Annotated in this window: 411 protein-coding genes, 18 tRNA genes, 3 rRNA genes and 2 pseudogenes (2 of these 434 only partly in view); 191 read left to right on the top strand and 243 right to left on the bottom strand. The window is 54.8% G+C overall.

Features of this window, described 5'->3' with window-relative positions; translation table 11 throughout:
• The 4 genes in view from edd to LG301_RS06005 are tightly spaced (at most 29 nt apart) and all read left to right on the top strand, a layout consistent with a single transcriptional unit that may run on beyond the window.
• On the top strand, positions 1–979 hold the 3' portion of the coding sequence (edd, locus tag LG301_RS06020) for a phosphogluconate dehydratase (RefSeq protein WP_404474293.1). Its footprint begins 911 nt before the window's first position; the window shows 979 of its 1,890 coding nt (coding positions 912–1,890); the start codon falls outside the window, past its left edge; it ends in the stop codon at positions 977–979.
• Positions 979–1,944 carry a glucokinase gene (glk, locus tag LG301_RS06015; RefSeq protein ID WP_404474291.1) on the top strand — a complete coding sequence of 322 codons (966 nt, stop codon included), beginning with the start codon at positions 979–981 and terminating at the stop codon, positions 1,942–1,944. Before edd ends, glk begins: the two co-directional genes overlap by 1 nt.
• Positions 1,945–1,960: 16 nt before the next feature.
• On the top strand, positions 1,961–2,830 hold the full coding sequence (locus tag LG301_RS06010) for an aldo/keto reductase family oxidoreductase (protein WP_404474289.1): 870 nt from the start codon (positions 1,961–1,963) through the stop codon (positions 2,828–2,830).
• Between the two features lie 29 nt (positions 2,831–2,859).
• Positions 2,860–3,825: a carbohydrate kinase gene (locus LG301_RS06005; protein ID WP_404474287.1), complete on the top strand. Its 966-nt coding sequence runs from the start codon at positions 2,860–2,862 to the stop codon at positions 3,823–3,825.
• A 148-nt stretch (positions 3,826–3,973) separates the two neighbouring features.
• On the opposite strand, the gene LG301_RS06000 is transcribed toward LG301_RS06005, so the two are convergent.
• Genes LG301_RS06000 through zwf form a run of 3 tightly spaced genes read right to left on the bottom strand, consistent with a single transcriptional unit; the run spans position 3,974 to position 6,839 of the window.
• On the bottom strand, positions 3,974–4,636 hold the full coding sequence (locus LG301_RS06000) for a bifunctional 4-hydroxy-2-oxoglutarate aldolase/2-dehydro-3-deoxy-phosphogluconate aldolase (protein WP_287804907.1): 663 nt from the start codon (positions 4,634–4,636) through the stop codon (positions 3,974–3,976).
• A gap of 42 nt (positions 4,637–4,678) precedes the next feature.
• A complete protein-coding gene (gene pgl, locus LG301_RS05995) occupies positions 4,679–5,344 on the bottom strand; it encodes a 6-phosphogluconolactonase (RefSeq protein WP_404474285.1) in 666 nt (221 codons plus the stop codon).
• 1 nt (position 5,345) lies between these two features.
• Complete coding sequence (gene zwf, locus LG301_RS05990) at positions 5,346–6,839, bottom strand: glucose-6-phosphate dehydrogenase (protein WP_404474282.1); 1,494 nt, start codon at positions 6,837–6,839, stop codon at positions 5,346–5,348.
• A 453-nt stretch (positions 6,840–7,292) separates the two neighbouring features.
• On the opposite strand from zwf, the gene LG301_RS05985 reads away from it, so the two are divergent.
• From LG301_RS05985 to trkA, 4 genes are read left to right on the top strand one after another with little or no spacing between them, the layout of a single operon-like run.
• On the top strand, positions 7,293–8,786 hold the full coding sequence (locus tag LG301_RS05985) for a TrkH family potassium uptake protein (protein WP_404474280.1): 1,494 nt from the start codon (positions 7,293–7,295) through the stop codon (positions 8,784–8,786).
• Between the two features lie 2 nt (positions 8,787–8,788).
• Positions 8,789–9,886 carry an ATP-binding protein gene (locus LG301_RS05980; RefSeq protein WP_404474277.1) on the top strand — a complete coding sequence of 366 codons (1,098 nt, stop codon included), beginning with the start codon at positions 8,789–8,791 and terminating at the stop codon, positions 9,884–9,886.
• Complete coding sequence (locus LG301_RS05975) at positions 9,876–10,601, top strand: response regulator (protein WP_404474275.1); 726 nt, start codon at positions 9,876–9,878, stop codon at positions 10,599–10,601. The genes LG301_RS05980 and LG301_RS05975 overlap by 11 nt, the downstream gene beginning before the upstream one ends.
• The gene (trkA, locus tag LG301_RS05970) at positions 10,598–11,971 is read left to right on the top strand and encodes a Trk system potassium transporter TrkA (protein ID WP_404474273.1); all 1,374 of its coding nucleotides are present in this window, start codon (positions 10,598–10,600) and stop codon (positions 11,969–11,971) included. The genes LG301_RS05975 and trkA overlap by 4 nt, the downstream gene beginning before the upstream one ends.
• Before the next feature lie 62 nt (positions 11,972–12,033).
• On the opposite strand, the gene LG301_RS05965 is transcribed toward trkA, so the two are convergent.
• The 4 genes from LG301_RS05965 to LG301_RS05950 all read right to left on the bottom strand — a co-directional run bounded on the left by LG301_RS05965 (position 12,034) and on the right by LG301_RS05950 (position 15,702).
• Positions 12,034–12,744, bottom strand: coding sequence for an anti-sigma factor domain-containing protein (locus tag LG301_RS05965; protein ID WP_404474272.1), 711 nt, complete (start codon positions 12,742–12,744; stop codon positions 12,034–12,036).
• On the bottom strand, positions 12,741–13,319 hold the full coding sequence (locus LG301_RS05960) for a sigma-70 family RNA polymerase sigma factor (RefSeq protein WP_404474270.1): 579 nt from the start codon (positions 13,317–13,319) through the stop codon (positions 12,741–12,743). Before LG301_RS05960 ends, LG301_RS05965 begins: the two co-directional genes overlap by 4 nt.
• A 125-nt stretch (positions 13,320–13,444) precedes the next feature.
• Complete coding sequence (locus LG301_RS05955; protein WP_404474268.1) at positions 13,445–13,966, bottom strand: DUF3455 domain-containing protein; 522 nt, start codon at positions 13,964–13,966, stop codon at positions 13,445–13,447.
• Positions 13,967–14,169: 203 nt separating this feature from the next.
• Entirely contained in the window at positions 14,170–15,702 is a 1,533-nt protein-coding gene (locus tag LG301_RS05950) for a carbohydrate porin (protein WP_404474266.1), read from the bottom strand.
• Between the two features lie 403 nt (positions 15,703–16,105).
• On the opposite strand from LG301_RS05950, the gene LG301_RS05945 reads away from it, so the two are divergent.
• The 6 genes from LG301_RS05945 (at position 16,106) to LG301_RS05920 (ending at position 23,309) form a co-directional block, all read left to right on the top strand.
• Entirely contained in the window at positions 16,106–17,377 is a 1,272-nt protein-coding gene (locus LG301_RS05945; protein ID WP_404474265.1) for an ABC transporter substrate-binding protein, read from the top strand.
• A 14-nt stretch (positions 17,378–17,391) separates the two neighbouring features.
• The gene (locus LG301_RS05940; protein ID WP_404474263.1) at positions 17,392–18,378 is read left to right on the top strand and encodes a carbohydrate ABC transporter permease; all 987 of its coding nucleotides are present in this window, start codon (positions 17,392–17,394) and stop codon (positions 18,376–18,378) included.
• Positions 18,378–19,220 carry a carbohydrate ABC transporter permease gene (locus LG301_RS05935; protein ID WP_404474261.1) on the top strand — a complete coding sequence of 281 codons (843 nt, stop codon included), beginning with the start codon at positions 18,378–18,380 and terminating at the stop codon, positions 19,218–19,220. The genes LG301_RS05940 and LG301_RS05935 overlap by 1 nt, the downstream gene beginning before the upstream one ends.
• Positions 19,221–19,286: 66 nt before the next feature.
• Positions 19,287–20,903: an alpha-glucosidase family protein gene (locus LG301_RS05930; protein WP_404474259.1), complete on the top strand. Its 1,617-nt coding sequence runs from the start codon at positions 19,287–19,289 to the stop codon at positions 20,901–20,903.
• A 67-nt stretch (positions 20,904–20,970) separates the two neighbouring features.
• A complete protein-coding gene (locus LG301_RS05925; RefSeq protein ID WP_404474257.1) occupies positions 20,971–22,077 on the top strand; it encodes an ABC transporter ATP-binding protein in 1,107 nt (368 codons plus the stop codon).
• Between the two features lie 200 nt (positions 22,078–22,277).
• Positions 22,278–23,309: a LacI family DNA-binding transcriptional regulator gene (locus LG301_RS05920; RefSeq protein WP_404475186.1), complete on the top strand. Its 1,032-nt coding sequence runs from the start codon at positions 22,278–22,280 to the stop codon at positions 23,307–23,309.
• Between the two features lie 15 nt (positions 23,310–23,324).
• On the opposite strand, the gene gap is transcribed toward LG301_RS05920, so the two are convergent.
• Complete coding sequence (gap, locus tag LG301_RS05915; protein ID WP_404474255.1) at positions 23,325–24,329, bottom strand: type I glyceraldehyde-3-phosphate dehydrogenase; 1,005 nt, start codon at positions 24,327–24,329, stop codon at positions 23,325–23,327.
• A 244-nt stretch (positions 24,330–24,573) separates the two neighbouring features.
• On the opposite strand from gap, the gene pyk reads away from it, so the two are divergent.
• Entirely contained in the window at positions 24,574–26,040 is a 1,467-nt protein-coding gene (pyk, locus tag LG301_RS05910; protein WP_404474254.1) for a pyruvate kinase, read from the top strand.
• 54 nt (positions 26,041–26,094) lie between these two features.
• Complete coding sequence (locus tag LG301_RS05905) at positions 26,095–26,571, top strand: methylglyoxal synthase (protein WP_404474252.1); 477 nt, start codon at positions 26,095–26,097, stop codon at positions 26,569–26,571.
• Positions 26,572–26,587: 16 nt separating this feature from the next.
• Here LG301_RS05905 and cra read toward each other — a convergent pair whose 3' ends face one another.
• Positions 26,588–27,562 (bottom strand): catabolite repressor/activator, encoded by a 975-nt coding sequence (gene cra / locus LG301_RS05900; RefSeq protein WP_404474250.1) that lies wholly within the window; start codon positions 27,560–27,562, stop codon positions 26,588–26,590.
• A gap of 237 nt (positions 27,563–27,799) precedes the next feature.
• On the opposite strand from cra, the gene ptsP (LG301_RS05895) reads away from it, so the two are divergent.
• The 5 genes from ptsP (LG301_RS05895) to LG301_RS05875 all read left to right on the top strand — a co-directional run bounded on the left by ptsP (LG301_RS05895) (position 27,800) and on the right by LG301_RS05875 (position 35,813).
• Positions 27,800–30,670, top strand: coding sequence for a phosphoenolpyruvate--protein phosphotransferase (gene ptsP, locus LG301_RS05895; RefSeq protein ID WP_404474248.1), 2,871 nt, complete (start codon positions 27,800–27,802; stop codon positions 30,668–30,670).
• Positions 30,670–31,641, top strand: coding sequence for a 1-phosphofructokinase (pfkB, locus tag LG301_RS05890; RefSeq protein ID WP_404474246.1), 972 nt, complete (start codon positions 30,670–30,672; stop codon positions 31,639–31,641). The genes ptsP (LG301_RS05895) and pfkB overlap by 1 nt, the downstream gene beginning before the upstream one ends.
• Positions 31,638–33,374 carry a PTS fructose-like transporter subunit IIB gene (locus tag LG301_RS05885; protein ID WP_404474244.1) on the top strand — a complete coding sequence of 579 codons (1,737 nt, stop codon included), beginning with the start codon at positions 31,638–31,640 and terminating at the stop codon, positions 33,372–33,374. The genes pfkB and LG301_RS05885 overlap by 4 nt, the downstream gene beginning before the upstream one ends.
• A gap of 235 nt (positions 33,375–33,609) precedes the next feature.
• The gene (pgi, locus tag LG301_RS05880; RefSeq protein WP_404474243.1) at positions 33,610–35,277 is read left to right on the top strand and encodes a glucose-6-phosphate isomerase; all 1,668 of its coding nucleotides are present in this window, start codon (positions 33,610–33,612) and stop codon (positions 35,275–35,277) included.
• Positions 35,278–35,432: 155 nt separating this feature from the next.
• Positions 35,433–35,813 carry a gamma-glutamylcyclotransferase gene (locus LG301_RS05875; RefSeq protein WP_404474241.1) on the top strand — a complete coding sequence of 127 codons (381 nt, stop codon included), beginning with the start codon at positions 35,433–35,435 and terminating at the stop codon, positions 35,811–35,813.
• A gap of 68 nt (positions 35,814–35,881) precedes the next feature.
• Here LG301_RS05875 and LG301_RS05870 read toward each other — a convergent pair whose 3' ends face one another.
• Together LG301_RS05870 and LG301_RS05865 are read right to left on the bottom strand one after the other, a co-directional pair.
• Entirely contained in the window at positions 35,882–36,868 is a 987-nt protein-coding gene (locus tag LG301_RS05870; RefSeq protein ID WP_404474240.1) for a nuclease-related domain-containing protein, read from the bottom strand.
• 151 nt (positions 36,869–37,019) lie between these two features.
• The gene (locus tag LG301_RS05865) at positions 37,020–37,421 is read right to left on the bottom strand and encodes a lysozyme inhibitor LprI family protein (RefSeq protein WP_404474239.1); all 402 of its coding nucleotides are present in this window, start codon (positions 37,419–37,421) and stop codon (positions 37,020–37,022) included.
• A 574-nt stretch (positions 37,422–37,995) separates the two neighbouring features.
• Here LG301_RS05865 and LG301_RS05860 point away from each other — a divergent pair.
• Together LG301_RS05860 and LG301_RS05855 are read left to right on the top strand one after the other, a co-directional pair.
• Positions 37,996–39,075 (top strand): PA0069 family radical SAM protein, encoded by a 1,080-nt coding sequence (locus LG301_RS05860; RefSeq protein WP_404474238.1) that lies wholly within the window; start codon positions 37,996–37,998, stop codon positions 39,073–39,075.
• A gap of 40 nt (positions 39,076–39,115) precedes the next feature.
• Positions 39,116–39,412 carry a helix-turn-helix domain-containing protein gene (locus tag LG301_RS05855; RefSeq protein WP_404474236.1) on the top strand — a complete coding sequence of 99 codons (297 nt, stop codon included), beginning with the start codon at positions 39,116–39,118 and terminating at the stop codon, positions 39,410–39,412.
• A 10-nt stretch (positions 39,413–39,422) separates the two neighbouring features.
• Here the strand turns inward: LG301_RS05855 and LG301_RS05850 are convergent, their stop codons facing one another.
• Genes LG301_RS05850 through coxB form a run of 4 tightly spaced genes read right to left on the bottom strand, consistent with a single transcriptional unit; the run spans position 39,423 to position 45,588 of the window.
• Entirely contained in the window at positions 39,423–41,627 is a 2,205-nt protein-coding gene (locus LG301_RS05850; protein WP_404474235.1) for a heavy metal translocating P-type ATPase, read from the bottom strand.
• A gap of 15 nt (positions 41,628–41,642) precedes the next feature.
• A complete protein-coding gene (locus LG301_RS05845; RefSeq protein WP_404474233.1) occupies positions 41,643–41,999 on the bottom strand; it encodes a hypothetical protein in 357 nt (118 codons plus the stop codon).
• A gap of 5 nt (positions 42,000–42,004) precedes the next feature.
• Complete coding sequence (gene ctaD, locus LG301_RS05840) at positions 42,005–44,530, bottom strand: cytochrome c oxidase subunit I (protein ID WP_404474231.1); 2,526 nt, start codon at positions 44,528–44,530, stop codon at positions 42,005–42,007.
• Entirely contained in the window at positions 44,527–45,588 is a 1,062-nt protein-coding gene (coxB, locus tag LG301_RS05835) for a cytochrome c oxidase subunit II (protein WP_404474229.1), read from the bottom strand. The genes ctaD and coxB overlap by 4 nt, the downstream gene beginning before the upstream one ends.
• A 36-nt stretch (positions 45,589–45,624) precedes the next feature.
• Here coxB and LG301_RS05830 point away from each other — a divergent pair, with 36 nt between their 5' ends.
• Positions 45,625–46,083 carry a DUF2231 domain-containing protein gene (locus LG301_RS05830; protein ID WP_404474227.1) on the top strand — a complete coding sequence of 153 codons (459 nt, stop codon included), beginning with the start codon at positions 45,625–45,627 and terminating at the stop codon, positions 46,081–46,083.
• Positions 46,084–46,119: 36 nt separating this feature from the next.
• Here LG301_RS05830 and LG301_RS05825 read toward each other — a convergent pair whose 3' ends face one another.
• From LG301_RS05825 to LG301_RS05790, 8 genes are all read right to left on the bottom strand, one after another.
• A complete protein-coding gene (locus LG301_RS05825) occupies positions 46,120–46,545 on the bottom strand; it encodes a CopD family protein (RefSeq protein ID WP_404474225.1) in 426 nt (141 codons plus the stop codon).
• A gap of 81 nt (positions 46,546–46,626) precedes the next feature.
• Complete coding sequence (locus LG301_RS05820) at positions 46,627–47,508, bottom strand: DUF2797 domain-containing protein (protein WP_404474223.1); 882 nt, start codon at positions 47,506–47,508, stop codon at positions 46,627–46,629.
• A complete protein-coding gene (locus LG301_RS05815) occupies positions 47,492–47,776 on the bottom strand; it encodes a YeaC family protein (protein WP_404474221.1) in 285 nt (94 codons plus the stop codon). The genes LG301_RS05820 and LG301_RS05815 overlap by 17 nt, the downstream gene beginning before the upstream one ends.
• Positions 47,777–47,790: 14 nt before the next feature.
• Positions 47,791–48,639, bottom strand: a complete 849-nt coding sequence (locus LG301_RS05810) for a rhomboid family intramembrane serine protease (RefSeq protein ID WP_404474219.1) — start codon at positions 48,637–48,639, stop codon at positions 47,791–47,793.
• Between the two features lie 205 nt (positions 48,640–48,844).
• The gene (locus tag LG301_RS05805; RefSeq protein ID WP_404474217.1) at positions 48,845–49,831 is read right to left on the bottom strand and encodes a metallophosphoesterase; all 987 of its coding nucleotides are present in this window, start codon (positions 49,829–49,831) and stop codon (positions 48,845–48,847) included.
• 2 nt (positions 49,832–49,833) lie between these two features.
• Positions 49,834–50,766, bottom strand: a complete 933-nt coding sequence (locus LG301_RS05800) for an NAD(+) kinase (RefSeq protein WP_404474215.1) — start codon at positions 50,764–50,766, stop codon at positions 49,834–49,836.
• 92 nt (positions 50,767–50,858) lie between these two features.
• Entirely contained in the window at positions 50,859–51,728 is an 870-nt protein-coding gene (locus LG301_RS05795) for a carboxylate/amino acid/amine transporter (RefSeq protein ID WP_404474213.1), read from the bottom strand.
• Positions 51,729–51,825: 97 nt separating this feature from the next.
• Complete coding sequence (locus LG301_RS05790) at positions 51,826–52,359, bottom strand: YqaE/Pmp3 family membrane protein (RefSeq protein ID WP_404474211.1); 534 nt, start codon at positions 52,357–52,359, stop codon at positions 51,826–51,828.
• A gap of 202 nt (positions 52,360–52,561) precedes the next feature.
• Here LG301_RS05790 and LG301_RS05785 point away from each other — a divergent pair, with 202 nt between their 5' ends.
• The 7 genes from LG301_RS05785 (at position 52,562) to LG301_RS05755 (ending at position 64,382) form a co-directional block, all read left to right on the top strand.
• A complete protein-coding gene (locus LG301_RS05785) occupies positions 52,562–52,969 on the top strand; it encodes a CBS domain-containing protein (RefSeq protein WP_263069534.1) in 408 nt (135 codons plus the stop codon).
• A gap of 269 nt (positions 52,970–53,238) precedes the next feature.
• Positions 53,239–53,607, top strand: a complete 369-nt coding sequence (locus LG301_RS05780) for a hypothetical protein (protein WP_404474209.1) — start codon at positions 53,239–53,241, stop codon at positions 53,605–53,607.
• A gap of 44 nt (positions 53,608–53,651) precedes the next feature.
• Positions 53,652–54,479 (top strand): helix-turn-helix domain-containing protein, encoded by an 828-nt coding sequence (locus LG301_RS05775; RefSeq protein ID WP_404474207.1) that lies wholly within the window; start codon positions 53,652–53,654, stop codon positions 54,477–54,479.
• Between the two features lie 203 nt (positions 54,480–54,682).
• Positions 54,683–57,874 carry a bifunctional proline dehydrogenase/L-glutamate gamma-semialdehyde dehydrogenase PutA gene (gene putA / locus LG301_RS05770; RefSeq protein WP_404474205.1) on the top strand — a complete coding sequence of 1,064 codons (3,192 nt, stop codon included), beginning with the start codon at positions 54,683–54,685 and terminating at the stop codon, positions 57,872–57,874.
• 248 nt (positions 57,875–58,122) lie between these two features.
• The gene (putP, locus tag LG301_RS05765) at positions 58,123–59,613 is read left to right on the top strand and encodes a sodium/proline symporter PutP (protein WP_404474203.1); all 1,491 of its coding nucleotides are present in this window, start codon (positions 58,123–58,125) and stop codon (positions 59,611–59,613) included.
• Between the two features lie 92 nt (positions 59,614–59,705).
• Positions 59,706–63,371: a bifunctional proline dehydrogenase/L-glutamate gamma-semialdehyde dehydrogenase PutA gene (gene putA, locus LG301_RS05760; protein WP_404474201.1), complete on the top strand. Its 3,666-nt coding sequence runs from the start codon at positions 59,706–59,708 to the stop codon at positions 63,369–63,371.
• A 384-nt stretch (positions 63,372–63,755) separates the two neighbouring features.
• On the top strand, positions 63,756–64,382 hold the full coding sequence (locus tag LG301_RS05755) for an OmpW family protein (RefSeq protein ID WP_404474199.1): 627 nt from the start codon (positions 63,756–63,758) through the stop codon (positions 64,380–64,382).
• A 129-nt stretch (positions 64,383–64,511) separates the two neighbouring features.
• On the opposite strand, the gene LG301_RS05750 is transcribed toward LG301_RS05755, so the two are convergent.
• Positions 64,512–64,844, bottom strand: a complete 333-nt coding sequence (locus LG301_RS05750) for a YqcC family protein (RefSeq protein ID WP_404474197.1) — start codon at positions 64,842–64,844, stop codon at positions 64,512–64,514.
• 296 nt (positions 64,845–65,140) lie between these two features.
• Here LG301_RS05750 and LG301_RS05745 point away from each other — a divergent pair, with 296 nt between their 5' ends.
• The 4 genes from LG301_RS05745 to LG301_RS05730 all read left to right on the top strand — a co-directional run bounded on the left by LG301_RS05745 (position 65,141) and on the right by LG301_RS05730 (position 68,157).
• On the top strand, positions 65,141–66,187 hold the full coding sequence (locus tag LG301_RS05745) for a DUF3549 family protein (RefSeq protein WP_404474195.1): 1,047 nt from the start codon (positions 65,141–65,143) through the stop codon (positions 66,185–66,187).
• A 44-nt stretch (positions 66,188–66,231) separates the two neighbouring features.
• Positions 66,232–66,672, top strand: coding sequence for an ATP-dependent zinc protease (locus LG301_RS05740; protein ID WP_404474193.1), 441 nt, complete (start codon positions 66,232–66,234; stop codon positions 66,670–66,672).
• Between the two features lie 41 nt (positions 66,673–66,713).
• Positions 66,714–67,622: a 30S ribosomal protein S6--L-glutamate ligase gene (gene rimK / locus LG301_RS05735; protein WP_263069545.1), complete on the top strand. Its 909-nt coding sequence runs from the start codon at positions 66,714–66,716 to the stop codon at positions 67,620–67,622.
• Positions 67,623–67,710: 88 nt separating this feature from the next.
• The gene (locus LG301_RS05730) at positions 67,711–68,157 is read left to right on the top strand and encodes a hypothetical protein (RefSeq protein ID WP_404474191.1); all 447 of its coding nucleotides are present in this window, start codon (positions 67,711–67,713) and stop codon (positions 68,155–68,157) included.
• Here the strand turns inward: LG301_RS05730 and LG301_RS05725 are convergent.
• From LG301_RS05725 to LG301_RS05695, 7 genes are all read right to left on the bottom strand, one after another.
• Positions 68,154–68,978: a vancomycin high temperature exclusion protein gene (locus LG301_RS05725; protein ID WP_404474189.1), complete on the bottom strand. Its 825-nt coding sequence runs from the start codon at positions 68,976–68,978 to the stop codon at positions 68,154–68,156. The two genes, LG301_RS05730 and LG301_RS05725, sit on opposite strands and share 4 nt — an antisense overlap.
• Before the next feature lie 18 nt (positions 68,979–68,996).
• Positions 68,997–69,566 carry a putative Fe-S cluster assembly protein SufT gene (gene sufT / locus LG301_RS05720; RefSeq protein WP_404474187.1) on the bottom strand — a complete coding sequence of 190 codons (570 nt, stop codon included), beginning with the start codon at positions 69,564–69,566 and terminating at the stop codon, positions 68,997–68,999.
• Between the two features lie 22 nt (positions 69,567–69,588).
• Complete coding sequence (locus LG301_RS05715) at positions 69,589–70,854, bottom strand: SufS family cysteine desulfurase (protein WP_404474185.1); 1,266 nt, start codon at positions 70,852–70,854, stop codon at positions 69,589–69,591.
• 14 nt (positions 70,855–70,868) lie between these two features.
• The gene (sufD, locus tag LG301_RS05710) at positions 70,869–72,209 is read right to left on the bottom strand and encodes a Fe-S cluster assembly protein SufD (protein ID WP_404474183.1); all 1,341 of its coding nucleotides are present in this window, start codon (positions 72,207–72,209) and stop codon (positions 70,869–70,871) included.
• Entirely contained in the window at positions 72,206–72,955 is a 750-nt protein-coding gene (gene sufC, locus LG301_RS05705) for a Fe-S cluster assembly ATPase SufC (protein WP_404474181.1), read from the bottom strand. The genes sufD and sufC overlap by 4 nt, the downstream gene beginning before the upstream one ends.
• A gap of 70 nt (positions 72,956–73,025) precedes the next feature.
• The gene (gene sufB / locus LG301_RS05700; protein WP_404474179.1) at positions 73,026–74,468 is read right to left on the bottom strand and encodes a Fe-S cluster assembly protein SufB; all 1,443 of its coding nucleotides are present in this window, start codon (positions 74,466–74,468) and stop codon (positions 73,026–73,028) included.
• Positions 74,469–74,547: 79 nt separating this feature from the next.
• Positions 74,548–75,012, bottom strand: a complete 465-nt coding sequence (locus LG301_RS05695) for an SUF system Fe-S cluster assembly regulator (protein ID WP_404474177.1) — start codon at positions 75,010–75,012, stop codon at positions 74,548–74,550.
• Positions 75,013–75,300: 288 nt separating this feature from the next.
• Here LG301_RS05695 and LG301_RS05690 point away from each other — a divergent pair, with 288 nt between their 5' ends.
• On the top strand, positions 75,301–75,504 hold the full coding sequence (locus LG301_RS05690) for a putative motility protein (RefSeq protein ID WP_404474175.1): 204 nt from the start codon (positions 75,301–75,303) through the stop codon (positions 75,502–75,504).
• A 102-nt stretch (positions 75,505–75,606) separates the two neighbouring features.
• Here LG301_RS05690 and LG301_RS05685 read toward each other — a convergent pair whose 3' ends face one another.
• From LG301_RS05685 to LG301_RS05670, 4 genes are all read right to left on the bottom strand, one after another.
• On the bottom strand, positions 75,607–75,948 hold the full coding sequence (locus LG301_RS05685; RefSeq protein WP_404474173.1) for a zinc ribbon domain-containing protein YjdM: 342 nt from the start codon (positions 75,946–75,948) through the stop codon (positions 75,607–75,609).
• Between the two features lie 71 nt (positions 75,949–76,019).
• Positions 76,020–76,496, bottom strand: coding sequence for a YbhB/YbcL family Raf kinase inhibitor-like protein (locus tag LG301_RS05680; RefSeq protein ID WP_404474171.1), 477 nt, complete (start codon positions 76,494–76,496; stop codon positions 76,020–76,022).
• A gap of 59 nt (positions 76,497–76,555) precedes the next feature.
• Positions 76,556–77,128, bottom strand: a complete 573-nt coding sequence (locus LG301_RS05675) for a hypothetical protein (protein ID WP_404474169.1) — start codon at positions 77,126–77,128, stop codon at positions 76,556–76,558.
• A gap of 53 nt (positions 77,129–77,181) precedes the next feature.
• A complete protein-coding gene (locus tag LG301_RS05670; RefSeq protein WP_404474167.1) occupies positions 77,182–77,550 on the bottom strand; it encodes a thiol-disulfide oxidoreductase DCC family protein in 369 nt (122 codons plus the stop codon).
• Positions 77,551–77,622: 72 nt separating this feature from the next.
• Between LG301_RS05670 and LG301_RS05665 the strand changes: the two genes are divergently transcribed.
• Both LG301_RS05665 and LG301_RS05660 read left to right on the top strand, forming a co-directional pair.
• Positions 77,623–78,084 (top strand): flavodoxin family protein, encoded by a 462-nt coding sequence (locus tag LG301_RS05665; RefSeq protein ID WP_404474166.1) that lies wholly within the window; start codon positions 77,623–77,625, stop codon positions 78,082–78,084.
• A gap of 171 nt (positions 78,085–78,255) precedes the next feature.
• Positions 78,256–79,344, top strand: coding sequence for a histone deacetylase (locus LG301_RS05660; RefSeq protein ID WP_404474165.1), 1,089 nt, complete (start codon positions 78,256–78,258; stop codon positions 79,342–79,344).
• A gap of 61 nt (positions 79,345–79,405) precedes the next feature.
• On the opposite strand, the gene fadA is transcribed toward LG301_RS05660, so the two are convergent.
• Both fadA and fadB read right to left on the bottom strand, forming a co-directional pair.
• Positions 79,406–80,584 (bottom strand): acetyl-CoA C-acyltransferase FadA, encoded by a 1,179-nt coding sequence (gene fadA / locus LG301_RS05655; protein WP_404474163.1) that lies wholly within the window; start codon positions 80,582–80,584, stop codon positions 79,406–79,408.
• Between the two features lie 23 nt (positions 80,585–80,607).
• Complete coding sequence (gene fadB, locus LG301_RS05650) at positions 80,608–82,782, bottom strand: fatty acid oxidation complex subunit alpha FadB (protein WP_404474161.1); 2,175 nt, start codon at positions 82,780–82,782, stop codon at positions 80,608–80,610.
• Positions 82,783–83,044: 262 nt separating this feature from the next.
• Here fadB and LG301_RS05645 point away from each other — a divergent pair, with 262 nt between their 5' ends.
• The gene (locus tag LG301_RS05645; protein ID WP_404474159.1) at positions 83,045–84,199 is read left to right on the top strand and encodes a DUF5924 family protein; all 1,155 of its coding nucleotides are present in this window, start codon (positions 83,045–83,047) and stop codon (positions 84,197–84,199) included.
• A 75-nt stretch (positions 84,200–84,274) separates the two neighbouring features.
• Positions 84,275–84,727, top strand: coding sequence for a transcriptional regulator SlyA (slyA, locus tag LG301_RS05640; RefSeq protein ID WP_404474157.1), 453 nt, complete (start codon positions 84,275–84,277; stop codon positions 84,725–84,727).
• A gap of 11 nt (positions 84,728–84,738) precedes the next feature.
• Here slyA and LG301_RS05635 read toward each other — a convergent pair whose 3' ends face one another.
• Positions 84,739–85,278, bottom strand: a complete 540-nt coding sequence (locus LG301_RS05635; protein WP_404474155.1) for a preprotein translocase subunit YajC — start codon at positions 85,276–85,278, stop codon at positions 84,739–84,741.
• 145 nt (positions 85,279–85,423) lie between these two features.
• On the opposite strand from LG301_RS05635, the gene LG301_RS05630 reads away from it, so the two are divergent.
• Positions 85,424–85,876, top strand: a complete 453-nt coding sequence (locus tag LG301_RS05630; protein WP_263065232.1) for a universal stress protein — start codon at positions 85,424–85,426, stop codon at positions 85,874–85,876.
• Positions 85,877–85,946: 70 nt separating this feature from the next.
• Here the strand turns inward: LG301_RS05630 and LG301_RS05625 are convergent, their stop codons facing one another.
• The gene (locus LG301_RS05625) at positions 85,947–87,866 is read right to left on the bottom strand and encodes an ATP-binding cassette domain-containing protein (RefSeq protein ID WP_404474153.1); all 1,920 of its coding nucleotides are present in this window, start codon (positions 87,864–87,866) and stop codon (positions 85,947–85,949) included.
• 154 nt (positions 87,867–88,020) lie between these two features.
• Here LG301_RS05625 and LG301_RS05620 point away from each other — a divergent pair, with 154 nt between their 5' ends.
• Complete coding sequence (locus LG301_RS05620; RefSeq protein WP_404474151.1) at positions 88,021–89,034, top strand: AraC family transcriptional regulator ligand-binding domain-containing protein; 1,014 nt, start codon at positions 88,021–88,023, stop codon at positions 89,032–89,034.
• Between the two features lie 4 nt (positions 89,035–89,038).
• Here LG301_RS05620 and LG301_RS05615 read toward each other — a convergent pair whose 3' ends face one another.
• The 5 genes from LG301_RS05615 to LG301_RS05595 all read right to left on the bottom strand — a co-directional run bounded on the left by LG301_RS05615 (position 89,039) and on the right by LG301_RS05595 (position 95,951).
• Positions 89,039–90,691, bottom strand: a complete 1,653-nt coding sequence (locus LG301_RS05615; RefSeq protein WP_404474149.1) for a fatty acid--CoA ligase — start codon at positions 90,689–90,691, stop codon at positions 89,039–89,041.
• 71 nt (positions 90,692–90,762) lie between these two features.
• The gene (bktB, locus tag LG301_RS05610) at positions 90,763–91,950 is read right to left on the bottom strand and encodes a beta-ketothiolase BktB (RefSeq protein ID WP_404474147.1); all 1,188 of its coding nucleotides are present in this window, start codon (positions 91,948–91,950) and stop codon (positions 90,763–90,765) included.
• A gap of 34 nt (positions 91,951–91,984) precedes the next feature.
• Positions 91,985–93,127 (bottom strand): acyl-CoA dehydrogenase family protein, encoded by a 1,143-nt coding sequence (locus LG301_RS05605; protein WP_404474145.1) that lies wholly within the window; start codon positions 93,125–93,127, stop codon positions 91,985–91,987.
• 2 nt (positions 93,128–93,129) lie between these two features.
• On the bottom strand, positions 93,130–94,683 hold the full coding sequence (locus tag LG301_RS05600) for a fatty acyl-CoA synthetase (protein ID WP_404474143.1): 1,554 nt from the start codon (positions 94,681–94,683) through the stop codon (positions 93,130–93,132).
• Between the two features lie 38 nt (positions 94,684–94,721).
• On the bottom strand, positions 94,722–95,951 hold the full coding sequence (locus LG301_RS05595; RefSeq protein WP_404474141.1) for an ABC transporter substrate-binding protein: 1,230 nt from the start codon (positions 95,949–95,951) through the stop codon (positions 94,722–94,724).
• Between the two features lie 221 nt (positions 95,952–96,172).
• On the opposite strand from LG301_RS05595, the gene LG301_RS05590 reads away from it, so the two are divergent.
• Both LG301_RS05590 and LG301_RS05585 read left to right on the top strand, forming a co-directional pair.
• Entirely contained in the window at positions 96,173–97,024 is an 852-nt protein-coding gene (locus LG301_RS05590) for a TatD family hydrolase (RefSeq protein WP_404474139.1), read from the top strand.
• A gap of 13 nt (positions 97,025–97,037) precedes the next feature.
• Positions 97,038–97,517, top strand: a complete 480-nt coding sequence (locus LG301_RS05585) for a hypothetical protein (RefSeq protein ID WP_404474137.1) — start codon at positions 97,038–97,040, stop codon at positions 97,515–97,517.
• Here the strand turns inward: LG301_RS05585 and LG301_RS05580 are convergent.
• Complete coding sequence (locus LG301_RS05580; RefSeq protein ID WP_404474135.1) at positions 97,514–98,098, bottom strand: elongation factor P hydroxylase; 585 nt, start codon at positions 98,096–98,098, stop codon at positions 97,514–97,516. The two genes, LG301_RS05585 and LG301_RS05580, sit on opposite strands and share 4 nt — an antisense overlap.
• Positions 98,099–98,250: 152 nt before the next feature.
• On the opposite strand from LG301_RS05580, the gene LG301_RS05575 reads away from it, so the two are divergent.
• The 3 genes from LG301_RS05575 to LG301_RS05565 all read left to right on the top strand — a co-directional run bounded on the left by LG301_RS05575 (position 98,251) and on the right by LG301_RS05565 (position 101,492).
• Positions 98,251–99,669, top strand: a complete 1,419-nt coding sequence (locus LG301_RS05575) for an MATE family efflux transporter (RefSeq protein WP_404474133.1) — start codon at positions 98,251–98,253, stop codon at positions 99,667–99,669.
• A gap of 7 nt (positions 99,670–99,676) precedes the next feature.
• Positions 99,677–100,678 (top strand): DUF3080 family protein, encoded by a 1,002-nt coding sequence (locus tag LG301_RS05570; protein ID WP_404474131.1) that lies wholly within the window; start codon positions 99,677–99,679, stop codon positions 100,676–100,678.
• A 109-nt stretch (positions 100,679–100,787) separates the two neighbouring features.
• Positions 100,788–101,492, top strand: a complete 705-nt coding sequence (locus tag LG301_RS05565; protein ID WP_404474129.1) for a hypothetical protein — start codon at positions 100,788–100,790, stop codon at positions 101,490–101,492.
• A gap of 61 nt (positions 101,493–101,553) precedes the next feature.
• Here LG301_RS05565 and tusA read toward each other — a convergent pair whose 3' ends face one another.
• Positions 101,554–101,805: a sulfurtransferase TusA gene (tusA, locus tag LG301_RS05560; RefSeq protein ID WP_404474128.1), complete on the bottom strand. Its 252-nt coding sequence runs from the start codon at positions 101,803–101,805 to the stop codon at positions 101,554–101,556.
• Between the two features lie 27 nt (positions 101,806–101,832).
• Here tusA and LG301_RS05555 point away from each other — a divergent pair, with 27 nt between their 5' ends.
• The gene (locus tag LG301_RS05555; RefSeq protein ID WP_263065260.1) at positions 101,833–102,120 is read left to right on the top strand and encodes an antibiotic biosynthesis monooxygenase; all 288 of its coding nucleotides are present in this window, start codon (positions 101,833–101,835) and stop codon (positions 102,118–102,120) included.
• A 25-nt stretch (positions 102,121–102,145) separates the two neighbouring features.
• Here LG301_RS05555 and rlmM read toward each other — a convergent pair whose 3' ends face one another.
• The 8 genes from rlmM to LG301_RS05515 form a co-directional block, all read right to left on the bottom strand.
• Positions 102,146–103,213, bottom strand: a complete 1,068-nt coding sequence (gene rlmM / locus LG301_RS05550; protein ID WP_404474127.1) for a 23S rRNA (cytidine(2498)-2'-O)-methyltransferase RlmM — start codon at positions 103,211–103,213, stop codon at positions 102,146–102,148.
• A 151-nt stretch (positions 103,214–103,364) separates the two neighbouring features.
• A 5S ribosomal RNA gene (rrf, locus tag LG301_RS05545) occupies positions 103,365–103,480 on the bottom strand.
• A 132-nt stretch (positions 103,481–103,612) separates the two neighbouring features.
• Positions 103,613–106,503, bottom strand: a 23S ribosomal RNA gene (locus LG301_RS05540).
• A gap of 293 nt (positions 106,504–106,796) precedes the next feature.
• A 16S ribosomal RNA gene (locus tag LG301_RS05535) occupies positions 106,797–108,329 on the bottom strand.
• Together the 16S, 23S and 5S rRNA genes form the textbook arrangement of a ribosomal RNA operon.
• Positions 108,330–108,864: 535 nt before the next feature.
• Complete coding sequence (locus LG301_RS05530) at positions 108,865–110,670, bottom strand: acyl-CoA dehydrogenase C-terminal domain-containing protein (RefSeq protein ID WP_404474126.1); 1,806 nt, start codon at positions 110,668–110,670, stop codon at positions 108,865–108,867.
• Positions 110,671–110,919: 249 nt separating this feature from the next.
• Positions 110,920–111,687 (bottom strand): SDR family NAD(P)-dependent oxidoreductase, encoded by a 768-nt coding sequence (locus tag LG301_RS05525; RefSeq protein ID WP_404474124.1) that lies wholly within the window; start codon positions 111,685–111,687, stop codon positions 110,920–110,922.
• A gap of 17 nt (positions 111,688–111,704) precedes the next feature.
• On the bottom strand, positions 111,705–113,375 hold the full coding sequence (locus LG301_RS05520; protein WP_404474122.1) for an AMP-binding protein: 1,671 nt from the start codon (positions 113,373–113,375) through the stop codon (positions 111,705–111,707).
• A gap of 220 nt (positions 113,376–113,595) precedes the next feature.
• Complete coding sequence (locus LG301_RS05515; RefSeq protein WP_404475184.1) at positions 113,596–114,159, bottom strand: TetR/AcrR family transcriptional regulator; 564 nt, start codon at positions 114,157–114,159, stop codon at positions 113,596–113,598.
• Positions 114,160–114,302: 143 nt separating this feature from the next.
• Here LG301_RS05515 and LG301_RS05510 point away from each other — a divergent pair, with 143 nt between their 5' ends.
• Positions 114,303–115,490, top strand: coding sequence for an acetyl-CoA C-acyltransferase (locus LG301_RS05510; RefSeq protein WP_404474120.1), 1,188 nt, complete (start codon positions 114,303–114,305; stop codon positions 115,488–115,490).
• Positions 115,491–115,523: 33 nt separating this feature from the next.
• On the opposite strand, the gene LG301_RS05505 is transcribed toward LG301_RS05510, so the two are convergent.
• Both LG301_RS05505 and LG301_RS05500 read right to left on the bottom strand, forming a co-directional pair.
• A complete protein-coding gene (locus tag LG301_RS05505; RefSeq protein WP_404474118.1) occupies positions 115,524–117,206 on the bottom strand; it encodes a methyl-accepting chemotaxis protein in 1,683 nt (560 codons plus the stop codon).
• Between the two features lie 8 nt (positions 117,207–117,214).
• The gene (locus LG301_RS05500; protein WP_404474116.1) at positions 117,215–117,640 is read right to left on the bottom strand and encodes an arsenate reductase ArsC; all 426 of its coding nucleotides are present in this window, start codon (positions 117,638–117,640) and stop codon (positions 117,215–117,217) included.
• A 170-nt stretch (positions 117,641–117,810) separates the two neighbouring features.
• Here LG301_RS05500 and arsH point away from each other — a divergent pair, with 170 nt between their 5' ends.
• From arsH to LG301_RS05470, 6 genes are all read left to right on the top strand, one after another.
• Positions 117,811–118,530 (top strand): arsenical resistance protein ArsH, encoded by a 720-nt coding sequence (gene arsH, locus LG301_RS05495; RefSeq protein WP_404474115.1) that lies wholly within the window; start codon positions 117,811–117,813, stop codon positions 118,528–118,530.
• 15 nt (positions 118,531–118,545) lie between these two features.
• Entirely contained in the window at positions 118,546–119,613 is a 1,068-nt protein-coding gene (gene arsB, locus LG301_RS05490) for an ACR3 family arsenite efflux transporter (protein WP_404474113.1), read from the top strand.
• A gap of 15 nt (positions 119,614–119,628) precedes the next feature.
• Positions 119,629–120,288: an NADPH-dependent FMN reductase gene (locus tag LG301_RS05485; RefSeq protein WP_404474111.1), complete on the top strand. Its 660-nt coding sequence runs from the start codon at positions 119,629–119,631 to the stop codon at positions 120,286–120,288.
• A gap of 87 nt (positions 120,289–120,375) precedes the next feature.
• Positions 120,376–120,663 carry a CC/Se motif family (seleno)protein gene (locus LG301_RS05480; RefSeq protein ID WP_404474109.1) on the top strand — a complete coding sequence of 96 codons (288 nt, stop codon included), beginning with the start codon at positions 120,376–120,378 and terminating at the stop codon, positions 120,661–120,663.
• A 100-nt stretch (positions 120,664–120,763) separates the two neighbouring features.
• Positions 120,764–122,113: a permease gene (locus LG301_RS05475; RefSeq protein WP_404474107.1), complete on the top strand. Its 1,350-nt coding sequence runs from the start codon at positions 120,764–120,766 to the stop codon at positions 122,111–122,113.
• A gap of 57 nt (positions 122,114–122,170) precedes the next feature.
• A complete protein-coding gene (locus LG301_RS05470) occupies positions 122,171–122,404 on the top strand; it encodes a thioredoxin family protein (RefSeq protein ID WP_404474105.1) in 234 nt (77 codons plus the stop codon).
• A gap of 18 nt (positions 122,405–122,422) precedes the next feature.
• Here LG301_RS05470 and LG301_RS05465 read toward each other — a convergent pair whose 3' ends face one another.
• The 9 genes from LG301_RS05465 to LG301_RS05425 all read right to left on the bottom strand — a co-directional run bounded on the left by LG301_RS05465 (position 122,423) and on the right by LG301_RS05425 (position 132,472).
• Positions 122,423–123,577: an MFS transporter gene (locus LG301_RS05465; protein WP_404474103.1), complete on the bottom strand. Its 1,155-nt coding sequence runs from the start codon at positions 123,575–123,577 to the stop codon at positions 122,423–122,425.
• A complete protein-coding gene (gene arsJ, locus LG301_RS05460) occupies positions 123,574–124,785 on the bottom strand; it encodes an organoarsenical effux MFS transporter ArsJ (protein ID WP_404475182.1) in 1,212 nt (403 codons plus the stop codon). The genes LG301_RS05465 and arsJ overlap by 4 nt, the downstream gene beginning before the upstream one ends.
• A 16-nt stretch (positions 124,786–124,801) precedes the next feature.
• The gene (locus LG301_RS05455) at positions 124,802–125,833 is read right to left on the bottom strand and encodes an ArsJ-associated glyceraldehyde-3-phosphate dehydrogenase (protein ID WP_404474101.1); all 1,032 of its coding nucleotides are present in this window, start codon (positions 125,831–125,833) and stop codon (positions 124,802–124,804) included.
• A gap of 117 nt (positions 125,834–125,950) precedes the next feature.
• Positions 125,951–126,790, bottom strand: a complete 840-nt coding sequence (gene pstB, locus LG301_RS05450; protein WP_404474099.1) for a phosphate ABC transporter ATP-binding protein PstB — start codon at positions 126,788–126,790, stop codon at positions 125,951–125,953.
• 24 nt (positions 126,791–126,814) lie between these two features.
• A complete protein-coding gene (gene pstA, locus LG301_RS05445; RefSeq protein WP_404474097.1) occupies positions 126,815–127,981 on the bottom strand; it encodes a phosphate ABC transporter permease PstA in 1,167 nt (388 codons plus the stop codon).
• 18 nt (positions 127,982–127,999) lie between these two features.
• Positions 128,000–129,250 (bottom strand): phosphate ABC transporter permease subunit PstC, encoded by a 1,251-nt coding sequence (gene pstC / locus LG301_RS05440; RefSeq protein ID WP_404474095.1) that lies wholly within the window; start codon positions 129,248–129,250, stop codon positions 128,000–128,002.
• 152 nt (positions 129,251–129,402) lie between these two features.
• Positions 129,403–130,416: a substrate-binding domain-containing protein gene (locus LG301_RS05435; RefSeq protein WP_404474093.1), complete on the bottom strand. Its 1,014-nt coding sequence runs from the start codon at positions 130,414–130,416 to the stop codon at positions 129,403–129,405.
• Between the two features lie 128 nt (positions 130,417–130,544).
• Positions 130,545–131,276: a sulfite exporter TauE/SafE family protein gene (locus LG301_RS05430; RefSeq protein ID WP_263065285.1), complete on the bottom strand. Its 732-nt coding sequence runs from the start codon at positions 131,274–131,276 to the stop codon at positions 130,545–130,547.
• Complete coding sequence (locus tag LG301_RS05425) at positions 131,273–132,472, bottom strand: multidrug effflux MFS transporter (RefSeq protein ID WP_404474092.1); 1,200 nt, start codon at positions 132,470–132,472, stop codon at positions 131,273–131,275. Before LG301_RS05425 ends, LG301_RS05430 begins: the two co-directional genes overlap by 4 nt.
• A 138-nt stretch (positions 132,473–132,610) precedes the next feature.
• Here LG301_RS05425 and tal point away from each other — a divergent pair, with 138 nt between their 5' ends.
• Positions 132,611–133,549: a transaldolase gene (gene tal / locus LG301_RS05420; RefSeq protein WP_404474090.1), complete on the top strand. Its 939-nt coding sequence runs from the start codon at positions 132,611–132,613 to the stop codon at positions 133,547–133,549.
• A 131-nt stretch (positions 133,550–133,680) separates the two neighbouring features.
• Here tal and LG301_RS05415 read toward each other — a convergent pair whose 3' ends face one another.
• From LG301_RS05415 to LG301_RS05375, 9 genes are all read right to left on the bottom strand, one after another.
• Positions 133,681–134,196, bottom strand: a complete 516-nt coding sequence (locus LG301_RS05415) for an STAS domain-containing protein (RefSeq protein WP_404474088.1) — start codon at positions 134,194–134,196, stop codon at positions 133,681–133,683.
• Positions 134,186–135,379, bottom strand: a complete 1,194-nt coding sequence (locus LG301_RS05410; protein ID WP_404474086.1) for a SpoIIE family protein phosphatase — start codon at positions 135,377–135,379, stop codon at positions 134,186–134,188. The genes LG301_RS05415 and LG301_RS05410 overlap by 11 nt, the downstream gene beginning before the upstream one ends.
• Positions 135,380–135,387: 8 nt before the next feature.
• Entirely contained in the window at positions 135,388–136,194 is an 807-nt protein-coding gene (locus tag LG301_RS05405) for a VacJ family lipoprotein (protein WP_404474084.1), read from the bottom strand.
• Positions 136,195–136,284: 90 nt separating this feature from the next.
• Complete coding sequence (locus tag LG301_RS05400; RefSeq protein ID WP_404474082.1) at positions 136,285–137,406, bottom strand: beta-ketoacyl-ACP synthase III; 1,122 nt, start codon at positions 137,404–137,406, stop codon at positions 136,285–136,287.
• A gap of 107 nt (positions 137,407–137,513) precedes the next feature.
• Positions 137,514–141,542, bottom strand: coding sequence for an ATP-dependent RNA helicase HrpA (gene hrpA / locus LG301_RS05395; RefSeq protein WP_404475181.1), 4,029 nt, complete (start codon positions 141,540–141,542; stop codon positions 137,514–137,516).
• Between the two features lie 91 nt (positions 141,543–141,633).
• Complete coding sequence (locus LG301_RS05390; protein WP_404474080.1) at positions 141,634–141,837, bottom strand: 4-oxalocrotonate tautomerase family protein; 204 nt, start codon at positions 141,835–141,837, stop codon at positions 141,634–141,636.
• A 117-nt stretch (positions 141,838–141,954) separates the two neighbouring features.
• Entirely contained in the window at positions 141,955–143,631 is a 1,677-nt protein-coding gene (locus LG301_RS05385; protein WP_404474078.1) for an AMP-binding protein, read from the bottom strand.
• A 201-nt stretch (positions 143,632–143,832) separates the two neighbouring features.
• Positions 143,833–144,612: a class II glutamine amidotransferase gene (locus tag LG301_RS05380; RefSeq protein WP_404474076.1), complete on the bottom strand. Its 780-nt coding sequence runs from the start codon at positions 144,610–144,612 to the stop codon at positions 143,833–143,835.
• Positions 144,613–144,639: 27 nt separating this feature from the next.
• Positions 144,640–145,059, bottom strand: coding sequence for a hypothetical protein (locus LG301_RS05375; protein WP_404474074.1), 420 nt, complete (start codon positions 145,057–145,059; stop codon positions 144,640–144,642).
• A gap of 62 nt (positions 145,060–145,121) precedes the next feature.
• Between LG301_RS05375 and LG301_RS05370 the strand changes: the two genes are divergently transcribed.
• Together LG301_RS05370 and LG301_RS05365 are read left to right on the top strand one after the other, a co-directional pair.
• Complete coding sequence (locus LG301_RS05370; RefSeq protein WP_404474072.1) at positions 145,122–147,215, top strand: S9 family peptidase; 2,094 nt, start codon at positions 145,122–145,124, stop codon at positions 147,213–147,215.
• A gap of 190 nt (positions 147,216–147,405) precedes the next feature.
• Positions 147,406–147,564, top strand: coding sequence for a hypothetical protein (locus tag LG301_RS05365; RefSeq protein ID WP_404474070.1), 159 nt, complete (start codon positions 147,406–147,408; stop codon positions 147,562–147,564).
• A 55-nt stretch (positions 147,565–147,619) separates the two neighbouring features.
• Here LG301_RS05365 and LG301_RS05360 read toward each other — a convergent pair whose 3' ends face one another.
• From LG301_RS05360 to grxD, 8 genes are all read right to left on the bottom strand, one after another.
• Complete coding sequence (locus LG301_RS05360) at positions 147,620–148,075, bottom strand: YcgN family cysteine cluster protein (RefSeq protein ID WP_404474068.1); 456 nt, start codon at positions 148,073–148,075, stop codon at positions 147,620–147,622.
• Positions 148,076–148,105: 30 nt separating this feature from the next.
• Positions 148,106–148,684, bottom strand: coding sequence for an ACP phosphodiesterase (locus tag LG301_RS05355; protein ID WP_404474066.1), 579 nt, complete (start codon positions 148,682–148,684; stop codon positions 148,106–148,108).
• On the bottom strand, positions 148,681–148,974 hold the full coding sequence (locus LG301_RS05350; protein ID WP_404474064.1) for a YcgL domain-containing protein: 294 nt from the start codon (positions 148,972–148,974) through the stop codon (positions 148,681–148,683). The genes LG301_RS05355 and LG301_RS05350 overlap by 4 nt, the downstream gene beginning before the upstream one ends.
• A complete protein-coding gene (gene rnd, locus LG301_RS05345) occupies positions 148,971–150,104 on the bottom strand; it encodes a ribonuclease D (RefSeq protein WP_404474062.1) in 1,134 nt (377 codons plus the stop codon). The genes LG301_RS05350 and rnd overlap by 4 nt, the downstream gene beginning before the upstream one ends.
• Before the next feature lie 53 nt (positions 150,105–150,157).
• A complete protein-coding gene (gene recR / locus LG301_RS05340; RefSeq protein ID WP_404474060.1) occupies positions 150,158–150,763 on the bottom strand; it encodes a recombination mediator RecR in 606 nt (201 codons plus the stop codon).
• Between the two features lie 3 nt (positions 150,764–150,766).
• Positions 150,767–151,093 carry a YbaB/EbfC family nucleoid-associated protein gene (locus LG301_RS05335; RefSeq protein WP_404474058.1) on the bottom strand — a complete coding sequence of 109 codons (327 nt, stop codon included), beginning with the start codon at positions 151,091–151,093 and terminating at the stop codon, positions 150,767–150,769.
• A 52-nt stretch (positions 151,094–151,145) separates the two neighbouring features.
• A complete protein-coding gene (gene dnaX, locus LG301_RS05330) occupies positions 151,146–152,987 on the bottom strand; it encodes a DNA polymerase III subunit gamma/tau (RefSeq protein WP_404474056.1) in 1,842 nt (613 codons plus the stop codon).
• Positions 152,988–153,095: 108 nt separating this feature from the next.
• Complete coding sequence (gene grxD / locus LG301_RS05325; protein ID WP_404474055.1) at positions 153,096–153,446, bottom strand: Grx4 family monothiol glutaredoxin; 351 nt, start codon at positions 153,444–153,446, stop codon at positions 153,096–153,098.
• Positions 153,447–153,666: 220 nt separating this feature from the next.
• On the opposite strand from grxD, the gene argF reads away from it, so the two are divergent.
• Positions 153,667–154,587: an ornithine carbamoyltransferase gene (gene argF / locus LG301_RS05320; protein ID WP_404474053.1), complete on the top strand. Its 921-nt coding sequence runs from the start codon at positions 153,667–153,669 to the stop codon at positions 154,585–154,587.
• Between the two features lie 158 nt (positions 154,588–154,745).
• On the opposite strand, the gene LG301_RS05315 is transcribed toward argF, so the two are convergent.
• Positions 154,746–154,821: transfer RNA gene (locus LG301_RS05315), tRNA-Ala, on the bottom strand.
• A gap of 173 nt (positions 154,822–154,994) precedes the next feature.
• On the opposite strand from LG301_RS05315, the gene uvrY reads away from it, so the two are divergent.
• From uvrY to nadB, 7 genes are all read left to right on the top strand, one after another.
• Positions 154,995–155,645 carry a UvrY/SirA/GacA family response regulator transcription factor gene (gene uvrY, locus LG301_RS05310; protein ID WP_263065314.1) on the top strand — a complete coding sequence of 217 codons (651 nt, stop codon included), beginning with the start codon at positions 154,995–154,997 and terminating at the stop codon, positions 155,643–155,645.
• Positions 155,646–155,691: 46 nt separating this feature from the next.
• Positions 155,692–157,506, top strand: a complete 1,815-nt coding sequence (gene uvrC, locus LG301_RS05305) for an excinuclease ABC subunit UvrC (RefSeq protein ID WP_404474051.1) — start codon at positions 155,692–155,694, stop codon at positions 157,504–157,506.
• Positions 157,507–157,606: 100 nt separating this feature from the next.
• On the top strand, positions 157,607–158,155 hold the full coding sequence (pgsA, locus tag LG301_RS05300) for a CDP-diacylglycerol--glycerol-3-phosphate 3-phosphatidyltransferase (protein ID WP_263065317.1): 549 nt from the start codon (positions 157,607–157,609) through the stop codon (positions 158,153–158,155).
• A gap of 85 nt (positions 158,156–158,240) precedes the next feature.
• Positions 158,241–158,315 (top strand) — tRNA-Gly (locus tag LG301_RS05295).
• A gap of 86 nt (positions 158,316–158,401) precedes the next feature.
• Positions 158,402–158,475 (top strand) — tRNA-Cys (locus tag LG301_RS05290).
• Positions 158,476–158,512: 37 nt separating this feature from the next.
• Positions 158,513–158,599 (top strand) — tRNA-Leu (locus tag LG301_RS05285).
• A gap of 184 nt (positions 158,600–158,783) precedes the next feature.
• Positions 158,784–160,403 (top strand): L-aspartate oxidase, encoded by a 1,620-nt coding sequence (gene nadB / locus LG301_RS05280; RefSeq protein ID WP_404474049.1) that lies wholly within the window; start codon positions 158,784–158,786, stop codon positions 160,401–160,403.
• Between the two features lie 334 nt (positions 160,404–160,737).
• Here the strand turns inward: nadB and LG301_RS05275 are convergent, their stop codons facing one another.
• The gene (locus LG301_RS05275) at positions 160,738–161,031 is read right to left on the bottom strand and encodes a succinate dehydrogenase assembly factor 2 (protein ID WP_404474047.1); all 294 of its coding nucleotides are present in this window, start codon (positions 161,029–161,031) and stop codon (positions 160,738–160,740) included.
• 230 nt (positions 161,032–161,261) lie between these two features.
• Here LG301_RS05275 and LG301_RS05270 point away from each other — a divergent pair, with 230 nt between their 5' ends.
• The 3 genes from LG301_RS05270 (at position 161,262) to lapB (ending at position 163,173) form a co-directional block, all read left to right on the top strand.
• Entirely contained in the window at positions 161,262–161,558 is a 297-nt protein-coding gene (locus tag LG301_RS05270) for an integration host factor subunit beta (RefSeq protein WP_263065324.1), read from the top strand.
• A 109-nt stretch (positions 161,559–161,667) separates the two neighbouring features.
• The gene (locus LG301_RS05265; protein WP_263065326.1) at positions 161,668–161,973 is read left to right on the top strand and encodes a LapA family protein; all 306 of its coding nucleotides are present in this window, start codon (positions 161,668–161,670) and stop codon (positions 161,971–161,973) included.
• Entirely contained in the window at positions 161,974–163,173 is a 1,200-nt protein-coding gene (gene lapB / locus LG301_RS05260; protein ID WP_404474044.1) for a lipopolysaccharide assembly protein LapB, read from the top strand.
• Between the two features lie 3 nt (positions 163,174–163,176).
• On the opposite strand, the gene pyrF is transcribed toward lapB, so the two are convergent.
• Positions 163,177–163,878 carry an orotidine-5'-phosphate decarboxylase gene (pyrF, locus tag LG301_RS05255; RefSeq protein ID WP_404474042.1) on the bottom strand — a complete coding sequence of 234 codons (702 nt, stop codon included), beginning with the start codon at positions 163,876–163,878 and terminating at the stop codon, positions 163,177–163,179.
• A 274-nt stretch (positions 163,879–164,152) separates the two neighbouring features.
• Here pyrF and LG301_RS05250 point away from each other — a divergent pair, with 274 nt between their 5' ends.
• The gene (locus LG301_RS05250; protein ID WP_404474041.1) at positions 164,153–164,440 is read left to right on the top strand and encodes a ComEA family DNA-binding protein; all 288 of its coding nucleotides are present in this window, start codon (positions 164,153–164,155) and stop codon (positions 164,438–164,440) included.
• A gap of 76 nt (positions 164,441–164,516) precedes the next feature.
• On the opposite strand, the gene prpD is transcribed toward LG301_RS05250, so the two are convergent.
• From prpD to LG301_RS05220, 6 genes are all read right to left on the bottom strand, one after another.
• Positions 164,517–166,001 carry a 2-methylcitrate dehydratase gene (prpD, locus tag LG301_RS05245; protein WP_404474039.1) on the bottom strand — a complete coding sequence of 495 codons (1,485 nt, stop codon included), beginning with the start codon at positions 165,999–166,001 and terminating at the stop codon, positions 164,517–164,519.
• Positions 166,002–166,089: 88 nt separating this feature from the next.
• Complete coding sequence (gene prpF, locus LG301_RS05240) at positions 166,090–167,280, bottom strand: 2-methylaconitate cis-trans isomerase PrpF (RefSeq protein WP_404474037.1); 1,191 nt, start codon at positions 167,278–167,280, stop codon at positions 166,090–166,092.
• Positions 167,281–167,430: 150 nt separating this feature from the next.
• A complete protein-coding gene (gene acnD, locus LG301_RS05235; RefSeq protein ID WP_404474035.1) occupies positions 167,431–170,070 on the bottom strand; it encodes a Fe/S-dependent 2-methylisocitrate dehydratase AcnD in 2,640 nt (879 codons plus the stop codon).
• 33 nt (positions 170,071–170,103) lie between these two features.
• On the bottom strand, positions 170,104–171,231 hold the full coding sequence (gene prpC / locus LG301_RS05230; protein ID WP_404474033.1) for a 2-methylcitrate synthase: 1,128 nt from the start codon (positions 171,229–171,231) through the stop codon (positions 170,104–170,106).
• Positions 171,232–171,289: 58 nt separating this feature from the next.
• Entirely contained in the window at positions 171,290–172,186 is an 897-nt protein-coding gene (prpB, locus tag LG301_RS05225) for a methylisocitrate lyase (RefSeq protein ID WP_404474032.1), read from the bottom strand.
• A gap of 43 nt (positions 172,187–172,229) precedes the next feature.
• The gene (locus tag LG301_RS05220; RefSeq protein ID WP_404474029.1) at positions 172,230–172,973 is read right to left on the bottom strand and encodes a GntR family transcriptional regulator; all 744 of its coding nucleotides are present in this window, start codon (positions 172,971–172,973) and stop codon (positions 172,230–172,232) included.
• Between the two features lie 254 nt (positions 172,974–173,227).
• Between LG301_RS05220 and pabB the strand changes: the two genes are divergently transcribed.
• Positions 173,228–174,607, top strand: a complete 1,380-nt coding sequence (gene pabB / locus LG301_RS05215) for an aminodeoxychorismate synthase component I (protein ID WP_404474027.1) — start codon at positions 173,228–173,230, stop codon at positions 174,605–174,607.
• Positions 174,608–174,749: 142 nt separating this feature from the next.
• Positions 174,750–175,370, top strand: a complete 621-nt coding sequence (locus LG301_RS05210; RefSeq protein WP_404474025.1) for a phosphoadenosine phosphosulfate reductase family protein — start codon at positions 174,750–174,752, stop codon at positions 175,368–175,370.
• 118 nt (positions 175,371–175,488) lie between these two features.
• Here the strand turns inward: LG301_RS05210 and cysB are convergent, their stop codons facing one another.
• Positions 175,489–176,463 carry an HTH-type transcriptional regulator CysB gene (gene cysB / locus LG301_RS05205; RefSeq protein WP_263065347.1) on the bottom strand — a complete coding sequence of 325 codons (975 nt, stop codon included), beginning with the start codon at positions 176,461–176,463 and terminating at the stop codon, positions 175,489–175,491.
• 325 nt (positions 176,464–176,788) lie between these two features.
• On the opposite strand from cysB, the pseudogene trxA reads away from it, so the two are divergent.
• Positions 176,789–177,127 (top strand): annotated as a pseudogene (gene trxA, locus LG301_RS05200) (thioredoxin); the annotation flags it as partial.
• Positions 177,128–177,199: 72 nt separating this feature from the next.
• On the opposite strand, the gene LG301_RS05195 reads toward trxA, so the two are convergent.
• Entirely contained in the window at positions 177,200–178,297 is a 1,098-nt protein-coding gene (locus LG301_RS05195; RefSeq protein ID WP_404474023.1) for an AI-2E family transporter, read from the bottom strand.
• 207 nt (positions 178,298–178,504) lie between these two features.
• On the opposite strand from LG301_RS05195, the gene LG301_RS05190 reads away from it, so the two are divergent.
• Complete coding sequence (locus LG301_RS05190) at positions 178,505–179,335, top strand: SIMPL domain-containing protein (RefSeq protein WP_404474021.1); 831 nt, start codon at positions 178,505–178,507, stop codon at positions 179,333–179,335.
• Here the strand turns inward: LG301_RS05190 and serS are convergent.
• Positions 179,277–180,554, bottom strand: coding sequence for a serine--tRNA ligase (gene serS, locus LG301_RS05185; protein WP_404474019.1), 1,278 nt, complete (start codon positions 180,552–180,554; stop codon positions 179,277–179,279). The genes LG301_RS05190 and serS overlap by 59 nt on opposite strands.
• Positions 180,555–180,770: 216 nt before the next feature.
• Here serS and LG301_RS05180 point away from each other — a divergent pair, with 216 nt between their 5' ends.
• Positions 180,771–183,875, top strand: a complete 3,105-nt coding sequence (locus LG301_RS05180; RefSeq protein WP_404474017.1) for an FAD-binding and (Fe-S)-binding domain-containing protein — start codon at positions 180,771–180,773, stop codon at positions 183,873–183,875.
• Positions 183,876–183,918: 43 nt separating this feature from the next.
• Here LG301_RS05180 and trpC read toward each other — a convergent pair whose 3' ends face one another.
• The 12 genes from trpC to yrfG all read right to left on the bottom strand — a co-directional run bounded on the left by trpC (position 183,919) and on the right by yrfG (position 196,524).
• Entirely contained in the window at positions 183,919–184,722 is an 804-nt protein-coding gene (trpC, locus tag LG301_RS05175) for an indole-3-glycerol phosphate synthase TrpC (protein WP_404474015.1), read from the bottom strand.
• A gap of 8 nt (positions 184,723–184,730) precedes the next feature.
• Positions 184,731–185,750 carry an anthranilate phosphoribosyltransferase gene (gene trpD / locus LG301_RS05170; RefSeq protein WP_404474013.1) on the bottom strand — a complete coding sequence of 340 codons (1,020 nt, stop codon included), beginning with the start codon at positions 185,748–185,750 and terminating at the stop codon, positions 184,731–184,733.
• Positions 185,751–185,786: 36 nt separating this feature from the next.
• On the bottom strand, positions 185,787–186,359 hold the full coding sequence (locus LG301_RS05165; protein ID WP_404474011.1) for an anthranilate synthase component II: 573 nt from the start codon (positions 186,357–186,359) through the stop codon (positions 185,787–185,789).
• A 279-nt stretch (positions 186,360–186,638) separates the two neighbouring features.
• Positions 186,639–187,127 carry a sigma D regulator gene (gene rsd / locus LG301_RS05160; protein ID WP_404474010.1) on the bottom strand — a complete coding sequence of 163 codons (489 nt, stop codon included), beginning with the start codon at positions 187,125–187,127 and terminating at the stop codon, positions 186,639–186,641.
• A gap of 135 nt (positions 187,128–187,262) precedes the next feature.
• Positions 187,263–187,763 carry a disulfide bond formation protein B gene (locus LG301_RS05155; RefSeq protein ID WP_404474009.1) on the bottom strand — a complete coding sequence of 167 codons (501 nt, stop codon included), beginning with the start codon at positions 187,761–187,763 and terminating at the stop codon, positions 187,263–187,265.
• Positions 187,760–189,400, bottom strand: a complete 1,641-nt coding sequence (gshA, locus tag LG301_RS05150) for a glutamate--cysteine ligase (protein ID WP_404474007.1) — start codon at positions 189,398–189,400, stop codon at positions 187,760–187,762. Before gshA ends, LG301_RS05155 begins: the two co-directional genes overlap by 4 nt.
• Positions 189,401–189,542: 142 nt before the next feature.
• Positions 189,543–191,897, bottom strand: a complete 2,355-nt coding sequence (locus LG301_RS05145) for a Tex family protein (RefSeq protein WP_404474005.1) — start codon at positions 191,895–191,897, stop codon at positions 189,543–189,545.
• A 113-nt stretch (positions 191,898–192,010) separates the two neighbouring features.
• Complete coding sequence (msrB, locus tag LG301_RS05140; RefSeq protein ID WP_404474003.1) at positions 192,011–192,508, bottom strand: peptide-methionine (R)-S-oxide reductase MsrB; 498 nt, start codon at positions 192,506–192,508, stop codon at positions 192,011–192,013.
• A 124-nt stretch (positions 192,509–192,632) separates the two neighbouring features.
• Positions 192,633–194,189 (bottom strand): phosphoenolpyruvate carboxykinase, encoded by a 1,557-nt coding sequence (locus tag LG301_RS05135; RefSeq protein ID WP_404474001.1) that lies wholly within the window; start codon positions 194,187–194,189, stop codon positions 192,633–192,635.
• 312 nt (positions 194,190–194,501) lie between these two features.
• Positions 194,502–195,377 (bottom strand): Hsp33 family molecular chaperone HslO, encoded by an 876-nt coding sequence (hslO, locus tag LG301_RS05130; protein ID WP_404474000.1) that lies wholly within the window; start codon positions 195,375–195,377, stop codon positions 194,502–194,504.
• A 68-nt stretch (positions 195,378–195,445) separates the two neighbouring features.
• Positions 195,446–195,835, bottom strand: coding sequence for a ribosome-associated heat shock protein Hsp15 (hslR, locus tag LG301_RS05125; RefSeq protein ID WP_404473998.1), 390 nt, complete (start codon positions 195,833–195,835; stop codon positions 195,446–195,448).
• Positions 195,836–195,846: 11 nt separating this feature from the next.
• Complete coding sequence (yrfG, locus tag LG301_RS05120) at positions 195,847–196,524, bottom strand: GMP/IMP nucleotidase (protein WP_404473996.1); 678 nt, start codon at positions 196,522–196,524, stop codon at positions 195,847–195,849.
• A 70-nt stretch (positions 196,525–196,594) separates the two neighbouring features.
• Between yrfG and nudE the strand changes: the two genes are divergently transcribed.
• Positions 196,595–197,209, top strand: a complete 615-nt coding sequence (gene nudE, locus LG301_RS05115; RefSeq protein WP_404473994.1) for an ADP compounds hydrolase NudE — start codon at positions 196,595–196,597, stop codon at positions 197,207–197,209.
• Between the two features lie 26 nt (positions 197,210–197,235).
• On the opposite strand, the gene cysQ is transcribed toward nudE, so the two are convergent.
• The 10 genes from cysQ to LG301_RS05065 all read right to left on the bottom strand — a co-directional run bounded on the left by cysQ (position 197,236) and on the right by LG301_RS05065 (position 207,391).
• The gene (cysQ, locus tag LG301_RS05110; RefSeq protein WP_404473992.1) at positions 197,236–197,994 is read right to left on the bottom strand and encodes a 3'(2'),5'-bisphosphate nucleotidase CysQ; all 759 of its coding nucleotides are present in this window, start codon (positions 197,992–197,994) and stop codon (positions 197,236–197,238) included.
• 88 nt (positions 197,995–198,082) lie between these two features.
• Positions 198,083–198,937 carry a UTP--glucose-1-phosphate uridylyltransferase gene (locus LG301_RS05105; RefSeq protein ID WP_404475179.1) on the bottom strand — a complete coding sequence of 285 codons (855 nt, stop codon included), beginning with the start codon at positions 198,935–198,937 and terminating at the stop codon, positions 198,083–198,085.
• A gap of 200 nt (positions 198,938–199,137) precedes the next feature.
• On the bottom strand, positions 199,138–200,736 hold the full coding sequence (gene pgm, locus LG301_RS05100) for a phosphoglucomutase (alpha-D-glucose-1,6-bisphosphate-dependent) (RefSeq protein WP_404473990.1): 1,599 nt from the start codon (positions 200,734–200,736) through the stop codon (positions 199,138–199,140).
• Positions 200,737–200,936: 200 nt separating this feature from the next.
• A complete protein-coding gene (locus tag LG301_RS05095) occupies positions 200,937–202,022 on the bottom strand; it encodes a porin (RefSeq protein WP_404473988.1) in 1,086 nt (361 codons plus the stop codon).
• Between the two features lie 262 nt (positions 202,023–202,284).
• The gene (locus LG301_RS05090) at positions 202,285–203,091 is read right to left on the bottom strand and encodes a ProQ/FINO family protein (RefSeq protein ID WP_404473986.1); all 807 of its coding nucleotides are present in this window, start codon (positions 203,089–203,091) and stop codon (positions 202,285–202,287) included.
• A gap of 20 nt (positions 203,092–203,111) precedes the next feature.
• Positions 203,112–203,651 (bottom strand): dihydrofolate reductase, encoded by a 540-nt coding sequence (locus tag LG301_RS05085; RefSeq protein WP_404473985.1) that lies wholly within the window; start codon positions 203,649–203,651, stop codon positions 203,112–203,114.
• On the bottom strand, positions 203,648–204,478 hold the full coding sequence (locus LG301_RS05080; protein WP_404473983.1) for a thymidylate synthase: 831 nt from the start codon (positions 204,476–204,478) through the stop codon (positions 203,648–203,650). The genes LG301_RS05085 and LG301_RS05080 overlap by 4 nt, the downstream gene beginning before the upstream one ends.
• 96 nt (positions 204,479–204,574) lie before the next feature.
• On the bottom strand, positions 204,575–205,366 hold the full coding sequence (lgt, locus tag LG301_RS05075) for a prolipoprotein diacylglyceryl transferase (RefSeq protein ID WP_404473981.1): 792 nt from the start codon (positions 205,364–205,366) through the stop codon (positions 204,575–204,577).
• A 55-nt stretch (positions 205,367–205,421) separates the two neighbouring features.
• A complete protein-coding gene (locus tag LG301_RS05070) occupies positions 205,422–206,219 on the bottom strand; it encodes a sulfite exporter TauE/SafE family protein (RefSeq protein WP_404473979.1) in 798 nt (265 codons plus the stop codon).
• The gene (locus LG301_RS05065) at positions 206,219–207,391 is read right to left on the bottom strand and encodes a response regulator (RefSeq protein ID WP_404473977.1); all 1,173 of its coding nucleotides are present in this window, start codon (positions 207,389–207,391) and stop codon (positions 206,219–206,221) included. The genes LG301_RS05070 and LG301_RS05065 overlap by 1 nt, the downstream gene beginning before the upstream one ends.
• A 146-nt stretch (positions 207,392–207,537) precedes the next feature.
• On the opposite strand from LG301_RS05065, the gene LG301_RS05060 reads away from it, so the two are divergent.
• Positions 207,538–208,311, top strand: a complete 774-nt coding sequence (locus tag LG301_RS05060; protein ID WP_404473975.1) for an NRDE family protein — start codon at positions 207,538–207,540, stop codon at positions 208,309–208,311.
• Here the strand turns inward: LG301_RS05060 and ptsP (LG301_RS05055) are convergent.
• Together ptsP (LG301_RS05055) and LG301_RS05050 are read right to left on the bottom strand one after the other, a co-directional pair.
• Complete coding sequence (gene ptsP, locus LG301_RS05055) at positions 208,294–210,555, bottom strand: phosphoenolpyruvate--protein phosphotransferase (RefSeq protein ID WP_404475178.1); 2,262 nt, start codon at positions 210,553–210,555, stop codon at positions 208,294–208,296. The genes LG301_RS05060 and ptsP (LG301_RS05055) overlap by 18 nt on opposite strands.
• A gap of 82 nt (positions 210,556–210,637) precedes the next feature.
• Positions 210,638–211,132, bottom strand: coding sequence for an RNA pyrophosphohydrolase (locus tag LG301_RS05050; protein ID WP_253501893.1), 495 nt, complete (start codon positions 211,130–211,132; stop codon positions 210,638–210,640).
• Between the two features lie 174 nt (positions 211,133–211,306).
• Here LG301_RS05050 and LG301_RS05045 point away from each other — a divergent pair, with 174 nt between their 5' ends.
• Complete coding sequence (locus tag LG301_RS05045) at positions 211,307–211,963, top strand: HAD family hydrolase (RefSeq protein WP_404473973.1); 657 nt, start codon at positions 211,307–211,309, stop codon at positions 211,961–211,963.
• Between the two features lie 111 nt (positions 211,964–212,074).
• On the opposite strand, the gene LG301_RS05040 is transcribed toward LG301_RS05045, so the two are convergent.
• A complete protein-coding gene (locus tag LG301_RS05040; RefSeq protein WP_404473971.1) occupies positions 212,075–213,049 on the bottom strand; it encodes a malate dehydrogenase in 975 nt (324 codons plus the stop codon).
• 247 nt (positions 213,050–213,296) lie between these two features.
• On the opposite strand from LG301_RS05040, the gene LG301_RS05035 reads away from it, so the two are divergent.
• Entirely contained in the window at positions 213,297–214,394 is a 1,098-nt protein-coding gene (locus LG301_RS05035; protein ID WP_404473970.1) for an efflux RND transporter periplasmic adaptor subunit, read from the top strand.
• Positions 214,378–217,509 carry an efflux RND transporter permease subunit gene (locus LG301_RS05030; RefSeq protein ID WP_404473967.1) on the top strand — a complete coding sequence of 1,044 codons (3,132 nt, stop codon included), beginning with the start codon at positions 214,378–214,380 and terminating at the stop codon, positions 217,507–217,509. Before LG301_RS05035 ends, LG301_RS05030 begins: the two co-directional genes overlap by 17 nt.
• On the opposite strand, the gene fdhF is transcribed toward LG301_RS05030, so the two are convergent.
• Together fdhF and LG301_RS05020 are read right to left on the bottom strand one after the other, a co-directional pair.
• The gene (fdhF, locus tag LG301_RS05025) at positions 217,462–220,293 is read right to left on the bottom strand and encodes a formate dehydrogenase subunit alpha (RefSeq protein WP_404473965.1); all 2,832 of its coding nucleotides are present in this window, start codon (positions 220,291–220,293) and stop codon (positions 217,462–217,464) included. The two genes, LG301_RS05030 and fdhF, sit on opposite strands and share 48 nt — an antisense overlap.
• Positions 220,290–222,029: an NADH-ubiquinone oxidoreductase-F iron-sulfur binding region domain-containing protein gene (locus LG301_RS05020; protein ID WP_404473963.1), complete on the bottom strand. Its 1,740-nt coding sequence runs from the start codon at positions 222,027–222,029 to the stop codon at positions 220,290–220,292. Before LG301_RS05020 ends, fdhF begins: the two co-directional genes overlap by 4 nt.
• 345 nt (positions 222,030–222,374) lie before the next feature.
• Here LG301_RS05020 and LG301_RS05015 point away from each other — a divergent pair, with 345 nt between their 5' ends.
• Positions 222,375–223,289 (top strand): metal ABC transporter substrate-binding protein, encoded by a 915-nt coding sequence (locus LG301_RS05015; RefSeq protein ID WP_404473961.1) that lies wholly within the window; start codon positions 222,375–222,377, stop codon positions 223,287–223,289.
• A 43-nt stretch (positions 223,290–223,332) separates the two neighbouring features.
• Here LG301_RS05015 and LG301_RS05010 read toward each other — a convergent pair whose 3' ends face one another.
• Complete coding sequence (locus LG301_RS05010) at positions 223,333–224,001, bottom strand: phosphoglycolate phosphatase (RefSeq protein WP_404473959.1); 669 nt, start codon at positions 223,999–224,001, stop codon at positions 223,333–223,335.
• Between the two features lie 141 nt (positions 224,002–224,142).
• Between LG301_RS05010 and LG301_RS05005 the strand changes: the two genes are divergently transcribed.
• Positions 224,143–225,441: an NAD(P)/FAD-dependent oxidoreductase gene (locus tag LG301_RS05005; RefSeq protein ID WP_404473957.1), complete on the top strand. Its 1,299-nt coding sequence runs from the start codon at positions 224,143–224,145 to the stop codon at positions 225,439–225,441.
• 9 nt (positions 225,442–225,450) lie between these two features.
• Here the strand turns inward: LG301_RS05005 and rpe are convergent, their stop codons facing one another.
• Positions 225,451–226,152: a ribulose-phosphate 3-epimerase gene (rpe, locus tag LG301_RS05000; protein WP_404473955.1), complete on the bottom strand. Its 702-nt coding sequence runs from the start codon at positions 226,150–226,152 to the stop codon at positions 225,451–225,453.
• A gap of 205 nt (positions 226,153–226,357) precedes the next feature.
• On the opposite strand from rpe, the gene cysP reads away from it, so the two are divergent.
• The 5 genes from cysP to LG301_RS04975 all read left to right on the top strand — a co-directional run bounded on the left by cysP (position 226,358) and on the right by LG301_RS04975 (position 230,896).
• The gene (cysP, locus tag LG301_RS04995) at positions 226,358–227,395 is read left to right on the top strand and encodes a thiosulfate ABC transporter substrate-binding protein CysP (protein WP_404473953.1); all 1,038 of its coding nucleotides are present in this window, start codon (positions 226,358–226,360) and stop codon (positions 227,393–227,395) included.
• A gap of 72 nt (positions 227,396–227,467) precedes the next feature.
• Entirely contained in the window at positions 227,468–228,259 is a 792-nt protein-coding gene (gene cysT, locus LG301_RS04990; protein ID WP_404475175.1) for a sulfate ABC transporter permease subunit CysT, read from the top strand.
• Positions 228,259–229,086: a sulfate ABC transporter permease subunit CysW gene (gene cysW, locus LG301_RS04985; protein ID WP_404473951.1), complete on the top strand. Its 828-nt coding sequence runs from the start codon at positions 228,259–228,261 to the stop codon at positions 229,084–229,086. The genes cysT and cysW overlap by 1 nt, the downstream gene beginning before the upstream one ends.
• Entirely contained in the window at positions 229,083–230,177 is a 1,095-nt protein-coding gene (locus LG301_RS04980) for a sulfate/molybdate ABC transporter ATP-binding protein (protein ID WP_404473949.1), read from the top strand. The genes cysW and LG301_RS04980 overlap by 4 nt, the downstream gene beginning before the upstream one ends.
• A 125-nt stretch (positions 230,178–230,302) precedes the next feature.
• Entirely contained in the window at positions 230,303–230,896 is a 594-nt protein-coding gene (locus LG301_RS04975; RefSeq protein ID WP_404473947.1) for a YajG family lipoprotein, read from the top strand.
• An 85-nt stretch (positions 230,897–230,981) separates the two neighbouring features.
• On the opposite strand, the gene LG301_RS04970 is transcribed toward LG301_RS04975, so the two are convergent.
• From LG301_RS04970 to LG301_RS04960, 3 genes are all read right to left on the bottom strand, one after another.
• Positions 230,982–231,614: a thiopurine S-methyltransferase gene (locus tag LG301_RS04970; RefSeq protein ID WP_404473945.1), complete on the bottom strand. Its 633-nt coding sequence runs from the start codon at positions 231,612–231,614 to the stop codon at positions 230,982–230,984.
• A 14-nt stretch (positions 231,615–231,628) separates the two neighbouring features.
• On the bottom strand, positions 231,629–232,264 hold the full coding sequence (locus LG301_RS04965) for a TIGR04211 family SH3 domain-containing protein (protein ID WP_404473943.1): 636 nt from the start codon (positions 232,262–232,264) through the stop codon (positions 231,629–231,631).
• Between the two features lie 85 nt (positions 232,265–232,349).
• The gene (locus tag LG301_RS04960) at positions 232,350–232,679 is read right to left on the bottom strand and encodes a DUF1820 family protein (RefSeq protein WP_009100748.1); all 330 of its coding nucleotides are present in this window, start codon (positions 232,677–232,679) and stop codon (positions 232,350–232,352) included.
• Between the two features lie 210 nt (positions 232,680–232,889).
• Between LG301_RS04960 and LG301_RS04955 the strand changes: the two genes are divergently transcribed.
• From LG301_RS04955 to LG301_RS04945, 3 genes are read left to right on the top strand one after another with little or no spacing between them, the layout of a single operon-like run.
• The gene (locus tag LG301_RS04955) at positions 232,890–234,113 is read left to right on the top strand and encodes an acetyl-CoA carboxylase biotin carboxylase subunit family protein (RefSeq protein ID WP_404473940.1); all 1,224 of its coding nucleotides are present in this window, start codon (positions 232,890–232,892) and stop codon (positions 234,111–234,113) included.
• 30 nt (positions 234,114–234,143) lie between these two features.
• Positions 234,144–236,186: a hypothetical protein gene (locus tag LG301_RS04950; protein WP_404473938.1), complete on the top strand. Its 2,043-nt coding sequence runs from the start codon at positions 234,144–234,146 to the stop codon at positions 236,184–236,186.
• Between the two features lie 29 nt (positions 236,187–236,215).
• Complete coding sequence (locus tag LG301_RS04945; RefSeq protein ID WP_404473936.1) at positions 236,216–236,968, top strand: TlyA family RNA methyltransferase; 753 nt, start codon at positions 236,216–236,218, stop codon at positions 236,966–236,968.
• Positions 236,969–236,996: 28 nt separating this feature from the next.
• Here LG301_RS04945 and mscK read toward each other — a convergent pair whose 3' ends face one another.
• Positions 236,997–240,338 carry a mechanosensitive channel MscK gene (mscK, locus tag LG301_RS04940; RefSeq protein WP_404473934.1) on the bottom strand — a complete coding sequence of 1,114 codons (3,342 nt, stop codon included), beginning with the start codon at positions 240,336–240,338 and terminating at the stop codon, positions 236,997–236,999.
• A 161-nt stretch (positions 240,339–240,499) separates the two neighbouring features.
• Here mscK and LG301_RS04935 point away from each other — a divergent pair, with 161 nt between their 5' ends.
• From LG301_RS04935 to LG301_RS04920, 4 genes are all read left to right on the top strand, one after another.
• Positions 240,500–241,531, top strand: coding sequence for a phospholipase A (locus LG301_RS04935; protein WP_263065425.1), 1,032 nt, complete (start codon positions 240,500–240,502; stop codon positions 241,529–241,531).
• A gap of 75 nt (positions 241,532–241,606) precedes the next feature.
• Positions 241,607–241,939 (top strand): YqjD family protein, encoded by a 333-nt coding sequence (locus tag LG301_RS04930; protein ID WP_263065426.1) that lies wholly within the window; start codon positions 241,607–241,609, stop codon positions 241,937–241,939.
• On the top strand, positions 241,939–242,343 hold the full coding sequence (locus LG301_RS04925; RefSeq protein ID WP_263065428.1) for a phage holin family protein: 405 nt from the start codon (positions 241,939–241,941) through the stop codon (positions 242,341–242,343). The genes LG301_RS04930 and LG301_RS04925 overlap by 1 nt, the downstream gene beginning before the upstream one ends.
• Positions 242,318–242,617: a YqjK-like family protein gene (locus LG301_RS04920; RefSeq protein ID WP_263065429.1), complete on the top strand. Its 300-nt coding sequence runs from the start codon at positions 242,318–242,320 to the stop codon at positions 242,615–242,617. Before LG301_RS04925 ends, LG301_RS04920 begins: the two co-directional genes overlap by 26 nt.
• 88 nt (positions 242,618–242,705) lie before the next feature.
• On the opposite strand, the gene LG301_RS04915 is transcribed toward LG301_RS04920, so the two are convergent.
• Positions 242,706–243,890 carry an NAD(P)/FAD-dependent oxidoreductase gene (locus LG301_RS04915; RefSeq protein ID WP_404473931.1) on the bottom strand — a complete coding sequence of 395 codons (1,185 nt, stop codon included), beginning with the start codon at positions 243,888–243,890 and terminating at the stop codon, positions 242,706–242,708.
• Positions 243,891–244,059: 169 nt separating this feature from the next.
• Here LG301_RS04915 and LG301_RS04910 point away from each other — a divergent pair, with 169 nt between their 5' ends.
• On the top strand, positions 244,060–245,127 hold the full coding sequence (locus LG301_RS04910) for an efflux RND transporter periplasmic adaptor subunit (protein WP_404473929.1): 1,068 nt from the start codon (positions 244,060–244,062) through the stop codon (positions 245,125–245,127).
• On the top strand, positions 245,127–248,267 hold the full coding sequence (locus tag LG301_RS04905) for an efflux RND transporter permease subunit (protein ID WP_404473927.1): 3,141 nt from the start codon (positions 245,127–245,129) through the stop codon (positions 248,265–248,267). Before LG301_RS04910 ends, LG301_RS04905 begins: the two co-directional genes overlap by 1 nt.
• Before the next feature lie 70 nt (positions 248,268–248,337).
• On the opposite strand, the gene LG301_RS04900 is transcribed toward LG301_RS04905, so the two are convergent.
• Positions 248,338–248,751, bottom strand: coding sequence for a DUF3617 domain-containing protein (locus LG301_RS04900; protein WP_404473925.1), 414 nt, complete (start codon positions 248,749–248,751; stop codon positions 248,338–248,340).
• 164 nt (positions 248,752–248,915) lie between these two features.
• Between LG301_RS04900 and LG301_RS04895 the strand changes: the two genes are divergently transcribed.
• Positions 248,916–249,125 (top strand): CPXCG motif-containing cysteine-rich protein, encoded by a 210-nt coding sequence (locus LG301_RS04895; protein WP_263065437.1) that lies wholly within the window; start codon positions 248,916–248,918, stop codon positions 249,123–249,125.
• Between the two features lie 45 nt (positions 249,126–249,170).
• On the opposite strand, the gene LG301_RS04890 is transcribed toward LG301_RS04895, so the two are convergent.
• The 4 genes from LG301_RS04890 to LG301_RS04875 all read right to left on the bottom strand — a co-directional run bounded on the left by LG301_RS04890 (position 249,171) and on the right by LG301_RS04875 (position 253,333).
• On the bottom strand, positions 249,171–250,013 hold the full coding sequence (locus tag LG301_RS04890; RefSeq protein ID WP_404473923.1) for an ABC transporter permease subunit: 843 nt from the start codon (positions 250,011–250,013) through the stop codon (positions 249,171–249,173).
• Positions 250,010–250,921 carry an ABC transporter permease subunit gene (locus tag LG301_RS04885; RefSeq protein WP_404473921.1) on the bottom strand — a complete coding sequence of 304 codons (912 nt, stop codon included), beginning with the start codon at positions 250,919–250,921 and terminating at the stop codon, positions 250,010–250,012. Before LG301_RS04885 ends, LG301_RS04890 begins: the two co-directional genes overlap by 4 nt.
• A gap of 31 nt (positions 250,922–250,952) precedes the next feature.
• On the bottom strand, positions 250,953–252,134 hold the full coding sequence (locus LG301_RS04880) for an ABC transporter ATP-binding protein (RefSeq protein ID WP_263065443.1): 1,182 nt from the start codon (positions 252,132–252,134) through the stop codon (positions 250,953–250,955).
• A gap of 95 nt (positions 252,135–252,229) precedes the next feature.
• Entirely contained in the window at positions 252,230–253,333 is a 1,104-nt protein-coding gene (locus LG301_RS04875; protein WP_263065444.1) for a polyamine ABC transporter substrate-binding protein, read from the bottom strand.
• 354 nt (positions 253,334–253,687) lie between these two features.
• Between LG301_RS04875 and ahpC the strand changes: the two genes are divergently transcribed.
• Together ahpC and ahpF are read left to right on the top strand one after the other, a co-directional pair.
• A complete protein-coding gene (gene ahpC / locus LG301_RS04870) occupies positions 253,688–254,251 on the top strand; it encodes an alkyl hydroperoxide reductase subunit C (protein ID WP_263065446.1) in 564 nt (187 codons plus the stop codon).
• 206 nt (positions 254,252–254,457) lie between these two features.
• On the top strand, positions 254,458–256,014 hold the full coding sequence (ahpF, locus tag LG301_RS04865; RefSeq protein WP_404473918.1) for an alkyl hydroperoxide reductase subunit F: 1,557 nt from the start codon (positions 254,458–254,460) through the stop codon (positions 256,012–256,014).
• Between the two features lie 121 nt (positions 256,015–256,135).
• Here the strand turns inward: ahpF and LG301_RS04860 are convergent, their stop codons facing one another.
• From LG301_RS04860 to hemA, 5 genes are read right to left on the bottom strand one after another with little or no spacing between them, the layout of a single operon-like run.
• Positions 256,136–256,891, bottom strand: a complete 756-nt coding sequence (locus LG301_RS04860) for a molybdopterin-synthase adenylyltransferase MoeB (RefSeq protein WP_263065448.1) — start codon at positions 256,889–256,891, stop codon at positions 256,136–256,138.
• A 4-nt stretch (positions 256,892–256,895) separates the two neighbouring features.
• Positions 256,896–257,396, bottom strand: coding sequence for an Lrp/AsnC ligand binding domain-containing protein (locus LG301_RS04855; RefSeq protein ID WP_263065449.1), 501 nt, complete (start codon positions 257,394–257,396; stop codon positions 256,896–256,898).
• A gap of 30 nt (positions 257,397–257,426) precedes the next feature.
• Positions 257,427–258,275: a peptide chain release factor N(5)-glutamine methyltransferase gene (prmC, locus tag LG301_RS04850; protein WP_404473915.1), complete on the bottom strand. Its 849-nt coding sequence runs from the start codon at positions 258,273–258,275 to the stop codon at positions 257,427–257,429.
• Positions 258,275–259,363, bottom strand: a complete 1,089-nt coding sequence (prfA, locus tag LG301_RS04845) for a peptide chain release factor 1 (protein ID WP_263065452.1) — start codon at positions 259,361–259,363, stop codon at positions 258,275–258,277. The genes prmC and prfA overlap by 1 nt, the downstream gene beginning before the upstream one ends.
• The gene (gene hemA, locus LG301_RS04840; protein WP_404473912.1) at positions 259,360–260,670 is read right to left on the bottom strand and encodes a glutamyl-tRNA reductase; all 1,311 of its coding nucleotides are present in this window, start codon (positions 260,668–260,670) and stop codon (positions 259,360–259,362) included. The genes prfA and hemA overlap by 4 nt, the downstream gene beginning before the upstream one ends.
• 224 nt (positions 260,671–260,894) lie before the next feature.
• On the opposite strand from hemA, the gene LG301_RS04835 reads away from it, so the two are divergent.
• The 10 genes from LG301_RS04835 (at position 260,895) to LG301_RS04790 (ending at position 269,807) form a co-directional block, all read left to right on the top strand.
• Positions 260,895–262,670, top strand: coding sequence for a tetratricopeptide repeat protein (locus LG301_RS04835; protein WP_404473910.1), 1,776 nt, complete (start codon positions 260,895–260,897; stop codon positions 262,668–262,670).
• A 63-nt stretch (positions 262,671–262,733) separates the two neighbouring features.
• A complete protein-coding gene (gene lolB / locus LG301_RS04830) occupies positions 262,734–263,390 on the top strand; it encodes a lipoprotein insertase outer membrane protein LolB (protein ID WP_404473908.1) in 657 nt (218 codons plus the stop codon).
• Positions 263,391–263,466: 76 nt separating this feature from the next.
• Positions 263,467–264,330, top strand: a complete 864-nt coding sequence (gene ispE, locus LG301_RS04825; RefSeq protein WP_404473906.1) for a 4-(cytidine 5'-diphospho)-2-C-methyl-D-erythritol kinase — start codon at positions 263,467–263,469, stop codon at positions 264,328–264,330.
• A gap of 30 nt (positions 264,331–264,360) precedes the next feature.
• A tRNA-Gln gene (locus tag LG301_RS04820) sits at positions 264,361–264,435 on the top strand.
• A gap of 59 nt (positions 264,436–264,494) precedes the next feature.
• Positions 264,495–265,436: a ribose-phosphate pyrophosphokinase gene (locus tag LG301_RS04815; RefSeq protein ID WP_263065460.1), complete on the top strand. Its 942-nt coding sequence runs from the start codon at positions 264,495–264,497 to the stop codon at positions 265,434–265,436.
• Positions 265,437–265,532: 96 nt separating this feature from the next.
• Positions 265,533–266,171 (top strand): 50S ribosomal protein L25/general stress protein Ctc, encoded by a 639-nt coding sequence (locus LG301_RS04810; protein ID WP_263065462.1) that lies wholly within the window; start codon positions 265,533–265,535, stop codon positions 266,169–266,171.
• 208 nt (positions 266,172–266,379) lie between these two features.
• Complete coding sequence (gene pth, locus LG301_RS04805; protein ID WP_263065464.1) at positions 266,380–266,961, top strand: aminoacyl-tRNA hydrolase; 582 nt, start codon at positions 266,380–266,382, stop codon at positions 266,959–266,961.
• 72 nt (positions 266,962–267,033) lie between these two features.
• Positions 267,034–268,125 (top strand): redox-regulated ATPase YchF, encoded by a 1,092-nt coding sequence (gene ychF / locus LG301_RS04800; protein WP_263065465.1) that lies wholly within the window; start codon positions 267,034–267,036, stop codon positions 268,123–268,125.
• A gap of 115 nt (positions 268,126–268,240) precedes the next feature.
• Positions 268,241–269,659, top strand: coding sequence for a membrane-bound lytic murein transglycosylase MltF (gene mltF, locus LG301_RS04795; protein ID WP_404473903.1), 1,419 nt, complete (start codon positions 268,241–268,243; stop codon positions 269,657–269,659).
• A 71-nt stretch (positions 269,660–269,730) separates the two neighbouring features.
• Positions 269,731–269,807, top strand: a tRNA-Met gene (locus LG301_RS04790).
• Positions 269,808–269,888: 81 nt separating this feature from the next.
• Here the strand turns inward: LG301_RS04790 and LG301_RS04785 are convergent.
• On the bottom strand, positions 269,889–271,193 hold the full coding sequence (locus LG301_RS04785; RefSeq protein ID WP_404473901.1) for a M18 family aminopeptidase: 1,305 nt from the start codon (positions 271,191–271,193) through the stop codon (positions 269,889–269,891).
• A 138-nt stretch (positions 271,194–271,331) separates the two neighbouring features.
• On the opposite strand from LG301_RS04785, the gene LG301_RS04780 reads away from it, so the two are divergent.
• Positions 271,332–273,413, top strand: coding sequence for a carboxy terminal-processing peptidase (locus LG301_RS04780; protein WP_404473899.1), 2,082 nt, complete (start codon positions 271,332–271,334; stop codon positions 273,411–273,413).
• Between the two features lie 81 nt (positions 273,414–273,494).
• Here the strand turns inward: LG301_RS04780 and LG301_RS04775 are convergent, their stop codons facing one another.
• The 4 genes from LG301_RS04775 to LG301_RS04760 all read right to left on the bottom strand — a co-directional run bounded on the left by LG301_RS04775 (position 273,495) and on the right by LG301_RS04760 (position 274,360).
• The gene (locus LG301_RS04775; RefSeq protein WP_404475173.1) at positions 273,495–273,791 is read right to left on the bottom strand and encodes a metalloregulator ArsR/SmtB family transcription factor; all 297 of its coding nucleotides are present in this window, start codon (positions 273,789–273,791) and stop codon (positions 273,495–273,497) included.
• Between the two features lie 233 nt (positions 273,792–274,024).
• Positions 274,025–274,100: transfer RNA gene (locus tag LG301_RS04770), tRNA-Asn, on the bottom strand.
• Between the two features lie 39 nt (positions 274,101–274,139).
• Positions 274,140–274,215: transfer RNA gene (locus LG301_RS04765), tRNA-Asn, on the bottom strand.
• 69 nt (positions 274,216–274,284) lie between these two features.
• Positions 274,285–274,360, bottom strand: a tRNA-Asn gene (locus LG301_RS04760).
• 182 nt (positions 274,361–274,542) lie between these two features.
• On the opposite strand from LG301_RS04760, the gene miaB reads away from it, so the two are divergent.
• From miaB to lnt, 5 genes are all read left to right on the top strand, one after another.
• A complete protein-coding gene (gene miaB, locus LG301_RS04755; RefSeq protein ID WP_263065470.1) occupies positions 274,543–275,886 on the top strand; it encodes a tRNA (N6-isopentenyl adenosine(37)-C2)-methylthiotransferase MiaB in 1,344 nt (447 codons plus the stop codon).
• 85 nt (positions 275,887–275,971) lie between these two features.
• A complete protein-coding gene (locus LG301_RS04750) occupies positions 275,972–277,063 on the top strand; it encodes a PhoH family protein (protein ID WP_404473897.1) in 1,092 nt (363 codons plus the stop codon).
• Positions 277,060–277,521 carry an rRNA maturation RNase YbeY gene (gene ybeY / locus LG301_RS04745; RefSeq protein ID WP_404473894.1) on the top strand — a complete coding sequence of 154 codons (462 nt, stop codon included), beginning with the start codon at positions 277,060–277,062 and terminating at the stop codon, positions 277,519–277,521. The genes LG301_RS04750 and ybeY overlap by 4 nt, the downstream gene beginning before the upstream one ends.
• Positions 277,522–277,602: 81 nt before the next feature.
• On the top strand, positions 277,603–278,487 hold the full coding sequence (locus LG301_RS04740) for an HlyC/CorC family transporter (protein ID WP_404473893.1): 885 nt from the start codon (positions 277,603–277,605) through the stop codon (positions 278,485–278,487).
• A gap of 35 nt (positions 278,488–278,522) precedes the next feature.
• Complete coding sequence (gene lnt, locus LG301_RS04735) at positions 278,523–279,980, top strand: apolipoprotein N-acyltransferase (RefSeq protein WP_404473891.1); 1,458 nt, start codon at positions 278,523–278,525, stop codon at positions 279,978–279,980.
• Between the two features lie 104 nt (positions 279,981–280,084).
• Here lnt and phaC read toward each other — a convergent pair whose 3' ends face one another.
• The 3 genes from phaC to LG301_RS04720 form a co-directional block, all read right to left on the bottom strand.
• Entirely contained in the window at positions 280,085–281,935 is a 1,851-nt protein-coding gene (gene phaC / locus LG301_RS04730) for a class I poly(R)-hydroxyalkanoic acid synthase (RefSeq protein WP_404473889.1), read from the bottom strand.
• A gap of 99 nt (positions 281,936–282,034) precedes the next feature.
• Positions 282,035–282,445: a phasin family protein gene (locus tag LG301_RS04725; protein WP_404473887.1), complete on the bottom strand. Its 411-nt coding sequence runs from the start codon at positions 282,443–282,445 to the stop codon at positions 282,035–282,037.
• A gap of 281 nt (positions 282,446–282,726) precedes the next feature.
• Entirely contained in the window at positions 282,727–283,140 is a 414-nt protein-coding gene (locus tag LG301_RS04720) for a VOC family protein (protein WP_404473885.1), read from the bottom strand.
• 87 nt (positions 283,141–283,227) lie between these two features.
• Between LG301_RS04720 and LG301_RS04715 the strand changes: the two genes are divergently transcribed.
• Positions 283,228–283,527, top strand: coding sequence for a putative quinol monooxygenase (locus LG301_RS04715; protein ID WP_404473883.1), 300 nt, complete (start codon positions 283,228–283,230; stop codon positions 283,525–283,527).
• Positions 283,528–283,610: 83 nt separating this feature from the next.
• Here the strand turns inward: LG301_RS04715 and LG301_RS04710 are convergent, their stop codons facing one another.
• From LG301_RS04710 to prmB, 3 genes are all read right to left on the bottom strand, one after another.
• Positions 283,611–284,003: a hypothetical protein gene (locus LG301_RS04710; protein WP_404473881.1), complete on the bottom strand. Its 393-nt coding sequence runs from the start codon at positions 284,001–284,003 to the stop codon at positions 283,611–283,613.
• Between the two features lie 61 nt (positions 284,004–284,064).
• Complete coding sequence (gene aroC, locus LG301_RS04705; RefSeq protein ID WP_404473879.1) at positions 284,065–285,156, bottom strand: chorismate synthase; 1,092 nt, start codon at positions 285,154–285,156, stop codon at positions 284,065–284,067.
• Positions 285,157–285,169: 13 nt separating this feature from the next.
• Positions 285,170–286,093, bottom strand: a complete 924-nt coding sequence (gene prmB / locus LG301_RS04700; RefSeq protein WP_404475171.1) for a 50S ribosomal protein L3 N(5)-glutamine methyltransferase — start codon at positions 286,091–286,093, stop codon at positions 285,170–285,172.
• 229 nt (positions 286,094–286,322) lie between these two features.
• Between prmB and LG301_RS04695 the strand changes: the two genes are divergently transcribed.
• A complete protein-coding gene (locus LG301_RS04695) occupies positions 286,323–286,886 on the top strand; it encodes a Smr/MutS family protein (protein WP_404473877.1) in 564 nt (187 codons plus the stop codon).
• 6 nt (positions 286,887–286,892) lie between these two features.
• Here the strand turns inward: LG301_RS04695 and LG301_RS04690 are convergent, their stop codons facing one another.
• Together LG301_RS04690 and LG301_RS04685 are read right to left on the bottom strand one after the other, a co-directional pair.
• Positions 286,893–287,933, bottom strand: a complete 1,041-nt coding sequence (locus LG301_RS04690; RefSeq protein WP_404473876.1) for a patatin-like phospholipase family protein — start codon at positions 287,931–287,933, stop codon at positions 286,893–286,895.
• Between the two features lie 34 nt (positions 287,934–287,967).
• Entirely contained in the window at positions 287,968–288,846 is an 879-nt protein-coding gene (locus LG301_RS04685; RefSeq protein ID WP_404473874.1) for an alpha/beta fold hydrolase, read from the bottom strand.
• A 440-nt stretch (positions 288,847–289,286) separates the two neighbouring features.
• Between LG301_RS04685 and LG301_RS04680 the strand changes: the two genes are divergently transcribed.
• Together LG301_RS04680 and LG301_RS04675 are read left to right on the top strand one after the other, a co-directional pair.
• Positions 289,287–289,712, top strand: a complete 426-nt coding sequence (locus LG301_RS04680) for a LexA family protein (RefSeq protein ID WP_404473872.1) — start codon at positions 289,287–289,289, stop codon at positions 289,710–289,712.
• A complete protein-coding gene (locus tag LG301_RS04675) occupies positions 289,709–291,055 on the top strand; it encodes a Y-family DNA polymerase (protein WP_404473870.1) in 1,347 nt (448 codons plus the stop codon). Before LG301_RS04680 ends, LG301_RS04675 begins: the two co-directional genes overlap by 4 nt.
• Here LG301_RS04675 and LG301_RS04670 read toward each other — a convergent pair.
• The gene (locus LG301_RS04670; RefSeq protein ID WP_404473868.1) at positions 291,017–292,480 is read right to left on the bottom strand and encodes a sodium-dependent transporter; all 1,464 of its coding nucleotides are present in this window, start codon (positions 292,478–292,480) and stop codon (positions 291,017–291,019) included. The two genes, LG301_RS04675 and LG301_RS04670, sit on opposite strands and share 39 nt — an antisense overlap.
• Positions 292,481–292,569: 89 nt before the next feature.
• Positions 292,570–293,793: a YbfB/YjiJ family MFS transporter gene (locus LG301_RS04665; protein ID WP_404473866.1), complete on the bottom strand. Its 1,224-nt coding sequence runs from the start codon at positions 293,791–293,793 to the stop codon at positions 292,570–292,572.
• Positions 293,794–293,979: 186 nt separating this feature from the next.
• Between LG301_RS04665 and LG301_RS04660 the strand changes: the two genes are divergently transcribed.
• From LG301_RS04660 to LG301_RS04650, 3 genes are all read left to right on the top strand, one after another.
• A complete protein-coding gene (locus LG301_RS04660) occupies positions 293,980–295,311 on the top strand; it encodes a M20/M25/M40 family metallo-hydrolase (RefSeq protein ID WP_404473864.1) in 1,332 nt (443 codons plus the stop codon).
• A gap of 368 nt (positions 295,312–295,679) precedes the next feature.
• On the top strand, positions 295,680–295,895 hold the full coding sequence (locus tag LG301_RS04655) for a hypothetical protein (RefSeq protein WP_404473862.1): 216 nt from the start codon (positions 295,680–295,682) through the stop codon (positions 295,893–295,895).
• Between the two features lie 369 nt (positions 295,896–296,264).
• A complete protein-coding gene (locus tag LG301_RS04650; protein WP_404473860.1) occupies positions 296,265–297,011 on the top strand; it encodes a MipA/OmpV family protein in 747 nt (248 codons plus the stop codon).
• Between the two features lie 101 nt (positions 297,012–297,112).
• Here LG301_RS04650 and LG301_RS04645 read toward each other — a convergent pair whose 3' ends face one another.
• Positions 297,113–297,799: a type 1 glutamine amidotransferase domain-containing protein gene (locus tag LG301_RS04645; protein ID WP_404473859.1), complete on the bottom strand. Its 687-nt coding sequence runs from the start codon at positions 297,797–297,799 to the stop codon at positions 297,113–297,115.
• Positions 297,800–297,939: 140 nt separating this feature from the next.
• Between LG301_RS04645 and LG301_RS04640 the strand changes: the two genes are divergently transcribed.
• Together LG301_RS04640 and LG301_RS04635 are read left to right on the top strand one after the other, a co-directional pair.
• Positions 297,940–298,725 carry a CLCA_X family protein gene (locus tag LG301_RS04640; protein ID WP_404473857.1) on the top strand — a complete coding sequence of 262 codons (786 nt, stop codon included), beginning with the start codon at positions 297,940–297,942 and terminating at the stop codon, positions 298,723–298,725.
• A gap of 578 nt (positions 298,726–299,303) precedes the next feature.
• Positions 299,304–299,678, top strand: coding sequence for a DUF6746 family protein (locus LG301_RS04635; RefSeq protein WP_404473855.1), 375 nt, complete (start codon positions 299,304–299,306; stop codon positions 299,676–299,678).
• 216 nt (positions 299,679–299,894) lie between these two features.
• Here LG301_RS04635 and LG301_RS04630 read toward each other — a convergent pair.
• The 12 genes from LG301_RS04630 to LG301_RS04575 form a co-directional block, all read right to left on the bottom strand.
• Positions 299,895–299,982 (bottom strand) — tRNA-Ser (locus LG301_RS04630).
• A gap of 93 nt (positions 299,983–300,075) precedes the next feature.
• Complete coding sequence (locus LG301_RS04625) at positions 300,076–300,594, bottom strand: YiiD C-terminal domain-containing protein (protein WP_404473854.1); 519 nt, start codon at positions 300,592–300,594, stop codon at positions 300,076–300,078.
• A gap of 13 nt (positions 300,595–300,607) precedes the next feature.
• Positions 300,608–301,168 carry a nitroreductase family protein gene (locus tag LG301_RS04620; RefSeq protein ID WP_404473852.1) on the bottom strand — a complete coding sequence of 187 codons (561 nt, stop codon included), beginning with the start codon at positions 301,166–301,168 and terminating at the stop codon, positions 300,608–300,610.
• 48 nt (positions 301,169–301,216) lie between these two features.
• On the bottom strand, positions 301,217–302,050 hold the full coding sequence (gene queF, locus LG301_RS04615; protein ID WP_404473850.1) for an NADPH-dependent 7-cyano-7-deazaguanine reductase QueF: 834 nt from the start codon (positions 302,048–302,050) through the stop codon (positions 301,217–301,219).
• Positions 302,051–302,116: 66 nt separating this feature from the next.
• Entirely contained in the window at positions 302,117–302,890 is a 774-nt protein-coding gene (locus LG301_RS04610) for an ABC transporter permease (protein WP_404473848.1), read from the bottom strand.
• Complete coding sequence (locus tag LG301_RS04605; RefSeq protein ID WP_404473846.1) at positions 302,887–303,849, bottom strand: ABC transporter ATP-binding protein; 963 nt, start codon at positions 303,847–303,849, stop codon at positions 302,887–302,889. The genes LG301_RS04610 and LG301_RS04605 overlap by 4 nt, the downstream gene beginning before the upstream one ends.
• Before the next feature lie 261 nt (positions 303,850–304,110).
• A tRNA-Gly gene (locus LG301_RS04600) sits at positions 304,111–304,185 on the bottom strand.
• A gap of 33 nt (positions 304,186–304,218) precedes the next feature.
• Positions 304,219–304,294 (bottom strand) — tRNA-Glu (locus LG301_RS04595).
• A 21-nt stretch (positions 304,295–304,315) separates the two neighbouring features.
• Positions 304,316–304,390, bottom strand: a tRNA-Gly gene (locus LG301_RS04590).
• A 35-nt stretch (positions 304,391–304,425) separates the two neighbouring features.
• A tRNA-Glu gene (locus LG301_RS04585) sits at positions 304,426–304,501 on the bottom strand.
• 21 nt (positions 304,502–304,522) lie between these two features.
• Positions 304,523–304,597 (bottom strand) — tRNA-Gly (locus LG301_RS04580).
• A gap of 50 nt (positions 304,598–304,647) precedes the next feature.
• Positions 304,648–304,723 (bottom strand) — tRNA-Glu (locus tag LG301_RS04575).
• A 159-nt stretch (positions 304,724–304,882) separates the two neighbouring features.
• Here LG301_RS04575 and msrB (LG301_RS04570) point away from each other — a divergent pair.
• The 4 genes from msrB (LG301_RS04570) (at position 304,883) to htpX (ending at position 308,631) form a co-directional block, all read left to right on the top strand.
• Entirely contained in the window at positions 304,883–305,281 is a 399-nt protein-coding gene (msrB, locus tag LG301_RS04570; protein ID WP_404473845.1) for a peptide-methionine (R)-S-oxide reductase MsrB, read from the top strand.
• Positions 305,282–305,378: 97 nt separating this feature from the next.
• Positions 305,379–306,332 carry a ribosome biogenesis GTPase YlqF gene (ylqF, locus tag LG301_RS04565; protein WP_404473844.1) on the top strand — a complete coding sequence of 318 codons (954 nt, stop codon included), beginning with the start codon at positions 305,379–305,381 and terminating at the stop codon, positions 306,330–306,332.
• 57 nt (positions 306,333–306,389) lie between these two features.
• Positions 306,390–307,637 carry a pyridoxal phosphate-dependent aminotransferase gene (locus LG301_RS04560; protein WP_404473842.1) on the top strand — a complete coding sequence of 416 codons (1,248 nt, stop codon included), beginning with the start codon at positions 306,390–306,392 and terminating at the stop codon, positions 307,635–307,637.
• Positions 307,638–307,725: 88 nt separating this feature from the next.
• Positions 307,726–308,631: a protease HtpX gene (gene htpX / locus LG301_RS04555; RefSeq protein ID WP_263065567.1), complete on the top strand. Its 906-nt coding sequence runs from the start codon at positions 307,726–307,728 to the stop codon at positions 308,629–308,631.
• A 79-nt stretch (positions 308,632–308,710) separates the two neighbouring features.
• On the opposite strand, the gene pdxB is transcribed toward htpX, so the two are convergent.
• Positions 308,711–309,856, bottom strand: coding sequence for a 4-phosphoerythronate dehydrogenase PdxB (gene pdxB / locus LG301_RS04550; protein WP_404473841.1), 1,146 nt, complete (start codon positions 309,854–309,856; stop codon positions 308,711–308,713).
• A gap of 83 nt (positions 309,857–309,939) precedes the next feature.
• Here pdxB and LG301_RS04545 point away from each other — a divergent pair, with 83 nt between their 5' ends.
• Positions 309,940–310,221 (top strand): hypothetical protein, encoded by a 282-nt coding sequence (locus LG301_RS04545; RefSeq protein WP_404473839.1) that lies wholly within the window; start codon positions 309,940–309,942, stop codon positions 310,219–310,221.
• A gap of 7 nt (positions 310,222–310,228) precedes the next feature.
• Here the strand turns inward: LG301_RS04545 and LG301_RS04540 are convergent, their stop codons facing one another.
• Together LG301_RS04540 and rlmKL are read right to left on the bottom strand one after the other, a co-directional pair.
• Entirely contained in the window at positions 310,229–310,564 is a 336-nt protein-coding gene (locus LG301_RS04540; RefSeq protein WP_404473837.1) for a glutaredoxin family protein, read from the bottom strand.
• Positions 310,565–310,587: 23 nt separating this feature from the next.
• A complete protein-coding gene (gene rlmKL, locus LG301_RS04535; RefSeq protein ID WP_404473835.1) occupies positions 310,588–312,795 on the bottom strand; it encodes a bifunctional 23S rRNA (guanine(2069)-N(7))-methyltransferase RlmK/23S rRNA (guanine(2445)-N(2))-methyltransferase RlmL in 2,208 nt (735 codons plus the stop codon).
• A gap of 414 nt (positions 312,796–313,209) precedes the next feature.
• Here rlmKL and rmf point away from each other — a divergent pair, with 414 nt between their 5' ends.
• On the top strand, positions 313,210–313,419 hold the full coding sequence (rmf, locus tag LG301_RS04530) for a ribosome modulation factor (protein ID WP_009096993.1): 210 nt from the start codon (positions 313,210–313,212) through the stop codon (positions 313,417–313,419).
• Positions 313,420–313,508: 89 nt separating this feature from the next.
• On the opposite strand, the gene LG301_RS04525 is transcribed toward rmf, so the two are convergent.
• The 5 genes from LG301_RS04525 to LG301_RS04505 all read right to left on the bottom strand — a co-directional run bounded on the left by LG301_RS04525 (position 313,509) and on the right by LG301_RS04505 (position 322,303).
• Positions 313,509–314,528, bottom strand: a complete 1,020-nt coding sequence (locus tag LG301_RS04525; RefSeq protein ID WP_404473833.1) for a quinone-dependent dihydroorotate dehydrogenase — start codon at positions 314,526–314,528, stop codon at positions 313,509–313,511.
• A gap of 147 nt (positions 314,529–314,675) precedes the next feature.
• Complete coding sequence (locus LG301_RS04520) at positions 314,676–319,499, bottom strand: NAD-glutamate dehydrogenase (protein WP_404473831.1); 4,824 nt, start codon at positions 319,497–319,499, stop codon at positions 314,676–314,678.
• A gap of 168 nt (positions 319,500–319,667) precedes the next feature.
• On the bottom strand, positions 319,668–320,786 hold the full coding sequence (trmA, locus tag LG301_RS04515) for a tRNA (uridine(54)-C5)-methyltransferase TrmA (protein WP_404473829.1): 1,119 nt from the start codon (positions 320,784–320,786) through the stop codon (positions 319,668–319,670).
• 58 nt (positions 320,787–320,844) lie between these two features.
• A complete protein-coding gene (gene murI / locus LG301_RS04510; RefSeq protein WP_404475170.1) occupies positions 320,845–321,642 on the bottom strand; it encodes a glutamate racemase in 798 nt (265 codons plus the stop codon).
• Between the two features lie 115 nt (positions 321,643–321,757).
• Positions 321,758–322,303, bottom strand: coding sequence for a hemerythrin domain-containing protein (locus LG301_RS04505; RefSeq protein WP_404473827.1), 546 nt, complete (start codon positions 322,301–322,303; stop codon positions 321,758–321,760).
• A 271-nt stretch (positions 322,304–322,574) separates the two neighbouring features.
• On the opposite strand from LG301_RS04505, the gene LG301_RS04500 reads away from it, so the two are divergent.
• Complete coding sequence (locus LG301_RS04500; RefSeq protein WP_404473825.1) at positions 322,575–323,918, top strand: replication-associated recombination protein A; 1,344 nt, start codon at positions 322,575–322,577, stop codon at positions 323,916–323,918.
• Positions 323,919–323,952: 34 nt separating this feature from the next.
• Here LG301_RS04500 and lolA read toward each other — a convergent pair whose 3' ends face one another.
• Entirely contained in the window at positions 323,953–324,606 is a 654-nt protein-coding gene (lolA, locus tag LG301_RS04495; protein WP_404473823.1) for an outer membrane lipoprotein chaperone LolA, read from the bottom strand.
• Positions 324,607–324,792: 186 nt separating this feature from the next.
• The gene (locus LG301_RS04490; protein WP_404473821.1) at positions 324,793–328,053 is read right to left on the bottom strand and encodes a DNA translocase FtsK 4TM domain-containing protein; all 3,261 of its coding nucleotides are present in this window, start codon (positions 328,051–328,053) and stop codon (positions 324,793–324,795) included.
• Positions 328,054–328,169: 116 nt separating this feature from the next.
• Here LG301_RS04490 and aat point away from each other — a divergent pair, with 116 nt between their 5' ends.
• The 3 genes from aat to infA all read left to right on the top strand — a co-directional run bounded on the left by aat (position 328,170) and on the right by infA (position 330,053).
• The gene (gene aat, locus LG301_RS04485; protein ID WP_404473819.1) at positions 328,170–328,916 is read left to right on the top strand and encodes a leucyl/phenylalanyl-tRNA--protein transferase; all 747 of its coding nucleotides are present in this window, start codon (positions 328,170–328,172) and stop codon (positions 328,914–328,916) included.
• 34 nt (positions 328,917–328,950) lie between these two features.
• Positions 328,951–329,685: an arginyltransferase gene (locus LG301_RS04480; RefSeq protein WP_404473817.1), complete on the top strand. Its 735-nt coding sequence runs from the start codon at positions 328,951–328,953 to the stop codon at positions 329,683–329,685.
• A 149-nt stretch (positions 329,686–329,834) separates the two neighbouring features.
• Positions 329,835–330,053 carry a translation initiation factor IF-1 gene (gene infA / locus LG301_RS04475; RefSeq protein ID WP_007111068.1) on the top strand — a complete coding sequence of 73 codons (219 nt, stop codon included), beginning with the start codon at positions 329,835–329,837 and terminating at the stop codon, positions 330,051–330,053.
• 204 nt (positions 330,054–330,257) lie between these two features.
• Here infA and clpA read toward each other — a convergent pair whose 3' ends face one another.
• The 3 genes from clpA to LG301_RS04460 form a co-directional block, all read right to left on the bottom strand.
• Positions 330,258–332,534 (bottom strand): ATP-dependent Clp protease ATP-binding subunit ClpA, encoded by a 2,277-nt coding sequence (clpA, locus tag LG301_RS04470; RefSeq protein WP_404473815.1) that lies wholly within the window; start codon positions 332,532–332,534, stop codon positions 330,258–330,260.
• A 138-nt stretch (positions 332,535–332,672) separates the two neighbouring features.
• Entirely contained in the window at positions 332,673–332,981 is a 309-nt protein-coding gene (gene clpS / locus LG301_RS04465) for an ATP-dependent Clp protease adapter ClpS (protein WP_263065607.1), read from the bottom strand.
• Between the two features lie 252 nt (positions 332,982–333,233).
• Positions 333,234–335,468 (bottom strand): NADP-dependent isocitrate dehydrogenase, encoded by a 2,235-nt coding sequence (locus tag LG301_RS04460; protein WP_404473813.1) that lies wholly within the window; start codon positions 335,466–335,468, stop codon positions 333,234–333,236.
• A 253-nt stretch (positions 335,469–335,721) separates the two neighbouring features.
• On the opposite strand from LG301_RS04460, the gene LG301_RS04455 reads away from it, so the two are divergent.
• From LG301_RS04455 to LG301_RS04415, 9 genes are all read left to right on the top strand, one after another.
• Positions 335,722–336,324, top strand: coding sequence for a pseudouridine synthase (locus LG301_RS04455; protein ID WP_404473811.1), 603 nt, complete (start codon positions 335,722–335,724; stop codon positions 336,322–336,324).
• On the top strand, positions 336,321–336,761 hold the full coding sequence (locus LG301_RS04450; RefSeq protein ID WP_404473809.1) for an NUDIX hydrolase: 441 nt from the start codon (positions 336,321–336,323) through the stop codon (positions 336,759–336,761). The genes LG301_RS04455 and LG301_RS04450 overlap by 4 nt, the downstream gene beginning before the upstream one ends.
• Positions 336,762–336,848: 87 nt before the next feature.
• Positions 336,849–337,991, top strand: a complete 1,143-nt coding sequence (mnmA, locus tag LG301_RS04445) for a tRNA 2-thiouridine(34) synthase MnmA (protein ID WP_404473807.1) — start codon at positions 336,849–336,851, stop codon at positions 337,989–337,991.
• Positions 337,988–338,626, top strand: coding sequence for a high frequency lysogenization protein HflD (gene hflD / locus LG301_RS04440; RefSeq protein ID WP_404473805.1), 639 nt, complete (start codon positions 337,988–337,990; stop codon positions 338,624–338,626). The genes mnmA and hflD overlap by 4 nt, the downstream gene beginning before the upstream one ends.
• 58 nt (positions 338,627–338,684) lie before the next feature.
• Entirely contained in the window at positions 338,685–340,070 is a 1,386-nt protein-coding gene (gene purB, locus LG301_RS04435) for an adenylosuccinate lyase (RefSeq protein ID WP_404473803.1), read from the top strand.
• Positions 340,071–340,125: 55 nt separating this feature from the next.
• Positions 340,126–341,304 (top strand): JmjC domain-containing protein, encoded by a 1,179-nt coding sequence (locus LG301_RS04430; RefSeq protein WP_404473801.1) that lies wholly within the window; start codon positions 340,126–340,128, stop codon positions 341,302–341,304.
• A gap of 2 nt (positions 341,305–341,306) precedes the next feature.
• Positions 341,307–341,729, top strand: a complete 423-nt coding sequence (locus tag LG301_RS04425; RefSeq protein ID WP_404473799.1) for a GNAT family N-acetyltransferase — start codon at positions 341,307–341,309, stop codon at positions 341,727–341,729.
• 396 nt (positions 341,730–342,125) lie between these two features.
• Positions 342,126–343,724: an isocitrate lyase gene (locus LG301_RS04420; RefSeq protein ID WP_404473797.1), complete on the top strand. Its 1,599-nt coding sequence runs from the start codon at positions 342,126–342,128 to the stop codon at positions 343,722–343,724.
• Between the two features lie 294 nt (positions 343,725–344,018).
• Entirely contained in the window at positions 344,019–344,486 is a 468-nt protein-coding gene (locus LG301_RS04415; RefSeq protein ID WP_404473795.1) for a glycine zipper 2TM domain-containing protein, read from the top strand.
• A gap of 98 nt (positions 344,487–344,584) precedes the next feature.
• Here LG301_RS04415 and LG301_RS04410 read toward each other — a convergent pair whose 3' ends face one another.
• Complete coding sequence (locus LG301_RS04410) at positions 344,585–344,866, bottom strand: hypothetical protein (RefSeq protein ID WP_404473793.1); 282 nt, start codon at positions 344,864–344,866, stop codon at positions 344,585–344,587.
• A 180-nt stretch (positions 344,867–345,046) separates the two neighbouring features.
• Here LG301_RS04410 and LG301_RS04405 point away from each other — a divergent pair, with 180 nt between their 5' ends.
• The gene (locus tag LG301_RS04405; protein ID WP_404473791.1) at positions 345,047–345,529 is read left to right on the top strand and encodes a peptidylprolyl isomerase; all 483 of its coding nucleotides are present in this window, start codon (positions 345,047–345,049) and stop codon (positions 345,527–345,529) included.
• A 63-nt stretch (positions 345,530–345,592) separates the two neighbouring features.
• On the opposite strand, the gene nikR is transcribed toward LG301_RS04405, so the two are convergent.
• A complete protein-coding gene (gene nikR / locus LG301_RS04400; protein WP_404473789.1) occupies positions 345,593–345,994 on the bottom strand; it encodes a nickel-responsive transcriptional regulator NikR in 402 nt (133 codons plus the stop codon).
• A gap of 105 nt (positions 345,995–346,099) precedes the next feature.
• On the opposite strand from nikR, the gene LG301_RS04395 reads away from it, so the two are divergent.
• From LG301_RS04395 to LG301_RS04375, 5 genes are read left to right on the top strand one after another with little or no spacing between them, the layout of a single operon-like run.
• Positions 346,100–347,689 (top strand): ABC transporter substrate-binding protein, encoded by a 1,590-nt coding sequence (locus tag LG301_RS04395; protein ID WP_404473787.1) that lies wholly within the window; start codon positions 346,100–346,102, stop codon positions 347,687–347,689.
• Positions 347,680–348,660, top strand: a complete 981-nt coding sequence (locus LG301_RS04390; RefSeq protein ID WP_404473785.1) for an ABC transporter permease — start codon at positions 347,680–347,682, stop codon at positions 348,658–348,660. Before LG301_RS04395 ends, LG301_RS04390 begins: the two co-directional genes overlap by 10 nt.
• The gene (locus LG301_RS04385; protein ID WP_404473783.1) at positions 348,657–349,457 is read left to right on the top strand and encodes an ABC transporter permease; all 801 of its coding nucleotides are present in this window, start codon (positions 348,657–348,659) and stop codon (positions 349,455–349,457) included. The genes LG301_RS04390 and LG301_RS04385 overlap by 4 nt, the downstream gene beginning before the upstream one ends.
• A gap of 45 nt (positions 349,458–349,502) precedes the next feature.
• On the top strand, positions 349,503–350,339 hold the full coding sequence (locus LG301_RS04380; RefSeq protein WP_404473781.1) for an ATP-binding cassette domain-containing protein: 837 nt from the start codon (positions 349,503–349,505) through the stop codon (positions 350,337–350,339).
• Entirely contained in the window at positions 350,332–350,949 is a 618-nt protein-coding gene (locus LG301_RS04375) for an ABC transporter ATP-binding protein (protein WP_404473779.1), read from the top strand. Before LG301_RS04380 ends, LG301_RS04375 begins: the two co-directional genes overlap by 8 nt.
• Here the strand turns inward: LG301_RS04375 and LG301_RS04370 are convergent.
• The 4 genes from LG301_RS04370 to LG301_RS04355 all read right to left on the bottom strand — a co-directional run bounded on the left by LG301_RS04370 (position 350,939) and on the right by LG301_RS04355 (position 355,809).
• Positions 350,939–352,129 carry an MFS transporter gene (locus tag LG301_RS04370; RefSeq protein ID WP_404473777.1) on the bottom strand — a complete coding sequence of 397 codons (1,191 nt, stop codon included), beginning with the start codon at positions 352,127–352,129 and terminating at the stop codon, positions 350,939–350,941. The genes LG301_RS04375 and LG301_RS04370 overlap by 11 nt on opposite strands.
• Positions 352,130–352,178: 49 nt before the next feature.
• Positions 352,179–352,814: an NlpC/P60 family protein gene (locus LG301_RS04365; RefSeq protein WP_404473775.1), complete on the bottom strand. Its 636-nt coding sequence runs from the start codon at positions 352,812–352,814 to the stop codon at positions 352,179–352,181.
• A 106-nt stretch (positions 352,815–352,920) separates the two neighbouring features.
• Entirely contained in the window at positions 352,921–355,386 is a 2,466-nt protein-coding gene (locus tag LG301_RS04360; protein ID WP_404473773.1) for a YbeU/YbeR family protein, read from the bottom strand.
• Positions 355,387–355,566: 180 nt separating this feature from the next.
• Complete coding sequence (locus tag LG301_RS04355) at positions 355,567–355,809, bottom strand: GlsB/YeaQ/YmgE family stress response membrane protein (RefSeq protein WP_263065642.1); 243 nt, start codon at positions 355,807–355,809, stop codon at positions 355,567–355,569.
• Between the two features lie 158 nt (positions 355,810–355,967).
• Here LG301_RS04355 and LG301_RS04350 point away from each other — a divergent pair, with 158 nt between their 5' ends.
• The 4 genes from LG301_RS04350 to LG301_RS04335 all read left to right on the top strand — a co-directional run bounded on the left by LG301_RS04350 (position 355,968) and on the right by LG301_RS04335 (position 359,602).
• Positions 355,968–356,837, top strand: a complete 870-nt coding sequence (locus LG301_RS04350) for a D-hexose-6-phosphate mutarotase (RefSeq protein ID WP_404473771.1) — start codon at positions 355,968–355,970, stop codon at positions 356,835–356,837.
• Between the two features lie 87 nt (positions 356,838–356,924).
• Positions 356,925–357,116: a hypothetical protein gene (locus tag LG301_RS04345; protein ID WP_263065644.1), complete on the top strand. Its 192-nt coding sequence runs from the start codon at positions 356,925–356,927 to the stop codon at positions 357,114–357,116.
• A gap of 54 nt (positions 357,117–357,170) precedes the next feature.
• Complete coding sequence (locus tag LG301_RS04340; protein WP_404473769.1) at positions 357,171–358,559, top strand: YcjX family protein; 1,389 nt, start codon at positions 357,171–357,173, stop codon at positions 358,557–358,559.
• On the top strand, positions 358,556–359,602 hold the full coding sequence (locus LG301_RS04335) for a YcjF family protein (protein ID WP_404473766.1): 1,047 nt from the start codon (positions 358,556–358,558) through the stop codon (positions 359,600–359,602). The genes LG301_RS04340 and LG301_RS04335 overlap by 4 nt, the downstream gene beginning before the upstream one ends.
• Before the next feature lie 21 nt (positions 359,603–359,623).
• On the opposite strand, the gene LG301_RS04330 is transcribed toward LG301_RS04335, so the two are convergent.
• On the bottom strand, positions 359,624–360,421 hold the full coding sequence (locus LG301_RS04330) for a Cof-type HAD-IIB family hydrolase (protein WP_404473764.1): 798 nt from the start codon (positions 360,419–360,421) through the stop codon (positions 359,624–359,626).
• A gap of 181 nt (positions 360,422–360,602) precedes the next feature.
• Between LG301_RS04330 and LG301_RS04325 the strand changes: the two genes are divergently transcribed.
• Positions 360,603–362,552 carry an exoribonuclease II gene (locus tag LG301_RS04325; protein WP_404475168.1) on the top strand — a complete coding sequence of 650 codons (1,950 nt, stop codon included), beginning with the start codon at positions 360,603–360,605 and terminating at the stop codon, positions 362,550–362,552.
• A 94-nt stretch (positions 362,553–362,646) separates the two neighbouring features.
• Here LG301_RS04325 and rfbC read toward each other — a convergent pair whose 3' ends face one another.
• Genes rfbC through LG301_RS04300 form a run of 5 tightly spaced genes read right to left on the bottom strand, consistent with a single transcriptional unit; the run spans position 362,647 to position 367,507 of the window.
• Complete coding sequence (rfbC, locus tag LG301_RS04320) at positions 362,647–363,195, bottom strand: dTDP-4-dehydrorhamnose 3,5-epimerase (protein WP_404473762.1); 549 nt, start codon at positions 363,193–363,195, stop codon at positions 362,647–362,649.
• Positions 363,196–363,198: 3 nt separating this feature from the next.
• Positions 363,199–364,545 carry an NAD(P)H-dependent oxidoreductase gene (locus LG301_RS04315; RefSeq protein ID WP_404473760.1) on the bottom strand — a complete coding sequence of 449 codons (1,347 nt, stop codon included), beginning with the start codon at positions 364,543–364,545 and terminating at the stop codon, positions 363,199–363,201.
• Positions 364,546–364,552: 7 nt separating this feature from the next.
• Positions 364,553–365,329, bottom strand: coding sequence for a glucose-1-phosphate cytidylyltransferase (rfbF, locus tag LG301_RS04310; RefSeq protein WP_404473758.1), 777 nt, complete (start codon positions 365,327–365,329; stop codon positions 364,553–364,555).
• Positions 365,326–366,444 (bottom strand): NAD-dependent epimerase/dehydratase family protein, encoded by a 1,119-nt coding sequence (locus LG301_RS04305; RefSeq protein ID WP_404473756.1) that lies wholly within the window; start codon positions 366,442–366,444, stop codon positions 365,326–365,328. Before LG301_RS04305 ends, rfbF begins: the two co-directional genes overlap by 4 nt.
• A gap of 40 nt (positions 366,445–366,484) precedes the next feature.
• Positions 366,485–367,507 (bottom strand): glycosyltransferase family 2 protein, encoded by a 1,023-nt coding sequence (locus LG301_RS04300; protein WP_404473754.1) that lies wholly within the window; start codon positions 367,505–367,507, stop codon positions 366,485–366,487.
• Positions 367,508–367,987: 480 nt separating this feature from the next.
• Between LG301_RS04300 and LG301_RS04295 the strand changes: the two genes are divergently transcribed.
• Together LG301_RS04295 and LG301_RS04290 are read left to right on the top strand one after the other, a co-directional pair.
• The gene (locus LG301_RS04295) at positions 367,988–369,106 is read left to right on the top strand and encodes a glycosyltransferase family 4 protein (RefSeq protein ID WP_404473752.1); all 1,119 of its coding nucleotides are present in this window, start codon (positions 367,988–367,990) and stop codon (positions 369,104–369,106) included.
• Complete coding sequence (locus tag LG301_RS04290; RefSeq protein ID WP_404473750.1) at positions 369,084–370,124, top strand: YbhN family protein; 1,041 nt, start codon at positions 369,084–369,086, stop codon at positions 370,122–370,124. The genes LG301_RS04295 and LG301_RS04290 overlap by 23 nt, the downstream gene beginning before the upstream one ends.
• A 65-nt stretch (positions 370,125–370,189) precedes the next feature.
• Here the strand turns inward: LG301_RS04290 and sucD are convergent, their stop codons facing one another.
• The 9 genes from sucD to sdhC form a co-directional block, all read right to left on the bottom strand.
• Positions 370,190–371,062 carry a succinate--CoA ligase subunit alpha gene (gene sucD, locus LG301_RS04285; protein ID WP_263065657.1) on the bottom strand — a complete coding sequence of 291 codons (873 nt, stop codon included), beginning with the start codon at positions 371,060–371,062 and terminating at the stop codon, positions 370,190–370,192.
• Positions 371,062–372,228 carry an ADP-forming succinate--CoA ligase subunit beta gene (gene sucC, locus LG301_RS04280; RefSeq protein WP_404473748.1) on the bottom strand — a complete coding sequence of 389 codons (1,167 nt, stop codon included), beginning with the start codon at positions 372,226–372,228 and terminating at the stop codon, positions 371,062–371,064. Before sucC ends, sucD begins: the two co-directional genes overlap by 1 nt.
• A 151-nt stretch (positions 372,229–372,379) precedes the next feature.
• Positions 372,380–373,819 carry a dihydrolipoyl dehydrogenase gene (lpdA, locus tag LG301_RS04275; RefSeq protein ID WP_404473746.1) on the bottom strand — a complete coding sequence of 480 codons (1,440 nt, stop codon included), beginning with the start codon at positions 373,817–373,819 and terminating at the stop codon, positions 372,380–372,382.
• A gap of 110 nt (positions 373,820–373,929) precedes the next feature.
• Entirely contained in the window at positions 373,930–375,501 is a 1,572-nt protein-coding gene (odhB, locus tag LG301_RS04270) for a 2-oxoglutarate dehydrogenase complex dihydrolipoyllysine-residue succinyltransferase (protein WP_404473744.1), read from the bottom strand.
• 38 nt (positions 375,502–375,539) lie between these two features.
• Positions 375,540–378,374 (bottom strand): 2-oxoglutarate dehydrogenase E1 component, encoded by a 2,835-nt coding sequence (locus LG301_RS04265; RefSeq protein WP_404473742.1) that lies wholly within the window; start codon positions 378,372–378,374, stop codon positions 375,540–375,542.
• A gap of 340 nt (positions 378,375–378,714) precedes the next feature.
• Positions 378,715–379,425: a succinate dehydrogenase iron-sulfur subunit gene (locus LG301_RS04260; protein ID WP_263065665.1), complete on the bottom strand. Its 711-nt coding sequence runs from the start codon at positions 379,423–379,425 to the stop codon at positions 378,715–378,717.
• A gap of 27 nt (positions 379,426–379,452) precedes the next feature.
• Positions 379,453–381,225 carry a succinate dehydrogenase flavoprotein subunit gene (gene sdhA, locus LG301_RS04255; protein ID WP_404473740.1) on the bottom strand — a complete coding sequence of 591 codons (1,773 nt, stop codon included), beginning with the start codon at positions 381,223–381,225 and terminating at the stop codon, positions 379,453–379,455.
• 3 nt (positions 381,226–381,228) lie between these two features.
• Positions 381,229–381,576 (bottom strand): succinate dehydrogenase, hydrophobic membrane anchor protein, encoded by a 348-nt coding sequence (gene sdhD, locus LG301_RS04250; RefSeq protein ID WP_263065669.1) that lies wholly within the window; start codon positions 381,574–381,576, stop codon positions 381,229–381,231.
• Positions 381,570–381,947 (bottom strand): succinate dehydrogenase, cytochrome b556 subunit, encoded by a 378-nt coding sequence (gene sdhC / locus LG301_RS04245; protein ID WP_404473738.1) that lies wholly within the window; start codon positions 381,945–381,947, stop codon positions 381,570–381,572. The genes sdhD and sdhC overlap by 7 nt, the downstream gene beginning before the upstream one ends.
• A 488-nt stretch (positions 381,948–382,435) precedes the next feature.
• On the opposite strand from sdhC, the gene gltA reads away from it, so the two are divergent.
• Together gltA and LG301_RS04235 are read left to right on the top strand one after the other, a co-directional pair.
• On the top strand, positions 382,436–383,722 hold the full coding sequence (gene gltA, locus LG301_RS04240; protein ID WP_404473736.1) for a citrate synthase: 1,287 nt from the start codon (positions 382,436–382,438) through the stop codon (positions 383,720–383,722).
• A 115-nt stretch (positions 383,723–383,837) separates the two neighbouring features.
• A complete protein-coding gene (locus tag LG301_RS04235; protein ID WP_404473734.1) occupies positions 383,838–384,719 on the top strand; it encodes an NAD(P)-dependent oxidoreductase in 882 nt (293 codons plus the stop codon).
• A gap of 368 nt (positions 384,720–385,087) precedes the next feature.
• Here LG301_RS04235 and LG301_RS04230 read toward each other — a convergent pair.
• From LG301_RS04230 to gltX, 3 genes are all read right to left on the bottom strand, one after another.
• Positions 385,088–385,163: transfer RNA gene (locus LG301_RS04230), tRNA-Glu, on the bottom strand.
• 40 nt (positions 385,164–385,203) lie between these two features.
• Positions 385,204–385,279 (bottom strand) — tRNA-Ala (locus LG301_RS04225).
• Positions 385,280–385,395: 116 nt separating this feature from the next.
• Positions 385,396–386,874, bottom strand: coding sequence for a glutamate--tRNA ligase (gene gltX, locus LG301_RS04220; RefSeq protein ID WP_404473731.1), 1,479 nt, complete (start codon positions 386,872–386,874; stop codon positions 385,396–385,398).
• Positions 386,875–387,171: 297 nt separating this feature from the next.
• Between gltX and LG301_RS04215 the strand changes: the two genes are divergently transcribed.
• Complete coding sequence (locus tag LG301_RS04215) at positions 387,172–387,696, top strand: helix-turn-helix domain-containing protein (RefSeq protein WP_263065675.1); 525 nt, start codon at positions 387,172–387,174, stop codon at positions 387,694–387,696.
• A gap of 20 nt (positions 387,697–387,716) precedes the next feature.
• Here the strand turns inward: LG301_RS04215 and LG301_RS04210 are convergent, their stop codons facing one another.
• Positions 387,717–388,298, bottom strand: coding sequence for a hypothetical protein (locus LG301_RS04210; protein WP_404473729.1), 582 nt, complete (start codon positions 388,296–388,298; stop codon positions 387,717–387,719).
• 452 nt (positions 388,299–388,750) lie between these two features.
• Here LG301_RS04210 and LG301_RS04205 point away from each other — a divergent pair, with 452 nt between their 5' ends.
• A complete protein-coding gene (locus LG301_RS04205; RefSeq protein WP_404473727.1) occupies positions 388,751–388,921 on the top strand; it encodes a hypothetical protein in 171 nt (56 codons plus the stop codon).
• A gap of 65 nt (positions 388,922–388,986) precedes the next feature.
• On the opposite strand, the gene LG301_RS04200 is transcribed toward LG301_RS04205, so the two are convergent.
• Positions 388,987–389,382 carry a hypothetical protein gene (locus LG301_RS04200; RefSeq protein WP_404473725.1) on the bottom strand — a complete coding sequence of 132 codons (396 nt, stop codon included), beginning with the start codon at positions 389,380–389,382 and terminating at the stop codon, positions 388,987–388,989.
• Between the two features lie 84 nt (positions 389,383–389,466).
• On the opposite strand from LG301_RS04200, the gene LG301_RS04195 reads away from it, so the two are divergent.
• Positions 389,467–389,613 (top strand): DUF4113 domain-containing protein, encoded by a 147-nt coding sequence (locus tag LG301_RS04195; protein WP_404473723.1) that lies wholly within the window; start codon positions 389,467–389,469, stop codon positions 389,611–389,613.
• Between the two features lie 49 nt (positions 389,614–389,662).
• Here LG301_RS04195 and LG301_RS04190 read toward each other — a convergent pair whose 3' ends face one another.
• Positions 389,663–390,265, bottom strand: a complete 603-nt coding sequence (locus tag LG301_RS04190) for a hypothetical protein (protein ID WP_404473721.1) — start codon at positions 390,263–390,265, stop codon at positions 389,663–389,665.
• Between the two features lie 307 nt (positions 390,266–390,572).
• Positions 390,573–390,737: a helix-turn-helix transcriptional regulator gene (locus LG301_RS04185; RefSeq protein WP_404473719.1), complete on the bottom strand. Its 165-nt coding sequence runs from the start codon at positions 390,735–390,737 to the stop codon at positions 390,573–390,575.
• 370 nt (positions 390,738–391,107) lie between these two features.
• Here LG301_RS04185 and dusA point away from each other — a divergent pair, with 370 nt between their 5' ends.
• Positions 391,108–392,139: a tRNA dihydrouridine(20/20a) synthase DusA gene (gene dusA, locus LG301_RS04180; protein ID WP_404473717.1), complete on the top strand. Its 1,032-nt coding sequence runs from the start codon at positions 391,108–391,110 to the stop codon at positions 392,137–392,139.
• A gap of 48 nt (positions 392,140–392,187) precedes the next feature.
• Here dusA and LG301_RS04175 read toward each other — a convergent pair whose 3' ends face one another.
• Both LG301_RS04175 and LG301_RS04170 read right to left on the bottom strand, forming a co-directional pair.
• Complete coding sequence (locus tag LG301_RS04175) at positions 392,188–393,636, bottom strand: catalase (protein ID WP_404473716.1); 1,449 nt, start codon at positions 393,634–393,636, stop codon at positions 392,188–392,190.
• Between the two features lie 163 nt (positions 393,637–393,799).
• A complete protein-coding gene (locus tag LG301_RS04170) occupies positions 393,800–394,831 on the bottom strand; it encodes a succinylglutamate desuccinylase/aspartoacylase family protein (RefSeq protein WP_404473714.1) in 1,032 nt (343 codons plus the stop codon).
• Between the two features lie 235 nt (positions 394,832–395,066).
• On the opposite strand from LG301_RS04170, the gene LG301_RS04165 reads away from it, so the two are divergent.
• Both LG301_RS04165 and LG301_RS04160 read left to right on the top strand, forming a co-directional pair.
• Positions 395,067–395,678, top strand: a complete 612-nt coding sequence (locus tag LG301_RS04165) for a TetR family transcriptional regulator (RefSeq protein WP_404473712.1) — start codon at positions 395,067–395,069, stop codon at positions 395,676–395,678.
• Positions 395,679–395,744: 66 nt separating this feature from the next.
• Positions 395,745–396,692 carry an alpha/beta fold hydrolase gene (locus LG301_RS04160; protein WP_404473710.1) on the top strand — a complete coding sequence of 316 codons (948 nt, stop codon included), beginning with the start codon at positions 395,745–395,747 and terminating at the stop codon, positions 396,690–396,692.
• Here LG301_RS04160 and LG301_RS04155 read toward each other — a convergent pair.
• From LG301_RS04155 to LG301_RS04135, 5 genes are all read right to left on the bottom strand, one after another.
• On the bottom strand, positions 396,689–397,363 hold the full coding sequence (locus LG301_RS04155) for a hypothetical protein (RefSeq protein WP_404475166.1): 675 nt from the start codon (positions 397,361–397,363) through the stop codon (positions 396,689–396,691). The two genes, LG301_RS04160 and LG301_RS04155, sit on opposite strands and share 4 nt — an antisense overlap.
• Before the next feature lie 203 nt (positions 397,364–397,566).
• Positions 397,567–400,758 (bottom strand): efflux RND transporter permease subunit, encoded by a 3,192-nt coding sequence (locus tag LG301_RS04150; RefSeq protein WP_404473708.1) that lies wholly within the window; start codon positions 400,756–400,758, stop codon positions 397,567–397,569.
• On the bottom strand, positions 400,758–402,023 hold the full coding sequence (locus LG301_RS04145; protein ID WP_404473706.1) for an efflux RND transporter periplasmic adaptor subunit: 1,266 nt from the start codon (positions 402,021–402,023) through the stop codon (positions 400,758–400,760). The genes LG301_RS04150 and LG301_RS04145 overlap by 1 nt, the downstream gene beginning before the upstream one ends.
• A gap of 134 nt (positions 402,024–402,157) precedes the next feature.
• Entirely contained in the window at positions 402,158–403,624 is a 1,467-nt protein-coding gene (locus LG301_RS04140) for a TolC family outer membrane protein (RefSeq protein ID WP_404473704.1), read from the bottom strand.
• Positions 403,625–403,816: 192 nt separating this feature from the next.
• Positions 403,817–405,724: a sigma 54-interacting transcriptional regulator gene (locus LG301_RS04135; RefSeq protein WP_404473702.1), complete on the bottom strand. Its 1,908-nt coding sequence runs from the start codon at positions 405,722–405,724 to the stop codon at positions 403,817–403,819.
• Positions 405,725–406,024: 300 nt separating this feature from the next.
• Here LG301_RS04135 and LG301_RS04130 point away from each other — a divergent pair, with 300 nt between their 5' ends.
• From LG301_RS04130 to LG301_RS04110, 5 genes are all read left to right on the top strand, one after another.
• A complete protein-coding gene (locus LG301_RS04130; RefSeq protein ID WP_404473700.1) occupies positions 406,025–407,437 on the top strand; it encodes a CmpA/NrtA family ABC transporter substrate-binding protein in 1,413 nt (470 codons plus the stop codon).
• Positions 407,438–407,439: 2 nt separating this feature from the next.
• A complete protein-coding gene (gene ntrB / locus LG301_RS04125) occupies positions 407,440–408,297 on the top strand; it encodes a nitrate ABC transporter permease (protein WP_404473698.1) in 858 nt (285 codons plus the stop codon).
• 70 nt (positions 408,298–408,367) lie between these two features.
• A complete protein-coding gene (locus tag LG301_RS04120; RefSeq protein ID WP_404473696.1) occupies positions 408,368–409,327 on the top strand; it encodes an ABC transporter ATP-binding protein in 960 nt (319 codons plus the stop codon).
• Positions 409,320–409,760: a cyanase gene (gene cynS, locus LG301_RS04115; RefSeq protein ID WP_404473694.1), complete on the top strand. Its 441-nt coding sequence runs from the start codon at positions 409,320–409,322 to the stop codon at positions 409,758–409,760. The genes LG301_RS04120 and cynS overlap by 8 nt, the downstream gene beginning before the upstream one ends.
• 146 nt (positions 409,761–409,906) lie before the next feature.
• Positions 409,907–410,218: an NGG1p interacting factor NIF3 gene (locus LG301_RS04110; protein WP_404473692.1), complete on the top strand. Its 312-nt coding sequence runs from the start codon at positions 409,907–409,909 to the stop codon at positions 410,216–410,218.
• A gap of 5 nt (positions 410,219–410,223) precedes the next feature.
• On the opposite strand, the gene LG301_RS04105 is transcribed toward LG301_RS04110, so the two are convergent.
• The gene (locus tag LG301_RS04105) at positions 410,224–410,871 is read right to left on the bottom strand and encodes an NUDIX hydrolase (RefSeq protein WP_404473691.1); all 648 of its coding nucleotides are present in this window, start codon (positions 410,869–410,871) and stop codon (positions 410,224–410,226) included.
• A 92-nt stretch (positions 410,872–410,963) separates the two neighbouring features.
• Between LG301_RS04105 and LG301_RS04100 the strand changes: the two genes are divergently transcribed.
• The 4 genes from LG301_RS04100 to LG301_RS04085 are packed head-to-tail and all read left to right on the top strand — an operon-like array spanning position 410,964 to position 414,576.
• Positions 410,964–411,623: a CoA pyrophosphatase gene (locus LG301_RS04100; protein ID WP_404473689.1), complete on the top strand. Its 660-nt coding sequence runs from the start codon at positions 410,964–410,966 to the stop codon at positions 411,621–411,623.
• Complete coding sequence (locus LG301_RS04095) at positions 411,620–412,288, top strand: 2OG-Fe(II) oxygenase (RefSeq protein WP_404473687.1); 669 nt, start codon at positions 411,620–411,622, stop codon at positions 412,286–412,288. The genes LG301_RS04100 and LG301_RS04095 overlap by 4 nt, the downstream gene beginning before the upstream one ends.
• Positions 412,289–413,842 (top strand): ATP-binding protein, encoded by a 1,554-nt coding sequence (locus LG301_RS04090; protein ID WP_404473685.1) that lies wholly within the window; start codon positions 412,289–412,291, stop codon positions 413,840–413,842.
• Positions 413,843–413,886: 44 nt separating this feature from the next.
• Entirely contained in the window at positions 413,887–414,576 is a 690-nt protein-coding gene (locus LG301_RS04085; RefSeq protein ID WP_404473683.1) for a response regulator transcription factor, read from the top strand.
• 1 nt (position 414,577) lies between these two features.
• Here the strand turns inward: LG301_RS04085 and LG301_RS04080 are convergent, their stop codons facing one another.
• Positions 414,578–415,546, bottom strand: coding sequence for a L,D-transpeptidase family protein (locus tag LG301_RS04080; RefSeq protein ID WP_404473681.1), 969 nt, complete (start codon positions 415,544–415,546; stop codon positions 414,578–414,580).
• Positions 415,547–416,093: 547 nt separating this feature from the next.
• On the opposite strand from LG301_RS04080, the gene LG301_RS04075 reads away from it, so the two are divergent.
• Positions 416,094–416,534, top strand: a complete 441-nt coding sequence (locus LG301_RS04075) for a PRC-barrel domain-containing protein (RefSeq protein ID WP_404473679.1) — start codon at positions 416,094–416,096, stop codon at positions 416,532–416,534.
• A 139-nt stretch (positions 416,535–416,673) separates the two neighbouring features.
• Here the strand turns inward: LG301_RS04075 and LG301_RS04070 are convergent, their stop codons facing one another.
• The 3 genes from LG301_RS04070 to LG301_RS04060 all read right to left on the bottom strand — a co-directional run bounded on the left by LG301_RS04070 (position 416,674) and on the right by LG301_RS04060 (position 418,851).
• Entirely contained in the window at positions 416,674–417,099 is a 426-nt protein-coding gene (locus tag LG301_RS04070; protein WP_404473677.1) for an OsmC family protein, read from the bottom strand.
• A gap of 108 nt (positions 417,100–417,207) precedes the next feature.
• Entirely contained in the window at positions 417,208–418,059 is an 852-nt protein-coding gene (locus LG301_RS04065) for a flagellar motor protein MotB (RefSeq protein ID WP_404473675.1), read from the bottom strand.
• 3 nt (positions 418,060–418,062) lie between these two features.
• Positions 418,063–418,851 carry a MotA/TolQ/ExbB proton channel family protein gene (locus tag LG301_RS04060; RefSeq protein WP_404473673.1) on the bottom strand — a complete coding sequence of 263 codons (789 nt, stop codon included), beginning with the start codon at positions 418,849–418,851 and terminating at the stop codon, positions 418,063–418,065.
• 245 nt (positions 418,852–419,096) lie between these two features.
• Between LG301_RS04060 and LG301_RS04055 the strand changes: the two genes are divergently transcribed.
• Positions 419,097–420,002, top strand: coding sequence for a DMT family transporter (locus LG301_RS04055; RefSeq protein WP_404473671.1), 906 nt, complete (start codon positions 419,097–419,099; stop codon positions 420,000–420,002).
• On the opposite strand, the gene LG301_RS04050 is transcribed toward LG301_RS04055, so the two are convergent.
• From LG301_RS04050 to LG301_RS04025, 6 genes are all read right to left on the bottom strand, one after another.
• Positions 419,956–420,804 (bottom strand): MOSC domain-containing protein, encoded by an 849-nt coding sequence (locus LG301_RS04050; RefSeq protein WP_404473669.1) that lies wholly within the window; start codon positions 420,802–420,804, stop codon positions 419,956–419,958. The genes LG301_RS04055 and LG301_RS04050 overlap by 47 nt on opposite strands.
• Before the next feature lie 105 nt (positions 420,805–420,909).
• Positions 420,910–421,905 carry a gluconate operon transcriptional repressor GntR gene (gene gntR, locus LG301_RS04045; RefSeq protein ID WP_404475164.1) on the bottom strand — a complete coding sequence of 332 codons (996 nt, stop codon included), beginning with the start codon at positions 421,903–421,905 and terminating at the stop codon, positions 420,910–420,912.
• Positions 421,906–422,058: 153 nt separating this feature from the next.
• Positions 422,059–422,583 carry a gluconokinase gene (locus tag LG301_RS04040; protein WP_404473667.1) on the bottom strand — a complete coding sequence of 175 codons (525 nt, stop codon included), beginning with the start codon at positions 422,581–422,583 and terminating at the stop codon, positions 422,059–422,061.
• 12 nt (positions 422,584–422,595) lie between these two features.
• Complete coding sequence (locus LG301_RS04035) at positions 422,596–423,876, bottom strand: TRAP transporter large permease (RefSeq protein ID WP_404473665.1); 1,281 nt, start codon at positions 423,874–423,876, stop codon at positions 422,596–422,598.
• A 2-nt stretch (positions 423,877–423,878) separates the two neighbouring features.
• Positions 423,879–424,508 (bottom strand): TRAP transporter small permease, encoded by a 630-nt coding sequence (locus tag LG301_RS04030; RefSeq protein WP_404473663.1) that lies wholly within the window; start codon positions 424,506–424,508, stop codon positions 423,879–423,881.
• Positions 424,509–424,580: 72 nt separating this feature from the next.
• Entirely contained in the window at positions 424,581–425,654 is a 1,074-nt protein-coding gene (locus LG301_RS04025) for a TRAP transporter substrate-binding protein (protein WP_404473661.1), read from the bottom strand.
• A 249-nt stretch (positions 425,655–425,903) separates the two neighbouring features.
• On the opposite strand from LG301_RS04025, the gene LG301_RS04020 reads away from it, so the two are divergent.
• The 3 genes from LG301_RS04020 to yghU all read left to right on the top strand — a co-directional run bounded on the left by LG301_RS04020 (position 425,904) and on the right by yghU (position 428,000).
• Positions 425,904–426,353 (top strand): MarR family winged helix-turn-helix transcriptional regulator, encoded by a 450-nt coding sequence (locus LG301_RS04020; protein WP_404473659.1) that lies wholly within the window; start codon positions 425,904–425,906, stop codon positions 426,351–426,353.
• 156 nt (positions 426,354–426,509) lie between these two features.
• Positions 426,510–426,935 carry an organic hydroperoxide resistance protein gene (locus LG301_RS04015; RefSeq protein ID WP_404473657.1) on the top strand — a complete coding sequence of 142 codons (426 nt, stop codon included), beginning with the start codon at positions 426,510–426,512 and terminating at the stop codon, positions 426,933–426,935.
• A gap of 207 nt (positions 426,936–427,142) precedes the next feature.
• Positions 427,143–428,000, top strand: coding sequence for a glutathione-dependent disulfide-bond oxidoreductase (yghU, locus tag LG301_RS04010; protein WP_404473656.1), 858 nt, complete (start codon positions 427,143–427,145; stop codon positions 427,998–428,000).
• 3 nt (positions 428,001–428,003) lie between these two features.
• Here the strand turns inward: yghU and LG301_RS04005 are convergent, their stop codons facing one another.
• The 10 genes from LG301_RS04005 to LG301_RS03960 form a co-directional block, all read right to left on the bottom strand.
• Positions 428,004–428,345 (bottom strand): hypothetical protein, encoded by a 342-nt coding sequence (locus LG301_RS04005; protein WP_404473654.1) that lies wholly within the window; start codon positions 428,343–428,345, stop codon positions 428,004–428,006.
• A 34-nt stretch (positions 428,346–428,379) separates the two neighbouring features.
• Entirely contained in the window at positions 428,380–429,369 is a 990-nt protein-coding gene (locus LG301_RS04000) for a lipid A deacylase LpxR family protein (RefSeq protein ID WP_404473653.1), read from the bottom strand.
• 207 nt (positions 429,370–429,576) lie between these two features.
• Positions 429,577–430,116 (bottom strand): YaeQ family protein, encoded by a 540-nt coding sequence (locus LG301_RS03995; RefSeq protein WP_404473651.1) that lies wholly within the window; start codon positions 430,114–430,116, stop codon positions 429,577–429,579.
• Between the two features lie 241 nt (positions 430,117–430,357).
• The gene (locus LG301_RS03990) at positions 430,358–431,131 is read right to left on the bottom strand and encodes an enoyl-CoA hydratase/isomerase family protein (protein ID WP_404473649.1); all 774 of its coding nucleotides are present in this window, start codon (positions 431,129–431,131) and stop codon (positions 430,358–430,360) included.
• A gap of 110 nt (positions 431,132–431,241) precedes the next feature.
• A complete protein-coding gene (locus LG301_RS03985) occupies positions 431,242–432,090 on the bottom strand; it encodes a 3-hydroxybutyryl-CoA dehydrogenase (protein WP_295713542.1) in 849 nt (282 codons plus the stop codon).
• Between the two features lie 16 nt (positions 432,091–432,106).
• Positions 432,107–433,738, bottom strand: a complete 1,632-nt coding sequence (locus LG301_RS03980; RefSeq protein ID WP_404473647.1) for an acyl-CoA synthetase — start codon at positions 433,736–433,738, stop codon at positions 432,107–432,109.
• 49 nt (positions 433,739–433,787) lie between these two features.
• A complete protein-coding gene (locus LG301_RS03975; RefSeq protein WP_404473645.1) occupies positions 433,788–435,161 on the bottom strand; it encodes a solute carrier family 23 protein in 1,374 nt (457 codons plus the stop codon).
• A gap of 180 nt (positions 435,162–435,341) precedes the next feature.
• Positions 435,342–437,132: an acyl-CoA dehydrogenase gene (locus LG301_RS03970; RefSeq protein WP_404473643.1), complete on the bottom strand. Its 1,791-nt coding sequence runs from the start codon at positions 437,130–437,132 to the stop codon at positions 435,342–435,344.
• Between the two features lie 120 nt (positions 437,133–437,252).
• The gene (locus LG301_RS03965; RefSeq protein ID WP_404473641.1) at positions 437,253–438,629 is read right to left on the bottom strand and encodes an MFS transporter; all 1,377 of its coding nucleotides are present in this window, start codon (positions 438,627–438,629) and stop codon (positions 437,253–437,255) included.
• 136 nt (positions 438,630–438,765) lie between these two features.
• Positions 438,766–439,404 carry a class I SAM-dependent methyltransferase gene (locus LG301_RS03960; protein ID WP_404473639.1) on the bottom strand — a complete coding sequence of 213 codons (639 nt, stop codon included), beginning with the start codon at positions 439,402–439,404 and terminating at the stop codon, positions 438,766–438,768.
• A gap of 39 nt (positions 439,405–439,443) precedes the next feature.
• Between LG301_RS03960 and LG301_RS03955 the strand changes: the two genes are divergently transcribed.
• The 4 genes from LG301_RS03955 to LG301_RS03940 all read left to right on the top strand — a co-directional run bounded on the left by LG301_RS03955 (position 439,444) and on the right by LG301_RS03940 (position 441,663).
• A complete protein-coding gene (locus LG301_RS03955; RefSeq protein WP_404473637.1) occupies positions 439,444–439,848 on the top strand; it encodes a VOC family protein in 405 nt (134 codons plus the stop codon).
• Positions 439,849–439,944: 96 nt separating this feature from the next.
• Entirely contained in the window at positions 439,945–440,361 is a 417-nt protein-coding gene (locus tag LG301_RS03950; RefSeq protein ID WP_404473635.1) for a DUF4870 family protein, read from the top strand.
• 3 nt (positions 440,362–440,364) lie between these two features.
• Entirely contained in the window at positions 440,365–441,300 is a 936-nt protein-coding gene (locus LG301_RS03945; RefSeq protein ID WP_404473633.1) for a lysophospholipid acyltransferase family protein, read from the top strand.
• Between the two features lie 12 nt (positions 441,301–441,312).
• Positions 441,313–441,663 carry a DUF4870 family protein gene (locus tag LG301_RS03940; protein ID WP_404473631.1) on the top strand — a complete coding sequence of 117 codons (351 nt, stop codon included), beginning with the start codon at positions 441,313–441,315 and terminating at the stop codon, positions 441,661–441,663.
• 24 nt (positions 441,664–441,687) lie between these two features.
• On the opposite strand, the gene LG301_RS03935 is transcribed toward LG301_RS03940, so the two are convergent.
• Both LG301_RS03935 and LG301_RS03930 read right to left on the bottom strand, forming a co-directional pair.
• Entirely contained in the window at positions 441,688–443,097 is a 1,410-nt protein-coding gene (locus LG301_RS03935) for a mannose-1-phosphate guanylyltransferase/mannose-6-phosphate isomerase (protein WP_404473629.1), read from the bottom strand.
• A complete protein-coding gene (locus LG301_RS03930; RefSeq protein WP_404473627.1) occupies positions 443,094–444,692 on the bottom strand; it encodes an alkaline phosphatase in 1,599 nt (532 codons plus the stop codon). Before LG301_RS03930 ends, LG301_RS03935 begins: the two co-directional genes overlap by 4 nt.
• 252 nt (positions 444,693–444,944) lie before the next feature.
• On the opposite strand from LG301_RS03930, the gene LG301_RS03925 reads away from it, so the two are divergent.
• From LG301_RS03925 to LG301_RS03910, 4 genes are read left to right on the top strand one after another with little or no spacing between them, the layout of a single operon-like run.
• Positions 444,945–446,471, top strand: coding sequence for a glucan biosynthesis protein (locus LG301_RS03925; RefSeq protein WP_404473625.1), 1,527 nt, complete (start codon positions 444,945–444,947; stop codon positions 446,469–446,471).
• A complete protein-coding gene (gene mdoH / locus LG301_RS03920; RefSeq protein WP_404473623.1) occupies positions 446,464–448,422 on the top strand; it encodes a glucans biosynthesis glucosyltransferase MdoH in 1,959 nt (652 codons plus the stop codon). Before LG301_RS03925 ends, mdoH begins: the two co-directional genes overlap by 8 nt.
• Positions 448,422–449,234 carry an FkbM family methyltransferase gene (locus LG301_RS03915; RefSeq protein WP_404473621.1) on the top strand — a complete coding sequence of 271 codons (813 nt, stop codon included), beginning with the start codon at positions 448,422–448,424 and terminating at the stop codon, positions 449,232–449,234. Before mdoH ends, LG301_RS03915 begins: the two co-directional genes overlap by 1 nt.
• Positions 449,231–450,010: a creatininase family protein gene (locus tag LG301_RS03910; RefSeq protein WP_404473619.1), complete on the top strand. Its 780-nt coding sequence runs from the start codon at positions 449,231–449,233 to the stop codon at positions 450,008–450,010. Before LG301_RS03915 ends, LG301_RS03910 begins: the two co-directional genes overlap by 4 nt.
• 4 nt (positions 450,011–450,014) lie before the next feature.
• Here LG301_RS03910 and ribA read toward each other — a convergent pair whose 3' ends face one another.
• A complete protein-coding gene (gene ribA / locus LG301_RS03905) occupies positions 450,015–451,121 on the bottom strand; it encodes a GTP cyclohydrolase II RibA (RefSeq protein WP_404473617.1) in 1,107 nt (368 codons plus the stop codon).
• Positions 451,122–451,218: 97 nt separating this feature from the next.
• Between ribA and LG301_RS03900 the strand changes: the two genes are divergently transcribed.
• A complete protein-coding gene (locus LG301_RS03900; protein WP_404473615.1) occupies positions 451,219–452,061 on the top strand; it encodes a RibD family protein in 843 nt (280 codons plus the stop codon).
• 123 nt (positions 452,062–452,184) lie between these two features.
• On the opposite strand, the pseudogene LG301_RS03895 reads toward LG301_RS03900, so the two are convergent.
• From LG301_RS03895 to LG301_RS03880, 4 genes and pseudogenes are all read right to left on the bottom strand, one after another.
• Positions 452,185–452,943: pseudogene (locus LG301_RS03895) on the bottom strand (lysylphosphatidylglycerol synthase transmembrane domain-containing protein); the annotation flags it as partial.
• Between the two features lie 69 nt (positions 452,944–453,012).
• Positions 453,013–454,971: a glycosyltransferase gene (locus LG301_RS03890; protein WP_404473613.1), complete on the bottom strand. Its 1,959-nt coding sequence runs from the start codon at positions 454,969–454,971 to the stop codon at positions 453,013–453,015.
• The gene (locus tag LG301_RS03885) at positions 454,968–455,366 is read right to left on the bottom strand and encodes a 6-pyruvoyl trahydropterin synthase family protein (protein ID WP_404473611.1); all 399 of its coding nucleotides are present in this window, start codon (positions 455,364–455,366) and stop codon (positions 454,968–454,970) included. The genes LG301_RS03890 and LG301_RS03885 overlap by 4 nt, the downstream gene beginning before the upstream one ends.
• A 31-nt stretch (positions 455,367–455,397) precedes the next feature.
• Positions 455,398–456,390, bottom strand: a complete 993-nt coding sequence (locus tag LG301_RS03880; RefSeq protein WP_404473610.1) for a zinc-binding alcohol dehydrogenase — start codon at positions 456,388–456,390, stop codon at positions 455,398–455,400.
• A gap of 273 nt (positions 456,391–456,663) precedes the next feature.
• Between LG301_RS03880 and LG301_RS03875 the strand changes: the two genes are divergently transcribed.
• Positions 456,664–457,461 carry a CDP-alcohol phosphatidyltransferase family protein gene (locus LG301_RS03875; protein WP_404473608.1) on the top strand — a complete coding sequence of 266 codons (798 nt, stop codon included), beginning with the start codon at positions 456,664–456,666 and terminating at the stop codon, positions 457,459–457,461.
• Here LG301_RS03875 and bluB read toward each other — a convergent pair.
• A complete protein-coding gene (gene bluB / locus LG301_RS03870; RefSeq protein WP_404473606.1) occupies positions 457,433–458,137 on the bottom strand; it encodes a 5,6-dimethylbenzimidazole synthase in 705 nt (234 codons plus the stop codon). The genes LG301_RS03875 and bluB overlap by 29 nt on opposite strands.
• Positions 458,138–458,351: 214 nt before the next feature.
• Here bluB and LG301_RS03865 point away from each other — a divergent pair, with 214 nt between their 5' ends.
• From LG301_RS03865 to LG301_RS03855, 3 genes are all read left to right on the top strand, one after another.
• Positions 458,352–458,879, top strand: coding sequence for a sigma-70 family RNA polymerase sigma factor (locus LG301_RS03865; RefSeq protein WP_404473604.1), 528 nt, complete (start codon positions 458,352–458,354; stop codon positions 458,877–458,879).
• An 11-nt stretch (positions 458,880–458,890) separates the two neighbouring features.
• Positions 458,891–459,919, top strand: coding sequence for a FecR family protein (locus LG301_RS03860; RefSeq protein WP_404473602.1), 1,029 nt, complete (start codon positions 458,891–458,893; stop codon positions 459,917–459,919).
• Positions 459,920–459,999: 80 nt separating this feature from the next.
• Positions 460,000–461,373: the 5' portion of a TonB-dependent siderophore receptor gene (locus LG301_RS03855; RefSeq protein WP_404473600.1), read on the top strand. The gene runs 1,041 nt beyond the window's last position; 1,374 of the gene's 2,415 nt are visible here — the first part of the coding sequence; it begins with the start codon at positions 460,000–460,002; the stop codon falls past the right edge of the window.

The following is a 461,373-nucleotide window of genomic DNA, read 5'->3' as shown; positions in this document are numbered from 1 at the left end:
GTCTGGCGGCTCTACCAACCACACCCTGCACCTGATTGCCATGGCAGCTGCGGCGGGCATCACGCTGAACTGGGACGATTTCACCGATCTTTCAGCGGTCACGCCCAGTATCATGAAGGTCTACCCCAACGGCCAGGCGGATATTAACCACTTCCAGGCGGCGGGCGGCATGAGCTACCTGTTCCGCGAACTGCTGGGCGCGGGCCTGCTCCACGGCGACATCCCCACCGTGTTTGGCACCGACCTGACCGCTTACACCCAAGAGCCCTTCCTGGAAGATGGCAACGTGGTATGGCGTGAAGGCCCGGAAGACAGCCTGGACGAAGACGTGCTGCGCCCAGTCGCCACGCCCTTCGCTGCCACGGGCGGCCTAACCGTCATGAAAGGCAACCTGGGCCGAGGCGTCATCAAGGTTTCGGCGGTAGCCGAAGAGCACCGTGTAGTAGAAGCGCCGGTGAAGATCTTTGAAGATCAGAACGAAATGAAAGCGGCGTTTGAGTCGGGCGACCTGGACCGCGACGTGATTGTGGTAGTTCGCTTCCAAGGCCCCAAAGCCAACGGCATGCCCGAACTGCACAAACTCACTCCCTTCCTGGGCGTACTCCAGGACCGTGGCTTCAAGGTCGCGCTGGTCACCGATGGCCGTATGTCCGGTGCGTCGGGTAAAGTGCCCGCCTCTATCCACATGAGCCCGGAAGCGCTGGACGGTGGCCCGCTGGCCAAACTGCGCGATGGCGACGTGGTGCGCCTGGATGCCAACACCGGCACCCTGGAAGCCAAAGTGGATGCGGCCACCTGGGCCGACCGCGAGCGCGTAGTGGCGAACCTTGACCACTACCACGTTGGCCTGGGCCGCGAGCTGTTCTCGGGCTTCCGCCACCTGGCGATGCGCGGTGAAGAGGGCGCAGGCTCGTTGGGCGGCTTTGAAGCCGACGATCTCGCTCGTCAGCAGGGGCAAATCTTACAAGAGGACGCCTAATGCGACCGGCACTCATCGGCGATATCGGCGGCACGAATGCTCGCCTTGCGTTGGTCACGCCGGGCGAAGTCACGCCCCACGATATTCTTAATCTGCCCTGCGCCGACTACCCCGGCGTCATTGAAGCGATTCAGGACTATCTCGCCCGGGTAGGCGCAACGGACGAGAATGCCCCGCAAGAAGCCTGCCTGGCCTTTGCCTGCCCCGTTCACGCTGAGCGGGTGAAAATGACCAACAACCATTGGGACTTTATGAAAAGCGACGTTCAGCAGGCGCTGAATCTGTCGCTGTTTAAAGTCATCAATGACTTCACCGCCCAGGCGCTGGGCGTGCCCCACGTGGGGGAAGATAACTTGGTGGAAGTGCAGCCTGGGGAAGCCCAGTCGCACTCTACCCGCTTGGTCATCGGCCCCGGTACGGGGCTGGGCGTGGCCGGAGTATTCCCCGGCCAGCACGCCTGGATTCCGCTGCCCACCGAAGGCGGTCATGTCACCTTCGCGCCTACCGACACCACTGAACGCGCCTTGCTGGACGTGTTTTTACAGCGCCACCAGCGAGTGAGTGTGGAACGCATTCTGTGCGGGCAAGGGCTGTTAGAGCTGTACCAAGCCCACTGCACCCTAGAAGGCCAAGCGCCGCGCTGCGAGACCCCCGCTGACGTGACCCAAGCGGCTAACGAGGGCGATGCCATCGCCACCGCCACCTTGCTGCGCTTTTTGAAAATTCTCGGTGACGTGTGTGGTGATGCCACGCTGACAATGGGCGCACGCGGCGGCGTGTATCTCTGCGGCGGCATTCTGCCTCGCTTATTAGAGTGGCTGCCTAAGTGCGAGCTGCGCTCAAGCTTTGTTAATAAAGGGCGCATGGGCGCGTACAACGCCGATATCCCAGTGTGGATTGTGACTCACCCCTGGACCGGCCTGCTGGGTGCCGCCGAAGCGCTGCATAACGAAGAAGTTTTTTAACAGATTGGGACACGTCATGGCTGCTGTAACGTTCAACGTGACGTTTGTACTCGGCATGATGCGCCTGCATGAAGCGCAAGAGATGCACCAAGCGAGCCATTTAGCCGACTGGATTGAAGCTCGCTTAGAGCAGGGTTTGCACTGGTTCGACCATGCCGACATTTACGGCAACGGAGCATGCGAAACACTGTTTGGCCAAGCGCTGCACGCCCGCCCGGCGCTGGCTAAGCGGCTAAATGTCGTCACCAAAGCCAGCATCGCCAACGACAACCCGGCCCCCGGTTCCGGCAAGGTAAAGCACTACAATGCCAGCCCGGACTACCTAAGCCGCGCCATTGACGATGCGCTGGGCCGCCTGGGCGTCGAACGTCTTGACCACTTTCTGATTCACCGCCCGGACCTGCTGATGGATGCCGCTGCCACGGGGCGCGCGCTGGATGATGCCATCGAGGCAGGCAAAATTGGCGCGGCGGGTATTTCTAACCACCTGCCCAGCCAGTGGCGCAGGCTGCAACGCCATATGCACCACCCGCTTCAGGCCAACCAGATCGAACTCTCCATTGCCCATAGCGCGCCGCTGTTTGACGGCAGCTTTGACGACCTGGGTGCCGATGGCCATGCGCCTATGGCGTGGTCCCCGCTGGCGGGCGGCCAACTGATGCAGGGCGAGGTGAGCCGCGTATTGAACCGTTTAGCAGGCGAGCTTAACAGCACACCCGGCGCGCTGGCGCTGGCATGGCTGCGCACCCTGCCCGGCCGCCCAGCACCGGTGGTAGGCAGCGTGAAACCAGAGCGTATCGCCGATATGCTGAACGGCCCGGAAACGCTGCCCAGAGAAGCCTGGTACGAACTGCTGGAAGCCGCCCGCGGCCACTGCGTCGCTTAACGCGAACCTTTAACGAGAAGGAAAGACCTATGACGCCGGTGATTGCGTTCGGTGAAGCTTTGATTGATATGCTCTCTAGCCGCCTGGGTGATGACACGGGACCAGAGACGTTTACGCCCTATGCAGGCGGCGCGCCTGCCAACGTGGCAGTGGCCTGCGCACGACTCAACGTACCCAGCCAGTTTTTGGGTATGGTAGGCGACGACACCTTTGGGCACTTTTTGATTCGTGAGCTGAAAAGCCATGGCGTGGATACTCAGGGCGTGGTGCTCACCAAGGAAGCCCGCACGGCGCTGGCGTTTGTCTCCCGCGACAGCAGCGGCGAGCGCACCTTCGATTTCTACCGCCCACCGGCGGCCGACCTGCTCTACCGCTTGGAACATCTGCCCTACGGCGTGTTCGAGCAGCCCGCCATTGTGCACCTGTGCAGTAATAGCCTGACCGACCCCGAGATTGCCGAGACCACCCTCGCAATTGCCGCCATGGCCAAGCGGGCAGGTTGCCTAGTCAGCGTGGACGCCAACCTGCGCCACAATTTGTGGGCGGATGGCTCAGCGGACGTATGGCGGGTCACCGAGCTGATCGACAGCGCCGAGCTGGTGAAAGTCTCTCTAGAAGAGCTGGACTACCTGCGAGGCGACCATCCACAAGAGGCGTGGCTGGCCGAGCGCATGGCCGCAGGGGTGAAGGTGATTGTGATTACCGACGGCCCCCATAATGTGGTGCTCAAAGGCATTGGTATTGACCAAACCGTGACGCCGCCCAGCGTCACGGCAGTGGATACCACCGCCGGTGGCGATGCCTTTATTGGCGGCCTGCTCGCGGAGCTTTCACGCTACGGCATCAGCGAAAGCTGGCACCAGGACAGCGCGTTTCTCACCCGAGCAGTAGATATCGCCTGCCGCTGCGGTGCCCACGCGGTCACCCGCCCCGGCGCGTATGCAGCACTGCCTACCCACGCCGACATCGAAGCCCTGCGCAGTTCGGCAGGCTAGCCCACAGCGTCATCACAAAATGCACTGCTCCATTCAGACGCAGGCATAAAAAAGCCCGAGCATGGTGACATGCTCGGGCAAACGTCTTGCTCACACGACCCGATATCAGTGAGGCAAGTAACGAGAGTGCTCGGTACGGTGTTTCATATTAGTGGTGGAAACGCTCGGCGGCCTGGCGGGCCAGCTCGCGAATGCCGTCCCAATCTTCGGCTTCAATCATCGCTTTCGGCGTTAGCCAGGAGCCGCCGACACACATTACGTTGGGCAGCGAGAGGTAAGTCTCGGCATTGTCCACAGTAATGCCGCCAGTGGGGCAGAAACGCGCTTCAGGAATGGGAGCGCCGAACGCTTTAAGCGCTTTCGCGCCGCCGCTGGATTCAGCGGGGAAAAACTTGAAGCGGCGGTAGCCATACTGCCAGCCAGTCATCAGCTCAGATATAGTTGAGACGCCTGGGAGCATCGGCACGGGGCTCTCTACGCCGTAGCGGTAAAGCGCTTCGGTGGCACCCGGAGTAACGACGAAATCAGCGCCGACCTGCTCAGCCTGGCGATATTGCGCGGGCGTGAGCACGGTACCCACGCCAATACTGGCACCCGGCAGCGCTTCTTTCATGCGCTTGATGGCTTCCAGGGCGCAGTCGGTACGCAGGGTAATTTCCAGAACGGTCAAGCCGCCCTCAACCAGAGCGCGGCCCAGGGGCACGGCATCTTCCAGACGCTCAATGGTAATCACCGGAATCACTTCTGCTTTTAAGCAGATGCTGTCGAGCTCGGCGGTGCGCGTTGAGGGTAGCTGTTTATCAATGGACATCAGTGAGTCTCCAAGCAATTTATTATTGGCGTGGGCAAAGCGTTAGGGTGCCCAGTAGATCGCCAAGGGGCACGATAAAAAGGCGCGAATCGGTAGGGTGCGAACATCGTCACCACTCATGGCATTCGCCAGTACGGCCCGCTTATCGTCGCCGGTAATATGTAGAATATGGCGCTTTGCCTGATGCAGGCGGCCCGCCGAGAACGTAATGCGCGGCTGCGGCTGACTGGGCGTACGCACCGCCACCAGCGGCTCATCGGTGGAGAGCGCCAGGCCCAGCTCTTGGCTATCGGGGAACAGCGAGGCTGTGTGGCCATCGCCGCCCATGCCTAAAATCACCACGCTCGCTGGCCAGGCAAGCCCTGCGGTGGCTTCTGCCACCGCTGCCACGCCCTCTTCCGGCGTGCCGGCGTCAGAGATCAACGGCACAAAGTTGGCCGCCGCTGCGGGGCCCTGCAGCAGGTTGTCGCGCACTAACTTGGCGTTGCTGTCACTGCTTTGCGCATCCACCCAGCGCTCGTCGGCTAGGGTGATATCGACTCGCGCCCACGCCAGCGGCTTTTGCGCCAGCGCCTTGAAAAATGGCACCGGCGTCGAACCGCCTGATACCACCAATAAGGCACGCTCCTGATGCTCCAGGTCTGCCGCCAAGGCTTGATAAACGGCTTCTGCTAGCTGCTCGGCCAGCGCTTGTCGTGTGTTGCTCATCTTAATAGTCCTCGTACCAGCTGCGGCCATCCTGGGTAATCATGGCAATAGAGGCGACCGGCCCCCAAGAGCCCGCCGGGTAGCGGCGCGGCGGGGTTTCGCGTGACTTCCAGCCATCGATTAGCTGGTCGCACCAGCGCCACGCGTGCTCCACTTCGTCTCGGCGCACAAACAGGTACTGCTGGCCTTTCATGACTTCCAGAAGCAGACGCTCGTAGGCATCGGGGATACGCGACTTGGGGAAGGCGTTGTTGAAATCCAGGTGCAGCGGGCCAGGGCGCAGGCGCATGCCTTTATCCAGGCCGCTATCCTTGGTGAGCACCTGCAGGGCAATGCCTTCTTCCGGCTGTAGGCGAATAATCAGCTTGTTAGCGGCAATATTGCGCTGATCCGGGTCGAAAATGTAGTGAGGCTGCTGACGGAAGTGAATGACAATTTGTGACAGCTTCTCCGGCATACGTTTACCGGTACGCAGATAGAACGGCACCCCCGCCCAGCGCCAGTTGGCCACTTCGGTTTTCATGGCCACGAAGGTTTCGGTTTGGCTCTGGGTGTTGGCACCCTCTTCATCCAAATAGCCCGGCACGGGCTGACCATCGCTGGTGCCCGCAATGTACTGGCCGCGCACTACGTCGCGCCCAAGCGCCTCACCGGTAAACGGTTTGAGCGCCTTAAGCACTTTAACCTTCTCATCACGGATGGCATCGGCGTCCAGGTTGGAAGGCGGGTCCATGGCAATCAGGCACAGCAGCTGCAATAGATGGTTCTGCACCATGTCGCGCAGCTGGCCCGCATCGTCAAAGTACCCCCAGCGGCCTTCGATACCGACTTTTTCCGCCACAGTAATCTCGACGTGGGAGATATGATTCTGGTTCCACTGGGTGCCGAACAGCGGGTTGGCAAACCGCAGGGCGATTAGGTTCTGAACCGTCTCTTTGCCCAGGTAGTGATCGATACGGTAAATACGGGATTCAGGGAAGACAGCGCCAATCGCGTCGTTGATCTCCTCGGAAGAGGCCAAGTCATAGCCAATCGGCTTCTCAACAATGACACGGGTATCGTCATCCAGGCTGTTGCTCGCCTGCAAATTGCGGCAGATATCGCCGTAGATGCGCGCCGCGACGGATAGATACACCACCATGGGCTGCTTGGAGCCTTCACGCCACTGGCGAATGGCGTCGTAGCCCTCTGCGGTGGCGAAGTCGAGCTTCAGGTACTCCAAGCGGTTTAAGAAGCGCTCAAGACTCTCTTTGTCCTGCTCGTCTTTTTTCAGACGTTTTTGCAGCGCACCATTAACCAATTGACGAAACGCGGCAGTGTCATGCTCCTGGCGCGCCAGCCCCATGATCCGCGTGCTTTCTGGCATTAAGCCCTCGCGGTCAAGATGATACAGCGCAGGAAACAGCTTGCGCATGGCAAGGTCGCCTAATGCCCCAAACAGCGCCAAATCGATCGCGTGATGGGGGTCGCCTAGCGGTGCATGTGACTGGCTCATCTCAACTCCTGTTTATCATTAGGCGCTATAATGTAGTTAGATTACCTAAAATCTATCTGATTATAGGCGTTATGCGCAACAATTAATGTAATTTTACTACAAAATATTAACTGATGTTTGTCTTTTCCTCTTCGCTAGCTAAGCCTGTTGCCTTTCACTTTACGGCCTTCATATACGCAAGCTCCTCCTTTGAGAATGGGGTGGCCTACCGCTAATAGCGGATGCTGACAGCGACACAGCTCGTCACCTCAACACGGGCAACAGCAGCGTCTTAATAAAGTATGTACATCATGGCAATGGTTCATCCAATTGCACATCAGAGCAACTAAGCACTGTCTAGACCCCATCAACGCCTGAGAAATCTGCGCAGGTTTTTTATTTTTTACAGACTTTTTATGCAGGTGCATGATGTTATTGAGCCATGTTTCAGGCAAATGAACATTGAGTAAGACAATGCATCACACAACCAATCCTTGGCTTTATCGCAGCAGAGAACTCTATCGCCACTGGGCACCCGTGCTTAAGATTTTGTCGGTGCTATGGCTTATTCTAGCGCTATTTATGGTGATGCCTTGGGTGGTTCTACTGGTTGAGCGCGATCCCGACGCCCATGCGTTTAGCTTGTCTCTCATGATCGTGCTCGCCTGTGTAACAAGCACGCTACTGCTCACTTATCGTGCCTCTCTAGAGCTTAAATCGTGGCAGATGTTCATCCTCACAGCGGGTAGTTGGATCAGCATAAGCTGCTTTGCCAGCCTACCGCTGATTCTTGGCGCCCCCCAACTTAGCTTTACTAATGCAGTCTTTGAGTCGGTCTCGGCGATTACCACCACCGGGTCAACCATCTTGTCAGAGATCGAAGAGTTATCCGACGGCCTAAAACTGTGGCGGGGTTTGATGCAGTGGCTGGGCGGTATCGGCATTATTGTCATGGGCATCGCTATTCTGCCGTTTCTAAAAGTAGGCGGCATGCGGCTATTTCACACTGAGTCTTCGGATTGGTCCGATAAAGTGATGCCCCGCACGGGCGGCATTGCGAAAGCGACGCTCAGTATCTACGTGGGGCTGACACTCGTAGCGATGCTGAGCTACTGGGTAGGAGGAATGCACCCGCTCGATGCCATTGTGCATGGCATGACATCGCTGGCGACCGGCGGCTTTGCTAACTCTGATGCCTCGTTTGGCGCCTACGCTGAGCAGCCATGGCTACTCTGGATGGGTAGCTTTTTTATGCTGAGTGGTGCGCTACCGTTCGTGTTGTACATTCGCTTTATTCGTTCATCCAAAAGCGCATTATGGAACGACCAACAGGTGCGCGGTTTGTTAAAACTGCTGCTAACCGCAATCGTTATACTCAGCATGTGGCGCGTTTTACAAGGCGATGACTGGTTTGTCTCGGTGACCCACGTCACGTTTAACGTCATTTCAGTCGTGACCACTACGGGCTATGCATCCGACGACTACACGTTGTGGGGCTCACTACCCATTGCGGCGTTTTTCTATCTGACGTTTATGGGTGGCTGCAGCGGCTCTACAAGCGGCGGTATGAAGATTTTCCGCTTTCAAATCGCCATGCTGATGTTGCGTAATCAGCTGCGTTATCTAATTCATGCCAATGGGGTTTTCACAACGCGCTACAACCAGCAGCCGGTGACCAGCGATATTTCCCGCAGCGTTGTGGCTTTTTCGTTCTTCTTCTTTATTACGATTGCAGTGCTCGCGTTGGGCCTTTCAGCGTTGGGGTTGGACTTAGTCACTGCCCTTTCAGGAGCGGCCACTGCGGTGGCAAATGTCGGTCCCGGTCTCGGTGATACCATTGGCCCGGCAGGTAACTTTGCGACACTCCCCGATGCAGCTAAATGGCTACTGTGCATCGGTATGTTAATGGGTCGTCTGGAAATCTTGACCGTAGTGGTGCTGCTCACCCCCATGTTCTGGCGGCGTTAAAGATGAAAATAATGCACGTGTTTCGCCTACCCAACCGACGCGAGATAGCCTTGGTGTTCGGCACTAGCGGTGCGGCTCTGCTGGTTGCTTGGGGGCTGCATGCTTGGCTCGCGTTGGCTAACTTATCGCTTATTTTCTTGACGGCTGTACTCGCCTGTGCGGTATTGGCCAGTAGCTATGCCGCTTTTATCAGTGCGCTGGTGAACTTTGTGGTGTTTAACGTAGGCTTTACGGAACCGTACCTCTCGCTAGCGGTTTCAGAGCGAGAGCAGCTGGTTACACTATTATTTTTTTTATTAGTCGCCTTAGTTGTTGGAAACATTGCGGGCGTCAGTCGGGAACGTATGTTGGCACTCAACGTCTCTCGGCTGGCAGAGGAACAGGAGCGGTTACGATCGGCCTTGCTCGCCTCAGTTTCCCACGATTTACGCACGCCGCTCGCCTCGATTATAGGGGCCGCAAGTTCCCTGCGCACGTTAGATGCCCAGCTAAACCAGCAGGATCGCTTTGCCCTACTGGATGGCGTCCTCAATGAAAGCGAGCGCCTTAACCGCTACATCCAAAATTTGTTAGACATGACACGATTGGGCCACGGCGAGTTAACGATTGAGCGCGACTGGATCAGCATCGATGACTTAGTGGCTTCCGCCCGTCGTCGTTTAACGAGTTCATTAGCCAACCTTAACGTGCATCAGGCATGGGATGGCGAACTACCGCTATTGAATGTTCACCCCGCCTTGATTGAGCAGGCGCTGGTCAACGTACTGGAAAACGCTGCACGATTTTCTCCTCCTAACGGAGTGATCACCATTGCCGCTGCTACTGACCCTCGCCATAGCACGCTCACACTCACCGTCACCGATGAAGGGCCAGGGATACCATCCTCAATGCGTGAACAGGTATTTGAGATGTTTTTTACGGGCAATGGCGGTGACCGCAGCCTGCATGGCACAGGGCTTGGACTCGCTATTTGCCGAGGCATGCTAGGCGCCCATGGAGGAACGGTGGCTGCTGCTGAAGGCCCCCACGGGCAGGGGACTCAAATTATCATGACTCTGCCTCTCTCACCCCCCACCCAAGAACAGCACGATGATGTCTAAGCCTGCACGCATACTAATCGTGGACGATGAGACCGCGATACGTCAGTTTTTACGCATTAGCCTGGGGTCTCAAGGCTTTCGCATCAGCGAAGCCAGCACCGGGGGTTCCGCCCTGCACACCGTACGCGAGACGCTAGCAGCTGATCCTATCGATTTAATTTTGTTGGACTTGGGACTGCCTGATATTGATGGTCAGCAGGTGCTCCATACACTACGCCAGCAGGTCAGCACCCCCATTATCATTGTCTCGGTGCGTGGCCAGGAAGCAGAGAAAGTGCGCGCCTTGGATAACGGTGCTAACGACTATGTCACCAAGCCTTTTGGTATTCAGGAACTGCTCGCCCGTATCCGCGCTCTGCTGCGCCAGCACCCGCCTACCATCACGCCGCCGTATTATGCATATGGCGCGTTAACTCTTGATATCGCTGCCCATCGGGTGACATTAAACGGCGAGACAATCCATTTAACCCGTAAAGAATTTGCAGTGCTGCAACAGCTGATTAGCCAGGCTGGCCGAATCGTGACGCAAACCCATTTGCTGCGCACCATCTGGGGACCAAGCCACCAAGAAGACACCCACTATTTACGCATCATTATCAGCAAGCTACGCCAGAAACTGGGCGATGAACCACATGCCCCCAGCCTGCTGCAAACCGAGCCGGGAATTGGCTATCGGCTTTGCGTTGAGTTCGACCGTGAGGAAATCGACAAATGAAAATAATCATTCTTGGTGCCGGCCAAGTCGGTGCCACCCTGGCAGAGCACCTAGCCCGCGAAGAAAATGACATTACCGTTGTCGATACCGACGGCTCAAAACTGCGCGAACTGCACACCAAACTGGATATTCGTACCGTGACGGGCTCGGCTTCATATCCGATTGTGCTGCGTCAGGCGGGCTGTGAAGATGCCGATATGTTGATTGCGGTGACCAACACCGATGAAATCAACATGATCGCCTGCCAAGTCGCCCATACCCTGTTCCGCACGCCTACCAAAATTGCCCGCGTACGCTCAACCGCCTACCTCACCCGGAAGGGGTTGTTTGCCCACGAAGCGATTCCCATTGATGTACTGATCAGCCCTGAACAAGTGGTTACGGATCATGTTCGCCGCCTGATTGAGCACCCCGGTGCGTTGCAGGTGCTGGAGTTTGCCGGTGGTTTGGTGCAGCTGGTGGCGGTGAAAGCGTTCTACGGTGGCCCACTGGTGGGACAAGATTTAGCCTTTTTAGCCAAGCACATGCCCAATGTGGAAACACGCGTCGCGGCCATTTACCGCCGCAATCGGCCGATCATTCCCCGTGGTGATACGGTGATTGAAGCTGACGACGAGGTGTTTTTCCTGGCAGCACGGCGCGATATTCGCGCGGTAATGAGCGAACTACGCCGCGTTGAACGGGATTTTAGACGGGTGGTGATTGCCGGTGGCGGCAACATTGGCGAGCGCTTGGCCGAGCACCTAGAGCACAGCCATCAGGTTAAGATTATCGAGCACAGCTTAGAGCGCTGTACTGCGCTTTCAGAACGGCTTGACCGAACGGTGGTGCTACACGGCAGCGCCACCAGCAAGCGGCTGCTGGAAGAGGAGAATATCGAAGAGTGCGATATCTTTTGTGCCCTGACCAACGACGACGAGGTGAATATTATGTCGTCGCTGTTGGCCAAACGCCTGGGCGCCAAAAAGGTACTCACGCTAATTAACAACGCCGCCTACGTGGACTTGGTGCAGGGGGGCGACATCGATATCGCCATCTCCCCCCAACAGGCGACCATCGGCAGCCTGCTTACTCACGTCCGCCGAGGCGATATTGTCAATGTACACTCGCTTCGCCGTGGCGCCGCGGAAGCCATCGAGGCGATCGCCCACGGTGATAAGCAGTCTTCCAAAGTGGTGGGCCGTACCATTGCTGAGATCAACCTACCTGAAGGCACCACCATTGGTGCCATTGTGCGAGGCAAAGAGGTCATCATTGGTCATGGGGATGTGATGGTAGAGAGCGGCGACCACGTCATTCTGTTCGTGATTGATAAGCGGCGCATTCGTGACGTGGAGCGGCTATTCCAAGTGGGTTTAACGTTCTTTTAGGCCACCCGGAACGCGCCGCGCGCTAATCAAAGGATCTTTAGCAGCGTTAATAACGCTGTGCGTTAAATCTCGACCGCGCGGCCAATAAATTCAATCGGCCCCGTCGGTAACCCGGTGGGTGAGCCGGTGTCCTCTTCTAGCGTGAGCTCAAAGAGCTGGTTATCCTCAAGCGGCGGTAGCTGGTCTAAACGCAGGCGCAGCGGTTGCCCAGGCTCTACCAGGCCAAGTGAGACCGGCGCTTGCCAATCATCGGCTTTGGTCCAGAACTCCAGCGCCTTGCCCTCTGGCACCTCAAAGGTTCCTAGTGGAATTAGCTGAATTTCCTGGCGGTTGGCAGCTTGCACCACCCACCCGGCTGATTGAGTTTGCGGCGCTAACAGCACCACCATATATTCCGGCGTTGCCGGTGCTGGCGCGACGTTCGTCAGCATCACGCCCATTGCTAGCGCAGCGGCTAAGCCCACTCCTGCCACCCCACGCCACAACGGCAGGCTTTGCACCCATCGGCGGCGTGGAGCCGATGCCGGAGAACGCGCAGCGGAGGCTTTTAAGCTGCGCTCGATGCGCGGCCACAGGTAATCCGACGGCGTCACGGGGTCGACTATCGCGGTATAAGGAAAGAAACGCTCTTCCCAGGCGGCTACTGCCTTTTGTAGCTCAGGGTCGTTGGCTAAACGCGCTTCAAAGGCCTCGCGCTCGGCCATGGACAGCGTGCCCAGCACGAACTCCCCGGCAAGGGCATGAAGATCATCGGGTTCATTTGAAGAGCTCATGCCATACACTCCCGTAGGCGAAGCAGACTGCGTTTGATCCAGGCCTTCACCGTGCCCAGGGGCGTTCCGGTATACGCCGCAATTTCAGCGTGGCTCAAGCCATCCACATAAGCATGTAGCACACAGTTACGGCGTTCGGTTTCTAATTGATGTAAGCACTCATCCATGCGCTGACCGGTTTGCCAATCAAACGCCTCCTCAACTTGGGAAGCGTGTTGATAGGTGTCATCTTCGGCAAACTCATGGGGGTCGTTAAGCTCGGTGTAGACGTGACGATCTCGCCCGCGAATAGCGTTAAGCGCTAAATGGCGAGCTATGCTAAATATCCAAGTGCGAGGGGCACCTTTTTGCGGATCAAAACTATCAGCACGCTGCCAGATATTTAAGCAGGCATCGTGGACAATATCCTCGGCCATACCACGGTCTTTCACAATGCGGTACACCACGCCTAAAAGCTTGGCACCCTCTTGCTGATACAGCTGCGAAAGCGCTGCCTGTTCGCCACGAGCAATGCGGGTAAGCGCATCAAGATGATCAAATTCGTTGGCTATCGTTGATCCACCATCATCAGACACATCATCACTCCCTGGTAACGCGCCGATAGCGGCCGTCGCACTGCCAGTAGCATAGCGGCTAGGGAGCCTTGATACGAGTCCCTAGCCTTCCTTAGCTTATTCTATATTCGTCAGTGCTTGGGCGCTTAGTTAGCGGTCCAGAAAATATAGTCAGCTTGATAAGTGACCACAGCGGTGGCGCCTTCGTTATCGGTGCCACAGTCGACGTTAGGCGCAACGCCGCCCTGAGTGTCCAGGCGCTGAATATAGGTGACGCCATTCATAGCCCCCTCGCCTTCTGCCGGGTTGGCTTCAACAAGTTGCAGCGGAATGTTGCCATCGCCATTTGGCGAAACGGCTAGCTGAGTGCCGGTAATTTTAGAACCATCCAGGGCTTCCCAGGTGGCGGGCGGGCCGTAATAGCTGCCGACCTGAGCGCCTTGGCTATCGTTTAGAGCAGCGTGCGGGCCTTTAAATACCCAACCCAAGCCACCATCGTCCTTGGCTTCACACATGTAGGTAATCGCGCCTACCCCTACCGTTTCAAGAGCAACGCTGTGGCCATCAGGCACTTGAATATCGGCAGGCACATCGGCCAGCGCCGCTTGACTGAAGGATGCAATGAGCGTCGCAGCGAAGGTAGCACGCGTTAAATGTTGAATCGTCATGTCAGTCTCCTTGGGTTGTATATCAGCCACTTTTGCCGTGGCTGTATAGGGGATACACATAAGGAGGCCAGTTGGATGCACTCTTTCTAAAAAAAATTTCAACCTTTCTACGGTACCTTAATCGCAAAAAAGCCCGCGACGAATCGCGGGCAATCGGCATTGACGAAACAGGCGAGGAACCTCCCTAGCGGGGCGTCAGCGGCTTAGAACCAAATTTCACTTTGCACACCAAAGCTCCACTGACCGCCCGTAAAGCCGTCGTTACCAAAAGAGTCTTCGGTGGTGTAGCCGTTCAAATCGTCGTCCCAATCCGTATAAGAGGCAAACAGCCGAATTTCAGGACGTTTCCAGAAACCGCCCACTTCTGGCTTGAAGGTAGGCGCAATAGTAAGCTTGCCGAAGTTGCCACTAACCTCATTGCGATCACTAAAGCCGTTGGGATCAAGATCCATATACTGGTAGCTACCCTCGTACTGCATCTCGAAGTTTTGAGTAATCTCGTTAGCCAAGCGTACGTTCAGCGTTGCCCAGGTGTAGCTGTCACCCTCAGCAAAGCGGTCCTCGCTCACTTCAGCCAAAATAGAGGGTGCAATACGCCACTGTGGCGCGATATACGTGGTGCCATAAACGGCCAAACGCGTTGCGGTCGCATCGTCGGTGAGATCGCCATCGCTGCCCAGCGCTTTGACTTCAGCACCTAACCCCTGACCATGAAGCGCCGCCGCTTTGAAGTTACCTTCGCCCAGGCCAAAAAAGCTATCGCCATGGTACGCCACCATCGTGTGCCAACCGCTGTCTGCGGCGGTTTGGGCAGCGCCAATATCGCGCTCATCGTTATCAGCGGCCGACATCACGTTGGCCATCACCTGCCAGCTACCGAAGTAGTTATTGGAGGTCAGCACGAGGTTGTCGGTATCACCGCTCTCGCCGTCTAGGCCAGGGTTTTCACGGTTTACCACATCGAAATCACTGAAGCTGCGGCCATACAGCGATACGTTTGATTTCCAGTTATCGCCTAACTGCATATCGTAAATACCGCCACCTGTACCCGCTAGAAATACCACATCGCTGTCGAGCCAGTGGATATCGAAATTGTCACGATCAAAACGTTTACCGGCCCAAATAGAGGCATTTTCAAACGCCCCGGTAAAGCTCGGTAGGTCGCTGAATTCAGCGTAGGCTTGGCGTACGTTCAGGTTGGTATCGTCGCCCACCCAATCATTGCTGGAATTGGTACTCGCCGCCAGCATGGTGGTGTAGCGGGCGCGGGCACCGTTATCAAACTGCATGCGATAATTAAGAATGGCTTCTGTGTAGGTATCGGGTTCATTGCCTAAACGACCTACTGCGCCACCAAGGTTGCCAACCGGCGTCACATAGGGGCCGCCATCAATACTCTTGCGGTCTTCACCAAGCAATAAGCCTGAACGTGCATACACGTTGAATGAGAAACCTTCCTCGCCGCTTGAGCGGCGCTCCACCCGGGCTAGGCGCTCTTCGATATCTGCATCCGTCGTAGCCTCTGCAGGCGCGCTGGTGGCTGGAGCAGTCGATCCCTCAGCGATTTCAGCGCGGCGCTCGGCAGCATCTGCGCGCTGCTCGGCGGCTGCAATACGCGCTTCAAGCTCGGCAAAGCGCTCTTCGAGGGTCGTGTTGGCACTGGCTAACCCGCTCATGCCTAGGCTGGCAGCCGCCACCGCAATGGTCAGCGGAGTTTTAAACGCTGTTTTATGCATTGTTATAAGTCCTATTGTTCTGAAAACATTTGTTCTGAAAAACATCTGCTCTGGAAAACGAGTGTTTTTAAACCGCTATTGTTCTACTCGTTATGCCTGCGCCTGCCTTAACACCAAGCTCCCTTGAATGTTGCAAAGCAACCACTACTTTGGCGTCGGAAGCTGCAGCCCCTAAAACTTAATCGATTAAGTATTGGTAAACCAACAAGCCTTTGCTAATTATCGACCAATGTCTAACCGCCCATTTATGTTAGATAAAATTCATTTATTACCTTAGACAAAAGTCGCTATTGAACTTCGCGCAAACAGACGGCTAACTGGCAACTTACTTAATCGTTTAAGTAGGCGCGGCAAGCGCTTTGATACTCATCACCCACAACAATAAACGCCGAGGAACGCCGTTATGAAAAAGACACTGCTCACGTCAGCCATTGCTTTGGCCAGTATTGCCAGCGCCACTGGGTCTGCCCAGGCGGCCGAACTAACCATTTCTTGTGGCGCGGTGGGTGCAGAGCTGACCCTTTGCCAAGAAGGCGTTCGCGCTTGGGAAGAGAAAACTGGCCACAGCGTCGATGTGGTTTCGACGCCTAACTCGTCGACTGAACGCCTGTCGCTCTACCAACAAATTCTTTCTGCCAACTCCAGCGACATCGATGTGATGCAAATTGACGTGGTATGGCCAGGCCTGCTCGCTAACCACCTGCTCGACCTGCGTGAGGTGCTGGGCGAAGAGGCTGCTGCGGGCCACTTCGACACCATCGTCACCAACAACACCATCGATGATCGCCTGGTTGCCATGCCCTGGTTTACCGATGCAGGCGTGCTCTACTACCGCGAAGACCTGCTTGAAAAGTACGGCCACGAGGCACCCAGCACCTGGCAAGAACTCACTGAGATTGCCCGTGAGATTAAAGAAGCTGAGCGCGCCGAAGGTAACGACCGTATGCAAGGTTTCGTGTTCCAAGGCCGCGCCTACGAAGGCTTAACCGTTAACGCTCTTGAGTGGGTCGCAAGCTTTGGCGGTGGCACCGTGGTAGATAACGACGGTGAAGTAACCATCAATAACGAGCGAGCCGCACAGGCGCTGGATCTCGCCGCCTCTTGGATTGGCGATATCTCCCCGGAAGGCGTGTTGAACTACACCGAGGAAGAAGCCCGCGGTGTTTTCCAAGGCGGCAATGCGGTCTTTATGCGTAACTGGCCTTACGCGTGGTCGCTGGCACAAAGCGACGACAGCGATGTACGTGGCAAGGTCGGCGTCATTCAACTGCCAGCAGGCGGTGAAGAGGGCCAAAGCGCGGCGGGATTGGGCGGCTGGAACTTGGCCGTTTCTCGCTACAGCGAGCACCCTGAGATCGCCGCTGACTTGGTGGCTTACCTAACGGGTGAAGAAGAGCAAAAACGCCGCGCCATTCAAGCCTCTTACAACCCAACGATTGATTCGCTTTACCAAGACCAGGAAGTGCTGGATGCCGTGCCCTTCTTCGGTACGCTCTACGATACCTTCACTAATGCGGTAGCCCGCCCTTCTGCCCCCACGGGCGATGCCTATGGCCGCGTCAGCAATGCGTTCTTCAGCACCTCCCATGACGTGCTGTCCGGCACCAAAGATGGCGCTCAAGCCGTCGCCGACCTTGAGGGCGAACTGCTGCGCCTGAAGCGTCGCAACTGGTAATCGCGGAGACACCTATGTCGACTTCTTCAAACAACAGCGCGCCCCTGGAGGCGCGCACTGCCATAGCGCCAGCGCGCCGGCAGCGCGGCACTAAGGTTCGCCGCCAACGGGTTAAAGCGGCTTGGCTATTTTTAGCCCCCATGCTCATTGCATTAACCTTGGTCGCTGGCTGGCCGTTAATGCGTACATTTTTCTTAAGCTTTACCGACGCCTCGCTATCGGACCTGGGTGCGGCCAACCTGATCGGTTTCGAAAACTATCTGGTGTACGACAACGGCCGTTGGTTCGGCGTACTGGCTGACCCGGTTTGGTGGCAGTCCGTGTGGAACACGGTCTACTTCTCGGTGGTGTCGGTATCGCTGGAAGTTGTTTTTGGCGTCATCGTGGCGCTGATTCTAAACGCAGAATTTAAAGGCCGCGTGATCGTACGTGCGGCCGTGCTTATTCCCTGGGCGATTCCTACTATTGTCTCAGCCCAGATGTGGGCGTGGATGCTGAATGATCAGTTCGGCATCATCAACCACCTGCTGATGGTGGCTGGCATTATTGATAATCCTATCGCCTGGACTGCCAGCGCCACCTACTCCATGTGGGCGGTCATCATGGTCGACGTATGGAAAACCATTCCCTTCGTTGCTTTATTGGTGCTGGCCGCGCTGCAGATGCTGCCCAAAGATTGCTATGAAGCCGCCGAGGTGGATGGCATTCACCCCGTGCGCGTATTTTTCAAAGTCACCCTGCCGCTCATCACCCCTGCCCTGATGGTGGCGGTGATATTTCGCTTGCTAGACGCCCTGCGGGTATTCGACGTGATTTATGTCCTGACTTCTAACTCCACCAGCACGATGTCGATGTCGGTTTACGCCCGCCAGCAGCTGGTTGAATTTCAGGATGTCGGCTACGGCAGTGCGGCATCCACGCTGCTGTTCTTAATTATTGCGCTAGCCACCATTGCGTACCTCTATCTTGGCCGCAAACAGATTCAATTGGGAGGTGACTGATGAGCACTCGTCAGCTAGCCAAAATAGCGAAACGCATTGGGTTCTGTGCACTTATTGCGATCATCATGGTGTATGCGGTGTTCCCGTTTTACTACGCGGTGATCACCTCGATAAAACCCTCTAGCGACCTGTTCCGCGTGGAACTGTGGCCCTCGACCTGGAGCCTGGATAACTACGCACAGATCTTCAGTCAATCAAGCTTTATCCGGGCGATCTTCAACTCGATCATCGTCGCGTTCAGCGTGGTATTCATCGCCTTGCTGTTAGGCATTACCGCCTCTTATGCGCTTGGGCGGGTACGCTTTCGCGGCCGCTCTACCGTGCTGCTCGTCATTCTGGGCGTTTCGATGTTCCCGCAAGTGGCGGTGCTTTCCGGGCTGTTTGAAGTCATCCGCACGCTGAATCTTTATAACAACCCGGCCGGCCTGATTCTCAGCTACACCATCTTTACCCTGCCCTTCACGGTGTGGGTACTCACCACCTTTATGAAACAGCTGCCCATGGAGCTGGAAGAGGCCGCCATCATGGATGGCGCAACGCCCTGGGTCACTATCACCAAGGTGTTTCTGCCGCTGATGTGGCCTGCCATGGCGACCACCGGGCTGCTGGCGTTTATCGCTGCCTGGAACGAGTTTCTGTTTGCCCTGACCTTCACGCTCACCGATGCCCAACGCACGGTGCCCGTTGCGATTGCGCTGCTGTCTGGCGGTAGTGCCTACGAGCTGCCATGGGGGCCGATTATGGCGGCTTCTGTGGTGGTGACCGTACCGCTGGTGATTTTGGTGATTATTTTCCAGCGCCGCATTGTTTCCGGCCTGACCGCAGGTGCCGTCAAAGGCTAATCCACGCAACGAATATATTGATGGGCTGATGTTTATCCGTCAGCCACTTTTTTTAAGGAATGAGTTATGCAAGACACTATGATGTGGTGGCGCGGCGGCGTTATTTATCAAATTTATCCGCGCAGCTTCTTAGATAGCCGCGGCGACGGTGTGGGTGACCTGAACGGCATCACTGAGAAACTGGATTACGTCGCGTCGCTGAACGTCGACGGTATTTGGCTATCGCCCTTCTTTACGTCGCCAATGCTCGACTTCGGCTACGACGTTAGCAACTATTGCGACGTAGACCCGATGTTTGGCACGCTGGACGATTTCAAAGCGCTGCTGGAAAAAGCTCACTCCCTGGGCCTGAAGGTGATGATTGATCAGGTGATTAGTCACACTTCCGATCAGCACCCCTGGTTTAAAGAGAGCCGTCAGGATCGTACCAACCCAAAAGCCGACTGGTTTGTATGGGCCGACCCGAAACCCGATGGCACGCCGCCCAACAACTGGCTGTCGATTTTTGGCGGCTCGGCGTGGACCTTCGACTCCCGCCGCCAGCAGTACTACCTGCACAACTTCCTGACCAGCCAGCCGGATGTGAACTTCCACCACCCTGACGCGCGTCAGGCGCAGCTCGACAACATGCGTTTCTGGCTGGATTTAGGCGTCGACGGTTTCCGCTTGGATACGGTCAACTTCTACTTCCACGATGCCGAGCTGCGGGACAACCCGCCGGTGCCAAAAGGCGAAGCCAAAACCCTGGGCGCCCCGGAAGCGAACCCTTACACCTGGCAGCGCCACGTCTACGACCTCAGCCGCCCAGAAAACCTGGATTTTCTGAAAGATTTACGCGCGCTGATGGATGAGTACCCCGGCACCACCACAGTAGGTGAGATTGGCGACGACAACCCGCTGGAGCGCATGGCTGAGTACACCGCCGGTGGCGATAAGCTGCACATGGCGTACACCTTCGACCTACTCAACATGCCCCACTCGGCAAGCTACTTGCGCGAAGTAATTGAGCGTTTCCAACGCTTGGCAGGCGACGCCTGGCCCTGCTGGGCAACCTCCAACCACGATGTGGTGCGTAGCGCGACTCGCTGGGGCGCTGACGAAGACCCCCACGCCTACCCGAAAGTGATGCTGGCGATGCTGTTCTCACTGCGCGGCAGCGTGTGCCTTTACCAAGGTGAAGAGCTGGGCCTGCCGGAAGCCGATGTGCCTTTCGAGCGCATTCAAGACCCCTACGGCAAAGTGCTGTGGCCCGAATTCAAAGGCCGCGACGGCTGCCGCACGCCCATGCCGTGGACTGACGGCGAACAGGGCGGCTTCTCCCCGGTAGAGCCGTGGCTGCCGATGGAAGCTCGCCATCTAGATTTGGCCGTTAGTCGCCAGCAGGACGACCCCAACGCCACGCTCAACAGCGTGCGCGCCCTGCTAGCCTTCCGCCGCAGCCACCCGGCCATGTTCGATGGCGACTTGGCACTGGTAGAGGTTGGCGAAGAGCTACTTGGCTTTACCCGTCAAAAAGGCGATGAGACGCTTCTGTGCGTTTTCAACCTGACCGGACAAGCGCAGCACACTACGCTGCCCGTTGAGATTGCCAGCGACCTAACGGTTGCCAACTTCACCGCCACGCGAGATGGCAACACGCTCTCACTGCCTGCGTATCAAGCCGCCTTTATGCAGGTTGCCTAAACGCCGCCTATAACAGTTAATAACGATAGCCGGCCCGCGACGCTCTTGAGGCCGGCAAGGAGTTACCATGGCAAGTGTTACGCTTGAAAAGGTCAACAAAGTATTTGGCCGAGATCACATTATTAAAGACGTCGATCTTTCCATTGGCGACGGCGAGTTTGTCGTATTTGTCGGCCCCTCTGGCTGCGGTAAATCGACTCTGCTGCGTCTGATTGCCGGGCTGGAGTCCATCAGCGATGGCGATTTGAACATCGGCGGCACCGTGGTGAACGATTTACCGCCTCGGGAGCGCGGCGTGGGGATGGTGTTTCAGTCCTACGCGCTCTACCCGCATATGACCGTTTACGACAACATGGCGTTTGGCCTGAAGCTGGCCAAAACCAACAAAGAGACGGTGCATGAACGGGTAATGAGCACAGCGAAGATTCTCCAGCTGGAAGAGCTTCTGCACCGTAAGCCCAAAGCACTTTCAGGGGGCCAGCGCCAGCGGGTGGCCATGGGCCGCGCCATGGCCCGCGAGCCGCGTATTCTGCTGTTCGATGAGCCGCTCTCTAACCTGGACGCGTCGCTGCGGGTGCAGATGCGCAACGAAATCGCCCGGCTGCATAACCGCCTGGGTTCTACCATGATTTACGTGACCCACGATCAGGTAGAGGCTATGACGCTGGCAGATAAAATCGTGGTGCTCAACCGTGGCCATGTCGAGCAAGTAGGCAGCCCGCATGAGCTCTACCAGCGCCCGGCTACGAAGTTCGTAGCCGGCTTTATTGGCTCGCCCACCATGAATTTCCTGCCTGCCAAACTGCTTAGCGGTGCCGCTGACGGCTGTCGAGTTAACGTTGCAGGATTAGGTGACGTGACCCTGCCCCAAGCGGGCGATGGCTACGCACAAGGCAGCTCGCTGACGCTAGGCGTGCGCCCAGAGCACCTGCGTTTGGAAGCGCCACAGGGGGAGAACTGCTTTGAGATCGTCAACGTTGAGTACTTGGGTAACGAAGTATACGTATACCTTGAGCCGAAAGAGGGCACAACGCTGCTGATCCACCGCAGCGAAGCCCCCAGCCAATGGCAAGAGGGCCAGCAAGTATCACTGGTGCCGGATACCGAGCACGTGCACCTCTTTGACGAGAACGGTGCTGCGTTAATGCTCTCAGAGGCTCGCTCAGCCGCTTAATTCGACAAAGAACAACCCATCACGGCCTTGGCGGTGAAGACAACCTTTCAGATGAGGGTAGTCGGCATACCACCAAGGCCGTTATTCTTGTGCGCGACCACTCAATAATTAGCCTGCGCTATAAAAACAGCCTAGGCACTGCACTTTTTCAGTCAACGCTTTTCACCTGTTTAGGAAGCACCGTGACCGCCCCTCGCCGAATGACTCTAAAGGACCTTGCGCTCGAACTCGGCGTCTCAACCGCGACGATTTCCAACGCGTTTAACCGCCCCGACCAGCTCTCCCCGCTGCTGCGCGACCGTATTCTCAAAGAAGCCAAGCGGCTGGGGTATAGCGGCCCGGATGCCAAAGCCCGCAGCCTGCGCACCGGCCGCTCCAGCATTGTGGCGGTGATACTGGCCGAAAGCCTGACCTACAGCCTGAACGATGCGGTTGCCAGCGAGTTTCTTTCTGGCGTGGCCGAAGTGCTGGATGCCCACGGCCACACCATGCTGCTGCTACCGGGCCGTGGCCACGCGTCCCAGCCGCCCGGCTCGGCCAACATTGCCGATGGCTTTATCGTTTACGGCCTGATGCCCAACAATAAGCTGTTGAATGAGCTTCCTTCACAGCGCCCGCTGGTGTCGGTGGATTTTGATATTGACGGCTGCCCCACAGTGCATATTGATGACCGCGATGCCAGCTACGCGATGGCCATGCACGCCCTCACGCAGCGCCCTTCCCGGCCTGCCATTATTAACTTGCGCCTTACCAAAGAGCACTGCAACGGTCGCGTTACCAAAGCGCACACGATGCTGCCGGACAGCAGCACCATCAGCCGCGCTCGTTTAGACGGCTTTCACGCAGCGCTTAAAGAACATGGCTTCGATACTGGCGAGATACCGCTGTGGAACATTGAAGAGAACGTGTTTGATGTGTGCTCGCCAGTGATTACCGAGATCATCGAGCTACCCGCCGAACAGCGGCCTGACTTATTGCTATGCATGTCAGACCGAATTGCGCTCACCGCGCTGACGCTGGCCGAGCAGCGGGGGATTCCGGTACCAGGAGAGCTGCGGATTACGGGTTTTGACGGCATTGCCGAAGGGCAATATCGGGCACCACGTTTAACCACCGTCCGCCAGGACAGCGCAGAAAAAGGACGTGTGGCGGCCAACATGATCTTAGGGCGAATACCCAAAACCCAGCAGCTGCTCAAAACCGAGCTGCTGCTGGGCGATACCTGCCCTTGAGGGGTGAGCCAAGCGTTATTGAGCAGCTTTCTGCATCGCGATGGCGGTATCTAGCATCCGATTAGAGAAGCCCCACTCATTGTCGTACCACGCCATGATTTTCACTAAGCGACCGTTCACACGGGTGTGGTTGGCGTCGAAGGTGGACGAGTGCGCATCGTGATTGAAGTCGATAGACACCAGCGGTTGAGCGTTAACGGCCAATACCGGAGAGCTGGCGGCGGCTTTCTCAACAATCGCATTAATCTCTTCCTTGGTGGTATCGCGACCCGCGTTGAACGTTAGATCCACCAGCGAGACGTTGATCACCGGCACACGCACCGCCAAACCATCGAACTTGCCCGCCAGCTCCGGCAATACCAAACCCACGGCGGCAGCTGCGCCGGTTTTGGTCGGAATCATGGAGTGGGTGGCACTGCGCGCGCGGTAGGGGTCCGAATGGTAAACGTCCGATAAGTTTTGGTCGTTGGTGTAGGCGTGCACGGTGGTCATCAGGCCGTTTTCAATACCCACCGCATCGTTTAGCGCTTTGGCAACAGGGGCTAAGCAGTTGGTGGTGCAGGACGCATTCGACACCACTTTATGGTCAGCGGTGAGAATTTCGTCATTCACTCCGTACACAATGGTGGCATCCGCATCCGGGCTGGGCGCAGAGATCAACACACGCTTGGCACCGGCAGCAATATGCTTGGCCGCTGCCTCGCGCTTGGTAAACAGGCCGGTACACTCCATGACCAAATCAATATGCATGGAGGCCCAAGGCAAGTTAGCCGGATCGCGCTCTGATGAAATCGCAATGCGGTCGCCGTCCACGCTGATGCTTTCTGCATCATGCTCAACCGCAAACGGAAAGTGCCCATGGACGGTGTCGTGGCGCAGCAGATGCGAATTGAGAGAGGGGTCGCCCAGATCATTAATCGCAACAACCTGCACACGATCACGGTAGCCGTTTTCGTACAGCGCGCGCAGCACATTGCGACCAATCCGTCCAAAACCGTTAATGGCAACTCTTATTGTCATGGTAGCACCTCAATCAAACAGTGGTCGTAGATAGCGTATTTTGTAAAAAAATTACTAAAAATACGTATTTAATCACCTTGAGGCCGATTGAAACCTGCTATAACCGCCCTTCAAGGCTAAAAATCATCCAATATGTAGTAAAATTACTATATAAAGACTATCGTAGTCCAATACTTAATCAACGATTCATCCGCCCTTTTTCCGGGCTTTGTTCAGCCCACGCTGCTCATCAGGAGTCACTACCATGACCAACACCCCGCTCCCTGCCCCTCTCCGTCGTACCAAAATCGTCGCCACGCTTGGCCCAGCCAGTGATCGCCCCGGAGTGTTGGAAGCCATGCTAAAAGCGGGCGTGGATGTGGTGCGGCTGAATTTCTCTCACGGCTCCGCTGATGATCATCGCCGCCGCCTCGCCGCAGTGCGCGAGATCGCCCAGCGCCTAGGCCGCAGCGTCGCGGCACTCGGTGACCTGCAAGGCCCTAAAATCCGTATTTCCCGCTTTACGGAAGGCGCCATTCATTTAGACATCGGTCAAGCGTTTGTGCTCGATATGGCGATGGATGCCAATAGCGGCACCGCCGAGCGTGTGGGCTGTGACTATAAAGCACTCATCGATGACGTCGCCCCTGGCGACCGTCTGCTGCTGGACGATGGTCGCGTCGTATTGGATGTCACCAGTGTTGTCGGGCAAGAAGTTCACACCCGAGTTCACGTCGGCGGCAAACTGTCCAACAATAAAGGTATTAACAAGCAAGGCGGCGGCTTGTCGGCACCGGCCCTCACCGACAAAGATAAGCAGGATCTGAAAACGGCCATTGAGATTGGCGTGGACTATTTGGCCGTCTCCTTCCCGCGCCATGCCGCCGATATGCAAGAAGCCCGCGCGCTGCTGGGTGAGGAAGGCAAAGAGATTGGCCTGGTCGCCAAGCTTGAGCGCGCAGAAGCCGTGGCCAACGATGAAACCTTAGACGCCATCATTGAAGCCTCAGAGGCAGTGATGGTCGCCCGTGGCGACTTGGGCGTAGAGATTGGTGACGAAGCGCTGATCGGTACGCAAAAGCGCATCATCAAGCATGCCCGCACGCTCAATCGCGCGGTGATTACCGCCACGCAGATGATGGAGTCGATGATCGAATCGCCGCTACCCACCCGCGCAGAAGTGTTCGACGTGGCTAACGCCGTGCTCGACGCCACCGATGCCGTCATGCTCTCTGCCGAAACGGCAGCGGGCGACTATCCGGTGGAAACCGTTGAGGCTATGAACCGCGTCTGCCTGGGTGCCGAGCGGGAGCGCATTGCCCAAGCCTCCGGCCACCGTATCCATGAAGGCTTTGAGCGGATCGACGAAACCATCGCACTGTCGGCCATGTACGCCGCCAACCATCTGACGGGCGTGCGCGCCATTGCCTGCATGACCTCTACCGGCTACACGCCGCTGATTGCCTCGCGCATTCGTTCAGGCTTACCGATTGTTGGCTTGGCCCACAGCCCCATCGCCCAGCGGCGCATGGCGCTCTATCGCGGCGTGGTCTCGATTCCGTTTGATACCACTCATATGGAAGCCGCCGACGTCAACAAAGAAGCCATTAAGCTGCTGAAGGCGCATGGATTGGCACGCCCCGGCGAGCATGTCATTCTTACTCGCGGCGACCATATGAACGCCCACGGCGGCACCAACACCATGAAAGTATTGGCCGTCGACGCCGAATAGATAACCGCCTCGCCGCGCTATGAATAACAAGCGAATGACCAGGAGAGCTATGCCATGAACGACGCCCGCCCACCCCGCCAAGCCGTGCGCACGCTAGACGCCTGTAAGCGCATTGCGCTGATTGCCCACGATGGCAAAAAAACCGAGATGCTGGAGTGGGCAACGCGCTGGCAAGACACACTCAGCCAGCACACGCTGATTGGCACAGGCACCACCGCAGGGCGGCTGAAAACCGCCCTGGGGCTAGACGTTGAAGGCTTAATGAGCGGGCCGCTGGGCGGCGACCAGCAGATTGGGGCGCGCATCGCGGAGCAGCAGTTGGACGTGCTGATCTTCTTTTGGGACCCCTTTGCACCGCAGCCCCACGACCCGGACGTGAAAGCACTGCTGCGTTTAGCGGCGCTATGGAACGTGCCGGTAGCGTGTAATGCGGCCAGCGCCGACTTTCTGCTCTCCTCGCCCTATCTTAGCGAACGCTACGATATGTCGATTCCAGACGCGAATGCCTGGGCACAGGCACGCACGGTATAAACCGCGCGCCCTGCGCTCAGCGGGTACGCAGGTGGCGCGCTACCACCTGCTGCCCGCACTGGTAGCTTCCGTTCATCGCACCCAGCGCGCACTGCAGCGTTAATTCTGCGATGCGGTCATAATCCTGCAACGCCGAATTGACCGGCTGGGGCAGAAAATCTAACAGGCGGTGGTCACCAAACGTGGCTAACCGCAGCGTCTCTGGCAGTCCGCCTTGAGCGAGCAGCTCATCAAACACACCTTCCATGAGTGCATAAGACGCCGTGACCAGCGCGTCGATCTCACCTACCGCCAAGGCTTGCTTAGCCAGCTCAACGCCTACGTCACGCTCATAGCGCTCGCCGCTAAAGGTGACGGCTTCGACTCCCTGCCCTTCTAATGCCGCCAAGAATCCCGCCCGGCGCTCGCGGCTAACCGACAGCTCGGGCATGGCGTCTAGCCAGGCGATGCGACGCGTTGAACTCGTCATCACCGAACGTGTTAACGCATAAGCCGCGTCATGATCATTGCTCACCACGCTGGCAAAGCGCTCAGGCGAAAGCCCCCGATCCATGCCTACCACACTCCACCCTGCATCGAGCAAATCAGCGTAAAAAGCATCGTTTTCTGGCAGGCAGCTGGCGGTAATCAGCACTTCACAGCGCTGGGCGCGCAGCGCTAGAGCCAGCGTGCGCTCGCTCTCTGCACAGTCATCAGAACTCACCACCAGCAGCTGGTAGCCGCGCTCGCGAGCACCGCGCTCCAAGCGTTTAGCGAGGCGCGCATAGCTGATGTTTTCTAAATCCGGGACGATCAGGCCAATCAACCGGCTAGCGCCACGGCGCAGCGCGGCGGCCTGAGGGTCAATGTGATAACGGTGCTGACGCACCACGGCCATGACTTTGTCGATGGTGGCTGAACTAATGCGCCGCTGTTCAGCCTGGCCGTTGATTACATAGCTTGCCGTGGTGCGCGAAACCCCGGCAAGCCGGGCAATGTCGGCAAGTGTCATGCTGGTTTCTCCCTAAATGAAGACGGCAGTTTAGCAGCCGTTTTACCCTCTTCAGACAAAAGTCTAAAGAAACAACCCTTGTGCCAAAAAGTGAATCGATTCAGCATAGCCAACTAACCACAGGTGACACGATTCATCCAGCTAACCTTAACGATCTACGACTAACGTTTTATTTGCGCACCTTCGCCGCCAATCGCAGACGTTGCCGTTGCCTGGCCGCGTTTACAGGAGAACCCTATGTTGACACTCGGCCCCGATGAAATCTTGCTCGACCGCCACGCGGACAACTGGCAAGCTGCGCTCGACAGCGCCGCCAACGCCCTGGCAGAGGCTGGCTTGGTGGCGGCCGAGTACCGCGATGGCCTTCACGCCCGCGAAGCGCAGTCCTCAACGTACCTAGGCAACGCAATTGCCATTCCCCACGGCACTCCTGAAAGCCGCCATCACGTCAAACGTACCGGTGTGCGGGTGCTGCAGTTCCCTCAGGGTGTACAGTGGCACGACGGCAACACCGTACATGTGCTGGTCACCATTGCGGCACAAAACGACGAGCACCTGGACATTCTGCGCCAGCTTACCCACGTTCTCGACCGCGACGGCGTAGCAACTGAGTTGGCCCGCGCCAGCTCCGCCGCCGATGTCGCCCGCCTGCTCTCGAAGCCGACATTAGCGCCGCGCCTAGATGCCGATACGCTATGTGTTAACTTTCCCGCCCGCGACCCGCAGGAACTAGCCCTGGCGGCCGCGGCCCGGCTGCGCCAAAGCGGCTGCGTGGATAACGGCTTTATTAGTGCCGTGGCGAGCGCCCAACCCCAGTGGTTGGGTAAAGGCTTATGGCTTTCAAGCCACGCCCAAGGGGTGAACCAGCCCGCACTAGGCGTGGCAACGCCCGCCGATAGCACCATCGAGCACGGCGGTCATCCGGTTCATGCGCTGTTCTGCCTGGCCGCCAGCGGCGATGCCCACCGGCCGCTGCTCGAGCAGTTGATGGCGGTACTAGAGAACGGCGAAAGCGATAGCTTTGTGGGCAAAAACAGCGCTCAGCTACTGGCGGCGCTGGCCGGTGAAACCGCCAGCACCCAAACCCGCCGCGTGCGAGTTCTGAACCCCCACGGCCTGCACGCTCGCCCGGCTAAACAGCTGGTACAAATCGCCCGCGCCCAGCCCATGCCCATCAACGTGCGCCTGGAAGAAGGCAGCGCCACCACGGTATCCGCTGCCAGCTTGACCAAAGTGATTGGCCTGGGTGCGCGCCGTGGCCAATGGCTGATCTTCTCTGCCGAAGGCGAACAGGCAAGCGCCGCGCTAGATGCCATTGCCGCCGCTATCGAAGAGGGCTTGGGTGAAAAAGTCACGCCGTTCGACGGGGGCCGCGATGCCACGCCCGCTGCCAACGCCAGCAAGCCTGCCGTGGAGCCGCTGGCCGCCGACAAGCCGCACCCCGGCGTGGCGGCCTCACCGGGGTTAGCGATTGCCCCGGTATTTGTTATTCGCCCGATGCAGTTTGATTATCCTGAGCATGCCAGCGACCCCACCCAAGAGATCGCACGCTTAGAGGCCGCTCTCAAAGAGGGCGCTGCCCAGCTGCAGGCGCTGGTACACAACGCCCCTGGCGGCGAAGTGGCTGATATTCTCTCTATGCACGAAGAGATGCTCGACGACCCCGAACTGCACCAGGCGGCGATTGACGCCATCCGCGAAGGCCGCTCGGCGGAAGCGGGCTGGTGGGAAGCTATCGACACCGCCGCCCACGCCCAAGAGATGCTGGCAGACCGGCTGCTGGCCGAACGCGCCGCCGACCTGCGCGATGTAGGCCGCCGCGTGCTTGGCGTGCTTTGCGACGTTACCCTGCCCGAGCCACCCGATCATCCCTATATTTTGGTGATGGACGATATCGGCCCTTCTGATGTGGCCCGTTTGGATACATCCCGCGTGCGTGGCCTGCTGACCGTTCGCGGCGGCGCGACCGCCCACAGCGCGATTCTGGCCCGCGCGCTGGGCATTCCTGCCGTAGTCGGTGCCGATGAAGCGGTGATGGCGCTACACAACGGCGGCATGATGATTCTGGATGGCGAGCGCGGCCGCGTAACTTCGCAGCCGTCTGAAGAGCGCCTGCGCCGCGCCGAGCAGCAGTTGCTCGACCAGCAGCAGCGTGAAGCGGATGCCTGGGAGCTGCGCTTTGAGCAAGCGCAAACCCGCGACGGTCATAAGGTGGAAGTGGCTGCCAACCTGGGCAACACCGCCCACGCCGCCGATGCGGTAGAGCGCGGCGCGGAAGGGGTCGGCCTGCTGCGCACCGAGTTCCTGTTTATGGCCTACTCCAGCGCTCCGGATCTCGCTACGCAAATCGCCGAATACCGTGAAGCCACCGATGCCCTCAATGGCCGCCCGCTCGTCGCCCGCACCCTGGACGTCGGCGGCGACAAGCCGCTGCCCTACTGGCCGGTGCCCCAGGAAGACAACCCCTTCCTCGGCCTGCGCGGTATTCGCTTAGCGCTGACCCAACCAGAAGTGCTGGAAACTCAGATTCGCGCACTGCTGATGGCCGCCGTCGGCAAACCGCTACGCATCATGCTGCCGATGGTTAAAGACGTGGCCGAGTTCCGCGCAGCGAAGGCGATTTATGACCGACTGCTCAAAGAGATCGCCCCCCAGCAGCGCGCCACCGACGTACAGCTTGGCGTGATGATTGAGGTGCCCTCCAGCGCCTTGTTAGCACCCACGTTGGCCGCCGAAGTCGACTTCTTCTCAGTCGGCACCAACGACTTAACGCAGTACACCCTCGCAATTGACCGTGGCCACCCAGAGCTTTCTGCCCAAGCCGATGGCCTGCACCCGGCGGTACTGCGATTGATTCAAATGACCGTTGAGGCCGCCCATGCACAAGGCAAATGGGTCGGCGTGTGTGGTGAACTGGCTTCTGATGCCATGGCCGTGCCGGTTCTGGTGGGCTTAGGTGTCGATGAACTCTCGGTGAGCGCACGCCAAATCCCGCTGGTCAAAGCCCGCCTGCGCGAGTTTGATCTTGCCCAAGCCCAGGCCAGCGCCCAGCTAGCGCTGAGCAAAGCCACCAGCGACGAAGTCCGCGACGCCTTGGAGGCCAGCTAATGGCACGAGTTGTCTGTATTACGCTGAACCCGGCGCTGGATCTCGCCTTCAACCTCGATGCGCTGACGCTGGGGCACGTCAACCGCCCCACCGGCGCGCAGCTGGAAGCCGCAGGTAAAGGGGTGAACGTCGCGCGGGTATTGGCAAGCCTGGGCCACGAGGTGATTGTCAGTGGCTTCTTGGGCGAAGAGAACGACGCCCCTTTCAGCCTTGCCTTCCCCCGTTACGGCGTCGAAGATGCCTTCGTGCGGGTGCCGGGCAACACGCGCATCAACGCCAAACTCGCCGAGCAGAGCGGCCGTGTGACCGACATCAACGGCCCCGGCATGCCCATCGAATCCGCCCATCTGGAGGCTTTACGCATCACACTAAGCGGCCTGTTTGAAAGTAGCGCGCCGCCTGAGGCCGTGGTGGTCGCGGGCAGCCTGCCTCCCGGCATCGACCAGCCCGCGTTTGGCGAGCTGCTTGCCTTCCTGAAAGGTTTCGGGGTGCCGCTGTGGGTGGATACCAGCGGACCGGCGCTGCTCACGGCGATTGCCGCGCAGCCTGCCGCCGTAAAACCCAACGAAACCGAGCTGGCCGACTGGGCCGGTAGCGCGCTTGATAGCGACCAACAGCGCCAAGCCGCCGCCGAGCGGCTGCACGCCAGCGGCATCGAACACGCGCTTATTTCAGCGGGTGCCGAAGGCGTTTTATGGGTGAGCCAGCACGGCACCTGGCAATCCACGCCGCCGACCGTCACTGCCACCAATACCGTTTGCGCGGGCGACACCTTTGTGGCCGGCATGCTCCACGGGCTGCTAAGCCAGCACTCGCCCGACGATACGCTTCGTTTCGCCACGGCGCTTTCTGCCGAAGCGGTACGCCATGTTGGTGTGGGCACTTCCCACGCCGATGATTTTGACTCACTCCAACAACAGACCCGGGTACGGCGTCTTGACGACACCCACACCGAGGGAGCCACGCGATGAACCTAATCCTGATTACCGCCTGTCCCAGCGGCATGGCGACCACTTTCCTGGCCGCCAAGCGCCTAGAGCAAGCCGCCACGCGGCTGGGCTGGAACGTTCATGTAGAGATGCACGGCGAGATTGCGCCGCTGCAAGCCGCCAGCGCCGAGCAGATTGCTAACGCCGATTTGATCGTCGTGGCCGCCGACCACGTACCCGCTCCGGAACGTTTTGAAGGCAAGCGGCTATTCCAGGCTCCTATTGCCAGCGCCCTGCCCGGCCCCAGCGCCTTTTTAAGCCAAGCCAAGCGGGAAGCACCGATCTACAGCGCCCCGGCAGCCACTGCTGCGGCCCCGGCCATCAGCGCAGACGGCAAAAAAATCGTTGCCGTCACCGCCTGCCCCACCGGCGTTGCTCACACCTTTATGGCCGCCGAAGCGCTGGCCGAAGCGGGTAAGGCCATGGGCCACCAGATCCGCGTGGAAACCCAAGGCTCAGTGGGCGCGCAAAACAAACTCACGGAAGCGGAAATCGCCGACGCTGACGTGGTCGTATTGGCCTGCGACATCGAAGTGGATCCTTCACGCTTTGCAGGTAAGCGTATTTATCGTACGTCTACCAGTAACGCGCTGAAAAAGCCGCGCCCGACCCTTGAAGCCGCCTTCACCGATGCCGCTGTGGAAGACGGCACCAGCGCCGCCAGTGGCGCCACCGCCAAAAAAGGCATGAAAGAGAAAGGCGTCTATAAACACCTGCTGACCGGTGTTTCCTTTATGCTGCCCATGGTGGTGGCGGGTGGCTTGTTAATAGCCCTCTCGTTCGTGTTCGGTATCGAAGCGTTCCAGGAAGAAGGCACCCTGGCCGCCGCGCTGATGCAGATTGGTGGCGGCACGGCCTTCGCGCTGATGATTCCCGTTCTGGCGGGTTACATCGCCTACTCCATCGCCGACCGCCCCGGCATTGCCCCCGGCATGATTGGCGGTATGCTCGCCGCCGAGATTGGCTCTGGGTTTATCGGCGGTATTCTGGCCGGTTTCCTGGCGGGCTACGTGGCCCTCGCCGTCACGCGCTACGTGAAACTGCCCTCCAGCGTTGAGTCGCTCAAACCGATTCTGATCATCCCGCTGATTGCCAGCTTGGTCACCGGCCTGACGATGATCTACGTGATTGGCGAGCCGGTGGCTGCCGTGCTGAGCGCGCTCACCAGCTTCCTGGAGTCCATGGGCTCGACCAACGCCGTGCTGCTGGGCATTCTGCTCGGAGCCATGATGTGCTTTGACCTAGGTGGCCCGGTCAACAAAGCGGCCTACACCTTTGGCGTCGGCCTGCTGGCCTCTGAAACCTACGGCCCAATGGCGGCGATCATGGCCGCCGGCATGGTGCCCGCGATTGGTATGGGTATTGCCAGCTTCGTGGCGCGTAACAAGTTCTCCGCCCCCGAGCAGGAAGCGGGCAAAGCCTCGTTTGTGCTTGGCCTGTGCTTTATTAGTGAAGGCGCGATTCCCTTCGCGGCGAAAGACCCGCTGCGCGTGATTCCCGCCTGTATCGCCGGTGGCGCGGTCACGGGTGCGCTTTCTATGCTGGTGGGTGCCAAACTGATGGCCCCTCATGGCGGTATCTTTGTGCTACTAATCCCCAATGCCATCACGCCTGCCCTACTCTATCTCGGCGCGATCATTGTAGGTTCTTTGATCACCGGCTTGGGCTACGCGTTTATCAAACGTGGTGCTGCCCAAGTAGCCGTTGCCAGCTAAACGCTGCACACTGACATTCCCCAGGGCGGGTCTAACCCGCCTTTTGGTAGATATGGCGCTCCACCACTCAAAAAAGTGTTTTATTACCCACTTTGATTCACATTTCTTTATCAAACGCTTTAATAATGCGCAATATGTAGTATTTTTACATAAATAAAAGTCGTGATGAGAGCACGCGCTGCCCCATCAGTAACAACGATGCACAAACGCTGTAAAAACAATAGGACCGCCCGTTATGTTCCAACTCACTCGCAGTGTCACTTGGCAGGCCCTAGAGCGCCTGCGCGATAAAACCGCCAACGACCGCATTCGTGACTATTTTACGAGTGACCCACAGCGCTTTGAAAAAATGAGCCTACGCGTTGGCGGCCTGTTCCTCGACTATTCAAAGCATCACGTTTCTGATGAAGTGCTGGCCAAACTCATCGAGCTAGCCGACCACTCCGCCCTGGTACAGCGCCGCGCCCAGATGTTCTCTGGCGACATTATTAACGTGACCGAGAACCGTCCGGTACTCCACACCGCCCTACGCCATTTGGGCGATGAGCCGGTGTATGTGGACGGCGAAGACGTGATGCCAGAAATCACCCGCACCCGCGAGCAGATCAAGCTGTTCTCGGAAGCGGTGCGTAGCGGCGAGTGGAAAGGCTATAACGGCCAGCGCATTAAAGACGTGGTCAATATCGGTATTGGTGGCTCGGACCTCGGCCCCAACATGGCGGTGCGTGCGCTGTTGAAGTATCGCCACCCGGAGCTGCACTTCCACTTTGTTTCTAACGTGGACGGCACCCATATTCAGAAAGTGCTGTCGCGGCTAGACCCCGCCACCACGCTGTTTATCGTCTCTACGAAAACCTTCTCCACCCAGGAAACCCTGCTCAACGCCAAGACCGCGCGGCGCTGGTTCCTGGAAAACGCCGGAGAAGACGCCGATGTGGGCGCGCACTTTATTGCCGCTTCCACCAACCGCAAAGCGGCGATGGAGTTCGGCATTCGCGAAGAGAACGTGTTTGAGTTTTGGGCCTGGGTGGGCGGCCGCTACTCCATGTGGTCTTCCATCGGTTTGCCCATTGCGCTCTCGATTGGATTTGAAGGCTTTATCGAGCTGCTGGAAGGCGCGCATGAGATGGACCGCCACTTTATCGAAGCGCCTTTCGCTCAAAACATGCCGGTCCTCATGGCGCTGATCGGCATCTGGTACATCAACTTTATCGGCGCAGAAACCCAGGCCATCGTGCCCTACGACCAAGCGTTGAACCAACTGCCCTCCTTCCTGCAGCAGTTGGATATGGAGTCTAACGGTAAGTCGGTAGATATTTTCGGCCACCCGGTGAACTACAAAACCGGCCCGATTGTATGGGGCCAAACCGGCTCCAACGGCCAGCACGCCTTCTTCCAGCTGCTGCACCAAGGCACCCGCTATGTGCCCATCGACTTTATCGCCTCGCTCAAGCCGGAACCGGGCGTGGAAGACCACCACTTCGCCCTGCTGACCAACATGTTGGCCCAAGCCAACGCCTTTATGGAAGGCAGCCAAGGCGACAGCAAAGAGCTCAGCCAGCTAGACCCCTACAGCTGCCCCGGCAACCGCCCCTCCAGCACCCTACTGCTCGACGAGCTAACGCCGAAAAACCTGGGCGCGCTGATTGCGCTCTACGAGCACAAGGTGTTCGTGCAGGGCGTGATCTGGAACATCAACTCGTTCGACCAGTGGGGCGTACAGCTAGGCAAGCGCATCGCCGGTGAAATCAGCGAGCGCATCGACGCCAACGCCGCCGACTTCGACGCTTCTACGCAGGGGCTGCTGGAGCTGGTGCGCGCTCACTTTCCGAGCACGACGCATCAAACCCAGAACGCTGAACCCGAAAGCAGTGCTAAAAAACCGGTGCGGAAGAAGCGCTAAGATAATAGACAGATTCATAGACGAGTGCATAGCTAGGTGAGCAAAACGCCTTGGCAAAACGCCTTGGCAAACTGCCAAGGCGTTTTTAGCTCAAAAGCCTATTAATATCGAAAAAAGCTTCAGCCGCACCTCAATATTGTTACAAGGTGAACCCCATGCAGCATCTTCACCAAGCCATCCAGCGCTGCCCACGGGTGGCGGTATACGGCACGTTAAAGCACGGCCATCGCAATCATCATTGGTTAAACGGCGCTGATATGCTGGGCCAAGATCGTTTAACACAGATCACGCTTTACGACCTTGGCCTCTACCCAGGCGCTAAACTCATGCCATCCACAGGGGTGGTCGTGGAGATATACGCCATTAACGCTGAACTGCTAGCGCGGCTGGATGAACTAGAAGATTACCTGCATCATTCCCCCGCAAAAGGAATGTACGATCGGACATTATTAGTCACCCAGTATGGTGATGCTTGGTGCTATATCTACAACCCAGCGGTTGAAGCAGCACCTGTGATTAGGTGTGGCGAGTGGTAAACCTAAGCTAGCGACTATGCCAGTAATGCGACATACATCCGCTAGCTGAGAAAGCGCTAACAGGGACATTACCCTTTTTCCGTAACATCTTCTGCTTGAAAGAGCGTAAATTTATGATTACAGCTTCTGCAAGTAGCGGTATAAATTGGGCCACTTTTATTCACTACAACGGAGCGCGATTTACACTCAGCACAAGCAGGCTTCATCGGCGTGTTTTGGTGGCAATTCCCACAGCGGACAAAATAACCATACTTACCGTAGCGGTCTTCCAGCATATGCGTTTCGCCGCAATGCCGGCACAATAATAGAGTTGAGCGTGGAGCTTCCACCACGGCAGACTCTCGCACGATATTTACTACATTTTCTTGAGTGGGCTGTGAGGGCTGGTAATTTTCCCTAGCCTCGGCATCCTGCTGAATTAAAAAGTCACCTATCGCTAAAAGCTCTCGTTCGTTGAAACGGGCACGCCCTTTCAATACCGACAACGAACCTAGCGAACCAATCAGCTTCTTCACGTGCTCTACCACAAACTCTGACTTCACCGTAAGCTCGGATATTCTTGCTGGCATCTTCTTACGGTCTAAAATGGCAGAGCTTGAAACGGCACATAGTACATGCCACTCTCGCCCTCCCACCTGGCCTTGAATGCCAAGAATTTTCCGCACGAACTGCTCAACATTTGCGCGCAAGAGGTTTTTCAATAAGTCCTGCTGGAGTTCAGCTTGCCGCAAGGGAGATGGCATTCCACGCCACTCTCCGCGATAGCTGCGAGACCACTCCCCTTCAGCGTTCACATTAACTTCACCACTAATGCTCTTGGATTCAATGACGATAAAACCAAATGGATAAACTATCAGATGGTCGATCTGCGCGTTTTCTCCACAGTGCGTCAAACGCAAATCGTTAAAAACAAGCACTTGATCGTTATCCCCAAATTCGCGGCGCAAGTGAAACGCTACATCCTTTTCTTGTTGATAACCGTAATGGCTGCGTTTGTCAGTTGTCACTAAGGCATCTTTTTCCTTCAAGATCACTGTATTTTTCTCCTTAGCCAAGCTTCAAGCGCGCTCCTTTGACCCACTATAACTAACTGCCCACCCGCTTGGCCTTAAAACCCAACGTTTACCCAACCCTGACAAAAATATGAGCACCCGCCCACTGCTGCTGATTAAAGCATCTCACACGTTATCTACGCATGTAGAAAACCTACCACCCCAGCATATTCTCCAGCTCGGTAGCACGCTGGGTGGTTTCCCGTAAAAAGCATTCATTACTCACCACCTGGGCTAGCGTGCCGCCCGCCGTGGCGTAGAAATTGCAGTTGGCGTCACGGTAATTGATCCATAGCCGTTGGGCGGCGAGCAACGCTTCGCGGCGCTCTTCAGAAAGCTCACTTCGGGCATCGCTGTAGGCTGTATTTAGCCGTGCATCTTGAACGGCCATTTCATCGGCAATACAGTTAAGCATGTTCACGGTAACGCCACCGGAGGCATCCATGCATTTGCTGTAGCGAGCACTATATTCATCATCGGCGCTGCTTTGCGCAGCCGCCGTGAGTGCTAAAAACACACAAAACACATATGTTACTAACTGATAAATCTTCTGCATAAGTACTCTATATCAAGTGTAAGAACCAGCTTAGCGCTAATGAGCTGGCGACTCGTGCTGTCTATAAATAGCGCACCGCTGTGTCGCCTTACATGCTAAACAGCAAGATTAGATTAATTTAAATGAGATTATCATTATGATATGCGGGGAGCTAGTTTTTCTGGGTAATACTTTTGCTTACTGGGTATAGCCTAAATATTCGCCACTCAAAGGATCATCGAAAATGTTAATGGCTGAGGCATATGAGCGGTAATGTGAAAGCCATTACTCCAGCACATGAAATGACACGCTAAAAAATGCCGAGAAATTACTTGTCCATTGCTGCGAACATATAATTCTTGGGTCACCGTAAAAGCGTACCGAAAACGTTCACACCCTATCAGAACGAACTATCTATGCATCGTACCTTTCTAAATTAGTCAGCGACACTGCACTACGAAGCACTACCTTCCTAACCTCGTTTTGAAAGGCGGAAGTAGTTGGTTTCCAAAACCACCTAACTCTTGCCGCGCCTCGCCAACACTTTATACTGTACAAATAAACATATCCCTTATGATCACTCACGAGGTGGCAGATGACATCACTGGATTCCTCTCGCGCTACCGTGCATAAAGGGCGCGGTGCAACCTACGACCCGCATAACCGCTTTGCCCCTACCCGCAGCGTGGCGGAGGATGACGGCTGGTGGCAGGATGAAGCCTCTACCTCGCTAGCGACAGAAGTGCGCGAGGAAGCCAGTAAAAGCGCGCTCTCTTGGAACAACTCTCCAGACCTACCTTTTGATCGTTCGCTTAATCCTTATCGCGGCTGTGAACATGGCTGTGTCTACTGCTACGCGCGCCCATCTCACGCCTATTGGGATTTATCGCCGGGGCTGGATTTTGAAACCAAACTGATCGCCCGCCGCGGGCTGGTGGAGCATTTAAAAGAGGAGCTTTGCCACCCTCACTATGTTTGCCGACCCATTAACCTCTCCGGCAATACCGACTGTTACCAGCCGCTAGAAGCCACCTACCAAACCACTCGCCGCTTGCTAGAATTGCTGTTGGCTTGCCGCCACCCGGTGACGCTAGTCACGAAAAGCACGCTGATTTTGCGGGATATCGATCTACTAGCAGAAATGGCCGAGTATCGCTTGGTGCGGGTGTTCGTGAGCTTGACCAGTCTAGACGCTAACCTAAAGCGCAAGCTGGAACCCCGTGCGGCATCGCCGCAGGCGCGCCTGAAAGTGATTCGTGAGCTAAACACGGCGGGAATACCGGTGGGCACGCTGGTATCGCCGATTATTCCCGGCCTGACCGACCACGAAATTGAGCGCATTCTGGAAGCCGCCAGCCGTGCCGGGGCGCGCACCGCGACTTGGATGCTGCTGCGGCTGCCCCACGAGGTCGCGCCGCTGTTTGAAGCTTGGCTCAACGCCCACTACCCCGAGCGAGCGCCTAAAGTGATGAGCTTCATTCGCCAATGCCGAGGCGGCCAGAACTACGACGCGCAGTTTGGAAAGCGCTTTCGCGGTGAAGGGGTATTTGCCGACTTGATAGCCCAGCGCTTTAAGCGCGCTAGCCGCCAGTGGAACATGCAGCCCCGCACAGAGCAGGGGTTGAATACCCGCGATTTTCGCCCGCCCCGGGCACAGGGGGATTTATTCATTTAAGCTAGGCAGCACACGAATAAGTTGCCGCCAAGGAAACCGAATGCTCCAACTCAGTAAAACCAAGTCGAGTTTTTACCGTCGCCTGTACGTTGCACATCTAATTGAGCAAGGTGTCGCGAGCGTGCCTGCGCTTATTGAGGCGACCGGCATGCCACGGCGCACCGCGCAAGATACGATCGCGTCCCTAGCGGAACTGGATATCGAGTGTGTGTTCGAGAAAGGCGAAGGTGAACGGCATAATATTGGCCACTACACCATTAAACACTGGGGTGCGATTGACGCTCAGTGGGTGGCCTCGAATGCGGAGCGTTTGGGGCAAGCGCTGGGGTATCGTTAACGTCGCCTGTTTAGGCCCACGCCAACCTTGCCACATTGAGCATAACGCTAAGTGAGCTAGCCGCCATAGCCAACACAGCGACTAGTGGTGGTATCGCCATCACCACCACTAAGCCAATGGCTAAAGTATTATAAAGTACTGAAAACGTAAGATTTTGCACCATTACTCGGCGCGTGCGCTTAGCAATGTTTAATAGCCGCACCACGCCACCCACTCCTGGCGTCAGCAACTGCGCAGCAGCGCCCTCCCGAGCGGCCTCACTTGCCTGCATAGGCGCTAACCCCACCCCAGCTGCGGCTAGACTGAGCGTGTCGTTCACGCCATCGCCTACGTACAGCGTGGGCGATGGCAGTGCGGTCAGCAGTTTTGCTTTGGCCTCAGGCGAGCGTTGGGCATAGCAAGCCTCTTTAGGTAGCCCTACCTGCTGACCCAGCCAACTCACGGGACCTTGGCGGTCACCGCTGATCATCGCCAGCCCATAACCTGCGACTTGTAGCTGCTGTATGGTTGCTTGAGCGTCAGTTACCGGCTGATCAGCTAGATATAGCGTGGCAAGCCAGCCCTCGCTATCTGCCACCACTACTTGAGAAGCAAAGTCATAGGCAGGATCTTGGGCGTTTTCAGATAAGGCCTGGTCCTGGCGCTCAAGCTGTGCGCTCACCCACACGGCATTGCCTAAGAACCACTGTTCACCGTTAGTAAACACGATGCGTTGACCACTACCAGGGAAGTCTTTTCGTTGCGCCACCTCGTAACCCACTTGGCATTCAGAAGTGGTTGCCCACTGCAGCAGGCCATACGCAAGCGGATGCTCGCTGTGCTTCAAGGCAGAACCCAGCATTTGCGGAAAGTCGATGTGATGGGAATTGCGCACATCAGCGTGCAGTACGCGATGCTGCCCACGAGTTAACGTGCCGGTTTTATCAAAAGCGATAACGCGCACATTGGCGAGCACCTCAAGGGCGGCCGGGTCACGTAGGGCAATGCCCTGCTGCAACGCTTGACTGCTGCCTGCTAAATTAGAAAGCGGCACCGCCAGGCCTACCGCGCAGGGGCAGGCCACCACTAAGACAGAAAGTGCACGCACGGTGGCCTCTTCCCACCCCACCCCAAAAAGCAACGCAGCAGGCAGCGTCAAAACCCCAAGTACGAGCGCAGCGGGACTTAACCAAGCGGCAAACCGCTCGGCTAAGGTTTGTAGTTCGCCCTTTTGGGCCTGAAAACGGCGCATTTGTTCGCACAACTTATCCACCCGCCGCTGCCCAACCGGTGCTGTGACTCGAATCGTCAGGGGAGCTGCCCCATTTAAAGAGCGGCAGCCTGCATACACCTTCTGCCCCTTGGTAAAGAAGCGTGGCACGCTTTCACCGGAGAGGGTCGCCGTATCTATCCAACCCGAGGTTTCCAGCGTACCGTCCAACGGAATTGTCTCACCCTGGGCCACGTCTATTTGTGCGCCCTGGGCAACGTCTTCAACGGGTAGAGACATCCGCTGACCATGTTGCCAAACGGTCACTTCCACACTGGGTAACGCCAGCGCGTCAAACGCCTTTAAGCCCCGCTGACGGCAAAACGTTTCCACTAGGCGACCAACCAAAAGCAGCACAATCAGCATCACGGCGGTATCAAAATAGACCTCCACTGAGCCACGGCATAAGAGCCAAGCTGAGACCACCACTGCCCCGATAACTCCTAAACTGACCAGCACATCCATCCCTGGGCGCTTGGCGAGTAGCGTGCGCCAACCGGCACGGTAGAAAGGCAGGCCTGCGTAAAGCACTACGGGCAGCGCAAACGCACCAGAAATCCACGCAACGACGCTCTCTATCTGAACACTGGGTAGCGCACCGGCGTATATCAACAGCGACGCCAGCATGGTCCACATGCCAAACACTGAGCCTACGATTAAGCGAAGTGTCAGGTAGCGGCTCTCTTGTTCAAGGCGCGCATGGGCATCGCCCACGGCCTCAAGCTCTGTTAACCGGTAACCGATTTTCGCTACGTGGGGCGCGAGAACCGCTAGCCGAATAGCATCAGGCGCGCCCTTTACCCACACCGTGGCGGTTGGGTAGTGAACGCTAACCTCTGAAACGCCCGCCAGCCGTTTAAGACCCCCCTCAACCGCCAGCGCACAGCTGGTGCACCACATGCCGTGGAGAGTATAAAGCGGTGCTTCCTCGATGCCTAAACACGGGGGTGCCGCTTTTTTATGCATAGCCAAGCACGAGCGTTACAGGCACGGCGGCACCCCGACGATAGGCAGCGCAACAAACACAACGCCAAGTGCAGAAAACAGGTATAGCCCCGCAGAAACCGCTGCATTAAATCGCTCGCGCCCCTGGTGTTGTTCAAAGGCTTGATAACACCCCCAGGTAAGCATCAACAGCACGGCAATGGTTATGAGGCTAACCAGCAGCAGACCTCCATTCAGCAGGGTAAACGCACCCTGCTCAGGCGAAGGCGCCGCGGCTTCACAGGCGACTGCGTGACCTCCGTAAACCACAACAAACCAGATACACCACAGCGTCAAGCCAATCACAAAGTGAAGGGGATGGGTTAAACGTAAACGCTCCATTAGAGTTGTCATAGTGCTTAGCCCCCTATCACACGGGGCAGAACAGCAAGCGCCCCTACCAACACCCAGAAGGTAACCACGTTATAGCGCCATAGCTGTACTACCACCGCAGGCTCAAAAGGCGCATGAACACCCACGTAGCCATAACCTACGCGTAACCCTTGCATCACGGTAAGAATAACCGCTAAGCCGCCGTGAAACAGGGCGTAGATAAGACCCACCAACATAATCGCATCGTGGGTGGTGTGGGTTGGCGATAGATCGGCCGAATATAGCGCCCAACCCGTTAAGGCTACCTGTAAGGTGCCCAGTGCACCTGCCAGGTAGAAGCCTGCGCCCAAACCAGCATCACGCTGCTGGCGAAGTCCGCGTATTAGTTTTGCCATCACGCCATAGCCCGTCAGCACTGCAATACCAGCGCCACCCAGAATACTTAATGAGAGCGGCGGCACCGCTGGCATGCGCCACTCAGGCGACACGGTCCAGAGATAAAACCAGCCAAATAAATAAGAGAGGAAAAAGGAGCCGTTGGCGATTAAAAATATGGCCATCGCCCAGACGCCTGGGCCATCCATGGTGCGAGAGTGCAGCGGCGGGTCACCGGGCGCCACCGCAGCATCCGGAGCGGCTTTGGGGTGCGCGCCGTTCTCCCAGGACCAGCGCAGCAGGAACACCCCGGCAATCAGCACGAAGACACCGGCCAGCGCATAGACCCGCACCAGCAGGCTGATACACACCACCGCCAGCGCCATGGCAGCAAACAGGGGCCACCAGGAGTTACCCGGCAGGTGGATAATTTCACGCACCTTGCCAGAGATGGGGTCGGTGCCCCACATCTCACGCCGCCCGTGCGTAGCAACCGCCAGCGAGTGCTTCCCTTCCGCCATAGTGACAGGCAGGTTAGGGTCATCCCACAAGGGGTGACGCGTTTCAACCTTAGGCAGGCTGACGAAGTTGTAGGCACTGGGCGGCATGGTGTTTGCCCACTCAAGTGTGTCGGCATTCCATGGGTTCTGCTTGGCGGGTTTGCCAAAGCGGAAATGTAACGCAATATCCAGCAGCACCATGGCAATACCAGCCGACATGACAAAGCTGCTGACCGACGAAAGCAGGTTATAGATATCCCAGCCCATGCCGGTGTCGTAGGTGTAGACGCGGCGCGGCATCCCCAGAAGCCCGGTCCAGTGCATGATCAGGAAAGTGCCGTTGAAACCCAAAAACGTCAGCCAAAAACCCCAGCGGCCCAGATTTTCGGAAGGCATGCGCCCGGAAAACAGCGGCAACCAGTAATAAAGGCCAGCAATCAGCGGGAAGAACATGCCCCCCACCAGCACGTAGTGCATGTGCGCCACCACAAAGTGGGTATCGTGCACCTGCCAGTTAAACGGCACCAGCGCCAGCATGACGCCGGTTAAACCACCGCAGACAAAGATGATCAGAAAGCCCAGCACCCACAGCATGGGGAGCTTCATTTTAGGCTTGCCCAGCCATAGCGTGGCTAGCCACACGAACACCTGAATGGCCGTGGGCACCGCCACCAGCATACTGGCCGCCGAGAAAAAGGCCTGCGCCAGCTGGGGAATGCCCACCGTGAACATGTGGTGAACCCACAGGCCGAAGCTGATGAACCCCGTGACAATAATGGCAAAGACTACCCAGCCGTAGCCGACGATGGGCCTTCCGGCAAAGACAGGAATCAGCGTCGAGATGATCCCCGCCGCAGGCAGGAAAATGATGTACACCTCAGGGTGCCCGAACAGCCAGAACAAATGCTGCCATAGAATCGGATCACCTCCGCCAGCGACTTCAAAAAACGGCATGCCCACGGCACGTTCAAGCTCCAGTAGCACACTGGCTAAGATTAGCGGCGGAAAGCCCACCACAATCATTAACGCCATGGCCAGGATATACCAGGCAAACAGCGGCATTTTGTGCAGCGCCATTCCCTGGGTACGGGTACGCAAGATTGAAACGACAATCTCAACCCCTGCCGAAAGCGCAGAAATCTCCACAAAGGTGATGCCCAGCAGCCAGAAGTCTGAGCCTAAGCCTGGGGAAAATTCGCTGCTGCTCAACGGGGTATACATAAACCAACCGCTGGACGGTGCCATCTCCAAAACAAGGCTGGACATCAGGATGATGCCGCCAAATAAGTAGCACCAGTAGCCTAACGACGTCAGCCTTGGGCAAACCAAATCACGCGCGCCGATCATCTTTGGAATCAGATAGATCGCTAGCCCTTCCAGCATGGGAATAGCGAACAGGAACATCATCACCGTGCCGTGCATGGTGGTGACTTGGTTATAAATATCCGGCGACATGAAATCTTGATCAGGCATTGCCAGCTGGGTACGAACCAGCATGGCAAGCATGCCGCCGATCAAGAAAAACACCATCCCGGTAACCATAAAACGCAGGCCCAGAGTGGTGTGATTAACAATCGTTAGCGCTTTAAGCCCTTTTGGATTGCCCCAAATTTCGTGAAGGTCGTCATGTAATTGCTGTGGATCGTGTTTGATCGCTTCTTGGTTGACGGTACTCATGGGTTTAAGGTCTCCAACCAAGCGCCTAGGGCATCCAGGGTGTCCGTATCGATATCATCGTGGGCCGGCATTTTATTTCCCGGCTTCAGCGATTGGTGGTGTTTCAGCCACCGGCTCACTGCCCCCTCCTCCATCGCCATAACGCCCGCCCCAAGCGTGGCGCGGCTACCTATATCCGATAAGTTCGGCCCTGTGGTGCCACCGCTCACCCCTGCCACTTGGTGGCAGCTAGCACAGTGGGTCATGAAAGCATCTCGCGCATCATCGTGGGTGGCGTCGGCAGTGGCTAACGCGCCAAGCTGGTCTTCTTGGCGCCCTGCAAGCCAGGCGTCGTACTCCTCCCGAGGAAGCGACTCAACATGAAGGTGCATATGTGCATGTCCAATACCGCAAAGCTCCGCACACTGGGCGCCAAACACTGCCGGGATATCAGCCTCTAGACGGATACGATTCACCCTGCCAGGGATCATATCCACTTTGCCACCCAAGCGCGGTATCCAGAAGGCGTGAATCACATCCGCACCACTCACATGGAAATCAACCGGCTCGCCCACAGGCATCACCAGATGGTTCGCGGTTACCACTTCCCCCCCTTCAGCGTTGGGATAGCGCACCTCGAACCACCACTGATGGCCAATTACCTCAATCACCTCGGCTGAATCGTCGCTTGCCAGCATCCGCTGCCCGGCAGGGACGCCAAACGCTAACAGTGCGATAATGCTGGACACGGGCAGTAAGATACCGCCGCCTAGAATCCAGCGGCGAGCAATGCGACGCTCCTGAACAGGGGTACGCGTCACCTCCCGGGGCTTAAAGGCGTAAAGCCAGAGTGCTGTTACGGCAACAAGTACCACCGTGCCGAAGGTCAGCATCATCCACCAAATCAGCGTCACATCGCGTGCAGCTTGCCCAGCGGGGTCTAGAATAGATTTATCGCCTGAACATCCTGCGGTTAAGATAGCCGCGGCGAGTATCGCCACCAACGCTATTGAGTTGACCCGTTGACGCGATACGCGTTGAATATTTGATGAAGCCGTATAGCCGTCGCGATCCCTCATTTGCTATTTCCCTTTGTCTGCCCACAGGAAGTGACTATGGCACCCACGCCCCAACGATCAATTAAAAGCCGCGCTTCGCTGGCTGGCCACCCATTGCATCCCGTAATGATCCACTTTCCTGTCGCCGCCTTGATGGCTCTGGTAGCTAGCGATCTGGCTTACTGGTACACCAACGACCCTTTTTGGCTGCGCAGCGGCCTTTGGCTGGCGGGCGTAGGGGCGTTTGGCGGCTGGATTGCGTCGATCGCAGGAATTATTGACTTGGTAACCGTCGCACGCATCCGTCGTCTGATTACCGGTTGGAGCCATGCCATTGTGGCCGTTGTGATGCTCTCCCTGGCGTCGTTTAACTGGCTGCTGCGCTTTAATGAGCCTAGCGCCGTTCTGCCTTGGGGGCTTACCGTATCGCTGCTCACCGGCGCACTTATTGCGCTGGTGGGCTGGCTGGGTGGCCAACTGGTGTATGAGCACGCAGTGGGCGTGGATGTTGATTAACCATATGGAAGGCGCAATAAGGCTTTTCATTGGCACTTAACTCCAGTCTAGAGGCTTAGCCAGCACAATCCCAAGTACTGCTAAGATTCCTGCCGCTGCTAACAACAATGCAAGCAGCATGGCGGGTTTCACCCCTTTATAAATACCTAATTCCAACCGTAAGATTAGCCAGCCAAAGCAGCCGTGAGCCGCCACCATCGCCACCACAGCACCGAGTTTAAGAATTAGCCAACCGCCCAGCAGGCCATGCAATAGAAACAGCAGCGTACCCGAGGCAATTGCAACAAGGGCTGCTGGCGTCGCCACCGAGTTGTAAAAAAAGCGCGGCATGGGCGGAGCGCCCTGAGCAAAGCCAGCATCTTTACGAAGCTGAAGGGCGTGACTAAGCAAGGCGGGTAAATACAGAAGTGAACCGCACCAGATAACCAGCGCGGCAATGTGAAGCAGTTTTAGCCAGGGCATTGCGGCTTCCTTGCGTTGCTTAGGGCTTGGGTGATTTCACTCCATTAACCTTAGTCAACCCAAGCCACTCTGGCTAGCCGCTTACCGTACCGTAATGTCGTAACCTGTGAATTTTCGTAGGTTAATAACGCCTGTATCAAACATCAGGTACTGCCCTTTCACGCCCTGCAGCACACCCTCCACATGGGGGTTTTTATCAAAATTGTGCGAAACCACCTTGCGGGGGAAAGTATCGACGGGATAGTGAAAGTGAAGTGGCTTTTCATCCAGCGTGCGCACTGCCTCTGCACCGTGCGTTTCACGCAGCTGGTTAAGCCCATCCGCCAGCTGGTGGAAAAGCTGGTCGCGCTCGGCGACTAAATCTAACGGCTCCACGTCACCTTTAAGCATGGCTCGCCAATTAGTCCGGTCGGCCACTTGCTCTTTGAACAGCATTTCGACAAAGCCTGACTGCTGACGTGTCTCCACCTCTAAAATGGGTAGCGCTTGAATGGCGCCCTGATCGAGCCAACGGGTAGGCATTTGCGTCTTGCGAGTAATACCTACTTTTAGCCCCGATGAGTTTGCTAAATAGACAATATGTGGCTGAAAACAGTGCTTTTCACCCCACTCAGGCTCACGGCAAGTACCTAGGTGATAGTGGCAGGTTTCCGGCTTCATTATGCACGTATCGCACTGGGCCAAGCGTTTAAAGCAAGGATAGCAGTGGCCTTGAGCAAAGCTTTTTTTAGTCGCCCGACCGCAGTGGGTACAGGCAATGGCGCCGCTCCAGGTAAGGCTCAGCCGCTCTCCAATGTGCGTATTAAGCAAAAGACGCTGCTCACCTGTCCGCAGGTGATACACCACTGAATCCTCAGGACTAGCAGGCAGTGCCGCTGCCATCTTTGTCAGACACCCTTGAGCAGTGGGTACCTGGGTCATCACTGACGAAGTGGGGAACAGACTATCAGTCACGCGTGGCATCCCGGGCGAGACCCGCCATTTCAGGGGTAACGCCAGCGCCCGTTGCACCTGCCCCGCAGGTACGGCGTTCAAGGTAGCCAACACGGTTCTCTTCGGGCACGTTATTTTCCATTTCAAAACGCATGACGGCTTCAAGGCAAAGCTCTGTCTGCTCTGGCGTTAGGCGTCGACCGTCAGGCCACTTACGTAATGACACCGCTTGTTTAAGGCTTTCATAAATAGCAGGAGTCATTTGGTTGATCATTCGATCAAAAGTCATATCGCTCATCGCAGGCTCCTCGCTCAGCGTTTTCTTCGTTTAGATGAATAATACCAGCCTGACGCTAACCCCACGAGCAGACCACCCAGGTGCGCCTCATTAGCCACGTTGCCAAAGCCCACGCTCTCCGCGACGTCCATCATGGTAAAGACCATCCACCCCAACATAAACACGACCAGCATTTGGGGGACAAAAAAGCCGCTGTTTGGCACTCGGCGCGACATCAACCAAACATGAGCCAGCAGAGCGTACACAACCCCTGACATGCCGCCAAACAGCACGGTGCCGGTTACATACTGCGCCAGATTGGCGCCTACACCGGCCACCAAAAGCAGCAGCAACAGAGTGCGGCTACCCTGAAGCTGCTCAATTTGACGGCCGAAGTACCATACCCACATTAAGTTGAATATCAGGTGCATCCAGCCAAAATGCAAAAACGCAGGCGACAGCAACCGCCAAACCTGGCCAGAGGCAAGCGTGTCGCCAAGTGAGCCGTACACCAGCTGCCCACCAGACACACCCACCGGAACAATAGTAAGTGCTACTACCAGTAGGTCACCAAACACGCCTGTTAACGCAAAGATCAACAAGCTAATACCGATCATTAAAGCGGTGACCGGTAGCTGACGGCCCATGGCAATCATATTACGAGTCGCGGGTGGGCGGGCTTTAGGGGAATCAACGATTAGCGGCTCTCCGCGCTCCCAACGTGCTACCAGCCGCGTTAGCTCTGTGTGCTGGCGTGGGTCTGCTACCCAAAGCAGCTGCCCATCAGCCTCATCGGTAATGCGGTGCCCAATGCGGTAGTGCCACAACGCCTTACGCAGCTCGCTTGTATCTACACCTAGGGGTAAAAGCGTTACGGGATGCATGGCGACTTCCTTATTTGCATTTACGTATTCCCAGCGTCTGCAATTGGTTTGGCCAGCGTATAAACAAAAAAAACCGGCGGAGGGGGCCGCCGGGTAAAAAGCAAGGGATCATTCAAGGGAACACTTACTCTGATAACCGGCAACAGGGTTAGTTCAGCAGTTTTGCAAAAAATATGTAACTGAATGTATATTTTATTAGCTTTACTTAATCAAAATCGATTTCCCACGGCTTAGGCTGCGCCCGCTCTTCTTTAGGCACTTGAATCCAAACGAAATGATCGGCATTCAACGTTTTTTCACCACTCCAACGATAGGCTACTAAGCGACCATATTTTACCGCACTATAATCCAGACAGGCGATGTTATTAGTGGGCAATGCAGGTATCCCCTCGCACCAGTAATGGCCAATAAACAGTGGCGGCTTATCAGGCCCATAGTAGCTGAGCCGCTTCCGCTCTTGGCGTGTTAGGTTGCGAGACTCCAAATTACCGGGGAGATTATCCGGCTGGAAGACCACATCCCCCCACTGCTGTGGGTTAGCAGACCAAAAGTGCGCTCGAAAACTCTGCCGAGTGAACCCATCTCCGGAGTGTATAGCCACCCCCGGAGGAAGTGGGATATGAGTGCCGCGGGTCAAGCGATCCAGTATGCGAAACGCCTGGGTCGAAGCGTCAGTGGACTCAACCAAGAAGCGGCTGTCCATTCGGGCATCCGGGGCACGTGCCAGGAGCTGACTTATCAGCTCGTCATCCCAGCAGGCATGCACAACGCGGATGCCGTCTAACTCTAGAAAAAGTGGAATCGTTTTAAACCACGCCAGAGTATCTTCCCACTCGTTGGTGTAGTCTCGGTATTGCGCCAGGGTATCTTCAATAATTCGATTATGCCGAGGGGTGTGCTCCCGCAGCCAGCGCCGGTTACTTCCCGGCGGGGCCGGATGCGTATAGGCCAGAGCATTGTATTCGTGATTACCCATCACGATGTGGGCTTCGCCCTCCTCCACCATCCTTCGAGCGATGGTCACCGCTAGGCGGATACGCGGGCCACGATCAATTAAATCTCCCAGGAAAATAACCTTTCTGCGCGGATGTCGGTATACCCCGCCGCGCTGGTGATAGCCTAATTTTTCCAGCAGAGCCGCCAAGGTGGCGCCACAGCCGTGTACATCACCAATTAAATCGTAACCCTCCATACTCAATCCCCTAACCGATTGCTCCAGCCAAGTTTGCTGCGTAACACTTCATAAAAGTTGTGCCCAATGGGGTGGACCAGTTGAACGCGTTCGGGCTTTCGCTTGATGACCAATAAATCATCTGGCTTCGCCACCGCCCGAGTTTGTCCATCGCAGCTAATATGGGGGTAGGAGTGATTTGTTTCCCCGATGTGAATGCGAATTTCGCTGGCCGCATCAATCACGATTGGTCGACTTGAAAGCGTATGGGGAAACATGGGCACTAGCGTCACAACATCTAGCTTGGGATGCATAATCGGCCCTCCGCCTGAGAGCGCGTAGGCGGTTGACCCGGTGGGCGTGGCGATGATGAGGCCGTCACTGCGCTGGCTATAGACAAACTGACCGTCAATAAACAGCTCAAACTCGATCATGCGTACCGCCTTGCCCGGGTGCACGACCACTTCATTCAGCGCGTCGCCATTTCCCACCGCAACACCGTTGCGGTAAAGCACCGCGTCAAGCAAGAAACGCTCTTCAATCTCAAACTCTCCCGCCAACACGTCACCCACACGGGTTTCAAGCTCAGCGGGTGAGATATCAGTAAGAAAGCCTAAACGCCCACGGTTGACGCCCAGAATTAGCGTCCCGCTACGGCAGAGGGTGCGGGCAGCGCCTAGTAAGCTGCCATCTCCACCCACTACGATCACTAAATCGCACAGTTCCCCCAGCATGCGTCGGCTGGCCTCTGGCTGACCATGGTCTGGTATGACGGTAGCAGTACGATCCTCAACCAATACCTTGTAGCCGTTAGCCACTAGGTAGTGAACCAGGCGCTTTAACGAGTCAACTACCTTATCGCTGCCCAAACGACCGATTAAGCCAATCGTTTTGAATGGCTTACCCTCTCGCGCAAGATCAACGGGTGCAGTATGTATCGTCGGGGTAGTAGGCATGGGCGACTCTCGCTAGCATCAGCCGACATTATGTAGAGTCGGGCGTTATCGAGCAAATAAGTCGCTCGCTTGGGTATCTGACGTAATAGAAATTACGCCGCCACAGGCGTTCTGTGCTTTAACCACCATTGATTAAGCCACAGTGAAGCTACCATGATCACTGCCCCTAACAACAATTTAGTGATATCGGCATCGCGATTCCAAATTACCAGGTTAACGACTAACCCTGCCGGTACTAACGCATTGTTCATCACCGCTAGCGTGCCGGCATCTACCTTGGTCGCGCCCTGGTTCCAAGCGAAATAACCCACGCCTGAAGCCACTAAGCCTAACCATGCTAATACGCCCCACTGTACGGTGTTAGTCGGCAAAGCAGCTGTGTTACCAAATAGCAGGAATGCAGGTAAGGCAACCGCCATGGCACCAATAAAGAACCAGCCAAATACGCTATGCCAAGGCAGCGTTGGCGGAAGGTCAGCGGCTAAGCGACGATAACCTACTTGTCCAATGGCAAAGCAGAGGTTTGCGCCCTGCACCACTAAAAATCCTGCCCAAAAGCCACTATCAATACCGTCGTATCGAATCACTCCCGCGCCAAGCACGGCCAGCACGGCAGTCACCAAATAAATTGGGGTAAAGCGGCCAAACATAAGATCATCCAGCAACGCTATATAGACAGGCGTAAAAATGGTAAAGAGCAGTACTTCCGGCACTGACAGCAGCAAAAACGACTGATAGAAGAACACATACATAACGCCCAACTGCACAGCGCCTAAGGCCATGAGTGCCAAGCGCTGCTTGCCGCGCAACAGGCTTGGGCGCAAAAAGGGAAGGAACACTAACATCGCCAAGGTAACCCGAACCAATACGGCGAAATAGCTATCTACCTGTCCTGCCAAGTAAACACCGATTAACGAAAAAGAGAACGCCCAAAGCGCCGTCACCCCGACAAGATAGCCCATCGTAAACCTCTTTATATGTAAAAGTTGACGATGATTATACGCCGATTCATTACGCTTCCAATGGGCGAAACAGCTTCATCTACGTTATCGCTCTTTTTTAACGCTGCTTTAACCAGTTGAAGGCGTATATGACACCAGGCAACCACGCTAACAACGTCAGTAAAAGGGAGACGACAATGCGCTTTGCACCTCCCCCGGTTAACCCAACCGCAAGAGGTGGCAGTAGCACCGCCAGGGCGCGATAAGCAAACTGCAGTGATGCGGGCTCTGAGATAGGCTTGGGGTTGAGCGACGTGTCAGATTTTACCGCTGCGCTTTGTTGGGCAGAGGGTGTGGCAGGCGGAGTAAAGTGCTCGACTGAGGACTGAGCTAGCGATGCTTTTGCTTTTTCATGGGCCAGCGCTTTGCGATGCGCTTCTTTATCAATCTTCTGCTCTAACGTCTCTGCGCCTTCTGCCAAATCACCATGATGCTCTTCCCAGTCCTCCCAGTCATGGGGAGTCCCTGATTTGGGCCGGTGAGAGCCGGCTCCACGTGCGCGCTCCCAGGCTTTCTCTTCCAGGGTATTCGGTCGCTCTTGGTCGCGATCCAGCCCAACGCCTTGGCGGTTCAGATACTCACGTGCGTCCATTTAAGACTCCTACACCAAATTAAAAGAAGAAAAGCGTTGAAAGAACAAGCCCGGAGGCTCAACGCAGACCTCGCTAAATCCCCTACAGTATGAAAAGCGTAGGCTCGTTTTGTTTCCTGACAGTGCTCCACACACTTAAACAAACTGGCAGACGGTGCACTTTCTCTCATGGGTTGAAAAGCATGTTGCAAGGAGTGTCATCATGAATAAGAAGACCCCCGATACCGTGCGCGAAATCATGTCTCGTGACTGTTATCGTGTCTCGCCCGAGACGTCCATTACCACACTGGCGCAAGGATTAGCCCTTCACCGCTTGCCCGGCGCACCCGTTGTGGATGCTTCTGACCATTTAATTGGCTTTATCTCAGAGCAAGACGTATTGGGACGCGTGCTAGACAGCATTTACCATGATGACGAAGCCCCTTTGGTACGCGAACTTATGCGCCAAGAAGTGCTTACCACTACGCCTAATAAGAGTATCACTGATCTTGCCCAGGAGATGATGGGGCCCAAGCCAAAGATTTATCCCGTTGTGGAGCAGCAGCGCTTAGTAGGCATTGTTACCCGTCGGGATATTTTGATCGCATTACTGACGATTAAGCGCCATTAAGGTGGAACAGCGCCCTTTCATAGCTGACGATGCGCTTGCTACGCTGGCTGTTAACCAAAAAAAACCGCTGCTTAATTTAATAAGCAGCGGAAGCAAGGGATCGAAAACAATAGCCAGAACAACACAGTTAGCGACTGCTATCACTAGGTTGCCTGTACACTATCAGACACTCTGCTCAGAAAAAGTTCGCAAAACAGCAAAATTTTCGTCTTCCCAAGTGCGAGCGTATACTAGCGCTCACGGTCGCCGGAATGTAAAGGGAGCTAAATATGGCGCTTTATTTGCTGGTACTAGGCGTCTGCTTGCTGGTAATAGGCTGCGTTTTTCTAGCGCTAATGTCCGTAGGTACACCTCGATACCGCACCGAAGCTAACGACTTAATAGCACTGTTCGACAAAGCGCTAGAGAGCCAAGTGAGTGAAACCGAGTGGAATACCATTATCGGCTACCCCATTAGGCACGATGAATATTTAGAAAGTGTACGTCGCCGGGCCATGCATTTAATGGATACCCATGGGCGGCGCTGGCAAATCGCCCAAGGTAAATCGTTACTGAATCAAGAAGGCCATGCAGAGCTTACCGTGTTGCGTGACCACCTTGCAGCCCACACGGCGCTCCGAAAGTCTCAGCAACGCTAGACGCTGACTACGCCATAGCCCGGAACCTTCACGAGGAGATTATTATGCCTGGCAGCACTATTCGGCACATTCCGTTGGAAAGTGCCACCCAGCACCACTCCCATGATTTTCATCAAATCGTGATTACCCTGTGCGGCTCTTCCGAGTTTGAAATTGAAGGGCTAGGCGGACGCGTGAACGCTTTTTCAGGCTGTATCGTACCGGCGAATCATGAGCACTACTACTCAGGCCATGGCCATAACCGCCAACTCATTCTCGACTTACCAGAAGATGCCCCTGCGCTAACCGGAGAGCATCGTGAACTGGTCGCCCTATTCGATGCTCCGCGTTTTTTCGCGCTAGATAATCCGCTGCGCCACTATTTGGCGTTTGTTGAGAGCGAACTGACCCATGGATTTGACACGGTAACCTCCTCTTTCCAACAAGACCGTCTTGCTGCCACGCTATTAGGCTCCTTAAAAGCTCGCCTTGGTACAGCACCAAGCGCGACGCAGCGCCGACTTGACCTGGATCTCATTGATCGTTTTATTCGCCAGCATCTGGCTGACGAGCTTCGAGTGGCTGATTTAGCCAAACTTGCTTACCTAAGCGAAGCGCATTTTTCAGAATGCTTTCGTGCCCAGACAGGCCTTTCACCCTGGCAGTATGTCAAAAGGCAGCGCTTGCATGCTGCTCGGCAGCTTATTGTACAAAGCCGCCTACCGCTTACCGACATTGCCATTCAAACCGGCTTTGCAAACCAAAGCGCACTTTCCCACGCATTTCGACGAAGTTACGGTCTTTCACCCCGTAAACTACGCCAGGGCAACACGACATCGATTGTTACTCAGTCCTCTTCATCGCTCTCTACTACCTTGCCTACCTCCTCATAATCCTTAATTAAGCCGTTGAAGCGCCGTTGGAAAGCTCAAAAAGACTAAACTAAAGTCTATACATCACCCATGTTGCCGCGAAATTGACATGTTTTGCCATGAAAACGACATACACCCAAGGACGGAGCGCTCTACATTCGAACGTTAGCTTGGGCGATATGCCCTGCCATCTACTGATCTAGCTCAGACTCTCGGGGGCCTCAATGCTCAATGCAAAGAAAATGCGTGACCCTGCCATCTGGCAAACCGACCTTGATACGTTATTACAGCGTGTTAGCGACCACTACATCGTGGATGAAGACGCCTTCGTTAGCGAACTGATCAAGTTGTTGGATGCCAATCGCGAAGATTTCGCCCGCATTGAAGCCAATACCGCTGCGCTAGTTGAAGATGTCCGTAAGATGGACACGGCTGTCGATACGATCGATGAGTTATTACAGCAGTACAGCCTGGATACCCACGAAGGCCTGATGTTGATGTGCCTAGCGGAAGCCATGCTGCGCATTCCAGATAAAGCCACTGCCGACGCGCTGATTGAGGACAAACTGGGTCCCGCTGACTGGCAGTCGCATGTTGGCAAAAGCGAATCGTGGATGGTCAACGCCTCGACGTGGGGCTTATTGATGACGGGGCGAGTCCTCAAGCTTGACCACCCCAAAGAGGGCCAGCCCGCCCACTTTATTAACCGCATGGTTAATCGCATGGGCGAGCCGGTGATTCGTCGCGCCATGTATGAAGCCATGAAAATCATGGGCAAGCAGTTCGTCTTGGGACGCGATATTAACGAGGCTCTAAAGCGCTCCAAACCTCTGTTTAATAAAGGTTATACCTACTCTTACGATATGCTGGGCGAAGCGGCGCGTACCCGTGACGATGCCAAGCGCTATTTTGATGACTACGCGCGCGCTATCGAACAAGTGGGCAAAACCTGTAAAACGCTCAGCGACAAAACACCGGCCCCCTCTGTTTCTATTAAGCTCTCTGCACTGCACCCCCGCTATGAGTTTGGCCGCCGCGAGCAGGTGCTGGTCGAGCTAGTCGATACGGTTATCAAGCTGGTCACTAAAGCACGCGAGCTGGATGTCGCCGTCACTATTGATGCCGAAGAGGTGGATCGCCTAGAGCTGTCCCTTGAGGTCTTTCGCGCGGTGTACTCCAGCAGCGCGGCAAAAGGCTGGGGGCATTTTGGTCTTGTTATTCAGGCGTATTCCAAGCGCGCCTTGCCTGTTCTTCACTACATTAATCGCCTGGCGGATGAGCAAGGTGACGAAATTCCGCTACGCTTAGTAAAAGGTGCTTACTGGGATAGCGAAATCAAAGAATCTCAACAACTTGGCATTGATGGTTATCCGGTATTTACGCGTAAAGCATGTACTGACGTCGCGTACTTGGCGTGTGCTCAGTTCCTGCTTTCTGACGATACCCGCGGACGCATTTTCCCTCAGTTCGCCACCCACAATGCCCATACCGTTACCACCATTCTAGAGCTGGCGAACCAGGATAGTCGCCCGTTTGAATTCCAGCGCCTGCACGGCATGGGCGAGGCTCTCTATGATGCTGCCCTAGAGCGTGCTCCAAAAGGCACTTACTGCCGTATCTACGCACCAGTGGGCGCCCACAAGGATCTGCTTCCCTATTTGGTACGACGCTTGTTGGAAAACGGGGCCAACTCATCGTTTGTGCACCAGATTGTCGACCCGGATGTGCCGGTAGCGTCGCTTTGCCAACACCCTATCGAGACTCTGCGCCAGCAAACTACGCTCTACAACAAGCGAATTCCGCTTCCTAAAGATATTTATGGCCCGAAACGGCGCAACTCTCGCGGTGTAAATCTCAACATCCGCAGCCACTACTTCCCGCTGATGGAAAAAATGGCGGGATTTATGGATAAACCGTATGTAGCCAAACCGTTACTGGCCTTTGATGTTGCGGCAGACGCTGCCAACACTCATGAGGTAACGGCACCGTTTGATCGCCGCTTACCCGTGGGCAGCGTTCAGTGGACCAGCAAAGAGCAAGCTGCAAAAGCCCTGGATGCTGCCTGGCAGGCCTTCCCCCGCTGGGATGCGACCCCCGTTGCGGAGCGGGCGGCGATTCTGCGCCGCTTGGGTGATCTGATGGAAGAGCACATGGCCGAGCTGATGACGCTCTGCTCCCGCGAAGGCGGCAAGCTGCTCACCGACGGCGTCGATGAAATCAAGGAAGCGGTCGACTTCTGCCGCTACTACGCCATGCGCGCTGAAGAGTCGTTAGGCGAGCCCATCGAACTACCCGGTCCCACGGGCGAGTCCAACCGTTTGATGATGGGTGGCAAAGGCGTGTTTGCCGCTATCAGCCCCTGGAATTTCCCGGTGGCGATTTTCTGCGGCCAAATTGTTGCTGCAGCGGTCGCGGGTAACACTGTGCTAGCAAAACCCGCTGAGCAGACCTCTATTGTGGCCCACCGCGTGATTGAACTGCTGTACGAGGCGGGTATGCCTCGTGATGTGGTGCAGCTACTGCCGGGCGATGGCCCTACTGTGGGCAGCGTGCTGACCTCCGACCCGCGTATCACCGGCGTGGTCTTTACCGGCGGCACCGACACCGCGCAGATCATTAATCGCGCCCTCGCCGCCCGTGAAAACGCCCCATTACCCACGCTGATTGCCGAAACCGGCGGTATGAATGCGATGATTGTTGATTCCACCGCCCTACCCGAACAGGTAGTCGTCGATGTCATTCAATCCGCGTTCCAAAGCGCTGGCCAACGCTGCTCAGCGCTGCGCGTGCTTTACTTGCAGGAAGATGTTGCTGATCGTGTGATTGAAATATTAAAAGGCGCCATGAACGAGCTGCGTATTGGCGACCCACGCGATTTAGGCACCGATGTCGGCCCGGTGATTGATGAAGAGGCGCGCAAGGGGCTGCAAGCCCACATCGAGAAACTTAAAGGCGAAAACCGTTTAGTGGCCGAAACCCCGATGTCGGCTGACCACACGCAGCACGGTACCTTTATTGCCCCCGTTGCGTTCACGATTGACAGCATCAATGCCCTCACTCGTGAGCAGTTCGGTCCTGTGCTTCACATTGTGCGCTACAAAGCCAGTGAGCTTAACCGTGTCATTGACGATATCAATGGCCGGGGATATGGCCTCACGTTTGGGGTACATAGCCGTAACGAATCCTTTGCCGCTGAAATAGCGCAGAAAGTGCGGGTCGGCAATGTGTACATCAACCGTAATATCATCGGTGCTGTGGTGGGCGTTCAGCCGTTTGGTGGGCAAGGACTTTCTGGCACTGGGCCAAAAGCCGGAGGCCCCCACTATTTGCAACGCTTTGTGACTGAAAAAACGATTACCAATAATACCGCTGCCTTAGGCGGAAACGCGTCGCTGCTGGCGCTAGGCGATGAGTAAACAGCTCATCAACGACAAACCAAACCTCCTGAACAGGGAACAACCTTATGGTCGAAAACAATAGTGTAAGGATTGCTGATAAACGTGCCATCAACCTTTCAGACACTCTCTCTGGCGGGCGCTCGTTAGGCCTCGTAACGTAATAACAAACGGAGTCAAAAAAATAATGAGAGCCACTACCGGGTACAGCACGGTAACGGCGCTAACCGGTCGGAGCTAACTCCGTCCTGACGAACTGGAGAAACGATATGGCTATTGGTGTTTGGATCAGTCTTATTGCGTACTTTGCGCTTATGGTTGCCATCGGTATCTATGCGATGCGCAAATCCACCTCTTCATCCGAAGATTACATGCTGGGTGGCCGGACACTCAGTCCGAAAGTGGCAGCGCTTTCGGCGGGCGCTTCCGATATGAGCGGTTGGTTGCTACTGGGCCTGCCCGGTGCAATGTTCGTATCTGGCTTGGGCTCAGCATGGATCGGCATAGGGTTGCTCGTGGGGGCACTATTCAACTGGATTCTGGTGGCGCCACGCCTGCGTGAACAGACCGTTCACTATGGCAATGCAATTACCATTCCGGCGTTCCTGGCAAACCGCTTCCCAACGCGGTCAATGTCGCTGCGAACCGTCTCCGCTATCGTTATTGTGATCTTTTTCGCGGTTTACACCGCATCTGGTCTCGTAGCTGGTGGCAAGCTATTTGAAAGCGCATTTTCTGGCATTTACAACTTTGGCGATATGAGTAACTACGGCATGGGCGTTATGATCACCCTGGGCGTGGTGCTTATTTACACCGTTGTTGGCGGCTTTCTGGCCGTGAGCATGACCGACTTCGTACAAGGTTGCATTATGATGTTGGCACTGGTGATCATGCCAGCGGTGGTGCTCTTTGGCGAAGGTGGTGGCGGCTTTTCTCAAGCCTCACAGACGCTGAATGAAGTCGACCCCACCCTGCTATCCTGGACATCAGGGCTCACCTTTATTGGGTGGCTGTCTGCGGTTACCTGGGGCTTAGGCTATTTCGGACAACCGCACATTATCGTGCGCTTCATGGCGATTCGTACACTGAAGGATGTCCCCATTGCCCGCAACATTGGCATGAGCTGGATGCTGATCTCCCTGATCGGTGCCGTATCGCTAGGTATTTTCGGCCGCGCCTACGCAATTCGTAACGGTCTCGATGTCCAAGACCCCGAAACGATCTTTATTATTCTGGCAAACCTGCTGTTCCACCCGCTGATTACCGGCTTCCTCTACGCGGCACTACTGGCTGCGGTGATGAGTACCGTTTCCAGTCAGCTTCTAGTGGCATCCTCATCACTGACGGAAGACTTTTACCGCCTGTTCCTGCACAAGAATGCAACTGAGCAACAGTGTGTGGCTGTCGGCCGGGTCTGTGTCGTTCTGGTGGGCATTGTCGCGGCGATTATTGCCTCTGACGAAAACTCTCAGGTACTGGGGCTGGTCAGTAATGCATGGGCAGGCTTTGGTGCGGCGTTTGGCCCGCTGATCATTCTGTCATTAATGTGGCCGCGTACGAATGGCAATGGCGCCATCGCGGGCATGGTGGTCGGTGCGGCTACCGTCATGATCTGGATCTCGCTGGGTTGGAACGGTGAGTTCCTGGGTGGCCCTGGCGTATACGAAATTATTCCTGGCTTCATCGCTTCTTTCATTGCCATCTTGGTAGTTAGCAGCATGACTAATGACGCTGGTGAATATCAGCATATTGATCGCTAGTAACCCGCCTTGAGGCGCAGAGCGTAGAGCGCATTCAACGTATCGAGAGGGCTCCTGCGGGAGCCCTCTCGTGTAGCAAGGAGAGACCCCGTATGAACGAATCCAATCATCATCTGCATAGCGACGTGAGCGATCTACGCTCACGCATTCGCCGTAATTACGACGCCAATGAGGCAGATGTGCTGCACGGGCTTATCGAGCAGATCAAGCTATCGGAGGATGACCGCAAAAAAGTCGCCGCCGTTGGTGCCAACTACGTGGAGCGTGTGCGTAAAGAAAGATCGCCCTCGATGATGGAGGCGTTTCTAGCAGAATACGGACTCTCAACCACTGAAGGCGTTGGCTTAATGTGTTTGGCAGAAGCGCTGCTGCGCGTGCCTGATGCAGAGACTATCGATGACCTGATTCATGACAAGATCGAGCCTTCCGACTGGGGTGCGCACCTTGGCAAGTCGTCATCCTCAATGGTAAACGCCTCGACCTGGGCACTGCTGCTGACCGGCAAGGTACTGGACGACGATCCTAAAGGGCCGACAAAGGCACTGCGCAGTTTGGTGCGTCGCATGGGCGAACCTGTCGTACGCAAGGCGGTTGGCCAGTCAATGAAAATTCTTGGTCGCCAGTTCGTGCTCGGCCAAACCATTGAAGAGGGCATGAAAAATGCCCGCGAACTGGAGAAACAGGGATACACCTACTCCTACGACATGCTGGGCGAAGCGGCACGCACCGATGAAGATGCCGTTCGCTATCATAAGGCATATGCCACGGCCATTAGCGCCATTGCCGAGCAGGCCAAGGGCGATGTTCGCGGTAGCCCTGGCATTTCGGTCAAACTTTCGGCGCTGCACCCGCGCTATGAATACACCCACCGCGAAACGGTGATGGCAGAGCTATTGCCACGCGCCAAAGCGCTGGTACAGCAAGCAGCCAAGGCCAATATCGGTTTCAATATTGACGCCGAGGAGCAGGATCGGCTGGATCTATCTCTCGATGTGATTGAAGCATTGATGGCCGATCCCAGCCTGGACGGATGGGATGGTTTTGGGGTCGTAGTGCAAGCTTACGGGCGCCGCGCCGCGCCGGTGATTGAGGCACTCTATGAAATGGCCGAGCGGTTTGACCGCAAGATCATGATCCGGCTAGTTAAAGGCGCCTACTGGGATACCGAGATCAAACTCTCCCAGGAGATGGGGGTCAAAACTTTCCCGGTGTTCACTCGCAAGGTCAACACTGACGTTAGCTACATGGCCTGCGCGCAAATGCTGCTTGATCGGCGCGACCGCATCTACCCACAGTTTGCGACCCACAACGCCCATACCTGTGCCGCCGTCGTAGAAATGGCGGGTGATGACAAGGAAAGCTACGAGTTCCAGCGCCTGCATGGCATGGGCGAGTCGCTGCATCACATCGTTAAAGAGACAGAGGGCACCCACTGTCGTATCTACGCACCTGTCGGCGCGCACCGCGACCTGCTGGCCTATTTGGTGCGCCGCTTGCTGGAGAATGGCGCGAACTCCTCGTTCGTCAACCAGGTGGTGGATAGCTCGATTCCACCGAGCGACGTCTCCAAAGATCCCATCGAAGGCTTCAAGCAGCTCGGCAACGATGTTTCAAGCCCGATGATCCGCCAGCCCGGCGAGCTGTTTGAGCCTGACCGCAAGAACTCCAAGGGTTACCGAATCAACGAACCTGCTTCGATTCTGCCGCTGCTCAACGCCCGCGAAGCGTTTGCCGACGCCACCTGGACGGCTGGCCCAATGCTGGTGGGTAATCCAGCACCTCAAGGTCCGGCTCGCGATGTCGTTTCCCCCGCCGACGGCAAGCGCGTGATTGGCAAGGTATACGAAGCCACTCCAGACGAAGTGGCAACAGCCCTGGATGCTGCAGAAGAAGGCTTCCGCGAGTGGTCAGCGCGCCCTGTAGCCGAACGCGCTGAAATTCTGCGCCGCACCGCCGACCTTTATGAGGAACACATTGCCGAGCTGACCGTCATCACTACCCGCGAAGCGGGCAAGATGATGTTCGACGGTATCGCTGAAGTCCGTGAGGCGGTGGATTTTCTACGCTACTACGCCAACGAAGGCGAACGGCTTGAAGCAGAAGAGCCCGGTAGCGCCCGCGGCATCTTCGTTTGTATCAGCCCGTGGAACTTTCCTCTGGCGATCACCACGGGTCAAATTGCAGCTGCGTTAGTGGCTGGCAACGCGGTACTTGCCAAGCCTGCTGAGCAAACACCGCTGATCGCCGCCCGCGCGGTAGAGCTGATGCGTGAAGCTGGCCTACCGGAAGCCGCACTGCAATTGCTGCCTGGCGATGGCCCAACGGTAGGTGGCCCGCTGACTAGCGATCCACGTATCGCTGGCGTCTGCTTCACCGGCTCAACCCCGGTCGCACAGATCATCCACAAAGCCCTGGCAGAAAACGCGGGACCCGATGCGATACTCATCGCCGAAACCGGCGGCCTGAACTCCATGATCGTGGACTCCACAGCGCTAACCGAGCAGGCAGTGCGCGATATCCTGATCTCCTCCTTCCAGTCAGCTGGTCAGCGCTGCTCGGCGCTGCGCATGCTGTATGTACAGGAAGAGGCACGCGACCGCTTGCTCAATATGCTGTATGGCGCGATGGACGCGCTTACGATTGGCGACCCCTGGAACACTGATACCGATGTTTCGCCGGTCATCGATGCCGATGCCCAAGCTGAGATTAGCGACTACGTAGCGGCGCACGAGAAATCTGGCAACGTACTGAAGAAATTAACGGCCCCGGACACTGGCACCTTTGTTACACCAGCGGTCATTAAAGTTAACGGCATTGAAGATCTGGAGCGTGAAATCTTCGGCCCGGTTCTACACGTGGCCACCTTTAAGGCACGCGACATCGACAAGGTAGTCGACGCCATCAACGGGAAGGGGTACGGGCTGACCTTCGGTCTGCATACCCGTATCGACGACCGCGTACAGCAGATTGTCGAGCGTATCCATGTCGGCAACGTCTACGTCAACCGCAACCAGATTGGTGCCATTGTCGGCTCCCAGCCGTTCGGCGGCGAGGGGCTCTCCGGCACCGGGCCCAAGGCTGGCGGCCCGCTTTATGTCGCACGCTTCCGCCGCACCGCCGACACCGAGCACGTTGAAGCGCCAGCAGGAGAAACCGTGTCACTGGGCGAGCTACAGGCGGCGTTTGATGGGCTGGATGCACGTAACTGGGCAGCACGTACCAACCGAGTTGAGGTGCTGCGCAGGGCGCTTTCCGGCAAACGCGGCGTAATTCGCAAAGCGCTTGCCGAAACAGCCGCGTTAGATATGACACCGCAAACGCTGCCGGGGCCAACAGGGGAAAGCAATCGTCTATCGATGTATCCAAAGGGAGCGGTGCTGTGTCTCGGGCCAACGCTGGATATCGCCATTGCTCAAGCGGTTCAAGCGCTGGGCGCAGGCTGTGAGGCCGTTGTAGTAGCACCGGGCGCCAAGCAGGCTGTGAAGCCATTAACCGATGCCGGAGCACCAGTAGCCGGACTGGAAGGAAGCGTTTCCGCCAAAACGCTCAGCGAGATTAAAGGTATTGCTGCAGTCGCTGCGGCGGGTGACAACCAGTGGACCCGTGAGCTGCGCATGGGGCTTGCTAAGCGCGAGGGTGCCATTGTGGCGCTAGAGACGAAAACCGTCTCGCCAGACCGCTATGTGGTGGAGCGCCATCTGTGCATTGATACAACCGCAGCGGGCGGTAACGCCAGCTTGCTGGCAACGGCTGAATAGGCCAGCCAGCTCATCAATCGTCCATTCATCGACTGACAATCGATGGCAATGGCATTGTGTCGCCAAGAGACGGCAACGCAGCCGTCTCTTGAGCCTTGCTAACGAGAGACCTCCCTTTGCCGGGGAAGGTCTCATTTTTTGTTGCACCCTTATCCCTTACACCCTCCCCAGCTTTTCCAACCTCTGCATCCAACCTTTTGCGCGCTGCCATAGAAGGCTGCCTAATGGTTATGAAAGCCCGCTTAGAGAAATATTTAGATAGATTTTATAATACTTGTTCGCGCTCTTTGCCCTAGGTCAATAACAGCACCACTGCGAGTCGATAAACTTTTCACCATGATTTGACCCGTTACTTGATTGACTTAGATCGCTAGGAGCAATGACATGCGCCATCGTACCGTACCTACCCTCATAGCAGCCGGTCTCGCGGCTGCAACGCTGGCTACCAGCAGCCAAGCCTTCGCCTATGGCGCGGGAGACTTTTTTACCCGCGTAGGTGTGGCGCAGGTAGATCCGAAAAGCGATAACGGCGAGATCCTTGGTGGAGCCGACGTCAATGTCGATTCTGAAACCAATTTCGCCTTTACGCTGGGTTATCGCTTCCATGACAAGGTGGGCGTTGAATTACTAGCCGCTCTGCCCTTTAAGCATAACCTGCAGGTCGATGGCGTCACTGATGGTTCCACCAAGCACTTACCACCGACCCTAACGCTTCAGTACTACCCGTTAGGTGGCACTGATGCTCGCGTACAACCTTATGTCGGTGCAGGTATTAATTACACTCGTTTCTCCGACGAAAAAACCGATATTGGCGCATCGCTAGAACTCGATGATTCCTGGGGTGCAGCTGGTCAAGTGGGCGTCGACCTGTTGATCGATGATAACTGGGCGCTTAATGCCGCCGCTTGGTACATCGATATCGACACCGATGCAAAAGTAGGCGGCGCTGCAGCAGGCACTGTTGAAATTGACCCGGTCGTGGTGATGGCAGGTATTAGCTATCGTTTCTAAATGAGCATCTACCGCTAGTGCTTGATGCGCTAGCGGTAACCTCATTGACATCTAATCAGTGTAAAAATGCCCAGCTCTCGCTAATGCGAACTGGGCATTTTGCATTGCGTTCAAAAAACGAGCAGAGCGTTAATTTTCGGTGACTAAACGGTCAACCTTCTCAACCGCCTGCACGACCAGTATCTGATCGCTGGCGCGCACCTTTTCTTGGATTAAATACGCAGCCATCGCAGGGGCTATCTCGCATTTAGCTGGCATGGTGGCTTTAGCATCAATTAACGCATTTAGCCGGGCAATAAATACAAAACGGATCCATTGAGGCAGCGACATCGTATCGATACAAAACGGCTCCTGACTCGCAAACGCATCTGCTGTTGGGGTGGGCATACGCCATAAGTTAGCGGCCTTCATGGCGGCTTCAAGCTCAAGAAGCGCAGTTTGCAGCTGTTGATGGACGCTCATAAATACCTTAGCAATCATTGTGAATATGAAACACTGTGAGAGTTATTATCCCAACTCTGTGGGTAACTTGCCACTCGGTGAGCGGCAAAAATCGCTTATTCACAGATTCACAGAAAACCTGCAAGAGGCTGTGGATAAACTATGGAAAGGTGTCGCAGCCGCTACTCTCATGGGGCTTGCGCAAAGTTGCTCAAACTTTAACCAATTAATGGGAATTACACTGATTTATCAGCTCTGATGGCTGACAGTGTTAGAACAGCAAGGTAGAGTGCAGGCTTGAAACGCGGAAGGATGTTATGCAACCAATTCAGTCCCTTGATGATTTCTTTACCCGTAGCGGCGCCGACATTTCGCTATTTCACATGGGGAGGCGCGTCACCGCCTGCTCTAGAGAGACGCTGCGTGCTTTTGAAAGCAGCGAGCAGGCTTGGCCGGAGCCCTGGAAGCATCAAGCGCGTCTAGGTATTGTCTTTCGTTTAGGCGATATGCCAGAACCTGCTATTTGGTTTTTAGCGTTACCATTAGACGAGCAAGGCATGCTTTCGCCAGCGCAGCGAGACGCTTTCATAAACCGCTTGCTGGAAACCCTAGGCCGCAACGTAGCCAATGTAGGCACTGAAGCACTCGAGCATAAACAAACGGCAGACGTGGATCATTTAATGAAGGATAATCCCCTCGCCTTCACGCCCGAGATAACGTTTCAGGCGATGCTACATGCTCAGGCCACACTTGCATTAGGGGTACCTGCTAGCCAACATTTAGAGCCTGTTGAAGCCTACTTGAGCGGACAGCAGCATATTGATTGGCAGGCACTCGGCTTACAAGGCTTTGCGGACTATACCGCACGCCTTGACAACGACACGGCTAACGCGCTTGCCCAGCGTATCACTGATTTTCCCGTTAGCGTCCTCCAAACGCTATGCCACTGCTTAGAGCACCGGCCACTGAGCGAATCGCTGGTCAATGCCTTGTGTGAGCGCGGAGAGCAGGCAGCGAGCGCGGGCGATTTAGAAACGCTGTGCGCTTGTGTACGCGCAGTAGGCAGCACTGCCAGCCTAAGAGCCGGCGCTTGGTACACCAGCCTGCTGAATGACCGTGCAGCTTGTGGGCCTGATTTACTCGCCGCGATAGCAGGACGTGGCTGGCCATTACTGGAAGATGCCGAGCGACTGCCGCTTTTTTTACAACGCCTAGCGGAAGATAGTCGTGCTAATTTTTCTGCCGTAATAAAAGATATTGCGTTAATACCTCGTCTACGCTTGCCAGTCATGATGGCGCTACGTGACGCATCAACGGGATCAGCCATTCAACAGCGTTTAGATGCCATGCTGCCCCGCACATAACGACGGGGAGCGTTTTTGATGGATTCCCATGCAAGGAGTGAGCTGTGAAGGAACTACCCTATCAGGCCAAAGCAGTCATCGGCCGTCGTGAGATGGTGACATTACCTGAACTAGGACTTCACCTCTGCTGTAAGGCAGACACCGGCGCACGCACATCTGCGCTGCATGCTGAAGAGATTGAAACGGATGAGGATGCCGAAGGTCAGCTATGGGTCAGCTTTATCACCCACAGCGGAGGCCCGGAAACACCTGCTCACCGTTACCGCCTGCACCTGCACGACCGGCGCCGGGTCACCAGCTCGAATGGTCACAGTGAATGGCGCTATGTCATACGCACCCCTATGCAGCTGGGAAGACTCAACTTTCCAGTTGAACTTACCCTGACTGACCGTAGCAATATGCGTCACGCCATGCTGTTAGGTAGACGCGCGATGCGTCGTCTATTAGTGGCACCCGGCGCTGCGTTTTTGCACGGTGAACCCTAATTTAATGATTAAACGCCTATTTTTTTCGCCCGGAGCCCTGCATGCATATTGCCCTGCTTTCACGTAACCGCAACTTATACTCTACTCGTCGGTTAGTTGAAGCCGCCGAGCAGCGGGGTCACACCGCACGCGTTGTCGATACGCTGCGCTGTTATATGAGCATTGCCTCACATCACCCCTCTATCCACTATAAAGGGGCTGAGATAGAGCCATTTGATGCTGTGATTCCCCGTATCGGCGCGTCCGTCACGTTTTATGGCTGTGCGGTGCTGCGTCAGTTTGAAATGATGGGTACTTACGTTATTAATGATTCGGTCGCTATTACCCGCTCACGGGATAAGTTGCGCTCGCTTCAGCTGCTGTCTCGTAAAGGCCTGGGGTTACCGATTACTGGTTTTGCGCACTCGCCGGACGACATTCCCGATCTCATCACCATGGTTAAAGGCGCACCGCTTGTCATCAAGCTTCTCGAAGGTACGCAAGGGATTGGGGTGGTCTTGGCTGAAACTAACCAAGCCGCTGAATCAGTCGTTCAAGCCTTTATGGGCATGAAAGCCAACATCATGGTGCAGGAATATATCAAGGAAGCACGCGGCGCCGATATCCGTTGCTTTGTGATTGGCGATAAGGTGGTGGCTTCCATGAAGCGCCAGGCGGCTGACGGCGAGTTCCGTTCTAACCTGCACCGTGGCGGCACTGCTAGCGTGATTCGTATTACGCCTGAAGAGCGCTCAACCGCTATTCGTGCGGCTAAAGCTATGGGATTACGTGTCGCGGGGGTTGATCTATTGCGCTCTAATCACGGCCCGGTAATTATGGAGGTCAACTCATCGCCCGGTTTGCAGGGTATTGAGAGCGCGACCGGCAAAGATATTGCGGGCATGATCATCGAGCATATTGAAAAAAACGCTACCCCCGTGCGTAAAGCACCGCCCAAGCCTAAAGGCTAAGGGGAAAAAGCAAAAATAATCGTCTTTGGGGGTGGCAAATCAGGTCGCCCACCCCCACAATCTGCGTCACCGAAGGAGGTAGACGCTCATGTTTCTCGACAATCGCCAAGTGGCGATGGACAGCGTGCTGGAAGCGCTGGCCGATAGTATTGATTATTTCCAGGATAATATCGAACGCCTGCGCCCGTCGCTACGTGATGCACTCAAACCGCACTATACCGAGCGGTTAGCGCAGATGCGTAAGCTTCAGGAGCTTGCCCGAGCGCATTTGAAAATGCTGCCAAGGGATGCCGATGTGGAGCGAGATGACTTTTTGTGGCTCTGGAGTCGTTTAAAAAGCTTTGTCGGTAACGATAGCCAAGTATTAATCAATGAGCTGTTGGAACAAGAGCGTGTTCTGATGCAAGCCCTCTCAACGCTATTTACCCATCCACTGCCCGATCCCATCGAGCCCATTGTGGAAGAGTGCATGCAGGGTTGCCGTAAATTGATACGTGAGCTGTATAGCCTACAGAAACGCAAAACACACCGTTAATACCCACCAATGCTAGGCGGGTAGTAACGGCGTATGAGCTTGGCAGCGGCGTCAGCACGCTGGTGACTCTGTTCTGAATCACTATGCTCAGTATCGTCGCCCTCTGATGGGCGAACAGCGTCACTGCGGAGCGTTTCTGGCGGACGGCTATCCGTCTGATGTAGCTCGATAGGTTCTGGAGGGCCAAGAAAATAAGGCTTTCTACCCCATATATAAAGATCCCCAAGGGTGGCTACTCTCGCCACCCATTCGCGTACGATTAACCGCCACTCTCCTGCTACACGCTCCTCTTCGGCAGCGCATCCTATCCCCTTTATACCTAACGCCCGGGCAATAAAAATCGCGCGTGGCAAATGCCAGCTTTGTGTCACCAACAGCGCCTCGTCAAGCTGAAATACATCCCGTGAACGTGCCAACGTGTCGTAAGTGCTAAAACCGGCAAAATCCATTGTCATCTGTGCAGCAGGAACGCCGCGACGGTAAAGTTCACGCCACATCGCCCGCGGCTCGTTATAGGCTTGAGTGCGGTTATCCCCTGAAAGCAGCAGATGGTTTACGCGCTGCTCTTCAATCAAACGGGCAGAGGTTCGCATACGCGCGTGAAAATGGGGATTTCTCACACCACTGCGCGTCCAGTGAGAGGTGCCAAATACAATGGCGACGTTATGAGGCCGACACTCTTGCAAATGGCTATCAATATAACGGGCGGTGCTCGCAACGACCCAAAGATTGCCAGCAATAAATAACAATGTCGCCAACAGCAAAAAAGCAGCTAGCGACATTATCAAACGCTTAAAAAATACGGCTATGGTGCTGTGCATCCCTTTCCCCAGCCGGGGTTAGAACATTCCGAGCTCAAGCTTCGCCTCGTCGCTCATCATGTCACGGCTCCAGGGAGGGCTAAAGACAATTTCGGTGTGCACCTTATTAATTTGCGGTGCGCCCAAAATCTTATTACGTGCATCGGCAGCAATAACGTCCCCCATACCACACCCTGGGGCAGTCAGCGTCATACGGATGGTGACCATGCGCTCGCCGCTGATTAATCGCTCAAGGCGGCAACCATACACCAGCCCAAGATCCACGATATTTACCGGTATTTCAGGGTCGAAACAGGTGCGAAGCTGTTCCCACACAAAGGCTTCAATTTCGTCGTCGCTGGCACTTTCTGGCAGGGTAGGCTGCGGCAACGGCTCTAACCCTAGCGCATCTAAATTACGCCCTTCAATCAGGTAGAGGCGCCCCTCAAAACCTACGCTCACCGTGCTGCCTTTGGCTTGCATAACGCTAACAATGCTGTCTTCAGCCAAGGTTTCCGTTTTACCAAACGGAATAGCAATGGCCTCTACATCACGTTGGAGCGGCAGCTTCTGACCGCGTTCGAGGCTGGCAACTTGCTCGATATCCATAACTATCCTTTAGTGACCGCCCTTAACGCACCATACCAATAACACGATTTAGCGCTGCGACAAATCTATCTACCTCATCAAGGGTATTATACGCGGCAAATGACGCGCGGCACGTGGCATCCACACCAAAATGATGCAAAAGCGGCTGGGCACAGTGGTGTCCCGTGCGAATTGCCACACCCAACTGGTCAATGAGCAGACCAATATCTTGGGAGTGAGCACCCTCAACCACAAAGGAGAGCACCCCAGCTTTATGCGGCGCTGTGCCTAAAATACGCAGCCCATCCACTTGGCTAACGGCCTGGGTAGCATGGTCTAACAGTACGCCTTCCCAGGCACTGATGGCCTCAACACCTACGCTCTCCATCCACTCAAGCGCTCTGCCTAATGCGATCACTTCGGCAATAGCAGGCGTGCCGGCTTCAAACTTATGGGGCGTCTCAGCAAAGGTAGTCCCTGCATCAAAGGAGACGGTTTTAATCATCTCTCCGCCGCCCTGCCAGGGAGGCATTGCGTCGAGTAGCGCTTTTTTCCCATACAGCACGCCAACACCGGTTGGGCCATACACCTTGTGACCAGAGAACGCATAGAAGTCAGCATCAATGTCCTGCACGTCTACTTTCTGGTGAGGCGTTGCCTGGGCACCATCAACTAAGATTAGCGCTCCGTGCTGATGAGCAAGCGTTGCCATTTCCTTCACTGGGTTAATAGTGCCCAATGCATTGGAAACGTGGTTCACGGCCACTAGCTTAGTACGTTCACTAAGTAGCTCACGATAAGCGAGCATATCCAGTGCGCCGCGCTCATCAACCGGGATGACTTTCATCGTAAAGCCACGCTCAGCCGCCAGCAGCTGCCAGGGCACAATGTTGGAGTGGTGCTCCAACATAGAAATTAGCACCTCATCACCCGGACCGAGATTTGCCCGGCCCCAGCTTTGCGAAACTAAGTTGATCGCCTCGGTGGTACCGCGAGTGAAGATAATTTGACGCGCGTCTTCCGCATTGAGAAACGCTTTAACCCGGTGACGCGTGCCTTCAAACGCCGCCGTAGCTTCGTCTGACAGGGTGTGCAAGCCACGGTGGATATTGGCGTTATAGCGCGAATAGTAGTCGCTGATGACCTCAATAACTTGGCGAGGCGTTTGACTCGTCGCCGCGTTATCCAAATAAATCAGCGGCTTGCCATGCACTTCCCGATGCAATATCGGGAAGTCTTCGCGCAGCGCAGCGACATCAAAGGGCTCACTGGTATGAGCTTGCGGCTTCTCAATCACGGAATGGGGCATCGATAGCTCCTTGGTTAATCGTTGAGCGAAACAGCCGCTTCCACTAAGCCTGCCAAGTTGAAGCGCTCAGGCAGTTTGCCTGCTACCGCCAGCTCAACCCGCTCGGCAATTACGTCAAGCGCCACTTGTTCAAGCACTTCACCCGCGAATGCCAAGGTTAGCAGGCCCCGCGCCGTTGCTTCATCAATACCACGGGTACGCAGTGCATAAATCGCGTCTTCATCCAACTGCCCGGTGGTCGTGCCGTGGGAGCACTTCACGTCATCGGCATAGATTTCAAGCTCGGGCTTCGCGTCGATCTGCGCGCGATCTGACAGCAGCAGGTTCTGGTTGCTTTGGAAACCTTCGATCTTTTGGCTGTCGCGCTTCACGTACACTTTGCCGTTGAAGACACCGTGTGCGCGATCATCCAGAATGCCTTTGTAGTTCTCATTAGAGAACGTCAGCGGCGCGTTGTGGTTCACCTTGGTGTGGTTATCCACGTGCTGGCGACCCTGGCCAAAGAACAGGCCGTAGAAATTCGTCTCAGCCCCCTGACCGTTCAGGTCACTGATCAGGTCGTTGCGCACCAGCGCGCCGCCCAGGTTCAGATTGTAGGAGGTATAGCGGCTGTCACGGCTCTGCTCAACGTGAATGCTCGCCACATGCATATCACCTAGCGGTGCCTCTTGGAGCTTGTAGTGATTCATGATCGCTCCACGATCCAGCATCAGCTCGGCCACCACATTGGTGAAATTGGCGGCATCCGTCTCGCCTGCATAATGCTCAATCACGGTCGCTTCACTACGTCCGGCCGCTTCCACCAAAATGCGCGGATGGCTCATCACCGGCGTGCCTGCACGCGAAAGGAACTGCAGCAGAATGGGCTTTTCAACCACCGTGCCCGGCGCGATGCGGACTACCGCACCCTCTTCCATAAAGGCCGTATTCAATGCTGCAAAGGGTGAGAAGTCGACGCCGGTTAAGCGTCCTAAAGGACCACCAACCGCCTCGTGGTTCTCCGTGAGCGCTTTGGAAAGCGGCATAACCTTTACGCTGCTCGGCAGTGCCTCTAAATCAGACAGCGCGGCAGAGAAGACGCCATCTACAAACGTTAGCCGGTAGGCATCCAACGGAAGTGTTATAGCGGCTGCCTGCGCTTGAGAAAATTCAGCGTTGTCTGCCAAGGCAAAATTGCCCTGCGCAATGGCACGGACGTCGGTGTATTTCCACTCTTCATCGCGGCGGGTCGGAAATCCCATCGCCTCAAAGCGGGCGGCCCCTGCCTGGCGGCGAGCAGCAATCCAAGTAGGCTCGCCAGCGCGCTGTTGGCTACGCGTGGCGAGCGTGTCCAAAAACGTTTGTGTATCGCTCATGCTACGGACTCCTCGATGCCTTCGTAACCGTTGGCCTCAAGCTCTTTAGCAAGCTCAGCATCGCCGGTTTTAACAATGCGACCATCCACCAGAACGTGGACTTTGTCGGGCACAATGTAGTCCAGCAGGCGCTGGTAGTGGGTCACGAGCAGAATGGCGCGCTCTTTAGCACGCAGGCTGTTTACACCGTCAGCAACGACTTTCATGGCGTCGATATCGAGGCCAGAATCGATTTCATCCAGCATGGCCAGCTTCGGCTGAAGCACCAGCATTTGCAGGATTTCGTTACGCTTTTTCTCACCGCCGGAGAAACCTTCGTTCACTGCACGCTGCAGGAAGCTGGCATCCATTTTCATAAAGCCAAGCTTCTCTTTGACCAGCTTCATGAATTCCGGCGCGGGCATTTCGCCTTCACCACGCGCAACGCGCTGAGCGTTAAGCGCAGACTTCAGCAGGTAGATGTTTTTTACCCCTGGGATTTCTACCGGATACTGGAAACCCAGCAGTAGCCCCGCCTGAGCACGCTCTTCAATTTCCATTTCCAGCACGTCTTTACCGTCAAAGGTAATGCTGCCTTGAGTCACTTCGTAGCCATCTTTACCAGCGATAACCGCTGACAAAGTGGATTTACCCGCGCCGTTAGGGCCCATAATGGCGTGGACTTCACCGGCATTAATGGTGAGGGTCAGGCCTTTGAGGATTTCTTTACCTTCGACGGTGACGTGTAAATCATTAACTTGCAACATAGTAATCGCCTTATAAATACGTTCGGGTCGCAGTCGCGACGCGCTTAAATAATTCGCAAACCAGAGCGGGTTAACCCACAGCGCCTTCTAGCGTGACGTTGAGCAGCGCTTCCGCTTCTACCGCAAACTCCATGGGCAGCTCTTGGAAGACGTCTTTACAGAAGCCATTCACAATCATGCTGACCGCATCCTCTTCTGAGATACCGCGGCTCTGGCAGTAGAAGAGCTGATCTTCACCGATTTTAGAGGTGGTGGCTTCGTGCTCAATGGTCGCCGTGCTGTTACCAATTTCCTGATAAGGGAACGTGTGTGCGCCGCATTTGTCGCCAATCAACAGCGAATCGCACTGGGTAAAGTTGCGTGCGCCCTTGGCACGAGGGCCAATTTTAACGAGGCCGCGGTAGGACTGATCGCTCTTGCCCGCCGAAATACCTTTGGCAACGATATAGGAGCGGGTGCCTTCACCAATGTGAATCATCTTGGTGCCGGTGTCCGCCTGCTGACGGCCATTGGTGACGGCAACGGAGTAGAACTCACCAATGCTGTCTTTACCGCGCAGCACGCAGGAGGGGTATTTCCAGGTAATCGCGGAGCCGGTTTCGACCTGTGTCCAGCTAATGCGCGAACGCTCGCCGCGGCAGTCGCCACGCTTGGTGACGAAGTTGTAAATACCGCCTTTACCGTTTTCATCACCGGGGTACCAGTTTTGAACGGTAGAGTATTTGATGTAAGCATCGTCCAGTGCGACTAGCTCGACCACTGCCGCGTGCAGCTGGTTCTCATCGCGCATCGGCGCGGTACAGCCTTCCAGGTAGGAAACCTGAGCGCGGTCTTCACAAATAATCAGCGTGCGCTCAAATTGCCCGGTATTGGCAGCGTTAATGCGGAAATACGTGGAGAGCTCCATCGGGCACTTCACGCCTTCCGGTACGAAGACGAACGAACCATCGGTGAATACGGCGGAATTCAGCGCAGCAAAGTAATTATCAGCGACCGGAACCACCGTACCCAGGTACTGCTTGATCAGTTCCGGGTAATCACGGATTGCTTCGGAGATAGAGCAGAAAATAACGCCGGCTTCTGCTAGCTCTTTTTTGAACGTTGTCGTCACAGATACCGAGTCAAATACGGCATCTACCGCAACGCCTGCCAAAGCCGCCCGCTCGTGCAGCGGGATACCCAGCTTCTCATAGGTCTCGAGCAGTTTTGGATCAACTTCATCCAAGCTCTGGGGGCGATCTTCAGGGCGCTTGGGCGCACTAAAATAAGAAATTGACTGGTAATCGATGGGCGGATAATCCAGGTGAGCCCATGAGGGCGACTCCATCTTTAACCACTGGCGATACGCATCTAGGCGCCACTCCAGCATCCACTCCGGCTCGCCCTTCTTTTTAGAAATAAAGGCAATGGTGTTTTCATCCAGGCCAGGTGGCAGGGTGTCGCTCTCAATATCTGTTACAAAGCCTTCTTTGTAATCGCGACGAACCAACTGTTCCATTTCTTCGCTTGCCATGGTGATACCCTCCGGGGCAGTTGGATGGCGAGACGAGCTCGCCGTCAATTAGTCAATACGGCCTGTCTGCTGGGCTTGTTTAAGCCGAGGCAGCGGACAGGCTGATCGTTTGAATTGGTAGCTGAACAGGCAGCTTGATCGGCGTGGTATCCGCCAAGTGCGCAAGCGTTACGCTTTCCAGCAGCGTTCGAATGGCGAGCGAGACGCGCTGCCAGTTATCTGCGACTCCGCACGTGGCCGCAAGCTCGCACTCTCCTTCCGCTTGGCTGCACTCGGTCATCGCCACGGGCCCTTCAATAGCTGAAATAATTTCTGCTGCCGTAATATGCGAGGCGGGCCGCGCGAGACGATACCCCCCCTGCGCACCGCGTTGAGATTCCAGTAAGCCTGCTTTCACCAGCATCTTCAGCGTTTTACTGACCGTTGGATGGGGCAGCTGAACTGCCTCCGCTAAATCAGCCGCCGTATGCGACGCCTGGGGATAGCGGGCAATTTGTGCCATTACCACCGCTGCATAGTCTGTCAGCCGAGAAAGCTTAAGCATGTGAACTCCCGTTCGCCGTTGCAATTGGCCTAGCTGTTAATTGGGTACCATTTTAGTCCTGTATAAATTTGATGTGAAGCCCTTGAGCAAAATCGTTATCAATATGAGCAAAATAACAGCACGTTCGGCTCTAATCGCATCAAAAACAACAATCATTATCATTTAAAAAAACTATTATTGATGCCCATCTTTTCGACCATGGTTTACATCAATAGACAACCTCTGATAGCTTCAAAGATAATTGGACGTCATTAATGTATAAGGCATTGGGATAGCATAGGAGGCTTTATGGATTCAGCAGTCAACAACATGGTAGGCGCGTCAATGGCAATGCAGCAGGCGCAAGTTGCACAGCAGGCGCAGCTGAGCGTTTTTAAAGATGCGTTAGATGGGCAAGCGGCACATATCTCCGCATTAATGGACACGATTTCCATGGAGCCACAGCTTGCAACAAGCGGCAGCGTAGGCACATTGATTAACACAACGGCTTGAGCACGCTTTCTAGCCATTAGATGTATTAGGTAAGTAAAAATAGCCCCTTAATTTAAAGGGGCTACTTTTATTTCAACGTCAGATGCTGGTGGCATCTTCTCATTACGCTTTTTTAACAAACTCAGACTTCAGTTTCATAGGGCCGATGCCGTCAATTTTACAATCAATATCGTGGTCGCCTTCGACGAGTCGGATGCTCTTCACTTTGGTACCCACTTTAACCACTAACGAACTGCCTTTTACCTTTAAATCTTTAATGACCGTTACGCTGTCACCATCAGTAAGCACGTTACCATTGGCGTCCCGGACACTCTTTTCCGTGTCTTCTGGGCCCTCTTCTGACACTTTCGACCACTCATTACCACACTCTGGGCAAACGAACTGCAAGCCATCATCGTAAGTAAACTCTGAGGCACAAGCAGGACAGTTGGGTAAAAGACTCATGTAAAGCTCCAACGCTAATAAAGCGAAGGAGCCTACACGGCTTTAATAAAAAGTAAAGCCGGTGTCTGTCATCAATCCCGCTGAAAAGTACCCACTAACCGATTCATGCCTAATAGGTTTGGCTCCACCTCTTTAAGCAGCTCGGCGAGCGTTAACCCTTCAGGTAGGTTAGTTTGATGATCTAATGCCAGCACCCAAAAATAGTAGAGATGTGGGCCGTGACCCTCGGGAGGCATGGGGCCTCCATAGCCCTGATTGCCAAAATCATTTGCACCTGCAGTACCCAATGCCGTTTTTTCGTTGAGCTGAACAACATCACCCGGCAAGTTATAAAGCACCCAGTGAACAAACCCATAGCTGCCCTCTTTAACGAGCGGAGCATCGGGGTCGTGGCAAATCACCGCAAAGCCTTTTGTGCCTTCCGGCGCGCCCTGCCATGCCAACGCTGGCGATATATCATCACCAACTCCGGTATATTGAGCGGGAATAGGCTGGTGATTCCCAAACGTACTACTTGTAACCTGCATTGAGGATAAGGCAAAACCCATGCTGCTCTCCTTAGTACCGGTGACTTGTGCGTTGTGCGCTATTGAATGTAGCTAAGGTATTAGGGTGAATCCAGTAGAGTGCTATGCCGCTGCCGCCACTGCTGAGCAATGCGGGTGTTTTCAGCGTTCCCCGCTGGGTTAAGCGCCGTTACCAGCTGAATATAATCACCTCGGGTTCTGGCCATTAGTCGCGGGTCTTGAGTGGCGAGCTGCAGCGCATAAAGCACCAGCATTTGCTCGTATGCATTTTGGGTAGCAAGCTGTGCAAACAGCAGTGGCACCGCTGGCAACCCAATTTCTCCTAACCGCTCAGCGGCGATATACCAGGTTTTGGGGTTGTCACCGTCTCCATAACTGGACACAAAACGCCGGTCAGCCAAACGGCTGACATAGTACGCCGCCTCTTCTTCAGGACTAATGAATAACGGCGGCACCCAATCGGTGACGGTTGCTGATGTACCCTGATGAGATAGCTCCTGCGATGCAGGCGGCGCTTCCAGCGGCGCGGATGTGCTGGCCGGGTCAGAAGGCGGCAACCCCGTTGACGTGGGCTGCCCTCCACAGCCTGCTAGCCCGCTCACCAGGATACATCCCCCCGCTAGACCTATCCATTTAGCCTGTCGCTTCATCATTTAATTCCCTATGAACGATTCACAAACATTTAAACCACTCCATTGGCGACAACTCACCAGCGCCCTTCACGCTTCAAACGCCGTTGCACCCAGCGATCATAGTACCAGCGCAGCCCCGCTTTAATGCCCGGCAAACCGATAAACCACCCAACAGGTCGTAACGTGGGGATTCGCGCCATCAGCAGTTGATAAGCCTCAATGCCTTCAATAATGCGTCCATCCTTTTGTTCAACATGCAATGAGCGCAGCGCTGCCTCTGGTGCGACCCCTTTTTCACGCAACGTTTGTTGATGTTCAGTGACATCACACCAGCGTATATCGCTTGCACGCTTGCCAGCCCAACGTTCAAATCGGGCACGATCTTTACGACAGCCGGGGCAGATACCATCGTAGTAGACGTTGATACACGCATGATTAGGCATATAGGCTCTCACTAAAGCTGTACTTCATAGTGTGCCACTTCCGCCATACGACGCAACTCAGCAGGCTTTACCATGAAACGTCTCTTGATCATTGCCCATGCACCGTCAGTGAACACCCAAAAAATGCGTCATGCAGTCATTAATGGCGCGTCAGATTCGGACATAGAAGGTGTGGAAGTCGTCTCTCTAAGCCCGCTTGAAACCCAGCCTGAACACATTAATGCAGCTGACGCCGTCATATTGGGAACCACCGAAAATCTGGGGTACATGGCAGGTTTGATGAAGGATGTTTTCGATCGCTGCTACTATCCTTGCCTGGAGAAAAACGAAGGGTTACCGTTCGCCTTTTATGTGCGTGCTGGCCACGATGGCACAGGCACCCAGCGCGCCATTGAAAGCATCACCAAAGGCATGCGCTGGAAGCTAGTGCAAGCGCCACTGATCTGCCGGGGTGACTTTCAGGAGATTTTTCTTGAACAGTGCGAAGAGCTAGGCCTCTCGATGGCCGCTAGCCTGGAAGCTGGCATTATCTAAGCCACGTGCAAACTTTCCGCTCTGTTTTGACGCTACGCGTCAAGAATCACATTGTATAACCGTGACAAGCCTGCCTTACTGTAAGAACGCACGGTGCAATGGCAGTCTCAGAAATCTGATGGTCACCACTGCCCTTGCTACTGTTCAACGCATGTCTTTCAGGTAGCTATTATGCATAACGTCATCGCTTTTTATGATGATCGCGTTCTTGCTCACGAGCCGAATATTGACGCGGACTTTTTACCGGAGCGGATCGATAAGCGCATTCGCCACCTGCTGGCTGGGCTACCTGTTCCGTGGAAATACCCTGAGCACCCTGGTCGCTTGAAAGCTATTCAACAGCTGCTTGAGAAAGCGCCGATTGAAGGCTTACACATTGAGGGCGGCAAAGCCGCCACCGCCGAACAGTTAGCCCGCGTACACACCACTTCTTACTTGAGCGATATTTTTAGCTTAAGAGGCAAAAATGCTTGGTTAGATGTCGACACTACCGCGGTTTCGCCCGGCAGCATTGACGCCGCCGAAGTTGCAGCAGGCACCGCGATTGCTGCGGTAGAGGCGGTGGTGGAGAAACGCACCAAAAGCGCATTCGCACTTGTACGCCCACCAGGGCACCATGCGGAACCCGTTCGCGCAAGAGGCTTCTGCTTATTCAATAACATCGCCGTTGCCGCTGCCCATGCACGCAGCGCCCTAGGCTGTGAAAGAGTGCTGATTATTGATTGGGATGCCCATCACGGTAACGGTACGCAGGACATTTTTTGGGCAGAGCCTGACGTGATGTTTTTCGACATACACCGCGCTGCGCCCTTCTATCCGGGGTCAGGCCATTTAGAGGAAATAGGCGCCGGTTTAGGAGAAGGCACTACCATCAACGTCCCCCTGCCAGCAGGCGCTGGCGATGAAGCGTATCTTAAAGCGTTTCACGATATTCTTGCGCCAGCGGCTGCGTGGTTTAAACCAGACATTATTCTTGTCTCAGCAGGATTCGACCCACACTGGCACGATTTAGCGCTTAATGTTTCCTACGAAGGGTTTGGTGCTCTGACGGGGTTCTTACAACAGCTCGCCGAACAGCATTGTGAAGGCCGTTTGGTCTTTGTGCTAGAAGGGGGCTATAACCTGGAGTCCTTAGCCAACGGTACTCGTGCGGTGCTTAGGGTATTAGCGGGTAACACCGTGCCGGTGCCTGATACCTGCGGGATTGCAGACGTTCAAGCAGCAGCTGACTTTCATCGCAACGCGTTTCAAACGAAATAAATAAAATGGCAATAAAAAACGGCACCTGGGAGGGTGCCGTTTTTGCTGATACGCGCCGCGTTTATCTTAGACGTTCAAAAACGGTTGCTACCCCTTGCCCCATACCAATACACATAGTGGCTAGGCCAAGCGTGGTGTCACGCTGTTGCATGACATTAAGCAGCGTGGTGCAAATGCGCGAGCCTGAACAACCCAGCGGGTGGCCCAGAGCAATGGCGCCGCCATGCAGGTTAACCTTTTCATCCATGGCATCAAGGAAGCCCAGGTCTTTCAGGACCGGTAAGCCTTGAGCCGCAAATGCTTCGTTAAGCTCAACGGTTTGAATATCCGCAGCGGATAACCCTGCTGCTTTCAGCGCTTTCTTAGACGCAGGCACCGGGCCGTAACCCATGATGGAAGCATCACAGCCAGCCACACCGGTTGAGAGCACTTTGGCAATCGGTTCAAGCCCCAGGGCCTGGGCGCGCTCGTAGCTCATTACCGCCATGGCTGACGCCCCTACCGACAGCGCCGACGACGTGCCCGCAGTCACGGTGCCGTTGCGAGGGTCAAACACTGGCTTGAGGCTCGCCATAGACTCCAGACTCGCCTCAGGACGAATCACTTCGTCGTTTTTAACCAGTACTTTAAAGCCGCGCTGATCGTGACCTTCGACACCGATAATTTCATTATCGAAGTAACCCTTCTCCATCGCTGCCTGGGCACGCTGGTGAGAGCGTACGCCAAACTTATCCTGATCTTCGCGCGAAATGCCGTGCATCTTACCCAGCAGCTCAGCGGTCAGGCCCATCATCATCGCGGCTTTCGCTGCGTACTTACTGGCGGCGGGGTTAACATCAACGCCGTGGGCCATGGGCACGTGCTCCATGTGCTCTACCCCACCGATCACGTAAAAGTCGCCCATGCCCGCTTTGATATTGGCAGCGGCGATATGCAGCGCGGTCATTGAGGAGCCGCACAGGCGGTTAACGGTCTGTGCAGGCACCGAACGCGGAATGCCGGTCATAATCGCGGCATTACGGGCGATGTTCATGGACTGCTCAAGGGTCTGGTTAACGCAGCCCCAAATCACATCATCCACTTCGGACGGGTCTAGGTTGGCGTTGCGGGCAAAGAGTGCCTGCATCACCGCAGCGGACAGGTTCTCAGCGCGTACATTACGGAACGCGCCGTTTTTAGCTTTCGCCATGGCGGTACGTACACCGTCAACCACCACGATATCTCTTGGGTTCAAACTCATCTTCTATCTCCTATGCGTGGTGGTTAAGCCTGGTTACCAGCGTAAAATTGCTCATTATTTTGAGCCATCTGGCGCAGTTTCTCAGTCGGCGCGTATAGCGGGCCTAACTCATCCGCAAGGTTTTCAGCCAGCTTCACAAACTCAGCAACGCCCATCGCATCGATGTAGCGCAGCGCGCCACCGCGGAAGGGAGGGAAACCAATACCGTAGATCAACGCCATATCGGCTTCAGCGGGCGTCTCAACGATGCCATCTTCCAAGCAGCGAACGGTTTCCAGGCAAAGCGGTATCATCATGCGAGCAATGATGTCTTCATCCGTAAACTCTTTCTGCTCTTTGACGACGTCTTTGACCAGCGCGTAGGCCTGCTCGTCGGTGACTTTCTTCGGTTTGCCTTTCTTGTCTTCCTCGTAGGCGTAGAAGCCTTTATCGTTCTTCTGGCCTAGACGCTTGTTGTCGTACATCACCTGAATAGCGGTTTTACCATCCCGCGCCATACGATCCGGGAAGCCTTCCGCCATCACTTCGTTAGCGTGGACAGCAGTATCCAGACCTACGACATCCAGCAGATAGGCGGGGCCCATGGGCCAGCCGAACTTCTCCATTACCTTATCAACACGCTGGAAGTCGGCCCCTTGCTCCACTAAGAAGCTGAAGCCACCAAAGTAAGGGAACAGTACGCGGTTAACCAGGAAGCCAGGGCAGTCGTTAACTACAATGGGGGTTTTGCCCATGGCACGTGCATAAGCAACCGTTGCCGCTACAGCAGCGTCTGAGGTCTTCTCGCCGCGAATAACTTCCACCAGCGGCATACGGTGTACCGGGTTGAAGAAGTGCATGCCGCAGAAGTTTTCAGGACGCTTCAGGTTTTTCGCCAGACGATTGATAGAAATCGTCGAGGTATTAGATGTCAGAATGGTATTTTCGCTGACCAGGCCTTCCACTTCGGTCAATACAGCGTCTTTGACCTTGGGGTTTTCAACCACGGCTTCAACCACTAGGTCGACGCTGTCGAAATCGCCGTAAGAGAGCGTAGGACGAATATTGGTCAGCTTCTCGGCCATCTGCTCGACGGTCATCTTTTTACGCTCAACCTGTTTGGAGAACAGCTTACGCGCTTCTTTCAGGCCCAGCTCAATGGCTTCCTCATTGATATCTTTCATTACAATGGGGGTGCCTTTACTGGCGCTCTGGTAGGCAATACCACCGCCCATAATACCCGCACCAAGCACGGCGGTTTGCTTAACCGGCTGCGACTGTTTCTCGTATTTGCTGCCTTTCTTCTTAACCACTTGGTCGTTGAGGAACAGACCCACCAAGTTAAAGGCAACGCTGCTCAGTGCGAGCTTGGCAAACGCTTTTGCTTCAATCGCTTGAGCACGGGCACGGGTTTCACCAGCACCTTTTTGAATCACTTTGATTGACTCTACCGGCGCAGGATAGTGAGGACCCGCCTTACCCGCCACGTAGCCTTTGGCGGTTTCAAACGCCATCATTTGCTCAATTGCATTAAGCTTCAGCGGCGACGTTTTCTCTTCGCGGCGGGCCATGTAATCCAGCTCACCGGCGTTAGCGCGGTCAAGAATATCTAACGCAGCTTCTTCCAATAGCTCGTGAGCAACCGCCGCGTCTACTGCGCCCACTTTAAGCGCTGCATTAGCGCGGTTTTCGGTACCGCCCGCAATCCACTCGATAGCGTTATCAGCACCAATCAAGCGAGGTAAGCGAACACAGCCACCCCAGCCAGGCAGAATGCCAAGTTTGGTTTCAGGCAAACCAATTTTGGCCTTTTCGCTCATTACGCGGAAGTCAGTCGTTAACAGGACTTCACAACCGCCACCTAGCGCTAGGCCGTTAATTGCCGTCACGGTGGGGAAAGGCAGGTCTTCGATAGCGTTGAAGATATCGTGCACCTTGAGGTTCATCTCAACCAGGTACTCTTCACCTTTATCAAAGAGGCTATGGAACTCCGTGATATCGGCACCGACGATAAACGCCTCTTTGCCGCTACGGATCAATAAGCCTTGCAAACCGCTTTCGCCTTGAAGTGCTTTAACAGCCTCCCCCAATTCAGCGACTACACCGCTGGAAAGCTTATTGACGGACTCATCTTTCAAATCGAAAGTGAGTTGGGCGATGTCATTGCCACCTTGGGTCTTACGACGCTCCACCGTGATGGCATTGCCTTGATAGATCATCCGCGCTCTCTCCACAAGTTCGGGCTGGCCCCTTATATCGGACCCGCCTCGCATTTCATACGGTCGTTTGATTGCGTAAGCTTGGTTGAGTTACTGCAGAACGTCAAGCCCTGACTTTCGGCTAACACGCTTAGCGGCTATGACTCAGCGTAGCTTGAGGGGTTCAGTAGAAAAACCTCGCTTTGGATTGAAGTAACCTGCCACCATGCGATGCTCGCGCTAAACTAAATCACCCTGCTGTTTTAATGAGAACCCTGCTGCTATGAGCGCCCTGCTTACTCCCTCGCGCATTACCTCTCTACAAAATCGCGTTGAGCGCCTGGTCGAGCGCCTGAAACCATGGAGCTGGCTGTGGCCGCCCATGGCGTTTGCCGCTGGCTTAGGCAGTTTTTTCCTGGTTGACCGTCAACAATGGTTGGGGGCAGCGTTAGCGCTTGGACTGCTGTTCGCCTGGGTGCTGCTACTTTCAGAAAGCTTGATTGGCCGTTGGCTTGCAAAGCGTGGGCACCCCACGTTGCCTCGGGGGGTGACAACGTTTATCGCCCAAATGATTCACCAAGAAACGCTCTTCTTCACGCTACCGTTCATTCTGATCACCACCGTGTGGAACAGCGGCCAAACATTATTTGCCGCCCTGGTAGTAGGCATGGCGGCACTCTCAATCATTGACCCGCTCTACTACAAGCTAGCGGGCCGTTGGCGTAGCCTCTACTTTATTTTTCATGCCCAGTGCGTCTTTTTGGTCGTCCTGGTGATTTTGCCGATCATGCTGCATCTCACTACCCGCCAAAGCCTACAACTAGCGCTCGTGATCACAGTACTCCTGGCACTGCCTAGCTTTTGGCATTTGCTCAATAAACGCTCGCTGAAGCATTGGTGCCTATTTTTTGGGCTGACGTTGGTGCTTGCTTACGCCGCGTGGGTGGGCCGTATTTGGGTGCCACCCGCCAGCCTCTGGATGACCAGCAGCGCGCTTTCGCCGGCCTTCAACATCCAACAGCGCCAACCGCAAGGTTCGATTGCGCTTACACCACAGGCATTACAAGCCAACGGCCTATACGTTTACACCGCCATACGAGCGCCCCGGGGCTTAAGCGAAACGATTTACCATACCTGGTACCACAATGGCGCGCCTATCGATGAGGTAGAACTCGACATTAATGGGGGACGTGAACAGGGCTATCGGGCTTGGAGCCATAAGCTCAACTTCCCCGCTGACCCTTCTGGAAAATGGCGCATCGACATCATGACCGACGGCGGCCAGCGGTTAGGCTTACTGCGTTTTAACGTATCGGAAGATCCTGACAAGGCTTCACTTGCCGACAGCCACATTAATGCAAGCGGGTTAAGCGGCCTCAATTTGCGCCGTTTTATTCCTGGTAGAAGCGACGATGCCGAGCCGTCAAGTGAGAACTGAATAACAGAACACCTTGCAATCAGCGGTTCAGCTAATGACAATTCCTCCACTTACACTTATTGGTAGCCAATTGCTATGCCGTCATCCATTGGTTTTCGACTTGCCCGCCTGCCACATTTGTGGCGCTCTATCATCGACCGCAGGTTAGCCCCGTTGGGGCTAACACAGACCCGCTGGGTTACGCTTTACCACCTGTGGAAGCTAGGGGAAGGCAACCCTCAATGTGATTTAGCTCGTGCAATCGGGGTTGAAGCCCCTTCATTAGTACGCACGCTAGGCCAGCTGGAAGAGCAGGGCTTAGTCGAGCGACGCGCCTGCGATAATGATCGACGCAGTAAGCGCATCTATCTCACGCCTGCAGCCATGCCCTTACTAGAGCAAATCGACAGCGTAGTGCTGGAAGCGCGTAAAGAGATGCTCGCCGGGTTAAGCGAAAATGAACTCGATAAGCTGGATGAGTGGCTGGCACTCATTGAGGCTAATGGGCTCGCGATTCAGGCGCGGGATCAAGAAACCCCAAGCGCGTAATGATGTTGGTACTATAAATGACGGCCGACACTCTGCGTTTGAAGCGGCTTACTAATGGGCTTATCGGAAAGGCCGCTTAGCGACCGCTTGAGCTGTTCAAAGTCGTCTACATAGGTGGTGAACCGCTCTGCGTTTTGCGACTCCCACCACCATAACGTGAGCGAACCGGGGGTCGACTCGATGACTAATGCATCTTGAGGCAGCCGCTCTAGCAGTGCTTTGAAAGGCTCCGTGGCGTTATCGGGCAACGCCCGCAAAGGCGCAATACGCCACCGCCAGCCCGCGTGATACGGCTCAAGTGCCTCACTAGCGCTAGCTTCTCTTAGCAAGACAAACGTAGGGCCGGGTGCTCCCTGCGGATAGCACCATCGGTAAGCTGGCATGGTGCCTCTAAAATGATGCAGTGGGGGCTTATCCATCTCAATGGTAACCCCCTGTTGTTTAGCGCTTTCACGCAGCGCCATCTGGCGCTTCTGCTTAGGGCTGGGCTTAAGCCACATCACCGGCGCGATCACAAACATCAATATCGCAACAATAATCAACCATTCCATTTTAAACCCACCTCTTCCGGACAAACTGCGTTAGCTACTTGAAAAAACCATGATATAGATCGTTGTTAAGATTGCCTGAGACGCCTAAAGTAAAGGGCATCTAACAAAGCTTCTTCTTTGTTACTGAACGCTAAGGAGAAAAGCCATGAGCTATCGCCATATACTGGTAGCCGTCGATTTAACCAAAGATTCGCACAAAGTGTTAGAGCGTGCGGTTGGCATTTCAGAACGCAACCAAGACGCTAAAATTTCCATCATGCATACGCTCGAGCCCTTGGGTTTCGCCTACGGCGGTGATATCCCTATGGACCTTACCAGCATTCAAGACCAGCTAGACGAGCACGCAAAAAAGCGCCTTGCTGAAATTGCAGCCCCCCATATTTCGCAAGCCGACCAGCATGTCGTTGTGGGCATGCCCGACACTGAGATCCATCGCTTTGCCGAAGAGCACGACGTTGATTTGATCGTGGTAGGCTCCCACGGGCGTCACGGTTTTGCTCTATTACTCGGCTCAACATCCACCGGCGTTCTGCACGGTGCCCAATGCGATGTACTTGCGGTGCGCGTAGGTAAAAAAGGTGAAAAAAGCGACGAATAGCTAACGAATCGCCGCTTAAAAGCCCACTAAAAGGCGCCCATCATTGGGCGCCTTTTTTCATGGTAAGGCACTATTCGCCGCTAGCCATGGCCTCAAGCTCCATCCAACGCTCCATGGCCAATTCCAGCGCCTGCTGCACGCCTTCTAGCTGTTGCAGCTTGGCCGTCACGCTGCTGGCATCCTGCTGGTAAAAATCAGGATTGCCTATTTCCTGCTCTAAGGCCTCCACCTCGCTTTCTAAGCGCTCAATCTCAGCGGGCAGGGTGTCCAGCTCGCGCTGAAGCTTATAGGAAAGCTTAACGGCTTTCTTAGCAGGCTCGATAACGGGCGGCTCAGGCGTTTTTTCCACCGCCTTGCTGGTCGGTTCGGTGTTCTGACGCGCGGCCCCATCCCAGGGCGCAGGTGGCAACTTGCCCCCTTGGCGAATCCAGTCTGTGTAGCCCCCCACATACTCGCGCACACATCCCTCGCCTTCAAAGGCCAGCATGCTCGTTACCACGTTATCCATGAAGGTTCGGTCGTGGGAGACCAACAGCAGCGTGCCGTCGAAGTCCAGCAACAGCTCTTCAAGCAGTTCCAGCGTTTCCATATCCAGGTCGTTGGTCGGCTCATCGAGCACCAGTACGTTGGCAGGCTGGGTAAATAGCTTAGCCAACAGGAGCCGATTAGATTCACCGCCGGAAAGTGCTTTCACCGGTTGGCGCACACGGTCTGGCGTAAACAAAAAGTCCTGAAGGTAGCTCATCACATGGCGATCTTTACCACCCACGTTGACCCGGTCGCTACCTTGAGCGACGTTATCGTAGACGGTTTTTTCAAGCTCCAAGCCAGCACGTAGCTGGTCAAAGTAGGCCACCTTCAAGTTGGTGCCTAGCTGCACGCTGCCCTCTGTGGGTTCCAGCTCTCCCAGCAGGATTTTCAGCAGCGTCGTTTTACCGGCACCGTTGCGGCCTAAGAAGCCAATGCGGTCGCCGCGCATTACTTCCAGGTTTACATCACGCAGGATAACCTCGTCTCCAAACCGTTGCGTGACGCCTTTCAGTTCAACTACGCGCTTACCGGTGCGCTCGCCGCTATCCACCGTGAGATTAGCCGTGCCTTGGCGCTCGCGGCGCTGGCTACGTTCCACGCGCATTTGTTCCAGCTCACGCACGCGGCCTTCGTTACGGGTACGACGCGCCTTAACACCTTGGCGAATCCAAACTTCTTCCTGAGCCAGCTTCTTATCAAACAGCGCGTTTTCTCTGGCTTCTACTTCCAACTCATGCTGTTTGCGCTCTTGATACTCGGCGTAAGTACCGGGGTAACGGCCTAACTTACCTCGGTCTAGCTCAAGAATATTGGTTGCCAGCTTGGATAAAAACGCCCTGTCGTGGGTAATCAGTAACACCGCCCCGTTAAAGGCTAGCAGCTGCTCTTCCAACCACGCGATGGTGTCAAGGTCCAGGTGGTTGGTGGGCTCATCAAGCAGCAGCAGATCAGGCTCTGAGACCAGCGCCCGTGCTAAAGCAACGCGGCGGCGCCAGCCGCCGGAAAGCGCGCTCATCTCGGCTTCGGGCGGCAGTCCTAAGCGGGTGAGAACGACATCGATACTCTGATGAAATGACCAGCCGTCAATAGCCTCAATGCGGGTTTGCAGCTTGGCCATACGATCCATATCAGGGTCAGGATCATTGATAAGATGCTGGTATTCAGACAGCAGCTCTCCCGCTTCGGGCAGTCCCTGGGCGACCATATCAAAAATGGTCATACCCGAAGACTCTGGAAGCTCCTGGGCCAGCACGCCGATCTTCAACCCTGGGGCGCGCCAAATTGAGCCATCATCGGCTTGAATATCGCCTGCCACCAGTTTCAACAACGTTGATTTACCGGTGCCGTTGCGCCCGACCAGCGCCAGCCGCTCGCCTTTTTCAACCGTTAGGTCGGCGCGGTTAAGTAGTACTTGGGTGCCATAGGCGAGTTGCAGCTGTTCGAGTCGTAACAAGGTCACGCAGTGTCCTCCTTCGTCGTGAGGCGCACAGTGTAACGCATGCACTGCCTAAGAGGGGCAACCTTGTAGAGGCGAAGATGACATCGTGATAACGTCGTGTGTATATTCGACAATCATTACGTAGCGTCTAGGACGTTATTGGGGCAGGTGTGCAGTGACAGTAACTGTTTCGATGCACTTCGTGAACAAACTGCTATATGGCTTAACGGACAGCGTACCGTTCCACAGCCGCTATTTAGAACAGGCGGGCATTTCGCCCTTTTTGCTAAGCGCGCCCAACGGACGGGTGACCGTTGAACAATTTGCCGAGCTTTATCGGCTTATCGCTCTTGAACTAGACGATGAGACACCGCGTTTTTTTTCACGCCCACTGCGCTGCGGAACGCTGAAACTACTCTGTTTAAGCCTGCTGGATGCCCCCACCCTGCACGTCGCCTTGCACCGCTATACTCAGTTTTTCAGAGTCATGCTGGACGATTTTAGTTACGCGTTTACCGTTAACAATGGTGTGGCACGCATGGCGTTAGTTGAGCATGCCACGCTGCCCGGTAGTCGCATTTTAATACACGAGCTGATGCTGAAACTGTTCCACGGCATTGCGTCATGGATGATCGCCCGCAAAATCCCCCCTGTATTGATGGAGTGTAATTACGCGCCGCCCTCTTATAATGCGGACTACCTTTATTTCTATCCTGGCAAGGTGCGCTTTAACCAACCCCAAACCGCCATGTCGTTTGATCAATCGTTATTAAATCACCCTATCCGGCAAACCAAACAACATCTGGCCGCCTTTTTACAGCGCGCCCCGGCCGATTGGTTTTATGTCTCATTTGAGGAGCAGCTGTTAACTCACCGGGTACGCGAGCATCTAAGGCGCCACTTACCTGCGGCGGCCAACGTTGCCCATGTGGCCGATGCGCTGCATATGTCGGTACGCACGTTATCGCGCCGTTTAAAGCAGGAAGGCACGCATTTCCAAGCCGTCAAAGATGAATTTCGCCGCGATTATGCGGTTCAGGCTTTAACCCGCAGCGCTCAGCCGCTTGCCTCTATTGCCGAAACCCTCGGGTTTGAAGACTTAGCCTGTTTTAGTCGGGCCTTTAAGCAGTGGACCGGAAATTCGCCCGCCGCCTATCGAAAGGCAACGACAGCGGGCGTTAAGCGATAGCCTCTTATATTTCCGTTCGGATACGCTTTTTATCCAGTTTGCCGACGCTGGTTTTAGGAATTTCATCGACCATGCGGATAAGCGACGGAATGCCCCAGCGATTGATGGCGCCCTGCTCGACAAACTGCTCCATAAAGGCTTGCACCTCCTCTGCCGTAGGCGGGTTCTTCAGATCGCTGGGCACCACTAACGCCGCTGGGCGCTCGCCCCATTTATCATCGGCAACGCCAATTACAGCCACCTCAGCAACGCCTGGGCACTGGCTGATATAGCTTTCCAATTCAAGTGATGAAAGCCACTCACCGCCGGTCTTAATAACATCCTTAATGCGGTCACTAATGGCTAAGAAGCCGTGCTCATCAATGGAGCCTACATCGCCCGTATGTAGCCAACCATCGCGCCATAGCTCTTCGCTGCGCTTTTCTTCTTTGTAGTAGGCCTGAGTGAGCCAGGGTGCCTGGGCGCGCACTTCACCGACACTTTCACCATCATGGGGTAGCGGTTTACCGTCGGTATCGACCACTTGTAGCTTCACCAAGGGTACCGGCAGCCCCGCTTTGCAGCGCCAAGGAAGTTGAGTATCGAAATCGGCTTCGCCAACCTCGCGCGGTAGGATATCAGCCGTGAGCAGTGGGCAAGTTTCCGACATGCCGTAGGCACTGCGCGTATCGATACCCAGCGACCAAGCGCGGCTGGCCAGCGCTTGAGTGAGCGCACTGCCACCTACCAGCACTTTCCAGCCACTTAGGTCTACTTTTTTCGACGCAATCGCATCCGCACTGACCACCATGTTCAACAGCGTAGGAACGCAGTGAGAAAAATCGACTTTTTCACTGACCAACAGCTTCACCAGCATCTCGGGCTCGTATTTGCCCGGATACACCTGAGTGGCCCCCATCAGCGTCGCCGTATAGGGAACCCCCCACGCATGCACATGGAACATTGGCGTGATGGGCATGTAGACCTTGTCACGATTGAGCAACTCAAAGCCCGGCGCTTGGAAGGTGCTCGCTTCGCCCAGTGTGTGCAGCACAAGCTGGCGGTGGGTAAAAAACACGCCTTTGGGGTTGCCCGTGGTGCCCGTGGTGTAAAACAGCGTGGCCACGGCGTTTTCATCAAAGATGGGGAAATCGTAATGACTGGGCTGCTCACTTAATAACGCCTCAAACTCGCCCACCAATGGTAGCGAGGTGCTGACATCTTTCGCCTCCTCCTGGCACAGCATGTAGCCGTGAATATTGGGTAACTTATCCGCTAGAGGCTCAAGCAGGGGTACAAAATCTTCGTGCACCAGTACGAACACATCTTCGGCGTGCTCCATGGTGTAGAGAATCTGCTCGGGCGCTAAGCGCACGTTCACCGTGTGCAGCACAGCGCCAATCATGGGAATGGCGAAGAAGCACTCAAGGTAGCGGTGGCTGTCCCAATCCAGGACGGCCACCACATCGCCTGCTTTTACGCCCTTTGCCGTCAGCGTATGGGCAAGTTGATGCACCCGTTCACGAAAACGTCGGTAATCGTGGCGGCACTGGTCGCGATAAACAATTTGGTTGTTACCCGCCATACGCACGCCCGACTCAAGCAGGTCGCCGATTAACAGTGGAGAATTAGTCGCGGAAGGCGTTGGAGGAAGAATCTTGGGCGTTATCGTCGACATAAATACTCACCTTTTTGATCGTGTTGGCAGAATTAACCTATGAGTTCCGAAAGGAAACTTGACGCCTGTAATCACCAGCGCTCAATCAGCAGCGCAATGCCCTGTCCTCCGCCGATACACAGCGTCACTAGACCAAAGCGGCCCCCGGTACGCTCTAATTCATGTAAAGCTTTTAAGATTAGGATGGCGCCGGTGGCACCTACTGGGTGCCCAAGCGCTACTGCGCCGCCGTTGGGGTTAAGTTTTTCTAGCGGGAAGCCCAGTGTGTCGGCAACGGCCATTGCTTGAGCCGCAAAGGCTTCATTGGACTCAATGACATCGATATCGTTGATGTGCAACCCCGCTTGCTGAAGGCAGCGTTTAACGGCGGGGATTGGCCCTAGCCCCATCAGCGAAGGCTCTACGCCGGCCGTTGTAGCAACCCGCAGCCGTGCACGCGGGGTTAAGCCACGCGCCTTGGCTTCCTCTGCGTGCGCCAGCACTAACGATGCCGCACCATCATTAATACCCGAGGCGTTACCCGCCGTCACGATCCCACCTTTTTTGAAGGCCGGCTTTAGACGGGCTAAATCGCTAAGTTCGACGCCTTCACGCACATGCTCGTCGCGCTTAAAGGAGATCGTCTGTTTGCCTTGGGCAACGTCTACCGCCACGATTTGCTCATCAAAACGTCCTTCGGCAATAGCCCGGGCCGCCTTTTGGTGACTATCGACGGCAAACTGATCGAGCTGCTCGCGGGTTAAGCCATACTGCTTGGCGATGTTTTCTGCCGTCATGCCCATGTGCCCGCTGCCAAACGGGTCGCTGAGAATACCTAGGGTAAGATCCTGAATATTGGCATCTCCCATGCGTATTCCATTACGCGCCTGGGGTGGCAGCACATAGGCACCGCGTGACATGGACTCAGCCCCACCCGCTAGCGCCAGACGACTATCGCCCAGGGCAATTTGTTGGGCGGCAGACACCACGGCTTGCACACCGGAACCACACAGCCGGTTCACGTTAAAGGCGCCCGCCTCTTTGGGGGCGCCAGCATTCAATGCAATATGACGCGCAAGATAGGCATCCTGAGGGCCGGTGGTAATAATGTGCCCATACACCGAGTGGTCAATATCCTCACCCGCCACTCCCGCCCGACGCAGCGCTTCCTGGGCAGTAATCGTCCCTAGCTCAAAAGGCGCCAGCGATGAGAGTGTCCCCCCAAACCCTCCAATGGCAGTGCGTGCACCGCCCAAAATGACAACGCTATCCAGCTGCATGTGAACTCCTTAATCATGGCGCACGGCTGAGGGCTTATGCGACTTTTCCCAGCAGCGAACGCGCGACAACTTCTTTCATAATTTCCGAACTACCGGCATAAATAGTTTGTACGCGGGCGTCCAAGTAAAAGCGTGAAATGGGGTATTCATGGGTATAGCCATACCCCCCAAACAGCTGAAGGCAACGATCGACAGCACGGCACTGTAGCTCGCTAAGCTGTAGTTTTAGGATAGCTGCATCCGTGCTGGTCATCGTGCCATGGCGGTATTTATCGACACATTGATCAAAATACGCCCGCGCCATGTCCAGCTGCGCCTTTATTTCAGCCAGCGTAAAACGCGTGTTTTGAAAGTCTGCCACCCGCTGGCCGAAGGCGTGGCGCTGGGTTACGTAATCAAGCGTCAACGCGAGCGCCCCTTCAACGGCACCCAGCGCTTGAGCGCCTACCCCTAAGCGCTCCCGGGGCAGCTCTTGCATCAAATAGCGAAAACCCGCGCCTTCTTCGCCCAGTAAGGCGTTGTGTGGCAACAACAGTTGATCAAACGCCAGCTCTGCCGTATCGCTGGCATGCTGGCCAATTTTCTTGATCGGCTTACCCCGCGAAAAACCAGGTAACGCCGTGTCTACCAAAAATAGCGATACCCCTTTCGCGCCTGCTGTTGGGTCGGTTTTCGCACACACGATCACTAGATCGGCTACTTGGCCATTGGTAATGAACAGTTTGCTGCCGTTAAGCACCCAGCCATCAGCGGTTTTATTAGCGCGCGTTTTCATAGCCGCTAAGTCGCTACCGGCGTGGGGTTCGCTCATAGCAATGGCCCCCAGGCACTCACCTTGGGCCATGCCGGGCAGCCATGTCTCACGCTGCTCGTCAGTGCCTAGGTTTTGAAGGTAGGGCATCACTATATTGGCGTGAATGTTATAAGCGCTGGCTAATCCTCCAAAGCCCTGGCGGGAGATTTCCTCAAGCGTTAGCTGGGTAATGGCAATATCAGCGCCAGCGCCACCCCAGGTGTCATCAAGATCAATTCCTAATAACCCGGCAGCCCCTAGGGCTTTCCACAGTGAACGGGGTATTTCTCCAGCCTCCTCCCACTGTTGGTAAAAAGGAGCGACCTCTTGCGCTAAACAGCGCGAAATCATGGCATGAAACAGCTCGTTGGTTTGGGCGTCCATGCTTACTCCTTAAGATCTTGGCGAAGATGACGTTTGAGGATTTTACCTGCCGTGCTTTTGGGTAGCGTGTCGGCAAACACCACGCGCTTAGGTACTTTATAGGGAGCGATCAAGCTTTTAGCATGGTGAATTAGCGCTTCTTCGCTCACCTCTTGCCCCTCTTTCACCACCACAACGGCGGTAATGGCCTCTATCCATTTTTCATCGGGCAGGCCAACCACCGCCACCTCAGATATAGCTGAATGCTTGAAAAGGGCTTCTTCCACTTCTCGGCTTGCTACCAGTACACCGCCGGTATTGATAACGTCTTTAATGCGATCAACCACATACAGGTAGCCTGCTTCGTCGAAATAGCCCACGTCGCCGGAGTGGAACCATCCGCCCTGAAAGGCCTCGGCGGTCATATCAGGTTTATCCCAGTAACCTGTCATTAACTGAGGCGAGCGGTGAACAATCTCCCCATGTTCGCCAGGAGGCACGTCGTTCATATCTAAATCGACGATGCGGGTTTCCACGGTGAGAATTGGCCGCCCTGCTGAGGCTGGGCGTTCGGCATGTTCTTCTGGACGCAACACTGTGGCTAAAGGGGCAATCTCACTCTGCCCATAGCAGTTATAAAGCCCCACCCCATGAAAGCGCTGCTGCATCTCTTCTAAAACGGGCACCGGCATAATGGAGGCCCCGTAATAGGCTTTTTTAAGGCTGGTTAAATCAAACTGATCAAACGTCGCGTGGCGCAGCAGGCTGATCCAGACGGTTGGCGGGGCAAAAAACGAGGCAATGTTATGCTCTGAAATCGCAGCGAGACAGCTATCTGGAAGCGGCGCCTCAAGTAGATAAACGGGCGCGCCCAGCAGCAAGGCGGGCATTAAAAAAACATGCATCTGCGCCGAGTGGTAAAGCGGCAAAGCGGCTAACATCGCGTCGCTGCTGTTTATATCCAGTTCGACCATGCAGGCCATGTACTCAGCCATTAACGCCTGATGACTCATCATCGCGGCTTTGGGTGCTGCGGTGGTTCCCGAGGTGTAAAGCAGTTGGGCTAAGCTACTTCCCTCTAGCGTCACCTCTGGCTCATGGCATGCGTGAGAAGTGTGCGCGCACGTCAGCACGTCAAAGCCTGTTTCGTCACCTTCGTCAGCGGCATACAAGGTTCCCTCTAGGATTAACCCTAAACCTTGTGTCGCTTCAGTTACCTTATCGGCTAGCACCCTGTCGCTGAGCAGCCCTTTCGCCCCCGACTGCTCCAGGATATAGCGCAGCTCTTCGCTGCTGAGCGCAAAGTTGATGGGCACATGCACAAGCCCGGCCTTGGTGGCTGCCAGCCAAGCAATTACGTAGGCATCGGAGTTCTTGCCGTATACCGCCAACCGGTCCCCTGGCGAAAGCCCTGCCTCCAGCAAGCCATTGGCGACTTGGTTAGCAGCGTTGTTGAGCGCTTGATAATTCCATGACCGTTCACCAAAAGTCAGCGCTGGCCGCTGTGCGTACTTGCGAGCGCTGCGGTTTAACGCAGCGCCGATGGTATTGCGGTGGATTAAATGCGTGTTCGACATGCCAAGTCCTTTTTATATTGTGTTTAATTGGCAGGGCGTTAGCTATTAACGAGCGGGCAGACACTCTCTGACAGGGGGCGAAACGCCTCTTCGGCAGGAATGGTTCGCACTACTCGGAAAAGGTCGTCTTCGTCGGCAGACTCATCCGGCGATTTCACCTCAACCAGATACATGTCGTGCACCATGCGACCGTCTTCACGAATGTAGCCGTTGGTGGCGAAAATATCGTTAATCGGGGTATCGGCCATCTGTTGGCGCACCGTTTGGGTGTCGTCTGTACCCGTGGCTTCAATGGCGTTTAAATAGTGAAGCGTGCTGGAGTAGAGGCCCGCGTGAACCATGGTTGGCATACTGCCCGTGCGCTCGCGGAAGCGCTCAGCCCAGGCACGCGTTTCTTCGTTTAAGTCGTAATACCATGCTTTCGTGAACTGCAGCCCTTGGGCATTTTCTAAACCAATGCTGCGTATATCCGTGCTGAACAGCACCATGCCCGCTAAAATTTGGCCCGCTTGCGCAATACCAAACTCGCCGGCTGTTTGCACGGCATTAATGGTATCGCCGCCGGCATTATTTAAGGCAATGACGTCAGCGCCAGACGCTTGGGCCTGAAGCATAAAGGAGGAGAAATCATTATTGGGGAATGGGTGTCGCGCCCGTCCTACTATGGTGCCACCGTTTTCGGTAACCACACGCTCCACATCGGCCTCGAGTGCATGTCCAAAAGAGTAGTCGGCGCTTAACAGATACCAGTTCTTGTAGCCTTCATCGGTAATCGCTTTTGCCGTACCGTTGGACATTGCCCAGGTATCGTAGACCCAGTGGATATGGTTAGGGGAGCAGTGCTCGTTAGTCACTCCAGATGACACCGCGCCATTCACCAGGCCCAGTTTATCGGCGTCTTGTAAAAGACTAACAGCCGCCAATGTGACCGATGATGCCACTAGGCCAGTCACCATATCGACGTTGCGCTCATCAATCCACTCGCGCACAACGCTTGACCCTACATCCGGGCTATTACGGTCATCGGCACTGAAAACCACTATGTTGGCGCCGTGCACGCTGCCACCCACATCTTCAATCGCCATTTCAATGGCGTCCTGCCCTAGTGGGCCAATAGGGTCTCGATAAACACCAGACATATCAGCCAGATAGCCAATCCGGATCTCATTATCTGAAATCCCATCGTTAGCAAAGGCACTCGGAGTAAAACTGGCAGCAAGCAGAGCAGCCGATAGCGCAGAAAGAGCAAAAGTTCGTGATAGTTGCATAGTGATTAACCTGTCTATTGTTGTTATTGGGTAGGCCTTAATGGCGCTTTAGGCCATGGCTCTTTTTCATAGTAAGAGTAAAAATCGCTTATCTGTTTACCTATCAAGCCAGTTTTTTTGCAATTCGTGCCATTCGTCGCCGTCATCTATTGTCACGATCCATTAGTCGATGCTGCTTACCAGCGTTACAATAGCGTTTTGTAGCAGAGCAGGAGCAAGGTGTGGGCACACCCGATACAGATAACTTTTTACCCGAGGCGCTGCAGTTTCGTCCCGAGTCGCCGCTGGTAGATATTGGCGCCAACCTGACCCACGAAAGTTTTCAGCGTGACCTTGGTGATGTCATTGCCAGGGCGAAAGCAGCCAATGTGTCCACGTTAATAGTGACCGGCACGGATCTCGAACATGCCCAACAAGCGATTGCCATGGCGCAGCAGTTCTCAGGCGTATACGCGACCGCTGGCGTCCATCCTCATGACGCTAAAGGCTGGAACAGTGATGTCGCTAGCCAGTTAAAAACGCTGTATGAGAGACCAGAAGTTGTCGCTGTTGGTGAGTGTGGCTTGGACTTTAACCGCAACTTTTCGACGCCTCAGCAGCAGGAGCAAGCATTTGAGGCCCAATTAGAGCTTGCCGTTGAAAGCGGTTTGCCGCTTTTCTTGCATGAGCGCGATGCGGGCCAACGCATGAAAGAGATACTGCGCAGCTGGCGAGATGACATCAGCCAAGCAGTTATTCACTGCTTTACCGCTGACCGCGCAACGCTACATGGCTACCTTGACCTTGACCTGCACATTGGCTTAACCGGCTGGATTTGCGACGAGCGTCGAGGCCACTCACTGCGCTCGCTGGTTAACGACATTCCCCTTGAGCGATTAATGGTGGAAACCGACTGTCCTTATCTGCTGCCCCGCAACCTTCCTGCAAAATTGAAAGGGCGCCGACACGAGCCAGCCCTGCTACCCTGGATTGTAAAAGAAATTGCCCTTTGGCATAACGTCAGTGAAGCCGAGCTGGGGGCTGAAACAACCCGCACAGCTCAGCGTTTTTTCCGCATCGACGCGGCATCTTAATAGGAGTGATAGCGTGGCTGATTATCCAGGATTTATTGCCATTGAGACGGGCGACGAAGATGGCTTGCCACTGGTTATTGCCTGGTCACTGCCGGATGGTCGTATCAAGCAGACCCTGATCCAGCCTGATGATAGCTGGATCACTGAAGATACGAATGTCATGGGCGCTTATAGTATTGAAGAGCTTGAGAGCTTGGGTGTTAGCCCGCTAGATGTCATTCGCGAGCTAGAGACCGATTATTTTTCAGCAACGCTCTATACCAGTGACAACGGTGACGATGAAGCCGCCATAGCGCGCCTATTTGATACTTACGGGCTTGATCCGTTTATTGAATTAGCGCCTGCCAACGTGCTTTACGATAAGGTCAGCGCTAGCGAGTGGCATAGGCTGCGCAGTGAAACCTTCAATGATCTCGGCCTTGAACCCATGCGGCCAGAAGACGAAATAACCGTCATGCTTTCTTTGCATCAACGGCTTACCGAGCAAGATTAAACCGTACAGGCCGTCTTAGCCCTCAAGGTTAATCGTCCCTGCTGAATAGCCTTGTTAAGCGTATCGACGCATTGATAGTAGCGCGTCAACGCAACATAAAACGCGTGGGCGCGCGCTGGAAGCCCTTCTTCCTGATAGCGTCTGGCCCGCGCAGCTACTTTGCGTGAGAACTGCTCACGATCTACGTCTACGTCACCCCCTAGATTATCGACGCTGACATGAAAGGTGCGCTCACAGGCCTGCGTAAATAGCTTCTCAAGCGCTTGGGGAGCGATTTCCGCTTGCTCAAACGCCAGCTGCTGCTCGGCATTTCGCCCATCAGGTAGATACCAGTAGCCGTAATCTTCTAATTGGCGCCGCTTATCACCCGCAATACACCAATGGCTAATTTCATGCAGTGCGCTGGCAAAATAACCGCGGGCAAAAATAATTTGGTGGTATGGCCTATCACGCGTTGCCGGCAGGTAAAGCGGCTCATCACCACCTTTCACCAGCCGCGTCTGATAACTATCTGCAAAAATGCCATCAAACAGCGTCACTATATCGTTCAGCGTCCAACGACCTTCGTTATGAGTTGCCATAGTGTCACTTTACCCATCAATTTTGAGCAGTATATCCCAACGTCGTGCGCACACTAAAGCACTCTACTGGTTGAACAGGGAACGAAAAACTTAGCAACTCCTGCTAATCTATCGGCTTTTCCTGGGCCACTTAACTAACTAGGAGCCTGACCTTGGGCGGCTTTGCTAAACAGATCAAATCAACCTATTGGCCAGAAACCCGCATGCTGGTGGCGCTAGCGCTGCCTATCTGCGGCGCACAGCTCGCCCAAGCGGGCATGAGCGTGGTTGATGTGATGATGACGGGACGCTACAACGCGACTTCTCTTGCGGCAGTATCAGTAGGTTCAAGCCTATGGATGCCACTCATGCTATTTATGACGGGTACGCTGATGGGGTTAACCCCGATTGTAGCGCACCTCTTAGGCGGCCAGCGAAACGCTGCTATACGCCCTGCCGTGCATCAAGCACTTTGGGTAGCGCTTGCACTCGGCATCGTGGCGGCTTTGTTACTCTGGTTTTCTGTCATACCAATATTCAAGCTGATGGATGTACCTAGCGCGGTGGCTAGTGAGTCTGCTGCGTATCTTTCTGCGGTGGCCTTGGGCATGCCCGGCATTGCGATTTTCCAAGCACTCAGGGCTTTCTCTGATGGCATGAACCATACCCGGCCAGCGCTATGGATCAGCTTGGTAGGACTGACGGTTAATATTCCCAGTAACTATGTATTGATCTATGGCGGCGATGGCCTGACAAACCTCTTAGGTGATTGGTTGCCTACTGCCGTTCAGCAACTACCCGCTCTTGGTGCTTTCGGCTGTGGTATTGCCACGGCACTTTCAATGTGGACGATGGCGCTCGCGATGGCCTATTACACACGTAAAGGACGCACTTATCGCAGCGTTTCATTATGGCAGCAGCTAACCCCGCCCAATCTAACGGGTATTCGTGAGCTGGTTGTTGTGGGAGTACCTATTGGCGTCGCGATTTTTGTCGAAGTAACGCTTTTCACACTGATTGCACTCTTCATTGCCAGTTTTGGCGAGGTCACCGTGGGTGCCCACCAAATCGCCCTAAGCTATACCACCATTCTCTTTATGCTTCCCATGTCACTGAGCATGGCGTTAACGGTACGCGTGGGCAACACTCTTGGGCGGCAGCGGCTGGCATTAGCCCGAAAAGTCGCCTGGAATGGTATCGTCATCAGCATCATCGTAGCGGCTATTAACAGCTCCCTCATATGGATAACGGCAGAGCCGGTCATTTCACTCTACACCTCAAACCCTGATGTCCAGGCATTAGCAATAACTATCATCGCACTGGCCGTTATTTTTCAGCTTTCAGATTCATTACAGGTTAATTTAGCTGGCGCGCTAAGAGGTTATAAAGATACACGCATCGTCATGATTATCACGGTGTTGTCCTACTGGATTGTTGGCTTAGGCGGCGGGCACTGGTTAGGAACTCACGGCGTAGGCGGAGTGTCTGAGCCGATGGGTGTACATGGCTACTGGATAGGATTAATCGCGGGGCTCAGCACTGCTGCTGTTTTACTTGGGTGGCGGTTAAAGTGGATCAGCCAAAAGGAGTAACCCCTCTATGACACCCTTTACTACCAAAGGATTCCTTGCTGCATTCTGTGCCACCTCTTTGCTAGCGGGATGCGGCAATAACAACGCTGAACAGCCCTGGGTTGCTTATCATGAGCAGTTAACCACGGATCTTAATCTCTCAACGGCTATTGAGCGTTCTCCGCCACGCAACATTGGCGCTTTCCCCGATCTTCAAAGCAGGCAAATTCACGTTCCTGAAATACGTGAAAGCTTGCTGAATGTTTATGCGCTACGGGAGTGCCAAATCACCTCGCTCGTTGCTGCACGCAACAATCAATTGGGACGCGTTGCACCACCCAGCCAGCAGTGGCTTTACGAACGTACCCTCTGGCAGCGTTTAAGCAGCTGTTGGAACAGCGAGGCCGTGAGTGAGTTAAGCGATGAAAACAGAGAGCGCCTTGAAACATTAACGTTACAAAAAACCGCTCAGTTACCCGCAGTAAGTTGGAATGCTATCTTTGAATCTGCCGAATGGGAAAAGAGTTTTTCCAGAGCTAGCGAACCTTTAAACCCACCCAGCACGGCTGATTTTTCTCAACAGCTTGCATCGCTTAAATACCTGTATCAAATGGTAGTGAATCAATTTAGTCGTGAGTGGCAACAAGACTCTACTACCCTTGAGAATCACCTTAAAACGCTTCAAGAACGTCCCCTAACCGCCGAGTTTCTTCGCTCACTACTTCTCGCTGAACAGCGTTTGAGTGAGGCTAATAACGTGCTTTCAGAGCAACCACTATCTGACGACACATGCTTACTGCCTTGGGATAACTCCTGGCTTACATCCCTAGAGCAACATGCAGAGCAGTGGCTTATTTCGATCAACCAACTCATCGACGCTCACAATATCACTCCGCCAGAAAGCATTGTGGAGTATCAATATACGTGGCTATCAATGAGCAATCCCAGTGCGCCTTGGCAGCAATTTCAAACCGCGCAAGCCACCCACGAACAGCTTAGAAATCGCTTTCCAACCTGCACGACCACGTAAAAAATACGTTCTCCTCTTAACCTTCTGGTAAACCTGTGCTATTGGTGAACTATGTGGTGAGCAAAAACGCTTACCAATGTCGAGACCACGCAGCACAAGGAGGGACACCATGGGCGCACCCCAGTCACCCCGCTCTGCCCAGGTCATCGACCTGGATACCGTGCGTCAGCATCATCAGGCGCAGCAATGTTTGGTTCGTCTAGCACCTGAGTTAGATGGATTAGAGATGGTTTACCAGCTCGCTGCGAGTCCCGACACCTACTATGGCCTGCCTATTTTGGCATGGGGCCTGCGCAAAGACGGTAGCGTGGTTGGGCTAGTGCCTTGGATGGAAAAACTAGCGACTTGCCATGATTTAGATAGCCAAGAGAGTGGCCTATTCATCGGTTATCGTGACCCGGAGACGGAAGAAGTCTTCGAACTTCCCCCCGACCACAAGTATGACGAATTAACTGCGGCGGCAACCTACTTTGAGTACGAAGCGTCAGAAGAGGTGTCACTGATCCAGCAACTCCCTGATACGCTGGGTACCCATGCTTTATGCATGAATCATCCCAATGCCCCTTGGCATATGAAAGCCGTCTACGGCTGGCGCCTCTATAGTGATGGCAGCGTAGAAGCCCTCCTGGCTGATGAACAAAAAGCCACCATGACGCCGATCTTACTTGGCGATAAGTGTCTATACGAAGCCCATTTACGCCATCAAACGGTTTACTTCTTTCAACGACATATCGCCAATCAAATTATGGAAGAGGACCCTGCTACGCTAGATGCATTGGCAATGATGGTTGTCCCCCACGGAGAAGATAATTAGGTCAACTACTTGCGAGGCTATTCACCATTAGTCGGTACTAGCCTCGCTACACTCCACAGGCTTAGGCTAAACGGATAAAGTAGAGATAGTAGCCACTTTCTTCGTGCTTCGTTAACAACTCGTGGCCTAAAAACTGACAAAACTTAGGAACGTCTCGAGTCGTCGCGGGATCGGTAGCTATTACTTTCAGTATTTGCCCTGACACCATGTCGCGCACTTGGTTGTGCATCAGCATGATGGGTTCAGGGCAGTATAGTCCAGTGGTGTCTAGCGATGCGTCAAATGCTTGCGTGTCGTCGGTATTAACAGTCATTTATATTCTCGGTTAGGAACCAACAGCATGATAAAAGTAATCATTGAAAGGCGCATTATGCCCGGCCTGGAAGAAGAGTTTGAGCAAGCTGCACGCGAAGCCATGCGCGTTTCCCTTGGTGTAAGAGGGTTTGTTGGTGGGGAAACGCTGGTAGAGCTTGGCCATACGGATCGGCGCCTAATGATTACCAAATGGCGCGATCTGCGCGCTTGGAAAGAGTGGCATACAAGTGAGGCCCGCGCAGTCGCTATGCAGCGTATTTTACCGCTATTAACCGAAGAAGAAACCATTCGGGTCTATGAGCCAGGCTATTAACGTTTCGGCTCACTTAGCGGGTTTATTAATGAATTAACCGCACATGTACCGTCACCTCTTCTCGGTCATGGTAGAGGTGACGGCAGGAAACTGTAGCCCGCACGCCTGCCTCTGCTAGCGTCTCTTCCAACGATGTTAAACAGCGCGTGACCTCTTCCCAGCGCTTTTTCATTGGCAGCTTAAGGTTGAAAATCGCCTCGCGACACCATTTCCGTGTAAGCCAGCGCTCCACCATTGCCAGTACACGTACGGGCTTATCGACAATATCGCATACCAGCCAATCAAGACGCTGAGGCGGCTCCCAGCTAAAGCCATCTTCTTTAAGGTGATCGATCTGACCAGTCGCCATTAGCGATTTATCCATCGGCCCATTATCAATAGCGTAAACATACATGCCGCGCTGTACCAGCTGCCATGTCCATCCACCTGGGGCTGCCCCTAAATCCGCTGCCTGCATATGCGCAGACAGCCGATCTCCCCACTGCTCGCGTGGAATAAACTCATGCCAGGCTTCTTCTAGTTTTAGCGTTGAACGGCTAGGCGCTCGAGAAGGGAAGCGCAAGCGACGGATGCCGTTAATCAGTTCGCTCCGATTATCAGGGAAGCTCATACCAAGCTGTACACGGTCGCCATCGGTCCAAAAAATATGCAGCCGACGTCCACCTGCTTTACCACGCAGAGAACCACGCTTCTTTAGCATACTCTGCAATGGCTTCGTCAGCGCTTTTATCAAGCCTGCCAGTGCTTTTCCGTCATTGGTATCGGGCGTTTCATGCCAAATTTCTTCAAAGCTCCAACGGCTTGCTTTCACTTGATCCAAAATAGCCGTCAAACGGTCATCCCTTGAGAGAGCCAGTGCCGGAAGCGCAGCTAAGCTTTGGCGTGCAAAAATAAGCCGCTTAAATGCTGCCTGGCGGTGCACTTCATTGATCGGCTCTCCATCTAAACGTGTCAAACTCACCCACCCCTCCCCCTGCGCAGGCTCACAGGAGACACCTTGCTGTTTGGCGTGGTGCTGCATTTCTGACAGCGCATCGCCTTCAAAACCTGGCCGGCAATAAACTAGCCACGACGTGGGTACCGTTTCACTCACCTATTCACCTCAACGTTTACCTAACAAAACTTAAATAGTTATCTAGCTGATTATTAAAGCGCATAATAACACTTATCTAGCAGGTGTTATTTTGTTTAGCGCATAGCAAAACGCCCCGAGCACGTTGTGCTCGGGGCGTTTCTTAATAAGTGCCTGACGATGACCTACTCTCGCATGGGGAGACCCCACACTACCATCGGCGCTAAGCGGTTTCACTGCTGAGTTCGGCAAGGGATCAGGTGGTTCACGCTCGCTATGGTCGTCAGGCGTAACAGGTAATGTACATCATGCTGGGCGTCATTGACGTGTTTTGTGATCGTCTCTTGTCAGCAAGCGCTTTGGCTCACTGCTGCGTATCCGGTTTTCGTTATCACTACGACCAGACCCCTTGGGTGTTATAGGGTCAAGCCTCACGGGCCATTAGTACACGTTAGCTCAACGCCTTGCAGCGCTTCCACACCGTGCCTATCAACCAGCTGGTCTCGCTGGGCCCTTTAGGAGGATCAAGTCCTCGGGGATGTCTCATCTTGAAGGGGGCTTCCCGCTTAGATGCTTTCAGCGGTTATCCTGTCCGACCATAGCTACCCGGCAATGCCACTGGCGTGACAACCGGAACACCAGAGGGTCGTCCACTCCGGTCCTCTCGTACTAGGAGCAGCTCTTCTCAAACATCCAACGCCCACGGCAGATAGGGACCGAACTGTCTCACGACGTTCTAAACCCAGCTCGCGTACCACTTTAAATGGCGAACAGCCATACCCTTGGGACCGACTTCAGCCCCAGGATGTGATGAGCCGACATCGAGGTGCCAAACACCGCCGTCGATGTGAACTCTTGGGCGGTATCAGCCTGTTATCCCCGGAGTACCTTTTATCCGTTGAGCGATGGCCCTTCCATACAGAACCACCGGATCACTAGAACCTGCTTTCGCACCTGCTCGACGTGTCTGTCTCGCAGTCAAGCACCCTTATGCTCTTGCACTCATTGCACGATGTCCGACCGTGCTGAGGGTACCTTCGTGCTCCTCCGTTACTCTTTGGGAGGAGACCGCCCCAGTCAAACTACCCACCACACACTGTCCTCGATCCGGATAACGGACCTGAGTGAGAACGCCAATGATGCCAGGCTGGTATTTCAAGGTTGGCTCCACCCGAACTGGCGTCCGGGTTTCAAAGCCTCCCAGCTATCCTACACAGGCAACATCAGCGTCCAGTGTGAAGCTATAGTAAAGGTTCACGGGGTCTTTCCGTCTAGCCGCGGGTACACCGCATCTTCACGGCGATTTCAATTTCACTGAGTCTCGGGTGGAGACAGCGTGGCCATCATTACGCCATTCGTGCAGGTCGGAACTTACCCGACAAGGAATTTCGCTACCTTAGGACCGTTATAGTTACGGCCGCCGTTTACCGGGGCTTCAATCAAGAGCTTCGTCCGAGGACTAACACCATCATTTAACCTTCCGGCACCGGGCAGGCGTCACACCCTATACGTCCTCTTACGAGTTAGCAGAGTGCTGTGTTTTTACTAAACAGTTGCAGCCACCTGGTATCTTCGACCGGTTCGGGCTTAGAGAGCAAGTCTCATCACCCTACGCCGGCGTGCCTTCTCCCGAAGTTACGGCACCATTTTGCCTAGTTCCTTCACCCGAGTTCTCTCAAGCGCCTTGGGATTCTCACCCTGACCACCTGTGTCGGTTTGGGGTACGGTCGCACATGATCTGAAGCTTAGAGGCTTTTCCTGGAAGCGTGGCATCAGTGACTTCCTGACCGTGGTCAGTTCATCTCGTGTCTCGGCTTTAAGGTGCCGGATTTTCCTAGCACCTCGGCCTACTCACTTTCACCAGGACAACCAACGCCTGGCTCACCTAGCCTTCTCCGTCCCCCCATCGCAATCATGTCCGGTACGGGAATATTGACCCGTTTCCCATCGACTACGCCTTTCGGCCTCGCCTTAGGGGCCGACTCACTCTGCTCCGATTAGCGTCGAACAGAAACCCTTGGTCTTCCGGCGAGGGAGTTTTTCACTCCCTTTATCGTTACTCATGTCAGCATTCGCACTCGTGATACCTCCAGCGAACTTCTCAATTCACCTTCATCGGCTTACACGACGCTCCTCTACCGCTCATCCATAGGATGAACCCGTAGCTTCGGTACCTGGTTTAGCCCCGTTACATCTTCCGCGCAGGCCGACTCGACTAGTGAGCTATTACGCTTTCTTTAAAGGATGGCTGCTTCTAAGCCAACCTCCTAGCTGTCTGAGCCTTCCCACATCGTTTCCCACTTAACCAGGATTTGGGGACCTTAGCTGACGGTCTGGGTTGTTTCCCTTTTCACGACGGACGTTAGCACCCGCCGTGTGTCTCCCACGCTCATACTCGCCGGTATTCGGAGTTTGCCTCGGGTTGGTAAGTCGGGATGACCCCCTAGCCGAAACAGTGCTCTACCCCCGGCGGTAATACGTGAGGCGCTACCTAAATAGCTTTCGAGGAGAACCAGCTATCTCCGAGCTTGATTAGCCTTTCACTCCGATCCACAAGTCATCCAAATCTTTTTCAACAGATCCTGGTTCGGGCCTCCAGTTGATGTTACTCAACCTTCACCCTGCTCATGGATAGATCGCTCGGTTTCGGGTCTATATCCAGCGACTGTGTCGCCCAGTTAAGACTCGGTTTCCCTACGGCTCCCCTAAACGGTTAACCTCGCCACTGAATATAAGTCGCTGACCCATTATACAAAAGGTACGCAGTCACAGAACAAGTCTGCTCCTACTGCTTGTACGCACACGGTTTCAGGATCTATTTCACTCCCCTCTCCGGGGTTCTTTTCGCCTTTCCCTCACGGTACTGGTTCACTATCGGTCAGCCAGGAGTATTTAGCCTTGGAGGATGGTCCCCCCGTCTTCAGTCAAGGTTTCTCGTGCCCCGACCTACTCGATTTCACATACGCAGATTTTCGACTACGGGGCTATCACCCGCTACGGCCGTGCTTCCCAGCACGTTCGTCTAATCAGTTGCATGCTTAAGGGCTGCTCCCCGTTCGCTCGCCGCTACTAGGGGAATCTCGGTTGATTTCTTTTCCTCAGGGTACTTAGATGTTTCAGTTCCCCTGGTTCGCCTCCTACACCTATATATTCAGTGCAGGATACTCAGCTTATGCTGAGTGGGTTTCCCCATTCAGAAATGCCCGGGTCACAGGTTGTTTGCCACCTCGCCGAGCCTTATCGCAGGCTACCACGTCTTTCATCGCCTCTGGCTGCCTAGGCATCCACCGTGTGCGCTTCATTGCTTGACCCTATAACCCGAAGGAGTCTGGTATCTCGCAATGATAACGATTGCCGGATACGCTTGAGACGTATCACAAAACAATTACGTATAAACACTTCGAAGAAGTATTTATGTCAGCATGATATACATTGTTAAAGAGCGACTGCTATGCGCAGTGATAAGCGTTCTTTCACGTTAAAAAAAGAGAAAAGACCTTTTTTTCTTTTAATGTGAAAAAAGCATTCGCTTATCACTGCGTATCAACAGCATTCTGATCAGGTAATTCATTGTGAGCGCTTACCGCGAGAGTGATGCATCGTTTAAGGAGGTGATCCAGCCGCAGGTTCCCCTACGGCTACCTTGTTACGACTTCACCCCAGTCATGAACCACACCGTGGTGATCGCCCTCTTGCGTTAGGCTAACCACTTCTGGTGCAGTCCACTCCCATGGTGTGACGGGCGGTGTGTACAAGGCCCGGGAACGTATTCACCGTGACATTCTGATTCACGATTACTAGCGATTCCGACTTCACGGAGTCGAGTTGCAGACTCCGATCCGGACTGAGACCGGCTTTTCGGGATTAGCTCACTCTCGCGAGTTGGCAACCCTTTGTACCGGCCATTGTAGCACGTGTGTAGCCCTACTCGTAAGGGCCATGATGACTTGACGTCGTCCCCACCTTCCTCCGGTTTGTCACCGGCAGTCTCCTTAGAGTTCCCACCATTACGTGCTGGCAAATAAGGACAAGGGTTGCGCTCGTTACGGGACTTAACCCAACATTTCACAACACGAGCTGACGACAGCCATGCAGCACCTGTCTCTGCGTTCCCGAAGGCACCAAGTGATCTCTCACAAGTTCGCAGGATGTCAAGAGTAGGTAAGGTTCTTCGCGTTGCATCGAATTAAACCACATGCTCCACCGCTTGTGCGGGCCCCCGTCAATTCATTTGAGTTTTAACCTTGCGGCCGTACTCCCCAGGCGGTCGACTTATCGCGTTAACTTCGCCACAAAGTGCGCTAGGCACCCAACGGCTGGTCGACATCGTTTACGGCGTGGACTACCAGGGTATCTAATCCTGTTTGCTACCCACGCTTTCGCACCTCAGTGTCAGTGTCAGTCCAGAAGGCCGCCTTCGCCACTGGTATTCCTCCCGATCTCTACGCATTTCACCGCTACACCGGGAATTCTACCTTCCTCTCCTGCACTCTAGCTTGACAGTTCCGGATGCCGTTCCCAGGTTGAGCCCGGGGCTTTCACAACCGGCTTATCAAGCCACCTACGCGCGCTTTACGCCCAGTAATTCCGATTAACGCTTGCACCCTCCGTATTACCGCGGCTGCTGGCACGGAGTTAGCCGGTGCTTCTTCTGCGAGTGATGTCTTTCCTAATGGGTATTAACCACTAGGCGTTCTTCCTCGCTGAAAGTGCTTTACAACCCGAGGGCCTTCTTCACACACGCGGCATGGCTGGATCAGGCTTGCGCCCATTGTCCAATATTCCCCACTGCTGCCTCCCGTAGGAGTTCGGGCCGTGTCTCAGTCCCGATGTGGCTGATCATCCTCTCAGACCAGCTACGGATCGTTGCCTTGGTGAGCCTTTACCTCACCAACTAGCTAATCCGACATAGGCTCATCCAATAGCGGGAGCCGAAGCCCCCTTTCTCCCGTAGGACGTATGCGGTATTAGCCTGGGTTTCCCCAGGTTATCCCCCACTACCGGGCAGATTCCTATGCATTACTCACCCGTCCGCCGCTCGTCAGCATCTAGCAAGCTAGATCTGTTACCGCTCGACTTGCATGTGTTAGGCCTGCCGCCAGCGTTCAATCTGAGCCATGATCAAACTCTTCAGTTTAAAATCATTGTGATGCTTACTCGTCACCCGAAGGTAACAAAAGCGCATCAAACTTGGCTCAAGGTTCAAACGAATTCATTCAAACTTTCGTTCTCATGACCGCTTGCCTTGATATTTGGTGATTTATCACCCTCATCGGCAAGCGCCCACATGAATTACCTGATCAAATTGTTAAAGAGCTGTTTCGCTGTGCTGGCTCGATGACTTGAACCGCGTTGCCTCAGCGAGGAAGGCGTATTCTACGCACTTCCTGGTGGTTGTCAACCGCTGTTTTCAGTGACTGAATTCAGCGAACGAGGCGAGCCATACAATCGCTCTAACCTACTGACAAACCGAAGGTTTTTACCTTCATACACCGCTGGTAACGCTTGGCGTCCCCGGCAGCGGATGCGTACTTTACGGATTCGCGGCCGGGTTGGCAAGGGCTTTTAGAAAATAAGCTGTAATAAAAAAGCGGCAGACAATGCCCAGGGCAAGTCTGCCGCAAACCACCGATCAGTACCCTGACCAGAGAGTGCCTGGTAAACGCCTAAGCTTAAATCTCAAAGCCTAAGCCAAAATCGTCGCTTGAAATGGCCATTAAACTGCCCGCCCCCGCTTGGATCATCGCCGCGTGCGCTTTGGTACGTGGCAATAGACGCTGGTAATAGAAGCGTGCGGTATTTAGCTTAGCGGCATAAAACGCTTTCTCTTCCCCCTCCAAAGATGTCGAGGCCTTTTTAGCGGCAAGAGCAAATAGATAAGCGACCGTGACATAACCTGAGTACATCAGGTAATCAACGCTTGCAGCGCCTACTTCCTCGCGATCCTGCATTGCCTTCATGCCCACGCCCATCGTTAGCTCGCCCCACTCGGCGTTCAGCTTGGCCAGCGGTTCGATAAACTCTTTAAGGGCTGGGTTGTCCGTTTCGGTCTTGCAGAACTTATGAATTTCTTTGGTGAACACTTTGAGCGTCTCACCCTGGCTCATCAGTACTTTGCGACCGAGCAAATCTAGGGCCTGAATTCCCGTGGTGCCTTCATAGAGCCGTGTAATTCGCGCATCGCGAACAAGTTGCTCCATACCCCACTCTTTAATGAAGCCATGGCCACCAAAAATCTGAACGCCCTCATTGGTACACTCAAAGCCCACCTCGGTTAGGAAGGCCTTAACGATCGGGGTCAGCAAGCCTAGCAATGTTTCAGCACGTTCACGCTCCTCTCCCGGATGTCCATGCTCAACAACGTCTAGCATTTGAGCGGTGTAGAGCACCAGCATACGTCCGCCCTCAGAAAACGCTTTCTGGGTGAGCAGCATGCGACGTACATCAGGATGGACAATAATGGGGTCGGCTGGCTTATCTGGCGCCTGAGCACCCGAAAGCGCACGCATCTGCAGTCGGTCACGTGCATAGCTCAGCGAATTTTGGAAGCTCGCCTCCATAAGGCCAAGCCCTTGAATGCCTACCCCAAGACGCGCAGCGTTCATCATCGTAAACATGCACGCTAAGCCTTTGTTAGGCGGGCCTACTAGGTAGCCAACCGCGCTATCAAAGTTCATGACACAGGTCGCATTACCGTGAATACCCATCTTGTGCTCAAGGGAACCACAACTAACGCCATTGCGCTCGCCGGGGTTATTCTGAGCATCGGGCAGGAACTTAGGCACCACAAACAGTGAAATACCTTTTGAACCTTCGGGTGCGTCAGGAAGCTTCGCCAACACAAGGTGAACAATGTTTTCAGCTAGGTTGTGATCACCTGCTGAAATAAAGATTTTGGTGCCGGTAATGGTGTAGGCATCACCATCAGCAGGGACAGCGCGCGTTTTAATGAGGCCTAAATCAGTACCACAATGCGGCTCAGTCAGGCACATTGTGCCGGTCCAAACGCCTTCTACCAGCTTGGTAAGATACGTTGCCTTCTGCTCATCGGTACCGTGGTGCCTGAGAGCATCAGCGGCACCGTGAGAAAGACCTGGATACATACCCCACGCTAAGTTGGTAGCGCATATCATTTCAGACAGCATCATCGCCAGCGAATGGGGCAAACCTTGGCCGCCCTGTTCTGGGTCAGCTGCAAGGCTTGGCCAACCGCCTTCCACGTACTGCTGATAGGCCTCTTTAAAACCTTTTGGCGCTTTTACGTCGCCACCCTCTAACAAGCACCCCTCTTCATCTCCACTTTGATTAAGCGGCAGTAGCACCTCGCGAGCAAAGCGAGCGCCTTCTTCTAAAACAGCGTTCACTATATCGGGAGAGGCGTCATCACCATGTGCTAACGATGCATAGTGTGACGGGTAGTCAAACATTTCATCAGCAACGAAACGTAGATCACGCAGGGGGGCCTGGTAGCTGGGCATTGCACTTCTCCTAAACAAAGGGGTTGAAAGCAGCCCTGCACCTAGATACCAACAGGCTTCACAAACCGCTTTCAAACACATGTTTGAAAGTTAGCGCGAGCACCCCGCATAGTCAAGCGGTCGTTTGAATTTAGGCCTTAAATCAACTACAACTTTGGTAGCTACTGACAAAACGACTGAGGCACAAAAAGAAAAGCCTGCCAGCAAGGATGCTGGCAGGCTTTGAAACGGTTTCAAAATCGCTAAAAACTACTGCATGCGGATACCACCATCTAAGCGAATAACCTCTCCATTAAGCATCGGGTTAGTAATGATCTGCTCGGCAAGCTGAGCAAACTCATCAGGCTTACCTAACCGTTTCGGGAAAGGCACCGCCGCCGCTAGCGCTTTCGCGGCCTCTTCAGGAATTTCGCTCATCATCGGCGTTTCAAATACACCCGGCGCAATGGCCATGACGCGGATGGCGTGCCGAGAAAGTTCTCTTGCCGCAGGCAAGCTCATTCCAACTACACCTGCTTTAGACGCACTGTACGCACACTGCCCCACCTGACCATCAAACGCAGCCACTGAAGCCGTATTGATAATAACGCCTCGCTCACCGCTCTCGTTGGCCGTATTTTTAGCCATTGCAGCGGCAGCCAAGCGCATCACATTAAACGTCCCCACCAGATTAATGTTGATGGTTTTCGCATAGCCTTCTAGGTCTGCAGGATTTCCCTCTCTATCGACAAGCTTCGCTACGCTCACCACACCCGCGCAGTGAATAACGCCTGAAAGGCCGCTTTCACCGCCCAGGGTCACGGCCTCATCCACCGCCTGCTGCATCTGTTCAGCAGAGGTAATATCAGTCAGGCAAGCCTTGGCGCCACTGCCTAGCCGCTCCGCATGGTCCTTAACGCTGTCACTTAAGTCACACAGAACAACATTTGCCCCGGCCGCTACTAAGCGCTCTGCCGTGGCTGAACCAAGACCGGAAGCAGCCCCGGTAATTAAAAACGTGCGATCCTTTACCTGCATTACCAATTTCCTTCTAATTATTGAGTAGCTTGCGTCTGTTCAGCGGCCTGGGCACGAAGTTTAAAGCGCTGAATTTTACCGCTCGGTGTTTTAGGCAGCTCATCGACAAACTCAATGACACGGGGAAAAGCATGGGTAGAGAGTCGCTCCCGCACTTGCTGGCGGATTTCATCGGCAAGCGCCTCGCTCGCTTCATACCCTTCACGCAGCACGATGAACGACTTAATCACCTCGCCACGAATTTCATCAGGCTGCCCCACTGCTGCAGACTCCGCCACGGCCGGATGAGTCATCACGCTATTTTCAACGTCCGTAGGACCGACCCGATAACCCGCAGTGGTAATAATATCGTCATCGCGCCCGGCAAACTGGAATGAGCCGTCTTCATTACGAATAACGACATCTCCCGTTAGGTAGTAACCGTTCACAAAAGGATCTTTTTCTTGCCACGTGTAGCCTTGGAAGAAGTGGGCTGGAGAGTTTGCGATATCCACTGCCAGCACGCCCGGCTCACCAGGGGGAAGCTCGTTATACTCGGCGTCCAGTATGGCTAACCGATACCCTGGCATTGGCACACCCATTGCCCCCACATGCTTGGGATGATCAAGGGAGTGATGGTTGTTACAGGTCATGCCCGTTTCCGTTTGTCCATAGTGGTCCATCACCGGACAACCCAGTGACTTCTCTACCCAGGTCACGACTTCTGTATTCAGAGGTTCACCGGCCGAGCTAGCCGCGCGAAGCTCTAGCGTTTGATGGGCGTCATCAAATAGCCCAGACGCCTTCATCAGGCGATACGCTGTGGGCGCAGCAGCGAAATTAGTAATATGGTGACGCTTCATAAATGCCAAGGCGCCCTCCGCGCTAAAACCCGCCTCGCAGAAGTGGGTGGTAACGCCTAGCAGCAGCGGCCCGGCAATCGCGTAATAGAGCCCGTATGCCCAGCCAGGATCGGCCATATTCCAAAAACGGTCATCATCACGAAGGTCTACTGCCAACTCCATATAGAGGGCAAACGCCGTCATACCTGAAAGAGGCACCGCCACCCCTTTAGGCTTGCCCACGGTACCCGACGTAAACATTTGCAGAAACGGCTTTTCTGGGGAAAGGCGCGGCGGCTTATCGCTCATTGACGTATGCGTCAACGCAGCCTGCCAATCATGATCGTTAGGATGCTCGCTAGTGGCTCCCCCAACCGCTAGAACAGGCGGACACTGCGTCAGCCCGTCAAATTTATAGCGGTTAGCATGATCGGTAATCACCAGTTTGGTGTCCGCACGCCCTAAACGATAGTCCACTGCATCAGGACCAAAGGCGGTAAACAGTGGCTGATAGACCGCGCCAATTCGCCATGTGGCTAATACGGCTACCAGCAGCGCTGAAGAACGCGGCAGCATGCATGCGATGCGGTCTCCCTCACCCAAGCCCTGGGAAAGAAACCAGCCCGCAAGCTTGCCACTCTCTTCATCAAGCGCTGCGTAACTTAGCGTATGCATAGCCCCTTGGGTGTCTTCATGCACCAACGCTAAGGTTTCTCCCCGGCCAGCACGGACATGCCGCCCGCAGCAGGCTTCAAAGGCATTGAAACGGCCGTCTTGGTGGTCATCCAGCCTGGCAATCATATCGTTGACGGAGAAGCTTTCCAGGTAGGTTGTATAGGTTGGTAGTGAGGCTGATGTTGCTGTCATGGTGGCTCTCTTATGTTGTTAGTCGTGAGCAGTTTTACGCAAACAGACAGGCCAGGGTTTCAATGTCACGCGTTATAATTATCCGTTTACGTTAACGGAAACCTTGTAGATGAACTAACGCTAAAAGCATTTACGCAAGAGCGCAAGCAATCAGCGTTGTAAACAGGTTAGACGTTGGTCGAGCGAAGGTGTACTAACAACCGCTTACACGATGCACCGATTAACGCGCCATGATCATTGCAACCAACTCATCGGCTAAATCATCGGGCGTCCGTGGGCCGGCGGGGTCGTACCAACGCACCGTCCAGTTTAGCGCGCCTAGAATAAATCGAGACACAAAGAAGCGGTCACCATGGATCAACCCAGCGGCCAACGCCTCGTCGATTACCTCGACCCATAGATCCTCATAAGCATCACGCAGATGGCTCAAGTGTGCGCGAGAAGCAGCGTCTAAGCGCCGCCACTCAAATAACGCCACCACATGGGCATTTCGGTCAGCAAAAAGTGTTTCCAAGTGCGCCCGCGCCATGGCATGTAAGCGCGCTTCTGGCTCCTTTTCACACCGTTGCAAAGCCGCTTTGGCAATAATAAGCGCATTCTGGGTGCCCTCTTCTATTACCGCAGCTAAGATTTCCTGCTTATCTTTGAAATGATGAAACAAGCTGCCAGACTTGATACCCATTTCTTGCGCCAGCATACGCACGGTGGTGCGATCAAAGCCTTCTTGGACGAATAGCTGAGCCGCTAAACGTGTCAATTCCTTGCGGCGGGGAGATGCATTCATTACATTCATGTCACTCACACTAGCGCTTGCTTGGTTAGTGGGGAGAAGACCACAGCCCCGCTAATGGGTCAACGCATGGCTTAGTACTTCATTAAATAATCATACGTAAGACAATCATAATAACGCTGTCAGGAGACGCACCAATGAGTAATGCCACCGAGGTTGTATTTTTATCCGCTACCCGTACGCCAATGGGCGGCATGATGGGTAGCCTTTCCAGTATGACGGCTCCCGAGCTCGCAGCCGTTGCAATCCGCGCCGCCATAGAACGCGCAGGCATCGAGGCCTCCGCAATTGAAGAAGGCATCATGGGATGTGTGCTACCCGCCGGTGTCAAGCAAGGGCCAGCTCGCCAAGCCATGCGTCAAGCCGGTATTCCCGACGCTAATGGCGCAACCACCATCAATAAACTGTGTGGTTCAGGCATGAAAGCCACCATGCTGGCTCACGATTTGATCAAAGCCGGCACCGGCGAAGTACTTTTGGCAGGCGGCATGGAGTCCATGTCTAATGCCCCTCACGTACTGACTAAAGCGCGTGGCGGCTACCGTTTAGGGCATGGCGAGTTGAAAGATCACATGTTTCTTGACGGCCTAGAGGATGCCGAAACCGGCAAGCTGATGGGTGTCTTTGCTCAAGATGTGGCAACCGAACGCGGCTACACCCGCGAGCGACTCGACGATTTCGCTATTGCTTCGCTTGAACGAGCGATGGACGCCACCAACAGTGGCCACTTAAATGCTGAGATGGCTCCGGTAACAGTGACCAGCCGCCATGGTGAAACCCTGGTCGAGCATGACGAACAGCCCTTCCAAGCTAAGCTGGATAAAATCCGCCAGCTGCGCCCAGCGTTTGCTAAAGACGGTACGATTACGGCCGCCAACGCCAGCTCAATTTCCGACGGTGCCTCCGCGCTTATTTTGGCCAGCCATGACGCCGCTAAGCGTCACGGCGTAAAGCCGCTAGCCAAAATGCTGGGTCACACAACCCACTCCCGCCATCCAAGCGAGTTCACCATCGCCCCCGTAGGAGCGATTGAAAAGCTGATGAAAAAGCTTGGCTGGGGCGTTAACGACGTGGATCTCTTCGAGATTAACGAAGCGTTTGCGGTTGTTACGTTAATGGCAATGGATGACCTTGGCTTACCCCATGAAAAGGTTAACGTGTTTGGCGGCGCCTGCGCTCAAGGGCATCCGATTGGCTCAACGGGCTCACGGGTGATTGCGACGCTGATTCATGCCCTACGTACCAAAGGCGGCAAGCGCGGCATCGCCAGCCTTTGCATCGGTGGTGGCGAAGCCACCGCCGTGGCCGTAGAACTCATCGACTAACAAAATCTACATGCTCGCGCCTTGCCAAACGGATTATGCCAAGGCGCGTAGCTCCTCTTTATTGCCATACGCTTCTGACGTCGCCAACGTCTGCCAATCCAACGACGTGTGTTTCTCGAGGGCGTTGCTGCTACCGTCACATTCATTGTTAGATGGATCATCCGCCATACGAAACTGTCCTGCATATTCGCGCATTTGCAAAGCTTCTTGCGTCAACCCTTCAGCACTTTGTGCAGCCTGATTCACCAGCCTCAACGTATCTTGGGTTGTCATATCAATTTGCGCGACTGCTCTATTCACTTCTTCAATACCACGGCGCTGCTCCTCAGACGCGCTGGCCATCCGCTCCATCAACTGCTCTACCTGAGTAGCCGACTGCATAATATCGCGCGTATGTTCACCCGCTTGCTGCGACAGCGCGCTGCCCTGCTCAACACTCTGGCGCGACGCTTCAATCCGCGCTCGAATCTCGTGGGCTGCATCAGAGCTGCGGGTTGCTAACGCCCGCACTTCGCTAGCGACTACCGCAAAACCACGCCCATGCTCACCCGCGCGCGCTGCTTCAACAGAGGCGTTCAACGCAAGGATATTGGTTTGAAAGGCAATGCTTTCAATCATTGAAATAATGCTTTGTATTTCCTCGGAGTGCCCGTTAATGGTCTGCATAGTCGCTATAAACTGAGCGATGATCTGATCACCTTGCTGGGCTTTATGGGCAACACCGGTCGTGGCCTGACTCACGTGGGCTGCACTTTCTGCGTTTTGATTGACGGTTGCGGTTAACTGCTCAAGGCTTGCCGCCATTTGCACAAGCGCAGACACTTGCGAGTCCGTTTGCCCTGCCAGCTGTTGGTTTTGAGCCGCCATGACTTGGCTGTCGGTATAAACCTGTTGGCTACTGTTGTTGAGATGGTTCACCGTGGTTCTTAGCGAGAGCTGCATATTGGACAACTCGCTGAACAAACGGCCAATTTCATTATTGGCATGATTTTCAACAGGCGTTGACAAATCTCCCTTAGCAATACGCTGAAAGTGCTGCGTTATCGTATTTAGAGGCCGCAGTACATTGTTGCGCACACCCCAAACGACAAATGCAATGATGAGTATGGCTGCACAAATAACGCCCAGCACTCCCCAATAAAGGAGTGACGATACATTTTGAAAACGATCAAGTTGCCCGGCCCCACGGGCAACCGAATAATCATAAAAAGCATCTGCCGTGCTCACAAACTTCTGGCTACTATCATCAACGCGGGATTCACCAGAAAGGAAGCCACGAACATCGCGCTCCTCCAGCATCATCATCTGCAAGCTTAAATTATTATTAACCAACGAACGAAAATCATTCGCCAGCTGATTGACAAGCTCAAGCCGCCCTTCCTCAGGAAAACTCGCATGAAAGGCGTTGAACCGCTCGGAAGCGGCGCTTAACAAGCTCGCTGCCTCCTCTATCAGAGGCTCTGGACGATCAAAAGAGGGAGTACGAATGAGCTCCGCAGCTCGGTTCATTTGTATGCGGGCACGCAGCAACTGAGTATAAGCACCATTCAGCTCACGCACCTGATGCATTTCTCGCTGCTGTAACGACGTAAAGGCTTCTCTGCCAAAATGATTGGCAAATAATCCTAAACCACCAATCGCCAATATCAGACAGGTGAACGTGACTAACACCAGCGCCCAGCTCGCTTTAACGCTCAGATTATTGATCATGCGCATAACAGCCCTCAATCACGTGACGGGTTATTAACATTTAAAGAGAGCCACAGCTGTAGACGTCGACGGATCTCTATTAACGCTTGCTCATACGCATCTAACTTACTCATTAACCGCGGATCACGAATATCCCAGAAAAGCATTTCGTCAGCGTGACCCTGCCATTCTCTGCATGCCTGTTGCGCCTTGTCGCACAGCACGATGACAAAATCGAAATGTTCATTCTTAAATTCATCCAAGGACTTACTGCGCAAACCGTCGGTAGAAAGCCCTTGTTTGTTCAGCGCCTCTAGCGTTAGTGCATGGGGTTCATCTGGCTCGGAACCTGCACTAAACGCATCAAAGCGATCACTTGCCATATGGCGAAGTAACGCCTCCCCCATTAGAGAACGCGCAGAATTGGCGTTGCACAGGAACAGCACGCGGCGCTTTGACATAAGTAAAAGACCTTCTCTTATGAATTAGATTTTGACAATTTACGTCTTCAAGATGACGACTTTATTGCAGCCTGCTAATAACGGTAGAAATATATGGTAAAACATATATCATGATTGCTAGCTGTTAATGCTGAACCCATGCGTTCTTCAATTTATTAAGTGAGCACCTAATGACCGCGCCCACCGATTTACCTAACGTTGACGCTAGTCTCTTTAATGTCCCAAGCCATGAAATGCTGCTGCTACCTTCAAGCGATCTGCCAGCCCCCAAGATTCTGCTGCTCTACGGCTCTCTGCGTGAACGCTCGTTCAGCCGGTTGGCGGTTGAAGAAGCCGCTCGACTACTCAATGCAATGGGAGCTAATACGACGATTTTTGACCCGCGCGGTTTACCCTTGCCAGATGCGGAAGATGCGAGCCACCCTAAAGTCGATGAGCTGCGTACCCTGGCACAGTGGGCCGATGGCATGGTGTGGTGCTCACCTGAGCGCCATGGTGCGATGACAGGCATTATGAAAGCACAAATCGACTGGATTCCGCTTGCGCTAGGCGGTGTCCGCCCCACGCAGGGGAAAACCCTCGCGGTGATGCAAGTATGCGGTGGTTCACAGTCGTTTAACACGGTGAATCAGCTGCGCATTTTGGGTCGCTGGATGCGTATGGTGACGATTCCCAACCAGTCATCGGTACCTAAGGCTTTTATGGAGTTTGATGATAACGACCGCATGAAACCTTCACCCTTTTATGACCGCATTGTTGATGTCATGGAGGAACTGGTGAAATTCACTCTGTTGGTTCGTGAGCGCAGCGACTTGCTAACCGACCGCTACTCTGAGCGGAAAGAGAGCGCTGAAGAAGTCTCTAAACGCGTTAATCAACGTGCTATTTAATCAGGGAGTGGTGTTATGACGACCCAAAGCAACTCATCGCCTACCAGCGCCGACATGGGGCTGTTTGAACGCTACCTCTCCGTATGGGTAGCACTTGCCATCGCTGCCGGGATTGCACTAGGGCAGTTCGCCCCCGCCGTGCCAGAAGCATTATCACGGTTTGAGTATGCCCAAGTATCGATACCGATTGCCGTACTTATCTGGGCGATGATTTTCCCAATGATGGCCCAAATTGACTTCAGCGCTATTGCAGGGGTACGCCGCCAGCCTAAAGGCCTGACCATTACCACTACAGTCAACTGGCTGATAAAACCCTTCACCATGTTCGCTTTGGCCTGGCTGTTTTTCATGGTGATTTTTCGGCCCTTTATTCCTGAGGAGCTGGCTAGCCAATATCTAGCGGGTGCCATATTACTAGGGGCCGCGCCTTGCACCGCGATGGTATTTGTATGGAGCTACTTAACACGAGGTGACGCGGCTTACACTCTGGTACAGGTGGCTTTGAATGACGTGATTATGCTGTTTGCCTTTGCACCGCTGGTGGTTTTCTTACTCGGTATCTCGAACATTCAAGTCCCCTGGGACACAGTTATCTTATCGGTAGTGCTGTATATCGTGATTCCGCTTGCGGCGGGCTATTTCACCCGTAAAACACTGATTGCCAAGCACGGTACTGAGTGGTACGACAACGTGTTTATGAAGCGCGTCGGCCCTATTACGCCGATCGGTTTAATCATTACCCTGGTACTACTCTTCGCCTTCCAAGGCGACGTTATCTTGAATAATCCGCTGCATATCGTATTGATCGCTATTCCGCTCATTATTCAAACGTTTTTAATCTTCTTTATCGCCTATGGCTGGGCCAAGGCGTGGCGTGTGCCGCACAACATCGCTGCTCCTGGTGCCATGATCGGCGCCAGCAACTTTTTTGAACTGGCGGTCGCCGCTGCCATTGCCCTGTTTGGCTTACAGTCAGGCGCTGCGCTCGCCACAGTAGTGGGTGTTCTAGTGGAAGTCCCGCTGATGCTTGCGCTAGTCAGGATTGCCAATAAGACCCGCCAGCATTTCCCCGCTAACGCCTAACAAGGAGCGTTACCTATGGCGCATTACCTCATTTTTCTCGGTTCAACACGCACATCGACACCACCGGCCCCTGCCCGCTTAGGCGAGCGGGTAGCAATGGCCTGCGAACGCTTACTCACTGCGTTACCCAACACAACGGCAGAGGTGGTAGACCCACTAACATTAGACCTTAACGACCCATTTAAACCGCACTTTGCATACCCAAAGAAAACGGTTCCCGACGATCTTGACGCCCTTGCCGGCAAAATTGAACACGCCGATGGCTACGTGATGGTCAGCCCTGAATACAACCACTCCATGAGCCCGGCATTGAGCCATTTATTGAATCATTTTGGCGCGTCATTGTTTGCGTTTAAGCCTAGCGCCATTGTGACTTACTCCATGGGGCAATGGGGCGGCGCACGTGCCGCGGTGAGCATGCGCGCATTTCTCTCAGAGCTGGGCTGCCTGCCCGTGTCCGCTATGATCCATATACCCAAAGCGCAGGAAGCGCTGAATGATGATGGGCAATTCGCCCAGGAACAAGCGCGCTGGGAGAGCTATTTTGGCCGCACGCTAGGCCAACTAACCTGGTGGGCAGACGCGGCTAAAGCGCACAAAGCTGAACAAGACCCCAAAACGCTATCTCCAGCGTTTAAACAATCGCCCGCTCAGCGCAATGCACCGCGCGACTGATACGCTTAACAACGGCCTATTGGCAACAAGAAATTCCAGCAGACCTTAGCCAACGCGTTCAGACTGAAACAACTTGCGGAGTGGGCCATGAAGAATATTATTGATATCGATAGCAACGCCGTGGAGTTCATTAAACAGCAAGGCGGCGTCGTTACTGTCCGCCTCTCCCCCCGTCATGGCTGCTGCGGTGGCCTCGCGAATCTGGCGGTGGCTGAAACGCGGCTGCCAGATGATATCCACGACTATCAGCACCATACTCAAGATGGTATTTCGATCTATATACCCCCTGACCTAACGGCTCAGGGGCTGCGCATTGGTGTTGAAGGCTGGTGGAAGTTACGCCACCTGTATGTGGATGGTGTCGCTATTCAATAAACGTAAAGCATCACTTTTGCGGATAAACTGACTTGGTTAATATATGCCTATCCATATATAATTATAAGAATATTCCTTTCAGACCTACATGAGGTATCGCATGCCGGAACCTAACACTTCCTCACCTTCCTTTGTCGGTCGCCTGCTTTACCTCGCCAAGAAGAACCCCCACCAAGTGCGTTGGCTCGCTGCTGTGGTGGGAATTTTTCTGCTGATCTATTTCTTGCCCGCTGGGACAGCACGCTTTGATAATGCGGTGCTGGAAGGCATCCGGCTAACACACTGGTATGCTCAGGAGCACGTCATTCTCTGCCTGCTGCCGGCCTTTCTGATCGCCGGTGCCATGGCTGCCTATCTAAGCGAAGGTGCCGTGATGCGCTATTTGGGACCTAACGCTCCCAAGCCTGTTGCCTTTGGCATGGCATCGGTTTCAGGCACCTTGTTGGCCGTCTGTTCTTGTACCGTACTACCGCTTTTTGGGGGTATTTATCGCCGAGGCGCAGGCCTGGGGCCTGCCATTGCTTTTCTCTACTCAGGACCCGCTATCAACATTATGGCGATTGTAGTAACCGCCAAAGTGCTGGGCGTTGAACTGGGGTTAGCCAGGGCCATCGGTGCGATTGTATTCGCCGTGATAATTGGCATCATCATGCACCTAATCTACCGCCGTGAGGAGCAGACCCGCGCAACCAAAAACAGTCGCGGATTCAGTGGTGAGCTTTCCCGTCCCCTTGGCCAAATCGGCGTATTTTTTGGACTTATGGTGGGCATTTTGGTATTTGCCAACTGGGCGGCAGCCGACAGCGATACCTGGATGACCATTTATGCATACAAATGGCATATCACTGCCGTACTTTCCGGTCTTTTTGCTTTGCTACTAATTCGTCGCTGGAACTGGCCGCTTCATCAAGTAGCCGTGCTGGCAGGCACCGTCGCCATCGCCGCTGCGCTAGTGCCCAGTGTACCTGAGCTGGCGTTCGCGGTTGGCATTATTGGCCTTATGCTAATTGCCACCCTGCGTGACGACGACCGTGAGTGGGCAGAGCAAAGCTGGGAATTCACCAAACTGATTATGCCACTGCTTTTGGTCGGGGTATTCGTAGCCGGGCTGCTGCTGGGCCGTCCTGGAGAAGAAGGACTCATCCCCTCAGAGTGGGTAGTGCTAGCGGTTGGCGATAACGGATTACGCTCTACCTTCCTCGCCTCACTGCTGGGCGGCTTTATGTATTTCTCGACCCTTACCGAAGTGCCCATCGTTCAAGGCTTGATTGGTAACGGTATGGGTAAGGGTCCAGCGTTAGCACTGCTGCTGGCAGGGCCCGCCCTGTCGTTACCCAACATGCTAGTGATTCGCACCATTATAGGGACGCAGAAAACCCTGGTTTACTGCACACTGGTTGTCGTGATGGCGACACTGTCCGGCTATTTATACGGTCAGTTGTGGCCTTGAGAAAGAATAATGCAGCCTTTGTTAAAAGCCAGCGTTAAAACCAAAAGGAGTGACCTGATGAAACTCAAGATATACGGCAGTGGCTGCAAGAAGTGCCAGCAACTTACCGACAACGCAAAAGAAGCTGCCGACGCACTCGGTCTAACCGTGGAAATCGAGAAAATTACCGATGTAAACGCCATTATTGATGAAGGCATCATGCGCACACCTGCGCTGGGAATCGATGACAATGTCGTGATCGAGGGTAAAGTAGCCAGTGCTGAGGAGATTAAGCAGCTACTCAAAGCATAAAGCGTCGATGAAACAGCCCTAGTGACTAGGCACGCGAATACATAGCAACACTAGCGTCGCGCCCAGCATTAACAGGGCTGTTAGCCACAGCGCACTGGCACCGCTCTGCTCTATCAGCAGACCAAATAGCAGTGGTGCGAGTGCTTGAGACGCACGTGCGGGGGCAATAATGAGTCCTTGCCGCCGCCCGAATCCTTTGGGGCCAAATAGCGCCAGCGGTAACGTACCAGACGCAATGGTCATCATGCCGTTACCCGCACCATGCAGTAACGCAAAACCGGCAGCGGGCATACCAACGGCTGTTAACAATGCGGCGCCTAACGGATGCAGCGTTGTTGCCACGCGTGCCGCCACCAACGGATGGCAATGCCTCAGCAGTATAAACTCACCCATGCGCGCCGCTACCTGGGCAGGCCCCACAAGCGCGGCGGCTGCAATTGCGACTGAAAGTGACACACCACTCTCTTGTAATAGCCTGGGTAGATGCGCCGCCATCGCCGTCGACACAAACCACCCCGCCGCAAACACATAGGCTAAAAGCAGCATGGTTAAACGGGGGCGGCCAGGCATTGGCGCTCGTTGATCAGCCCCACTAGAAACGGCGTTGCTGGCCGCTTTAGGCAGGCTGAAATTCAAAGGCATACCGATCAACACATGCGCTAATGCCCAGCTAGCGCAGGCCACTCGCCAGCCCCATTCGTTTTCCAACCACGCGGTAAGCGGCCAACCCACCGTGCTGGCAAATCCAGCGACCAGCGTAACACCGGTAATCGAAGCCCTGGCTTGACGCCCTAATAATCGGCCTAAGGTGGCAAAAGCAGCATCGTATAGCCCCATCGCCATCCCAATCCCCGTTACCAGCCAAGCAAGTACTAGCGAGGGTAAACCCTGAGATAGGGCCATTATGCCAAGGCCCAGCGCCATTACCCCGTTTGAGGCCATCAAAACGCCTCGCCCGCCTTGTTTGTCGATCCATCGGCCAACGGAAGGCCCGAGCATTGCTGTCAGCAGCAATGCTGCTGAAAACGCGCCAAATACCCAGCTGGTTGAAACACTTAACTCTTGTGCTATTGGGACTGCAAGGATGGCGGGTAGATAATAACTGGATGCCCAGGAAAGCGTTTGCGCACTCCCTAACGTGAGCGTCAAACCAACCCTGAGCGAACGGATCATGCGGCTTGTCTAGGCAACGCCAGCGCCATGAGTGCACTGGCGGCCACCAGGCCTGCCGCTACCCATAGGCAGGCGCTCAGCCCGTAAGCCATATATAGCCAGCCTGATAGCAGTGTTCCCACCAACCGCCCCATAGCGTTGGCCATATAGTAAAAGCCGACATCCATCGAGACGCCATCGGCGCGCGCGTAGTGAACAATTAAATAGCTGTGCCAGCTAGAGTTAATCGCAAACAGCACCCCAAACGCCAACAGCCCGACCACTAGCCAACCTACCTGCGCCAGCGGCAGTAGCGCCAGCAAAATGGCCAAAACCGCCAAAGCGGCTGCCCACCCAGCGGTTAGCGCGCGAGCATCCCCTTTAATCAGCCGAGTTAGCTTAGGGGCCTGGGTTTGCACCCCGCCATAGCCAATAATCCACGCTGCCAGCAATCCGCCTACCGTCCAGTGGGACCAGCCGTGCTGGTCATATAAAAACACCGGCAACGCCACCACAAACCAGACATCCCGAGACGCAAACAGGCAAAAGCGCGCCGCTGAAAGCACGTTAATAGCGCGGGACTTGGAAAAAATCTCCGAAAACTTGGGCTTTACCTTCTGGCGCCCTAAATCTGCCTTTAAGCGCCACAAAGAGAGCATCAGCACTGCGCTAAGCATCACTGCCATGGCAATTACCGCACCGCGGAAACCGATCAGCGTTAGCAGTACTCCACCAACGAAAAAGCCCAAGCCTTTCAGCGCGTTTTTAGAGCCGGTCAGCATCGCTACCCAGCGATAAAGTGCGCTATTCGCGTTGGCGCTCTCTTTAGGTACCAGTACTTTAACCGCACTTTTAGCGCTCATTTTGTTTAAGTCTTTGGCGATGCCAGACAGCGCCTGCGCCGCCATCACCCAGACCACTGTCAGCATCCCGGCGGGCACCATCAGCATGGCAAGCGCAATAATTTGCAGCCCCAGCCCCACGTTCATCGTGCGGTTCAAGCCTAACCGCGCGCCCAGCCAACCGCCCACCAAGTTGGTCACCACACCAAAGGCTTCGTAGAACAGGAACAGCATGGCAATTTGCAGCGGCGAGTAACCTAGCTGGTGAAAATACATCACCACCAGCATGCGCAGTGCGCCATCGGTAACGGTAAATGCCCAGTAGTTACCGGTGATCAGCATGTATTGGCGCACCTCAAAAGGTAGCGCCTTTATACGCGCCCGCATTTTCAACAACGACGAATCAGCCACGGCTCACCTGCTCGCCACCGACCATCAGCGCCAACTCAGCCGTGCGGTTGGCGTAGCCCCACTCGTTGTCATACCAGGCGTAAAGCTTAAGCTGGGTGCCGTTGACGACCATGGTGGATAGCGCATCGATAATGGAACTGCGCGGGTCGGTGCGATAATCGATCGATACCAGCGGACGCTCTTCATAGCCCAGAATACCGGCTAGCTCGCCATCCGCGGCGGCTTTTAGCACCTGATTAACTTCTTCAACAGTGACTTCTCGCTCAAGCTCAAACACCATATCGGTGAGCGATGCGTTGGCCAGAGGCACGCGAATAGCGTGGCCGTTCAGCTTGCCTTCCAGCTCTGGAAAAATCGCAGTAATCGCTTTTGCCGAGCCCGTGGTGGTGGGAATCAAACTCATACCGCAAGCACGTGCGCGACGCAGATCTTTGTGCGGGGCGTCTAGAATGGTTTGGGTGTTGGTGATGTCGTGAACAGTGGTCATTGAACCATGGCGGATACCGAAGGTTTCCTGAATCACTTTGACCACGGGTGCCAAACAGTTAGTGGTGCAACTGGCGGCAGTCACAATCTTATGCTGAGAAGGGTCATAAAGATGGTCGTTCACGCCCACCACTACGTTCAGCACGCTTGGCTCTTTTACCGGCGCACTGACGACGACACGGCTGACACCTTGATCCAAGTAGGCCTGCAGTTTTTCCGTCGTTTTCATTTTACCCGAGCACTCAATGACCACGTCGCACGCGGACCAATCGCTATCGGCAACCGCTTTGTTGGCGCTAAATGCAACGGAGCGGCCATCAAGCACTATCGAATCGTCGGAAGCGGTAATCCCTTTACCCGGCGACCAGTGACCGTGTACTGAGTCAAATTCTAATAAGTGTGCAAACGTTGCCGCATCCCCACCGGGGTCATTAATGCGCATAAGCTCAACGGCCCCGGCTTCAACCTCAGCCCACAGGCTGCGCAGTGCCAGACGACCAATACGACCAAACCCGTTAATACCGATACGTAATGCCATGGAGCCACCTTTTTATAAACAGTGCAAAAATCTTACCGTCAATATACGAAAAAACATATATATACAACCAAAAAACCGCCTGCAAAACCGCTAATGCGAGTTTGCAGGCGCGTTTGGTTAACCGTAACGACCGGAAATATAGTCTTCGGTTTTCTTCTGTGCAGGGGTTGAGAACATCACCTTAGTATCGTTGTACTCGATGATCTCCCCTAGGTGGAAAAATGCCGTGTAGTCCGCTACCCGTGCAGCCTGCTGCATATTGTGCGTCACGGTAATAATGGTGAACTTCTCTTTCAGCTTATCCATTAGATCTTCGATCGTCGCCGTTGAGATCGGATCCAGCGCAGAGGTAGGCTCATCCATCAAAATAACGTCAGGCTGTACCGCAATGGCACGAGCAATACACAAACGCTGCTGCTGACCGCCGGATAGCGAGGTGCCGGGTTCCTGTAGCTTATCTTTGACTTCGTTCCACAGGCCTGCATCACGCAGTGCTTTTTCAACCAGCTCGTCTTGCTCCGCCTTGCGACTTACTAAGTCATGCATACGCGGGGCGTAGGCAATGTTTTCGTAGATAGATTTCGGAAACGGATTCGGCTTCTGGAACACCATCCCTACCCGGCGGCGTAGCGCTACTTCATCCATTTTTGCAGCGTTCACATCACGGCCGTCCATTTCGACCAAGCCTTCTGTATGGACGCTAGGGATCAAGTCATTCATGCGGTTTAAGCAGCGCAAAAAGGTCGACTTACCGCACCCCGAAGGACCAATCAGCGCGGTCACGTTCTTCTGGAACAGGTCGATGTTCAGACCTTTCAGGGCTTGGCTCTTGCCGTACCACAGGTTGAGGTCGCGAACGCGAATACTAAGGTCGTGGCACGCTTGCTCGTTACGTGTATAAGGCTGACCAACGTCTGGTGCATGCTGCTGATTCATCACGGGTGCTTTGCTATTCATAGTCATGTCCTCTATCGCGCTGGCCTACCAGCGACGCTCAAATTTCTTACGTAACACAACGGCAAAGGCGTTGAGTGAGATGAGTACGGTGAGTAGCACCAAGATACCGCCGGCTGTTTTTTCCACAAACGCCTGCTCAGGCTCGCCTGACCAAGTAAATATCTGCGCAGGCATAACGGTGGCCGCTTCAGTAAAGGATGCGCCCACATCAGGAATAAAGGCCACCATACCGACAATGATTAGCGGTGCTGTTTCACCCATCGCCTGAGCCAAGCCAATAATGGAGCCCGTCATAATGCCCGGCATTGCCAACGGCAGAACGTGATCGCGCACTACTTGCCAGCGCGAACAGCCCACCCCAAAAGCCGCATGACGGATAGAATCCGGTACGCTACGCAGCGCGGTTCGCGTAGAGATAATAATCACCGGCAACGTCATCAGTGCTAGCGTCATACCACCGGCCAACGGCGACGAACGCGGAACTCCGAAGAAGTTGATAAAGATCGCCAAACCCAGCAAACCAAATAGAATCGACGGGATCGCGGCCAGGTTATTGATGTTGATTTCAATCGCCTGGGTGAAGCGGTTATCCGGCGCAAACTCTTCTAAATAAACGGCGGTCATTACCCCGATAGGAAATGAGATTAATAGCGTTACGATCATGGTCATCACAGTGCCGACCACTGCCGAGAGAATACCTGCACTCTCAGCGATTTTTGAATCACCGGACCCAAAAAAGGTGGTATTGAAGCGCAAGCTCACTTGGCCCGATTCCAATCGCTCGTCTATAGCGGCCTGCTCTTCTTCACTAAGACGGTGGCGATGCCCTTTAATATATTGATCAGCTTCACTATTAACTAATAGCCATCTTTCTTCGGTGGTACCGAGCATGCTTGTATCATTGCGCATCTGAAGAGGAATAGTGCGCAATTCAGTACGACTTACTAATGGCACTAGATCATCGGCAATAGCTTTGCGGGCATCGGTAGAAGCCTCTTCTGTATAATTTAACTCGGTCAGAACGTACGCCTGTTGAAAGGCTGGTAAGCCTTTGTTTAGCATGTCAGCAAAGAAGAGCACCAGAAACAGGCCTGCCAAGCCCAACGATCCCATCGAGATCCATTTAAGGCGGGCAGACTTACGGTGACGCCGCCTTAGCTGCTGGCTGATTTCGTCAAAAGTATGGCTCATCGAAACAGTTCCTCAGCGTTACAGGTTATTCACGCGGTATTTTTCGCGGAAACGACGGATCATCAGTACAGACACCAGATTTAGCGCAAGCGTTACTGCAAACAGCACAAGCCCAAGGGCAAAGGCTGACAAAGTTTCAGCGCTTTCAAACTCTTGGTCTCCTGTTAAAGCCGCCACAATGCGCACGGTTACCGTAGTCATATCTTCCAGCGGATTAGCGGTGAGATTGGGCCGCATACCTGCTGCCATCACCACAATCATGGTTTCGCCTAGCGCTCGTGACATACCCAAGAGTGCCGCTGAAATAATCCCGGGCAGCGCAGCTGGAATGACCACGTCTCGAATGGTTTCACCTTTGGTCATGCCTAATGCCAGAGACCCTTGGCGCATACTATCGGGCACTGAGTTGATCACATCGTCAGACAGCGACGAGATAAACGGGATAATCATGATACCCATCACGACACCAGGGGCGACGGCGTTATTGTAAGAAGCATCGAGCCCAAAAAATCCGGCGATATTGACAATAATGGGCGCTACCGTAATCGCGGCAAAAAAGCCGTAAACCACGGTAGGAATACCCGCGAGCACTTCCAGTACGGGTTTAGCGACAGTGCGCACGCGCTGAGGGGCGTACTCTGACATGTAAATCGCGGAGAGCAGGCCGATAGGAACAGCGACCAGCATAGCGATAGCGGTAATCATAAAGGTGCCGGCAAATAGCGGTATCGAGCCAAATTCAGCCCCACTACCATCGCCACGACCCGCTGACGCTAAAAAGCTCGCGCCTGGATTCCAAGTAGTGCCGGTAATGAATTCCCAAAAGCTGTGCATTTGGAAAAAACGCAGCGCCTCGGAAATAATCGAGAACAAAATACCAAACGTAGTAAAAATCGAGATTAACGCTGCCCCGGCCAAAACCATGCGAATGACCCGCTCAATGGCCTGCCGGGCGTGAAAATCAGGTTTAACTTGGTTAAGACTTACCATCAGCCCTATGGCTGCAATCACCAAACTCGCGGACAGTAAATAGAGCGTAGGAATATCGGCGCCCATTAAAAGCAGCACAAAAGCTCCCAGCGTACTCACTAGTACAGCTGGACCGGCAGTTGAGAGCACGGTAAACCAGGCGTATTGATCTGGCTGAGCAAACATCGCCGTACCCGCACTGCGTAAACGGGTGGCTTTTGAACGGCCAGCAAAAAACGCCAGCAGCCCCAGCAGTAGTAACGCACCGCAAAAAATCAGAAGAAGCTGGTTAGTCTGCATCGAATTTCTCTCGCATTACTTAATGAAATCGTATTGACGACTACTTTGGGGTAAAAACATTACAACAATGTGACAGAGGCCAATATTCGCCGTCATAAAACGAAAGGCCGGCAGCTTTCGCTGCCGACCATTTTCATTTCTAACTCAGCGACTTACTTAAGAACGTCTGCTGACATTGTAGTGCGATCAGCAACCGCTTGACGCCACTCTTCACGCTCTTCTTCCGGCAGTACGATCAAGCCGATATCACGCAAGTAACCATCTGCGCCAATCATCTGCTCGCTCATAAACATATCAACGTAGTCGTACATCGGCGGTACTTCTTCAGCGTGCTGGTTCTTGACGTAGAACCACAGTGAACGCGCAACTGGATAATCACCCGAGCTAATAGCCTCTGGCGTTGGCTCAACGCCGCCAATGGTGGCACCGTTCAGCGTATCGGTATTCTCTTCAAGGAAAGAGTAGCCAAAGATGCCCATTGCACCGGTGTCTTCGCCCAAGCGTTGAACGATCAGGTTGTCGTTCTCACCAGCGTCGATGTAAACACCGTCAGAACGAATATCGGTGTAGCCCTCTTCACCGTAAACACCCATTTCAAGCGATGCAGCTTCCATGACTAGCTCTTCAAAAGCGTCACGGGTACCAGAAGTAGTGGGCGGGCCATAGATTGAGATTTCACGGTCTGGCAGCGAAGAGTCGATCTCGCTCCAGTTAGTGTAAGGGTTGTCGACTAGCTCGCCATCAACCGGCACCTGAGCGGCGACGGCCATGAAAATCTGCTCAAGCGTCAGGTCAACAACATCATTTGTGTTGGACTGACCAAGCACGATACCGTCAGAGCCGATTTTAGCTTCGGTGATATCAGTAACGCCGTTCTCTTCACAACGCTCAAACTCAGCAACCTTCATCCGGCGTGAAGCATTTGTGATATCAGGCGTGCCTTCACCTACACCGTTACAGAACAGACGCAAACCACCGCCCGAACCAGTTGATTCAATAACAGGCGTCGGATTGCCGGTAGTGGCACCAAACTCTTCCGTCACGTAGCTGGCAAACGGGTAAACGGTACTGGAGCCGACGATACGAATCTGGTCACGTGCCTGCGCCACACCCGCAACACTCATTACAGCTGCCGCAATGACGGTGGTTTTTAGAATACGGTTCATGCGAAATACTCCTGTCGATGTAAGGTTTTGGCCTTCGCAGGACGTACTTTGCACTGCTTCGATGACAACTATATGACACTATGCGCCATCACAAATTTTTTTAACGTGACGTGCTGTATTGCGAATGACTACAGTAATAGCCCTAATGCCGCCAGCGTACAGAGCGCAAGCGAGGCACCCTGGAGCATTCGCTTATCCAAGCGGTGAGCAATAGCGTCTGCCAAGGCGTTACCCATAAGCACCGCAGGCAAAAAGGTGAGCGCCAATTTAAAATGCCAAACGCTCACCAGCCCAGCCAGGGCTAGAGTGGTGAGGGTTAAAAGCGACGTTAAAATAAAAAAGGCAGCGAGATTTCCGCGCAGGCGATCCGGCGAAAATCCGTGCATCAGCAGTACAATAGGCGGGCCGCCGATGGCAGCAACGGTACCAAAGATGCCGGAGAGCACGCCCGCGATAAACAACGAGACACGATTAACCGGCAGCGTGAAACGGAAAAACGTTACCAGGACGGCAAACAACACAATCGCAGCAATCAGTTTTTCCAGCACTACCATCGGCGCGGCTAGCAGCAGCCAAATTCCTAAGGCATTGCCTGGCAAACGGCCAATGAGCGCGACACCGATCGCATCTAACCGTACTTCGTGCCAGTAATGGCGCACCATCATCAACGACACCGTTAGCCCAAACAGTACCAGGATAACCGGCACTAAACGCGGCTCTAATATCAGGAGCAGCGGCGCACCAACAACCGCCAAACCAAAACCAGTGGCTCGTTGAACAAAAGCGCCCAGCAGCAGCACGGCCGAACACGCCAGCCACACGCCTAACGGCATTTCGATCCACTGCAGCAAGCTACTCATCGAGACGGCGCATTGTCTATTAACGGCGCCGTGGTGAGGAGCCTAACGCCGATATTCCCCAGTAAGGCAGCTCCCAACATGGTCAGTACCATGGGCCACAGGTGCTCTACCTGGAACAACCCCACCAACACGCCAGCAAGCGCTCCGCAGCTAAATTGAACGCCACCCAATAGCGCGGTGGCTGTTGCGCTGATATGCCCAAAGTGGTCTAACAGCGAGGCAATAGCGTTAGGCGTAATTAAACCAATCATACCGGTGAACAGCATTACCAGCGGCACCACGACATAAATAGAGGCCACATCGAGCGCCGTAGCAACGACGAGGCCCGCCGCGGCTACGAGCTGAACCGTCAGTCCCAAGCGCAGATTTTGTTGCGGAGTGCGCTTTCGCAACAGATAAATATTGACGCGATTTGAGAGCGCAATCATAACCACGTTGACGCCGAACACCAGCGGATAGATGCCCGGCGATAAGTCAAAATACTCTAAATAGAGAAATGGCGACGCGGTGATAAACGCAAATAGCCCGGCAAAAGATGCCGCCACGGCGCAGATATAGCCCATCGCTTCACGATGGCGCAGCACGCTCGCATAGTTACGCACCACTTGACGGGGTGAAGCAGCGGGCAAGCTCGTGTCACGGGTTTCGGGTAGTCGAGTGCCCAACAGCCAAAGTAAAAAGCCCGCATAGGCTGCCAAAAACACAAAAATCAGCCACCAATCCGCAATATGGAGCAGTATACTACCCACGGCTGGTGCTACTAATGGCGCCAGCATCATAATCATCGCCATGGTAGACATCACCTTGGCAGCTTCACGCCCGCTAAAGCAGTCGCGCACAATGGCTGCAGAATTCACGACGCAGGCCCCGCCCCCCAATGCTTGTATAAACCGCCAGACCAGCAGCGACCCCAGACTATCGACCGTAGTAATCATCAAACTGGCGAGCATAAAGACCACCAGCCCGCTTAATAGCACCGGCTTTCGTCCGTAACGATCCGATACTGGCCCAAAGCAGAGCTGCCCGATCGCGAAACCGAATAAGAACATGCTGATTGAAAGTTCAGTATGATGAATACTGGCATTAATACTCTCAGCCAGAATGCCGATAGCGGGCAAATACGCGTCAATAGCAAAGGGGGCAAGCGCGGTATTGGCTGCAACCAGTAGCGCTACCCGGCGTGGATTCAGCTCCATGGTAATCCTTGGTTTAAAGCGGCGGCTGGAGAAAAAGATAGGCCGCTAATTATAACCATTTTGAATTGATTTGTCGGTCTCTGTTCGTGGTGCTCGCCCCTTGTTAAAGTACCTCAACGACAACGCAAGGAGCTACCCATGGCCACTAGCCTACTGATGCAGTTAAAAGAAATGACGACCGTGGTGGCTGACACCGGCGATCTTGAGGCAATTCGCCGTTTTCAGCCGCAGGACGCCACGACGAACCCATCGCTTATTCTGCAAGCTGCCCAACAAGAAGATAGGCGCGCACGTCTTGCCAGTATTGCTAAAGAGAGCAACGGTCTCGACGAGGCCGTTGATCGCGTCGCAGTCGACATTGGCAGCGAAATCAGTGAACTGGTGCCTGGTTACGTTTCCACCGAAGTAAGTGCTCGCTTATCTTTTGACAAAGAGGCAACCATTGCTAAAGCACACTCGCTGATTGAGCGTTATGCTCAGAAGGGGGTGGGTTCAGAGCGTATTTTGATCAAAATGGCATCGACCTGGGAAGGTATACAAGCGGCTCGCCAGCTAGAGCGCGACGGTATTCGTACCAACCTCACCCTGCTATTTGGTTTTGCCCAGGCGCAGGCCTGCGCCGATGCTGGCGCAACGCTTATTTCACCCTTCGTGGGTCGTATTCTCGACTGGCATAAAGCCAAACATCCTGAGACGGACTTTAGCGGTACCAATGACCCAGGCGTGCAGTCTGTTAAGCGCATTTATGACTACTACAAAGGCCACGGTTACCCCACCATTGTCATGGGCGCAAGCTTTAGAAATATTGGCGAGATTCAGGCACTCGCCGGCTGTGATCGGTTGACGATCTCCCCGGCACTGCTCAAAGAGCTAGACGAGCTTCAAGGAGAATTGCCACAGCAGCTCGTACCTAAAGCGTCTAATAGCGCACCCAGTGACCCTCTATCACAGGCAGATTTCCGTTGGGCCATGAATGAAGACGAGATGGCGACGGACAAACTGTCAGAAGGGATTCGCAAGTTTATGGCCGACCAGCGCAAACTTGAAGAGCTGCTCAGCACGCTTCGCAGCCACTAACTCGATGAGTGGTCGCTCTTTACCTGGTTGGTAACGCGCTAAACATCAAAACCAAAAAGGCTCTCTAGGATATCCTTAGAGAGCCTTTTGTATTTAAAACACAACGCTTCGCGACCTTATCGTGAAGTGTCTTAATGAACCGTTGAGTTTTGCGCCTCAAGCATTTCCACCAGCGGTTGAAACTGTTCGCGGTTATGCTCGTTCATGTGCATGAGAATTCGATGGGCCTCTAAAATGCGCTCACGCAGCCCCTCCTCGTCTGCTGGTTCAGCAGGCAAGTCTTCTAGCGGCGTGGTTAATTTCGACACCTGCTGCAAAGGCGCTTCCATCAGCGTAAAAAAACGCGCAAACCCCATGACATCGAGCATTTGTCGAACATCTGGATTATCAGCAATGATGGTAGGTGGATGCTCTAAGCGACCTTTTACCGCCATCGCCACTTTAGCAAGAAAGCCTAACGCGGTGGAGTCCACGTTGGTGGCTTCGCGCAAGTCAATCATTACCGCCTGCAATCCTGGCGTTTCAGCAAGACGTTGCGCTTGAGTATCAAGCGTCGCACATAGCGTTAAGCGCACATCACCACACAGTTTTAACACAAAAACACCGGAGTCGAACGCCGCCTTAATACGGCCTTCTTCAATCAGCATGACCAAATCCGCTCACCATCATGATTGTTAGATCATCGGGCAAAGCATCGCGGTCTTGGTTCGCCTCATCGTCTGCATCTCCTGCTAACAGAAGGGCATTCGTCTGGGCTAGCCGGTCGCGCAACTGCTCAAGCGTGACACTTTCGCTTACTAGTTGCTCGAGTTCCTTGAGCCGCGTGTCGAGCGTTTTACCCGGCAGGCATTCCAATACCCCATCTGAACATAGCCATAGCTGAAACTCAGAGGGTAACGCACAGCTGAGTGCAGGATACTCCACATCAGGGAAAAGACCTACCGGCATTCCCTCCCCGGTTAATCGCACTAGAGAATTTTCTGTTACCAGTAACGGCATCGGCAGCTGTGCTCCGAGCGAATAGTGCAGAGTCTTGGCCTCATGGTCAATAACCCCCACAAATAAGGTCGCGTGTTTACCGATATCGGTATCCTGCAGCTCCCGGTTCAAGGCGGCTAGCCAGTTAGGCGCCAATTGCTCGGGCTGCTGACCGTCCCACTCGCTAAGCCAACGATTACAGAGATACTTTAGCAATACGGTAACAAACGCAGACGACGCTCCGTGCCCAGACACATCGGCAAAATAGAAGGCGCTATAACGTTCGTTATAGCGCTGGTAATCAAGAAAATCGCCTGACAAATAGAGTGAGGGAGCAAACCAGTAGTCGTAATAGACCCCATTAATAACTTTGGGGCGCACGGGCAAAAGGCGTCGCTGAATATGACCGCCGCTCTGCTGGTCCATACGGAGTAAGGCCAAATGCGTCTCTAAGCTCTCGTTAAGCTCTGCTAATCGTACTCGGTCACGATCCCGCTCTAGTGCAAGCTGGTGCAGTTCTATGGCTTTACGAATCATGCGACGAAGCAGCTCGGCATGCCGCAGCGGATGAACAATATAGTCCACTAACCCTACATCAATCGCTTTGATCAGATCAGCATCTTGTCGGGTGTCGCTTACCACCAGGGTCGGCAAACATAACGTAAGTTGCGACCACTGCTGGCGCGGCACCGCACGTGCGTGTGCCACGATCAGTGCCGTCTCTGCGGGTAATTGCTCGATATTTTCTGCTGCAAACACCGACATTCCATCACAGGTAATCGCTTGTGCCAGTGCATTGCGTTCAGGCCCCGGCTCATCAATTACCGCGATCAACTGCTTGGTATGATCCATGCTAGGCCTCAATCGGCGAAATCGTCGTCACCAAAATCTGTCGCGTCGAATTCAAAATCATCCATGGCGAAAGGATCATCGCCCAGCTCACCATCATTCACCAGGAATTGACGGCGCTGCAAATACGCATCACGGATAAACCGATAGCGGTCTCCGCTAATCAGCGATTCTTGGTCTAATAGACCGGCGCGCAAGTGGATAACATCCAGCGCCGCCAAGCCAGCGCGCAGCTGGTGGTCATCCATATAGGTAATCGGGTGAGCTGCAATATCGAGTGGGAAGCCAGTGGTATCCCGCAGTGTACTAGGCCCTAACAGCGGTAATATCAGATAGCGAGACTCACCCCATCCCCAGACAGCTAGCGTTTGACCAAAGTCTTCTTCATCGGCGGTAATTTGCATATGCGTGGCATAATCTAACAACCCTCCCACTCCGACGGTTGAGTTAATCAAAAACCGTGAGGTCGCTAAGCCTGCATTAGCCGGCTTGCCCTGCAAAAGACTGTTAATAGCGGTACGCACCTCCCCTAAGTTGGAGAAGAAATTACCCACTCCGATTTGTACCGGCTCTGGGGTCACACTGCGGTAACCTTTCGCTACCGGCTTAAGCGCATAGCGATCTAGCACGTCGTTGAAGGCAAAGACACGGCGGTTAAAGCCCTCCCAAGGGTCTTCAGGGTGAGCCTCTTCTGCTTCTGCGGTGTTGACGCTGGTACTTGCACAGCCCCCCATGCTTAGCGTGGCTAGCAGCAATATAGGCAACACTCCTTGGCGCATGCGGCTTGCAGACGCTTGCTTGGCTAACAACCTCAGCATGATAGTTCCTCTCTCAACGTTTTAACGCCTCTTTAATGACCGCCTTTTGATGCTTCTGACGAATAGAAGCATGCGCCTATTGATTGGCGTTTACTGACGACGAATTACCACACTACCGGCGCTGTAGCCTGCACCAAAAGAGCAAATAACGCCAATGTCACCGGATGCAAAGTTATCGCGATGAAGGTGGAAAGCAATAATCGAGCCTGCCGAGCTAGTATTTGCATAGCGATCTAAAATGATCGGCGCTTGCTCTTCGCTGGGATCTCGCCCTAACACTTTTCGCGCGATAAGGTCATTCATATGGCGATTAGCCTGATGTAACCACATACGCGTTAGGTCACTACCCGCCAGCTCTAACGACGCCAAATGATCCGTAATGAGCTGTGCCACCATCGGGCAGACTTCTCTAAATACTCGTCGTCCTTCTTGCACAAACAGCTTATCAAGTGCGTGTGGATCGCTATCCGTAACACGATTCAAGAAACCGGCATTGTTGCGGATAGCATTGGAAAACTTCGTCACTAGCCGAGTTCCCAGTATCTCATAGCGCTGCTCAGCCACGGCACAAGCACTACTTTCCAGTACCATAGCCGTACAAGCATCGCCGAAAATAAAGTGGCTGTCACGGTCTGTAAAGTTTAAATGTGCTGAGCATATTTCAGGGTTAACCACCAACGCTCTTTTTACACTGCCAGAGGCAATCGCATTGGCTGCGGTTTCGAGCGCAAATGTGGCCGAGCTGCACGCGACGTTCATATCAAAGCCATAGCCGCTTGTGCCCAGCACCTGCTGAACTTCTACAGCAACGGCTGGATAGGCGCGCTCTAAGTTAGAGCATGCGACAATGACCAGCTCTATATCACCGGGTGCCACCTGGGCAGCCTCTAACGCTTGATGGGCCGCTTTAGTGGCCATATCGCACTGAATCGATGGCTCGTCATTTTTTCGCTCAGGCAACTTAGGCCGCATCCGCTCAGGGTCAAGGATACCGGACGCATTCAATACATAACGGCTTTTAATGCCAGATGCTTTTTCAATGAACTCGCTGCTGGAGTGCGCTAGTGGTGACTGCTCTCCGCGCGCAATGGCCTCGGCATTTCGCACATTCTGACTATCGACCCAAGCATTAAATGCGCCAACCAAGGCCTCATTACCGATGGCGTGTTCCGGCGTGTATAGCCCTGTACCGGTTATCACCACATTCGTCATGCAACTCTCCTTTAAGTAGCCTGCTATCACTGCTGTCAGCGACCATAGCCGCAAGCTTACTAGTTGTATTACTGTGTGCGTAAAAAGCGTGCTGTACCAGCGAAGCTCTAAACGCTAATTATCTCTTCCCAGCGCTTTTCAAGGCGCTTAACCGATACCGGTATTTTGGTGCCAAGCTGTTGCGCAAATAACGAGACCCTAAGCTCTTGAATCCACCAGCCAAATGCGACCAATGCAGGGTCTTCTGTATCGCCACGACGCTCACTTTTGCGGCGCGCGTCAAAACGCGCCTCTAGCGCTTGGACATCGTGCATCATCATTTGGTCACGACCACGTTCACGGGCCGCTTTTTCAAGCCGAATAAGCGCCGCTTCGGTATAGCGCGGGTACTCTGTAAGCCACTCGCCTGCGTCCCGAATAAAGCCTGGGTAAACGAGTCGCTGCATCTGCGCACTCACATCGCTGTAGACCAGCGCTAACGCAAAATTAAGCTTTCCTTTAAGAATCTTACTCACCGCTAAGTGCCCTTTTAAGGCAGACTCAACGTCCTTCAGCAGCGCACTGGCATGATCAAGCAGTTCAGGCTCAGTGGCCCTTAACCGTTCGTCAAGCGCACTTGCTGAGCGGGGCAAAGGGTGCTGAGCCACTACCTGCGTGAACACCGCCAGCAGTAAATCATCGATCAAAGCTTGCTTGCTACCCACTTTAGCAAATAGCAGCGCGCACTTTTCCACATCCGGCAGCCGCTTAATGGCTTTGACCTGCTCAGGGCGCTTGGCCATCGCTAAACGAGCAACCCCTTCTTGATGAGCTGCTTCTGCTTTTGCAGGATGATCAAAAAGAGCTACTTTAAAATCTTTTTCATAGGCGACTAGCGCCGGATACGCCTCTACCCGAATACCTGCCTGGGTGGTGACACGGGATTCGGGCAGTGGCTCATCCGGCAATCCATCCAGGGCGGGCGCTTGGCTGGCCTGCTCCGAAAGTGCTTGAGCACCGGCGCTTGCTGCGGCTTCAAAGCGTTTTTCGAGCGCTCGCAGGTCACGCCCCTGCCCCAACAGCTCCCCCGAATGATCCACTACTTTAATATTCATAAGGAGATGCGGTTCAAGTAAATCGAGCCGCCAGTCATCTGGATGCACCCGAGTCCCTGAGCGACGGCGAATAAATTCAGCCAGTGCTTCGGTTAGCGGGCGCTGATCGGGCACCAGCATTTCCAGCGCTGCATCGACCCAATCGGGTATTGGCACTACCTGGCGACGAATACTTTTAGGCAGCGACTTGAGTAGCGCGATACATTTTTCGCGCAGCAACCCAGGCACCAGCCACTCAAGGGCGTGTACAGGCAGCTGGGGCAACATGGCAGCGGGAACGGTGATGGTCACGCCATCATCTTCGGCATTGGGATCAAAATGATAGCTCAGCGGATAGACAACACCCGCTAACACCAGATGATCCGGATAGTGTGCTTGTGTCACATCGTCCGCGTGGCGCGCTTTCAGCGCCTGGATATCAAACTTAAGTAGCGCTGGGTCTTCACGCTCGGCTTGCTTACGCCAGTGCTCAAACCCTTTACCATTAACAATGTGTTCGGGCAGGCGCTCGTCATAAAACGCAAAGAGCTCCTCTTCGTCTACCAGAATATCGCGGCGACGGGCGCGATCTTCCAGGGCTTCAACCTCTTCAACCAGCGCGCGGTTGTGGGCAAAAAACTCACCTTTGGTTTGAAACTCACCTTCTACCAGGGCGCGGCGTATAAACAGCTCCCGCGACTCTTGAGGGGCAATGGGGCCATAATGCACCCGGCGGCGAGCGACAATAGGCAGGCCAAATAGCGTGACCTGCTCAAAAGCCACCACCTGAGCACGCTTCATCTCCCAATGGGGTTCGCTGTAGCTGCGCTTTACAAGATGCTCAGCCTGCGGCTCGATCCACTGCGGTTCGATTTTAGCGACCGTTCGCGCAAAGAGCTTAGTGGTTTCAATCAGCTCAAACGCCATCAACCATTTAGGCGTTTTCTTCGCTAGTCCCGACCCCGGATGAACCATAAATTTCCGGTTGCGAGCGCCCAAGTACTCGCGATTTTCAAGCAGCGTGCCTACGTTGGATAACAGCCCTGACAACAGCGCCTGATGCAGTTTGCCAGAGGTTTTACGGCGTGCTTGCTTGGCCTGCTCCTCGCTTTCTTCTTCGTTGCGAGGGGGTGGCGCGGGCACGTCAATCTCCATATCACGCAGCAGCTGACGCAACTGGCGAAAGGTGTCGTGCCACTCGCGTACCCGCAAATAGTTGATGTAGTGATCGCGACACCAGCGGCGCAACTGGTTTCCTGAGAGCGCCTCGCGCGCGTTTTCAATGCCGTGCCATAAATTTAGCAGCGCGACAAAATCAGACTCAGGGTCGTGCCAGCGCTGGTGGGCTTGATCGGCTGCCTGGCGTTTGTCCGCTGGGCGGTCACGCGGGTCTTGAATCGCCAGCGCCGAGACGACAATCAGTACATCACGAAGGCTGCCCTGCTCGGCTCCCGCCAACACCATTCGCGCCAAACGCGGATCAATGGGCAATTTGGCCAGCTTTCTACCTAGCGGGCTAAGGTGTTGCTGCTCGTCCACGGCGCCCAGTTCAAAGAGCAGTCGGAAGCCATCTTTAATGAAGCGGCTATCCGGCGGGTCAACGAAGGGGAAATCTTCAATATGGCCCAGCTTTAACGCCAGCATGGAAAGAATGACAGAAGCTAGATTGGTGCGCTGTATTTCTGGGTCGGTAAACGCGGGGCGTGAGAGGTAATCCTCCTCATCGTATAACCGGATACACGCGCCCTCGGCTACCCGTCCACAGCGCCCTTTACGCTGATTGGCACTGGCTTGGCTGATGGGTTCTACAGGCAGCCGCTGAATTTTTGAGCGGTAGCTGTAGCGGCTAATGCGCACAAGGCCTGGGTCGATGACATAGCGAATACCTGGCACCGTAAGCGATGTTTCGGCAACGTTAGTGGCGAGCACAATACGCCGCCCGCGATGAGGCGCGAATACTCGGTTCTGCTCCTCATTAGAGAGTCGCGCATAGAGCGGCAGTATTTCGGTGCCTTTTAAGTCAGCACGCCGCAACGTATCGGCGGTCTCACGAATTTCCCGCTCGCCGGGTAGAAATACCAGTACATCGCGGGGGCCATGCAGCCAGCCCTTTTCACGCTCGATAACATCAATTTCTTGTACCGCGTGCAGTATGCCCTCTTGCAGCGTACGGTCCTCTTCATCCTCCTCATCACGCACTAGCGGGCGATAAAACACGTCGACAGGGTATGTTCGCCCAGACACCTCGACGACAGGCGCGGGCTTTTTATTATGCCCCTCAGCGCTTGTTGTCTCGCTACCAAAGTGAGCTGCAAATCGGTCAACATCAATGGTTGCCGAGGTAATGATCACTTTAAGGTCCGGCCGCCGGGGCAGTAGCCGCTTGAGGTAACCCAGCAGAAAGTCAATATTGAGACTGCGCTCGTGGGCCTCATCAATAATCAGCGTGTCGTAGCGTAGCAGCAGCGGGTCGTGCTGGGTTTCGGCTAACAGAATACCGTCCGTCATTAGCTTAACCAGCGTGTTGGGCGTGCTTTGGTCCGTAAAACGTACTTGGTAGCCTACCTGCTCACCCAGCAACACGTTGAGCTCTTCTGCCAAACGGGTGGCCACGCTGCGGGCAGCCAAACGACGAGGCTGTGTATGACCAATCAGCCCTCGGCGGCCACGCCCTAACTCAAGGCATATTTTGGGTAGCTGGGTGGTTTTGCCAGATCCCGTCTCCCCCGCGACTACGACCACTTGGTGATCGCGGATGGCGTTAAAAATATCCTCTCGCCGCTCGACCACCGGCAGCTCTGCGGGGTAGTTCAACACAACGGGCTGGGCGGCACGCAATGTGAAGGTCTGTTTGGCCTTGTCTACTTCGCGCTGTACCTCATTCAAGCCACGGTCGATAGGCTTGTTGTCACGTAAACGACGCTTTAAACCAGCGACACGACGCTCTAAACGCTGAGCATCACGCAGCATGACATGACTCAACGCCTCGTTCAGTGCATTGAGTTGCTGGGCTTCTGTGCGGGGGGAGTTCGTGTCGGTGGTCACGTTTAGCTTGGTTTCCATCACATTAAAAAAAATCGGCCTACTCTTTTGAGCAGGCCGACCATTGTACCGCTTTCAGGCAAGCAGCACCTACCCCGTCGCTAGCGCCAGCTCAGGACAGCTTAGCAGCGCGACGCTTAGCAACAGATTCACCCGCGACGCCAAAGTCTTGGCCTTCTACATCAGAAAGCAAGATACGAACGCTTTCGGGCGTGCAGTCGATAGATTCAACACAGGCATCGGTGACGTTTTTGATCAGCGCTTCCTTCTGTTCGGCAGTGCGGCCTGCTATGAGCTGAATATTAATGATCGGCATAACGGTCTCCGTTGCTGAAAATTATAATGGAAATATTTTTCATAAAAAATAACGCCATCATGATTTCAGCTTCATACCGCGCTGTAAAGGCTTTGCCTATACGCAGCCGCTCTCTGCTCACGCCGTGGTTTTATTAGTGTCTTCATCCCGCAACTGACGGCGCAGCACTTTACCCACGTTGGTTTTAGGCAGCTCATCGCGAAACTCAACGTACTTCGGTACTTTATAGCCCGTCAGCTCTTTTTTACACCAGCTGCGCAGCGTTTCCGCATCCAACTGGCTATTCTTCGAGACAACAAAAAGCTTAATTGCTTCACCTGCATTTTCATCAGGCACGCCCACCGCTGCCGCTTCAAGCACATCGGGATGAGCAGCAACGACATCCTCAACTTCGTTAGGATAAACATTGAAACCGGAAACAAGAATCATGTCTTTCTTGCGGTCAACGATGCGAATGTAGCCGTCGTCTTGAAGCACCGCGATGTCACCCGTATGGAACCAGCCATCCTCATCAATCGAGTTGCGTGTTTCTTCTTCTCGCTGCCAATACCCTTTCATGACCTGCGGGCCTTGCACACAAAGTTCACCCGGCTCGCCTAACGCGGCGTCATTGCCATCTGCATCAACTACTTTGACGGAGGTGCCTGCCACAGGCTTGCCAATCGTGCCTAATTGAATCGCATTGGTCGGATTAAAACTCACAATGGGAGACGTTTCGGTTAACCCATACCCCTCGGCAATGGGACAGCCGGTGGTTTCTTCCCAACGCTGGGCAGCCGCTTTTGTCAGCGCCATGCCACCTGAAATCGTCAGTTTGAGCTTGGAAAAATCTAACTGTTTAAAATCATCCCGGTTACATAACGCATTGAATAGCGTGTTCAGCCCGATAAACCCAGTAAAGGGTAACCCTTTTAACTCTTTCACAAAGCTGGGCAAATCACGCGGATTGGTAATCAACAGTGAATGATTACCGGTTTCCATTAAGAACAAGCAGTTAACGGTAAAGGTGTAAATGTGATAAACCGGCAGCGGTGCAACCACCAACTCTTCACCATCGGTTAAATGCTCGCCAATCGCTGCCCGTGCCTGAAGCATGTTGGCAATGAGATTGCAGTGAGTGAGCATCGCCCCTTTGGGCATCCCCGTGGTACCACCGGTATACTGAAGTGCGGCCAGGTCACTCTGGGTGCGGCTCACGTCAGTGTGGCTTAACGAGGCACCTTTTTTCAGCGCATCACGGAAGCCGATGGCACTGGGTAGCGAGTAGGCAGGCACCATCTTTTTAACATGCTTCACTACGGCATTAATTAACCAGCGCTTTGGCACATCATGAAGATCCGCCAGCTGGGTCACCAGCACGTGCTTTATATCCGTCTTATCGAGCACTTTTTCCAACTTATCTGCCATATTGGCCAGGATAACAATGGCCTTGGCGTTAGAATCCTTGAACTGATGTGCCATCTCCCGCTCGGTGTAAAGCGGGTTGGTGTTTACAACAACTAACCCTGCCCGCAGGGCGCCAAACACCGCCACGGGGAACTGGAGCACGTTAGGCAGCTGGATAGCAATCCGATCACCCGGTTCGAGATCCGTCTCGTGCTGTAACCATGCGGCGAAGTCCGCCGAAAGGCGATCAAGGTCGGCAAAAGTGAGCGTTTTTCCCATGCAGGTAAACGCCGGCTTATCGTTGAAGCGCTTTACCGCCGTGTGAAAAACATCAGTGACTGAATCATATTGATCCAACCCTTCAAGCGCTGGGCCACGTAAAATGGGGGCGTTGGCGTGTTCGCTCATGGGCAATCTCCGCTATCCGTGTCGATGATATGACCGACCTTGTTATTGTCGTGAGGTTAAAAGGGCAACGATATACGACGAGCACCCCGCTGTAAAACGATCGATTGAAACTTACGTTTCAACTTTAGCTTATAGCCGTGTGTCTCAATCGACAGCGCCCCCTTTTCCTAACTGCTATTACTACTGTAGCGATTGTTACTCTTATGGACAGTAACGGGCCTGTATTTCTCCTTCCCGCCAAACCAAAAGCTCGCCGGGCTGCATTCGCTCCCACGCTTCGTTTTGAGTCAACGGCTCCGTCGCGATGACTGACACAACATCATTAGGCGTAGTGTGCTCAATGAAATTCACGGTAATTTCCGCATCGGAAAGCTCAGCTTCACCAAAAGGCGCGCGGCGCGTTATATGGGCAAGTTTCGTTGAGCAATAGCAGTAAAGATAAACACCATCAGACAGCAGTAAGTTAAACACACCAAGACCGCGAAGCTGCTCGCAGAGCGTATGTAAGCACTCCCAAACACGTTCAGCGGCGGCAGGTGGCGTCGGAAAAGCACGCCGCAGCTCCCCCATAAGCCAGCAAAAAGCATGTTCGCTGTCGGTCGTACCTACGGGGGTATAAACGCCCAGGGGAAGCTGCTGCCAATCCGTTAACTGGCCGTTATGGGCGTAGCACCAGGGTCGCCCCCACATCTCCCGCGTGAAAGGATGGGTATTAGCCAGACGTACGCCCCCCACATTCGCCTGGCGAATGTGGCTGATCACCACGTTAGACTTAATAGGGTAGTCGCAAATTAATCGCGCAATCGGCGAGTCTACTGAGGGGTGCGGGTCACGAAACTCGCGGTATCCACCCTCTTCGTAGAACGCAATTCCCCAACCATCTCGGTGCGGGCCAGTCCCTCCGCCCCTGTGTAAAAAGCCTGAAAAGCTAAAGCAGATGTCGGTCGGTACATTGGCACTCATGCCCAGCAGCTCACACATTCATCGCCTCCTAGGCTGGGCTAATTTTTAATTAATCACCGGCTCGCGACGACGAGTAGGCTCTTCTTCAACCTCACGCGGTTGTGGCGCTTCATCAATATTTTGTGGGCGACGCCACCACCAAAGCGCTATGCCCACGCAGGCGCCCAGTGCCATGCCTAAAATGAGCCATAACAACCCATCACGCAGCCCCGAGCCGCCGCCTTCTAACACCCCCACCGCTGAGACCATCGCCGCCGGGGCCCAGCCCGTATAGAACTCCCCTTCTTCTACTAGCGGCAAACGAAAACGCGCTGGCATCCACATGGCACCGGCTACTATCCATGTCAACACTAACCGCGGCAGACGCGGCAACCATGCCAATGCAAAGTACACAGCTATGAGCACTATTAACGAAAGGCCGTAATAACTTAGCCACATCAGTGACATTGAGTTTGCAAACAGCATAATACCCCTCATGTGGGTGGTCTCACCCGACGTTGATTTCCCGTTATGGTACCTGTCAATTTATGAAAGCACAGCCCGGCATTCACCAAGGCTCACCCGCTGCGCGCTATTATCGCGCTAACGACCCACAATGGCACTGGTTAGAAGCGCGTGACGCGCCAGAAGTGACCGAGTTTTTACATGACGCTAACCAGCAGCATGGCGAATGGTTTGCGCCGCTAGCACCACTGGCGAATACGCTTTATGAAAGCCATTTAGCGCGCCGCGAGCTGGCTGTTACCAGCCTTGAAACCGCACTGGATTTCTTTACGTTTTGGAGCGAAACCGGTGCAGAGGATGACTACCCTTGCTGGTGGCGCCACCCAAACGGCCAGCCGCTAAAGCGCGAACTGTTTTTAGATGTTCGGGAACGCGCGGCGGGCCAACCCTTTTATGACATGGGCGACATGGCCCTATCGCCCAATGAGCAGTGGCTCGCTTGGACCGAAGATACCCAAGGAGATGAGCGCTTCACGCTATGGCTTAAGGCGCTACCCAACGGCGAACCGAAACGGTTGATGAGCGACATTGGCCCTAGCCTTTGCTGGGCAGAGGATCAAACAGCGCTGGGCGCCACGCTGCTGTTCACTCGCTTTGACGACACCCAGCGTCCAGATTCCATTTGGCGCGTGTGGCTAGCGTTTTCGGCACTCGAACATCTTGCTGAACCAACCTTAGTCATGCGTGAGAGCGATCCAGAGTTCTGGATCGGGATTGGCAAAACTCGCTCTAGAGAGTGGCTGCTCATCGACAGCGGCTCCAAAGATACCACCGAAATCGCCGCCCTGCCCGCCGCTAGCCCTGCGGCCACACCTGTCTATCTACACACCCGCCAACCCGGCATTGAAGTCACTATCGATCATCGCCCCGGCGTGTTCTACCGGCTGCAAAATCAAACCGGCCCCCACTTTCAACTCGACTACCTAGCTGAAGAGCAGCTCGGTAAAGACACTGCTTCGTGGCAGGCGTTAATTACCCACCGCGATGACGCAACCTTAGAAGGGGTCGATGCCTTTGCCTGGGGTCTGATAGTGGCTGAGCGTAGCCATCGCGAAGCACAGGTAGTGCTGAGGCGCCTAGTACTTGATGCACATCAACATGCGCAAGTGGATGACTATATTGCGCTACCTGAAACACCCTGTTCACAGCTGCTGGAGGACTCGCCTCACTTTGATACACAGGTGGTACGGTTAAGGGAGGAGTCATTCACCCAGCCACCCAGCTGGTTTTCGCTTGATCTTCAAAGCGGCGAGCGCGCATTACTAAAACGTGTTGCCGTCTATGGAAACCTTTTACCGGAAAACCTCGTTTGCCAGCGCTTGTGGGCCACCAGCGGTGATGGCGAACAGGTGCCCGTGTCGGTTGTTAGACGCGCAGATTTAGCCAACCAAGCGCTGCCTACCGTACTTTACGGCTATGGCGCTTACGGCGAAGCCCTAGATCCCTGGTTTTCCATCGCCCGGCTAGAGCTTCTGGAACGCGGCGTGGCTTTTGCCGTTGCCCACGTGCGCGGCGGTGGCGAACGCGGCGAACCCTGGTATCTGAAGGGTAAAATGGCGCACAAAGAGAATAGCTTTAATGATTTTCTAGCCGCGCGGGAGCTGTTGGTTGCGGAAAAACTGAGTGATCCTCAGCGTATTGTCGCCTGTGGCGCCAGCGCTGGCGGATTATTAGTAGGCACTTGCCTTAATCGCGCGCCTGACGCGTTCTGCGCAGCGGTTCTTGACGTGCCTTTCTTAGACGTACTGCGAACGATGCAAAACCCCGAACTGCCGCTCACGACCGCTGAATATAGCGAGTGGGGCAATCCTGACGAGCCGGAGGTAGAGCAGCGCATTGCCAGCTACTCGCCTATCGACAATATCAGCCAACAAAACTACCCGGCGCTGTGGATCGAAGGTAGCTGGTTTGACACGCGGGTGAGCTACTGGGAGCCAGCTAAATTCTATGCCCGAGTGTCTCTGGCTCAACAGGGTGAAGCGCCGATTTTATTACATACCGATATGAGTAGCGGCCACGGCGGCGCTTCAGGTCGATTCAAAGCGTGGCGAGACACTGCCCGCCAAGATGCCTTTATTCTTTGGGCACTAGATCTCGCTCCGAACGTGACCGATTAAATAAGCAATAAGCCCCGCCCTGCCAGCAAGTAGCAGGCTCAGGGGCTTTTTTACAGCATGCATATCAACACTCAATTTTATGGAAATGCTTTCCATAAAATGTTTTTTGCGCCATACTGCCACTTAGCGACATATACCAACGTCTAATTGCTAGACAGGTTATCTACTAAGTGAACATCAGGAGAGCAGTATGAAAAACCAGGAACAGTTTCTTACTATATGGGATGCGCCTTTAAAAGCATCTACCCGCCAACAACCAAAGGCTAGCAGCGCACAAAAGTCCGCTACTCCTGTTAAAGAAACTTTTTTGACCATTTGGGATAGCGCGACGCGTAAACCGGCTGTTTAAAACCGTTCGCGAGGCGCATTGGTTAGAACACGGGTGGTCAAGATGAATGTAAGGATCACATGGGAAGAACAGCGATTATGTGCTCCTCTAAACGCCGTTCAGGCACTTCATCTTGAGAAACGGCAAAACCGCGCACGCTAATGCCTTTTCTGTGCACCCGCTCAGCATCGTTGCTGAGTAACGGGTGCCAGCCAGCCAACTTGCGTCCTTCGGCAACCCGTCGATAGCCACAGGTTTGAGGTAGCCAGGTAAACTCTTTAACCAGCGCAGGAGTTAACTGAGTACAGTCCGGCACGCTGTCAAAACGGTTCGCATAATCACTACACTGGCAGCTTTGGATATCCAGCAAGCGGCAGGCAACGTTCAAAATGGCCAGCTCTTGCGTCTCGTCATCATGTAGCTTTAACAGACAACACTGCCCACAGCCATCACACAGGGCTTCCCACTCTTGAGGCGTGAGTTCATCAAGGGCGTATTTTTCCCAAAAGCGTTCGCGCATGGCGGGCTGCATAGCTAGTACCTTTCTAAGTAACCGTTTATATCATTTGCCTGAGGCGCCAGGATGGCCCAGCGTGTCTGTGCACTCTGCCCATAGCGTATAAAAATCGTCTTCCAACCAGCGGTAATTTTCATTAAGCCAGGGGACTAATTCAGCCAAGCGGTTGGGCCCCGATAAGCGTTTACCAACGCCTGCTATCGCTCGGCAGGTAAAGTCGAAATCCGCGTAGCCCCTCAGCCAATCATGCTTCACTAATAGCGGCATCATTGTCGCGAGACGGTTAGGAGCAGATCTAGCCGAAAGAACCTGATAACAGCGCTCCACCAGAACCTCGTAATCGTCATCACCCAGCTGCCGCCGAGCTAAAAAATGGTCCCAGACAATATCCAGGGCAATGCCCGCATAACGCCGCTGAGGGTGCGGCGCCTTCTGCTTGGCGTTTAATACGCAAGGGTGAGCGTCTACCCAGGCATCGACCCTCCGATGATGACGGATACCACTCGCCACCGCATCTGGCCAATCGCTTAGATCGCCCCCCTTGACGCCATCCGCAATAAGATTGCCATACAGAAACGCATCACTGCCGTGACGAGCAAGCCAAGCGTGGGCGAGAAAATTCATTGCTGACGATTAACGTGGGCGCGATGAACATCTAATAAGTAGGCTTCTTTTGCTGGGGGCGTTTGCAGATAAAACCCCTTCTCGTTAATCGAGGCCATGATGTCTGCCGCGCTGGCACGCGCTAGCGTCTTATCCGCCGTTAAGATCATCGTAAAAACTGCAATAGGCTTGCCAAAGGTTTCCATCAGTACGTCGGGCACCGGGGCTAACCCTTGACGCTTATCAACGTAAAGATACATCTCTTCTTTACGCGAGCTTTTAAACACTTCGCAGAGAATTTTTTCGCTCACTGAGAGGCCTCCTTAATGGCCTGGCGCAGGCCTTCGCTTAAACAGTCATCACGCCAGCCTTTTAAGGGCGTTAGCGTCTCACCGGCGAGCTGCTGCATCACGATCGCTTCAATATCACGACGACGAAGCAGCAGCTCAGGCGCCACGCCTAACGCGTCGGCTTTATCAGTAACTACCTTTTTCACGGCTTTAAAACGCCGCTTAAACGCTGGCTGCATAGGGTCTGGCCACGGCGCTGGAAGGTCATCCTCATCACAATGGTGGGCCTGTTTTAGTAACGCGAGCAGCGCATCGCCCTCTTTTTTGACCAGCGTTGGTTTCACACCCTCAACATCCGCCAGCTCATAGCGATTTTTGGGCATCGCTTCCGCTATGGCGAACAACAGCTTATCGCTGACGAGCCAGTTACGCGGCAAATCTCGGCGGCGGGTTTCGCCTTCACGCCATATCGTCATAAGGCGGTAGGCTTCTAGCTGACGCGGGGAGAGACGCCAAAGCTGACGGTGGCGGGTAAACCACTGACCATCGCTTTCTACACTTCTACCCGCTTGCTCAATCAGCGTCGCGCACTCCTCCTCAAGCCAAGGCCGCCGCCCTAGCTGCTCAAGCTTTTCTGACTGCAGCTTCCACACTTTCAGCAAATAGATGACATCCAGGGCCGCGTATTCACACTGAGAAGACGTTAATGGACGTACCAACCAATTAGAGCGCGTTTCTTCTTTGGGTAGGGTTTCGCCCACCCATAGCTCAACCAGTTTCTGGTAACCCATTCCCGGGTTCTCACCCAAAAACGCCTGCGCAACTTGCGTATCAACTAATGGCGCTGGCAATACGCCCGCCCAGTGCTGAAACACTTCCAAGTCTTCACTACATGCATGCAGCAGCTTTATCGCGTCGTTTTGCAAGAGCTGGCGAAACGCGTTGGTGCACGGCGTGGTCAGCGGGTCTACCAGATAGGCCTGCTCTCCTGCAGTAAACTGGAGCAGCGCCGGCACCGGGAAAAACGTGTTTTCGCGAAAAAACTCGGTATCTAATGCGATAACAGGTTCATCGGCAACCTGTGCGCAGGCGATATCAAGCGCTTCAGCGGTATCAATCCATTGATATAAAGGAGTAGTTAAAGAGGACAAGAGACACTTCCAGATTGGCACAACCGCCGTAGCGTTTGCGTTTTTTATAGGGGTCAATCGCTGGCGAAGGGCTGGCGACCATTAAATGCGCGGCTCAGAGTACCGCCATCCACGTACTCAAGCTCGCCCCCCATGGGCACACCATACGCTAGCCGAGAGAATTTAACGCCATAGTGGGCAAGCTGCGACGCAATATAGTGGGCCGTTGCCTCACCCTCAACCGTGGGATTCGTCGCCAGCACCACTTCGCTGATAGCACCTTCGGCAACTCGCGCTTCAAGCACGTCTAAGCCAATGGCATCTGGCCCAATGCCGTCAAGCGGAGACAGGTGACCATGCAGGACAAAGTAGCGACCCTGAAATCCGCCAGCTTCTTCAATAGCTAACTGGTCAGCGGGTGACTCAACCACGCACAAAAGCGCATCATCACGCCGGGGGCTTTGGCAAAGAGCACAGATATCTGCTTCTGTCAGGGTTCGGCAGCGCTGACAGTACCCCACCTCTTCGATAGCCTGCTGAATAATCGCAGCCAACCGCTGCCCGCCCGGACGCTCTCGCTCTAGAAGGTGCATGGCCATACGCTGGGCCGTTTTCGGCCCAACGCCTGGCAGCACACGAAACGCATCCATGAGCTGTTCCACCAGCGGAGAAAATCGCATGGGTTAAAACGGCATCTTAAAACCGGGCGGCAGGTTCAAGCCGGCCGTCGCTTCTTCCATTTTTGCCTTTGAGCTGACTTCTACTTTACGCACAGCATCATTCACCGCAGCGGCAAGCAAGTCTTCCAAAAGCTCTTTGTCTTCTTCCATTACGCTAGGGTCAATCGTCACGTTGCTAACGTCGTGGCGCCCGTTCATGGTGACCTTTACCATACCGGCGCCCGCTTCACCCTGCACTTCAGCTTTAGCAACTTCCTCTTGTACCTTCTGCATTTTTTCCTGCATCTCTTGGGCTTGCTTCATGATGTTGCCCATTCCACCTTTGAACATGCGGTTATCTCCTGAGAGGTATAAAAATATGCTTAACGTTTTAAACAGCCGACTAGGAACGCGTGTCAGAGGCTGGCTTAACGGTCGATTCTATCAGCGTTGCCCCAAAAGCTTGCTGCAGCTTTTGTATATTGGGGTCGCGATGCAGTAGATCAACAGCCAACGCGTGACGCTCTTGGTGGAGGCGCTCTTCTTGCTGACGTGGCGTTTCCACATCAAGCGCCAGTTCCGCCACCGTAAATTCTATGCGACGAGGGACGCCCTGTGCTTTAAGCGCTTTCTCGATGCGGCTTTGATGCACTTCCGCCTTCATAGCAGCTTGACCCGGGTCTAGCCGGAGCACCAGGGTATTGCCATCGTCACTCTCGACTTGGCAGTGCGCCGCTAAATTACGCGTAAGACCGCCCAACCCTAACGCGTTAAACTGCGCTAGCCACTGTCGATGATCAAACAGGCTACCGTCCTGAACGGCAGGCGGCTCTGGCTCTGGCTCTGGCTCTGGCTCTGGCTCTGGCTCTGGCTCTGGCTCTGAAGAGAGCATGGCGGCGTTTTCTACTTCATCAAGCGACCAGGGCGGGGCTTGCTCATTTTTCTCGGCGGGGGCTTCTGGCGTTGGCGCCTCCTGCACAGCGGCCGGCGCAGGCGGATTAGCCTGGGCTACTGGCGGTGCAGGTTCAGGCTTTTTTGGCGCGGCTGGCTCGCCCATAGAGGCTGACTGCGCTGCTGCCCCACTAACGTCTTCAGCTGGCTCTGGGCGCAATGGCAACGGCGTACGAGGCGGCTTGGGAACCCCTTGGGGGCGAAACGCCAACATGCGCAGCAGCGTCATTTCCAGCGCACTACGCAGGTCAGGCGCATGCACCATATCGCCTCGGCCCTGGATACCAATTTGGTAATAGAGCTGAATATCTTCAGCGGTAAAGCGGCTCGCTAACTGCTGAATTAGCGCGCGATCACCGTGACTGTTATCCACCGCATCGGGCACCATTTGCGCCACCGCCAAACGGTGCAAAATGGCGCTTAATTCATCCAGCACTGCCGCAAAATCAGGCCCTTGCTCTGAAAGCTGCGCAACTTCTGCCAGTAACCGCTGCACATCGACATCCGCGAGAGCCTCTACTAACGCTAAGACATGCCGGTGATCCAGCGTACCCAGCATAGCGGCGACATCCGCATGGCGCACGGCGCCTTGACCAAAGGCAATCGCTTGGTCCGTCAGGCTCATTGCATCACGCATTGAGCCTTCGGCCGCCTTGCCTAACAGCCACAACGCGCTCTCATCATACGCAACCCCCTCTTCACCCAGCACATAGGTTAAATGCTCAACCACGCGCTCAGGGGGCATATGCTTCAACGTGAACTGCAAACATCGCGACAGCACCGTAGCAGGGAGTTTTTGCGGATCGGTGGTCGCCAGTAAAAACTTAACGTGGGGTGGTGGCTCTTCAAGCGTTTTCAGCAGCGCGTTAAAACTGCTAGTGGAGAGCATGTGCACTTCATCAATTAAGTACACTTTATAGCGCCCTTGGGTCGGCGCGTACTGAACGTTGTCCAGCAGCTCGCGTGTGTCTTCCACTTTCGTGCGTGACGCTGCATCGACTTCGATCAGGTCAACAAAACGGCCTTCGTCAATCGCTTTGCAGCTATCGCACTGACCACACGGGGTAGAGGTGATTCCTTCATCGCCTCGGCCATTGGCAGTGCAATTCAGGCATTTCGCCAAGATACGCGCCAGCGTGGTTTTACCCACACCTCGGGTACCTGTAAATAGGTAAGCATGATGTAAACGGCCTTGATCAAGAGCATTGACCAAGGCGCGCTGGACATGAGCCTGGCCCACGAGCTCGTGGAATGTGCGCGGCCGCCATTTGCGGGCCAGAACCTGATAGCTCATTGAGCAGAATTTCCTTTGGCGGGCTGACTGTCTATACGTGACAAAGCACCATTCTAGCGGCTGGGCTTACGCCCGCCAACCGCACAGCCCTTTGGCACGGGTATTACCTTATGCGCTATCGCCACTCTCAGCAGCACCCGCACGCTGGGCAGCTTCTTTAACCAATTTTTCGAGTTCACCATTTTGATGCATCTCAATGACGATATCGCAGCCGCCCACTAACTCACCTTCGACCCATAGCTGGGGGAACGTCGGCCAGTTGGCAATTTTCGGTAGCTCAGCGCGAATATCCGGGTTATCCAAGACGTTTACGAAAGCAAAGCGCTCGCCACAGCTCATCAACGCTTGAACAGTTTGCGCAGAAAAACCGCACTGCGGTAGCTGCGGAGAGCCTTTCATGTAGATAAGAATCGGGTTTTCGCTAATTTGGCGCTGAATATTTTCGGCAGTCGTGCTCATCATATGCTCCTAACATTAAATAGTGGGATTCAAGCCAGTTTACGCTATTCGTCCACCGGCTTTAACCTTACGGCCACATGTCACTCTTATTGCATTACCAGCCAATACTTGAGCAAACTACTCAGCCATATCCTGTGGACGCTATTCTACGCATGCTGCTCGCGTTGCGCATCCCCTGCCGCATCGCTAGGATAGGGTTTTTGCGCGGAGAGAAGTCACCATGGCGACACGCCATTTCCTTACCCTGCTGGATTTATCACCCGATGAGTTGGCGTATTTGATTCAGCGTGCCATCAAAATCAAAACCGACTTGAAAGCCAACGGCCCTGTTTATACGCCGCTGCCTAACCGCACGCTGGCGATGATTTTTGAAAAATCGTCCACGCGTACCCGCGTATCATTTGAGACGGGCATGGCGCAGTTTGGCGGTCACGCGCTCTTTCTCTCTCCTCGCGACACCCAGCTGGGCCGTGGCGAACCGATCGAAGACACCGCCCGCGTGCTTTCAGAGATGGTCGATGCAGTCATGATCCGCACTTTCTCTCACGCCGGCTTGGAAGCCTACGCCAGCGCCAGCAGCGTACCGGTGATCAATGCATTGAGCGACGACTACCACCCCTGCCAGCTGTTAGCAGACGTGATGACCTGGACCGAGCTGCGTGGCAGCGTGCAAAGCCGCACAGCGGTATGGGTGGGAGATGGCAACAACATGTGCCACTCCTGGATTAACGCGGCACGCCAGTTTGGTTTCCATCTGCGCATTTGCTGCCCTGAGGGGTATGAGCCCCGTGCTGACATCATGGCCGCCGCTGGCGACTGCGTCACACTGCTTCACGATCCACAAGCCGCTGCCCAAGATGCCGATCTCATTACCACCGATGTGTGGGCTTCTATGGGGCAAGAAGAAGAACAGGCCAAGCGCGAAGCTGACTTTGCCGGCTTCCAGGTCACCGAAGCAATGCTCGACACGGCTAAACCTGATGTCCTGTTTTTACACTGCTTGCCCGCCCACCGGGGTGAAGAAATTAGCCACACGCTGCTTGATGACCCGCGCGCCGTGGTTTGGCAAGAAGCGGGCAATCGCTTGCATGCCCAAAAGGCGCTGATAGAGTTCTTGCTACTTGGTAAGGTTAACGAGTAACAGCCAGCTGTCTTAAACTTGCAGTGATAGTTTAACCAAGTAATAGGGGGTTAAATCATTGATACCTAAATACTGCAGGTATAAAAACATAAAAGACACAAAAAAATAGGCATAAAAAAACGCCCCGCTAATATTAGCGAGGCGTTTTTCATGAATCTTGGTGGAGCCTAGCGGGATCGAACCGCTGACCTCAACACTGCCAGTGTTGCGCTCTCCCAGCTGAGCTAAGGCCCCACTTACTGCCGTTGCAGCAGCGGGCAAATACTAGGCGAGAAATTGCCTATCGTCAAGACAAAGCTTAGACAATCATGTTCTAATTCTCCTTTGTCAGGAGCTGTGGCACTCTATGGGTTAGTTACCGGCTGAGCGCCCGTGTCAAAGAAGATTTTCATGCAGGAGTTTGCCTCTTGATCAACGTTTTAATCGCCGATGATCACCACCTGGTGAGAACCAGTATTGCGCACCTGCTAAACGAAGAAGCCGACATTAAGGTCGTCGGTGAAGTTGATGATGGTGAAAACGCCGTTACTCAGTGCCGCATACTGAAACCCGATATTGTGCTTATGGATATACGTATGCCCGGTATTGGCGGGCTTGAGGCCACACGACGCATTCACCGCACGTTAGTGGATATCAAAGTTATTATTTTGACTGCCCACATGGAAGATAGCGTGCTGCGGCGAATGCTAGAGGCAGGGGCTTCGGGCTTTTTGAGCAAAGGTGCTGATGCCGCAGAAATGACCGACGCCATTCGCCAAGTTTTTCACGGGCGCCGCTATGTCAGCCAAGAGATTGCACAGCGGCTAGCGCTGTCTCACTTTACCGATGAAAACAACCCGTTTAGCCAGCTATCGCACCGCGAGTTACAAATCGCGCTGATGATCGTTAATTGCCAGCGCGTTCAAGACATTTCCGATAGGCTGCATTTAAGCCCCAAAACCGTTAATACTTACCGGTATCGGCTGTTTGATAAGCTGCAGGTTGCCACCGACGTTGAGCTAACCCATCTCGCTCTGCGCCATGGGCTAGTCGAGGGCTTTGACCCCAGCCTGGGATAACCCTACCATCGCAGCTTCTGCCGTTTTGAAGCGCCGACACCCAGCCATGACTTTTGATGCCAAGCAGTTTCTAAGCTCAGTAAGCACCTCTCCAGGTGTGTACAGAATGCTGGATGAGCAGCACAACACCCTCTACGTCGGCAAAGCCAAACGCTTAAAGGCGCGGCTTTCCAGCTATTTTCGTGGCCAGCTGAACACCAAAACTCAGGCAATGGTGGCAAGAATTGCCGATATTCAAATTACCGTTACGCGCAGCGAAACCGAAGCATTGCTGCTCGAACAGACGCTGATCAAAGAGCTGCGGCCGCCCTATAACATCTTGTTACGAGATGATAAGTCTTACCCCTTTGTATTTGTGACCGACCGCCATCCTTATCCTGCCCTTGAGTACAAGCGAGCTCGCCAGCGCCGTGATGATGGACGCTATTTAGGCCCCTACCCGAGCAGCGGTGCGGTAAGAGAAAGCCTTGCGCTTATGCAGAAAATTTTTCGCATTCGTAACTGCGAAGATAGCGTTTTTGCCCACCGATCGCGCCCCTGCCTTCAGTTCCAAATCCAGCGCTGCAGCGCACCCTGCGTAGATTACATATCTCAGGAAGAGTATCGCCGCGACGTAGAGCATGCGGTTATGTGCCTTGAGGGCAAAAGCGAGCACGTCACTCAGGCACTGACTACTGACATGGAGGCAGCCAGCCACGCCTTAAACTTTGAAGAAGCTGCCCGCCTACGCGATCAAATACAGCAGCTTAGACAGCTGCAGCAGCGCCAGTTTGTGGATAATGAAAGCGGCGATGCCGATATTTTTGCATTAGCCCAGCGGCCAGGCGCGCTGGGGGTATCAGTACTTAGCGTACGAGATGGACGCTTGCTCGGCGCACGCCACCACATGCCTAAAAATGACCTGGATCTACCGCCGGAAATGCTGCTTACCGAGGTCGTTAGCCAGTACTATTTTGGCCAACCCCACAATGTGCCCAGCGAAGTGATCACCAGCCACCCGCTTGAAGACAGTGACCTAATCGCAAGCGCCTTATCGCTACAAGCAGGCAAACGCGTCCGAGTCGCCAGCCAAGTACGTGGCCATCGCGCTCAGTGGCAACATTTGGCAATGACCAACGCCGAACAGCAGCTCGCTTCGCAGCTGGCTAATAAAACGCAGCTCACCCAACGCTTTGAAGCGCTGCAAAAAGCGTTAGCGCTCGATAAAATTCCCGAGCGCCTTGAGTGCTTCGATATTAGCCACAGCCACGGCGAAGCAACGGTCGCCTCCTGTGTAGTATTCGACCACCAAGGGCCGCGTAAAAGCGATTACCGCCATTTCCGCATCGAGGGGGTGGCAGCAGGCGATGACTACGCGGCCATGCAGCAAGCGCTTACCCGTCGCCTTAAACGCGTAAAAAGCGGTGAAGCCACCGCACCCGATGTGCTGATTGTCGATGGCGGCAAGGGACAGCTCAACATGGCTCGGGGCGTGCTAACCGACCTTGACGTAACAAATATTATTTTGCTGGGCGTTGCCAAGGGAACAACGCGCAAAGCGGGGCTGGAGACGCTGTTCCTAGAAACTACCGATAACCCACTGCCTCTCGACCCAGCCTCGCCCGCGCTGCATTTGATCCAGCACATTCGGGACGAGTCGCATCGCTTTGCCATTGCCGGGCACCGCGCTCAGCGGGATAAAGCACGACGCACCTCAACGCTACAAGATATTCCTGGCATTGGCCCGAAGCGCCGACGTGAGCTGCTGCGATTTTTTGGCGGTTTACAGGGTGTCCAAAAGGCTAGTCGCGATGAACTGCTACGGGTACCAGGTATTAACGCTGCCCTTGCAGAAACAATTTACACTGCGCTTAATGGATAAACCGACGCTTAACATGGATGCTGATCGCCAAGGGGGATAGAATACTCCCTCAGCAAGCACTCTATCTTTCATGACTCTCCGGCAAGGATCGCGCCCTGCGATGAATATACCCAACATACTGACTCTGGCAAGAATCGTCTTCATCCCGCTACTGGTAGTACTGTTTTATCTGCCGTTTAGCTGGAGCATGCCCCTTGCAGCGGGACTGTTTGCCTTGGCAGCAGTGACCGACTGGCTAGATGGCTATCTGGCCCGGCGCTGGAACCAGTCAACGCCGTTTGGCGCTTTCCTAGACCCCGTGGCCGATAAACTCATGGTGGCAGTCGCACTAGCACTGCTCATAGAACGCTTCGACACCTTGGTATTAACCCTGCCTGCGCTGGTTATTATTGGCCGCGAGATCGTCATATCAGCACTACGCGAATGGATGGCGGAAATGGGCAAACGTGGCATGGTGGCCGTTTCTTGGATCGGTAAGCTTAAAACCACGTTACAAATGGTGGCCATCCTTATTTTGTTAGCCTTTCCGCCTGGGCACGAGATTGCCTTATTTGGTGTTGTTGTCCTTTATGCGGCAGCTATCCTGACCCTATGGTCAATGATTCAGTACCTAAAATCTGCATGGCCACACCTCAGTCGCTCAATGTAAAAAAAGAGAGTATCTGATTGTGCTTGCTGATAAATTCATTGATTGACAAGCTCGCCCTGATGCGTATAATTCGCCCTCGAGTCAAGCGGGAATAGCTCAGTGGTAGAGCATCGCCTTGCCAAGGCGAGGGTCGGGAGTTCGAATCTCCTTTCCCGCTCCAACTTGGATAGCGTGGTAATGCAAGAGAGGGTCGTGAGCTGGAACGCCAGTCCGATCGATCTCCTTTCCCGCTCCAACGACTTGTTAGGCTGGATGGCAGAGTGGTTATGCAGCGGACTGCAACTCCGTGTACGCCGGTTCGATTCCGACTCCAGCCTCCATTTTCAGTGTAACGGCAGACCTCGTCTACGATACACTGCCCGGATGGCGAAATTGGTAGACGCAAGAGACTTAAAATCTCTCGGAGGTAACTCCGTGCCGGTTCAAGTCCGGCTCCGGGCACCATTTATTAGTTAAACGTTAAAGCTGCGAGATCTCTTGATCTACGCGGCTTTTTTGTTTGCCTAACACCTCCCCTGAGACTAGCGAACGATTTTTTCCCAGCACGCATCGCCAAGCGATTACGGTCACGCTATGATGCCTGCCTTATACCGCACAGCGCTTGATTGTGAGAAAAAGGAGCGGGCCCATGAGCACGCCAACATCCGACGTACTGATTATCGGCGGCGGCGTCGCCGGTTTAACCCTTGCGCTTGAGGTTGCCGATCACCTCTCAGTGACGCTAGTCCGCCCTGCGATTGATGACCAAGGCGCCAGCCGGTGGGCTCAGGGAGGCATTGCTGCCGTTCTATCCCCCGACGATGATCTTGAAGCCCATGTTCGAGATACGCTAATTGCGGGTGACGGACTGTGCGATGAAGCCGCGGTAAGATACACGGTGACCCATGGACCCGCCGCTATTCAGTGGCTCATTGATAACGGCGTACCGTTTACCCCTGACCCCGACCCCGCTGCTCGCTACCCTTTCCACCTCACTAGAGAAGGCGGACACAACGCCCGGCGCATTATCCATGCAGATGACGCCACCGGGCGCGCTGTTGTCGATACGCTGCTCAATAAAGTCAGCGCGCATCCGAACATTATCCAACGCAACGACCTAACGGTTTTAAACCTCCTCCGCAATGACGCTGGCCAGTGCATTGGCGCCACGGGGACAGACGCACAGCAGCACTATCAAACCTTATTAGCACGTCACACTGTGTTAGCCACTGGCGGCTCCAGCGGGCTTTATCGCCACACAACCACGCCTTCCCCCAGCAGCGGAGAAGGTATGGTCATGGCAGCTGAACTCGGCGCCGTATTAATGAATCTTGAGTTTCAACAGTTTCACCCGACGTGCTTATTCGACCCAGAAGGCCCCGCTTTTTTAATCAGCGAAGCCGTGCGCGGTGAAGGCGGCTATTTATTAAATGAAGCGGGCCATCGGTTTATGCCCGACATTGACCCACGCGCAGAACTTGCACCCCGCGATGTGGTCGCTCGGGCTATCGATGCGCAAATTCAGCAAGGCGGCCATGGGCATGTGTGGTTGGATATTCGCCATCTGGGTAAAGAGGCTATTGCCCATCACTTCCCGACGATTTTGGCTCACTGCGCCACGCGTGGCCTAGACATTACCCAACAGCCGATCCCCGTGGTGCCTGCAGCGCACTACAGCTGTGGCGGTGTCGCAACTGATGACAAGGGCGCCACCCACGTAGCCAACCTGTATGCCATAGGCGAAACCGCCTGCACTGGCCTCCACGGCGCAAACCGCATGGCAAGCAATTCTCTACTGGAGTGTTTGGTATACGCACGAAGCTGTGCAAAGCACTTACTTGCCCAGCCAGCTGCTGGCCTGCCCTGCGCCAGCGACATCGTTGCGCCACCTAACCATGCGACGGGTGGTGTTGATATCAACACGCTTGATGCAATGCGCAACGAGATGCGCGAAATAATGAGCCACTACGTCTCTATTGTGCGCAGCACTCAAAGTCTGAATACCGCACGCCAAAAACTTAACGACATTGATGTAAAACTGAAGACGCTGCTTAATGCTACCAATGACACACGTGCCGAGCAGCCCGTCCATCCAGAGTGCCTTCGCCTCAAACAGTGCTTGCAACTTGCCCAGCTGACGGTATTAGCGGCACAGAATCGTCATGAATCCCGAGGGCTGCACTACTCCACGGACTGGCCTGAGCAACAGAGCGACGCCACAGCATCCAGGCTTACACTTCAGCAGCTAACGACCAGCCCGGTGGCATAAACGCCGCAGCGCTCGGTGGCTATGGGCTGGCAAACTATCAGGCCATAGCCAAACCCTTTGCGACCCCACGTAAAGACCAAGCAGCCACGGGCCAATATAGTCACAGCGCACCGGCCGTTCATCGCTTAGCTCTCCATTTGCCAGCAACCAACGCCCTAGTAGCTGCGTACCAGTTTTTACTAACTGCAGCTCACCGTTGGGCTGCGCCTGATACTGACACCACACCACATAGACAGTGCAAAGCGCCAAAATAGCCACCCACCACACAGGCACTAATCCACTCGACACACTACAAAGCCCTAGCGCTAACACAGCATGACAAGCACTTTGACACTTAGAGCGTGCGATAGGCAGAGTTATCGGTGGTTTCGGCATGCTCAACGATCATCTGCACCAATCGACGTAAAACAGGATCCTCTGGCCATTCGCGATGCATTAGCCACACAAACAGATCTTGATCCTCTTCTTCGATTAACCGCTCATAAGCTAATTGATCTTCCTCACTCAGCGTATCAAAGCGGTGCTCAAGGAAAGGTATAAGCAACAAATCCAGCTCCCACATACCGCGGCGAGAGTGCCAGTAAAGTCGCTTGCGTAATATTGCTGCTGGGGAAGTATCGTCGCTCAACGTCAGCCTCTCGGGATAGATGAAATGAAATGCCAGTATACCTAAGCCACAGGGTCGCGCCAGCAGCAACCTTCGCCTATGCTGTAATTCAGTTTCGCACTAATTAACCTAGTACCTTGTTTTATCTGAATTGTTTTATATCGGCATGCGCAGTATGCTGGATTCGATGTTATCGAGGTCGCACGCATCTATCTGTCTATGCGCCTTATCAGTTCGCAGGGAGCCAACCGATGACCAAATCTGAATTGATCGAACAAATCGCAATGCGGCAACCGGAGCTATCCGTCAAAGAAGTGGAAACGGCGGTGCGTATTATCCTGGATGATATGACCGACGCTTTAGCGAGCGGCGGCCGCGTGGAAATACGCGGTTTTGGCAGTTTTTCACTGCACTACCGAGAACCCCGCATAGGGCGTAACCCTAAAACTGGCGACCCTGTTGATTTAGAGGGAAAATATGTCCCTCACTTTAAGCCGGGTAAAGAGCTACGCGAACAGGTAGATGCTAGCCGTGCACTTGGCTACTAGCCAAGCATCGCGTGCTTTTCGATGGATATCAGACCTTCTGCGGGATGACGTCGCTTACAGACTCAGACACAATAGCACCACCGTGAACGTCACTGACTAGGAAACTCTAATGCGTTGGATAAAAGGGCTGATTCTAGCCATCATCTTGCTGGTTGTATTACTGGTTGGCATTCTGTTTGCCGTCAACAACCAGCAAACCGTCGCCTTAAACCTCATTTGGTTAGAACTGCCGCCCGTCTCTCTTTCTGTCTGGCTGCTGGCCACGTTAGCCTGTGGTGTCATCCTAGGGATGCTCGCTATGCTGGGTGTTTATGTACGGCTGAAGGCGCGGCTGGCACGCAGCGAAAGGCACAGCAAGCAGCAGCGCAAAGAGCTAGACCGTTTACGCACTCAGGAGCTTAAGGAAGTGGCGTAAATGCATGATCTCGCGCTGCTGGGTGTACTATTGGCAGCCATCGCCATTGGTTTTGGCCTGGGTTATCGACGCGCCTCTCTCCGCCACCGGCAACAAGAAGTGACGGGCGCCCCAGAGCTATCCCGAGAGTACTTCGTCGGGCTGAATTATCTTCTAAACGAGCAGCCTGACGAAGCGATCAACACCTTTATCCATGCACTGGATGTCAATAGCGATACTATTGGCACTCACATTGCACTCGGTAAGCTCTTTCGTGCGCGCGGTGAAGCAGACAAAGCCGTCAGCATTCACCAAAACTTACTAGCACGCCCAGCGCTCTCTACGTCTACCAACCAGCATATTCAGCTTGAGCTAGCGCGTGACTTTATGGCCTTAGGCGTCCATGACCGCGCGCAACGTTTACTGCGGGAGCTTTTAGCACACGCCGTTAACTCTCCGTACCACGCAGACGCCAAACGTTTATTAATCGATATATTAGAGCGTGAAAAAGAGTGGCAGTCTGCTCTGGACATTGCTCAACCACTTATCAAACAGCAGCCGGGGATGCGCCGACCCGCCGCACACTGGCTCTGCGAACTAGCCTTAGAAGAAATTCAGCAGTCTAGCCGCGCGCTGGCTCGGAAACATCTAAAAAAGGCGCTACAGCTCGACGAGCACTGCGTCCGCGCAACGCTGCTTCTAGCCGAGCTAGAAATGGAAAATGGACACTACCGTCGCGCTATTGAAGGACTTGAGCGCATACCTTGCCAAGATATTGCCCATATCCCCACGATGCTGCCGGCCCTTCAACGCGCCTATGAGCGTAACAACGACGTACAAGGCTTTGAGACCCAGCTCTATCAGCTGCTTGGCCAAGCACCTTATACCAGCGTGATTATTACGTTAGGAGAGCTAGTACATCACCGCGACGGCGTTGATAGCGCTATCGAACGCACCGGTGAATGGCTTAGTGAGGCCCCAAGCTTAGGCGGGCTTGATTACTTAGTAGATCTCTATATGGAGAGCCAGCGTCTTAGCGGTAAAACCCCGCCTGACTCACGTCTACTGCTCTTGAAGCACCATACAGGCGCACTCATGCAAGGCCGGCCTCGCCACCAGTGCCGACGCTGCGGGTTTACCAGCGACCGCCTCGTATGGCAGTGCCCCAGCTGCCGTCGCTGGGGCACCATCAAGCCTATTACTGGCATTGAAGGCGAATAATAATTAAACCACCGCGAGTTCGGCTTCAATTGCTGCCAATGCTGCCATGGGGTCTTCTGCCTGGGTCACAGGACGCCCCACGACCAAATGAGTGCTACCCGCACGCATCGCCTCGGCAGGCGTCATAATCCGCTGCTGATCATTAGCAGCGGCAAAGCTTGGACGAATACCCGGGGTAACTTTCAAAAATTCAGCGCCGCACAAGGCTTTAATTTGCGCTGACTCTTGGGCAGAACACACCACCCCCCCCAAACCGCTTTGCTGGGTTAGCGCCGCTAAACGCATCACCTGTTCCTGCGGCGTGGCCACTACTCCCATCTCATGTAAATCCTCGGCTTGCATACTGGTCAGCACCGTCACGGCGATAAGGTGCGTTGATAAGTGATGGTCTTGAAGACGCTTGACTGCAGCCTCCATCATGCGACGCCCCCCAGAAGCGTGCACATTAACCATCCAAACACCTTGTTCTGCCGCCGCTTGAACAGCGCTTGCTACCGTATTAGGAATATCGTGAAATTTCAGATCAAGAAACACGTCAAACCCACGTCCATGCAAAGCCTCTAACACAGCAGGGCCACTGCGCGTAAATAACTCTTTACCCACTTTTACACGACAGCGCGATGGCTCTAACTGGTCAGCCATGCACAAAGCAGCATCCAAGGAGGGGTAATCAAGGGCGATAATCAAGGGCGAATCGGTAGCCATGGGCGTACTCCACATGCATTTTTAGCGCATTGTAACAGCCCAACCCGACTTGCTGTGTAAGCGATTTGCTCATAAACCGTAGCAAAAGGCTTACAAAAACAATCGCACATGACTTACAGAATTTTCCTGATGAAGCGCTTAAGTTGATTAAGGCGAAGGCTTATTAAAACTTCGCTAATTTAGACGCCGGGCCAAACAGCAATTGCTCGACAAATTATTGCAATAGCAAAGCGTCGCTAGGCGGCCCAACCAACCACTCAAGGGATGTTAAACAATGCAAACAACATTAAAAAAATTGCTCATTGCGCTGCTACTCAGCTTAGGTTTGGGCCTATCAGGTGCTGTCTTAGCGCAGACGGTAGCACCGATTAATGTCAATACCGCAGACGAAGAGCTACTCGCAGAACTTCCCGGTATAGGGCCAAGCCGAGCGGCTGCCATTATTGAAGAACGCGAGACTAACGGTGCATTTGAGCAGGCGGATGATTTAACCCGCATTAACGGTATCGGGCCAGCCACCGTTGACCGCATGCGCGATCAGGTTGTCTTCAGCGACGAATAAACGGGGAGCCTTAGCGCCCCGACACTCACCTTAGCGGGGCGTTAAGGAACAGAACAGCCGTACTTTGCATGCACCGCTATATTACCCATGCCGCCATAAACCGCTCTACGGGCAGCGCCTCAAACGCCGCCTGATCCGTACATAACTGTTCAATGTGCTGGCATTGGCGAGGCGGAAATCGCGTTGATAAGTGACGCTTAAATTTTTCTATCAGTAGGGGGATACCGTCATCACGACGTCGGCGGTGGCCGACGGGGTATTCAACGACCACGTTATCCGTACAGGTGCCATCTTTAAAAAACACCTGAACGGCATTGGCGATAGAGCGCTTATCAGGGTCGTGATAGTCCTGAGAGTAGCGACGATCCTCAACAACCGTCATCTTCTCACGTAACCGATCAATCTCAGGATGCGCACGGTGAAAACTATCTTCGTAATGCTCAGCGTTCAGCGCACCAAAAATCAAGGGTACTGCCGTCATATACTGTAAGCAGTGGTCACGATCCGCCGGGTTGGCGAGATCGCCGGTCTTGGAGATAATGCGGATGGCAGAATCGTGAGTCGTCAGCACTATGTTGTCTATCTCATCCAATCGGTCTTTTACATCAGGATGCAGCGCCACAGCTGCCTCACAGGCCGTTTGCGCATGAAACTCAGCCGGAAAAGAGATCTTAAATAGGATATTTTCCATCACGTAACTGCCAAACGAACGCTGGAAACGCAGGCGGCGCTCGGCCTCAGGCTTAAGACATAGGTCTTTATTTGAATGGCTAAAGAGCACATCGTAGAACCCCCACTGCGGGGCAGACAGCGCACTGGGTATGCCCATTTCGCCACGCAGGGCAATATCTGCTAAGCAAACCCCTCGCGAGGTCGCATCCCCCGCTGCCCAGCTTTTGCGTGAACCGGCATTAGGCGCGTGACGATAGGTGCGTAAACTTTGCCCGTCTACCCAGGCGTGAGAAAGCGCCGACAGCAGCTGCTCACGATCCGCTCCCCAAAGCTTCGCCGCTACCGCCGTAGAGGCCACCTTAACTAATACTACGTGGTCAAGCCCCACACGGTTGAAACTGTTGTCTAACGCGAGCACACCTTGAATCTCATGCGCCATAACCATTGCTTCTAGCACATCTCGCATTAACAGTGGCGCATCACCCTGGGCAATGCGCTTTTGCGACAGGTGGTCGGCCACGGCCAAAATGGCCCCCAGATTGTCGGAGGGATGCCCCCACTCGGCCGCCAACCACGTATCGTTATAGTCCAACCACCGTATCACGCAGCCGATATCCCAGGCCGCCTTTATGGGATCAAGGCGAAGCGACGTGCCTGGCACACGGGCGCCGCAGGGCACTGTCGTGCCTTCTACCCAAGGCCCAAGCAGCTTTGTGCACTCGGGGAAGCGCAGTGCCAGCAGCCCGCACCCAAGACTATCCATCAGGCAGTAACGAGCAGTCTCCAGCGCTTCCTTCGACTCAACGCGATAATTCAACACGTAATCGGAAATACGCTGGATTTCAAGATCATAATCGGGCCGCTGATTCACTTCCGACGTAGCTGACATAGCGAGCTCCTGAATGCATTTTTGTGTAGGGTCTCGGACGATCAAGCGGTGGCGCACTCGACCTGAGAATCACTTTTTAGTATGGACGCTACGCATGTGACAGCAAGGTATCCCCAGGGATACGTACCTTGCCCTCCATCAGCACCCGCGCACTGCGACTCATGACGGCTTGATCGATCTGCCAGCGCCCGCTGACTAGGCTGGCTTTGGCACCCACGCGCAGTGATCCCGATGGATGCCCAAAGGTAACCGCGTCACGCTCTTCACCACCTGCGGCTAGATTTACCAACGTACCCTGAATAGCGGCGGCTGCACCAATCGCTACCGCTGCAGTGCCCATCATGGCGTGGTGCAGCTTACCCATTGAGAGTGCCCTTACCACCAAATCAATGTTTTCCGCACTCACCGGTTTGCCGCTGGAAGCCGTATAGCTGGCTGGTGGTGCCACAAACGCCACCTTCGGCGTATGCTGTCGGTTCGCCGCTTCATTAACGTGCTTTATCAACCCCATACGTACCGCGCCGTGAGCACGAATCGTCTCGAACATTGCCAACGCCTTGGCATCACTATTGATCGCTTCCTGTAGTTCGCAACCCGTGTAACCAATATCCTGGGCATTAACAAATACCGTGGGAATCCCCGCATTAATCAGCGTCGCTTTTAGTACACCGACTCCCGGTACATCTAAATCGTCGACTAAATTACCCGTTGGAAAAATCGCACCCTCACCGTCTGCGGGGTCCATAAAGGCTACAGGGATCTCAGCGGCGGGAAAGGTCACACCATCAAGCTCGAAATCGCCGGTTTCCTGCACTTGGCCATTGACCATAGGTACGTGAGCCACGATGGTTTTACTGATGTTAACCTGCCAAATTCGCACTTCCGCCATACCGTTTTCCGGCACGTTAGCAGGGTCAACTAAGCCATTGGCAATCGCATAAGGACCCACCGCCGCTGATAAATTGCCGCAGTTGCCGCTCCAATCTACAAAGGGTTTATCAATAGAGACTTGGCCAAATAGGTAGTCCACATCGTGATCTGGTGACTCACTTTTAGAAAGAATCACGGTTTTACTGGTGCTGGATGTCGCCCCGCCCATGCCATCGATCTGTTTTTCGTAGGGGTCTGGACTACCGATCACACGCATTAACAGCTTATCTCGGGCTTCACCGGGAACCTGGGCGGCTTTAGGCAAATCGCTCAGTGTGAAAAATACCCCTTTACTGGTACCGCCACGCATGTAGGTGGCGGGAATACTGATTTGTGCAACGTGAGACATAAATAACACTCCCTAACTTTTCTCAATGATTATTCTTAATGACTGCGCTCAATAACCATATTCATTATCAACATGCCGAAAAAGAGCCCGGCGCTTAGCGACGGGCTCTTTGGGTGATCGCCTTGGCGCTAAAGGTTAACGCCTGCTTGGCTACGCCGTGGTGGATTCAAGAAAATCCTGGGCGAAACGCTGCAATACCCCACCGGCTGAGTAAATGGTGACCTCTTCGGCGGTGTCAATCCGGCAAATCACCGGCACTCGTTCAGTGGCACCACTCTGACGATGAATCACTAACGTCAGCTTGGCGCGGGGCTGAGGCGCACCTTCTACGTCGAAGATTTCCGTACCGTCCAAGGCTAGCGTTTTACGTGTGGTGCCTTCTTCAAACTGCAGCGGCATCACCCCCATACCAATTAGGTTGGTACGGTGAATACGCTCAAAGCCCTCGGCCACAATAGCCTCAACACCCGCCAGCGCAACGCCTTTCGCCGCCCAGTCACGAGAGGAACCCTGACCATAATCAGCGCCGGCAATGATGATTAGTGGCTGCTTACGCGCCATGTAGGTTTCAATGGCTTCCCACATCCGCGTTACAGTGCCTTCCGGCTCAACACGCGCCAACGACCCCTGCACAACGTTGCCCTGCTCGTCATGCACCATTTCATTAAACAGTTTGGGGTTGGCCAGTGTCGCCCGCTGGGCGGTTAAATGATCGCCGCGGTGGGTCGCATAGGAGTTAAAGTCCTCCTCAGGCAGGCCCATTTTGTGCAGGTACTCACCTGCCGCACTGTCCATCATGATCGCGTTAGAAGGCGACAAATGATCCGTGGTGATATTGTCCGGCAAAATCGCCAGTGGGCGCATGCCTTTCAAGCCGCGCTCGGCAGCCATATTGCCTTCCCAGTAAGGGGGGCGGCGTATATAGGTGCTCTGGGGGCGCCATTCGTAAAGCGGGCTGACCTGGGTGCGCGCGCTCTTGTCGAGGTCAAACATGGGGATATAGGTTTGACGGAACTGCTCCGGCTTCACCGAGGCTTTCACAATGGCATCGATTTCGCTATCGTCAGGCCAGATATCTTTCAGCGTAACGGGGTTGCCGTCTTGGTCAGTGCCCAGCACGTCCTTTTCGATATCAAAGCGAATCGTGCCCGCAATCGCGTAGGCCACTACTAAGGGCGGTGAAGCCAAAAACGCCTGTTTGGCATAGGGGTGAATGCGCCCGTCAAAGTTACGGTTACCCGAAAGCACCGCCGTGGCATAAAGATCCCGGTCGATGATCTCTTCCTGAATCGTTGGGTCTAAAGCGCCCGACATGCCGTTACACGTCGTGCAGGCGTAGGCCACCACACCAAAGCCAAGATTTTCCAGCTCATCCATTAGCTTGGCTTCTTCCAGATACATCTTGACGGTTTTCGAACCCGGCGCCAGCGACGACTTCACCCACGGTTTACGGGTTAACCCTAAGCGGTTGGCATTGCGGGCAATTAAGCCTGCTGCCACCATGTTGCGCGGGTTGGAGGTGTTCGTGCAGCTGGTAATCGCAGCGATAATGACTGCACCATCCGGCATTTTGCCCGCTTGCTCATCGGCCCGTGCTTTGTCCAGATCAACGGCTATACCGCGCTGAGCAAGCTCCGAGGTGGGCAGATGCGCGTGAGGATTTGAAGGCCCTGCCAAGGTCCGGTTAACGCTTGAAAGATCAAAGCGCAGTATTCTCCCGTACTCAGCCGTTTTGAGGCTATCGGCCCATAGCCCGGTGTGCTTGGCATAGGCCTCGACAAGCGCTACCTGCTCATCCTCACGCCCTGTCAGCTTGAGGTAATCAATGGTTTGGTCGTCGATGTAGAACATCGCCGCCGTGGCGCCATACTCTGGCGTCATATTGGAAATGGTCGCGCGGTCGCCAACGGTCAGCGCATCGGCGCCCTCACCGTAAAACTCCAGGTACGCACCCACTACGCGCTCTTTACGCAGGAATTCGGTAATCGCCAACACCATATCGGTACCGGTAATACCTGGCTGCAGCTTACCGGTCAGTTCGACACCGACGATATCCGGCAGGCGCATCATCGAAGCACGGCCAAGCATCACGCTTTCGGCTTCAAGACCGCCAACGCCGACGGAAATGACGCCCAGCGCATCAACCATGGGCGTGTGGCTATCGGTGCCTACGCAGGTATCTGGGTAAGCAACTTTCTGACCATTTTCATCAGCGCGACACTGCACCACCGGCGACATTTTCTCCAGATTGATCTGGTGCATAATGCCGTTGCCGGGAGGAATTACATCGACGTTCTCAAAGGCCACTTTGGTCCAGTTAATGAAATGGAAGCGGTCATCGTTGCGGCGATCTTCCACCTGACGGTTTTTCTCAAACGCGTCTTTCTCAAACCCTGCGTGCTCAACGGCCAATGAGTGATCAACAATCAGCTGCGTAGGTACCACTGGATTTACTTTCGCCGGGTCGCCGCCCTTATCAGCAATGGCATCGCGTAAGCCTGCTAGGTCGACTAAGGCGGTCTGCCCAAGGATGTCGTGACATACCACTCGCGCCGGGTACCAGGGGAAATCCAAATCTTGCTTGCGTTCGATAAGCTGATTCAGCGCATCGGTTAACAGCGCTGGATCACAGCGGCGCACCAGCTGCTCGGCTAACACCCGGGAGGTATAGGGCAACGCTGCGTAGGCGCCGGGCTTGATATCTTCAACGGCTTGACGTGCGTCAAAGAAATCGACCGGGGCACCGTCTGCCGTCACGCCGGGCAGCGGCTTGCGATAATTCGTGTTCATAATGCCTCTCACTTAATCACGGCCCGTTATGGGTTAGTCACGCGCTTCGATGGGCACCCATTCGCTCTTCTCAGGGCCAGTGTAGTCGGCGCTGGGGCGAATAATGCGGTTATTGGCACGCTGCTCAAACACGTGGGCTGCCCAGCCCGTTAAGCGGGACATAACGAAGATCGGCGTGAACAGTTTGGTCGGGATATCCATAAAGTGATAGGCGCTGGCATGAAAGAAATCGGCGTTGCAGAAAAGTTTCTTCTCGCGCCACATGACTTCTTCGCAACGTACCGACACGGGGTAAAGCACGCTGTCACCGACGTCTTCAGACAGCTTCTTCGACCACTCTTTGATGATCTCATTGCGCGGGTCGGACTCGCGGTAAATCGCATGGCCAAAGCCCATGATCTTCTCTTTGCGCTCAAGCATTCCGAGCATTTCGCGCTCGGCTTCTTCTGGCGACGCCCAGTTCTCGATCATCGCCATCGCCGCCTCGTTAGCACCGCCGTGCAGCGGGCCACGCAGCGAACCAATCGCGCCGGTAACGCAGGAGTGCATATCGGAAAGCGTCGAAGCACACACGCGCGCCGTGAAGGTGGACGCATTAAACTCGTGCTCAGCGTAAAGAATCAGCGATACGTTCATGACCCGTGCATGCAGCTCAGAAGCAGGCTCGCCACGCAGCATATGCAGGAAGTGGCCGCCTACTGAGGCATCGTCGGTTTCAGTATCAATACGAACGCCGTCGTGGCTGAAGCGGTACCAGTAGCAGATAATCGAGGGCAGCACTGCTAGCAGCCGATCGGAAACATCTTGCTGCTGGTCAAAGCTCTCTTCTGTTTCCAGGTTACCTAGCATGGAGGTACCTGTACGCATCACATCCATCGGATGCGCATCTTTAGGAATTTGCTCCAGCACGGTCTTCAAGGCATCGGGTAGACCGCGTAGCCCTTTCAGCTTGGTAATATAGCTATCGAGTTCGGCTTGATTAGGCAACTTGCCTTTCAACAGTAAATAAGCGACTTCTTCAAATTTCGCTTTCTCAGCCAGCTCTTTAATATCAAAACCACGGTAAGTTAACCCAGATCCTGTTTTACCCACCGTACACAGCGCGGTACTACCGGCACTTTGACCACGGAGTCCTGCACTGTTTTGCGGTTTATCAGCCATGTCGTGTCTCCTGTTCGTACTTTTATATTTTAATTTTAAATCGTTCTTTTAACGGCTATTACGCATCTTTCTGCTCAGCGAACAGCGCGTCGAGCTTTTGCTCAAAATCGTGATAGTTCAAAAAGTCATACAGCTCATCGCGGGTCTGCATAATGTCGACCACCTCTTTTTGATGGCCGTTATCCAGAATGCTCTGGTAAACCTGCAGAGCAGCGGCATTCATGGCGCGGAAAGCGGAAAGCGGATAGAGCACCATACGGCAGCCCACTTCCCCCAGCTCCTGCTGAGAGAACAGCGGTGTTGCGCCAAATTCAGTGATGTTGGCCAGAATCGGGGCGTTCACGCGCGAACAGAAGGCACGGTAGTCATCCAGCGTGTGCACCGCTTCGGCAAAAATCGCGTCGGCACCGGCTTCCACACAGGCATTAGCGCGCTCGATGGCGGCGTCTAGGCCCTCTTTCTGGAAGGCATCAGTACGCGCAATGAGGTAAAAATCGGGGTCTAGTTTGGCATCTGCCGCAGCTTTAATACGGTCGACCATTTCCTGCTGAGACACGATAGCCTTATTGGGGCGATGTCCGCAGCGCTTTTGGGCCACTTGGTCTTCCAGATGAACGGCAGCAACGCCTGCACGCTGCATCTCTTTCACGGTACGCGAAATGTTAAAGGCACCGCCCCAGCCTGTGTCGATATCTACCAACAGCGGCAGGTCAGTCGCGCCGCAAATACGATGCGCATCTTCGACTACGTCATTCATGCTGGTCATACCCAAATCCGGCAAGCCAAAAGACGCATTCGCCACACCACCGCCCGACAGATAAATCGCTTGGTGCCCTACTCGCTCAGCCATCATCGCGGTATACGCGTTAATCGTGCCGAGGATGGGCAGTGGACGGTTCGCTTCTAGCGCGGCCCGAAAGCGAGCACCTGGCGTAAGAGTAGATGAGGTAGACATGGGCGTTGCTCCTTTAAAAGGCTTGACGGAATGGCCTATCGCACTAATCCGCTGATGATGTTGATTGTTGTTCAAGAATGGCAGCGTAACGGTCGGCAACGTTTGCCCGAGAAGCGCTAACGTGCCGCCGCATTAGCAGCTCAGCCAGCTCAGCATCTCCAGCCTCAATGGCATCTACAATGCGGTGATGCTCCACAAAGGCGAGCTGGGGCCGCTTACCGCTGGCACTAAACTGGGTGCGATAAAGACGCACTAGGTAGTAAAGATCATCGCAAAGCAGGTTCATCAACATTTTATTGTGACTGCCTTGAACGATGCAGTAATGAAAATCAAGGTCACCTTCGCGCTGGTAGTAAGCCTCGCCTCGCTTTAGATCTGTCTGGCTTTCATGCAGGGCCAACACTTCGCGCAGCCCCTTAATTTCCTCGGCAGACATGTGCTCAGCGGCCAAGCGTGCCGCCATGCTCTCTAAGGCTTCCCGCACATCAAACAGCTCTAGCAGCTCTTTCATAGAAAGCTTAACCACCCGCGCACCTACATGGGGCACACGCTCAATCAACCGGTGCGCCTCTAAACGACGCATGGCTTCACGTAGCGGCCCGCGTGAAATACCGTAGGTTTTAGACAATCCCGGCTCGGTGATTTTACTACCCGGCGCCAGCTCGCCACGCACAATAGCGTCTTGTAACTGATGGAAAACCCGCTCAGCCAACGTGCGCACTTCTGGCGACATTTGTTCAGAGGATTTATCAGCACGCTGATGTGAAGGAGAAACGAATAGGGTCATGTTTAATTGTCGACAATCAATGGATGAAAGAACTTTAGCTTGTCATTTTTGCGCCGTCAACTAGGCAAAAAGCCCGACGTTATTCGTCTTTCGTTGTAAGCAACGAACAAAACACACTCAAGCTGTCAACAATCATACAGCAAACCCGGCACCTTGAAATAACAGCGTGTGTAAGGCGTCAAAGCATTTCACTGGTGTGTACGGGTAACGACCTCTAAGATATGTCGCCCTTGTACCGGCCTGGCGTTTGCACCATGACAACGGCGTTAACCATTACAGCCCTGCCTTATTCATCTGACCCACTGGCGCTATTTGCGCGTTTGCGAAAGCGCCCCGGCGCAGTGCTGCTTGATAGCGGGCGCCCGGTAGCCACCGGACGCTATGACATACTGAGCAGTGACCCGCTGGCAACGCTTGAAATCACACCAACCGGCCATCCGCTGTTTAACTCCTCTCAGCTCCAGCTGCCTGCCGCATTTAGTGATATAGATAGCAGTACGTCAGCCAACAGCTTCGCCCTACAAGAGTGGCTGTTAGCGCAACTACCCAGCCCCCAAGTAGAGAGCGAGCTGCCTTTTTTAGGTGGACTTATTGGCTACTGGAGCTACGATTTAGGCCGCAATAACTTAGCGGTTTCTAGTCAGCACCCCAGCGCCACGGCGCTACCTTTGGCTCGGCTTGGACTATATGACTGGTGTATCACTATTGACCATGAGCAGCGCCAAGCGTGGCTAGTCGCCTCCCCTTTGCGGCAACAGCAGGTCACCGAATGGCTCGCGCAACCCCTCGACGAGGGCAATGCCCCCTTCTCTTTAACCAGCGCCTTTCAAGCCGAGCTTAGCCAAGCGGACTACACCGAACGCTTTGATGCTGTTCAGCGCTATATACGCGCGGGAGATTGTTATCAAATCAACTTGGCCCAGCGCTTTTCAGCCCGCTACCAAGGGGATGAGTGGCAGGCGTATCTGCGGCTGAGAAAAGCCACGCCAACGCCCTTCTCGGGATTTATGGCGTGGAACAACCAAGCAGTGCTATCACTTTCGCCAGAGCGCTTTATCCAGTGTCGAGACGGGTTAGTAGAGACACGTCCTATTAAAGGCACGCGCCCCCGGGGCAGTACCCAAGAGGAGGATCGCACGCTGGCCGAGGAGCTACTTAGCAGCACCAAAGACCGCGCTGAAAATGTCATGATTGTGGATTTGTTGCGCAACGACCTCGGCCGCGTATGCACCCCAGGCACGATTCGAGTGCCACAACTTTGCCAGCTAGAGAGCTACCCTAACGTGCACCACCTTGTTAGCGTGGTGCAGGGCCAGTTGGCCGAAAATCATTCTCCCTTGTCGCTGCTAACGGCGGCCTCTCCGGGTGGCTCCATCACCGGCGCCCCAAAGATACGCGCCATGCAGATTATCGACGAACTGGAACCCTGCCAGCGGAGCGTCTACTGCGGCAGCCTAGGTTATTTAGACACCCGGGGCAGTATGGATACCTCAATCGCGATACGCACGATGGTAGCAGACGCTGGTACGCTGCACGTATGGGGTGGAGGGGGCCTAGTGGCCGACTCAAAAGCCGAAGAAGAGTACACGGAAACACTCGATAAAATCCGTCATTTAATAGGCGCCTTGGAATAAAAAAACACCCGCTTAAATCAAAAAGAAATATAAAAGCCTAACCAAACGGTATTGGGGAGAGAGGCCCTCCCTTTGTTAGTCTAGCGCTAACAGCCAAGGTTTAACGGCACGTTTTACAGTTTATTAATGAAAGGGAGGCTGCATGTCCTCAGTTCTTGACGACATTAACCACGACTTTGCCAACAACCCCCAAGGCCTAATTGAGTGGGCTTTTCGCCAGGGCAGTCGACCCATTTGCACCACTAATTTTCGCCCGTTTGAAGCGGTCATTCTGCATATGGTGACCCAAGTACGTCCCGATATCCCCATTGTATGGATGGACAGCGGCTACAACACCGACGCCACCTATCAGTTTGCCGACGCGCTAATCCAGCGCCTTAATCTCAACATGGTGAGTTTTTTACCAAAACGCACCCGCGCCCACCGGGAAGCACTGGAAGGGCCAATGCCTGGCATTGACGACCCACGCCATGCAGCCTTTACTCAAGAAGTTAAGATCGAGCCGTTTGAACGTGCCTTGCGAGACATGCAGCCAGACGTATGGTTCACTGCGCTGCGCGCCGAAGACACCCCAGAGCGCGCCAAAATGCAGGTCGCTAGTCGCAACAGCGATGGCCTGTTAAAAGTTGCCCCGCTGCTCCAGTGGAGTGCGAAAGATATGTATGAATACTTGCAAACCCATGACTTACCTAATAACTTCGACTATTTCGACCCCACTAAAGTAGAAGAGAAGCGTGAGTGTGGCCTACATCTTCAGCACTAGCGCTAAAGCACCTCGTGCATAGCGAGTCGTGAAGAAAGTATCGAAAAAGTAGCAAAGAAAGTAGCGAAGAAATAAGTACGCCCAGGCTTTTAGCCTGGGCGTACTTGGTTAGTTAGAACTAATACTCTGGAAGTTCAACGCCTTCGAACAGCGCATGCTCGTAACGAGGGCCCGCCAATAATGCCTCATCCACGCGCTCGCGGGTTAAATGTGGTGCAAACCGGGCTAGAAAATCATACATATAGCCACGCATGAAGGTGCCACGACGTATGCCGATTTTCGTTGTAGAACTGGCGAATAGATGGCTAGCGTCCAGCGCAACTAGATCACTATCCAATGTTGGGTCTACCGCCATATGGGCGACGATACCCACGCCCATACCTAATCGCACATAGGTTTTGATTACATCGGCGTCTGCAGCGGTTAGCACCACATTGGGGGTCAGCCCCTGGGCCTTGAAGGCATCATCCAACTGCGAACGGCCGGTAAAGCCAAAGACATACGTGACCAGCGGATGCTCTGCCAGCGCCTCCAGCGTAAGTGGCCCTTTAAGCGAAGCAAGCGGATGCCCTTTCGGCACCAATACACAGCGATTCCAGCGGTAGCAAGGCAGCAGCACTAAATCGGTGAAAAGCTCCAGCGACTCAGTAGCTATCGCAAAATCCGCTAATCCTTCGCTCACCATCTGAGCAATCTGTTTAGGCGTGCCCTGCTGCATATGAAGGGCTACTTCCGGGTACTTTTGGGTAAACTCACTAATGATCGGCGGCAGTGCATAGCGAGCCTGAGTATGGGTGGTAGCAATCGCTAAGCTCCCACGGCGCTCGTCACTATGCTCTTGCGCTACCTGCTTAATATTCTCGCTTAGCTTAAGCACTTGCCCGGCAAGCTCAATGATCGATTGCCCTGCGGGCGTTACGCGGGTTAAGTGTTTACCACTGCGAGCAAAAATCTCGACGCCCAGCTCGTCCTCTAACAAACGTATTTGCTTGGAGATACCCGGCTGAGAGGTAAATAGACTCTGAGCAGTAGCCGACACGTTCAAATTGTGACGGTTGACTTCCCAGATATAGCGAAGTTGCTGTAGCTTCATATCCTCACCTGATTATCTTTGTAGGAAGCACGCCAAAGCGTATCCTCACGCTACTAGGGTGTATGTTTTTCTCGAAATGCTTTTTTCTGCACGCGTCAAGAGCACTAATATGAATAAAAAAACACTCTATAATTCACTTATAGTATAAAAAATAGCGTCTATGAGCATCTTTTAATTTCTCTGTCCCATGGCGCGCCATCGTAGTAAATTTGCCAGCATCCTCCGCGCCCGCTAACATCTGCCCACTTGGCGCGGTGTGAGTGCGCTAATAAACCGCGTAAAGACCGTTGCTCCACTTGAGGCAACGTAACAGCAAGAGCAACGCAAACGGGAGAATCAAATGGCTACTAACGTTGATGTCACCAACGCCAATTTCGAGCAAGAAGTCCTTAACGCCGAACAGCCTGTCCTGCTGAAATTCTGGGCCCCCTGGTGCGGCCCCTGTAAAGTCATGGCGCCTGTGGTTGATGAAGTGGCCGCTGAGCGTGGCGACAATATTAAAGTTGTAAGCGTGAACGTAGACGACGCACCCGAAATCGCCGCTGAGCAAGGTGTACGCGGCGTACCAACGGTCATGTTGTTTAAGTCAGGCACGAAAGTAGCTTCACTGGTAGGTGCACAATCTAAATCCCAGCTGACTCAATTTATCGATCAAAACGCCTAATCCGCGCTGAGGTAACCGCTGGCTAAGCCAGCGGTTACTGTTTGCAGCTCCCACCACACTCTCTTTATTCTCTTATTCTCGACGCTTCCAAGGTGGACGTCGGGCATCGCCAAGACGCGCTCGACGCTGCCCTCCTGGCCCCAGCAAGTGCGCAATCCAGCGCGTCTGCGGATGGCTGTCCAAGGCAATTTTCAGCGTCATCGTCAAAACCACCGATAACAACATGCCCGCAGCACCAAAGATCCACCCCCACACAACTAACGAGAGAAAAGCCACAAAGGTAGAAAGCCCTAACGCTTGGCCCATCACGCGAGGCTCAATAAGATTTCCTAAAATAAAATTGATCACTAAGTAAGCTGAAGCAAGCAAAAACGCCTGTAATACCCCGCCATCTTGGGAAACCAGCAGTAGCAGCACAGGAGGAATAGCCGCCAAGGCCGAACCAATATTAGGGATGAAGTTTAGCGCAAACGCCAGCACCCCCCATAACAACGGAAACTCCACTCCCACCAACAAGCAAGAAAGCCAGACCAATACCCCAGTAGCCAAGCTAATAACGGTCTTCACCGCTAGGTAGCGTTTCAGCGTTAAACTAAACTCGCTAAAGCGTTTTAAACTTGGGGCTGGATTCTCAAGGGCACGCGACACTTTATCTCGGAAGTTAAGCGTTTCGAACAGCATAAAAATGACCAGCAGCGCGATAATGCTGCCCTGCATAAAAAGATTACCCAACTCCCCCAATAACGTTGCCACCCACGACCCATTATCTTCCATGGCAAGCATATTACTGAGCTGGTCAGGATCAATCGCCAACCCGCGACTAGAGAGCGCGTTGAGCAAATCCCAGTAGTGTTCGTACAAACGCGACTCAATATCGGGCAGGGCCTCAATGAAGGTGCTAAAGCTGTTCACCACCAGCAAGCCTATCAAGGAAATAAATCCCAGCAGCACCATCAATGTCAAAAATGCCGAGACCCCCCGGCTTAAACCACTACGGTGCAGCCACTGAACAGGTGACGTGCATACAACCGCAATAAATACCGCTAATAAAAGAGGGACTAGAAGATCTGCCCCCGCCTTCATACCTGCCACAATCACTACGAGCGCGGCAAGCGCCAGGGTCGCATTCAAGGGGATACTGCGATAATCCTCATCCGATAATTTCGACATTGCCCTTTCCTTAGCATGTTATCCATACATCATGGCTGCTCGTGCAATATTGCACAAACCATGACGCTATTAAGCAACTATTTGGCATCGACTCTTCGCCGATGAACTTTATGGTGTTTCGCCCTTCAAAGCAGCGTCACACTCTACGTTAGTAAACTCTACGTTAATAAAATCTAATTATTGGCTCTCTCAGTAAGGAAGTGACCCATGAGTTCAGCAACGCCACAACTAAAACGTTTGCGCGATGGCGTGCTTGGCAGCGCGCTTCTCGCTCTTCTGGCAACATCAACAGCTCACGCAGCATCTCCCACCCCACCCAGTTTGCATGTCCAAGCCCAATCATGGGTGGAAGTAGAACCCGATAAGGCGACGCTTTCAGCACGGCTTTGGGAAAATACCCCAGCGGTTTCTACGCTGGAAGAGACTGACAGTGCCGAGCTTAGTGAGGCACGACAACGGCTTGAACATCGTGCTAGCGAGCTAATTAAGGCGATGGAAGAGATCGGCATTGAACAGCGCGCTATTCAGGCAGGGTCACTCAATGTCTATCCTCAACATGTCGCAGGCCCGCGTAACGATAACGGTGAGCAGGATACCCTGATACGCACCCGCTTGGAGCGCCCCTTCAGTATTGAGCTAACTAATATAGACCAATTAGGCGAGGTGTTTGACGCTATGATCAGTGCCGGCGTCAACACGCTCGACGGAGTGCAGTTCGACCTGCAAGATCGCGACGCCGCCACCGATGAGGCACTGACCAAAGCATTGGAAAAAGCGCGCCACAAAGCGGATCTCATGGCCAGCACGCTGGGCGTAAGGCTGGGCCAAGTACAGCGCGTTGAAGAGACCCAGGCACCGACGTTTCAGCCCCGCATGATGGCTATGCGCGCTGAGAGCGACGCCATGGGCAGCGGCTCAGCCAATGACTACCGCCCCGGCACCATCCGTATCGATGCCGGGGTGAATGTTGAATGGACGCTTAGAGGGCAAGACGCTCGAGGCCGCCCAGGTAGGGTTGCAGGGGAGCCGGAACAGTAATCGACCCATCCGCCTGCTGGTGGTTTTCAAGTACCGCCAGCAGGCAGCGCCCTACCGCCAGGCCTGAACCGTTCAGCGTATGCAGCAGTTGCGGCTTTTTGGAATCCGGATGGCGGTAACGCGCCTGCATGCGGCGTGCCTGGAAATCTTCACAGTTAGAAACCGACGAAATCTCCCGATATGTCTCCTGGCTGGGTAACCATACTTCTAAATCGTAGGTTTTCGCGGCCCCAAAGCCCATATCGCCAGTACACAGTGTCACCACGCGGTAGGGCAACTCAAGCGCCTGCAGAATAGCTTCAGCATGACCACGCATCTCTTCCAACGCTTCGTAGCTCTTCTCCGGCTCTACAATCTGCACCATCTCGACTTTATCGAACTGATGCTGACGAATCATGCCACGGGTATCACGACCGTAAGCGCCCGCCTCCGAACGGAAACATGGCGTATGCGCAGTCAGTTTCATGGGTAGCGCCGCCAGCTCCACAATCTCATCGCGCACGAAGTTCGTTAGCGGCACTTCAGAAGTGGGAATCAAGTGGTATTCCCGCTCATCATTGAGCTTAAACAGATCTTCGCCAAATTTTGGCAGTTGGCCGGTACCCATCAGTGAATCGCGATTCACCATGTAAGGCACGTAGCACTCTTCGTAGCCGTGCTGTTGCGTTTGCGTATCCAGCATAAACTGCGCCAGCGCACGATGCAGGCGCGCAATAGGTCCACGCATCACCGCAAAGCGCGCGCCGGTCAGCTTGGCCGCCAACTCGAAATCGAGATAACCGGACTTTTTGCCCAAGTCCACATGATCCAGTACCTCGAAGTCGAACTCACGCGGTGTGCCCCAGCGGTGCAACTCGACGTTATCGTCTTCGCTTTTACCTTCCGGCACGCTCTCATGGGGCAGGTTCGGAATTCCGCTAATCGCGTCGTCCCACTCTTCCTGCACTTCAGCCAGTTCTTTCTTGGCTTTATCCAGGCGCTCGCCTAAATCACTCACTTCATCCAAGAGCGGCTGAATATCTTCGCCGCTAGCCTTGGCCTTACCAATCGCTTTGGAGCGCATATTACGCTCGTTTTGCAGCTGCTCGGTCTGGGTTTGCAACTCACGACGGCGCGACTCCAGCGCCTGCAGTGCCGCTTTATCGAGTTCGAAGCCCCGCCGGGCCAGTTGTTGCGCAGTCGCATCAAGATCACCGCGCAGCAGTTTCGGATCGAGCATGAGTTATCCCTTGGCCAGAATTCTGTGAAACACGGCACGCAAACGCCGTGGCAAAGGGGCCTATTGTAGGCAAAAGCAGGACAGGGGGCTATGGGGTTTCAAACCAAGGAAGCGTTAAGCCACCACTAAGACGCTACATCAAGATGCACCGCCGCAGTAGCTGCGGTAAAGTAATGCTATCCCCATCCGCTTCCAGCAGTGACGGCTTGATCCCCTATGATTGCATCTTTGGACTCTCGCACGGCCCCTTTTGAACGCCTTAGCAGCCACTATAAGCGTTTTCTCGAAGCCCTGCGCGCACGCGGTTTTGAAGGCGAAATAGCGCCGGATTACGCCAACCGCACCGTGCTGGCAACGGATAACTCGATTTACCAGCGCCTGCCCCAGGCGGCGGTGTTTCCCAAACACGCGGAAGATCTTGAGCGCCTTGCCAAGCTAGCTGGTGAGCTACCCCACCGCGATATCGTGCTGACCCCGCGAGGAGGCGGCACCGGCACCAATGGCCAGTCGCTGACCGACGGTATCGTGGTAGATGTCTCTCGCCACATGAATCAGATTCTAGAAATTGACGTGGCAGCACGGCGGGTTCGCGTTCAGGCGGGCGTGGTGAAGGATCAACTCAATGCCGCGCTGAAGCCTCATGGGCTATTTTTCGCGCCGGAACTCTCCACCTCTAACCGCGCCACCATCGGCGGCATGATCTCCACCGACGCCAGCGGCCAGGGCAGCTGCGAGTACGGCAAAACCCGCCACCACGTGCTGGAGTTGGATACCGTTCTGCTCGGCGGCCAACACTTGCACAGCCGCCCGCTTAGCGCTGACGAAGAGCAACAGGCCGTTGCCCAATCCGGCATTCTCGGTCGTGTACATACCACCGCCGCTGAGATCATCGACCAACAGCGTGCGCTGATAGAAGCGAAATTCCCGCCGCTCAACCGCTGTCTCACCGGCTACGATTTGGCGCATCTCCGGGAGACGGAGGGCCAGCTCAACCTGAACAGCCTGCTGTGCGGCTCGGAAGGCTCGCTGGGCTTTTTAAACGAAGCCGTGCTCAACGTCTTGCCGATTCCCAAGCACTCCACCCTCGTCAACGTGCGCTACCCAAGCTTTATGGATGCGCTGCGGGATGCCAAGGCGCTGATGGTCAGCAGCGCAAAGCCAACGTCCATTGAAACCGTGGACGACACGGTACTGCAGCTGGCGATGGAAGACTTCGTGTGGGACAGCGTCGCTGAGTTTTTCCCAGCGGGCAGCGTGCCCATTCAGGGCATTAACCTGATCGAGTTTAACGATGATGACCCTGAGCGTTTGGCCGAGCGGGTGCAGGCGTTTACTGACCATTTGAGCCAAGACCCTACCGTAGAGCGATTAGGCTATACCCTGGCCGAAGGCCGCCCGCATATCCAAAAAGTCTACGCGATGCGCAAACGCTCGGTGGGTTTGCTCGGCAACGTACAGGGCGAAAAACGTCCACTAGCCTTCGTTGAAGACACGGCTGTCCCACCAGAGCACTTGGCCGACTTTATTACCGAGTTTCGCGCCGCGTTGGATGCCCGCAAGCTCTCCTACGGCATGTTCGGCCATGTAGATGCGGGGGTGCTGCACGTGCGCCCGGCGCTGGATATGAAAGATCCCGAACAAGAAAAATTGATTCGTGAGATTTCCGATGAAGTCGCCGCGCTTACCCAGAAATACGGCGGGCTGCTGTGGGGCGAACACGGTAAAGGCGTGCGCTCCGAGTACGGGCCTAAGTTCTTCGGTGAGCTCTACCCCTGCCTGCAGCAGGTAAAAACAGCGTTTGATCCACATAACCAGCTCAACCCTGGCAAGATCGCTTCACCTTCTGACAACAACAGATTAATTGCTAAAGAGAACGACCCGGAACTGCTCACTGTCGACGGCGTGCCCATGCGCGGCCAGCTAGACCGCACCATTGACGAGCGGGCTTGGCAGGCCTACGACGCAGCGGTGTACTGCAACGGCAACGGCGCTTGCTACAACTACGATGTGGACGACCCCATGTGCCCATCGTGGAAGGCTACCCGCGACCGCCGCCACTCCCCTAAAGGCCGCGCTAGCCTGATTCGCGAGTGGCTGCGCCTGCAGTCCGAAGCGGGCATTGATGTCGTAGAAGAGTCGCGTAAAAAGAAAGCCGAGCGCACTTGGGGCTTTATCAAAAGTTTCCCCAAGCGGCTGATGAATACCCTGAGCCGCCAGCAGCACCACGACTACTCCCATGAAGTCTATGACGCCATGGCGGGATGTTTGGCGTGTAAATCCTGCGCGGGCCAGTGCCCTATCAAGGTCAATGTGCCGCAGTTTCGCTCGCAGTTTTTAGAGGTGTATCACGGCCGCTACCTGCGCCCGCTGCGCGACTACGTAATTGGCGGCACCGAGTTTATGCTGCCCACGCTTGCCAAGGCTGCTCCCCTGTACAACGCCGCCCTTGGGCAACGCTGGGTGGAAAAGCTGATGAGCACAGGAATGGGAATAAGCGACTCACCGCAACTCTCTCGCGCCAGTGTGAAAAAACAGCTGCGCGCTTGGGGCGTTGCGGAAGCCACGCCCACATCGCTGGCGATACTCACCGAGCAGCAGCGGGCCAACAGCGTAGTGATTGTGCAAGACGCCTTCACCACCCACTTTGAAGCCAAGCTGGTAATGGATGTGGTGGAACTGCTGTCGCGTCTGGATCTGCGCGTGTTTGTCATGCCGTTTTCCGCCAACGGCAAGCCGCTGCACGTACAGGGCTTTTTAGGTGCCTTTGAGCGCACGGCAGAAAAGCAGGCCAAACGCCTTCGCGCGCTTAGTGAGTTCGAGGTGCCCATGGTAGGCATCGACCCTGCCATGACACTGACCTACCGCCAGGAGTACGTCAAAGCGCTGGGGCAAGAGCAGGTGCCCAATGTGCTGATGCTGCAAGAGTGGCTAGCCACCCGCGTCAACACCCTCCCCCCCGGCCAGCTCACGCTCAAAGACCCGGGCTTTAAGCTACTTTCCCACTGCACCGAAAAAACCAACGCCCCGGGCAGCCCGAAAGCGTGGCAGCAGGTATTTGCGGCGTTTGGTTTGCAGTTAGAGCTGGCCACCACGGGCTGCTGCGGCATGTCCGGCACCTACGGGCATGAAACCCGTAATGTCGAAACATCGAAAACAATCTACGCCCAGTCGTGGCAGCCCCAGGTCGAAGCTGAGGAGAACGCGGGCAAGCTGCTTGCCACGGGCTACTCCTGCCGCAGCCAGGTGAAGCGCTACTCAGCGCAAACCTTGCCTCACCCGCTGCAAGCTCTGCTGATCTGCATGAAACAGGCCAGCCGCTAACGCGGCTGGCCTGCTGGGGCTTGCTTGTATCCGTGTGGAGCGTTTAGAAAAACAGTCGCTTGAGGGCCAAACCCGGGTCCTCTTCGCGCATAAACGCTTCACCCACCAAGAAGCCGTTGACCTCGTGATCACGCATCAGCTCCACATCGTCACGGGTATGAATGCCGGATTCGGTAATCACGGTGACGCCTTCAGGGATACGCGGCAGCAAATCCAGCGTGGTATTCAGGCTGGTATCAAACGTATGCAAATTGCGATTGTTGATGCCTACCAGCTTCAGATCCAGCGCCAGAGCGCGCTCTAGCTCATCCGCATCATGAACTTCCACCAGCACATCCATCCCCAATGCGTTGGCCTGCTGGTGCAGGTCGCGTAGCTGGGCGTCATTGAGGGCCGCCACAATCAGCAGAATGCAATCCGCGCCAATGGCGCGCGCTTCAGTGACCTGATAGCCGTGGGTAATAAAGTCTTTGCGAATCACCGGCAGGTCGCAGGCATCGCGAGCGGCAATCAGGTAATCTTCATGACCCTGGAAGAAGTCGGCATCGGTAAGCACGGAAAGGCACGCCGCGCCGCCCTCGGCATAGCTTTTGGCAATCTCCGCCGGGTGAAACATTTCCCGCATCACGCCTTTAGAGGGCGAGGCTTTTTTCACCTCAGCAATCACTGCCGCGTCGCCTGCCGCAATACGCTGATTGAGTGCGTTAATAAAGCCACGAGGCGCACTTTGCTTCTCCGCCAGCGCTAACAGATCCGCCTCGGAGACTGCCTGCTGGCGCTCAGCGACTTCTTGCTCTTTACGGGCCAAAATGCGCGTTAAAATAGTCGGCGTTGCCTGGTCACTCATTAGAAGTTTTACCCTTTAAAGACGCTAGTGAAGTGCGAAAGCTCTCTGAGCTTCTCAAGCGGTAGTTTGGAAGCCTGGGCGTCCTGGGCCACCATCACGCCCTCTTTCAGGCTATCGGCCACGCCCGCGCAGTAGAGCGCGGCCCCGGCGTTGAGTGCCACCATATCCGCTGCGGCTCCTTCACCGCTTAGCGCGGCTTTCACCAAACGCAGGCTATCTTCCGCGCTGGCGGCTTTTAGCGTCGCCAAGCTTTGGCGCTCAATGCCCAGAGATTCCGGGGTAATGGTGTACTGGGTAATCTCGCCCTCTTTTAGTTCCGCCACCAGGGTGGGCGCCGCGAGAGAGATTTCATCCAAGCCATCTTCAGAGTGCACCACCATGACATGGCGGCTGCCCAGCGTGCGCAATACTTCGGCCATCAGCGGCACCAGCTCAGCGGAATACACGCCCAGTACTTGATTGGGCGCACTGGCGGGGTTGGTTAACGGGCCAAGAATATTAAACAGCGTACGCACACCCATTTCTCGGCGTGGCCCAATGGCATAGCGCATGGCGGGGTGGTGGTTAGGTGCGAACATAAAGCCAACGCCTACCTGCTCAATGCAGCGCGCCACTTGCTCAGGTTTTAAGTCGAGATAGATGCCGGCAATATCGAATAAGTCAGCGCTGCCCGAAGAGGAAGACACGCTGCGGTTGCCGTGTTTGGCAACATGGGCGCCTGCGGCAGCGGCTACAAAGCTGGACGCAGTAGACACATTAAATAGGTTCGCACCATCGCCACCGGTGCCGACAATATCCACCACGTTGTCGGTGTGTAGTTCGACGCGCTTCATCAGCTCGCGCATCACCTGGGCGGCAGCGCTGATCTCTTCAGCGCTTTCCCCTTTCATGGCCAGCCCCACCAGCAGGCTGCCAATTTGCGCGTCAGAGGCTTCGCCGGTCATGATCTGACGCATCAGCGCGTGCATCGCATCGAAAGAGAGGTCTTCGCGGCGCATCACCGCGTTAATTGCATCTCGCATTTGCATGAACAGGAAAGCCCCTAAAGCGTATAAATTTGGCGATCAGCCGCGTTGTAAAAAATTGGCCAATAACGCATGGCCCTGGCGCGTAAGTATCGACTCAGGATGAAACTGCACGCCTTCTATATCGAAGGTTCGGTGCCTAAATCCCATGATGAGCCCAGGCGTCACATCATCATCCACCGTCCAGGCGGTCACTTCCAGGCAGTCGGGCAAACCGGCTTTATCCACAACTAGCGAGTGATAGCGCGTCACTTCCAGCGGGTTTTCCAAGCCGCTAAACACTCCCTGGCCCCGGTGCACCACTGCCGACGTTTTGCCATGCATCACTTGGGGTGCCCGCACTACTTTACCACCATATACCTGACCGATCGCCTGGTGCCCCAGGCACACGCCTAAAATCGGCAGTCTGCCCGCAAAGTGTCTAATCGCCGCCAGCGAAATGCCAGCTTCATTGGGTGTGCAGGGGCCTGGTGAAATCACGAGATGCGTCGGTGCGATGGCTTCTATTTGCTCAACGGTCAGCTCATCGTTTCGATAGGTCACTACCTCGGCACCCAGCTCACTCAGGTACTGAACAATATTGAAGGTAAAACTATCATAATTATCGATCATTATTACAATAGGCTTTATAACCAATTGTTTACCTTCAATATCGTGCATATTTTTTCTCAATGTTACCCAACTTGATATCCAAGTTCGCTGTCGGTTGAGCGTTAACTGCTCGGCTAAGGATTGTAACGCCCTGCCCACGTATCCGCCATGCGATAAGCTAGGCAGACAAGCACAGGTCTGTCGCTCTGCTTATAAAACAGGCAGCGATCCGTAGCGGATGTTATGGCGAGGGAGCGGTAAAAAGCATCGCACACAAATTGTGCGATGCTTTTAATCAACTTAGGCGGGAGACTTCACTTGCTTAGGGCTATGGGCGGCATGCAGACGGGCGATCAACTGATCTTCTAGCGCAAAGCGTTCGGTAAGGCCTTTAGCCAAACGATCAATCCAGGCAGGCAAACGCACTAGGTTCTGTTGGCAACGCACTGGCGAGGCAAAGTCTTCGTCAAATTCCAGCACCATAGCGGTAGACATTTCCAACCGCTCAAGCAGCTGCGAAGCAATGAGCAAAGCGCTCTCATCGTTAAAAGCTTTGGCTTCTTCCGCAAGCTGAGGATAAATTTCAAAATGTCCGGCGCTGATATAGTCCATCAACAGCTCACTAAACGTATCAACCCGCGCTTTGCTCACTGTTTCTAATTCAGCATCACAGGCTTCTTTCAATTCGATAAAACTTACCAAAAGAGAGCGACGTTGATCAAGCCAACGGTCTATCAAACTGTGCACGCCCCCCCAGCGCTCCAGGGCATTTTTGCAATCTTCGAGCATGGGGCTTTCTCCTTGCAGGTAACCGCCTTTGTTAAGGCTAGACTCGCCTTTCCATCTAGCGCTGTCAATCCCGGCGGGTACGGTTTCCATGATACTAAAGGCCAACTACTTGGCTAACCGTGCTTGAACGTAGGATTAATGCTTGATGGCCAGCCACAAAATACGCAGGGGAATAATCGCCAGCATTAAAAAACCCACCAGCGTCCACGCCGGTAGCGATAAGCCTAACAGCATAAAGTCGATTTCAGCGCACTCGCCTGACCCCGTAAGCACCATCGCCACGACTTCCTGCATGGGAAGAATATCCATCATGTAGTCAAGCCCAGGGCCGCAGGTTGGCACTTCATCAGCGGGCAAGCTTTGTAGCCACACGTGACGGCCGGCAATAAAGGCACCGGTGCCGACAGCGGCTAACCCCAGCACGCCATAAACACTTTTACCGATACCGCCTCGCGGGTTGTGCCATGCAGCCAGAGCTAATATCAGCCCTGCCGCTATGACCGCAACTCGTTGAAAAATACATAGCGGACAGGGAGCAAGCCCAGCAATATGTTCAAGCGACAGCGCAACCGCCATCATCATGACGCAAAACGCAACGCCCGCTAGCGCAACAGGGCGCACCGTAGTGAAGCTCATTGGCCATCCTCAGACGAAATAGTCGACAGCGCACGGGACTCACGTGCTTTTGCAAAGTAGCTTTCTAGAAACGCGCTAAAGCTCACTTGGTCAGCAGCTTCAATATCCTGCTGTTGCTGGTGCGAAGTATCAATAAGCTGCGCCAATAGCGCTTCACGTGAGCGCAGCATCGGCGTGGCTTTCAGCTTATCGGCCTGCTCTTTCGCAAGGCCTAATAGCATATCGCTGAGCGACCCGTTACCCTCTTGTAGACGGGCGAGCACCTGCGCTGAGGGCGTAAGCGACGGATCACTTAAGCGAGGCGCTAACTCAGCAAGCGCAGCCGCATGGGGGGTAGTTTCCTCTACCGCATCCAACAGGCGGGCAACTTCCGCTAATTCTGCAAAGATCTGCTCGCCCCAGGCTTCTACCGTAGTGCTTTCACCATCATTTATTAACATCAGCGCCGGATCGCGGCCGCGCTCTACCACTAAGCGGCGGTTGTCATCTAGGCGGTCGCACTCTTCGTCGGAGATCCAAGGGCTATCGCTCAGTAGACACCACATCAAAAAGGTGTCGACAAAGCGCATCTGGGTTTCGGTAACGCCCAGCGGATCGAAGGGGTTTAAGTCCAGACAGCGTACTTCAATGTACTCAACCCCACGTGCTTCAAGCGCTTGGCTAGGCGTTTCGTTGTGTTTCGCCACCCGCTTGGGGCGAATATCGCTGTAGTACTCGTTTTCAATTTGTAGAATATTGGCGTTTAGCTGCTGCCACTCATCGCCGGTTTTTACGCCCAGCTTTTCATAATCGGGCCAGGGGGTAGAAATCGCATGACGCAAGGTGTTGACATAGTTGGACAGCGAGTTAAAGCAGATTTTTAGCTGCGACTGTACCTTGTTTTGATAACCAAGATCCGACATCCGCAGGGTCGTCGCATACGGCGCAAAGTAGGTATCGTCGCTGAGTTCTTGTAGCTTTTCGGGCACCCTTCCGTCGGGTAAGAAACTCTTATCAATGGCTGGTGAAGCGCCAAAGAGATAGAGCAACAGCCAGCTATGGCGGCGGAAGTGGCGGATCATTCCGAAGTAGCGGGTTGAGCGGTAGTCGTTAAAGGGAATGTTGGTGGCTTTTTCCATTTCCCGCAGGGCATGCCACATATCATCCGGCAGCGACACGTTATAGTGCACGCCCGCGATGGCCTGCATAATACGTCCGTAGCGCACGTCCAGCCCTTTACGGTAGACATGCTTCATGGTGCCTACGTTGGAACTGCCGTAATCGGCAATCGGCACGCTGTCGTTACCCGAAAGCCGTGAAGGCATACTGCCCGGCCATATCCACTCATTATCTAAATGATGGTAGGTAAAGGTGTGCAGATCGGATAAAAACGCCAGGGCTTCCCGTGGCTCTGAGTAAACCGGCGTGATGTACTCAAGCAGTGCTTCTGAGTAATCGGTCGTAATATGCGGGTGGGTTAATTTAGAACCTAACGCATGGGGATGCGGCGTTTGGGCAATATGACCATTGGCATCAACCCGCAGCCCTTCTTTTTCCAGTCCGCGACGCAGGCGGCCTAACCGTCCTAGCCGAGCACTCGGCAATAAGCGCTCAATCTGGGCAGTTAACGAGGATGGCACAGTGAGTGGTTCAGGCAAGGTGAACACTCCTTGTCAGTAAGGCCTGCCAAACGCAGGCCTTGGTGAAATCAGCTGGCATCGCCATGGTCGTTTTTCATGTCTTCGTGTGAGAACAGAAAGCAGAATATGGCGGCAACCGTTAAATATTCAAGACACGCGACTATTTGCCCCGCTTTGCGTTAAGCAGCGCTGCACCTAATGCCCCCATGGCAGCGGGAGCTTCGCTCTGTTGGCTGCCCTGGCGCTGACCGCCTTGGCGCTGGCTGCGAGCAGGTTTGCGCGGTGCTTGCGAGTCGCGGCTAGCCGGTGAATCGGGCTGCTCTGGCTCATCGTCTAAACGCATGGAAAGACCTACCCGCTTACGCGGGATATCAACGCTCATCACTTTGACGCTGACAATATCGCCTGCCTTCACGACGCTGCGCGGGTCATCAATAAAGCGATCAGAGAGTGCAGAAATGTGCACCAGCCCATCTTGGTGAACGCCCACATCCACGAAGGCGCCGAAGTGCGTCACGTTGGTAACGGTGCCTTCTAGCACCATCCCCAATTTTAAATCTTTCAGGGTCTCCACACCTTCACGGAACTCGGCGGCTTTAAACTCGGGGCGTGGATCTCGGCCTGGCTTATCCAGCTCTTTGAGAATATCGCTCACGGTTGGCACACCAAAACGCTCGTCGGCAAAATCAGCGGGCTTAAGCGCTTTTAAGGTAGCGCTGTCACCAATCAGGCCTTTTACATCTCGGCGGTTCTGCTTGGCAATACGCTCAACAAGGGTGTAAGCCTCTGGGTGAACGGCGCTGGCATCCAGCGGATTTTCGGCATTGCTGATGCGTAAAAAGCCAGCGCACTGCTCGAAGGTTTTCGGGCCAAGGCGGCTCACTTCAAGCAACTCTTTGCGGCTTTTGAAGGCCCCTTTAACATTGCGCTGCGCCACAATATTTTCAGCAATCGCGGCACTAAGCCCCGCTACCCGGGAAAGCAGCGCGCTGGACGCGGTATTCAGGTCAACCCCTACCGCGTTGACGCAATCTTCAATAACGACTTCCAGGCTGCGAGATAGCTGCACCTGGGAAACATCGTGCTGATACTGGCCAACACCGATAGATTTAGGTTCGATTTTCACCAGCTCAGCGAGAGGATCTTGCAGGCGCCGAGCAATAGAGACGGCGCCGCGCACGGTCACGTCTAAATCTGGCAGCTCGCGAGAGGCATACTCTGATGCCGAGTAGACTGACGCACCCGCTTCAGAGACCATTACCTTGCTCAAGCGCTGCGCGGGCGTTAACGCCTTTACAAGCTCTCCTGCCAGCTTATCGGTTTCACGGCTAGCGGTGCCGTTGCCGACCGCAATCAGCTCCACGCCGTGCTGTTTCACCAGTTTGGCAAGCGCATTCAGCGATTCATCCCAGCGGTTTTGCGGTGCATGGGGGTAAATCGTTGCTTGATCAACAAACTGCCCCGTCGCATCAACGACCGCTACCTTGCAGCCGGTTCTTAAGCCTGGGTCAATGGCAAGCGTCACTTTCTGGCCTGCCGGTGCGGCCAGTAATAAATCTTTTAAGTTAGCTGCAAATACGTCGATTGCCGTTAGCTCAGCTTGCTCACGCAGACGGCCCAGCAGCTCGGTTTCGAGTGCCGTGTAAAGTTTTACGCGCCACGTCCAACGCACTACTTCGCCTAACCACTTATCCGCAGGGCGACCTTCATCGCTAATGCCCACCTGCTTGGCAATCGCTACTTGGGCAGGATGAACAGGCGCGTCACCCTCACCCGGCAGGCGAATTGCTAGGCTTAAGACACCTTCGTTGCGACCACGGAACATAGCCAGCGCACGATGCGAGGGCACTTTGGCGAGCTTTTCATCATGCTCAAAATAATCCGAAAACTTAGCGCCTTCCTGCTCTTTGCCCTCTAGCAGGCGGGCACTCAGCTCGCCCTCTTGCCAGAGGCGTTCGCGCAGTTGGCCGATCAGCTCGGGGTCTTCTGCAAAGCGCTCCATCAGGATCTGCTTGGCACCATCAAGCGCGGCCTTGGCATCCTCAATAGCAGGAATATCACCTTCAGCTTCACGCAGGTACTGGGCGGCTTCGTTTTCGGGATCAAGCGACGGGTTGTTTAGCAGCGCATCGGCCAATGGCTCAAGGCCGGCTTCGCGAGCGATTTGCGCTTTCGTGCGACGCTTTTTCTTAAAGGGTAAGTATAAGTCTTCAAGGCGCTGCTTGGTCTCAGCTGCGTCAATGCTGGCCTTCAGCGGGCCATCCAACTTGCCCTGCTCATCAATGGCCGCGATGACGGCTGCACGGCGCTCTTCAAGCTCACGCAGGTAGCGAAGGCGCTCATCCATTTGGCGGAGCTGGATGTCGTCCAGTGCGCCGGTCACCTCTTTACGGTAGCGGGCTATAAAAGGCACGGTGGCGCCGCCATCCAGAAGTTCTACCGTGGCAGCGACCTGTTCGTGACGTACGCTTAGCTCAGAGGCTAGACGGGAAATAATACGCTGATTGACATCCATAAATCGCAACTAACTCATGCAGCATTTTTAAGTGACCACAAGGTATCACAAACGCACCAATGCTGGCATGAATTGGCCTTTCGTGACGCTACCTTAAAGCAGGTATTGCGCTTTTAGGCGGGTACAAATCGAAGCGCAACCCCGTTATTACACCAGCGTAGCCCGGTGGGTTCTGGGCCATCATTAAACACGTGCCCCTGATGTCCTTCGCAGCGGGCACAGTGATATTCGGTCCGAGGCCAGATCATTTTGAAATCTAACTTAGACAGCAAATGCCCTTCGATATGCGTATAAAAGCTCGGCCAGCCCGTGCCGGAGTCGTACTTCATCGCGCTGGTGAAAAGCGGCAAATCGCACCCAGCGCAGCGATACTCACCCTCTCTGACTTCGTTATCCAAGGGGCTAGAAAAAGGTGGCTCGGTTCCCTCTTGGCGCAGCACATAATAAGCGTCGCTTGAAAGCCTCTCTCGCCACGCCTCTTCGCTTAACACAAGCTTTTCGATATCGGGGGCAGCTTCCAAGCTCAAACGCGGAAAACCAAACGATACGCCAGGTAATGAACCGACTATTCCCGTCAGGCCAGCTAACCCTAAAAATTGACGCCGCTTCATTCGCCCACCTCTCGTCTCAGACGTAAAACAGTAGCCCATAAAAAAAGGGGCAGTGCCTGTGCACTGCCCCTTTACGACCGTTTCGTTATTCAAACGTTCGACAAATCCAATATGAATGCAAACCTTAGGTTAGCTGCGGGCCTGCTTTCAAAATCGCATCGTTAACGCCTTCAAACTTCTTGAAGTTGTCGACGAACTTGGTTGCCAAATCACGCAGGTGGCGGTCGTACGCGTCGCGGTCGGCCCACGTTTCACGGGGGTCAAGCAGGCTAGAATCTACGCCCGGCACGGCTACCGGAACCTGCAGGTTCAATCCTTCGATGTGCTTGGTGTCTACATCGCGCAGAATGCCCGACTGGATGGCGCTGATAATGGCGCGAGTCGTCGGAATCGAGAAGCGTGAGCCACCCTCGCCGTAGGCACCACCGGTCCAACCGGTGTTAACCAGATACACCTGGGCGTCTTTTTTCTCCACGCGCTTGATCAAAAGATCGGCGTACTCACGCGCCGGACGCGGGAAGAACGGCGCGCCAAAGCAGGTAGAGAACGTGGCTGCCAAGCCTTCAGAGGAGCCCATTTCCGTGGAGCCCACCTTAGCCGTATAGCCAGACAGGAAGTGGTAAGCGGCCGCTTCTTTAGAAAGGATCGAGACCGGCGGCAGCACACCCGACATATCGCAGGTCAGGAAGACAATCGCGTTAGGCTCGCCCGCTAAATTTTCGGGCACACGCTTTTCAACGTGCTCTAACGGGTAGGCGGCGCGCGAGTTCTGGGTCAGGCTGTCGTCGGCGTAAGCTGGCTCGCGGCGATCGTTTAGCACCACGTTTTCCAGCACGGTACCGAACTTGATAGCGTTCCAGATAACCGGCTCATTTTTCTCGGAAAGGTCGATACACTTGGCATAGCAACCGCCTTCCATGTTGAAGACGATATCATCGCCCCACGCGTGCTCGTCGTCGCCAATCAGGAAGCGCGCTTGGTCGGCAGACAGTGTGGTTTTACCCGTACCGGAAAGACCGAAGAACAGGCAGGTTTCACCGTCTTCACCAACGTTAGCCGAGCAGTGCATAGGCAGCACGTCAGCCGCAGGTAGCAGGAAGTTCTGTACCGAGAACATCGCTTTTTTCATTTCACCGGCATAACGCATACCGGCAATCAACACTTTGCGCTCAGCAAAGTTGATGATGACGCAGCCATCGGAATTCGTTCCGTCGCGGCTAGGGTCGCACTCAAAGCCCGCTGCGTTAAGGATGGTCCACTCCTCTTTGGCGGCTTGATTGTAGGCTTGGGGGCGTACAAACATGGTGCGACCAAACAGGTTTTGCCATGCGGTTTCTGTCGAAACGCGCACCGGCAGATAGTGCGTGGCATCGCTGCCCACGTGCAGTTCAGCAACAAAGTGCTCGCGACTGCCCAGGTAATCTTCAACACGTGCCCACAGCGCAGAGAATTTGGTGGCGTCGAACGGGCGGTTAACGCTCCCCCAGTCAATACTCTCGCGGGTGGAGGGCTCATCGACGATAAAGCGATCTTTCGGTGAACGCCCAGTGCGTAAGCCAGTGTTAACCACCAGGGCACCGTTAGCCGACAGGCGGCCTTCACCACGGGCCACGGCGCGCTCGATCAGTTCGGCGCTGCTGAGATTGACGTGGGCTTGGGGAGCGGCTTGAGTCGTGGTCATGTCGATTCCTGGGCCTTAAGGCCGTTTCTCTCGTTTACCGGGCGTCACCGACGCCTTAAATGGTCAGCCCAGCCATAATAAAAGGGGCTGGGCGCGCTTAAGTCCGGCGCATTATGGCAAAAAGAAAGCCCCCGGGAAACGGGGGCTTTACGCAAATATCTTGTAGTTAAACTACTACATTTGCACCATATTTTGTGTTGCGCCGCAATATTTATTCAAACAATCGTTTAGCAGGCTTGCTATACCCATTGCTGTGCCTAGCACGGCTGTTAAACACCTTTTCTGCATTTACACCCCATGGCGACTACATAACTAGTGAATGACGGGGGGTGGTGCACCTGGGTCTTCTAACAAAATTTCAATATCGGCGGCTGTGTAGTGATATTTCGTGTGACAAAAGTGGCACTGGGTATCAATGGCACCCTGCTCGTGCAGAATATCCCGCAACTCTTCTTGGCCAAGGGTGTATAACGCATGGCTCATACGCTCCCGCGAACAGGTGCAGCCAAAACGTAATGCCTTAGGCTCAAACACACGCACGGTCTCTTCATGGTAAAGCCGATACAGTACCTCGCGCTGTTCAAGGCCAAGCAGTTCTTCAGGCTTAATGGTATCGGCCAGCACTACGCTGCGCTCCCAAGCGTCCACGTCCTGGTTCTGCGAGGCATCCGGCAAACGCTGAAGCAACAACCCGCCCGCTCGCTTGCCATCGGCGACGAGCCATAGGCGTGTAGGCAACTGCTCCGATTGACCAAAATAGGCTTCTAAACAGCCACCTAAGGTGTCGTGATCTAACGCGACAATGCCTTGATAGCGATGCCCTTCCCGCGGATCAAGGGTAATTACAATTTGCCCCTCACCCACCAGTTCGCGGAAGCTTGCATACTCACTCGGCAGCGCCGCATCTTCAGCAATACGGGCAATGGCACGCAGCTCACCGCCTGGGTTTGACTCTGCCATTAACAGTGCCAGCGCCCCCTGGCCGCGCACTTCGATACTGAGCGTACCGTCTAGCTTTACGGTATCGGTTAACAGCGCAACGGCCGCCAGTAATTCACCCAGCAACGCGTTGACGGCAGGCGGGTAGGCATGACGATCGAGCACTTCTTGGTAGGCACTGGCGAGCGTGACGATTTCACCGCGCACGTTGGTTTGATCGAACAGAAAACGCTGGATTTGATCAGACATAAAAACCCGTATAAAGATGTGAAAAAGTGACAGAGCGCCTGAGGAAATCAGCGTATACGCTGAACATCTCAGTCACTGCGTTGACGTTGAAAACGCTGAATATCACGCCGCTGCTTTTTATCAGGACGTTTAAGAGGATGCTGCATGGCTTCGTTCGTAAGGCGGCGTGCTTCCGCTTCTTTAGCACGACGCTGGGTACTCTCTGGCGTTTCGGCATATAGCTGACGCGCTTCAGGTGCCCCACGGCGCTGGTCGGATAATGAGATCACTTCGACTTCATAAGTATCCCACCCTTGAGGCACCTCTATTAACGCGCCTAGCTCTACTGTTTTGCTGGTTTTCACCCGCGCGCCATCATAATGCACTTTACCGCCTTCGATCGCTTTTTTGGCGAGTGCACGGGTTTTGAAAAACCGAGCGGCCCACAGCCACTTATCCAAACGAACGCTATCGCTCATTCACGCTCTCCTTAATTTTCTGAGCGCTGCCCTGGCAAGTTGCTTGGCAGCAGTTGAGCAAACCGATCCAAAGCGATAAATTCCTGCAGCTCTTTTTCTGGACGCCGGCTATCCGGTTGCTTGATACCCAATAAATGCTTAATGCCAAACTCACGCGCACTGGCCAGCACGTTAGCATTATCATCAATAAACAGCGTGCGCGCAGGGTCAAAGGGTTCGCGCTCTTGCAGGGCAAACCAAAACGCCTGCTCTTCTTTGGCGGCACCGACATCTTCTGAAGAGATGATGGCATCTAGGTAACTTTCCAACCCTGTGAGCGGAAGCTTTAACGCCAAGCTGGCACGGTCAGCATTGGTTGCTAGCACGACGCGGGGGTGGGCTTGCTTCAGCCACTTAAGAAAGTCTAGCGCGTCGCTGCGCAGGCCTATCAGGTGCTGCACTTCCTGTTTTAAGGCGACAATATCTACCCCCAGCTCACGACTCCAGTACGCTAGGCTGTACCAATTCAGCGTACCCTGCTCACCAATGATGCGCGCGCGCAACTCTTCTTGGCTGGCGACATCAAGCTGATGAAGCTCTACATAACGCCGGGGCAAATGCTCTAGCCAGAAATGGCTGTCGAAGTGCAGATCCAGCAGCGTTCCGTCCATATCAAGTAGGACAGTATCAATCCCGCGCCAATCAATCATTGCCGCTCCAGTCTTAAAGAGTAAGCGTGCTATTGTAGCGTAACCCGTTTTTTGCAGCCACGGAGACACGATGTCTATCAACGATCAATCGTCAGGCGATACCTTAACCGGCTACCCGCGCAAGCCACAGATACTCGCTCGCCAGAGCGTCGCAAAAAGCCGTTTGTTTGAAATTGAGTCCCTCGACTTACGCTTCTCAAACGGCGAAGAGCGCCAGTTTGAACGCTTAACCGGTGCTGACCGTGGCGCCGTTATGATTATTGCCATGCCGGACCCAGAGCACGTGCTGCTCATCCGTGAATACGCCGCAGGCTTTGAAGACTATGTACTGACGTTACCCAAGGGATTAGTGGATCCCGGCGAAGATATCATCACCGCCGCCAATCGCGAGCTAATGGAAGAGTGCGGATTCGGTGCCCACTGCATTGAACCGCTGGTTGAGCTTTCATTAGCGCCTAACTACATGCGCCACCGCATGCAGGTACTGCTCGCCACCGACCTTTACCCTAAGCGGCTACCCGGGGATGAACCCGAGCCGCTAATTGTGGAAACTCATGCGATTGAAGAGCTGCCATCGCTACTGCTCCGTGAGGATTTCCACGAGGCCCGTGCCATCGCCGCGCTTTATATTGCTAGAGACAAACTACGCGAAGAGAAGCGCGATACTGGAATGGATTTGCTGTGAAAAAGCGTCTGAGGGGCAGAAGCAATTTAATGCCCCCAAACAACAAAGTCAGGATTTAGCTTTTCAGCAGGGTTAGCATAACTTAGCGGCTCGCCCTGCAGGTTTTCTACCCGCCCGCCCGCCTGCAAGACAATGGCATGCGCAGCCGCCGTATCCCATAAACAGGTGGGTCCGAGGCGCGGGTAAACATCGGCACGACCTTCTGCAATAACACCAAATTTGAGCGAACTCCCCATAGGCTGAAGCTTATGGCGCCCTAAGGTAGCCAGCCACGCGGTTACATCAGGGCTTGCGTGCGACCGGCTGGCCATCACCCTCCACTCGCTATCGGCATTTGGCTTACCGGCGACATGTATTGCCCGGCGCTGACCATTCTCTATCTTGAACGCACCGACCCCTTCAGCGGCTAGGTATGCAACCCCCAGCGCAGGGGCGGTCACCACGCCCAGTACCGGCTTGCCGTTCTGGATTAGGGCAATATTCACCGTAAACTCATCATTTCGCTTGATAAATTCTTTGGTACCGTCCAGCGGGTCTACCAACCAGTAGCGGCCTGCGCTGTCGATGCCAGCAAATCCATCCACATCCTCTTCGGAAAGAACGGGCAGCTGCTGTGGAAGTGCTTGCAAACCACGCATGATGACGCGGTGGGCCGCCTGATCAGCTTCGGTGAGCGGGCTGTTGTCGTCTTTTAGCTCGACCCTAAACTCACGCCCATACACCGCCATAATCGCTTCACCGGCTTTGTAGGCAATGGCTAATACGCGCTCCAGCAGGTCTTGCATACGCGCTCCCCTATTCTTTTACATTGAAAAAGCCGCTTTCGCGTTCACTCAAGCGGCTTGAAGAGCAACTGTTTTGGGCAGCCTGCAATTAAATATCGTAACCCGCTTCGCGAGCAAGGGTGGTATTGGCGTTCAACCACCCTTCAATATGCCCACAGTCAAACGTGCGGCCATGCATGCGGAAAGCTTGTACGGTTTTGCCTTCCTGCATTAAGCGGTCAATGGCATCGGTCAGCTGGATTTCATTGCCTGCCCCCGGCGGCTGGTCGCGCAAAAGCTCCATAATGCGATATGGCAACACATAACGGCCAATAACGGAAAGCCGTGAAGGCGCATCCTCAGGTGCTGGTTTTTCAACCACACCGCGCATCGTGGCGCTTTCACCTGCGTTAGGCTCGTCACAGTCAACAATACCGTAGCGGTAAACGTCTGCCTGGGGCACGGCTTCTACCATGATTTGAGAGGCATCATGCGCACTCCAGCGCTCTACCATCTTCCCTAAGTCACAGACGGTGCTGCCTACCTGGGGCTTTACCAACACGTCAGGCAGGATAACGGCAAACGGTTCATCTTTATCCAGCAAATGAGCGGCACAAAAAATCGCGTGGCCCAAGCCTTTCGCATTGGGCTGGCGTACGCTGGTTACCTTTAGCTGTTTGGGCGAAATGGCAGACAGGGTTTCAAGCAGCGCGTTCTTACCTTTACTTGCCAACGAGTGCTCAAGCTCAAAATGGGCATCAAAATGGTCTTCAATCGCCGACTTTCCCGCTCGGGTCACCAAAATAATCTCATTAATACCCGCCGCCAGGGCTTCTTCTACCACGTGCTGAATCAGCGGACGGTCAACCACAGGCACCATCTCTTTAGGAATCGCCTTGCTGATTGGCAGCAGGCGTGTGCCGAAACCGGCTACCGGAATAATCGCCTTGCGCACTTGAGTCATCATTAACATCCTTTTAAGCGTTTATTACCAACACTTCAAATCAGAAAATTAAGCCACGCCCTACAACATGCAATTCGTATGCCGAGCATCGTTCACAAGCACCTCGGTAGAGCACTTTGTGAATAAAATATCTCGTTAATAAAGCACCTTGTTAATAACGTCACCACGGGCGAAAGCTAGGCTTCAAGCAGGATCACGGCTCACGCGCCACTCAACACCTTGGAAAGCAGTGCGTTAGCATTTGCAATCAGTTCATCTAGGTGCTCCGGACCCTTGAAGCTTTCTGCATACACTTTGTAAAGCGATTCCGTTCCGCTGGGGCGTGCCGCAAACCAACCGTTTTGGGTCGTTACTTTTAGCCCCCCTATTGCAGCGCCATTACCTGGTGCATTCACAAGCACGGCAGTAATGGGGTCACCTGCCAAGACGGTATCGGTTACGCTTTGCGCACTTAACTGCTTGAAGGCGGCTTTTTCCTCAACCGTACAGGCAGTATCCACTCGCTTGTAGTAAGGCTCGCCAAAACGCTCGGTTAGCGTGCGGTAATACTCACTAGGGGTTTTGCCGGTCACCGCGCGTATCTCGGCGGCCAGTAAGCACAGCGCAATCCCATCTTTATCGGTCGACCATGCCTTGCCATCACGGGTAAGTAGGCTAGCGCCTGCGCTCTCTTCCCCTCCAAAGGCAAGCCAGCCCTCGTGAAGGCCTTCGACAAACCATTTAAACCCAACCGGCACTTCGTATAACGCTCGCCCATGTGAGGCAACTACCCGATCAATGAGTGAAGACGATACCAGCGTCTTACCGATTTTAAGCGTCTCTTTCCACTCGGGCCGATGGCTAAGCAAATAATCAACGCACACGGCTAAAAAGTGATTAGGGTTCATCAGGCCGTTGCTGTCTACAATACCATGACGATCAGCATCCGGGTCATTGCCAAACGCGATATCAAAACGGTCTTTAATGTTTAGCAGGTTCGCCATGGCGGATGCACTAGAGCAATCCATACGAATCTTGCCGTCGTGGTCTGGCGGCATAAAACTAAAGCTTTCATCAACGGTAGTATTGACCACCTCAAGGTTCAGCCCGTAATGCTTGGCGACCGCTTGCCATACTGGCAGTGCGGTTCCGCCCATAGGATCTGCCCCTAGCGTAAGGTGGGCGTTTTGAATGGCAGTTATATCCACCACCCGGCCCAGCTGCGCCACATAGTGGGCCGTGTAGTCATACTCTTGGGCATGGTTGAGGGCGTCTGGTACCGAAGCCAAGGCGATATCGCCTAACTCTCCTAGCAGATACGCATTGGCACGCTGCTCAATCCATTGCGTCGCGTCCGTATCGGCAGGCCCGCCGTGGGCGGGGTTGTACTTTATTCCACCATCTTCTGGAGGGTTATGGGACGGGGTAATAATCAGACCATCGGCTTTTCCCGCCCCATCAATAGCCTGATGTTGATGGCTGTTGTGCTGCAAAATAGCGCGGCTGATCAGCGGTGTGGCCGTATAGCCCTGGGACTTTTCCACAAATACCGGCACTTTATTTACTGCCAAAACACGCAGGGCCATCTCCCAAGCAGGACGAGAGAGCGCATGGGTATCAAAACCTAAAAACAGCGGCCCTTGGTAGCCTTGCACTTTACGATAATCCACCACCGCTTGAGTAATCGCCGTAATATGCGCTGCGTTAAAGGTGCGCTCCGACGCACGCCCCCGATGCCCCGAGGTGCCAAAGGCAACACGCTCCTTCGCCACGCTGGCATTTGGGCTTTGTTCATAAAACGCCTGAGTGATGGCATCCATCCCCACATCTCCTTTCAACTCTATGGGCAGCCTATTGTGCTGTTATGAACAGTTTACTGACATAGACACAGCAGATGCGAGCAGGAATAGCGGATATCAACAGCATGCCCAATCATACGCCAAAAAAAAACCGGCCCCTAAAGGAGCCGGTTCTATACTGTTTTGCAGGGGTTACACCCGTAAGCGTGGTTAAACCAAGCTTAGAAGTGGTAACGCGCGCCTGTCAGCCAGTATACGTTGTCGGTCAGATCACCAAGGCTGGTGTCACGATCAACGTTCGGCGCGTCACCGTCAGCTACTTCTACGAAAACGTCGAAGTTGCTAGAAACTTTGTAGTACGAACCAGCAGCCCATGCGTTGCTGGTGGTGTCATCATCGCGATCAATGTTGTAATAATCAACGTTGAATGCCCAAGGACCGGTAGCGTAAGAAGCGCCGATACCGAAGGTGTCAAAACCACCACCACGTACGTCGTTGTCTTCGCGGCCTTCATAGCCTAGACGCGCAGTGAACTGATCAGTAATATCGTAAGAACCGATCAGGCCATACAGCATTTCATCGTTGCCGCCGCCTTCAACAACGTCATCAACGAAGCCCAAACCGACAGTCACAGGGCCTTGTGCGTAGCGTACGCCACCTTGTGCTGCAACTTCGTTAGCTTCATCGTCAGTATAACGGACGTCAGTAATCAGATCGCCGTTAGCATCAAACTGCGGGTTTTCGAAGGCGCCGCGCTCGCTGTAGTGTTTCAGCTGCAAATACGCAGTGAAGCCACTTAGGTCAGGCGTGTAATAACCGATAGAGTCGCCGCGCGACTGCTTCGGGTGACCAGCAAACTTCAGGCCTTGATCGATGTAAACGTCGAACGGCAGAGATACGAACTGGTTGTAGAAGCTGTCGAAGTTACCACCTTGGATGGTACCAAATTGAGCGCTTTCCAAACCGATATAGCTCTGGCGGATTTGGCTAAAACCAGAGTCAGTATTAGCTTCATCACCATCGAAACGCCACTCAAGACGACCAAAAGCAGTCAAATCGCGAGTGACTTCATGGCTCATGCGCAGGCCAAGGCGAGAGTAAACATCTACAAACTCAGCGCCGTTATCGATTTCACGATCTTGGCCATCGAACTCAGGACCGCCACCGCGGATACCCATGGCAATGCGGCCATAGATATCAAGCTTGGTGCCGTCCTGATCATATACTGTGGCTGCTTGAACGCTAGAGGTTGCGCCCATTGCTGCAATTGCACTTACGATAGCAGTCGCTAAAAGTGTCTTTTTCATGATGTAGGTTCCTTAACTAGCTTACTGTTTCGATCGTTATTGCCAACTTGTAGGTAAGTTAGCAGTTGGCTTGCGGGCCATGCTCTTGTTGCATCCTCCGGTTTTTCCCGGTGGTATGTGGCATGTCCTCGACTAAGCCTTGTTATATTCCAATGCTCGCAGGTCAAACTCTATACCGGGTTTCCAGGGAACGCAATAGAAAAAAACAGTGTTTTTTTACGATTTGCATATTTTTAGGGAACCCTAGCAGGCTGACTAGGTCTCAGTGCCCTTCAAATTTTTGCTGAAGCCCTTTTAGCTTTTCTTCCAAGCTAAGTGGCTTAGCTTGATAGCTTTTTTCTAACCGATTGGTTTCAGGCTGTGCAGGGTATTTGCTTTTATAGTCCGCTTTAACGGCGGGCTGAGTAGCGCGGCGGCTGGTGCCCGCCTTTTTAGGGGGGGTGTGAGCATGTCCGCGATTGGCTGCATTAGCTGCGCCTTTCTGAGGCGGCTCGCTTTTCTTTGCAGCAACGGATGAATCAGACGATGGCTGCTCTTTTCGCCGTTGGCTGGCGTGTAGCGACGCTTCTTTATCCACCTTGCCTGCGGGGTTGCCATCTAAATCGAACCGCTCTGCGCCTTCACGCATCGATTTTACATAGCGTGGCAAGTTGACGTAGTTTGCGAGCGCTCGCCGAATCAACTTACCCGACCAAGGCTCCCGCTGAGCAAGATCGTGATGAATACCAATCTTGAGTGGCTTAGTGTGCCCCTTGAAAAAGGCGTTGGGGTAGCGCTGGTACCACTGATTTAACAGCGCTTGGGGTGAAGGAGCCTCTGTTTCTTTTGCTATTTCACGCTCTTCGCCTTCATTCACATCAGCCCCAGCCTCTACGTTCACATTTTGCTGGGAGACACCATCCGGCACTGCTGAAGAGGTTTCCGGGACAGGAGCAACATCATTTTGATGTTGGCCAGCCAGCTGCTGCTTGAGCCAAGTATTCTCTTCACGCAGGGCTTTTAGCTCGGATTCCGTGCGTTCAAGGTGCGCTTCTAGTGTTTCGATTAAATGCAGTACGCTGGCGGCCATGCTCCCCTCCTTTGATCCAATCAGTCGTTGACGCGCTCGTATACGACAAAATCATAGTGGGGCTGCCCTTCCGCTGGACTTCCTGCAACCCGCTGCACTTCGCGCCACTCATCCAGAGAAAACGCTGGGAAGGCCGCATCGCCCTCTACCTCGATATCCACTTCGGTGATATATAGGCGTTGCGCATAAGGAAGTGCTTGGCGATAGATCTCACCGCCCCCCATCACCATAATCTCTTCCGCCGCTTCAATGGTTGCCTGCTGGTCGGCTAGCTCAAGCGCCGCGGGTAAATCATGGCATACCCGCGTGCCGGCGGCCTGGAAGGTTTTGTCGCGGGTTACCACAATATTAAGCCGGTTAGGTAGCGGCTTGCCAATAGACGCATACGTTTTACGCCCCATGACCAGCGGCTTGGCTTGGGTCATCCGCTTGAAGAATTTTAAATCTTCAGGCAAGTACCAGGGTAGTTTGCCTTCCACACCTATGATGCGGTTTTTCGCCATGGCGACAATCATGGCAACAGGCACTAAGGGATCAAACGTGCGCTCTTGCGAATTCATACGGCCACCTGGGCTTTAATATGAGGATGTGATTCATATTCCGATATCTGTATGTCATCGAACGTGAAGTCGAACAAGCGGGTAACCTGCTGATTAAGCGTGAGCTTAGGCGCCGCCAATGGTGTACGTGTTAACTGCTCTTTGGCTTGCTCTAAATGATTGCTATATAAGTGGGCATCGCCAAGCGTATGAATAAACTCGCCGGGCTTTAAGCCTGTTACGTGGGCGACCATGCTAAGGAGCAGTGCGTAGCTTGCAATATTAAAGGGCACGCCTAGGAAAATATCCGCGCTGCGCTGATAAAGCTGACAGGAAAGGCGCCCGTTAGCCACGTAGAACTGAAAGAGACAGTGGCATGGCGGCAGCTTCATTTCATCGACTTGGGCAGGATTCCAGGCAGAAACAATCAAACGCCGTGACTGCGGGTTGTTACGAATTTGCTCGAGGACATTGGCAATTTGATCAACGCTGCCGCCCTTAGGACTTGGCCAACTGCGCCACTGGTAACCGTAAACAGGGCCTAAGTCGCCGTTCTCATCCGCCCACTCGTCCCATATTCGCACACCGTTTTCTTGAAGATACCCAATATTGGTATCGCCTTTTAAAAACCACAGCAGCTCATGAATAATAGAGCGTAGGTGCAGCTTTTTGGTAGTTAATAGCGGAAAACCGCGGGAGAGGTCAAAGCGCATTTGATGGCCAAAAATTGAGCGCGTACCGGTACCCGTCCGATCGTTACGATCAACGCCCTGCTCCAATACAGTGCGCATTAAGTCAAGATACGGCTGTTCAAGCGCTTCTTTCAGCGTGGGCGTTGTTGCAGTCACAGAATTTCCAAATTATCAGGCAATGAGAGTCTATATTCTAAACCACCTGCTGCCAGAGCGTCACAGGCAGCGTCTCGCCGGTAAGAATTTAATTACTTAAGAAGCCTTGGCGTCGATAGGCTTATGGCGCGACCACGTCATTAAAAACAGGCCAAACACAATCATGGGTATCGTTAGCAACATTCCCATGGTGAACCAGCCGAAAGCGAGATAGCCAATATGCGCATCGGGCATGCGTACAAACTCTACCATGAAGCGGAAGACGCCATAGCCCAGCAGGAACAGGCCTGACATGAAACCCCGCGCCCGAGGCGTAGCCGACACCCACCAAAGAATCGCGAACAGTACTACGCCTTCTAATAGCGCCTCATACAGAGCTGAGGGATGGCGTGGCTCGGGGCCCATGCCTGGAAAAGGCATTCCCCAGGGCAGCGACGTTACCCGTCCCGGCAACTCATGGTTGATGAAATTGCCAATTCGCCCGGCGCCTAACCCAATCGGCACCAACGGCGCGATGAAGTCGGTGAGGGTAAAAAACGCTAGCTGCTTGCGATGTGCAAACAGCCAAGCGGCAAGAAGCACCCCCAACAGGCCGCCATGAAAGCTCATACCGCCATCCCAAACGCGGAACACCCACAGGGGGTCAGCCGCCCACTGCTCCAAACCATAAAATAGCGCGTAGCCTAACCGTCCTCCTATCACCACCCCGATGGCACAGTAGAAGAGCAGATCGCCAATGTCGTCTTTGGTCAGTCCTATGCGTGGTGCGCGCTTACAGCCTAACCACCATGCCGCGACAAACCCCACCACGTACATTAGACCATACCAATGCACTTGCAGCGGACCGAGTGAAATTGCAACCGGGTCAATCGTTGGGTAGTTGATCATCAAGACTCTCTAAACGGAAAGAAATAAAACGGCTTACACATATGTCAGGAAGCGGTCATGCCAAGATAAAACGAAGCCCCACCACGCCAAGAAGCGCCGCGAAGGAGAAGCGAAGAATCTGGGCAGGCAGCACATGGGCTAGCTTTACCCCTACTCTGGCAAAAGGCACGCTGGTCAGCACGATCCCTAAAAATGCTGGCCACATCACAAAACCCGTAGCCCATGGGGGTAGTAAGGGGTGACCCCAGCCAACGACTATGAACGTAATCGCGCCGACCATGGCGATAGGCAACCCACAGGCGGCTGACGTTCCGACGGCCTGGGTCATAGATGCCCCACAGCGCGATAACCAGGGAACAGTCATCGCTCCACCACCAATACCAAATAGCGCTGAAATAGTACCCACAACGCCTCCAGCGACAGTCATTGCAGCCTTGCCAGGCAATCCTACCCCCGGCTTAGGGTTAAGGCCCAGCACCATTTTGGCCGCAAGCAGCAGCACAAAAACACCAAATAGCGTACCTAAAACGGTGCCAGACAGATTATCAGCAATGAAAACGCCGCCAATGGCTCCCAGCATTAGCCCTGGCAATAACGCCATAAACCAGGGGCGGTGCACGCTACCCTTGCGAAAATGCCCCAGCGCTGAAGAAGCACCGGTCACCACAATGGTCGCCAGCGACGTGCCTACCGCTAAATGCATGGTGATCTCTGGCGCAATGTTTTGCAGGTTAAACGCAAAGACCAGCGCAGGTACAATAATCAGACCGCCACCAACGCCGAATAGCCCCGCCATTGTGCCCGCTACTGCGCCTAATGCTAAATAACCCGCGATAATAGCCACTACTGTCATTAGGTAGGTGTCTCATGGTTTGTACTAGGCACCCATTTGGTAATCATGCCTACGAGTGTGTCGGGCTGATAAGGTTTTGCAAGCACATCATCTAACCCAGCAGCCTCGCAGGTATCGCGCCTGGCGTTATCCACATTTGCAGTTAACGCGATAAGCACGCTGCGTGGGTTGTCGTGTTTACGCTCGTAATTTCGCCAGCGCTGTGCCGTTTCAAATCCATCCAAAGTTGGCATAAAAATATCCATAAACACCAGATCATAAAACGTCGCTTGTTGTCTCTCTAGAGCCTGTTCACCGCTGCTGACACCCTCTACGTAAAGCCCTTGGGCCTCTAGCATTTGCCGCGCCAGCATTAAATTGACAGGGCCATCGTCCACGACAAGCACCTTTAGCTGACGCGTCGCGCCGGGGGCTATCACCTCGTCACTATCTACAGCACCCGCATTTTCCTGCGCAAAATTAGCCAGGAGAGCACGAATATCGGCTAGCCGGTCTTGCACGTGGCTAATATCTTGATGGCACTCTTTGCAACGCTCTTTCTGAATTAACTCCCCAAGATAGGCAAATAAACTATCCGCTTCACGCTGTAAAAGCGTTAGGTAGCCCGATTTTAAGCGTGACTCTTCACGAGCGCGGTCTCGACCCGCCATAAGGTGCTTAAGCTGTTTTTGCTGATGATGCAGATCCTCTAGCAGCGCTTGGTCCTGCTTGGGCTGCTCAGGCAGCGGCGCTATAAATGGCGCTTTCTGGCGGATATTCAGCCACTCGTCAAGCGCCTCATTCACTTGCACCAACCGCTGGAGGGGCAAAAGCGACTCTGCGCCTGCTGATGCGACGCGCTGTTCATCAGCAGGCTCTTTCGCAACCGCATGGCTCAGTTTTTTTGCGTTTCGTTCAAGGACCTTTAATTCATGCCTAAATAGCCCATCTAACCGCTTAGCACGGTGTTTAATAAGCATAAGAAAGGCAGCCACATTCATGCAGCTACCTAATAAAAGGGCGAGAGTGAGCCAAAGCGTTGTACTCCAGGAGGTTTGGTTTGGCGACATTCCCCAGATAACGAATCCAACCAACACACACAGCGTGACCAGCGCCATTTGAACAAGCAGCAAAGGCCAGAGAATCGGCCATATAACGGCGTTCCAGAAGTGCTCTCGCTGATTGGGTTGCATGGTTTCAGTCCTGGGTTGCAGTCAAGCATTGGTGGTCAAACATCCTGTTCTGAGGTTAGTGTACGTCTACACACCAACGCTGTCATTCCACTCTTGTAGAGGTTGACACTATTGCTCATTGAGTCTGAAGGATTACCGAATTCGTCATGTGCTTAATAACGTTTGCTTGGCACCCAGGCAGCGCTCAGCCTCTTCGCCTCGCGGCGAACCGAGATGAGTTTCACGCCCGCCCCACGGCGCCATTAGCTGTTTGGGATACCCCTCACGGACTAATGGGCGGTCGAGATTTAGAGGCAGGGGGTACGTGGTTGGCGGCTAACCAGCAAGGCCGGGTGGCCGCGCTCACTAATGTACGCGACCCACGGCTTGCCACACCGGCACAAGCTCCTAGTCGAGGGGAGCTGGTGGCGAGCGCTCTACAGTGCCGCGATATTGACGCTTGGCTGGTCCAACTGGCTCACACCAAGGCTCAGCACTATGCCGGGTTTAACCTGCTCGTTGCGACAACAGAGCGCTTGTGGCATCTACATAGAGGTTACGATGGCACTATCCTGAACGAGGTCGCTGAGGGAGTGCATGGCCTCTCCAACGCAACGCTCAATACACCTTGGCCGAAGTTAACCGCCGCCACGCAGACCCTAGCTCAGAGCCGCCCTGATAACTGGCGATACGCTACTCAAGAAGCGTTGCACAATCCTCAGATAGCACCTGATACTCAGTTGCCCAATACAGGGGTTGGCGTAACCCTTGAGCGCCAGCTTTCTGCCGCGTTTATTATTGGTGAGCAGTATGGCACCCGAGCGACGACGTGGGTGACCCTCAGCCAGCAGGGGGAAGTGGCAATGACCGAGCAGCGCTTTGGGCCGCTCGGCCGCTTTGAGGGAGAAACAAGCCTTTCAAATTCAGTCCCGCGGGGGTAGCAAATGCGAAAGCTGCCATTCATCCATACGCGTATTTAAATGCGCATGCACTTGGGTGGGAGTATCCAGCTGCAGAATCTCCTCAAGCAAGCCTTTTGCATCCGTAAAGCTTACCCGGCGAATCGCCGCACGTACTTTAGGTAAGCTCGGGGCGTTCATGGAGAGACTCGTGAAGCCCATGGCCATTAACAGCAGTGCACCCGCCGGGTCGCCCGCTAACTCGCCACACAGTGAGATAGGCTTACCCAGCCGCTTGGCATCCAGAGAAAGCTCTTGCAGCGCACCGAGAAGCGCGGGGTGCAGCGCATCGTAAAGACTTGAGACACGCGGGTTGTTGCGATCGACCGCCAATAGGTATTGCGTTAAGTCGTTGCTGCCCACCGAGAAGAAATCAACGCGTTTAGCTAGCGCGTCCATTTGGTAAATGGTCGCGGGCACTTCGATCATCACGCCGACTTTAGGCCGTATAACGGTGGTGCCCTCCTCGCCTAGCTCGACAATCGCACGATCCAGCAGGCGCAGCGCCTCATCGACCTCTTCCACATTGGTGATCATCGGGAATAGTACATAAAGATTACCCAAATCATGCGAGGCTTTAAGCATGGCGCGCAGCTGCACCATCAACACCTCAGGGTGATCTAGGGTTACCCGCATACCGCGCCAGCCCAAAAAGGGGTTGGCTTCCTCAATAGGGAAATACGGGAGGTCTTTATCGCCACCGATATCCAGGGTACGCATCACCACCGGCAGTGGCGCAAAGCCTTCAAGCTGCTCGCGATACATGCGCATCTGCTCTTTTTCACCGGGGAAGCGCTCGGTAATCATAAACGGCACTTCGGTACGGTAGAGTCCTACGCCGCCAATCCGGCTTTTAAGCAGCGAGCCGGCATCGACCGCTAAGCCGGTATTGACCATCAGCGGCATTGCATAGCCATCCGGCGTTTCGCTGGGCAAATCCTGCTCATGCTCTAGCACTTCGCTGAGCGCGGCCTCTTCGGCAATTAAACTGGCATAGCGCGTTTTCAGCTCTTCAGCGGGACGCACAAACAGACGGCCACGGTGGCCATCCAACACTACCGGCGCGCCATTTAAGCGCGGTAGAGGCAAGTCTACCATGCCTAATACGGTAGGAATTCCCATCGCACGGGCCACAATAGCCACATGAGACGTGCTTGACCCTCTTACCGACACAAGGCCTTTTAACTTATCTCGCGGCACTTCACCCAGCATCGCCACGCTTATTTCGTCGCCGACTAAAATGGCGTTATCAGGGTAGGTTTCAGGCGTTGAGGGCGTGTCTTCCTGCAAATGCGACAGCACACGGCGCCCCAGGTCGCGAATATCCGCCGCCCTTTCGCGAAGGTAGTCGTCATCGACACGCTCTAAATACTGCACATGGCGGCGCACCACATCGGCTAATGCCCCAGGTGCCCACTGCCCTTCACGAATGCGCTTTTCAACCTCTTCAGAAAGCGCCGCTTCCCCCAACATTTGTTGGTATACGTCAAAAAGAGCGAGCTCCTGGGCAGAAATACGGCTTGCTAGGCGCTCGGCGGCGGCGCGAATTTCACTGCGCGTTTTACCAATCGCCTCTTTCAAACGAGCGACTTCATAATCTTGATCATTAGGGATGAGATCAGGAACGCTATTGAGATCAGCAGGTGGAGAAATGACCACCGCTTCACCCATGGCCATGCCGGGAGACGCTGCGACGCCCTTAAACATTGCTTGGCCACCGGGCAGCGCCGGGCGAGAAAGATTGCCCGTCGCTAACGCATGGGCAAGCACCCCCGCCAGCTGCGCGGCCATCGTGACTAAAAAGGCTTCATCCTCGTCGTCGTACTGACGCTTTTCAGCTTGCTGAACCACCAATACGCCAAGCATCAGGCGCTGATGAATAATCGGCACGCCTAAAAAGCTTGAATAGCGCTCTTCGCCCGTGGCCTCAAAATAACGGAAATGGGAGTGCGACTGGGCATCTTCTAGGTTAAGCGGCTCACTGCGCTTGGCCACCAGGCCCACCAAGCCTTCCCCCAAAGGCAGCACAACGCGGCCCACTGCCTGGGTACGCAGCCCAATGGTTTCCATCAGCACCAACGACTCAAGCTCTTTATCGTAAAGGTAAAAAGAGCACACGTCCGTTTGCATGGCCTTGCGTATGCGACGAACCATGGTTGACAGCGCGGCATCGAGGTTTCGAGCGCCATTCACTTCCTGAATGACGCGACGTAGCACCTCAAGCATGGAGGTTTTACTTTTCACTATTATTTGCCTCGCTGAGGGATTTTCGGCTGGCCTTACTGCCCATCCTAGGCAGCAAAGCGCATTATCCTTCGTTATCTTGTGCTAGGCGCTGTACACGCGGAGAGAGCTCTCGTAACGCGCGTCGATATACCTCTCGTTTAAAAGGCACTACCTGCCCCAGTGGGTACCAATAACTTACCCAGCGCCAGCCATCAAATTCGGGCTTGGGCGTGGCCGTCATGCAGATCCGGTTCTCTTGACAGCGAATCCTAAGTAAAAACCACTTCTGTTTCTGACCAATACAGACCGGTCGCGAGTGGGTACGAATCATGCGTCGTGGAAGACGGTAACGCAGCCAGCCCCGGGTGCAGGCGACAATATCAACATCGTCGGCGGTTAGGCCGATCTCTTCGTGAAGCTCACGAAAAAGCGCTTGTTGTGGAGTCTCGCTTGCTTTAATGCCTCCCTGGGGGAATTGCCACGCATTTTGTCCTACACGACGCGCCCAGAGCAGTTGCCCCTGGCTATTGGCAATAATAATGCCAACATTGGGGCGAAAGCCGTCAGCGTCGATCACGGACATCACCTTAATAAATTTTCAGTTATGCCCATTTTTCCACAAGGGAGACAAGCGTATCAATACAATATAACGCTAAGTGGTTAAACCAAGACGACTCTGCGATAATCCGCCGCTTTGTGCCTTGCTATTAACTGGCTATCAACTACCAATATTAACCATAAGGGGAGCGCCGTGAGTCTGGCCATTTTCGATTTGGATAATACGCTGCTATCCATCGACAGCGATCACGCCTGGGGTGAGTTTCTACTCGAACAGGGTGCGGTTGACCCTGTGGCTTACCGAGAAGCCAACGAACGCTTTATGGCCGACTACAACGCGGGCACCCTGGATATGGCAGCGTTTCTGGAGATGGCACTGAAGCCGCTCGCGGAAAACACGCCGGAACAGCTGGTCGCCTGGCATCAGCAGTTTATGGCCAGCAAAATTGAGCCACATATCCTCCCTAAGGCCGAAGAGCTTCTGGCCCGCCACCGCACCAAAGGCGATACGCTGCTGATTATTACCGCCACCAACCGCTTTATTACCGCCCCAATTGCTGAACGCTTGGGCGTCGATGATTTAATCGCGGTTGACCCGGAGATGATCGATGGACGCTACACCGGCCGCGTGTCAGGGGTGCCAAGCTACCGCGAAGGTAAAGTTACCCGTTTAAAGCAGTGGCTTGAAGATCAAGACTTAACCATGGATGGCGCTTGGTTTTACAGCGACTCCCACAACGACCTGCCGCTGCTTGAGCAAGTTGAGCACCCCGTCGCCGTCGACCCCGACGATACGCTTCGCGAAGTCGCCGAAACACGCCATTGGCGGATTATGAGTTTGCGTGATTGAGCGTGATGAGTGGTTGGAGTGAGTAGTAAATCGCAATAAAAAAACCCCGCAAGCATGCTTGCGGGGTTTTACGTTTACTGAGCGTTCTTTTAAAAACGCCAGCGGGCGTGCTTAACCGAGCAGGTGCTCAACGGCAGCGCGCTCTTCGCGCAGCTCTTTCTCGGTGGCTTGCATCTTCTCTTTGCTGAACGCATCCAGCTCGAAACCTTGTACGATTTCGTATTTACCACCCTGGCAGCGCACCGGGTAGGAGTAGATGATGCCTGCCTCGATGCCGTAGCTGCCGTCAGATGGAATCGCCATGCTGACGATGCCGTCACAACCCAGCGCCCAATCGCGCATGTGGTCGATAGCAGAAGACGCGGCAGACGCGGCAGAGGACGCACCGCGTGCTTTAATGATCGCCGCACCGCGCTGCTGAACGGTGGGGATGAAGTCGTTTTCGTACCAGTCGCGTTCAACCAGATCAAACGCCGCTTTGCCGTCAACTGTGCACTGGGCCAGATCCGGGTACTGGGTGGCACTGTGGTTGCCCCAGATGATCATGTTTTCAACGTCAGTAACATGCTTGCCAGTTTTCTGAGCCAGCTGCGTCAGCGCACGGTTATGATCCAGACGCGTCATGGCGGTGAACTGACCAGCGTCGAGGTCCGGCGCGTTGCAAGAAGCAATCAGGGCGTTAGTGTTAGCCGGGTTACCCACAACCAGCACGCGCACATCACGGCTGGCGTGATCGTTTAGCGCTTTGCCCTGTACGGAGAAGATAGCAGCGTTGGCTTCCAGCAGGTCTTTACGCTCCATACCCGGGCCACGCGGGCGGGCACCTACCAGCAGGGCGAAATCAGCATCTTTAAACGCGACGTTGGGGTCATCGGTTGCGACAACGTCTTTAACCAGCGGGAAGGCACAGTCGTTAACTTCCATCACCACGCCGTTCAGGGCATCCATCGCTTGAGGGATTTCCAGAAGCTGAAGAATGACAGGCTGATCCGGCCCCAGCATGTCGCCAGCGGCGATGCGGAAAATAAGAGAGTAGCTAATTTGGCCTGCGCCGCCGGTAATCGCAATACGTACTGGATCTTTCATCATTGCTCCTTGATGGTTTGCCGAGTGTAAGGGCTCGCCTGAGGGTGGTACGACAGAACTTAAGACGGCAAGATGGTATGCCCAGCGGGGCAAAAACTCAATCAGACATGAGGCTAGTACCCGCTCCGCAGATCACTGATACTCGCTGAGAAACTCAGGTTGCGCTATGTTATGGCAGGCCTTGCGCCCTTCATTAGCGCTACTGTTAATACATTGCCTTCTGGGTTTATACGGATATAGCAGCCCCATGCGACGAATTCCCTACTCTTATGCCTTGGCCAGCCTGCTGGTCCTGGTACTGGTCATATGGCTTGCCTTGGGCGATTTTCAGCGCTTTCAAAATACACCACCTGAGAGCAGCCAAACGCAAAGCGAAGCGTTTCCACAGGTAGAGGTAACGGTTCAGCAAAGCACCCCTTACATTCCCCAGCAGGTTATCCAAGGCCAATTATCCGCCGAACGCGACACCACCTTACGCGCTAGCGTGACAGGCTTTGTGGCGGAAAAGCCTGTCGGTCAAGGGGTAACCGTGGCACAGGGCGATACCCTGCTAGTGCTGGATAGCGAGGCGCTACCCGAGCGCCTAACACAGGCACGGGATGAGCTGGCCGTAGCAGAAGCCGAATTAGCAGGCGCCCAAAATTTACGCCGCCGGGAGCTGATTTCGCAGCCAGAACTGCTGCGCCTGCAGAGCGCGTTAAGCGCCAGTGCCGCCCAGGTAGCCCAGCTGGAAAAAAAGCTGAGCGACACCCGCCCTACCGCCCCTTTTACAGGCGTGCTAGACAGGGTTCAGGTTGAAGTAGGCGACCTACTGCAGCCCGGCGAAGAGTGGGGCCGCTTAATTGACGACCGCCGTTTAACCGGCACAGCTTGGGTCTCTCAGCAGCAAGTTGGCGAACTTAGCGTTGGCCTACCGGTCACCGCACGGCTGTTAAACGGGCGCGCGTTAACCGGTGAGATAACCCACATCAGTAGCCGAGCTGAAGAAGCCACCCGTACCTTTTATATCGAAGCCACCCTGGACAACCCTGACCGGCAACGTTTGGCAGGGGGCAGCGCGGAGTTCACCATTACCCTGCCACCGCGCTCTGTGCATACCCTCTCCCCCGCGCTTTTTAGCCTAAACGAACAAGGCCAGTTGGCGGTTAAGCATGTAGTCGATGACAATCAGGTGGCCCAAACGGCCATTGAACTGGTAAGCGCCGATATCGAACGCGCTTATGTCACCGGCTTACCCGACCCGCTGACATTAATCACGTTAGGCGCGGGGTTAGTTGCCCCAGGCGACACCGTCACCCCCGTCCCTGCCAGCCGCCAGGAAGGTGGTCATGCGCCAACTCATTAATGCAGCGCTCATCCACACGCGCACCACGCTATTACTCCTGATGGGGTTACTGCTAGCGGGCATCGCTGCCTGGCTAACCATTCCTAAAGAAGCTAACCCCGACGTTACTATCCCAATTATTTACGTTTCGCTTTCGCTAGAGGGGGTTAGTCCCGAAGATGGAGAGCGGCTTTTAGTTCGTCCCATGGAGCAGGAGCTACGGGGGATTGAAGGGCTGCGCAAATTCACCGCACAGTCCAGCGAAGGCCATGCGGCAGTGACGCTGGAGTTTGATCCTGGCTTTGATCCTGATACAGCGCTTAGTGATGTACGTGAACGTGTAGACATTGCCCGCAGCAGTTTGCCAGATGAAGCTGAAGAGCCCCGGGTGATGGAAGTGAACGTTTCGGAATTTCCGGTGCTGACTATTGGCCTTTCTGGACAGCTAGATACCCGCGAGCGCATTACGATTGCCCGGCGCCTGAAAGAAGAGATTGAGGGCATCGCCAATGTGCTGGAAGTTGATATTGCCGGGGAGCGGGAAGACCTGCTGGAAATCGTCGTCGACCCTTTGGTGCTAGAGAGCTACGGCGTTGATTTTGACACGCTGTTTAATCAGGTATCGCGTAATAATCGATTAGTAGCGGCGGGCAGCTTAGACACCGGCGCAGGGCGTTTAGCGCTGAAGGTACCGGGCATTATCGAATCCCTGGATGATGTGATGCAGATGCCGGTCAAAGTTGAGGGCGATCAAGTGGTCACTTTCGGCGATGTGGCTTGGATTCACCCTACCTACAAAGAGCCCCAAGGTTTTGCGCGCATTGATGGCGAACCCGCCGTGGTACTGGAAACCTCCAAGCGAGCCGGGGCCAATATTATCGCCACTATCGAGGCTGTGCGGGAACGCTTTGCCCTGGCAGGCGATCTGCTTCCAGAACAGCTCAGCATTACCACTATTTTGGATGAATCAGTCACGGTACAGAACATGCTCTCAGAGCTGTTAAATAACGTACTGACCGCCGTGGTGCTAGTGCTGATTGTGGTCGTGGCGGTGATGGGCTGGCGCATGGCACTGCTGGTGGGTTTAACCATTCCGGGGGCATTTTTAACCGGCATTCTACTGGTATGGGCCTTTGGCTTTACGCTCAACATTGTGGTGCTATTCGCGTTGATCTTAGTGGCTGGCATGCTGGTGGATGGCGCCATTGTGGTTAGTGAACTGGCCGACCGCCATTTGCATGAGGGTCAGCCGTCCCATCAGGCGTGGCTGAACGCGGCGTCACGCATGAGTTGGCCGGTCATTGCCTCAACGGCAACAACATTGGCGGTGTTTGTACCGCTGCTATTCTGGCCAGGTATGGTGGGGCAGTTTATGAAGTACCTGCCCGCTACGGTGATTTTATGCTTGCTGGCATCGCTGGCCATGGCGCTTATATTTCTACCTACGCTTGGGCGGCTGGTGACTCGCCCTGCCAAAGCAGTTTCTGCGAAACCAGCATCTGATGAGTCGGCTTCAGACACGCCAGCCTCTAACGAAGAAGCCGCCACCAGCGAGAGAACCGCCAACCCCGAAAGCACGGCCCTTGGGCGCCACTATCGCAGCCTGTTAGCGCGACTGCTCCAACACCCGAGCTGGGTACTGCTGTTCGCCCTGCTGCTGATCGCCCTGCTCTACACGGGCTATGCGCGCTTTAATCACGGGGTGGACTTCTTTCCCAACGTGGAACCAGACAGCGCCCAGGTAGTAGTTCGCGCCCGGGGCGACTTCTCTGCCCTGGAAGCCGATGCCATCTTGCAGCGAGTGGAAAATCACCTGGGTGGAATGAGCGAGGTAGAAGCGCTCTATGCCCGTTCATTTGCGGTGCCCGACCAGCAGATGGGAAGTGATGTGGTGGGCGTGCTGCAGTTTCAGTTTGTGGATTGGTACCAGCGCCGCCCTGCACAAGCGATATTAGACGATATGGCCGAGCGCACCCGAGACATACCTGGCATCACACTGGAGTTTCAGGAGCAGGAGATGGGTCCCGGTGGCGGCAAACCCATTGTGCTAGAGATAAGCGCCACCGACCCAGACATTGCCGATGCGGGGGTTAATCAACTCGTGGGGCTTATGCGCGAGCTGGGCGGGTTTACCGACATTCAGGACAACCGCAGCCTGCCGGGGGTGGAGTGGCGGGTGAACGTTGACCGTGAAGCCGCTGCCCGCATGGGCACCGACATTACGACCATTGGCAGTGCCGTACAGCTGCTGACCACAGGGCTGCAGGTAGCTAGCTACCGCCCGCCTACGGTGAGCGATGAAGTGGATATTCGCGTTCGTCTGCCCGAGTCATGGCGATCGCTGGATCAACTTGAGCGGTTAACCCTTAATACCCCGCGCGGCCAAGTGCCTATCTCTCACTTTGTCACGATTACCCCGGCGCCTAAAGTCGGCACGCTAAACCGCATTGACGGGCGTCGGGCGATTACCCTTGAGGCAGATTTAGCCCCCGGTTACCTTGCCGACGAGCGCTTGCGGGCGCTGCTTTCAGCGGGCGAAGGCCAACTGCCCAATGGCTTAATGGTGAACGTGGCCGGGGAGCAGGAAGACCAGCAAGAAGCGATGCAGTTTTTGATTAGCGCCTTTTTAATTGCCATTGGCCTCATGGCGCTCATCTTAGTCACCCAGTTCAATAGCTACTATCAAGCGGCACTGGTGCTATCTGCCATTGTGTTCTCAACGGCTGGGGTACTGATGGGCCTGCTGATTACCGGCCAGGCCTTTGGCATTGTTATGGTGGGCATGGGGGTTATTGCCCTGGCAGGCATTGTGGTCAACAACAATATCGTATTGATTGATACCTACAACGAGCTGCGGGGCAATGGCATGACGCCCACAGAAGCAGCGCTGGAAGCGGGCTGTTTGCGCCTGCGCCCGGTACTGCTGACGGCGATTACCACGGTGCTGGGGCTAATGCCCATGGTGTTGGGCATTAACGTGAATCTGTTTGCCCCAGCCCTTGGCTTTAACGCCCCTTCCGCCCAGTGGTGGACCCAGATGTCCAGCGCCATCGCCGGTGGCCTCACCTTCGCCACTGGGCTTACGCTGCTACTCACACCCTGCATGCTGGTGATCGGTGGCAAGCTCCGCCGTTAAACGGCAGGCGGCGTACTTGAACTCGGGTATTTTGCCGTAGGGGTCCAGGGCCGGGTTGGTGAGTAGATTGGCGGCGGCCTCGACGTAGGCAAACGGCACAAACACCATCCCATCGGGGATTTTGTCGTCCACTCTGGCGGTCAGCGTTATCGTTCCGCGCCGCGTGGTAATGGTGAGCTTCTCGCCCGGTGCCACCCCCAGGCGATGGAGTTCACCCGGTGAAAGGCTGGCGACCGCTTCTGGCTCTAGGGCGTCGAGCACCTGGGCACGCCGCGTCATCGAACCCGTATGCCAATGCTCCAACTGGCGGCCCGTGGTGAGCACCGTGGGGTACTCGTCATCCACTGGCTCGTCCGGCGGCAGCGGGCGCGTGGGGGCGAATTTAGCCAGCCCGCCAGCCCGCGGAAAGGCGTCGCTAAAGACCACATCCTGGCCGGGCGTGTCCTCGGCTGGGCAGGGGTACGTCACGGAGTGCTCTCGCGCTAGCCGCTCCCAGCTAATATGGTTGAACGAGTGCATACCCTGCTGCATTTCGGCAAACACTTCTTGCGGGTGCTGATAGCGCCAGCCCAGCCCAAAGCGGTTAGCGATCTCTTGGATAATCCACCAATCCGGCTTGGCTTCTCCTGGCAGCGGTAAGGACGCCCTGCCCAGCTGTACTTGGCGGTTGGTATTGGTCACGGTGCCGTCTTTTTCGGGCCACGCAGAAGCAGGCAGAATCACGTCCGCGAACTGAGCGGTTTCGGTGATAAACAGATCCTGCACCACCAAATGCTCAAGCTTACCCAGCGCAGCGCGGGCGTGGGTAAGATCCGGGTCAGACATCGCTGGGTTTTCACCCAAAATGTACATACCGCGCACCTCGCCTGCGTGAATCGCATTCATTACTTCCACCACCGTCAGCCCAGGCTCATCGCTCAGCGGCGTGTTCCATAGCTCTTCAAACGCGGCGCGCAGCTGGCTATCGCCTACTGGCTGGTAATCCGGCAGCACCATGGGAATCAGCCCCGCATCCGAGGCACCCTGCACGTTATTTTGACCGCGTAGCGGGTGCAGGCCCGTGCCGGGGCGGCCGGTATGGCCGCAGGCCAGTGCCAGCGAAATCAGGCAGCAGGCGTTGTCGGTGCCGTGGGTATGCTGGGAAATGCCCATCCCCCAGAAAATCATCGCTTTTTCAGCCTTGGCGTAGCGGCGTGCCACCTCACGAATGGTGTCGGGGGCAACGCCGCACAGCGTACTCATGGCGTCCGGTGTGCTGTGAGCCACGCTCTGCTTGAGCGCTTCAAAGCCTTCGGTGTGGGCGTCGATGTAGGTTTGGTTATACAGGCCTTCCGCGATAATCACGTGGAGCAGCGCGTTGAACAGCGATACATCTGCCCCCGGTGTAAAGCGCACGCTCATGCTGGCATAAGCGTCCAACGCTTGCCCGCGAGGGTCGAGAATAATGATCTCAGTGCCCCGCTTGGCTGCCTGCTTGAAGAATGTTGCCGCCACGGGGTGATTCACCGCCGGGTTGCAGCCGGTGAGGATCACCACGTCAGCTTCCAGCGCCTGCATAAACGAAGCGGTCACCGCGCCTGAGCCTAAGCACTCCATCAGCGCCGCGACGGAGCTGGCATGGCAAAGCCGCGTGCAGTGGTCCACGTTATTGCTGCCAAAACCGGTACGCACCAGCTTCTGGAACAGCCACGCCTCTTCGTTGGAGCACTTGGCGCTGCCAAAGCCCGCCAGCGCTTTTGGCCCTTGCGCCTGCTTAACTGCCATCAGGCCGCCCGCCGCGATTTCCAGCGCTTCGTCCCAGCTGGCCTCGCGAAAGTGGCTGAAAGGATTGGCGGGGTCAAAGGAAGGGTCGAGCGCCTTGGGAATACTGGGCAGACGTATCAGTGGCTTGGTCAGCCGTGCGGGATGGCTCACGTAATCAAACCCAAACCGGCCTTTCACGCACAGGCGGTTCTGGTTAGCGGGGCCGTTGCGCCCTTCCACATAAGCCAAGGCATCGTCGTTAATATGATACGTCAGCTGGCAGCCCACCCCGCAGTAGGGGCACACGGAATCCACCTGCCGCTGGCTTTGAGAATCGCCCTGACCTTGGGCATTGACAACGGTGGCAGGCATCAACGCGCCGGTGGGGCACGCCTGCACGCACTCGCCGCAGCCCACGCAGGTGCTCTGGCCCATCGGGTCGGCAAAATCGAATACCACGGTGGCGGCGGCGCCCCGCTGCGCCATGCCGATGACATCGTTACTCTGCACCTCGCGGCAGGCGCGCACGCACAGGTTACAGGTAATGCATGCGTCCAAGTTGACATGCATCGCCGGGTGGCTGGTATCTGGCTGGCTCACCTGTGGCGCCGCCGCCGCATGGCTGACGGCTGCTTTACGTCGTGGCGGCAGCCATGACTTAACGGCCGCTTCGTCAACCGCTAACTGGTCGGCTACTTCCCAGAAGTGGCTGGAGCGGTCAGGGCTTAGGGCGCGGTTGGGCTGGTCGGCCATCAGCAGTTCCAGCACGGTTTCACGGGCTTGTATGGCACGGGGCGAGTGGGCGCTGCGCACCACCATGTCGGGCTTGGCCTCGCGGATACAGCTTGCCGCCAGCACTCGCTCGCCTCCCACTTCCACCATACAGGCACGGCAGTTGCCATCGGCGCGGTAGCCGGGGGCATCTTTAAAGCAGAGGTGGGGAATGGTCTCTCCAGCGCGCTTGGCTACCTGCCAAAGGGATTCTCCGGGATAGGCAGTGACTTCTTGATCATCCAAGACAATAGTGAACGAAGCGGTCATGGTGCACTCCCTTCAGCGGCATCGCTGACGATAATCTGCTGCTGGGCGAGCGCAGGGCGGAAATCCTTAAGTAGTCCTAACACAGGGTTCGGTGCCGCTTGCCCCAGGCCGCAAATCGAGGCGTCCTGCATCACCTGCGCCAGTCGAGTGAGCGCCTGTACGTCCCACTGAGGACGCTCTAGCAGGCTAAGCATTTTCTCGGTGCCTACCCGACAAGGCGTGCACTGCCCGCAAGACTCATCGGCAAAAAAAGCCAGCAGGTTGGTGGCCACCGCCTGAAGATTATCTTGCTCAGAGAGCACGATAATCGCCGCTGACCCAATAAAACTGCCGTGCGCCTGTAACGTATCAAAATCCAGCGGCAAATCCGCTTTACTGGCGGGGAGAATACCGCCCGATGCACCGCCGGGTAGATATGCAGCCAGCGAATGCCCTTCCGCCATGCCGCCCGCATACTCCTCTATCAACTCGCGTAGCGTGATACCCGCAGGTGCCAGGTACACGCCGGGCTTTTTCACTCGCCCGGAGACGGAAAAACTGCGTAAACCGCGCCTACTGTTGCGCCCATGTCCGGCAAACCACTCAGCGCCTTTATGCCAAATGGGCGCAATCCAGTAGACGGTTTCAACGTTATTGACCAGCGTGGGGCGGCCAAAAAGCCCTTGTTGGGCTACGTAAGGCGGGCGGTGGCGCGGCTTACCCGGCTTGCCTTCCAAGGATTCAATCAGCGCCGACTCCTCGCCACAGATATAAGCGCCCGCGCCCCGGCGCATGATGATGAATCCAGGCGCGACGATGCCCGCCTTCTCAAGCTCCGCAGTCGCCTCATGGAGCACGCGGTGCAGGCCAGGGTACTCGTCGCGCAGATAGATATAGAGAGCCTCGGCCTCTATCGCCCAAGCGCTAATCAGCGCGCCCTCAAGAAACTGATGCGGCGCACGCTCTAAGTGATAGCGGTCTTTAAACGTCCCCGGCTCGCCCTCATCAGCGTTAATCACACAGTAGCGCGGCCCGGCGGCTTGGCGCACCGCCTGCCACTTTTTAAACGTAGGGAAGCCCGCGCCCCCCAAGCCTCGCAGGCCCGAGACTTCAAGCGCCTGCAGCACATCATCAATGCTGACCTTACCGCTGCGGACATTGGCCAGTAACTGGTAACCGCCAGCCTGCTGGTAGGCATCAAGCCGCTGCCAAATAATCGCTTCAGGGTGAAAGTGGCCCGTATCTACGACCGCCTCGACGCCATCGGCAGTGGCGTATAACACATGGTGGTGGCCCACTTCAGCCACGGGTGCCGTATCGCAGCGCCCCATGCAAGGGGCACGGATCACCCGCACACAGTCAGGATCGACGCGGGCCTCTAATGCTTTGTGCAGCGCACTGGCCCCCGCTAATTGGCAGGAAAGAGAATCACAGACGCGAATCGTGGTATCCGGCGGGGGCGGTTGGTGGTCGTGCACCACATCGAAATGGGCATAGAATGTCGCCGTCTCATACACCGCTGCCATGGGCAGGTTCATATAGGCTGCCAGGGCGCGCAGTTCCACAAGCGATAAGTGGCCGTGGGCATCCTGAATAGCGTGTAGATGCTCAATCAGTAGATCACGCTGTTGCAAACGTGCATTAAGGCGTTCATCGCCTAATAGACTGCGCAGTGCCGCCAGCGCAACAGGAGCCACATCGCGCCCTTTCGGGTAACCACGGCGGCGACGATGCGTAGAGTGAGAATAAGACGTCATAGCACGCTATCCAAAGGCTATTTAAAAGGGCCATCTGCAAAAGTTGCTAGCCCATCAGAGGATTACTGGCCAGTCACATAATGCAGCTAGTTTTCACACGAAAATGTATAAACCGACATTTTTCATCACAGCCGTCTGCAACATGCAGCCACCTGACGGGTCGTAGTAGTGCTAAACAGCGTTTTAAAAGCATAGAGCTTAACTCACGTTAGTGAAACCAAGGCATTACACTGGTGCAATGCGGCACGCTGCCAGACGGCTCTCTCATGGGAATGTTACTGGCAACGTACGTAGGTAATCTCTATTATCTGCCGTCTTTTTAATAGGATAAGTTAGGAGCGTGACATGGATAAACGAGCACCTTGGATCATCACGCTCTTATTAATAACCGCTCTAAACGCGACGCAAGCGTTTGGCGGCAACTCTTTCAAAATAATCACTTCATTTAGTGTCATTGAGGACCTCGTTGAGCGGGTGGCGGGTAGCGATATCACTATTACTAACCTTATCCCGCCGGAGGAAGATGTTCACCGCTGGGAGCTGACGCCCCCCAATGTGCTCGCCATTGAAGAAGCAGACATTATTTTTTACAACGGTTTTGGCTTAGAGCCATGGATGCGCCATGTAGAAGCGATGGCCCACGACAACCTAACCCTTACGGCCATCGCCGAAAACGCCGACTACGCCCCGCTGCCCCTTACAATGGGTCAGTTTAAAGGGAGCACGAACCCCCATATGTGGATGGACCCCAAAGGGGCAGCCGCTTACATCGATGTGATTGCGCAAACGCTAAGCGACCACTACCCCGAACATGCCGAAGCGTTTAACGCGCGGGCTAAAGACGCTCATGAGGCGCTAGCGCAGCTAGACCAGCAGCTGTTAGAGCGCTTGCAAGGTATCCCCCAAACCAATCGCCAACTGGTAACCAGTGAGGCAGGCATGCACTATTTTGCGCGCGCCTATGGGTTTGAGTACGACGCTATTTGGGGTGTCAATCATGAAACATTTGGCAGTGCTCAAGCGATGGCGGCCATGAGTAGGCGTTTGGTGGAAAAACGCCCTCAGGCGCTGTTTTATGAAAGCACGGTGCCGTGTATCCATATGGACGCTCTTGCCCGAGAGATAAACGTAAGCCTTAAAGGCCCGCTTTATGTGGACACGCTGGGTGCGAGCGACAGCCCTGCTTACAACTACCCTGCCATGCTGCGCCAAAACGTGGAGCAGCTCCACGAAGGGCTAGGCGGGGCGCGACCAGAGTGAGCATTTCTTCTATTTAGCGTGAACACGTAAGCGCTAACGCAGATTATTCGGTCAGTGCCAGCAGTGAGCTAATTAACAGGTCAGGCTGGCTCTGCGCTATTGGCTCGCCGTGGTTATAGCCATAGGGCAACGCCACGGTGGTAAAGCCCGCGGCTTTGCCTGCCGCTATATCGTGACGGGAGTCGCCGACCATCACGCTGGCTGAAGGCGGAATATCCAACGTTTGAGCAGCGTGTAACAACGGTAACGGGCTGGGCTTTTTCTCGTCCAGAGTATCGCCGCCCAGGCAAAGGGCAAACAGCGGTAGCAGTTCAAAGTGACTTAAGATAGGCGCGATAAAACGTTCGGGCTTGTTAGTGATTAACACCAGCGCATAGCCTTTTTCGTGCAAAGCTTTGAGCGTTGACTGTACCCCAGGATAAAGCTGAGTAAGCGCATTGGGTGCAGCGCTGTAGTGGCGCATAAAAGCGTCATACGCACTGGCTTGTAAGGCTTGATCCGGTGCCTGCTCAGTCGCCCAGGTTAGCGCTCGCTCCACTAACACCGGCGCGCCGTTACCCACCCAGTCGCGCACGTGCTCTTCGCTGGGCGCTGTTAGGCCAACCTCATTCAGCGCGTTTTGGACGGCTACCGCCAGATCCGGCACTGAATCAATCAAGGTGCCGTCTAAATCAAAAGCAATTAACCGCTTGCCCTGCAAAATGGTGTGCACGCTGCTGTTCTCCTATTAGGCCTCGTGAGGCGCTACTGACTTACCGCCATTCCCATTACTTTTATTATCTTACCCGTTTAGCACGTCGTCAGGCAGGCTAGAAGGTTCTATGCTGTGGCTATAATTAGCAAGGAGAGCAGAATGGCGATACCACGAATTGTGATCGTTGGCGGTGGTGCAGGCGGGTTAGCCCTCGCCACACGCCTGGGTAAAACACTCGGTAAAAAACAGCGCGCAGAGATTATCTTACTGGACCGCAACGCCACCCATGTATGGAAGCCACTTCTGCATGAGCTGGCAACCGGCGCGCTTAACTCCAGTATGGATGAAGTCGATTACCGAGGACACTCAAGTGCCCACCACTACCGCTACCAGCGCGGCTCGCTGGAAGGCGTTGATCGCGATAAAAAGGTCATTCAACTTTCCCCCATTTTGGATGAGGACGGCGATGAAGTCCTGCCCGCCCGCGAGCTCACCTACGATCATCTTGTGCTAGCGCTCGGCAGTGTTTCAAACGATTTTGGTACGGAAGGTGTCGCAGAACACTGCCACTTTATAGACTCGCCCCAGCAAGCTAAGGCGTTTCAGCATCACATGATTAACACCTTTTTACGCTATACCGATCCAGCACTGCGCCAGCATACTCAACTCACTATTGGCATTGTGGGGGGCGGCGCGACCGGCGTTGAGCTTTCTGCAGAACTGTTAGATGCCTCGCGCTTGCTTAATGCCTATGGCGTTACGGCCCTCGACCACCAGAACATTAGCGTGCATTTAATTGAAGCTGCGCCACGCTTACTGCCCGCTCTTTCTGAGCGAATTGGTCATACCGTTAAGCAAGAGTTAGAGAGCATGGGCGTGCAGGTGCATGTCGACACGGCGATCCAACAGGCAGAGGCATATCAGTTAGTCACCGGCGATGGGCATGTGATCGAAACCGATTTGAACGTGTGGGCAGCAGGGATTAAAGCCCCGCCATTTTTGGCTGCACTCGGCCTAACCACCAATAAGAAAAACCAGATTAGCGTACACCAAACGCTGCAGAGCGTTGATGACCCGCATATCTTTGCCATGGGCGATTGCGCTAGCTGCCCTCAAGGGAAGGACAGCACTGTGCCACCCCGCGCCCAGGCCGCCCACCAGCAAGCCAAGCTGCTGGCTAAAAACATGGTCAACGCGCTAGAAGAAAAGCCTTTGAGAGACTTTGTATACCGCGACCACGGCTCGCTGGTGTCGCTGGCTCGCTACGATGCAGTGGGCAACTTAATGCGCAGCTCTGCCTCAAAGGGGCTATTTTTAGAGGGCTGGCTGGCGCGTCAGGCCTATGCGTCGCTCTACCGCATGCACCAGCTCTCTATTCATGGCGCCCCTAAAACTGGGCTGGCCTGGCTAGTTGATAAGTTAAACCGCTACCTGAAACCCCGCATGAAGCTTCATTAAAGGGTTGTCTTAGCCCTGCGCCTTTGCCAGCTCGTTGCGCATCTGCTGAATCACGCTGTCATAACCATGGGGGTCGCTGGATTGATGGGCGCTAAAAATCGCTGAGCCGGCCACAAACGTGTCGGCACCAGCAGCGGCGATGTCGGCAATGTTGTCGACTTTCACGCCGCCGTCGATCTCTAAGCGAATTGGCCGACCAGATGCATCAATACGCGCCCGCGCTTCGCGCAGTTTATCCAGGGTACCAGGAATAAACGACTGGCCGCCGAAGCCTGGGTTCACGCTCATAAGCAGCACCATGTCGATTTTGTCCATCACGTAATCAAGGTACGAAAGCGGAGTCGCTGGGTTAAACACCAGCCCCGCTTTACAGCCACTATCGCGAATCAGCTGTAGCGAGCGATCTACATGCTCAGAGGCTTCCGGGTGAAACGTGATGTAACTCGCCCCGGCCTCACTAAAATCACCAATCATACGGTCAACCGGCTTGACCATCAGATGCACATCAATAGGCGCTGTCACGCCGTGTTGGCGCAGCGCCTTGCACACCATTGGCCCGATGGTCAGGTTCGGCACGTAGTGGTTGTCCATTACGTCGAAGTGAACAATATCAGCACCGGCGGCCAACACGTTATCGACCTCCTCGCCAAGCCGCGCAAAATTAGCGGAGAGAATCGAAGGGGCAATCAGAAAGTCGTGCGCAGCGGACATAGTGGGTTCCTTGGTGGCCAGGAGAAGTAAGCCTATATCTTACCAGAGCCACCCTCGAAGCCCCATCTTGCTGAAGGGGGCACCCTGCACAAAGACACACACCTATATTCTTAAAAAGAATATAAAACACAATTGTAATTCCACAATCACAGGTATAACCTTAGTGCCATTGCGACAACATCGCCCCGAATCTAAGGAACTTGCCATGCCTTTACCTACCTTTTCACGCCCTCTTTTCCGCCGCAGCCTGCTATCCATTGCACTGGGCGTAACGGTGGCCAGCGCCGCTATATCCGGCACTGCCGCTGCCCAAGAGCGCGAGCTGTTGAACTCTTCCTACGATATCGCCCGCGAGCTTTTCAGCGCTATCAATCCAGAGTTTCAAGCCTGGTGGCAAGAAGAGCACGGCGAAGAGATCGCCATTAGCCAATCCCACGGTGGTTCCTCTGCCCAGGCCCGTGCCATCATGCAGGGCCTGCGTGCCGACGTGGTAACGTTCAACCAGGTCACCGACGTTCAGGTACTGGCCGATGCAGGCCTAGTGGCTGAAGACTGGCAGGACGCGTTTGATAACAATGCCTCACCCTACTATTCCACTACCGCGTTCTTGGTCCGCAAAGACAACCCGAAAGGGATTGAAAGCTGGGATGACCTCGTGAAAGAAGACGTGCAAATGGTCTTCCCTAACCCCAAAACCTCTGGCAACGGCCGCTATACCTATCTAGCCGCCTGGGGCTTCGCCGAGAACGCGTTTGACGGTGACGAAGAGCAAGTCCAGGACTTTATGCGCACGTTCCTGCGCAACGTAGCCGTCTTTGATACTGGCGGCCGAGGGGCTACCACCAGCTTTATCGAGCGCGGCATCGGCGATGTGCTGATTAGCTTTGAGTCGGAAGTGAATAACATCCGTAGCGAGTACGGCAGCGATGATTACGAAGTCATCGTGCCGCCGGTCAGCGTCCTGGCCGAGTTCCCAGTCGCAGTGGTTGAGCCTAACGCAGAGCGCAACGGCAATAGCGACTTAGCTCAGGCGTATCTTGAGTACTTGTACAGCGAAGATGCCCAGCGCCAACTGGCGGGCTTTAACTACCGGGTTCACAACGAAACAGTCGTTGCCGAGTTTGCCGATCAATTCCCCGACACCGAGCTGTTTGAAGTAGAAAATGTGTTTGGCAGCTGGGAAGAAGCAATGGAGACCCATTTCGAAGGCGGTGCTCTGCTTGATCAACTCCAACGTCGTTAACGGTACCCCATGAGCCAGCTAGCAATATGGCGGTCCGGCAGCGCACGCGTGCTGCCGTGCTTTGGCCTATCGATGGGAATCAGCGTTTTGTTCATTTCGCTGGTACTCCTTCTCCCGATCACCGGGCTATTTGGCCAGTTGGCAGAGCTTAGCCTAGCCGAGTACTTCGCGATTATTACCGAGGGCCGTGTGGTGGCCAGCTATATGGTCACTATAGGCGCTGCGGCCGTGGCGGCGCTGGTGAATGCGGTGTTTGGCCTGCTACTTGCCTGGGTACTTGTGCGCTACGAGTTTCCCGGCAAGCGTCTTTTAGATGCCTTAATGGATCTGCCCTTTGCGCTGCCTACGGCAGTCGCCGGCATCACGCTGGCCACGCTGTATGCAGGTAACGGCTGGATGGGCCGCTTATTAGAGCCGCTCGGCTTCCAAGTGGCCTACACCTGGGTTGGCATTGCGCTGGCCATGGCGTTTACCAGCATTCCCTTTGTGGTGCGTACCGTGCAGCCGGTGCTGGAAGACTTACCTGCAGAAGTGGATGAAGCCGCGATGTCCCTTGGCGCCAGCGACGGCGTGGCGTTTCGCCGGGTGATTATGCCGCATCTCTGGCCGGCACTGGTTACCGGCACCGGGCTTGCCTTTGTGCGCTCGCTGGGTGAGTTCGGGGCAATTATTTTTATCGCCGGCAATATGCCCTACGAAACGGAAATTACTGCGCTGATGATCTTCGTCAAACTGCAGGAGTATGACTACGCTGGCGCCTCGGCCATTGCCTCCGTCGTGCTTATTGTGTCACTGGCCCTTCTGCTGGCAATCAATATTTGGCAAGGCCGCTTTGTGCGCCGCTTGCATGGAGGAAAAGGCTAATGCGCAGGATTGGTGACGCACCCGCTGTGCGGCGTTTACTGATTGGCGCCGCACTGCTGTTATCAGCGCTATTTTTGCTGCTGCCGCTGGTGGCCATTTTCGCCCAGGCGTTTTCTCAAGGCGTGATGGTCTTTTGGGCCAACGTCAGCAATACCTTCACGCTGCACGCCATTGGCCTCACGCTTGTTATCGCGCTGATGACTATTCCAGTTTGTCTGGTATTTGGCATCGCGCTTGCGTGGCTAGTGACCCGCTTTAGCTTCCCAGGCCGACGCATTCTGCAAACGCTGATCGATATTCCGTTTGCCGTTTCCCCCGTTGTGGCCGGGCTTATTTATCTGTTGCTCTATGGTCGCAATGGCTGGATCGGCAGCTGGCTAGACACGCACGACATTCAGCTCATGTTCGCTTGGCCAGGCATTTTAATGGTGACAATTTTCGTCACCTGCCCCTTCGTGGCACGCGAGCTGATTCCGCTGATGCAGGCCCAAGGCTCGCGAGAAGAGGAAGCCGCCGTAACGCTGGGTGCTGGCGGCTGGACGACCTTTCGGCGTGTCACGCTCCCGAACATTCGCTGGGCGCTGCTGTACGGGATTATCCTCACTAACGCGCGCGCCGTCGGTGAATTTGGCGCCGTTTCGGTGGTCGCAGGCGCTATTCGTGGCAAGACAAACACCTTACCACTGCACCTTGAACAGCTTTATCAGGATTACAACGCGGTAGGCGCATTTTCGAGCGCTGCGCTGCTGGCCCTTATTGCCCTGTTAACCCTTGCGGCCAAGGCAGGCCTGGAATGGCGCGCATCGCGCCAGGAGGCATTTTTATGAGCATTCGCCTACAGAACATCGCAAAGCACTTTGCCAATACCCAGGCGCTTGAACCGATTAACCTGGATATTCACGAAGGAGAATTAGTCGGCCTCCTTGGCCCATCCGGTTCAGGAAAAACCACTCTGCTGCGAATTATTGCGGGCCTAGAGAGCGCCGACCGCTCGCCACAGCCGGGTAAAATTCTGTTTGGCGACCGCGATGTCACTAACGTTCACGTGCGTGATCGCCGTATTGGCTTTGTGTTTCAGCACTACGCGCTATTTCGCCATATGAGCGTCTACGACAACGTAGCGTTTGGCCTCACCGTGATGCCAAAAAAGCGCCGCCCCTCTAGCGGCGAGATTCGCGCACGGGTGTTCAGGCTGCTAGAAATGGTGCAGCTACAGCATTTAGCAAACCGTTTGCCTGCCCAGCTCTCAGGCGGCCAGCAGCAGCGTGTATCGCTGGCTCGAGCCTTGGCCGTAGAGCCTGACGTGCTGCTGCTAGACGAGCCGTTTGGGGCGCTGGATGCCAAGGTACGCCAAGACCTGCGCCGCTGGCTGCGCCGCCTGCATGAAGAGCTTAACTTTACCAGCGTATTTGTTACCCACGATCAAGAAGAGGCACTGGAGCTATCTGACCGCGTAGTGGTGATGAGTAACGGGCGTATCGAACAAATTGACACGCCTGAAACGCTCTATCGCGCACCCAAGAACCGTTTTGTATTTGAATTTCTTGGCGATGTTAATCACTTAGAGGGTAAGGTACGCCAAGGGGTGCTCACCTGCGGCGATGCTCATCTTAATGTTGACCTGCCTGACGGTGATGAAGAACTCTTGCTACGCCCGCATGAAGTGCGCCTTGCTCTGCAGCCTAGTGCTGAAAGCCACCTGCCGGTGACCATTACGGCTATCTCACCGGTAGGTGCCGAAGTGCGTGTCGAATTAGAAGCCGACTGGCTGGCTAAACCGTGGCTTGCAACGGTGCGCCATGCGGATTTTGAGCAGCTTCAGATGCGCCGAGGGCAACGTCTGTTTGCTCACCCCCGTCAGTGGCACCGATTTAAAGAAGATATACCCGCCCCTGAGAAACACACTCGGGCAGCATAAGTGACAGCGCTGGAGCTAGGCTTTGCTTTTAAAAATACGCCAACGTATTATCGGCTCAGCTTTTTTGCATACTGTTACGCTCTAAAGAGCGATGATCTTTCACCACGGTGACTGCGGAGAACCCTATGCGTCGGCGCCACTTTTTACGCTTTTCCGGGGCACTGCTGGCCAGTGTTTTACTGGCAGGCTGTGCAAGCCCTCAATACCTTCAGCTGAGCCCCGAACGCAGTGCGAGCGTGCCGCAAACGGGTTCCGGACAGCAAGTCACCGTCATTGCATCAGACGCGCGAAGCAGTGAAGTCATTGGGACGCGCTCTGGCGGTACGATGTCCACCGCGCAAATTACCGTCAATAGCCACGAGCTAATTCCACGCTTGCAGGCAGAAGCCGAGCGCGCTGTGCGTGATATGGGGTTCAACCCTACCCGCGAAGCTGCACAGGGGCGCCCAACGCTGAAGCTTGAACTTGCCAGCCTCAACTATGGCCGTGGCGACAGCGGCCAACCGCTGGTGGATGAAGCACGCATTGAAGGGGTGTTTCGAGCGATTGCCGAAAATAAAGGCACGACTTATACAGGCACCTACACGTCACGTCGTACCCAGGGCTATGCCATTAAGCCCGGCGAAGACACGAATACACGTATGCTGAATGACCTGTTAAGCGACGGCTTGAACCGCGCGTTCAGCGACCCAGAGCTGGGCCGCCTGCTTGCTCGCTAATGTTTGAGCACCAAAACCGATTCGCAATCCCTGGCTCGTATAGCAAATGGCATAGCTAATTAAAGCGCTAAACGGCGCGGACACACTAAACGTGTGGACCGCGCCTTTTTAATGCCCACACGCTTTCACTGCGCCCCCGATCGTCGGCTTCGCCATGTGCTAACAGCTCGACCTGGAAATTAGCTGTGAACAAACGCTCAATTTCGCTCCCCGGCACGCTAAATGGCGGCCCCGCCTCATGATCCCCGTGTGACAAGCTGACAAGCAAGCCTTGGGCACCCGGCGGCACTAGCTGGGCTAAATGAAACGCGTAGCGCTCTCGTGTGGCAGGAGGCAGGGCAATCAATGAAGCGCGGTCGTAAAACGCGCCCACTTCGGCAGCCTGCTTAATATGCAGATGAAAAAAGTCGCCGCACCATAGCTCAACGCTGCCCTGACGAGACACATCAAAATCTGCCTGGGTATAGCGGGAGACACCGGCACTCCGCTGGGCAAAAAACTGCTCAATGGCCTCCGGCGCCAGCTCAATGCCTAGCACCGGATGTCCTTGATCTGCCAACCAGCGCATATCCAGGCTCTTACCGCAAAGCGGCACCAGCACTTTAGCGCCCGGCGTTACGCCCAGCGTTGGCCAATAGCGCACCAACGCCGGATGCGTATCGGATAGGTGGAAGCCGATACGCCCCTCTTGCCAGCGCTGACGCCATGGGTTCTCCATCTCGGTTACCTCGCTTAAAACCAGCGATCACGCTTCTTACGACGACGTGGCAAGTGAGGAACAATCAACCCCACAAGCAGTCCAGCGCCCGCCACACCGCCGCCATACATGAAATAGCGCATGAGCAAGTCTTCTTCCTGGGTGTCCAAGCGCGCCTGAAGCGCCCGAACCTGCTGGCGCGACTGATCGGCTTCACTGTCCAATTCGTGATTGCGAGCTTCTAACTCGGCAATACGCTGCTCGCGCACTTCCAGAGTTTCCCGCATGGAGCTAACGCGCTGCTCCCAGGTTGCATTGATTCCGTCCAACTCTTCCGTCAGTTCACTTACTTGGCTTTCCAGTACTGGCAACTGTTCACGGGCACTGGGCGTTTGCTGTAATTCGCTGCTTAATACCCACACCGTATCACCATTGTTACCGCGTACGCGGGTGTAGTCACCACTGGTTTCGAGCATTTCTACTTGCTCACCCGCGTTCAATGTCCCCACGATGCGGTAACCATCAGTAGGCCCGCTTCGCACATAGGTGCTTAACTCATCGCTCACCCAGGCTTGGCTCTCTGATTGGGCGAACGCAGTAGTTCCGCTAACGCTTAACAACATACCTACGGCAGCGGCATAACAACTCAAACGAAATTTGTCTACTTGCATGACGTCATGTCCTGATCATAAAAACGAGCGCTGGCCGACGAAGCCACCCGCACGTATCGCTAAGCTTTGCGCTTGTCTTAGGCGCTTACCCTTCTCCGCGGGGAGGCAGCGGAAAGGGACGAGGAAACTCTGCAACACGGGCATCGCTTTTAACTGCCTTTAAGGGCCCCTCTCGCTCCACTTCATCAATGCGTACAATGGCATTGAGCGGCAGATAACTACGCTTTACGCCTTCAAAAGTGCGCTGCAGCTTTTCTGCTCCTGGATCAACGACTACCCGCGATGCATCGTCAAAGACAAACTCCTCGACTTCAATAAAGCCCCAGAGTTCGCTCTGAAAGATTTCTCTTACGTATAAATCCCAAATTTCACCCTGTTGGTGAACCACTACACGATAAATCGGCTTGGCCGCCATCTTGGCCTATTCCTCTTGCCACTTGAAGGTAACGTTACCGCGCCTAGCCTACCATACTCCGGGGTTGCCCCTTTAGCAGACATCATCGAAAACGGCGCTTTCCTTATTTGACAGCCTCACAGGCCACTAATTAGCCGGTGGTAGCGCCTATCGTGTATGGTGAGTTGGTGGTAAGGCAGTTTTTTCCACCCACCCCAGGAGTTACCATCTATGCAAAAAGATCCCAATAAGGGTTACATCGCTCTATTAGGTTGGAGCCTCAATGCGATCGAAGCCGCAGAGACGTTTGACCGACGCTACATAGTGGTGGCACCTGATTGGGCAGAAGAGTATTGCCAAAAACATGATATTCCTTACGTAGCGTGGAATTTTGAACGCCTCAACGACCGTTCAATGGAAATTGCCGAAACGCTGAAAGAGAAAGGCGTCGATGTGGCTATCCCGCTTTACGAAGAAACGGTTGAGTGGGCCGGCGCGATTAACTCCCTGCTACTAGACAATCCGCGCATTTATGGCCAATCGCTGTTACTGCGTGATAAAGCACTGATGAAGCGGCGCGCCCAACTAGGCGGTATACGCGTGGGCATTTTTGAAGAAGCCCATGATAAAGAGGACGTTGTTCGCTTTCTTAAACGGGTGAATCAGACCCTGCTTAAGCTAGACGGTGATCCCAACGACCCCATCCATCTCAAAGCATTCGATAAAGCAGGCTGTCTCGGTCACCGCGTCATCCGCACGCCGGATGAAGTCGACTCTATACCCGATGAAGAGTTTCCGGTATTGATGGAATCCCACCTGGACGGCTGGGAGTTTGCTGTTGAAGCCTGGATTCACGATGGCAAAATTGCCTTCCTGAATATTTCCGAGTACGTCAAGCTGGGCTATTCGGTGTTTGTGCCTGCTTCGCCAGAGCTTGAAAAATATCGAGAGAAAATTGTCGCTCAAATTGAAAAGCTGATTAAAGCATTTGATATCGAATTTGGTCTTATTCATCCCGAATACTTCGTTACCAGCGACGGTGAGATGTACTTTGGTGAGGTTGCCTACCGGCCTCCAGGCTTTAAGGTCTTTGAACTACTGGAGCGTGTTTACGGCTTTAATGCCTATCAAGCCTCCATGCTGGTGTTTGACCCGAAAACCACCCGTGAAGAAGTTGCTGCGTTCTTCCCAAAAGAGGTCGAAGATGCAAACGGCTTCGCGGGCTGCTTCGGCGTTTATCCTCGCCGTCGTGTTGTCAGCCGCTTAGAGATTCCCGCAGAGACCGAGGATCATCCCTATTTTGAGTCTCATGAGCTGAGCACCCCAGTGGAAGAAACCGTCACTAAACGCACCGCGTTTGGTACCCACTGGGGCTTGATCTACTTTAAAGGTGAGGACGCGCATACTATCCGCGATCTTTTAAAACGCCAAGAGGATCTCGACTTCTATGTATAATCCCCGCTACGGCAAGGGTAAGGAGTCTATGTGACGAACCACCAAGAGGTCTCTTCACCTGAAGATGCCAAGCTCAACGAACTATTGAGCAACTTTGATGATGCGGTGCGCCTGCTTTCGCAGGCGCCTGAGTTCTCCAAAGTAGCAAAACTACCTCGCGTGTTGGATACCGCGCGGCGCGTCTTAATGCTAGAGGGCGGCTGTGCCGCCCTTGAGGCACGCGCGGTGGATTTTGAATCCGCCGGCGTATTTGAAGGCTCTGATTGGGCAACCCCCCAATATTTAATCCCTACGCTAACCACCTTTGCACTGAAGAGTGCCGATGCGAATGTCGTCGTCATTGAAACATTAAGCGAGCTGCGGCTACTGGCTGTTGCGAAGGGTGGTTATCTGCATTCGCTGGTCTCCCAGGAGCATGCTCATCACTATTTAACCCAAGTGATGGCTATTAACCTGTGGCTGCTGTTTCACGCGCCAAGCGAAGCCGAACGTGAAACCCAAGGCCGGTTAGCCAATATTCCGCGTCAGCTCTTTCAGCATCTCGCTAATCGCATTGGCTATGAGCATGTCATTGATCAACTGATTGACGAAATCTGGCGAATCCTCAAGCAGCGTCCGATCCAGGTCGATGCCATTAAGCAAATGATTACCCAGATCGCCCTGTGCCAAGTGAATCCAGACATTGATTTAGGGTCGAGCGGCCAAGGGGCTGACAGGCTGGTTAGCTCACTTTACGGGCCAACCCAGGCCTGCCGTGAAGACCCAGGCGTTGCGCTTTATCGTGAACGCCTGGAGCGGATGGACAGCGCTGCATTGCAAGCGGAATCCACCGGTTTTGCCCGCGCCATGCACGATACGGGGTTAGTATCGCCCTACCATGCCGTATTGATGCGCTACCTGCTGGAAGAGGGCGATCACCTACTCTCTGAGGCACTAGGGCTATCTGCTACCGGCCGCGACTGCCTGTTGTGCTACCGTGAGCTGGTGCACGCACTCATTCGTAGCGGCGTTTACCCGGCTACCGCCCAGGCCGTTTATGGCTTAGCACTGCTGCTGGAGCGTGGAATTCTTTATCAACCTCCCGTGGCTCCGGCCATGTGGCGCCAGCTCAACCTACAGCTTTCTGAGTGGGCTGAGTCACGGCTCACCATTGCTTATGGTGATTATGCTTCACCACGGGCGCGCTTGATTGAAGGCGTGCTCTGTATGTTGGGGTTACCGCTCGGCGTTGGCCAGGGTAACAACCCCACTTGCCAGTCGGCTCGGGCACTCTCCATGTGGGCCTATAACGACCCCGACTACCTGCTGCAAATGGTGACCTGGGCGGCGCGTGACGATGAAATTATTATGCATTTCGAAGGCCAACCTATCTCATCCATGGAAAGCGCGCTGGGCGTTGCCTCCGAGCTACCCATGGACCTGGATCCGGTCTCACTGATTGTCGTCCCCCATCTAGACCGTATTTATGCCGAAATGGGCAGGCGTTGTATTGGCCGTGAAGGCGACCCCCACCGCTGGGTAAACCCTGAATTTCACGGCTGGTGGTCAGGCCGCGGATTTAGCATCAATGTCGACGTTGCCACCGGCCAGCTATGCAGCGTGGATGATTTCGTGCGCCACTTCTACGCCAGCTATCACCCGTACTACAACGGTAATCAACCGCTTATACACCCGCAGCCGGCCGGTATCGCAGTGACCGACAGCGCCGCCCGCTTCATTGGTTGGCACGCCATCACGATTTTGCGTGCGTCACTCGACCCAAATGACGTAATGCGCATCTACTTCTATAACCCTAATAACGATAGCGGGCAAAACTGGGGTGATGAGGTCAAAGTCAGCACTGCTGGTAACGGTGAACGGTTTGGCGAAGCCTCACTGCCGTTCGACCAGTTCACTTCTCGACTGTATATTTACCACTATGACCCACTAGAGCGGGGCGAACCTGCCAAAGTTACGGAGGAGGAGCTTGAAAGCGTTAAAGGCTATCTTCACCGTAGCTGGGGAGCTACCCGATTGCCGCCTACCGAGCTTCAGGCAGACCAAGGCCCCAACACACCGCCAGAAGGGCCTTAATAGCTGCTGTTAACAACCCCATAGACACCATGATTCGACTCGATCAACTTTTGGTCAGCCAAGGGCTGGCTAATTCACGCACCCGCGCCCAGCGTCTGATACGCAACGGCCGCGTTCAGCTTGCCGATGGCCGCACGCTTAATAAGCCTTCAGAAAAGTGGCCAATCGACACGCCACTCAACGTGGAAGATGATCCGGAGGAGCGCTATGCCTCCCGCGCCGGACTGAAGTTAGAGGGCGTTTTGCACGCGCTCAACATGCGCCTAGAGGGGCGAGGCGTATTAGATATTGGCCAATCGACCGGCGGGTTCACCGACTGCGCCCTGCAGTTTGGCGCGCGCCACGTCGTTGGCGTCGAAGTAGGTCACGACCAGCTCGCTAACCATTTACGAAACGACCCGCGAGTGACTTGCCTGGAAAGACTCAACGCCCGCGAAATGAGCCGCGCTTCGGCGCTATTGAGCGCGCTTGCTGAATGGCCGATTGATCTGGCGGTGATGGATGTCTCGTTTATCTCGCAAACGCTCATTCTGCCCGAGATTGCAGCGCTGCTACCCACCGATGGGCAGCTACTTTCGCTGGTCAAACCGCAGTTTGAACTAGAGCCAAATGCCCTCGACAAACGCGGCGTGGTGCGCGACCCTCGCCGCTTCGCTGAGGTAGAACAGAAAATCCGCACCGCCTGCCAGCAGTACGGGCTCGTTATTAGCCACTGGCAGGAGAGCCCGATTACCGGCGGTGACGGCAATCGGGAGTTTCTGCTGTTCGCCAGTAAGCGCTAGGCCAGCGCATTCGGCGTTGCGTTGGGGATCAGCTGAGGTTAGCGGGTGGCAAACGCTTCGCCGACTGCACTTTGACGGACTCGCCCTCGTCAGGGTGCAGCCATACATCCATTTGCTCGAATGCGACGCGCACCCCAGCTTCACGGAACAGTTCATCCACGCGGCAGTTCACTTCGTCGGCGGCAAACAGCCGATCCACCAAGTCATTAACAAAGATGCGCAGCTCAAAGTTCAAGCTGTGCTGCCCATAGCTTAGGCAAAACACTTGAGGCTCCGGGTCGCTTAACACCCGTTCGTTCTCGTCAGCTGCTTGGCGCAGCAACTGATGCACTAACGGCAGGTCAGACCCGTGGGAGACACCATAAGTGAGCACCACTCGAGTCACGTTATCCGAAAGCGACCAGTTAATCAGCTGGTCGGTTACAAAGGTTTTATTAGGAATAATAATCTCTTTGCGATCAAAGTCAGTGACCGTGGTGGCTCGGATACGTATCCGGCTAACAGTGCCATGCAGGTTGCCTATCGTAATCGTGTCGCCAATCCGAATGGGCCGCTCAAACAGAATAATCAGACCAGAAATAAAGTTGGCAAAGATCTCCTGCAAACCAAAGCCCAGCCCCACACTCAGCGCCGCTACCAACCACTGCAGCTTATCCCAGGACACTCCCAACGTGGCTAACGCCATCACAACGCCCGTCCCGACGATGGTGTAAGAGAGCAATGAGCTAATCGCATAGGCGCTCCCCTGCTTAAGCGCTAACCGCGAAAGCACCATCACTTCTAACAAGCCCGGTAAATTACTGGCCATAATAAAGGTGAGCGCAACAATCAGCAGTGCGGTGAAAAAATCCGATATGGAGAGGGTGTCGCCAACGAGATCTCCCTCTTCGGCATTCCACAGCGCTACATGGTCCAAGTACCCCAATACCGTCAGCAGATCCGCCCACACCAAATAGAGCAGCGCACTGAAGCCAATTAACAAGATAAGTTTCGAGAGGCGCAGCGATTGGGTATTGATCTTCTCCATATCCAGCGGCGGCTCTTCAACGACCTCTAACCCACCTTCAGCGCCTTCTTGCACCATGGCGCGGCGCCGGGCCAATGCGCGGCGATAAGCCAGCCTGCGCGCCGCCACTGCGAGGCTACGCACCACGGTAGCTTCAACCACTACCCATAGCCCTAAAAGGTAGAGCGTAATCGCAAAGCGCCCTACCAAGCGCAGCGCGGTGTACTCATACCCCCAAGCAACTAAGCCCAGCAATACGAGTGGCACCGAAGCCATCGCTAGCCCAAGTATCAAACGGAAGAGCCTTACGCCAAAAAAGGGCACATGGGAGAGGATCAGCCGTCCTAGCCACCAGCTCATGGCAAGTAGCCCTATAGAAAATAACCCCATGGCCACTGGGCGCAGCGCCAAGGGGGTCTCCATCTGTTCCGACATAGCGGCAATAGCCACGACAGGGGTCAGCGCAACGCCTAACCCGCCAAGTAATTGACGTAGCCGTGCGTTATAGCCAGGCGACCAGGTAAAGTGGCGCTCGGCCACGCCGTCAGCCACCAGTAAACGGCGCCCTAGCGCAATCACTCCCCAGCTCAAACTCAGCTGTAAAAGCGCAGGTGCTAAGCTGTAAGCCAACGCGCCCTCTGCTGACTTAAGCCCAACGCCCATGCCCGCCAATGCCAGTGGCCCAGGGCTAGCTAGCAGCACATTGAGCAACACAGCTTTCGGCGTATGCAGCTGGGTGTCGCTTTTTAAGCGTCCAATCTGCGAATGGATCAATGCCAAGCGAGTTTTAATGCGTCGCCGCAGACCAACCAATAAAAGGCTTACCAAAAGCAGCGGAGCGCCGCTTAGCAGGTGCCACGAAAGCCCCTGCCAGCGATTCGGCAAAATAGCGCGCCACTCACCCTCTCTCCATTCAGTGCCCAGATTGCTCGGCAATTGGCGTAGCCAGTTAACGTCTAACGGGCGGCTATTTGCCACCCAGAACAGCTGCTCGTCAATGGTGGCGCGTAAGCTACGCGTGGTCATAAATAGCTGCTGCTGGTTGAGCTGCAACTCAATGGCGGAACTGAGCAAGCTGCCGTAAGCCTGCTCAAGTTGTTCAACCAGCTCACGGCGAGATTGATAAAGCCGCGTAAGCGAGTCAACCAAGCTCGGCGTGACGTCGACTCCCGCCTCTTGCAGCCGTTGGCTGGCTAGGCGCTCGCCTTGGCGCAGCTGATCACGCTGGCGAATCAAATCAAACTGCTTTAAGCGCAGATCTGCAATTTCGTCCTGTAAATCGCGCCGAGGGGCGATAGCCGGCAACGACTGGCGCTGCTCGCGTAGAATGCGTGACAGCAGTTGACTACCGCGAATCGCGTCTAGCTGCTCATTAAGGCTACGCTGCAGCTGACGCACTTGATCAAGCTGACGCTGAGTCTCAATGTTTTCCCGCACAATGCCGTTCGCACGATCGGTGGCGCGCAGTAGCTCAAGACTCAGCGTTTGGTTGATCTGCTGAGCATTGAGCACGACGGGATGACCTTCCGCGATGAGCGGATCATCTCGGGCGGCATCGGCAATCGCCTGCTCAGACTGCAAACGGCGCTGGCGATCGATGACGCCTTGTAGCAAGTTCAGCTGTTGCTCTTGGTGCTCTATTTGTAGCGACAATAAGTCACGGCGCTGCTGGGCCAACTCGCGTAACCGGCTATTAGCGCTTAACTCCCGCTGATTTAAGTTAACCTCTCGCTCTGCCTGGGCCCGTTCAAGGCGTAGCTGAATCAGCTTTGCATCGTTTTGAGCGGAGAGCTGCCGTCCTTCAAGCAACGCTTCGCGTTCGTCGTACTCTCGTCGCAGGGTCTCGGCACGCTGCAGCGCATCGGAAATCGACTGTTGGGCACGCTCTGGCAGCGTTTGTGCGGCCAGCAGTTGGGAATTGACCTCGGCTAGCTGGCTCTCCAACTGCTGCAGTTCCACTACGGCTTCTGCTTGCTGAGTCTCCAACGCCTCCAGCGGCATATCGCTGAGGTTATCAACCGAGAGCTGAAGGCTCTCCTCTTCTGCCTCGTTTAACTCGCGCTCTAAACGAAGTAGCAGTTCAGGCGCTTGTGCAATACGCTGGTCGAGTGCATTCAGCCGCTCGTCGACAGCCATCAAACGCTCGTAGGCCTGGAGTGCGGCCTCCAGAGACTCTTTTTCGCGCAGCTGCTCTGGAGTTAGCTCACTTTCTTGATTGACGAGTTCTGCCAATCGCTCAGAAAGTTGCGACTGGGACGGTACCCCACTGGGGATATTCGCGTGTACGGCGGCAGCCCCGATACACATCGTAAAGACGACTGCCCAAACAATTTTTACGATCACCTCTACAGCGAATTTCACCACGCTTATCTGCCTCACCGACACTAAAAACCCGTGACTACGGGAAACAGCGCCATTGTCAGGCGTTCTTATCCCTAGCGCAATCTAGAGTAGTTGACTTACACCCGCAGCCTGTATAGAAACAAGCCTGATAACCGTTCCTTTTCTATTTGCGAGCCACGTTGATGGTCATCCGAAAACTGTTATGTACCGGCTTTATGGCACTCTTAGGCGCACAAGCATTCACCAATAGTGCGCTGGCGGAAACCCGTGAGGATGTTGAAGCGCGTATTCGCGCGTTAAATACTGAGCTTTATCAGCTCCGCCAACAGCTGCAGCAACTTGATGCTCCCGAAGAGGCGGACATGGGGCTACCGGTGGAACGGCTACCTGAAGAGGTAGCACTTGAGGATCTTAGCACTCGCCGTCAATTGGAGCAGGAATCCTCCCGCAACCCTTTCTCCATTACGACTCACCGAACAAATTACTTATTCCCGGTAAGCTACAACACGAATCAAAATGCCGAAAATTTTCGCAATGTCACCGAAGATAGCTCCCCAGATAGCGCAGAGGTAAAGTTTCAGTTCAGCGCTAAATTTAACTTAGTTCAGGATCTTTTCGGCGATGTTGGCGATATTTATTTTGGCTACACTCAGCGTAGCTGGTGGCAAGCGTACAATACCGATGCCTCCTCCCCTTTCCGGGAGACCAACTATGAACCTGAACTCTTTATTGATTTTGACAATGCCTGGAGCGCCTTAGGCTGGGTAAATACGCGCAACCGGCTTGCTTTTAATCACCAATCGAACGGCCGCTCAGCTCCACTCTCCCGCAGCTGGAACAGGGTTTATATGGAAAACACCTTTCAGCGCGGTGACTGGGCACTAACATTAGCACCGTATTGGCGCGTTCCTGAATCCGATAGCAGCGACGACAATCCTGATATTCAGCGGTTTCTAGGCTATGGCGATATCCGATTGGCGAAACGGCTGAATAATAACCATGAAATAGAAGGCTTGGTGCGGGGCAACCCAAGTGCTGGCAACTACGGCACGCAGGTTGATTACAGCTGGCCCGCGTTTAACGGCGTACGTGCCCATGTGCAGTACTACTACGGCTACGGAGAAAGCATGATTGACTACAACCATCGTGTACATCGCCTAAGCCTCGGTTTCAGTCTTAACCCTCTGTTCAGCGCCACCGGGCTAAACCGTTAAGCCAACAAGTTTGTCTATACGGCGACGACTGCTATGCTGAAGTCGTCACTCATTTACTCGTCAAAGGAAGACATCATGGCAAAACGTAATACAGATACCTCCGCACGCGCTGACCAGCTGAAAGAAGATCTGCGCCATCTCAGCGAAACCGTCGAAGAGCTGATGAATGCAACCTCCAAAGACGCCAGCGGAGAAATGCGTGACTTGCGTGAGCGCGCCGAACGACGTTTGAAGGATACCCGAGCTCGCCTGGAAGCACGCGGCGAACGCCTTTACGAAGATACCCGTGAAACGCTTTCCGAGCAGGTTGACTGCTGCGATCGTTACGTTCGTGAAAACCCCTGGACAAGCATTGGCATCGGCGCCGCCGCTGGCCTTGTTGTTGGTATGCTGCTCGGACGTCGCTAATGGCTTTGGGTCCCACCCAACGCGTCTTTTCTGCCGCCAAACGCCTGCTGAAAACACTGGTTGCGAACAGTGAAACTCGCCTGCGTTTGGCGGTTCTAGAGTTAGAAGAGGAGCGCGCTCGTTTACTGGTTTTATTGCTACTGGCGGGTGCTAGCCTGCTGCTACTGCTGCTAGGGGTTGCCACGCTGACAGCGCTGGTAGTTGTGCTTTTTTGGGATACGTACCGGCTTACCGCGATTAGCGTAAGCGCCGGGGTATTAATTGCGCTAAGCCTTCTGCTGGCCGCCATTGCGCTACGCCAAGCTAAACGTCACACGCTGCTTAAAGAGACGCTAAAGCAGCTCGCCGCCGACCGCGCCTTGCTGGAGGTGAATGAGGATGACGCGTCACAACAGCGCCGTTAAGCCACCTAGCCGAGCAGCGCGTAAAGCTGCATTGCTGGCTGAACTAGAGCAACAGCGCATCGATATTTTAGTGGATAGCGACACGCTGAAACGGGCTTCATCACCGCTAGACAGCAACTGGCGAAGCCTCAAACTGCCGCTCTATGCCATTGGCGGTATTGTTGCGCTACGCATAGCACGCCATCCTGGCGGTGCCATGGCCGTTGGCCGAAAAGCGCTTGCAGGCTACATGCTGTTTCGGAAATTGAAGCTTCTGGCGAAAGTAGCGTCTTAATCGCCTGATGTAAGGTGTTATCTATAGTGCCCATTAAAACGCCGTTGCGGCTAATCGCAACGGCGTTTTTAATGCGCGTTAATAACGGTTAGCACGCCTGGCCACAGGCCACGCCGCTGGCCCACGCCCACTGAAAGTTATAGCCACCGAGCTGCCCCGTGACATCCAGCACTTCTCCAATGAAGCGCAGCTGTGGCAAGTCTTTTACCTCGAAGGTCTTCGATGAAATAGCGTCAGTACTCACTCCCCCCATGGTCACTTCTGCTGTACGCCAACCTTCCGTGCCCGCCGGTTTTAGCTGCCACTGGTTGAGCCGCTGGGCCCAGGCATCGAGCGCATCGTTGCTGAACTGCGCCAACGGGCTAGTCACGTGCGCATCGGGGTACCATTCCAGCAGCGCCTGGGCAAAGCGCTTGGGGAAACGCTCGCCCAGCCAGGTCGAGAGCAGCCGCTTGGGAGTTTCCTGGCGCGCATGACGCAACGCGCCAGCTGCGTCTTCGCCCGGCAAGAGATCGATGGAGATGGCGCTGCCCGGCTCCCAAACGCTGGAAATCTGCAGCATGGAAGGCCCCGATAGCCCCCGATGGGTAAACAGCATTGGCTCGACAAAGCGCTTCTCTTTGCAGCTCACCGCTGTGGGCACGCTAACCCCGGAAAGCCCGGCGGCCCGCTCTTTCCAGCTATCGCTCAGAGTAAACGGCACCAAGCCTGGACGCGTCGGCAGCACTTCTAAGCCAAACTGGCGGGCAATGTCATAACCAAACCCTGTGGCCCCCATGGTGGGAATGGAAAGCCCTCCGGTCGCCACGACCACCACACCTGCATCAATTGTGCCCAGGGACGTGGTTAACCGCATCCCCTCACCCTGCCGCTCCAGCCGCGAAATGGATGTGCTCAGCGCCACTTCTGCCCCCGCCCATTCACACTCGGTGAGTAGAACGCGTACGATCTCTTTGGCGGAATCTGCGCAAAAGAGCTGTCCAGGGGCTTTCTCCACATACTCTACGCCGTGGGTCTCCACCAGCGATACAAAATGTTCTGGGCGGTAACGTTTTAATGCAGAAATGCAAAAATAAGGATTTTCAGAGTAAAAGTGTCCAGGCGCTGTATCAAGATTGGTAAAGTTACAGCGGCCTCCCCCAGACATTAGGATTTTCTTACCTGCTTTGTTTGCATGGTCGACCACTAGGACGCGTCGCCCGGCATAGCCAGCCTGTGCCGCGCACATTAAACCAGCGGCACCCGCGCCAATGACCACGACGTCGTAGACCATTACTGAGGCTCCCAAGATGAAAAGTTGGGCATTTTAACAGGTAAGCAGCGCCAAACTACTGTACATTTTAAAAACTCATGTACAAGAGATGCATAAGATAATCGCCCACTTGCTCAACACCGCTGTGTACGAAACACGGCGACGCCTATTTAATAACACAGAGATACCTATGATTGCTGTAAAACGCCCTGTTTGGTGCTTCTTGTTACTGCTTGGATGGGCCGCGGCAGCCAGTGCCCAATCCCAGCCGCCGGTGATCGGTTATGAGGTCACGTCGCAGACCTGGTCCGACCCACTAGAAGCACTAGGTACGCTAAGCGCCGATGAGAGCGTGACGCTCTCCGCCACGGTGACCGACACTATCGCAGAGATCAACTTCGAGGATGGTGAGCAGGTTGAGCGTGGCCGTTTACTGATCCGCCTTGAAGATGCCGAAGAGCAGGCGCTGCTGAGAGCCGCCCAGGCGATTACCGATGAGCGCCGCAATGCCTCGGGCCGCGCCTCGCAATTACAGCAGCGCAACCTAGCGGCAAGAGCCGACGTAGAAGATACGCAATCCCGGCTGCGTCAAGCACAGGCGGATGCCCAAGCGCTGGAAGCGCGGCTTGAAAACTACCGTTTACATGCTCCGTTTAGCGGCCGGGTGGGCTTTCGTAACGTAAGCATAGGTACGCTTGTCACCCCGGGCATGGAGCTAGTCACACTCGACAAGCTCGATATCATGAAGCTCGACTTCACTGTGCCCGACGTGTTTTTAGGCCGCCTGTCTGCCGGACTCAGCCTAAGCGCCACCACGGCGGCGTACCCGGAGGAGATATTTCGCGGCGAGATTTCCAGCATTGGCACTCGCATCGACCCCGTTTCCCGCAGCGTGAGCGTGCGCGCCGAACTGGCGAATCCAGACGTAAAGCTGCGGCCCGGCATGCTGATGGAAGTGATCGTGCAGCAGCGCGTGCGCGAGACGCTCGTACTTCCCGAAGCCGCGATTCAACCCAGCGGCAACCGTCACTTTGTGATGCTCATTCAACAGCAGGAGGATACCCCACGCTTGGAGCGCCAAGAGGTCGCCATTGGCGAGCGACGCAGTGGCGAGGTGGAAGTGCTTGAGGGTATCCGTGAAGGCGACGTGGTGGTGATCCATGGCCTCCAGCTGGCCCGTGAGGGTCAGGAAGTGCGCTTACTAGGCATTGCGGACGACAGCACGGACATTCGCTCGCTGTTGGAGGCTGACCGCTAATGCGCTTATCCGATATTTCCGTTCAACGGCCCGTGCTTGCCATGGTCATCGCGGCGCTGATCATCGCCTTTGGCCTGCTGGCCCTTAACCGCTTGCCGCTGCAAGAGTACCCCACGGTCGACCCGCCCATCGTTAGTATTGATACCCGCTACCCCGGCGCCTCCGCCAGCGTAGTAGAAACACGCATTACCCAAGTGTTGGAAGACCGCATTGCAGGGGTGGAAGGCATTGAGCTGATCACCTCGCAAAGCGAAGATGGCCGCTCGCAGATTGAGATCGAGTTTGCCATCACTATGGATATCGACGCTGCTGCCAACGATATCCGCGACCGCATTTCAGGCGCGCTGCGCAACTTGCCAGACGACGCAGACAACCCCGAAGTCACTAAAGCCGATAGCAGTGAAGAGATCGTCATGTGGTTAAGCTTATCGGGGGCAGACTACTCGATTGCTGAGCTCACCGATTACGCTAACCGCTTTCTCGTCGATAGCCTCTCTGTTCAGCCAGGTGTGGCTAGGGTTCGCGTGGGCGGCGGCCAGGATTACGCCATGCGCATCTGGCTGGACCGTAACGCCTTGGCCGCCCGCGGTCTCACCGTGGGCGATGTCGAAGACGCCCTACGCACCGAAAACGTTGAGCTGCCGGCAGGCTCGATTGAGTCCGACGACCGCCAGTTCATTGTCCGCCTACCGCGCAGCTTCACCACCGCCGATGACTTTCAGCGCTTAGCCCTGTCCCAAAGCAGCGACGGTTACCTAGTCCGCCTCTCTGACGTGGCGCGCGTGGAAGTAGGCTCGGTGGAGAACCGCTCAGTGTTCCGTGCCAACGGTGTACCCATGGTGGGGCTTGGCATGATCATGCAGTCCACCGCCAACGTGATCGAGCTTTCTGATGCGGTGAAGCAAGAGCTTGAGCGACTTCAAGGCACCCTGCCGGACGGCATGTCGCTTGCCCTGAATTATGATGCCTCGGTGTTCGTATCGGGTGCCATTGAACAGGTCGTGATGACGCTGTTTATCGCCATGGGGCTCGTGGTAGTGGTCATTTTCCTGTTCCTTGGCAACCTTCGCACCACCCTTGTGCCTGCCGTGACGGTACCCATTGCCGTGATTGGCGCCTTTACGGCGTTGGCGGTGATGAATTTCTCCATCAACCTGCTCACGCTGCTCGCACTGGTACTGGCCATCGGGCTGATCGTTGACGACGCCATTGTGGTGCTCGAAAACATCAATCGGCGCATGCACGATTATGGCGAGACGCCGCTCGTAGCAGCCTTTCGCGGCACGCGGCAGATTGCCTTTGCGGTGATTGCCACCACCCTCGTCTTGGTTGCGGTATTTCTGCCGCTGAGCATGCTACAGGGCGATATTGGCCGGCTATTCTCTGAATTCGCCCTCACCATGGCGGCGGCAGTGATTGTCTCTACCCTACTCGCACTGACCCTAACGCCGATGATGGCGTCTAAAATTCTCAAGCCCGGCATGCACGACAGCCGTATTGGCCAAGGTGTGCAGTGGCTGTTGGACGGCACTAAACGCCGCTACCAGCGAGCACTTGAAGCCGTGCTGGCAGCTAAGTGGCTGGTGGTGGCGCTGTTTGCTTTACTGATTGCCGGGACGGCGTGGCTCGCCTCGGCACTGCCCAACGAATACACCCCGCAGGAAGATCGCGGCAACTTCATCGTGCTGGTCAACGGGCCTGAGGGCGCTACCTTTGACTACATGATGGACTATATGGATGAGATCGAAGGGCGGCTCACGCCCTTTGTAGAGAGCGGTGAGCTGGAGCGCGTCGTGGTGCGCGCCCCGCGCGGCTTTGGCAATATCGAAAACTTCAACAGTGGCTTCATCATCGTCAATATGGCGGACTGGGGCAGCCGCCGCAGCGCTTGGGAGATCATGGCCGATGTGCGCCAGCAGCTCCGCACGCTGCCTGGCGTTCAGGCCTTTCCGGTGATGCGCCAGGGGTTCGGGCAGCGTACCCAAAAACCGGTGCAATTTGTATTGGGAGGCGGTACTTATGAAGATCTCGACCGCTGGCGCGACCAGCTCATCAACCATGTGCGGGAAAACAACCCACGCCTAACGGCCATCGAAAGCAATTACGACGAAACCCAGCCCCAGCTGCGCGTCGATATCGATTATGAGCGCGCCGCCTCCTTAGGGGTTACCGTGACGGAGATAGGGCGCACGCTGGAAGTGCTGCTGGGAGGCCGTAACGTCACCCGCTATGTGGATAACGGTGAAGAGTACGACGTCATTGTTGAGGGTGACCGCAGCCGCCAAAACAGCCCGCGCGCGCTGGATAATATCCAGGTACGCTCGGCGCGCACCGGCGAACTCATTCCGCTGGCAAGCCTGGTCACGCTGTCTGATTTTGCCGGCGCCAGCACGCTGAATCGTTTTGACCGCGTGCGTGCGATTACCATTGAAGCTAACCTCGCCGATGGCTACCCCCTGGGCGAAGCGCTGGCCTACCTTCAAGACACCGCTGATACCATTTTGCCGGAAGAGGTACAAACCAACGTGGCGGGGCCATCCCGAGATTTCCAGGAGGCAAGCGGCGCTACCATGTTCCTGCTGATTCTTGGCGCAGTGGTCGTCTTCTTGGTACTCGCGGCGCAGTTTGAAAGCCTGATTCACCCGCTTGTGATTATGCTTACGGTGCCTCTGGCGATGAGCGGTGCGCTGCTCGCGCTGCTGCTCAGCGGCCAGTCGCTGAATATCTACAGCCAGGTAGGCTTAGTACTGCTGATTGGTTTGGCGGCGAAAAACGGTATTTTAATCGTCGAATTCGCCAACCAACTGCGCGATGAAGGCCAAGCGTTTCGCTCGGCGCTGATTGAGGCATCAGTCACCCGTCTGCGGCCTATTTTGATGACCGCCGTGACCACCATGGCCGGCGCCATTCCTCTGATTATCTCCAGCGGGCCAGGGGCGGAGTCGCGGTTGGTGATTGGCACGGTCATTATAGCCGGGGTCGGTGCGGCAACGATCTTCACGCTGTTTGTGGTACCGGTCGCCTACGACCTGCTGGCCCGCTATTCCGGTTCACCTGGGGCGGTGAAGCGCCAGCTCGAAGAGGAGATCGCCAACGCGCCTACGGCTCACCACACGCCGCTGGAGTCGCCAGAGCGATAAGTTAGCCATCAGAGAACGCCAAGGGCGCCCAAGAGGCGCCCTTATTATTTCAACATCCAACAGGCTATGCTTATTCGCAGTCGCCGATACGCTCGCCTTCAATCGCGGTATTCATGGTCAGCTCACCCATGGGCGACTGGGTAAAAATATCCACGGTACCTTCGATCTGCTCACCCATAAAGCGCATTTCGCCGTCGATGGTGGCTTCACCACCTTCAGCGCGGCATACCATGCTGTAGGAGAGGCCATCAGCATTCATATCCTGGTCAAGCAGTTCGCAGCCCTCTTCCTCTTCAATAAAACCAAACTCAGCGCCATCCAGCTCTTCCTGGGTAATGCACTGGCGCTCGGTTTCCGTTTGATCGGGAATCTGCATATCGCCGCTGACGCTGGTTACGCTGACGAATTCCCACTCGCCGGGCGTTACGTTGGGTGTATCTGCCTGGGCGACCATCGGGAAGGCCGCTAGGGCCGCAACTGCCATGTATCGTTTCATCATCGCTGTTATCTCGCTAGGTGATTCGGGAAAACCCGCCAATATCCTACCTGATTCGCTTATCAGGTGCCTGCTTACAAGTAGCACTGCTACACTAGGAAACCATCATGCTTATCATGACACCAAGTGTCACGCTTAAAAGGGCAAACATCATGCAAGACGACGCCTTAGTTAATCACGACTTTCACTGCCCTTACTGTGACACGCCGCTCACCTTTGTGATCGACACTTCCCAAGGCAGCCACGACACTTGGGAAGATTGCCACCAGTGCTGCGCGCCCATTCAGCTTCAGGTCATTGTGTCGCCGATAACCGGTGAGCTAGACGCCGTCACCACCGGGCGTGATGACGACGTACTCTAAGCAAAAGCACTATCAGCATAAGCCCTATGAGCACAAGCTCAACGCTTAAGCACCCTCGCCTTGCTGCATCGCCGCCTGGCGCTTAGCTTCGCCACGGCGCATGAAGTACCATGCCAGCAGCGTGGCTAACGACACCGTCAAAATGATCAGCGTCGCCAGCGCGTTGATTTTGGGCGACACACCCATGCGCACCGATGAGAACACCACCATCGGCAACGTGTTGGCTCCCGGCCCAGAGACAAAGCTGGCGATCACCAGATCATCCAGCGATAGCGTAAACGCCAGTAGCCAACCGGCAGCCAACGCAGGCGCAATCACCGGCAGCGTCACAAAGAAGAAGGTCTTGACCGGCGGTGAGCCTAAATCCATCGCCGCCTCTTCAATAGAGCGGTCCACTTCACGCAAACGCGCGGCGACTACCACCGCCACGTAGGCGCTACAGAACGTGGTGTGGGCAATCCAAATGGTGGCCATGCCGCGGTCGGCGGGCCAGCCGATCAGCTGCGCCATTTGCACAAACAGCAGCAGCAGCGAAAGGCCGGTGATCACTTCCGGCATGACCAGCGGTGCCGTCACCATGCTCGAGAGCGCAGTTTTGCCGCGGAAATGACCATAGCGCGTCATAACAAACGCAGCCACCGTACCCAGGCACACCGCCATGCTGGCGGCAAAGAAAGCAATCTCCAGGCTGGTCCATACCGCGGATAAAATCTGCTGATCACGGAACAGCTCGCCGTACCACTGGGTGGAGAACCCGGCCCATACCGTTACCAGTCGAGATTCGTTGAACGAATACACCACCAGCACCACCATGGGCAGGTACAGAAACAGAAGCCCCAACACCAGCATCACGGTGGTAAAACTTGGGCGTCGACGCGATCTCATCATTCTTCAAGCTCCCGTGACTGGTAGCGGTGGAACCACACAATGGGGACAAGCAACAGCAGCAGCATGACCATGGCAAGCGCCGAGGCCACGGGCCAATCGCGATTGAGGAAAAACTCTTCCCACAGCACTTTACCAATCATCAAGGTATCGGGGCCGCCCAGCAGCTCAGGAATCACAAACTCCCCGACCGCCGGAATAAACACCAGCATCGAACCTGCGATGATGCCCCCCATGGAGAGCGGCAGCGTGACTTTCAAGAATGTATTGAGCTTGCGTGACCCGAGATCCGATGCCGCCTCTAAAAGCGAATTATCCAACCGCGTCAGATGGGCATACAGCGGCAGCACCATAAACGGCAGGTAGGCGTAGACGATCCCCACAATGACCGAGAACTGGGTATTCATCATCCGCAGCGGTGAGTCGATAACGCCCAGCCCCATCAGCAGGTTATTGATCAGACCGCTATTGCTGAGAATCCCCATCCAGGCGTATACCCGAATCAGAAACGACGTCCACGAAGGCAGCATAACTAACAGCAGTAAAATCAGCTGCCAACGCCCCGGCGCACGGGCCATGGCATACGCCATGGGATAGCCAATCAGCAAACACACTGCCGTTGCGACAAACGCCGTTTTAATCGACCCCCAGTACGCCGCCACATAGAGTGAATCGGACAACAAAAACAGATAGTTGCCCAGATTCAAAAAGATGTTCAGCGTTTGGTCGACGTACTCCACCAGCGGCCCATAGGGCGGTATGGCAATCGCTGACTCAGACAGGCTGATTTTCAGCACCAGCGCAAACGGGAGCAGGAAAAACAGCGTGAGCCACACCAGCGGAAACGCAATCACAGCGCGCCGGCCTAGCTGCATCCGCTTGATCACGCCTGCAATGCGAGATGGCATCATAATAGGCAATCTCCTTTCAGCCACCTGGGCATTAGCGGTTCAGCACGATAGCGCTATGGTCTTCCCAATAAACGTACACGCTATCCTCCCAGGTGGGGCGGTCGCCGCGACGCTCGGTGTTGGCCATGCTCACCTTGATCATTTTTCCTGAGGCAGTGCGCACGTAGTAAAGTGAATAGCCGCCCAAGTAGGCGATATCATCGACCTTACCCGCTTCCCAGTTATATTCAGACGTCGGCTGTTCGCGGGTAAGCCAGATCTTTTCAGGGCGCAGTGCCGCCCACACGCGGCGGTCGACCGCTTGGGTGGTGATACCGTGGTCGATGTAGATCGGCCGCGACAGCGCCGGTGATTCAATACGGCAGTGGTCGGCGGCATCTTCGATGATTTCGCCTTCAAACAGGTTCACCGTGCCCACAAATTCGGCCACCATGCGGCTGGCAGGGCTTTCGTAGATATCGACTGGCGAGCCCACCTGCTCAATCCAGCCATCGGCCATGATCGCCACGCGATCCGCCATGGTCATGGCCTCTTCCTGATCGTGAGTCACCATGATGCAGGTGACGCCTACCTGCTCGATGATCTCGACCACTTCCAGCTGCATTTCCGTGCGCAGCTTTTTATCCAGCGCGCCCATGGGTTCATCCAGCAATAACAGCTTGGGGCGCTTAGCGAGCGAGCGCGCCAAGGCCACACGCTGGCGCTGACCGCCGGAGAGCTGGTGGGGTTTACGTTTGGCGAAGCGCTCCATGTGCACTAGCTTGAGCATCTGGGCAACCCGCGCGTCGATTTCAGCTTTCGGCAGCTTGTCCTGCTTCAAGCCGAAGGCAATGTTCTGGGCCACGGTCATATGCGGAAAAAGCGCATACGACTGAAACATCATGTTGATGGGGCGTTTATGCGGCGGCATTTCGGTAATGTTTTCGCCACTTAGCAATATGCGCCCTTCGCTGGGCGTTTCGAACCCGGCCAGCATGCGCAGCAGCGTCGACTTACCCGAGCCAGAGCCGCCGAGCAAGGCAAAAATCTCCCCGCGCTTTACCTGTAAATTCACGTCATCCACGGCAAGCGCATCATCAAAACGCTTGCTTAAACGCTTAACCTCTAAAACGATATCCTCAGCAAATCGAGGCGCCTTCCCCTGGGCACGTGCCGGCGGGATAGCTGCAGACGAAGAGGAGGAAGCATCGTTCGACAGGGGCGTAGTGACCATTCGCCACTCCCATCAAAAGGCCCGATTATTCGGGCGATAAAAGACAAACAGCGAGCCGGGCATCAGCCCGGCTCGCCGTCAGACGATGATTGGTATTAACGTCCAGATTTGACGCGGTTCCAGGTACGCGTACGGGCACGCAGAATATCCTGGGGCTTTTCCACTTGGACATACAGATTCTGCATCACCTCGGTCTCTGGGTAGATAGCCGGATCATTGAGCAGCTCATCGGAAAGGTATTCGTTTGCCGCCAGGTTCGGATTAGCGTAACGCACGTATTCGCTGATTTCAGCGGCAATTTCAGGGTCGAGGATGAAATTGATGAACGCGTGAGCGTTTTCGGGGTTCGGGGCATCCGCCGGCACCGCCATCATATCAAACCAAAGTGCTGCGCCCTCTTTTGGGATGCTGTACCCAATGGTGAAGTCGCGGCCCGCTTCCTCGGCACGCGCAGCGGCCTGGAAGATATCGCCTGAGTAACCTGCGGCGACACAAATATCACCATTGGCGAGGTCAGAGACATAGCGCGAAGAGTGGAAGTAGGTAATGTTATCGCGCACGCTGGCAATCAGTTCACCGGCGGCTTCGATATCTTCAACGCTCTCATCAAGAGGGTTCAAACCGAGATACACCATCGCGGGCGACAGCATTTCGTCGCCAGAATCGAGCATCGCCAGGCCGCAGCCCGCTTCACTCAACTGGGTGGTAATCTCCGGGTCAAACAGCAGCGCCCAGCTATTTAACGGTGCGTCGTCACCAAGAATTTCGGTCACTCGCTCAACGTTATAGCCAATGCCGTTGGTGCCCCACATATAGGGAACCGAGTACTCGCTACCCTGATCGATGGTTTCAAGGTTAGCCATCAGCTCCGGGTTAAGGTTATCCAGATTAGGCAGCAGCTCATGATCCAGCGCCTGAAACACGCCTGCCCTTAATTGGCGGGTAAAGTAATAGGTAGAGGGCACCACTACGTCGTAGCCAGAACGGCCGGACAGCAGCGCTGCGTCAAGAATTTCGTTGCTATCATAAACATCATAGGTCACTTCTATACCGGTGCGCTCGGTAAACTTCTCCAGCGTTTCCGGAGCAATATAGTCTGACCAGTTATATACCCGCACTTCATCAGCGTGGGCAGCAGCGGCCGCTACGGCAAAAGAGATGGCCGTAACGGCCCCTGAAAGTTTTTGGATGTTCCCCATTTACCTACTCCTTAAATGTAAAGTCCACATCACCCACAGCCCACGTTCAGTATACGGCTGCCTGCTAACGGATGACTCAGTGTGCCAATCCCGTCCAGCTGAAAACAGCGTAGGCGATTATCGCAGCCGTGCGAATTTTGCGGTGCAGTGACGTCTACCGCAAGAGTAACTTAAAAATTCTTGTATTAGGCATATAGTGCCCCCACTTCAGGTTTCGCGACAGATGGCAAAACCCGACGATAGTAATGCCCTATTGGAAAGATTCATTTTTTCAATTTTAGCTATTAGTCGTACCTTGATACCATTTGTTGTAACTTTTTCCACTGCCATTCACCTTTTATGGAGATGTTATAAATGTCTTTGATCAACACTGAAGTAAAACCGTTTAAAGCGACTGCTTACTTGAACGGCGAATTTATCGACGTTACTGAAGCAGATATGAAAGGTCAGTGGTCTATTTTCTTCTTCTACCCGGCTGACTTTACCTTTGTCTGCCCGACCGAACTTGGCGACCTGGCCGACAACTACGCTGAATTTAAAAAGCTGGGTGTTGAAATCTACAGCGTATCTACCGACACCCACTTCACGCACAAAGCGTGGCACGACAGCTCTGAAACCATCGGTAAACTGCAGTACCCGATGATTGCTGACCCGACTCTGCAAATTTCTCGCAACTTCGAAGTTCTGATCGAAGAAGCCGGTTTGGCTGAGCGCGGCACGTTCGTTGTTGATCCGGATGGCAAAATCCAGATCGTTGAAATCAACGCAGGCAACATCGGCCGTAATGCTGAAGAACTGCTGCGTAAAGTAAAGGCTGCTCAGTACGTTCGTGAAAATCCGAACGAAGTGTGCCCGGCTAAGTGGAAAGAAGGCGAAGAGACCCTTGCCCCGTCTCTGGATCTAGTAGGCAAAATTTAAACCGCCTACCGCTGTCGCGCTTGAGTTAAATCAACAGCGATTTAACCCATTAGACAGCCTGACACCCGGGCTTTTGCCCGGGTGTTTCGTTTAAGCACCGATGTCATTGTTACCGTTTTCCCTAGCGCCTAGCTGTCTATCCATCGATTGACGGCAGCGTTTTAGGTTGAGAACTATCTACTGCTGACTGCGAGGAAGCCACTGTCATGCTGGACGCCAATTTAAAAAATCAGTTGAAAGCTTACCTGGAAAAAGTGACTCAACCGCTCGAGATCGTTGCGTCCCTCGATGACGGTGCCAAGTCACGTGAATTGCTGGGCCTGCTGGAAGATATCAGCAGCCTCACCGATAAAATTACCCTGCATAGCGACGGGCAAGACAGCCGCACCCCGTCGTTTGCGATTAACCGCCCCGGCGAAGAGACCGGCGTGGTGTTTGCAGGCATCCCCATGGGCCACGAGTTCACCTCGCTGGTACTGGCGCTGCTGCAAGTGGGTGGCCATCCGCCCAAGACCTCTCAAGAGCTGCTGGATCAAATTAAAGGCCTCGACGGCGAGATGCTGTTCGAGACCTACTACTCGCTCTCCTGCCAGAACTGTCCGGATGTCGTGCAGGCGTTAAACCTGATGGCGATCTTCAACCCCAACGTGCGCCACGTGGCCATCGACGGCGCGCTTTTCCAGGATGAAGTTGAATCGCGCGAAATTATGTCGGTTCCCAGCATCTACCTCAACGGCAAGCCGTTTGATCAAGGCCGTATGACCCTTGAGCAGATTCTGGCCAAAGTGGATACCGGCGCTGCCGAGCGCGAAGCGAAGAAGCTGAGCGAAAAAGCCGCCTTCGATACGCTGGTGATTGGTGGTGGCCCGGCAGGCGCGTCAGCCGCTATCTACTCTGCCCGTAAAGGCATCAACACCGGCGTTGCCGCCGAGCGCTTTGGCGGCCAGGTAGCCGACACCATGGGCATCGAGAACTTTATCTCCGTGTCTCATACCGAAGGCCCTAAGCTTGTCAGCGCCCTTGAAGAGCACGTCAAAGAGTACGAAGTCGACGTGATGAACCTGCAGCGCGCCACAACGTTCAAAGCAGCGGAAGCCGAAGGCGGCCTGCACGAAGTGACGTTTGAGTCTGGCGCGAAGCTGAAGAGCAAAACTCTGGTACTGGCCACCGGTGCCCGCTGGCGTGAGATGAACGTGCCCGGCGAGCAGCAGTACCGCAACAAGGGCGTTGCCTACTGCCCCCACTGCGACGGCCCGCTGTTTAAAGGCAAGCGCGTTGCGGTGATTGGTGGCGGCAACTCCGGCGTTGAAGCGGCTATCGACCTGGCGGGCATCGTCGGCCACGTCACGCTGGTTGAGTTCATGGGTGAAATGCGCGCCGACGCGGTGCTGCAGAAGAAGCTGAAAAGCCTGCCCAACGTCGACATCGTGCTGAATGCCCAAACCACGGAAGTGACCGGCGACGGCAGCCGCGTTAACGGCCTGACCTACAAAGACCGCAACACCGATGAGATTAAAAACATCGCGTTGGAAGGCATCTTTGTACAGATTGGCCTGGTGCCCAACACCGAGTGGCTGAAAGGCTCGCCGATTGAAATGTCGCCCCGTGGCGAGATCATTGTCGATGCCCACGGCATGACTTCAGTGCCCGGCGTGTTTGCCGCAGGCGATGTCACCACCGTGCCCTACAAACAGATCATTATTGCCATGGGTGAAGGTGCCAAAGCCTCGCTAGGCGCTTTCGACTATCTGATTCGTAATTAACTAGCCGGAGGGGCAGCCTATGCCCCTCTGGATCGTTCCTTTTGACGTACAAGACCGTGACGTCGCGCCCGCTAACGTGCTTAGCGGGCGTTTTTTTAGCTGTAGGTTTTGTACGGAGACGTCATGAACGAGCGCAACACACCGGGCAAGCAGGATCTCTGGGCACTTGAAAATGGCGCCACTGACCGCTCAAGCCATCGAACGTGGATAAGCCTTGATGCGGTGTCCCCGCGCCGCTGAGCAGCTTGAACGCCTCAACCGCCTGAAAGCAGCCGATTAGCCCTACCAAGGGTGCCATGACACCGCTTTCAGCACAGCTAAGGGCTTCGTCATCGCTATCATCCGGGGGGTAAAGGCAAGCATAACAAGGGCTCTCTGCGTCGCGGGGGTCAAATACCGCCAGCTGGCCCGAAAAGCGAATCGCCGCACCAGAAATCAGCGGTACGCCTGCTTGCTGTGCGGCAGCATTAATCGCGTAGCGGCTCGAAAAACGATCAGTGCAGTCCAGCACGGCGTCTGCCGACGCTACAAGGGCCTGTAACGGCTCGCCTACGGCATGCTGTTCCACCGCCACTACCTGGCAGTCAGGGTTCAACGCTTCCATACTGGCTTTTGCTGAACACGCTTTGTTTACGCCGATGCTTGCCTGCTGGTGAGCGATTTGCCGCTGCAGGTTAGAAAGCTCCACCTCATCTGCATCCGCAATGGTAATACGCCCAATGCCCGCTGCCGCTAAATAGAGTGCTGCAGGCGACCCCAGGCCACCCGCGCCGATAATCAGCACATGGGCGCTTCGCAGGCGCTCCTGTCCGTCAATATCCACTTCAGGCAACATAATTTGGCGGCTATAGCGCAGCAGCGCCTGATCATCCATCATCGGCTTACTTATCCTCAAATTCCTCGAAGTCGGGAACGTGCAGGCTGAAGCTCTCTTTCACTTCTTCCATCACCACGTAGCTTTTTGACTCTTTCACGCCGGGCAGGGTCAGCACCACATCGCCCAACAGCTGACGGTAAGCCGCCATTTCAGGAATGCGACACTTCAAAATGTAATCAAATTGCCCAGAGACCAAATGGCACTCCTGAATCTGTGGGAGTGTCTCTACCGCGCGGCGGAACTCGTCAAAAACGGCAGGCGACTGCGTTTCCAGACTAATTTCGACAAATACCAAAAGGTTAGCCTTCAACGCACGCGGATCGAGAATCGCTTGATAACCGCGAATAATCCCCGCTCGCTCCAGACGTTTAACGCGCTCTAAGCAAGGGGTTGTGGATAAGCCAACTTCAGATGCTAAATCGACGTAGGAAATGCGCGCATTTTCCTGCAGACAGCGCAAAATTTTAAGATCGATACGGTCCAGCGTTCTATTTTTAGGTTTCATAGCAGGATCCAATACTTATAAATCAGGCAGTTATTTGAAATGCCCCAGGGTAACCCGTTCATGGCCGCCGATGTCTTGCACGCTTTCAACGCTTTGATAGCCCGCTTGCTTGAGTGCTTGACGCACGCTGGGAGCCTGTTGATAACCGTGCTCTAGCGCCAGCCAGCCGCCGGGTGTGAGATAGGCTTTTGCTGTTGTAATCACGTGCAGCAGATCTGCCATGCCGTCAGCCGCCGCTACCAGCGCCGAACGTGGCTCAAAGCGGACATCACCCTGGGCTAAGTGCGGGTCATCAGCTGCAATATAAGGCGGGTTACTCACAATGATGTCAAACGTGGCAGCAGACGCAGGGAGCGCCAAAGCGCTAAACCAGTCGCTCACCAGAAAAGTGGCGTTTGTGATGTTGAGTGAACCTGCATTTTGGGTCGCCAGCGCCACCGCTTCCGGTCGTATATCTGCCCCGACCACCTTCCAGCCAGGCTTTTCACTGGCAAATGCCAGCGCGATGGCACCTGTTCCCGTGCCTAAGTCGAGCAGCCTGCCCGTCGATGTTTGCGCCCGCGCCAAGGCGGCTTCTACTAACGTTTCAGTATCAGGTCGAGGAATCAGCGTGGTGGGGGACGTGGCTAGCGGCAGTCCCCAAAACTCCCTTACACCGGTTAAATAGGCCACCGGCTGGCCCTGGGCGCGAGCGGCAATGAGTGCCTCAAAGCGTGCATTCTCCCAGGTAGGGCATTCCCTGTCGCCCCAGGTATAAAGCCACGTGCGGCCGTGACCAGTGGCGAATTCCATCAGCACTTCAGCATCTAATCGAGGCGATGGTGAACCGGCCAGCTGCAGCCGCTGAGCGGCGTTATTCAACAAGGCGTCGAACGTCATTAAGCGTCCTGCAGTGCCGAGAGCTGTTCCGCCTGATACTCGTGGATCAGCGGCTCAATCACCTCATCAAGCTGTTCGCCGCTCACCACTTCGGTCAGCTTGTAAAGCGTCAGGTTGATGCGGTGATCGGTAATGCGCCCCTGGGGAAAGTTATAAGTACGAATACGCTCGCTACGATCCCCAGAGCCTACCAAGGAGCGGCGGGCATCGGCCTGCTCCTGGCGCTGGGAGTCCACCGCATTGCGCTTGAGCTTGGCGGCCAGCAGCGACATCGCTTTAGCGCGGTTTTTGTGCTGGCTGCGCTCCTCCTGGCATTCTACTACCACGCCGGAAGGTAGGTGGGTAATGCGAATCGCGGAGTCGGTGGTGTTAACGTGCTGGCCACCTGCCCCGCTTGAACGGTAGGTATCCACGCGCAAATCGGACGGATTAATGTCAATGTCACCCACGTCATCCACTTCCGGCATCACTGCGACGGTACAGGCCGAGGTATGAATGCGCCCCTGGGACTCAGTGGCCGGTACCCGCTGCACCCGATGCGCGCCCGATTCAAATTTCAGCCGTGCGTAGACGCCATCGCCTTTGACTCGGGAGATGACTTCTTTATACCCCCCATGCTCACCGTGGTTGGCACTCACCACCTCAACTCGCCAGCCGCGCTTTTCCGCATAGCGGGAGTACATGCGGAAAAGATCGCCCGCAAAGATAGCCGCTTCATCGCCACCGGTACCTGCCCGCACTTCTAAAAACACGCCGCGACCGTCGTCTGGGTCTTTCGGAATCAGTAGACGCTTGAGCTCACTATCAAGCGCCTCCAACTGCTCGCGCCCCTCGGTGATTTCCAGCTCCGCCAGCTCACGCATTTCCGGATCGCTATCGCGGCTGAGCTGTTCCGCCTCGTCAATACTGACTTCAACCTCACGATAACGCTGCCAAGTCGCCACCAGTTCTTCCAGCTCAGCATATTCACGGGAGTAGTCACGGAAACGTTGCTGGTTGTTAATCACCTCAGGATCAGACAACAGCATTGCCAGCTCTTCAAAGCGGTCGGTAAAACTATCTAAGCGTTGGCGCAAAGTCTCTTTCATGCGGGTGTATCATCCTTCTGGCGTTTTACCGGGCGAGCAGGCTGCTCAAAGGCAGGCTTAGTAGGTAGCAGCAAGTGCGGCACGGCGTTCAGCAATTCGTGGTTTTCCTGGGAGGCTGCTTCGCGTAGCGCTAGCGTTGGGTGATGCATCAAGCGATTCGCTAATTGATGTGCCATACGCTCAATAACTTTCGCGGGGTCTTCTCCGCGCGCCAAGCGCTCAAGCGCTTGTTCCCGCGAGTGGTCGCGTATTGCCTCACCGTGACGGCGGTAGTCGCGAATCAGCTCACCGCCTTTGCGAATACGGCGCTCGTGTAGCCAATGACCAACCCCATGCTCAATCAGTGATTCAGCTTGGTCGGCGGCTACTTGTCGATGGCGTCGGTTCTCTTCGATCACCTCTTCCAAGTCATCAACGGTGTAGAGAAATACATCCGCTAGCTCACCCACTTCCGGTTCGATATCGCGTGGCACGGCGATATCCACCATGAAAACCGGGCGATGGCGGCGCTTTTTCAGCGCTCGCTCGACCATTCCTTTGCCCAAAATAGGCAGCGGTGATGCGGTAGAGGAGATGACAATATCGGCAAACTCAAGGGCATCGGGAATTTCAGACAGCGTAATCGCCGTGCCACCTAGCGGCGAAGAGACCTGCTCAGCGCGTTCACGGGTGCGGTTTGCCACCGTTAACTGGCGCACGCCCGCTTCATGAAGATGGCGCGCCACCAGCTCGATGGTCTCTCCGGCGCCAATGAGCAGCGCACGGGCACGGCTAAAGTCATCAAAAATTCGGCTAGCCATACTGACGGCGGCATAAGCCACCGACACCGGATTTTTACCAATACCCGTTTCTGTACGCACCTGCTTAGCGACGGCAAACGTGTGCTGAAAAAGGCGCTCCAGCTCGCCGCCCAAGCCTTTGGCTTGACGCGCTTGCTGATAGGCCTCTTTTAACTGCCCGAGAATTTGCGGCTCACCCAGCACCATAGAATCCAGACCAACAGCGACACGCATTAAATGGCGGGCAGCATCGTTGTCTAGATAGTGGTAGGCACATCGGGAAAGATCTTCGACACGCAAGTTATGGAAACGCCCAAGCCAATCCAGCACAACCTGCTCACCAGCGGCATCCGTCACGCAGTAAAGCTCGGTACGGTTGCACGTCGATAGCACGGCTGCTTCGTTGATTTGTGGCAAGCTACGCAGTTCCGCCAACGCGCTTTCCAGCTGCGTCGGCGTAAAAGCCACCTGCTCGCGCACGGCCACACTGGCCGTACGATGATTTATTCCCAGGGCAAGAAGCGTCATTCGATAGGCGTCTTTGCTAGTAGATGGGTCGTCACGTCACTCGTCTATGTGTCTCGGGCTTGCTAAGTAAGCCAATTAGGCGCCGCAGTTAAGAAATTGCGCTAACGCCACTCTTTTTCAAGGTAGAATATTCTATCACAGCACTGCATGTTCTGGCCCACACCACTTTGCCGCAGGCAACCAAGCCGCTATGCTGAGCACTCGGCCACTTGATCGAGAGACGCATGCCCCTTCGCGCCACATTACTGGGTTTAACCCCACTGCCATTGGTTACCACGCTACTCTTACTAAGTGGCTGCCAAACCTCAGCTTCTTATACGGAGGACGGGGTACCTACCTATTCAAGCGACCCCATGCAGTCGGCGCCACCTATTACCCGTGGACTTGATGCAGCCGGGCTGCGCGCACTGCTGACCGCAGAATTTGCGGGCCAACGAGGTGATTACCGTACCGCTAGTCAAGGCTACCTAGAAGCAGCCCAACGCTACAGTGCACCGGCGCTTGCTGAACGCGCCACCTTTGCCGCCCGATTTGGCAACGACATTGCGTTAATAGAAGCCTCTGCACTGCGCTGGCGTGAGCTCTCTCCAACGGCTGAAGCGCCTAACCGCCTGCTGGCAACCCTTTCGTTACAGCGCGGCGACTGGTACGACAGCCTAGAGCAGCGTCTGACTATCACCCAAGCAGGTGGCAATGGCGAAATCGCGGCCTTTGCTGAAATCGCCGTTGCTGAAGAAGCCCCACTAAACCTACTTATCCAGCCACTGCGGTCACACCTCGCGCAACCCAACGCCGATCAGCTTGAGTTTCATAGCGACGTGCTGCTTGGCACGGCGCTTATTGAAGCAGCTATTGGCGACGTAGACCAAGCCCAGCAACGCCTTGAACAGGTTGCCCAGCGAGAACCCGCCTCCGCCCCGCTATGGCTTGCCAAGGCGCGCCTTGCCTTAGAAACCGGCAATCACCAAACAGCACAGCGAGCAGCCCAAGCTGGGCTTGAACTCGCACCTGATGATGTCCGCTTTGTGCTGATGCTGGCTCAAGCAGAAATTCGCCTAAACAACATTACCGCTGCCGAAGAGCAAACGAACACGCTACTGGAAAACCACGGCGGCAATCAGGATCTGCGCATTGCGCTCGCCCAACTATATCTGGAGGAGGGCCACAGCGAGCCAGCCTACCGGCTACTCCAGCCACTCATTGGCCAAGACACCGTTCCCAATATTGCTTACTACTTACTTGGTGCCATTGCTCAGTCTCAGGGTGAAATTGACGATGCCCTGCTCTACTACCGGCAGGTGCGCAGTGGCGATGAGTTTCTGCCCGCGCGCGCAACGGCGGCGCGCATGTTGATAGAAGACAATCGATTGCTGGATGCACGCGCACTACTGCGCATTGAACGGATGCGCCACGATGACTATTTCGGTGATCTTGTGCTGCTCGAAGTGCAGCTTCTCGATGAACTTGGGCTTGAGGACGAGGCCACCGAGCTGCTTAACCGAGAGGTAACCCGCACCCCAGACGACACAACGCTACTCTATTTACGCGCAATGCGCTTTTGGGAAGCGGGCGACGTTGCCGCCATGGAGCAGGATTTACGCCAGATTTTGCGCACCGACCCAAACGACGCAATGGCACTTAATGCGCTGGGCTATACCCTCGCGGATCTTAACGTGCCAGGGCGCTTAGTAGAAGCGCGCGAACTCATAGAGCGCGCCTACGAAGCCGACCCGGAAAATCCCGCAATACTGGATAGCATGGGGTGGGTCTACTTTCGGCTTGGCCAGCCTGAAGAAGCGATTGCCTGGCTGGAAAGTGCCTACGCGCAAATGCCTGACCAGGAGATCGCCGCCCACCTCGCGGAGGTTTTGCACGCACTCGGACGCAGTGATGAAGCACGCCGCCTAATTCAGCAAATACGCCAACGCACCGATCAACACCCACAAATTGATGAGCTACTTGAGCGCCATCCTGAACTAACGCCCATAGAAGCGCCCTAACGCTTGCCTTATTCGTCGTGCTGCACGCACCTTTATCACACAACACTGACACGGAGTTTGTTTATGTTGACCACACATCTTGGCGCTTTACGCTCACGCACTTCCTGTTTTTTCAAGGCCAAGCGTACCGCTCGCCTTTGGTTAACCAGCATGGCACTACTGACGCTTGCAGGTTGTGCCAGCCAAGCGCCGGTCGATGAAAGCGGCCGTCAAGCCGGCCAATGGGAGCGCCAGCAAGCCGATGTTGAAGCGTTTGACACCTGGACAATGGTCGGCAAAGCAGGACTGAGGACGCCCGAGGAAAACACCAGCGCCAACCTAGATTGGAACCAGCACCCCCACTATTTTCGCATGCTGATTAGCGGACCCTTTGGCGGTGGACGTAGCGTGCTCGAAGGCCGCGAAGGTCGCTTCTCGCTTTCCACTAGCGACGGCCGCTTTGAGGCAGAAACTCCTGAAGCCTTAATGGAAGAACAGTTAGGGTGGTCACTCCCGGTAAGCGCCATGCCCGACTGGGTGCGCGGCCTACCCGGTGACAACGAAAGCTACCAGCTTGAAACCGACGAACTTGGCTTCCCCAACTTCCTGCAGCAAGACGGCTGGGAAATCAATTATCGCGACTGGGAACAGGTAGAAGGCATGTGGCTACCGCGCCGTTTAGTCATGAACTACGGCGATGTGCGTATCACTCTGGTTGTTAACCAGTGGCAAGCCTCCTAACCGAAAGCGAAAGGCTGGCGGCACACGCCAGCCCTCTTTCTTACATTTACATATGTTTAGCCAGTAGAGAGACGGCATGCCCGCAGCACCCCGCACACTCACCCTGCCCGCCCCGGCCAAGCTAAATCGTATGCTGCATATTGTGGGTCGTCGACAAGACGGTTACCACGAGCTGCAAACCCTGTTTCAGATTATCGACCTCTGCGACTACCTGAGCATCACCCTTCGCCAAGATGGCGTTATCGAACTCATCACGCCCATGGATGGCGTCGCCCACGATGACAACCTGATCGTCAGGGCAGCTACGTTATTGCAGCAGGCCAGCGGCACCCGCCTAGGGGCGACTATCTCCATCGAAAAGCACCTGCCCATGGGCGGCGGCCTGGGAGGCGGCAGCTCCAACGCCGCCACTGTCCTCAAAGGGCTCAACCGGCTCTGGCAGCTGGGGCTTAGCGACACCACCCTGGCTGAGCTAGGAATAACGCTAGGTGCCGATGTCCCCGTGTTTATTCACGGCCGCAGCGCGTGGGCGGAGGGCGTGGGCGAACAGCTAACCCCCATTACCTTAGACACCCCGTGGTTTGTGGTCATTCACCCCCATGTTAGCGTGCCTACCAGTAAGGTCTTTCAAGACCCAGAATTGACACGCGACAGCCACCCCATTACTATGGCGCGCGCATTGCAGGGGGGAGCGCCGGAGTGGCGTAACGACTGTGAAGCCATCGTCAAAAAACGCTACCCGCCCATTGCGGAAGCGCTTGACTGGCTTGCGCAGTATGCACCTAGCCAGCTGACCGGTACCGGCGCCTGTTTGTTTGCGGCTTTTGATTCACAGCAAGCCGCTCAAGCTGTCGTCGCTGAACTGACCGGCCAACACTGGCACGCATGGGTAGCACGCGGGCTCAACACCTCTCCCCTACAAGATGCTCTGGGCTGCTGAAAGCGCCCGGTCATCGCATTAGGTTATTGCTGGGGTATCGCCAAGTGGTAAGGCACCGGTTTTTGGTATCGGCATTCCCAGGTTCGAATCCTGGTACCCCAGCCAACCCTGATGTTGATCTGCGTTTTCTCCCCTGATCCCCAACACTGCAAAGGTGGCTGCGCGTGTCAAAATTGATGGTCTTCACCGGGAATGCCAATCCCGAACTCGCTCAAAAGATTGCCGAGAGCTTGGACAGCCGTATGGGTAACGCGACGGTTGGTCAGTTCAGCGACGGCGAAATCGCGGTCGAGATCAATGAGAACGTGCGCGGTAAGGATGTTTTCATCCTTCAATCCACCTGCGCACCGACGAATGACAACCTAATGGAACTGATTCTGATGGTGGACGCCCTGCGTCGCGCCTCAGCCGCTCGTATTACCGCGGTAGTTCCCTATTTTGGCTATGCTCGTCAGGATCGTCGTGTACGCTCCGCCCGCGTTCCCATCTCAGCAAAAGTGGTTGCTGACATGATGGTAAAAGCCGGCGTTGACCGCGTTATGACCATGGACCTGCATGCTGACCAAATCCAAGGTTTCTTCGACGTGCCGGTTGATAACGTCTACGGCTCACCCATTTTGCTTGACGACATCGAGCGCCAAAACTACAGCGACCTGGTTGTCGTTTCCCCCGATGTGGGCGGCGTTGTACGTGCTCGCGCGATTGCAAAACAGCTCAACGCTGACTTGGCCATTATTGACAAACGTCGCCCTCAGGCTAACCAAGCCCAGGTCATGCATATCATCGGCGAAATTGAAGGCCGCACCTGTGTGGTTGTCGATGACATGATCGATACGGCTGGCACGCTATGCAAAGCCGGTGAAGCGTTAAAAGACCATGGCGCTGCTCGCGTTGTGGCCTATGCGACCCACCCGATTTTGTCTGGCCCTGCGGTCGACAATATTACCAACTCTGTACTGGACGAAGTTGTCGTGACCGACACGATTCCACTCTCTGACTATGCACGTCGGAGTGGAAAAATTCGTCAACTGAGCGTTGCAGGCCTGATTGCGGAAGCGATCCGCCGGGTAAGCAACGAAGAATCTGTCAGCGCGATGTTCCATTAAGCGACTGACGACATAGCCCTTACCTAAGGGCCCTGGGAGCGTCGCTGCCTGGTCGCGGTCAGCGGCGCTTCCTTACTTAAACTAAGAGGCAATTCCATGTCTGATTTTATCCTGAAAGCCAGCGTTCGTAACGACCTGGGGAAAGGTGCGAGCCGCCGCCTGCGTCGTGCGAACCAACAAGTTCCGGCCGTTGTTTACGGCGGCGAGAAAGGCGCTCAATCAATCTCTGTAGAAAAAACCGCTTTCTACAAGGCGATTGAAGATGAGTCCTTCTTCTCTTCCGTTATCAAACTGGTCATCGACGGAACTGAAGAGCAAGTGGTTGTTCGTGACCTGCAGCGTCACCCGTTCAAGCCGCTGCTAACCCACGCCGACTTCCTGCGTGTTGACGCCACTCACGAAATCACCATGAACGTGCCGCTGCACGTGGTGAACGAAGAGAAATGCGTGGGCATCAAAGACCAAGGCGGTGAACTGCACGTTCTGGCTAACGAAGTGGCGATCAGCTGTTTGCCGAAAGACCTTCCTGACTTCCTGGAAGTGGACATCAGCAACGTTGAGCTGGGCACCACCCTGCACCTGTCTGACCTTACTCTACCGGCTGGCGTCACCTCTGTTGACCTGTCGCACGGTGAAGATCACGACAACGCCGTTCTGAGCATCACCAAAGTGAAAGTACGCGGCGGCGATGACGAAGAAGGCGAAGAAGGTGAAGAAGAGTCCAGCGCTGAGTAAGTGCCGGTAAGCTAGCGCTGCGTTGATGGGGCTCCGCTCGAAGCCCCGTCAGCAGCGTTTAGCTTAAGCTGCCCTGGCAGCTTAAGGATGTTAAAATCAAGCGCTTCGGCGCTTGATTTTTTTTGCAGCTTACCAACTAGCGCAGCTGCGCTGGGCACTATCGCCGACACGAGTCAACATTTCTCCCAGACGTTTTGGAGGTGGGACAATGAGCCAGGTAACGGCCATTATCGGGCTGGGCAATCCCGGTGCAGAGTATGACGCCACGCGCCACAACGCTGGTTTTTGGCTAGTAGACGCTATCGCACGCAGCGCTCATACGGAGCTTCGCCCTGAGAAGAAGTTTTTAGGGCTCTATGCCAAAGCGCGTATTGGCAACCAGGATGTTCACCTTCTCAATCCCACCACCTTTATGAATCGCAGCGGTGCTGCCGTGGCGGCCCTTGCTCAGTTCTTCAAACTGACGCCTGAGAATCTACTGGTCGCCCATGACGAGCTAGACCTCCCGCCAGGACAGGCACGCTATAAGACCGGCGGCGGGCATGGGGGGCACAATGGCCTGCGCGACATTATCAGCGCGTTAGGCAATCAAAATCAGTTTCACCGCGTCCGCATTGGCATTGGACACCCCGGCGAAGCGCGTCAGGTTACTAACTATGTGCTGGGACGCCCAGGCAAAGCGGAGCTGAACGCCATTGAGCACGCTCTGGATGAGTGCCAAGCCACCCTACCCTTTGCATTAACAGGCGAATGGGCCAAAGCCATGAACCGCCTACATAGCGTAAAATAGCAGCACCCTCTTTTTTCAATTTCGGCAAGCGCCCTTTTTAATGGCGCTGCCCTAGCGGCCAGGAAATTATTTATGGGCTTTAACTGCGGCATCGTCGGCCTACCCAACGTAGGTAAATCCACGCTTTTCAATGCGCTGACAAAATCAGGTATTGATGCGGAAAATTTCCCGTTCTGCACCATTGAACCTAACGTGGGTATCGTCCCGATGCCCGACCCGCGTCTGGACGCGCTGGCGGCGATCGTCAAGCCGCAGAAAATACTGCCCACTACGATGGAGTTTGTGGATATCGCCGGCCTCGTCGCGGGCGCATCAAAAGGGGAAGGCTTAGGTAACAAATTCCTGGCTAACATCCGCGAAACACAGGCGATCGCCCACGTGGTGCGCTGCTTTGATAACGATAACGTTATCCATGTTGCCAACCAGGTCGACCCCCGTGCCGACATTGAAACGATCAATATTGAGCTAGCGCTGGCCGACCTAGATACCGTCGAAAAAGCCAGCCAGCGCCTGCAGCGCGCTGTAAAAGGTGGAGATAAAGACGCCACGGCCACCAAAGCCGTGCTCGATAAAATTCAGCCCCACCTCGCCGAAGGCCAGCCGCTGCGTAGCTTCGAGCTCACCGACGATGAAAAGCAGCAAGTGAAGAGCTTTGGCTTCTTGACACTCAAACCCACCATGTACATTGCCAACGTCAATGAAGATGGCTTTGAGGACAACCCTTACCTGGATATCGTCAACGAAATTGCCGCTGAAGAAGGCGCCGTCGTGGTACCGGTATGCAACCAGCTTGAGGCCGAAATAGCCGAGCTGGATGACGAAGAGCGCAGCATGTTCCTAGCTGAAATGGGCATGGAAGAGCCGGGGCTTGATCGCGTGATTCGTGCAGGCTATGCATTGCTGGGCCTACAAACGTATTTCACCGCAGGTGTAAAAGAAGTACGCGCCTGGACAGTAAAACAAGGCGCCAGCGCACCTGAAGCGGCAGGGGTTATTCACACCGACTTCCAGAAAGGCTTTATTCGCGCTGAAGTCATCGCCTATGACGATTACGTCACGCTTGGCGGTGAGCAAGGTGCCAAGGATGCAGGCAAGTGGCGCTTAGAAGGCAAAGAGTACATCGTGAAAGATGGAGATGTTATCCACTTCCGGTTTAATGTGTAACGTGCAGAACCCCTCCTCATAAGGGCAGTGAGCGATTCGCTACGGTAACCGTTAGGCATTTCTAGCGTTTAAGCACTGCCTTCCTGGCAACGCAAAAGCCTGCTAGGGTTATTTCATGCCTCCCTCTCGCTCACTTAGCGGCCGGGATATGATCTCTCTATCCCGCGCCTACCAGTTAACAGTCAGCCTACTGCCGCTGCTCATGCTCTTGGGCTGCGGACCCAGCGAGCCGCCGGTCACACAACGCGAACCGCCCGAGCCGGGCGGGACTCTCAAAGTGGCTACCCGTAACAGCGCCACCACTTATTACGTTGATCGTGACAATACACCGGCTGGGCCGGAGCACGATCTAGTCGAGTCTTTCGCCGCATCACAGCGCTGGCAGGTTGAATGGACGCTATTTGATTCCACTTCCGACGTCCTTAAAGCCATGGGAGAAGGCAACATTCATCTCGCCGCGGCAGGCCTTACCCACCTCCCTTCGCGTGATGAATACTTCCAGCGAGGCCCCACCCATACTGATATTGTTGAGCAATTGGTCTGCCACCGCGACATGCGCCCCCTACCACGTCAAGTAGAGGAAATGGCAGGTGTCGATATCCGGGTCACGGCAGATTCCAGCTACGCAGAAAAGCTACAAAGTTTGGTCAACCAGTATACGGGTATCACTTTCGAAGAAGATCCGCGTACCACTGAGATACTACTGACCGAAGTCGCTGAAAAACGCATCGACTGCACCATGGCTGATTCCAATATTGTTCGGGTAGTGCGGCGCCACTTCCCCCACCTGGAAGTCGCCATGAATCTAACCAGCGGCGATCGGTTAGGTTGGTATCTGCCTCCAGACCATCAGACACTTGCCAATATGGCCAACCAGTGGATGGAAAGCACCGAGGGGCAAGAAAGCATCGAGGAAGTCACACAGCGTTACTATGCCTATATCAGTGAATTCGACTTTGTTGACCTACGCGCACTCAACGAACGCATCGATGAGCGCTTGCCTCACTTTCTTGACTTGTTCCTGGAAGCCGAAGCCGAAACCGGCATGCCCGCAGAACTGCTCGCCTCTCTGGCCTATCAAGAGTCGCACTGGGATCCTCAAGCCGTTTCCCCCACTGGCGTGCGCGGCATCATGATGCTAACCCAGAATACTGCGGAATCCCTTGGCGTCGAGAATCGCTTGAACCCAGCAGCAGCTATCGACGGGGGCGCACGCTATCTCGCCGACCGCCATCAGCGTCTACCTGACTCCCTTCCCGAACCGGACCGCACCTACCTAGCACTGGCGAGCTATAACATTGGCCGTGGCCACGTGCTCGATGCTCGGCAGCTGGCCCGGGAGCTAGGCAAAAACCCAGACTCCTGGGAAGATATGAAAGAGGTACTACCACTCAAGGCTGACAAACGCTATTACCCACAGACCCGTTATGGCTATGCGCGCGGCTATGAACCCGTGCATTTTGTTCAGCGGATCCGCAACTATCAGGACGTGATTAGCGCGGCAATCGTGTGGACACCGCTTGAAGAGGAATAACGCCTTGCGGTTTGGAACAACAAATACTTGACGGGCAGCGAGGGCCCGCGTATCATTCGCCCCCGTTGAATGGCTACGTAGCTCAGCTGGTTAGAGCACATCACTCATAATGATGGGGTCCCCTGTTCAAATCAGGGCGTAGCCACCAATACCGAATTAAGCCAGTAAAAGCCCGCTGACATCGTCAGCGGGCTTTTTCGTTTAACAACAGTTGTTACCTACCAAGCCTTCAGCATAACTGGGGACGATTTAGAAACGCCGTTAATGCCAGGGTAAGATAATCAACATCTTTTGTACCGGCCGTCTCGCGAATGGAGTGCATTGCCCACTGGGGCAATCCAACATCAATAGTAGGCACACCCACTTCGGTGGCGGTAATCGGCCCAATAGTGCTGCCACAGCCCATATCCGCGCGAGTCACAAATGACTGCACTGGCACCTCTGCTTGACGACAAACATCGCGGAACAATGCTCCTGTAACGCTGTTCGTTGCATAGCGCTGGCTAGCATTTACTTTGATCACCGGGCCGCCGTTGATTGCAGGCCCATGACGCTCATCGTGTTTATCTTTGAAGTTAGGGTGTAGCGCGTGAGCGTTGTCGCAAGAAATCATCAATGACGCCTGAATCAGCTGTATAAGCGACTCTTCTGAGCCGCCGCCCACCTGCGCGTTCAAACGCTTCAACACATCGCCCAAAAATGGCCCCTGAGCACCACAAGCGCTCGCACTACCCACTTCTTCGTGATCATTCGCAACCAGTAAAGCACCCTGCTGCGCATCGCAATCGAGCAGCGCCTCCAGGCCCACGAAACACGACAGCAGGTTATCCAGCCTCGCACTGGCCACCAGCTCTTGGCGCAGACCAACCAACGAGGGGGGCTGAACATCGTAAAAACTCAGCTCAAAATCCACCACCTCCACCGCACGCAGCCCGTGCTGCTCCTCTAGCCACTGCGCTAGCAGATCATTCAGCTTGGAAGTATCGCTCTGCATTAGCACCGGCGACATCTGCGTTTGCGGGTTAATAACACGCCCTGCATTCACCTCGCGATCCAAGTGTATCGCCAAGCTTGGAATCATCGCGATCGGGCGGTCAACGTTGAGCAGCACGCTCTCTAGGCGACCATCGGCGTGGCGCACGTGTACCCGCCCTGCCAAGCCCAAATCGCGGTCAAACCAAGGGGCTAACAGCACCCCGCCATACACTTGCACCCCAAGCTGCAACCAGCCAGCGGCATACTGCGTTGCATTAGGTTTTAAATGCAGCCCCGGGCTATCGGTGTGGGCACCCAACATGCGCAGGCTGGTTAGCGCTCCAGCAGGTAGCTGAAAAGCAATAATTGAGGAGTCGTTGCGCGTCACGTAGTAACGCTTTCCTGGCACCAGCTGCCAGTTCGATGACTCCTCCAGGCGCTGAAAGCCCGCTTGCTCCAAACGCTGCGCCATACTGCGAGTCGCGTGCCATGGCGTGGGCGACTGTTGCAGAAAATCACATAGCCGCGTTAAACGTTCTGCGTTGAAAGCTTCGGACATGGAAATCCTCATAACAGTAATGATTGAGTCTCACAGGCTAAATGACCTGTTACAATGCTCCCTTGGCCTACGCAACTCATAGGCTATCTGCGGGTCTAGGGAAGAACGAGTTTACACAAATCCGGGAGAGCTTGACTGATGAGCTTGTTTGCAACGCTTTCACGCTCGGTTGCCCTTGCCATGATGCTGGTTATCACCAGCCCGGCAGCGCTGGCGCAACTCGCGCCGACCGACGAACAACGCCAAGCGGCAGTAGAGATTGCGGACTCGCTCCGCTACGGCCACTATGCCAATATCACCTTCGACGAACAGTGGTCTCAGGAAGCTTTCCAGCGCTATCTTGATATTTTAGATGGTCAGCGTTCATACCTTCTGAACCGCGACATAGAGTCCTATCGCCATCTGGAAAGCAGCATGGCGGAGCTGTTGTTCGATGGCGAATTAGACGATGTCTTTGCGCTTTACAACCGCCTAAGCGACCGTCAAACAGCTCGCCTTGAATGGCTTTTAGCGCGCCTTGATAATGGTCTTTCTTTCGAATTCGACAGCGACGAACGCCTGGAAGTAGATCGAGAAGATGCCCCCTGGGCAACCCGTGAGAGCGAGCTGGATGAACTATGGCGCAAGCGGCTTAAAAACGATGCGCTTACGTTGGCCTTAACGGACCAGGATGATGAGCAAATTGAGGCCAATCTTCGCCAGCGCTACGAGGGACAGCTAACGCGACTTCGTCAAACAGAAGCTGAAGACGTATTCGGCCTGCTTATGGCTGCGGTTTCCAGCACGATCGACCCGCATACGGGTTATCTTTCGCCGCGCCAGGGAGAATCGTTTGACATTCAAATGAGTCTCTCCCTTGAAGGCATTGGTGCACTGCTACAAGCCGATGGCGAGTACGTCAAAGTATCCAGCCTTGTTCCCGGCGGCCCCGCTGACCGCGCAGGCGTGCTTGAACCTGCCGACCGCATTATTGCCGTGGGCCAGGAAAAGGGCGAAATGGTTAACGTGGTGGGCATGCGTCTGGATAATGTTGTCGACCTAATTCGCGGCCCTAAGGGCTCCGTGGTGCGCTTAGACGTTGTACCCGCACAAGCCGTCGATATGACGCGCTCTCAAATTGTTGAAATTACCCGTGACACGGTAAGTCTGGAAGATCAAGCCGCTAACAGTGAAATTGTCGAGGTCACGCGGGATGGCAAACCCCATCGTGTCGGCATTATTAACATCCCCACCTTCTATGTGGATTTTGATGCATGGCAGGCCGGAGAAGAGGAGTATCGCAGCACGACGCGAGACGTTGCCCGCGAAGTGGAAAGCCTCAAGCAGGAGGGTGTGGAAGGCATTGTGCTCGATCTGCGTAACAATGGGGGCGGCGCTCTTCAGGAAGCCAACTCACTCATCGGCCTGTTTATAGATCGTGGCCCAACGGTACAAGTGCGTGATGCCCAGGGGCGCATTCAGCTCTACGGCGACACCGAAGCCGGTACGCTATACGACGGCCCGCTGACCGTATTGGTCAACCGCCTTTCAGCCTCTGCCTCGGAAATTTTTGCTGGTGCTATTCAAGACTACGGCCGAGGCATTGTGGTGGGCACCTCTACCTTTGGCAAAGGCACCGTGCAAACCCTAAATGACTTGAGCCACGGCCAGATCAAGCTAACACGCGCTAAGTTTTACCGTATTTCCGGCGACAGCACTCAAAACCGCGGCGTCGTACCGGACATTACCTTCCCCAGCCTGATCGATCCCGAGCGCATCGGCGAAAGCAGCTTGGATAACGCCCTGGCCTGGGACACCGTGCAAAACGTTCAGTACCGCCGCTACGGCTCTCCCGAAAACGTGCTTGACGCGCTGCTTGCCCGGCATGAAACACGGGCCGACGAGAACCCTAACTTCCGCTACCTCGAGCGCCAATCGACGCTTGCCCGCCAGCTGCGCGAACAGCATACCAGCGTCAGCCTGAATCGCGAACAGCGCCAGCGCGAGCTGGAGGCACGAGAAGCGGAGCAACTCTCCCTTGAGAATCAGCGTCGTCGCGCCTTGGGACTAGCAGAGCTAGAAGAGTGGATGGATGCTAGAGTTGATAACACCGAGCCTGGCATGGCAGATGAGAGCGATAGCGATGACATGCCCGTTGATCGCGCTCATGCACTGGAGGCTGCCGAAATTTTACTTGATTACGCCCACTTGGAAGCTAACCAGCGCATGGCCAAACGCTAAGTAATAGCGTGGCCTAGCCTAAGCACGAAGACGCCAGCCCTAGGGCTGGCGTTTTTGTGTGTGCTTACTGACTCACTACCGTTAGCAGAGAGCGGCACGCCGAGCTGGGCGATCTCCCATGCGCGCCAAACGCTGCGTTAGCGCCGCTAGCTTCACCGCGCTCCCCTGCGCGCCCGATTCGATGATCGACTGCGCCCAGGCAGGCAGCTGCGGCGCTAAACGGTAGTAGACCCACTGCCCTTCCCGCTGATCCATCAGCAGGCCGCACTGGCGTAGCTGCGCCAAATGGCGAGACACCTTCGGCTGAGACTCCTCCAGCGCATAGGTCATCTCGCAAACACAAAGCGACTGCTCTTTGGCAATTAGCAATACCAGCATTAATCGCGTTTCATCACTTAAACATTTAAATACCTGCAACGCTTCCAGGCTAGACACTCTGACCACAACACTCTTCCCAACCGGTGAATAATACCCATAGTTTACGCTAATAACACAGCCAACCATAAGACACAAAAAACCACCCAAGATGCCAAAGGCAACGGGTGTTTGTATCAATAAATAAGCAGAAGTTTAAAAGGGTGCGTGCTTAGAAAGGTGCATCGTATGCTAAATGGCTCCCCGAGCAGGACTCGAACCTGCGACCCAATGATTAACAGTCATTTGCTCTACCAACTGAGCTATCGGGGAACGTTTACCGTGAACGGTAACTACAGCAGAACAGCAAATTGGCTCCTCGAGCAGGACTCGAACCTGCGACCCAATGATTAACAGTCATTTGCTCTACCAACTGAGCTATCGAGGAACAATGTAATTGCTGTTGTGTTTAAAGCGAAGCCATTAGCGTAAACATAAAAAAACTGCCTTAGCGTTTTGGCTCCTCGAGCAGGACTCGAACCTGCGACCCAATGATTAACAGTCATTTGCTCTACCAACTGAGCTATCGAGGAACTGCTCAAACACGGTGCGTAGTATACTGATAGAAACGCCTAGGTCAAGTATCGATTCCTGGCGAACGCTAGCCCCTGGTTTATTGTGCCCGTATAATGCCTCTATTCCACGGCAGCCTTTCGCTGCTCACGAGTTTTCATTCATCCCTCGTCCCCCGACGACCCATAGACGACAGGTACCGATGGCGAAGAAGCTTTTCATCAAAACGCACGGCTGCCAAATGAACGAGTATGACTCCTCCCGTATGGCGGATATGCTCGGCGAATCTCACCAGCTTGAACTGACCGATAATGAAAAAGAAGCAGACGTCATTCTGCTTAACACCTGCTCGATTCGCGAAAAGGCGCAGGATAAGGTCTACCACCAATTGGGACGCTGGAAAAAACTTAAAGACGCCAACCCCGACCTAGTGATTGGCGTGGGTGGCTGCGTGGCGAGCCAAGAAGGTGAAGCGCTGCGTAAGCGCGCCCCCTTTGTGGATATGATCTTCGGCCCGCAAACGCTGCACCGCGTGCCTAAAATGCTCGACGCCCGCAACAACAATCAAATTGCAGCGGTGGATGTCACTTTTCCAGAAATCGAAAAATTCGACCACCTGCCCCAGCCCACCTCTGATGGCGCAACGGCGTTTGTTTCGATCATGGAAGGCTGCTCCAAGTACTGCACCTTCTGTGTCGTGCCCTACACCCGTGGCGAAGAAGTATCGCGCCCATTTGAAGCCGTGATGGATGAAGTCATCCACCTAGCCGACCAGGGTGTGCGCGAAATCAACCTGTTGGGCCAGAACGTGAATGCTTATCGTGGCGATAACGACGATGGCGATGAGATCGACCTTGCCGAGCTGATCGCCTGCGTTGCCGCCGTAGACGGCATTGACCGCATTCGCTTCACCACCTCGCATCCGGTGGAGTTCACCGACAGCTTGGTCGACGCCTTTGCCGACATTCCAGAGCTGGTGAGCCACCTGCATCTGCCGGTACAGTCTGGCTCTGACCGCATTTTAAGCGCTATGAAGCGGGGCCACACTGCCGACGAATACATCGAAAAGATGGAGCGGATTCGCGCTAATCGCCCGGATATTAGCTTCTCTTCTGACTTTATTATCGGCTTCCCTGGCGAAACTGAAGAGGACTTTGAGGCGACGATGGATCTGATCCACCGCATCGGCTTTGACCACTCCTTCAGCTTCGTTTACTCAGCGCGCCCCGGCACACCTGCGTCTGGTCTGCCGGATGAAACACCGGAAAGCGTTAAAAAGCAGCGCCTTGCCATTTTACAAGAGCGCATTCTGCAGCAGGCTGCACAAATTAGCCGCCGAATGGTAGGCACGACCCAGCGAGTGCTGGTCTCCGGTTTCTCACCAAGAGACCCCGGGCAGCTCTCTGGTCGTACCGAAAACAACCGCGTGGTGAACTTCCGCGCGGCCAATCCTACCGAGCTGATTGGCTACTTTGTTGACGTGGAAATCACCGAAGCACTGCCCAATTCACTGCGTGGTGAACTGGTCTCTGCAGAGCGTTATTAATTATTCGCTATCCTAGGTAATTGCCCCGGCACCGCCGGGGCAGTAAGCTGAAGCTCACACACATCAACTAACGGGTTTCTTACTCTTGAGCCAGCCATCACCTCAGGCCAATCGCATTATCACCCTAAGCCTTGAACCCAATGACCCGCAGCGGCTTGCCAGCCTATGCGGCCAACAGGACGAGCACCTAAAACTGATTGAGAGCCGCCTGGACGTGACACTTCGCAACCGGGGCAATATTTTTCAATTAGCCGGTGCTGCCAATCGTATTAAAGCAGCTGCTAACGTGCTGGAGCATCTCTATCGTGAGACAGCGGCTGACGAACTTGACGCCGACACGGTGCACCTGTTCCTTCAAGAGTCCGGCTTAGAAGCACTTGAAGAAGAGCTGGACAGCGAGGGCGGTGGTGATGAAGTGGTGATGCGAACGCCACGCACCATGATTAAACCTCGCGGGTTAAATCAGCAGCGCTACGTACAGAGTATTCGCGAGCACGATATTAACTTCGGCATTGGGCCGGCGGGTACGGGGAAAACCTACTTGGCGGTTGCCGCCGCGGTAGAAGCGCTTAACCAACAGGAAGTACGCCGTATTTTGCTGGTTCGCCCAGCGGTGGAAGCCGGTGAAAAACTAGGCTTTTTGCCGGGCGACCTTGCCCAAAAAATCGACCCTTACCTGCGCCCGCTTTATGATGCGCTGTATGAAATGATTGGTTTCGAACAGGTCGCCAAGTTAATTGAGCGTCAGGTCATCGAGATCGCGCCGCTCGCCTATATGCGCGGACGCACGCTGAACAATTCCTACATCATTTTGGATGAGAGCCAAAACACCACGCCGGAACAGATGAAAATGTTCCTCACGCGGATTGGCTTTGGTTCGACAGCGGTGATTACTGGTGATATCACTCAGGTGGATTTACCGCGCGGGCAGCGTTCCGGCTTGTCTCAAGTGCTGGATGTGTTGAAAGACACCGCCGGAATCGGTGTCACTCACTTTGCGGCCAAAGACGTGGTGCGCCACCCGTTGGTTCAGCGCATCATAGAAGCCTACGATGAGTTTGAGTCCCAGCAGGAAGTGGAAGAGCGTGCCCGCCGCGAGGCCCGGCAGCAGGAGCGCGACGCCCGTATGCAGGCGCTTGAGCGCACCAATGATCGCGCTAGAGATACCTACCGATGAGCGACCTTCTGATTGATCGGCAAGTGGCTATTGACGAGCCACAGCTACCCTCTCTTGAACAGCTCACCCTCTGGGTGGGCTGTGTGTTTTCACGTCACCCAGAGGATGAGCGTTTAGAGCTGACGATTCGCCTGGTGGATAGCGCCGAAAGCCAAACACTTAACCGCGATTACCGAGGTAAGGATAAGCCTACCAACGTGCTCTCCTTCCCGTTTGAAAATCCACCCGGTATGACGCTGCCACTACTGGGCGATCTGATTATTTGTCACGATGTCGTTGCCCAAGAGGCCAGCGAGCAGCAAAAGCCGCTGACGCATCATTATGCCCATATCGTCATCCACGGCACCCTGCATTTAATGGGCTACGATCATATTGACGAGCAAGAGGCGGAGGAGATGGAACAGATCGAGCGCGAACTTCTCGCCTCCCTGGACATTCCTGACCCTTATAATGAGTAGCCACCGTGACGACCTATCCGTCACGTGTTACGTCTAGCACCTGCCCGTAACTGTCTGCCCGCAACTGAGAGATGAGACGCAATGAGCGAAGACCGATCGAGCACTCCTAATCAAAAATCATGGCTCGAGAAACTCTTTGGCGCCCTTTCTGGTGACAATGATGAACCCAGCTCACGCGATGAGCTGATGACGTTTTTACGCCACACCGCAGGAAAACTGAAGCTGGACCAAGACGCCATTATGATTATTGAAGGCGCGCTTGAAATCAGCGACCAACAGGTGCGGGAAATATTAATTCCGCGCTCCCAGGTGTCGGCCATTACCCTTGATCAAACCAGCGATGGTTACCTGCCGCTCATTCAGGAGACCGGCCACTCCCGCTACCCGGTGATTGGTGAAAACCTTGATGATGTTAAAGGTATTCTCCTGGTTAAAGACCTGCTTCCTCTGCTCTCGCAGACCCAAGAGAGCCGCGATGCCTTTAAGCTGGAAGACGTGCTGCGTCCGGCCATGTTTATTCCGGAGTCAAAGCGCTTAAACAGCCTACTCAAGGAGTTTCGCGACACCCACAACCATATGGCGATTGTGGTGGATGAGTATGGCGGCACTGCGGGCATTATCACCATCGAGGACATTCTGGAGCAGATTGTCGGGGATATCGAAGATGAACACGATACCGACGAAGAAGACGATATCCGCACGCTGGATAACGGCCACTTTGCTATTCGCGCCTTAACGCCGATTGAAGACTTCAACGAGCGCTTTGACACCGAGTTTTCCGATGACGAGTTTGATACCGTTGGCGGCTTGGTGATGCAGCAATTTGGGCACCTGCCCGGTCGCGGCGAGCACACCTGCTTTGGTGGCTGGCGCTTTGTCATCCTCAATGCTGACAACCGTCGCATCCGCTTACTTGAGGCATACCCCGACCAAAGCGCCGAGAGTGATAATACCGGCGACGATTAACCGACCACTCAGATAAATTTCGATAGGATATCACCATGGGGTTAACGCCCACGCTCGCGCTTCAGCTACTGGCCGCTCTGGTGGCCGGCGGCTTTACCACGCTTACCGCTTCACCGTTTGAACTATGGTGGCTGGGGCCTATTGCGATTGCGCTTTTATACGCTGGCCTGCATACCCTAACCCCGGCCCAAGCAGCGCTAAAGGGCTGGCTATATGGCGTAGCGCTGTTTGCCAGCGGCACTTCCTGGGTATATGTTTCTATTCATGACTATGGCTATACCGGTATGCCGCTGGCGGTATTCCTTACCGCACTGTTTGTGGCCGTTTTAGCCCTGTTTTTTGCCGGTACCTTTTGGCTCTACCGGCGCTTTTTTGGCTCCCGTTGGGCGCTACTCACCTTCGCAGGTGCCTGGGTATTAGGGGAAGTGCTGCGTACTTATCTGTTTACCGGCTTTCCCTGGCTGCTGGTTGGCTCAAGCTATGTCGACTCCCCTCTAGCTAGCTGGGCACCCGTTGGGGGTGTTTATCTGCTTTCGCTGATGGTAGTGCTTACCGGCACGCTGGGTGCCGAACTCTTGCGCCGCCAGTGGTGGGCTCTGGTGCCTATCGCTGCGATTTGGATAGCCCCGCTGGCGCTACCTACCCTCTGGACAACACCCGCTGAGGAACCGACGAGCGTCGCGCTGCTGCAAGGTAATCTGCCGCAGCTTTTAAAATGGACGCCAGAAGGCCAGCGGGTGGCCGCTAATACGTATAGCGACCTAACCCGCGACGTCGCCGACGACGTAGATCTTATCTTATGGCCAGAAACCGCGCTGCCCATGATGGAACAGCAGGCGCGCCCGGTGCTAGAACGAGTGCAAGCCATTTTGCCCCCCAACGCGGCACTCATGACGGGCATCGTTCAGCTGGATGAACAGAACCGTTACTTCAACAGCGTGATCGGGGTAGGCAATGTAGAAGGCAGTTACCAAAAGGAGCACCTAGTGCCGTTTGGCGAGTACTTGCCGCTGGAAAGCATATTACGGGGCGCTATCGACTTCTTTGACCTCCCCATGTCGAGCTTTACCAAAGGTGCCTCTGAGCAAGCCCCTATGCAGGCCGCGGGTGTCAGCATTGGTAACGCCATCTGCTATGAAATTATCTATCCGCAGCTCGTTGCACGGCGCGCAGCGGATAGCGATGTCATTGTCACGGTCTCTAACGACACCTGGTTTGGCGCCTCCATAGGCCCCCACCAGCACCTTCAAATGGCCCGCCTGCGCGCCCTGGAAAACGGCCGCTATGTCGTTCGCGCCACCAGCAATGGCATTACCGCGATTATTGATCCAAGAGGTGAACTGGTAGACCGCGCTCCCCAGTTTGAAACTACCTACCTCACCGGCGAATTCTACGCTATGGAAGGTCTCACGCCGTTTACGCGAACGGGTAGCTGGCCCGCGTGGCTGCTCGCAGGCTTGCTACTGCTACCTGGGCTATACCGCCGCCGTTAGCGTTAGCCTCTTAACAAGAACCTAAAAGCCCCTGCCACCCAATGGGTGGCAGGGGCTTTTTTAGGGCTATTAACTCAGCTAGCCGTATAAAAATGACAAGAGAATCAATCGGTAGACGCTTCGCCCAGCACCTCAGGAATCGTCATTTTTACATAGCGTCCGGGCGCGGGCTCTATCACGCTTAACTCGCCCTCTCCTGGCTGACGGGCAGGCACCATTTTTTCCGGGTCTGGATCTGCATAGCCGTTCTCCGTTACCCATGCCTGCCAGTGCGGCCACCAGGAACCTTCGTGGAAGCTAGCGCTCTCCTGCCATGCATCATGTGTTTCGGGCAACGCATCGTTGGTCCAGTAGCCGTATTTATTCTTATGGGGCGGATTCACAATGCCTGCGATATGGCCAGAGCCACCCAGCACAAAAGTCACCGGCCCTTTGGGCAGCAGCGCGCCATAATATGTGCTGTTCCACTTGGCAATATGGTCTTCTTTAGTCGATACGAAATAGCAAGGGGCCGATATTTTACGAAGGTCAATCTTCACCTCGTCCAGCTCAATACCACCCGGCTCTACCAAGCGGTTTTCCAGGTACATATGGCGTAGATACCAAGCGTGGGTTCCCGCAGGCAGGTTAGTGCCATCTGTATTCCAATACAGCAGGTCGAACGCTGCAGGTACTTCACCCTTTAGATAATTATTGATATAGAACGACCAGAACAGGTCATTCTCACGCAATAAATTAAAGGTATAGGCCATCGACCGGCCATCTAGATACCCTTTCATTTCCAGCGTGTTTTCAATTCCCTCAACCACGCGCTCGTTAAGGAATACGCCTATATCACCGGGGTCGCGGAAATCTTGCAGCGTCGCCATATAGGTAACGGACTTCACCTTGCGACCCCGCCGCGTGCTGGTTAGATAAGCGACCGTTGAAGCGGTGAGTGTCCCGCCCACACAGTAACTCAATAAGTTAACCGACTTCTCACCACAGGCCTGCTCGATGGCTTCCATCGCGCTGATGGGCCCCATTTGCATGTAATCCGCCCAGGTAATATCGCGCTGCTCTGGGCCAGGATTACGCCAAGAAATCAGGAAGACGGTATGGCCTTGATCTACCATCCACTTTACTAACGAGTTATCTTCCCGCAGATCTAATATGTAATATTTATTGATCCACGGTGGGACTATTAATAGTGGCGTCTTAAAGGTTTTTTCCGTGGTGGGTGTGTATTGAAGCAGCTGAATCAGCTCATTCTCATACACTACAGCACCGGGGGTAACCGCAATATTATCGCCTACACCGAAAGCGCTGCGATCGGTCATGCGAACGTTGATGCCTTCCGCTGAGTTAGCGAGGTCTTCCCGCAGCCGGGTCAGGCCATCGACCAGGTTCTGCCCTTTGGTTTCCAGGGTGCGGCGCATTACTTCTGGATTGGTCGACACGAAGTTGGTGGGCGACATCGCGTTCACTAACTGGCGCGCGTAGAACGCCAGGTTACGCTTATGGACAGGGTCTAACCCCTCCAGGCCGTTAATCAGCTCCTCCACCATCTGCGAAAACAGCAGGTACTGCTGCATGATCGCCATGTAGTAGGGGTCGGTGGTCCAGGCGTCGTCTTTGAATCGGCGGTCGTGTTTTGGCGGTGTCACCAGCGGGGATACCTGCTCACCGGCCATGGCCCGCACGCCCTGCTGCCATAGCAGCCACTGGTCTTGCATCAGCCGCGACTGGGTTTGCCACAATAAGCTAGGGTCGCTCATTAACGACTTTGCGGCGGCTTCAAAGCTTTCGCGCATGTCGCTATGAACGGAGTCTGCGGCTTCGCTGGGTGCCATCCGCGTCAGCAAGTCTTCAAAAAGGCCTCGGTACTGTTCGCCGATATCACTAATCTGCGCTTTCCATGTCTCAATCTCTTCTTGAGACATAGCTTTAGACGGCAATTTCCAACCTGACTGCATACTCGCTCTCCCCCTCACCTACATGTGGCGTGGCCCACAGGCAATATCGTTCAGAAACAACACGGCGCCCTTAAAGGCGCCGCGCATATACTGCTTTATTTAGCTTTTGCGTGAAGACTGGCTAGAGGCTTTCGCAGGCTGCTCACCTTTTGCAGCGGAGGTTGCCTGCTCGCTCATTTTCTGTCCCGCTTCATTGAACAGTTTTTCCATTTCGGATTTAAACTGCATGCTCATTTCGCCCATGACGCGCGCATCTTCCTGCATCTGCTGGGATAGCTCGTTCATCATTTCGGCTTGTTTAGTGCCAAAATCGCGCAGGCTTTCTGCATCATTAATTTCGGTGGCGCTGCGGATGCGCTCAGTTCCCATTTGGCTGTAACGCTTCATGGCTTCTAGCTGATACTGCGTGAGCTTTTCCATGTTGTTAAGCATCAGCGAATTCATTTTACGCATTGGCTCAAACATTTGGCGAGTCTGAGTGTTGAAGGCGTCCATCATTTTATCTTGCATTGTAGTTACTCCTGTCTCTCGTTCCTTGGCATGAGCCCAGAGAGGCTCATCATACGGCGCATTGCTGCACTGCAAAAAGAGTAGCCGCTGGCATGTTGCTTTGCAACACTCTTGCGAGAAAGGGCGCCTTGAAGGTCGCTCCTTTGCTCGCAATGCCCATCCACGTCAATTAGAAATAGCGATATTTTTTAATCGCTTTTCAGCGTTACTCTTATGAGTCTAGCAGGGCTATATCGTATAACCAGATCTACCGTTACAGAAGCAAAGCCAATTTTGACAGTTTAATCCGTTTTCGCTAAACGCTGTCCAGAGACACCAGGGTGATAGAGCGGTTGAACGCTGTTACCGTCCGGGTCTAAACAGTAAAAGCTGCGAGCGCCATCGGGATGGTCGTGAGGGGCGCTGGTGATTTCGACTCCCTGCGCCTTTAGATAATCATGCCAGGCGTCAACGTCTTCAGGGATATCCACCACAAAGCCAAAATGATCCAAACGCTGCGGGACTTCTCCCACAGGAGATTTGGCGCGGCTCAAAGAGAGATTGTCATTACCCAGGGTCAGGTAGACCAAGTCGTCGTGGGCACGGCGCAATACGTCCATACCCAGTAGTTCTACATAAAAGCGCTCACTGGCTTCCAGGTCCTGGGCTTGCAGGGCGATATGACGCATGCCATTGAGGGGAGCTGGACGTTTCATAGATGCTTCCTTTGGTCGTTTATGTGTTTATGTTACTTTATGGAAAATATTTCCATTTTAACCTTTCGTCAAGCCAAGGAGCCTTGAATGTTCTGTATCATTGTCAAGACACAACTCAAACCCCATCAGCGGGAAAACTTTCTAGAGGCGATGCTACCCAATGCTGCCGCGTCAGTACGCGACGAGCCGGGCTGCCATGTTTTTGACGTGCTAGAGGACCAGCAGGATGCCAATCTTTTTTATCTTTATGAGATATACCAGGATGAATCGGCCTTAGCCGACCATAAACAGACGCCTCATTACAAGGCCTGTCGGGAGGTCGTGAATCCCCTAATAGAACATCAGAGCGTAGTACGCGCCGAGGTGCTGGCTATTAATCAAGCGTAACTGAAAGGGGGCGCTGATCGATACGTTCATTGCCCCCTACCTACTCTATTTAACAACGGATGTAGCCACTACTGTTTTAACGTTTACTCTTTCGTCCGTGAGCGAGAGGTGGCGGTGGCTTTTGCCTTGCTGCTTCTCTCGCTCGTGGCAGTTTTGCTGGCGTCTTCTTTACTGCTTGCGTGACCACTGGTGTCGCCGCTGTTTTCACTGCTTGCGGAACCCGCTTGGCGCAGCATATCCAGCATCATTTGCTGATAGGTGCCAAAATTTGCGAGCCCTTGTGAAAGCCCTTGCTGCATCATCGGCTGTTGCATAAAGGGCCGCATGAGGCTCATCGGGTCGTACCCTTCCACACCCGACTCCATCTGCCGCTGGATATTTTCGAGCAGGCTTTGCTGAAAAGCCTCAACATCAGGCAGTCCTAGCGATTGCCGAAACTCATCCGGCGTTAGATCAAACTCAACGTTAATTTTCATAGGCGACTCCTCAACTGTCTCATTTGAGTGTAGCAGTGAACCAGCTAGCTCAATTGAGACGTTATCGCTGATTTAAACGCGGCGTATCAACGCTAACATCGCCGTTTTGGCCCCGATGGCGCAACCAGTGATCCAACAGCGTGATGGCCATCATGGCTTCTGCAATCGGCGTTGCTCGAATGCCCACGCAGGGATCGTGACGCCCTTTGGTGATCACCTCAACCGGCTCGCCATGCACATCAATGGAGCGCCCTGGCGTGGTAATGCTGGACGTCGGCTTCAGTGCCAGCCGTGCGACGATGGGTTGGCCGCTGGAGATACCGCCCAACACGCCACCCGCATGGTTAGAGAGAAAGCCTTCCGGCGTCATCTCGTCACGGTGCTCGCTGCCGCGCTGGGCAATGCAGCCAAAGCCCGCGCCAATCTCGATCCCTTTTACCGCGTTGATGCTCATCAAGCCGTGCGCCAAGTCAGCATCCAAGCGGTCAAAGACCGGCTCGCCTAACCCCACGGGCACGCCATCGGCAATCACGGTAATTTCTGCGCCCACTGAGTCTTGATCCCGGCGCAGCTGATCCATATAGCTTTCAAGCTCGGGGACTTTGTCGGGGTCGGGGCAGAAGAAGGCGTTCTGGTCGACGGCTTCCCAGGCTTTGAAGTCAATCTTGATCGGGCCAAGCTGGCTCATGTAGCCACGAATTTGGATACCCTGTGCCGCCAGCACTTTTTTAGCGATGGCACCGGCGGCCACGCGCATGGCGGTTTCCCGCGCGCTGGAGCGTCCGCCACCTCGGTAGTCCCGGTGGCCGTACTTGTGGTGGTAGGTATAGTCCGCGTGGGCGGGGCGGAACTGGTCTTTGATCTTGGAGTAATCTTTCGAGCGCTGGTCGGTGTTTTCGATCAATAGGCCAATCGAGGTGCCGGTGGTTTTGCCTTCAAACACACCCGAAAGAATACGCACCTGATCCGGCTCTTTGCGCTGAGTGGTGTGGCGCGAGCTGCCGGGGCGTCGACGGTCTAAATCGCCCTGCAAATCTTCTTCGCTGATCGCAATGCCAGGGGGGCACCCATCCACAATGGCCCCCAGGGCGGGGCCGTGGCTTTCGCCAAAGGTGGTAACGGTAAACAGTTTGCCAAACGTATTGCCAGACATGGGCGTTAATTCCTCACTCAAAAGACGCCGCATGGGCGTCGAGTTCAGCGGCGCTCAGGGCAAACACGCCCTGGCCGCCACGCTCGAATTCAAGCCAGATAAAGGGCACCTCGGGGAAGGCGGCCTCCACATGGCGGTCAGAGTTGCCGACTTCAACAATCAGCCAGCCTTCCGAGGTTAGGTGCTGGCGAGCCTCGCGCAGAATACGCCGCACGATATCCAACCCGTCGCTACCTGCGCCTAGCGCCAGCGACGGCTCGTGGCGGAACTCGGCGGGCATGGTGGCCAAGTCGCGCTCATCCACGTAAGGCGGGTTGGAGACGATCAGGTCAAAGCGCTGCCCTTCTAAACCGTTAAACACATCCGATTCCACGGCGCGTACCCGGTCGCCGACATCGTGGCGGGTAATATTCTGCCGGGCAACGGCCAGGGCATCCTGGCTGATATCCGCCAGGGCTACTTCGCAGGTAGGCAGCACTAGCGCTGTTGCAATGCCTATGCAGCCTGAACCGGTGCACAGATCCAGCACGCGGGCGGGCGGCTCTTCTGGGAACCACGCCGCAAAGCCATCTTCAATCAGCTCGGCAATCGGCGAGCGGGGAATCAGCACGCGCTCATCCACGCTGAAGGGGTGGCCCGCAAAAAAAGCCTCGCCCAGTAAGTAGGGCAGCGGGCGGCGGGTGGTAACGCGTTCGCGGGCGAGGCGAATAATGCGCTCGCGCTCTATGGGCAGCAGGCGCGCATCGAGCACTGCCGGGTCAACGTTCCACGGCAAATGTAGCGCACCTAAGCAGAGCGCAACGGCTTCATCCCACGGCGATTCAGTGCCATGCCCATAGTGCAGCCCTGCTAAATAAAACTCACTAGAGACCCAGCGTAAGTAATCGCGCAGTGTAAAAAGCTCGCTCACCAAGGCCGACTCTGGCAACGAAAGCATTGAGTGGGAGGTCTCATCATTAAGAGGCGTGGTCACAGCGGCTCCTGGCGTATAAAAGTTATTATGCGATTGTACCTTTGACGCCGCCTGGTTCACAGCGCATGGTTCACTCGCATGCGCTTCACAGCTGCGGTTAACGGTAGCCGTTCACAGTAACGACAGTCTCGCTATACTGTGTGCTTCTCTATTATGCTTATCTGCTAACACTTCTTTTTTATTTGAGCCGACTATGACGCGACACCTGCCCAACGACGACGATATCAGTGTTTTTCGCCAAGCACTGCAAGCAGCAGGCGTTCGCCGTATTGCCACTAATCAAGCTGACCCTGGCAAACCCAAGCGTCAAACGGACGCTGGCGAAGCGCGCCGCCGCGCGGCGGTCGAGAGCAACACGCTGCAAACCAGCGGGCGCACATCCGACGGCCGGGTAGAAGCCGTACGCCCGTCAGAGTATTTGGAGTTCAGTGTGCCCGACCTGCCCTGGCGAACGTTTAGCCAGCTCAAGCGTGGCCAAACGGCGTGGCAAGCGGGTTTAGATCTACACGGCTATACCTTGGAAGAAGCAAGGATTGAGCTTGAAAGTTTTTTACGTGACGCCGCCGCACAGGGCATGCGCTGCGTGTTAGTCGTGCATGGTAAGGCTTGGGGCACCACCTCAGATTTTCCGGTGCTTAAAAGCCATACCAATGCGTGGTTAAGAGAGTGGCCTGGCGTGCTGGCGTTCTGTTCCGCCACCGAACTCGATGGCGGCACCGGGGCGGTATATATTTTACTGCGTAAGCGCGGCCACTAGCCGTGGTTATTCCGCCGCATCGGAGGCAATGCCGGGCATGCGACGCTCCAACGCCTGATCAGCCAAGTGACGACCTAAGCGGATCAACTCATTCGCACGGTGGAACTCATACGTACTGCACACGGTTTTGGGTATTTCGATCAAAACATCCGGCGGGTAGCCCGCTACCTTATACTTCGCCAACGCTGCCTGGGTGATATCAAACGATTCAAGAATCATATCGAGCTTGCCCCACTCGCGCTTACCGCGAAGGTCTACCGTTTCATCGTCGTCGCTCCCGTCACCGTTACTAACCCCCAGGCCGTCCCACAGGCGGCGGGTGGTAGCGCGCACATCGTCCATCCAGCCGCCAATGTTCGCATCGCGACTCCGCTCTAACGCGGTGCGGCTGTCACCATTCTCTTGTTGAGGCAGTAGCTCCTCCAGCGTGACCGGCTGCGGGCTGTGGGCGGTGACGTTTACCGCCACCACGAAATCTGCCTCATGGGCCGCGAGAATTGGCATCATTGGTAGCGGGTTGAGCAACCCTCCGTCAACTAACACCTGCTCGCCAAGATGCACCGGGGTAATAACACCCGGCACGGCTATAGAGGCACGGATTGCCTGGAGTAAAGGGCCATTTTGAAACCACACTTCACGCTGACGAACCAGATCCGTCGCTACGGTTGTCACAGGGATAGGCAAATCTTCGATCAGCCTATCGCCGACCAGCTCTTCTAGCTTGCTCATCACTTTATTGGCACGCATAGCCCCCATGGGGCTCCAGGTCACATCGACCAGCTTGAGCACGTCTAAATAATCCAGGTTGCACACCCACTCCCGGTATTCAGGCAGCTTGCCGGCGGCATAAATACCGCCAATTAACGCTCCCATGGAACAGCCGGCAATCGAAATAATCTCGAAGCCTCGCGCTTCCAACGCTTCAATCACGCCAATATGCGCGTACCCCCTAGCCCCTCCGCTACCCAATACCAGTGCCACCTTATTACCACCCTTCAAGGAGCTGCTTGCCACAGGTGCTTCAACAACATGCGCTACTTTCTTCATCATCATTTTCCTAACGCGAGCCATCAGGTACCCGCTACGCTTGCTGACTAATGGTGCTGGCCACGTGGTGAACCGCCTGAGGTTCAAGATGCAGGTGATGGCCCCCTGCCAGCACATGGCGCGTTAAGTTTGGCACCGCCTGGCGCGCTTGTTCCGCCCAATTTCGCTCGCCCAAAATGCCCTGTTCCCCTTCTATCAATAGCACCGGTGCTTGAATGTCTGCCAGTAATGCCAACACCTGCTGGGGCGTAAAGCGCACCAAGGAAGGTTTTAATAAACGGCTATCGGTACGCATTTGCACATGCCCATCAGCCGTCGCCTGGGTGTTACGTTCCACAAGTGGCGTGGCGGTGATGCTATCCAGCGGCGTGACACCACCGGCTACCCGCGCGGCGACCGCACTCTCAACATCAGGATAACGAGGAGGACGGGAAAGCGGCCGCCTATAGGCCACTAACCCTTTGCGTAGTTGGCTGGCCGTCTCTTCAGCAGGTGTGTTGAGCGCGCCTAAACCGTCTAATAAAATGAGCTTATCCACCCGCTCGGGCAGAGCCGCCGAGACGAGGCACGCTACGGCGGCCCCCATCGAATGCGCCAGCAACGTCGTTTTTTCGATCGCTAATGATTCCAGGGTATCCAGCACATCATGGGTATAGTCCCAGAGTGCATAATCGCTTTCTGCAGGCGCATGAGCCGAATGTCCGTGACCGCGGAAATCAATCGCCACGATGCGAATATCTAGCGCATTTACTAACAGCGGCGCCAGCCGGCTGAAGCTTGCTGCGTTGTCTAGCCAGCCATGCAGTGCTACCCAGGTAGGCGCCGTGCTACGCCCCCAGCTAAGTGCCGCCAGCCGCCCATTCGCCAGGGAAAGCGGTTGCGCAGCCGTACCGACGCCGGTCGATTCATTCATAAGCAGGTTCTCTTTAAAGCCGGATAACCAAGCAATGTTATATACGTCAGATGACGCTCTAGGGCGTAAACGTTACCATGCTAAGCGCAGCGCATCTGCCGCTTTTATACGGCGATCGCTCGCGTGCTGCTGCTACTTTGTAATGCGCTTAACGATGATAACCAACAGGAAAATGACTATGAACCCACGTCGTGACACCCGTGCTCGCAATCTTGTGTTCTTGATTACCGTGATCAGTGCATTGGTGGTTGGCCTGTGGCTGGCCCGCTAAGCCACGAGTTCCCGCTGAGCCAATCGCCGCCCGACGTCCAGCTTTGAACATCACTTGCAATTTTTCACCCATGAATAAATACTGTATATAAATACATTATTTATTCATGAGGATGTCGATGATGTCATCTCCACCCACCCCTTCAGCAGCAAGCATGTTGGCAACGAGCATGGTTGCAACAACCTTGCCGTTAACCTCCCAGCCGTTGCCATTTCCAACGCTATACGGCCGCGCTGGGTTTAGCGGCTTCCCTTCGCCTGCTCAGGATTACGAGCCGCGCACGCTTGATCTCAACGAGCGGCTAATTAAGCACCCTACCCATACGTTTTACCTCACCGCCACGGGTGACAGCATGGAAGACTGGGGGATATTCGACGGTGACTTGCTAGTGGTAGATCGCAGCATACCGCCCCGCTTAGGGCATATCCTGGTCGCCATGTTGGAAGAGGAAGTGCTGATCAAGCGTTATGCGCTCTATCAAGGCACGCCACACCTTTGCTCGGCACACCCTCACTACCCGCCATTGCCGCTAGAAGAGACAAATTGCCAGCTATGGGGCGTGGTGCGCGCCGTCATCCACGAGTATCTGCCATGATTGGCCTGGTTGACGCCAATAACTTTTATGTTTCCTGCGAGCGTGTATTTAATCCTGCGCTTGAAGGCAAACCCGTTGGCGTAATGTCAAACAACGACGGCTGTGTGATTGCCCGCTCGGCCGAAATGAAAGCGATGGAAATCCCCATGGGTACTCCCTCCTTCAAGCTGGAAGGGTTGCGCCGACGAGGAGCGATTCACCTGTTGTCATCTAACTACGAGCTGTATGGCGACATGTCCGCACGTCTTACCCAGCTACTGCAAGATGCTTGCCCAGAGGTCGCGCCTTACTCTATTGATGAAATGTTTATCTATCTAGACGGCTTCAGCGACGCGCAATGCCAAACGCTTGGGGAAGCCGTACGCCGCCGTATTCGCCGCTATTTAGGGCTTCCCGTATGCGTCGGACTGGCACCTACCCATACGCTCGCCAAGCTCGCTAATCACGTTGCCAAAAAGCAGCCTTACTACCAAGGGGTTTGCCTACTCACGGCCAATAGCCCAACCACTAAGGCGCTGCTGAAACAGCTGCCGGTGAATGAGGTATGGGGTGTCGGCAGACGTATAGCAGAACGGCTCGCGGTAAGTGGCATTCGCACGGCATGGCAGTTACGGGAGTGCGACCCAAAGCAACTTCGCAAACGATTTTCAGTAGTACTGGCGCGTACAGCGATCGAGCTACGCGGCACCCCCTGTTTGGAAATGAACGCACTAGAAGAGCCGCGTCAGCGTATTATGACATCGCGCTCATTTGGACAAGCCACCGGCATCAAAGCGGAACTGCACGCAGCCCTGCGCCGCCATGCCCAGCGTAGTGCTGAAAAGTTGCGCCAGCAAAAAAGCCTTACCCGCGCTGTGTTGCTGTTTCTAAACACCAACCGCCACCGCAAAGACCAGCCTCAACTTTCTCCCAGCGCGATGATTCCCCTAGCATCACCAAGCGACGATACCCGCGTTATTTTAGAGGCCGTACGCGAGGGGCTTGAGCAGATGTATCGGCCGGGGTTTCAGTTTATGAAAGCCGGCGTCATGTTGTTGGATTTAGTGGATGCGCAGCAGTATCAACTTTCACTGTTGCAGACTCCCACCAAGGCGCATCCGCACTTGATGAATACCGTTGACGCTATTAATCAGCGCATGGGGCAAGGCACGATTCGTTTTGGTATGACAGCGGCAAAAGCACCGTGGCAGTTGCGCTGCGCGCATCGTTCGCAGCGCTACACCACGTGCTGGGAGGAGTTAATGGAGGCAGGCACTCACCCCGGCGCGATTGCCGCCGCCAGGGTGAAGCGTGAACAGCAGCGGTTAGCGCAAGCGCACCGCTTGGCGCAGCCGCGGGCTTAACGCCTCGCCGGCCAGCGCAAATATTACTAAGATCGCCAGTAGTATCGGCCAGTGAGCAGCAAACGACACTGGGTAAAGGCCCAGCGCGTCGACAAAAATAACCAGAATACCTAGCGGACTAACGTAACGCACCATGGCGAGCCAAAGTGCATAAGGCAACGGCGCAAGGCCCAGCTCGTCGCGGAAGGTTTCGCTTTTCAGCACAAACCCTGCCAGCAGCACCATACCTAGGCCACCCAGTGGCATCATCCAGCGCGAGGTCAGGTAATCCAACCAGTCAAAGACGTTTTTACCGGCTAGAGTCCAATCAGCACCCAGGTTAAACGACAGCATTGCCAGCGTGCTGATCAGCCATAGCACGATACCCGTCGCCCAAGAGGCAGACTTGCGATTCATACCTTTGTTGTCGCATAACCACGACACCGTGGCTTCCACCATCGAAATAGATGAGGTCAGCGCCGCCATTGAGAGCATCAAGAAAAACAGAATGCCGAATAGCGTGCCCATTGGCATCGCCTGGAAGGCCAGCGGCAGGCTCATAAAGATCAGCCCCGGCCCTTCACCGGGGTTCATGCCATTGGCAAAAATCACCGGAAAAATCGCTAACCCCGCCATCAGAGCCACGACGGTATCAGCAATGGCCACGCTTACCGTGGTACGCCCAATCGAAGCACCTTTAGGCAAGTAGCTGCCGTAGGTCAGAATCGCGCCGGAAGCCAACGACAAGGTGAAAAAGGCGTGGCCCAACGCCGCCAACATGCCTTCACTGGAGAGACTTCCGGCGTTAAACGAGAACAAAAATCTCACAGCTTCGCCGAACCCACCGGAAAACACACCGAACACAATCAGCAGCACAAGCATGAGCACTAGCCCAGGCATCATCCAGCTGACGTTTTTCTCGATGCCTTCCTGAACGCCTTTCCCCACAATTACCATCGTGAGCACCGTCACCAGCGTGCTCCAACCGCCCAAAATGAACGGATTGGCATTATTGGCCCCGAAAACCGCCGCCATGTCGTCAACGCTGCCGCCCGCCAAGCCACCGGTGAACATTTTCCATAAATAGGAGAACGACCAGCCTGCGACCACGACATAAAACGACAGAATCATAAAACCGCACAGCATCGCCATCCAACCAATCAGCGACCAGGCAGACGAGCGGCCAGACTCATTAACAACACGCCTTATCGCGTCAATCGGGCTGCCGCGACCACGGCGTCCAAAGGCAATCTCGGTCATCATCACCGGCACGCCGACGGCTAAAATGCACGCCAGATAGACCAATACGAACGCCCCGCCGCCATACTCCCCGGTGATATAAGGGAACTTCCAAATATTGCCAAGCCCCACCGCCGACCCGGTGGCTGCCAACATAAAGCCCCAGCGGCCTAGCCACTGAATGCGAGGTTGCTCAGTAGACGCCATGTCCTTCCACCCTATTTGAAAAAAGGCACCTATCCTAGAGGATTTTTTATCTAAAGCCCAAGCCTCTATTACCACAAGACGCCTGCCAATTAGGCTACTTGGAGTGCTTTTGCTTCTGCATCTAGCCGCTGGGCAGTTTGATCCACCTTTCTTAACCACATCAAGAGCAGCGCCCCTAGCGCAACAAAGCCGCCTGCCAACCACAGTCCCAACGAGTAATTACCTGACGCCTCTGCCAGCATACCGGTAAGCGCGGGAGCAAAAATTTGCGCCGCGCCGTAAGCCAGCGTCATTTGCCCCATTAACTTGGCAGGACTAGAGGGGTAGAGCCTGCCCGCCATCGTGAGCACTAAACTCACGCAGCCCAAAAAGGTACCGCCGTAAAGCACCGCGCTCAGTAGTACCCCAGGCAGGCTGGAAGTCATGGCAGGCAGCACAATGCCCACCACCTGTATCCACATCGCCACGCTTAACGCCCCCAAATAACCGATGCGCCGCGCCACCAAATCCCACAGCATTACCGCAGGCGCCGCTGCCAGCCCAACCAACGCAAATGCCCAATTACCCGCACCCGCCAGCAACGGCTCGCGCTCGACAATCGTGACAATAAAGGTGGCGCTAATCACATAACCGTAACCGGCACAAAAATAGGCCGGCAGCATCAGCCGCATAAAGGTACGCGAGGGAGGATGGGCAGGCGCTTCATGAGCCGTGCTTGCACCAGGCAGCGGCTTCACTGGGCGGGGCAGCCAGCGCCAAGCAGGCACCAGTAGCACCGCCCCCAGAACGCTAAAACCCCACCACTGCGCCTGCCAGTTTAACGACAGCTTCAGCATCAGCTCGACCGCCAACGCCGCCACCACAATACCAATGCCCACCCCAGCAAAGTGAATACCCAGCTCGCCCCGCTGCTGGTGCTGAATCAACCAATGAAGAATTAACCCCGAGGCCAATAGCATCGAGCCACTGCTGGAAAGCCCCGCCAAAAAGCGCAGCCCCGCCCATAGCCAGAAGTGTTCGGTTAGCGCCATTCCCGCGGTGGTCAGCACCGCTAAGATCAAACCGATTCTGAACAGGGTATCTTTCAGATGAATACTGCGAATAGAGGCTGCTAATACCGCCCCCAGCATATAGCCTGCGTAGTTTAGCGCCGCTAACCAGCCACCATCAGCATCACCTATCCAACTCTGCTGCTGCATCACAGGGAGTAACGGCGTGTAAGCAAAGCGGGCAACGCCGATACACAGAATTTGGCTAAAAACACCCGCCAATAGCACTTTAAAGCGCTGCGCGCGCAAGCTAACCGTCGGCATATATGCTCTCTCTTTGTAATAACGTCTATGATGAGTAAGGTGCTAATGAATAGCTGGCTATCTTCTATAATACGCGGAAAGTAGCGCTGCACCATCGGCTAAACGTGGCATGTTGATCAGCGCATCCAAGCCAATAATCTGGCAGACTAAGGCGTGATGACTACCACTAATACGGAGAGTGCTTACATGAGCGATAGCGCCAAACCCTGGACACAGCCAATGCCTGACGCGCAGTTCAACGTAATGCGCGATATTCTTGCCGCCCCCAGCCCTGTCGGTCTGGAAGGCGCTATGACCTACGGCGTACTGAAGCCTTACTTTGAAAGCTTCGCGCCGAGCGACTGGCATCTTCATCAATTTAAAGGCAATGCAGGTGTCGTGCTGGACACCCATCCTGGCCGCGATGACATGTTTACAGTGATGATCATCGGCCACGCGGATAAAATCCGCATGCAGGTTCGTTCGATTGGTGAAGACGGCAAGATCTGGATCAATACCGACTCCTTCCTGCCGACCGTACTGATCGGCCATGAAGTGAAGCTGTTTAGCGAAGACCCAGATGCCCCCGGCAGCTACCGCTGCATCCAAGGCGGCACAGTAGAAGCCCTGGGCGCTATTCACTTTTCTGACCCCGCCCAGCGCGATGGCAGCAAAGGCATCAAAAAAGAGCAGATCTACTTAGACCTGCAGATTCACGGCGAAAATAAAAAGCAGCAGGTGCTAAACCTCGGCGTTCGCCCGGGTGATTCGATTATTTTCGACCGGCCTATTCGTCCTGGCTTTAGCCCAAACACCTTTTACGGTGCTTACCTGGATAATGGCTTAGGCTGCTTTGTTACCGCAGAAGTGGCGAAGTTAATCGCCGAATCAGGCGGCACCAAAAAAGTACGCGTACTGTTTGCCATTGCCAGCTACGAAGAGATTGGCCGTTTCGGCAGCCGCGTGATGGCAGGTGAACTCAAGCCAGACGCACTGATTGGCGTCGACGTTAACCACGACTACGTAGCCGCCCCCGGTATTGGCGACAAGCGGATGCAGCCGCTGGAAATGGGTAAAGGCTTCACCATGGCGGTCGGTTCTATTGCTAGCGAACAGCTCAACCGCATCATTGCCAGCGCCGCCAAAGAGCAGGATATTCCCCTGCAGCGGGATATCGTCGGCGTGGATACCGGTACTGACGGCATGGCGGGCGTACTCGCTTCTATTGATAGCGCGGCAACCTCCATCGGTTTTCCGATCCGCAACATGCACACCATCTCTGAAACCGGCAACACCCAGGATGTGCTCGCAGCGATTCATGCACTGACTCACACGCTCAAAGCACTGGATGCGCTGCCTGATTTACAGCGGGAATTTCTAGACAATCACCCACGGCTTGATCAGGCCAACCCACTTACTCACCAAGGCAGTGATAAGCCTGAAAGTGACAAGCCTGACAGCAACAAATCTGAAAGCGATACGCCTCCTAACAGCGCAGACAAAAAACACACAAAGTCTAAAAAAACAAAGAAGAAGTAGCATAAAAAAACCCCGGCCATTTCTGGCCGGGGTAGTAGAATTTCCTCCTTAATCCTTCTTCATGAACCTCCTGTTCATGCATCCCTGGTTTAACAAGCGCTCCTTGCTTAATTTTGCTCCTTCGCACCGCTCCTTGTGTTGTTACTCACCATGAACCTTCAATATGTCAAAAACATTAATCTAGGATAACAAACCCTATATTTTTATGATTTTACCGTGCGCACGCAAACTGTCCGTTAGTCTGTTTACAAACATGGCGAATAACGAGATGGCTGCTTATACTTTTAACGCATCAATCACCATCGATGCCGTTCGACACGGACGTTACCACGCCTGAACCCATCAACCCCTCGCGTTAGGAGGTCAGCGTGCGACACATCATGATTAGCCCAACAGTGCACGGCGTGGATTTTATTTGCCGACACTGCGGCAATGCAGAATCCGCCACCACGTCGTACTTAAATCGTTTTCGTCTTGAAGGCTCGGGTAAAAACAGTGCTACGCTGCGCTGTATGAACTGCCAAACGGCTGTCTCTACCCCCATGAGCACGCTCAGCGCCCTGTTTTATCATCGCGCCAGCTAATAAATGAAAACGTTGAGCCATAAAAAAACCCCGGCGGTCCTGGCCGGGGTTTGATCATCTCCTCCTTGATCTTTTTCACGAACCTCCTGTTCATGCGTCCTTGTACATCGCAAGCATTCCCTACCTGCACGTCCTTGTAACGCTTTCCCTGCGCTATGTGCACACAGTGAAGCCTATAGCCGCTGAGTTATCTAACCTAAGCTATAAAACGGTAAATAGTTTTAGGTGATGGCTCATTTAAGCCATCAGATTAGCTTGCAGTGGCTTAAGCCAAAAACATACAATCACGTACGTTTGCAAAACCAAAAGGATATCCCAGTGACGACTCTCGTTTCTCGCACAACGCAACGCGCTTCTCAACGTAAGTGTATGACTCCATGGCTAGCGGCAGCTTTCGGCATCGCGCTAGCCGCACCCGCCTGGGCAGACAGCTGGGAAGGCAGTATCGGAGCAGGCGTCACCTACTCACCTGATTACCTGGGCAGCGATGACTATGACGCACGTGCCTGGCCCGTTGTTAACCTGGCATACGGCGACCAGCTTTCGATCAACGTACGCAACGGGATTGAATGGCACGCTATTCGTCAAGGCAACTGGACGGCCTCACCATTTATTGGCTATACCTTTGGGCGGGATAATAAGGGCGATATCAGCCAATTTGAAAAAGTCGATGGCGGGGCAACGTTAGGTTTACGAGTCAGCTATCAGCAAGGGTTTTGGCGTTATAGCGTTGCAGGCAGTACGCCAGTAAGCGGCGATGTAGAAGGGGCAAAATTTTCAGCCAATGCCGCCTTGCGCATGCCGGTTAGCGAACGGACGCTCTTTACCCTAACGCCTAGCGTGACCTATTCAAACGAGAAATGGACCGAGTCGCTGTTTGGTGTGTCGGTGCAAGACAGCGTGCGTAGCGGCGTGGCGGCCTACTCACCCGATAGTGGTTACTGGCGCATGGGGGCCAACGCTAGCCTAAGCTACTCCCTGACGCCTGAATGGACAGCCACCGGCTTTGTGGGCGCAACGTATCTCACTGGCAGCGCTGCCGACAGCCCTATTGTTGATGAGCTAGGCAGCGAGTGGCAAACCCTCACAGGGGTAACACTCAGCTATCGCTTTTAAAAAATCGGGCGCTTTGACGTTGCCCCTGCGTCGCTAAATCAATCAAAACGGCGGGCACTGTGGCCCGCCGTTATGGTTACTCACGTAAATAGGCGTACTGTTTAACGCGCCAGCCACGCCACCAGTGCTTCTGCGGTAGCGGCGGAGGAAGGCGGGTTTTGCCCGGTAATCAACTGGCCGTCTTCACGCACATACGGCGTAAAGTCGTCTGCTTTGCTGTAAATGCCGCCACACTGCTGCAGCGCATCTTCCACTAAATGCGGCACGATACCTGTCAAGCCGACCGCCTCTTCTTCGCCGTTAGTGAAGCCTGTCACCTGACGCCCTTTCACCAGCGGCTCACCACTGCTGTTTTTCGCATTAATTAACACGATGGGTGCATGGCATACCGATGCCACTGGCTTACCCTGCGCAATAAAGTTTTCAATCAGCTGGATAGAGTCTTGGTCGTTAACCAAATCCCACAGCGGGCCATGACCACCTGGATAGAACACCGCATCGAAATCATCGGCACTCATATCGCTAAGGCGATGGGTGGCCGCTAGCGCCGCATTAGCCTCACCATCTTGCTTAAAGCGCCGCGTTTCGTCGGTTTGGCTATCGTCTGCGTCACTTTTCGGGTCCAGCGGCGGCTGCCCACCTTTCGGCGAGGCAAGCGTAATATCAGCCCCCGCATCTTTAAACACATAGTACGGCGCGGCTAGCTCTTCCAGCCAAAAGCCGGTTTTTTCACCCGTATCTCCTAACTGATCGTGTGACGTTAGTACCACCAAAATACGCTTGCTCATCTCATAACTCCTAATTGTGAAGAGTGCGATAGCGTCTTGCGTTACCTACCTTACCTTGGGGCGTGTTTTCGTGGTTGCAAGGTAAAGCACCTTAGATAAGATAGCTCGGTGAACTTCTTTTTTAGATTAACGAGCACGTCGTGAGTATTGAAGCGCGAGAGTTTTACCGCCGTGGGCCCATGCACCGCTCAGCGCGTGCCAGCAGCTTTGCGCTAATTCGTCGCCAGTTCGATTTTCGTTCCATTGAAATCGGCCGCTGGGTGACCACCGCCGAGCGCGACCGCGCTGCTGAGCTTTTTCACGATGCACTGTGCGATTTAATGCTGATCCTGCGCGGCAATGAGGCGCTGATTTCACTGCGTGGTTCGATAGCCCTGCAGTACGGCAGCGGCGGCAGGCCCGGCGTTTCCGCTCATTACGACCCCAGCCAGCGCTGCTTTTCGCTCGCTAAAAATGCGGGGCCTGGCAGCATTGCCCATGAATGGTTCCACGCGTTTGATCACTACATTGCTCAGAAGTGTTTTCATAACGTACCCACTAGCGCCTTTGCCTCGGCGGCATGGCTATCGGATGCAGCTCCGATTCCCCACCCGCTCAACCAGCGCTTACTCGCCTGCTTTCATGCTATTCTGCTTCACCCCGACGGCCAGCAGCCCAGCGCGCTTTTCAACTACTCCGCTGCTATGGATAAAGCCCAGGGCCAACTCTATTACAGCAAACCAGAAGAGCTGTGCGCCCGAGCGTTTGAAGCCTTCGTACAGGACGCCACCATCAAAAACCACTTCCTGGTAAACGGCACCCAAACCTCCCCCGAGGCAGAGCACGGCCTATACCCACAAGGTGAGCAGCGCGAACGCATCAATGCGCTATTCGGCAACTATTTTGCCAGCTTGGGGAGAGCGCTCAGCAAAGAGAGGCCTTCATAAAACGCGGGATGTGCGAAACACACCAATGACGACTACGCTTCAATGACATTCGTATCTCAAAGGAAGAGAAAAATGCCCTCTACCACTACCATTGTCGTTATTGTTGTTGTGATCGTCGCCGTCGCAGGGATAGGTTTCAGCGGCATCCTTCCCTTTTGATGGGAGCTACCTACTAACCTTGGCCACCACATCGCTAGGTACTCATTAATTAAGGGTGTGCGCGGAGTGTGGCCAGGGCTATTTTGAATCTAACGACCAAAAGCGTACATGTGGTGTTTTAGCGCCCATGACAAAGCTAGGGCATCTAGCTGAGGCCGCAGGCCGAAACACCAAGCGAAATGCCGTCTCCCCCTCCTACTCGCGACCCAGACCCAGACCCAGACCCAGACCCAGACCCAGACCCAGACCCAAAATCTTGCACACCATTTATTGTTCTAAAAAAGTCAGGCATGAACAAAAAAGCGCAAATGACTATTTGGTTGCAAATAAAAAGAATTATCATTAGTATTTGCAAAGAAGCCTGATGATACTTCAATCATCAGTAATGATATAAAGATCAACATACAATGAGGTTCTGTATGAAACGCATTTTTGTTTTGATTCTGGGAAGCTTAATGAGCAGCGGCATTGTTTTGGCAGATGAGCAGAATCGCCTGGACCATTTTGAGGGAGCCTCTTCTGAAAATCTCACGCAAGCGCTGGAAAATCTAACAGAAGGCAATCAACAGCTCATTCAGCTTCTAAACGCTGAAACTCTCTCCAACGAACAAATGGGAGAGATTCATATGCTGACCTACACGCTTGAAAATGCGCTTCAGCGGATAGATCAAGAAGTCGAAACGATGGCCGTATCATTGGAAGAAGTGCACCTGGGATCTGAAACGCTGGATCAAGAACGTGTTACCACGAATGCTGCCGACTATCTGCAAGCCTCTACTCTTCTGACCCAGTAGCGCATGATCTCAGCCCCCCACTTGATAGGGCATCCATTGCACAGATAGGCAGATCGAGAGAGCGTCCCAACCTACACCCGATATAGATAGCGGCTAAATTATTTGCTTCTGCTCAATCAAAGCCAACGAAATCGTACGGACTGGGCGGTAAGTGGTGCACAAATGCTAGTCACGAAAAAGCCCGCTGATTTCTCAACGGGCTTTTTCTGTATTCTGTGGCGGAGAGGGAGGGATTCGAACCCTCGAAGCCTTTCGACTTACACACTTTCCAGGCGTGCTCCTTCGACCACTCGGACACCTCTCCACTTTTTTGCTCGGTTGAGAAGGCGTTGCCTTTCCCAACAGAACGGCGCATATTCTATGGTCTAAGGCCCAAAATAGCAAGCCTTTTAAAGATTTAAGCAACGGGCAGCACGGCGTAGCGCCCGCTGGCTTCCAAGCAGAGTGTGTCACCGCAGTAGAGCTGCTGAGTCAATTCAATGCTGCCTTTGCCCCGCGCGTTAAGCTTTTCCGCGAGCTGCCCAGGGCCTTGGGGATCGTTGGGGGTGCAAATAATGCGGTAGTCGACCGTGACTGGCGCAAAAAAGCGCTGGCTGGCTTCGGCCACCACCACATCTTGCGCCCGCCTCTGGGCACGCAGCCATAGCGTTACCCAACACCAGCCTTGCAGCGTGGTTTGTGCCGTTAGCGCACCGCCAAAGCCTGTGCCCTTGTCGTTTAGGTTAGGGGTGAGCGCCAGTTGCCACGTCAACGACCCGCCCTCTTGATCGGCGCTTTGGGACATGCCCTGAATTCCCAGTGCACCCACCATGGGAATCGCTTCCCCTAGCCACTGCTGGAAAGCGACAAGATCTTCCTGGGTCTCAGGGAGTGGCAATCGGGGGTACGGCACTCCAGGCTGACGTGGCTGGCTCATCATGCGCTCCTCGTTAATCCCAACGCTCTACAAAGTCTTCCACATTGTGCTGAGGTAGCGGTTTATGGCGACCTGCGAGGCTACCCAGATAGATAAACGCGACCACCTCGTCATCTTCGTCTAGCGATAAGCCTTTACGCACCACGGGGTCAAAGGCGTAATTACCACTGCGCCACATGGCGCCCAACCCTAACGCGTGGGCAGCTAATAAAATGCCGTGGGCCGCACACCCGGCTGAAATGACCTGCTCCATTTTCGGCACGCCCGGAATCTCCGGAGTGACTTTAGCAATTACCGCAATGATCATCGGCGCACGCAGCGGCTTTTTACGCGCGGCATTTAGCGTATTATCGCTAGCGCTGGGGTCTTCTTGAAACTCCGCTTCCGCGAACAGCTCGCCCAGGCGCTCGCGCCCTTCACCGACAAATTCGATAAACCGCCAGGGGCGCAGCTCTTTATGATCCGGGGCGCGCAGCGCCGCCTGGTAGATAGCGCTGAGCTGGTCGACACTGGGCGCGGGCTCGGTGAGTTTACCCATCGAGCTACGTTCGTGAAGCAGCGTGAGTGCGTCCATTATGACTCCCCTTTTATTCATCGTTGAGCGCTAGGTTAGCGCTTTTGGTTACTGCCTAGCTAGACGCAATGGGCTGGGCGGCGTTAATCCCGGCGTTGCTCGCCATGGGCTGATATCCAGTCCGCCACGACGAACATAGCGGGCCAGCACCAGCAGCTCTTCAGGCTTAACCTGCTGCATCAGGTCGGTAAAAATATGCTCGACACAGTGCTCGTGAAAGTCCTGATGCTGACGATAACCGATTAGGTAGCGCAGCAGCCCTTCACGATCGATTTTAGGGCCTTTATAGCGAATTAATACGCTACCCCAGTCGGGCTGGCCGGTGACCGGGCAATTAGATTTAAGCAGATGGGAATACAGCGTCTCCTCGACGACCTCTTCACTGACTGCCAAATGCGCTGCGCTGGGCGTGTAATCGCTGATGTCGATATCCAAGTCATCCAGGCACTCGCCCGGCAGGCGCTGGGGGGCAAGTGCGCTGTCGTCGACACCCAATAGCTCTACGCTCACGTCGGCACCCGCCGCAGCGGCCAAGTCGCGAACAAGCACACGTTGCACCGCCTCTCGGCTATCAAAGCGCGTCTGATTTAGGCTATTGAGATAGAGCTTCCAGGATTTGGACTCAATCAGGTTAGGCGAATCAGCAGGCAAGCGAAAACGGGCAACCGCCACGGTGGGTTTACCACGACCATTCAGCCAGGAAACTTCAAACGCATGCCACTCATCTTCGCCTACAAACGGTAGCTTACCCTCTTCAATGCCCAGCGGAGCACGGTTCGCAGTACGGGGGATAGGATACAGCAGCCCAGCGTCATACTGCTCTGGGTAAGCGGATTCGCGCCCCAAAGGCGCGTGTTCTAGGGTATCGGGGCGGTCTGCCATGACGAGTTTGCTCTCTTGATTAGTAGCGTATCTACTTAGCGCCCTCTACCGGGCGTTATCACACGTTTAACTGCGGATGCCTTTACCGCGCTCTAGCATGGTCAGTGCCACCATAAACAGCACCACAATAAAGGCAAGAATTGCCATTAGTGCCCAAACGACCGGAATATCAGAGACGCCTAAAAAGCCGTAGCGGAAGACGTTCACCATATAGAGTATGGGGTTGAGCATGGAGACGCCCTGCCAGAAATCGGGCAGCATCGAAATCGAGTAAAACACGCCGCCTAAATACGTCAGCGGGGTCAAAATAAACGTCGGCACGATGGAGATATCGTCGAATTTATTAGCAAACAGCGCATTAATAAAGCCGCCTATGGAAAACAGCGCCGACGTCAGCACAACAACCAGTACCGTGAGCAGTGAGTGCTCAACCGTTAAACGGGTAAAAAACAGCGACACCAGCGTGACAATTAACCCCACCCCCAAACCACGGGCCATACCACCCAAAATAAAGCCGGACAAGATTACCCAATTGGGCATGGGAGAGACCATCATCTCCTCAATAGAACGCTGAAACTTATTGGAAAAGAAGCTAGAGGCCACATTGGAGTAGCTGTTGGTGATCACCGACATCATGATCAGCCCCGGCACAATGAAGTCCATGTAGCTGAAGCCGTCCATATCGCCGATGCGCGAACCAATCAGATTACCGAAAATAATGAAGTACATCGCCATGGTAATGGATGGCGGCAGCAAAGTTTGCGGCCAAATCCGCGTGAAGCGCTTGATCTCTTTAAGCACTAAGGTCCACAGCGCGATGAGGGTTTGCGTTGCATTCATGCCTGAGCCTCCTGCTGCTCGCGCTGATCAATCGCTTGTTGGCTGCTTTCCACCATGGAAACGAACATCTCCTCTAAGCGATTGGCGCGGTTACGCATGGACACCACGTTTAGCCCCTGTTCGCTTAAAGCACTGAACACATCGTTAAGCTGTTGGCCCTTATGGATGACTAACGCCAGCTGAGAAGGCTCGATCTGCTGCACCTCAAACCCTTCGATAACGGGTGCTTGCTCTACCGGGGCGGACAGGTCGAGCAAGAAGGTTTCAGTATTTAGCTCTGTTAGCAGTTCACGCACGCTGGTGTTACGCACAATTTCGCCTTGATTGATAATCGCGATATTGCGACACAGGCTCTCAGCTTCTTCAAGATAGTGCGTGGTAAGAATGATAGTAGTGCCTTCATCGCGGTTAATACGCCGCATATATTCCCACATACTGCGGCGCAGCTCGATGTCGACACCCGCCGTTGGCTCATCAAGAATCAGTAGTTTTGGGCGGTGCATCAGCGCACGGGCAATCATCAAACGACGCTTCATACCACCAGAAAGCATACGCGCACTGCCGTTGCGTTTATCCCATAACCCAAGGTCAGTGAGCAGTTGCTTAGCTCGTGGCAACGCCTCTTTGCGGGTCATTCCGTAATACCCCGCCTGGGCCAGAATGATATCAATCACCTTTTCAAACTGATTGAAATTAAACTCCTGGGGCACCACGCCAAGCTGGTACTTGGCTTTGGCGAAGTCTTTGTCAATATCGATGCCAAAAATCGACACCTTACCGGCGGACTTCTGCACCAGCGAGCAGACCACCCCTAGGGTGGTCGACTTACCCGCTCCGTTAGGCCCTAACAAAGCAAAAAAATCGCCCTGCTGGACGTCTAAATCAATACCTTTTAACGCCTGAAAGCCGTTGCCATACACTTTTGTGAGGCCACGGATAGACAATGCCGGTTCGGCCATGAATATGTCCTGTCAGCAAATGGGGAGCACAAGAAAAAAGAGCTGGATAAGAGGATATCGGGGCATCCGTATGTTTTTTCAAGCCGCTTGAAAGACAGCCACGCAGAAATATCGCCAACAGATGTGCGATATGATGTTCAAAAATAGATAGAAAAATAAGAAAGAGACAAGAAGGAGGGTGTTTGTTTGGAGCGGGAAAAGAGATTTGACCGGGCTGGCGCTCCAGCTCTCGACCCTTAGCACCTATGTAAAACCGTTGTGTGGAGCGGGAAAAGAGATTCGAACTCTCGACCCTCGCCTTGGCAAGGCGATGCTCTACCACTGAGCTATTCCCGCGTACAACAAACGGTGCTACGAAAAAGTGCGAGATGGCGTCCCATAGGGGGTTCGAACCCCTGTTACCGCCGTGAAAGGGCGGTGTCCTAGACCACTAGACGAATGGGACACTGTAAGCATATTAAATGCTTGGAGCGGGAAAAGAGATTCGAACTCTCGACCCTCGCCTTGGCAAGGCGATGCTCTACCACTGAGCTATTCCCGCTTAACCTGCATTTCCTGCATTTCTCGCAATCGGATTGGCGTCCCATAGGGGGTTCGAACCCCTGTTACCGCCGTGAAAGGGCGGTGTCCTAGACCACTAGACGAATGGGACGCAGTAAGCATAATAAATGCTTGGAGCGGGAAAAGAGATTCGAACTCTCGACCCTCGCCTTGGCAAGGCGATGCTCTACCACTGAGCTATTCCCGCAGTTCCGATTACCTTGACGACGTTATGACCGCTTGCTCTATTAGAGTAAGTGGCGTCCCATAGGGGGTTCGAACCCCTGTTACCGCCGTGAAAGGGCGGTGTCCTAGACCACTAGACGAATGGGACGTTTCATTGCCTCGTCGAGGTGGCGCGTATATTACTCAGCGCGTCTCAGTGTGTCAAGCACTCTCAAATCGAAACGTACTACTGTCACTCTGATGAGGGATACGATAGCCTGATTAGCACGCCTCTGATTAACGGTAACCGGAGGGAGAGGAGAACCCCATGGCGAAAATAGAAAAATCCCCTGACGAATGGCGCCAGCAGCTCACCCCAGAGCAGTATCGGGTTGCCCGAGAGAAAGGCACCGAACGGCCATTTACCGGCGACTACCAGGTGAGTGACGCACAGGGCATTTATCACTGCGTATGCTGCCACGCGCCGCTATTTGAAAACGAGCACAAGTTTGATGCTGGCTGCGGCTGGCCAAGCTTTGATCGCCCGTTGGGTAAACGCTGCGTAGAGGAGCATCGCGACACCACCCACGGCATGATTCGCACCGAGGTGGTCTGCTCCCATTGTGACGCCCACTTAGGCCATGTCTTTCCCGATGGCCCTCCAGACACCACTGGCCTTCGCTACTGTATAAACTCAGTTTCGTTAGAGTTTCATCCCGACGAGTAATTGTTAGCCAAAACGAAGCACAGCAAGGCGGGCACCATCTGTTAGAATGGCGGCCCGCTTTTTTATGCTCGTATTTTTGTGCTTGTAGGAGAAACCCATGCTCGGCTGGTTCCCCGGACATATGAACAAGGCCCGCCGTCAGATCAAGGACGCGCTGCCGGAAATTGATGTGGTGATAGAGGTGCTTGACGCGCGCCTGCCCTATTCCAGCGCTAACCCAATGCTGGCCGAGCTAACCCGCCATAAACCGGTACTCAAAATACTCTCGCGTGCTGATCTTGCTGACCCAGAGCGCACCGCTGAGTGGGTGGCTTATTTCGATGCCCAGGAAGACACCCGCGCCCTGGCCATTACCACCACGAACACCCGCGAATTAAAGAAAATCCCTAAACTGTGCCACGAACTGGCCGGGGCGGTGCGCGCGGATCGCGATGTACGCGTCATGGTAATGGGCATTCCTAACGTGGGTAAGTCAACGCTGATTAACGGCCTGGCCGGGCGTAAAATTGCCAAAACCGGTAACGAACCTGCGGTCACTAAGCGCCAACAGAAAGTGCGTATTGATGGCCGCGTGGCGCTGATTGATACCCCAGGCGTACTGTGGCCGAAAATTGAAGATCAGGCCAGCGCTTACCGCCTCGCCGCCAGTGGGGCTATTCGGGACACCGCCATCGAGTATACCGATGTCGCCATTGTCGCCAGCGCGGAGCTTGCCAAGCGCTATCCGCAAGAGTTAACCGCTCGCTATAAGCTAAAAGCGCTGCCTACCTATGAAGCGCCAGCGGCTACCAATGTTGATGCTGACGGCCCTGAAAAACCAGATTTTCTAGCTATTGCCGGCTTCGATGGCCAGGCCATATTAAAGGAGATCGCCGGAAAGCGAGGCGGCCTGCGCCCTGGTGGTGCAGTCGACCTACACCGCGGCGCCGAAGTACTGCTCCATGAGCTGCGCGATGGCAAGCTTGGTCGGATTACGCTAGAGACTCCCCATGACATTCCGCCCCCTGTAGTGCAAAACGACCAAGACAGCCCGCTACCATCCGACGCATAATGGGCGAATAATCAGCTACTTCTAATGGCCACTGGACACTTTTGGATAACGCACCCCATGGACACCCCGCAGCCTAGAGAATCACACACGCTTAAAAAATCGCACAAACTGCACAACGTTTGCTATGACATTCGCGGCCCGGTACTCGACCACGCCAAACGCCTGGAAGAAGAGGGGCAGCGAATTTTAAAGCTCAACATTGGCAACCCAGCACCGTTTGGTTTTGAAGCACCGGAAGAGATTCTGCAGGACGTGATGCGCAACCTGCCCACTGCCCAGGGCTACTGTGATTCCAAAGGCCTCTACTCTGCCCGTAAAGCGATTATGCAGGAGTGCCAGCGCAAGCAGATTCCTGGGGTGGGTATCGAAGATATCTATATTGGCAACGGTGTTTCCGAGCTGATCGTCATGGCCATGCAGGCGCTGTTGAACGATGGCGACGAAGTACTGATCCCAGCGCCGGACTACCCACTGTGGACGGCGGCTGCCCACCTTTCTGGCGGTCACGGCGTGCACTACCTGTGCGATGAACAGGCCGACTGGGCCCCGGACATCGCCGATATTCGCGCCAAAGTCACCAGCCGCACTCGCGCCATTGTGATTATTAACCCCAACAACCCCACCGGCGCGGTGTATCCACCAGAAGTAGTGCGGGAAGTGCTGGATATCGCTCAAGAGCACAACTTGGTGGTGTTCTCCGATGAGATCTACGACAAGATCCTCTATGACGGCATTGAGCATACCGCCACCGGCGCACTAGCAGACGATGACCAGCTGGTGATTACCATGAACGGGCTCTCCAAAAGCTACCGCTGCGCGGGCTTTCGCTCTGGCTGGATGAGCATTTCCGGCACCTTGGCCAAACAGCGGGCGAAGGACTTTATTCAGGGCCTTACCATGCTGGCCTCAATGCGGCTATGCGCCAACGTCCCCGCCCAGCACGCCATTCAAACGGCGCTAGGCGGTTATCAGTCGATTAACGATCTGATTCTGCCCGGCGGGCGCTTGCTGGCACAGCGCGACATTACCGTTGAGAAGCTAAACGCGATTCCCGGGGTCTCCTGCGTAACACCCAAAGGCGCGCTCTATGCCTTCCCGCGGCTAGACCCCAAAGTCTTCAACATCAAAGATGATCAGCAGCTAGTGCTGGATTTGCTCTTACAGGAAAAAATCTTGCTTGTTCAAGGCACTGCCTTTAACTGGCCAGAACCTGACCACGTGCGCATTGTCACGCTGCCCTGGGCTGACCAGCTGGGTGATGCACTGGACCGCTTTGCTAACTTTCTGTCGCGCTATCGTCAATAAATTCACAGGCTTGAAACTGCTTCCAGCTACACGTATCTAAGCAATCACTCTAAAACTGCTTTTAAATGCTTTAAGGAGAACCTTAACGATGATGCGAATTCTGCTTTTTCTGGCTACCAACTTAGCGGTTGTGCTGGTGGCCAGCTTTACACTGCGCCTATTCGGTGTAGAAGGCTACCTACGCAGCCAAGGCATCAACTTCACCAGCCTACTGCTGTTCTGCTTTATTTTCGGCATGGTGGGGTCGATGATCTCGCTATTCATTTCCAAATGGATGGCTAAACGCAGTACCGGCACGGTCATTATCGAAACGCCCTCTAACGCTACCGAACAGTGGCTGGTAGATACTGTCGCAGAGCTTTCCCGAGAAGCTGGCATCAAAACGCCAGAGGTGGGTATTTTCCCGGCCCAGCAGTCCAACGCGTTTGCCACTGGCTGGAATAAGGATGATGCCTTAGTGGCGGTCTCTGCAGGCTTGTTAAACCGTATGCGCCCTGAAGAGGTACGCGCGGTACTGGCGCATGAGATTGGTCACGTGGCTAACGGCGACATGGTAACGCTGGCCCTGGTTCAAGGCGTGGTGAACACCTTTGTTATGTTCTTCGCCCGCGTCGTAGCGCATTTAGTCGATAACTTCCTGAAAAGCCGCAGCGATGGCGAGGGCGGACTGGGGTTCATGGGCTACTTTGCGGTAGTGATGGTCGCAGAAATAGTTTTCGGCATTGTCGCTTCCGCGATCGTGGCTTGGTTCTCACGCTTCCGTGAATACCGCGCAGACGAAGCTGGTGCCCGCCTAGCCGGTACCGGCGCGATGGTTAATGCCTTGGCACGCTTAAAAGCAGAAACGGAACTACCTGACCAAATGCCTGACACCATGCGCGCCATGGCAATCACCAAGGGCCAAACACGCTCTTTGGTTGAGCGCCTGTTTGCTAGCCACCCACCGCTGGATGATCGTATCCGTGCGCTGAAAGAAGCCGCTTACCGCCAGTAAGCAAAACGCTTAATACACTACGCCAAGGCCCGCATCTGCGGGCCTTGTGCGTTTAAATCACCTCTTTAATGTGCCTAATCTAGACACAGCGCACTTGAAAACCCGCCGCCTGAAGGGACGGCTGTAAAGCCACCGCGTCTTTTTCTAACGTCACGCTCAGCGTGGCGAACTCGCGGCGCAGCGGGTAGTTGGCGCGGCAGCTATCAAAGCCCTTGGCAATCCCCTGGTGCATCACCTGACGCTGCAACGCATCGTGGTCACGGCGCACGTCATACACAGCACGCACGCACAGCCGAAGCGCCTCTTCCACCGGCAGCGCGCGCTGTAATGTGAGTGAGGAAAGTGCCGGCGGTGGGCAGAGTTCGCTAAAGGGCATGGCACTGGGCTGGCCTAACTGCTCTGCCAGCGCTTGTTGGATCATCCAGGTACCCCGCAGCTTGCCATCCAGACTGTGCCCGGCAATATGCGGCGTCGCAAGCGTCACCAAGTCCCGCAGGCCAGCATCAATTTCCGGCTCGTCTTCCCATACGTCCAGCACTGCGGTGAGATCGCCCTTCCCCGCCAACCGGCTGCGCAGGGCCAAGCCATCAATGCAGTCACCTCGTCCTGCGTTCAACAGCACCGTGCCTGGGGTCAGCTCGTTGATACGCTGAGCGTTAAGCAGTTGATACGTTGCATGGGGCCCTTGCTTCACTAGCGGTGTATGCAAGCAAATAACGTTACAGCGCTCAATCAGCGTATCCAGCGCAACAAAACCATTCTCTCCTTCCTGCTCGGCTCTTGGGGGATCGCACACCAAAACGTCTACACCTAACGCCTGCAAGCGGCCTTTCAAACGGCTGCCCACGTTGCCTGCTCCGACGATGCCCACGGTGCGCTCCAGCAGCGGCAAGCCTTCTCGCTCGCTCACCGTCAGGAGGCTGCTCAGCACGTAATCCACCACGGCCTCAGCATTGCAGCCTGGGGCGCTGGCAAAGCCAATATTGCGCTCAGCCAAATAAGCAAGATCAATATGGTCGGTGCCGATAGTGCAAGTGCCCACAAAGCGCACCTGGCTTTGCGCCAGTAGCGCTTGATTCACCTGAGTGATTGAGCGAACAACCAGCGCATCGGCATCGCGGATGTCAGCCGCACGTATCTCACGGCCTGGCAAGCGGTGCAGCACACCCAAGGAGCCAAAACAGGCGTCGGCGGCAGGGATATTGGCGTCGATTACAAGTTTCATAGGCGTTTTGATATCCGGGCTTTACAATACCCCGCAACAGCTTGATACGCAGGCGTGTTTGAGGGTCATTTAAGGAGAGTGTTGTGATCGTACGCTGGGAAACCGACCATGACTATGTGTTGGTGCATATTCACCAGGATATGTTTGGCGACTGGATTTTTAGCCGTGCCTGGGGGCAAATTGGCACTCAGTTTGGCGGGCTAAAACACCAGTTGGCAGACACTCGAGAACAAGCGCAAATGTGGCTGGAGGACGAAGCCACAATTCAGTCCTCCCGCGGCTTCCGCAAGGTGCTAGAAGCCGCTGATCACACGCCAGAGGGCCAAGAAGCCATGCGCCAGCTTTCGCTACTTGATGCCCTGTGAAGTCCTGCTAGCCTAAAAATCGTCGCCCGTTGCGCTGGTGTGCGCCCACAGGCGGCACGTGAGCAGGCGGTGACGTCATCGCCTCTAGCGCCGCTTTATCAAGCCAGCCACGCGCTTGTAGCCAAGCACTGAGGCGTTCTAAATCAAACCCTCGATCTAACTCCTCTCCTTCGCTGTCCACCAAGACGGGAATACGCACTCCGTAGCGCTCAACAAGAGCGTCGTCATCGCTAATCTCGATGCGATGCAGGGCTACCTCTTGGTTAGCCAGCGTGTTAACCAGCGCCTCAAGCTGAGCGCAAAGGTGGCAACCGAGGGTGGTATAAATCGACAGATGAATCATGACCGACGCTCTTCTTCTGATGACTATTTGTGGCGTAACAAAAATACGTGGTGCAAATTAGTACGTCGCTGGAAATCCGGATCGAAGGTGCGCGAGGTGATCTCCTCTACCGCGTACTGCTCGCTAAGCGCTTCGTCTAGTTTGAAACGCCGCTGATTGTTGGAGAACACCAGCGTTCCACCGGGAGCAAGGCGCGCCATAGCGAGCGCAACTAACCGCGGGTGATCGCGCTGTACGTCTAGCGTGTCGCGCATCTTTTTTGAGTTTGAAAACGTTGGCGGGTCCATAAAAATCAGATCGAACTCGGCATTGGCGGTTTCCAACCAGCGGAAACAGTCATCCCGCACCACGCGGTGTAGCCTGGGGTCGAGCTTGTTGAGCGCAAAGTTATCCCGCGCCCACTCGAGGTAGGTGTTGGACATATCCACGCTAACGCTGTCGCTGGCCCCGCCCAGCGCGGCTTGCACGGTGGCCGTGGCGGTATAGCAGAACAGGTTGAGAAAGCGCTTACCATTTGCCATCTCGCCCAGCATGCGACGTACCGGACGGTGATCCAGAAACAGGCCGGTATCCAGGTAGTCCCGCAGGTTGACCCACAGTCGCGCGCTACCTTCCTGCACTTCAAAACGCTCGCCGCTAGCAGAGCGTTTCTGGTACTGAGCGCTGCCTGCCTGCTTCTCGCGGCGTTTGATATATACCTTGCTGGCGTCAACACCTAACGCATCGGGCAGCACTTCCAGTGCATCAAACAGCCGTTTTTGCGCCTGCGCCGGATTAATAGAGCTCGGTGCGGCATACTCCTGAACATGAACGCGGTCGCCGTAACGATCCACCGCCAGCGCGTATTCCGGCATATCGGCATCGTAAATGCGGTAGCAGATCTCACCGCTCTGCTTCAGCCACTTTTTCAGACGTTTTTGGTTTTTCGCCAATCGGTTGGCAAACATCTGCGCATTTTCCGACACTGCCGGTTTTGCTGTGCTGCTTTCCTGATGCGCTACGCCCGCTTCTGACGGCTCACCGCTCTGCTGGGGCGCAGGGCGGGCGCTGCCAATCTCCATCAGCAGCAGCTTGGCATCCAGCGCGCCGTTTTTTAGCGCGTACTGTTTGTGGGCACGCAGGCCTAAGCGGTGGCCAAGATCCGGATTGCCGGTAAACAGCGCCAGCATCCAGCCGGGGAACAGCGCTTTGGCTTTATCGCCTAGCTGGGCGTAGAGCCTCACCAGCTCAGGCAGCTCGCCCAGGCGTTCGCCATAAGGCGGGTTGGTGATCAATAGCCCCTGCTCGGCGGTCAGGGTCTCTGGCCGGGTCAGTTGGGAAAGGCTCTGGCCGTGGAGCGTTATCAGAGCAGGAATGCCTGCTCGCATAGCGTTGGATTTCGCGGCAGTCAGCGCTGCGGGGCTTTGGTCAAAGCCCAACAGTTCCGTTTTACAGCGCTTGCGACCAATCGAGGCGCGTGCATCGGCTTCGCGTTTTAATTCGCGCCACAGGGCATCGTCATGGCCCGCCCAGCCGTGAAACCCAAACCGCTCGCGGTTCACGTTAGGGGCTTGGTCCGCCGCCATCAGCGCGGCTTCAATCAGCAGCGTACCGGCACCGCACAGCGGGTCGATCAGTGGCTCGCCGGCTTTGGCGCGCTCCGGCCAGCCGGCACGCACCAGTAGTGCTGCTGCTAGGTTCTCTTTGAGCGGCGCGTGGCCCACGTCGCGGCGGTAACCACGGCGGTGCAGGCTCTCACCGGAGAGATCGATACCCAGCGTTAAATTTGCCCGATGCAGGTGCGTATAAATGCGCAAATCGGGCGTTTTAGTATCAATATTAGGCCGCTCTTGGCCCGCCAACTGAAGCGAATCGACAATGCCATCTTTGACAGTTTGGGCGCCAAAGCGCGTATGGCGGATATGGTCGCTGCGGCCATGGAAATCGACTGCCAGCGTTTTACCGGGAAGTACGTGCTCCGCCCAGGCAATTCGAGCGGATGCCTCATGTACTTGTTCGGCAGTTTCTATCATCGACTCTCGCGCTAGCAGCAAAATAACGCGGTTCGCCAGTCGCGACCATAGACAAACCCGGTAAGCCGTTTCTTGGCTAGCAGAAAAATAGACGCCTGCCACTGTGGTTTTACCCTGCACGGCGCCCAGGGCTGTTAGTTCATCCGCCAGTAGGCCTTCAATGCCTTTAGGGCACGTCGCTAGGAGGTTGAGTAGCGCAGTTTGGTTCAACTCGGTCATGGTATTCGCCGCGCGTAACTGCGCGATATTCCTATATATGGCAAATGAGTTTACGTCTTATGACAATTTCATGGTCGACAAGTGACCCCATGATGGTCTAACAATAAGAGTGTAGCTACTGAAAAAACGCATGCGTTGTTGGTTATGGTCGTTAACGAGTACATCCATTCGATGTAAACACTTTAATGACGCATGACTGGTCGAGATAGCCGCTTTGCCCGTTCAGCACGTGAGTGCTAGACATTAGCGCTTGTGCGGTGTCTCACTGTTAAGGTCAGTTCTCGGAATAGGTGCCGGTGTAACAACGTTACACACACTGTTTGGATAAACTGCTAATACACTGTACATGTGGCTAAGCAGCACAGTATTAGGCCCTGTTTCTCATCAAAGGCTTTCATGAAACGAGGTTAGCCAATGAAACGACAAAAACGTGATCGCTTCCAACGGGCTTATGTTCACGGATATAAAGCGGGCATTACGGGTCGCTCCCGGGATGATTGCCCCAGCCAAGATGTCAATTTACGCGAATACTGGATGAGCGGTTGGCGTGAAGGTCGCGGCGATCAGTGGGACGGTATGACCGGCGTTTCCGGCATCCACAAAAACCCTCTGGTCATGTCCTAATTTTCACTTTTAAAGTTACGTTAGGCATAAGTAGCCCGCTAGCATGCGGGCTTTTTAATGCGCCATTGCACCGCCACGTATTGACCTCTTTACTTACCGCTCGCCCTAAGCGCCTCGGCACACTGCTTAACAAGCCCTGGCCCTTGATAGATCAACCCTGAATAGAGCTGCACGACATCAGCACCTGCGGCAATTTTTGCCTTAGCGGCTGCTCCGCTATCGATCCCACCCACGCCAATAATCGGCAGCTTAGGCAGCTGTGCCCGCAGCAGGCGAATAACGGTATTTGACGCCTCAAATACCGGCTTACCCGATAGCCCTCCCGCCTCTTCGGACTGCGGGTCACTTTTCACTGCTTCCCGAGAAACCGTGGTATTAGTGGCAATGACGCCATCGAGCGCGTTACCGGCAATGCTATTTGCTACCAGCGTGACTTCCTCTTCACTCATATCAGGGGCGATTTTGACCAGCAGCGGCACTTTACGGCCTGCTTCAGCATCCAGTGCATGGCTGCGAGCGCGTATCGGCCCTAATAGCGCGTCTAGCTGCTCGCCAAATTGGAGAGTCCGTAGCCCAGGGGTATTGGGTGATGAGATGTTCACTGCGATGTAATCTGCCACACCGTGAACGGCCTCTAAGCAGAGTAAATAGTCATCCAGGGCATGCTCAACCGAGGTAGACAGGTTTTTGCCGATATTGATACCGACAATGCCGTTGTAGTGGCGCTTTTTCACCTGGGCGACCAGATGCTCTACCCCTTTGTTATTAAAACCAAAGCGATTGATGATGGCATCGTGCCCAGCAAGCCTGAACAGGCGCGGCTTCGGGTTGCCTGGCTGGGCTTTGGGCGTCACGGTGCCCACTTCAACAAAGCCGAACCCTAGCTCGCCCAGGGCATCGAGGTGGTCGGCGTTTTTATCCAGCCCGGCGGCGAGGCCAACCCGGTTATTAAAACGCAGCCCCATCAGTTCAACCGGGTCGCTTACCGGTTCGCCATACATTCGCTTAATGCCCCCAACCCGATGCAGAGCATCTAACCCACGCAGCGCCATACTGTGCGAAGCTTCCGGATCTAAGCGAAACAGCAGCGAACGGGCGAGGTTATACATCAGCAGGACTCTCCTGGGCGTTGGGATAGGCGTTAGGCCGGCGCAGTATAGCGCACATCAACGATGGTTCGCAGGGTAAGCCGTCCATAAAAAAGCCGTGCCCTGGCGAACCAGGGCACGGCGTATATTGACGGCTCGGCGTAGGGTTTACGCTTCGCTATCGCTCTCCGCAAGATCTACCAGTTCACGAATAGCAACGGCAAACAGCGCAAAGCCACCTTCACTGCCGCCACGCACCTCGTCAATCAGGCGGCACCAGCGACGGTGCAACTCGGCATGCTGCTCTAGCCATTGGGCGACACGCTCTTGAGTATCGCGGCTACCCGCCTCAAGTTTCAGCACGCTCGTGGTAAGTGCCAACTGCTGGCGATCAATATCATCACGGAAAGTTTCCCGTGCCTGCGCTTGCCAGGCATCGCGCACTTCTAAATGGGTTACCTGCTGAATCATCCAGGGAAGCTCTAGACGGCTGCCGATCTCGTAGAACACTTCGGCTACCCGCTGGGGCTTCTCATTGGTGACACGTGCCGCTTGGATAATACCCAGGCCTGCATAGAGGCTCGGTGCTGCGGCCACGGAGGAGGCTAAGGCTTCTGGCACGCCCGCGTCCTGCAGCTCGTCACAGCGTTTGCGCCAAGCAGCCTGCTCTTCACCGCTTAGCAGCTCGCCAATACCCTCTTGCAGCTGCGCCAAGCGCGGGCCGAAGAACTCAATAGCATCTTGTGTGGAAAGCCCCAAGTGTGTGCGCAGGAACCAGCGCGTGGCACGACGAATCATGCGCATCAGCTCTAGCATCATGGAGTACTGCACACGGCTTGGCACTTGGTTGTCCAGCGCTTCGATCTGCGCCCACAGAGCAGGCAGGTTAAACGCATCTCGAGCCACAATGTAGGCGCGTGCAATATCCGCCCGGCCAGCGCCGGTGGAGTCCATCAAGCGACGTACAAACACAATGCCCATGTGATCAACCAAATCGTTGGCTACCTGCGTAGCCACAATTTCACGCTTCAGGCGATGCTCGTACATCTCGCTCTGATAGCGCTCGGTCAAAACAGCCGGGAACAGGCGCTCTAGATGGCGATGGATGTAAAGATCATCCGGTATATCGGAGTTGATCAAATCACCCTTCAGGGTGCTCTTAGCATAAGAGATCAGCACCGCCAATTCGGGCAAGCGCATGCCTTGGTTGTTACTGATACGCTCTTTTAACACGTCGTCAGCGGGCAAGAATTCAAGCTCACGGTCAATCTGCCCAGCGGACTCAAGCTCGCTGATAAAGCGACGGAAGGGCCCCATGCCTTGTTTGGAAAGGATTTCTGAAAGATCCAGCGCTTGGGTTTGGCGATAGTTATCCAAAATAACCAGGTCAGCGACCTCTTCGGTCATATCGGCCAGCAGCTGGTTACGCTGTTTGTCGGTCATATCGCCACGCTTAACCACCTCATCAATCAATATCTTGATATTGACCTCATGGTCGGAGCAGTTGACCCCGCCGGCGTTATCAATGAAGTCGGTGTAAACACGTACGCCGTTGGCGGCCGCTTCCATCCTTCCTCGCTGGGTAAAGCCGAGGTTCCCCCCCTCGCCTACCACGCGGCAGCGCAGCTCGGTGCCGTTAATGCGTAGCGCATCGTTAGCTTTATCGCCCACGTCGGCATCGGTTTCTTCGGAGCCTTTCACGTAGGTGCCGATGCCGCCATTCCACAGCAGGTCAACCTTGGCCTTCAACATGGCTCGAATCAGGTCATTGGGCGATAGGCGGGCGTCTTGAATGCCAAACACCTGCTGCATTTCAGGGCTGATGGCGATAGATTTAGCGCTACGGTTAAATACCCCGCCACCTTTAGAAATTAGCTCAGCGTTGTAGTCTTCCCAACTGGAGCGAGGCAGGTTAAACAGGCGTGTGCGCTCGGCAAAGGCGGCCTCTGCGTCAGGATTTGGGTCGACAAAAATATGCAAATGGTTGAACGCACCGACCAGCTGGATCTTGTCGGACAGCAGCATTCCATTACCAAATACGTCGCCGGCCATATCACCAATGCCCACGGTAGTGAACAAGTCCTTTTGGGTATTAACGCCCAGGTTTTTGAAGTGACGTTTAACAGACTCCCAGGCGCCACGAGCAGTAATCGCCATCTTCTTATGGTCGTAGCCGTTGGCACCGCCGGAGGCAAAGGCATCGCCCAGCCAGTGGCCGTACTCTACAGAAATCTCGTTAGCGATATCCGAGAACGTCGCGGTGCCTTTATCAGCGGCAACGACTAAATACGTGTCATCTTCATCGTGGCGCACGACGTTTTGCGGCGGCACTACCTCGCCCCCCACAAGGTTGTCAGTAATATCCAGCAGCGCGCGGATAAAGATTTTATAGCAGGCAATCCCTTCTTTCTGCTGCGTTTCACGGTCAGCGTTCTCAGGCATGCGCTTGCAGACAAAGCCGCCCTTCGCCCCTACCGGCACAATAACTGAGTTTTTCACCTGCTGCGCTTTTACTAGGCCAAGGACTTCGGTACGGAAGTCTTCCAGACGGTCGGACCAGCGCAAGCCGCCCCGAGCAACTTTGCCACCGCGCAGGTGCACGCCTTCCACCCGCGGCGAGCAGACAAAAATTTCAAACGCCGGGCGTGGCTTGGGCATGCCTGTGACTTTTGATGGTTCAAGCTTATAGGCGATATAGTCTTTAAAGCCGCCGTTATCGGCTTTCTGGTAATAGTTGGTACGCAGCGTGGCTAGAATAAGCTCCATAAAGCGACGCAGCAGCTGGTCGTCGTTTAAGCTCGCCACGCCTTCAAGGTGCTCGTTTAAGCGGGCGACACACTCCTCGGTTGTGCCGTGCTGATGCGCCGGGTCGAAGCGCAGGCGGAAGAGTTTCACCAGCCCCTGGGTAATCGCTGGGTAATTTACCAGGGTAGCGGCAAAGTAGTCTTGGGACATGCCAAAGCGGATCTGCTTCAAGTAGCGGGCATAGCCCCGCAGCATCGCCACTTCGCGCCAGTCTAAGCCTGCACCAATAATCAGCCGATTAAAGGCGTCGTTCTCGGCTTCTCCGGCCCAAATACGCTTGAACGCTTCACTGAAAGTGTCGCGCATCGCGCTTAGATTTACCCCTTCACTACTGTGCTCAAGCTCGAAGTCATGAATCCAATAGCGCTGCTGAGGGGCATTGATATCATAGGGGCGCTCGCCAATTACCCGCAGACCGAGGTTTTCCATCATCGGTAAAACATCGGATAACGGTATCTGCGACTCACGGTGGTAAAGCTTTAGATTCATACCGCCCGCCTGCTCTTCAAGGGGACGATAAAGAGAGAGGGAGATATCTGAACCGCTGTCTAAATTCAACAGGTGCTGAACATCGAACACCGCCGTGCGGGCATTAAAGTCTTCACGATAGCTGGCCGAAAACGCTTCGTGGAACTGTTCAATCAGCAGATTGGCGCGCTCTTCGCCAAATCCTTCGATCATTGCAGCTTGCAAGTCATCACGCCAGCTGCGCGCTAAGCGTGCCACCTTGCTTTCCAGACGTTTTAGGTCGTACTGGCTTGGGGCATCACCATTGAAGCGCAGAATAAGCTGAATGCGCGCCAGCACCGACTCCGACAAGTAGGTGTTGAAGTCTCCAAAATGGGCGTCGAGATCATCGCACAGCATCGCTTGAATACGCTGACGCAGATCGGTTGAGAACACATCACGAGGCACAAAAACTAAACAGGAGTAGAACTTACCGCTCACATCTGCGCGGATAAACAGACGCACCTGACGGCGCTCACGGATATTAAGGATGCCCAATGCCGTGCTGGCCAACGCCTCTGTGCTGATCTGGAAAAGATCATCACGGGGGTATACTTCCAGCACCTGGAGCAACTGCTTGCCGTTGTGTCCGTGGGGATTGAACCCCGCGATATCCATCACGGCTTTCAGCTTACGCCGCAATAGCGGAATATTACGCGGCGATTCGTTATACACCGTAGAAGTGAACAAGCCAAAGAAACGCCGCTCGCCAATCACATTGCCATCATCATCGTAGCGGTCAACGGTGATGTAATCAGGATAGGTGGGGCGATGCACCCGGGAGTGATGGGCACTTTTGGCAAACGACAGCAGCTGAGGCACCAGCACGTAGTCGTTGTGCTCATCGATACCTTCTTCTGTGCGGATACGCTCCCGATAGCGCGGTTGGTCGAGGCGGAAAACACCGAGCACGCTGTTGGAGTCGCGCTGCAGCTCGTTACCTTCCAATAAATATTCGTCGTAGCCCAGGAAGGTGAAGTTATCCTTTAGCAACCACTCTAAAAAGGCGATCGCTTCTTCATGGTCATCGGGGTCAATTTGTGGCGGGCAGTTTTTCTCAAGCTCTTGAATGGCCGTGGTAATCTGGCCGCACATTGCGTCGAAGTCGCCCACGGCGGTGCGCACATCCCGCAGCACTTCGTGGAGCTTGCTCTCGATATTCGCCAGTGCATCAGGGTCGGTGTGGCGGTCAACCTCAATGACAATAAGTGATTCCCGCGCATCCGGCGCATCTTCATCACGCGGCGAGGCAAGGCTTTGGAGCTGATACTGGCCATTGCGCGCGACGGCAAAAACGGCGTTTTGAATGGCATGTACCGTTAAGCCGCGGCGATTTAGCTCAATACGCACCGAGTCGACCAGAAACGGCATATCTTCATGCAAAACGGCCACAAAGGTGTGCGTAGACTGCCAGCCATGCTCTTCGAAGTCGGGGTTAAAGACACGCACTTTGGGGCTTAAGGGGTCATGGTTTTGCAGAAACTGCCAAATTGATAGCGTGGCACCGTAAAGGTCGTCTAGTCGACGATCAATCAGATCTTCAACGGGCACCGTGGCATAAAAGTGCCGAGCGAAGGCTTCAACGTCTGCCGCGCGTGCAGGCTCCAGTTGCGCTTCCAATCGCTCTTGTAGCTGCTTTAAAAGATCCTGCCGACTCTCTTCAATCGCAACGTAATGCATCCATCACCTCGACTTCCTAGGGCCACTGTTTTGGCCAAAAAACGAAGAACAATAGGCCTTTAGGCCACGCTGCTCATTAGCTTACGCTACCCATGGTCACCACCCTAATCATCTGACAGGTTATTCATGGTGTATGCCGCTTATGCATCATAAGCACTATTGACAATTTCACTCTTGAGCGACTGGATGCCGCGTGAGCCATACCCCGCATTCACAGTGGTGGGTAAAAGGAAACTGATCAAAAAGCGCAAACCGCTCAATGCGGTGCGTCTTAGTCAGTATGGTTAAATTTTCAGCGAGCGTTGCCGGGTTGCATGAAATATAAACGATCTGATCGTATTCACTGATTTGCTGACAGCTCTGTTCGTCTAATCCAGCGCGTGGCGGGTCGACTAATACGGTAGAAAAATCGTAGCTTTCCAGCCCCATCTCAGCCACCCGCCGGCCAACTTTTTCACCTCGCAGTGCCAGGGAGAACTCCTCTGCTGACATCCTTGCGACTTGGGCGTTGGTTACGCTATTCGCCTCCAGGTTAACATTGGCACTGGCGACCGAGGTTCGGGAAATTTCGGTTGCTAACACCCGGCGGAAGTTATCCGCTAATGCAATGGTAAAGTTGCCGTTACCGCAGTACAGCTCTACCAAGTCTTCATGTTGACGGCCAGCGGTCACCTCGTGCGCCCAATCCAGCATCGTTTGGCAAATGTGCGCATTGGGCTGGGTAAAGCTGTTTTCTACTTGCTGGTAATGCAGGGTGCGGCCATTGACTGTTAAGCGCTCCCATACGTGATCCTGGGTGAGCACGATACGCTGTTTACGTGAGCGGCCAATAATCATAATACCCAGCGCTTTTTCCAGCGCACGGGCCTTTTCTTCCCAGGCCTCTCCCAGCGGGCGGTGGTAAATCAGCGTGACCAACGCTTCGCCTGATAGGGTGGTTAAAAACTCAACCTGAAAGAGTCGACGGCGCAGCTCATCGCTGGCTAAGAACGCCTCGCGCAGCTGCGGCATCAGTGCATTAATCTGCTCACTGGCGACCGGAAACTGGTCAAGGCGCACTACTTTTTTGTTTTTGGGATTTTCGGGGTCCACCTCAAACATGGCATAAAACAGGTCATCCTCTTCATGCCAAATACGAAACTCGCAGCGCTGGCGGTAGTGGCTAGGCGGCGAAGGGTAAACTTCCAACTCGGGTGTTTTAAACGTGGCAAAGGTACTTTCCAGATAAGCTTGTTTATCAGCCAACTGTGCCGCATAGCGAGCGGGATCTACGGTGGGAATCGCCAAGGTGGCTCCTTGTGATTAGAAAATTAAAGTGGGTAAAAAAGCGTTGATAATTGATCGATTAAGTAGTGGCGGGCAGTAAGAGCTGCTGGGGTTTAAGGAAACCGTAGCGAGCAAATCCATCAATCAAAGCATCTGCTGGCGCCGTGGTAAAACAGCGCCCGTTGGACGCCTTAAACGCCAGCTGCTTGGCTATCTGCCCTACTCGGCGTGCGATGGCATCGCCAGAATCAACCCAAGCAAGCGGCGTTGGTGCGAGCGTGGTCAGCATAGGCTTCAATAGCGGAAAGTGGGTACAGCCAAGCACAACGGTGTCCAACGCGGGGGTAGCCTGCGTGGCTTGCCAGAGCGGCTGTAGCGCTTGGTGAATACGGGTAGCGTTGAGCGGCGTGCCAGCGAGCCAAGCTTCCGCCTCAGTGACCAGTGCATCAGCCGCTACCTTTGTTACTAGGCAGTCACTCGCAAAGCTTTCGATAAGCCCCTGGGTGTAAGGCCGATTGACCGTCGCTGTCGTCGCCAGCAGGCCAATGTGGCGTGTTTTACTTTTGAGCGCTGCTGGTTTGATCGCCGGCACCGTACCTACCACGGGAATCGTTAACGCTTGACGCAGACCTTCCAGTGCCAGCGTACTGGCAGTGTTGCAGGCAACCACCAATACGCTGGCTTGGCACGCGTCAACGGCAGCTTGGCACACCGTCACGATACGCTTAGCTAGCGCGTCATCGTCACGAAGGCCATAGGGCAGCCAAGCATTATCGCAGGCGTAGCACATCGACACCGTGGGATAGTGCAAACGCAAAGAGTTAGCGACAGACAGCCCCCCCACGCCTGAATCGAAAATCAGCACCGGGCCTGTCATATTCCCCATCTCAACCTGTCATCCGCTTTTGCCACGCTACCCCTCGCTAAGCCATCAATACGGGGCGATAGTTTAACACGCCCCGTTGTGCTCTGAAGGGTTGTGGAATGGCCGTCTACAGCGAAGGCACCTCGGCACCGCACAGTTCAGCATATAGCTCAGGATAGGCGTGTTGGAGACGCTCCAACTCCTGCTCAGCCCCTTCTGGAAGGGCATTGCGAAGTTCTTGCATATCTTCAGGGCTAAAGTGCTTGTCAATCAGCGGGAACAAGCCTTCGCGCTCAAGGCGCAGGTAGGCACGGTGCGCCTCAAGATACGCTTTTAAGTCTTGTGTAAAACGATCCATCGGAAGGACATTATCCATCAAAATCGTGTCGATATCGTTGGAAAGCTGCCGCAAACGCGGTTTAAGCTCGCGATAATCCGCCGCCATTTGCTCCATTAACTGAAGATGTTCGGGCGCTTTAGCCTCTAACCGTTCCACACAGATCCGTTCCAACGGAGACGCGAACCCTTCCATATAAGAAAGAATGTAGTCCACTACCTCGCGCATCAATTGAAAGTTAGGACGCTCCCCGAGGAGCAGTGTTTTCTGCTTTAGCTGTAGCACATGGAGCATACGCGCCATATTGGCATGATCTAGACGCAGTTGGTTTAACATCGTGCCGTCTCCTTCATAAGTGTCATGCTTGCCGCTCCCTTCAGGAGCTAGGCACGCGATCACAAACTCTGCCTGCTGATCTTGGCGGGTTTCAACTACACTAGCGTTACTATTTACCATGCGCCCCACGGCGATTACTAGCTAGCCGCTGTGGCCATCCGCACGGACTTTCTCATGAGTTATGCCAAAGGTAGTCTCACAAGACGCCGTTTACCACAGACACTTGTTTACAGCGTGTTGTTCAACGTCTCGATTTACAACGGAAGTTTACATGGACCTTTTTGATCGGCAGCATGCGTCTCCCGCCGAAGATGCGCCGCTCGCTTACCGCATGCGACCGCAGACACTTGATGACTATATTGGTCAGGAAGCACTGGTAGGGCCAGATAAACCGCTGCGACGTATGGCGGAGTCTGGCGTGGTGCGCTCAATGATTTTATGGGGGCCACCTGGCGTAGGTAAGACCACCCTAGCAGAACTGTTAGCACGCGCTTCCAGCGCCCATCTGGAGCACCTGAGCGCCGTCATGGCCGGGGTAAAAGAGATTCGCTTAGCCGTCGAGCGCGCTCAACAAAGCACCTCACCAACGCTGCTTTTTTTAGACGAAATTCATCGGCTTAACAAAAGCCAGCAGGATGCGCTGCTACCCCACGTTGAGTCAGGCTTACTCACCCTCATAGGGGCCACAACCGAAAACCCATCCTTTGAAGTGAACTCTGCACTGCTATCCCGTGCACGGGTCTATGTACTTAAATCGCTCAACTCGGATGAGCTGATAACGGTAATGCGCCAAGCGTTAAGCGACCCACATCGCGGCCTTGGCAAGCGCGCTATTGACGTTGAAGACGGCGTATTGGAAGCGTTGGCACACGCCAGCGCTGGCGATGCGCGCCGAGCCCTGGGGCTGTTGGAAACCGCCTGCGACTTCACTGAACCGAACAACGGCCGGGAGGAGCTTAAAAAAGCCGTCTTAGCCGATGTAGTGGGCCATCAATCCAGCGCTTTCGATAAACAGGGCGATGCTTACTACGACCTGCTTTCAGCCATTCATAAATCGATCCGCTCATCGCGGCCTGACGCGGCGCTTTTATATATGGCGCGTTTTATACAAGGTGGCGGCGACCCGCTGGATATCGTACGGCGCTTAACGGCTATTGCCTCTGAAGATGTAGGCAACGCAGACCCACGCGCCATTCCCTTGGTGATAGCTGCTTGGGACGCGTATTTACGCCTGGGTGATTACGAAGGCCAGCGCGCCATTGCCCATGCGGCCATTCATTTAGCGGTGGCACCTAAAAGCAACCGTATTGATCGCGCATGGAAAGCCGCCAAACAGTTTGCTGAGCAGCAGCCTCAATTAGAGGTGCCCAGCTATCTACGTAACGCGCCCACCAAACTCATGGAGCAGCTAGGCCATGGGGAGGGATATCGCTACGCCCATAACGAACAGGACGGCTACCCTGCAGGCAGCGCGCATAACTGCTGGCCCGAAGCGCTTCCCGTCGTACGCTTTTATGAGCCAAGCACGATAGGGCAAGAAAAGCGCTTTGGAGAGATAATGGCGTGGCGAGAAGAGCGTGACCAGAAAGCAGATCAGGCGCCCAAAGGCGCCTGAAAAAGTGCGAACAGAGCGGCTTGGCCGCCCAGACTTAGCGTCCTTCGCGAATTACATCGGTGCCTTCTGGAATGTCAAAATCAAACAGGCTGCGGTCAATATGGCCATTACGAGTAATATTGCTAAACGTAATCGCTGTGCGCTGACCGGTACTATCCATCATCCATAGCTCGGTTAGCGTTTGGTTATCAAACACCATGCTCAGCTCTTCAAACAGCGTATCCGCAGAAGAAGGAATCAACGTAAATACGTCATCGCCATCTTCCTGCTCATAAAACACCTCATAGCTGGCGGTCAGATCGTCGGCGCTACCTGACAACAGCAGCGCGGGCGTATGGGAAACCCGATTATCCATTGCCTGTACCGTTACCTGCTCAAGATCCGGGTCATATAAGTGAACATCGCTACCGTCTGAAACTACGATTTGCGAGTACGGCGCCTCCACTTCCCAGCGCAGCATACCAGGGCGAGAGAGCCACATTTCGCCGCGGGCGCTCTGCAAGCGCTCGCCGTCGCCGTCAAGTATTTGCTGTTCAAAGCTTGCGTGATAGCTCTCTAGCGGGTCGAGCCGTTCGGTCAGGCGCTCGGCTGCTTCATTGGCCCACAGGGCTGGGGATGCAAAGGTTAAACCCAGTGCGCTGGCAGCCAACATCAGTGGTGAGGTGCGTCGTGTATGCATCTCGCGCATTACTGTACTCCCTAGGCAGTGATTGCCAAAAGCGGTGGTGCTTAAAACCGACGTTGTAACAAATGTTCTAACGGATGGCCTTAAGACGTTCCATATAACCTCTATGACGCGAAACGCGCCGTAGGGTTTCACCCACGGCGCGACTTCCACGTTTGTTGCATGTTTTACAATGAGTTTACTACCGCCTTAGTGGCCCACCGGGGGCGGCGCCAGCACCTCGCGGGCACCATTAGTGCCCATGGAAGAGACAACCCCTGCGCCCTCCATGGCCTCGACCAACCGTGCGGCTCGGTTATAACCGATCTTAAAGCGGCGCTGCACTGCTGAAATAGAGGCTTTGCGCGTTTCCGTTACAAACTGTACGGCTTCGTCATATAGCGCATCTTGTTCAGCGTCGTCACCATCCACACCGTCAGCTTCCAAGCCGGTCAATGCGTCTGCAGTCACACCCCCGGAAAGAATCTCCTCAATGTACTCAGGCGCGCCTCGGCGCTTCCAATCGTCGACAACCCGGTGAACTTCATCATCATCGACAAAGGCGCCGTGAATACGATTGGGAGGCCCAGACCCCGCAGGCAGATAGAGCATATCACCGTGGCCAAGCAGGCTTTCCGCCCCGCCTTGATCAAGAATGGTGCGTGAATCAATTCGTGATGAGACCTGAAACGCCATCCGCGAGGGGATGTTGGCTTTAATCAAACCGGTCACTACATCAACCGATGGGCGTTGGGTGGCGAGAATCAGGTGGATACCTGCCGCACGCGCTTTTTGCGCCAACCGCGCGATCAACTCTTCCACTTTTTTGCCGACAATCATAAACATATCGGCAAATTCATCGATCACCACTACGATGTAGGGCAGCTTTTCAAGCACCGGCGGCGTTTGGTGCATTTCCCATGGCTGTGGCTCCCATAACGGGTCAGCCACTTGCGCGCCAGCGCGCTCGGCCTCATCTAAGCGGCCATTAAAGCCAGCAATATTCCGCACGCCCATCGCGGCCATCAGCTTATAGCGACGCTCCATTTCCGCCACACACCAGCGCAGGCTATTAGCCGCCTCTTTCATGTCGGTGACCACAGGCGCCAACAGGTGCGGGATGCCATCGTATACGGAAAGCTCCAGCATTTTCGGGTCGACCATGATCAGCTTAAGCTCATCGGGTTTAGCTTTGAGCAGCATCGAAATCAACATGGCGTTAACGCCTACCGACTTACCCGACCCCGTGGTACCGGCCACCAGTAAGTGGGGCATTTTACCCAGGTTGGCCACAACCGGGCCGCCGCCGATATCCTGGCCTAATGCCATAGTAAGCGGCGAGGTTTCCTGCTGGTAACGGTCAGAGTCGATTACTTCACGCAGGCGAATCATCGCGCGATGTGGGTTAGGAATCTCGATACCTACCGTTGGACGACCGGGGATCACCTCCACAACACGGACGCTCTTCACCATCAGCGAACGCGCCAGGTCTTTGGCTAGGTTACTGATTTTCGATACCTTAACCCCGGCGGCAGGCTTAATCTCGAAGCGTGTAATCACCGGCCCCGGCCAGGTATCAACGACTTCTGCCTTAACGCCGTATTCGCGTAGCCGAACTTCCAGCAGCTCCGCCATATCGGCCAACTGTTCGTCGGTATAGTTGGGTTGATGCGGCTCTGGTGGCGTCAATAGCTGCAGGCTTGGCACCTCTCCTTCCGGCTCGTCCAGGGTTTCAAAGGCTGGCCGCTGGCTCTGCAGGTGTTCAACTGTCCATAAAGTGGGGCCGCTATCAGCTTCTTCCTCAGCGGGTGCTGAGAACGTTGGCTCATGACGCCCCGGTGCCGGTTGCACTGCCGGTTCCGCTGCTAATGGAACATCTTGCTCATCTTCGTCCCAAACGGGTTCTGGCACGACTTCCGGCACCCGCTCACGACGCGGCTCTGCGGTTATTGGCCCCACAGACTCTGCCGTCTCCGCCGTCTCAGCAGGCGAAAAGTGCGGCGTTATGGGCGCCACTGGCTCTGACTCTGTCGGCTCTGACTTTGTCGGTTCTGGTGCTGTTGACTCCGCTGGCTGCTGAGTGCCCTGCTCAGGCACATGGTGCTGGTGCTCTGTCTCTGTGGCAGGTGCCTTAGCAGACATCGGCGCAATAGGCTCGTCAGGCGAGTCTGCGCGGATGGCAAAGGCGTCTTCCCGCGGCGGTACGCTAGGCGCCGGCTCATTCGCGGTCGGCTCAGCAATGGGCTTTGCGGGTGATGGCTCAACTGGTGCTACCGAGGGCTCGGCCTTAGCAAGCCGTTCGCTTGGTACTGCTGCCGCTTCCCAGGGAATGGAGGTATCCATCGTGGTGGAGGTCGCTTCTTCTGCGCTCGTAAACGCGGTAGAGAAACTAGGTTCACGCCGTTCTCGCCCTCGAAAACGTATGGATTGCGGCTCTTCGTGCTCCGCTTCGCTGCCCGCCCCCTCGGCACGCTCGTGGCGATGCTCCGCCTCTGTCTGAGGTGCCTGACTAGCCTGTTTTCCGCTATCTTTTGTCGCACGGAGTGACGCTGGCACATCGTGCTCCTGAGTAAACCGCTCAGGCTCTGCCGCCACGGGTTGTTGTGCACTGGGCGCATCCGTAGACGAATGAGGTGTGCTGTCATCGGCTGCGCTGGGTTCAGGTGCTTCGAACTCAGACGTTTGAGGCTCCATGCGGGCCCGCTCTTTTACCTTTTGCGAAGCCGCTTTGGCCGCTGCACGCACAGCCGCGCGTTCGGCCCGTTTCGCTTGCCCTTTGGCACGCCGGGCGCTGGCCCACGCGCCTATTTTGCATAGCCGACGCCCCACTTCATCGGCCACTTGCAGCCATGACATGCCGCTAAACAGCGGGAACCCCATTAAAATAAGCGCAGCAGCGATTAACCCGACACCACCGCCACTCACCAACGGTTTTAAAGTGCCCACTAAGCCCTCTCCCAGAATACCGCCGGAGGCATAAGGCAAAATACTGTTGGGGTGATAAAAATGCAGCGCACCCAGCATCGTAGTGCCAAATATCAGTAACAATAAGCCACCGGTATGCACAGCGATAGCGATGGGATCGACTTCAAAACGCACTTGCCGGGAGCGCATGAGCCACCAAGCTGCGTAGCCCAACATCCCCGGCCACCAAAGCGCACTGGCTCCCAGCAACGAGTAGAGAACATCGGCAAGCCACGCGCCCACGGGGCCCATCCAGTTACGCACGTCTGTTTCCGGCCCTTGGTATGACCACCCAGGGTCTGCGGGATGATAACTAAACAGTGCTAATAGTAGGAACACACATAACGCCAGCAGCACCACGACAACGCCTTCGCGCACTGAGCCCTGCAAACGCAGACCAAACCGGCGGGCTTTATCCTTTGCCGCTTTCACCCTGGCCGAAGAGGTTGATGATGATTGACGCGAATTTCGCTGCGTTCGCTTGTCTACTGCCTTATTTACTTTCAAGCGATTCTCCCTTTACACCTCAATGGCGTCTTTAATCCACTTGCGAGTTTGCATCATACCGAGCATCCTTGCGCCGTCACAGGGCTTCTTGAAGCGCTCAGTAACAGGAGCAAGCAATGCTACCTTGGCTTTCATCGCCAGATCCGCGATTCCCTTCTACCACGCAGGCACTCGACTCACCCAATGGCTTGCTGGCAGCCGGTGGAGAACTCTCTCCGAGCTGGTTAGTCGACGCTTACCGCCGAGGAATTTTCCCATGGTACAGCGACGACGAGCCTATTTTATGGTGGAGTCCTGACCCACGCATGGTCTTACAGCCTGCACAGTTTATACGGCGCCGCAGTCTTGCCAAGCGCCTGCGCAATGGTGGCTTTACCGTTACATTAGATCAACACTTTGAGCACGTGATTGACGCCTGCGCTGCTCCACGTCAGGGCGAGCCAGGCACATGGATTAACACGGATATGCGCCGCGCTTATCAGCGTCTGCATACGTTAGGCATTGCCCACAGCATTGAGGTACACCATTCAGGTCAGTTAGTGGGGGGCTTGTATGGGTTAGCCATGGGCCCCGTATTTTTTGGTGAGTCAATGTTTTCACACGTTCCCGATGCGTCAAAGGTAGCCCTTGCCCATCTAGCCCATGCCATGCAGCACCATGACGGTGAATTAATCGACTGCCAAATGCATACACCTCATTTAGCGAGTCTTGGCGCAACAACGGTCGCTCGGGAGACATTCATCAACTATCTTGAGAAGTGGTTGCCAGAAAAAGCATTTAGATTAACACCTTCAGGCCATGCAGCACCCATTGTGCCAACGTCACCATGGCTGGCTGCTATAGCATCGGTTGAACACCCCTAATCGCTGGACACCAGTTTAAACAAGGAGGCAAGCCGTGAGTAGTAACGCACCTCGTCGCCCTGTGCGGGATTTGCGCTTCTTCCTGACCGTGCCACATGCCTGCAGCTACCTGCCTGACAGGGAAGCTACCACGCTGTTTTTAGACCCCCAAGAATCGCCGGTTCCTGGTGTTTACGATTCACTGTCACTGTTGGGTTTTCGGCGCAGCGGCCGCCATCTGTATCGCCCCCATTGCGAAGGCTGTAACGCCTGTCGCTCGGTACGTATTCCCGTTAGCCACTTTAGCGCTAACCGCACCCAGCGAAAAATCTTACGCCGCAATCAAGATATTACCATGCGTGTAGTGCCTGCTCGTTTTTTACCTGAACACTACGCACTGTATGCTGACTATATCCGCTTACGCCACGCCGACGGCGATATGTATCCTCCCAGCAGAGAACAGTACCGCACGTTTCTCACCCTCGATGAGCCGTATGCCCAGTTATTGGAAATGTATTTGGACGATGAGCTAGTGGCTGTCGCTGCCTTTGATCAGTTGGAGCATGGCCTTTCTGCGATTTATACATTTTTTGCGGTAGGTGACGAACTAGACAAGCGCTCTCTTGGCACGCTGGCAATTCTTAAGTTAATTGATCTTTGCCATAAAAAAGCGCTGCCCCACCTCTATTTGGGTTACTGGATTGAGGAGTGTCGAAAAATGCGCTACAAACGCGCTTTTTCTCCCATTGAGATACTGGATGGGCGGCACTGGCGGCCATTAATTGACTAAACTAGCCAGCTTTTTTGCCTTGACGGCAGGCTTGCGGCACAATATAGCGCTGTTTCTTCGGCGCCTGAGATATAATAACGCCTTATGAAGCAATCGCTCGACTAACCATTATCTTAAATACTACGTTAAATAAGTGAGGATCTGCCTATATGGCACGCGAAGATCATATTGAAATGGAAGGTGTTATTGTTGATACCCTTCCCAACACCATGTTCCGTGTTGAGCTTGAAAACGGCCATGTCGTTACCGCTCACATTTCTGGCAAGATGCGTAAAAACTACATCCGCATCCTGACAGGCGATAAGGTAAAAGTGGAACTGACGCCTTACGATCTTTCTAAGGGCCGTATCGTCTACCGTTCGCGCTAAGCCTTGATGACGCTTGTTGAGTAAGCTCTGCTAGTGCATGTACGTCTGATTTAAATACGGCGCCGCTCCCTGGAAACGACAACGCCCCGTCGGTGACAGGGCGCTGTGCGTTGTGTCTTGCTTACTGAGGCTTACACCACACCGACTCTTTTAAGCGGCACAAAGAGTCGAGCATGGTGCTTACAAAGCGACTTAGCGCCCTTTTCAGGGCGCATCCGCCATTTCCGATTCGGTAGAAAGATGCAGTTCGCCCTCTTCCAGGCTTACATGCACTATTCCACCCTGGTCTGCCAACTCGCCGAACAGAATCATCTCAGCCAGCGGTTTCTTGAGCTTCTCTTGAATCAAGCGAGCCATAGGCCGCGCGCCCATATCGGGATCGTAGCCTTTCTCGGCCAGCCAATCTCTTGCCGTATCATCCACTTCCAGCTGAACGCGTTTCTCATCAAGCTGCGCCTGAAGTTCAATCAAGAACTTATCAACCACGTTGCGCACCACAGAGGTATGCAGCGCATGGAACTGAATAATCCCATCCAAGCGGTTGCGGAACTCTGGAGAGAACGTCCGACGAATCACTTCCATGGCATCGGTAGAGTGATCCTGATGCTGGAAACCGATTGAGCGGCGCGATGCCTGCTCAGCGCCTGCGTTTGAGGTCATGATAAGGATAACGTGCCGGAAGTCTGCCTCGCGACCGTTGTTATCCGTCAGGCGGCCGTGATCCATAACCTGCAGTAGCAGGTTAAAGACTTCTGGGTGCGCCTTTTCAATCTCATCAAGTAGCAGAACACAGTGAGGCTGCTTGGTGACCGCTTCGGTGAGCAAACCACCCTGGTCATAACCCACATAGCCAGGAGGTGCGCCAATTAAGCGTGATACGGTATGGCGCTCCATATACTCCGACATATCAAAACGCACCAGCTCGATGCCCATAATATGCGCAAGCTGCTTAGCCACCTCGGTCTTACCGACACCAGTAGGCCCTGCAAACAGGAAGCTACCCACAGGCTTATCCGGTGACTTGAGCCCGGCACGAGACAGCTTGATCGCAGCGGAGAGCGAATCAATCGCTTCATCCTGGCCGAATACCAGCATTTTCAGATCGCGATCAAGCTTTTCAAGCAGCTTGCGATCCGAGCTTGAAACACTTTTCGGCGGAATGCGGGCAATGGAGGCCACAACGGCTTCCACCTGCTCTACATCGATGGTGGGCGTGCGCACTTCCGGCGGCAGCATACGCTGGTGTGCGCCCGCTTCATCAATCACATCAATTGCTTTATCGGGTAAGTAACGGTCGTTAATGTAACGATCCGCTAAGCGCGCCGCACTCTCTAAAGCACCGTCGGTGTACTTGAGTTCGTGGTGCTCTTCAAAGCGTGAGCGCAGCCCTTTGAGGATCTTGATGGTGTCTTCTACAGAGGGCGCCAGCACATCCACTTTTTGGAAGCGACGCGCCAGAGCGCGGTCTTTCTCAAAAATACCGCGGAACTCTTGGAAGGTTGTTGAGCCGATACAACGTAGCTCGCCAGAGGAGAGCAACGGTTTTAGCAGGTTAGACGCGTCCATCACGCCGCCAGAAGCCGCACCGGCACCAATCACGGTGTGAATCTCATCAATAAACAGCACCGCGTTAGGTTGCTTACGCAGCTCACTCAATAAGCTTTTCAGGCGCTTTTCAAAATCACCGCGGTACTTAGTACCTGCCAGCAGCGCGCCCATGTCTAACGAGTAAACCACCGCATCGGCGATGACCTCAGGCACGTCTTCTTCGACAATACGCTTGGCCAAGCCTTCGGCAATAGCCGTCTTACCCACACCGGCTTCGCCTACTAGCAGCGGGTTATTTTTACGGCGGCGGGCCAGAATTTGCACCACGCGTTCTAGCTCGTGGTCACGACCAATCAATGGGTCAATCTTACCTTGCCGCGCCTGCTCATTCAGGTTGGTGGCATAGCCAGTCAACGGATGTGCGGCGCCTTCTGAACTACCCTCTTCAGCATCTTCGCTTTCTGGCGAGGAGGGAGACTGTGCAGGGCCGTGGCCTGCTACTTTAGAGATACCATGGGCGATGTAATTCACCGCGTCCACGCGCGCAACGCTTTGTTGCTTCAGGAAGTAAACCGCTTGGCTCTCCTGCTCGGAAAAGATAGCTACCAGCACGTTGGCACCGGTGACTTCACTTTTGCCGGATGACTGTACGTGGAACACCGCACGCTGCAGCACACGCTGAAAACCAAGCGTTGGCTGCGTTTCACGGTCACCCTGACCTTCAGGGATCAGTGGCGTGGTCGAGTTAATAAAATCCTGCAGATCGGACCGCAGCTTATCGAGGTTAGCCCCGCACGCCTTCAATACGTCCACCGCCGAGGCATTGTCCAACAATGCTAGGAGCAGGTGCTCAACGGTCATGAATTCGTGACGCTTAGAACGCGCCACGGTAAAGGCCGTGTTCAGGGTCAGTTCAAGTTCTTTGCTCAGCATGGCAGTCCCCTTTTCGCTACTACCTAGGGCATATTGCCACCTAGGGGTTGCATCGGATCAGTTTAATCGACCGGCACTTTCAACATCGGGTACAAATGGCGCGGTTGCAAGCCCCTCCGCTAATTTTTTTCAACGCTTTCAGTTAGCGGATTCGATATCACACATTAATGGGTGCTCGCATTCACGGGCGTATTCATTGACTTGATAACTTTTCGTTTCAGCAATATCGCGGGTAAAAATACCGCAGGTCGCTTTCCCTTGAGTGTGCACCGCCAACATTACCTGCACTGCTTTTTCACTATCCATACCGAAAAAGCCTTGTAGAACTTCCACGACGAACTCCATGGGCGTGTAATCGTCGTTATGTAGCACCACTTTGTACAACGGCGGCTGAGCTAACTCCGGCTTGGCTGTTTCTACCGCCAGGCCATCGTCATAGTCAGGCATATCAGGGCGCGAGACGCTTATTTGCAGCGTTGTCGCCAGGTGTGAACTATGAATATTGGGCATAAGCAACAAAGATTATCGTCTCTCAGCTAACAGGCGGCATCCATCTGGAATCGCTACTTCTCTAAGACGCGCGCCATCAGCAAGGGTTCATGAAAAAAATAAATTATCACACTGGGTCAAACAAAAAACCCCCGCCCGCATCGCGGACGAGGGGTTTAGCAGCACATAACGCGCTACCTACTTTGCTGATCAGTCTTTAGCGACCATCGCCAACGCATCGTTGAGTGTTTTGCTCGGACGCATGGCCTGGCTGGCCAGCTCACCGCTAGGGTGGAAATAGCCTTGAATATCCACCGGTTTGCCTTGAACGCTGTTGAGCTCATCGATAATGGCAGCTTCGTTCGCTTTCAGCGTTTCGGCCAAGCGAGCAAAGAGCGTTTTCATCTCAGCGTCCTGGTCTTGGGCGGCTAACGCCTCAGCCCAGTACATCGCCAAATAGAAGTGGCTGCCGCGATTATCCAGCTCGCCCACTTTACGCGAGGGTGATTTGTTGCTGTCTAGGAATTGGCCGTTCGCCTCATCCAGCGCCTTTGCCAGCAGCGTCGCACGGGCGTTATCGAAGGTGCTGCCCAGGTGCTCAAGGGACGCCGCTAACGCCAAGAATTCACCTAACGAGTCCCAACGCAGGTGGTTCTCTTCCAGGAACTGCTGGACGTGCTTCGGTGCGGAACCGCCGGCGCCCGTTTCAAACAGGCCGCCGCCGTTCATCAGCGGAACAATCGAGAGCATCTTGGCGCTGGTGCCCAGCTCCATAATCGGGAACAGGTCAGTAAGGTAGTCGCGCAGCACGTTACCCGTGACAGAAATAGTGTCCTCACCTTTGCGGATGCGCTCTAGCGATACCTGCATGGCTTCTACCGGCGCGAGGATACGGATATCCAAACCAGCCGTGTCGTGCTCTTTAAGATAGGTTTCAACTTTTTTGATCAGCTGCGCATCGTGGGCACGGTGTGCATCCAGCCAGAAAATAGCCGGCGCACCGCTGTCACGGGCACGGGTGACCGCAAGCTTCACCCAGTCTTGAATCGGCGCATCTTTAGTCTGACACATACGCCAAATGTCGCCCGCTTCTACTGCATGGCTAAACAGCGTGTGGCCAGCGTCGTCGGTCACCACGACAGTGCCATCGGCAGGAATTTGGAAGGTTTTATCGTGGGAGCCGTACTCTTCGGCTTTTTGCGCCATTAAGCCCACATTAGGTACGCTGCCCATCGTGGTCGGATCAAACGCACCATGCTGCTTGCAGTCTTCGATCACTGCTTGGTAAATCGTGGCGTAGCAGCGATCCGGAATTACTGCTTTGGCGTCCTGTAGCTCGTCGTTGACGTTCCACATTTTGCCTGAATCGCGAATCATTGCTGGCATGGAGGCGTCAATAATCACGTCGCTAGGCACGTGTAGATTGGTAATCCCCTTGTGGGAATTCACCATCGCCATAGCGGGGCGTTCCTGATATAGCGCTTCAATGTCGCTTTTAATCGCTTCCTGCTGGTCGCTCGGAAGCTTTTCGATAGCGCTGTACAGGTCGCCAATACCGCTATTGGGATTGAAGCCCGACGCTTTTAGCGCATCGGCATGCTTTTCAAGCACGTCTTTGTAGAACTCCTCCACCACGATGCCGAACATAATCGGATCAGACACTTTCATCATGGTGGCTTTCAGGTGCAGCGAGAACAGCACGCCAAGCTCTTTGGCATCATTGATCTGGCTATCGATAAAGCTGCGCAAGCGGCGGCTGCTCATGCTGGCAGCGTCAATTACTTCGCCTTCCAGCACCGACAGGCTCTCTTTCAGCACCACGGTGGTGCCATCTTTTTGCTGCAGCTCAATTTTAAGCTTGGCAGCTTTTTCCATCACGGCTGACTGCTCGCTGCCGTAGAAGTCACCTTCGCTCATATGCGCCACGTGGGACTTGGAGTCCGCGCTCCACTCGCCCATGCGATGCGGGTATTTGCGCGCATAGTTTTTGACAGATTTTGGCGCGCGACGGTCAGAGTTACCTTCACGCAGCACGGGGTTTACCGCACTGCCCTTGGCTTTGTCATAACGCGCTTTAATAGCGGCTTCTTCGTCGTTCTGGGGCTCTTCCGGGTAGTCTGGAAGCGGGTAACCCTGGCCTTGCAGCTCTTTAATAGTAGCCTTTAACTGCGGGCCAGAGGCACTAATGTTGGGCAGTTTGATAATATTGGCTTCTGGCGTGGTCGCCAGCTGGCCAAGCTCTGCCAAGTCATCGCTTACGCGCTGCTCTTCGCTAAGTACATCGGGGAACTGCGCCAATACCCGCGCCGCCAAAGAGATATCTCGCGTTTCAACTTCGACACCGGCTGAGTCGGTGAAGGCATCTATGATCGGTAACAAAGAGTAGGTTGCGAGCGCAGGGGCTTCGTCGGTGAGCGTATAAATGATCTTCGGCGTTGTGGACATTTTTGCGTTAACCTCTTTTTTTCTGTCGCTGTGATTATAAAAAATCTCAAGCTACGCGGCGCATTCAAACAAAGACCAGGCCGCGAAGTAGGCGGAGCATTTCTTGGCTGCCCCGGCATCACTCGGTGGTTTACTGCGGTGGTGATTACGACAACTCAAGCACGTCTCAAACGGCTACGCCGAAGTATACCAGCGCTGAGCTTTAACCGCATGACCGATTGTCGACAAATTAAAGGCACCCCTAAGAGGCATCATGAGTACGCTTTATTTACTGCATAAACCCTACCGAATGCTCTCGCAGTTTACCGATAACCAAGGCCGTGCCACCTTAGCCGATGTGCTTAACGCCCCCGGCGTTTATGCCGCCGGCAGGTTGGATTACGACTCTGAAGGGCTGCTGCTGCTCAGTGACGACGGCAGTCTTATTCACCGCATTGCCCACCCACGGCATAAACAGCCTAAAACCTACTGGGTACAGCTGGAGGGCAATATCAGCGATGAGGCGATCAACCTGCTTAAGCGCGGCGTAACCTTAAAAGATGGCCCTACCCAACCTGCAAAAGCACGGCGCATTGAGGCGCCAGCCATCGCACCGCGCGCCCCCGCCATTGACCCTAAACGCCACCCCTTAACTAGTTGGCTAGAGCTAACCATCAGCGAGGGCCGCAATCGCCAAGTACGGCGGATGACCGCCCATGTGGGCTTTCCCACCCTGCGTTTAATTCGCGCAGCGATTGGCCCTTGGCAGCTCGGAGACCTAGCACCCGGCGAGTGGCGCAAAGAGACACTGCACGCTCCCCGCCCGGCGACGACCACCAAACGAGGCCAGCCATCAAAACGCAGGAGAACCCCATGAGCCATATTCGCAGCACGGTGGCGTGCGTCATTCAGCAAGATGGGCGCTACCTGATGGTAGAAGAAGCACGCGGTGGCCCGCTCACGGTTTTCAATCAGCCCGCCGGCCACGTGGAGCCAGGCGAAGGGCCACTGGCAGCGATTAAACGAGAAATTAAAGAAGAGACCGCCTGGCAGGTCACGCTGACCGACTATCTGGGGCTTTACGTTTTTCACACGCCAGACGGCCTCACGTTTCATAGCCATGGCTTTGTCGCCACCCCAACGGCCCAGCTGAATATGCCGATCGATAGCGATATAACGGCGACCCACTGGCTCACACTCCAAGAAATAGAAGCACTTAATGCTGCTCAGCGGCTACGCAGCCCTTTAGTGCTCAAACGCATTCACGATACACAGAGCGGACACCGCTATCCCCTGGGCGTGATTCAGGAGTGAAGCACTCGAAGCGTTAAGGCCCCATCGTGTATAATCGTCTGCCACTTGTTTATTGCTTTTTGCACACTACGTCTATTGAGGATGCCTATGTCGGCCACCACTGGGTCGTCCACTACCGAGTCCACCGCCAGCGGCAAAGTGATTGTCGGTATGTCGGGTGGCGTTGATTCGTCTGTTTCCGCCCTTCTTTTACTCCAACAGGGGTACGAGGTTGAGGGCCTGTTTATGAAGAATTGGGACGAAGATGACGGCACTGAGTACTGCACGGCAAAAGAAGACCTTGCCGACGCTGAAGCAGTGTGCGAGAAGCTGGGCATTAAGCTGCACACGGCCAACTTCGCCGCTGAGTACTGGGATAACGTGTTTGAGCACTTTCTCGCCGAGTACAAGGCTGGGCGAACCCCCAACCCAGATATCCTCTGCAATCGCGAAATCAAATTTAAGGTCTTTCTTGAGTACGCTGAAATGCTGGGCGCGGATAAAATCGCCACCGGCCACTATGTGCGCCAAGGGATTCGCGAACAGCGCCCGCGCCTGCTGAAAGGCCTGGATGGCAATAAAGACCAAAGCTATTTTTTACACGCGGTGCCCGAAGCAGCTATTGCCCGCACGCTGTTCCCTGTGGGCGAGCTGGAAAAACCCGAAGTACGTGCACTGGCTGAGCAGCACGATTTAGTCACCGCCAAGAAGAAAGACTCCACCGGCATCTGTTTTATTGGCGAGCGTCGTTTCCGCGACTTCCTGCAGCAATACCTGCCCGCGCAGCCCGGCACCATTGAAACGCCCGAAGGTGATGTCATTGGTAAGCATATGGGTCTCATGTACTACACCCTCGGCCAGCGCCAGGGCTTAGGCATCGGCGGTCTGGCCAACTATTCGGAAGACCCTTGGTACGTGGCGGCGAAAGACCTTGATCGCAACGTATTGATTGCCGTTCAGGGCAAGCATCATACGCTGCTCTATACCGACACCCTCGCCACTGAAAAAATGGACTGGGTTGCGGGCGAGCCACCAACCCTGCAAGGCCGCTTTACCGCCAAAACCCGCTATCGCCAAAGCGACTGCCCCTGCGAAATGCGCGCCCTTCCCGATGGCAGCGTGGAAGTGTTGTTTGACGATCCGCAATGGGCCGTTACGCCAGGCCAATCGCTGGTTCTTTACGATGGTGATATCTGTTTGGGCGGCGGCGTTATTCGCGCCACTTGGAACGCTTCGGAGGCTGCTGCATGAGTACAACCCCTATTCATCGTGCCCCAGATTCCCCCGCTGCCCGCCAGGCACTCGCCCTTGCGGGCGTTTTTCAAGCGGCAAGCCTTGTGGACGAGCTTGCCCGTACGGGCCACGTTGACACTCGCGCCTGGGAAACGCTGATTAACGCCACGGTAGATACCAATCCAGAAAGTTTTGAAGCTATTTATGGCGGCCATCCCAACAACCTTCGCCGCGGGCTGGATACCCTTGAAGCTCTGGTGGGCCGCAAACAGGCTAACCCCGTGGTGCTACGCTATGGCTTTTCACTGCTTCTGTTAATGAACAAATTGCGCACTGATCGCCACATGATGGAGCTGCTTGGCCAAAAGCTAGCCCATGTGCAGGGCCAGTCTGAGCACTTCGGCACCACCCATGAAAATGTCATTGCCAGTCTTGGTGAAGCCTACCAAGAGACTATCTCGACATTTAAAACGCGCATTGTAGTGCAGGGCGATCCGTCGCTTTTACAAACCCGTATGATGCCGGAGCGGGTTCGCGCGTGCTTGATGGCCGGCATTCGCTTTGCACTGCTCTGGCACCAATTGGGCGGACGCCGCTGGAAGCTTGTTTTCCAGCGCAAAGCCCTACGTCGCGCGCTCGATAGCCTTAGCTAACGCTTTTGCATAAAACCGCTCTTTTAACGACTCTCTCGACCACCTGGAAACCTACGCCATGCAACTCTCTGCTTTGACCGCTCTCTCCCCTGTTGACGGCCGCTACGGCGCGAAAGCCGCTGTGTTACGTGAACACTTCAGCGAATTTGGCCTGATCCGCGCGCGCGTAATTGTGGAAGTGCGCTGGCTGCAGCGCCTGGCAGACCACGGTCAAATTATCGAAGTTCCGCCGCTTTCCGCTGAAGCGACTGCGTTTTTAGAGCAGTTGATTCGTGACTTCTCGGTAGAGGACGCTGAGCGTATCAAGGAGATCGAGCGCACAACGAACCATGATGTCAAAGCGGTTGAGTACTTCTTGAAAGAGAAGATTGCAGGCCAAACCGAACTCAATGCCGTCACCGAATTTATTCACTTTGCCTGTACCAGTGAAGACATCAACAACCTCTCGTATGGCGTGATGCTGGCCGACGGCTTAAAAGCTTTGCTGCCCACTATGCATGAGGTTGCCGACGATATTGCCAAGCTGGCGGTTGCCCACGCAAGTCAGCCTATGCTATCTCGCACCCACGGCCAAACGGCCAGCCCGACCACGCTGGGCAAAGAGATGGCCAACGTGGCATATCGCTTAAAGCGCCAGCTTAAGCAGATCGAAAGCGTCGAGATTTTAGGTAAGATCAACGGCGCCGTGGGCAATTACAACGCCCACCTCACCACTTATCCAGATATCGATTGGGAAGCCAATGCGCGCACCTTTGTAGAGGGCCTGGGCTTAAGCTTTAACCCTTACACCACGCAAATCGAACCCCACGACTACATTGCTGAACTGTTCGATGCCATCTGCCGCTTTAACACCATCCTGATCGACTTTGACCGCGACGTATGGGGCTATATCTCACTAGGCTACTTCAAGCAGCGCACTGTGGAAGGCGAAATCGGCTCATCCACCATGCCGCACAAAGTTAACCCGATCGACTTTGAAAACTCAGAAGGTAACCTCGGACTGGCCAACGCGGTACTTAGCCATTTAGCCCAAAAACTGCCGATTTCACGCTGGCAGCGCGACTTGACAGACTCCACGGTACTCCGCAACCTCGGCGTCGGTTTAGCCTATGGGCTGATCGGCTACCAAGCCAGCCTAAAAGGCATCAGCAAGCTGGAAGCTAACCCAGAGCGGCTGGCAGAAGATTTAAACAACAGCTGGGAAGTGCTTGCCGAGCCTATCCAAACGGTAATGCGTCGCTACGGCATTGAAAAACCTTACGAAAAGCTCAAAGAACTCACCCGTGGTAAGCGTATTGATCAAGCCGGTTTTGCCGCCTTTATTGATACGCTCGAATTACCCGCTACGGTAAAAGATGAGCTGAAAGCGCTCTCGCCGGCAAGCTACATCGGTAATGCAACGGCGCAAGCCGAAGCCATTACCCAACGGCTAAACTCACTGTAACGGGTCGTTGCTCTTACTATTAATAGCGCCGCGTTCACCTATTTAGGATACTGCCATGAGCCAACCCAATACGCCATTAACGCTGCTGGGCGATTTAACCCCAGAAGACTTTTTGGCCAACTACTGGCAACAGAAACCGCTGCTGATACGTGGCGCTATTCCCGAATTTATCAGCCCTATCGACCCTGATGAGCTAGCGGGTCTCGCCTGTGAGCCAGGCGTTGAAGCTAGGCTAGTCGAGGAAGAAGGCCCCGATGGTCCCTGGCAGGTATCCCATGGGCCATTTGACGATGCCACCTTTGAACGGCTTCCAGAAGACAACTGGAGCCTGTTGGTACAGGCTGTAGACCACTACGTCCCCGCCGTTGCGGCGTTAATGGATGAGTTTGATTTTCTGCCCCGCTGGCGGTTGGACGACATCATGATCAGCTACGCACCGCCTGGCGGCAGCGTTGGCCCACATATCGATCAGTATGATGTGTTTTTACTGCAAGCCAGCGGCCACCGTCGCTGGCAGCTGGGTGGCAAGCAGTCTGACGATGCACCGATCATCCAAGGAATCGACCTGCGCATTCTGGAAACCTTTGAAGTAGAAGCAGACTCCGACTGGACGCTAGCCCCCGGCGATATGCTCTATCTGCCCCCTGGCTGGGCACACCATGGGGTTAGCCAAACCGATGACTGCATGACGATATCGGTGGGCTTTCGCGCGCCCTCAGCAGATGAAGCTATTACCTCCTACGCTGATTATCTCGGTGAACAGCTGCCTGCCTCCCAGCGGTATAGCGATGCAGGTATGTCACCCGCCGAGGAAGTGGGTGAACTGGATGATGCTGCCGTTGAGCGTATGCGGCAGTTTATCTTGGAAACCCTGGATCAGCCGGAGCAAATGGCGCAATGGTTTGGCCGCGTGATGACACAGCCAAAATATATTGACCAAATTGTGCCGCTTGAAGAGCCGATGAACGAAGACGACCTTGTTGCTCAACTACAAGGCGGTGAGCCACTGTTTCATATGCCGGGTTCTCGCTTTGCATGGCGCAGCGATGCCTCCGGCACTACGCTGTTTGTTGACGGCGATGGCCATGCCTGCTCTGAATCACTCGCTAAACGACTTGCAAATCCCATGCCCATTCGGGCTGATGTGCTGGAGCTAAGCGGGGCCGCCGCGCTTGTCACGCAGCTTATCAACACGGGCAGCCTAGGCTTTATGGGCGAAGAAGATGAGGAGTAACGGTGCGTTCTGAAGACATCATCAGCGGCGATTGGCACACGCTAGGGGATGCGGCTTCCGCTATTCGCTCTACGGTGTTTATCGACGAGCAGCGCGTACCCCAAGAGGAAGAGTGGGATGGCCGGGACCCTGAGTGCCACCACTTTTTAGCCACGCTGGATGGCCAACCGGTGGGCACCGCCCGCTTGCTACCCGATGGCCATATCGGTCGGGTAGCGGTGCTCTCCAGCGCCCGCGGCAAGGGAATTGGCATTCAGCTGATGGAGGCCGCCATTCAAGCCGCGCGTGACGCTGGCCATACAACTGCCGAGCTAAGCGCCCAATTACATGCGCTGGCGTTTTATGAACGCCTAGGCTTTGTGGCCTATGGGGATGTATTTATGGACGCTGGCATTCCTCACCGCCACATGGCACTAACGTTGTAAGAAGCTCTATCGTCTAAGGCAGGCTGACGCGCCACCCCGCTGGGTGGCGCTTTTTTTGGCCTATTCGTCATGCCCTGACGGAAAACGACTACACAAACGCGGCGTTATGCCTAGGCCCTGTAGTCGAGTTACAACCCCTTCTGCCCCCAAGTGTCAATTGTTCAATACGTCCGACTGGTTGATAGTTGTTGCATTGCAGTACGGCGCATTCGATTGATTGCCCCATGGCTTTTTAGCGCATGCGACGTTCCGCTTAGAGACGTTTTTCTTAGAGACGATTATCTAAGCGACACAGCAACTTAAATAAGTAACTCTGAAACAACTTCGCAAGTGCAGCATAAGCGTTAGCTAACGTCACTTGCGATATCGCTATCACGACCCCGGAGGTATCAGCTCATGTCAGGACTTCTCGACGATATTAAAGCCATCGCCCAACTACGCGAAGCACAAGGCGGTAAATGGGAAGCGATCAAGCCAGAATACGCCGCTCGTATGCGTGCCCAAAACCGCTTTCACACCGGCCTAGATATTGCCCGCTACACCGCAAAAATCATGCGTGAAGACATGGCGGCCTACGACGCTGATACATCAAAGTACACCCAATCGCTGGGCTGCTGGCACGGTTTTATCGGCCAACAAAAGCTGATCTCTATTAAGAAGCACTTTGGCACCACCAAGCGTAGCTACCTCTACCTCTCCGGTTGGATGGTTGCCGCGCTGCGTTCTGAGTTTGGCCCGCTGCCCGACCAGTCCATGCACGAGAAAACCTCTGTTGCCAACCTGATTGAAGAGCTTTACACCTTCTTGAAGCAGGCAGATGCGTGGGAACTTAACCACCTCTTCCGCGCACTGGATGATGCCAAAGAAGCCGGCGATAGCGCTAAAGAGAAAGAGCTGATCAGCAAAATCGATAATCACGAAACGCATGTCGTGCCGATTATTGCCGACATCGACGCTGGTTTTGGTAACGCCGAAGCGACTTACCTGCTGGCCAAGAAGTTTATCCAGGCGGGCGCGTGCTGCATCCAGCTGGAAAACCAGGTATCTGACGAGAAGCAGTGTGGTCACCAGGACGGTAAAGTGACCGTTCCCCATGAGGACTTCCTGGCCAAAATCAACGCTGTGCGTTACGCCTTCCTAGAACTAGGCGTAGATGATGGTGTGATCGTGGCACGTACTGACTCACTAGGCGCAGGCCTAACGCAGAAAATCGCCGTGACCAACGAGCCAGGTGACCTGGGCGATCAGTACAACAGCTTCTTGGATGGCGATGTCATCGAGAACGCTGCCGACATCAACAACGGCGACGTGGTTATCAAGCAGAACGGCAAGCTGGTTAAGCCCAAGCGTTTGGCATCAGGCCTTTACCAGTTCAAGCCCAACACCGGTGAAGACCGCGTTATTCTGGACTGTATCACCAGCCTGCAAAACGGTGCTGACCTGCTGTGGATCGAAACCGAGAAACCCCACGTTGGCCAAATTGCTAGCATGGTTAACCGCATTCGCGAAGTGTGCCCGGATGCCAAACTGGTTTACAACAACTCACCGTCTTTCAACTGGACGCTGAACTTCCGCCAGCAAGTATTTGATGCGTGGGAAAAAGAAGGTAAAGACGTTTCTGCTTACCAGCGTGACAAGCTGATGAGCGTTGAGTACGACAACACTGAACTTGGCCAATTAGCTGATGAGTGGACACGTAACTTCCAGCGCGATGGCGCCCGTGAAGCCGGCATCTTCCATCACCTGATTACGCTGCCGACTTACCACACCGCAGCGCTTTCTACCGACAACTTAGCGAAAGGCTACTTTGGCGATGAGGGTATGCTAGCCTACGTGAAAGGCGTTCAGCGTGAAGAGATCCGCCAAGGTATTGCAACGGTTAAGCACCAGGATATGGCAGGCTCTAACATTGGCGACGACCATAAAGAGTTTTTCCACGGCGATGCCGCTTTGAAAGCTGGCGGTAAAGACAACACGATGAATCAATTTGGTTAAGTCGTACCAACCCAGCCATGAAGGCTAACCAGCACACCAAAGGGGGCGAAAGCCCCCTTTTTCGTTCTTGTTAATCACTCGGCCGCCCGACTGTTCGTGCAAACGAGTGAAACGACGCTGTGCATATGCAACGTATTTGCACACTGTTTGCGTAATATACCGCTACACAACACTTTATGACCTTTTTTACTGACGGCTGGTCAAAGCTCTACGCTTCCGTTATCTTTTAACGAACGCTGTTCTATTATCATGATATCCGTTGCAGCCCATTGCGCTGAGACACTGGAGGTTTTAATGAAACGTCTACTACCCGTTGCTGCGTTAAGCATTCTGACATTGGCGGGCTGTGCCAATACGGCTCCTTATTCAGGCGATGTATACCGCGGCAGCCAGGCCCAAACCGGCCAAAGCGTTGCGTACGGCACCATTGTCGCAGTACGTCCGGTACAAATTCAGGCAGATAGCCGTACCGGCGGCCTGTTAGGCGGCGGCGGCGGCGCGGTTATCGGTGGTCTTTTAGGTAATCAGATAGGCGGCGGCACCGGTCGTCAGTTGGCAACAGTGGCAGGCGCGTTAGGCGGTGCGGTCGCTGGTACGGCAGCCGAAGACCGCGTTAATCGGGTTCGCGCTCTGGAAATGGAAATCCGCCGCGATGACGGCACCGACGTTATTGTCGTTCAGCGTGCCGATCGTCAGTTCCAAGCGGGCCAGCGGGTTCGCTTGATTGGCAGTGGTGCCAACATGAGCGTTGCGCCCTACTAAGCTCCTGCCATAGCGCACATTTCTATCTGTGCTCTAAATGCGAAAGCGCCCGACCAGCTAAGCTGATCGGGCGCTTTTTTTTATGGCTGCGCTGATGTTTAGTGCGTTGCTTTGCTGCTCGCCCAGTTTGCTAGCTTCATAACAATAAGACCAATGATTGCCAGCAAAATAACCACAAGCAAAATATCCACCGGGCGGACAAGCGTGGTGGCACCTAGCACGGCCATCGCACCAATCCAAAGGTAGCGATTTTCACCGTGCGTTTTTAAAACGCTGGGCAGCATCTTATCAAGCCCTTGGCTGACACCGCTGTCCCAACGCTTATGGGCAAAGTAGGCGATCAGGACAAACGCGATGACCCAAATCAACAAGATCGTCATGGAAAACTCCGTTGAAGGTTGTCTAAAAGAGGGAAAAAGTTGTGGCTGTAGAGTATCCCCGCACACCGCAAGGCGCAATACCGCCAAAGGCCAGTAGCGGGAAAAACCCGGCTTACCCCCTGACAAGCCAGCCCACACGCGTTACCATATTGGGACATGCACTCACCGAAAGGTTATTCAATGCAAATTGCGCAAAACTCGGTTGTCGCGTTCCACTATACCCTGACCAACGATGCAGGTGAGGTGCTTGACAGTTCCGAAGGCCGCGAGCCGCTGACGTATCTCCACGGCGCTGGCAACATTATCCCAGGCTTGGAAAAAGAACTCGAAGGCCGTGCAGCGGGCGACAAACTCAATGTCACCGTTTCACCCGCCGAAGGCTACGGCGAAGTTCAAGAGCAGCTGATGCAAGAAGTACCGCGCGATGCTTTCCAGGGCGTTGAAAGCATCGAGCCGGGTATGCAGTTCCAGGCACAGACCCAAGGCGGCCCGTTAATGGTCACCGTTAAGAAGGTTGAAGGCGATACGATTGTTGTCGATGGCAACCATCCGCTCGCTGGCCAGCAGCTCAACTTTGATGTTGAGATCGATACTGTTCGTGAAGCCAGTGCAGAAGAAGTCGAGCACGGCCACGTGCACGGCGAAGGTGGCGTCGAGCACTAAGCGGCTCGAATGCGATCAAGGGGCGGCCAATGGGCCGCCTTTTTTTATAGGCACGGTTGGTGCTCACTCGTCAGGAATCAGCACGAGCTGGCCGTAACGCACGCTGCGCGACGAAGTCACTTCATCGGAAAACTGTTTCAAAGCGCTTCCCTGCCCTTTTAGCAGCGCCACTTCCAGGCAGCTATCGTGATTGATATGAACGTGCAGGGTTGAAAGCGTCAGATCGTGGTGATCGTGGGAGTGGCGAGTTAAGCGCTTGGTTAAGTCCCGTGCGGCATGATCGTAAACATAGACCAGCGCCCCCATGCACGGCGCATCAGGCGCCACCTCCTCTTTGGCCTGTTTTAGCCCGCTACGGGTTAAATCACGGATGGCCTCCGAACGATTTTGATAGCCCCGCAGCCCCATCAGCGCATCAACTTCGCTTAAAAGCTCCTCGTCCAGCGTCACTGTTACCCGCTGCATACTCCCTCCTTCGCCGATTGGGTGTGGTGCACTGCCGCAACTTCCAGCGCTGATAGTATGATGTTATTGTGAAAACATCATACCTTTAAGTGAAAAGGCTCAGCTATGCTCCGCTTTAAACGCCCCCTACTACTGGGACTGACCACTACCTGCTTAGCGTTGAGTACCACACTGCAAGCGAAAGATCAGCTTGTACTTGCCATTGGTGGTGAGCCCGAGCAAGGGTTCGATCCTCTATTAGGTTGGGGCCAGTATGGCAATCCGCTGTTTCAGGCAACGTTGCTATCCCGCGATCATGACCTTACCCCTAACCCTGCGCTTGCTACGGCGTGGTCGCTGTCAGAAGACCGCCTCACCTGGACGCTCACCCTACGTGACGATGCCTATTTTTCGGATAACACACCGCTAACGGCGAGAGATGTTGCCTATACTTTTAATGCAGCGTCCCAGGCAGGCGGGCGAGCCGACCTTAGCGCGCTACAAGAAGCCCGCGCCATTGATCGATATACCGTTGAGCTGACCCTGAAAGCACCCCGCATCACCTTTATCGACCAGTTAATGACCCTAGGAATTGTGCCTGCCGCAGAGCGGGACAATGGCTATGGCGATCATTATGGTCGACAACCCCTTGGCGCTGGCCCTTACCAACTGGTGGAGTGGCAGGAAGGCGAACAGCTCATCGTTGAGCGTAACCCCTACTATTACGGTGAACCACCTGCCTTTGAGCGGTTAGTGTTTCTATTTACCGGGGAAGACACCACCTTAAGTGCCGCGCACGCCGGGCAAGTTGACCTCGCGGCGCTGCCACCGGCGCTGGCGGCCAATATTCCTACCCATATGCAGCGGATAGTGATGGAGAGCGTAGACAACCGCGGCATCTTGTTCCCAATGCAGCCTGCGAGCGGTGAACGCGCACCTTCAGGCGCTCCTATTGGTAATGATGTCACCGCCGATATGGCTATCCGTCGGGCAATTAACCTAGCCCTTGATCGAGAAACGCTGGTAGACGTTGCCCTACATGGCTATGGCCGCCCTGCGTTTGGCCCTGCCGACGGTTTGGCATGGAGCCATACAGAGGAAGCGTTTGATGCGCCTAACCTTACGCGTGCGCATGCCCTTTTAGATGACGCAGGCTGGGAGCTTCGTGCAGACGGGCTGCGCTACAAGGGCGGCCAGCCTGCGCGCTTTCGCTTAACCTACCCGGCTAGCGATACGACGCGCCAATTACTCGCCCAGGTGAGTGCCGACATGGTGGGCCCCTTGGGGATTGAGATGCAGCCCACAGGTCGCCACTGGGACGAAATACAGCGCGAGGCGCTTCACCAGGATGCCATTGTGTTCGGCTTTGGCAGCCACAGCCCCCAGGAAGTGTACTACTTGTTTCATAGCCAGCACGCGGGCTTTGGCTTCTATAACAGCGGCTACTACGCTAACCTTACGGTAGACCGCCATTTAGACGCGGCTCAAACAGCGGCTGACCAGGAAACCGCCAACCAACATTGGCAGGCTGCCCAGTGGGATGGCGAAACCGGCTACGGTAGTCGTGGTGATGCAAGCTGGGCATGGATGGTTAACCTTGCTCACGTCTATGCTGCCCACCGCTGCCTAGAGGTTGGCGAGCTGGGTGTCGCTCCCCACGGCCACGGCTGGCCCATTACCGCCAACCTTCAGGATTGGCGCTGGGCATGCGATTAACCCACTGGCTAGCCTACCGCTGTCTGCGCTTAACACTGGTACTGTTTTGCGTCGCCGCGCTGTCGTTCGGGCTCATGATGCTGTCCCCCATCGACCCGGTAGACGCCTACCTCGGCCCGCAAATGGCCCAGGTGAGCCCTGAGCAGCGCGCCCTCATTGCAGAGCGCTGGGGCTTTGAAGCACCTCCGGCGGTTCAGTTTGGCCACTGGCTACGTCAACTGCTCAGCGGCGAACTTGGCTGGAGCCATATCTACAACCAGCCGGTCAGCGAGGTCATCAGCCAGCGCTTTTCCCGCTCCATTCTACTCCTTGGCAGCGCCTGGTTGCTCTCAGTGCTGGTGGGCCTAGCACTCGGCATTATGGCAGGCGCCAAAGAGGGGTCTACGCTTGATAAAGTGATTAGCGGCTATGCGTATATCACCGCCTCAACCCCCACTTTTTGGCTCGGTATAGTAGGCGTACTGCTGTTTTCGGTGTACCTGGGCTGGACGCCTATCTGCTGCGCAGGCCCACCGGGGATGCTTATCCAAGAGGTCAGCCTACTCACCCGACTGCATCATTTAGCGCTTCCCGTTGCGACATTGACACTCTTAGGCATTGCCTCTATCACGCTCCATACACGCACGCGCATGATTGCGCTGATGCGCTCCGAAATTGCCACCCATGCCTTTGCCCAGGGGGCCAGCCGTATTGATATTGCCTGGCGCCACGGTATTCGCCACGCAAGCCTCCCCGCACTGACCTTAGCGTTTGCCTCTTTGGGCGAGCTGTTTGGCGGCGCCATTTTAATCGAACAGATTTTTGCCTACCCAGGGCTTGGGCAAGCCACCGTTGAGGCAGGGCTGCGTAGCGATGTCCCCCTGCTATTGGGCATTGCGCTCTTTACCGCGCTGTTCGTCAGCGTAGGTAATCTAATCGCCGATAGCCTTTACCACCTGGTTGACCCACGTATCGAGCAGGGGCACCTATGAGTCCCTCCCAACCGCGCCTTTATGCTGTGAGCTATCTCGCACTGGCTGCCGTTATGTTGAGCATGCTCATCGCAAGCCCCTTATGGCTCGGAGAAGCACCTCAGCAAATGCAGTTTGATGCGCGCCTTGCACCGCCCAGCGCCAGCCACTGGCTAGGCACCGATGCGCTGGGCCGTGAGCTATGGGCACGCACCCTGGCCGGGCTTCGGTTAAGCTTTTGGGTCGGTATCAGCGCGGCACTGCTGGGCACCGCCATTGCGTTAACCTTGGCCGCCATCGCCACGCTGTCCAGTAAACTTGATGCGCTGGTCAGCTTACTGATCGATACGCTGCTCAGCGTGCCGCATTTGATTTTACTGCTGCTAATTGCCTTTGCACTGGGCGGAGGCACCCAGGCAGTCATTATTGCCGTTGCCCTTACCCACTGGCCAAGCCTAGCAAGGGTGCTGAGGGCTGAGCTACTCACCCTGCGACATGCCCCTTACGTGCGTATTTCACGCTCGCTGGGCAAATCCCGCGGGTTTATCCTGCGGCGTCATTTATTACCCCACGTACTGCCCCACTGCCTTGTCGGTGCCCTACTAATGTTTCCCCACGCCATTTTGCATGAAGCCGCCCTCACGTTTTTAGGGGTTGGCCTAGACCCCAACCAGCCGGCCATTGGGGTATTACTGGCGGACGCCATGCGCTATATCACCGCAGGCTACTGGTGGCTTGGGGTGTTCCCAGGGTTAGGGCTGCTGCTGCTAGTGCTGTGCATTGATCGACTAGCGTTTACGTTACGGCGGGCGCTATAGCGCAGTGGCATCACTGCCTGCTGTCACCCACTCAAGGAGCCTGTTGTGCTGCATATTGATCGTCTCACGCTACAGCTGCCCTACTACCAGCCCTGGTGGAAACGGCAATGGGCTACCTGTTTTGAGCAGATATCGTTAAGTCTTGTGCCAGGAGAAGTACACGCTATTGTCGGAGCCTCCGGTGCGGGAAAGAGCCTGCTCGCCTACGCGATTATGGGCTTACTGCCTGAAGGTGCCAAAACCAGCGGTCAGCTTGTTTTTCAGTCTGAACCGTTAACGCCTGCCCGCCAATGCGCGCTTCGCGGGCACCAGCTTGCATTAATCCCCCAATCACTCAGCGCACTCGACCCGTTAGTCCGCAGCCAGCGCCAGGTAAGCTGGGCAGCTCGCCGCGCGGGGCACGCGAAAGCCAGTGCCTGGCAAAATGCGGGTAAAGCGCTCGCTCACTACCAGCTAAATGACGATGCACAGAATGCCTTCCCCCATGAGCTTTCGGGCGGTATGGCACGACGAGTACTCACCGCCATGGCCCACGTTAGCCACGCGCAGCTGATTATTGCCGACGAACCCAGCGTTGGGCTGGATCCGCTGCAGCGTGAGCGCGTGATGGCAGCACTGAAAGCACTGGCCGATCAAGGCAAGGCCGTCATGTTGATTACCCACGATTTACGTCACGCTCTGCCCATTGCTGATCAGGTGACGATTATGCGCCAGGGGCAGCGCATAGAAACGACGACCGCCTGCGCCTTTCAAGGCAGCGGTGAGCGCCTTCAAAGCCCTTATGCCCAGGCCCTATGGCAAGCGCTGCCGGACAATGCCTTTTGCCTTGGCCCAAACGATTTAACCGATAGGGTAGATAGTCAGGAGACGAGCGTTGCTTGAAGTTCATCACCTACAGTTTGGCTTTCGTCCTGACGAGCGGCTGCTACATGATATTTCACTCACCCTGAATAAAGGGGAGTGGTTAGGGCTAAGCGGTGATTCAGGCGCGGGGAAATCAACCCTTGGCAAGCTGTTAGCAGGGCAGCTTAGCCCGCAGAAGGGGCGTATTTGTGTAGAGGGCAGGCCGCTTCCAGCCCGTGGGTTAAGCCCAGTGCAGTGGCTGCCGCAGTCGCCCGAGCTTGCTGTTAACCCACGCTGGCGAGTCGGTAAAATCCTTAATGAGGCATGGACGCCGCCAGCAGCGCTTCTTCAGGCGTTTGGCATTCAGCCTGCTTGGCTATCGCGCTTCCCCCATGCACTATCCGGTGGAGAATTACAGCGCATTTGCGTGTTAAGAGCCTTAGCACCCGGCGTGAAGTACTTAATTGCCGATGAAATCTCCACCATGCTCGACCCCATTACCCAGGTCGCGCTATGGCAGGCACTCAAAACATACGCTGAACAACACCGGCTAGGCGTACTGGTCATCAGCCATGATACGGCCCTGTTGGAACGCCTATGCCAGCGGCGCTGCCACCTTACTCATGGCACCTTCGCTACTAGCGCGTAAGCGCGCGACGCTCAAAGCGCCACATGCCGACGCCAATGCTCAGAGTAACCGTCAGCAATAGCCAGGAGCCTACGGCCACCCCCTGCCACTGCCCCCACCGCCAGAAAGACTCCAGCCAAAACCCTCCCACGCTAGCCCCCAAATAGTAGAACACCAAGTAGAGTGCCGAGGCGCTGCCCCGCGCGCCCTGGGCATAACGGCCTACCCAGCTAGATGCCAGCGAGTGGGCCAGGAAAAAGCCAAACGCATTGATGGTTAAACCGACGATAATCAACACCAAACTATCAGCGAGCGTGACCGCCGTGCCGAACATCAAAATAACTACCCCTGTGCTGATACAGCTAGCAGGAGAAAAGCGCCCGGCTAATCGGCCTGAAACGGTAGAGCCAAAGGTGCCACCGAGGTAAGTGAGGAAAATTAACCCTAGGCCGCTGGCGGCTAAGTGGTAGGGCTCGCCCGCCAAGCGAAAGGTGATATAGCTATATTGATTGATAAAGATAAGAAAGTTAATGCCGCCTAAGCAGTAGGCTGCCAACAGTACGGGGGTGCGCAGATGGCCCAGCAAATCCCCCATTGCTTGGCGCAGTTTAAAACGCTTGGCGGTAAAGGCGCGGCTATTGGGCAAAAGTTTCCAGAAAACCACACAGCCGACTATCGTCATTGCTCCAACCGCTAAAAAGGCCGCGGTAGGGCCGCCTACATCAGCGGCAACCCCGCCAACAATCCGCCCACTAATGCCACCTAGGGAGTTGGCACCGATGTAAAGCCCCACAGCGCCCAGTAACGCGGGCTTATCGAACTCATCCCCCATCCAGGCAATCGCAACGGCAGGCAAACCGCCTAAAACAAACCCCTGCAGTAGGCGCAGAAATAGAAGACTTTCAAAGGTCGGTGCAAACGCTAGCGCCAGTGAAAGGACACCCGCCAGCAGCAGCGTAATGCGCATGATGGCCTCTCGACCGATAGCATCAGAAAGCGGCCCAAAAACCAACAGCGCTAAGGCGAGTGAGAGCGTGGATACCGACATCAGTAGACTGACACCCAGGGTGGAGACCCCGTAAGCGTCTTTCAGCCCAGGCAACAGCGGTTGAGGCACATACAAATTGATGAACACAAGAAACGACCCTAAGCATAGGGCCGCCGTCGCGCGCCACCAGGCGCGCGTTTTGGCTTCGATCATGCCATTCCCACTATTAAACGCCGAGTATGAAAGCGGTGGTGGCACGCACTTACTGGGTAAAACGACTACCCAACTGGGCGAGGTTAGTCGGCTCTAAGGTGCGGCGTGACTGCCAGTAGTAGCGTTGCCAGTAGCTATTATCCAGGCTTGAAATAATCACACCTTTCGATGTGGAAGCATGGAGGAAATAGCCATTTCCAACGTAAATGCCCACATGGTTGTAAGCACCGGGTGGGCGGAAGAAGACCAGATCGCCCGCCTGCAGCTCTTGGCGGTCGATCGGGCGTCCCTCATGCACTTGTCCTCGGGTAGATCGGGGTAACTCAACGTTAAAGGTATCGCGGAAAACGTTTCTTACCAGAGCGGAGCAATCGATCCCTCGATCCGTCGTCCCGCCAATCCGATAAGGCGTACCGGCCCATCGCTGGTGCTGTTCTAACAGCGCTTGGCGAACAGCTGTTGGCGGAGGCGTCTGGAGGCTACGCAGATGTGCATCGATGGGATCAACGGGCGACATCTGAGGAGCGGCCCCCTCCATCCCCGGCAGCGACATCGCAAAATAATCTTCGGGGGCTTCCATGCCTTGGCGCGAGGCTGAACCAGCGCAGCCAGCTAAAAAAGCAAAAACGACACAAGCACTTACAACACGGACAGCGGTCACAGCGGGGTGTGGCAACGCAACCATGCGCTTAACCTCGTAACAGTATGGACAGTGAAAGAGAGTAAAGTATGACAAATCTCATTTTTCCAGCCTAAGGACTATAAGCTAATTATCTTATGTTTGGCGAGCATCAATGTAGCGTTCGCTGATCACCCGGCAAGGTATCAATATGCAGCGGCGCAAAATGGCGCGGCTTATTGCCAGGAAAATCGAGGCTCGACCACGGACCTGCTAATACCGGCGCTCCGCATATCCAAGCGACCATCGCCTGACGAAAACCCGCTAAAAAGCTGTCTCGTTCAGGGGTTTCTCCCATAAAAAATGAAAAACCTGCGTACATGCCTGCCGCGTACTCTTGCCAACCGGCGTAATGGTTGGCGGCTAATTGGTATGCGCGATCCAATACATCCGCGAAGGCTTTACGCTCCAGCCAGCCAAGCTGTCGAGCCGCAATGGCAAGGTCTACCAGCTGAGCAATATCCCAGGCCGCCATGTCCAGATCATTACAGCCATCTTCGTTGCTGCGCACACGGCGCAACCGCAGCAAATGGTGGCGCTCCTCTTCCGCACAGTCGCCCGACTCCAAAATAGCGATTTCAGCATCTAGGCGTTCAGGGTTAAGCGTGTAAGGCGCATAGTTAATCTGATACTCCTGCCGGTCGCCAGACTCCAGCATGAAGGTTAAAAACTCCTGCATGTCACTCGCACTGCTCAAATGGTAGTGACTTTCTACCCACTCGCGAATATCAGCGCACTCTCGCGGGCTTTCTACCTGAGGCTCGCTCCAAACCGCGCTATTGAGCGGCCCTACCAGCGACATCGCCGTAAAGTGACTTAGCGTTGGCCGCTCGCCGGGTTCACACCAAGCGTCGTGGCGCCAATCAAGCCAATGAAACAGGCTGCCAGGGTCATCCAGGTGCCATGCAATCTCGTTAATCAGCGAGTCGTGCTCAGGCTCGGGCAGGCAGCTCTCCCAAGCGAACCATGCATCCAACAAGCGCTTCGGCGTGGCATAAAAACGGCACAGGCAGCTACGCAGGGCGTTGGCGTATTCCATTAGTGGTGCTTGTTCAAACAGCCCGCTATCCAGCGCCATATGCAGATAAAAAGCGAACTTCTCCGCCATATGAATAGTCGCCGCATGGCGGCTCACGCCTCTCAAGGCATTGCGCTGCTGAAGCTCATCGGGCGTCGGTTGGCCAAACGGTGTTTGTGAAGGCGGCCTCACGCCGTGTACCGCATCCGCAGCCAGCTGATTAAGGTGATGCGCCTGGGCGGGCAGCCAGTAACGGGCTAATGCCTGATGGCCTTCATCAGCATGTAAGCCCAACGAATCTTGGAGGTAAATCGCGGCATCGGCGCGGCGCTGCTCAGCGATAGGTGCGGATGGATTAAGCTGGCGTAGCATGACATCAGGCTCGCGCACGCTCGCTAGCGCTAGCAGCCAGTGGTGCGGTGAATTGCGCCACTGCTTGATAAGCGTTCGAGAAGCGCTGCGCGTCGCATCATCCAGCAACGCCCCCAGCGAGTGCTTCCAGGGGCTATGGGGCGCGTGCATCAGCAGCTTATAGCGAACACTGGGCGTCATGCCTCGACGGTCGACCCCTTCGAACAGGCTTTGGCCACGTAGGTAAGCTTTCAACACGGCATGCCAATCGTGATAGCGGCGCCCTATTAAGTCGGCAGCGTGAGCCGCCAAGGCGTCAGCCTCTTCTTGACTTAGCCACTCACAGCAGGCCCCCGCCCAGGCCAACTCCACTACCCGAAGCCAGTCCCAGGCTGCCCACTCTAGCGGCTCACCTTCGCTGACAAACTTATTGAGTACCGGCGCATAGGGGGAGTCTTCAAGCACATTACGCTGCCACTCCAGCCGCTGTGCATTATCCATGGTCAGTAGTTCTCGGGCTTCAATATCCCAGCGTTGACGCTCACCCTGGGCGCTTAACCATAGAATAACCTCAAGTAGCTGTTCACGGCTGTGCACCTGCCAAATACGCTCTAACCATACAGGGGCATCAGGCCAGTCGATGGTAGTGGCCGGATAGCTCATCACCGGCCTGAACAGCGCACATAGCCGCCACGGCTGAGCAGCAGGCACCTGCGGCCATAGCGACGCAGGGTCAGGCAAGATTAACAGCTCGTGTTCAAGCGTCTCCCAGGTAATCCCTTCGCCTTCGCTCTCCAGGTCGGCTAACGCTTGACAGGCATCAATAAAGCGATCGTCAGCCCCCGTTTCCCAGCCCTTGGCGCCCAGCGCTCGGCGCAGATCCGAAAGCCAGGCCCGCAGGTCGCTGTATTCTGAGGTGATCCGCCGCGTTACGTGGTGGGCCCAGCGGGTGGCCTCTGCTTGGGATATCCAGCCCGCAGCACCCGCCAGCGCGGCCCACTCAAGTGCACCTAAAAGCCGATCGGCCTCACCCGAGGCTGCACCCAGGCCGTGGAAAAGCTGGTCGGCCAGCTCGCCCCGGTGGGCGATACCTAGCTGCTGTAGGCGCTGCTCAGCCGCCACTGCATCCACCGCCAGCGGGTGTGGAGTAAACGCCCAATCACACAGCACCAGCTGTTGGGCCCACCAGGCATTCAGCGCGTCGACCAAAAGACACCTCGAAGAAGCAGAAAACGATCAATGAAAGCCAAACAAAATGAAGCAGCCCTAACCAGGCTGCTAAAGCTGCATAGTGTAACGGAAACTTGTGCCAAGACCGATAGCAACGCCACAAAACAACGCTGCCCGACACAAAGGCCGGGCAGCGCATACAGGACAGGCTATGTGGCGCTAAGCGCTTTTGACTTTACTGATGACCCATAGCAAGACGACAGCACCGACGGTCGCCGTCACCAGCGAGCCGATAAAGCCACCGGCTTGAAGCCCTAAGAGGCTGAACAGGAAGCCGCCAACCAAAGCACCGACAATACCGACACCAATATTACCCAGCACACCGAAACCGCCGCCGCGCATGATGTTGCCAGCAATCCAGCCAGCTAAACCACCAATAATTAACCATGCAATAAAGCCCATAGTGCCTCCTTGATATTCACTTTGCTTGGGGTTTTATCTATCTACGTTAGCTACTTCATATAGCCAATGGTTTTACCTACGCATCGCGCTTGTCCTAACATAGCACACAGCGCTTATGTTCGGCGCACCGGATGCTTGCTCTCTATAAAGGAAATCCCATGATCCCCGATTCTCTCAAACAGCTCCTTAGCAACGTAGATGGCCAGCAACAGGCCAACTGGCAAGGGCGCGAGGTAGTGCTGTTCAAAATGGCCTGGGGAGAAATGGTGATCAGCCTTCAGGGCGCACAGGTTCTGCATTTTCAACCCACAGGCGATGAGGGCTGGCTATGGGTCACCCCTACGCCACAAGCGCTACCCGGCGCCATCCGTGGCGGCATTCCACTGTGCTGGCCGTGGTTTGGAGATGAGCGTTATGCCGATGAAAGCCCTGAACGTGATGGCCCCTTTCACGGCCTTGCCCGCCATGCCCAGTGGCACCTAGAAGCCGTGGATGAGCACGCCGAAGGCATCGAAGTTCACCTCTCCCCCGCTCAGCGACTGCATAGCGTATTGACGGCACGCGTGGTTATTCAAGCCAACGCCCAGCGGCTAAACGTTGAGCTGATTAGCGAAAACGTTGGCGATACCCCGATTAAAACCAGCGGCGCGCTGCATACCTACGTAGCCGTTGACGATACCCATCAATGCCGCCTGGAGGGGCTAGCAGGCGCGCGCTACCTAGATAAGCTGCGCGATTTTGCCGAAGACGAGCAACAGGGAACGCTGGCTATTCGCGGCGCGGTTGACCGCATTTACCACACCAATGAAGCCGTACTACTTAACGATGGAAAGCGAAGCCTACGCATCGCCAAACAGTCCAGTGATTCTACCGTCGTGTGGCACCCCAACAGCGAGCTACCTAGCGACACCCCCGCTGAGGCAGCACGCCACTTTCTGTGTGTAGAAGCGGCCAATACCCGTCTAGACCCGGTATGGCTGGTACCGGGTGCGCAACACCTACTAGGTACGACATTAAGCCGCGGCTAATTCGAACGTTAGTCATCACTGCCACATTAATTACTTGGTAATGTAGCCGTATCGAAAAGTGCCACGTAACTCAGACAAGGAGCTTCCATGAATCCTCAAGATTGGCTTGAGGCAGCCACGCTTGCGTTTAACCTAGTGGGAATGGTGGTGTGCTTGGTTGGCCTGACGCTCGCCCAAAAAATGTCGCGCAAATGGCCAGGCTATGTCATCGCAGTGATAGGCTTTCAAATTGCAACGATGCCGATGTTTTACCAGTTGGTGCTCATGCTGCGGCAGTAGCCGCTACGCTAATAGCACCCTTATTAGTTATATGATGCCTACGAGGCCTGTTTTATGCGCCAGCCGTTAAGCCGCGAATTGAGCAATTTGTTAGAGCGTGGCCGTGACCGTCAGCTACGGCTGGCGGTTACCGGGCTATCGCAAGCGGGAAAAACGGCGTTTTTGACCTCGTTAGTGAATCAGCTGCGCCACGCCGGGGTGGAGGCGCAGCTTGATTTGTTACCGGCAGCGCGCGAAGGGCGTTTATTAGGTGCGCAACGGCTGAACCAGCCAGACCTCGGCGTGCCGCGCTTTCCCTACGACCCTGGCATGGCCGCACTGCGCGATACGCCACCGCGCTGGCCTGAACCAACCCGCGGCATCAGCGAGCTGCGCTTGCAGCTGCGCTACCGGCCTGCGCAGCAGGGCTGGCTGACGCCAGACATCGCCCACCTAACGCTGGATCTGTTTGACTACCCCGGCGAGTGGCTGCTGGATCTCCCCCTACTGCAGCATGACTTTTATAGCTGGTGTCACGCCCAGTCGCAGCTTGAAGGGCCACACCGGAAAGCACTGTTTAGTGAATGGTTAGCCGAAGCGGAGCAGCTAGACCCCGCCGCAGAAGCGGACGAAGCCCAACTCGCCACGCTTGCAGAAGCCTATGCTCAAGGGCTAAGGCGCGCCAAGCAAGCGGGGTTTTCAGACCTCCAGCCAGGGCGATTTTTGCTGCCAGGAGAGCTAGACGGCGCGCCAGTGCTACAGTTTTTTCCGTTACCGGCGCTTCGCACTCCCAAAGAGACCCTGGAAGCACTGCCCGACACCAGCGTTTACGCCATGTTAGCGGCGCGTTTTCGCTACTATCAGCAGCAGGTGGTACGGCCTTTTTACCGTGACCACTTCCGCCGCTTTGACCGCCAAATCGTGCTGGTGGATGTGCTTGGCGCGCTTAATGCCGGGCCAGAGCGTTTTGAAGACCTTTCGAGAGCGCTGCGCCAGCTGATGCAAAGCTTTGATTACGGCAAACGCAGCCTGCTCACGCGCCTGTTTGCGCCCAAAATCGACCGTTTAGCCATTGCCGCTACCAAAGCAGATCACGTTACCCCTGACCAACACGGCAACGTGGTACAGCTATTAGAGGCCTTACTGGCAGAGCCACTCAAAGATCTACGCTTTGCTAACGTGCCGGTTAAAGCACTTTCGCTAGCGGCAATTCGCGCCACGGAAGCCCGCGAGGTCACCCATGAGGGTAAGCGCTCACCTGCTCTGCGCGGCACTACCTTAGAGGGTGAAGACGTATTGGTTTACCCCGGCGATGTGCCCGCCCGGCTACCCGCTGCCGCTTTTTGGCAGCAGCAAGGGTTCGACTTCCCCAGTTTTCGGCCAATGCCTACTCACTCAGAAGCGCTGGATCATATCCGTATGGACGCCGCCATCGACTGGCTGATTGGAGATAAACTGTCATGACTACCCCGCAGCCACGCCGTCATTTTACGCTGGATGACACGCCAGAAACGGCCGCTGAAGCAGCTTCGGCATTGCGCCAACGTGAAGCCTTTTCCGGCACCAGCGAGCATCACCCGCTGGCACCGTTGGCAGAAGAGCAAGCCCTGCCTGCCACCAGCTTAGGCGCACCGCGCAAGCGCCGCTGGGGGCTGCTATTTGCCCTGGGCGGCGGCGCTGCGCTTGGCACCGCCGAACTCGTCACCGGTATACCCGATGCACTCGCACAATCGCAATGGCTGGCCATTGCCTGGCAGCTGTTCGGGATTAGCCTGATTAGCTTAGGCGGAATCTCACTGCTTAAAGAGCTGGGGCGTTTGCACCGCCTGAAACGCCACGACAAACTGCGCGCCGACCTTGCCGAACTACCGCTGCGATCCCCACAGCAGGCCCGCGCCATGGCCGAGCAGCTTAGGCGCCAGCTAAAACTGGCCGATGATGACCCGCACTGGTTGGCCTTTCAGCGCGCCAGCCAGCCCCACCATAGCGGCGAAGAGCTCCAAACCCTGCTTCGCTATCACCTGCTTGCGCCCCGTGACCGTGAAGCCCAGCGTTTGATTACCCGCATGTCCGGTGAAACCGCCGTTATGGTCGCCATCAGCCCGCTCACCTTGGTCGATATGGCGTTAGTAGCTTGGCGCAGCCTCGCCATGGTTGATCGGCTATGCCGCCTATACGGCCTTGAGCTTGGCTACGCCAGCCGCCTGCGGCTGTTTCGCAACGTACTGCACAATATGGCGTTTGCCGGTGCTAGCGAACTCGCCACCGATGCCAGCATGGATATGCTCTCGCTCGATTTGGCAGGCAGGCTCTCCGCACGGGCAGGCCAAGGCCTCGCGACTGGGTTACTCAGTGCACGCTTAGGCCTTCGCGCCCAACGCCTCTGCCGCCCCGTGGCGTTTACTCAAGAAGAGCAGCCCAAACTTGCCGATCTGCGCCAAGACCTGTGGCGGCAGATCAAACGCCTGGATAAAGAACCGGTTCCCGCAGACAAGGCACGTGATTAACGCGATAGGTTGTTAACGGCGCTATAGCCCAAACCGCTTGCTCAACCACGCCGCTACGGCGACTTCACCGTGATGACCAATGCGCTCAGCGCCTTTTATACGCTCAAATAGTTCAGGGTGTGCGTTAGCCATCACCTGCGCCTCGCCTGCTAAATTAAGCATTTCGATATCGTTAAGATTATCGCCAAACGCCAGGCAATCTGCGGGCGTTAAGCCCAGCCGCTCAAGTAGCGCCGCAAGCGCCACGCCTTTATTAACGCCCCCGGCCATAATCTCTAACGCATTGGTTGTCGAATAAGTAATGTGCAGGTCGGCGCCATGTTGCTCCAATGCCAAGGCCTCTAGCTGCGCTAGCGCCTTCGGGTCACCTAAATAAAGCACTTTCCCTACGCCGCTAGCCTCCATCTCTTCCGGCGGCACGACCTCATAGGTAAAGCCCGTTGAGGCGTGCAACGACAGTAAATGCGGCGCTTCAGCATCCACATGCCAGCCATTTTCACGGTAGAGACTAAGCCGCACTTGGGGCGGACGCGGTAGCTGAATCAGCGCTTGGGCATGGGCAGGCGCAAGATGGGTAGCATTCAGCAGGCTACCTTCAGGGTCGTGGGTATAAGCCCCGTTAGTGCTGATTAAATGAGCGGGAATTTTCAATTGATCACGAAATACCCGCATATCATGGTAATGACGACCCGAGGCCAGCGCGACATGATGCCCTTGTTCCGCTAGCGCGCGCAGCACGTCAATCGTGCGTTGGTGCAGCCGGTGGTCGCTGCCTAACAGCGTTCCATCAAGGTCGGAAACAATCAGCCGCGGTGTCATAAGCGCTCCTCGTTAACCAATAGATCAGCAGCCCTGAGTAAACCTCAGCTTAACCGATTCAACGAAGCACGGGTAAGTCATTGACCTGCCGTTGAGCAACCAACTTCCCCGCAGTGGGTAATTGGCGCAGCCAGTGGGAATCCGTATAGTGTCAGCCTACTCTCGCCAACTGATTGAGCACATGCTTCAAAACAACTCCCTGCTTGCCCAGCTCAAGCAACAGATTCGTCAAACCACCCCACGCGCCGAAGGGGTGATCAAAGCCACCGATAAAGGGTTTGGGTTTCTAGAAACCGACGACGGTGAATCCTATTTCGTGCCACCGCCCGCCATGAAGCAAGTGCTTCACGGTGATCGCGTGGAAGCGGTCATCCACGAGAACGGTGATAAAAAGTCCGTTGAGCCGGAAAAGCTGATTGAAGCGGGTCTGGATCGGTTTGTTGCCCGTGTGCAGAAGCGCGAAGGCCGTCTTGCCGTAGTACCCGATCATCCCTCGATTAAAAACGTTCTCAAATCGCGCATTAAGAACAGCCTTGATGAAGCCACCATTGCAGATGGCGACTGGGTGGTAGCGCGTCTGGTACGTCATCCACTGAAAACCGACGACCGCGCATTTTTTGCCCAAATTGATGAGCTGGTCGCCAAGAGCGATGACCCCGCCGTGCCGTGGCGCGTTACCTTGGCTCGCCATGCGCTGGAGCAAGAGTGCCCCGATGCGGGCACCGAGTGGCCCTTAATCGATGAAGGCCTTACCCGCGAAGACTTAACCGCGACCCCGTTCTTTACGGTCGATGGTGAAAAAACCCGCGATATGGATGATGCGCTGCACATCTCCCAGCGCGCCGAAGGCGGTTGGCAGCTAAGCGTAGCGATTGCCGACCCCACCGCTTATGTGGAAGAGGGCCATGCGGCGGATTTAGAAGCCCGCACCCGCGCTTTCACCGTTTACCTGCCCGGCCAAAACGTCACCATGCTGCCGGAGCAGTTAGCGGATGATCTCTGCTCACTGTGGGAAGGTCAGGAGCGCCCTGCCCTCGCCTGTACGCTGGACATTAACGCCGACGGCAGCCTGGGCGATTACCGCTTCTTCGCGGCGAATGTAAAATCCCATGCCAAACTCGCCTACGACCACGTTTCTGACTGGATCGAGAGTCAAGGCGATTGGGCACCTGCTGATAACATTGCCGAGCAGCTCACTGCCCTGCGTGATTTAACCGAGGCGCGTACCGCTTGGCGTAATGAACACGCGCTGGTATTTAAAGACCGCCCCGACTACGTGTTTGATCTCGATCCCGCCGGTAACGTACTGGCAGTGCGCACCGAAGAGCGCCGCATAGCCAACCGCATGATCGAAGAGTCGATGATTGTGGCTAACGCCTGCTGCGCGGATTTCCTGGCACAGCATATCGGTCACGGTATCTTTAACGTACATCGCGCGTTTGAGCCGGAAAAAGCCGAGGCCGCCCAGGAGTTCCTGGCAGGTCAAGAGATTGTGGTTGAGCGCGAAGCGCTGACCGAGCTTGCCCGCTACACCGAGCTGAAGCGCGCCCTGGAAAGCCGCGATGACGCTTGGCTAGATGCACGCCTGCGCCGTTTCCAAGGCTTTACCAGCATGTCAGCCCAGCCTGGCCCGCACTTTGGTTTAGGGTTACCCGCCTACGCCACATGGACATCGCCGATTCGTAAGTATGGCGATATGGTCAACCACCGCCTGATCAAACGCGTACTGAAAGGCGAACAGGCCCCGGCTGAAGCGACCCAGCAGCTCACTGAGCAGCTCACGGAGCGCCGCCGCCTGAACCGTATGGCCGAGCGCGACGTGAAAGATTGGCTTTACGTGCGTTACCTAACGCCTGCCGCACAGAACCAAGACACTTTTGAAGCCGAAATTATGGCCATCAACCGTGGCGGCATGCGGGTACGGCTGATTGAAAATGGCGCGACAGCGTTTGTACCTGCGCCCTTAATGCACAGTGACCGCAGCAAAGTGGTGATTGATGATAAAGAGGGTCGTATCCAGATTGAAGGCGAAGAGCGTTACAAGCTTGGCGACCCGCTTCGCGTGGTGCTCACCGAAGCTCGTGAAGAGACCCGCTCGCTGGTAGCGAAACCGACCGCGGGTGATTCCTAGTAAGCAAAGGCTTTACAGAAAAGTAAAAGGGGCAGCGATGACGCTGCCCCTTTTTTGTGGCGCGGTTTGGTAAATAGCGCGTGGCCGCTAAAGGTTAAAAGAGCGCTTCTTTTCGCTCACTGATTAAGGGCCAGCCAGCGTCTTTTTCAGACACCACCGTGGGCGGAAGTGGCCAATTGATCGCGAGACGTTCGTCGTTATAGCGCAAGCCACGTTCCGCCTCAGGATGATAGGCCGCCGATACCAGATAGCTGACTTCAACATCATCGGTCAGCGTCTGAAAAGAGTGCGCAAAGCCTGGCGGCACATAAAGCTGGTGGCGGTTGGTATCGGTTAACTCAAATAGCTGATGCTGTAAATACGTTGCCGAATCCTTTCTAATATCCACGATAACATCAACAATCGCGCCTTTAAGGCAGCGTACCAGCTTGGCTTCGGCATGCGGCTGCCGCTGGTAATGCAGCCCCCGTAACGTTCCACGCTGGGCAGAAAAGGAGGTGTTTTGCTGCACAAAATTACTTAGTAAGCCTTGGCGCTCAAACTCGACACGACACATGGTACGTGCAAAAAAACCGCGCTCATCCCCTCGTGGCTCAAGCTCAATCAGCCTGGCATCCTCAAGATTCGTTTGATGAAAAAGCATGATTTACTCCGTGGGGGTAGCAGCGGTCGCAGGCATCGGTGCCGGGGCAAACATGGCCTCCTGCTCGGCATATAGGCGATCAATCAGGCGCCCTGGTGGTATTCGCACATCATCAAAGGTCAGCGCCGCATCTTTTTCAATCTGACCTACCACCTGACAGCCCAGCGCTATCCCGATAGGCAACAGCCGCTCTCTGCGTATTACCTCAATGTTTTCCGCCACTCCATAGACCTCAAAACCACCTAGCTCTTGAATGCTCTCGCCCTCCTGCAAGGGTTTCTTGGCTATGGCGATGACGCCCACGCTTGGGCCACCTAAAGGTGTTAACACGGGATCTCGAAACAGTACGGCGCGGGCAATTGAGGTGGGCACTTCGAAATGACACAAATGATAAGGCGTTGTAAAGCAGTAATAAGGCCCCTTACCCATCTTATAGAGCTCAAGGTAATGGCGCTGGCGAGGACTTTCTATCATCCCCAACACAAACACGCCCGGCCCTGGCTGCGCCCCTACCACGTAGTCAACCAACCCCGGCCCCTCTGGGCGTAGATAAGGTTCAAATGCTGACACGGTTTGTTCGATGGGCACTAGCGTTCCACCCGGCACGCCGCCAGAAAAATCAGGGCCAAGCATACCGCGCTGCGCTACTCGCATGCCGGTGCCGTTTGCCACAATCGTCTGTTCGAAGGATATCTTGGTGCCGTCAGCAAACGAGGCTACCATGGCGGGCTTTTGTCCCCAGCGTTTGGCAAAGCTTTCCTGGGTAGCCGGGTTGCGATAAGGGTCATGCAGACCTTTAATATTGCCGCATAGCACGGGTTCCACGCCCAAGCCAGCGACGAACCGATAAAGGTTCATCTGCACACCTGGCTGGTCACCATCGGCAAAGCTGTAAATAACGCCTGCCGCATCGGCTTTTACTTTCAAAATAGGGCCAACCGTACCATCGAGTTCTGCATTCATTTGAATGACATCTTTGCCACTCTCCAGCGCTGCCATCACCACATGCGCCGCGAACTCTAGTGAGCCGGTAACTTCAATGATCGCATCCAGCCCTTCTGCACGAGCCATTGCAACGGCATCCTCAGTCACCACCGCCTGCCCAGCCGCAATCGCTGCTTCAATCGCCTGCTGGGAATCACAGGCCACTGGCCTAACGTCGGTTTGCTGAAAGACGTTAACGGCAGCCTCCAAGTGACGATTGGCAATGGCGCAAAGGCGTATTCCAGGTGTTGCGGTCATGATTTGAAGGCCGATACCGCTGGCTTGAAACCCGGCCCCGACTAACCCTACGCGAATGGGATTACCTTGTGCCTCTCGTTTGGCAAGCGCTGTATCAACAATAATCATCGATGGTTCAATCCTTCCAGAGCTTCCAAGGGGCGCCTTTTGCCCAGGCGGACTCAAGCACCATTCTGTCTCTCAGCGTATCCATGCTTTGCCAGTAACCGTTGTGATGAAAATATCCCAATTTGCCCAGCTCGATCATCCGGTTCATGGGGCCGTTTTCCCAAACGGTTTGGCTATCGTCGATCATCTCAAACACTTCTGGGTTGCACACAAAGAAGCCGCCATTGATCAGCCCGCCATCAATTTCTCCCTTTTCGCGAAACCCTTCTACTTGGCTATTACCTTCCTTCAAGCGCAGCGCCCCGTAACGGCCTGGCTGCGTTACCGCCGTCAGCGTGCACCAATTCTTTGAGGCTAAATGTGAATCGATCAGCGCATTGATATTCAGGTCACTTAAGCCATCGCCGTAGGTTAGACAAAAGGGTTCATCTGCCAGATAAGGCATGGCCTTTTTGAGCCGTCCACCGGTCATGGCATCATCCCCGGTATCCAACACGGTGACTTTCCAGTCATCATTCATGCTTTCGAGCCAGTCGACGCTGCCTGTTTTCAAGTCGATGGTGTAATCGGTGCGGTTACCGCGATAATTAAGAAAATAGTCGCGAATGTACTCCACCTTATAGCCACCCAACACAACAAATTCCTTCAAGCCGTGGTGTGCATACATTTTCATGATGTGCCAAAGGATCGGCCGCCCCCCCACCTCGACCATGGGCTTGGGTCGAATCGAGGTTTCTTCACTCAAACGCGTGCCATACCCACCGGCAAAAATGGCGACTTTCATGGCCTCGCCTCCGTTAAAGGTGTCGAAATAACATGTTCATTTGAAGGTAGAGAGGTAGAATTCGCTTTAGGGCGAATTTGCCAACGCAGGTTTTCGGATAGACGCCCAGAGGTGATATGTGCCTGTAACGCATGCAATCGCATGTAGTGTGAAGCTCTGAACTGGGCATCAGAAAACGCCATACTCTTGAGCCCATCAACCAACCCTACGATCGAATCTTGCAGTGTCATTTGTGGCTGATGATTGGGCGCTAATGTAGCGAATAAACTAAAATCCACCTGGTAGGAACGGCTGTCTGCTGGCGCTTGGGTATTAATGCTCAACGTGGTACCAGGGATTGCCTGGGCAACCGCCGTCGCCAAGTCGCGTACTTGATGATTGCGCGCGTTAGAGCCAGTATTGATCTTGAGTAGGCGGCCACCATTTTCAGGTTTGCGCTGCACCGCCCAGTCGATGGCCCTGGCCATATCCGCCACATCAATCAAGGGCCGCCAAGGCGTACCATCGCTCAGCACGGTAATGTGCCGCTGGCTCAGCGCACAGGCGACGAAATCATTAAGCACCAGATCCAGGCGTAACCGTTCAGACATTCCACACGCCGTCGCAAAACGTAAACTGGTCACCACCATGTCGCCGTCGATGCTTGCCAGCGCGTTCTCAGCGGCAATTTTCGAGCGGGCATAGGCGGTAACCGGTGCCACCGGATCTTCTTCACAGCGCGGAGCGCCCAGTGCGACGCCATAAATACTGCAGCTAGAAGCAAACACGAAGTTTTCTACCCCCGCCTGCGCTGCTGCTTGCGCCATCTTCAGCGTTGCTTGATGGTTGACGTCATCGGTCACTGCGGCAAAACGGTCGCCCATAGGATCATTAGAAATCGCCGCCAGCTGAATCACCGCCGTATAGCCTACAAAAAAACCGGCGGGAATATTCCTGACGTCGCCTAGAAACTGTTGATCCAAGTACCGCTCGGGAAGAAGCTCAGCCCCGGTTAAGCAATGCGCAAAATACGCATTGTCATAGCCATGAAGAGTGGCGTCGGGATGACGTACGGCTAGCTCTCGCACCAAAGCGGCACCCACATAGCCCATATTCCCCACGATTAAGATTTTCACGATTACCACCTCACCCTTGCGATTAATGGGTTAAACCGACCTATGAACCTACTTTCAGCCCCACGCCGCCTTGATGACTTTCATCCGCTTTTTCTGTAGGAGGGTGCTCTACCAGTCGCATCGTGGTTATCATTTTCTCATTAGGCGTGTCCGCCACTTCTGGCTCGGGAAAAAACCATATACTTTCGATTATTCCCCGCAAAACGATGCCAGATTTATTAAGCTCACCTTTTAATAAGAGCGTAAAAAAAAGGCGAGATGCTCGGAAAAACTCAGAAATCATTCCATAGCGAGAAAAGGTAAAACGGTAATACTTGCGAGAAATAAAGAGCTTGTTGCGAATAAAGTATCGATACAACTTTAAGCGCCCAGGGTTGCTTTCAGTCAATATACTGATCGGCCCGTCTTCTTGTCGCAAATGGTTCACTTTACTCAAACCCACTAAATAACCAGGCGTTTTTTGGGTAATGCGGAGCGTGAACTCGGTATCTTCTCCCCATATAAACATTGCTGTGATAGGCAAACCATATTGCGCTAATACAGCCCGAGGCAGGAGAATTGAAACGAACGTGGAACGCTGAACAGCGACCATGCCCAGTTCAAGCATGTCAGGCCAGTTGCGATAACCAATACGGTTTTTTAAGGTGCTGATAGCCGGCGTATTGGTCGCAAGCCCGGTCTCTGTTAATGCTTGAGAAATAAGAAAAGCCGCTTTGCTTTTTTTCTTTTTCAGCGCTTTATCGGCCTTCATTAAATGATGAAGCGCATCCTTTTCGGGTATGACATCATCATCCATAGCCCAAATAAAGTCGGCACCCTTCTGGTATGCAAGACGCAAGCCCGCATTGTAGCCCCCCGAAGCTCCGATATTATCCTTCAACACACTGACAATGAGGCCGGGATACTCAGTCTTCAATAGCATTTTCTCAGTATCGTCAGTACTAGCATTATCAATAACGATGACACAATCACATGGTCGGGTCTGGGAGTAGACCGCATCAAGGCATCGCGTCAGCAGATCCTTCCGGTTATATGTAAGGATTACCGCGAATACTTTAATCATAAGACACGCCCCAGAAAAGCAATTATTCTCGTAGTAATGATCGACCGATCAAACTGATCGGCAGCTACTTATTAAAAATAAAAATTAATTTTTATTAACTCGTTAGCTTCGACTTTATCTTTCAGTAATAATCAGATGCGTAAACAAGCAGCGCTGCCTAAAAAATACAATAAGAAACTAAAAAACACTAAAAGTTACAATAAAAATAAGCGTTATGCTTTTTACTGTCAATAATTAAGACGGATTAACTATCTAATCGGCAGTACTATTTTTTCCATCCAATAACGCTATCTAAAACAGCAGTTTTCCAATTCCCCCTTATTATTCATTGCTTTATTTCCTCTTGCGACGCCAATAGCTTCTTATAAAGCAACTAAAAAAGTGGCAATAGACCCCAGGTGCATCTTCCAAGCTGTCGCCGAATTGACTTATTTCTCCCTTATGGTGAATTGGCGACACTTTCAGAATTTGGAGGTTAGCTTGCACATCGCAGATGTGACGATGTTTTATGCCCCCGCCAGCGGCGGCGTACGCACCTATTTACAAGCCAAACACCGCGTCTTAGCACGTATCCCCCACCTACGTACCAGCTTACTGGTACCGGGAGCAGAGCGGGACAGCCTTGGCGACCACCACACGTTGCCAGCGTTACACCTTCCCTTGGGTCAGGGGTATCGATTCCCACTGCGAGGGGCTCGTTGGCGCGACACATTGGTAGATCTTAAGCCTGATCTTATTGAGGCAGGCGACCCTTATGTAACGGCTTGGGCGGCCCTCGCTGCGGGCCAAAAACTTGGCGTGCCGGTCGTTGGGTTTTACCACTCAGACCTTCCACGCTTAATGGGAGATCGTTTTGGCCGCCGTGTTGAGAAACGCTTAACGCGCTATGTGAGGGATCTCTACTGCCGGTTTGATAGCGTGCTAGCTCCCTGCAACGCCATGGCGAACCGGCTAAGAGAATGGGGCGTCGATAACGTTCGCGTACAGCCCTTAGGCGTCGATTTAGACCATTTCCACCCGCAGAAGCGCGACCCTTGCTTCCGCCAAGGCATGGGCATACCCAGGGATAAAAAACTGCTTATTTTTGTGGGTCGCAATTCCCGTGAGAAAAACATTGATGTGCTGCTTGCAACGATGCGCCAGCTCGGTCGCGATTACCATTTATTATTGATGGGGCCAGGCATGCCTCATCAGGTACCCAATAATGTCACTGTCGTTAACCGCTGCTGCGGCGCGCATGACGTGGCCAAAGCGCTGGCGAGTAGCGATGCCCTGCTGCACGCGGGCACTCGGGAAACGTTCGGCTTAATCGCTCAAGAAGCGATGGCCAGCGGCATACCGATCGTCGCTGCCAGAGCCGGTGCATTAGCAGAAAATGTTCCACTGGGCGCCGGTATTCTATGTCGTCCTCTCGATCCCACGGCTATGGCCGAGGCTTGTACGGCACTGTTCAGTAACGACGCCGCGGCTAGTGGACGATATGCACGCCATTTTGTCGAACGTCAGTTCAGTTGGGATAGCGTTATCCAGTCGCTACTTGAGCACTATATCGACCTTTGCAAAATTGAACGGCCCAATGCCCTCGCCCACCGCTACTAAATCACAACAGCTGCTACGTTTTAGACCGTTGCACGGCCTGCTGCTGCTTGGAGCACTTTTGGCCCCGCTGGTACTTACCGCCTGGTTAGGCGGCAGTGAGGCGCTGCAGCGTATTCAACATTTCCCATTCGAATTATTGCTCTTAATGCTGCTACTAGCATTTCTATGTTGGAACTTGAACGCAGCAAGGCTGAGGCTAATGCTGAGTGGCCGTGCAGGGCGACTCAGCCAACGTGGTGCGCTGGGCATCGAACTGGCGTCTAAGTTTGCGCTATGCGCCACTCCAGGCGGAAGTGGTGGCGCTGCCACCCTGCTCATACTCCTATCAGGACGAGGCTTTCCGCCTGCCAAAGGGGCAGCCATCTTCCTGATTGATCAAGGCTGTGATTTGCTGTTTTTCCTTACCATGCTGAGCGGTTTGCTGCTCTTTTCACTGGTTAGCGACTCACAGTGGCCACACCAGTCACTCATACAGTGGGCGCTTATCGGTTTAGCGTTTCTAGCGACGCTAGTCACTATTGTGATGCGCTACTTACCCAAATTGCTGCGTACACGCGGCGTTACAACCGTTTGGCCAAACCGTTATCAACGGCGCTGGCTGGCACGCCGTTTATTACGGTGCCGACAGGCGCTCACGGTGACGCTTGCACTTCCACGCATAACGCTGCTCGCGATGATGTTGCTCACCGCCGCACATTGGCTCATGCGCTATAGTTTGCTCTATATAGCAGTGCTAGGCGTAGGCGGACAAGCTGATTGGATATGGACGTTTTTAACCCAAATGCTGGCCATGGCAGCTAGCCAGCTTAGCTTTCTGCCCGGCGGCGCGGGTGCCGCCGAAGTAGGCGTGGGTGGTTTGTTACTGCCGCTGATGGAGCGCGAGCAGGCCGCGGCGGCCGTCTTGGTGTGGCGGTTGGTGAGCTATCATCTTTATTTGGCGGTGGGAGCACTGCCATTTATTCTATACAGCTACCGGATGCTGCGCAGAAAACCCGGCGATACAACAGCAAAACGTTAATCGAGCACCAACGAATAAGGGCGCCCCGAGAGGCGCCCTTATCGCGTGCGAGTAGAGGTCAGAGCTTACCAGCCAGTGACTTCTTTCAGTGCATCGCCGATTTCAGCCAAAGAACGCACGGTTTTAACACCGGCATCTTCAAGGGCAGCAAACTTCTCATCCGCAGTACCTTTACCGCCAGAGATGATTGCGCCCGCATGGCCCATACGCTTGCCGGGAGGTGCAGTGACACCGGCAATGTAGGAAACCACCGGCTTGGAAACGTTGGCTTTAATGTAAGCCGCGGCTTCTTCTTCGGCGGTACCGCCGATTTCGCCGATCATCACGATCGCTTCGGTTTTCGGGTCCTTCTCAAACATCTCTAGGATGTCGATGAAGTTGGAACCCGGGATCGGGTCACCGCCGATACCGACACAGGTAGACTGGCCGAAACCGTGGTCAGTGGTCTGCTTAACGGCTTCGTAGGTCAGGGTACCAGAGCGGGAAACAATACCAACGCGGCCCGGCTGGTGAATGTGACCCGGCATGATGCCGATTTTGCACTCACCGGGAGTAATTACGCCCGGGCAGTTCGGGCCGATCAGGCGTACGCCCAGCTCGTCGCATTTTACTTTCGCGTCGAGCATGTCGAGGGTCGCGATGCCTTCGGTGATGCACACGATCAGCTTGATGCCAGCGTTAGCGGCTTCAAGGATCGAGTCTTTGCAGAACGGTGCCGGTACGTAGATCACGCTGGCTTCCGCGCCGGTTTTCTCAACCGCTTCTTTCACGGTGTTGAAAACGGGCAGGCCCAGGTGCGTCTGGCCGCCTTTGCCCGGCGTAACACCACCAACCATCTGCGTGCCATAGGCAATCGCCTGCTCGGAGTGGAACGTGCCCTGGCCACCGGTAAAACCTTGGCAGATGACCTTGGTGTTCTTATCGATCAGGATGCTCATTACTTGCCCTCCGCTGCTTTAACAACCTGCTGAGCCGCGTCGGTCAGACTGGTAGCAGCGATGATGTTCAGACCGCTAGACGCCAGTTTTTCAGCGCCCAATTCAGCGTTGTTACCTTCCAGGCGAACGACCACTGGGACGTTAACGCCCACTTGCTCAACGGCACCGATGATGCCTTCAGCAATCATGTCGCAACGAACGATACCGCCGAAGATATTCACCAAAACGGCTTTAACGTTGTCGTCAGACAGGATGATCTTGAACGCTTCGGCTACGCGCTCTTTGGTCGCGCCGCCGCCAACGTCCAGGAAGTTAGCGGGCTTGCCGCCACTCAGGTTAACGATGTCCATGGTGCCCATGGCCAGGCCTGCGCCGTTAACCATGCAACCGATGTTACCGTCGAGGGCTACGTAGTTAAGTTCCCACTTAGCGGCGTCGGCTTCACGCTGATCTTCCTGGGAAGGATCGCGCATGGCCTGTAGGTCCGGATGACGGTACAGAGCGTTGCTATCGAGGCCCAGTTTGGCATCCAGGCAGTGCAGGTTGCCTTCGTCGGTAATAACAAGCGGGTTGATTTCCAGCAGGGCTAAGTCTTTTTCATGGAACAGCTTGGACAGACCCAGGAAAATCTTGGTGAACTGTTTGATCTGGTCGCCTTGCAGACCCAGAGCAAATGCCAGTTCACGCGCTTGGTAGGGCTGAGCGCCGACCAGCGGGTCAATCTCAGCTTTCAGAATTTTTTCCGGCGTCTCTTCAGCAACCGTCTCGATTTCCACACCACCTTCGGTAGAGGCCATAAAGACCACACGGCGGGTAGTACGATCGACCACCGCACCGAGGTAGAGCTCATCGGCGATGTCGGTACAGGTCTCAACCAAAATCTTGGCAACCGGCTGACCTTTTTCGTCAGTCTGGAACGTCACCAAGTTTTTACCCAGCCACTGCTCGGCAAACGCTTTCGCTTCAGCTGGATCTTTAATCAGCTTAACGCCGCCCGCTTTACCACGGCCACCGGCGTGAACTTGGGCTTTAACCACCCACATATCACCGCCGATTTTTTTACACGCTTCTTCCGCTTCTTCGGGAGTGTCCACGGCAAAGCCTTTGGACACTGGCAGACCATAATCAGCAAACAGCTGTTTGCCTTGATACTCGTGAAGGTTCATCGATTCATGCCATTGGTTGCATGTGACTCGAACGATGACCAGTGACTTCTAGAGAACTGGCCATCCCCGTTCTTTTGATCCCTGCATTTCACTACAAGGCCAAAAGTGTGGCGCCACCTAGTAGGTGGCGCTTCGTTATTACTGAAGTAAATTATTTACGCTTCTTGCGGTTAGCCATATGAATGGCATGACCTTCAACTGCAAGCGCCGCTTCATGCACCGCTTCCGACATGGTCGGGTGCGCGTAGCAGGTTAATGCAAGGTCTTCAGCGCTGGAGCCGAATTCCATCGCAATCACGCCCTGAGCAATCATTTCCCCGGCGTGCTGGCCAACAATATGCATACCAAGGATACGATCGGTTTCCGCATCAGCGATGATCTTGGCGCTGCCATCGGTGGCGTTATTCGCCATCGCACGGCCGCTAGCAGCAAAGGGGAAGCTGCCGGTTTTGACCTCGATACCTTTAGCTTTGGCATCTTGCTCGGTCATACCCACCCACGCCACTTCCGGGAAGGTATAGATCACGTTCGGGATGGTGTCGTAGTTCATCTCGGCTTTATGGCCGGCGATGATGTCCGCCACCATGATGCCTTCTTCAGAGGCCTTGTGTGCCAGCATCGGGCCGCGCACACAGTCACCGATGGCGTAAACGCCCGGCACGTTGGTACGGCACTGGTCATCGACAAAGATGAAGCCACGCTCGTCAAGTTCTACGCTAACACCGTCAGCAATAACGCCTTTGGTGTAAGGGCGGCGACCAACGCAAACGATGAGTTTGTCGAAGGTCATTTCCTGCTCGCCGTTGCTGTCGGTGTATTTAACGACGACTTCTTCACCTTTCGCTTCCGAACCGGTCACACGGGCGCCCAGTTTGATGTCCAGGCCCTGCTTCTTGAGCAGTTTCTGGGTCTCTTTGGCAATCGCAGTGTCGACCATCGGCAGGAAGGAGTCCATCGCTTCCAGCACGGTTACTTCAGAACCCAGGCGGCTCCAAACGCTGCCCAGCTCCAGGCCGATAACGCCTGCACCGATAACGCCAAGACGCTTCGGCGTCTCTTGGAATTCTAGCGCGCCGGTGGAGTCAACAATCAGACCTTCGGTCAGCGGCGTCGGCGGAATTTCCACCGGCACAGAGCCTGCCGCAACAACGATGTTATCAGCGTCGTAAGTGGTTGTGTTGCCGTCAAGGCCAGTCACTTCTACCTGCTTACCAGACACCACTTTACCGGTGCCTTCAATGGCGGTAACGCCATTGGCTTTGAACAGGCCAGAAATGCCGCCGGTCAAGTTCTTAACGATCTTGTCTTTACGGGCCATCATCTTTTTGACGTCCATCGTGACGTCGCCCGCTTCGATACCCATGTCGTCGAAATCGTGCTTGGCTTCAACAAACTTGTGCGACGCTTCAAGCAACGCTTTAGACGGGATACAGCCTACGTTTAAGCAGGTTCCGCCGTGGACAACATTACCTTCTTTACCGATCCATTTTTCAACGCAGGCGGTTTTGAGGCCCAGTTGCGCAGCGCGAATAGCGGCAACATAACCACCAGGGCCTGCACCAATAACGATCACGTCAAACTTATCAGCCATGTTGGCTCCTTTAGCTTGGTTGCCCCTGCCCGGTTGATCTAAACCGGGCTGAAGGCAGTGTGCGATTGCATAAGAACGTTAGTTAAAACAGCGAGAATAAATGCGCTTTGTTAAACGTCCAGCAGCAGACGTGCAGGATCTTCAAGTAACTCTTTAATCGTTACCAGGAACCGCACTGCGTCTTTACCATCAATCATGCGGTGGTCGTAAGACAGCGCCAGGTACATCATGGGGCGAATCTCAACCTTACCGTTTACCGCCATTGGGCGATCCTGGATTTTATGCATGCCCAGAATCGCAGTTTGTGGCGGGTTGATAATCGGCGTCGACATTAGAGAACCGAACGTACCACCATTGGTGATCGTAAAGGTGCCGCCAATCATGTCATCCATGCCCAGCTTACCGTCACGACCGCGCTTACCGAAGTCAGCAATCGAGCGTTCAACGTCGGCAATTTTCATGCTGTCTGTGTCACGTAGTACCGGAACCACCAAACCGCGGTCGGTGGATACCGCAACACCGATATCCTGGTAGCCGTGGTACACAATGTCGGTACCGTCGATAGAAGCGTTAACGTCCGGGAAACGCTTGAGCGCTTCAGAAGCGGCTTTAACAAAGAAGCCCATAAAGCCCAGCTTAATATCGTGAGCTTTTAGGAACGTATCTTTGTACTGAGCACGCAGGGCCATGATTTCAGTCATGTCCACTTCGTTATAAGTGGTCAGCATGGCGGCCGTTTGCTGAGCCTGAACCAAGCGCTTGGCAATGGTTTGGCGCAGACGGCTCATGGGCACGCGCTTTTCAATACGCTCGCCTTCCGTCGCCGGGGCAGTCACCGACGTGGTTTTTGCCGGCGCAGCGGATTTCGCTGCTTTCTTAGCAGAGCCATCATTAACTGCTTTTTGCACGTCTTCTTTCAAGATACGGCCACCTTTGCCGGTACCCACTATCTTGGCAACGTCAAGGTCATGCTCAGCCACCATTTTACGTGCCGCCGGTGCGAGGATTTTATCACCGATTTTCTCATCGCCGGCACCGTCGTCCGCTGATGCTTCAGGGGCTTTATCTGCAGCCGTTGCGCCCTCGTCACCCGCGCCTTCAGCAAAAATTGCCAGTACGGCTTCTGACTCTACCTGGCTTCCTTCTTCGGCTGTGATTTCAGCCAAGGCGCCATCAGCAGGGGCCACCACTTCCAGTACAACCTTATCGGTTTCGATATCGGCGAGTACTTCATCGCGCTTAACCGCTTCACCGACTTTCTTGTGCCATGTTGCCACGGTGCCTTCCTGAATAGACTCAGGGAAGCTCGGTGCTTTTACATCGTGCTTTTTACCACCGCCGTTACCGCCGCTGGCTTTCTTCTCAGCGCCTTTTTCTTCGGACTTCTCTTCTGACTTTTTCGCACTGTCGTCAGACGATTTGTCTTCTTTACTGCTTGACGCACTAGCGTCGCCAATTTTGCCCAATACTTGCTCAGACTCGACAGTATCGCCCTCTTCGGCCATTACGTCGGTCAAAGTTCCCGCTTCCGGTGCGACGACTTCGAGCACCACTTTATCGGTTTCAATTTCAACAATCAGTTCGTCACGTTCGACGCTGTCACCCGGCTTTTTATGCCACGCAGCAACAGTGCCCTCGGCAACGGATTCCGGAAAGGTTGGCGCTTTGATATCAATAGCCATGTCGTTTCCCTTATATGTTCTCTAAATCCGATGGGCGCTTATAGGTTAAAAGCGTCTTCCACCAGCTGGCGCTGCTGTTCAGTGTGGACGGACATATAGCCTGCTGCCGGAGCAGCTGAGGCAGGACGTCCTGCAAATTTCAACTCACGTCCGAAGCCATCTTTCAACATATCGGCTACGGCACGCATGTGGTGCTGACTGGAGTACCAGGCGCCTTGGTTCAACGGCTCTTCCTGGCACCACACAATGTCTTCCACATTGGCATACGCCTGGAGCACATCCAGAAGCTCTTCTTTCGGGAAGGGATAGAGCTGCTCAAGGCGAAGAATCGCCGTGTCGTTACGCTCGTTTTCGGCGCGCCAGTTGGCTAAATCGTAGTACACCTTACCAGCGCACATAATCACACGGGTGACTTGCTCGGCGGCAAGCTCTGCCTGATCCGGCAACACCATGTGGAACTTGCCGTGGGCAAGGTCTTCAAGGCTAGACACAGCTTCTTTATGGCGCAAAAGCGACTTAGGCGACATAACCACCAGCGGTTTGCGCAGTGGGCGAATCACCTGACGGCGCAACAGATGGTAAATCTGCGCCGGCGTGGTAGGCACACATACCTGCATGTTGTGCTCAGCGCACAGTTGCAAGAAGCGCTCTAAACGGGCTGAAGAGTGCTCAGGCCCTTGGCCTTCATATCCGTGGGGAAGCAGCATGGTTAAGCCACATAGGCGGCCCCACTTGGTTTCACCGGAGGAGATGAACTGGTCCACAACTACCTGGGCGCCGTTAAAGAAGTCACCAAACTGGGCTTCCCAAATAACCAGATCATTTGGCGCCGTCGTGGAGTAACCGTATTCAAAGGCTAGCACGGCTTCTTCAGAAAGGAAGGAGTCGTGGATAGTGAAGCGTGGCTGACCATCGGCCATGTTCTGAAGGGGTACGTAGGTAGAACCGTCTTTCTGGTTATGCACCACCGCATGGCGGTGAGAGAAGGTACCGCGACCTACGTCCTGTCCGGTAATGCGGATAGGATGCCCTTGATCCAACAGCGTGGCGTACGCGAGCGTCTCTGCAAAGCCCCAGTTGAGACCCATGCCACCTGCCTGCATCTTACGGCGGTCTTCATAAATCTTAGCAACCTGGCGCTGAACATCCACACCGTCTGGAATTTCACACATCCTCGCGGCCAGTTGCTGCAGGCGCTTCATATCGAAGGTGGTGTCAGCATCACCTGTCCACTCGTGTCCCAGGTAGGGTGCCCAGTCCACAAACAGCGTAGTGTTTGGCTCCTGCACCAACGCATTGGCAACGTGGTTCCCAGCGACCAAGTCATCGCGATAGGTTTCAACCATCGCTTTGGCGTCTTCTTCAGAAATCACACCCTGCTCGACCAAACGCTGGGCATAAACTGTACGCGATGAGGCGTGATCTTTAATCTTGGCGTACATCATCGGCTGAGTGCCTGACGGCTCGTCAGCTTCGTTGTGGCCGCGACGGCGGTAGCATACTAGATCGATCACCACGTCTTTCTTGAACTGCTGACGGTAATCCAGCGCCACTTGTGTCGCGTGAATCACTGCATCCGGGTCATCGCCGTTGACATGGAAAATCGGCGCCTGAACCATTTTGGCAATGTCAGTACAGTATTCCGTAGAGCGTGCATCCAAGGGGTTCGAGGTAGTGAAGCCCACTTGGTTATTGATGACGATATGCACCGTGCCGCCGGTTTTGTAGGCACGGGTTTGAGACATCTGGAATGTCTCCATCACCACACCCTGACCAGCGAAGGCAGCGTCACCATGGACGTTAATCGGCAGTACTTTGCTGCCCTCTTCGTCGTTGCGGCGATCTTGACGCGCACGCACCGAGCCTTCAACCACCGGCGCGACGATTTCCAGATGCGACGGGTTGAAGGACATGGCCAAGTGGACTTCGCCACCAGGAGACATGACGTTAGAACTAAAGCCCTGGTGATATTTAACATCGCCAGAACCACGTTCAATCACTTTTTTGCCATCAAACTCATCGATCAAATCCGCTGGGTTTTTACCCAGAATATTGACCAACAGGTTGAGGCGGCCGCGGTGGGCCATACCGATGACGACTTCCTTGGTGCCATAACCACCGGCACGCTGAATCAGTTCATCCATCATCGGAACAAAAGATTCGCCGCCTTCCAAACCGAAACGCTTGGTGCCTGGATATTTAGACGCCAGGTAATTTTCCAAGCCTTCCGCAGCGGTTAAGCGCTCAAGAATATGCTTGCGCACGTCATCGCTAAATTTGGGCGCACTGCGAACCGACTCAAAACGCCGCTGCAGCCAGCGCTTCTCTTCGGTATCAACGATGTGCATGATTTCGCAACCGATGGAGCGACAATACGTCTGCTCTAGCGCGTCGACGATTTCACGCAGCGGCGCTTTATCGATACCTAAGAAAAACGAACCGGTCTGGAACTCGGTGTCAAGATCAGCTTTGGACAGCTGATGAAACGACAAGTCGAGGTCGGGAACGGGGGTGGGATTACGCAGCCCTAGCGGGTCGATGTTGGCCTTCTGATGACCACGGAAGCGGTATGCGTTGATCAGCTGCAGGACTTTGACCTGCTTTTTATTCTCGCCACTATCAACAGCGGCAACTACCTGCCCAGGGCGGCTTTCCCGTCCTAGTTGGTAGAACTGATCACGAATCGGGCTTAGTGGAACATCGTGGGAGGCACTGCCCTCAGGACGTGGCAACTCGTCAAAATAGCTGCGCCACTCGTCGGGGACAGAATCGGGATCGGCGAGGTACTGCTCATAAAGCGCTTCCACGTAGTGGACATTGCCGCCACTAACGTGAGAAGAACGCCACATCAAATCCATTATGCCTTGTTGCATCTCTCGGTCACCCTGCACTGATGGGGTGGTATCGGCATCGCTACGCTAACGCAACGACATCGCTATTGCCCTGCCGGCGGGGCGGGACATTTGCCGGCGGCGCCGACCGGAGGCCGGAAGCCCTGTTCATCCTACGTTTTTCATGACGCGCTATTTTATTATCAGTTCATGCTCAAAAGCCGGCACTTGCAGCACCGGCTTTTAAGCTTGACTCGTCATGGGGTGCGACGCGTCGCCGCACAGCATGATAGCCCCTATGATAACAAGCGAAGCGCCACGATTTAAGTAGCTTTGTAGCTGAACTTAAGTGGCACTCGCTTTTTTCTCATACTTTAAGCATTTACGTGGCGTCTGCCAGCAGCATTTCGCGAATTTTACCAATTGCACGAGTCGGATTCAGCCCTTTTGGACATACCGCAACGCAATTCATGATGCCACGGCAGCGGAAAACGGAGAACGGGTCTTCCAAGCTGGTTAGGCGCTCGCGGGTTGCCGTGTCCCGAGTATCTGCGAGGAAGCGATAAGACTGCAGCAAGCCAGCAGGGCCAACAAACTTATCGGGGTTCCACCAGAAAGAGGGGCATGACGTCGAGCAGCATGCACACAGAATACACTCGTACAGGCCGTCTAGCTTATCGCGCTCTTCCGGCGACTGCAGGCGCTCAATGGCTGGTGCAGGGGTATCGTTTTGCAGGTACGGCTGAATACGCTCGTACTGCTTATAGAACAGCCCCATATCAACGACCATATCGCGGATAACTGGCAAACCAGGCAGCGGACGCAGCGTCAGCTTGTTGCTTTTCACGACATCTGACAGCGGTGTAATACATGCCAAGCCGTTTTTGCCATTCATGTTCATGCCATCGGAACCGCAGACGCCTTCACGGCAGCTGCGACGAAACGCCAGCCCGCTATCCTGCTCTTTCATCAGGTGCAGAACATCCAGCACCATCAGATCGCGGCCTTTTGTATCGACCTGGAACTCCTGCATGTAAGGTGCGGAGTCGGTTTCCGGATTGTAACGGTATACGGATACCTGAAGATTTGACATGGTGACTCCCTCTCGTCAATGCGGAGATTAGTAGGTACGAACCTTAGGCTCGAAGGTATCAACGGTTTTTGGCTTAAAGTTGACGTCACGCTTCTTCAGCACCTTAGTGGCGGGGAAGTAGAGTGAGTGTTTCAGCCAGTTGACATCATCACGGTCAGGATAGTCGTAGCGTGAGTGAGCACCACGGCTCTCTTTACGCTCCAGGGCAGCAATCGCCGTTGCTTCCGCCACTTCCATCAAGTTGTCCAGCTCCAGTGCTTCAACACGTGCGGTGTTAAAGGCATTGGATTTGTCTGGGAGATGCGCGTTGGCAATACGGGCGCGCAGCTCATCCAGCTTTTTGACACCGTCTTGCATGTTTTTCTCTTCACGGAATACACCGAAAGAGTTCTGCATGATGTCTTGCAGCTCAGCTTTGAGCTCAGGGATGCTTTCACCGCCTTCTGACTCGTTCCAGCGCGTGATGCGCTTCATGGCTGATTCGATATCAGACTCAGAGGCATCCAGATACTCAATACCTTCGTTCAGCGCGCCTTCGATAAACATACCCGCAGCACGGCCGAACACGACCAGATCAAGCAGGGAGTTGCCGCCGAGACGGTTAGCACCGTGCACCGATACACACGCCGCTTCACCACACGCAAACAGACCGTTAACGATATGGTCTTTGCCATTCTCGTCTTGGGTAATTGCTTGACCATGAACGTTGGTCGGAATACCGCCCATCATGTAGTGGCAAGTAGGCACGACCGGAATCGGGTCTTTAGCAGGATCGACGTGAGCAAACGTCTTGGATAGCTCAACAATACCCGGTAAGCGCTTACCAAGTACGTCTTCACCCAGGTGATCAAGCTTCAAGAAGACGTGGTCGCCCTTTTCGCCACAGCCGCGGCCTTCGAGGATTTCCATGACCATGGAGCGAGCTACCACGTCACGACCCGCGAGGTCTTTAGCGTTCGGCGCGTAGCGCTCCATGAAACGCTCGCCATCTTTATTGATCAGGTAGCCACCTTCACCGCGGCAACCTTCGGTCACCAAGGTGCCCGCGCCGTAAATACCGGTCGGGTGGAACTGCCACATTTCCATGTCCTGCATCGGGAAGCCAGCGCGCAGCGCCATGCCAATCCCGTCACCGGTGTTGATCAGGGCGTTGGTCGTAGAGGCGTAGATACGGCCTGCACCGCCGGTGGCCAGTACGGTGGCTTTCGATTTAACGTGAACCACTTCGCCGGTTTCAATGCACATGGCGATACAGCCGACAACGTCACCGTTGGAATTCTTCACCAGATCAACCGCATACCACTCGTTCAAGAACGTGGTGTTGTTCTTTAGGTTGTTCTGGTAAAGCGTGTGAAGTAACGCGTGGCCGGTACGGTCAGCGGCTGCACAAGTACGTGCTGCCTGACCACCTTCACCAAAGTTCTTCGACTGACCGCCGAACGGACGCTGGTAAATACGGCCGTTATCAAAGCGAGAGAACGGCAACCCCATGTGCTCAAGCTCAAATACCGCTTTCGGGCCTTCAGAACACATGTACTCTGCCGCATCCTGGTCAGCGATATAGTCGCCGCCTTTAACGGTGTCGTACATGTGCCAGCGCCAATCATCGTTCGGATCGGCAGATGCGATCGCACAGGTAATACCGCCCTGGGCAGAAACGGTGTGAGAGCGCGTCGGGAACACTTTGGACAGTACCGCTGTCTTTTTACCGGATTTTGCCAGCTCTAGAGCAGCACGCAGGCCAGAGCCACCGCCACCGATGATGATAGCGTCAAACGTCAGGCTACGAAGGTTAGACATGTATCAAGCTCCCCACAGAATTTGAATGCCCCACACCAGGTATACGAAGATGGCCAGAATAATCAGCGTCTGGGCACCTACACGCAGGCGAGTGGACTTGAGATAATCGGTGGTGACAGTCCACAAACCGATCCAGGCGTGCGCTGCAATGGAAACAAACGCTAGCAGCGAGAAGATACGCATCCATGTTTGGCTAAACAGCCCGCTCCAAGCGTAGTAATCCAGGTTTGGATTGAATAACAGGTAAGCGACCACAAAGACCGTATAAAGGGCCAGAATAACCGCAGAAACACGCTGCATTAGCCAGTCAGACAGACCGCTACGGCCAAAGCTAGTGATGTTAGTTACCATACCCAGACTCCTGCCAAAATGATTAGAACGGCACTCACCACGACAGTGATCTGTGCTTTTTTCACACCACCTTCAAGGGTGACGCCAATATCAGCATCCATTAACAGGTGCTTGATACCTGCAACAAAATGGAATGCTAAAGCGGACAATAGGCCCCAAGCGATGAGCTTAGCCAAAAAGTTGTTGGCCAATGCATGGCTGACGGCATCAAAGCCGGCCGGAGATGACAGGGATTTACCCAGCGCCCAAAAAGCGAAAATCAGGCCAACGAACAGGATGACACCCGTAATACGGTGTGTGATCGACGTTAGCGCCGGAAGTGGGAAATGTATCGTAGTTAGGTCTAAATTTACGGGTCGTTTGCTATTCACGGCGTTGTACACACTCTCTTGGCCCGCTCTGCGACTGTTCGGGCATGGCCCGAGCGGGCAGTGATTGCTGGAAGGGGCTCGGCCGTTGCCAAGTCGAGCACGACCACCTACCTGCCGGTCGCGCGCCGTGGATTATAAGAACCTTCGCCCCCGCTGACAAACTGAACTCAGGCTAGACTCGACCATGGTGCAAGATAATTACCCCTAAACCGAGTCGATTTTGCGTTGCAGCATAGTTATAGTGACAGGAGTTTGGCGATTTGATAAGTCTCCTAACGTATCGTCAATTTCCTGGCACTTAGATAGTATAAACTGCCTAATCATCATATACAGAAATTATTCACAACAACAACCCTTGTACAACCATTGTTGGCGAATAGGCTAATTGACAAAATGCCGCACGCTTCTATAGTGGGCAGGCCTTTTCGCCGGCGCGGTAAGCGAAACAACGACTTTACGTCCCAAACCGAATTCGAAAGGAGGCCAGCATGGCTGACAGGAAAGCGACATTGACGGTAGACGGTCTAGATAAACCGATCGATCTACCCATGTATTCCGGCACACTTGGCCCCGACGTCATCGACGTACGCGGTCTCGGTGCTGAAGGCCTGTTTACCTACGACCCCGGCTTCATGGCCACCTCTTCCTGCCAGTCCGCAATCACTTATATTGATGGCGGCAAGGGCGTATTGCTGCACCGCGGCTACCCCATCGACCAGCTGGCCAAAGAGTCTAACTTTGTCGAAGTATGCTACACCCTCCTTTTTGGTGAGCTACCCAACGACGAGCAGTACGCAGATTTCGAATCACGCATTCGCAATCACACCATGGTTCATGACCAGATCAACAACTTCTTCAAAGGGTTCCGTCGCGACGCGCACCCTATGTCGATTCTGTGCGGCGTAGTGGGTGGCTTAGCAGCTTTCTACCACGACCACATGGACATCACTCAAGAAGAAGACCGCGTCATCAGTGCTGTTCGCCTTATTGCTAAAATGCCCACCTTGGCCGCAATGTCGCACAAGTACAACGTTGGCCAGCCCTTTAACTATCCGCGCAACGACCTGAGTTATGCAGAGAACTTCCTCTACATGATGTTCAGCAACCCGTGCGAAGAGTACAAAATCAACCCGGTATACGCGAAAGCTATGGACCGCATCTTTATGCTGCATGCGGATCACGAGCAAAACGCCTCTACCTCGACCGTTCGCCTGGCAGGCTCTACCGGCGCTAACCCGTTTGCCTGCATCAGTGCCGGTATCGCCGCACTATGGGGTCCGGCTCACGGCGGTGCCAACGAAGCCGTACTGAATATGCTAGATGAGATCGGCGACGACTCCGAAGAGAATATTCAGCGCTTTGTCGATAAAGCCAAAGATAAAGATGACCCATTCAAGCTGATGGGCTTTGGCCACCGCGTTTACCGCAACTTCGATCCGCGCGCCAAGGTAATGAAAGAGACCTGCGACGAAGTACTCGCCGAGTTGGGCATGGCTGATGACCCGCAGCTGAAAATTGCCAAGCGGCTTGAGCAGATCGCCTTGGAAGATGAGTACTTCATCGAGCGTAAGCTTTACCCGAACGTTGATTTCTACTCGGGCATTATTCTCAAAGCAATGGGCATTCCCACCAACATGTTCACCGTTATTTTTGCGGTATCCCGGACAATTGGCTGGATTTCTCACTGGCACGAAATGCTCAGCGAGAGCTACAAAATTGGTCGCCCGCGCCAGCTCTACATTGGCCATGACCAGCGCGACTATCCTAAAAAATAACGCTGTCGCTGTTAGACAGAGTTATAGGATATTGAAAGGCCACCTACGGGTGGCCTTTTGCGTATATTTCAGCACCCGCCTGACATCACCAACACCGACCTTCAAAAGGGACTCTATGAATACCATCAACACCGTCGCCTTTATCGGCCTAGGCGTAATGGGCTACCCCATGGCTGGCCACTTGGCTAAGCAGGGTTTAACCACCCGCGTGTATAACCGCACTTACAGCAAAGCTGAAGCTTGGGCTAAGGAGTTTGGAGGTACTGCCCACAACACACCCAAAGAGGCCGCTGAAGGCGCCGACCTTGTACTGGTATGCGTGGGCAATGACAGCGACGTCAGACAAGTCACCATCGGTGCTGACGGCGTATTAAGCGCCATGAGTAGCGGCAGCTTTCTCGTCGACCATACGACCGTTTCTGCGGATTTGGCATTAGAGCTGGATGCCGCTTGCCGCGAGCAGGGCGTCGCCTTTTTGGACGCGCCTGTTTCAGGCGGCCAGCAGGGTGCCGAAAATGGCGCGCTAACGGTTATGTGTGGCGGCGAACCGCACCACTTTGATACCGTCCAGCCAATCCTTGCCCACTACTCTAAAGCCGTCACACTGATGGGCGCTGCCAGCAGCGGTCAGCTCACCAAGATGGTTAACCAAATCTGCATTGCAGGATTAGTACAAGGCCTTTCCGAGGGACTGCATTTCGCTGAGCAGGCCGGGCTTGATCAGCAACAGGTCATTGACGTTATATCAAAAGGCGCCGCCGGCTCCTGGCAGATGGAAAATCGCCACAAAACTATGATTGCCGATGAGTATGACCATGGCTTTGCGGTGAACTGGATGCGCAAGGATTTACACATTTGTTTAGAGCAAGCTCGCCGCCTGGATGCCGCCCTTCCCGTTACCGCACTGGTTGATCAATTTTATGCGGATGTGCAGCGCATGGAAGGCGGCCGCTGGGACACTTCGTCACTCTTGAAGCGACTACGAAAGCCACAATAACCCTTGACTTTTTAGCACCTCGGTCTTGAACAGGGTTTTCCACACTATCTGTGGATAACCCTGTTCACAACCACTAGAAAACGTCCCACAATCGCCATGAACAGTGACCCAGCCTTAAATTGGTTATTTTTTAACCTAACGTAAGTCACTGTTTTAAAACAACTTAATTTAAATAGCTGATTTTTTAGGCTAACCGCAAGGGGTTGTGCACAACCCCACCACTAGAATCGCAAAAGTGGACAAGTCAAGCACAAAATCACTCAAAAAGTGACCGATATAGGGGAAAAGTACAAATGGCAGGCAAACAAAAAAGCCAATTAACAGGTATGAACCCGTTGGCAAATTAATAAGATGAGAAGTAGCAGAAGTGGCGTCCCATAGGGGGTTCGAACCCCTGTTACCGCCGTGAAAGGGCGGTGTCCTAGACCACTAGACGAATGGGACGTATCTAAACTTGAGAACAATAACGTGAAGTACTCGTTATTGGTGGAGCCTAGCGGGATCGAACCGCTGACCTCAACACTGCCAGTGTTGCGCTCTCCCAGCTGAGCTAAGGCCCCACATGTCGTTAAGACGGAGCGTATAATACTGATTAAGCTGATCTTCGTCAACCCTATTACTCACCAGAAAGCGCCAAACTCGCCCAACCAGCGGAGTTTGGCGCTTCCCAACAGACTTATAGCTCTCGATACTCCTTTTCGAAGCGTTTAGCTTGCTTCTTAGACACGCCACCTAATACGTCAATCGCATTTCTAAGCCGCGCACGGGTAACATCCGACCCCAAAATCGCCATAGCATCCATCACCGATGTGCTTGATGAGCTACCGGTAATGGCAATGAAGACCGGCGCTAAAAAGGCTTTCATTTTTAGCTCAAAGTGCTCTGATAGCGTTTTCACTTCGGCTAACAATGCCTCTTTATTCCACGCAGAAACGGTTTCAAAACGCCAAACCAGGAACTGCAGCAGCTTGACCAAGTCTTCCTTATCGAGCTTCACACTATCAAAATCATCGTCGGTGATAGCCGGTAAGCCGGAGAAGAAGTGGCCAGCCAGCGGCACTACCTGCGAGAGTGTTTCAATCCGGGGGCGCACCTGGGGCAAAATCTGCTTCACGTAGGCATCATTAAATGCCCATTCGCGCAGCGCTTGGAGCAGTGCATCGTCGTCCAGGTCTTCACGAATGTAGACGCCGTTTAACCAGGTCAACTTTTCCAAATCGAACACCGGCCCACCCAGCGATACCCGCTGAATATCAAACTCCGCCATCATATCGGATAGGCTGAACTTCTCCCGCTCATCCGGCATCGACCAGCCCATACGCCCTAGGTAGTTGGTCACTGCTTGGGGGAGGAACCCCATGCGACGGTAGTAGTTGATCGACGTCGGGTTCTTACGCTTGGAGAGTTTGGATTTATCCGGGTTACGCAACAGCGGCATGTGACACAGCTCAGGCATTTCCCAGCCAAAATACTCGTATAGAAGCTGGTGCTTCGGCGCGGAGTTAATCCACTCCTCCCCTCGCAGCACATGGGTAATGCCCATTAAGTGGTCATCCACCACGTTGGCTAGGTGGTAAGTCGGCATACCGTCTGATTTAAGTAGAATCTGCGCGTCCACCTGCGCCCACTCAACTTCAATAGCCCCGCGCAGCATATCCTTCACCACACACACGCCGGTGCTAGGTACCTTCATACGCACCACATAAGGCCACCCTTCTTGCTCGCGGCGAGCCTGCTCGTCATCGTCTAGCGCCAGGTCAACCGGCTTTAGCGCCAACTGCATCCCAGCGGCTTTACGGGCTTCTCGCAGCTCATCAAGCTCTTCACTGGTGCGATAACATTTAAACGCATGACCGGCATCTAGCAACTGCTGCGCATACTGGGCGTAAATGTCCCCCCGCTCGCTTTGGCGGTACGGGCCATGGGGGCCGCCAACATCCGGGCCTTCATCCCACTCAAGACCTAGCCAGCGCAGCGAATCCAAAATCATCTGTTCCGACTCAGGTGTAGAACGCACCCGATCCGTGTCTTCAATCCGCAAAATGAACTGCCCGCCATGTTGACGCGCAAAGCAGAGATTAAACAGCGCGATGTAGGCAGTTCCTACGTGAGGGTCGCCCGTGGGAGAAGGCGCGATACGCGTACGTACGGTCATCAAATTATCCTTTTGCAATTAAGCGTGGCGACATTATACGCACCCTTTAGCCAACCAACAGTACCGTCCAGGGAACGAGTTTCCCTTAAAAGCGTCATATCGAATGCCTAAGAGTAATAGATTGCAAGATGCGCGTTAAAGCACAATCGCTTAGTATGGCGCTGTACCCATGATTCGTGTTCATGTTTGAAAATGCGACGCACTCTTGGCAAACCATTTTTAGCATGACCAGAGCGCCACCGTAAGCGGTGGAAGTACATCCAACGAGCTTTTTAAGCTCATCGATAGGAAGATGAAATGGAATCGCTAGGCTCACGTATCAAGCAACTGCGGCTTAGGGCCAAGCTCAACAAAGCTGCCCTTGCACGTAAAGTTGGCGTATCAGATGTTACTATTTCTTATTGGGAGTCTGGTGCGATCAAGCAGATTGGCCATGAGCGCTTAGTGGCGCTTGCCGATGCTCTTGATTGCTCTTTGGCAACTCTCTTGGAAGGTGACAGTGCCCCCCAACTTTTAACGTTGACCCACACCGGCCCCCTCCCCTGGGAACAGGTGCAGGCAACCACTATTACAGTACCCAGCCATCTGCCGTTGAAGATTGACTGGAAAGCCCCTTGTGTCATGGCCACTCCTGCCAGTAACACGGACTTTTCTCCGATTGCGGCCGGTGACTTACTGCTGCTAGGCCCAACACACGTGTTTCACAAAGCAGGACATTACCTCATTCAGCGTGATGAGCGTTTTATCATTGAGCATTTTTCGAAAGCACCCAGTGATACGTCCATTCACGCTGTACTGTTAGCCCATTGGTGCCCTGCCTAAAGCATCTTTCCCCTAGATCCTTAGTTATCTTCAACAATGGTCGCCTGGTCACGTGTTCGCCTTGGTTCACTCCCCACCAAGAAACGGCGTGAGTAGGTGGCCACTTGCCCCAAGCCATGGCGGGATTGGCTTACAAGCTCTCCCGTCAGGTACTCGCCTTGGGTACCAATACGCGCCTGAACATCCCTAGGCTGCACACTGGCTTCTGAAAGCTGAACCTGGACAATGTAGGTGCCATCAGGTAAGCCACTCCCCGAACCAAAAGGCCCCGCATCGAACTGCCCATCCATAACGTTGGTGAGTGACTGCCAGCGCACGCGGCTTATTTCACGCTCAATGGTTACCTGAATCTGAGCACCATCCGGCAGATTGGTCTCGCCTTCCACCATCAAGCGGCGATCCGTACGCAGCGAAGCTTGCGCGGAGATAGCCACCTCTAAAGGCTCGACATCTTCAACCGTCTCTTCAGGTTGCTGCAGCTCCGCCTCCCTACTCGCCGCGTCGGACTGCACCGCCGCCGGTTCCTCTTCCTGACTACCGCAACCTACCAGTAGCAAGGCACTCACTAGCACGATACTGATGCCACCTAGTGTTTTATGCATAGAGACTCCTCAACAGCGAAACTCAAGCTTACCACCGCCTAACATTTCCCACAGCGATTTAGACCGCAAAACACGCAAAGTGCTGCAGGGGTTTCTAACGAAAGGGTTATTTCTGTGGTGGTTGGCAATCTTATTCCTGAGTTCATGAAGTTTTTGGGACACAAGTAAGGTGTGAGAAGTAAGTACACTTCCTGTGAACTCAGCCCTAGATGAGAATCGCGCGAATGGTTACCGGGTTCGCCTTCAATCCGGATTGCCCTTACCCATTAGCAGTGCTGAAACGGAAGTAAATTTTGGCTGGATAAAGGGCTGGTCGACAAGTGGCTATTATGGCTGCGCCGTTGATGACAACCCCCAGCTGTGCCAATGTTACAAAAGGCTTTACCGTCGCTAAGGGGCATATTTCGTTGCCAACGTTCTAACGTCTTATACCTCTGCCAAAGGAACATGCTATGTATTTATACGCAAATGATCACACCACACAGCAGCAGCGCAAGGCAGCAACCATTCAAGCTGCCCGTAAACGCTATCTCGCTGCCAAACGGCAAGGCGCTGTCAAGGTCAGCCTTAGCGCGGAAGAAGCTCAGAAGCGCGCTCAAAAATCCGTTTTTCGCCTCTCTTAAATATCTCAATGCCCAAACGTTAACCCCCAGCCATTCCATGGCTGGGGGTTTTTGTAAGCCATCGCCTACAACGCCCAGAACTGCGCCCTTCTCATCACCACCCTGCGGTACTGCTTCACGGTGATGAAGCATCCTTCCCCACCTGTGTGCGGTAACAGGCGGCAGCGGCTGCCGACGCGCTGTGTTTTGAATAATCGGTACTCGCCCTCTATCTCCGCCACCACCAGATCCGCGTGGCCATACGAGCGGGCTTCGTCGACCACCAACACGTCGCCTTCCATCCATGGCCCACCGGGGTGCGCCTCTTCGCTGATCTCAACCAGAAACAGGTCGGCGGAAATTTTCGCCGGTCCATCTCCGCCACCGCGGGGTGCTCTACACCCACCACGGCAGGCCCCAAGTAGGTCACTCGAATACTGTTGCCCTGTGCTAGCTCCATAATTAGCAACGTGCCTAAGCATTGGCACGTTGCTTCCCTAATGCCTAATACTGTACAAAAAAATATCTAACAAAGGTTATGGAAGGGCACTTTCAGCCCACGGCGGATGGCTACCATGGACGCCCTGAGCGAGAAGATGGGAAAAGACACGGTACGCCTGGGGCTATCGGAAAAGAACGTCCCCTGGTATCTACGCTGCGCGAAAGACAGCCCACGCTATGCGACAAATTGGAATGAATTGATGAAGGCTTAGACGGATGAGGGGGCAGCGAAGAATGGATAACTTGGGCAAACAAAGAAACTTAATTCAATATATGATCGTTGATAAAAAAATATGGCTTATGGCGTATCACCTCTACATTCTTATCATTAACTGAAACAACAGAACTGTTTCGGCTATCGTAAGCAATAACATAGTCGCCCAACTTTCCAATCATTTTATACTCACATTCATCGCAACTCTTGACCTCTACCACTGGCACATCAAAAGAGTTTTTCTGGATGCGCTCATAATTATAGCGCGCAGAAACATCAGGATAAAAACTTAACAGATATATTCCTATCACAACCGTAGTAGCATACCAAACAGATTCTCTTGGACTCGAAAAAACCTTCATACCAAAGCTTGAAAACCCAAAAAAAGTTGGCAACATAACACCGAATAAAAAAAGAAAAAAACTCAACATATCATCGGACTTTGAGAAAGAAAGCAAATCAAAATAAGACAAAAAAAAGCTACAGAAAAAACCAAACAAAAAAAGAAAAAATATTAAATTTGAAAATCTTAAGGGATTTCTCAAAAAAACTTCCATGCAATAAAAAGACCATAGTAAAGCTATAAAAAGACCAAATAAAATGACAAATAACGAACCAATTGATGAAAGGGCAATATCGTTAAATGACATATAATCGAACGCATTTATTCCAAAGAACTGCCAGTAGACATATGAGTGCAAAACAGAGTAAACCTGCAGATAAAAAAACAAAAAAACCAAATACACCTTAACAGACTGATTCATTTAAAATACCTATTTAACAACTATTACAACTACTCACAATCCAGCTACCAAATCTAATATCGGCAAACGCAGGCCACGAGAGTACCAAGCAGAGTAGCAGTGCTGACTGTAAGAGCTGTTTAACTCTCTTATAATTCATTCCCTGTTTCCTACTACTTTAGGTAGCCTCAAAACCGCTTGTATGTATTTTCAGTTATGCCACCCTCCCAGTTCGAATCTCACACCGCCCCAGAATCTCCACATCGTGCATATCCTGCGGCTTGATCATTTCCGGCTGGTAGTGGTCGTTGTCGCTGATCAGGTACAGCGCGCCGCCCGCCAGACGCTGCACCTGCTTAATCCGGCGCTCGCCACCCACACCAGCAGCAGAAACACACCTTCATGTTTCGGGTCGCGGTTGCTGTGTGTTGCGCAAAACACCAACTATATTAAGCCAGCTTAACCCAAGAATCACGGTGACACCATTCTCCTAATGCTCATTTATCACCTGTTTTCCTTAGGCCCTAAGGTAGCCTCCCAGCCCTCGTGCCTATGCGCGTATTAAGGTGCAGTCACTTACTTTGTGCTGCCTACCCTTTCTTGCGTACAATTGCCCGCCAACGCGCCCACCACGTCTGATAGATCACCATGCTAGGCCATGGTGCTGCTGTTCATTTAGCGAATAGCCGCGATCAGAGGGCAATAGATTTGTGTACTTACACCGCATACCAAGTATGCAAGTGATTGATATGAAAAAAGAAAGCCCTGCCAACGCCGCCCGTCTGTTTTCTGTGGCACCCATGATGGACTGGACAACCCGTGATTACAGAGCATTTGCACGCACCTTAACCAAGCGGGCGCTGTTGTATACCGAGATGGTGACGACCGGTGCGATTTTGCATGGGTCGCCCCGTGAGCGATTTTTGGGCTTTAGCGAGGTTGAGCACCCCATTGCCTTGCAGCTGGGCGGTAGCGATGCGGGGGAGCTTGCGGAGTGCGCGGCGATTGCCGAGGCGTGGGGCTATGATGAAGTTAACCTGAACGTGGGCTGCCCAAGCGACCGCGTGCAGAACAACATGATTGGCGCCTGCTTGATGGGCCACCCTGAAAAAGTGGCGGCGGCGGTACGTGCTATGCAGGCGGCGGTGTCGATCCCGGTCACGGTGAAATGCCGTATTGGTATTGATGACCAGGATGAAGATGCGGACTTGGCGCGCTTTATTAATATCGTCGCGGATGCGGGCTGTGAAGTGTTTACCGTTCATGCGCGTAAGGCATGGCTGCAGGGGTTATCGCCGAAGCAGAACCGTGATGTGCCGCCGCTTAACTATCCTCGCGTGCATCGTTTGAAGCAGCACCATCCTGAACTCCATATTGGCATTAACGGCGGTATCAAAACCCTCGACGAATGCCAGGCGCAGCTCATGCACGTGGATAGCGTGATGGTAGGCCGCGAGGCGTATCAAAACCCGTGGCTGTTAGCAGGGGTCGATGCGCAGCTGTTTGGCGAACCTGGGCCAGCACAAACACGCCTAGAGGCGGCCATGGCGTTTCGCCCCTATATTCAGCAGCGGCTGGATGAGGGTGCCAAGCTGAATCACATCACCCGCCACCTGCTGGGGCTGTTTCAGGGCTGCTCGGGCGGCAGGCGCTTTCGGCGTCATTTGTCAGAGCACGCCCACAAAGAGGGCGTGGGTTTGCGTGTTTACGATGAAGCGCTCAGCTTAGTGCGCGAGCCTTCCACCGAGCCGTTAGAAGCAGAACAGCCCGCCACGTTGTAATGTAGCGGGCTGTGCTGAGCGGGGTAAGATCGTTATTCGCTTGTCGGCTTAGCTATCCCGCACGCCTTTCTCAATGCGCTCACCGACCTCTTGATCAATATTGCGCCAGTATTCAAAAGCGCGCGCTAGTACGGGTTCGGTGACGCCGCCAGACAAGTGGCCCACCACGTTAGAAACTAACCGATCACGCTGCGCGTCATCCATCACTTGGCGAACCAGCGCGTGGGCTTGGCTCCAATCATCGTCATCAGGGCGCAGCGTGTAAGCGGAACGTACCAGCTGGCCATCGGTCGACCACACCGCATCTTCAGGAAAGCGCTCAGGGTCAGCCTTGGCGCCGCCTTTGCTGTTAGGGGTATAGACCGGATCGGTGGAGTGTTTAATTCGCATCGCGCCACCCTGGCTATAGCTATTTACCGGGCATTTAGGTGAATTAACCGGGATATGCTTGTAGTTAACCCCCAAACGAGCACGATGTGCGTCCGCATAGGAAATCACCCGCGCCAGCAGCATTTTATCCGGCGAGAAGCCCGTGCCCGGCACTGAGTTATTGGGCTCAAAAGCGGCTTGCTCAATCTCGCTATGAAAGTCCGTCGGGTTACGGTTCAGGGTTAACTTGCCCACTTCCATCAGCGGGTAGTCATCGTGGGGCCATATTTTGGTTAAGTCGAAGGGATTGATGCGGTAGGTCTTGGCATCTTCAAACGGCATAATCTGCATTTGCAGCGTCCAGGACGGGTAGTCACCTCGTTTGATCGCCTCAAACAGGTCACGACGATGGTAATCGGCATCGCTGCCTGCCATTTGGTCGGCCTGCTCCTGGGTCATGCACTTAATACCTTGATCGGTTTTAAAGTGATATTTCACCCAAAACCGTTCGCCTTCATCATTCACCCACATATAGGTGTGGCTGGAGTAGCCGTTCATGTGCCGCCACGTGGCGGGCACGCCCCGGTCGCCCATTAGCCATGCCACTTGATGGGCAGACTCAGGCGCCAGTGTCCAAAAATCCCACTGCATATCGTGGTCTCGCAGGCCGTTATCTGCGCGGCGTTTTTGCGAGTGAATAAAGTGCTGGAACTTCATGGGGTCACGGACGAAAAACACGGGGGTGTTGTTACCCACCATGTCGAAATTGCCATCATCGGTGTAAAACTTCATCGAGAAGCCGCGTGGATCGCGCCATGTGTCCGGGCTTCCGCTCTCCCCCGCCACCGTCGAAAAACGCATCAACACGTCGGTCTTAGCACCCGGCTGAAGAAATTTTGCTTTGGTGTACTGGCTAACATCTTCGGTCACTTCAAAATGGCCGAAGGCGCCGCTACCTTTTGCGTGGGGCTGGCGGTCGGGAATCATCTCCCGGTTAAACGCCGCCATCTGCTCCATGAGATAGTGGTCATGCATAACTATCGGGCCGTCGGCACCCACAGAAAGGGAGTGCTCGTCGCTGGAAACCGGGATGCCCGCTTCGTTTGTTGTGTACTTGCTGTTCGTCATTGCTCTTCCTCCTTGTCGCGCTCGACATGGCACGGTCTGTACCACTGGAAAGCACCGCTCATTGCCGCTTTTTTAATGTAAGCTTAAGCGGTACCCACACAGGTATAGCCAACAAGCCGGTATCGCGCCATCCGTGGCGTGGATTCGACAGCGTCTAAAAGCGTTAATACATCGCATCAGGCGGTGGTGTAAGGCTAGATTGAAAACTCTCAATCGCGGTTTCTGCCTCCTCAATCTCATCGAAACGCGCAATGTGATAAAGCGCCTCACCTTCGTTGGCGAGCGGCAGCCGGCTCATCCCAATCACGATGCCGTCAGCCATAGAGAGCACTTCATCCTCATCATTACCGAAAGGGTCGGCGACCTTGCCCAGCACCTCGCCTTTGGCTACCCGCGCGCCTAAGCGCACTTTTGGGCGCAGTATGCCGTCGATGGGTGCCCGCGCCCAGCTAGAGCCATTGGCTAGCTCTGCAGGAGCAGCCGAGCGCTGGCGCTGTGCTCCTGCAAGCATATCCAAGCGCCGCATAACGCGTAAAACGCCCCGCACACCTGGCGCAATGGCCCACTCATCAAAGCGCAGCGCTTCACCCGCTTCATAGGTGAGCACCGGAATACCGCGGTTCTGCGCGTAATGCCGAAGGCTCCCTTCCCGCAGTTCCGCATTGAGAATTACCGGAGCACCAAACGCATCAGCCATGCGCTCTGTTTCGCTACCTGCACTTAGCTGAGCACGAATTTGCGGTAAATTTGTGCGGTGTATCGCCCCGGTGTGCAGGTCGATAATATGCGTTGCGTGATCGACGATCTCCTCACGAAACAACGCCGCAATACGGCCGCCCAACGAGCCTTTTTCACTCCCAGGAAAGCAGCGGTTTAAATCGCGCCGGTCGGGCAAGTAGCGGGTTTGTTGTAAAAAACCAAACACATTCACCACTGGCACCGCGATCAGCGTACCCCGCAGGCTATTAATTGCTTTTGAGCGCAGTAAACGGCGCACAATCTCGACACCGTTAATTTCATCGCCGTGAATACCACCGCATACCAACATCACCGGCCCCGCTTTGCGGCCATGTACCACTTCAAGCGGAATATGCAGCGGCGTGTGGGTGTATAAACGCGCAACCGGCATATCGATTTGTAAGCGCTGGCCGGGCTGAATGGTATGTCCAGCTAATTCAAAGGGAGCTCGTGCCATGCTGTTTGTCCTATAACGGGCGTAGAGCAACTACTCTACAGAGTAATGACCTACCGTTTAAAACGGTGCGTTCACATTGGGTTTTACACACGCGTTATACACTTACTAATTATAAATAACGAACATCTTCATTCACGGCGTGCGGGCTACTCAATAACCATACAGTTTTGAATGTAAAATCACCCACTTTAAGATAAAATGGCCCCGTCCGTATTGATAGTGAGGTTACGTTTTCATGGCCAGAAAGACCAAAGCAGAAGCGGCAGCGACTCGCGAAGCGCTGTTGGATGCTGCTGAAGAAGTGTTTTTCGCGAAAGGCGTAGCTCGCACATCACTAGAACAAATTGCTCGCCATGCCGGCCTGACCCGTGGCGCGGTTTATTGGCATTTCAAAGATAAGGCGGACCTCTTCAAGGCATTAGTCGAGCGTGTCCACATGCCTTTTCAGTCGCTGATGGACGAAGTAGACGTCTCTGACGCTGATATCTCGCCATTGGAGTCAATGCGCCAAGCTTGCCATGCTGGCATGGCTAGACTTGAACAGCCTTCGTACCAAAGGATACTGTCAATTTTGATGCATCGCTGCGAATTTTTTAGCGATATTGATCCTCTAGAAATGCAGGATAAAATTGGCAAAGAGTGTTTTGATGAAATGCTAGCCCTCTTTGAGATGGCACAGCAGCAGCACCTGCTGCGCGATAGCCTTAGCCCCGAGGTGGCAACAAGAATGTTGCAGTCTATGTTAGGTGGCCTATTCCACGACTGGCTTCGCAACCCCAGCGTTTATTCCATCAGTGAACGTAGCGGCGAAATGATTGATACGTTCATCAACCTAGTCAAGCGCTAACGTCCCTATTTCGCTGCGACGCAGCAAAGACCTATACTGAGCGAGTCGCCAGCATAGGACTGTGTTATGGATGCATTGGAATTTGTTCGTGTACGTGAACTTGATATCGCCGTTCGCATTTGGAACCCCAGCGCATCGCGCACGCTGATCGCGTGGCATGGCCTTGCGCGCCATGGGGGTGATTTCGAAGCGCTGGCCCACCAGTTGGGCAGCGAGTGGCGTATTCTCGCACCCGATACACCTGGCCGCGGCCTTTCTAGTTGGTCACTGTTTCCTGCACACGACTATCTTTATAGCCACTATATAACAGTGGCCCTGGCCGTCTTAGACCATTTTGAATTGGAGCAGGTAGATTGGCTTGGCACCTCAATGGGTGGGCTATTGGGCATGTTGCTTGCCGCCGACCCAGCGCATCAGCGCCGGATTTCCAGACTGATCCTTAACGATGTTGGCCCCGAACTAAATAAAGAGGGCTTAATTGCGCTTTCTAGCTACTTCAGTCTTACCCACCGTTTTACAAGCTTTAAAGACCTGCAAAAAGAGTTAATGCAGCACTATGCCAGCTTTGGTATTACCCGCGATGCTGAGTGGCGAGCCTTAGCACTGGGCAGCGCACGGCGCCTGCCTGATGGTAGCTGGACTTATCACTTCGACCCCCGTATTGGCGAGCAGTTTATCCATGACACACCACGGGACACCTGGGCTGACTGGGCCAACATTCACTGTCCTGTCATGGTGATTCGCGGTGCAGAATCGACACTGCTGGATGCCGACATGCTGCCACGCATGAAAGAGGTGCAGCCCGGCTTGGTCACTTTCACCGCCCCGGGCTGCGGCCATGCGCCGATGCTCAATCGCCCCGAGCAAGTAACGCCACTGCGTCAATTTCTCGACACACCACTGAGCGCCTTCCCCCGCCGCAAACCAACAAGCGCCTCCGCGCCGATCCCTATTGTCCAGTGGTTTGTTAAACAGTGGCGGCGCCTATTGAGCAAATCCCCCCGCAATGGTTAGGTGGAATAGCCGTTTGAAGGATGCTTGCGGTGCAAGCGCAGCTTGTTCACGCGAACGCGCGTATCAAGATACTGCCGCTCAATCACACTGCGGTATGCACCTTCGTCAGCAAGATATTTCACCAGTACACGGCGTTCGCCCGTTTGCGGGCAGTCCCCCGTTTTGCAGTGCAGTTTGACGGTGCTGCTTGGCTCATTTTCCAATTGCGCAGATGCGTATTCATCATTCTGGCGCTCTAACACAACTACCGTAGCCCCTAATAAACAGCGACGTTTAAACGGCTGGTAGCGATGAAGCGCCCGTTGCAATGCATGGCAAACGGCGGCCGCAACGGGGGATGCCACCGCAAAGGAGATCCACAGCACAAGCACGCCGACAGGAACCCTCAGCATACCCAGCGAAAACCAGCGGAGGACGAGTAGCTCAATGGCCAGCGATAGGGCACCCGCAAAAAGCACCAGAACGCTTAACGCAAGCGTGGCAGGCACTCCTGCAAAACCCAGGGATACAAGAGTGCTGGCCATATGGTCATCGCGCAGGCTATCGCGCTCAAACAACTCCAGCGGCGCAAGCCTGATCAACACCAGTAGCCAGTAGAGTGCTATCAACGCCAGCAAAAAGGTAACCACAACCGTGGGAAATTGCAGCGCGGCGGAAACAAGTGATGGCAGCATGGCGTGTCCTCCTCCAGACAAAGCCTGGTCATGTTTTCGCTTGATGTTATTTTTATTAGCACAAGCTAAAAACAGCGGTCTCTTTTAGCGTAGACCACCTGGCACATTTATGTTTTTCACGACGTTATTCTCGATCTGCAAAGCAAAAAAAACGGGCACCCTTGTCAACAGGGTGCCCGCTAGCCGGTTGCTAAACAGCGTTACGGTTGGTCATGCCCTAGCGCTGCCTGCTCGTTGTTATCATCCCGATCAGGGTGGCGTTTGCGATAGAGCCAATCCGACACCGTGGCAATCATGGCGTAGAAGCTGGGAATAAACAGGCTTCCCAGTACGGCCACGGACGCCATACCGACCGCCACGGTCGTACCTATATGGTGACTGCTCACATCACTGGCACCTGTGGCTAGTGCCAACGGCAAAGTACCGAAAATGAAGGCGAGTGACGTCATCACAATCGGCCGGAAGCGAAGCTCCGCCGCTGTAATCGCTGCTTCACGAATCGATTTCCCCTGCTCTTTGCGCTGCAATTCGGCGAACTCAACGATAAGGATTGCGTTCTTAGCCGCCAAGCCGACTACCACCAGCATGCCAATCTGCACATACACGCTGGTATCCAGGCCGCGCAACACAATGCCACCAATCCCCCCTAGGAAGGCAAACGGCGTCGCGGTTAGCACCGCAAGCGGTAGCGACCAACTTTCATACTGAGCCGCCAGGATCAAGAACACCATCAAGATACCGAATACGATAGCAAGCGTGGCGGTATTGCCAAGGTTAGACTCTTGGTACGCTGTCCCTGTCCAGCCCATGCCCCAGTTTCTGCCCAACGTTTCCTGAACCACTTCTTCCATGGCTTCAATCGCCTGGGCAGAGCTATACCCTGGCGCAGGGTTGCCTTGGAACTGAGCGCCCGCATAAACACCGAAACGAGAGACCACCGACGGGCCCGTTTGGCGCTCAAGCGTGACAAACTCAGAAAGCGGAATCCGCTCGCCATTACCGCCACGCACATAAACGCTACTGACATCATCCGGTGTTTTACGGAATTCATCTTCGTTCTGCAAATAGACCTGGAAGTTACGGTTTTGGTAGCTAAAGAAGTTAACAAACCCGTTACCAAAGGTGTTGGCGAGCGCTGAGTTGATATTCTCAAGAGCAACGCCGTAGCTAAGTGCTTTTTGCTGGTCTATCTCCGCACGGTAAGAAGGCACGTTGACATTAAACGTGGTGAATACGCGGCTCAGCGCCGGGTGCTGGTTAGCCGCCTGCATAATTTGCAGTGACGCTTCATAAAGTTCACGCGTGGAAGCGCCCTCAAACGATTGCAAATAGCCCGTGAAACCGCCCGTTGTAGAGAGGCCCATTATCGGCGGCACGTTAAACGCCATCGCCGAGCCACCATCAATACTCGCACCCAGCTGCATAATACGGCCTACCAGCTCATTGGCTGTCAGGTCTCGTTCAGCCCACGTCTTCATATTGACAAACATAATGCCGCGCGCCGTATTGACCGCGCTTGATAAAATGTCATAACCCGCGACCGCAGAGGAGTACTCAACGCCTGGAATGTCTTCTATCTGAGAACTGAGTTCAGCCATATAGGCTTGCGTTCGGCTCAACGACGCGGCATCGGGCAACGAAACGCTGACCAGCACGATACCTTGGTCAGTTTCCGGCACGAGCGTGGAAGGCGTATTCGCATAGAGCCAGTAAGACCCAGCCCCTACCGCTACGGTGAGCGCAAGCGCTAACACCCAGAAGCGCACCAGCTTTTTCACGAACCACATATAAACGGCGGTAAAACCAGCGAAGAAGCGGTCAAACAGACGCAGCGGCGTGGTAATCGCACGCCGAAAGGCAGATTGTTTCGTTTTATGCAGATTATGCTTAATGAAGATAGCCGACAGTGCGGGAGTAAATGTCAGTGCCATCAGCGCCGACAGCGCGACCGATATTGCTACGGTAATCGCAAACTGCTGATAAATTTGCCCGGTAAAGCCTCCTAAGAATGCCACCGGCACAAACACGGCCGCCATAATCAGCGACGTGGCGATTACCGGACCGCCCACTTCCTTCATGGCGCGGATAGTCGCATCACGTACTGAAATATCGTCTTCTTCGCTCAGTACCCGCTCGACGTTTTCGACCACCAGTATCGCATCATCCACCACGATTCCTATCGACAGCACCAAGGCAAACAGCGTGAGCAGGTTGATGGAGAAGCCAAACAGGTAAAAGCCTGCAAAGGTGCCGATCACCGATACGGGCACGACCGACATAGCAATGACCGTAAAGCGCCAATTCTGCAAGAAAATAAACAGAATCACGATAACGATCAGAAACGCTTCGACGAAGGTTTTTAATACGGTTTCTACCGATGCATCAATAAACAGCGTGGTGTCATAAGGCGTGACGTATTCAAGCCCCGGCGGGAAACGCCCAGACAATTCTTCCATCGTGGTACGTACCGCATCGGCGGTTTCCAACGCGTTGGCGCCAGGCTGCTGATTAATAATAATAGGCGTCATGGTGGCGCCGTTTAACCGAGCATCCACCCCGTAAAACGAAGCGCCCAGCTCAATACGTGCCACATCCTCTAAACGCAGCGAAGAACCATCTGGATTGGTACGCAGAAAGATATTGCGGAAATCATCGGTGCCCGACAATCGCCCACCGGCAGTGATCGTGTAGGTATACGCGCGCGGCTCGCTTTGTGGCGTGGCTGCTAGGTTACCTGCAGGAATCTCGGTATTTTGCGCACGAATGGCACTGGCGACTTCACTGGGTGTCAGGTCGTACTGGGCCAGCTTATCGGGGTCCATCCACACCCGCATGGCAAACTCGCCGCCACCTAACACTTCAGCATTCCCTACGCCGGGCACTTGGCGAAGCTCATCCAAGATATTGAGCGTGGCATAGTTCTGCATGTAGATTTTGTTGTAGTCACCGCTGGGAGACGTTAAAGCCACAAGCATCAAGATAGAGTCTGAACGCAGCTCAACGGTGACACCTTGGGACTGCACGGCTTCAGGCAGCTGCGAAAGCGCGCCCTGCACTCGGTTGTTTACGTTGATGGTGTTGATGTCGCCATCCGTACCGATATTGAAGGCGACACTCAGGCTCATGGTGCCGTTATCAGCACTGTTAGAGGTCATGTACAGCATGTCCTCAACACCGTTGATGGCTTCAGCAAGCGGCGCGGCAACGGTTTGCGCCACCGTCTCAGCATCGGCACCTGGGAACTGCGCCTGCACCGATACCGTGGGAGGTACCACGCTGGGATACTGCTCAATGGGCAGTATGCGCATCGCCATCGTACCTACCAGCGTCAAGATAATCGCCAATACGGTGGCGAAAATCGGTCGGCTGATGAAGAAGTTGGAAAAGTTCATTATTGCGAGCCCTCTTCCCCTTCAGCAGGCTGTGCGTCAGCCGCCCCTTCCTGCATTGCCTCTGCCTGCTCGGCTTCTTGCTGCGCCTCTTCCTGCTCGGCTTCATCGACGATAGCGCCCGCGTTACCCTCGAACGGCTGGGGGTCAATGGCCCGACCTGGTTCCAAGCCCGCCGGGTCACCAACCACGACACGCTCGCCAGCGGTCAGACCATCACGGATGATCTGCCAGGGGCCGGCCACTTCACCAAGCTGAACCGTGCGCTCGCGGGCTTTATTGTCATCATCAACAATAAAAACCTGCGGTCCCATTAAGCCTTGCGTCACGGCAATTTCTGGCACTGCCAGCACATCAAAACGCTTCAAGCCCTCAATACGAACCCGCACAAATTGGCCGGGTAATACCGCGCCATCCGGGTTGGCGAACGCTGCTGACGCCTGCACCGTGCTGGTACCGGTATCAACACGAGAACCGAGGAAGTTCAAATGGCCTTCTAGTTCAGTGCTGTCGTCGCTATTTTGCCCTGGCACACTCAAGCGTGCGGTAATGTCTGATGCGCTCCCGCGCTCTCCCAGTTGACGACGCAGTTCAAAGGCATCGCGCTGGGGTAGTTGAAACCGCACCTCAAGGGGGTCAAGCGGTGTGATGGTGGCTAATTCGGTTCCTGGGGTTACCAGGTTACCGACGTTTATCTGACTTAAGCTGATCATGCCAGACACGGGGGCGGTAACGTTTGAGTAGCCTAAATCCAGGTTAGCGCTAGTTAAGGCCGCTTCTGCCTGGGCTACACTGGCTTGGGCAACCCGCTGGTCGGCCAGCGCTTGGTCATACTGCTGACGACTCACCGAATTTTGGCTTAACAGCTGCTCAAAGCGCTGTGCATCGCGCTGGGCACGAGCCAACTCAGCGCGCGCACTTTGCAAGTCAGCCTCACGCTGATTCACCGTTGCTTGGTAAAGGTCTGGCTCAATGGTATAGAGCCGATCTCCCTGCTCCACCAGCTGTCCAGGCTCAAAATGGCGCTCTTCGAGAAAGCCATTTACCCGCGCCACCAGCGTAACTTCACTATCGCTGCGCAGTAGCGACGGGTAGGATTTATTCAGTGGAATATCCTGCCGGGCTATTTCAGTGACCTCGACCGCATAAGGCGGCGCCTCCTGCTGCCCGCCCTGCTCCTGAGGCTGCTCCTGGCCGCATGCGGCTAGCGCCAATGCCGCTATCAGCGTCACTAGACTCGCTCTACCTGAGTGAATCGTCTTCTTCATACGTTGACTTCCCATTCATCTTTTTTGGACATTGACGGATAGCAACATAGCGCCTTTAAGCCTGGCACTAAGTAAATATTTCTCGCGTTAAGTAGATATCACGCATGCGTTAACCATCTGTTGCGCGGCGTTGGCTACGCACCCGGCGTAGGCGGTGCGCCAATATTAATTGCTCGCTGGTAAGCGTCCGCGTCTCCGCTTTCGGGCAGCGTAAAGTTCACGGCATCCCCGGTTAACCACGCATTAACTTCTTCAATCGCCCCAACATCTAGTAAGCCGGCCTGCTGGCGCAGAGACAATAAGTTCACCACGTAGTCGTAGCGGGCCTCGGCATAGTTGGCGATGGCGTTGTAGAGGTTTTGTTCGGCGTTTAGCACGTCAACAATATTACGCGTGCCGACTTCATAGCCCGCTCGGGTGGCTTCTAATGCGCTGCGGTTAGACACAATCGCCTGTTGGCGTGCCTCAACGGTTTCGACGTTATTGCTGACTTGGGTATATAGCGAGCGTACCTGTTGAATCGTGGTGCGGCGCTGAGACTCAAAGTCGTACTGGCTGCGCTCAAGCTGGAAGGTCCCCTGACGGATACTCGCACTTGTGCTGCCGCCGGTGTAAATCGGCAGGTTCGCCGATACCCCTAGCTGGCTTGAGGAGTCGTGGCCGCTGAGGGCCTCTCTATCACTGTCAGCGTATTGATAGTTGGCAAACGCTTGAACGGTGGGAAGGCGTCCTGCCCGAGCGACCTCTACCCCCACTCTGGAAAGCTCAATCCCCGCCTGCTGTGCCAGCACTTGAGGGTTACGCTCAATCGCCTGCTCAACCCAGAAATCACGACTGCTGGGTGAGGGCAATTCAACGGGCATATCGCCTAACGCATCGATCGTGGCATAACGGCGTCCAGTGAGCTGTTCAAGCACTTCGAAGGCCACCTGGAGATTACTTTCAGCGGCAATACGGTCGGCTCGCGACTGGTCAAAACTCGCCCGCGCCTCTTCCACTTCGGTAATCGCGATCAACCCCACCTCAAACTGCTCACTGGCCTGCTCTAATTGGCGGCCAATGGCACGCTCTTGGGCTAAGCGCGCGTCTAGCACTTCATGAGCACGCAAAATGTCAAAATACGCGCCCGCCACATCAATCAGCAATTGCTGCTCGGTGGCCGCTAACAGGTACACCTGCTGGTCAATTTGACGCTCAGCTTGGTTGACTTCTTGACGGGTGACCGCGTTAAACAGGGCCTGCGTGGCTTCCAGTGACAGCGACGCGGTATTGAAGTTGTCCTCACTTCCACCTACGCCTGGGGACGTTGGATCGGTAATTCCCCCAGCCCTTGACGATGTTTGGCTTTCATATTGGCGGTTATGGACCACGTTACCCGACGCATTGACCTGCGGGAGTAAACCGCCGCGCACCACATCTCGTGACGCTTCCACACTGGAAAACTCAGCGCGTGCCGAAGCCAGCGTCGCATTATTGCTGATCGCATCACGCGTGATGGTAATCAGGTCTGCCGCCTGGGCAGGCAGCACAAAGGAAGACGTAAGCACTGCTAACAGCAGGGGACGAAAAGGGGCATTGACTGCCCAGTGTGCCAGTCGCATGGGGTTGCCTCTAGGTGTCAGCGTAGGATGGCGCAACACATATGCCATTCAGAAGGAGTGGCATTATAGTTACATTCATGTATGTATGCCAGACTTGAACTTCGCGTATTTCTGTGGACAAACGGCCTGTCAAGCTCGCACCCCTTTACCTTAGCCCAAAGCGCCATGAGCAGGCACCCTTTTAGGTGCTGGCTAGCGAAACCCCCGAGGGTCGACTCCCCATTTCTGCAACCTAGAAGAGAGCGTGGTGGGCTTGAGACCCAGTAGCTCAGCGGCCCCACCGCCGCCCGATATCTTGCCATTGGTGATCGCAAGTGCCCGCAAGGTGTTATCTCGCTGCCGTTGGCACAATGCCTGCTCTGTCATAAGGATGTCTGCCTGCGTAGAACGCTGCTCTTCCTCAACACTATGCGGCGTGTTGCGCACGGGTGGCTCCACTAGCAGATCATCAAAAGAGAGACGCCGATTCTGTGTAACGATCACTTGCCGCTCGATCACATTCTCAAGCTCCCGAATATTGCCCGGCCAAGGGTAGCGCTGCAGAGTGTCTATTTGAGCAGGCGGAATGCGCACGCCTGGCTTGTTAAACTTGAGGCAGGCGCGGTGCAAAAAATGCCGCGCCAGCAGCGGCACGTCCTCAATTCGCTTGCGAAGTGGCACTGAATCAATGGGAAACACATTCAGGCGGAAATAGAGGTCTTCACGGAAGTGGCCTTCATCGATCATTTCGCGCAGCTCACGGTTGGTGGCGGCAATCACCCGCACGTCGACTTCGCGCGTGCGATTATCGCCCACGCGCTCAAACTGCTGATCCTGCAGCACTCTGAGCAGTTTACTCTGCAGTTCTAAGGGTATTTCCCCTACTTCATCCAAAAATAGCGTGCCACCGTGGGCCAGCTCAAAGCGCCCGGTTCGATCCTGAACCGCGCCGGTAAAGGCGCCTTTTACATGGCCGAAGAACTCGCTTTCAAAGAGGTCTCGGGGGATAGCCGCACAGTTCACACGAATAAGCGGCCGGTCGCTGCGCGTGCTGCCCGCATGAATAGCGCGGGCAATTAGCTCTTTGCCGGTGCCCGACTCACCGCTAATCAGCACATTGGCGGTCGTGGGAGCGACCATCTCAATCTGTTTGATTAGCTTTTCCACCGCAGGACTATTGCCCACAATATTGCGGTGGTTCAGCTCCGCTTTAATTTCTTCTTGAAGGTACTCGTTCTCCAGCTCTAAGCGCTGCTTGAGTGATTCCACTTCCGCCAGCGCATCACGCAACTGCTGCTCTGCACGCTTGCGCTCGCGGATATCACGAAACAGCACCACGGCTCCCACTAACCGACCCATCTCAAAAATGGGTGTAGTGGTGTACTCCACCGGGATCGCTTCGCCGTTTTTATGCCAAAACACTTCGTTATCGACATGATGTACCTGGCCGTCGCTAAAGGAGGCATGAATGGGGCACTGCTGCACCGGAAAGTGGCTCCCATCGGCATGGGTGTGGTGGAACATTAAGTGGGCATCATGGCCCACCATATCTTCCGTGCTCCAGCCCAAAATGCGTTCGGCGGCGGGGTTTACAAAGGTAGTTTTGCCATAGGCATCCAAGCCATAAATGCCCTCACCCGCGGCACTAAGAATCAGCTGGTTTTGCTTTTCAATCTGCTCGAATACCTGCTCAACCCGCTGCCAGCCCACCTCTCCCTGGCGATGCTGACGCCCCAGCTCCGCTTTTGCCCGCTGCTGTTCGGCTTTATGGCGATCAATCAGCGTTAATAGCAGCTGCCCTGAGCCTTCAATGCGCTGGGCGTAAACCTCCACTCGGTAGGGCTGGCGCAGCATATCGAGTATTACCAAATCATCTGACCATGCCGTTTTTTGTACCAGCGCCTCATCGGTAAAACTGACCCAAAGCGGCAGTGACGCGCTTAAGCGATGGCTAAACGGGGCAGCCAATGGCTGGGGTTCATCAATACAGAGCAATTCGCAGGCGGCTTGGTTAGCGGATACCAGCCTGTCTTCGTAGGGGTCTATAACGATCATCGCCAGGGGAGAAAAACGCCCCATCAGGGCAGTGGCCGAAGCGTGAGTGGGTGCTTGCTCATACATTGGCGTCTATCTCATGAATCAAAAGTGGCTGTTTAATAACCATTCAATTCCCACGCCACTTACGATTTTCCGTCAATAAAACAACGAAATATCGTTATTTACGATTTTTCGTCACTCCTAAAGCTCACCAAAACGGCGGCTAAAAATAGAAATTAAATAAACAAAAACAGTTATTTATAAAATAAAAACCCAAGTTGGCACACAAATCGCAACAACAAGGATAGCGCCGCACGCTTTAGCTCTTTTTCGCACCAAGACGGCGCAGCCATCTGTTTTTTTGCTCCTGTGAGGTGAACGTCCATGAAAGACAATAACGACCACAGCAGTCTCGGCAACCCGTTCGATCACCGCCAATCACTGATTCATGGACGACACTGTGATTGTCACGACTGTCAGCCGACGGCGAAATCGATGATCACCCCAGCCCAGGCAGGCGCTTCATCGGTGCCAACCGACAGCGACGCAATGATGGACCGAATGGTCGAGAGCGCACTGGTACGCGGCATGTTTGGCCACAGCGACATGCATCGGCGTCAATTTATGAAGCTAGTGGGCGGCGGTACTGCCGCTGCAGCGCTCGCCAGTCTATTACCCATGGATGCGATTAAAGCCGCAGTTAAAGAGGATTTAGGCCCGCTGGAAAAAACCCAGTTGAACGTAGGGTTTGTGCCGATAACCTGCGCAACGCCCATCATCATGGCGCACCCTATGGGCTTTTATCAGCGCTACGGCCTGGATGTCTCGGTGATTAAAACTGCAGGTTGGGCGGTGGCGCGAGATAAATCGCTCAACGGCGAGTACGACGCGGCTCACATGCTGACGCCGATGCCGCTGGCCATGACCTTAGGCGCAGGTTCCAACCCCGAGCCGTTCATCATGCCCGCGGTAGAGAACATCAACGGCCAGGCCATCGTGTTGCACAACGACCACCTGGATAAACGCGATCCGCAGCAGTGGAAAGGCTTTACCTTCGGCGTGCCGTTCGAGTACTCCATGCATAACTTCCTGCTGCGTTACTACGTGGCTGAGCACGGCCTAGACCCTGACCAGGATATTCAGATCCGCGTGATTCCGCCTCCCGAGATGGTCGCCAACCTGCGCGCGGGCAACATAGACGGCTTCCTCTCGCCTGACCCGTTTAACCAGCGCGCCGTGTTCGAGCGCATCGGCTTTATACATCTACTGACTAAAGAGATTTGGGATGGCCACCCCTGCTGCGCCTTTGCCACCAGCGCCCGTTTTGCCCGTGAAAACCCCAATTCTTACGGCGCCCTGTTGCGGGCAATTATCGACGCCACCCAATACTCCTCCGACCCTGCCAATCGCTCGGAGATAGCCGAGGCAATTGCCCCGACGAACTACCTTAACCAGCCCGTCACGGTCATTGAACAGGTACTGACCGGGCGCTTCGCTGACGGCTTGGGCGGCGTGCAAAACGTGCCGGATCGCATCGATTTCGACCCCTTCCCCTGGCACTCCATGGCGGTGTGGATCCTGACCCAGATGAAGCGCTGGGGGTATATCGAGGGCCATGTGGATTACCAACAAATCGCCCGGGATGTGTATCTCGCGACCGACACGCAAACGGTAATGCGCGAGCTGGGTTACGACGCCCCTGAAGAGACCTCGCGCAACTATCAAATCATGGGCAAAACCTTCGATTACACCCAACCCGAAGCCTACGTCGAAAGCTTTGCTATTCGCAGGAGCTAACTATGGATCGCACAACCACCGAGTGGAACATCAGCCTCAATATGCGCGCCAGCGTGCTCGCGGTGTTGATCTTACTTTTAGGCCTGGGCCTCTGGGAGGGCCTTAACCAAGCGCCCCTATTAGGTGGCGGTGAGCAGCTTAGCGAGTATGAGCAGCTGCTCGCCGGGGCTGAAGAGAGCGCAAAAGTCCCCCCGCCCTCAGAAATTCTGGTACGCGCCTGGGAAGAGCTATCCAACCCCTTCTACGATGCCGGGCCTAACGACAAAGGCATTGGCATCCAGTTGGGCTACTCGCTCTACCGGGTGCTAACCGGGTACCTGCTGGCCGCCGCGGTCGCCATACCGATTGGTTTTTTAATCGGCATGTCGCCGCTAATGTACAAAGCGCTGAACCCGTTTATTCAGGTGCTGCGCCCCATTTCGCCGCTAGCCTGGATGCCATTAGCGCTGTTTATTATTCGCGACTCTGAAGCATCGGCGATCTTCGTGATCTTTATCTGTTCCATCTGGCCGATGTTACTGAATACCGCCTTTGGGGTCGCCGGGGTGAGAAGCGACTGGGTAAACGTCGCCCGCACCCATGAGCTTTCATCGCTTAAAACCGCCTTCAAGGTCATTCTGCCCGCGGCCGCACCGACCATTCTGACCGGCATGCGCATCTCTATTGGCATCGCCTGGCTAGTGATTGTGGCCGCCGAGATGCTGGTAGGCGGCACGGGCATTGGTTACTACGTGTGGAACGAGTGGAACAACCTGGATCTGACCAGCGTGATTTTCTCGATCTTGATGATCGGTGTCGTTGGCATGTTGCTCGATATGTCGCTGGCCTATGTGGCGCGCTTTGTGACGTACGCAGAATAAAGATGCTGAGCGCACATAACGAGCGGCCACACAGAGAGCGATTACACACTGCTATCGCGAGGAGTCAATAATGAGTCACGCTTTCGTCGAAGTTCAGCAAGCGGCCAAGCGCTTTCCCGGCGCTAGCAAAAATGCGCCGCCGCTAACGGTGTTTGAGAACGTTAGCTTCCAGCTACAAAAAGGCGAGTTTGTTTGCATCATCGGCCACTCAGGCTGCGGCAAGTCAACCATTATGAATGCCCTGGCCGGGCTGGATCAGTTTTCGGGTGGCTCTATGGTCATGGAGGGCAAAGAGATCAATGGCCCTGGTCTTGAGCGCGGCGTCGTCTTTCAAAATTACAGCCTGTTGCCTTGGCTTTCCGCCCTTGAGAACGTCCGCTTTGGCGTTCGCGCCCGCTGGAAAGCCTGGAGCGAACGCGAAGTCACCGAGCACAGCATGAAGTACCTGGAGATGGTCGGCCTAAAGGAGGTGGTTAGCCGTAAACCTTCACAGCTATCAGGCGGTATGCGCCAACGGGTCAGCATTGCTCGGGCTTTTGCCACTAAGCCCAAACTGCTGCTGTTGGATGAACCGTTCGGCGCACTCGACGCGCTAACACGCGGGGTCATTCAGGATGAGCTGGTCAAAATCTGGACCCACGATCAGCAGACCGTGTTCATGATTACCCATGATGTTGATGAAGCGATCCTGCTCGCTGACCGCATCTTCTTGATGACCAACGGCCCCGAAGCCCGCATTGCCGAAGCGGTTGAAATCGACTTGCCGCGTCCGCGCAATCGCGCCGAAATCATCAAGCACCCCCATTTCTACAAGATTCGTAACTACTTGGTCGATTTTCTGGTTAACCGCTCAAGCACACTGCGCGTCCAGGAAAACGAACCCAAGGGCTTGCACTACCCCACGTCGGTTAATCCGGTGAACGTAGAGGCAGCGATTGAGCCACCCACTACCCCGCCAGAGGCAGCACCTGCTGCCGGGAAAGAAGAAAAGTTAGTTAAGTTCACACCCAAGGAGATGCGTCATGGATAAGCTCGAAATGCGTCACACCCTGCTCGCCGCCAAAGCACGTAAAAAGATGAGTTGGGACGATATTGGTAACGCGGTCGGCATGTCGCCAGTCTGGGTGGCCTCTGCCTGCTACGGAATGAACAGCGCCAACCAGGATATTGCCCATAAGCTCTGCGATACGCTTGGCGTCGATAGCGACGTCGCTGACGCCTTGATGGCCTTCCCCACGAAAGCCTGGGATGAAGCGATCCCCCAAGACCCCTTCGTCTATCGCCTGTATGAAGTGGTTGGCGTTTACGGCGAAACCCTGAAAGACGTGGTGCAGGAGAAGTTTGGCGATGGCATCATGAGCGCCATCGACTTCACCATGGAAGTCGACAAAATCGAAGACCCTAAAGGCGATCGGGTATTGCTGACGCTCAACGGCAAATTCCTGCCCTACAAGTCCTGGTAACGCCTAAATTGGCGATCAACACCTCAGCGAATCGGCTGAGGTGTTTTCGTTTCTATGCTGACCAGGGGGCGCGTCTTGGCCTTTATTCACCTATTATTAATACAGTTTACTTCCATGCCAATTCACTCAACGCAAAGGCTTATGCTATGTACAAGCTTGCTTTTTTTGTGCCTGTTGAAGACGCTGAAAGTGTTAAAGAAGCCGTGTTTGAAACTGGCGCTGGCCGGATAGGTGATTATGAAGCCTGCTGCTTTCAAACCCGTGGCACCGGACAATTTCGCCCGCTAAACGGTGCAGACCCTCATATTGGCCAAGTAGGCACGCTTGAGAAAGTGGAAGAGTGTAAAATCGAGCTGGTATGCGAGGATGAGCTGATTAAAGCAGCCATTGCAGCGCTCAAACTGGCTCATCCTTATGAAGAAGTGGCCTACGATGTCTGGCAACTTGCCGATCTCTAAAGCGCTTAGGCGCTGCCGAAATAGCGCTCGCGGTCTTCAGGCATGATGGTACTACTATGTAGCGGGTAATCAGTGCCATGACCGCCTGCGACGGCTTCACGTTCTGCAGCACTTTTCTGATCAGCCACGTTTTTGCGATCCGCTACGTTTTTACGATCAGCTACGTTTTTGCGATCAGCATAGTAGTGTTGCAACGTACGCTCTATCGTGGGGAAGGCTAGCGCGTCCCACGGAATTTCGTGCTCTTCAAATAGTGCCACCTCTAAGCTCTCCGGGCCTGCACTGAAGCCCCCCAGTAGGTCGGCTAGAAAAATCATATACACTTGATTGATATGCGGCAGGTCGATCAGTGTGTAAAGATCGCCCAACTTAACCTCAGCAAAGGCCTCTTCCCAGGTTTCCCGCATGGCGGCTTGCTGGGTAGTTTCGGCGTTTTCCATGTAGCCCGCTGGCAGTGTCCAGTACCCCTTGCGCGGGGCAATCGCCCGCTTACACAGCAGTACTTTCGAGCCGCTGATGGGCAGCGTACCCGCCACAATACGTGGGTTTTGATAGTGGATAGTGCCGCAAGCATCGCATAAGTAGCGAGAGCGGTCGTCACCTTCGGGAACAGCAAAACGGACTTTTTCACCACACTGACTACAAAAGTTCATCGCGTTTTCTCTAGGCTGAGGGAATTGGCTTCAACAAGCTTGACGTTGATCACCGCGGCTGGGTAAAAGGGAACAAAGCAAATGGAACCCCTATGTTAGAGACTCTACGCAAACAGCTGCAACAGCACACGCCTCAACGCTTAGACCACGTTTCGCTTCCTGAAGCGGCTGTCTTACTGCCGATTGTTGAACGTCCTGCCCCAACGCTGCTCTTTACCCGCAGGGCAAGCCACCTAAGCACCCACAGTGGCCAAGTCGCATTTCCAGGCGGCAAACGCGAAGCGGGCGATACCGACCTCTATGCCACCGCGCTACGGGAAGCAATGGAAGAGATTGCGTTAGCGCCAGGGCTAGTGCAACCCCTGGGGCGGCTGTCTGACGTTATTTCTCTTCACGGTATCCGTGTTACCCCGTGGGTGGGTATCATTCCTCCTGATTTACCCCTGGTGGCAGACCCCTCCGAGTTAGATGCGATTTTCGAAGTGCCGTTAAGCCACTTTTTAGACGACAAACGCACCCACACCGATGTGATTACGGTCGACGGCGTTACCCACTATGTACCCAGCTACCATGTGGATGGCCATGTCATCTGGGGGTTGTCAGCGATGATGCTAGTAGAGCTATTAGCCGAGGGATTTGGTATGCCTATTAATCTCTATCAGCGTCCGGTTGGCGCGTTGCGTCACTATCCTGAGAGAAGCAGCCGCCCACTCAAGGCCGCTCGCGCCTCTGGTACGAGAATCCCAAAATGATCGCATCTGCTCTACAAACCCCACCCGCTTTTGAACCTGCAGCACACAAAGCGCTCGTTGAAGCGCTCGTTGAACAAGGCTGGTATGTCGGCACGCAGGTGATTGACCCCGCGCTTTGCGACGCACTGCATCGTGAACTCCTGCACATGGCAGAGCACGATGCCCTGAATGAAGCAGGTATTGGTCGCGGGCAGCAGCACCATCTGCGTAAGGATATCCGCGGCGATGCGATTCACTGGCTGGATCGAGAGAGTGAAGCTCAGCGTCTCTATCTCAATGCCATGGGAGAGCTACAGCAGTCGCTTAACCAAGCGCTGTTTCTCGGCCTGTTTGAATACGAAGCACACTTTGCCCACTACCCGCCTGGCGCATTTTATCAGCGTCATTTGGATAGTTTTAAGGGACGCGCTAACCGTGTCATTTCTACCGTTGGCTACTTGAACCCCGGCTGGCCCAGCGATGGCGGCGGTGAAATGGTCATTTACCACCCTGACGATCCCACTCAAGAGGTGGCGCGTGTGGTACCTGAAGCGGGCACCTTCGCCTGCTTTTTATCCGAGTCCATTTCCCATGAAGTGCTGCCCACCCAGCAACCCCGTGCCAGCATCGCAGGCTGGTTCCGGCGTAACGCCTCTCTGGGTGGCGTGCTTGACCCGGCACATTAAATGATGCATCAGACTAATAAAGACGAGGCCACGCTGCATAGTAAAATTGCAGCACTAGAAGCGCGCAATGCGGCGCTGGAAGAGGAGAAGCGCCACTACCAGTGGCTAGCAGAAAGCACCACCGACCTGATTTCCCGCCACGCCCGTGATGGTACGTTTCTGTACGCTTCTCAAGCGGCGCGGGAGTTATTAGGTTATGAACCCGACGAGCTGATCGGCGTCTCCGCGTACCAACTCTTCCATCCTGCCGATCTAGACGACCTGCTCAGTAAATCTCCTCAGGTTTACTACCATGATGGTTTTTATCAGCAGACCTACCGGTTTCGTGCCAAAGCGGGCCACTACGTCTGGTTTGAAACCACTAGCCGTACCCGGCGGGATAGTACGACGGGGGAATTAATCGATATTTTATGCGTGTCGCGGGATGTTGGACGACGCATCCATGCCGAGGCCACGCGGGAGCGCCTGGCGCAGGTGGTCGAATCCACCACCGACTACGTGCTTTTTTTAGGCCCCAATCAACAAATCTTTGGTGCCAATGAAGCCGCCCGGCGCTGCTTTGCGTTACCTAAAGATGCCATGCAGGTCGCACTTAATCAGCTCTATCAGGCTGATTCTCTTACGTTACTCAAAGAAGTCGTTTTTCCTGCGGTGGAGCGTTACGGCTCCTGGAGCGGCGAGCTGGAAATGCGGGGCGCAAGCGGGCCGGTTCCCGTTTTAAGCGTGGTGCTTGCTCACCGCAGCCGGGGAGCGGAACCGGGACATTTTGCACTTATCAACCGCGATATCAGCGTTCGCAAAGCTGCCGAAGCCCAGGCACGGCGTCATCAAGAGCAAATTGCTCACGCTAACCGTTTAGCGGCGGCGGGGGAGCTTGCTTCCAACATTGCCCACGAAATCAACCAGCCCCTCGGCGCTATTGCTAATTACACCAGCGGAGCGCTTTTTAAGTGCCAGCAAACGCCCGAACTGCCCGCTAAAGCATTACTGCTCCCGTTGTCGCGCATTGATGAGCAGGTGCAGCGCTTGGCCCAGCGGCTTCGTCATATGCGCAGCTTTGTGCGTAAGCGCAGTCATCGCGTTCGCCCGATTGTTCTCGAAGAGGTGGTGAAAGCCGCCTGCCAATTGTGTGACTGGCAATATCAGCAGGCCAAATTAAGGCTTACCCCTTGGCTTACCCCGGGGCTACCGCGTATTTATGCAGACCCTATTGCCCTAGAACAGGTCATCGTTAATCTACTGCTCAATGCGCTGACTGCCAGCCGTGAACAGCGTAACGCTGAGCAGGTCATGGTTCGGGCTTACATGAGCGATAGTCGCCAAGTGACGCTCAGCGTAGAAGACCAAGGGCCAGGCATCGCGCCCGAACACCGTCACGCGATCTTTGATGCGTTTTTTACGACCCGCGATGAAGGGTTAGGAATGGGGCTAGCCATTAGTCGCTCGTTAATGGAGAGCATGGGGGGCGCGCTCGCCCTGCGCTCGGCGGAACCGGGCGCCACCTGTTTTGATGTTACCTTACGCGCCGAATCCCCCGCTCATAATGAACGCTAAGCATTCGCTTACTGACAATTGCGCCAGCTTAAGGAAAAAGACTTATGCCCCGCAACGACGCAAAACAGCCCACATCCGCTACCCCGCCGCTGAGCTCTATCACTTCAATTATTGCCGTGGTGGATGACGACCAAGCGTTGCGCGATTCCCTGGTATGGCTATTAGAGTCCGTTGGGTTAACGACGCATGCGTTTGCCGATGGCGAGGCGTTTCTAGCCGCTGAACACAGCGACTACGGAGCACTGCTGCTGGATGTGCGAATGCCGGGAATGAGCGGCCTGCAAGTTCAACAACAGCTGGTTGAGCATCGCACCGCGCTGCCTGTCATCATGATGACAGGGCACGGCGATGTTCCCATGGCGGTCGCGGCACTCAAAAATGGGGCGTTCGACTTTATCGAAAAGCCCTTTAACCATCAGCAGCTCATTGATGTCGTGCAGCAAGCATTGGGCAACGCTTACGAACAGCGTCGTGCTGTGCAGCAGCACCGACTACTAAAAGCTCGCTACCAGTCATTACGACCCAAAGAGCAGAACATTGTCGCTCACGTAGCAGAAGGGATGACCAGCAAGGAAATTGCTGAACACATGCAGATTAGCGGCAAAACCGTTGAGGTCTATCGGCTTCGCGCCATGAAAGCCATGGGTGCCGCTAATTTGGCCGAACTCGTGCGCCAGGCGGTAGCGTTGGAACTCGTTCCCGCCCTTACGCCAACGCCCTCACCTGACGAATAACTTAGCTGAGCGGTACGATCTGACCGTTAGCATTTTCTAACACGTCGCGCACCTGTTCATAATCGATGACGTGCCCATCCTCGTCATTATGCGCTTCAATGATGCTGACAACGTCTAGCAGGGTCTCCATGCCAAACGCTTGCTCATCAGTGGCGGTAAATGCCTGCACATAGGCCTCTCCGCCCGCTCCCCAGCCAACCTTAATCGGGGCATCAATAATATTAACCGTAGTGCCTACGGGCACGCGCCAAAATACCGACTCGATGTCTTCGGGGTGCATACGAATACAGCCTCGGCTGGCACGCATGCCAATGCCATCTGGCTGGTTTGTGCCATGGATAAGGTAACCCGGGATATCTAGCAAAATGGCATATTGGCCAAGTGGATTATCTGGCCCCGGCGGCACAACCGCTGGTGGTGGATCGCCTCGCTCGGCGGCCTCACGCCGAATAGATTCAGGCGGATACCAGGCCGGGTTTTCAAGGCGCATGGTGGTTTTGGTAATCCCCAGAGGCGTGTTGTAAGCATCGCGACCGATACCGATAGGATAGGTCTCCACCCGTGGGGTTTCGTCATCACCCACATCAGGGTAGTAATAGAGCCGAAGCTCGGCCACGTTAATTACAATTCCGGTTCGCGGCTCATCCGGCAGAATGAACTGGTTAGGTATCGTCACCTCAGTCCCTTCACCAGGCACCCAGATACTTACATCAGGATTAGCCATACGAATTTCTTCATAGCCCACATTATGCAGTCGAGCAATATCCAGCAGAGTATCCTCGCTACTCGCCGTGACGGTATACACCTCACCGACCATATTGCCCTCTTCTGGCAAAGCAAAATGTCCCTTGGGTGAATCCTCTTCACTCGCGCTAGCGGTACTGGCTAGTAGCCAAGCCCCCAGCGCAAGGCTGGTAACACCTAGCTGCTTGATACGCTGTAAAGGCTGGTAGCGCGCCATCGTCGTCATGGGTTCTCCTTTTTTATGCGGCCCCGGCATTGCCAGTACGGCCATTTGACTATGAATATGCCCATTGCCTTGAGCTGGGTCAATTCGGCAGACTGTCGCAGCTGCTTTGCATCTCAAACGTACCCATCTCTGCCATACCGTTATGATCCGTGGTTCCTGACACCTAGCGTTATTTTGAAACCGCTTACCGACGCTTTTTGAACGTTATGCCAATACTTGGAAAATAAAAAAGCCTATTAATCATCGACAAACAGTAATCGCAATAAAAAAGCTGCTTTTATCGTTGCAAAAAAGAGGGCAGCGTCTACCTTTTAAGTGTCTTAGCGCAGTGAAGCGTTAAGCAGGGTTTACTATTCCCCGTAGTTACACCCAACGATTTAACGAATTAGCCTCAGCGGCTATCAGGAGCAATAACGATCTAGCGTGCGTAAGCAGAAACCACGCTCAGGTATTAAAGAAAGATTAAAAATACCCAATGACGCGTATCGTTATTAATATTTAGACATTGACGTCTTTTCGTTATGTCTTATTGCATGGAGCAAAAGCAATGAAAATGATCAAACCTGTTTTTCTAAGCACTCTGATGGTACCGGCATTTATGTTTGCAGCCACTGCAGTCAATGCCGATGAGCATTCAGAGAAGTCTGACATGACCACATCAATGGAAGCGACGTACCTCACCAGCCAGCCAGCAGGCACTTTCCATTCTGATTCGCTGACCGGTAACCAAGTCAAAAGCTCCGTTGAAGATGATGAAGACATCGGCACCATCTCAGATTTAATTATTGATGAAGATGGCCAAATTAGAGCGGTAGTGGTTGGCGTTGGCGGCTTCCTAGGCATGGGTGAAAAAGATGTCGCTATTGAGTGGGATTCGCTTGAATTAACTAAAGACGAAGACGGCGATGACTACGTGATTCGTGTGAGTGCTTCAGAAGATGCACTTGAAAGTGCAGAAGAGTATGAGCGCGACAATGATAATAACTAATCATTGATTCGCTTCTAAAAGCCCTGGCAAATGCCAGGGCTTTTTTATGCGCTTTCTTTTATCACTAAATTTTCACCACTAAAAGAGCGCCGCAAACCACGCGGCGCTATAACGCATGTTATAAATCGTCAAACACTGTTTAGCTTTTAAGCTTCGCTTCCATGGTAATTTCTGCATTCAATACTTTAGAAACCGGGCAGTTATCTTTAGCCATTTCAGCGGCTTCCTTAAATACCGCTTCATCTGCACCACTAATAGATGCTTCAACCTCCAAATGGATTTTAGAGATATCAAAACCATCTGCGCTTTGCGAAAGCGTAACCTGAGCATTGGTATCAATGGATTCAGCAGTATAGCCTTTCTCGCCCAAAATCATTGAAAGCGCCATGGAAAAGCAGCTGGCATGGGCCGCGCCAATTAGCTCTTCAGGGTTTGTGCCTGGCTCGTCTTCAAAGCGCTTTTTAAAGGAGTAGTGGGTGGCTTTTAAAACGCCACTTTCTGTGGATACGGTGCCCTGACCATCCTTCAAGCCACCTTCCCAATGCGCACTAGCTTTACGATCCATCCTGTTCTCCTTTCCTGTGGTGTTTCGCTAATTGCATTAGTAGACACACGCTGCGTCCACTTGCTTATTCAGCGTAGCCGATTCTACTGACTATGCCGAATGTGGCGGCTAAATGCCGGCAGCGTCCTGCTCAGCACTGCGTTGCAAAGACTGTATAGAACGCTCTCCCCGCTCTTCAAAAGGGTCGCTGAGATCTACCACTATTTCTACACGGCGATTTTTTTCTCGCCCTTCAGGGGTTAAGTTAGGCGCTAACGGTTTAGTATCAGCAAAGCCTTGAATCAACAGCCGCTCGGGCAACAGCGCTTGCGTGGCAACCAGTATGTTTGCCACCGATGCTGCTCGCATAGCGGATAGATCCCAATTACTGCGGAAACGAGAAGTGCGGATAGGCACGTTATCGGTATGGCCGTGAATAGAAACGGTGCCTTCAACCGATGCCAGCAAGGTTGCCAGGTCGTTGAGCAAATCAGCAAACGCAGGCGTTACATCAGCATTGCCCGAGCCAAAGGTGCCCTGCTCAGCAATCCTGATCACCACACGAAACTGATCAACTTCTATCTCAGCAACACCATTTAACGACGATGACCTTAATAGCTCTTCTAGACTGCTGGCCACTTGAAGTGCCCTCTGCTGTCGTTGAGCATCAATCATGCTGCGCATCGTCTCAAGCTGTGGCTGCTGGGGGGTTGTGCGTTGACGAACCTCGTCAACAAAGGTGCGGTCGGGGGTGGCGGGGGAAAAATTTTGTAATACTGCACTGGTTCCCATGGGTATTTGCATGGCCTCTATGTCACGCTGAACACCAAAGGCTTTTGATAACTCATCTGCCACTCGGCGAAACTTTTGAGCGTCGATCTCTGCAAATGACAGTAAAAGTACAAAAAAGCACAGTAACAGGGTCATTAAATCTGCATAGGTCACCATCCAGGCAGGAATATTGCTCTTCTTATTAGCCATGGCTTACGTTCGCTCGCCAACAGGGCTTTTTTCGTCCGCATTCGATGCACCGCGACGCTCTGGAGGCACATAAATTGTCAGCATTTGTTCAAGAACGCGCGGATTTTTGTCCCCTTTAATTGCCAGCAGTGCATCAATCCACAGCTGCTGCATTTTGGCCTCTTGGTTCATCCTCACCCAGAGTTTCTCTGCGATGGGGTTGGCGATCATTGTGGCAATCATCGCGCCATAGAGCGTGGTTAATAGAGCAACCGCCATAGCAGGGCCAATAAGAGAGGGGTCGCCCATATTAGAGAGCATCTGTACCAAGCCGACCAACGTGCCAATCATACCCATCGCCGGGGCCACCTCACCAAACGCAGAAAAAACGCGGCCGCCTGCCTCGTTACGTTCCAGGGTAAGCAAACGCTCTTTTTCCATCATTTCTTTGATCATGTCGGCGCTGAATCCGTCGGCAAGCATTTGCAGGCCTTTTTCCAAAAATGGCGCATTTACTTCTTTATTTTCTAAGGCAATCATGCCTTCACGCCGGGCCACTTTCGACAATTCGACTAACTCTTCAATACTCTCTTGAACGCTAGGCAGTTGAAACTTAAAGGCTCTCGCCGCTGCTTTAAAGGCAAATTTGAATTGCGTAATACTGAACTTTGCCAGTACGACAAACAAACTCCCCCCAACAACTAGCAGCAGACCAGTCGGGTTCATAAACACTTCCGGTGACGTGCCCAATATCACAGCGGCACCCACCAGAACAGCAGCCCCTACCAAACCAATCAGCGTTGCGAGATCCACGGCCTTTCCTCAAAATTGTAAAAAAGTGCTTACGCACCGTTTACCGAGACAGTAAAGACTGGCTACATTACCGTCAACGCTAACTACGTCACGATACACAGATTGACATTATCGCACGGTGCCAACCTAAGAAAACTGTTAATCGATAACGCCGCACGAACTGTTAGCTTTCAGATACATTGTCTCTACACGTTTGAGTACCATAACAATCACTATAATTAATGTCATCGACATAAGGATATGCCATGTCACCGGCGGATACGCTACGCCTACTGCTGCTCTCTTCTCTCTGGGGACTTTCCTTTATTTTTATGCGCGTTGCGGTGCCAGAGCTTGGGCCTGTGCCGCTGGTTTTGGTTCGCATGGGGGTAGGGGCACTGCTACTAGTACCGCTTCTGTTGAGCCTGCACTACTTGCGGCTTATTTGGCAGCATAAAGGGCCTCTCCTGCTACTTGGCATTATCAACCATGTACTGCCTTTCTCACTGCTAGCCCTGGCAACTACGCGCCTAGAGGCAGGCTTCACCTCTCTGCTTAACGCCACAACGCCGATTTTTACCGCGCTATTAGGCGCCGCTTTTTTCGCAACCCCCGTGCAGCGCCAGCAGTACGCTGGGTTAGCCCTGGCATTGCTGGGGGTGTATATACTCTCCGCTAACCGACTGGACTTTGCGCTGGGCGGCGACGGCTGGTTTATTGTGGCCGTGTTAGGGGCAACGTTTTGCTACGGCATTGCCAGTAATTATACAAAGACACGCTTAGGGCATCTGCCCAGCCGCGTTCTTGCCGCCGGCAGCAGCGCTATGTCTGCGTTAGTGCTGCTCATACCCGGCTTACTGCTATGGCCAAGCGAGCCTGTGAGTCCTCTGGCTTGGGGCAATGCACTAGCATTAGCAGCGCTCAGCACCACGCTGGCGTTCCTGCTGTATTTCAGTTTACTCGCCAGTGCAGGCGCAACGGCCACATCAACCGTCACGTTTTTAGTACCGGTAAGCGCCCTGCTTTGGGGCTACTTGCTATTGGATGAAACGTTAAGCCTTCAGATAGTGGCCGGCATGGTCATTACCCTGCTGGGCACAGCCATCGCCACCCGGTTATTACGCTTTAAGCCTCGCGCTGCGTTGGCAGCACCTCATCCCCCACACGAATAACGTTACCGTGCCCAGTGGTTAACGTCGCATTCTGGCCAAAATATGCGCCCTTAAGGTGAGGCTGCGTGTTTAGCGCAAGCAAGGTTCTTAATGGTTCGCCCGGTGCGGGTATTACCGCCGTTTGCTGATCAACGGTGGTGATTTTGCAGCGTTGGCAGGGCTTGCGTAAGGTCAGTTCATAATTGCCCTGGTCTGAGGCTAGCGTTGTCCAGCGGTCTTCTGCCCACGCGTCTGTACACTCTATAACGATATTGGGGCGAAAGCGGTTCATGGGTATGGGAGCCTGCTCCTCGGCAATGAGCGCTTGATTTAACGCGTCTAAAGACGCAGTAGTGGTGATAAGAAAGGGGTAACCATCGGCAAAGTAGGTGTGGGCTTCTCCTCCTACTAAAAAATCTGCTTCAACCGCACGCGTAAACTCAGCTGCAAAGCGCACCATACTGATGCCTTTTGCCTGCTCGCCCAAGGCGGACTCAAGCCAGCGGGACACCTCGTCACCTTCAGGTAGCGCTTTACAGTGGTCGTCCCACACCTTCACAACACGCAGATTGCCCTTGGGCTCTGCTAAGGAAATGGCGATTGGAGCCACATTTGGATGCGAGAGCACCAGCGCATCTGGCGTGAGTGCGACCGAAATAGTGGCCAGCGCAGGCAGTTGGCGCTGGGTGACAAAACGCTGCTGGGCGTCCACCAGCATCCAACGGCGGTCCCAAGCCAGACCATGGGTATAGATCTCACTTCGGGTAACATCGATTCCCTTCAGCGATTTAACCGGGTAAACGGTAAGCTGGGTAATTTTCATGACAATCTCGCACTCGACATAGCCAATTTTTTGATGGCTTTTTTATGATTAATCGTTAATTAACAGCCTATCGAGTTTGCCAACGCGCCGCTAGCAGCCCCGAGACTAAAGCGTGTTACCCGCTTCAACTCGGTACCCCAAATCCATCACTTGGTGCTCAAGTGATTCGCCGCGAATGCGCGACAACAGCGTTTTCGCGGCGGCTTCACCGATCGCTTGCCGAGGCGTAATCACACTGGCAAGGCGTGGCGTCATCGCTTGGCCGACATCGTGACCATGAAATCCGGCAATCGCCATCTTCCCAGGGACATCGACACCATGGCGCAAACACTCAAAGTAGGCCCCTACCGCAACATCGTCATTGGTACAGAAGACACCATCGGCATTAGGATGGTCACGCTGAATTTCCTGCATAAGCGCCGCCCCGACGCTATAGGAAGAGCGCTGACTGCTCTGAAGCGTTATCGGCGTTAAGCCCTGCTCTTCCATGGCTTGGCGATAGCCTTGCTCACGCTGGCGTGTCCGCTCATCTAGGCGCACAGCCAGGTAAATCACTTGGCGCCTGCCACGGCGAATCATCTCACTCACCATGTCATAGGCGGCTTGGACGTTATCGTAACCCACCGCCTGCTGCAGCGGCGGGCGACGGGTATCCATAATTTCCACAATGGGAATGCCGGCTGTCTCCAGCATCCGCAGGCTACGTGGCGTGTGGTCACGGTCAGACAAGATAACGCCGTCCACATTATAAGAGAGCAGCGACGCCAAGCTGCGCTCTTCAAGCTCGGGGCTGTAGCCATAGTGAGAAAGCATCAAGTGATAGCCGGCTGGCTCGGTATAGGCTTCAATGCCTACGATCACGTCCGCAAATACTTGGTTAGTCAACGACGGTACCAACACGCCGATAGAGTGGCTGGTGGCACGAGACAGAAGGTCTGGCGCCCGATTGGGAATGTAGCCAAGCTGTTCGGCAACGCTAAAAATGCGTTCACGAAGGCCTTCCGACACCGTATCCGGGTCTCGCAAGCAGCGACTGACGGTCATTTTGGTTGCGTCAACGCGGTCAGCAATATCTTGTAATGTCGGGCGTTTTTTCTTCAATGGCGTCACTGACTATTCAGTTAGGTACGTAAGTCTGTTCAGTACGTAAGCCTGTTAAACATGGAAAAACTTGCTCACTCCAGAGGCCTGTTGAACACGCAGGGGCCATACCATAGCGAATAGTAAGGCCCCTCGCCTATCCCATCCTTTAGGCTAATGAACACCATGCGTAGACGCTAGCGTTGCCGTGAAGCGCTTTACAATCTCGTCGGGCGAGAGCGCAATGGATACGGTCTGCGCTTCATCACTGCTTGGCGGCTCTAAATCGGCAAGCTGACTTGCCAACATGCTGTCGCCTTTAAAGAAGTGCCCTGCCCTGGTTTCCAACCGCTCACGTAGTAGCGCGTGACTCCCTTCTAGATATAAAACTCGCAGCGCGGGGTCAGCGTCACGCAGACGATCACGATAGCGTTTTTTAAGGCCGGAACAGGCGATGACCACCGACGCATTACTCGCTTTATGCGCCGCGAACAAGTCAGCAAGCGTTGCCAGCCAGTCACGACGATCATCGTCGTTAAGCGGCGTACCGCTGGCCATTTTCGCCACATTAGCCGGTGAGTGATGATCGTCACCGTCAATAAACGTTGCCCTCAGCGCTGCCGCTAACAGTTTGCCAACATGGGATTTTCCTGACCCAGAAACGCCCATGACAAGAATACGATGTGATGGCTTATGCACTCGATACTCCTATCAATTGCCGCGCACGGCAGTCAGGTCAGGCAGCCAAGTCACGATGCCAGGGAACGCAATCAGCACCACCAGAACAACGATTAAGGCGGCGTAGTAAGGCAGCATGGCTTTTACCAGGGACTCCATCGACACCTTGCCGACGCCACACCCCACGTACAGGCAGGTACCCACCGGCGGGGTTAACAGTCCAATACCTAAAATAAAGGCCATGAGAACGCCAAAGTAAGCGGCATCGACACCTACCGATGTCACGATCGGCGCAAGCATGGGCGCCATAATCACCATGGCTGGCGTTAGGTCCATCACAAACCCCACCAGTAGCAGTAGCCCCGCCACAATCAGCAGCAGCAAAAACGGCTCCTGGGTAATCGCCTGCACTTGGCGCACTAAGGTTTGCGGCACCATGTTGATGGTCAAGAACCAAGCAATCACGGTGGCAAAGGCCAATAGCATCATCACCATACCGGTGAGCCTTGCGGTACGAATCAGCATACCAACCAGCTCAATTAGCTTAAATTCACGGTAGACCAGCAGTGAAATGGCCAGCGAATAGAGCAGCGCAGCAACGGCGGCTTCTGTGGCGGTAAATACGCCACCAATAATGCCGCCAATCACGATTACAGGAAGTACCAGGGCTAGCCAGGCAGCTTTAAACGCTTGCCACAACCGGTCCCAGCGGAATTGACGAACGCCGCCACTCTGCTTGCTCGCCAGAATAAAGGTGGTCACCATTAGCGCGGCACCAATGAGTAGGCCCGGCACAATCCCCGCGATAAACAGGCGGCTGATCGACGTCTCGGTGACGATGCCATAAAGAATCAGTGGAATGGAGGGCGGAATAATAATCCCAATCACCGACGAAACCGTGTTAATCGCCGTGGCGTTGGCAGCGGTGTAACCTTGCTGCTTCATCGAGGGAATCATCATCGCGCCGGTGGCGGCCGTATCTGCTACCGCCGAGCCGCTGATCCCACCAAAAAACATCGAGCCGGTAATCGCCACTTGCCCAAGGCCGCCGCGCATAAAGCCAACCAGTGCACCGGCCAGCTCCATTAAACGTCGTGCAATCCCGCCGTTGCTCATCACTTCGCCGACAAGAATAAAGAAGGGAATGGCCAGCAGCGGGAAGCTGTTCACGCCACGAATGGACTGCTCAATCATAATCGAGAGCGGGATATCAGAGAGCACCGCCATCACCAAGGCAGCTACTCCTAGACCAAAGGCAATCGGCAAACCAATCACAATAGATGCCAATAAGATGGCGAGAAAAATCCACAGCATGATTAACGCTCCCCTGGGAAGTCCGCCGATTGGCGATGCGGTTGACGGATAACAATCACGCTGACCCACATCCGCCAAAGCGATACCGCCGCGATAAAAATGACGCACAGCACTAACGAAAGACTGACCAAGCTTAGCGGCACGCCCATGATGGCGGAGCGCCCGCTTGAGCGCGTGAGCACTTGATAGCCACCCCAAATCATTACCAGCATCAAACCGCTAATAATCAGGTGTTGTAAGAAATAGAGCAGGTGCGCAACACGCAACGGCAAACGCCTTACCAGCGCATCAACCGCGATGTGCTCGTAGCGTGCAAACGCCGCTGCTGCGCCGATAAACACCAACCAGATAAACAGCATGCGCGCCAACTCATCGACCCAAGGCAGTGAGTGATTGAACACAGAGCGGCCAACGACATTACTGGAAACCGCGACAATTAGCGCTGCCAAAATAGCGCCAATCAAATACTCCATAGCGAGCGTTAACCAGCGGAACAGTGCAGGACCCCGGCGCGTTTCGATGTCGATTTCCAGCAGCTTACGATTGGGATCATCTAAATAAACCGACGGATCTTCCAACGTGGGCGCAGCCGAAGAGGATTCAGCGTTAGGAGGTGTTGAGGAGGGTGTCATAAGAACTCCAAGGGGCACTGACACGTCGGGCAGGCACAATGGCCTGCCCGAGAACGTGCTAAATAGTGCTTGTTAGTTGCTGCTTTCTTCGACAATCTGCTGGATTTCAGCGATCAGATCTTCACCGATACGCGGCGCCCACTCTTCATAAACTGGCTGCACGGCGTCTTGGAAAGCGGCTAACTGCTCATCGCTCAAGCGAGTGATTTGCATACCGCGTGCTTCCAACTGTTCACGCGACCAGTCGTCATACTCAGCAGAAAGCTGGATTTCGTACTCCGCTGATTGAAGTGCAGCTTCCTGAACCAGCGCTTGGTACTCAGGTGCCATGCGGTTCCAAGTGCGCTCTGAAAGCATCATGATAAATGGCGTGTAGACGTGGCGAGTTTCGGTGCCGTAGTCCTGCACTTCGTTGAAGTTAGAGGTCAGAATGGTGCTCCAGGGATTCTCCTGACCGTCCACAACGCCTTGCTCAAGTGCTGAAAATAGCTCACCGAAGGCCATTGGCGTTGGGTTGGCGCCGAGCGATTCCCAAATCGCCAGATGCACCGGATTCTGCATGGTACGTACGCTCAGGCCGCGCACGTCCAAGCCTGCAACATCCTCAGGCGACTCAATCGGGCGCGCGCTATTGGAGAGCTGGCGGTACCCATTTTCAGAGAAAGCCAGCGCTTTCAAGCCGGTGCCCTCAAACTCGTCCAGCATCTCTTGGGCAACATCACTCTGCATAACAGCAACCGCTGCTTCGCGGCTCGGCAGCAGGAATGGAAGGTCAAACACAGAAAGCGCTTGCACATAGCCGGTGGTCGCCGAGCTGGAGGGGTAGGTCATGTCCAACGTGCCAGTTTGCAGCATTTCCATCATTTGGACGTCATCGCCCAACTGGCTGTTTGGGAAAACATTGACCGTAATACGACCATCCGTACGCTGCTCAAGAATTTCGCCGAAGTACTGGCTAGAAAGAAACTGCGGCGATGTTTCAGACAGGCCAATGCCCATACGTAAGGTATGGCTTCCATGGTCAGCGACGACCTCGCCTTCAATAGCGGGCGGATCAGAAAGTTCCGGACTTTGAGCATGAGCCATGCCAAAAGTTAGAGTGGTCGCACCGACCAGAGTAAGCGTGCTGCGCCAAATCGTTGTCATGACGTTATCTCCAGAATAGTCGTTGTTGTTGGTGTGCTATTTATCAAAAGCCTATCGAATCGTATCGGCCATCAGATTAACGACGTATGTTTAAATAAATTGTTACCGGTAACATTCGATAGATGAAGGCTAGCTATCGCGTCTCGCTGTGTCAAAACAAAACGTCAAACTTGCGACCAACGTCTAGGGATAGCTACTCTCTGTCTTGCAGGCTACATTACGTGCTATGCATTCTGTCCCGGAGTCGACATGCCAGCGCCAGACCCTTGTACCGAGCTTGAGCTAGACCACCAGCTCTGCTTTGCGCTCTATTCAACGTCACTGATGATGACCAAAGTTTATAAACCGCTACTTAAAGAGTTAGGGCTTACTTACCCTCAATACCTTGCCATGCTAGTTCTGTGGCAAGAAGATGGCATTACCGTTGGCACATTAAGTAAGCGCTTACTCACTGACCCAGGCTCCTTAACTCCGCTGTTAAAGCGGCTTGAAAATGAGCAACTCCTCGTCCGTCAGCGTAGCCACCAAGACGAGCGAGTCGTCGAATTATTCTTAACGCACAAAGGCCGTTCACTGAGAGCGCAGGCCCGCCATATTCCCAGCTGTATCGTCAACGCCAGTGAAAAATCCGTGGAAACCCTGACTCAGCTTAAAGAGGATTTAGCCCAATTGCGCGAAAGCCTACAGAAGTTTCAGTAACTGAGTTTCAATAACAAAGTTCCAATAACCCCGCAGGCACCCCCTTGAGGTGCCTACTTTTTCCATCAATTTACTTGCGCGCAAAATAAAGCTGCACTAAATTAAAGTCGCTACACATGTCATTCACTTACAACAACCACCTATAGGAAATAACGTATGTCTATCGAAACAATTGCTTACCGCGCTCACGCTACAGCTAATGGCGGCCGCGAAGGCCATGCTAAATCCTCTGATGGCGCGCTGGACGTTCAGCTCAGCACACCTAAAGAGTTAGGTGGCGCAGGCGGTGAAGGCACCAACCCTGAGCAACTGTTTGCAGCAGGCTACTCGGCTTGCTTTTTAGGCGCTCTTAAGCACGTGGCAAGCCAGGAAAAAGTGACGCTACCCGAAGATACTCAAATCGACGGCAGTGTGGGTATTGGCGCTATTCCTACCGGTTTCGGTATCGAAGTGGAGCTTAAAATTAGCCTGCCTGGCTTAGAAAAAGATGTAGCGCAAACATTGGTCGATAAAGCTCACATCGTTTGCCCCTACTCTAATGCTACCCGCGGCAATATTGATGTCACACTGACCCTGGTTTAATCACCCAGCGCTCCGTCCACCGTCTTGCCTGCGTGCAAGGCGGTACTGCCACAGCCCTTTTTAATCATTGCCCATCTGTCTATTTTATTAATAGGCTAACGAAATCACCGTGTGACTCTTCTTGTACGTCCCCACATATCGATAGCCCAATCAGCTAGTCTAAGAGTCTGCACAGCTTTTTTTCATCTGTTTAACAGCGAGGCGACTATGAGCGATACGACCTACACGCCACCACGCGTATGGAAGTGGGAACCTGGGAACGGTGGTCAGTTTGCCAACATCAATCGTCCTGTGGCGGGCGCCACTCACGAGAAGCCGTTACCCGTCGGCAAGCACTCGCTGCAGCTATACTCGCTGGCAACCCCCAACGGCGTGAAAGTCACCGTGATGCTTGAAGAGCTGCTCGAAAAAGGCATTAAAGCGGCAGAGTACGACGCGTACCTGATACAGATCGGTGAAGGCGACCAGTTTGGCAGCGGCTTTGTGGAGGTGAACCCCAACTCCAAAATTCCGGCGCTGATGGATCACAGCGTTAATCCGCCCCAGCGGGTATTTGAGTCAGGCGCTATTTTGCTGTACCTGGCAGAAAAATTTGATGCCTTCTTACCCGCAGATCCGGCCAAGCGCACCGAATGCCTCTCGTGGCTATTTTGGCAAATGGGCAGCGCACCGATGCTGGGCGGCGGTTTTGGCCATTTTTATGCCTACGCGCCAGAAAAATACCAGTACCCTATTGATCGCTACACCATGGAAGTGAAGCGTCAGTTGGACGTACTGGATCGGCATTTAGCAGAAAACCGCTTTATGGCAGGCGATGAGTATACGATTGCCGATATGGCGATCTACCCATGGTACGGGGCGCTGGTGAAAAACCGCGTTTACGAAGCCGCTGAGTTTCTTGAGGCACATACCTACCAGCATGTTATACGCTGGACTGAAGAAATTGACGCGCGCCCTGCCGTTCAACGAGGCCGCATGGTCAACCGTACCTGGGGCGAGCCAAGCGAGCAGCTCCCTGAGCGTCACGATGCCAGTGATTTCGATCAACTGCAGATCAATAGCTAACTGTCAGAGTGAGTACTGCAAAGGATGGCGGTACTCACGCCACCAGTTGGCATAGGAACTGTTATGAGGCGCAAAACCGCCTTCATCCGGGGCGCCATCTTGCCACCAAACGGGGCCACGCTCGCCAAGTGCCTCTTTGGCCGCTTGCACGCCCTCGCGGGCTTGGCGCAGTGCAGTTTCGTCGTTTTGCTGTTGAGCGCTACGCACCGCTCGCCTGGCTTTCATTAACGACTTAATATGGGTGCGTTTTTCATCTTCGCTAAGGCCAGGGTCGGTACAGCGCCATAGCCGATTTTTAGCGACGAAGTAGCGTCCATCTGGCGTATGTGGGTATTTATTGGCCATACCGCCCTCTTCTTACTTAAGCATGCTTATTGATTCAGAAGCGCTTAGTCAGCGTGACTGCACCAAATTTATCCTGCTCATCTTGCCCGTCAAACTCACGGGTTCGCTGAACCGCTGAATAGGTGACCTGCCAATCTTCCCACGCTAGCGCAAGCCCAGCCGAGGCATCGGCAACCCACTCTTTGCGATCAACCGAATGGCTATTAGAGAACGTATTGCCGTCCAACGTAAGGTTTTGGGCCATATAGTAGCCCTCTATATTAGCAAACAGGTACCACTGCCAACCCTTGCTGCCACGCAAAAGATGGCGACTGCCAGGATTAGGTGTCAGTGTGGGTATGCCTTGGGCATCGTCTCCCCAGCGAACACTGTAGCCTGCGCTTGCGTAGGTATATAAGTTACCCAGTGCGGCACCAACGCTTGGCCCATGGGAGAACTGCTTTCCCGCTAACGGAATATCGTGCCACCACTGGCGGCGCAGCGTGAGGTTGACCAAAGGCTCATCGCCCAGTTGGTTCGACCAACCACGGGGGCGGTCGCTATCGGTAACGCGATGTACTTCTCGCTGGATACTGTCTGCAAGAGAAGATGGCCCCACCAGGCCGATATCAACATGTAGGTCGGTTGCCTGAGTCCAACGGCCAGTAGGCACGTCTTCATAAAGCGACAAACCTGCATAAACAAGCCCTGCATAGGGGCGGTCATCTTCGATTAAGCGCCGCTGCTCAATCTCATTGGGCGTATAAATCTGATGAATAAGACGATATGAGGCCCGATCCGCTTGGCTAATCAGCGAATCGGGTAAGACGGCAGCAAGGCGTTGCGTCCAGCTTTGGGACTCTGGTGTAAATGTCCAGTTTAGCTCAAAGCCGCTGGTATAGTGCCCGTCGTCGCTACTGGCCAAGCCATCGTTTTCAAACGTTAATGAGAGTGAACTATCATTCGCCAGCACCACACCTGGCAGCAGGCTTAGCGGCAAAACAGCTGTCAGCACTGTTCTGCATAACGCAGAGGATTTTTTCATCGCTCGTTCCTTGAGTACGTTGGGGTAGGGGTCGTTTGCTAACAAACAGGTGTGATTGTATGTAATTGTACAAATAGATAGCAAGCGTACTTCCTGGTCATTAACCATAGCCGTCCGATCCCACCTACGTTTATTACTACGCTCTAGCACTTTCAATAACTCGCCTGTGATGTACCTCTCGCTGCCCATCTCCGCTTTACGAAATATCTAGCGATCGCGCAGTAGCCACTGAGGGGTAATCTCATGCTGGCCATTCTCGTCGGTAATAAACAGCGAACCGTCGCTAATCATGACGGCCCAGTTAATAGCACGGGGAAGATCTGCTGCAACAGTGGATAAGGCTTCTTGGGGCAGCCCGGCCACATGGACATTTTTCAGTGCTGCCACGGCAGGTAATACTTTGCTTTCCCAAATATCGACCCGCCCATATGCCAGGAGCGAGACCCGCTCAGCGCGGCGCGAACACCAGGTAAGACGCTCCGCATCCGGGAGCCCTACCTCTACCCAGTGCAACACTCGGCCGTCTAGGCTTTTTTCCCACAAAGCTGGTTCATCCACATCGGAAAGCCCGCGCCCAAAGGCCAGTGCCTCGCTGTACCAGAGTATGTAAGCAATCAGACGCGCGCACATCCGGTCTTCAGTTTCTGACGGGTGGCGGGCCACGGTAAACCGCAGCGTTTCATAAACATTGCGGTCAAGGTCGGTAAGGTTGATATCAACTTTGTAGGGGGTAGCACTCAACGCCATTGGGAATATCCATCTCGAATTTGCGTCAGTGTAGCGGATTTATCGAAACGATTTATCAAAACACAAGGTAGCCGTGCGCTAAATCTTAGGGTAATCCGTTAAAGCCAGCGTTTAGCAACACAGCGGTGCCGTTCAAGCAATGCTCAGCGTACCTAAGAAGGACAGGCACTTTCTCGCGGTACATAAAAGAGGGGTGACGTCGCCGCCACCCCTTCCTTAATCACCGCTTGAAAGCTGAAGATTAAAAGTTGGGTTTACGCTTCTCGACAAACGCGCTCATGCCCTCTTTTTGTTCCTCGCCTGCAAAGCAGAACGCAAACAAGCTGGTTTCCAGCGCCAAGGCGCTATCAAGGTCTTGATCCAAGCCATCGTGAACGGCCTGCTTAGCACCGCGCACCGACAGCGGGCCGTTGCCTTTCAGCTGCTTGGTGAGCTCTTCCACATAGCTTTCAAGCTCTGCCTGGGGCATCACGCGGTTAACTAGCCCAATACGCAGCGCTTCCTGGGCATCAATTTTGCGCCCCGTAGTGACGAGGTCAATCGCCATGGCGGGGCCAACGCGGCGCGGTAAGCGCTGGGTACCACCAAAGCCAGGAATCACGCCTAGCAATACTTCAGGCTGCCCGAAAACAGCGTTATCGCTAGCTACCGCCCAGTCGCAGGCCAGTGCCAGTTCGCAGCCGCCGCCAAGGCAAAACCCATTAACAAGCGCGACCACCGGCACGGGTAACGTTTCTAAGCGTTTAATGGTGCGCAGCGCCTGGCTTGCGAACGCACGGGCCTCCTCAGGGGTTTTATCGCGCATTTCCGTGATATCAGCCCCGGCAACAAACGACTTTTCACCGGCGCCGGTAATTAGCACGGCGCGCAAATGGGGGTGCGCCTCTAGCTCAACAAGGTGTGATTCCAACGCGCTTAGCACCTCGCTATTCAGCGCGTTAAGTGCCTTAGGACGGTTAATCGTCAGGCGCACCACACCGTCGTTATCAATTTTCTCAATGACTGCGTCGCTCATGCTGGCTCCTTAATTGTTATTACGCATTAAAGTGAATACCTAACAACCCTAGCGAACGCTTGGTTGGTAGGCAATCACTTCTTTTGTCGAGCCTAGCGGCGTTGACGATGTTATTCGTATATATGGAAGCCGCGACCGCTTTTACGGCCCAAATAGCCCGCATCGACCATACGCTTTAGTAGCGGGCATGGGCGATACTTGGGGTCGCCAAAGCCTTCTTGAAGCACTTCCATAATCGCCAAGCAAACGTCTAACCCAATCAAATCAGCCAGCGCCAGCGGTCCCATGGGGTGGGCGGCGCCTAGCTTCATCGCTTCATCAATCGCTTCAGGGGTGGCGGTTCCTTCTTGAACGATAAACGCAGCTTCGTTAATCATCGGCACCAGCAAGCGGTTAACCGCAAAGCCCGGCGCGTCGCCAATCGGCACCGCCGTTTTGCCTAATGCCTTGGTGAGCGCTTCAATGCGAGCAACGGTAGCATCGGAGGTCTGCTCAGCACGAATCACTTCCACCAGCTTGAGCACCGGCACCGGGTTGAAAAAGTGCATGCCCACCACCCGCTCGGGGCGCTCGCAGACGGCGGCCAAGCGCGTCAGCGAAAGCGACGAGGTGTTGGAGGCTAAGATAGCATCGTGGCTTAAGTGGCTAAGATCACGAAACAGCTTTTCCTTGAGCGCGGGCTGTTCTGGCGCGGCTTCAATAATAATGCTGCAGTCGCTGAGGGCTTCTAGCGCCGTGGTGGTGGAGAGCCGCGCTAGGGCATCACGCTTGTCGGCTTCGCTGATTTTTTCTTTCGCGACCAGCTTGCCAAGCCCTTTATCAATAGCGGCTTGGGCGCGGGTTAGCTGCTCGTCGGCCACGTCGTAAAGACGCACGGTGAATCCACTAGCCACTACAACTTGGGCAATCCCCTGCCCCATGGTACCGGCGCCGACTACGCCTATATGTTGGTCATTCATAGCTCTGTTCCTTTGATTAGTGCTGCTTGGCTTCTTCGCGCAGAACAAACTTCTGAATCTTGCCAGTGGAGGTCTTGGGCAGCTCGCTGAAGATGATCGTCTTCGGCACTTTGTAGCCCGCCAAGTGTTCACGACAGTGGGCGATAATATCGGCCTCGGTCACTTCCCCATAGCCAATTTTCAGCTTCACGAAAGCACAGGGCGTCTCGCCCCATTTTTCGTCGGGCTTGGCGACCACAGCGGCCTCTTCTACGGCAGGATGGCTATAAATAGCGTCTTCCACTTCGATGGTAGAGATGTTTTCACCGCCGGAGATAATAATGTCTTTAGAGCGGTCTTTGATCTCGATGTAACCATCGGCATGCCAAACCGCTAAATCTCCCGTATGGTACCAGCCCCCTTCCAACGCGTTGGCGGTGGCGTCCGGGTTTTTCAGATAGCCCTTCATGACGTTATTGCCGCGCATTAAAATTTCGCCGATTGTCTGGCCATCTTTGGCGACTGGCTCCAGGGTCACCGGGTCGGCCACACAGAGCGCTTCCAGCATGTGGTAACGCACGCCTTGGCGGGCCTTAATTTTAGCGCGCTCTTCCAGCGGGAGTTCATTCCACTCCTCACGCCAGGCACATACCGTCACCGGGCCGTACACTTCGGTCAGGCCATAAACGTGAGTGACTTCAATACCCAGCTTCTCAACCCCCGCAATCACGGAGGCAGGCGGCGCAGCTCCCGCCGTGGTGACCTTCACAGGGTGATCAAATTCGCGCTTCTGGTCAGCGGCGAGGTTCACCAGGCCATTGAGGATAATCGGGGCGCCGCTAAAGTGGGTCACCTTTTCATCCACAATAAGATCATTGATGCGCTTTGGATCAACTTTGCGCAGGCACACGCTTACCCCGGCGTTAGCGGCAATCGTCCAGGGGAAACACCAGCCGTTGCAGTGGAACATCGGCAGTGTCCAGAGGTAGACCGGGTGGTGGGGCATGGCCCACTCTAAAATATTGCTGACCGCATTTAAGTAGGCGCCACGGTGGTGGTACACCACTCCTTTCGGCTTACCAGTAGTGCCGGAGGTGTAGTTAAGCGAAATCGCCTGCCACTCGTCGCTAGGCAGTTGGTAGGCATACTCTGGGTCGCCTTCAGCAAGCAGCGCTTCGTACTCTATCTCGCCGATGCCTTGTGTTTCGCCGAGAAACTCCACATCAGCAACGTCGATAATCAGCGGCTTTTCGTCTAGCAGGGCGACGGCATCGTTGATGACGCCTGCAAACTCAGGGTCAACCAGAATGGCTTTTGCTTCGCCGTGGCTCAGCATATAGCTAATGGCTTCAGCATCGAGGCGAATATTCAGGGTATTCAGCACGCAGCCCGCAAGCGGCACGCCGAAGTGTGCTTCAAACATTGCCGGAATGTTGGGCAGCATGGCCGCGACCGTTTGGCCGGGCTGAATACCGCGCTTTTCAAGGGCGGAGGCAAGCTGGCGGCAGCGGGCCCACGTTTCTGACCAGGTACGGCGGGTGCTACCATGAACCACCGCCGGAAAATCGGGATAAACAGAGGCTGAGCGTTCAATAAACGTCAGCGGGGAAAGCGCGACATGGTTGGCAGCCGTGGGTGATAAGCCTTGATCGAAAATGGAAGCGTTCATAAATCACCTTATGTATGAATAGTTAACGATGTACTGCGTTTTTTATAATTTAGCGCTGAGCTTGCTCGTCCGTTTCTTTCTCAGGCTCAGGCTCACGCCCAAACAGGTTTTGCTTTTGTACGAGCATGTAAAGCACGACGCCTGCGGCTAATCCCCAGCCTGCACCATAAACCGCTAGCACAACCGCCATGGTGCCCGCCACGCCGCGCTCTGCGGTGGTTTTGGTCTGTTCGATGCCCACCATTAGGCAAATATAGCCCGTGAGCAGCAGGGTAAGCGAAAGGGCGATAGGCAGTACCGGCTGAAACATGCTGACCAGCGGCAGCGTAAAGAGCGCAAGAAAACCGGTAATCCAGAAGGTGCCACCGCCGCTATAAATAGACTCCATGGCATTGCGGCCATTTTTATAACGCTCGGCCATGGTGGCAGTCACCGCCGTCCAAATAGGGCCTGCTAACCCTGGGTAAGGCGCGAAGAAGGCGTGCATGCCATTACGAATGGCCGTGACATGATGAATGCGGTCGGTGCTGTAATCGATTTTTTCATCGCTGCGAATATGGTCGACGCGGGACATCAGCGTGCGCCCCACCACAATGTCACCAAAGGCGATGACGTAAGCAATCACCGCGGTAGGCACGGCTAACATAAATACATCAATACTCGGAAAGCCTACGACGAACGGCAGGTAGCCCCACATGTCGGTGAAGTTTGGCTGGGTAATCCCCCACTCGATGGTTGGGCGCGGATATTCCCCAATGGCCCAGGCAATTAAGATAGCGGCAACCATGCCCGGCACCATGCCGTAATTAGCGATTTTCCGCATAATCGCGTGGTCTTGTACCCAGCGCTTAAAAGCCACAGAAAACAGCATAAAGATCGCGATTAGCATACCGGCAATTAGCGAAACGGGGGTTTCAGCCAAGCGGCCGCCCTGCTGTATCTCGCCCGTGATCGCCGCAATACCCGCGCCGATAATAATCCCGGCTTGAAGGGAGTTAGGCACCAAGTGAACCAGCTTACGCCCTAACCCTGTTACCCCCAGGATGAAGAAGATCAAGAAGACGAGAAACTGCAGCGCGAACAGCGCCTGGATCGCCTCGGGGCCGGGTTCAAAATCCCCCAAAAACACTAACACCACCGGCACCGCTGGGGTAATCCACCCAGGCACCATGGGTACCCCTAGCAGGGCGGGGAGCATGAAGCCAACGCCGCATACCACCACAAAGGCGAGTGCTACGTCGTAGGGAAGGCCCAGGTACTGCTCTAAAAGAGGAATCATGGCCAGGCTGACCACAAACATAATCAGCCCTTGAATCATCTCCGCCATTTCCCAGCGGTAATGGATAAACGGCAGGCGCACTTTAAAGGGCCCTGCAGGCCAGTAGGGCTGCTCTTCGCCGTGCTGGCGGTGCTTTAACTGCATAACATACTCCTTGGGGTTTTAAGCATTGTTGACTTGTTTTTCCCACTGAACGGCCGCCCGATTGGCACGACCATCCCACCGGCGCGCTTTTAAACGACCGTTTTATTGTTGGCTAACGTAAGCCGCCGACCTGTTAGGGTCGGCGGTTAAGATGGTGGGAGCAGCGACTGCCCAGTAACGCTATATGGCTGGGTCGAAGTCGCTCAGGCACTGCATGCCAGATTCGATAATCGCGCGTTGAGCACGACCCACCGGCAGCCACTGCGTAATAACGAAGTGCGCGCTGCACAGTTTGGCGGTATAAAACGGCTCGTCACTGCCATCGCTCATCGCTTTTGTCGCTTTCAGCGCTGCTTGGCCCATTTGCCAGGCACACAGTACGTGGCCAGCAAGGTTCAGGAAGGGAGTGGCATAGGCTTGTACAGCATCAGGGCCTTTTTCTGGGTCGCTACCCTGTTCAAGCACGCTCACCATAGCGGCACGTAAATCTTCAGCACCCGCAGCTAGTGCGTCGCCCAGTGAGGCTAAAGAAGCTTCGGCCTGCAGCGCGCCAGCGGTGCTGTGCACCTCATCAATCAGCGCCGTGAGTGCCGCCCCGCCATCGCGCTGCAGCTTGCGCCCCGCTAAATCCAGCGCCTGAATGCCGTTAGTGCCTTCGTAAATAGGCGCAATGCGCGCATCACGCAGCAGCTGGGCAGCGCCGGTCTCTTCCACATAGCCCATGCCGCCGTGCACCTGCACGCCCATTGAAGCGATATCCACGGCTTGGTCGGTTGAAAAGCTTTTGACGATAGGGATTAGTACGTCGGCACACGCCTGAGCCGTTTGGCGCTCGGCATCGCTTTCGCTATGGCGGGCAAGGTCAAGTTGGCCCGCGCAGTAAAGCGCCAATGCGCGCAGAGCATCGGTACGGGCGCGCATAGAGAGCAGCATCCGGCGTACGTCTAGGTGGTCGCTAATGGCACACTCATTGCCTCCACGAGCCTTAGGCGAGCGCCCCTGAATGCGGTCTTGGGCATAAGCAACGGCGTGTTGGCAGGCACGTTCGGCCACACCAATGCCTTGAATACCCACCTTATGACGCGCTTCGTTCATCATGGTGAACATATGGTTGAGCCCGCGTCCCTCTTCGCCCACCAAATAGCCGATAGCACCGCCCTTTTCGCCGAAGCTGAGGGTGCAGGTAGGCGAGCCATGAATGCCCAGCTTGTGTTCGATGGAGGCGCAGGTAACATCATTTTGCTCACCCAGGGAGCCATCTTCGTTCACTAAAAATTTAGGAACTAAAAAGAGGGAGATACCTTTATTGCCTTCCGGTGCATCGGGCTTACGCGCTAATACCAGATGGATAATGTTTTCAGCGGCGTCGTGCTCACCCCAGGTGATATAGATTTTCTGACCGCTGATACGGTAATGCTCGCCTTCAGGAACCGCTTTGGTGCGGACTTTGGAAAGGTCTGACCCCGCTTGGGGTTCGGTGAGGTTCATGGTACCCGTCCAGGTACCTTCCACTAACTTAGGGAGATAGGTGGTTTTAAGCACATCGCTGCCATGATGGGCTAACGCTTCGATAGCCCCCGCCGTAAGCATCGGGCAAAGCCCCAGCGCCATATTGGCCCCATGAAGCATTTCTTGGACGGCGCTTGCCACCACTTCAGGCAGGTTTTGGCCGCCTAACGCTTCAGAAACGCCAATACCGTTCCAACCGCCCTCAACATACGCTTGGTAGGCCGCAGCGAAGCCTTCTGGCGTGGTGACACTGCCATCGACATGACGTTTAGCGCCCTGCTGGTCGCCAACGCTGTTGAGCGGCCCCCACACGTCGCCTGCCAGTTTTGCCGCTTCTTCCAGCACTGCTTCAACAAGATCAGGGGAAGCTTCTTCAAAGCCCGGCAGCGCAAGCGAACGGTGCGCCAACATCTCTTCCAGTACAAAGCGTAGATCGCGTACCGGCGCGGCATAATAATTCATGGCAAAACCTCAGGCAAAAACGTGATAATCGGCGATTAGCAAAAACACTACACAAGATAGTAGTTTCACTACTTTTATCACGCCATTAGCCCAAGGTCTCACCTTGGCAAATAATAGCCGCTATTTATTGACGCTGCTCACCTGCTCCACGTCATCATAATAGGTAATATGCAATGCATCTTCGGCAGGTGGCCCTACTACAGGCTCTGCCACGTCGACCTCAGGAACAACGTCAGACAGATCTTCTAAATGCTCGTGCTCAAGGGCGCCTTGCACAAGCTCCTCGGTAACCACCAGCTCGGCCCCTGCACTGGACATGGGCGTAGTGGCAGTAAACGGCGCCACCGGAACGGGGGCTGGACGAACGCTGCGCCGCCAGCTGAAAAACAACACAAAAAATAGACTAAGCGAACCAAAGGCCCAAAACAGCCCGGCATCGCCCATGGCGGTCATCACCGGAGAGATCATCAGCGGGCTGATCGTCGCGCCAATGGAGTTAATCAATAGAAGCCCCTGGCTCATACGCACTAGCGCCCCCGCTGGTGCACGGTCAGCCGCGTGGCTAACCGCTACCGGGTAAAGCGCAAACACCCCACCGCCCAGCAAAAATAGCAGCACCGCCAACAGCGGCGTTGAAAGCGGCAGCCACAGCATGGCCGCTGAAATCACCACGCAAAATGCGCTAATGCCAATCAGCACCATCTGGCGGTCGTGGCGATCCGACCAGCGGCCAATCGGGTACTGCAGTAACATGGCGCCCAAGATCACCACGGCCATCATTTGGCCGACTTGGTTAACGCTCATGCCGATACGCTGCAGGTAAAGCGGCAGCAGCGTATACGCCGCCGCAACGACCATCCCCGAGCCCAAGCTTCCCATCACACCAGTGGGGGTCATGGTAATCAGCCGAAGCGGTGGCAACGGTTCAGCGTGCTCAATAATCGGCGAAACGCGCGGAATCATCGCCATCGGCAGTACGGATAAAGAGGCTAACAAGCCAATCACCATAAACGGTGACGTATCGCCCATGGCGCTCGTCACGCCCAGCAATAGCTGGCCCAGCACACCCGCGGCGTAGAGTGAAATCATATACATTGCCAGCAGGCGGCCACGTACTTTCTGGTCGCCCGAGGTTAGCAGCCAGCTTTCAATGACTAAGTACACGCCCACCGTGGCCCAACCACCTATTAAGCGCAGCCCAAACCAGGCCCAAGGGTCAAAAAAGAGCCCTTGCAGCAGCACGGTGACCGCCACCAGCGAAGCAAAACTGCCGTAAGCGCGAATATGGCCAATGCGCAGCAGCAGGCGGTCATTAAACATCGCCCCCAGCGCCAAGCCGATGAAGTAAGCAGAAGAGACAACCCCGATGACCGTGGCAGATTCACCTGCAGCGTCCAAACGCACGGTAATTAAGGTGGCAAGAAAACCGTTGCCAATCCCAAGAATAAACAGCCCTAATAGGGGCGCCAGCGCCATGGCCAGCAGTTGCCGCGACATGCGTACCTCACCTTGCCAGATGGTTAATGTGTAGCCGTTTAAACGCCTATCACATCTGGCAGGCAAGAAAACGGGGGCGCAATTATTGCTTGCGTTGCCATAAAGTCAACGCTTTTTCATACCCAAACCAAGCATCTTAGTGTTTTGTGAGAATTACCGTATCGTTACCAGGAAATTCCACTGACAATCCCTGTGTGACTGACCACCAGCGAAAGGTGGCTTCGCTAAAAAAGCTCACGTGGGTTGGGTCGTTAATATAGTGCCAGCGGCTAAACGCTTCCTGGCTAGTGACACGCTTGGTCATCAGCCCAAGATAGCCGCCCGGCGTAAGATTTGCGACCAGCTGCGAAAGTACCTCGCCAGGCGCGGCAAGATGCTCAACGACTTCGGTGGCGGTAATAAAGTCATAGCTGCGATGTAGCACTTGCTCGTCGGGAGCGTAGTAAATATCGTAAATCGCCATGGCATGTCCGGCCTCTTCAAACATCAAAGAAAGCGTCGGGCCAGGGCCTGAGCCAAAATCCAACCCCGTCGCCCCGGCGCTAAGCTTGGCACGCATTGGATCAAATAAACGCCCTAAGAAGCGTCGATATCCCGTATCATGCGGCGAATTCTGATGCTGATCGTACTCGGCTTTCTCCTCCGCTGCGCTCACATGCTGCTCAAGGGGCACAAACACTAGCGCACACGTGGCACACTGATAGTAGTCACGACGGCGGTCCTGGTGATAAAGCGCTGGTTCAGGTGAAGTGCATAGCGGGCAACGTCGCATCATCGTATTCTCTTGTTTTACGTTTGGATTAAGGAAAGTGGCATGCTCACAGGTTTAGATCATCTGGTGGTGACGGTGACCGATATGGGTCGCGCAGTCGATTTTTACTCCCGTGTACTGGGGCTGGATGTCCGTTACCGGGATGCCCAACGGGTAGATTTAATGCTCGGCGATACCGCCCTGCGGCTACACCAAACGGACACGGATATCGCCCCTGTATCCGCTACCCCTACGCCAGGAAGTCTCGACTTATGCTTACGCTGTCAGCTACCGCTTGATGAGTTTAAAGACCACTTGGACGCGCTGGCGATCGATGTAGAGCTAGGCCCCGTGGCACGCCAGGGCGCCAACGGCCCCATCGAATCCATTTACCTGCGCGACCCGGATGGCAACCTGCTGGAAATTTGCCGCCCTTCATCCCGCGACCAGCAGGCTAATGCCTATTAATGCGATGCCCGTCTGACCGCGCTATCATAGCGGGTTCAAACAGTGCGCTCAGGCGTTTGTTGATAGCCGATATTGAATAGTAGATAAGGAACCGTCATGCGCGATAACGCCAATGAGGCGCCAATTGAGGGCGAAGTGATCAATAGCGACACTCACTCAGAGCAGTCAGACAAAGCGCCATCATCGCCGCCCGACACTACCATGGCTATGGTGATTTACGCGCTCTACTTAGCGAGCTTTGTGGTGGGCTTCACATCGATTATCGGCGTGATTATTGCCTATGTATATAAAGGCAAAGGGCCCGTTTGGCTGGACGAACATTACCGTTACCAAGTGCGCACTTTTTGGATCGGCTTACTCTACGCCAGCATAGCCACTCTTCTTACCCTTGTACTGGTGGGCTTTCCACTGCTGTTAGCATTAGCGGTCTGGTTTATTGTGCGCTGTGTTAAAGGCTTCAAAGGTCTTCAGGAGAAGCGTGCGCCATCTAATGTGGATAGCTGGCTGCTTTAAGGTATGACCCAAGACGCCCCCTCCGCACGCAAACGCCTTTCCCAAGCCAGCGCTATCGCCTGGCTGTGGAAATCACTCGCCTCCTGGCCACTGGCAAGGCTATGGCGCTGCGCCACTCTACTCGGCCCCCAAGTGTATCGCTTTAGCAAACGAGAGCGGCAAGTCACCGATATCAATCTTAAGGTGGTATACCCAAACGCTTCGTCAAGCGAGCGCAAAGCACTCGCCAAACAGAGTTTAAAACACTCGGCCGCCACCATGCTGGAGCTTGGCCACGCCTGGATGGCCGTGCCGGAAAAAGTGGATGCCAGCATTCTCGCGGTACATGGTCGCGATAAACTGGACAGCGCCCGGGCGGAAGGCCGCGGCGTGATTGTATTAGCCCCCCATTTTGGCAACTGGGAAGTGCTGAACTTCTGGCTATCCAGTCACTTCCCCTTCACCGCCATGTACGAGCCGCCCAAAATTGCCGATTTAGAGCCAATAACCCGCCATGGTCGTGAGCGCATGGGTGCACGCTTGGTGCCTACCAACCCACGGGGGGTCGCAGCGCTACTCAAAGCCCTTAAACGCAGCGAGGCCATTGGCATTCTGCCCGACCAGGAGCCTGCCTGGGGAAGCGGTGTGTTTGCGCCCTTTTTTGGGCGCAACGCCTACACCGCCACGCTGCTACCCAAACTTGTGGCCCGTACCCAAGCGCGTGTTGTGACAGGGGTGGCACTTCGAGTACCGGGTAAAGGGTTTGAAATTCACTTTCTAGATGCCGATGAACGTGTGTACAGCGACGACGATGTTGCCTCTGCCACCGGCGTCAACGCCAGTGTAGAAGCCTCAATTGCCCTGGAGCCAGCTCAGTACCAGTGGGAATATAAGCGCTACCGTAAGGTAGTCGAAGAGCAGCAGAGGCTACCCAACGCGAATGACTTCCGGCTCTATTGAACAAGGTAACTTATGAATCAGCCTAATACCCTCAACGAAGATACGCGCCCGCCACAAATTATTTACGCGCTCTACTTGGCTGGGTTAGTAACGGCCAATATAACCCTGCTGATTGGTGTCATTGTGGCGTACGTTTACCGAAAAGAAGCACCTTCTTGGCTTCAGCCCCACTACCGCTATCTCATTCGCACCTTCTGGATGGGTTGCCTCTATTTTATTATTACGTTCACGTTGAGCATAACGGTAGTCGGCGCTCTGCTGTGGCCTCTTTTAGCGATATGGCTAGCGGTGCGCTGCATACTAGGCTGGCTGGCCGTGCGCAAAGGCGAACCGCCCGCACGCCCTGGCAGCTGGCTCTGGTAATACGTGGGTGAGGATTAGGTCACTTTATTCATCGCTGTGCCGGGCATAGACGTCGTCCAAACGCTCAATGTCATCTTCGCCTAGGTAGCTGCCCGACTGCACTTCGATCAGCTCCAAAGGGATTTTGCCCAGGTTTTCCAAGCGATGCGGCACTCCAATAGGAATGTACGTGGACTGGTTCTCACTGACTAAAAAGGTTCGCTCATTAATAGTGACTTGCGCCGTACCGCTGACTACGACCCAATGCTCGGCTCGGTGATGGTGACGCTGTAACGACAAACGTCCGCCCGGCTTAACCGTTATATGCTTTACCTGATAACGCTCGCCGCTATCCATCGCTTGAAAGCTCCCCCACGGGCGATGCACCTGAGCCGCCGTATGCACCTCACTGCGCCCCGCCTCGGTAAGCGTTGCCACCAAGTGCTTCACCTGCTGGGCATACTCACGATGCGCGACCAGCACGCTATCTGGGGTTTCAACCACCACTAAATCTTCTACGCCAAGAGTCGCCACTAAACGGTGTTCGGCAATCACCAGTGAGCGATGGGTATCACGCAGCACGCCATCGCCCTGCACAACGTTGCCCGCCGCATCCGAAAGCTGGGCTGCCCACAGCGCATCAAAGCTGCCAATATCGCTCCACTGCGCGTCCAGTGATACAACCGCCGCCTGCTGGCTCTGTTCCATAACCGCGTAGTCAATCGAGTCCGCTGGGCAGCGGCGAAATGCCTCCTCCCCCAAGCGTAAAAAATCCAGATCCCGATGAGACTCAGCAACCGCCGCTTCACAGGCGCTTAACATGTCGGGCTGGAAGGCCTTAAGCTCTGCAAGGTAGCTTCCCGCTCGCAGTAAAAACATGCCGCTATTCCATAAGGTATTGCCTTGCGCTAAAAGCGCCTTCGCTCGCTCTGCGCTGGGCTTTTCAATAAACGACGCTACTCGGTGTCCTTCACCTAACGGGCTACCGCAGGCAATATAGCCATAGCCTGTTTCTGGGTAAGTAGGCACAACACCAAACGTTACCAGATGCCCCGCCTCGGCAAGCGGCACTGCGGCGCTTACACTAGTTTGAAAAGCTGTCAGATCACCGATGACATGATCAGCAGGGAGCACTAACAGTAGCGGGTCGCCTCCCCTTTGGCGCGCGATTAGCGCAGCGCACGCAATGGCAGGTGCGGTGTTGCGTCCTTCAGGCTCCAGCACCAGCGAGCCAGCATAGCCGCTTTCCCGAAGCTGCTCGGCCATTAAAAATCGGTGGGCATGATGGCCCATTAAAATAGGCGGTGCCGTTACCAAACCCTCTAAACGCGCCAACGTTTGCTGCAGCAAGCTCTGGGAGGAGGTTAAGCGCAGGAACTGTTTAGGCATCTGCTCCCGTGAAAGCGGCCACAGCCGCGTGCCGCTGCCACCGCTGAGAATTACCGGCTGGATCATGGTGTCATCCTTGTTTGCGAGGCCGAGGGGCCAAAATCTTCCTGCAGCCAGTGGCGCAGTTGGCTCATTTTTGGGGCGCTTTCTGTTTCATCCAGTGCTGGCAGGGTACCCTTAATAAAGCCACGTTCACGAAATGGCGCCAAAAGCGCTGGGTCTCCACTAATAATATGCACGGGCACCGCAGCGCTGGCATTTTCGCCGGTGATCAGCGGTGCAGCTTGGTGGTCGCCAAGCACAATTAACAGCGTATTATCATCCACCACCCGCTCGGCCCAGCGCCCAGTCACTTTTACAGAGTAGTCGACCGACCAAGCGTAATGGTCACGAATACGCTCTATATCGCGCCACAGCACGTCGGGTGGATCGCCCGCATGCTCCCAGGGGGCAAAAATCTGCCCATCCCCTATCATCGACCAGTTTTCCAGCACCGGAAGAATAGGCGTCCAGGGTGCATGGCTTGAGATCAGCGCTATCTGAGCAAACACTGGGCTGTCGTCCAGAAGGTGGCGCTGGGTGTAGTCGAGGGTAAATTGGTCCGGCATGGTCACCCAGTGAAGGGGTGGCCCCGCATAGGGAATATCCTTTGCCGCGGCTATTTCGTCAAAACCGTAGGCCACCCCTTCAGGCCATGCCAGCGTAATGGCGGGCATCACGGTTAGCGTGCGCTGCCCGGTCGCACGAAAATCATCAATCAACGTGGAGTGGCCGCTCTCCAGCATTAACCGATACCACAGCTGGTTATCAATCCAACGGCCGCTAAGTGCTGTGGCGTGAGCGAGCCACGACTGCCCCCCACGGATAGGTGCCTCTAGCAGCCCTGAAACAACGTGAAGGTTCTGGTCTGCCAGCCGCTGCTCCATCTCCGCAAGCGTCAGCAAAATCTGTTCACTGTAGCGTGGGTTTTCGAGCGCGGAGACACCATAAGACTCGATAAACGTTAAAAGAACACTCCGCCCTTCAAGGCCAGGGATCGCCTGACTCGCAATGGGCGACTGCTCTAGCTGCTCGGTAAATGCCTGCCGTGCATGATGGGTGGCAACAACCTGCTCCCACTGAAAGCGCGTGGTATTGATGGCGGGCAGAGTGGACTCAGGCACCACCTGCTTGTTGTTTGCGTCCAGCACAGCGAAAACTAGCGACACGCCCAGCAGTAGTGCTGCCACTACCCCCTGCGGCTGCTTAAGTGCCACATAGTGCTGGGCGAGCAGTAACCCTATCAGCCCCCACAACGTACCCAATAGCAGCGCGCCCCCTAGAAGCATCAGGAAAACCGCTATTAAGTGGCCTACATTACCTACAAGCAGGTGATAAATAGAGCGCACCAGGGGTAAATCCAAGTAGAGATTCAGCGAACGACCAAACGCCGTATGGGTAGCGGCATCACCCAGGTTGGCAGCAACCACCAATGCCAGCCAGGCGATAATGACGACCACCAGCCAGCGGCGAACAGAGCCCGGGGGAACAAGCCGTATGCCTGCTGCTATTACCCATGCTTCCCAAGCAATCAGTGGCGAGCCTACGCCGCCAAAACGCCACCATAGCGGTACAACTAACAGGCAATTCAAAGCAAGCGCCGTGAATAAAAAACGAAGCATGGGCACCTCTGCCGCCCGGGATAATGATTGCTAAGCCTAACCACCATGACGAGGCATCGTAGTTAACGTAGCGTTGAATACTACTAATACCGCAGCACAGCCGGTGACTATTTTAACTGTCACCCTAGTAGATGAAGCTAGAAAATCGAAAAAAACATATACTCATTCAGTCAATCGTATAGTTTTCGTTCAAATATTTCATATACTGATTTTGCTGGCGCTAATTTTTACGCACTTGAAAGGAACTCGCTCATGGGTGGCCGTTTTACAACAACATGGATATTGTCGTTAAGCTGCTTGATTACTCTTCCTGCCACCGCCAACGATGACGAGGTATTCAACCACGTTATCGAGCGCGCGCAAGCACTTGCCAATGAAGCCTATCAAGCGCCTGAGGAATCACTGCCCAGCGCACTTAAAGCGTTAAGCTATGACGACTACCGTCAAATTCGCTTTAACCCTGAACGGGCATACTGGCAGGATGAAAGCCCTTTTTCAGTTCAGCTTTTCCATAGCGGCTTTTTATTCCAAACCCCTGTGAACATTAACGTTGTCGATAATGGCGATGTGTCTCCCCTGCCATTCTCAGCGGATGACTTCAACTACGATGGCGACGCTAGCCGCCTGCTTGAACAAGATCTAACCGGCAGCGGCCACGCAGGGTTTCGTTTGCACTACCCAATTAACAGCGAGGACTATGCCGACGAATTCGCCGTTTTTCTGGGTGCCAGCTACTTTCGCTTGATAGGCCGTGACCAGGCATACGGCCTATCTACCCGGGGTCTGGCGATTGATACCGCCACCCATACGGGGGAAGAATTTCCCGCTTTCCGCGAATTCTGGCTTTACAAACCCACCAAAGAAAGCAGTACGTTCACGCTGCTGGCGCTAATGGATAGCCCTTCGCTCAGCGGTGCTTACCGGTTTGTTATTCAACCCGGTGAAAACACCCAGGCAGAGATAGAAGCAACGCTGTTCGCGCGGGAAGATATAGAAAAGCTTGGCGTTGCGCCGTTAACCAGCATGTTTGCCTATGGTGACATCAACCCAGAACAGCCCGATGATTTTCGCCCTCAGGTTCACGACTCCGACGGGCTACTGATCCATACCGGCGCCGATGAATGGATCTGGCGACCGTTGGATAACCCATCAGCCGTGCGCGTTTCTACTTTTTCAGATAGCGCCCCCTCAGGGTTTGGCTTAATGCAGCGGGAAAGGGATTTCAGCCGCTATCTGGATTTAGAAGCCCACTACCACCGCCGCCCGAGCCAGTGGGTGGAACCTCTGGAAAACTGGGGCGCAGGCAATGTGGAGCTGGTGGAAATACCCACCCCCGATGAAACCCACGACAACATTGTCGCTTACTGGGTAGCTGAAGATACGTTAAACGCTGGTGAATCGCGCCGCCTGCACTACCGCACCTATACGCTAAACACTCAGCCAGATGAGCACACGTTAGGGCGCGTCGTTCGCAGTCGCCAAGGCAGCGCGGCCGTGCCTGGGCAGGAAACCCCTGAGACGACTAAACAGCGGCAGTTTATTGTCGATTTCGACGGCGGTGTGCTGGATGACATTTCGGCCAACCAACCGGTTGAACTTGATATTAGCTCGCTCACTGGCGAGATACTGCTACCGCAAGTAGCCGCCTTACCCAACGGCGGCTGGCGCGCACGCTTCAGGATTCCTGATGATACCCCCAATGATATTCGCCTTCGGCTACTGCTGAACGACGAGCCCATCAGCGAAACCTGGAACTACGTATGGTACCCCGATGCCTGAAAACTACGAGGCCATGCTCTCCATACCGTGGTTAAAATGCCGCCGCGCCTTTTTTGCTATTCTGGTCGTGGCAACCAGCATGGCAGGCTGCGCTGCCATGGCGCAGGTAGTGACGCATCTACCCTTGGGTTGGCAAATCGCGATGCTGACGCTATTCGCATTAACATTTAGCTGGATCGCCCTCGCCTTCTGGGGGGCAGTGTGTGGCTTTGTGCTCTGCGCCCTTCGCCTTGATCCACTTAGCCTGCGCCGCTTCCCTTCCTCTTCCTCGGATGTAATACAGCTGACCAGTCGTACAGCGCTTGTCATGCCGATTTATGCAGAACCCCCCATTCCGACCATTGCCGGGCTAGAGGCCACCTGCCGTTCGCTGCTACAACAGGCCGACTGCCTCGCCTCGGCAGCGGTCATGCGTGATCACGTTGAGGTGTTTATTCTGAGTGATACCCAGGATAAAGTCCTCGCGCAGGAAGAGGCTAATCACGTGGCGGCCCTGCAGCAGCGATTTGCCGGGCAACTGGACGTCCACTATCGCCGTCGCCCTAATAACCATGGCCGTAAAGCCGGCAACATTGCTGAATTTTGCCGCCGCTGGGGACGCCGTTATGACTACCTAGTGGTGCTGGATGCCGACAGTCTCATGAGCGGCACAACGCTTTTACATCTTATTGATCGCATGCAGCGCCAATCCAACGTAGGCCTGATTCAAACCGTACCGATACCGGTGGGGCAGCGCACCCTGTTTGGCCGCTTTAGCCAGCTGGCCTCGGCGCTATATAGCCCCATGCTGGCGGCAGGACAGAGTTTTTGGCAGGGCGATGCGGCTAACTATTGGGGCCACAATGCGATTATTCGTACCCGCGCCTTCATGGCCCACGCAGGCTTACCCACTCTTTCAGGTAAGCCGCCCTTGGGTGGCGAGCTGCTCAGCCATGACTTTGTCGAGGCGGCACTGCTTAAGCGCGGCGGTTGGCAAGTACTGCTGGATACCACGGCCACCACCGCCGTGTCGCGCCATAGCCCTCACGTGAGCGCTTCCCATAACAGTTTTGAAGCAATGCCCAGCAACCTGCTCGACTTCGCTAAGCGCGATCGACGGTGGCTACAGGGCAACCTGCAGCATTTACGCTTACTAACAGGGGCTGGCTTCCACCCCATTAGCCGTTTGCACTTCTTTTTTGGTGCGTTTGCCTATCTTTCATCGCTTGTTTGGCTAGGACTTTTACTCTGTACAAGCATCCTGGTGGGATACCAAGCGGTAGACACGCAGCCTCACTACCCCCTGCCCCAAGCGCTTTCTCTTGGGCTACTCTTGGTCACCTTGGCCATGCTGGTCGCTCCCAAGGTGATGGGGTTAGTACTCACTTGCTGGCAATGCCCCCAAGGGTTTGGGGGACGCTTGCGGCTAACCCTCAGCACGCTATTAGAAATGCTGTTTGCCGCGTTAATCGCCCCCCTAATGATGGCGTGGCATAGCCTGTTTATTATTAATGTTTTGATAGGAAGAGCCATTGATTGGCAAACCCAGCATCGCGGTGAGCGCTCGCTCAGCTGGCGAGAGTGTTGGCAACACGCGGGATGGATGAGCCTATGCGGTGCTGCCTGGGCAGGCATGCTGGTGCTATTTTCGCCCTCTGCGTTTGGCTGGTTAACGCCCGCCTGGCTGGGCCTTATGGCAGCGGTGCCTATCGTGAAATATACCAGTAGCGCTACCTGGGGCGATGCGATGAGTGCTCGCGCTGGGCTACTCGGCACTCCCAGTTCTGTTTTAAGACCTCCGCTTCTAGCAGACTTCTCGGCGCTCAACACACCGTCTAGTGAGCGCTCTTTTTACATAAAGGGACTGAAACCGCCCCCCAGCGAGTTACCTGGCGATATGCCATGCCAGTCGTTCCATGGCCCTATCCCTTATGCGAATGCTAGCGCTTCAACCGCTAAGGAGCACAACTGATGCCCTTTGTATCGTTACAAAGCTTGCGAGGTGCCGGCGGAGTAGCTCGCTCACTGTTTATCTATTGGCGCCCTGGTAGGCAGCGCAGCCTGAGGCGCCTCTATCGGCCATTTATTCAACCCGACGGGGTCGCGTTTGATATTGGCGCGCACTTAGGCGATCGCAGTGCAGCGTTTCACGCGTTAGGCGCACGGGTGGTGGCCCTGGAGCCGCAGCCAGCGCTAGCCACTTGGTTCAAACGGCTGGTTAACCGGCCAGGGGTCACGCTACTCCCAGTAGCTGCTGGCCCGCAGCCTGGCACCGCCGATATCGCGATCAGCGTGGGCAACCCCACTCTCTCTACCTTAGCAACTGAGTGGCGCCAGCACGTCGGTGCGCGAAACCCTGGTTTTCGCCAAGTCCGCTGGGAGCAGCAGCTGCGGGTAGAGGTCACAACACTCGATAAGCTGATTGCCACCTACGGCGAGCCTAGCTTTATTAAAATCGATGTTGAAGGCTTTGAAGCTGAGGTGCTGATGGGGCTTAGCCGTCCAGTGGCAGCGCTTTCAGTGGAGTTTGTCGCTGGCGTGCTAGACGTCAGCCATGCGTGTATAGCGCAACTTGCCCGCCTCGGTGATTACCGCTTCAATGCCATCGCCGGAGAACAGCGCAGGTTCCGCTGGGAGGCATGGCAGACGCCCGAAACGATCACCCAGTGGCTGAATGATGGCGCTGACGGGCTGGCATCGGGCGATCTTTACGCCTGCCGCAGTGACCACCCCCTCTTAACCGCAGCGAATACTTTCTCTAATAACGAGTCGCAAAACGCATGATTTATCACTGGCACACCCTCACCGCACCGCAAATCAAGGCGATAGCCAACAGCGACCCCGTCGCGGTGATCACATTAGGCGCCATTGAGCAGCACGGCACCCATCTACCGCTGGGCACTGACCTGATCATCGGCGAAGGATTGCAGGCAGCCATGCTTAGTATAATGGACCCTACCATCGACGTGATTTGCCTACCGGCTATTGCCGTAGGCGCTAGCGATGAACATGCCAATTTCCCGGGTACGCTTAGCTTACCCGCCCCCCTCGCCATTGCCACGCTTGAAGCTTATGGCGCAAGCATTGCCCGCGCGGGCATACAAAAACTGGTGCTGATCAATAGCCACGGTGGCAATAAAGCCGTGATGGATCTTGCCGCACTGACACTGAGAAAGCAGTTTGCGATGCGGGTGGTAAAAGCCACATACACACGGCTGCCTGCCCTGGAAGGCGCCATTGATGCCGAGGAGCTGCGCTATGGCCTGCATGGCGGGCGGCTAGAAACCGCCATGATGCACTATTTAGCCCCGTCACTGGTGACGCTGGATGGCTATCAACCGTCGCCACCCGCCACGCCTGCGCCCGGTGCGCTAGTTAGCCCCGAAGGCAGCGCTGCGTTTGCCTGGCTCGCAGAAGACTTAACCGCCCACGGCGTTGCAGGCGATGCGACGGGAGCCACTGCGGAACTAGGAGAGCGGCTCGTCACGCATTACGCCGCACAGCTGGCGCAAGTGGTGGCCGAAACCGCCCACTTGCCGCCGCTGCCTCCCCAAAAGTGATCCGTTAACGTCCACGCCCCTCCAGCACGTCATCCAGAAAATGTCCTGCGCGGTTCGCTTTAGCGCTCAGGTAACGGTGATTATGGTCGGTCACGCTGCCATACAGCGCTTGGCGAGCAACTATTTCGATACCGCCTTCGCGGAGAGCGGCCATTTTCAATGGGTTGTTGGTGAGTAGCTGTACTTTGTTAATATCCAGCGCGTTCAGCATATCCACCGCCACCGCGTATTGGCGCTCATCATCGCCGAAGCCAAGCACCTGGTCGGCATCCACCGTGTCTAGGCCACCATCTTGCAGGGTATAAGCGCGCAGTTTGTTGGCCAAACCAATGCCCCGCCCCTCCTGGGCTAAATAGAGCAGTACGCCGCCGCCCATGGCTTGTATATCGGCTACCGCATTGCGCAGCTGCTCGCCACAATCACAGCGTAAACTGCCAAACAAGTCGCCAGTTAAGCAGGCAGAATGCATCCGCAACGGTACCGCACCTGACAGCGAATCAGGCTGCCCAATCACCACCGCTACGTGCTCCCGCAGGCCGTCAGGCTCACGAAATAGCACAAAGCGACTTTCTGGCGCGTCTTCTAACGGAATACGCGCTTCGCTGACCCGCTTCAACATACCCGGGGCGCCTGCCAGACACTTCTCAGCATCTTGAGCATTAACCTCCAACAGCTTACCGCTGGTCAGCTGTTGCTCAATATGGGCCGCCGCTGACTCGCTTACCTCAGCGCTTAGCGCCGCGGGAATTAATAACGCACGGCGCATTAGCGCCACCGCCCCGCGCTCACCAACCCCCGCAGCCTTTAACCCACTCAGCAGCGCAGGGGTTAGCGGCGTGCTCTCTTGGGAGAGCGCCAAACGGTGCAGGTCGGCTTCGCTCACGTGGTGGGCTAGCGGTAAACAGGCTGCCTCCGCCGTTAATGCGACTCCCATGACCTCAAGCCGATGGCGCGTTAGCACCAACGCAGGCCGCGAGCCAGATAGAGTAGCCAAGCTGCTAACGGATGCGCTGCCTTCTAATGCTTGCACCAGTAGACGCTGTTCGCCGGTATTCAATACCACCGGCAAACCACGACGAATATCAAAAATAGCGCGTTCAATGTGATACATGTAGGCCTCCAGGTTGCCTTTTATAACGGGCAAAGTGCGCTTGCGCTGGGCAACATGGCCCCGCATGATGAAGTAATACGGTTTGTAGGGAGGCGTTATGCCTGAATCCAAGAGTGATAAAGCCTCTACCCATGAAGAGGGCAGCATTGACAGTGACATGGCGTGGCAGTGGTTGATGGCCATTCGTCACGGCTCGCACAGCCCGCTGGACATCGCTCTTAACCAACAAGGGTGGCAAAGCCACGTGACGGTAACGGAGGCTGCCCGCGAGCTGCTGGACTGCCTGACGCCGCTGGCGGCTCAGTCGCGATGGGTCATTGCTCAGCTGGGTCAGAGTCTGGACGGGCGAATTGCCACGGAAAGCGGCCACTCCCACTACATCAACGGCTTTGAGAGCCTGGTGCATTTGCACCGCCTGCGGGCGTTGGCCGATGCGGTGGTGGTCGGCGCGGGCACGGCAGCGGCGGATAACCCCCAGCTCACCGTGCGCCATGTCACTGGCCAACACCCCGTGCGGGTGGTGATTGACCCAAGGGGCCGAGTGCCTGCCGAGCATGCGCTTTTCACCACGGACACCGCCCCTACGCTGCACATCACCGGGCCAGACGTTAACGGCGCAACAAGTCATGCTGAACGCTGCGTACTGCCGCTGAATACCCACGGGCAATTCACTCCCCGCGATGTGATTGACCTGCTGGCGCAGCGCGGCCTGACGCGAGTATTGGTTGAGGGGGGCGGCATTACTGTCTCGCAGTTTATTGAAGCGGGCGTCATCGAGCGGCTGCACCTTCTGGTAGCCCCCCTGCTGATTGGCTCCGGCAGGCCCGGTCTGCAAATGAAACCCATCGACACCCTGGAGAGCGCCCTGCGCCCGTCGATGCGAACGTTCCGGTGTGGAGACGACACGCTGTTTGATGTTCAACTGCGTGCCAGCGTTTGAGGAAGATGGTGATGGCGCTGCCGACGCGCGCCGGGCAAACGCCACCCAGATACCTGGCAAACTAGAAAGCAGCACCAGCACTCCGTAGGCCAGCGAAATGGCCACCCCCTGAGCAGAAGGCAGGCCAACAAAGACCCAAATAGCCGCAGCCGTGCCTTCTCGCAGCCCCCATCCCGCAATGGAAAGCGGTATTAGCATCGCCAGTAGCAGCACTGGCGCCAGCGCCAAAATATCCACGGCCGCAAGCTCCACGCCTATTGCACGTGCCGCGCAAACCATGACCACGCCGTAGCTAAACACGATAGTTAACGACGAAAGAAGCTGCCTCGGCCATACCTGCCGTTTGAGCAAACTACGGCGTATCTCCTGCCCAAACGCCGCGCTCCACGCAGGTAATGCGATACGCGAGGTACGCCGCAGCCATAGCGCAACGGCAACGACGGCCGCCACCAGCAGCGCTACGCCAAGCAAAACGCTCAGCAGCAGAGGCGTACCCAATGCCGTCTGCCACAACGGCGAAAAAAGCAGCGCCAATAGCGTCAAGAGTACAACCGCGACCTGGCCTGACGCCCGCTCAATGACCACCGCGCGCCAAGCGCTCCCCTTAGAAGCCGTTTGCCCCGCATGACGATGGGCGCGCCCCGCATCGCCCAATACTCCGCCGGGCAACAGTTGGTTAACCAACAGCGCCAAATAGTACTCCCGCAGGGCATAACCAAAACGCATGGGTACACCCACCAGCCCAGCCGTAAATTTCCAGCGCCAGGCACTCAGCATGACCTGCCCCACGCTCACCAGCAGTGCCAGGGCCATCCAACCCAGGGAAAAGCGCTGTACTTCGGCAATGACTGCTTCAGGCTCTACCCACAGTACAACAGCCATTAGCAGCCCCAGGCTCATCAGCCCACGCTGCACCCAGGGGGTGCGCAAATAGCGCCCAATGGACATGGGTTATGCCTCATCCACTGGCAGTGCCAGCAGATCGCGATGGCTTACCAGAATACCCACTGCGCCCTCTTCAACCGCCTGTTGACGGCGGTCGCGCCATTGGCGAATACGGTCGGTTGCCTCGGGGGCTTGCTCGGTGGCTGCATCAGCCCACCCAGCTACCAGCGCGTGCATTAATGGCCGCATAGCAGGGTCGCTGGCATTCAGCTGCCACGGCGTTTCCGCCTCACTCACTTGGTAGCGCTGCTGCTTGAAAGCTTCCATCAACACGCCATGGGCGTCGCCCCCCAGCGCATCTCCCAGGCCCTTATCACGCTGCTGATGTGCCACAAATAGCGCCTGCACCCAACGATCTTCATCGTTCTCGACGGGTGACAGCTGCAGGTCGGTAAAACACCACTCTCCGGTCACGCTCATTGCCATGAGCACGCCTTGGCGGTGGCTCACACACTGGTTGACCAGTGCCTCTAGCCAAGCACGGGAGACAAGATCCAGCAGTGCCGAGGCCGTCACTAAGCGCGCTTTTTCCAACGCCGGGTGCTTCAGGGTGGTGAGGGATACGCAGTGACACTCGGCCGAAACAGGCTCCCCTTTGGCATTGCGCAGCGCTAACGCTCGCTTTTGTGCCTCGTTGAGCAAACCAGCATCGTGGTCAAACAGCATCCAGTGCTGCTGGCTAGGTATCTGGGGCGCTAGAAACTGCATGTTGCTGCCTCGCCCACAGCCTAAATCTGCAATACAGGCCGGCGGCGTTGGGGCGCTAGGCTCACTATTTACATCTATACCGCGGGCAAGCCACGCAGCGGCAGCGTGACTGAGTTCCTTACTGCGCGCATGGGCATCCACGCGCTCGCGCAGCGTGAGCCAGTCCGCTTGGAATTGGCTGCCCGCTGCCAGCGAAGAGGGCAGCTGCAACGCCTTTGCAAAGGCAGCCCCTGCGCCTTGCCAATCGTTTAAATTGCCCCGCGCGTCTGCTGCCCCTGCGCGAAGCGTGGTGCGCAGCGCAGCATCTGCAATAAAATCCTGCAATGCCGCTTCTAGCGCGTTTACATCCCCAGGCGCAACGCTTAGGCCAGCGCCTTCAGGCAGCGTATCTTTAAGCGCTCCCCCGGTGGTCGTAATCACTGGCAAACCGTGGGCTAGTGCTTCGGTGACCACCATGCCATACCCCTCGTACCAAGAAGGCAGCACTAAGGCGTGCGCGCTCTGGTACGCGGCTTCCAAGGTGGCTGCATCACACTCACCGTGAAGCGTTACCCGGCTTGAGAGTCCGTGTTCTTCGACGAGCTGCTGCACACGCTGGGTAAAGGCCACGTCTCGGGCGCCACCATAACAATCGCACTGCCAGTTCAAATCACTTAAACCTGCAAGCGCTTTTACCAATATATCCTGCCCTTTGCGGGGCGTAAGTGTTGCCACACACAGCAGGCGAATAGGTGCACCAGGCTCTGCCGCTGGGCTAATGGGAGCGGCCGTAACGCCAGGTTCAACTACGCTAATCGGCGTTTGCATAGGCATCGCGTAGCGGCTGGCAAGCTCGCTTAGGCGTCGCTGGGTAAATCGGCTTGTCACAATCACCCTAGCGACGCTCGCTATGGCGGCTAATTCGCTACGGTGTAAGCGCTGCTGATCTTCGCTGCAAAGGCCCTGCTCATCCCCTAAGGGGTGGTGCAGCAGCGCGGTAATGTCTAATCGCTGAGCATGGCGACGCACGATGTCAGGCAGCGCCCCCATCGCCAAGCCATCGATAATGATCCGTGCGCCGTCGGGCTGGGCTGCTAGCGCCTCGCCCAGCGCGTGGGAGGCCGCCTCATCGGCGTCAGGAAAGCGCCCCGGCAGCCCTATCACATCAATCGTCGTTCCCTGCTCACGCAGCGCCGCGACGATCTGCGCATCATAAATATAGCCACCGGTGCGTTGTTCTGGCTCACCGGCCACGATGAGCGTTAAACGTTGGCTCATAGCGCGCCTTCGTAGCTTGCCCAGGCGATATGAGACTCGTGCAATTTAATTTCCATACCCGTGAGCCCCTGGGCGGTCGTGCCCATCTTGCCCGCTTTAATCGCTTCGGCCAGCTGGTCAAAAATCACCTTGGCCATAAATTCGGTGGTGGTATTGCGCCCGCTAAACTCGCTCACGTCATCCAGGTTTTGAAAGTTATAGTTCGCCAACACCTCTTTAACTGTTTCGCTAGCCAAGCCGATATCAATCACCAGCCCATCTTGGTCAAGCTCTGGGCGCTGAAACACCACATCCACTACATAGGTCGCCCCATGGGTGCGCTGGGCAGGGCCAAAGATTTCACCTGTAAAACTGTGGGCAATCATAAAGTGGTCACGGACACATAAGCGGTACATAGAGACTCCTGTTCTCAAAAAGCGATGTTATTCAAAAAGATGACATTGAGTAGCGAATACGGTGGCAGAGTGCGGTACTGCCGGGACCTAAAAGCTGTGGCGCAATAGCAGGAAAGTCAGCAAACTCGCTTTCACCGCTAATCAGCGCGTCCAAGCGCGGATCGCTCAGTAAACTCAACGCCAGTTGCAATCGGCGGCGGTAGTTCCAGCGGGGCTGTAATACAGCTGGCAGTTGCCCAACCTGACTGGCTTTGAGGGTTAGCCGTTGGGAGTGAAACGCACCGCCAAGCGGCAGCGCTACGTCTCCCTGACCAAACCAGCTCATTTCAATTAAACGGCCTTCGTTGCCTAGCAGATCCATCCCCATCCTTAAGCCCTGCGGATGGCCGCTGGCATGGATGACGCAGTCCTGGTCGACGGGCGCGTGATCTGGCGTACAGAAAGCAACGCCTAACTGCGATGCTAAGGCTGCCCGCTCGGGGTTAATGTCGATTAAACGCACGTCCACACCCGGAATTTGCGCACACAGATAAGCGACTAGGGCACCTACAACGCCCGCACCCACCACACAAATACGCTCACCCAGCATGGGGTTAGCATCCCATACGCCGTTAATGGCTGTTTCCAAATTGGCGGTTAACACGGCACGATGAGCGGGTATCTGCTCGGGTAACGGCAGCACTGCATCAGCGGGTACTACGTAGTGGTCTTGATGGGGATAAAGGCAAAAAACCGTTTTATGCAGCAGTTCTTGTGGGCCTTGAGCGACGCGCCCTACGCTGCAGTAGCCATACTTAACAGGCGTAGGGAAATCACCGGTTTGGAAGGGAGCGCGCATACGCGCGTACTCGCTTTCAGGCACTCGTGTATTAAATACCAGCGACTCGGTACCCCGGCTAATGCCACTGTAGAGCGCATGAACAAGAACCTCGCCCTCCTCTGGAGCCGCTAACGGTTCACGCCTTAACTCGCCATAGGCTTGGCGCGTTATCCAAAAAGCTGTCGCAGTATCTGGCACCGACATGACATTTCCTTATGTGTGAAGCACTTCTTCCATCCACGGTGGCAGCTCGTCGACCATGCTGCGCCGCTGCTTCTTTTTTCTACAGCGTAGCGTAGAAAACAGAGTGGATGTTTAACGCTTGTTAAGCTTTAGAATGTCCTAAACAAAAAGACTGCTTACAAATTTAGCTTGTGGTGTAGACAGTTCTACCACCGTATACAAGAATGGTACATAGAAAAACAATTGCATCATTTATTTTCAACTGCGGCTAAACGTGCCGCTCTGTGAGTCACCATGCGGTTTTCTCTTAATGCACTAGATGGCTTCCTGCCCAAACGGCTGTATAGCGCTGCGGAGTTACTGCTGGGTGGTTTGATGCTGTTTGTCGTGGGCAGCGCTGTACCCGCGCTGCTGGCAAGCCCAGCGCACTGGAAAGTGGCCTACGGCCTTTACGCTTGTATCAGTGTGCTAACGCTAACCTTTTGGCCTTACGGCTTATTGGGCTGGGCAAATCGCGTCACATTGGCGAGAGCTACCTTAGTGGCTATTGTGGCAGGCGGATTAGTGGCGGATACGTTTACCACTGCACTGTGGCAATGGCTGGCCATTGCGGTCATAGCGCTGGCACTAGACGGAGTTGATGGCTGGATTGCTCGGCGCTTTCATAGCCAATCAGCGTTTGGTGCGCGTTTTGATATGGAGCTGGATGCTCTGTTAATCATGCTGCTTTGCGTGGGGCTACTAACGCTAGAGCCAACCATAGGCGCTTGGGTGCTCATCATTGGCGGGATACGTTACCTTTTTGTAGCTGCCAGCTGGCCCTTCCCTTGGCTGAGCAAACCGCTATTCGCCAGTTTTCGCCGCAAAGCCGTATGCGTTTGGCAAGTGGTTGCACTGCTGATGGCATTAGCGCCGCTAACGCCAGCAGCCGCTTCTCTTTGGTTAGCCATAAGCGCTCTTGGCACACTGCTCTACTCGTTTGGCGTTGACGTATGGTGGCTACATAAGCAACGAGTGGTGACTGCAACAACGACAAACCACCTGCATCAGCGTGGCAAGCCCACTACTTCCGACCACGTAACGCCGCCTTAAGCGCTCCATTGTCTAGCGGCTGCCCCCAGGTATCGCCATGCACTAGCTCACTTAACGGCAGCCGGGTGCGCCAGCCGCTGGCCTCCAGTTCCGGCTGATCTAAAAACTCACTCACATACCCCAGGCAAAGGTACGCTAGAGGATAAACATGTTCGGGCAGGTTCAACGCCACACCCAACTGCTTCTGATCGAGAATACTCACCCAACCGACGCCAATGCCTTCTGCTCTTGCCGCCAGCCAGAGGTTCTGCACGGCTAAACACGTGCTAAAAAGATCAGTGTCGACAATGCTATTACGCCCCAGCACATGGGCGCCTCCCCGACTTCGGTCGCAGGTAATACAAAGGTTAAGCGGGCTTTCTAAAATACCTTGCAGCTTCAGGCTACGATAAAGCGCCTTGCGTTCGCCCTCATAATGCTCGCTCGCCTTCTGATTCTCCTGTTCGAACAGCGCTAAAACCGACGCCCTCACCTCACGGCTTTCGATAACAATAAAGTCCCAAGGCTGCATAAACCCAACTGAAGGAGCATGGTGGGCCGCCTGCAAAAGACGCGCCAGCACATCGCTAGGAATGGGGTCAGGTAAGAACTGTGAACGTACGTCACGCCGCTCAAAAATCGCACGATAAAGACCATCGCGCTCAGCGGCGGAAAAACGGTGGATAGAAGAAGTCATGTTGCTGGCAGGGCCTTTGGCTGGTCGGTTAATAGATAAAAATGAGTTTACATGAGATGCGCTTATGGCTGCGTGAGAGGCCAAAATGCAGCTCTGGCGATGTTTCGAGAAACACGTTGGATATCGATACAGCCATTTTAAAATCAATTGCTATTGAAAACATTAGGAAGTAAATTAAAATCACTATCATTTACATTTAGTATTTGAGTCAACTATGACATCGTTGCCTGGGCTATCCCGCTCTTTTCGTGTTGAACATCTTTATCACTCTCATCAGCCGTGGCTGCAAACGTGGTTGTCTCTCAAACTGGGCTGCCCCGAAAGAGCACAAGATTATGTTCAAGATACCTTTTGTCGTGTCATAACGCGTGAGGATGACACGCCTGTAGAGCAGCCAAAGGCGTTTCTTGCCAAGATTGCTACGCGGCTATTAATGGATCACGCGAGGCGTGCCCGATTAGAGCGAATATGGCGTGAAACCTACGCAGAGAGCGCCGCCCAGCATGCGTTTGCGCCTTCAGCAGAAGAAGTGAATGCTACACTGGAAACGTTAGAACGAATTGCCCAGCTACTTGACGGGCTGGGAGATAAACCCCGTTATGCCTTTTTACGCTTTCGCTTAGACGGTGCTTCCCAGGCTGATATTGCTGGCGAACTTGGTGTCAGCGTCAGCATGGTGAAGAAGTACGTTGCGCAAGGATTACTGCACTGTCATCTTGCGCTGCAGGACAACGCCCCATGAGCGTGTAGGACATGAAAACCCCTTCTTCCCGTTCAAGCGCCTCCCCTACGCCTGGAAAACTCTCTGAACAGTCCCTCCGTGAGGCAGCGCAGTGGTGCATAACGTTGGCGGACGATTCCGTCGATAACGCCCAACGACGCGACTTTGAACGCTGGCTAGCTCACCAAAGCGAGCATCAGCATGCCTGGGAAGCCATGCGCGATACTTGGGCAGTGTTTACTGAGGCCGAGCAACCTGGCCTGCGTGACACATTAGAGCATGCCTACCAGCAAGAGCGCTCTGAGAGACGCCGCTTGCTGGGCAAGTACAGCGGCACAGCGGTACTGGTGATATCGCTGGTGACGGCAGGCTGGTGGCTAAGTGGCACCGCTTCTCCAATGCAGATGACGGCAGACCATTACACCGCCCAGGGAGAGCGCAAAACGGTGGCACTGGCAGATGGCAGCATCCTTACGCTCGACACCTCCTCAGCAATAGATGTGCAGTTTTCACCGGAGCGGCGTCAGATTACGTTACGCAACGGGCGTCTTTTCATTGACGTGGCCCCCGACCCCCAGCGGGCGCTAGAAGTGGTGACGCCAGAGGGCACGATACGGGCGCTGGGCACAGCCTTCAGCGTCTATCGCACTAAGTGGAAAGAAGAACCTGCAACACGCGTGACGGTGTATGAGTCTCGTGTTGAGGTGTGTCCTGAGAATACGCACTGCCAAGAAGTTGGCAGCGGAAATGAAGGCAACGTGACCAACGGAACGTTGTCGTATCAGCCTCGCCCTTTAGCGGCAACGCCAGATTGGACAAGCGGGGTGCTTATCCTGGATAACCAGCCGCTGACTGAAGTGCTGGATGAGCTGGCGCGTTATTATCGCGGCACGCTTCGCTACGGCGACGAGTCGCTTTCAGGGCTAACGGTGTCTGGCGTGTTACCGCTGAACAGTATTGAGCACGCGTTAACCTCTTTAACACGCGCCTTGCCTATTGAAACCCAGCGGTTTACGCCGTGGGTAACAATCGTTAAACGCAACGAAGCGACACCGAATTAATTTTTTTTGCGTTGATGGCTGTCCCTTGTGATGAGTGATGCGTCTTTATAGGCATGACACTACAACACAAGGGATTCAGCATGTTTCGCTATACGCCTTCCAGCACGTTTACGCGCCGCTCTTTGGCTTTGGCCGTCGCTATTGCGGCCACGGCTGGCGGACTGCTGAATCCCTTAGCCGTTCATGCCCAGCAGGAAACCACGGAAACGCCCTCCGTGTTGCGGCAGAATTACTATGTGCCTGCTGGCTCGCTAACATCAGCGCTTAATACCTTGGCCCAACAAGCTGGGTTAACCCTCTCTTTTAGTCCACAGTTAACCCAAGGGGGTCATAGCCAGGGGTTAAATGGCCAATACGCTGCGGAAGAGGCGCTGCGTGAACTGTTAGCGGGAAGTGGCTTGGCGTATCGCTTTATTGACGCCAACACGGTAATGCTTGAGCAAGCCGCTGGCGAGAATGCAGCACCGCTGACGCTTGCACCGCTTCAGGTTGAAGCTCCACGTTTAGTCAGGGGTGAGGCAATAGACGGGTTTCGTGCCAGACGCACCAGCTCCGCCACCAATACCGATGCGGCGTTGATCGAAACCCCTGCCACTGTCAACGTTGTTTCTTCTGAGATGCTTGAACGCTTAAACGTAAGGCGGCTTGATGACATTCTCCAGTACGTGCCGGGTGCCTCGGCCGGTGCTTCTGGAGGAGCGCTATCGAATACCTTCACCATCCGTGGCTTCCAATCGTCAACCACTCGGGGCGGACGGCTTGGTGCCCGAGCCAACTCCGTTTATATAGATGGAAACCGGCCTGCCTCCCAACGCTATCACTATGACCGGTCGCTTTATGATCGGGTTGAAGTGCTTAAGGGAACTTCCTCGCTGCTGTATGGCTCGGCGTCGCCGGGAGGCATCGTGAGCTACCGCTCCAAGCAGCCAACGCTTGACGCTAGCCGCGAGGTGTCACTCTCGGTAGGCGATTTCGACACCCGTCGGGCCACGGTGGATGCCACCGGGCCGATTGGCGATTCGGGGGTGGCGTATCGATTGATTTCAACCGTGCAGGAGGCCAATCAAACGTTTACTGGAGAGAACCACGCCAACAGCTACGACGACCGGCTGATCTTTAAGCCTCAGATCGCTTGGTATTCCGATGCCGGGACCAGCCTGCTATTTGCCTACGAATACAGTGAACAAGAAAATATCGCCGATCCTGGGGTGATCCGCTTTAGTGACGGCTCCTATGGCTTCAACGGCCCTTCACTGGTAGGCGACCAGAGCTATTCAGATCAGGTTAACCATATTGTCACCGGCAGCGTTGAGCAGCCGCTATCGGACAACTGGATCACATCACTCGCATTAAGCTACGGGAATAGCAGCACCGATGCCCTGTGGGACACCGTCAATACCAGAAGCAGTCCTGCCAAAGGTGAGCTGATCGATAGGGACATCATCAAATTTGAA

Origin of the sequence: Vreelandella venusta (assembly GCF_044809155.1) — a bacterium.
Taxonomy (GTDB): domain Bacteria; phylum Pseudomonadota; class Gammaproteobacteria; order Pseudomonadales; family Halomonadaceae; genus Vreelandella; species Vreelandella venusta_B.
Note: the sequence above shows the minus strand (reverse complement) of the source record. Positions and strands in the feature narration are given on the sequence as shown.

Excerpts from the sequence above, each read along its gene's own strand:
- glk (WP_404474291.1), top strand. The coding sequence starts at position 979 with ATGCGACCGGCACTCATCGGCGATATCGGCGGCACGAATGCTCGCCTT.
- LG301_RS06010 (WP_404474289.1), top strand. The coding sequence starts at position 1,961 with ATGGCTGCTGTAACGTTCAACGTGACGTTTGTACTCGGCATGATGCGC.
- LG301_RS06005 (WP_404474287.1), top strand. The coding sequence starts at position 2,860 with ATGACGCCGGTGATTGCGTTCGGTGAAGCTTTGATTGATATGCTCTCT.
- LG301_RS06000 (WP_287804907.1), bottom strand. The coding sequence starts at position 4,636 with ATGTCCATTGATAAACAGCTACCCTCAACGCGCACCGCCGAGCTCGAC.
- pgl (WP_404474285.1), bottom strand. The coding sequence starts at position 5,344 with ATGAGCAACACACGACAAGCGCTGGCCGAGCAGCTAGCAGAAGCCGTT.
- zwf (WP_404474282.1), bottom strand. The coding sequence starts at position 6,839 with ATGAGCCAGTCACATGCACCGCTAGGCGACCCCCATCACGCGATCGAT.
- LG301_RS05985 (WP_404474280.1), top strand. The coding sequence starts at position 7,293 with ATGCATCACACAACCAATCCTTGGCTTTATCGCAGCAGAGAACTCTAT.
- LG301_RS05980 (WP_404474277.1), top strand. The coding sequence starts at position 8,789 with ATGAAAATAATGCACGTGTTTCGCCTACCCAACCGACGCGAGATAGCC.
- LG301_RS05975 (WP_404474275.1), top strand. The coding sequence starts at position 9,876 with ATGATGTCTAAGCCTGCACGCATACTAATCGTGGACGATGAGACCGCG.
- trkA (WP_404474273.1), top strand. The coding sequence starts at position 10,598 with ATGAAAATAATCATTCTTGGTGCCGGCCAAGTCGGTGCCACCCTGGCA.
- LG301_RS05965 (WP_404474272.1), bottom strand. The coding sequence starts at position 12,744 with ATGAGCTCTTCAAATGAACCCGATGATCTTCATGCCCTTGCCGGGGAG.
- LG301_RS05955 (WP_404474268.1), bottom strand. The coding sequence starts at position 13,966 with ATGACGATTCAACATTTAACGCGTGCTACCTTCGCTGCGACGCTCATT.
- LG301_RS05950 (WP_404474266.1), bottom strand. The coding sequence starts at position 15,702 with ATGCATAAAACAGCGTTTAAAACTCCGCTGACCATTGCGGTGGCGGCT.
- LG301_RS05945 (WP_404474265.1), top strand. The coding sequence starts at position 16,106 with ATGAAAAAGACACTGCTCACGTCAGCCATTGCTTTGGCCAGTATTGCC.
- LG301_RS05940 (WP_404474263.1), top strand. The coding sequence starts at position 17,392 with ATGTCGACTTCTTCAAACAACAGCGCGCCCCTGGAGGCGCGCACTGCC.
- LG301_RS05935 (WP_404474261.1), top strand. The coding sequence starts at position 18,378 with ATGAGCACTCGTCAGCTAGCCAAAATAGCGAAACGCATTGGGTTCTGT.
- LG301_RS05930 (WP_404474259.1), top strand. The coding sequence starts at position 19,287 with ATGCAAGACACTATGATGTGGTGGCGCGGCGGCGTTATTTATCAAATT.
- LG301_RS05925 (WP_404474257.1), top strand. The coding sequence starts at position 20,971 with ATGGCAAGTGTTACGCTTGAAAAGGTCAACAAAGTATTTGGCCGAGAT.
- LG301_RS05920 (WP_404475186.1), top strand. The coding sequence starts at position 22,278 with ATGACTCTAAAGGACCTTGCGCTCGAACTCGGCGTCTCAACCGCGACG.
- gap (WP_404474255.1), bottom strand. The coding sequence starts at position 24,329 with ATGACAATAAGAGTTGCCATTAACGGTTTTGGACGGATTGGTCGCAAT.
- pyk (WP_404474254.1), top strand. The coding sequence starts at position 24,574 with ATGACCAACACCCCGCTCCCTGCCCCTCTCCGTCGTACCAAAATCGTC.
- LG301_RS05905 (WP_404474252.1), top strand. The coding sequence starts at position 26,095 with ATGAACGACGCCCGCCCACCCCGCCAAGCCGTGCGCACGCTAGACGCC.
- cra (WP_404474250.1), bottom strand. The coding sequence starts at position 27,562 with ATGACACTTGCCGACATTGCCCGGCTTGCCGGGGTTTCGCGCACCACG.
- ptsP (WP_404474248.1), top strand. The coding sequence starts at position 27,800 with ATGTTGACACTCGGCCCCGATGAAATCTTGCTCGACCGCCACGCGGAC.
- pfkB (WP_404474246.1), top strand. The coding sequence starts at position 30,670 with ATGGCACGAGTTGTCTGTATTACGCTGAACCCGGCGCTGGATCTCGCC.
- LG301_RS05885 (WP_404474244.1), top strand. The coding sequence starts at position 31,638 with ATGAACCTAATCCTGATTACCGCCTGTCCCAGCGGCATGGCGACCACT.
- pgi (WP_404474243.1), top strand. The coding sequence starts at position 33,610 with ATGTTCCAACTCACTCGCAGTGTCACTTGGCAGGCCCTAGAGCGCCTG.
- LG301_RS05875 (WP_404474241.1), top strand. The coding sequence starts at position 35,433 with ATGCAGCATCTTCACCAAGCCATCCAGCGCTGCCCACGGGTGGCGGTA.
- LG301_RS05865 (WP_404474239.1), bottom strand. The coding sequence starts at position 37,421 with ATGCAGAAGATTTATCAGTTAGTAACATATGTGTTTTGTGTGTTTTTA.
- LG301_RS05860 (WP_404474238.1), top strand. The coding sequence starts at position 37,996 with ATGACATCACTGGATTCCTCTCGCGCTACCGTGCATAAAGGGCGCGGT.
- LG301_RS05855 (WP_404474236.1), top strand. The coding sequence starts at position 39,116 with ATGCTCCAACTCAGTAAAACCAAGTCGAGTTTTTACCGTCGCCTGTAC.
- LG301_RS05850 (WP_404474235.1), bottom strand. The coding sequence starts at position 41,627 with ATGCATAAAAAAGCGGCACCCCCGTGTTTAGGCATCGAGGAAGCACCG.
- LG301_RS05845 (WP_404474233.1), bottom strand. The coding sequence starts at position 41,999 with ATGACAACTCTAATGGAGCGTTTACGTTTAACCCATCCCCTTCACTTT.
- ctaD (WP_404474231.1), bottom strand. The coding sequence starts at position 44,530 with ATGAGTACCGTCAACCAAGAAGCGATCAAACACGATCCACAGCAATTA.
- coxB (WP_404474229.1), bottom strand. The coding sequence starts at position 45,588 with ATGAGGGATCGCGACGGCTATACGGCTTCATCAAATATTCAACGCGTA.
- LG301_RS05830 (WP_404474227.1), top strand. The coding sequence starts at position 45,625 with ATGGCACCCACGCCCCAACGATCAATTAAAAGCCGCGCTTCGCTGGCT.
- LG301_RS05825 (WP_404474225.1), bottom strand. The coding sequence starts at position 46,545 with ATGCCCTGGCTAAAACTGCTTCACATTGCCGCGCTGGTTATCTGGTGC.
- LG301_RS05820 (WP_404474223.1), bottom strand. The coding sequence starts at position 47,508 with ATGCCACGCGTGACTGATAGTCTGTTCCCCACTTCGTCAGTGATGACC.
- LG301_RS05815 (WP_404474221.1), bottom strand. The coding sequence starts at position 47,776 with ATGAGCGATATGACTTTTGATCGAATGATCAACCAAATGACTCCTGCT.
- LG301_RS05810 (WP_404474219.1), bottom strand. The coding sequence starts at position 48,639 with ATGCATCCCGTAACGCTTTTACCCCTAGGTGTAGATACAAGCGAGCTG.
- LG301_RS05805 (WP_404474217.1), bottom strand. The coding sequence starts at position 49,831 with ATGGAGGGTTACGATTTAATTGGTGATGTACACGGCTGTGGCGCCACC.
- LG301_RS05800 (WP_404474215.1), bottom strand. The coding sequence starts at position 50,766 with ATGCCTACTACCCCGACGATACATACTGCACCCGTTGATCTTGCGCGA.
- LG301_RS05795 (WP_404474213.1), bottom strand. The coding sequence starts at position 51,728 with ATGGGCTATCTTGTCGGGGTGACGGCGCTTTGGGCGTTCTCTTTTTCG.
- LG301_RS05790 (WP_404474211.1), bottom strand. The coding sequence starts at position 52,359 with ATGGACGCACGTGAGTATCTGAACCGCCAAGGCGTTGGGCTGGATCGC.
- LG301_RS05785 (WP_263069534.1), top strand. The coding sequence starts at position 52,562 with ATGAATAAGAAGACCCCCGATACCGTGCGCGAAATCATGTCTCGTGAC.
- LG301_RS05780 (WP_404474209.1), top strand. The coding sequence starts at position 53,239 with ATGGCGCTTTATTTGCTGGTACTAGGCGTCTGCTTGCTGGTAATAGGC.
- LG301_RS05775 (WP_404474207.1), top strand. The coding sequence starts at position 53,652 with ATGCCTGGCAGCACTATTCGGCACATTCCGTTGGAAAGTGCCACCCAG.
- putA (WP_404474205.1), top strand. The coding sequence starts at position 54,683 with ATGCTCAATGCAAAGAAAATGCGTGACCCTGCCATCTGGCAAACCGAC.
- putP (WP_404474203.1), top strand. The coding sequence starts at position 58,123 with ATGGCTATTGGTGTTTGGATCAGTCTTATTGCGTACTTTGCGCTTATG.
- putA (WP_404474201.1), top strand. The coding sequence starts at position 59,706 with ATGAACGAATCCAATCATCATCTGCATAGCGACGTGAGCGATCTACGC.
- LG301_RS05755 (WP_404474199.1), top strand. The coding sequence starts at position 63,756 with ATGCGCCATCGTACCGTACCTACCCTCATAGCAGCCGGTCTCGCGGCT.
- LG301_RS05750 (WP_404474197.1), bottom strand. The coding sequence starts at position 64,844 with ATGAGCGTCCATCAACAGCTGCAAACTGCGCTTCTTGAGCTTGAAGCC.
- LG301_RS05745 (WP_404474195.1), top strand. The coding sequence starts at position 65,141 with ATGCAACCAATTCAGTCCCTTGATGATTTCTTTACCCGTAGCGGCGCC.
- rimK (WP_263069545.1), top strand. The coding sequence starts at position 66,714 with ATGCATATTGCCCTGCTTTCACGTAACCGCAACTTATACTCTACTCGT.
- LG301_RS05730 (WP_404474191.1), top strand. The coding sequence starts at position 67,711 with ATGTTTCTCGACAATCGCCAAGTGGCGATGGACAGCGTGCTGGAAGCG.
- LG301_RS05725 (WP_404474189.1), bottom strand. The coding sequence starts at position 68,978 with ATGCACAGCACCATAGCCGTATTTTTTAAGCGTTTGATAATGTCGCTA.
- sufT (WP_404474187.1), bottom strand. The coding sequence starts at position 69,566 with ATGGATATCGAGCAAGTTGCCAGCCTCGAACGCGGTCAGAAGCTGCCG.
- LG301_RS05715 (WP_404474185.1), bottom strand. The coding sequence starts at position 70,854 with ATGCCCCATTCCGTGATTGAGAAGCCGCAAGCTCATACCAGTGAGCCC.
- sufD (WP_404474183.1), bottom strand. The coding sequence starts at position 72,209 with ATGAGCGATACACAAACGTTTTTGGACACGCTCGCCACGCGTAGCCAA.
- sufC (WP_404474181.1), bottom strand. The coding sequence starts at position 72,955 with ATGTTGCAAGTTAATGATTTACACGTCACCGTCGAAGGTAAAGAAATC.
- sufB (WP_404474179.1), bottom strand. The coding sequence starts at position 74,468 with ATGGCAAGCGAAGAAATGGAACAGTTGGTTCGTCGCGATTACAAAGAA.
- LG301_RS05695 (WP_404474177.1), bottom strand. The coding sequence starts at position 75,012 with ATGCTTAAGCTTTCTCGGCTGACAGACTATGCAGCGGTGGTAATGGCA.
- LG301_RS05690 (WP_404474175.1), top strand. The coding sequence starts at position 75,301 with ATGGATTCAGCAGTCAACAACATGGTAGGCGCGTCAATGGCAATGCAG.
- LG301_RS05685 (WP_404474173.1), bottom strand. The coding sequence starts at position 75,948 with ATGAGTCTTTTACCCAACTGTCCTGCTTGTGCCTCAGAGTTTACTTAC.
- LG301_RS05680 (WP_404474171.1), bottom strand. The coding sequence starts at position 76,496 with ATGGGTTTTGCCTTATCCTCAATGCAGGTTACAAGTAGTACGTTTGGG.
- LG301_RS05675 (WP_404474169.1), bottom strand. The coding sequence starts at position 77,128 with ATGATGAAGCGACAGGCTAAATGGATAGGTCTAGCGGGGGGATGTATC.
- LG301_RS05670 (WP_404474167.1), bottom strand. The coding sequence starts at position 77,550 with ATGCCTAATCATGCGTGTATCAACGTCTACTACGATGGTATCTGCCCC.
- LG301_RS05665 (WP_404474166.1), top strand. The coding sequence starts at position 77,623 with ATGAAACGTCTCTTGATCATTGCCCATGCACCGTCAGTGAACACCCAA.
- LG301_RS05660 (WP_404474165.1), top strand. The coding sequence starts at position 78,256 with ATGCATAACGTCATCGCTTTTTATGATGATCGCGTTCTTGCTCACGAG.
- fadA (WP_404474163.1), bottom strand. The coding sequence starts at position 80,584 with ATGAGTTTGAACCCAAGAGATATCGTGGTGGTTGACGGTGTACGTACC.
- fadB (WP_404474161.1), bottom strand. The coding sequence starts at position 82,782 with ATGATCTATCAAGGCAATGCCATCACGGTGGAGCGTCGTAAGACCCAA.
- LG301_RS05645 (WP_404474159.1), top strand. The coding sequence starts at position 83,045 with ATGAGCGCCCTGCTTACTCCCTCGCGCATTACCTCTCTACAAAATCGC.
- slyA (WP_404474157.1), top strand. The coding sequence starts at position 84,275 with ATGCCGTCATCCATTGGTTTTCGACTTGCCCGCCTGCCACATTTGTGG.
- LG301_RS05635 (WP_404474155.1), bottom strand. The coding sequence starts at position 85,278 with ATGGAATGGTTGATTATTGTTGCGATATTGATGTTTGTGATCGCGCCG.
- LG301_RS05630 (WP_263065232.1), top strand. The coding sequence starts at position 85,424 with ATGAGCTATCGCCATATACTGGTAGCCGTCGATTTAACCAAAGATTCG.
- LG301_RS05615 (WP_404474149.1), bottom strand. The coding sequence starts at position 90,691 with ATGTCGACGATAACGCCCAAGATTCTTCCTCCAACGCCTTCCGCGACT.
- bktB (WP_404474147.1), bottom strand. The coding sequence starts at position 91,950 with ATGCAGCTGGATAGCGTTGTCATTTTGGGCGGTGCACGCACTGCCATT.
- LG301_RS05605 (WP_404474145.1), bottom strand. The coding sequence starts at position 93,127 with ATGGACGCCCAAACCAACGAGCTGTTTCATGCCATGATTTCGCGCTGT.
- LG301_RS05600 (WP_404474143.1), bottom strand. The coding sequence starts at position 94,683 with ATGTCGAACACGCATTTAATCCACCGCAATACCATCGGCGCTGCGTTA.
- LG301_RS05595 (WP_404474141.1), bottom strand. The coding sequence starts at position 95,951 with ATGCAACTATCACGAACTTTTGCTCTTTCTGCGCTATCGGCTGCTCTG.
- LG301_RS05580 (WP_404474135.1), bottom strand. The coding sequence starts at position 98,098 with ATGGCAACTCATAACGAAGGTCGTTGGACGCTGAACGATATAGTGACG.
- LG301_RS05570 (WP_404474131.1), top strand. The coding sequence starts at position 99,677 with ATGACACCCTTTACTACCAAAGGATTCCTTGCTGCATTCTGTGCCACC.
- LG301_RS05565 (WP_404474129.1), top strand. The coding sequence starts at position 100,788 with ATGGGCGCACCCCAGTCACCCCGCTCTGCCCAGGTCATCGACCTGGAT.
- tusA (WP_404474128.1), bottom strand. The coding sequence starts at position 101,805 with ATGACTGTTAATACCGACGACACGCAAGCATTTGACGCATCGCTAGAC.
- LG301_RS05555 (WP_263065260.1), top strand. The coding sequence starts at position 101,833 with ATGATAAAAGTAATCATTGAAAGGCGCATTATGCCCGGCCTGGAAGAA.
- LG301_RS05530 (WP_404474126.1), bottom strand. The coding sequence starts at position 110,670 with ATGCCCAGCTACCAGGCCCCCCTGCGTGATCTACGTTTCGTTGCTGAT.
- LG301_RS05525 (WP_404474124.1), bottom strand. The coding sequence starts at position 111,687 with ATGCAGGTAAAGGATCGCACGTTTTTAATTACCGGGGCTGCTTCCGGT.
- LG301_RS05520 (WP_404474122.1), bottom strand. The coding sequence starts at position 113,375 with ATGACAGCAACATCAGCCTCACTACCAACCTATACAACCTACCTGGAA.
- LG301_RS05515 (WP_404475184.1), bottom strand. The coding sequence starts at position 114,159 with ATGAATGCATCTCCCCGCCGCAAGGAATTGACACGTTTAGCGGCTCAG.
- LG301_RS05510 (WP_404474120.1), top strand. The coding sequence starts at position 114,303 with ATGAGTAATGCCACCGAGGTTGTATTTTTATCCGCTACCCGTACGCCA.
- LG301_RS05505 (WP_404474118.1), bottom strand. The coding sequence starts at position 117,206 with ATGCGCATGATCAATAATCTGAGCGTTAAAGCGAGCTGGGCGCTGGTG.
- LG301_RS05500 (WP_404474116.1), bottom strand. The coding sequence starts at position 117,640 with ATGTCAAAGCGCCGCGTGCTGTTCCTGTGCAACGCCAATTCTGCGCGT.
- arsH (WP_404474115.1), top strand. The coding sequence starts at position 117,811 with ATGACCGCGCCCACCGATTTACCTAACGTTGACGCTAGTCTCTTTAAT.
- arsB (WP_404474113.1), top strand. The coding sequence starts at position 118,546 with ATGACGACCCAAAGCAACTCATCGCCTACCAGCGCCGACATGGGGCTG.
- LG301_RS05485 (WP_404474111.1), top strand. The coding sequence starts at position 119,629 with ATGGCGCATTACCTCATTTTTCTCGGTTCAACACGCACATCGACACCA.
- LG301_RS05480 (WP_404474109.1), top strand. The coding sequence starts at position 120,376 with ATGAAGAATATTATTGATATCGATAGCAACGCCGTGGAGTTCATTAAA.
- LG301_RS05475 (WP_404474107.1), top strand. The coding sequence starts at position 120,764 with ATGCCGGAACCTAACACTTCCTCACCTTCCTTTGTCGGTCGCCTGCTT.
- LG301_RS05470 (WP_404474105.1), top strand. The coding sequence starts at position 122,171 with ATGAAACTCAAGATATACGGCAGTGGCTGCAAGAAGTGCCAGCAACTT.
- LG301_RS05465 (WP_404474103.1), bottom strand. The coding sequence starts at position 123,577 with ATGATCCGTTCGCTCAGGGTTGGTTTGACGCTCACGTTAGGGAGTGCG.
- arsJ (WP_404475182.1), bottom strand. The coding sequence starts at position 124,785 with ATGCGGGCGCGTATAAAGGCGCTACCTTTTGAGGTGCGCCAATACATG.
- LG301_RS05455 (WP_404474101.1), bottom strand. The coding sequence starts at position 125,833 with ATGGCATTACGTATCGGTATTAACGGGTTTGGTCGTATTGGTCGTCTG.
- pstB (WP_404474099.1), bottom strand. The coding sequence starts at position 126,790 with ATGAATAGCAAAGCACCCGTGATGAATCAGCAGCATGCACCAGACGTT.
- pstA (WP_404474097.1), bottom strand. The coding sequence starts at position 127,981 with ATGAGCCATACTTTTGACGAAATCAGCCAGCAGCTAAGGCGGCGTCAC.
- pstC (WP_404474095.1), bottom strand. The coding sequence starts at position 129,250 with ATGCAGACTAACCAGCTTCTTCTGATTTTTTGCGGTGCGTTACTACTG.
- LG301_RS05435 (WP_404474093.1), bottom strand. The coding sequence starts at position 130,416 with ATGAACCGTATTCTAAAAACCACCGTCATTGCGGCAGCTGTAATGAGT.
- LG301_RS05430 (WP_263065285.1), bottom strand. The coding sequence starts at position 131,276 with ATGAGTAGCTTGCTGCAGTGGATCGAAATGCCGTTAGGCGTGTGGCTG.
- LG301_RS05425 (WP_404474092.1), bottom strand. The coding sequence starts at position 132,472 with ATGGAGCTGAATCCACGCCGGGTAGCGCTACTGGTTGCAGCCAATACC.
- tal (WP_404474090.1), top strand. The coding sequence starts at position 132,611 with ATGGCCACTAGCCTACTGATGCAGTTAAAAGAAATGACGACCGTGGTG.
- LG301_RS05415 (WP_404474088.1), bottom strand. The coding sequence starts at position 134,196 with ATGCTGATTGAAGAAGGCCGTATTAAGGCGGCGTTCGACTCCGGTGTT.
- LG301_RS05410 (WP_404474086.1), bottom strand. The coding sequence starts at position 135,379 with ATGGATCATACCAAGCAGTTGATCGCGGTAATTGATGAGCCGGGGCCT.
- LG301_RS05405 (WP_404474084.1), bottom strand. The coding sequence starts at position 136,194 with ATGCTGAGGTTGTTAGCCAAGCAAGCGTCTGCAAGCCGCATGCGCCAA.
- LG301_RS05400 (WP_404474082.1), bottom strand. The coding sequence starts at position 137,406 with ATGACGAATGTGGTGATAACCGGTACAGGGCTATACACGCCGGAACAC.
- hrpA (WP_404475181.1), bottom strand. The coding sequence starts at position 141,542 with ATGGAAACCAAGCTAAACGTGACCACCGACACGAACTCCCCCCGCACA.
- LG301_RS05390 (WP_404474080.1), bottom strand. The coding sequence starts at position 141,837 with ATGCCGATCATTAATATTCAGCTCATAGCAGGCCGCACTGCCGAACAG.
- LG301_RS05385 (WP_404474078.1), bottom strand. The coding sequence starts at position 143,631 with ATGAGCGAACACGCCAACGCCCCCATTTTACGTGGCCCAGCGCTTGAA.
- LG301_RS05380 (WP_404474076.1), bottom strand. The coding sequence starts at position 144,612 with ATGTGTGAGCTGCTGGGCATGAGTGCCAATGTACCGACCGACATCTGC.
- LG301_RS05375 (WP_404474074.1), bottom strand. The coding sequence starts at position 145,059 with ATGCTGTTTGCAAACTCAATGTCACTGATGTGGCTAAGTTATTACGGC.
- LG301_RS05370 (WP_404474072.1), top strand. The coding sequence starts at position 145,122 with ATGAAAGCACAGCCCGGCATTCACCAAGGCTCACCCGCTGCGCGCTAT.
- LG301_RS05365 (WP_404474070.1), top strand. The coding sequence starts at position 147,406 with ATGAAAAACCAGGAACAGTTTCTTACTATATGGGATGCGCCTTTAAAA.
- LG301_RS05360 (WP_404474068.1), bottom strand. The coding sequence starts at position 148,075 with ATGCAGCCCGCCATGCGCGAACGCTTTTGGGAAAAATACGCCCTTGAT.
- LG301_RS05355 (WP_404474066.1), bottom strand. The coding sequence starts at position 148,684 with ATGAATTTTCTCGCCCACGCTTGGCTTGCTCGTCACGGCAGTGATGCG.
- recR (WP_404474060.1), bottom strand. The coding sequence starts at position 150,763 with ATGCGATTTTCTCCGCTGGTGGAACAGCTCATGGATGCGTTTCGTGTG.
- LG301_RS05335 (WP_404474058.1), bottom strand. The coding sequence starts at position 151,093 with ATGTTCAAAGGTGGAATGGGCAACATCATGAAGCAAGCCCAAGAGATG.
- dnaX (WP_404474056.1), bottom strand. The coding sequence starts at position 152,987 with ATGAGCTATCAGGTTCTGGCCCGCAAATGGCGGCCGCGCACATTCCAC.
- grxD (WP_404474055.1), bottom strand. The coding sequence starts at position 153,446 with ATGAGCACGACTGCCGAAAATATTCAGCGCCAAATTAGCGAAAACCCG.
- argF (WP_404474053.1), top strand. The coding sequence starts at position 153,667 with ATGGCGACACGCCATTTCCTTACCCTGCTGGATTTATCACCCGATGAG.
- uvrC (WP_404474051.1), top strand. The coding sequence starts at position 155,692 with ATGACTTTTGATGCCAAGCAGTTTCTAAGCTCAGTAAGCACCTCTCCA.
- pgsA (WP_263065317.1), top strand. The coding sequence starts at position 157,607 with ATGAATATACCCAACATACTGACTCTGGCAAGAATCGTCTTCATCCCG.
- nadB (WP_404474049.1), top strand. The coding sequence starts at position 158,784 with ATGAGCACGCCAACATCCGACGTACTGATTATCGGCGGCGGCGTCGCC.
- LG301_RS05270 (WP_263065324.1), top strand. The coding sequence starts at position 161,262 with ATGACCAAATCTGAATTGATCGAACAAATCGCAATGCGGCAACCGGAG.
- LG301_RS05265 (WP_263065326.1), top strand. The coding sequence starts at position 161,668 with ATGCGTTGGATAAAAGGGCTGATTCTAGCCATCATCTTGCTGGTTGTA.
- lapB (WP_404474044.1), top strand. The coding sequence starts at position 161,974 with ATGCATGATCTCGCGCTGCTGGGTGTACTATTGGCAGCCATCGCCATT.
- pyrF (WP_404474042.1), bottom strand. The coding sequence starts at position 163,878 with ATGGCTACCGATTCGCCCTTGATTATCGCCCTTGATTACCCCTCCTTG.
- LG301_RS05250 (WP_404474041.1), top strand. The coding sequence starts at position 164,153 with ATGCAAACAACATTAAAAAAATTGCTCATTGCGCTGCTACTCAGCTTA.
- prpD (WP_404474039.1), bottom strand. The coding sequence starts at position 166,001 with ATGTCAGCTACGTCGGAAGTGAATCAGCGGCCCGATTATGATCTTGAA.
- prpF (WP_404474037.1), bottom strand. The coding sequence starts at position 167,280 with ATGTCTCACGTTGCACAAATCAGTATTCCCGCCACCTACATGCGTGGC.
- acnD (WP_404474035.1), bottom strand. The coding sequence starts at position 170,070 with ATGAACACGAATTATCGCAAGCCGCTGCCCGGCGTGACGGCAGACGGT.
- prpC (WP_404474033.1), bottom strand. The coding sequence starts at position 171,231 with ATGGCTGATAAACCGCAAAACAGTGCAGGACTCCGTGGTCAAAGTGCC.
- prpB (WP_404474032.1), bottom strand. The coding sequence starts at position 172,186 with ATGTCTACCTCATCTACTCTTACGCCAGGTGCTCGCTTTCGGGCCGCG.
- LG301_RS05220 (WP_404474029.1), bottom strand. The coding sequence starts at position 172,973 with ATGACCCTATTCGTTTCTCCTTCACATCAGCGTGCTGATAAATCCTCT.
- pabB (WP_404474027.1), top strand. The coding sequence starts at position 173,228 with ATGACAACGGCGTTAACCATTACAGCCCTGCCTTATTCATCTGACCCA.
- LG301_RS05210 (WP_404474025.1), top strand. The coding sequence starts at position 174,750 with ATGTCCTCAGTTCTTGACGACATTAACCACGACTTTGCCAACAACCCC.
- cysB (WP_263065347.1), bottom strand. The coding sequence starts at position 176,463 with ATGAAGCTACAGCAACTTCGCTATATCTGGGAAGTCAACCGTCACAAT.
- LG301_RS05195 (WP_404474023.1), bottom strand. The coding sequence starts at position 178,297 with ATGTCGAAATTATCGGATGAGGATTATCGCAGTATCCCCTTGAATGCG.
- LG301_RS05190 (WP_404474021.1), top strand. The coding sequence starts at position 178,505 with ATGAGTTCAGCAACGCCACAACTAAAACGTTTGCGCGATGGCGTGCTT.
- serS (WP_404474019.1), bottom strand. The coding sequence starts at position 180,554 with ATGCTCGATCCGAAACTGCTGCGCGGTGATCTTGATGCGACTGCGCAA.
- LG301_RS05180 (WP_404474017.1), top strand. The coding sequence starts at position 180,771 with ATGATTGCATCTTTGGACTCTCGCACGGCCCCTTTTGAACGCCTTAGC.
- trpC (WP_404474015.1), bottom strand. The coding sequence starts at position 184,722 with ATGAGTGACCAGGCAACGCCGACTATTTTAACGCGCATTTTGGCCCGT.
- trpD (WP_404474013.1), bottom strand. The coding sequence starts at position 185,750 with ATGCAAATGCGAGATGCAATTAACGCGGTGATGCGCCGCGAAGACCTC.
- LG301_RS05165 (WP_404474011.1), bottom strand. The coding sequence starts at position 186,359 with ATGATCGATAATTATGATAGTTTTACCTTCAATATTGTTCAGTACCTG.
- rsd (WP_404474010.1), bottom strand. The coding sequence starts at position 187,127 with ATGCTCGAAGATTGCAAAAATGCCCTGGAGCGCTGGGGGGGCGTGCAC.
- LG301_RS05155 (WP_404474009.1), bottom strand. The coding sequence starts at position 187,763 with ATGAGCTTCACTACGGTGCGCCCTGTTGCGCTAGCGGGCGTTGCGTTT.
- LG301_RS05145 (WP_404474005.1), bottom strand. The coding sequence starts at position 191,897 with ATGGATGTCAATCAGCGTATTATTTCCCGTCTAGCCTCTGAGCTAAGC.
- msrB (WP_404474003.1), bottom strand. The coding sequence starts at position 192,508 with ATGAAGCGGCGTCAATTTTTAGGGTTAGCTGGCCTGACGGGAATAGTC.
- LG301_RS05135 (WP_404474001.1), bottom strand. The coding sequence starts at position 194,189 with ATGACCACGACTCAAGCCGCTCCCCAAGCCCACGTCAATCTCAGCAGC.
- hslO (WP_404474000.1), bottom strand. The coding sequence starts at position 195,377 with ATGTCTGATCAAATCCAGCGTTTTCTGTTCGATCAAACCAACGTGCGC.
- hslR (WP_404473998.1), bottom strand. The coding sequence starts at position 195,835 with ATGAGCGATAGCGTTCGTTTGGATAAGTGGCTGTGGGCCGCTCGGTTT.
- yrfG (WP_404473996.1), bottom strand. The coding sequence starts at position 196,524 with ATGATTGATTGGCGCGGGATTGATACTGTCCTACTTGATATGGACGGA.
- nudE (WP_404473994.1), top strand. The coding sequence starts at position 196,595 with ATGTCTATCAACGATCAATCGTCAGGCGATACCTTAACCGGCTACCCG.
- cysQ (WP_404473992.1), bottom strand. The coding sequence starts at position 197,994 with ATGCAAGACCTGCTGGAGCGCGTATTAGCCATTGCCTACAAAGCCGGT.
- LG301_RS05105 (WP_404475179.1), bottom strand. The coding sequence starts at position 198,937 with ATGACTCAAGTGCGCAAGGCGATTATTCCGGTAGCCGGTTTCGGCACA.
- pgm (WP_404473990.1), bottom strand. The coding sequence starts at position 200,736 with ATGGATGCCATCACTCAGGCGTTTTATGAACAAAGCCCAAATGCCAGC.
- LG301_RS05095 (WP_404473988.1), bottom strand. The coding sequence starts at position 202,022 with ATGAAAAAGACACTTTTAGCGACTGCTATCGTAAGTGCAATTGCAGCA.
- LG301_RS05090 (WP_404473986.1), bottom strand. The coding sequence starts at position 203,091 with ATGGCCGCCAGCGTACTGCATTTAATCGAAACACTAGAAGCGCACCTT.
- LG301_RS05085 (WP_404473985.1), bottom strand. The coding sequence starts at position 203,651 with ATGAATTCGCAAGAGCGCACGTTTGATCCCTTAGTGCCTGTTGCCATG.
- lgt (WP_404473981.1), bottom strand. The coding sequence starts at position 205,366 with ATGATCAACTACCCAACGATTGACCCGGTTGCAATTTCACTCGGTCCG.
- LG301_RS05070 (WP_404473979.1), bottom strand. The coding sequence starts at position 206,219 with ATGACAGTAGTGGCTATTATCGCGGGTTATTTAGCATTAGGCGCAGTA.
- LG301_RS05065 (WP_404473977.1), bottom strand. The coding sequence starts at position 207,391 with ATGCAACCCAATCAGCGAGAGCACTTCTGGAACGCCGTTATATGGCCG.
- LG301_RS05060 (WP_404473975.1), top strand. The coding sequence starts at position 207,538 with ATGTGCTTAATAACGTTTGCTTGGCACCCAGGCAGCGCTCAGCCTCTT.
- ptsP (WP_404475178.1), bottom strand. The coding sequence starts at position 210,555 with ATGCTTGAGGTGCTACGTCGCGTCATTCAGGAAGTGAATGGCGCTCGA.
- LG301_RS05040 (WP_404473971.1), bottom strand. The coding sequence starts at position 213,049 with ATGAAAGATCCAGTACGTATTGCGATTACCGGCGGCGCAGGCCAAATT.
- LG301_RS05035 (WP_404473970.1), top strand. The coding sequence starts at position 213,297 with ATGCGACGAATTCCCTACTCTTATGCCTTGGCCAGCCTGCTGGTCCTG.
- LG301_RS05030 (WP_404473967.1), top strand. The coding sequence starts at position 214,378 with ATGCGCCAACTCATTAATGCAGCGCTCATCCACACGCGCACCACGCTA.
- fdhF (WP_404473965.1), bottom strand. The coding sequence starts at position 220,293 with ATGACCGCTTCGTTCACTATTGTCTTGGATGATCAAGAAGTCACTGCC.
- LG301_RS05020 (WP_404473963.1), bottom strand. The coding sequence starts at position 222,029 with ATGACGTCTTATTCTCACTCTACGCATCGTCGCCGCCGTGGTTACCCG.
- LG301_RS05015 (WP_404473961.1), top strand. The coding sequence starts at position 222,375 with ATGGATAAACGAGCACCTTGGATCATCACGCTCTTATTAATAACCGCT.
- LG301_RS05005 (WP_404473957.1), top strand. The coding sequence starts at position 224,143 with ATGGCGATACCACGAATTGTGATCGTTGGCGGTGGTGCAGGCGGGTTA.
- rpe (WP_404473955.1), bottom strand. The coding sequence starts at position 226,152 with ATGTCCGCTGCGCACGACTTTCTGATTGCCCCTTCGATTCTCTCCGCT.
- cysP (WP_404473953.1), top strand. The coding sequence starts at position 226,358 with ATGCCTTTACCTACCTTTTCACGCCCTCTTTTCCGCCGCAGCCTGCTA.
- cysT (WP_404475175.1), top strand. The coding sequence starts at position 227,468 with ATGGGAATCAGCGTTTTGTTCATTTCGCTGGTACTCCTTCTCCCGATC.
- cysW (WP_404473951.1), top strand. The coding sequence starts at position 228,259 with ATGCGCAGGATTGGTGACGCACCCGCTGTGCGGCGTTTACTGATTGGC.
- LG301_RS04980 (WP_404473949.1), top strand. The coding sequence starts at position 229,083 with ATGAGCATTCGCCTACAGAACATCGCAAAGCACTTTGCCAATACCCAG.
- LG301_RS04975 (WP_404473947.1), top strand. The coding sequence starts at position 230,303 with ATGCGTCGGCGCCACTTTTTACGCTTTTCCGGGGCACTGCTGGCCAGT.
- LG301_RS04970 (WP_404473945.1), bottom strand. The coding sequence starts at position 231,614 with ATGGAGAACCCATGGCGTCAGCGCTGGCAAGAGGGGCGTATCGGCTTC.
- LG301_RS04965 (WP_404473943.1), bottom strand. The coding sequence starts at position 232,264 with ATGCAAGTAGACAAATTTCGTTTGAGTTGTTATGCCGCTGCCGTAGGT.
- LG301_RS04960 (WP_009100748.1), bottom strand. The coding sequence starts at position 232,679 with ATGGCGGCCAAGCCGATTTATCGTGTAGTGGTTCACCAACAGGGTGAA.
- LG301_RS04955 (WP_404473940.1), top strand. The coding sequence starts at position 232,890 with ATGCAAAAAGATCCCAATAAGGGTTACATCGCTCTATTAGGTTGGAGC.
- LG301_RS04945 (WP_404473936.1), top strand. The coding sequence starts at position 236,216 with ATGATTCGACTCGATCAACTTTTGGTCAGCCAAGGGCTGGCTAATTCA.
- LG301_RS04935 (WP_263065425.1), top strand. The coding sequence starts at position 240,500 with ATGGTCATCCGAAAACTGTTATGTACCGGCTTTATGGCACTCTTAGGC.
- LG301_RS04930 (WP_263065426.1), top strand. The coding sequence starts at position 241,607 with ATGGCAAAACGTAATACAGATACCTCCGCACGCGCTGACCAGCTGAAA.
- LG301_RS04925 (WP_263065428.1), top strand. The coding sequence starts at position 241,939 with ATGGCTTTGGGTCCCACCCAACGCGTCTTTTCTGCCGCCAAACGCCTG.
- LG301_RS04920 (WP_263065429.1), top strand. The coding sequence starts at position 242,318 with ATGACGCGTCACAACAGCGCCGTTAAGCCACCTAGCCGAGCAGCGCGT.
- LG301_RS04915 (WP_404473931.1), bottom strand. The coding sequence starts at position 243,890 with ATGGTCTACGACGTCGTGGTCATTGGCGCGGGTGCCGCTGGTTTAATG.
- LG301_RS04910 (WP_404473929.1), top strand. The coding sequence starts at position 244,060 with ATGATTGCTGTAAAACGCCCTGTTTGGTGCTTCTTGTTACTGCTTGGA.
- LG301_RS04905 (WP_404473927.1), top strand. The coding sequence starts at position 245,127 with ATGCGCTTATCCGATATTTCCGTTCAACGGCCCGTGCTTGCCATGGTC.
- LG301_RS04900 (WP_404473925.1), bottom strand. The coding sequence starts at position 248,751 with ATGGCAGTTGCGGCCCTAGCGGCCTTCCCGATGGTCGCCCAGGCAGAT.
- LG301_RS04895 (WP_263065437.1), top strand. The coding sequence starts at position 248,916 with ATGCAAGACGACGCCTTAGTTAATCACGACTTTCACTGCCCTTACTGT.
- LG301_RS04890 (WP_404473923.1), bottom strand. The coding sequence starts at position 250,013 with ATGATGAGATCGCGTCGACGCCCAAGTTTTACCACCGTGATGCTGGTG.
- LG301_RS04885 (WP_404473921.1), bottom strand. The coding sequence starts at position 250,921 with ATGATGCCATCTCGCATTGCAGGCGTGATCAAGCGGATGCAGCTAGGC.
- LG301_RS04880 (WP_263065443.1), bottom strand. The coding sequence starts at position 252,134 with ATGGTCACTACGCCCCTGTCGAACGATGCTTCCTCCTCTTCGTCTGCA.
- LG301_RS04875 (WP_263065444.1), bottom strand. The coding sequence starts at position 253,333 with ATGGGGAACATCCAAAAACTTTCAGGGGCCGTTACGGCCATCTCTTTT.
- ahpC (WP_263065446.1), top strand. The coding sequence starts at position 253,688 with ATGTCTTTGATCAACACTGAAGTAAAACCGTTTAAAGCGACTGCTTAC.
- ahpF (WP_404473918.1), top strand. The coding sequence starts at position 254,458 with ATGCTGGACGCCAATTTAAAAAATCAGTTGAAAGCTTACCTGGAAAAA.
- LG301_RS04860 (WP_263065448.1), bottom strand. The coding sequence starts at position 256,891 with ATGATGGATGATCAGGCGCTGCTGCGCTATAGCCGCCAAATTATGTTG.
- LG301_RS04855 (WP_263065449.1), bottom strand. The coding sequence starts at position 257,396 with ATGAAACCTAAAAATAGAACGCTGGACCGTATCGATCTTAAAATTTTG.
- prmC (WP_404473915.1), bottom strand. The coding sequence starts at position 258,275 with ATGACGTTCGACGCCTTGTTGAATAACGCCGCTCAGCGGCTGCAGCTG.
- prfA (WP_263065452.1), bottom strand. The coding sequence starts at position 259,363 with ATGAAAGAGACTTTGCGCCAACGCTTAGATAGTTTTACCGACCGCTTT.
- hemA (WP_404473912.1), bottom strand. The coding sequence starts at position 260,670 with ATGACGCTTCTTGCCCTGGGAATAAATCATCGTACGGCCAGTGTGGCC.
- LG301_RS04835 (WP_404473910.1), top strand. The coding sequence starts at position 260,895 with ATGCCCCTTCGCGCCACATTACTGGGTTTAACCCCACTGCCATTGGTT.
- lolB (WP_404473908.1), top strand. The coding sequence starts at position 262,734 with ATGTTGACCACACATCTTGGCGCTTTACGCTCACGCACTTCCTGTTTT.
- ispE (WP_404473906.1), top strand. The coding sequence starts at position 263,467 with ATGCCCGCAGCACCCCGCACACTCACCCTGCCCGCCCCGGCCAAGCTA.
- LG301_RS04810 (WP_263065462.1), top strand. The coding sequence starts at position 265,533 with ATGTCTGATTTTATCCTGAAAGCCAGCGTTCGTAACGACCTGGGGAAA.
- pth (WP_263065464.1), top strand. The coding sequence starts at position 266,380 with ATGAGCCAGGTAACGGCCATTATCGGGCTGGGCAATCCCGGTGCAGAG.
- ychF (WP_263065465.1), top strand. The coding sequence starts at position 267,034 with ATGGGCTTTAACTGCGGCATCGTCGGCCTACCCAACGTAGGTAAATCC.
- mltF (WP_404473903.1), top strand. The coding sequence starts at position 268,241 with ATGCCTCCCTCTCGCTCACTTAGCGGCCGGGATATGATCTCTCTATCC.
- LG301_RS04785 (WP_404473901.1), bottom strand. The coding sequence starts at position 271,193 with ATGTCCGAAGCTTTCAACGCAGAACGTTTAACGCGGCTATGTGATTTT.
- LG301_RS04780 (WP_404473899.1), top strand. The coding sequence starts at position 271,332 with ATGAGCTTGTTTGCAACGCTTTCACGCTCGGTTGCCCTTGCCATGATG.
- LG301_RS04775 (WP_404475173.1), bottom strand. The coding sequence starts at position 273,791 with ATGCTGGTATTGCTAATTGCCAAAGAGCAGTCGCTTTGTGTTTGCGAG.
- miaB (WP_263065470.1), top strand. The coding sequence starts at position 274,543 with ATGGCGAAGAAGCTTTTCATCAAAACGCACGGCTGCCAAATGAACGAG.
- ybeY (WP_404473894.1), top strand. The coding sequence starts at position 277,060 with ATGAGCGACCTTCTGATTGATCGGCAAGTGGCTATTGACGAGCCACAG.
- LG301_RS04740 (WP_404473893.1), top strand. The coding sequence starts at position 277,603 with ATGAGCGAAGACCGATCGAGCACTCCTAATCAAAAATCATGGCTCGAG.
- lnt (WP_404473891.1), top strand. The coding sequence starts at position 278,523 with ATGGGGTTAACGCCCACGCTCGCGCTTCAGCTACTGGCCGCTCTGGTG.
- phaC (WP_404473889.1), bottom strand. The coding sequence starts at position 281,935 with ATGCAGTCAGGTTGGAAATTGCCGTCTAAAGCTATGTCTCAAGAAGAG.
- LG301_RS04725 (WP_404473887.1), bottom strand. The coding sequence starts at position 282,445 with ATGCAAGATAAAATGATGGACGCCTTCAACACTCAGACTCGCCAAATG.
- LG301_RS04720 (WP_404473885.1), bottom strand. The coding sequence starts at position 283,140 with ATGAAACGTCCAGCTCCCCTCAATGGCATGCGTCATATCGCCCTGCAA.
- LG301_RS04715 (WP_404473883.1), top strand. The coding sequence starts at position 283,228 with ATGTTCTGTATCATTGTCAAGACACAACTCAAACCCCATCAGCGGGAA.
- LG301_RS04710 (WP_404473881.1), bottom strand. The coding sequence starts at position 284,003 with ATGAAAATTAACGTTGAGTTTGATCTAACGCCGGATGAGTTTCGGCAA.
- aroC (WP_404473879.1), bottom strand. The coding sequence starts at position 285,156 with ATGTCTGGCAATACGTTTGGCAAACTGTTTACCGTTACCACCTTTGGC.
- prmB (WP_404475171.1), bottom strand. The coding sequence starts at position 286,093 with ATGCTTTCGTTGCCAGAGTCGGCCTTGGTGAGCGAGCTTTTTACACTG.
- LG301_RS04695 (WP_404473877.1), top strand. The coding sequence starts at position 286,323 with ATGACGCGACACCTGCCCAACGACGACGATATCAGTGTTTTTCGCCAA.
- LG301_RS04690 (WP_404473876.1), bottom strand. The coding sequence starts at position 287,933 with ATGAAGAAAGTAGCGCATGTTGTTGAAGCACCTGTGGCAAGCAGCTCC.
- LG301_RS04685 (WP_404473874.1), bottom strand. The coding sequence starts at position 288,846 with ATGAATGAATCGACCGGCGTCGGTACGGCTGCGCAACCGCTTTCCCTG.
- LG301_RS04680 (WP_404473872.1), top strand. The coding sequence starts at position 289,287 with ATGGTTGCAACAACCTTGCCGTTAACCTCCCAGCCGTTGCCATTTCCA.
- LG301_RS04675 (WP_404473870.1), top strand. The coding sequence starts at position 289,709 with ATGATTGGCCTGGTTGACGCCAATAACTTTTATGTTTCCTGCGAGCGT.
- LG301_RS04670 (WP_404473868.1), bottom strand. The coding sequence starts at position 292,480 with ATGGCGTCTACTGAGCAACCTCGCATTCAGTGGCTAGGCCGCTGGGGC.
- LG301_RS04665 (WP_404473866.1), bottom strand. The coding sequence starts at position 293,793 with ATGCCGACGGTTAGCTTGCGCGCGCAGCGCTTTAAAGTGCTATTGGCG.
- LG301_RS04660 (WP_404473864.1), top strand. The coding sequence starts at position 293,980 with ATGAGCGATAGCGCCAAACCCTGGACACAGCCAATGCCTGACGCGCAG.
- LG301_RS04650 (WP_404473860.1), top strand. The coding sequence starts at position 296,265 with ATGACTCCATGGCTAGCGGCAGCTTTCGGCATCGCGCTAGCCGCACCC.
- LG301_RS04645 (WP_404473859.1), bottom strand. The coding sequence starts at position 297,799 with ATGAGCAAGCGTATTTTGGTGGTACTAACGTCACACGATCAGTTAGGA.
- LG301_RS04635 (WP_404473855.1), top strand. The coding sequence starts at position 299,304 with ATGAAACGCATTTTTGTTTTGATTCTGGGAAGCTTAATGAGCAGCGGC.
- LG301_RS04625 (WP_404473854.1), bottom strand. The coding sequence starts at position 300,594 with ATGAGCCAGCCACGTCAGCCTGGAGTGCCGTACCCCCGATTGCCACTC.
- LG301_RS04620 (WP_404473852.1), bottom strand. The coding sequence starts at position 301,168 with ATGGACGCACTCACGCTGCTTCACGAACGTAGCTCGATGGGTAAACTC.
- queF (WP_404473850.1), bottom strand. The coding sequence starts at position 302,050 with ATGGCAGACCGCCCCGATACCCTAGAACACGCGCCTTTGGGGCGCGAA.
- LG301_RS04610 (WP_404473848.1), bottom strand. The coding sequence starts at position 302,890 with ATGAATGCAACGCAAACCCTCATCGCGCTGTGGACCTTAGTGCTTAAA.
- LG301_RS04605 (WP_404473846.1), bottom strand. The coding sequence starts at position 303,849 with ATGGCCGAACCGGCATTGTCTATCCGTGGCCTCACAAAAGTGTATGGC.
- msrB (WP_404473845.1), top strand. The coding sequence starts at position 304,883 with ATGGCGAAAATAGAAAAATCCCCTGACGAATGGCGCCAGCAGCTCACC.
- ylqF (WP_404473844.1), top strand. The coding sequence starts at position 305,379 with ATGCTCGGCTGGTTCCCCGGACATATGAACAAGGCCCGCCGTCAGATC.
- LG301_RS04560 (WP_404473842.1), top strand. The coding sequence starts at position 306,390 with ATGGACACCCCGCAGCCTAGAGAATCACACACGCTTAAAAAATCGCAC.
- htpX (WP_263065567.1), top strand. The coding sequence starts at position 307,726 with ATGATGCGAATTCTGCTTTTTCTGGCTACCAACTTAGCGGTTGTGCTG.
- pdxB (WP_404473841.1), bottom strand. The coding sequence starts at position 309,856 with ATGAAACTTGTAATCGACGCCAATATCCCTGCCGCCGACGCCTGTTTT.
- LG301_RS04540 (WP_404473837.1), bottom strand. The coding sequence starts at position 310,564 with ATGATTCATCTGTCGATTTATACCACCCTCGGTTGCCACCTTTGCGCT.
- rlmKL (WP_404473835.1), bottom strand. The coding sequence starts at position 312,795 with ATGACCGAGTTGAACCAAACTGCGCTACTCAACCTCCTAGCGACGTGC.
- rmf (WP_009096993.1), top strand. The coding sequence starts at position 313,210 with ATGAAACGACAAAAACGTGATCGCTTCCAACGGGCTTATGTTCACGGA.
- LG301_RS04525 (WP_404473833.1), bottom strand. The coding sequence starts at position 314,528 with ATGTATAACCTCGCCCGTTCGCTGCTGTTTCGCTTAGATCCGGAAGCT.
- LG301_RS04520 (WP_404473831.1), bottom strand. The coding sequence starts at position 319,499 with ATGCATTACGTTGCGATTGAAGAGAGTCGGCAGGATCTTTTAAAGCAG.
- murI (WP_404475170.1), bottom strand. The coding sequence starts at position 321,642 with ATGACAGGCCCGGTGCTGATTTTCGATTCAGGCGTGGGGGGGCTGTCT.
- LG301_RS04505 (WP_404473827.1), bottom strand. The coding sequence starts at position 322,303 with ATGTTAAACCAACTGCGTCTAGATCATGCCAATATGGCGCGTATGCTC.
- LG301_RS04500 (WP_404473825.1), top strand. The coding sequence starts at position 322,575 with ATGGACCTTTTTGATCGGCAGCATGCGTCTCCCGCCGAAGATGCGCCG.
- lolA (WP_404473823.1), bottom strand. The coding sequence starts at position 324,606 with ATGCGCGAGATGCATACACGACGCACCTCACCACTGATGTTGGCTGCC.
- aat (WP_404473819.1), top strand. The coding sequence starts at position 328,170 with ATGCTACCTTGGCTTTCATCGCCAGATCCGCGATTCCCTTCTACCACG.
- infA (WP_007111068.1), top strand. The coding sequence starts at position 329,835 with ATGGCACGCGAAGATCATATTGAAATGGAAGGTGTTATTGTTGATACC.
- clpA (WP_404473815.1), bottom strand. The coding sequence starts at position 332,534 with ATGCTGAGCAAAGAACTTGAACTGACCCTGAACACGGCCTTTACCGTG.
- clpS (WP_263065607.1), bottom strand. The coding sequence starts at position 332,981 with ATGCCTGACTATGACGATGGCCTGGCGGTAGAAACAGCCAAGCCGGAG.
- LG301_RS04460 (WP_404473813.1), bottom strand. The coding sequence starts at position 335,468 with ATGTCCACAACGCCGAAGATCATTTATACGCTCACCGACGAAGCCCCT.
- LG301_RS04455 (WP_404473811.1), top strand. The coding sequence starts at position 335,722 with ATGAGTACGCTTTATTTACTGCATAAACCCTACCGAATGCTCTCGCAG.
- LG301_RS04450 (WP_404473809.1), top strand. The coding sequence starts at position 336,321 with ATGAGCCATATTCGCAGCACGGTGGCGTGCGTCATTCAGCAAGATGGG.
- mnmA (WP_404473807.1), top strand. The coding sequence starts at position 336,849 with ATGTCGGCCACCACTGGGTCGTCCACTACCGAGTCCACCGCCAGCGGC.
- hflD (WP_404473805.1), top strand. The coding sequence starts at position 337,988 with ATGAGTACAACCCCTATTCATCGTGCCCCAGATTCCCCCGCTGCCCGC.
- purB (WP_404473803.1), top strand. The coding sequence starts at position 338,685 with ATGCAACTCTCTGCTTTGACCGCTCTCTCCCCTGTTGACGGCCGCTAC.
- LG301_RS04430 (WP_404473801.1), top strand. The coding sequence starts at position 340,126 with ATGAGCCAACCCAATACGCCATTAACGCTGCTGGGCGATTTAACCCCA.
- LG301_RS04420 (WP_404473797.1), top strand. The coding sequence starts at position 342,126 with ATGTCAGGACTTCTCGACGATATTAAAGCCATCGCCCAACTACGCGAA.
- LG301_RS04415 (WP_404473795.1), top strand. The coding sequence starts at position 344,019 with ATGAAACGTCTACTACCCGTTGCTGCGTTAAGCATTCTGACATTGGCG.
- LG301_RS04410 (WP_404473793.1), bottom strand. The coding sequence starts at position 344,866 with ATGACGATCTTGTTGATTTGGGTCATCGCGTTTGTCCTGATCGCCTAC.
- LG301_RS04405 (WP_404473791.1), top strand. The coding sequence starts at position 345,047 with ATGCAAATTGCGCAAAACTCGGTTGTCGCGTTCCACTATACCCTGACC.
- nikR (WP_404473789.1), bottom strand. The coding sequence starts at position 345,994 with ATGCAGCGGGTAACAGTGACGCTGGACGAGGAGCTTTTAAGCGAAGTT.
- LG301_RS04395 (WP_404473787.1), top strand. The coding sequence starts at position 346,100 with ATGCTCCGCTTTAAACGCCCCCTACTACTGGGACTGACCACTACCTGC.
- LG301_RS04390 (WP_404473785.1), top strand. The coding sequence starts at position 347,680 with ATGCGATTAACCCACTGGCTAGCCTACCGCTGTCTGCGCTTAACACTG.
- LG301_RS04385 (WP_404473783.1), top strand. The coding sequence starts at position 348,657 with ATGAGTCCCTCCCAACCGCGCCTTTATGCTGTGAGCTATCTCGCACTG.
- LG301_RS04370 (WP_404473777.1), bottom strand. The coding sequence starts at position 352,129 with ATGATCGAAGCCAAAACGCGCGCCTGGTGGCGCGCGACGGCGGCCCTA.
- LG301_RS04365 (WP_404473775.1), bottom strand. The coding sequence starts at position 352,814 with ATGGTTGCGTTGCCACACCCCGCTGTGACCGCTGTCCGTGTTGTAAGT.
- LG301_RS04355 (WP_263065642.1), bottom strand. The coding sequence starts at position 355,809 with ATGGGCTTTATTGCATGGTTAATTATTGGTGGTTTAGCTGGCTGGATT.
- LG301_RS04350 (WP_404473771.1), top strand. The coding sequence starts at position 355,968 with ATGATCCCCGATTCTCTCAAACAGCTCCTTAGCAACGTAGATGGCCAG.
- LG301_RS04345 (WP_263065644.1), top strand. The coding sequence starts at position 356,925 with ATGAATCCTCAAGATTGGCTTGAGGCAGCCACGCTTGCGTTTAACCTA.
- LG301_RS04340 (WP_404473769.1), top strand. The coding sequence starts at position 357,171 with ATGCGCCAGCCGTTAAGCCGCGAATTGAGCAATTTGTTAGAGCGTGGC.
- LG301_RS04335 (WP_404473766.1), top strand. The coding sequence starts at position 358,556 with ATGACTACCCCGCAGCCACGCCGTCATTTTACGCTGGATGACACGCCA.
- LG301_RS04330 (WP_404473764.1), bottom strand. The coding sequence starts at position 360,421 with ATGACACCGCGGCTGATTGTTTCCGACCTTGATGGAACGCTGTTAGGC.
- LG301_RS04325 (WP_404475168.1), top strand. The coding sequence starts at position 360,603 with ATGCTTCAAAACAACTCCCTGCTTGCCCAGCTCAAGCAACAGATTCGT.
- rfbC (WP_404473762.1), bottom strand. The coding sequence starts at position 363,195 with ATGCTTTTTCATCAAACGAATCTTGAGGATGCCAGGCTGATTGAGCTT.
- LG301_RS04315 (WP_404473760.1), bottom strand. The coding sequence starts at position 364,545 with ATGATTATTGTTGATACAGCGCTTGCCAAACGAGAGGCACAAGGTAAT.
- rfbF (WP_404473758.1), bottom strand. The coding sequence starts at position 365,329 with ATGAAAGTCGCCATTTTTGCCGGTGGGTATGGCACGCGTTTGAGTGAA.
- LG301_RS04300 (WP_404473754.1), bottom strand. The coding sequence starts at position 367,507 with ATGATTAAAGTATTCGCGGTAATCCTTACATATAACCGGAAGGATCTG.
- LG301_RS04290 (WP_404473750.1), top strand. The coding sequence starts at position 369,084 with ATGCCCTCGCCCACCGCTACTAAATCACAACAGCTGCTACGTTTTAGA.
- sucD (WP_263065657.1), bottom strand. The coding sequence starts at position 371,062 with ATGAGCATCCTGATCGATAAGAACACCAAGGTCATCTGCCAAGGTTTT.
- sucC (WP_404473748.1), bottom strand. The coding sequence starts at position 372,228 with ATGAACCTTCACGAGTATCAAGGCAAACAGCTGTTTGCTGATTATGGT.
- lpdA (WP_404473746.1), bottom strand. The coding sequence starts at position 373,819 with ATGGCTGATAAGTTTGACGTGATCGTTATTGGTGCAGGCCCTGGTGGT.
- odhB (WP_404473744.1), bottom strand. The coding sequence starts at position 375,501 with ATGGCTATTGATATCAAAGCGCCAACCTTTCCGGAATCCGTTGCCGAG.
- LG301_RS04265 (WP_404473742.1), bottom strand. The coding sequence starts at position 378,374 with ATGCAACAAGGCATAATGGATTTGATGTGGCGTTCTTCTCACGTTAGT.
- LG301_RS04260 (WP_263065665.1), bottom strand. The coding sequence starts at position 379,425 with ATGTCAAATCTTCAGGTATCCGTATACCGTTACAATCCGGAAACCGAC.
- sdhA (WP_404473740.1), bottom strand. The coding sequence starts at position 381,225 with ATGTCTAACCTTCGTAGCCTGACGTTTGACGCTATCATCATCGGTGGC.
- sdhD (WP_263065669.1), bottom strand. The coding sequence starts at position 381,576 with ATGGTAACTAACATCACTAGCTTTGGCCGTAGCGGTCTGTCTGACTGG.
- gltA (WP_404473736.1), top strand. The coding sequence starts at position 382,436 with ATGGCTGACAGGAAAGCGACATTGACGGTAGACGGTCTAGATAAACCG.
- LG301_RS04235 (WP_404473734.1), top strand. The coding sequence starts at position 383,838 with ATGAATACCATCAACACCGTCGCCTTTATCGGCCTAGGCGTAATGGGC.
- gltX (WP_404473731.1), bottom strand. The coding sequence starts at position 386,874 with ATGACCGTACGTACGCGTATCGCGCCTTCTCCCACGGGCGACCCTCAC.
- LG301_RS04215 (WP_263065675.1), top strand. The coding sequence starts at position 387,172 with ATGGAATCGCTAGGCTCACGTATCAAGCAACTGCGGCTTAGGGCCAAG.
- LG301_RS04210 (WP_404473729.1), bottom strand. The coding sequence starts at position 388,298 with ATGCATAAAACACTAGGTGGCATCAGTATCGTGCTAGTGAGTGCCTTG.
- LG301_RS04205 (WP_404473727.1), top strand. The coding sequence starts at position 388,751 with ATGTATTTATACGCAAATGATCACACCACACAGCAGCAGCGCAAGGCA.
- LG301_RS04200 (WP_404473725.1), bottom strand. The coding sequence starts at position 389,382 with ATGCTTAGGCACGTTGCTAATTATGGAGCTAGCACAGGGCAACAGTAT.
- LG301_RS04195 (WP_404473723.1), top strand. The coding sequence starts at position 389,467 with ATGGCTACCATGGACGCCCTGAGCGAGAAGATGGGAAAAGACACGGTA.
- LG301_RS04190 (WP_404473721.1), bottom strand. The coding sequence starts at position 390,265 with ATGTCATTTAACGATATTGCCCTTTCATCAATTGGTTCGTTATTTGTC.
- dusA (WP_404473717.1), top strand. The coding sequence starts at position 391,108 with ATGAAAAAAGAAAGCCCTGCCAACGCCGCCCGTCTGTTTTCTGTGGCA.
- LG301_RS04175 (WP_404473716.1), bottom strand. The coding sequence starts at position 393,636 with ATGACGAACAGCAAGTACACAACAAACGAAGCGGGCATCCCGGTTTCC.
- LG301_RS04170 (WP_404473714.1), bottom strand. The coding sequence starts at position 394,831 with ATGGCACGAGCTCCCTTTGAATTAGCTGGACATACCATTCAGCCCGGC.
- LG301_RS04165 (WP_404473712.1), top strand. The coding sequence starts at position 395,067 with ATGGCCAGAAAGACCAAAGCAGAAGCGGCAGCGACTCGCGAAGCGCTG.
- LG301_RS04160 (WP_404473710.1), top strand. The coding sequence starts at position 395,745 with ATGGATGCATTGGAATTTGTTCGTGTACGTGAACTTGATATCGCCGTT.
- LG301_RS04150 (WP_404473708.1), bottom strand. The coding sequence starts at position 400,758 with ATGAACTTTTCCAACTTCTTCATCAGCCGACCGATTTTCGCCACCGTA.
- LG301_RS04145 (WP_404473706.1), bottom strand. The coding sequence starts at position 402,023 with ATGAAGAAGACGATTCACTCAGGTAGAGCGAGTCTAGTGACGCTGATA.
- LG301_RS04140 (WP_404473704.1), bottom strand. The coding sequence starts at position 403,624 with ATGCGACTGGCACACTGGGCAGTCAATGCCCCTTTTCGTCCCCTGCTG.
- LG301_RS04135 (WP_404473702.1), bottom strand. The coding sequence starts at position 405,724 with ATGTATGAGCAAGCACCCACTCACGCTTCGGCCACTGCCCTGATGGGG.
- LG301_RS04130 (WP_404473700.1), top strand. The coding sequence starts at position 406,025 with ATGAAAGACAATAACGACCACAGCAGTCTCGGCAACCCGTTCGATCAC.
- ntrB (WP_404473698.1), top strand. The coding sequence starts at position 407,440 with ATGGATCGCACAACCACCGAGTGGAACATCAGCCTCAATATGCGCGCC.
- LG301_RS04120 (WP_404473696.1), top strand. The coding sequence starts at position 408,368 with ATGAGTCACGCTTTCGTCGAAGTTCAGCAAGCGGCCAAGCGCTTTCCC.
- cynS (WP_404473694.1), top strand. The coding sequence starts at position 409,320 with ATGGATAAGCTCGAAATGCGTCACACCCTGCTCGCCGCCAAAGCACGT.
- LG301_RS04110 (WP_404473692.1), top strand. The coding sequence starts at position 409,907 with ATGTACAAGCTTGCTTTTTTTGTGCCTGTTGAAGACGCTGAAAGTGTT.
- LG301_RS04105 (WP_404473691.1), bottom strand. The coding sequence starts at position 410,871 with ATGAACTTTTGTAGTCAGTGTGGTGAAAAAGTCCGTTTTGCTGTTCCC.
- LG301_RS04100 (WP_404473689.1), top strand. The coding sequence starts at position 410,964 with ATGTTAGAGACTCTACGCAAACAGCTGCAACAGCACACGCCTCAACGC.
- LG301_RS04095 (WP_404473687.1), top strand. The coding sequence starts at position 411,620 with ATGATCGCATCTGCTCTACAAACCCCACCCGCTTTTGAACCTGCAGCA.
- LG301_RS04090 (WP_404473685.1), top strand. The coding sequence starts at position 412,289 with ATGATGCATCAGACTAATAAAGACGAGGCCACGCTGCATAGTAAAATT.
- LG301_RS04085 (WP_404473683.1), top strand. The coding sequence starts at position 413,887 with ATGCCCCGCAACGACGCAAAACAGCCCACATCCGCTACCCCGCCGCTG.
- LG301_RS04080 (WP_404473681.1), bottom strand. The coding sequence starts at position 415,546 with ATGACGACGATGGCGCGCTACCAGCCTTTACAGCGTATCAAGCAGCTA.
- LG301_RS04075 (WP_404473679.1), top strand. The coding sequence starts at position 416,094 with ATGAAAATGATCAAACCTGTTTTTCTAAGCACTCTGATGGTACCGGCA.
- LG301_RS04070 (WP_404473677.1), bottom strand. The coding sequence starts at position 417,099 with ATGGATCGTAAAGCTAGTGCGCATTGGGAAGGTGGCTTGAAGGATGGT.
- LG301_RS04065 (WP_404473675.1), bottom strand. The coding sequence starts at position 418,059 with ATGGCTAATAAGAAGAGCAATATTCCTGCCTGGATGGTGACCTATGCA.
- LG301_RS04055 (WP_404473671.1), top strand. The coding sequence starts at position 419,097 with ATGTCACCGGCGGATACGCTACGCCTACTGCTGCTCTCTTCTCTCTGG.
- LG301_RS04050 (WP_404473669.1), bottom strand. The coding sequence starts at position 420,804 with ATGAAAATTACCCAGCTTACCGTTTACCCGGTTAAATCGCTGAAGGGA.
- LG301_RS04035 (WP_404473665.1), bottom strand. The coding sequence starts at position 423,876 with ATGCTGTGGATTTTTCTCGCCATCTTATTGGCATCTATTGTGATTGGT.
- LG301_RS04030 (WP_404473663.1), bottom strand. The coding sequence starts at position 424,508 with ATGACACCCTCCTCAACACCTCCTAACGCTGAATCCTCTTCGGCTGCG.
- LG301_RS04025 (WP_404473661.1), bottom strand. The coding sequence starts at position 425,654 with ATGACAACGATTTGGCGCAGCACGCTTACTCTGGTCGGTGCGACCACT.
- LG301_RS04020 (WP_404473659.1), top strand. The coding sequence starts at position 425,904 with ATGCCAGCGCCAGACCCTTGTACCGAGCTTGAGCTAGACCACCAGCTC.
- LG301_RS04015 (WP_404473657.1), top strand. The coding sequence starts at position 426,510 with ATGTCTATCGAAACAATTGCTTACCGCGCTCACGCTACAGCTAATGGC.
- yghU (WP_404473656.1), top strand. The coding sequence starts at position 427,143 with ATGAGCGATACGACCTACACGCCACCACGCGTATGGAAGTGGGAACCT.
- LG301_RS04005 (WP_404473654.1), bottom strand. The coding sequence starts at position 428,345 with ATGGCCAATAAATACCCACATACGCCAGATGGACGCTACTTCGTCGCT.
- LG301_RS04000 (WP_404473653.1), bottom strand. The coding sequence starts at position 429,369 with ATGAAAAAATCCTCTGCGTTATGCAGAACAGTGCTGACAGCTGTTTTG.
- LG301_RS03995 (WP_404473651.1), bottom strand. The coding sequence starts at position 430,116 with ATGGCGTTGAGTGCTACCCCCTACAAAGTTGATATCAACCTTACCGAC.
- LG301_RS03990 (WP_404473649.1), bottom strand. The coding sequence starts at position 431,131 with ATGAGCGACGCAGTCATTGAGAAAATTGATAACGACGGTGTGGTGCGC.
- LG301_RS03985 (WP_295713542.1), bottom strand. The coding sequence starts at position 432,090 with ATGAATGACCAACATATAGGCGTAGTCGGCGCCGGTACCATGGGGCAG.
- LG301_RS03980 (WP_404473647.1), bottom strand. The coding sequence starts at position 433,738 with ATGAACGCTTCCATTTTCGATCAAGGCTTATCACCCACGGCTGCCAAC.
- LG301_RS03975 (WP_404473645.1), bottom strand. The coding sequence starts at position 435,161 with ATGCAGTTAAAGCACCGCCAGCACGGCGAAGAGCAGCCCTACTGGCCT.
- LG301_RS03970 (WP_404473643.1), bottom strand. The coding sequence starts at position 437,132 with ATGAATTATTATGCCGCGCCGGTACGCGATCTACGCTTTGTACTGGAA.
- LG301_RS03965 (WP_404473641.1), bottom strand. The coding sequence starts at position 438,629 with ATGTCGCGGCAACTGCTGGCCATGGCGCTGGCGCCCCTATTAGGGCTG.
- LG301_RS03960 (WP_404473639.1), bottom strand. The coding sequence starts at position 439,404 with ATGATGCGACGTTGCCCGCTATGCACTTCACCTGAACCAGCGCTTTAT.
- LG301_RS03955 (WP_404473637.1), top strand. The coding sequence starts at position 439,444 with ATGCTCACAGGTTTAGATCATCTGGTGGTGACGGTGACCGATATGGGT.
- LG301_RS03950 (WP_404473635.1), top strand. The coding sequence starts at position 439,945 with ATGCGCGATAACGCCAATGAGGCGCCAATTGAGGGCGAAGTGATCAAT.
- LG301_RS03945 (WP_404473633.1), top strand. The coding sequence starts at position 440,365 with ATGACCCAAGACGCCCCCTCCGCACGCAAACGCCTTTCCCAAGCCAGC.
- LG301_RS03940 (WP_404473631.1), top strand. The coding sequence starts at position 441,313 with ATGAATCAGCCTAATACCCTCAACGAAGATACGCGCCCGCCACAAATT.
- LG301_RS03935 (WP_404473629.1), bottom strand. The coding sequence starts at position 443,097 with ATGATCCAGCCGGTAATTCTCAGCGGTGGCAGCGGCACGCGGCTGTGG.
- LG301_RS03930 (WP_404473627.1), bottom strand. The coding sequence starts at position 444,692 with ATGCTTCGTTTTTTATTCACGGCGCTTGCTTTGAATTGCCTGTTAGTT.
- LG301_RS03925 (WP_404473625.1), top strand. The coding sequence starts at position 444,945 with ATGGGTGGCCGTTTTACAACAACATGGATATTGTCGTTAAGCTGCTTG.
- mdoH (WP_404473623.1), top strand. The coding sequence starts at position 446,464 with ATGCCTGAAAACTACGAGGCCATGCTCTCCATACCGTGGTTAAAATGC.
- LG301_RS03915 (WP_404473621.1), top strand. The coding sequence starts at position 448,422 with ATGCCCTTTGTATCGTTACAAAGCTTGCGAGGTGCCGGCGGAGTAGCT.
- LG301_RS03910 (WP_404473619.1), top strand. The coding sequence starts at position 449,231 with ATGATTTATCACTGGCACACCCTCACCGCACCGCAAATCAAGGCGATA.
- ribA (WP_404473617.1), bottom strand. The coding sequence starts at position 451,121 with ATGTATCACATTGAACGCGCTATTTTTGATATTCGTCGTGGTTTGCCG.
- LG301_RS03900 (WP_404473615.1), top strand. The coding sequence starts at position 451,219 with ATGCCTGAATCCAAGAGTGATAAAGCCTCTACCCATGAAGAGGGCAGC.
- LG301_RS03890 (WP_404473613.1), bottom strand. The coding sequence starts at position 454,971 with ATGAGCCAACGTTTAACGCTCATCGTGGCCGGTGAGCCAGAACAACGC.
- LG301_RS03885 (WP_404473611.1), bottom strand. The coding sequence starts at position 455,366 with ATGTACCGCTTATGTGTCCGTGACCACTTTATGATTGCCCACAGTTTT.
- LG301_RS03880 (WP_404473610.1), bottom strand. The coding sequence starts at position 456,390 with ATGTCGGTGCCAGATACTGCGACAGCTTTTTGGATAACGCGCCAAGCC.
- LG301_RS03875 (WP_404473608.1), top strand. The coding sequence starts at position 456,664 with ATGCGGTTTTCTCTTAATGCACTAGATGGCTTCCTGCCCAAACGGCTG.
- bluB (WP_404473606.1), bottom strand. The coding sequence starts at position 458,137 with ATGACTTCTTCTATCCACCGTTTTTCCGCCGCTGAGCGCGATGGTCTT.
- LG301_RS03865 (WP_404473604.1), top strand. The coding sequence starts at position 458,352 with ATGACATCGTTGCCTGGGCTATCCCGCTCTTTTCGTGTTGAACATCTT.
- LG301_RS03860 (WP_404473602.1), top strand. The coding sequence starts at position 458,891 with ATGAAAACCCCTTCTTCCCGTTCAAGCGCCTCCCCTACGCCTGGAAAA.